The organism is Peptoniphilus lacydonensis (genome assembly GCF_900106515.1).
Lineage (GTDB): Bacteria > Bacillota > Clostridia > Tissierellales > Peptoniphilaceae > Peptoniphilus_A > Peptoniphilus_A lacydonensis.
The window spans coordinates 1-461,373 of sequence record NZ_FNWF01000003.1 but is presented as its reverse complement, the minus strand read 5'-3'; the positions used below and the strand labels follow the sequence as shown (position 1 = coordinate 461,373).

Sequence of the window (461,373 nt, the reverse complement as noted above, 5' to 3'; positions counted from 1 at the left end):
TACAAATTTTTGGACCATTTTGCTTGCACCACCACTTCCTAAAATTAAAACTTTTTTATTTTTAAGACTTATGCCAAAGTGTTTAATGCTATAAGAAAATCCAAGATAATCTGTGTTGTATCCAATTAATTTGCCATTTCTGTTAATAATTGTGTTTACTGCGCCAATTTCTTTTGCAAGGGGGTCTATTTTATCTAAATATTTTAAGGAAGTTTCCTTGTAAGGGATTGTAACATTTATTCCTGTGAAATTTCTTTTTTTAAAAAAATCTTTTAGTTCACTTTTTCCAATATTTTTTAAATTATAATTGTATTTTCTAAAGGACTCGTGAATCTCTTTTGATTTGCTATGAGATAAGCTTTCGCCGATTAGTCCATAATGAAAATTTTCCTCTTTAACTTTTGAGATAATTTTTTTGCTTTCACTAAAGATTTCTTTATAAATTGGCATTACAATATTTTTAAATTCTGGATTAATTTTACTTTCTAAATTTTCTATTATATCTTTTTCTCGGTTTTTATCAGTCGTGTTTAAATTGTGATTTAATTTGTAGATGCCAATGTCTTTTGCAACATTCATTCGCTCTTCTAAAAGTAAAATTATTTTTGAATCAATTTCATCCAAAGTTTTTCTTGATTCCTTTAAATTTTCCATTTCTCACCTTCTATGACTAGATCTAAAATTGCAATTGCAGTCATCGTTTCTAGTGCCACAACTGCTCTTGGGACAATTGATGGGTCATGTCTTCCATTTATTTTTAAATTTTCAACTTTTTTATTTTTAATAGAAATAGTTTCTTGAGCTTTTCCAATGGAGCTTGTTGGTTTTATTGCAGTTCTAAAAATTATTGGCATCGAAGTGGATAGACCTCCAATAATACCTCCATGGTTATTTGTTTTCGTTTTAACTTTTCCATTATCATAATAGTAGGAATCATTGTGGTAACTTCCAAACATTTTTGCTGCTTCAAATCCACTTCCAAATTCGATGCCCTTAACTCCTGGCACAGAAAAGATAGCATGAGATATAACTGACTCCATAGAATCAAAAAATGGTTCTCCAATTCCAATAGGCATATTTAAAATAGCAGTTTCAATAATTCCACCAATGGAATCACTTTTTTCCTTTGCATCTAAAATTTCTTTTTGCATTTCTTCTTTTGAAAATTTGTCAAAGACAGGGAAATAAGAGTTTTTTAAATTATAGAATTCATCATTATTTAAATCTTCATAGTTTAAATCAACATCATTAACTTGTCCTATACTTTTAATTTTAGATATGATTTTAATATTTCTTTTCAAAAGTAAATCTTCTGCAATGGAACCGGCAATTACTATTGGAGCAGTCATTCTACCAGAAAATTGTCCACCACCTCTAATGTCATTGTAGCCATTGTATTTAACATAGGCAGGATAATCTGCGTGAGATGGGCGAGGATGATCTTTTAAATTTTCATAGTCTTCACTTTTTTGATCTTTATTTTTTATTATTATAGATAAAGGAGCACCACAAGTTATGCCATCCACTTCACCGCTTACAATTTTAAATTCATCTAATTCTTTTCTTGAAGTTGAAAATTTATTTTTACCAGGTCTTCTTCTATCTAAATTTTTTTCTATTAAATCATAATTTATTTTATAACCTGTTTTTACGCCATCAATGACAATTCCAATTTCTTTTGAATGGGACTGACCAAATAATGTAATTTTAAAATTGTTTCCAAAACTATATGACATGTGTTATTCCTCCCAAAGATTCAAAATCATGAAAAAAGTTTTTATAAGATTTTTCAACGCATTGGCTATTTATAATTGTAATAGGACCATCTGCAAAAGTTGCTGCAATACTCGCAGCCATAGCAATCCTGTGATCATTATAGGAATTGATTGTAGTGCTTTTAAAATTATCTAGTCCATTAAAAGAAAAAGAATTTTCAAATAAATTAACTGCTATTCCCAAATTATTTAGCATTTCAATTGTACTATTTATCCTGTCACTTTCCTTTAATTTTAATCTTTTTATATTTATTACTTCTATTTTTTTGTTGGAAAGTGCAGATATTATAGAGAGAATGGGCACTACATCGGGCATATCCTTTGCATCCAAAATAATTCTTTCTTTTGCATCTTTTATTTTTGAAAGTTTAAAATTTCCCATAGAAATATTTTCGTAGCCCAAGGATTTTAAAAATTTTAAAGCATTTTTGTCACCCTGTTTGGAATTTTTGTTTAAGCCTTTTACTTCTATGCCAGTTACCAAGAAAAATAGTGCATTGCTCCAATCTCTTTCCACAATATAATTTGTTGCTTTAAAGTTATTTTTACAGATATATAAATTATTTTTTTCAATAACATTTGCACCAAATTTTTTCATCACATCAATAGTCATACAGATGTAGGGTTTTGATTCTATTTCAGTAGTAATTCTAATATTAAAATCTTTAGAAGAATAGCCTGATGCAATTAAAAGACCAGAGATAAATTGTGAACTAATATTTCCAGGGAGTTCAAAATTATAATTTAATAGTTTTCCTTCTAAGAAAATACACTCATTTTTTTCATAAATATTTACACCATGTTTTGAAAATAAATTGAAATAAACAGAGTTAGTTCTATTTATTAAAGTACCATGTCTAATTATTTTTGCACTTATTCCAAGAATTGCAATTATTGGGAGTAGAAGTCGTAAAGTAGTTCCACTTTCATAAACGTCTATTGTCACATTTTTCTTAAAAGATTTTGGAGGTTTTATATGAAATTTATTGTCTTTTTTAATTATTTCTACACCCAATGCCCTTATAGAATTTATAGAAGATTCAATATCTTTGGAAATATCTTCTATTTCAATTATAGATTCACCTTCTGCAAGTGCTGCACAAAAGAGGGCTCTGTGGGCATAGGATTTAGATGTTATAGCTTGGATTTCTCCACTTAATTTTTTATTTTCAATAACTCGATTCATTTTCTTTTCCCAGTTCAATTATTTCTCTAAGTTCATCAAAGCTAATTTTTTTATTTGTTACTTCACCGATTTTTATAGGAAGAATAATATTTATTAAGTTTTTATTTATCTTCTTGTCGTGTTTTAAAATTTTTAAAATTTCATCTGTATTAAACTCGTATTGAGTTGGAAGACCATATTTTTTAAAAGTGGAAATCAACTCTTTTGAAAAATCGTCTTCAGAAAGGCCCATTTTATAACTTGCTCTTGCCATATAAATTGTTCCTATTCCAATGCTTTCACCATGATTTAAATTGTAATTTGAAAGTGATTCTATTCCATGACCAATGGTGTGACCTAAATTTAATCTTTGTCTTTTACCTTTGTCCTTTTCGTCATCTCTTACAAAGTCCAATTTTATATTTAATGACCTATAAATAATTTTTTCATAATCCAGAGAACCACAATCTTTTAAGTAGTCAAATAGTTCTCTATCTTTTAATACAGAATATTTAAAGATTTCTGCGAGTCCATTGTTTATATTTTTATTATCTAAAGTTTCTAGAAAGCTGTAGTCAATGTGCACATACTGTGGAAAATAAAAACTTCCTATTTGATTTTTTAAATTTAAAAAATTAATTCCATTTTTGCCACCAACAGAAGAATCAATCATGGATAAAAGAGTTGTGGGTACGGAAATAAAATTTATTCCTCTAAGATAAGTTGATGCAACAAAACCGGATATGTCGCCAACTACACCGCCACCAAAAGCAATTATAATATCGCCTCTGTTAAAATTATTTTCCGACAAAAATTTATTTATCTTTATAAAGTTTTCCATAGATTTAGAATTTTCGCCAGGAGAAAATTTATAAATAAAAAAATTTAGGTCTTCCATTATATAATTTATTCTTTCACTGTAGATATCAAAAACAGTTTTATCTGTTATAACTAAATATTTAGCATCTCTATTTTTATTTAAATAGTTTTTTAATTTTAAATCACTTTTATAATCAATATCAATAGTATAATTATTTTCTTTTACTTCAATTTTCATAAAAATCTCCTTAAACACAAGTTGATTCTATCATAAAACAAATAAATCTATAAATAAAGGTAAGATTTTATTTATAAATTTATTAAAAAATAAAAGGACTATCGCTGGGGCAATAGTCCGAAAATTAAATTTTATTTTAAATTTTATCAAAAGCATTTTTTAAATCTTCTATTATATCATCTGCATTTTCAAGACCGACAGAAAGTCTTATTAAACCTTCAGATATTCCTGCCACAGTTCTTTCCTCTGGTGTGTAAGGAGAGTGGGTCATGGAAGCAGGGTGTTGGATAAGTGTTTCTGCATCTCCAAGAGAAACTGCAAGTGTGCAAAGTTTTACACTGTTCATAAGTTTTACACCAGCTTCTTTTCCACCTTCAATTTCAAAAGCAATCATTGCACCAGGAAGATTCATTTGTTTTTTAGCAATTTCGTAATATTTAAAAGATTTAAGACCTGGATATTCAATATTTTTAACTTTTGGATGTTTTTCCAAAAATTCTGCAACTTTCATTGCATTTTGGCAGTGCTTTTCCATTCTAATTTGAAGAGTTTTCATTCCTCTTAAAACTAAATAGGCATTAAAAGGTGCAAGCACTGCTCCAGTACAATCTTTAACGCCAACGAGTCTAATCTGATCAATTAATTCTTTTCTGCCAACAGCAAATCCAGCAATAACATCACCGTGACCATTTAAGTATTTTGTTGCAGAGTGAACCACAATATCTGCACCGAGTGTTAGTGGTCTTTGAATATAAGGAGTGCAATAAGTGTTATCTACGATTACAAGACAGTCCTTGTTTATTTCGTGAACTTTTGTAGCGACAAGTTTTATGTCGCACATATCCATATTAGGGTTCGCTGGAGTTTCTAAGTAGACAATTTTTGTATTTTCTTTTATTGAATTTAAGATATTATCCACATTTGTAATATCTACAAAGTCAACCTCAACACCCATTTTTGATACGGAGTGTTCTAAAAATGCAAAAGTACAGCCGTAAAGAGTTTTTGCAGCTATAACGTGATCGCCACATTTGATGAAAGGCCAAAAGGTAGAAGTTATAGCACCCATACCAGAAGCAGTAGAAACACAAGCCTCACCTTCTTCAAGAAGTGCAACTTTTTCTTCAAGCTGAGTATTAGTTGGATTTCCAAGTCTTGAATATATGTAGCCATCTTCTTCAAGAGCAAATCTATTTCCACCTTGTTCTGCAGAATCGAAAATAAATGTAGAAGTTTGATAGATAGGAGTGGCTAAAGCACCATATTTGTTTTTTTCATATCCACCATGTATAGCTTTAGTTTCAAAGTGCATTTTTTTAATTTCATCTTTACTATTCATAAAATACCTCCTTAAAAAATAAAATAATTATTTTAAATTTTGATTGACTTCTTCTTGTGGAATATCTAGTTCAAAATTCCATTTGCCTTTTGGGTCTGCAAATCTTATAAATATGGAAAGAATTGCAAACAAGAAAAGAAAACCTTGATACCATAAAAATGGTATTATCTCAATAGGAGAAATAGCCTGAGTTCCTAGTTCTTTAGTTAGACCTGCTGCTATTAAAATTTGAGCACCATAAGGAATAATACCTTGCATCACACAGGAGAAAGTATCCAAGAAAGAAGCAGATCTTCTTGGGTCGACATTAAAATCATTTGATATTTCTTTTGCAACAGGGCCGCCAATTATTATTGCAACAGTGTTATTTGCAGTTGCAGCATCTGTTAAAAGTGTAAGTAGAGCAATTGAAATTTCTGCAGACTTAACATCTTTTGCAAAACCACTGATTTTTTGCACAAGCCATGCTATCCCGCCATTGCTAGAAACCATATAGGAAAGGCCGCCTGTTAATAGTGACAATAAGAAGATTTCAAACATTCCACTAAAACCTTCAAAAATATTTTGTGCAAAAGTCATCATAGTTAGACCGCCAGTTATTATTCCTATAATTCCAGATAGAACAATTCCACTAGTTAAAACTAAAAAGACATTCATACCTATAAGAGCTGTAATTAGAACAAAAAGATAAGGAATTATAAGAACAAAATTGTAATAAAGATCATCAAGTGCAACTTCGCCCTCTGGTTTTCCTACAATCAATAAGATAATAAAAGTGATGATAGCTGCAGGAAGTGCGATTTTTATATTTGCTCTGAATTTGTCTTTCATATCTACATTTTGAGTTCTAGTTGCAGCAATTGTAGTATCAGATATAACAGACAAGTTATCTCCAAACATAGCTCCCCCAACTAGAGATCCAATTACAAGTGTAAGCGGAAGATTTCCCTTAGTTGCTACACCAACTGCAATAGGTCCTACTGCAGAAATTGTTCCTACTGAAGTCCCTGTTGAAATAGAGATAAAACATCCAATCAAAAAAATTCCAGCTGTAATATATTGAACAGGAATTAAAGACAGAGCAAAGTTTACAACAGAGTCAACTCCTCCGGAAGCTTTGGACACTGTGGCAAAGGCTCCAGCCAATATGTATATAAGACACATTATAATTATGTTTTCATCTCCGCAGCCTCTTACAAAGTCATTAAATTTGTCATCCATAGATCCATCAAACATAATAAATGCTAAAATAATAGCTGGCAAAATACATACAGGAGCAGCGACTTGATAGAATGCCATCTCGATCCCCATATTATTTAAAATTAGTCCAGTTAAAAGATATACAAGGACAAAAGTTATAAAAGGAAGAAGTGCTGCACCATTTGCTTTAGGTTTTAAATTTTTGTTTTCCATAAAAAACCTCCTTGAATAAAACAAAAATCTTTATTTATTAATTGATAAATAATAAAATCATCACAACCTTTCTTAAATTTTTAATAAAGTAAAATACGCTCATAAAATTATAACTGAAAAAACTTATATAGTCTATGATATCGTTTGTCTATATAAAAAATAAGTTTTATATTTATATCAATTATAATATTTAAAATTAAGTTTGTGAAGTAATTTTAATTTAAAATGGTATTTTGTTATTAAAGTAAAATACGTTTCATTTGTAGTTTCATATAGAAAGATAATCTTATATAATATTGTCATGAATAAAGAAATATTTAACATTTATAAAAATATAAAATTTTCAGAAGATAGAGAATTAGAAGAAATTATTTATGAAGATAGAGATATTAAAATTTTGAGAACAATGTCTTTAAATCAAGTTACACAAGTTTATGATCAAAAAGAGATAGAATTGGTTTTTCTAATAAGTGGTAGTGCAAAAATTAAATTTATAAAAGGAAAAATATTGAAATTAGAAGAAGGAGATTTTTTAGAAATAAAAGCCCATGAGAAACATCAAGTAGTGTTCCAAAATAAAGCAGTTTGGATTTGTCTTTTTAGAAAGAGGAGTATCATTGAAGAAAAATAAAAATACAAAAATTATAACAGCACTTATACTCACTATTATTGGAGTTTTGTTTGGAATAGATAACTTACAAGACTTTGATAAAAATTATAAAAATAAGAATTTTATAAATATAGCAGAAGAAATTTTAGAAATATTTCAAAATGAATATGAAGTAAAGGGAAAGAGCATCTACTATGAAATAGATAAAAATCCTCCACAATTTTCTAATGAAGATTTGCAAATGGCTCCAGATTATCAAGAATTTTCAGAGCTGGATAACTTAAATAGAGTAGGTCCTGCTAATGCATTAATTGGACCAGAAAGTTTACCTAAAAAGGCAAGGGGAGATATTTCGAAAGTCTATCCCAGCGGTTGGAACCAAAAATTTTATAAGTTTGTAGACGGAGGAGCAGTTTATAATAGGTGTCACTTAATTGCGTATCAATTAACTGGAGAAAATGACAATTGGAAAAATCTAATGACGGGGACAAGATCATTTAATACAAAAGGAATGCTTCCTTTCGAAAATGTAGTGGCAGAATATATAAAAAACACTGGCAAAAAGGTGAGATATAGAGTAACGCCAATTTTTGTAGGGGATGAATTAGTTGCAAGAGGAGTTATAATTGAAGCTTATAGTATTGAAGACAATGGAAAAAAAATAAAGTTTAGAGTTTTTGCAAAAAATATAGAAGAAGGCGTAGACATAGATTATAAAACTGGTAGAACGAAAAGAGCAAAAAATTAATATCAAAATAAAGTAGTATAAATTGTAACTATTATTTTCCCATTTATCTTATAATAAATAAAATTATAAAAATTAATTAGATTTGTTGACAGGGGGAAATCATGTGTTATAATACCATAAGCTAAAAAGGAGAATGCTTATGAGACTTAGGAAAAAACATTTTGCTATACCTGAAATGCGTAAAAACCCATACGTATTTTTTAACGGAGAAGAGAACAAAGGAAAGTGGAAAGAAATTTTTGGAAATGACAATCCGATTTATCTTGAAATAGGGGCAGGTAAAGGAAAATTTACAATAGAGTCAGCAAAAAGAAATAAAAATATTAATTATATAATGGTAGATATTGAAACAAATGCATTAATATATGCAACAAGAAAAATATTAGAAGAAGATTTAACTAATGTTAGGGCTATGCCAATAAATGCAGAGAACATATTGGACTATTTTGACAAAGACGAAATCAATAGAATATATATAAATTTTTGTAATCCATGGCCAAAATCGAAACACAAAAAAAGGAGACTAACTTATCCAAGGTTACTTGAAAAATATAAAGTGATTTTAAAACCAAAATCTCAAATATTTTTTAAAACAGATGACTTAGAACTGTTCGAAGAAAGTTTGGATTATTTTATAGATGAAGGATTTTCCATTTTAATATATGACTTTGATATGAAATTAGAAGATTATCCAGAAAATATTGTCACAGAATATGAAAATAAGTTTAGAAAATTAGGCGAAGAAATTAAATTTGGTGTATTTGAATATTACGTTAACTAAAATTATAAAATAATTGACAATAAAAGTTCAGAAATATATAATAACTTCTAGGAGTTGAAGAGATGGATATTTTTGAATTAAAAGAAAAAGTTAAAAATGGATATGAAGTGACAAGGGAAGAAGCCATAGAAATTTATAAAAGTGATTATGAAAAACTAACCTCAGCAGCAAATGAACTTCGAGAATATTTTTGTGGCAATGATTTTGACATTTGTACCATAATAAATGCAAAGAGTGGAAAGTGTTCTGAAAATTGTAAATTTTGTGCACAGTCTTCTCACTACAAAACAAGAGTAAAAGAATATGATCTTTTGGATAAAGAAACAATAGTCGAAGATGCAGTAGACAAATATAATAGAGGAGTTCCAAGATTTTCTATGGTAGCAAGTGGCAAATCTCTCACTGAAGATGACATAGAAAAGATTTGTGACATAACAAGAGAAATATATAAAAGAGCACCAGGGATAAGAGTATGCCTTTCAGGAGGATTAATATCTCAAGAAGGATTTAAAAAGTTAAAAGATGCTGGAATAAAAAGAGTGCACAACAACTTAGAAACATCTAGAAATTATTTTAAAGAAATATGCACAACGCACAGTTATGATCAAAAAATAAACACAATAAAAGCAGCACAAGCTTCAGGAATGGAAATTTGCTCAGGTGGACTAATAGGATTAGGGGAAAGTTTTATAGATAGAATAGATATGGCATTAGAGCTTAGAGATTTAAATATAAAATCAGTGCCTGTAAATTTACTTAACCCAGTAAAAAACACACCACTAGAAAATAATGAAAAATTATCTATGGAAGAAGTAAATAGGACATGTGCCACATACAGGTTTATATTAAAAGATGCCTTCATAAGATTAGCTGGAGGAAGAGCCCTAATGGATGGATTTGGAAAGTCTGCCTTTAGAAGCGGAGCAAATGCAACTATATCAGGAGTTCTTCTTACAACAGAAGGACCTTCAATAGAAGAGGATATAGAAACATTAGAAAAATTAAATTTTAATATAAAAGCCGTATAAAATACTTGACAAAGAAAAACAAAAATAGTAATATATAACAGCTACAACAAAAGTAGCTGTTATTTTTTAAATAAAAAACAAAAAAATACGGAAAAAAATAAAAAAAACAGTTGACAGTAAAACAATAAAATGCTAAACTATAATAGTTGTCAACTAAGGCAACAAAACTTTTGTAAAAGTTAAGTAAAAATAAAACAAAAAAGTTGTAAAAAATACTTGACAAGAAAAAAATACAAGAGTATAATAAAAAAGCTACTTCAAGAGTAGCAAGAACAATGATAATTAAATAGTGTGAAGATAGAAAGATTCATAAAGAATCAAAAAATCGTGATAAAATCACAAAAGCAAACCAGAAATTCGTTTAGTTTGATAAAACTAATGAGTCATACAAATTTTTTAATTGAGAGTTTGATCCTGGCTCAGGACGAACGCTGGCGGCGCGCTTAACACATGCAAGTCGAGCGATGAAACTTTAACAGAACCCTTCGGGGCGAAGATAAAGTGGATTAGCGGCGGACGGGTGAGTAACACGTGAGTAACCTGCCTTAGACATTGGGATAGCCTCGGGAAACCGGGATTAATACCAAATAAAATCATAATGACACATGTCATAACGATCAAAACTCCGGTGGTCTAAGATGGACTCGCGTCCCATTAGCTAGTTGGTAGAGTAAAAGCCTACCAAGGCGACGATGGGTAGCCGGCCTGAGAGGGTGAACGGCCACATTGGAACTGAGAAACGGTCCAAACTCCTACGGGAGGCAGCAGTGGGGAATATTGCACAATGGAGGGAACTCTGATGCAGCGACGCCGCGTGAACGAAGAAGGCTTTCGAGTCGTAAAGTTCTTTTATATGGGAAGATAATGACGGTACCATAAGAAAAAGCCCCGGCTAACTACGTGCCAGCAGCCGCGGTAATACGTAGGGGGCTAGCGTTGTCCGGAATCACTGGGCGTAAAGGGTTCGCAGGCGGAAATGCAAGTCAGATGTAAAAGGCAGTAGCTTAACTACTGTAAGCATTTGAAACTGCATATCTTGAGAAGAGTAGAGGTAAGTGGAATTTTTAGTGTAGCGGTGAAATGCGTAGATATTAAAAAGAATACCGGTGGCGAAGGCGACTTACTGGGCTCATTCTGACGCTGAGGAACGAAAGCGTGGGTAGCAAACAGGATTAGATACCCTGGTAGTCCACGCTGTAAACGATGAGTGCTAGGTGTCGGCGAATGTCGGTGCCGCAGTTAACACAATAAGCACTCCGCCTGGGGAGTACGTGCGCAAGCATGAAACTCAAAGGAATTGACGGGGACCCGCACAAGCAGCGGAGCATGTGGTTTAATTCGAAGCAACGCGAAGAACCTTACCAGGGCTTGACATACTGAGGACGTACTTAGAGATAAGTATACTTCTTCGGAAGCCTCAATACAGGTGGTGCATGGTTGTCGTCAGCTCGTGTCGTGAGATGTTGGGTTAAGTCCCGCAACGAGCGCAACCCCTATCTTTAGTTGCCAGCATATAAGATGGGAACTCTAAAGAGACTGCCGATGATAAATCGGAGGAAGGTGGGGATGACGTCAAATCATCATGCCCTATATGCCCTGGGCTACACACGTGCTACAATGGAAGGTACAAAGGGAAGCAACAGAGTGATCTCAAGCAAACCTCAAAAAGCCTTTCCCAGTTCGGATTGTACTCTGCAACTCGAGTACATGAAGATGGAGTTGCTAGTAATCGCAGATCAGAATGCTGCGGTGAATGCGTTCCCGGGTCTTGTACACACCGCCCGTCACACCATGGGAGCTTGTAATACCCGAAGCCTGTGAGCAAACCGTAAGGTAGCAGCAGTCGAAGGTAGGATAAGTGACTGGGGTGAAGTCGTAACAAGGTAGCCGTATCGGAAGGTGCGGCTGGATCACCTCCTTTCTAAGGAAAATGAATCTTCACACTATTTTAATTATATATGGACCTGTAGCTCAGCTGGTTAGAGCGCACGCCTGATAAGCGTGAGGTCGGTGGTTCGAGTCCACCCAGGTCCACCATAACTTAGTTATACTAAGTTTTGAACCATAACAACTAAAAAACTAATCAAAATTTCTAAAAAGAACAATTAAACTGGAAATAAACAGAAATGTTTATTAACAAAGGTCAAGTTAAAAAGAGCACTAGGAGAATGCCTAGGCACCAAGAGGCGAAGAAGGACGTGACAAGCTGCGAAAAGCTGAGGTTAGCTGCAAATAAGCCAAGCCTCAGATATCCGAATGGGGAAACCCACCTCAAAAGAGGAATCCTATAGCCAATAAATAACTATAGGAAGCGAACCAGGTGAACTGAAACATCTAAGTAACCTGAGGAAGAGAAAGAAAACTCGATTCCCAAAGTAGCGGCGAGCGAACAGGGAAGAGCCCAAACGTGTAAAAAGAGAAAATAGCCAGTCGAATCATCTGGGAAGACGAACCAAAGAAGGTAACAGTCCCGTAGACGAAGGCGAAGATATCCGACACAAAAGAGTACCACGGAACACGAGAAATTCAGTGGGAATACAGGGGGACCACCCCCTAAGGCTAAATACTACTTGGTGACCGATAGCGAACAAGTACCGTGAGGGAAAGGTGAAAAGAACCCCGGGAGGGGAGTGAAATAGAATCTGAAACCTAGTGTTTACAAGCAGCGAAAGTGGCAAAAGCCACGATCGTGTACTTTTTGTAGAACGGGCCAGCGAGTTACGATTACAAGCAAGGTTAAACATTAAAGATGTGGAGCCGAAGCGAAAGCGAGTCTAAAGAGGGCAAAAGTTAGTAGTCGTAGACCCGAAACCGTGTGATCTATCCATGAGCAGAGTGAAGTTGAAGTAAAATTCAATGGAGGCTCGAACCGGGTAGCGTTTAAAAGCTATCGGATGACTTGTGGATAGGGGTGAAAAGCCAAACGAACACGGAGATAGCTGGTTCTCCTCGAAATAGCTTTAGGGCTAGCCTCTAGCAAGAATGAAAAGGGGGTAGAGCACTGACTGGTCAAGGGGCATGCATATGTTACCGAGACCTATCAAACTCCGAATACCAAATCATACGCTAGGGAGTCAGACTATGGGGGATGAGCTTCATAGTCGAAAGGGAAAGAGCCCAGACCATCAGCTAAGGTCCCAAAATTATAGTTAAGTGGGAAAGGATGTGGAGTTACTGAGACAACTAGGATGTTGGCTTAGAAGCAGCCACTCATTTAAAGAGTGCGTAATAGCTCACTAGTCAAGTGACTCTGCGCCGAAGATAACCGGGGCTAAACTATATACCGAAGCTATGGAACGAAAAACGTTGGTAGAGGAGCAATGTATGAAGGAAGAAGCAGAAGTTGAAAAGCACTGTGGACATCATACAAGAGAGAATGCTGGCATGAGTAGCGAGAGGTGAGTGAGAATCTCACCCGTCGAAAACCTAAGGATTCCTGAGCAAGGCTCGTCCACTCAGGGTAAGTCGGGACCTAAGGCGAGGCTGAAAAGCGTAGTCGATGGACAACAGGTTGAAAATCCTGTACCGATACAATCAGTGAGGAAGTGGGGACGCAGAAGGATAATAAGAGCGCCCAGTTGGTGAGGCGTGCAAGCGCAAAGGATGGGAAGTAGGCAAATCCGCTTTCCGAGAAGTCTAAAGCGTGATGCGGATCGAAAACAAGTAGAGAAGCTTATAACTCCACACTGCCAAGAAAAGCCACTACAAGAGAAGTATCGCCCGTACCGCAAACCGACACAGGTAGGTGAGGAGAGAATCCTAAGACGAGCGGAAAAACCTTTGTTAAGGAACTCGGCAAAATGACCCCGTAACTTCGGGAGAAGGGGAGCCCCTGTAAAAGGGGGCCGCAGTGAAAAGGCCCAAGCGACTGTTTACCAAAAACACAAGTTTCTGCGAAGTCGAAAGACGAAGTATAGGAGCTGACACCTGCCCGGTGCTGGAAGGTTAAGGGAAAAAGTTAGCATAAGCGAAGCTTAGAACTGAAGCCCCAGTAAACGGCGGCCGTAACTATAACGGTCCTAAGGTAGCGAAATTCCTTGTCGGGTAAGTTCCGACCCGCACGAAAGGTGTAACGATTTGGGCACTGTCTCAACAAAGGATCCGGTGAAATTGTAGTAGCGGTAAAGATGCCGCTTACCCACGACAGGACGGAAAGACCCCGTGGAGCTTTACTGTAGGCTGAGATTGAATTTTGGGATTAAACGTACAGAATAGGTGGGAGACGAAGAATAAGGTACGCCAGTATCTTAGGAGTCACCGTTGGGATACCACTCTTTTAATGCTAGAATTCTAACCTAACCCCATGAAACTGGGGAAGGGACACTCTCAGTTGGACAGTTTGACTGGGGCGGTCGCCTCCGAAAGAGTAACGGAGGCGTTCAAAGGTTCCCTCAGCACGGACGGAAATCGTGCGAAGAGTATAAAGGCAGAAGGGAGCTTAACTGCGAGACCAACAAGTCGAGCAGATGCGAAAGCAGGACTTAGTGATCCGGTGGTACCGAGTGGAAGGGCCATCGCTCAACGGATAAAAGCTACCCCGGGGATAACAGGCTTATCTCCCCCAAGAGTCCACATCGACGGGGAGGTTTGGCACCTCGATGTCGGCTCGTCTCATCCTGGGGCTGAAGTAGGTCCCAAGGGTTGGGCTGTTCGCCCATTAAAGAGGCACGCGAGCTGGGTTCAGAACGTCGCGAGACAGTTCGGTCCCTATCCGTCGTGGGCGTAGGAAATTTGAGAGGAGCTGTCCTTAGTACGAGAGGACCGGGATGGACAAACCGCTGGTGCACCAGTTGTACTGCCAAGTGCATAGCTGGGAAGCTAAGTTTGGAAGGGATAAGAGCTGAAGGCATCTAAGCCCGAAGCCCCCCTCGAGATGAGATTTCCCTCGAAAGATAAGACCCCTAGAAGAAAATTAGGTAGATAGGCTCAAGGTGTAAGTGTAGCAATACATTCAGCTAGCGAGTACTAATAGGTCGAAGACTTGACCAAGAGAAAGAAGAGTAGATTAGTTTTTTAAGTTAATCTGGTGAGAATAGGACAATGGACACACCTGTACCCATACCGAACACAGAAGTTAAGCATTAGTCCGCTGATGGTACTTGGTTGGCAACGACCTGGGAGAGTAAGTTATCGCCAGTTTAGAGGCTAAAGAGCCTCAAATAATCTTAGGTAGCTCAATGGTGGAGCAACCGGCTGTTAACCGGTAGGCTGTGGGTTCGAGTCCCACCCTGAGAGCCAGAAAAAAAGTAAGCCGGGGTGGCGGAACTGGCAGACGCACAGGACTTAAAATCCTGCGGTGGTTAAACACCGTATCGGTTCGATTCCGATTCTCGGCACCAATAAAAAAGCCGGGTGAAAATGACGCGGGATGGAGCAGTTTGGTAGCTCGTCGGGCTCATAACCCGAAGGTCGGAGGTTCAAATCCTTCTCCCGCTACCATAAAAAATTATGGCGGCGTAGCTCAGTTGGCTAGAGCATACGGTTCATACCCGTAGTGTCAGGAGTTCAAATCTCTTCGCCGCTACCATTTAAAATACGGTTTGTGTTACATGAACCGCTACCAAATAAGGCCCTGTGGTCAAGCGGTTAAGACACCACCCTTTCACGGTGGTATCCCGAGTTCGATTCTCGGCAGGGTCACCAGAATGGACGCATAGCTCAGTTGGGAGAGCATCTGCCTTACAAGCAGGGGGTCATAGGTTCGAGCCCTATTGTGTCCACCAAGAAATGGCCTGGTAGTTCAGTTGGTTAGAATGCCAGCCTGTCACGCTGGAGGTCGTCGGTTCGAACCCGATCCAGGTCGCCAATAAAAATTAGTAAGTATAAAAAATGCAACTAATTAAGCTGGTGTAGCTCAATTGGTAGAGCAACTGACTTGTAATCAGTAGGTTAGGGGTTCAAGTCCTCCCACCAGCTCCAATAAAACTTATGGGAAATCACATGGAGGAGTTCCCGAGTTGGCCAAAGGGGACGGACTGTAAATCCGTTAGCTTAGCTTTCAGTGGTTCAAATCCACTCTCCTCCACCAAATAACTTAATAAAATTATTTATGCGGGTGTAGCTCAGTGGTAGAGCCCCAGCCTTCCAAGCTGGTTGCGAGGGTTCGATTCCCTTCACCCGCTCCATATAAGCACCTATAGCTCAGTAGGATAGAGCAATGGACTTCTAATCCATGTGCCGGGGGTTCGAATCCTCCTAGGTGCGCCAAACCTAAAAAGCATTGGGGTGTAGCCAAGTCGGTAAGGCACCAGACTTTGACTCTGGCATGCGTAGGTTCGAGTCCTGCCACCCCAGCCAATTTAATAATATGACCCATTAGCTCAGTCGGTAGAGCACTTGACTTTTAATCAAGGTGTCGCGCGTTCGAATCGCGCATGGGTCACCATTTTAAAATTTTATATTTGTGGAGAGGTACCGAAGTGGTCATAACGGGGCGGTCTTGAAAACCGTTAGGGTGCAAGCCCACAAGGGTTCGAATCCCTTCCTCTCCGCCATTTTTAATCTGTGAATGTCACAGATTTTTTGTTGAAAATTTTATATATTTGTTTTATGTGACCCATTAGCTCAGTCGGTAGAGCACTTGACTTTTAATCAAGGTGTCGCGCGTTCGAATCGCGCATGGGTCACCATTTTTTTATTCAAAGAAATATCTGTTAAAGAATATTTTTTATCACCAACAAATATTTTAGAACTATTTATTTTAGTATAAAGTATAAAGAACTTTTTTGAGAACTTCATTTTAAAATTTGGAGTTCTTTTTTATTTGTTGTAATCTTAGATAAATTAGTTTGATGATATATTAAAATATGATTTTACAAATTCTCTTTATCATATTATAATTTTTATAATATAAAAAATTAGCAATGTAAAAGATTTTAAAAGGGAGGAAAATTTTGGATTATAGAAATGGTTATAAAGATATTTTAAAGGCTAGAGAGAGAATTAGAGATGATATTTATGAAACACCTCTTGTTAGACTTAATTATGTTTCAGAATATCTTGGGACAAGCGTGTATGCAAAACTTGAAAATATGCAAAAGACAAATTCTTTTAAAATTAGAGGTGCTCTAAATAAAATTAAAAAGCTTTCTAATGATGAGTTAAAGGGTGGAGTGATAACTGCTTCTAGTGGAAATCATGGAAAAGGTGTTGCAACTTGTGCAAAGATGCTTGGCATTCCTGCAAAAATCATTCTCCCTGATACTGCGACTGAAATAAAAAGAAAAATGATAAAAGATTTAGGCGCTGAAGTAATTATTTCAAGTGTTGAAGAGAGATTTATAGTTGCAAATGAAATTGCTAAAAAAGAAAATATGACTTTTATTCATCCTTATGATGACGAAGATATTTTGAAAGGTCAAGGTACTATTGCTGTTGAAATTTTAAATAAAATGGATCATTTAAAAATGATTGTTCCAATTGGAGGAGGTGGTCTTATTTCAGGTATAGCAATGTACACAAAGGGTGTAACAAGGTGGAGTGAGGTAATTGGTGTTGAGCCAGTTAATATAGCTAGATACACTAGATCTTTAAAAGAAAATAGACCAACTGAAGTAAAAAAAGGAAAGACTCTTGCCGATGGACTTCAGTCAATTAAACCAGGCGACAAAGTTTTTTCCATTGTAAGGGATTTAGTAGATGATGTTGTAACTTGTGAAGATGAAAATATTAAAAAAGCTCTTGATTTGTTGTATAATAAAGAAAAATTAATTGTTGAGCCTTCTTCTGCAATTGGACTTGGTGCAATTTTGGAAGGTAAAATAAAGTATGATGAAAGAGATAAGTTAGTATTAATAGTGACAGGTGGAAATATAGAAGGAAGCTCTGTTGAGAAAATAATTAATTCATAATGTTGGAGGGAAGTATGAAAAATTTTATTTGTGAAAAGTTTAATAAAGTAGCGCCGTCAGGAATTAGAAAGATAAATGAAAAGACTCTTGAAATGGAAAGAGATGGAAAGAGAGTTTATCACTTTGAAGTTGGAAGACCTGACTTTGATACTCCACAGGTTATAAAAGAAGCAACTATAAAGAGCATTGAGAGAGGAGAAGTTTTTTATACTTCTAATTTTGGAATAATGGATCTTAGAGAAGCTGTTGCAGATAAACTTAGAAATGAAAATAATTTAGATTATTCTGCAAAAGAAATTTTAATAACAGCTGGTGCAAGTGAGGCAATTTATGATTCATATTCATTAATTTTGGAAGATGGAGATGAAATTTTACTTCCAAATCCATGTTGGCCAAATTATATAAATACAGCTCATATAATGGGAGCAGAACCAAAGTCTTATAATCTTTCAGAAGAAAATGACTTTCAAATAGATTTTAAGGAATTGGAAAATCTTGTATCAGAAAAAACTAAGGCAATTGTAATTATTACACCATCTAATCCAATTGGATCAATGCTTACAAGAGAAACTATTGAAAAACTAGCAGATTTTGCAAAAGAAAAGGATCTGCTTGTGATTTCTGATGAGATTTATGAAAAGATTATTTATGGTGATAGGGAACATTTTTCAATTGCATCTGTTGATGGAATGAAAGAAAGAACTATTACAATAAATGGTTTTTCAAAAACTTTTTCCATGACTGGTTTTCGTCTTGCATATATTGCAGCATCAGAAGATTTTATTAAAACATTAAATATTATTCATCAACACAATACATCTTGTGCAACATCCTTTGTTCAACACGCAGGTGTAACTGCTCTTAAGGATGCAGAAGATGATGTAGAGAAAATGGTAAAAGAATATAAGAGAAGACGTGATTATATTGTAGAAAAGGTAAATTCAATTGAGGGTCTTAGTTTGAATAATCCTGACGGTGCATTTTATGCCTTTATAAATATAAAAGGTGTAGGTGTGAGTGCAGAAGAATTTTGTGAGTACCTTTTAAATGAAGAGTGTGTAGCTGTTGTTCCAGGTACAGTATTTGGAACAGCAGGAGAAGGCTTTATTAGATTTTCTTATGCAAGTAGTTATGATGATATTGTAGAAGGGCTAAAGAGGATGGAAAAAGCCTGCAAGCATTTTATGAGTAAATAAGATTTTTATGTTGATAGTTGAGTTGCAAAATGAATAAGATGATGACAATTAGATTAATTAGAATTATCTTTGAAATTGTATCAGTGTTGCTTTAAAGACTTTCAAATAATGAAAATTTAATTTATTCAATAAGTCTAGTAAAATTAGGATTTAAAATAGAAATAATATTAAAAAGCCACTTATTACTGCATAAGCCAGTAATGAGGGCTTTTTACTTTATCTACTCTATTTTATTTGCATATGTTTTTAGAAATATTCCCACGATTTTGTGAAATCTTGCGACATCGGTTATATAGGCATAATCGTTGCCGTAGATTTTTTTTATATTTGAACTTTCTGATTCTTTTCCGGTGAAAACTCCAAAGGTGTTTATACCTTTTAGTTTTGTAAGGAGTATCTCCTTTGACGTATCCATTACCGCAGCTTCATCTTTATAATTTTCTCCAGGAATCTTTGAGGCACCTACTATTCCAATGTCAATTTCATCAAAGGGAAGTCCATCGGTTAGGATTATTAAAAATCTTCTTGAGTCATAATTTTTTGAAATCAAGTGACGCATAAATTTTATTGCAAGTCCGTCCCTGTTTGATCCACTTGGTGAGTATTTAAAGATATTTTTGTTTTTTGAAGATGGGTCATTGTAGTCCCTATATTTTTTTATAACAATATAATTGTAAAAATTATTGTAAGAAAAAATTCTAGTCTTTATATTTAAGCTTGTCAGTGCTTCTGCTATAATATAACTTTCTGTTGCCACGATTTCCTTTCTATTATTCTGTGATGCTGATGAGTCAAGGAGAATGTCCACAAAAATTTCATTGGAATTCTTTCTATTTATTTTTCTAAAAATTTTATTCTGATTTAGCTCTTTAGCTTTCCAAATTTCTGATGGAATAATTTTTCCTGAAGTCGATTTTATTATTTCATCTTCTGATTCTTTTAGTAGAGAATTTTTTATTGTGGCAGATAGTTCTCTTATCGCCCTTTGATTTTGTAATTTATTTTCTTCGTAAAATTTTAAGTTATCGAGATAATTATTTTTTTCTTCTTCAGCATAATAGGAAATTTTATTTCCAAATTCGCCACTTGGAAAATAAAATTTAATGTCATTGTGAATTCCTGTTGAAATTTCCTCTTCTATTTTATCTGGAATGTATCTATTTATATTTTCCTTTCCATAGCGTTTTTGTAGAGATTTGTAAATGTTTTGGTCACTAAAATTTTTTGGAGAAGAGTCTTCCTTAACATTTACATCTCTAAAGTCGTCGTTAAAAAATGTAAACTCTGCTGATTCGATATTGTATTTTTCTAAAAAGGTGTTGTCTATAAATTTTTTTCTTTTGTAAGGTTTATTTTTTTTAGAAGATGAATTTGATTTTATTTCCTTTTTAAATTCTTCATAATCCATGTCCCAGTTATTTGAGAGGTCTTTATTTATATGAAAATATTTTTTAAAGATATATTTTAAAAAGTCTAAATATTCACAGGTGTTCTTTGATTTAAAATTACAGATTTCATTTAACATTTCTTCCAAAATTTTTTGAACTTTGGGGTACATTCCTCTTTCTTTTTGGATATATCCAATTTTAAGTTCTGTTGTTAAAATTATTTCTTTTCGGCTTAAATTTTTCAAAATTTTGTTAAAGTGATATATTTTGAAGTCGGCTGTTCCTGGTCTTTCTATAATCATTTCTTCTGAAAAAATATTTTCTAAAATTAATTTTGAAATTTCCCACAAATCTTTTTTATTATTTAAATTATTTACAAACTTTTTGAAGAAATCATCTACTACATAAAAATCGAAGTAATTAATGGCATAACCCAGTATGGCGGCTTCATAGGAGTCAATAGGTTTTAATGAAAAGCTAAAGATGTCATATTCATAAAAATCAGATACAGTCCAAAAAATATTTTTCAGTCTATCTTCATCATTCAAATAAATCAGCTCTATCCATATTTTTTGAAAAGAGAGTGTCAATTACATCTGTAACAATTTCTCTTTCGTAATCATCAAAGGTTTTGTCTACGATGCCGAGTTCAAGGGAGTCTTTTATATCAAGACCTCTATTCATAAGTTCTATGGAAGAAAGAAGTCCACGAAGGTCAATTGATTTGGAAGAAATTTCTGAATTTAAAGATTTTTCTTGTAAATCTAAAAATAATTTTGTAAAGATTTTTATTGCACCATTATTTAATTTTGTATTTTCTTTAAATAATTTTGCCAAGTCATTTTCAGAAATAGTTGGCATATCAATTACTAAAAATCTTGAAACAAGTGCTTCGTTTAAATCTCGAGTGCCAATGTATCCGTAGTTCATTGTCGCAATAAATCTTGTCGCATCGTGAAGATTTAATCTATCATATCCTGAAATATCCAAGACTCTTCTATAATCGAGAGTTGAGTGCACAACAGAAAGGGCTTCATTTTTTGCCATGTTTATTTCGTCAAAAACTGCAAAGCCACCTTGCTCTGCTGCTTCATAGACTGGTCCTTTTTTTAAAGTAACTTCGTTATTTTTGAAAGTATCTGATCCAATTAAATTTGCTGGATCAGAGGAGATATTAAGGGAAATTGTCCAAAGGGGTCTTTTAAAAAGGTATGCTAAATTTTCTGCAAGTACATTTTTTCCAGTTGCTTTTGGACCAGATAGAAGTATATTTTCTCCAGATAAAATTGCTACAATTGCCTTCTCCCAAGTTTTTTTGCCGTAGTATTTATATTTTATTTTTGGAATTCTATATTCAAAATTTTTATTTAAGTCATGTGTTTCTATAAATTCATCTACATCATTTAGTAGTTCTTTTGAAATGCCTTGGGAAAGTAAAAACTCTCTCATTTCATCACCTCTAGTGTATTATAACAAAAATTTATATATATAATGAAATATTTTGATATGATTTGTTTATGTGGTACAATTTGATAGAGGAAGGTGTATTTTATGGCAATTGCAAATGGAATGGCAATTTTTGGAATTGTTCTTTATGTAGCGATCTTTGTACTTATAATTTTGGCAATACTAGCACTTATAAAGTATTTGAAAAAATAACGAGGGGAAGTGTTTTATGGAAATTTCAAGCAAAATGATGATGGCATCAGTTTTTTATATAATTTTTGAAATTGCAATTTTTATACTTGTAATATTAGCTATACTTGCACTTATAAAGTATTTGAAAGAGAAATAAAATTTAAAAGTATTTGAAAAAATTTTTTCTTATGATATAATGAAAAAAACTACAAAGGACAATAACTGAGAATAGTAATTTTAAAAAGTTTTTTAGAGAGCAGATGTTTGGTGTAAATCTGTAAAATTTTTAAAACGAATCCACCTCATAGTCTATTTAATTTTAAGTGAACCATTAGGTTAATTAGGGTGGCAACGCGGGTTTCTCGTCCCTTTAGGGATTGAGGGACTTTTTTTAATTTAAGGGAGGATATATGTTAGATATTAAATTTGTAAGAGAAAACCCAGAAGCTGTAAGAGAAAATATTAAAAAAAAATTTCAAGAAGATAAGCTTCCACTTGTTGATGAAGTTATAAAGATAGATGAAGAACTTAGAGATGCAAAAACTAAGGGAGATAATCTTCGTGCAGAAAAAAATAAAACGTCAAAGGAAATTGGAAGTTTTATGCAAAAGGGTGAAAAAGATAAAGCGGAGGATGCTAAAAAAAGAGTTGCTGAAATAAATGAAGAAATAACAGGATTAGAAGAATCTGAAAGAAATCTTGCTGAAGAGCTTAAAAAGAGAATGCAAGTAATTCCACAAATGATTGATAAAAGTGTACCGATAGGAAAAGATGACAGTGAAAATGTGGAAATTGAAAAGTTTGGAGAACCAGTTATCCCTGATTATGAAATTCCTTATCATGTTGATATTATGGAAACTTTTGACGGAATTGATTTAGATTCTGCTAGAAATACTTCTGGTTCAGGTTTTTATTATTTAAAGGGTGATATTGCAAGACTTCACTCTGCAATTTTATCTTATGCAAGAGATTTTATGATTGATCGTGGTTTTGAATATCACATCCCACCATTTATGATTCGTTCAGATGTTGTTACTGGTGTAATGAGTTTTGCTGAAATGGAAAATATGATGTATAAGATTGAAGGTGAAGATCTTTATTTAATTGGGACTTCAGAGCATTCAATGATTGGTAAATATATAAACACAATTACCCCAGAGGAAAATATGCCCCTTGCAATGACTTCTTACTCTCCATGTTTTAGAAAAGAAGTTGGAGCACATGGAATCGAAGAAAGAGGAGTTTATAGAATTCACCAATTTGAAAAGCAAGAGATGGTTGTAATTTGTAAACCAGAAGATTCAAAGGATTGGTTTGTAAAATTGTGGCAAAACACAGTTGACTTTTTCCGTTCACTTGAAATTCCTGTGAGAACTTTGGAATGTTGTTCAGGTGATTTGGCAGATTTAAAGGTCAAATCTCTTGATGTTGAAGCATTCTCTCCAAGACAAAATAAATATTTTGAAGTTGGATCTTGTTCAAACCTTGGAGATGCACAAGCAAGAAGGCTTAATATTAAACTTCGTGGCAAAGATGGAACTTACCTTGCACATACACTTAACAACACAGTTGTTGCACCGCCAAGAATGTTAATTGCATTTTTAGAAAATCTTCTTCAAGAGGATGGCAGTGTTAAAATTCCTAAGCCACTTCAAATGTATATGGGTGGAATGGAAAAAATTGTTCCAAAAAAATAATTTGGATTAAAATTTTTGAGTAATATTTTTATAAATTATTTAGACAAAAAAATTGTTTTTATTAGAATAATTTGATATAATTTATTCACTTTGGGGAGTAACTTTTAAATTTTCAGTCGTCATTACGGCATTGCCCGGCTGGAAAGCTTATTATTAAGTATGTGAGACCGATGTATATTATATATATATGCGGTCTTTTTTTAAATTTTAGAATAGGGGGAATTATGGAGAAAAATTGGTACAATCAGTCGCCTGAAGAAACGTTAAAAAACCTTTCAACAACTAAGGAGAGTGGACTGACAGAAGATGATGCAAAAAAAAGACTTCAAGAATATGGAGAGAATGCTTTAGAAGAAGAAAAGAAAAAATCTTTTGGAGAAAAGTTAAAGGAACAATTTTTAGATCCGATGATAATAATTTTAATTGCAGCATCAATTATATCTATTTTTATTGGAGAAGCACTTGATGCAGGAATTATTATCGCAATTGTAATTGTAAATGCAATACTTTCAATTCGCCAAGAGGGAAAGGCAGAAGAAGCCATAGCAGCTCTTCAAAAAATGTCTTCACCAAAGGCAAAGGTAATAAGAGATGGCGAGCACATGGAAGTTGATTCTAACACAATTGTGCCAGGGGATATTATTGTTTTAGAAACGGGAGATATTGTCCCAGCAGATTTAAGACTTATTGAATCATCAAATTTAAAAATTGATGAATCATCTCTTACTGGAGAATCTGTTTCTGTTGAAAAATTTTATGATAAAGTTTATGATGGCAAAATGGAAATTGGGGATAGAGAAAATCTAGCATACTCTTCGACTATTGTGACCTATGGACGAGGAGAGGGAGTTGTTGTAGAAACTGGGCACAATACAGAAATTGGTAAAATTGCGACATCAATTGCTACAGTTTCCGATGAGCAAACTCCTTTACAAAAAAAACTTGCAAAACTTTCAAAAACACTTGGAATTTTAGTAATAGTTATTTGTGCTATTGTAATGGTTGTAGGACTAATTTATAAACACGATCCTCTCGATATGTTTATGACTGCGATATCTCTTGCAGTTGCAGCAGTACCAGAAGGGCTTCCAGCTATTGTTACAATTGTACTTTCAATTGGAATGGGAAAAATGGCAGAAAAAAATGCCATAGTAAAAAAACTTTTAGCAGTGGAAACTCTTGGAACTACAACAGTAATTTGTTCAGATAAGACTGGTACACTTACACAAAATGAAATGACAGTTACAAAAGTATTTACTGATGGAAATGTATATGAAGTTTCAGGAACAGGTTATTTACCAAAGGGAGAAGTCATAAAAGATGACAAAAAAACTCATGTAGATGAAGATGAAAACTTGAAACTTTTATCATCAATCGCAGCACTAACTAATGATTCAAAATTGAAAGTTAAGGGAAGCGAAGCATCAATCACAGGAGATCCAACAGAGGGAGCACTTCTAACTTTTGCAGAAAAGGCAGGTCATTCTACAAAAAATCTTTATGAAAATTTTGAAAGGATAGAGGAAATTCCTTTTGATTCTGAAAGAAAGATGATGACAACTTTTCACAATAATTATTTTGACGATATTGCATCTTTCACAAAAGGTGCACCAGATATTGTATTAAATAGATGTGACAAAATTTTAATTGATGGAAAAGAAGTTCCATTAGATGATAGACTCAAAAAAGAAGTTTTAGATAAAAATAATGAGTTTGCAAGATCTGCACTTAGATGTTTGGGCTATGCTTATAAAAAACATAGAGATATTCCAAAAGAAATAAGTTCTGAAAATATTGAAAAGGATATGATTTTTGTAGGACTTACTGGTATGATTGACCCAGCAAGGCCAGAAGTTAGATCTGCAATAGAAGAATGTAAAACAGCAGGGATAAAGCCTATAATGATTACAGGTGACTATCTTGAAACAGGACTTGCAATTGCAAAAGATCTCGGTATTGCAACATCAGATGATGAAGCAATAATGGGAAGAGAATTAAATGAAATGAGCGAAGAAGAACTTAGAGAAATTGTAAAAGAAAAATCTGTCTTCACAAGAGTTTCTCCTGAAAATAAAGTTCAAATTGTAACTGCACTAAAACAAAATGGACATATCGCAGCGATGACAGGTGACGGAGTTAATGACGCACCTGCAATAAAGAGGGCAGATATTGGTATTGCCATGGGAATAACAGGTACAGACGTTGCTAAAAATACTGCTGAAGTAATTTTGACAGATGATAATTTTGCCACAATTGTAAATGCAGTTGAAGAAGGTAGAATTATTTATTCAAATATTAAAAAATTCGTTTCATATCTTCTTTCATGTAACTTGGGCGAAGTCTTTATAGTTTTAATTTCTATTTTAATGAATTTGCCAGTTCCACTTGTTCCGATTCAATTATTGTGGCTTAACCTAGTGACAGATTCATTCCCAGCACTTGCACTTGGAGTTGAAAGAGGAGAATCAGACATAATGAATGAAAAGCCTCGTGACCCAAATGAGCCAATACTTGATAAAGAAATAAAAATTACAGTTGCAATACAATCCATTGCAATAACTGTAGCAACACTTATCGCATATCTAGTTGGTCTTAAATGGTACGGAATAGGTGAAGGAATTGCCCATGCTAGAACAATGGCGTTTTCATCATTAATAATCTGTGAACTTTTAAGAGCCTATACATCAAGATCAGTTGACAAGACAGTTTTTGAAATTGGAGTTTTCACAAACAAAAAATTAGTAATGGCAACAGCATTTTCGTTTATACTAATGCTTGTAGTAATCTATGTGCCAGTATTAAATGATGCCTTTGAATTAATGGATTTAGGACTAAAAGAAATTGGAGTTGTACTAGGATCAGCAGTAATACCACTTTTAGCTGGAGAAATACAAAAGAAAATAAGATTTAGAAAAAATAAATAAAATTCATGTTAAAATCCGACAGAGAAATTCTCTGCCGGTATTTTTATTTTTTAACTTTTTGAAAAATAAATATACAAAAATTAATAACAAGTGAAAATATAGCTAAAGTTAAAAAAGATTTAGAAGTACTAATAATATTCATTCCCAAAAAATAATTTGAATTTTTAAAACTAGATAAAATAAAAAAAGTTATAGCAAAAATTATAGAAAAAATACACATCTTAGCAGAGTTTTTTACCACAAAAAAAGTTCCTCCATCTATGTCTATATTAGTATAAAATTTTTTAATATTTTTTTCTAAGAATATATCTAGTTTTCTATTTAGTTTCATAAAATTACACTGCTTTCTAAGAAATTAGTAGGTTTTAAAAGAACGAGTTGTATCACTTAACACTTCTCCATCCGTACTTGTTAAGCGCATACGATACAAAGCCCATTTAGCATTGAGCTGTCTTTCACCTGTTATTTGAGAAGTTTTATATTGTCTTTTTTCGGATTTCCAAAATTCCACGGTTCCAGCTTCTCCAACATTGTTAATTTTACCAAGTATTATCATTACAAATCCCGGAATTATAGCACCAATGCCAACAAAGCTTGAAACAATTGAATAAATAAAACTTTGATTGGAAGCATCTTTTTGACTTATTCTTTGACTTCCTTGATATGACCAAGGGTCTTGTTCAGTTTCATAGAAAAAAGGATTATTCATAGCTTTAGCGCTATCCTTAAAATAAAATGTGCCTACTTTATTATTATCAAAAATACTTTCATTTTTTGAATTATTGGATATTGCGAAAGTATTGGCTGTTAATAATGTTGTAAAAACTAAAGTTGAAGCTATCAATTTAATTTGTTTTTTCATAAGTTTCCTCCTATGTATTGAAAACTATTGTAAATATAATTGTGAGTGTAGCTACATATTTCACACCATAAAGATATCATAAAACTCAAACATTGTCAACTCATAAATTAATATAGGCAACCATAATTAAGTAAATAAAGAAAAAAGTTTATAGTTCATAAATTAGTTTAATAAAAATCTTGACAAAATTATTCACTGGGTTTATAGTGTAGATATAAAGTACATACACTTAAGGGTGGTGTGATATGAAAATTATTATTTCAAATGATAGCGGCCTTCCAATTTATGAGCAGATAAAAAATCAAATCAAAGCTCAAATTATTTCTGGAGATTTAAAGGAAGATGAATCTCTTCCCGGAATGAGAACTCTTGCCAGTGATTTAAAAGTTTCTGTTATAACGACAAAGCGAGCTTATAATGACTTGGAGCAAGAGGGATACATTTATTCTATGACGGGGAAAGGTTCTTTCGTAAAAAGATTAAATGGAGAAATGGTGAGAGAGAATGCAATTACAGAAATCGAAAGACATTTTTATGATGCTATGACAGTTGCAAAAATGGCAGGAATCAAATTAGATGAATTGCAAGAGATTTTAAAAACATTAGATGAAGTGGGTGAACTATGAATAGTATAGAAATAAAAAATTTAAATAAAGAATTTAAGGATTTTGAACTTAATATAGAAAATTTAGAAATTCCTAAGGGTGCAGTTATTGGTCTAATTGGTGAAAATGGTGCAGGAAAAACTACATTTTTAAAATGTATTTTAGATTTGTATAAATACGATGGTGAAATAAAAATTTTTGGAGAAAAAGTACACAAAGAAAGTTTTGAAGAAATTGGTGTAGTTCTTTCTAACTCTTTTTTCAGCGATAATTTCAAAGTAAAAGATGTTGTTGATATTTTAAAGGTTGCTTATAAAAATTTTGATGAAAAAATGTTTTATGACTGTGTAAATAGATTTAAAATGCCAAAAAATAAAAAGTTAAAGGAACTTTCCACAGGAAATCTAATGAAATTAAAAATAATTTCTGCAATTTGCCATAAGCCAGACCTTTTAATTCTAGACGAGCCAACATCTGGTCTTGATCCAGTGATTCGCGATGAAATAATAGAATTTTTATTTGACTATATAAGAAATGACGATAGGACAGTTTTATTTTCTTCACATATTTTGTCTGACATAGAAAAAATTGCGGATTACATTATTTACATTCGTGATGGAGAAATAATTTTCTACGATGAAAAGGATACTTTAATAGAAAATTATGGAATATTAAAAACGACTGAAGAAAATTTAGAAGATTACGGCGACTTTATTTTAAGAACAAGAAAAAATAAGTATTCCACAGAGGCACTTATAAAAAATGTTGACGTATTTAAAGAATTTTATCCAAATGAAATTGTAGATAGAGTTAATGTAGAGGATATAATGATATTTTTATCAAGAGGTGCAAAATGAAGGCAGTTTTATTAAACGACTTTAAGCTTGTAAAGAAGATGGCACTTCCCTTTGCAATTTTTATTGGAGTAATTCTTGCTTTGAGTGTGGTGATTACAAGAGAAATTTCTAATAAGTTTTTTGTTCAATGGGCATTTACTTTGGTATTTACTATTAGGGCGCAAGTTGCATTCGGAGATAATTTTAAGGATTTTGAAAAGTTTATGACTATGCCAGTTTCGATAGAGGATTATTCTCTTGCTAAAATTATAAAAAATCTAATAACATTTCTCATTACATCAATTATATTTTTAATTGGACTAATTTTTAGCAATGGAGAGGACAAGGAACTTTTCATAAATATGTATGTAAATGTATTTATAGCCATAGATTTTTTAAGCCTCAGCTTTAGCCATATTTTAAAGACAAAGTATGCAAGGGGAATTGTGGTTTTCATTTACGCCCTTTTGTTTATAGGATTAGGAATATTTTTTGCCATGACTTATGCAGCCTATTATGAAAGTTTGGTGAACTACAAACTTTCCTTAATAATAGGATCAATAATAATTATCTGTGGATCTTTTTATTTGGACTACAAATACTCTACAAAATATCTGAGGGAGGGGCACATAATATGAAAATACTTTTATTAAATAATTTTAAAATTAGAAAAAAATTTATTATTTCCTATTTCATATTTATAGGGATAGTTTTTGCCTTAAAGAGTCTTGGACTTTTTTCACAGGAGTTTAGTTTATTTGCAGATAAAGCTTTTGCCATATTATTTGTGGCAGTCATACTAGTTCACTATGTGCTATATATAATATCTAGCGAAGGAGTGGTAGTGGACAAGAGCAAGCCATATTTTTTAAGTCTTGGCACATCACGAAGGGACATAATAAATGAAAAGTTTCTAAAAGTTTTAATGATTTTTATAATAGATGCTTTTTTAATTGCATATGTTTTGCAAAATGTTGAAATGAAAGGCAAAGAATTTAAGGTTGGATTTTTCTTTGTGCTTTTTATAATGGCTTATTATCTTATAAATATTCCAATTTATCTTTACTTTGGTCAAAATAGTGGCGTTGGGACAATTTTCACAAGCTTGCCAGCATTTCTTCCATTGTTAGGCTCAATTGGAAAGAATCCATCAAGATTTTTTATTGAAGTAATTGAAGGAAGAAGCAGCTTAGTTTTATTTTCATCTTTAATTATTTTCATCTTAATAATTTATATCATTTCAAGAATTTTAGCCGAGAGAAAAGATTTTTAAATATTCATAGACTTAAAGGACTTTTGATTTTTCAAGAGTCTTTTTATTTTAAATTGTCTTTATAAAATAGTTTAAAATTATAAGTCCTTATGTCAAATTTTTATATATGTGATAAAATAAAAACTGAATTTATATTATATGAGGAGGAAAAATGGAAACAAATTCAAGTTTTTTAGAAAAGACTTTTTCTCTTAATGAGAGAAAGACAAATGCCAAAACAGAATTTTTGGCAGGACTTACAACTTTTATGACAATGTCATATATTCTAGTTGTAAATCCAAATATGTTATCTGAGACTGGAATGGACAAGGGTGGAGTTTTCACTGCGACTATTATTTCGTCAATCATTGCAATGATTTTTATGGGATTATTTGCTAACTTGCCTTTTGCACTTTCAGCAGGGATGGGGCTAAATGCCTTTTTCACTTACACAGTTGTACTCTCCATGGGTCACGATTGGTCTTATGCACTAACAGCGGTATTTTTGGAAGGTATAATCTTTATAGTGATGAGCTTTTTTAATGTTCGTGAGGCAATATTTACATCAATACCAATGTCACTTAAAAATGCAGTGTCAGTGGGTATTGGACTATTTATAACTTTAGTAGGGCTTACTTCAGCTGGTATTATAGTTGACAATGATGCGACTTTAGTAGCTCTTGGAGAAATTGCATCAAGGCCATCCTTTGTGTTTATAGTGTCACTTATGGTAATGGCACTTTTAACTGCAAAAAATGTTAAAGGAGCACTTTTATACGGAATTGTAACTGGCACAATACTTGCACTTATTTTAGGGGTTACACATCTACCAGATGGAATGATTTTTTCACTTCCACCATCACTTAAACCTGTTGCCTTTAAACTTCACTGGGGAGATTTATTTACATTTGATATGTTTTCTGTAATGTTTACATTTTTATTTGTAGATTTATTTGACACAGTAGGAACTTTAACTGGTGTTGCAACTAAAGCAGATTTAATTGATAAGGATGGAAATTTACCAGGTGTTGGTCGTGCTCTTTTGTCAGATGCAGTGGGAACAGTTGTGGGAGCACTTCTTGGGACAAGTACAGTTACAACTTTTGTTGAGTCAGCATCAGGAGTTGCAGATGGAGGAAGAACTGGACTTACATCAATATCATGTGCCTTTTTCTTTTTACTTTCACTATTTTTATTCCCGATATTTTCAATTGTGCCAGCACAAGCGACATCGGCAGCACTTGTAATGGTAGGACTTTTTATGATCAGTCCAATAAATCAAATAAAATTAGATGATTACACAGAATCGGTGCCAGCATTTTTAACAATGGCAACAATGCCCTTTGCTTATTCAATTGCAGAAGGTATTTCTGTTGGAATGATTTCTTATGTTATTTTAAAAGTAACAACAGGTCGAGCAAAGGAAGTTAGCCCTGTAATGTATATATTGGCAATTATTTTTACACTAAGATATTTAAGACCAATTTTACCTTTTTAAAAAGATATATTTATAGTCTTAATATTTACACCTTGCCAATGGCATTTTTGAATTCGGCATTAGTTTCAATATTTATGTTTTATTTCATAAATTCAAAGGAGACTAATGGAGATAGAATTTAAAAATACTCATTTATTGAATTGTCAAAGCCCCTTTAGTATAATTAATATATTAAGGGGGCTTTTTTATGAAAAAAATATTTTTATACATAGTTATGGCTTTTACACTTTTTGTAAATGTTTTTGCTGCGGAGGATATTCAAGTTGTATTAGAGCAGCCTGCTGTTTCTGAGGCAAAAAATGGCGATACACTTAAGTATAATTTAATTATAAATCTTCCAAAGGATTATAAAAGTAAATATTCTTCTTTTTCTGTTACTCTTCTTTTAGATAAATCAATTGAGGTTAAAAACACTAAGCTTTTAAATGGAAAGGAATCTCAGGGGAAATTAGATATAAGGACTACTTCTATAAAGGGAAAAGAACAAAATATTGTTACAATTAATGCAAATGATCTTTCAGTTATAGAAGGGGACAACTTAAATCTTGAAATTGAAACGAAAGTAAAAAGTGATGTTGGAGCTAGTTCTAATTTAAAAAATTCCTTTGTGTTAAGTTATGTTGACAAGGCTGGAGAAACTAAAAGTGACCAAAAAAATTTAGAATCTTCTACTAAGACTCAAAATGGAGCTCTTTCTATTACAGATGTCTATGATGGTTCAAGCGAAATTGTAGGAAAGACTGAGAAAAATGCAAAAGTTAGAGTTGCATTAGATAAAAAAGTTGTTGCCAATGTGGTTTCTGATGCTAATGGGAATTTTAAAGTAGATAATTTAAATTTAAAAGAGGGATCTTACATTAGGATTGCATCTGAAACTGATGACAAAAAGGCAAGTCTTGATTATATTGTAAAACCAAGCGTTGAGTCAAAGAAGTCAGAAGAACTTGTAAATGAAAATAATGATGAGAAGGAACTTTACAGCACAGTAAAAACTCTCGATAAGTTAAATGATTATGTGGATTTCGCAAAAAATCTTTCAACTGCAAAGGCAGGAGATCAAAATGAAAAGCGAATTCGTGCTGCAATCGCATCTGCTGAATATGTTGTTGTAAAAAGTGAAGTTTCTTCTGATGAAATAGAGAAGTCTTTGGAAGAACTTGTAAAATCAGTTGAAGTCGTACGAAAACCTTATATGGCTGGTGTATCAGAAAATAAATTTTATCCCAATGAAAAAATAACAAGAGCAGAGGCTGCATCTGTTTTAAAAAGAGTGATTGATGAAAAGTCAAATGCCAATGATTTTTCTTCTTTTAAAGATGTAAGAGAAGATGCTTGGTACTATGACGATTTAGTTTTTATAGAAAAAGAGGGCCTTATATCTGGCTATGAGGATGGTACTTTTAAACCAAATGAAGCGATGACTAGAGCTCAATTTGCAAGTATGATGGCAAATTATTTAAAATTAGAAGAAGGCAATAATCCAATTGATTTTAAAGATGTAAAGGAAAATTATTGGGCAAAAGATGCTATTAACACTTTGTCAAGTCATGGTATAATGGTTGGAAAGTCTAAAGATGAATTTAAACCTAATGATAAAATAACAAGAGCAGAAGCTGCAACTATTTTTAATAAAGTTTTGGATAGAAAGATAAATAAATCTTTCTTAGATAAATATTCAAAGAACCCATTTGATGATTTAAAAAGAGATCACTGGGCTTACTATCAAATTATAGAAATTACGGCAAAGTAGAAAGGATGAAATATAAATGTCAGATATTAAAGTAAGATTTGCACCATCACCAACTGGATACCTTCACATTGGAGGACTTAGAACAGCTCTTTATAATTATTTGTTTGCAAAGAAAAATGATGGCAAATTTGTCTTAAGAATAGAAGATACAGATAGAACTAGATATGTTGAAGGTGCCATAGAAAACTTAATTGAATCTCTTGAATGGTCTGGAGTAACTCATGACGAAGGTGTAGTTGTTAAAGACGGAGAGATAACAGAAGTTGGAGATTGCGGTCCTTATATTCAATCAAATAGACTTGATATTTATAAAAAATATGTAGATGAATTAATCGAAAAGGGATATGCTTATTATTGTTTTTGTTCCAAAGAAAGACTAGATAATTTAAGAGAAGAACAAAGAATTAAGGGAAAAGTTCCTAAGTATGATGGTCTTTGTCGTGGAATTCCTCTTGAAGAAGCAAAGAAAAGAGTTGCTGCCGGTGAAGATTATGTTATAAGATTAAAGCTTCCAAAAAACAAAGACATAACTTTTCACGATGCAGTTCGTGGAAAAGTTACAATAAACACAGATGAAATTGATGATCAAGTTTTGATGAAGTCAGATGGTTTTCCAACATATCACTTGGCAGTAATTGTAGATGATCACTTAATGGGAATCACTCACATTGTAAGAGGAGAGGAATGGCTTCCTTCTACTCCAAAACACGTTTTTATGTATGAATGTTTTGGTTGGGAAGCACCAGAATTTGTTCATCTTCCAACGGTTTTAAATAAAGATAGAAAAAAACTTTCAAAAAGACAAGGGGACGTTTCTGTCGAAGATTTTAGAAAAAGAGGATATCTTCCAGAAGGTCTTATAAATTATCTTGCTCTTGTAGGTTGGTCACCAGAAGATGGAGAAGAAATTATGAGTCTTGATGAAATGGTGGAAAAGTTTAGCTTTGAAAGAGTTGGAAAGAGTGGTGGAATTTTTGACACAGATAAACTAAACTGGGTAAATGCTCACTACATTAAATCCTATGATTTAGATAAATTATCTGAACTTTCCATACCTTTTGTAACAAAATCAGGACTTTTGACAGAAGAAGAAATAAGAGAAAACTTTGAATGGTACAAAGTTTTGATTGACACAGTTAGAGAAGCAGTTGACAAATTAGAAGATATTCCAGAACACATTTCATTCTTATTTGGAGATATTGAAATAACAGAGGAAGCTGCAAAAGAAGAATTGGCACAAGAACACGTGAAAGAACTTTTGGATTCTTTTATAAAAATTGTAAAATCTCATGATGAAATTGACATGGAAACAGCAAAGGGATTAATGAAAGAAGTTCAAAAAGACTCTGGAATTAAGGGCAAAAAACTTTATATGCCAACTAGAGCAGCAATTTCAGGAAATGTTCATGGTCCAGAAATGCAAAATATTCTTTATCTTTTAGGAAAAGATAAGCTTATTGAAAGAGCAGAAAAAATAAAAAATTCTCTTTAAAGAATAAAAATTGATAAAATTTTTAAAAGGACTACCTTAGCTTATTGGTAGTCTTTTTTAATTTTAAGAAAATAATAAATTTTAGTTATCAAAAATAAAAGTATATTCATATTATATAAACTTCAACTCTCTATAATTTAATTTATGGTATAATTTAAATATTAAGGCTAATAAAATTCGAAATTAAGAGGTGTAATGTGAAAAAAACTATTAGAGATTTTGATTTTAATGATAAAGTTGCAGTTGTGAGAGTGGATTTTAATGTTCCTCTTAAAGATGGAAAAGTTACTGGTGATGATAGAATTATAAAGGCTATCCCAACTATTGATTATTTATTGGAAAATGGTGCCAAAGTTATTCTTATGAGTCATCTTGGAAGACCTAAGGGAGAGTACAAAGAAGAACTTTCTCTTGAACCTGTTGCGAAAAGAGCATCTGAATTATTAAAAAGAGATGTTAAATTTATTTCGTCAAGGGAAGTTGTTGATGAAGAAGTTGTAAAAGAAGTTTCAAATTTAAAAAAAGGTGATATTGCTCTTCTTGAAAACCTTAGATTCGTAAAGGGCGAAGAAAAAAATGATGCTGAATTTGCAAAAAAACTTGCATCTCTTGGAGATATTTTTGTAAATGATGCCTTTGGGACTGCACATAGAGCACATGCATCAAATGTTGGAATTACAGAATTTTTGCCATCTTGTGTAGGTCTTTTAGTTGAAAAAGAAATTAAATATTTTGAAGATGCACTAAAAAATCCTGAGAAACCTTTTGCTGCAATTCTTGGGGGATCAAAGGTTTCTGATAAGATTGGCGTAATTGAAAATTTGCTTGAAAAAGTCGATAAACTTGTTATTGTTGGTGCGATGGCAAATACTTTCTTAAAGTCTAAGGGTTTTGAAGTTGGAAAATCTCTTGTAGAAGATGACAAGTTAGATCTTGCAAGGAGAATCATGGCTAAGGCAATAGAAAATCATGTTGATTTAATTTTGCCAATAGATGTAATTGTTGCGCCTGAAGTTTCTGAAGATGCAAAGGGCACGCATAAATATGTGGAAGATGTGGATGAAGATGATATGATTCTTGATCTTGGCAGTGAAAGTTTAAAAAATATTGAATCTGCACTTAAAGGTGCAAATACAGTTGTATTAAATGGACCTTGTGGAGTTTTTGAAATTGAAGAATTTTCTAGTGGAACAATTGAGCTTGCAAAAATTTTGGCAGAACTTGACGTAACTGTAATTGTTGGAGGGGGAGATTCTGTTTCAGCAGTTGAAAAAGCAGAAGTTGCTGATAAATTAACACACATTTCAACTGGTGGCGGTGCAAGTCTTGAGATGCTCGAAGGTAAAAAACTTCCTGGAATTGAGGCGGTTGAAGAAGCATGAGAAAAAAATATATTTGCGGAAACTGGAAAATGAATAAAACTTCTAGTGAAGCACTTGAATTTGCAAAAAAAATGAATAATTTGGAGTTTAGAAATGTTGACGTGCTAATTGCACCGAGTTTTGTAACTCTTGAAAGTCTTAGAAAAAATGTAAAAAGTGAAATAAAAGTTGCTGCACAAAATATTTCTGAGTTTGATAATGGTGCATATACAGGAGAAGTTTCTACAAATATGCTAAAGGATATTCAAATAAAAGATGTGATTATTGGCCATTCTGAGAGAAGAGGAATTTTTTCTGAAGATGATAATATTATAAGTTCAAAAGTAAAAAAAGCATTAGGAGATGAACTTTCTGTAATTCTTTGTGTCGGTGAACCTTTAGAAGTAAAGGAAAAAAATGAGGAATTAAGTTTTGTAAAGGAAGAACTTTTAAATTCTTTAAAGGGAATAGAAAATTTAGGAAATATAACTATTGCCTATGAACCTATTTGGGCAATTGGAACTGGAAAGACTTGTTCACAAGAAGATGCAGAAAAAATGTGCAGTGAAATTAGAAAAATAATTGATAAAAATTATGGAGAAATTTCTAAAAAAATTAGAATTTTATACGGAGGATCAGTAAAACCATCTAATGCAAAAGAAATTCTATCCATGGAAAATATTGACGGAGTTCTAGTGGGTGGGGCAAGTCTTAATGCAGATGATTTTATAGAAATAATTAAATGTGGTGAAAGTTTATGAAACCTACAATGTTAATAATCTTAGATGGTTTTGGGATAAATAAAAGTGAAGTGGGAAATGCAGCGAAGCTAGCAAATACTCCCACAATCGATAGACTTTATAAAAACTCACCTTATACAGAAATTTTTGCAAGTGAAGAATATGTTGGACTTCCTCATGGGCAAATGGGAAATTCTGAAGTAGGTCACTTAAATATTGGTGCAGGAAGAGTAATTTATCAAAATTTGACTAAGATTACAGAGTCAATAAAATCTGGCGATTTTTTCCAAAATCCTGAATTTATAAAAGCCATAGAAAATGCGAAAATAAATAATTCCAAAATGCATTTAGTAGGACTTCTTTCAAAAGGTGGAGTTCACTCACATTTTGATCATCTAAAGGCACTTGTCAAGTTAATGGCAGAAGAAGGCGTTGAAAAAACTTACATCCATGCAATCACTGATGGACGTGATGTTTCGCCTTATGCTGCAATTGATGATATTGGAGAATTTCAAGAGGAATTAAAAAAAGTTGGCAATGGAGAAATTGCCACTATTTCTGGAAGATATTATGCAATGGATCGTGACAACAGATGGGAAAGAACGAAAAAATATTATGATAATTTGACAACTGATATTGATTTTATAGAAGAAGATATTTTAGATTATATAAAAGATTCCTACGACAGAGAAATTACTGATGAATTTTTAGAACCTGCAAAATTTGTAAAAAATTCTGAAATTGAAGAAAATGATTCTGTTATAATTTTTAACTTTAGACCAGATAGAGTTAGACAAATTACAAGGGCATTAGTTGATGACGACTTTAGAGGATTTGAAAGGAAGAAAATAAATATAACCCTTGTTACAATGACGGAGTATGACAAAAATATAAAAAATAAGTTTGTCGCTTTTAAGGATGAAATTCCAAGGGACACTTTGGGAGAAGTTTTAGAAAAAAATAAAATAAACCAACTTAGAATTGCAGAAACTGAAAAGTATGCTCATGTTACATTTTTCTTTAATGGTGGACGTGAAAAGCCATTTGAGTTGGAAGATAGAATCCTAATTCCATCACCAAAGGTTGCAACTTATGACTTAAAACCAGAGATGAGTGCAGATGAGGTGACTGACGCTGTAATAGAAGAATTAAATGAAGATAAATATGGTGTAATAATTTTAAATTTTGCAAATCCAGATATGGTTGGACATACAGGAGATTTAAAAGCTGCTATAAGAGCAGTTGAAACAGTTGATAGAGATTTAGGGAGAATTCTAAAAGTTTTAAAAGAAAAGGATGGCGTGGCAATAATTACTGCTGATCATGGAAATTGTGAATACATGATTGACGAAAAGGGAAATATTGTGACAAGTCATAGTACAAATCCCGTTCCAGTTTTTGTATTTAATAAGGATGTAAAACTTAGAAGTGGCGGAGCACTTTGCGATTTATCGCCTACAATTTTAAAAATTTTAGATATAGAAAAGCCAGAACTTATGACTGGAGAAAGTTTATTTTAGGAGGAATTATGAGTTTAATTGATTATGTTTATGCAAGAGAAGTTCTTGATTCAAGGGGAAATCCAACTGTTGAAGTTGAGGTTGCAACAGTAAATGGTGGATTTGGATCAGCAATCGTGCCAAGTGGGGCATCAACAGGTGTTCACGAAGCCGTAGAACTACGTGATGGTGAAGATAGATATAATGGCAAAGGTGTAGAAAAGGCTATCCAAAATGTAAATGGAAAAATTGCAGAAGAATTAATCTATTTTGATGTTTTTGATCAACTTGGAATTGACAAAATGTTAATAGAACTTGATGGAACAGAAAACAAAGGTGAACTTGGTGCCAATGCAATTTTGGGAGTTTCAGTAGCAGTTGCAAGGGCAGCAGCAAATGAAGCGGGTCTTCCGCTATATCAATATCTTGGCGGAGTAAATGCAAAGACAATGCCAATTCCAATGATGAATATAATAAATGGTGGAGAGCACGCTGACAACAATGTGGACATTCAAGAATTTATGATTATGCCAATAGGAGCAGAATCTTTTAAAGAAGCACTTAGAATGGGTTCAGAAGTTTATCATGCACTTAAAAAAGTTTTAAGGGACAAGGGACTTTCAACTGGTGTTGGCGATGAAGGTGGTTTTGCACCAAATCTTGAATCAAATAAAAAAGCTTTTGATTGCATAATTGAAGCAGTGAAAGTTGCAGGATATGAACCAGGAAAAGATATTGTACTTGCAATTGATGCAGCAGCTTCAGAATTTTATGATGAAGACAAGAAGAAATATATTCTTGAAGGTGAAGGACGTGAATTTAGTTCCAAAGAACTTTCAAAGTTTTATGAAAAACTCGTAAATGAATATCCAATTTATTCGATTGAAGATGGACTAGCAGAAGATGATTGGGAAGGCTGGAGGAATCTAACAGAACTTCTTGGAGAAAAGGTTCAATTAGTTGGAGATGATTTCTTCGTTACAAATACTAAAAGACTTCAAAAAGGAATTGATGCTAATTCTGCAAATTCAATTTTGATTAAATTAAATCAAATTGGAACAATTACTGAAACATTAGATGCAATTGAACTTGCAAAAAGGCACAATTACACAGCAATAATTTCTCACAGATCTGGAGAAAGTGAAGATTCAACAATTGCAGATCTTGCAGTTGCAACTAACGCAGGATTTATAAAAACTGGAGCGCCAGCAAGAAGTGAGAGAGTTGCAAAATATAATGAACTCCTTCGCATTGAAGATGAATTAGAAGACTTTTCAAATTATCTTGGATTTGATGCTTTTTACAATTTAAAAAATATAAAATGAAAATATATTTTATAAGACATGGCGAAGCAGAAATTTATGCAGAAGATGACTTTAAGAGAAAACTTACAACTTTGGGAAAAAGAAAGTTGGAAGAATCGTTCAAAGCCTTTACAAATAATTTGGAAAATAAAAATTCTTTTGTAATTTATTCTTCTCCTCTTGAAAGAGCAAAGGAAACTGCAGAAATTTTAGCAAGACATTTAGATTTGAAATATGAAGTAAAGGATTATTTGGCTGGCGGAAGAATAGATGACATTTTAAGAACTTTAGATGAAGATAAAAACTATATTTTTATTTCACATGAACCTTTTATATCAAATTGGATTTACCAATTAACTGGTGAGATGAAAATTATTTCAAGGGGAAGCATTAATTTAGTTGAACTTAATAAATAAAAGTAAATTTCAGCTCCAAGTGGGCTGATTTTTTTATTGTATATGGCTAACTTCATTTTACAATCTTTCTTAAAAATATATTTTATAAAGAATAGTAAAAATCTTGTAATAATTTCTTTAAGATTTGAAACTTGTAATAATTATTCAATAAATATATAATACTTGAGGTAATCAAATAGATTTTTAAGGAGAAAAAATGAAGACTTCCTATATATTAATGGCAATCACAATAATTTCAAAAGTTTTTGGTCTTGTTAGAGAAAAGGCTCTTGCATATTTTTTTGGCGTTGGAATGGTAGCTGATATTTTTCTTATCGCTTTTCAACTTCCTATGACTTTTACAAATGTAATAAGCGGTGCGGTAGCCAATGGCTATATCCCAATGTATGATAAGATAAAAGAAAGAGAAAATAAAAAGAGTGCAGATATTTTTACTGCAAATCTTTCAAATATTATTTTAATTGTTTTTTCGATTATTACGATTTTATCGATTATTTTTGCAAGACCTCTTGTCAAACTAATGGCAGAGGGGTTCACTGGTGAAAAACTTGAAACTGCAATTTTTGTTTCTAGAGTTGCAATGCTTTCCATTGCTGTTACCGCTGTAAGTTCGATTTATAAGGCTTATCTGCAAATTCATGAAAAGTTTATAGTTTCAGTTTTACATTCTATTTTAATGAATGTAATAATAATTATTTCAATGGCTATTTCTTATAAAAAAGGGATAAATTATCTTGCAATTGGAATTTTAGTGGCGTTTGTATTTCAGTATTCAATTTTTATTATGCCAATTAAAAAACTTGGATATAGACACAGTTTAAAAATTGATTTTAATGAAGATATGAAGGCGATGTTTGTATCAATTGTTCCCATTTTAATTTCAACTTCGGCTATTGAAATTAATTTTATGGTTTCGAGATCTATTGCTTCAGGAGTTTCATCTGGAGGAATTTCTATTTTAAATTATGCTTATAAGCTTCAAAGTTTTGTAACAGGGATTGTTGTAACTTCAATAATTACTGCAACATATCCAAAACTTGCAAGTTTTGGCTCTAAGAAAGATTATCTAAATTTAAAATCGTCGCTCTCAGAAGGGCTTTCAAATATGCTTTTATTAGTTGTACCTGCGGCTTTTGGACTTTTTGTTTATTCTTTTCCAATTGTAAATTTGTTATTTGTTGGTGGAGAATTTTCTGTTGCAGATGCTAAAGTCACAGCAGTTGTACTGTCTTTTTTTGCCTTTGGTGTAATTGGTATAGGTGTACGTGAAATTATTTCAAGAGTTTTTTATTCTCTTGGTGATAACAAGACTCCTGTTGTAAATTCTGTTTTAATTGTAGCTATAAATGTTTTTCTTTCAATAATGCTTTCAAGAGTTATCGGAATAGAAGGGATTGCTCTTGCAACTTCAATTTCTTTTATTGTTGGCGCTATAACTCTTTACATTCCTTCAATAAAATTAATTGGAAATGTATTTGATAAAAAGTTATTTACAAATATAATAAAAATTACATTATCTTCTGTTGCAATGGCTTATGGTTCTAAATTTTTCTATGATATTTTGTTAAATAAATTTGGAATGAATTTATCTCTATTGATTTCAATAGTAATTGCAGCAATTATTTATTTAATTTGTCTAATCATTTTTAAAGTAGATGAGTTAAGTGATATTTTAAAGAAGGTTTTAAAAAAGTAATTTAGTAAATTAAAAGCTCCTTTTATTTTGCTCTTTAATAGTGTAAAATGGTAGTAAAGGAGTGATATTGATGAAAGTAATTTTTCATGTAGTTGAAGCGGACAAGTGGGATGACGTAATTTCAAATGTAAAGGATTTATTAAATAATATTGATGATATAAAAATAGAGATAATTGTAATGTCAAAGGCAGCATCACTTTTTAATAGATATTCTGGTGTTGATTTTGAGGGTGTAATGGGAAATCCTAAAGTAAATATTACAATTGGAAAGAAAGCTTTGGAAGAAAATAGACTTACAAAGGAATTAATTCCTTCTAGCATCAAGGTTGAAGACTTAGTTATAACAAAAATTGTACAACTTCAAAATGAAGGATATGCATATATTAGACTTTAATTTTTTAAAATTCTGCCATTTGGTGGAATTTTTTTATTATGCACCTTGAAAATTGTTATTAAAAATGATAAAATACCTATTTGCATAATAATAATTAGAGTGGTGCATTTTACTCTAATTCGATCCATTCATTTGAAAGGCTAGGGTGAAAAATTAATGGTACATCCTGTAAAATATGGGAAACGTGAGAGAATGAGTTTTTCTCGTGTAGATGAAGTAATGTCACTTCCAAATCTTCTTGACGTGCAGACTTCTTCATATAAGTGGTTAATTGAAGAAGGATTGAAAGAAGTTTTCGATGACGTCTCACCAATCGAGGATTACTCTGGAAATTTAATTTTAGAATTTGTCGATTATCATTTATCTGACGAGATAAAATATGATATAGATGAATCAAAACAAAGGGATACAAATTATTGTGCTCCCTTAAAGGCAAAAGTAAGACTTATAAATACTGAAACTGGCGAAGTAAAAGAACAAGAAGTTTTCATGGGAGATCTTCCTCTTATGACGCCCACTGGTACATTTGTAATAAATGGAGCAGAGCGTGTAGTAGTTTCACAACTTGTCAGAAGTCCAGGAGCTTATTACAAAGAAGAAAGAGATAAGACAGGTAAAAAGATTTATTCGGCGACTCTTATACCAAATAGAGGTGCTTGGCTAGAATTTGAAACTGATGCTCAAGGTGTTATAAATGTAAGAATTGATAGAACTAGAAAAATTCCTATTACAATACTTTTAAGAGCAATAGGAGTTGAATCGAATCAAGAAATAATTGACATGCTAGGCGAAAGTGAAGCTTTATTAAAGACAATAGAAAAAGACTTGACGACTAACAAAAATGAAGCACTTCTTGAAATTTATAAAAAACTTAGACCAGGGGAACCCCCTACTATTGATTCTGCACAGTCACTTTTTGAAAATATGTTTTTCGACGATAGAAGATATGATCTTGCAAAAGTTGGAAGATATAAATTTAATAAAAAACTTGGGATAAGTGCTAGAATTGAAAATAATATTCCAGCAGAAGACATTGTTGACCCTATGACTGGAGAAATATTAGCAGAAGAGGGTGAGCTTCTTACAAGAGCAAAGGCTGAAAAAATTGAGGCTGCTGGAGTTAACCAAGTTATTTTAAAAACTGATGAGAATTATGAAAACGCAACTGAAAATACAATTGTTATAGGAAACAATTTTTCTTTTGTAGATGCATATGATCTCGATTTTGATATGGAAGAACTTGGTTTTAAAGAAAAAGTGTACAGACCACTTTTTGATGAACTTTATGAAGAATATTCTGAAGATACAGAAAATTTTAAAAAAGAACTTATAAAGGCACATAGAGAACTTTCTCCAAAACATATTTTAATTGATGATATTATTGCTGGAATTAATTATGAATTTGGACTAATGAATAATGTTGGAGAGGTTGACGATATTGACCATTTAGGCAATAGAAGAATAAGATCAGTTGGAGAACTTTTACAAAATCAATTTAGAATAGGTATTTCTAGAATGGAAAGAGTTATTCGTGAAAGAATGACAGTTCAAGATGTTGATGCTACAACGCCACAATCGCTTATAAATATAAGACCTGTAACGGCAGCTATAAAAGAATTTTTCGGTTCTTCACAACTTTCACAATTTATGGACCAAAACAATCCTCTATCAGAATTAACACACAAAAGAAGGTTATCTGCACTTGGACCTGGTGGGTTGAGTAGAGATAGAGCTGGATTTGAAGTGCGTGATGTCCATAATTCACACTATGGAAGAATGTGCCCCATTGAAACTCCTGAAGGGCCAAACATTGGTCTTATAACATCACTTACAACTTATGCAAGAATTAACGATTATGGTTTTATCGAAACTCCATATAGAAAAGTTGTTGACGGAGTTGTAACTGATCAAATTGATTATTTGACAGCAGATGTTGAATACGAACAAATTATTGCACAAGCTGATGAAAGGCTTGATGAAAATAATAAATTTGTAGAAGACAGAATTGCAGCAAGGGGTCATGGCGGAAATGCAGATATATTTGACATTAAAGATGTAAACTATATGGACGTTTCACCTCAACAAATTGTTGCAGTTGGTACTTCTATGATTCCTTTCTTGGAAAATGATGATGCCAACAGAGCCCTAATGGGTGCCAATATGCAGCGTCAAGCAGTGCCTCTTTTAAAAACAGAAGCACCTGTTGTTGGAACTGGTATTGAATACAGAGCCGCAAAGGATTCTGGTGTAGTTATAGTAGCTAAAAATGCAGGAACTGTTAAAAAAGTTGATGCAGTTCATATTGAAATCGAAAGAAAATCAGACAAGGGAATAGACCACTATAAACTTCACAAATTTATGGGTGGAAACCAAGGAACTACAATTAATCAAAGGCCTATTGTAAATGCAGGTGATGTTGTAGATGAAGGCGAAATTATTGCTGACGGTCCAAGTACTGACCAGGGCGAAATGGCACTAGGTAAAAATATTCTAATAGCTTTTATGAACTGGGAAGGATATAATTACGAAGATGCAATGCTTGTAAGTCAAGAACTTGTTATTGATGATGTACTCACTTCACTTCATATTGAAGAATACGAGTCAGAAGCAAGAGATACAAAACTTGGGCCAGAAGAAATCACAAGAGATATTCCAAATGTTGGCGAGGATATGCTAAAAGATCTAGATAGCAGAGGAATAATTAGAATTGGAGCAGAAGTAAAGCCAGGAGATATATTAGTTGGAAAAGTCACTCCTAAGGGTGAAACTGAACTTTCTGCAGAAGAAAGACTTCTTCGTTCAATCTTTGGTGAAAAAGCAAGAGAAGTAAGAGATACATCTCTTAGACTCCCACATGGAGAACATGGTATTGTTGTAGATGTAAAAACATTTAATAGAGCAGATGGAGATGAACTCCAACCAGGCGTAAATGAAATGGTTAGAGTTTTCGTTGCAACAAAAAGAAAAATTCAAGTTGGAGATAAAATGTGTGGTCGTCATGGTAATAAAGGGGTTATTTCTAGAGTAATGCCTAAGGAAGATATGCCTTATATGCCAGATGGTACACCTATTCAAATTGTTCTAAATCCACTAGGGGTTCCTTCTCGTATGAACCTTGGACAAGTTCTTGAAGTTCACTTGGGACTTGCCGCAAAAAAGCTGGGATGGCATGTTGCTACTCCGGTATTTGATGGTGCAAATGAAAATGACATCTTAGATACTTTAGAAGAAGCAGGATATTCAAGAGATGGCAAAATTCAACTTAGGGATGGTAGGACTGGAGAAGAATTTGACCACCCAGTGACAGTTGGTTATATGTATATGTTAAAACTTCACCATTTAGTTGATGAAAAGATCCATGCTCGTTCTACTGGACCTTATTCACTTGTAACACAACAACCTCTTGGTGGTAAAGCACAATTTGGTGGACAAAGATTTGGAGAAATGGAAGTTTGGGCCCTTGAAGCTTATGGTGCCAGCCATACATTACAAGAAATGCTTACAGTTAAGTCTGATGATATAGTTGGTCGTGTTAAGACTTATGAAGCAATTGTAAAGGGTGAAAATATTCCGCAACCAGGAGTTCCTGAATCATTTAAGGTTTTAATAAAAGAATTGCAAGCATTGGCGCTTGAAATTCAAGTATTAGATGAAAATGGAAATGAAGTAGATCTTGAAGTTGATGAAGATGAACTTACAAAAATTGACAATATAGATGATAAAAGTTCTGAATCAGAAGATGATATAAAGGAACTTATTGAACACACAGGAACTGGAAACATAGGAATCAGAACAATTTCAAATGATGAAGTTGAATCTTTTGAAAAAAGCCACTACTATGAAGATGAGGATGGCGAATTAGAAGATGTAGATTCTGATGATGAATCCGATGAATCTGAAGATTAATTAGTTATATTTTAACTTGTATGAAAGGAGAAGTGCTCCTTGAGCGAACATGAATTATTCCATTCAATAAAAATTGGACTTGCTTCACCTCAAAAAATAAGATCATGGTCTTATGGTGAAGTAAAAAAACCGGAAACCATAAATTACAGGACATTAAAACCTGAAAAGGAAGGCCTATTTTGTGAAAAAATATTTGGACCTACGAAGGATTGGGAATGCTCCTGTGGAAAGTATAAAAGAGTAAGATATAAGGGAGTAGTCTGCGAAAAGTGTGGCGTTGAAGTCACAAAAGCAAAGGTTCGTCGTGAAAGAATGGGTCATATTGAACTAGCTGCTCCAGTATCACATATTTGGTATTTTAAAGGAATACCTTCAAGAATGGGTCTTGTACTTGATATGAGTCCAAGAGCACTTGAAAAAGTTCTTTATTTTGCATCTTATGTAGTAACGTATGTTGAACCAGGCGAAACAACTCTTTATGAAAAGCAACTTCTCTCAGAAATTGAATATAGAGAGTTAAAGAGAGAATATGGAGATAAGTTTACTGCAAAAATGGGTGCAGAAGCCATTAGAGATCTTCTTGTAAAAGTTGATTTGCAAAAAGAAAATGATGAACTAACAGAAGAATTACAAGATGCAACAGGTCAAAAGAAAATTAGAATAACTAGAAGACTTGAAGTAATAGATGCTTTTATCCAATCAGATAACAAACCTGAATGGATGATACTTGATGCAATTCCAGTAATTCCACCTGATCTTAGACCTATGGTACAACTTGACGGTGGTAGATTTGCAACAAGTGATTTAAATGATCTTTATAGAAGGATTGTAAATAGAAATAATAGACTTAAGAAGTTGATGGACATCAATGCTCCAGATATTATTGTAAGAAATGAAAAGAGAATGCTTCAAGAGTCTGTTGATGCTCTTATTGATAATGGAAGACGTGGAAGGCCTGTAACTGGTCCTGGAAATAGACCGTTAAAATCTTTATCAGAAATGTTAAAGGGTAAACAAGGACGTTTTCGTCAAAATCTACTTGGAAAGAGAGTTGACTACTCTGGACGTTCTGTAATTGTTGTTGGGCCAGATCTTAAGTTTTATCAATGTGGTCTTCCAAAGAATATGGCGTTAGAACTCTTTAAACCTTTTGTAATGAGAGAACTTGTAAAAAGAGAACTCACTTACAATATAAAATCTGCAAAGAGAATGGTAGAAAGAGGAAGAGATGAAGTTTGGGACGTTCTTGAAGATGTTATAAAGGATCACCCAGTTCTTCTCAACCGTGCACCGACACTTCACAGACTTGGTATTCAAGCATTTGAACCAGTCTTAGTAGAGGGAAAGGCTATTAAACTTCATCCACTTTCTTGTACAGCATATAACGCCGATTTTGACGGTGACCAAATGGCAGTCCATTTGCCACTATCAACAGAAGCTCAAGCTGAAGCAAGACTTTTAATGCTATCTACAAATAATATTTTAGCACTTAAAGATGGAAAACCGATTACAACTCCAACTCAAGACATGGTATTAGGATCTTATTATTTGACACTTGATAGAAAGGACAAATTAAAGGGCGATGGCTCAGTTTACAGAAATTTTGATGAAATGTTCCACGCTTATGAATCAGGATTTTTACACCTACAATCTCATGTATCTGTGAGAAGATATGCAGATGAAAATGACAAGAGAGGTAAAATTGTTCCATCAACTGTTGGGAGATTTATTGTAAATGAATTTATTCCTCAAGATTTAGGATTTGTAAATAGAGATGAAGACAAATATTCTCTCGAAATTGATCAAGTTGTGGACAAAAAATTACTTGGCAAAATAATTGAAAAGACTTATAAAAAACATGGAAATATAAGGACCGCAGAGCTTTTAGATAATATTAAGGCAACTGGATATCACTACTCAACCATTGGAGCAGTTTCAATTTCAATGGGTGATGTAGAAATTCCTGATACAAAACCAGAACTTTTGGCGAATGCCGAAAAAGAAGTTGCTAAATATGAAAAAGCCTTTAGAAGAGGTTTAATATCTGACGAAGAAAGATATGAAAAAGTAATAGAAATTTGGAACAAGGCAACTGACGACTTAACTGACGATGTAATGGACGGCTTTGATGCTCTTAATAATATCTACATCATGGCAGACTCAGGAGCCAGAGGTTCAAAGAACCAAATTAGACAACTTGCAGGTATGCGTGGACTTATGGCATCACCATCAGGAAGAACTATTGAAGTCCCAATTACTTCAAACTTTAGAGAAGGTCTTTCTGTACTTGAGTTTTACATGTCAGCCCATGGTTCCAGAAAGGGACTAGCTGATACTGCACTAAGAACAGCTGACTCAGGATATTTGACAAGAAGACTTGTAGATGTATCACAACAAGTTATAGTATCAGAAGAAGATTGTGGAACTGATGAATATTTAGTAGCTAGAGCCTTTAAAGATGGAAAAGAATTAATCGAATCCTTGGCAGATAGAATAGAAGGAAGATATTCCTTCGAAGACATAGTTAATCCAGAAACGGGAGAAACTATTGTAGGTGCAAATGAAGTTATCTCAGATGATGATGCAGTACTCATTGAGTCACTTGGAATTAAAGAAGTAAAAGTTAGATCTGTTCTTGGATGCAAGACTAAAAATGGAGTTTGTGCTCACTGCTATGGAAAGAATCTTGCAACGGGTTCAAAAATTGGAATCGGAGAAGCTGTTGGCGTAATTGCAGCACAATCAATTGGGGAACCAGGTACACAACTTACAATGAGAACATTCCACACAGGTGGTGTAGCTGCAGCAGCAGATATTACACAAGGTCTTCCAAGAGTTGAAGAACTTTTTGAAGCTAGAAAGCCAAAGGGACTTGCAATTATAGCAGAACGTGGTGGAATTGTTGATATAAAAGAAAACAACAAGAAAAGAGAAGTTCTTGTAACAGCAGAAGACGGAACAGTAGATTCTTATAATATTGTCTACGGATCGAGATTAAAAGTTAAGCAAGGCGATGAAATAGAAGCTGGGGACGAACTTACACAAGGTTCTGTGTATCCACAAGATTTACTTCGTGTAAAAGGTGAAAAGGGTGTACAAGAATATATTGTAAAAGAAGTCCAAAGAGTTTATAGGCTTCAAGGTGTAGACATAAACGATAAGCACATTGAAATAATAGTAAGACAAATGCTATCAAAGTGCAAAATAGAAGATGCAGGGGATACAGAATTACTTCCAGGCTCTCTTGTAAATGTTGTTGACTATAAAGAAGCTAACAAAGAAGCAATAGATGTAGGTAAAGAACCAGCGGTTGGTAAAGTGAATTTACTTGGAATTACAAAAGCATCTCTTGCGACAGATTCTTTCCTATCAGCGGCATCTTTCCAAGAAACAACTAGAGTTCTTACCGATGCAGCAATAAAGGGCAAAGAAGATATGCTTGAAGGGTTGAAAGAAAATATTATAATTGGACAACTTATACCGGCAGGTACAGGTGCACGTATAAACTCACGTGTTCAAATAGGAATAGACGAAAGTTTAAAAGAAGATTACAATATTCTTGAAAATTCTGAAGTAATAACAAGTGATGATGTGAAACTTGAACTTGAAACTGTAAAAGAAGAGTAATAATTTTATAAAAGTCATGACATGATGAACTGAGTGAAACGAAAATAAGTTCTATAATATCTGTTAGGGGGTAAAAATATCCTTTAACAGATATTTTTTTGCAAAGAAATAACACTTGCACCCTATATCCTTTAAAATAAGTTCTCTAATATCTAAAATTATAAAAATTCTTTTATAAAATTTACAACAAATTTAATTTTAAATAACATTATATACACATAAAGGATTTAAATTATATAAGAGGTGATTAATATATATAAAATTTTTATTTCATCTTCTCTTATGTGGGATTTTTCTGGAGGAGAGATTTTTGGATATGCCTATAACAATAAAATTTCGGGTATAGAGTTCTGGTCTCAACAAATAGAAGATAAAAACTTATCCACTAAAAAATTAAGAGATTTGTCAAAAAAATTTAACCTAGACCTAACACTTCATGCTAAAAGTTGGGATTTAAACCTAGCTTCTATTAATGAAAGAATTAGAGAAGTAAGCCTTAAAGAGATTTTAGATGATATAGATTTAGCAAGAAATATTGGAGCAAAAGAAATTACAATTCATCCGGGTAGATTTTCAGTGAGTTTTAATAAGGAATTTTATTATAAATTTTTAAAAGAAAGTTTACATACCATTTTAGATTATTCTACAAAGAAAAATATAAATGTTTCAATAGAAGTAATGGAGAAAACAAAAAATGAATTTATTATAGATCTCAAATCTTTAAAAAAACTTATGGGAAATAATTACGAAGATTTTAAATATACTCTTGATATATCTCATTGTGATTCTTTAGAAGAGATATATTTTAATTTGGATAATATTAAAAATATATCTAAGTGCCATATTAGCAATAGATTAGAAAATAAATATCACACTGAGCTTGCAAGAGGAATTTTTCCAATGGAAGAAATTATTTTTAAAATAGGAGAGAAAAATATTCCTATGGTAATAGAGGGTATGGAAATAGGTAGAAGTACGACTTTATTGGATAAAAATATTAGATATTTAAAGGAGAAAAATTTATTATGAAAAGAATATTCGCTGTAATTTTAATAGCTCTCACTCTTGTAGCTTGCTCATCAAATTCTAGTGAAGTTGCAAGAGAAAATCCATCAAGTGCCAATAAAAATAACAAGACTGCAAGTATAGAAAAGGAAGGAAAAGATGTAAAAGGAACTATAACATTATATACTTCACAACCAGAAGAGGACGCAAAAAAATTAATTGACGGATTTAAGAAAGTCTACCCAGAAGCTGATGTTGTAGTTTTTAGATCAGGAACAGAAGAACTTGTTTCTAAAATTCTATCTGAAAAAGAAGTTAATGCACTACAAGCTGATGTTGTATTAGTTGCAGATACTGTTACTTTTGAAATTTTAAAATCAAAAGATATCCTAGAGAAATATGTTTCGCCAGAGCTTGAAGGCATTGATAAAAAATTCTACGATGAAGAAAACTACTATGCAGGAACAAAAGTAATTTCAACAGGAATTATCCAAAATACAGATGTGTATAAAGGTGAAGTAAAAGGATTTAATGACTTAATCAAAGAAGAAACAAAATCACAAACTATTATGCCATCTCCTTTATATTCTGGAGCAGCCGCTTATAACTTATCACTTCTAACAAGAACAGAAGGAATTGGTTGGGAATTTTATAATGGACTTAAGGAAAATAACATTTTAGTTGATAAGGGAAATGGTGCAGTTCAAAAATCTGTTGTAGCAGGTCAAAAGGGACTTGGTATTATTGTAGACTATATGGCAAATCGTTCAAAAAATGAAGGTGCACCAGTTGAATTTATATATCCAGAAGAAGGATCTCCAATAGTTACAGAACCAGTGGGAATTGTAAAGGGAAGCAAAAATATTGATACAGCTGAAGCTTTTTATGATTATATAATTTCAAAAGATGGTCAAGAACTTGCATCTGCAATGGGTTATACTCCAATAAGAGGAGATGTAAAGGCACCTGAAGGGCTTAAATCATCTAATGAATTAAATATTTTAACAGGAAATAATAAAGAATTATTAGATAATAGAGAAACTGACAAAGAAGAATTTTCAAAACTATTTCAATAAGAGGAATAAACCTTGAAAAGAGATAAAGTACTAGACTATTTAATAGCCATTGTAGTTTTATTTGTATTTGTCATCCCATTTGTAAAGCTTTTTATTAGAAGTTTTGGAGAGAATGGTCTTATTATCAACTATAGTAGAATATTTTCAGACAAAAGAATTATAAAGGGAATAATAAATACATTTATTATAGGGATAATATCTTCTTTTTTAACTTTAGTAGTGGGGTCTTATCTGGCACTTATAATAGCTTATACTAATATTAGATTTAAAAGTATTTTAAAAATATTAGTGTACCTTCCTTTTATTGTGCCAAGTTATATTATGACACTTGCTTGGACAAATATAACATCAAGTGTTGGGATTGTTACAAAATTACTAACTGCTCTAGGGTTAAAATCAATAAACCTGTATTCAATAGGTGGCATAATTTTTCTTATGATTATTTGCTATACACCCTTTGCCTATTTAAGTGTTTACAGGAGTCTAATTAAAGTTCCACAAAGTCACGAATATGCATCAAAATTATTAAACTATGGAAGTTTTGAAACTTTTAAAAATATAAATTTAAAACAAATTACGCCAACTTTAGTAAGTACTTTTGTCCTTGTATTTCTATCAAGTTTAGATAATTTTTCAATTCCAGCATTTTTAGGAGTTCCAGCAGGTATTTCTGTTCTATCTACTTTAATTTATGAAAAGACAATATCTATATCAACGGGAGGTTTTACTGATCCTGCTGTTTTATCGGCACTTTTATTTATAATTTCCGTTTCAGCTTCTGGTATTGAATCATCCATAATTAAGAGATCGAGAACGAGTAAAGACTCATCAGAAGATACAAGTATAAGATACTCCTTTAAACCAGGTGTTAGAAAAGTTGTAGAAGTTTTAACTTTTGTAATATTTATATTTATAAACATTGTACCAATAAGTTTTATGATTTATTCTTCACTTGTAGTAAATTATGTGAGTGGATTTTCTTTTTCAAACTTTAGCCTAAAAAATTATAGATTACTATTTTCAATATCTTCAATTAAGATGTCCATTACAAATAGTATAACCTATGCAATTATAACGGTAGTGTTGTGTGCAATTTTATCGATTATTTATGCTTATTTTAAATGGAAAAAGAGATTCAATATAAGTATATCTTTACTGGAGAAGGCCACAAGTATTTCATACTCCTTACCAGGTATGGTATTTGCACTTTGCATGATATTTCACTGGGCAAAACCAATTCCTGGACTTAATATTGGTTTTTATGCTAGTCCAATAATAATTTTAATTGCCTATGTAAGTAGATTTTTAATTATAGATATGAAGTCGGCATATCAAGGTTTTTCATCTATATCAACAAGCTTAGAATATGCCGCAGATCTATCAAATGGTTCCAAGTTAAAAAAATGGACAAAAATATTTTTGCCATTAATTTACAGATATATTTTAACATCAAGTTTATTGATTTTTGTATATTCTATATCAGAACTTAGTCTGTCTGCCATATTATCAGGGCCATTTACAAAGACTATTGGACTTTTCATTTTTAACTTACAACAATCAGGTGATTATAATTTGGCTTATGCAATGTCAACATTGGTGTTAATAGTCCTATTAATAATGTATATTATAATAGAAAAAATAAATGCAGGGGGAAAAAATGAGCTTAAAAATTAATAACATTTATAAAAGTTTTGGAGATAAAATAGTTCTAAAAAATATAAACTTAGAAATTAAAGACGGAGAGTTTGTATCTCTTCTTGGAGCGAGTGGATGTGGTAAAACTACACTATTAAAAATCATTGCAGGATTTGAAAGGGTTGACTCTGGAGAGATTACAAAAGATGATAGAGTTTTTATAAGTGATAATAAAATTTTTCTTCCCCCACAGGATAGAAGTCTAAATATGGTATTTCAACAGTTTGCTCTTTGGCCACATATGAATGTAAAAAAACATCTTGAGTATGCACTTAATGGGAGAAATAAAAATATAAATGCAGATGAAGATATAAAGTATATGCTTGAAATAGTGGGACTAAGTGGATTTGAAGACTCCTATCCCGAAGACCTTTCAGGTGGACAAAAACAAAGAGTTGCCTTGGCAAGAGCTTTGATAACAAAACCAGAAATGCTTCTTATGGACGAACCGTTATCAGCCCTTGATGCAAATTTAAAAATTGAGATGCGTAAATTTATAAAGGAAATTCATATGAAATTTAAAACTACGATAATTTATGTAACTCATGATCAAGATGAAGCTTTAGCAATGAGTGATAGAATTGTCATTATAAAGGATGGAGTTGTTGAGCAAGAAGGAAGTCCTTATGAAATATACGAAAATCCTAAAACAGAATACGTAGCAAAATTTGTAGGTAAATCAAATTTAATAAGAGGAAAGTGGCAAGGAGATTTATTTGTAGTAGAAGATTCTGATATTTTCTTTCGAAACAAGTCAGTAAAAGAAAACTTTTCGAATAAAAACCTATATCCAATAAAACCAGATGAGCTTTATATATCTAAGGGTGGATCTGGTATAAGTGCAAGAATATTATCCATTGAATATATGGGAACAGGGTACGAATATAAACTAGAATCTAAACATGGAATATTAAATGTACACAGCAAAAGTTCAATATATAGACCTGGTGAAGAAGTAAAAGTAACGAAGGAGGAAGTTTATAAAAATGCTATGTGACCTTCATACTCACACAATAATAAGTGGTCATGCTTACTCAACTTTAAAGGAAAATATAGAAGAAGGAAAGAAAAAGGGACTTAAACTTTTGGGAACAAGTGAACATTCTCAAAAGATGCCTGGATCTTGTAACAATGTTTACTTTTACAATATGAAAATATTAAAAAGAGATTTTGATGGGATTTTTTTGTTAAGAGGTGCTGAAGCAAATATAATGAATTATTCGGGAGAACTTGATCTTACAGAAGAAAAACACATAAGAAATCTAGATTATATCATAGCATCACTTCATACAACTTGCATAAGAAATGGAGGTATTACAAATAACACTGAAGCTTTAATAAAAGCCATGGATGGACAAAAGGTTAGAATAATAGGTCATCCTGATGATGATAGATATCCTATAGATAGAGAAAGTCTTGTACTTTCTGCAAAAGAAAAAGGAATATTAATAGAACTTAACAATTCTTCACTGGCAAAAAATAGTTCAAGAAAAAATGCAAGAGAAAATAATATAGAAATTTTAGAATTTTGCCAGAAACACAAAGTAGATATAATAATTAATTCAGATGCTCATGTAGACTACCAAGTAGGTGATTTTAAAAGAGCAGTAAATCTTATAGAAGAATTAGACTTTCCAAAAGAACATATAGTAAATTTTGACAATAATGAAGATAGACTCTTTAGTTATCTTAAAATAGATAAAGATAGTTTTTATAATAGTTAAAATATTAATCAAAAATCTCCTAACATAAGGGAGATTTTTGATATAATTAAATTGAGTTTTAAGTATTTTATAATTGTTTAAAAATATATATACTATCTTGATTTGCTTAATTTTTACAACTTATCATATTTTAAAATTATTTTTATTGTCGCTTTTATTTGTTGTTTATAATTTAGTAAATGTTAATCGTTTTGATTTTTATTTGGACAGTTTTACAACTTATCAAATAATAAAAAATATTTACATAATTTTAAAATAAAGTCATAAATATGAAAATATATGAAGAATTAGCTAGTTTCTAATATTTTTTATTGACTTAATAGCTTTGTAATGATAGAATTGATGAGTATTTGAAATGTAAAGACTACCTAATAGTGGGTAGTCTTTGAATTGTCAAATATTATTATTAAAACAGGAGGTGCAATTAATGCCTACAATTAACCAATTAGTAAGAAATGGTAGAAAGAAAATTCACACAAAATCTAAATCGCCAGCTCTTGATGTAAATTATGACACACTTAAAAAAGTTGAAACTGAAGTTAATTCTCCACAAAAAAGAGGAGTATGTGTTGCAGTAAGAACAGTAACACCTAAAAAACCGAATTCAGCTCTTAGAAAAGTTGCCAGAGTTCGTTTGACAAATGGATATGAAGTTATGGCTTATATTCCAGGAATCGGACATAATTTACAAGAACACAGTGTTGTTCTAATCCGTGGTGGAAGAGTTAAGGATTTACCAGGTGTTAGATACCATATCGTAAGAGGTACTCTTGATACAGCTGGAGTAACTGATAGAAAACAATCTAGATCTAAATATGGTACTAAGAAACCTAAAAATTGATAGAATTTTTTAAAGAATTTATAGATTTTTGGCTTACGGGCTCAACCTGAGTACCAATGAATCGACTGAAAATAGTTAAGGAGGGAAGTTATGCCAAGAAAAGGACATATCCAAAAACGTGAAGTTATGGCTGATCCAGTATATAGCGATGTTGTAATCACTAAACTTATAAATAATGTTATGCTTGACGGTAAAAAAGGTACTGCTCAAAGAATTGTTTATGGAGCACTTGAAACTGTTGCAGAACAGACTGGAGAAGACGCACTTGAAGTATTTTATAAGGCACTTAATAATGTAATGCCTGTACTTGAAGTAAAGGGAAGAAGAATTGGCGGGGCTACTTACCAAGTTCCAATGGAAGTTAGACCGGAAAGACGCCAAACACTAGGACTAAGATGGTTAGTTAGATATGCAAGGGCTAGAGGAGAAAAGACAATGGACGAAAGACTTGCTAAAGAAATACTTGATGCATCTAATGGCCTTGGTGGAAGTGTTAAGAGAAAAGATGAAATGCATAGAACAGCAGAAGCTAACAAAGCCTTTGCTCACTATAGATGGTAATAAGGGGAGGAATTTATGGCTCGCGAAATACCATTAGAAAAATATAGAAATATTGGTATTATGGCCCATATTGATGCTGGAAAGACTACTACTACTGAACGTATTCTTTTCTACGCCGGTAAGATTCACAAGATTGGTGAAACTCACGAAGGTGCAGCACAAATGGACTGGATGGAACAAGAACAAGAAAGAGGTATTACTATTACTTCTGCAGCTACAACTGCTCACTGGAAAGGTTACAGACTTAATATTATAGATACTCCTGGACACGTTGATTTTACTGTTGAAGTAGAGAGATCTCTTAGAGTACTTGACGGTGCTGTTGCACTTTTTGATGCAAAAAGTGGTGTAGAACCTCAATCAGAAACTGTTTGGAGACAAGCAGATAAATATCATGTTCCAAGAATTGCACATATTAATAAGATGGACGTTACAGGGGCTGATTTCTTTAGATCAGTTGATACAATTGATAAAAAATTACACGGCAATCCTGTTCCAATTCAAATCCCAATGGGAGCAGAAGATACTTTCATAGGAATGATTGACCTTATTGAAATGAAAGCAGAGATTTACAAGGACGAACTTGGTAAGGAAATTGAAATTACTGATGTTCCTGAAGAGTATTTGGACCTTGCTAATAAATATAGAGAAAATTTAATTGAAGTAGCTTCAGAATTTGATGAAGATTTAATGATGGCTTATCTTGAAGGAGAAGAAATAGATAATGAACTCCTTAAGAAAGCTATTAGAAAAGGTACTCTTGCAGTTGAAATCACTCCAGTATCTTGTGGTTCTTCTTACAAGAACAAAGGTGTTCAACTTCTTCTTGATGCTATTATTGATTATCTACCATCACCATTAGATGTACCAGCTATTGAAGGTATTGACTTAGATGAAAATGAAGTTAAAAGACATTCATCAGATGATGAGCCTTTCTCAGCACTTGCATTTAAAATTGTAACTGACCCATATGTAGGTAAGCTTGCATACTTTAGAGTTTACTCTGGAGTTTTAAAGGCAGGTTCTTATGTAATGAACTCTACAAAAGGTAAGCGTGAAAGAATCGGAAGAATTCTTCAAATGCACGCAAATAAGAGAGAAGAAATTGAAGAAATCCATGCAGGAGAAATTGCTGCAGCTGTAGGTCTTAAAGATACTACAACAGGAGATACTCTTTGCGATGAAAAAGAACAAGTTATTCTTGAAAATATGGAATTCCCAGAACCGGTTATTTCAGTAGCAATTGAACCTAAGACAAAAGCATCTCAAGATAAGATGGCTCTTGCACTTGCAAAACTTGCTGAGGAAGATCCAACTTTCAGAACTTATACTGATGATGAAACTGGACAAACAATTATTGCTGGAATGGGAGAACTTCATCTTGATATTATTGTTGACAGACTTCTAAGAGAATTTAAAGTAGAAGCTAATATAGGTAACCCTCAAGTATCTTACAGAGAAGGTATTAAGAAGGGTGCTGATGGTGAAGCAAAATATGCTCGTCAATCAGGTGGTCGTGGACAATATGGTCACGCTAAAATTAAGATTGAACCTAATAAACCAGGCGAAGGGTTTGTATTTGAAAATGCAATTGTCGGTGGTGCAATTCCTAAGGAATTTATCGGACCTACTCAACAAGGTATTGAAGAAGCACTTCAATCAGGTATTGTTGGTGGATATGAAGTACTAGATGTTAAAGTAACTCTTTACGATGGTTCTTACCACGAAGTCGACTCTTCTGAAATGGCATTTAAGATAGCAGGTTCTATGGCAGTTAGAGATGCTCTTGCAAAAGCAGATCCAGTTCTTCTTGAACCAATGATGAAAGTAGAAGTTACAACTCCAGAAGAATACATGGGAGATGTAATTGGAGATATCAATTCAAGGCGTGGAAGAATGGAAGGTATGGAACTTGTAGCTGGAGCACAAATTGTTACAGCTTATGTGCCACTAGCAGAAATGTTTGGTTACGCAACTAGTCTTCGTTCAAATACACAAGGAAGAGCAAATTACTCAATGCAATTTGACCACTACGAAGAAGTGCCTCAATCAATTGCAGACGAAGTAGTTGGAGATAAAAAACAAAATTAAAATTAGGAGGAAATATAATGGCTAAAGCAAAATTTGAAAGAAATAAACCACATGTAAACATTGGAACAATAGGTCACGTTGACCACGGCAAGACAACATTAACAGCAGCAATTACACTAGTAATGAATAAAAGATATGGCGGAGGAGAATTCGTAGACTACGCACACATAGACAAGGCTCCAGAAGAAAGAGAAAGAGGAATCACAATCTCAACATCTCACGTAGAATACGAAACAGAAAACAGACACTACGCACACGTAGACTGCCCAGGACACGCTGACTATGTAAAGAATATGATTACAGGAGCAGCACAAATGGACGGAGCAATCCTAGTAGTATCAGCAGCAGACGGACCAATGCCACAAACAAGAGAACACATACTATTAGCAAGACAAGTAGGCGTTCCAAAAATTTGTGTATTCCTAAACAAAGAAGACCAAGTAGATGATCCAGAACTAATCGAATTAGTAGAAATGGAAGTAAGAGATTTACTATCAGAATACGACTTTGACGGAGATAACACACCAATCGTAGTAGGAAGTGCACTAAAAGCCCTAGACGATCCAGACGGAGAATGGGGAGATAAAGTAGCAAAACTAATGGAAGAAGTAGACGCATACATTCCAACACCAACAAGAGATACAGATAACCCATTCCTAATGCCAATAGAAGACATCTTCTCAATCACAGGAAGAGGAACAGTAGCAACAGGAAGAGTAGAACAAGGAGTAGTAAAAGTAGGGGACACAGTAGAAGTAGTAGGTCTAACAGACGAAAAAAGACAAGTAGTAGTAACTGGAGTAGAAATGTTCAGAAAACAACTTGACCAAGCAGAAGCAGGAGACAACATAGGAGCCCTACTAAGAGGAGTACAAAGAGAAGAAATCCAAAGAGGACAAGTACTAGCAGCACCAGGAACAATACACCCACACAAAAAAATTGAAGCAGAAGTATATGTATTGACAAAAGAAGAAGGAGGAAGACACACACCATTCTTCAACGGATACAGACCACAATTCTACTTCAGAACAACAGACGTAACAGGAGATATCCAATTAGCAGAAGGCGTAGAAATGGTAATGCCAGGAGATAACTCAACGTTCACAGTAACACTAATCACACCAATCGCAATGGACGAAGGACTAAGATTTGCCATTCGTGAAGGTGGTAGAACAGTAGCATCTGGTGTTGTATCTAAAATTATTGACTAATCCTTTAAATATAAGCATAAGATATGGGGCAGGGAACTGTCCCTATTTTTGTGAGTTTTTTTAGAAAATAAAAAATGGCACAATAAATACTTGCACCATTAAAAAAATTTTTTGAATTCTAATAAACTTAGAAAAGTTATATTAGTTCTTCTATTTTTTTATCAATTTTGTCCATTTTTTCAGTTGGTTCAAATCTTTCTACAACATTACCATCTCTATCAACTAGAAATTTTGTAAAATTCCATTTGATATCCGAATTGTTTTTGTAATCTGGGTCGATTTTTTTCAGCATTGCACTCATAGCAATAGCTTTTGGGCCTTTTCCAAATCCTTCAAAGGATTTTTTTGATTTTAAAAATTTGTAAAGTTTTATTTCATTTTCGCCGTTGACATCGGCTTTTTTCATTTGAGGAAATTTTATATCATAGTTCAATTGGCAGAATTTAGTGATTTCTTCATCACTTTCTGGAGCTTGATCTTTAAATTGATTGCAAGGAATATCAATTATTTCTAAACCTTTATCGTGATATTTTTCGTATAAATTTTCAAGGTCTTCATATTGCGGTGTAAAACCACATTTTGTAGCTGTATTAACTATTAAGATAACTTTACCCTTTAGTTCACTTAAATCTAAAAAACTTCCATTTTGTTTTTCAACTTTATAATCGTAAATCATATTGCCTCCTAAAAATTTTATACAAACAGATTACCCAGAATTAAAAAAATTACACAAAAAAAGATGGATTTCAAAATCCACCTTAAAACTATTTATTTTCGTCTATAAGTTTATCTAAAGTTTTTTCAAGTTTTTCTTTTTCGAACTTTCCAACAAAGCCCCCTAAAATTTTCCCTTCGCTATTTACGAAGAATGTTGTTGGTATTGCAGTTATATTGACTAAATTATCTTCCGTAGTTGGATTTGGCATAATATTTATATAGTTTACACCAGAATCTTTTATAATTTTCTTTGCTTCTTCCACATTTGTGTCCATGTTTGCGTTGGTGTCGACTACAACTCCAAGGAAGTTAATTTTATCTTTGTATTTTTCATGTAACTTTGCAAGATCAGGCATTTCTTCCTTGCATGGGCCACAGAAAGTACCCCATATATTAACTAGTGTTATAGGTTTTTCTTTGTAAAAATCTTCTGATTTAATAACTTTGCCGTCAACTATATCGATAGTGTGAAAGTCAAAGTTGTCGATAGGCATTTCTTCAAGTTCTATTGCAGATGCAGTTTTCTGAGAAGAATTTTCATCAGTGTTTTGAACATTTTCATTATTTTTTTTATTGCATCCAAAGAAAGTAAGTGCAATTGCAAATAGAATAAGTATTTTAGAAACTTTTTTCATGTAATCACTCCTGTTTAAATTTTAAATTTTCTAAATTAATTATACTTGAAACATAAAAGCTTGTCTATTCGAAAAAAATGGGGTATAATTAATCACACTTGTTCGAGAACTCCAAGTATAAAAAACTAATTGTTCTCCAAAGAATGGAGGTTTTTATAATGAAAAAATTAATTATTGACGCAGATCCCGGGATAGATGATTCAATTGCTATAATTTTAGCGAGCTTGGCAAAAGAATATGATATTCTTGGGATTTCTTTAGTTGCAGGAAATGTAAATGTTAATAAAGGATGCAAAAATATCTTAAGACTCTCAAAATTTTTAGATAGAGATTTTAATATTTATATTGGAAGTGATAAACCACTTTATAAGGAATATATAAATGCAGAAGATACGCATGGTAGAGATGGACTAGGCGAAACTTATTTGGATTACGAAAAGAAAAAAACGAAAGGAGATGCAGTGGACTTTTTAATCGGAAAAGCACAAAGTGGAAATCTAACAATTTTTGCACTGGGGCCGCTTACAAATATTGCAATGGCTCTAGAAAAAAATAGAGATGCCTTTAAAGATACTCGAATAATTGCAATGGGTGGGAGTTTTAAGTCTTATGGGAATATGAGTCCAGTTTCTGAATTTAATTTTTATGTAGATCCAGATGCAGCTAATTATGTTATAAAGAATGCACCTAATAAACTAGAGATTGTGCCACTAGATGTGACTAGAAAGTTTGTACTTACACCCAATATTTTAGGATACATTAAAAGATTAAATAAAGAAATGGGAGATTTTATAGAAGAAATCACAAATTTCTATATGGATTTTCACTGGGAATATGAAAAAATTATTGGATCTGTGATAAATGATCCGCTTGTAATTTTAGTTGATAGACATAAAGAATATTTTGGATCTAATTCTTATTATGCAGAATGTATAATAGATGGTCCTGCTAGGGGCATGCTAATGGTAGATTCCATGGATTTTTTAGGAAAAGATAAAAATATAATTTTGTATGAAGATTTAATGTTAAAAGAAGTGTGGAGAGATTTTATAGAAATAATTACTAATGCAAATGTAGATGAAAATATTTTAGGGGAACTAATATGAAGTTTGGTTCTAAAAAAGTTACTTTCGTTGCGTTATGTGTGGCAATTAATTGTGTAAGTGCGTGGTTTGCTTTTTCGCTAAAGCTTCCAGTTTATTTAGATTCAATAGGAACTATTATGGCGGGTTTTTCTTTTGGACCAGCTTTTGGTGTTTTGACAGGTGTTATTTCTGCTTTTGTAAATAGCATAGGTGATTCAATCGCTATTTATTTTATGCCAACTCAAATTATAGTTGGTTTTACTTCTGGTTATTTTGGTTTTTTGAAGAAGGATAATTTTAAATCGAAATTTTATCTTACACTGGCGATGTCAATTCCGGTAGCAATATCTTCATCTCTTATTGCGACATATTTATTTGGAACTGTGACAACAGCGGGATCAAGCTATATTGTTCAAGCACTTCGTGCAATTTTAGATTTATCGGATTTTGTAATTGTATTTGTAGTGCAAATTATTACAGATTATGCAGATAAATTAATTTCAATTTTATTAGTTTCTAAAATATACAATATGAAAAGTTTTCAAAATATTCTGAAAAAATGAAAATGTTTCAATCAAAAGTGCTTGATTGAAGCATTTTTTTATTGAAATCAAAGGAATAAATAGAAAATTAAGGGCAATTTTATGTTGATTTTAAAAGTAAAATTTGATAAAAATTTATTTTTTTATCAAAATTTTAAATAAAAAATATAAGAGAGGGTATCATATAACCATAGCTCATTTAAAATATAATTTATAACTATATTATTTTTTTAATATTATAGTTAAATAATAATTTAACAAGTGATATAATTAACTTAAGAAATGATTTTACACTGGAGGTGATTTAGTGTCAGATGATGCATTAAAAAAAGTTAAGGACACTGAAGCAAAGGCAAAACAAATTGTCGATGATGCAAAAGTAAGGGCTGAGGAAATTATTGAAGATGCAAAATCTCAGGCAGAAGTTTCTTATAGGGAAATTGTCCAAAGGGCAAAGGATGAAAAAGATGAGCTTCTCGAAAAGGCTAAAAAAGAAGGAGAAGAATCTGTAAAACCTATAAAAGATAAGTCAAAAAAAGATGTTGCTGAAATTTCAAATATTTCCAAGGACAAGGAAGCTGAAATTGTAAAGTCAGTGGTAGAGAGGATTGTGAATAATGGCAATAGTTAATATGAAGGAATTCAAACTCTTTATCTTTGATGACAGTAGAGAAAAGTTAATCGATAGATTTCAAAAATTTAATTATGTTCATATTGTAGAGTCTGATTTTGATAAAGACGAATATATAGAAGACGACTTTGCAAGGCCTAAGTCTTTAGATGATTTAATTGAAATTGATGACAAAATTAAAAGATCTAAAGATGATATTGACTTATTACTTAAATTTAAAGAAAAAGAAAGTGCTATAAAAAGTTTAAAAGATGGAGTGGAAAATATTACTCTTGAAGAGCTTGCTGATAGAGCTTTGAGATTTCCCTTTGAAAAGATTGATAAGGAAATAAGGTCTTTAGTTAATCAAAAGGACAAAAACAATAGCAAAGTTCAAAATATTGATTCTAAAATATTTGAATTAAAACCGTGGAGAGGCCTTTCTTCTTCTTTGGAGGGCACAAGTTCTATGGACTCTGTAAATGTTTACACAGGTACAGTTGCTGCAAATTATGCAGACAAATTTGAGAGAGAGTTTTTGGAAAATGAGCTTATTTATATTGAAAGAGTTTCACAAGATAAAAACTTTCGCTATTATCTAATCATCGTGGAGAAATCCGTAGACAATGAAGTCAAAGATATTTTCTCAAGTTATGGATTTACGCCTATAAACATTAAGGCCGATAAAAAGGTAGAAGATAAAATAAATTCTTATGAAAAAGATAAAGAGCTTTTATTTGAAGAAAATAAAGATATAGAAGAAAATTTAAAAAAATATTTAAAGTATCTTGACGATTTAAAATATTCCTATGAATTTTATCGTAATGAAAAAGTTAAGATAATGTCACAGAGGAAATTTTTAAAAACTACAAAAGTAGATATGATTGAAGGTTATGTTCCCAATGAAAAACTTTCTAATTTTGAAAAGGAAGTTAAAAAAGTATGTGGCGACAATTATTATTTAAGTTCTTATGATGCCAATAGGGATTCAAATGAGGTTCCAATTCTTCTGGAAAACAACTCTTTTGTGAAACCTTTTGAGCTTATGACAGAAATGTATGCTATGCCAAGATATAATGAAATTGACCCCACGCCTTTTTTTGCACCATTTTATTTTATATTTGCAGGAATAATGGTAGGAGATTTTGGATACGGACTTCTTGTATTTTTAGGTACGCTTTTTGCACTTAAAAAGTTTAATTTGACAGATAAAAAAAGGAGATTTTTAAAGTTTTTTAATTATCTTTCTATTTCTACTATTATATTTGGACTTGTATTTGGTTCTTTCTTTGGTGGAATTATAGAATTACCAAGTTTAATAGATCCAGCGGAAGATTCTACTCTTCTCGTTATATTGTCTTTAATACTTGGGGGGATTCATATATTCTTTGCTCTTGGAATAAAGGCATATATGGACATTCGTGACGGTAAGCCAAAGGACGCACTTTATGATGTTGGATTTTGGTATATGGCTTTAATAGGAATCATTGGTTTACTTCTTCAAATTAAACTAGAGAACTTAGCACCATATAAAAATGTATTTTTAGTAGTAATGATACTTGGAATGATTGGAATAGTTGCAACAGGTGGTCGTGAAGAAAAGACGACAGGAGAGAAGATAGGTTGGGGAATTTATTCCTTATACGGAATTTCCTCTTATCTTGGGGATTTTGTATCATATCTTAGAATGATGGCACTTGTGCTTTCAGGTTCATTCTTGGGACTTGCAATTAACATGATTGCAGGAATGTTATTTGAATCAAATATACTTGGAAAAATCTTTGCGATAGTAGTTTTTGTAGTATTTCAATTATTTAACGCATTTTTATGTTATTTGTCAGCTTATGTTCACACTGCAAGGCTAACTTATGTAGAAATGTTTAATAAATTTTATGAAGGTGGAGGAATACCTTTCAAAAAAATGATAGAAAATTCAGATTATTTTAATATAGACTAGGAGGAAAAATATGTTAAAAGAAGTTATGGGACAATATGGTGGATTAATTTTTGGATCTATTGGGATCTTTTTTGCAGTTGCTCTTGCAGGTGCAGGCTCTGCAAAGGGAGTTGGTATGGCTGGTGAAGCTGCGGCAGGAGTTGTGATTGATGAGCCAGAAAAATTTGGTAAATCACTTGTGCTACAATTGTTGCCAGGTACTCAAGGTCTTTATGGATTCGTAATTGGACTATTTATTTTATTTAGGCTTAAAACAGATACACCAGTAAATACTGGATTTATGTATATGGTAAGTGGTGCAGTAGTTGGACTTGCTGGTCTTATTTCTGCAATTTCACAAGGCAAAGTTTCTGTTGCAGGTATTAATATTTTGGCAAAAAATGAAGAACAACAAGCAAAAGGTATTATCTTTGCAGTAATGGTTGAACTTTATGCAATCTTAGCATTTGCAATTTCATTCTTTATTTTATCTAGAGCCTAAGGTGATACTATGGCAGGACTTGAAAATATTTTAAATAAAATAACTGAGGATGCTGAAAAAAAAGCTGAAGAAATTATAAAAGAAGCAGAAGATAAAAAAATAAAGATTATAGAAAATAGAGAAGACGATGCAAAAAAACTATCTGATAAACTTTATGAAGTATCAAAAAAAGAGAGAGAAGATATTTTAAAAAGAGCAAAGTCAGGTGCAGAATTAGAAGCTAGAGATAAAATTTTATCTGAAAAACACAAGAAGATTGATGAAATTTTAGAATTAGCGATAAAAGAACTTGACAACTTATCAGAAGAAGATTTTGTAAAGTATGTTAGAAACAACGTAGAGGGAATTGAAAATGAGGATTCAGTTTTAGATGTTCCCGATAAATACAGAGATGCAATAAAAAAAGCTGATTTAGGATTTCAAATTTCTGATAAAGATGTCGAGAGAGGCTTTATACTTCATAACAATAATTTAAATTACAATGGCAATTTTAAGTCGATTGTGAAATCCGAAAGAGAAGATTTAGAACAATTTTTAGCAGAAAAACTTTTTGGATAATTGGAAAAGGTGATTAAATGGATAGAAGTAAATTTATCCAAAGTTCTACAAGGCTCAGAGTTTTGGAAAAGGAACTTTTAAAAAATGAAAACTTTGTAAGAATTTCTGAGTCAGATACTTTGGAAGACGCACTTAGATCTCTATCTGATACAGTTTACAACAAGTTTATAAATAAAATATCTTCTCCAACAGAATATGAAGTAGTTTTAAAGGAAGAACTTATAAGATTTTATAAAGAACTTTATGACATTTCACCATCTACAATACCCATTGATATGGTAACTTTGAAATACTTTTATCACAATTTAAAAGTTCTAGTAAAAGAGTATATTGGAGAAAAAGATTTAACTGAGTTATATGTCAATCTTGGAGATTTTGATATCAAGGAATACAGAGATGGAATTTCAAAGGGGAGCAAAAAAAATAAGTATTTTGAACTTATAGAAAGGGTTAAAGATCTCTATGAAGAGAAAAAAGATCCACAAATTATTGATATTTATATTGACAATTTTTATTTTAAAGAGTTACTTTCAATTGCAGAAGAATCAGAAGTAGATTTGTTTATAGATTATGCGAAAAATTTAATTGATTTTACTAATGTTAGAACTCTATTGAGAGCAAAAAAACAAGAAAAAGATGTGGAATTTTTCCGACATGTGATTGTACCTGGAGGTAATATTAAAGAGTCAATTTATTTAGATTTACTAAATAAAGATATAAGTTCAGATACAGAAATTTTTAAAAGACTTGGTATTTATAAATATATAAAAGATGCTCTTGACGATTTCAAAGATAAAGGAAATCTTTCAAATTTTGAAAAAGAGATGGACAACTATTTTATAGATTTGATTAAAGATGTAAAGTATATCACTTATGGTCCTGAGGTAATTTTTGCTAATGCTTTGGCAAAGGAAATGGAAATTAAAAATCTTAGAATTATTTTAGTTTCTAAGTTAAATGGACTTAGTAGTGAATTTATTAGAGAAAAGTTGCGTGATAGTTATGTATAAAATTGCAGTTATTGGAGATAAGGATTCTGTCCTTTCTTTTAGAGCAATTGGTATTGATGTTTTTGTGGCATATAAAGACATCGAGGCGAGAAGAGAAGTGGATAATCTTGCTAAAAAAGATTATGGTGTAATCTATATTACAGAAGAGCTTGCTTCAAAAATACCAGATACAATTGAGAGATATAATAACAAATTAGTTCCAGCTATTATTGTGATTCCTTCAAATAAGGGAACACTTGGCATTGGAATGAAGAAATTAAATGAAAATGTTGAGAAAGCAGTTGGAGCAAATATATTAGGTGATTAGTTTCACTTTATTATAAAGGAGGAGCTTTATTGAAATCAGGAAAGATAATTAAAGTATCCGGACCATTAGTTGTTGCAAGCGGCATGGAAGATGCCAATGTATATGATGTGGTAGAAGTTTCTAAGGACAAATTAATAGGTGAAGTAATTGAAATGAGAGGCGATAAAGCTTCCATTCAAGTTTATGAAGAAACTACAGGTATTGGACCTGGAGATGAAGTTTATACAACTGGAGCACCGCTTTCTGTTGAGCTTGGTCCTGGAATGATTGAGCAAATGTTTGACGGAATACAAAGACCTCTTGTTGGACTTAGAGATGAAGCTGGAGACTTTTTAAAAAGAGGAGTTACAGTAAATCCCCTAGATAGAGAAAAAAAATGGGAATTTAAAAAAGTTGCAAATATTGGTGATAAATTAGTTACAGGAGATATTCTTGGAACTGTTGAAGAAACTGCCGTTGTAACTCATAAAATTATGGTTCCCAATGGAGTTAAAGGAAAATTAAAAGATATAAAAGAAGGTACATTTACTGTTGAAGATACTATTGCAGTTATCGAAACAGAAGATGGAGATAAAAATCTCACAATGATGCAAAAATGGCCAGTAAGACGTGGAAGACCTTTTGCGAAAAAAATTGATCCAAAGGAACCTCTTGTAACAGGTCAAAGAGTTATTGACACATTCTTCCCAATTACTAAGGGAGGAACAGCTGCAATACCAGGACCTTTTGGTTCAGGAAAGACAGTTGTACAACATCAACTTGCAAAATGGGCAGATGCACAAATTGTAGTTTATGTTGGTTGTGGTGAACGTGGAAATGAAATGACAGATGTACTTATGGAATTTCCAGAACTTATGGATCCAACAACTGGAGAGTCAATTATGAAGAGGACAGTTCTTATTGCAAATACTTCAAATATGCCAGTAGCTGCTCGTGAAGCGTCAATTTATACAGGTATTACAATCTCTGAGTATTTTAGAGATATGGGTTATTCTGTTGCAATGATGGCTGACTCAACTTCTCGTTGGGCAGAAGCACTTCGTGAAATGTCTGGTCGTCTTGAAGAGATGCCTGGTGATGAAGGTTATCCTGCATATTTATCTTCAAGAATTGCAGAGTTTTATGAAAGAGCAGGTCGTGTAATTGTAAATGGAAGCGAAGAAAGAGAAGGAGCGCTATCTGTTATAGGAGCAGTTTCACCTCCAGGTGGAGATATTTCTGAGCCAGTTACACAAAATACCCTTAGAATTGTAAAAATTTTCTGGAAGCTTGACTATGACCTTTCATACCAAAGACACTTCCCAGCGATTAATTGGATTGATTCTTATTCACTATATCAAGCAAAAATCGATAAATATTTAGACGAAAATGTAGATAAAAACTTTTCTAAACTTAGGAAAAGAGCAATGGCACTGTTACAAGAAGAAACATCACTTCTTGAAGTTGTAAGACTTGTTGGACGTGATACACTTTCTGACGAAGATCAAGTAAAGCTAAATTCAACGAAGTCAATTCGTGAAGACTTTTTGCAACAAAATGCTTTTCACGATGTAGATACATTTTGTCCACTAGAGAAACAATTTAAAATGTTAGATACAATTTTGTATTTCTATTACAAGTCACAAGAATCATTAGAAAAGGGAGTTTATTTCTCCGAAATTGAAGAACTCGATGTAAAAGAAGATATAGCAAGAATGAAATATGTTCCAAATGATGAACTAGAAAAAATTGATGCAATTAAGGAAAAGATTGATAGTCAACTTAAAAAATTAGAAGAGGTCGGTGATGTAGATGCTTAAAGAATATAAATCAGTAACAGAAGTTGTAGGACCTCTTATGACTGTTGAGGGAGTAGAAGGAGCAGCCTACGAAGAACTTGTTGATATCGAACTTCAAACCGGCGAAAAAAGGCGAGGTCGTGTAATTGAAATTGAAGGCGACAAAGCCATGGTTCAAATTTTTGAAGGCTCTAGTGGAATTAACTTAATGGACACAAGTGTTAGATTTCTTGGAAAACCTCTTGAACTTGGTGTATCTCCAGATATGATAGGAAGAGTCTTCGATGGACTAGGAGAACCAATTGACGGCGGTCCAAAAATTATTCCTGAAGAAAAAATTGATATAAATGGAACTGCAATCAATCCAGTTTCAAGAGATTATCCTTCAGAATTTATTCAAACAGGAGTGTCTGTAATTGATGGACTTAACACTCTTGTAAGGGGACAAAAACTTCCAATATTTTCAGAAGCAGGTCTTCCACACAACGAACTTGCAGCACAAATTGCAAGACAATCAACAGTACTTTCTGGTGGAGATTTTGCCGTAGTATTTGCAGCAATGGGCATTACTTTTGAAGAAGCACAATACTTCATTGATGACTTTACAAAAACTGGTGCCATTGACAGAGCAGTTTTATTTATGAATCTTGCAAATGACCCAGCAATTGAAAGACTTGCAACACCCAAAATGGCACTTACGGCAGCAGAATATTTAGCATTTGAACTTGGTAAACACGTTCTTGTTATTTTGACAGATATGACAAATTACGCAGAAGCACTTAGAGAAGTGTCCGCAGCAAGAAAAGAAGTACCAGGTAGACGTGGATACCCGGGTTATTTATACACAGATTTAGCAGGTATATATGAAAGAGCTGGAAGAATAAAAGGTAAAGAGGGTTCTATCACACAGATACCTATTTTGACAATGCCAGAAGGAGATATTACTCACCCAATCCCAGACTTGACAGGATATATAACAGAAGGGCAAATAATTTTATCAACAGAATTATATAAACAAGGATTAGAACCGCCAATTAATGCAATACCTTCACTTTCAAGACTTAAAGATAAAGGTATTGGAGATGGAAAAACTCGTGAAGACCATGCTGATACAATGAATCAAATTTATGCAGCTTACACTGCAGGTAAAGAAGCAAAGGAGCTTTCTGCAATACTTGGAGAAACTGCACTATCTGAAACAGATAAGGCCTTTGCAAGATTTGCAGAGATGTTTGAGAAACAATATGTATCACAAGGGTTTGAAACTAATAGATCAATTGAAGATACTTTGAATTTAGGATGGGAATTACTTTCAATAATTCCAAAGACTGAACTCAAGAGAATTGATGATAAATTAATAGAAAAGTATTTGGGGGAAAAGGAAAATGAAGATAAGGATTTAGAAGATTCTGAAAGTGAGTCAAAAGACTCTCAAAATTTAGAAAATGAGGGATAATAATGACGAGATTAAAAATAAATCCCACTAGAATGAATTTGTCTATTCTAAAGTCTAAATTAGAAAATGCTACAAGGGGACACAAACTCTTAAAGGACAAACAAGATGAACTTATGAGACAATTTATAGCGCTCATAAAGGAAAATAAAAAACTTAGACTTGAAGTAGAAGATAAATTACAAAATTCTTTTAGTGCATTTCTTATGGCATCAGCTGCTATGAGTCCTGAAATGCTTGAAGAGGCTATCTCACTTCCAACTATGAAGACATTAGTAGATATTAAAAAGAAAAATGTAATGTCTGTTGATGTTCCAGAGATGGAATTTATTACTAAGAAAACATCAGAAGGGACATCACGATATCCTTACGGATATGCACAGACTACATCTGATCTTGACTATGCAATAGATAATTTAACAGAAGTTATGGAAGAACTTTTGAAACTTACCCAAAAGGAAAAAGCAGCTCAACTTATGGCAAATGAAATTGAAAAAACAAGAAGAAGAGTAAATGCCCTAGAGTATAAAACAATTCCTGACTTAGAAGAAACAATAAAATATATTCGCTCAAAACTTGATGAAAGTGAAAGAGCAAATATAACAAGGCTAATGAAAGTAAAGGACATTATTTCAAAGGATGAAATGAAAGAAGAAAAGTCTGAAAAAGTAAATGCAGAACTTGTATCTCTAAAATAGATTGAATTAAAGGAGATATTAATAATGTAAAAAATAAAAAAACAATTTTAATATTAATAATTACATTCTTTATTATTAATATTAATGTTTTTGCTTATCAAGAAACAACTGAGGATAAAGAATATGTTACTTTTAAAATATATGATAGTTTAGATCAGTATGAAGAAGAAAATCCGTATGAAATTGTTCCTTACTCATTAGGAAAAATATCAACATTAGAACCTGTATTTATTAGGCTAAATGATGGGACAGATTCAGCTAATATTTTAGAAGTAAAGAATTTTATTGTTAAAGATTCTAATTTTTTGAATCAAAAGATATTGGCAGAAATACCTCATGCGTTCATTAAGGAGCATGCGAATACACTTGTATATTTTAAAATAGGATAAATAAGTTTACCAAAAAAATTTGATAAAGTTAGAGTAGATTGTACTCAAATTAAAAAATATATATTAAATTATGGTGGTATGTCGCTAGTGATCCAATAGGATCAGGGGTAGTAAAGAAATGAATCAAGCTGAAACTATAAAGGAAAAATTTATAAAATTCAAATTACCTAGAAAAAAATCATCTGATGAGATTTTAACTTGGATAGAAGATAGATATGATGCTTATAAAATTAGCTTTTCAGAATATATAAAGAACAATAGAGTAGGATTTAAATTTATTTTAATGAATCTTATAAATCATCCATACACTTACAAATTTTCTGATGAAATTTTAGAAATTGTTATATATAAAATACCTAAAAATGAAAAGACAGAAATTTATTTTTTAGAAAATGAAACTTATAACAAATCAGATTATTATTATCTTGTATTCGAAAAAAATACACAATATTTTAGCATAGATCAACATATTATTTTTGAAGAAATTTTTCTGTATAAAGGAATATCAGAAGATGATAGGAAAGAAGATTCAATTAACTATTTAGAATATTTGACAAACATTGAATTTTTCTATAACAACTTATAAAAACACTTTGGCTCTATATTATCTAGTAAGTCTTGACTTATAGAAGATAGTATAGAGCCAAAATAGGATTCTTAAAAGATAAGATGAGTTGAAAATAAACTTGATTTGTTTATTATTTTAGTATTTTAAGGAAGGGGGCTTTAAAATGACAATAAATGAAAAAGTTTATGACAAAGAAGACTTAATTCATGTTTTAGAAAATGTAGGAGATGGAATATATTTAACTGATGGAAATGCAAAAACCTTATTTATAAATAAGGCTTATGAAAATATCAGTGGTGGTAATAGAATCCTATTTTTAGATAGAAATATGGAGGATATTGTTGAAGATAATTTAATAGATGATTCTGCAAGCCTTAAAGTTTTGGAAAATGGAGAAGAAGTTACAATGAATCAAACTTTGAAGAATGGAAGGAAAGTTTTAATTACTTCATCTCCGATTTTTGCCAAAGATAATAGCATAAAAATGGTAGTTACAATTTTAAGAGATGTTACTCGGCTAAAAGATATGCAAGAGGAATTAGCGCTAAAAGAAAAGAGAATAAATAATCTAATGTTGGTTTTGGAACGAGATGGCGATATAATTTACAGATCTGGAGTTATGGAAGATGTTGTGAATACAGCATTAAAAGCAGCTGAGTATAATACAACGATACTAATTAATGGAGAAACAGGAGTTGGGAAAGATTTAATAGCAAAGTTGATTCATAAGTTTGGATTAAGGAAAGATAAAGCTTTTGTTGAGGTTAATTGTGCTGCTATTCCAACGAATCTTATGGAGTCAGAATTGTTTGGGTATGAGCCTGGATCTTTTACAGGAGCATCTAAAAAAGGGAAAAAAGGTTTTTTTGAAATAGCTAATGGCGGTACTATCTTTCTTGATGAAATAGGAGAACTATCTCTTGATATGCAAACAAAACTTCTTAAAGTGATTCAGGATAAGAAGTTATATAGAGTTGGAGGGAATAAATTTATAAATATAGATGTTAATATAATTTCTGCAACAAATAGAGATCTTTATAAGATGGTTAAAGAAGGAAAGTTTAGAGAAGATTTATTTTATAGATTAAATGTAATTCCCATATATGTGCCTCCTTTGAGAGAAAGAAAGGAAGACATTCCGGTTTTAATAGATTATTTCTTAAATAAACTTATAAATAGTTATAATCAAGAAAAGTTTTTTGATGAGGATGCACTTGAAGTTTTATATAATTATTCTTGGCATGGAAATATAAGAGAACTGAAAAATGTAGTTGAGAGGACTTATATTTTAAGTAAAAATTCTCATATAAAAAAATCTGATTTACCCAAAAATTTGACTAATGAAATCGTTTCCGATAGGTTTAAAGAGTTTAAGGATTTGAATTTATATGAATCCATGGAGAAATTTGAAAAACTTTTAATTGAAGATGCTTTATCAACTAGTAAGAATAATAAAAAGGCAGCAGAAATTTTAAATATAGATCCATCTACATTAACAAGGAAAAGGCAGAAATATGGAATATAAAAATTTTAATATGTAATTTGGAAGAATTTTTGAGTTGAAATTACATGTTTAAGAAATGGGGTTATATGTGTGGATATGAAATTTGAACAAAAACAAAGTTTAGAGTTAAAAATAACTAGAGAGCAAATTTATTCCATAGAACTCTTAGAATTAAACGCAATTGAACTTGATAAAGTAATTACTGAAGAGGTTTGTGAAAATGTAATTTTAGATTATAGTAAAAGAGAAAATAGTATAAGTATAGATAATTTATTAAATTTATATAATAAAAATAGAGAATATAATAGTTATATTACAGAAGATAAAGATTATTCTAGCTTGCCGTTTACATATAAAGAAGACTTTAGGAAGACTTTAGAAAAGGATTTTTTAACTTATAAGTTATCGAAGAAAGAAGAAGCGATTGGAAAATATTTGATAAATAATTTGAGAGATGATGGTTATTTAGATTTAGATATTTTAGAAGTTTCTAAAAAATTCGAAGTAAGTGAAGGTTTTGTAGAAGAAGTGAGAGAAAAAATAAAATTAATTGATAGAAAGGGTTTCGCTTCAAAAAATTTAAAAGAATGTCTTTTAATTCAGATAGAAAATAAAGATATTCTTTATGATTTTATTAATATTCATTTAGAGGATTTGGCTAAGAATAAGTTAAATAATATCGCTAAAAGTATGAACATTTCTATAGAAGATGTTAAAACTTTATGCAAAAGAATGCAAGATTTAGAGCCAATTCCAAGTTCAGGAGAAAATTCGAATGAAAATACACCTTATATACATCCAGAGATTTTTATTTTAGAAAGAAACTCTGAGTTAGAAGTAAAAGTAATTGATTCGAGAGAAAATCAATTGAGTTTTAACGAATATTATATGTCTTTATTGGAAAGTACAAAAGATGAAGAAATTAAAAGCTATTTAATGGAAAAATATGATAGAGCTATATTTTTTTTAGAAGCTATAGCAAAAAGAAGAGCAACTATTAGGAAGATTGCTAATGCAATAGTTAGTATACAAAGAGAATTTTTTTTAAAGGGTTATAATTTAAAAGTTTGCAATTTAAAGATTTTGTCAGAAAGATTAGACTTATCAGAGTCTACAATTTCGAGAGCAATAAAAGGAAAGTATGTTCACTCTAAAAGAGGAGTTTTTCCATTAAAATATTTTTTGGTATCTGGAGTTGGGCAAAATGACATTTCAAAGGACGAGATCTTAAAGTTAATAGAAAAAGTTATAAAAGAAGAGGATATAAGAAAGCCTTATTCAGATCAAAAGGTTTTAGAAATATTAAAAATTTATGGCGTAGATATAAAAAGAAGAACAGTTGCGAAATATAGAGATAAACTTGGAATTTTACCATCAAACTTAAGAAAAGAATATTAATTAAAAAATTATCCGTAATTAAATTAGTATTCACAAAAATGAATATTGCATCTTGTCAACAAATTGCAATGTTGCAATAAATGTAAAATAGATTAAAGTGTTAAAATTGAAAGAATATAAGAAGTAAGCAAGCAGTAGAATTGTCAAAGTACAATTTAGAGCTTGTTTATTTTTTTGACCAACTTTATATATTGTAAAATGCAGTCTTTTAAAAATAAAATTTGGCATAATTTTTGCGTTATATATAAGTGTAAGTTTAAAACTATGTAAATATTAAGAAGGAGTGTATAATTTTATGACATTAATGACAGGTAAAGAGTATGTTGAAAGTTTAAGAAACTTAGATATCAAGGTTTATATGTTTGGAGAAAAAGTTGAAAATCCAGTGGACAATCCAATAATTAGACCATCTATTAATTCTGTTGCAATGACTTATGACTTGGCACACGATCCAGAATATGAGGATTTGATGACTACAACAAGCCATTTAACGGGAAATAGAATCAATAGATTTTGTCATATTCATCAAAGTAAAGAGGATTTAGTAAAGAAAATTAAAATGCAAAGATTGATGGGGCAAAAAACTGCAAGTTGTTTTCAAAGGTGTGTAGGCATGGATGCATTTAATGCGATTTATTCAACTACATATGAAATTGATAAGGAAAAAGGAACAAACTATCATGAAAGATTTAAAAAATATTTAGTTTATTGTCAAGATAACGATCTTGTTGTTGACGGGGCTATGACAGATCCAAAAGGAGACAGAGGATTATCTCCATCACAACAAGAAGATCCAGATATGTATGTTCATATCAAAGAAATAAGAGAAGATGGAATAGTTGTAAGAGGAGCAAAAGCTCATCAAACAGGATCAATAAATTCCCATGAGCACTTAATAATGCCTACAATAGCAATGAGAGAAGAAGATGCGGCATATGCAGTAAGTTTTGCTGTTCCTACAGATGCTAAAGGTGTCTTCATGATTTACGGAAGGCAATCTTGTGATACAAGAAAGTTGGAAGATGATGCTGATATTGATCTTGGAAACAATACTTTTGGTGGTCAAGAAGCACTTGTAATATTTGATGATGTATTTGTTCCTAATGAAAGAATATTTATGTGTAAAGAATGGGAATATTCAGGAATGTTAGTTGAAAGATTTGCAGGATATCATAGACAATCTTATGCTTGCAAAACGGGAGTGGGCGATGTATTAATCGGAGCGGCAGCTTTAGCAGCAGATTATAATGGAGTACCTAAAGCGAGTCATATTAAAGATAAAATTATTGAAATGCAACATCTTAATGAAACTATGTGGGCTTGTTCATTAGCTTGTTCTTATGAAGGAGTTAAAACAGAATCAGGAGGTTATCTAATTGATTTACTTCTTGCAAATGTGTGTAAACAAAATGTTACAAGATTTCCTTATGATATAGCAAGGCTTGCGGAAGATATAGCAGGTGGTTTAATGGTAACAATGCCTTCGGAAAAAGACTTAAAAGGTAATTTTACAGGACCTTGGGTTGAAAAGTTTTTAAAAGGTAAAATAGGAGCAGATACTGAAAATAGGATGAGAGTATTGAGACTTATTGAAAATATAACTCTTGGGACAGCTGCGGTAGGTTATAGAACTGAATCAATGCATGGAGCAGGATCGCCCCAAGCACAAAGAATTATGATAGCAAGACAAGGAAATTTAGAATCAAAAAAAGAAATGGCAAGAAAGATTGCACATTTAGATGTATCAAAAGATAATTTCTAAAGTTTAAGAGGTAAATAAATGGAGAGTCAAGAAGATTTAAGGAAAAAAATTATCCATGTTATCAACAATTATATATCCCCAAAAATAAAAGCACATGGTGGATTTATTAAGTTTAAATCTTTAAAAGATGGAGTTGTTACAATTACCCTTGGGGGTAATTGTAATGGCTGCATTTCAGCACAAATAACCGCAGAAGAGATTGTTAAAGAGAAGCTTAAAGAAAAACTTGGGGATGAAATAAGAGGAGTAAAAGTATACCAAGATATAGACGATCAAATTTGGGATTTTGCAAAAGAATTATTAAGAGGTAAAGAAAATGAATTGGAAAGATGAGTATAATAAAAAATTAGTAACAGCGAAAGAGGCTTTAGAAAATATAAAAAGCAATGATAGAGTAGTGATTAGTCATGCTTGTGGTGAACCTGTATACTTAACAGATAGACTTGTAGAATTAGAAGGAGTTAAAAATGTTGAAATAGTTCATATGGTAGCCATGGGTCATGCAAAATACTGTCAGGAAAAATATAAAGATAATTTTAGACACAATTCTCTTTTTGTAGGAGGAAGTACTAGAGAAGCAATAAAAAGTGGAAGAGGGGATTTCACACCTACATTTTTTTATAAAGTTCCAGATCTATTTAGAACCAGTCTTCCTGTAGATGTGGCTCTAATTCAAGTAAGTAAACCTGATAAAAATGGTTATGTAAGTCTTGGAATTTCTGTAGATTATACTAAAAGTGCTTGTGAAGTTGCAAAGATAGTTATTGCACAAGTAAATGAAAATATGCCAAAGACTTTTGGAGATTCTTTTTTACATATAAGTGATATAGACTATATAGTTGAAAAAAATGAACCAATAATTGAACTTCCAAAGGCAAAAATAGGAGAAGTTGAAAAAGAAATTGGGAGATATTGTGCATCGTTAATAAATGATGGAGATACTCTTCAATTAGGAATTGGAGCTATACCCGATGCTGTTCTTACATTTTTGAAAGATAAAAAAGATTTAGGAATACACTCTGAAATGGTTGCGGATGGTGTAGCTGAACTCGTCAAAGAAGGAATTATAACAAATAAAAGGAAAAAACTTGACCCTGGAAAGATGGTTGTTACTTTTTCAATGGGAACTAGAGAATTATACGACTTTTTGGATGATAATCCAAGTGTTATGTTTATGCCTGTGGATTATGTAAATAATCCAACAGTAATAATGCAAGAAGACAATATAGTTTCAATAAATTCTTGTGTGCAAATTGATTTAATGGGACAGGTAGCATCAGAAACAATAGGTGAAACTCAAATAAGTGGAACAGGTGGACAAGTTGATTTTATAAGAGGAGCTTCCATGGCCAAAAATGGTAGATCGATTATAGCAATGCCTTCAACTGTAAAAGGGAAATTGTCAAAGATAGTTACTAAACTTGATGACTACTCTGTAGTTACAACTTCAAGAAATGATGTGGACTATGTAATAACAGAATATGGAATAGCCCATCTCAGAGGAAAAACATTGAGAGAAAGATCTTTAGCATTAATAAATATAGCTCATCCTGATTTTAGAGATGAACTTTTGGAATATCATAATAAGAAATTTGGAGATAAATAAAGACAAGGAGAGAACATATGAAAAGAGAATATGGGGCTGAACAACCTGGTATAAAAATGGGTATGTTTGTATTTAGATTTCCATTTGTACATTATAGATTCGAAAAATCTGAGTTTTTACAAGCTTTATTAATGTGTGCAACATGTTTGGGAGCTATTCCTGTAATGACAGAAAATTTAGGAATACCATTTGATTTAGCGTGGGACATGGTAATAATTAACGGATTTTTATACACGCTACATTCAACTTGGGGCGATCCAGTTGTACCTGGTTGGATAACACCGTCTATACCTTTAACATTAGTATTTCTTGCAGGATTTCCAATTGGTGAAACCAGGATTCAAGCTCTTATAGCACTTCAATTACTAGTAGCATTAATATTTATAATTATGGGAATAACAGGTATAGCATCAAAATTATTAGGACTTGTTCCAGAATCTATAAAAGCTGGAATACTTATGGGTGCAGGGTTTGCAGCTGTAATTGGAGAGGTAGGAAAAGGTAAAAGGTTTGATCAAACACCAATAACAATTGGAATTGGTGCATTAATTGCATTCTTTTTACTTTTTTCTTCAAAATTTAAAAGATTAAGGAAAAAAAGTAAATTTTGGGATACTGTTAGCGGATATGGAATGTTACCAGCTATAATTTTAGCTGTTATAATAGGACCAATTGTAGGAGAATATGTAATACCAAAAGTAAACTTTTGGCCATTCATAAAAATACCTGATTTTAGCGAGATTCTTTACACAGTAAGTCCATTTTTTATAGGATGGCCAAGTGCAGAAATGTTTGCAAAGGCAGTTCCAATGGCAATAGTTATTTATATAATAGCTTTTGGAGATTTTGTAACATCAGAAGCTTTACTTAATGAAGCAGATGAAATTAGAAAAGACGAGAAAATAGTATTTGATGCAAATAGATCAAATTTAATAAGTGGAGTTAGAAATTTAATAGAAGGACTATTTTGTGCTTACCCAACTTTAGCAGGACCACTTTGGGCAGCTGTGACAGCATCAGTTGCAGAAAGATATAAAGATGGTCCAGAAAAGATGGAAAGTATTTTTTCAGGGGTAGGAACATTTAGGTGGTCAACATTTTTAGCAGTTGCTATAGTTCCTATAGTTGGATTTGTTCAACCAATTTTACCTGCAGCATTAAGCATGACTCTTTTAGTACAAGGATATATATGTGTAAGACTTGCTATTGATTTAACAATTTCAGATGTGGACAAAGGAATAGCAGGAGTCATGGGAGCAGTTATTGCTTCAAGAGGTGCAGCATGGGGATTAGCTATTGGATTAATATTATATTTCCTATTGACAGAAAAGAAAGGTTTTCATCAATCATAAATTAAAAAATAAAGCTATAAAGTTAATTAATTTTAGACTAATCTTTTAATAAAAATCTTAAATTAGAAGATTGTATGCTTAAATTAGTTATTTAATAACGAAAGGATGATTTTATCAAAGAACGTATTTTTGTAGGGATAAAATATTGTGGAGGATGCCAAAGTCAATATGATAGAGGAGAGATAGTAAAGAATATAATTAAAGATTTTCAAGAATTTGATTATTCTTTTGTAGAGGATAAAAAATCATATGATTATTTATTATTAGTATCAGGTTGTTCTATAAAATGTGCAGAAATTGGAAAATATATAATTAAAAATAAAATTATAGATATAAATAATAATAATTATAAAGAGTATAAAAAAATTATTTATACGGTAATTAACAAATAAGCTTTAGACATTGGAAAATTTATAAAATGTTATATGTTTTATATATCATTTATGTTAAGAATGGAGAAATTATGAAGAACTTGTTAATTGAAATTGAGAATGAAATTGCGGTTGTAAGTATTAATCGAACAAAAACGTTAAATTCTCTTAACTCTGAAACTCTAAAGGAAATGAATGAAATTTTTACAAACATAGGAAAAAGGAAGGACATAAAAGTTGTAATAATAACAGGTAAAGGAGAAAAATCATTTGTTGCAGGGGCAGATATTTATGAAATGTTGAAATTAAGTCCAAAAGAAGGTAGAGACTTTGGACTTTTAGCCTTTGATACTTTTAAAAAAATAGAAGAAATACCACAAGTTACGATTGCAGCTGTAAATGGATTTGCCTTAGGAGGGGGATGCGAACTGTGTATGGCATGTGATTTTAGAATAGCATCTGAAAATGCAATATTTGCTCAGCCAGAAGTGGGATTAGGAATCATTCCAGGATTTGGTGGAACGCAAAGGTTGCCTAGATTAATAGGAAAAGGAAGAGCAAAAGAATTAATATTTACTACTGATAAAATTGATGCAGCAGAAGCTTATAGGATTGGACTTGTAAATAAGGTTGTAGATCAAGATAGTCTTCTAGATTATTGTAAAGAAATAGCTGAAAAGATTATTGAGAAAGGATCATATGCAATTTCTATTGCAAAACAAGCTATAAATATTGGAATGGAAATGAGTTTAGAAGATGGACTTCAATTGGAAGCGAACTTATTGGGTTTGGTATTTTCTACTAATGATAAAAAAGAAGGTCTAACAGCATTTTCAGAAAAAAGAAAACCTGAATTAAAAGATTTCTGATTATAAAGATTAATTATTATTTGATGTGTATTTTTCTAAATTTTTGGGAATATCTATTTTTAATTTAAACACAACAAGTTAAAGTGTGTAATAAGTATAAATTATTGGTATAAGTAAAATGGAGGGATATTATGAAATTTTTACACACAATGATTAGAGTAAAAGACTTGGAGAAATCTGAAAAGTTTTATAAAGAATCTTTGGGATTTGTTGAAAGTAGACGTAAAGACTTCCCAGAAGATGAATTTACACTTTTATATTTAAAGCTTGAGGGTTCACCATATGAACTTGAGCTGACATATAATTATGATGGAAGAGATTACACAGTGGGCGATGGTTATGGTCACATTGCAGTATCTCATAAAGATATAAAGGCATTTAGAGAAGAGTTAAAAAATAAAGGTTATGATGTGACAGAATTAAAATCGCTTTCAGACAATTCAGATTCCTACTTTTTTGTAAAAGATCCAGATGGTTATAAAATTGAAGTAATAGGCGAAAAATAATAAAAAAATTCCACATCAATGTGATGTGGTTTTTCTACTTTATAGTATAAATAAGAGTTTAGGAAAGATTTAAACTTAGTCTAATAATATACCTCTTAAAATTCCATGGAGAAGGTGATCTCCATTTTCATCATAGACATCAGAAGTTATGTCTATAAAGTTTCTATCTTTTTTATTTTCTATATTATCCACAACATTTATACTTTTAATCTTTCTTCCAGTATAAGCTTTTTTCAAAAAATCAAATTCCATTTTATACATTAAAATGTCGTAGTCGCCGCCAATTTTATTTGTAAGGCTTGCAGTTAAAAGTCCCTGTAAAAGATATTCACCCTTTTCATTTGGACCTTTGTGATGTTTTCCCCAAAAATTTGCATTTTTTGCGTAGTCATACACATCTTTTTCTGTAAAAATTCTTTCATAAATAACTTCATCATCTTTATTTAATTTCATAAAAGCACCTCATAATTAATATACCCAATAAATATTTTTAAATATGGTACAATAAAATTGAGGTGTTAAAGTGAAAAAAATTTTATTGTATGGACTAGATATTGAAAAAACAAAAATAGTGGAGAAAGTTGCAAGGGAATTTGAAATTGAAATAAATAAAATAACAAAAAATGAGCTTGACAAAAAAGTTGGTGAGCTTTTTGAAATGGATTTAAGTAAAGGTGAAGTGGAAAAAGACAAAGGCAAAGAAAAACTAATGGTATTCTCTGATTTTGACAGAAATATTTTGAGAGATTTTTTAATTTCGCTCAGAAATGAAGGAGTGACAGTTGATAACAAATGTGTTTTTACAAAGACAAATTCTAATTGGACTTTTTCATATTTAATGGGTCATATAGCAGACGAACACAGAATGATGATGAAGTTTAAAGAACTTGGCGGACTTGTAAAAATTGCACTTGATAGGTTGAAAAACACAGAAGATGATGAACTAATGAGTTTAGTTGAAAGGGCAATAGAAAATAAAAACAAGGAGTTAGATGAGAAAAGGCTTGATAAGGATATAAATGACTTAAAAGAAAAATTAAATTTAAAATAAATATAACCTCTGTGCATTGCATGGAGGTTATTACTTTATAAAAAAAACGATACAATAAAAGTTTGCACCGTTTTTAAAAATATAAATTTTATAAATTAAAATTGTGAAATATCATATATATCCATATTTTCTTCGTGGAATTTTTTATTTTTTACAGCTACTCTGGCAGCAAGTGTATCAAGGCTTGTAACTATGTCAATTCCATATTCTGTTGCCATTCTTCTTATTTTAAAGCCATCTCTTGTAGAGTCGCCACCTCTTGTTGGTGTGTTAATTACTATGTCAATTTCTCCATTTCTTATTACATCTAAGATATTTGGTCTTGGATCATTTATTTTTCCAATTTCTCTTGCTTTAATTCCTTTTTCTTCTAGAAGTTTTGAAGTTCCCTTAGTTGCAATAAATTTGTAGCCCATCTCATTCATAGTTTTTGCAATTTCTAAAAATTCTTTTTTGTCATTGTCATTTACTGTCGCCAAAACTACTGGATCTTTATCTTCTATTGCAGAGCCTGATGCCAAAAATCCTTTAAATAGTGCTTCTTCAATATTTTTGCCAACGCCCAAAACTTCGCCAGTAGATTTCATTTCAGGTCCAAGAGAAATTTCTACACGATTTAATTTTGACATTGAAAATACTGGAACTTTTACAGCTACAAGATTAGGTTCTTTATATATTTCTATTCCATATCCAAGGTCAGATAATTTTTCGCCAAGCATAGTTTTTGTTGCAAGATCAACTATTGGCACGCCAGAAACTTTTGAAATATATGGCACAGTTCTTGATGCACGAGGATTTACTTCTATAATATATAGTTCATTTTTGTATTCAATGAACTGAATATTTATCATTCCTTTAACGTGAAGGGCTTTTGCAATTTTTTTAGTGTAGTCTAGGATTTTTTCTTTTATTTTATCAGAAATATTTATGCTTGGATAAATTGTAATTGAATCGCCAGAGTGAACTCCTGCTCTCTCAAGATGTTCCATAATTCCTGGGATTAAAACGTCTTTGCCATCTGATATTGCGTCAACTTCAATTTCACGACCTATTAAATACTTGTCAATTAAAACAGGATTTTCTGGGTCCCTTTCGAAGGCTCCCCTTAAATAAGTTGTAAGACTCTCTTCGTCGTAAGTTATTTGCATTCCTTGTCCACCAAGAACATAAGAAGGCCTTACAAGGAGAGGATAGCCAAGTTCTTTTGCAGCTTTTAGCCCTTCGTCCAAAGTGAAAACTCCATGGCCTTTTGGTCTATTTATATTTAATTCTTCAAGCATTTCGTCAAATTTTTCTCTGTCTTCTGCTCTGTCGATGTCTTCGAAATCTGTTCCCAAAATATTTATTTTTTGAGAGTGAAGATATTTTGCAAGTTTAATTGCAGTTTGACCACCAAAGGCAAGGATTACTCCCATTGGTTTTTCTATTTCAATAATACTTTTTACTTCTTCTTCAGTAAGTGGTTCGAAATACAATTTGTCTGATGTGTCAAAATCTGTTGAAACAGTTTCTGGGTTGTTATTAATAGTAATTGTTTCAATGCCAAGGTTTATAAGTGCTTTGATTGCGTGAACACTGCAATAGTCAAATTCAATTCCTTGACCAATTCTAATAGGACCAGATCCAATTACAATAATTTTTTTGTTGTCTGTAACAATATTTTCGTCATTTTTTTCATAAGTTGAGTAGTAATAAGCACCATTTTTTCTAAAAGGAGAAGTGTCAACTCTTCTATAATTAGGAATTATATTATTTTTTTCACGAAGTTCTATTATTTTATCAATGGAAACTTTAAGGGATTTTGCAATAGTTTTGTCGGAAAAGCCAAGTTTCTTTAATTTTGAAAGTTCTTCATTTGAAATTGTTTCAATTTTTAAATTTTTAAGATTTTCTTCTTCACGAACTATGTTCTCAATTTTTTCTAAGAAATAGAGGTCAATTCCAGTTATGTCGTGAATCATTTTAGTGGAAAGTCCACGTCTTATAATTTCTGCAACATCAAAGAGTCTTTCATCATCAGGAAATTTAATTCTCTTTTTAAGTTCTTCGGTAGTTCTATTTTCAGAAAATTTTGATTCAAGAGAAAATTTTGAAATTTCAAGAGATCTTATCCCCTTTAAAAGTGCTTCTTCAAAGGAAGAACCAATTGCCATGACTTCGCCAGTTGCCATCATCTTTGTACCAAGTTTTCTATTTGCAAATTTAAATTTATCAAAAGGCCATTTAGGAATTTTCACGACTACATAATTACACTTAGGTTCATAGTATTCAATACTTTCTCCAGTTGTTTCGTTTTTAATTTCAGAAAGATTTAGACCAAGTGCAATTTTTGTGGCAATTCTTGCAATTGGGTATCCAGTTGCCTTTGATGCAAGTGCAGATGAACGAGAAACTCTAGGATTTATTTCTATAACTGCGTATTCAAAAGTTTCAGGATTAAGTGCAAGTTGAACATTACAAGCTCCAACTACATTTACATTTTCTACAATATTAAGTGCAGCATTTTTTAGTTTTTGTAAAACATCTTTATCAAGACTTTGACAAGGAGCTACAACTATTGAATCACCAGTATGGACACCAACGGGGTCTACATTTTCCATGTCGCATACGATTATTTTTTTCCCCGAAGCATCTCTTATTACTTCAAATTCAATTTCCATCCAACCACGAATAGATTTTTCAAGAAGGCATTCATTTACTGGACTAAGAGATAGACCATGAGATAAAACTTCAACTAATTCTTCCTCATCATAGGCAAAGCCGCCACCAGTTCCGCCTAAAGTGTAAGCAGGTCTTATAACTAAAGGGTAGCCAATTTCTTTAGCAATTTTTTTGCCTTCTTCCAAAGTAGTTGCAATTTCAGATTCTATGATTGGTTCACCGATTTTTTTCATAGTATTTCTAAAGATATCCCTGTCTTCACCCTTTTTAATTGCTTCTATGTCAGTGCCAATAACTTTTATTCCATATTTATCTAAAATTCCATTTTCAGCAAGCTCGAGTGTCATATTTAGACCAGTTTGTCCACCCATCCCTGCAATAAGAGAGTCAGGCCTTTCTTTTTCAATAATTTTTTCTATAAAGGAAATAGTAATTGGTTCGATGTAGATTTTGTCTGCAACTTCCTTGTCAGTCATAATCGTAGCAGGATTTGAATTGACAAGAATAGTCTTAACACCATTTGCCTTTAGCGTTTCACAAGCTTGCGTACCTGAGTAGTCAAATTCAGCAGCTTGTCCAATTACAATTGGTCCAGATCCTATTACAAGTGTCTTTTTAATTTCATTATCTCTTGGCATTTTTTTCTCCTTTTTCGCATAAAAGATCAAACATTCCTAAAAATGGGCAAAAAAAATTTAAGGTATTAAATTTGCTCAAAAAAAAATCATGCACAAGGACATGATTTTATTCAGTCCTTGGACTGATTTTTTATTTTTTTATCTTTATCATTAAATCACTTTTTGAAAAAAAATGCAAGCATTTTAAAAAAATTTTTTCAAAAATTTCACAGAGTAAATAAGTATTCAAATTATAATAAATTTATTGTATACTTTAGAGAGTAAGGAGGAGAAGTTATGATAAAAGTTCTCCACTTAATTAGTGGCGGCGATACAGGAGGAGCAAAGACACATATCTTTACTCTGATGAAAGGTCTAAGTGGAAGAGTAGATACAAAGATAATTTGCTTTATAAAAGATACTTTTTATGCTGAAGCAAGGGAAGAGGGTATCGACATAGAAGTTTATCCACAGGAGAAAAGATCAGATCTTTCCGTTGTTTCTAAATTAAGTGACGAAATAAATAATGGAAACTATGATTTAGTTCACGCACATGGTGCTAGGGCTAATTTTATTGCCATGTTTTTAAAAAAGAAAATAAATGTTCCCATGGTTACGACAATACATTCAGACTATATGCTTGACTTCAAGGATAGTTTTTACAAAAATTTAATCTATACAACATTAAATAAAAGAGCACTAAAAAAATTTGACCATTATATATGTGTAAGTGATAATTTTAAAAAAATGTTAATTGATAGAGGTTTTGACAGAGATAAAATTCACGTTCTTTACAATGGAATTGAAACTGATGAAAAGATTGACTACATTCCTAAAGAAGTATTTTTGGAAAAATATAAAATAAATTACAATGGAGAGCTTTTAGTTGGAATAGCTGCAAGACTTGATAAAGTAAAGGATCATGAAACTTTTATAAAGGCCGCAAAGGAAACTTTAGAAGTAAATCCAGATATAATTTTTCTAATAGCAGGAGAAGGTGACGAGAGGAAAAACCTAGAAGAATTGGCAAGGGAATATAAAATAGATAAAAATATTTATTTTCTAGGTTTTGTAAAGGATAAGTATTCCTTTTTTAATGCAATAGATATAAATGTACTTACAAGTATTTCAGAGTCTTTTCCATATGTAATTTTGGAAGCAGCTCTTTTGAAAGTCCCAACAATTTCTACAAAAACTGGAGGAATATCTGAGATTGTAAAGGATGATGAAACAGGATATCTTTTTCCAGTAGGAAAGTACAAAGTTTTATCGAGATATATTCTAAGTCTTTATGACGATAGAAAATTATTGGAGAGTCTTGGAGAAAATATAAATAAAAGAGTAATAGAAAATTATTCTCATGTATCAATGGGGAATAGACAGTGTGAAATTTATGAAGAGATATTAAATGGAGGAAGTAATGAAGGTAATTGATAAAAAAGGAAGACTTTTTGGTCTAATTAATATTGTAGATTTAATAGTCTTAATTTTAATTATTGCACTTGTGTCTGTGGGAGTAAAAAGATTTGGAACAAAATCTGCTGTTGGTGAAGCTACTACTTCTAAGGGAGTAATTACAGCTGAGGTAAAAGATGTTAGAGATGTCACAGCAAATAATATTAAAGAAGGAGATCCAATTTACGATTATGACAAGGGAACTTATCTTGGAAAAATTGCAAAAGCGGAAGTTGAACCATATACAGACGAAACAGAATATCAAGGTAAATTTATAAATGCAGAAGTGCCAAATAAATACAGAGTTACTATGACAATTGATGCTGATATAAAAGAAACAGAAGATTTTTATCAAGTTGGCACAGAGCAAATAAGAATTGGACAAGAGATGAGAATAAAAAATAAAAAAGTAGCTGTATTTATGACGATACTTGGAGTAGAAGTAAAGAACTAAGGTGATCCATATTAATTCATTTACCATAAGGTTTTTAAATAAAATTCACCTTTTTTTAAGTGAATGTTATAAAGATTCATTTACTAAAAAAGTTAGAAATTTTATAACAAGACCAATAGAAAAAAATTTTGCAAATTCAAATACTAGAAAAGTCTTTGCCGGCGATAAAATTTTATTTGCAAATACTTTTATTTATAAAATTTACAGAGGATTTTTCAACTTAATAGAAAAATTTATGGGATTTCTGGGAAGAGTTTTTGTACCACTTATAAAAGATTCTTTCTTTTTAGGAGCTTTGCCAAAATCATTGGAATCTTTTGATGAAATAGCAGGAATAATATCAAACATAATGTTTTATTCAGGATTACTTACCCTTGTTATTTCAGTGGCATTAAAGGCAACACTAAAAATTCCAGTAGTTTTAACAATTTTGGGAATTTTATTGTCATTATTAAAAGGAAAATATATGGACATAATAAAGGGATCAAAAGTGTTAGAATTTTTTACAAGTTTTTTTAAATTAGATGAAGGTGGTGAAAACTGGTGGTAAGATCAAAAAAAATTAATTATATATTATTATCGGCAGTTTTTCTTTCATTAACTTATTATTTTTTTGGCACAAAAATTTTTTTGACAGCTTTTGTTGGAATTTGTGGAATATTACTTGTTATTTATGACATAAAAATAGGACTATTTGCAAGTGCATTTTTATATCCATTTGTGCCTGACGCACTTGGTCTTATAATGCTTCTTTCTATGGGATTTTTTGTACTGTTAAAGGCAATGCTTTACAAAGAAAATTTCTCGGTAACAGATATGGGCGTTCCCATTGGAATCTTTGCATTTATTGCTATTTTTTCCACAATAACTTCGATAGATCCATCGGGTTCAGTTCGTGACCTTGCACTAAATGCAGCTGGAATTTCCTTTGTGTTTGCTATGACAAATTCTATAAAGACAAAGAAAGATTTAAACACATTTGTATCAGTTCTTTTATTTTCCTCTCTTGTAGTTGCACTTCTTGGAGTATTTCAATATTTCACAGGAGTTGAAATGAGACCAGAATGGCTTGACACAGAAAATAATACAGATATTGCAGTGAGAGTTTATTCAGTATTTTTAAATCCAAATATTTTGGCAGAATATCTAGTTCTTATGACTCCATTGGCAGTTGGAATGACTTGGTACACAAAGAGCATGAGAAAAAAATTTTTATTTTTGGCATCGACAGCAGTTTTATTAATTTGCCTAGTTATGACACTTTCAAGAGGTGGATGGGTTGGTATAGCACTGGCAGCTCTTGCATTTGTACTCTTAGTTGACAAAAGGCTTATTTTAATTGCCATACCAATTGTATTAGGTGTATTCTACGCTTTGCCACAAAAAGTGTTAGACAGAATTATATCTATCGGTTCCACAGTAGATTCATCAAATTTATACAGAATAAAAATTTGGAAAATCACAAAAGACGTAATAAGAGATAATTTAATAGCAGGAGTTGGATTTGGGTATACACCTTTTAAAGAAACTTTTGAAAAATATATAAGAACTATGCCAATTTATCACGCACACAACACTTATTTAGAGGTTGCCGCAGAAATTGGGTTAATTGGATTTATATTTTTTATGCTATTGTTGTTCTCTGTACTTAAATACAACTATGTAAATTTAATTAAGTCAGAAGATAAGTATTACAGATATCTCGGAGCAGGGCTTTATGCCAGTATAATTGGTATCATGGGTCATGGACTTGTAGAACATTTTCTCTACATTCCAAGAATAATTTTCACATTTTGGATAATAATAGGAATTACAATGACGGCAATAAGAATAAAAAAGTCGGAAAGAGAAAAATCAAAAAATCTAGAAAATAAAACTTCAAAAAAGTTAGAATCAAAAGACAAAGATTTAGAAATAAAAATAATAGCAGAGTGATGGTTGAATGGTATGAAAAAAATTGTAGTATCAGGTTACTTTGGCTTTGATAACTCAGGTGATGATGCCATATTAAAAGCCATGGTAGAAGATTTTAAAAAATTAAATAAAGAAATAAAAATAACAGCACTTTCTAAAAATCCTGAGAAGACAAAAAAGATCTATGGCATAGATGCAGTAGATCGATTTTCAATACCTAAGCTTATAAAGACATTGAAAGAGTCAGATATATTGCTCTCAGGAGGAGGCTCGCTACTTCAAGATGTTACATCAACTAGGTCAATAATTTATTACCTGACAGTGATAAAAATTGCAAAGTTTTTTCATAAAAAAGTGTATGTATATGCCAATGGAATAGGTCCAATTGAAAAGAAAATAGGGAAATTATTGACAAGAAGAGTTTTAAATAAAGTTGATTACATCACACTTCGTGACGAACTGTCCTATGAGTTTGTAAAAGAACTTGGCGTCAAAAATGAAAATATAAAGGTGACATCAGATCCAGTTTTTACACTTAAATCAGAAGATGAGGATAGAGTTGCAGAAATTTTAAAAATAGAAAACATCGAGATAAAAGAAAATACCATAGGATTTTGTATAAGAGATTACAAAAAAGATGAATCAATAAAAGAAAAATTTGCAAAGGCCATAGACCTATTAATAGAAAGTGGTTATGATATTTTACTAGTGCCCTTTCATACACCAAGAGATAATGTCTATTCACAAGAAGTTGCAGAGAAGTGTGTGCATAAAGACAAAGTGAAACTCATAAAAAATACTTATTCGGCAGGCGAGCTAATGGGCATATTTAAAAAATTAGAATTATTAGCAGCAATGAGACTTCATTCTTTGATTTACGCAGCAAGTGTAAATCTTCCCATGGTTGGAATAATCTACGATCCAAAAGTAGAGGCAATGGTAAAAGAGCTTGGAATAAAAGAGTATGTAGACGTAGAAGATTTTTCTGCAGAAGAACTTTATGAAGAGATAAGAAAAGCCTTAAACTCGATAGAAGAGAGAAAGATAATTTTGGAAGAAGAAACTGAAAAAATGAGATCTGCATCCAAAGAAAATGTAGAAATAGCTATAAAACTTTTAGAAAAATAAAATTATTTAGACGACAATATTATGCCGTCTTTTTTTTATTAGAATACCCATGGTTGGAACGGGGATTCAGTTTAATTCATATTTATACTTCTCTTTTTATTTCTATTAAAAAACTTTCCATTATTCTAGTGATGTCTTTTTCTTTGCATTCTAGTTCTAACGTGAACATATTTCCAGTTCCTGTAAACTCAAAATGTTCTTTTAATTTTTTAAAAATTTTCTTCAAGTCAAAGTTTAGATTTTGAGAACGTAGAATTAAAATCTTTGACCTGTTTCCATTTTGAAGTCCGTAAATTTGGATGTAATTTTCTTCTTTTAATATGTGATTTGAAATTTCTCTTAATTCTTTTAAATTGACGTCTTTTAAAATCTTGTAGATGTAATTTATTCCAGAAACTTCTGTGGCGTATCTTTTGAAACTTTCTACTACTTGGTAAAATAGTGGAGATTTTTCAGGAGAAGTGTTATTTTTAATATTTCTAAAGTCTTTAATTGTAGGAATTTCATTTTCCTTTGAGTCTGTATTATTTTTTTCTTTTTCAAAAATTTTCTCGAGTTTAGGAAGTTTTTCAGTTTTAGGAAGTTTTTCTAAAGATTCAACTTTTTGAGCTTTTTCAAGATTTTTGTCTTTTGCAAAGTTATTTTCTCTAGATAAATTTTTTGATTTTAATTTTTTTATATCAGAAAAAACATCTTCGATACTGTCACTATTTAAATACATTTTAATATTATTTAAAAGATTTAGCGAATTTCTTGCTATTTTGTAGCCATTTTCTCCTGAAAAAATATTGAGCCTTATTGCCGAATTTATTTTGTCAACAGAAGTTATAAGCACAATTCCAATTTCACCAGTTCTTTTTAGAGATGGGCCGAAGTATTCTATATTAGCAAGCCTTTCTATAGAAATGTGATCTTCATAATTTGTGATTTCAAGATTTGAAAAAACTGCATAGTTTACTAGAGATTCAAGATTTTTTACTGTCATAAATTTAAAGTCTTTTGCTTCAATGTCAATGTAGGATGAATTTCTATTAACTTTGTAATTTAAAATTTTAAAATTTGTGTTTGCGTTTAAAAAATGTCTAACAAGGGCGTTTCCCAAGTTTTCTTGCATGAGTAAAAGCCTGTTTTTCCAATTTATTTCTAATTCTATTGAGTCTTTATCTTCTAAAAGCTTAATATAACTCCTGTTGCCAGATAAAAATTCTATAGGTTTTCCATTTATTTTCACTTCATCTCCACAGACTTTTTCATTTCCTAAAAAGAAAGGAACATCTTCTATTTTTCCATAATTTATACCATTGCGATTTATTTTATCAATTATTTGTAATTTGTAATTTTTTTTGTAAGGATTTTTGTATTTAGAATTCATAATTACCTCCTGTAATATATTATCATATTTCGTGGCTTCACGCTTTAAAAAGATATATAATAAAGAGGGGTCATAATGTATTTATTTTTTGCAGTAATTTTGGGAATTTTATTTTCAATTTACATAAAATCTTATTGGATAATTTCAATTATTTTAATTTTAATTTCCATTTTTATTTTGATTAATAAAGTGGATAAAAAGTTTTTGATATTTCCCTTAATTATTTTTTTAGTATTTTTAAATTTTAGTTTTAGAGATTATAAATTAAAGGATTTTTCAGGAGAAGTAACAGGTAAAGTTGTATATGCAAAGGAAAATAAATCTATTCTTAGAACTGATACTATTAATGGGAAAAAATATAGAACTAAAATTTTGTTTTATGAAAAGCTAGATAGAGGGGCAAATTATAAGATCAAAGGCAATTACAATTCTCCACTTCCTGCAATGAATTATGGTAATTTTGATTTTGAAAAAAATTATAAATCTCAGGGGATTTATTCTCTTGGAAAAATTGAAAGCATTAAAAAAGTTTATGATGCCAATTCTTTTTACAGATTTTCAAACTTTTTTATAGATAGATCAAAAAATATTTATGACAAAAATTTAAATAAGAGAAATTCAAATTTATTAAAGGGAGTTGTTCTTGCAGACAAGTCTTTTTTAGAAGATGAAGATATAGAAAATTTCGATACACTTGGGATTAATCATATTTTGGCTGTATCTGGTCTTCACATAGGTGTTCTTGCTGTATTTTTAAATTTTATTTTTCTAAAAATTACAAAAAACAAGAAGTTGACAGATATTTTTGTGATGGCAATAATTTTATTTTACATAGTTTCAATAGGGCTTCCAATATCTGCAATTCGTGCTTTTCTATTTTATATACTTTATAAAGCAAATTTTTATATGAGAATCGATTTTACGCCTAAAAAAGTTTTTTTCACAAGTCTTGGTATAATTTTATTTATAAATCCAATGGCAATTTATTCTATTTCACTGATTATGTCATATACTGCAATTTTTGGGATTATCTTTATTTTTCCAGCTTTAATTAGTAAGCTCTCTAGTAAGAGTATTTTTACAAAATCAATTGTCTGTACGGCTTCTGTACTTATTTCACTTTTTCCAATTTTAAATTATTATTTTTATGGAGTTTCCATTTTAGTTTTTATTGCAAACTTATTAATTGTGCCAATTTATTTTGTTATAATTTCTTTTGGATTCGTAATGGGTTTTGGAATTTTTCCATCTGTTGGAAAATTTTTAAATATTTTAATGGATGCAACTTATGGGATTGAAAGTATTTTTTCTTCAAAAGGGAGTATTTTTTTATCTTTAAAGTTTTTTAAATTGGAGTATATTTTTATATATTATTTGATTTTGATTGCAATTTTAAATAGAAATAAATTAAAAGAAATAATAAGACCAAATTTAAAGGTTATAGAAATTTATTTAATTTTTGTATTTTTTGTAGCAGTTCTTGGCGTTTTAAAAGATTACAATACTTATAATGAAAGGCACATTTATGTGGATCAAGGCGACTGCACAATTATAAGTATTCGTGGAAAAAATTATCTAGTAGACACAGGAGGTGCAAGATTTGAAAATAAAATTGCAGAAAAGTATTTGTTTTCCGCTTTAAATAATGCTGGAATTTCAAAAATTGATGGAGTTTTTATATCTCACTTTGATGAAGACCATTGTGGAAATTTAAGCAAATTATTGAAAAATTATGAGATAGATAATATTTTTATAAATCACTTGCCAAAAGATAGAGAAATTTTGAGAGATGCATCTAAGTTTTCAAAAATAATAATGCTTGAAAAGGGTGACAAAGTAAAAATTTGTGAAGACACTTATGCTGAAATTTTGTCCGATAAGGAAAATAGGAATAATGAAAATGACAATTCCATGGTGGTTCTTTTAAGTCACAAAGGTTTTAAAACTTTATATACTGGCGACATTTCAAAAGATGTTGAAGAAAAAATAAATACGAGGGTAGATTTGCTAAAGGTTTCTCACCATGGTTCAAAAACTTCCACAAGCGAGAAATTTTTGGAAAATACAAGTCCAAGATATGCAGTTATTTCTGCGGGAGCACATAATTCCTATGGACATCCGCACAAAGAAACTTTAGATAAGCTTAAAAAACATGATATTATATATTATGTCACATCGAGAGATGGTGAAATTGATTTTAAAATTTATAAAAGTAAATTAAATGTTAAGAAAAAATTAGAAAAAGAAGATTATAAATTTTACTTTTGTCTTGTGGTTTTAAATACAATTTTACTTTATATGGTAGCGAGGGAAAATTATGAATTACAAAAAGATTTACAAAGATAAAGAGCATAGTGGTGCATATTTATTTTATGGCAAAGAAAAATATTTAATTGAAAATGCAGTGATATATTTGATAAATAAATATGTAAAGGGTACAGAAGCTTTTAATTATACAAAATTTAAAGGCTCAGAGGTAAAACCAGAGGATATAATATCTGCTTGCGAAACTTATCCTGTCATGAACGAGAAAAAAATTGTGATTGTGCGTGATGTCTGCGATTTTTTAAGTGAAAACAATATTAAAAATTCATTTTACGATTTTTTGGACAATATTTCTGATTTTGTAATTTTAATTTTTTGGGATACTGCAAATATAAAAAAGACTACAAAATTTTATAAAGAATTTAAGAAAAAAGATAGGGACATAGAGTTTGGAAAATTGAGCCAAGTGGACTTAAATAATTTTGTAAAGGGATATTTTATAAGAAAGGGCAAAGAAATAGGGCCAAGTGAAACTTCTTTTTTTATTGCAGAAAGTGGTTATAATTCTAAAAATGAGGACATGAGCCTTTTAGATTTAAAAACGGAAATGGATAAGATCGTTTCTCTTTCAGGTGAAAAGAGAATAAAAAGAGATGATATTGAAAAGTCAATTACAGAAAATATTGACTCAAATATTTTTAAATTTTTAGATGCAATGATGAATAGAAATAGCGAAAGAGCAATAATTGAGTTAAATAATCTATACAAATTAAATGAGCCAAGTTTAAAAATTTTTACAATGATAATTAGGCAAGTTAAAAATTTTCTTTCCTACAAAATACTTTCAGTAAAGAAAATGAGTCAAAGCGAAATTATTAGAAAAATGGACGTAAAAAAATATGAATATGGAAAAATTCAAAGCACACATAGAAATTTTACTAAAGAATTTTTGACAAACTTTTATGAAGAACTTATAGATGCAGACCAAATGTTAAAAACATCTTCTATTGACGAAAAAATTATTATGGAAACTTTGGTAATTAAGTATTGCAATGATTTTAATTTCTCTCACAGATGTTAAAAATGCCCTTGCAATCAATGTAAATTCGTGGTAAAATAGCAAAAGCGTTAATTGTGGAGGTGAAATAATGGCAAATATAAAATCAGCAATTAAAAGAATTGATGTAGCAAAAAGAAATTCTGATAACAATAAACCAGTTAGAACAGAAATGAAAAATGCAATTAGAAATTTTAATAAAGCTATTGATGAAGATAGAATTGATGATGCAAAGGAACTTTTAATCGTTGCAGATAAAAAATTAAAGAAAGCTGCTAATAAAAATATAATTCATAAAAATCAAGCTTCTAGAAAGCTAAGTCGACTAGCTAAGAAGTTAAATGATAAGACAGCTGAAATGGCTAACTAAGAGAAATTTTCCCGGGAAAGTTTCTCTCTTTTTTTTTAAGATAAAGGGGTAGATGATTTACCTACCTCTTATTTTTACTTTATCTGAAAAAATTAAGCTCCACTTGATTTGATAAATCTCGTCCCTTTTTTGTTAAATAAATTCTATTTTCTTTTAATTCAATTAATCCTAATTCGATATTTTTTTCAATTTCATTTTTATAGAACCTTATAAAATTTTCTTCAAATCTTAAATCAAATTCATCTAAGCTAATCCCACAGTTGAGTCTTAGTCCCATCATTATAAACTCGTTCATTCGATCCTTTTTTGATAAATTTTCAAAAAAATCTATTGGTTTTTCATTTTTATCTATTGAGTCGAAATAGTTTTTAAAATGAAAAGTATTTGTATATCTAAGATTTCCAACACTAGATGAAGAACTTAATCCAAAGGAAATATAATCTTTTAGTTTCCAATAATTTAAATTGTGTCTACACTCATATCCATTTTTGGAAAAATTTGAAATTTCATATTGATTTATCTCTAATTTTGAAAGAGAATAAGTCATATAATGGTACATTTTTCTATCTTCATCTTCTGTGGGAAAAGATAGAGGACTTTTTTTATGCATTTCGTAAAGCTGGGTATCTTCTTCTAAAATTAGTGAATAATAAGATGTGTGAGGAATTTTTAGTTCTTCTATGCAATTAATTGATTTTTCTATATCAGAAAATTTTTGGTGAGGAAGTGCAAGCATCAGATCTAAATTTATATTTTTAAATCCAGCAGATTTTGCATTTTCAACTGCATTATAAATGTCAGAAGATTTGTGAATTCTTCCAATTTCTTTTAAAATTTTGTCGTTGAAGGATTGAGCACCAATAGATATTCTATTAATTCCGCTTTCAAAATAAATTTTTGTCTTTTCACTTGTAAGAGAATTTGGATTTGATTCAATGGTAATTTCAATATTTTCTGAAAATTCAAAATTTTTTAAAATTTTTAAAATCCTCACAATAAATTTTGCATCAACAGAAGTTGGGGTTCCGCCTCCAATAAAAATAGTGTCAATTATTTTATTTTTTAAAAAATTTTCATATAATTTTATTTCTCTTTCTAAATATAAAAAATATTTTTCAACATTTTCTCTATTTAAAAGAGAAGAGCAGAAGTCACAATAGTGACATCTACTCTCGCAAAATGGTATGTGAATATAAATCGAAATCTTATTTTTCTTCATCATATTTTAAAACTGACAAGAAAGCATCTTGTGGAATATCAACATTTCCAACAGTACGCATTCTCTTTTTTCCTTCCTTTTGTTTTTCAAGAAGTTTTCTTTTTCTCGTAATATCTCCGCCATAACATTTTGCAAGAACATCTTTTCTAAGGGCACGAATAGTTTCCCTTGCAATAATTTTGTTGCCTATGGCAGCTTGAATTGGCACTGCAAATTGGTGCCTTGGAATTACATCTTTTAATTTTTCGCAGACTTTTCTTGCACGAGTGTAGGCATTTGATTCATGGACAATTAATGAGAAGGCATCTACGAGTTCTTCGTTTATTAGGATATCAAGTTTTACAAGATCAGATTTTTCGTAGCCAATTAATTCATAATCGTAGGATGCGTAGCCACGAGTTTTTGATTTTAAAGCATCAAAAAAATCGTAAATGACTTCGTTTAGTGGCATGTGATAAGTTATAAGTGCTCTTGTTTCTTCGAGATACTGCATATCCTTAAAGATACCACGCCTATTTTGGCAAAGCTCCATAACTTGACCTACGTAATCTGTTGGTGTCATAATTTCTGCTTTTACAATTGGTTCTTCCATGTATTCAATTTCATTTTGGTCAGGAAGATTTGATGGATTTTGAATAGAAATCATTGTTCTATCTTTTTTCATAACATTGTAAATAACAGAAGGGGCTGTCGTGACAATATTTAAATTAAATTCTCTTTCAAGCCTTTCTTGAATAATTTCCATGTGAAGAAGTCCCAAGAATCCACACCTAAATCCAAAACCAAGAGCGACAGAAGTTTCTGCCTCAAAGTCAAGGGCTGCATCATTTACTTGCAATTTTTCTAATGCTTCACGGACGTTATTATACTCTTCTCCTTCGCCAGGATAGACCCCGCAGAATACCATTGGAACAACTTTTTTGTAGCCAGGCATTGGTTCTGAAGTTTTATTATTTTTAAGAGTTATTGTGTCGCCAACTCTTGCATCTTTTACATTCTTAATTGAAGCTGTTATATAACCAACTTCGCCAGCACTTAGCGAGTCAAGGGCTATATGACCATTTGATGTCACACCAACTTCTACTACTTCAAAAGTTTTTCCAGTTGCCATCATAAGTATTTCATCGCCAGGTTTCACAGAACCATCAATTATTCTAACATGACATACTACACCTCTGTAAGAGTCGTAAATGGAATCAAAAATAAGTGCTTTTAGAGGTGCATCGTGATCGCCACTTGGTGCAGGAACTTTATCCACAATTTCATGAAGCACATCTTCTATTCCTATCCCTTCTTTTGCAGAAATAAGAGGAATGCCTTCTGTTTCAATTCCAATTATATCTTCTATTTCTTCTTTTATTTCATCAGGTCTTGCACTTGGAAGATCAATTTTATTTATTACTGGAACAAGTTCAAGATCTTGATCAATGGCAAGATATACATTGGCAAGAGTTTGTGCTTCAACACCTTGTGCAGCATCAACAACTACAATCGCACCTTCGCAAGCTGCAAGAGAGCGGGAAACTTCGTAGTTAAAATCAACATGACCAGGAGTGTCTATTAAATTAAAAATGTATTCTTCTCCATCTCTGTCATCTTTATAAATAAGTCTTATTGCCTTTAGTTTAATTGTGATTCCCCTCTCACGCTCAAGTTCCATTGAATCCAAGACTTGTTCGTCCATTTCTCTTTTTGTTAACATTCCTGTAGATTCAATAAGTCTGTCGGCAAGAGTAGATTTTCCGTGGTCAATATGTGCAATTATTGAAAAATTTCTAATATTTTTTTGATTTCTCAAATTATACCTCCAAAGTTCTAGGGGATTTTATCTATTAAATAAATATAAAATTTTATTAATTTTTATTTTTACTTTCAAGTTCAAGGGATCCTTTGTCTTTAACAGGGAACATTCTATATACAGCAGCAGATTTAATTCTTTTTTTATTAATTGGGCCGAAGTATCTGGAGTCAACGCTCATCTTAGGAAGTCTATTGTCGCCCATAACGAAGTACTCATCTTCTTTGAGAGTTAATTTTTCTATTGAGGACTCAGTATAATCACTTGAAGTATAATTTTCTTCTAGGACTTTTCCATTTAAAATAACTTTTCCATCTTTAAATTCAATAGTGTCGCCACCTTTTGCTATAATTCTCTTGATATAATTTCTACTATCATTGGGTGCATCAATTACAACAATTTCACCACGAGGAAGATCTTTAAATCTTTTATAGGAAAGGCAAATTAATTTGTCTTTTTCATTTAAAGTTGGATTCATAGATTCTCCATTTACAACAGCTATATTAAAAATAAAGTTTCTAACAAAAAGTGCAATTAAAACTGCAATTACAATTGTAAGAACAAAGGATAGTGTTTCATTTTTTTTCAAAGTAATCATCTCCAAATATTAATTTTAACACAAAGAGAGTGAAGATTGGAAAAATTTTTAAGTTTAATAAATAAATGTATTTTAAAAAATTTGAATTTAATTTTTGTAAGAAATTTATTTTGATTTAGAAAAAGAAAGATAAAATAAAAAAAATTTTAAAATTCCTTGACAAAGTTACAAGGAGGGAGTACTATATATGTAAGTTAGCACTCGATACAAATGAGTGCTAACAAAAAGGAGGAAAATTATGGATGATCGTAAAATGAATATTTTAAATGCCATAATTGAAGCATATATTGATATGCCTACTCCCGTCGGTTCCAGAACTCTTTCCAAGGAGTACAATCTAGGAGTGAGTTCTGCGACTATAAGAAATGAAATGGCAGATCTTGAAGACCTTGGTTTTTTAAATAAGCCTCATCAATCAGCAGGAAGAATTCCTTCCGACAAGGCTTATAGATTTTATGTTGATGAAATTTTTAAAAATTTTAGTACTTTTCACGACATGGAAGCATCACTTAAAATCAAGGATAAAATTTTATATAATTCAAGCAATTTAGAAGATTTTTATAAAAACACTGTGAGTTTACTTGCCAGCATTAGCAATTGCACTGCATATTTAATTGCACCAGAAAAAGCTGACAAAAAAATAAAAAGGCTCACTCTTGTAAAAATTGATGAAAAAACTGCGCTCCTTGTCTTAATAGGAGATAGAGGAGTTATGGAAAGATATTTTCTAGACATAGAAAATATTCCCAATGATGATTTTTATTATATTGAGAGAGTTTTAAATGAGAAAGTTTCAGGAATTGATTTTGATAAGATTGAATCGTTAAAGATTTCTCTTTCTGATAATATGGTAAGACATGCAGCTTTTATTTCAAATATTATAAAAATTGCAAGTAATTTTAATAAAAAAGTATCTTCCATTGAGATTTATTATGACGGCCTCACTAATATTTTGAATTTTGATGAATACAAAGATCTTGAGAAAGCTAAAGATTTTATGAATTTAGTTGAGGACAGAGATAGTTTATTTCAAATTCTAAAAGAGGATAACTTTACAAGTGATGTTGAGGTTATTATTGGTTCAGAAAATAGTGCCAATCTTATGAAAGAGAATACTATTATAAGAGCACCCTTTACTACAAGTTATGGAATTTATGGGAGCATTGGTCTTATTGGACCTGTTAGAATTGACTATATGAGATTGGTTAAAGTCGTAAAAGTTTTTAGCGATGCTGTTAAAAGTGGATTAGAAGAAATGTGAGGGAGTACATGACAAATGATGATATAAAAAAAGAAGATGTTTTAGATGAAGAAAATTTAGAAAAAGATGAAACAGAAGAAATAGAAAACGAAGAAGGTTCTGAAGAAGTAAAAGAAGAAGCTTCAGATGAAGATGAAAAATATAAAAATTTAATGGACAAATTTATGAGACTTCAAGCCGACTTTTCAAATTATAAGAGGAGGACTGAAACTCAAAAATCTGAGTTTGTTGAACTTGGTGTAAAAAAAATAGTAAATGATTTACTTCCTGTTATTGACAATTTTGAAAGAGCTATGGATTCTATTGGTGATAAGGATTCAACTTATGACGGGATAAGAATGATAAAAGATCAACTTACTGATGTTCTTAAGAACGAAGGTATAGTAGAAATGAAAGCACTGGGCGAAGAATTCGACCCAATGTATCACCATGCAGTGCTAACTGAAGATTCTGATGAATATGAAAGTGGCTATGTAATTGAAGTTTTACAAAAAGGTTATTTAATTGATGATAAGACGTTAAGACCAGCAATGGTTAAGGTTTCACAATAATTTAGTTTATTTAGGAGGAAATTTAAATGGGAAAAATAATTGGTATTGATTTAGGAACAACTAACTCTGCAGTAGCAGTAATGGAAGGTGGAGACTCTGTAATAATTCCAAATATAGAAGGTAATAGAACTACTCCATCTGTTGTAGCTTTCACAAAAGATGGCGAAAGATTAGTAGGAGAAACTGCTAAAAGACAAGCTATAACAAATCCAGATAGAACTGTTTCTTCAATTAAAAGACACATGGGTTCTGATTTTAATGTAAAAATAGATTCAAAAACTTATACACCACAAGATATTTCAGCAATGATTTTACAAAAATTAAAATCTGATGCAGAATCCTATCTTGGAGAAAAAATTACAGAAGCTGTTATAACTGTTCCAGCTTATTTTACAGATGCTCAAAGACAAGCAACTAAAGACGCAGGAAGAATTGCAGGACTTGATGTAAAGAGAATTGTAAATGAACCAACTGCAGCAGCTCTTGCTTATGGAGAAGATAAAGATGGCAAGGCACAAACTGTTATGGTATATGACCTTGGCGGTGGTACTTTTGACGTTTCAATTCTTGAACTTTCTGATGGAGTTTTTGAAGTACACGCAACTCGTGGGAACAATAAACTTGGTGGAGATGACTTTGACAATAGATTAATTGATTATATTGCAGAAGAATTCAAAAAAGAAAATGGTGTTGATTTAAAAGCTGATAAGATGAGTCTTCAAAGATTAAAAGAAGCAGCTGAAAAAGCTAAGAAGGAACTTTCTTCTACAATGTCAACAAATATAAATCTTCCATTTATTACAGCTTCAGCATCTGGTCCACTTCACTTAAATATGGATATAACTCGTTCTAAGTTTGATGAACTTACTGCTGATTTGGTTAAAATGACTGAAGGACCTGTTAAAGATGCTTTAAAAGATGCAGGACTTTCTGCAAATGATATAGATAAAGTTCTTTTAGTTGGTGGTTCAACAAGAATCCCAGCAGTACAAGAATGTATTAAAAAATTAACTGGAAAACAACCACAAAAAGATATTAACCCAGATGAATGTGTCGCTCTTGGTGCAGCTATTCAAGGTGGAGTTCTTTCAGGAGATGTAAAAGATTTATTACTACTTGATGTAACACCACTTTCCCTTGGAATTGAAACAATGGGTAATATTACAACAAGACTTATTGAAAGAAATACAACTATTCCAACTAAGAAGTCACAAGTTTTTACAACTGCAGCAGACAATCAAACGTCTGTAGAAATTCACGTACTTCAAGGCGAAAGACAAATGGCAAAGGACAATGTTACTCTTGGAAGATTTACGCTTGATGGAATTGCTCCAGCAAGAAGAGGAGTTCCACAAATTGAAGTAACATTTGATATTGACGCAAATGGTATTGTAAATGTAAATGCAAAAGATCTTGGAACAGGTAAGGAACAACATATTACAATCACATCTTCTACTAACTTAAATGAAGAAGAAATTGAAAAGAAAGTTAAAGAAGCTGAAATGTATGCACAAGAAGACGCTAAGAAAAAGGATCTAATCGAAGCTAAGAACAATGCCGATTCAATGATTTATCAATCAGAAAATACTTTGAAAGATGTTGAAGGAAAGATCTCTGATGCAGATAAAAATAAAATTGAAGAAGCAATTAAAGGTCTTAAAGATGTAAAAGATGGCGAAGATTTAGAAGCTATAAAATCTAAGACAGAAGAACTTACTCAAGCTTTCTATTCAATTTCTGAAGAAATTTACAAGCAACAACAAGAACAAGCAGGAGAAACTGGAGCAGATAATTCAAATCAAGACGATGATGTAGTTGATGCTGACTATGAAGTTGTAGATGACGACGAAGAATAATAATTAAATAAAATTGTTGCAGTTTCGGCTGCAACTTTTTTTATGTAATATTTTATGTTTTAAAATTAATGAATAACTAAAATAAATATGCTTTATTTTTTTTACGATTTATATTAGAATATAAAACTATTGAGGTGGAAGATGAGAAATTTTTATGAGATTCTTGAAGTTGAAAAAAATGCAAACAAAGATGATTTAAAAAAATCCTATAAAAAACTTGCAAAAAAATATCACCCAGACTTAAATCCAGGGGACGAAGTGGCAGAGGCAAAGTTTAAAGAGATTTCCTATGCTTATGAAGTTCTTTCTGACGATGAAAAAAGACAAATTTATGATGTCTATGGAGAAGAAGGACTTAAAGGAAATATGGGTGCTGGTGGAAGCGGCTTTGGTGGCTTCTCTGATATTTTTGATGATATATTTGATATTTTTGGCGGATCAAAATCTAGTCGATATGATTCTAGAAGTAGAAAAGATATGCCTAGAAAGGGGCCTGACACTAGAGTTGATGTAACACTTGATTTTTTTGAAGCAATCTTTGGCGCTGAAAAAGAAATTTCTGTAAAAGTACAAGAGGAATGTGAACACTGTCACGGAAGCAAAATGGAACCCGGAACAGAAAAACATGAATGTGACAAGTGTCATGGTACTGGTGAAGTTACTTCAGAACAAAACACTCCTTTTGGAAGATTTGTTAGAACTTCAACTTGTGACAAATGTGATGGAACAGGTGAAGTAATTGAAAAGCCATGTAAAGTTTGCCATGGTAAGGGAAAAGTTTCGAAGAGCAAAAAATTAAAAGTAAAAATTCCCAAAGGTGTGGACTCTGGAAATATTATTTCTTTAAAAGGACAAGGTTCTGTTGGAGAAAATGGCGGAGAAAATGGAGATGTGTTTGTTTATATTAGAGTTAGATCTGATGCAGTCTTTAAAAGAGAAGGAAACGATATTTATTTAAATGTGCCAATATCTTATCCAGATGCAGTTCTTGGAGCTACAATTAAAGTTCCTACACTAAAAAAACTTGTTGATTATGATATTCCAAAGGGCACAACTGGTGGAACAGTCTTTAGGCTAAAAGGCGAAGGAGTTCCTTATGTCAATAGAGAAAATCAAAGAGGAGATTTGTTCTTTAAAGTAGATATAATTATTCCAAAAAAAGTTACAGAAGAGCAAAAGAAACTTTTGGAAGAATTAAGAGAAACTGAAACAGAAGTTGAAGAACATAAAAAGACATTTTTAGACAAGTTAAAGGGTTTATTTGATTAATGCGGATCTTTGATTCGCATTTTTTAAATTGTATAAAAATTTGAGGTAATATATAATTAAAAAAGGTGATTAGATGAAATACATTGAAATGACAATAAATACATCAAAAGATAAAAAAAATTTAATAGAAGGAATCCTTTTTGACTACGGAATTTATAACTGCGAAGAAGTTTCTAGTGATTTAGTTGACGAACTAGATCAAAATGAAAAAGATTGGGACTTTATAGACTATCCTCTTATAAATTTAGGCGAGAATATTTTTGCATTAAAAGTTTATCCAGAAAATATTTCCGATGCAAAGAAATTAAAAATTGAACTTGAAGAAAAAAAACTTGGACAATGTATTGTTGAAGAAAAGGATGATGAAGATTGGGCAAACAATTGGAAAAAATATTATAAACCATTAGAAATTGGAAAAAAGATTGCAATTGTACCAGAATGGGAAGATTACGAAAACAAAGGAAATAGAGAAATTATAAAAATAAACCCTGGGATGGCTTTTGGAACGGGGACTCACGAATCTACTTATATGTGCCTTGAACTTTTAGAAAAATATGTGCGTGATGGGGATGAAATTTTTGACATAGGTTGTGGTTCGGGCATACTTGCCATTGCATCATTAAAACTTGGAGCAAAAAAAGCTCTTGCTATTGATATTGATGAAAAATGTATTGATGCTTCTTTTGAAAATGCGAAATTAAATAATTTAGAAGATAAAATTGAAATTAAAAAAGGCAATCTCTTAGATGTTGTAAAGGGTAGAGCTGATTTAATTGTTTCAAATATTATTGCAGAAATAATTGTAGATGAAATTAAAAATTTAAAGAATCATATGGATAGTGGTGGAATTTTTATAACATCAGGAATTATAAAAGAGAGAAGACAAATGGTAATTGACGCTCTTGCTGAAAATGGATTTGACATTATTGATGAACTTGAAAAAAATAATTGGGTTGCAATTGTGGGAAAATTAAATGTATAGATTTTTTGAAAATAGAAATTTTGAGGAAAATACAGATTTAAAAGAGGAAACAATCCATCATTTAAAAAATGTAATTAGGGTAGAAGATGGAGAAGAGTTTCAAGTTGTCTTTGATGATGGGATTTTTTCCTTTGCATATTTTAATGGAAAGATTAAAAAGATTGGAAAAGTGAAAAAAAATAATGAGTCGAAGGTGCATCTGTCACTTTTCTTTGGAGTTTTGAAAAATAATAAGTCAGAAGATGTGTTGAGACATGCAACAGAAATAGGAGTAAGTGATTTTTATCCTGTTTTAATGGATAGAAGTGTTTCAGATATTTCAAAAAAGAAGGAAAAGAAGAAAGAAAGATACCAGAAAATTGTGGAGTCTGCGGCGAAACAGTCAAAGAGAGATATTATTCCTATGGTTCATGATATAATAAAAAGTGAAGATATATTAAATTTTGATGGGGATCTTGTACTCTGTTATGAGGATGAAAAAAGAACACAACTTGGAGAAATTATACCAAAGCTTTCTAACAAAATTGGACTTGTAATTGGACCAGAAGGTGGAATATCAAATAGAGAACTTGAAATTTTAAAAGATGTAAAAAAGGTTGGTCTTGGAAGCAGAATTTTGCGTGCAGAAACAGCGGCAATTGTGACATCTTTTTATATAATACACGCAAAGGAGTGTGAGTAATGGCAAAAACTTTTTCAATTTTAACTCTTGGTTGCAAAGTAAATCAATATGAATCAGAAGCAATGAGCGAACTTTTTGAAAAAAGAGGTTACAAGGAAGTTGATAATGACGAATTTAGCGACGTATATATTGTAAATACTTGCACAGTTACAAATTTGTCAGATAGAAAATCAAGACAATTTATTAGAAAATCAAAAAAGAAAAATCCTGATTCTGTTGTGGCAGTTGTAGGTTGCTATTCACAAGTTAGCCCTGAAGAAGTTAAAAATATTGAAGGCGTTGATGTTGTAATAGGGACTACTGAGAGGAATAAAATCGTAGATTTAATTGAGGAGTTTAAAGATTCTCACAAAAAAATAAATATTGTAAAAGATTTAAAAGATGTACGTGAATTTGCAAATACTACGAACTTTGATAACAACAATAGAACTAGAGCTTACATGAAAGTGCAAGACGGGTGTAACAGATTCTGCACTTATTGCATAATACCATTTGCAAGAGGCCCAATTAGGTCAAGAGAGATAGACGATGCAGTGAGAGAAGCTAGGATTCTTGCTGACAATGGTTTTAAAGAAATTGTGTTAACTGGAATTCACATTGGATCCTTTGGAATGGATATGGGTGATATGAGATTAATTGATTTAATTGAAAATATTGCAGAGATTGATGGAATTAAAAGAATCAGACTTTCTTCAGTTGAACCGATAATTATCACAGATGAATTTATGGAAAGATCTTTAAAAACAGAAAAATTATGTGATCACTTTCATTTGTCATTACAAAGCGGTTCAAATAATATTTTAAAGGCTATGAATAGACGCTACACTCGTGAAGAATATATTGAAAAGGCAAATATAATTAGAAAATATATGCCTTATGCAGGACTTACTACTGATATTATAGTTGGATTTCCTGGAGAGAGCGAAGAAGATTTTGAAGATTCAATGAGTATTGTAAGAAAAGTTGGTTTTTCAAGGATTCACGTCTTTAAATATTCTAAGAGAAAAAATACAAAGGCTGCTGCAATGAAAAACCAAATTGACGGCAATATTAAAAAGGAAAGATCGGAAAAATTAATTGCTCTGGGAGAAGAATATCAAAAAATCTTTGAGAGAGAAAATATGAAGACTCCAAAGTCAGTTTTATTTGAAGAAGAACATGACAAAGAGTATTATGGATACACAACAAATTACATCAGAGTAAAAGCAAATAGTGATATTGACATTAAAAATAAAATAAAAAATGTAAAAATTTTGGACACTGGTGAGATTGCAAATTGTGAAATAATTGGTGATTAAATGTTAAAGATAAGGGCTCATCACATAATGTGTACAAAAAATTTTGTTGGTGAAGGTTATAGCGATGATTTTTCGAAAAATATGACTGAAATTATAAAAAAATTGCAAGAAAATCCTAAAGTTATGTTAATAAAAGATCTTGATGATATTTGTAAAAATTGTCCAGATAATCTTGGAAAAGTTTGTAAGGAAGATGAAAAAGTAAAATATTACGACCAAAAAATTTTAGAAATTTTAAACTTAAATGAAAATGAAATTTATTCATGGATAGACATTAGAAGAGCTTCCTGTGATATAATATTTAAAAAGGATAATCGTGAAATGATTTGTGGAGATTGTCAGTGGAATAATCTTTGCAAAGATGTTGAATTGAAAAGGAGGTAGCATGGACTGTTTATTTTGTAAAATAATTAATGGAGAAATTCCTTCGGAAAAACTTTATGAGGATGAACTTGTATATGTATTTAGAGATATAGACCCTAAGGCACCTACACATTTTTTAATTGTGCCAAAAGAACACATTCCTTCAGCAGATAATTTAGAAGAAAGACATAAAGATTTAATTGGTCATGTATTTTTAGTAGCAAAAAAGATTTGTGCAGAAGAAGGATTAACTAAGGGATATAGAATTGTAAATAATTGTAAAGAAGACGGGGGACAGACAGTAGAACATCTTCACTTTCATGTTCTTGGAGGAAGAAGTTTAAATTGGCCACCAGGTTGATAAAAATAAAAATATAGACTAAAGCTATGGGAAAACTCATAGCTTTTTTATTGCCTTTGTTGAAAATAATATGCAATATTATTATAATGAAAACATATATAATGTAAAAATTTTTTAAAACTGAAAATTTTTCATAAGAAAATTTTTTATTTGATATATTTTATTTAAAGGATGATGTTATGAAGTTAGGGTTCGTAGATGTAGGAGGAGGCACTAGAGGAATATATGGCGCTGGAGTCTTTGATTACTTAATGGATAAATGCATAGAGGGAGATTATTTTATTGGAGTGTCGGCAGGTGCAGCTAATGGAGCTTCTTTTCTTGCAAATCAAAGAGGCAGAAATTTTGTTTTTTATAATGACTATGCTTTTAGAAAAGAATACATGAGTATAAGAAACTTTATAAAAGAAGGTTCTTATCTTGATCTCGAATATGTTTATTACACTTTAAGCAAAAAGGATGGAGAAAACCCTTTAGATTATAAAAAAATAGTTGAAAATAAAACAGAATTTAAGATTGTTGCAACAAATGCGCTTACAGGAAATCCTGTTTATTTTGATAAAGAAGATCTCTCACAAGATAATTATGATCCCATAAAAGCATCTTGTTGTGTTCCAGTTTTATGTGAGCCTTATAAGATAAATAATGCTCTTTATTTTGATGGAGGTCTAAGCGATCCAATCCCATATAAAAAAGCTTTTGAAGCAGGTTGCGACAAAGTAATTATAGTTTTAACAAGGCCAAAAAATTATTTTAGAAATCCAAAAAAAGACAAAAAATTTGTGAAAATTTTAAAAAGAAAATATCCAGAAGCTGCGGGAGCTCTTGAAGATAGAGCGAAAGTTTACAATAAATCTTTAAAGGAAATACTGGAACTTGAAAAGAAAAATAAAGTAATTATAGTAGCACCATGTGATACATCAAATTTAAAGACCCTTACCCAAGATCATAAAGAACTTGAAAAGTTATATGAAATGGGAAAAGAAGATGCGAAGAATTTGTTAACAAAAGAAAATATAAATAGACTTTAAAAAGTAATATAGAGGAAGGAGGATTTATGGGAAAAGTTAAGAATAAAATAAAATTTTACAAAGATAAAATATTTGAGAAAAATGAAGATATTGTTTTAAATGAGTCAGATGAGAAAGTTTCAAAGAGAGTAAAGAAAATTCAAATAGTGGCATTAGTTTGCTTTGTGTCTGCTTTAGTTGTAATTTTACTTACAAGAAGTGGAAATGTAAGTATAGAATCAATAACAGAAAATGCACAGGGAGATTCAAGAAAGTCTATTGTATCTCTAATGTTTTTATTTGCAATTAAAAGTTTGACAATTGTAATACCTTTGCCCTCACTTTATGTTGCAAGTGGAATACTATTTTCGCCACTTAAAGCAGTTCTTGTTAGTTATTTGGGTCTTGCAATTACACTCACGATTCCCTTTATCTTGGGAAGATGGTCTGGTGCAGAAGAGATGGAGTATATTAAAAAGAAATATCCCAAAATAGAAAAAGTTATAGAAATGCAGGAGAGAAATGAATTTTTAGCAAGTTTTGTAATTAGACTAATTGGATGGTTTCCTTGTGATGTTTTGAGTTTTTATTTTGGAGCGTGTAAAACTAATTATTTAAAATACATAACATCTGCGCTTTTAGGTTGTTCCATTGGAGTAATAACAAATACACTTCTTGGCGATGTAATTTTAAATCCATTTTCATGGCAATTTATAGTTTTACTTTTAATAAAAATTGCCATTTCCGCTTCAGTTATTGCTATAACTTATCGTGTAAATAAAGGTAAAAATTCTAAAAAGTAAAAATATTATTGAAGTTTTGGGATTTATGAGATATAATGAATCTACATTGGCCGCAAGGCTACTCTTTTCTACGAGAGGAGGTTAAAAAATGTCCGAAATCAGGGTTGGTGAAAATGAATCTTTAGACAATGCTCTTAAAAGATTTAAAAGACAATGTGCCACAAGTGGAGTTCTCAAAGAAGTAAGAAAAAGAGAACATTATGAAAAACCAAGTGTTAGAAGAAAGAAGAAATCTGAAGAGGCACGCAGAAAAAAACACAGATATTAAAAAGAGGGTGTTCTTATGTCTCTAAAAGAGAGACTAATGGCAGATCTTAAGACTGCTATGAAAGAAAAAGATAAACTTCGAAAAGATGTTATCACCATGGTTCGAGCATCTGTAAAACAAAAAGAAGTAGATGAGCGAGTAGAACTAGAAGATGCTGATATTGAGAATATTATTTCAAAACAGTTAAAAGAAAAAAAGGCGTCAATTGAAGAATTTAAGAAGGGTAATAGAGAAGATTTAGTTGAAAAGACTAATGATGAAATTGAAATACTACTTGAATATTTACCTGAGCAATTATCAGATGAAGAATTAAAAGAAATTATAAAAAAAGTAATTGACGAAAATAATATAACATCAATGAAGGATATTGGATTATTAATGAAAAATGTTATGCCTTTAGTTAAAGGCAAAGCAGACGGCAAACAAGTCAATGTAATTGCCAAAGAATTGTTAAATTAAGACTCGGGATTACCCGGGTTTTTATTTTGCAAAATTTTCTATGATAGTAAAACATATATATTGTAAAAAAATAAATAAAGTAGATTTACATAATCAAATGAAAAGTTTACAATAAATTAGAGGATTCTTAGATTATTGATAAAATTTGATGGGTAAAAAATATATACAAATGGGGAGGTCAAATTGAAAAAAATTAGAAAAAATTTTTATATTTTACCAATTTTTCTCTGTATAATGAATAGTGTATATGCAGAACAAGGAAATTTTGCAGAAAATATTTTTTCAAATGATTATATTTTTACAATTTTACTTATTGTTGCACTAGCTAGTGCAGTTTTAGAAATTTTGACTCCAGGATTTGGCTTAGGGGGCGTAATTTCTATTGTAGCTTTTGTGATTTTCTTTTGGGGGAATATCTCGCTGGGAAACACAAATTATTTTGAAATTCTTTTATTTATTTTAGGGCTTTTGTTAATTGGCTTTGAGATAATGATTCCAGGTTTTGGGGTCTGCGGAATTGGAGGAATAATTGTCATTTCTTATGCAATTGTAATGGCAATGGATGATGTTTATTTTGCACTTTTTTCTCTTGCAATTGCTCTTGTAATTTCAATTGTATCTGGTTTTATACTCTTAAAAAAAGGAGCCAATTCGGAAATAATAAATAGACTTAGACTTTTAAACAAGAGTACATCTGATAGAGGTTATGTAGGTGTAAAAAGTGAAGAAGTAAAAGTTGGAGACATATTAAAAACAAATACAATTTTAAGACCTACGGGTTATGCACATAATAAAGATAAAAAAATAGAAGTTATTTCAGATGTTGGTTTTATTGGAAAAGATGAAGATGTAGTCGTAGTTAAGGTAAGTGGCGCAAGAGTTTACGTCAAAAAATTTAATTAGGAGGGTTTATGAATAGTTATCCTATTGGAAGTATAGTAATCATAGTAATTATAGTATTAGCAGTATCATTATTTTTATCCTTTGTACCTGTGGGACTTTGGATTACAGCATTTTTTTCTGGTGTAAAAATTAAAATATCAGAACTTATTGGAATGAAACTTAGAAGAGTAAAACCTTCAAGAATTGTAAGGCCTGCTATAAAAGCTACTAAAGCAGGACTTGATCTTGATATTTCAAGTCTTGAAGCTCATTATCTGGCAGGTGGAAATGTAAATACACTTGTAGATGCACTTATAGCTGCACAAAGAGCAAATATTCCTCTTCAGTTTGAGAGAGCTGCAGCAATTGATCTTGCTGGTAGAGATGTGCTTGAAGCTGTTCAAGTTTCTGTAAATCCAAAAGTTATTGAAACACCAAATATTTCTGCTGTTGCACAAGATGGGATTGAAGTTATTGTAAAGGCAAAGGTAACTGTCAGAGCAAATATTGAAAGACTCGTTGGTGGTGCTGGAGAACAAACTATTATAGCTAGAGTTGGAGAAGGAATTGTAACAACAGTAGGATCTTCTCAAAATTATAAAGAAGTTTTAGAGAACCCAGATGCTATTTCAAAGGTTGTTCTTGATAAAGGACTTGACTCAGGTACTGCTTATGAAATTTTATCAATTGACATTGCAGATGTAGATGTTGCAAGAAATATTGGCGCTAGACTTCAAACAGATCAAGCTGAAGCTGACAAGAGAATTTCTGAAGCAAAGGCAAGTGAAAGAAGAGCCATGGCTCTTGCCCGAGAACAAGAAATGAAGGCAGAGGTAGAAGCTATGAGAGCAAAAGTAGTGGAAGCAGAATCAGAAGTTCCTATTGCTATGGCAGAAGCATTAAAAAGTGGAAATCTAGGTGTGTTTGATTATTATAAAATGAAAAACTTAAATTCTGATACAGATATGAGAACTTCTATTTCAAAAATTTCCGATAAAAATCAAAAAAAGGAAGGTAAATAATGGATTCTGGTCTTAGTATTGTTCTTGCCATATTTTCTTTAATACCTGCAATTATTTTTATTGTAATTTTTAGAGTAATTATAATGATTTTGCAGAGGGGAAAGAATAAATTAACAGAAGATTTCCACGAAGAAGAGTTTGATGATTCGAGAAATATATATGAAGATAGAAGATCAGATCCCAATAGTTTTATAAATCAAGTAAAAAAGATAATTAAAGAAGAGAAGGAAAAGAAAGATAAAAAAGAAAATAAAAATATTTTAATTGACAAGAATCCTAAAATTAAAAATATAAAAGATAAAGACCATAAAATTTCAAAAAAAGAATTAAAGGAAAAAATTTCAGAAAATAGAAAAGTAAAAGAGATAAAAGGATCTAATCGAAATTCAGATATAACTAAAAAATTTAAAATTACAGATAGTGATTTTATAAAAGAATGTGAATCTAACGAAGTAATTTATGAAGATGAAGGTTCAAATGAAAATATAAATGAAGATGATTTTTTGAATTTTAATGAAGAAGATTTAACAAAAATTCAAATTTATAAAGAAATTTTTGATAAGCCTTTAAGTCTTAGATAAATAATGGCTTGCTTTTCATAATATATAGAAAAGTGAGCCTTTTTGTGGTATTATAATAATCACGTTTAAGGGGGTATATATTTGGCAAAAACTGAGAGTTCTATTGAAATTAATGATATAAGTTTGTTGTCAGTTGTCTTTGGAAAATTAGATGAAAATATTAATTTAGTTGAAAGAGAATTTAATGTTAATATTAAATCTAAGGATGATAAAATTTTGATAATAGGAGAAGAAGATCCAGTTTGTGATGTGGACCTTTTGCTTAAAAATTTAATAGACACTGCAAAAAAACAAAAAAATTTAAGTCTATCTGATGTTAGATATGCAATTTCACTTATAAAAAACAATGAAAAAAGACCAGTTTCTGAACTTTTAAAAGATACAGTTGTCTATACTTCTATGGGAAAACCTATAAGAGCAAAGACTCTTGGTCAAAAAAGATATATTGATAATATTAATGATAATGACATTGTTTTTGGAATTGGGCCTGCTGGAACTGGAAAGACTTATCTTGCAATGGCAGCTGCAGTTCGTGCCTTTAAAGCAAAGGAAGTAAATAGAATTATTTTAACAAGACCTGCTGTTGAAGCTGGAGAAAACTTGGGATTTTTGCCAGGAGATTTACAAAATAAAGTTGATCCCTATTTGAGACCACTTTATGATGCTCTCTTTGAAATACTTGGTCACGATACTTACAATAATTTGTTTGAGAAAGGACTAATCGAAGTTGCACCTTTAGCTTATATGAGAGGAAGAACTTTAGATAGTGCTTTTGTAATTTTAGATGAAGCACAAAATACTACTAATGAACAGATGAAGATGTTTTTGACAAGACTTGGCTATGGATCTAAGGCGATAATAACAGGTGATGTCACGCAAATTGACCTTCCAAGAGGAAAACAGTCTGGACTTAAAACTGTTTTAAGGATTTTGGCAAATGTCAAAGGAATTGGGATTACTTATTTAAATAAAAATGACATTGTGCGTCATCCACTTGTTCAAAGAATTATAGATGCTTATGAAAAATATGAAAAGACAAATGAAAAAGCAAAAAAAATTATAAATGAAAAGAAATCAAATATAAAGACTGGAAAACAAAATGAAAATATATTATGACGATAGGCAAGAAGATATAGAAATCACAGATGAGATAAGAGAATTAATAAAAAAATCTGTAAAAGCTGTTTTAAAAATTGAAAACTTAGAAGAAAATGTTGAAGTTTCAGTTTCTTTTGTGGGTGATGATGAGATTAAAGGTTTAAATAGAGATTTCAGAGGAGTAGACAAAGTTACTGATGTTTTGTCATTTCCAATTGATGATAAGTTTATGATTGAAAATAAAATTCTTGGGGATGTTATAATCAATACAAAAAGAGTAATGGAACAAGCAAGTGAACTAGGACATACTAATGAAAGAGAACTTTCTTATTTAACGGTGCATAGCATTTTACATCTTTTGGGTTATGATCACATGGATGAGATTGAAAAAAGAGAAATGAGAGAAAGAGAAAAACTTGCTATGAAAGAACTTTCTATTTACAGGTGATATTATGAAAAAGGGACGATTTATATCTTCTTTTAATTATGCAGTGCAAGGAATAATTTCTGTATTAAAGACAGAAAAAAATATGAAATTTCATTTTATGGCTGCCTTTGGAGTTATAATTTTATCACTTTTTTTTGATATTTCTTCTACGGAATTTTTATTAATGTTATTTGCAATAACTTTAGTTGTATTTGCAGAAATGATAAACACAGCCATTGAGAGAACTGTAGATTTAGTTGTTCAAGAGTATAATCCCATTGCAAAATATGTAAAGGACGTTTCTGCCGGAGCAGTTTTAATCACAGCTCTAAATGCAGTTGTCGTGGCTTATTTAGTTTTTTATGACAAATTTGCTTCCTTTGGAGATTTACTTCTTTTTAAAATAAAAAATATGCCAAATCATTTGGCATTTGTATCTCTTCTAATAATACTTATAGCGACAGTTGGAGCAAAGTTTTTAATGGCAAAAAAAAGTGGAGGCACGTATTTTCAAGGAGGAGGTCTTAGCGGACACTCTGCAATATCGTTTTGTGCGGCAACTATTATTACAATGATTGCTCAAAATTCATTAGTTACATTATGTTCTTTTGGGCTTGCTTTTTTAGTTGCAGAAAGTCGTGTTGAAGGTGGTATTCACAAAGTTTCAGAAGTTGTATTTGGAGCAATACTTGGAATTTGTGTTGCAGTTTTTATTTTTAAGGTAGTTGGTTAAATGAAATATGAGAAATTAATTGAACTTGCAATATATGCTAGAGATAATTCTACTTATACACCATACTCACATTTCAATGTTGGATGTGCAGTTGAAATGGAAGATGGAGAAGTTTACACTGGCGGAAATATAGAAATAGCATCTTATTCTCCAACAAATTGTGCAGAGAGAACGGCTATTTTTAAGGCGGTGTCTGATGGAAAAAGAGAAATAAAAAAGATAGCTATTGTTGGCGATAGTGATTATACTTTTCCTTGTGGAGTTTGCAGACAAGTTATTCGCGAATTTTCAAAAAAACCTGAAATAATAATAGCAAATTCAAAAGAGGATTATAAAATTTATGGGATGGAAGAAATTTTACCTCATTCTTTTGGCCCAGAAGATTTAGTTGGAGATAAAAATGGAAGAAAATAATTTTAAATCGGGATATATATCTGTAGTTGGAAGACCAAATGTAGGGAAATCGACTTTACTTAATTCAATAATAGGGGAAAAAATTTCGGCGATTTCTTCTAAGCCGCAGACTACAAGACAAAATATTACATTTATACACACAGATGATGATTCTCAAATGATATTTTTAGATACGCCAGGTATTCAAAGACCAAAAAATAAGCTTGGCGAATTTATGCTAAATGAATCCAAAGAAGGAATTGAAGAAGCTGATATAATAACTTATATTGTAGATGTTTCAAAGAGAATAGGAAAAGCGGAAAGATCTATTATAGATATTTTAAAGGAATACAATGGACAAATCCCAATAATTTTACTTATAAATAAGGTAGATAAAATTAAAAAAGAAGAATTACTTGAAATAATATCTATGTATTCAAATGAAGGAATTTTTGATGAATTGATTCCTATTTCAGCAATAAAAAATGATGGAATAGATATTTATCTAGAAACTCTTAAAAAATATTTAAAGCCTGGGCCAATGTATTATTCTGAAGATATGATTACAGATAAAAATGAGAGATTTATTGTATCAGAGATAATTCGTGAGAAGGGACTTAGATATTTAAATGAAGAAGTTCCTCATGGACTTGCAATTTCAATTGAGAGATTTAAAAAGAGAAAAGACAAAAATTTTTATGACATTGAAGCTATTATTTATGTAGAAAGAGAAGCTCACAAAAAAATAATAATAGGAAGGGGCGGATCAATGTTAAAAAGAATTGGAACTGAATCAAGAGAAGATATTGAAAATCTATTGGACGCCAAAGTTAATTTACAAATTTGGGTAAAAGTTCAAAAAAATTGGAGAGAAAAGGACAATTTGGTAAAAAGATTTGGCTACAACAGATAAATATACTCTCGGAATAGTTTTAAATGAGATTGATTTTGGGGAAAGTTCCAAGATTATAAAAGTTTTTACAAGAGATTTTGGGAAAGTTTCTATTATGGTAAAGGGAGTAAAATCTTCTAGATCAAGAAATCTAAGTGTGTCACAGATTTTTGGAGTAAATGAATACTTCCTAAAGAAGGGGCAGAGTTTTTATTATATTAGTGAAGCGAAAATTATAGAATCAAATTTTAAAATTAGAGAAAATTACGAAAATTTAATTTATGCTTCTTTCATATTAGAAATTTTAGAAAAATCTTCAATAAACGAAGAGGCCAATAGAAAAATTTTTGATTTAGTTAGAAAGACTATTAATTTTTTTAATGACACTAAAGACCCAATTTCTATTTCTCTTGCTTTTGAGCTAAAATATTTGTCCTTTCTTGGGTATAGACCAAAATTAGATTCTAAAGAAAAAACTTTTTTTTCCATAAGAGAGGGTATAATAGATTATGCAGATCCCTATTCTCATTCCTTTACTAAGAAAGATTTAAATTATTTAAGGAATCTTTTATATGGAAAACTTGAGGAAATTCAAAATATAGATTATATAGATAAAAATAGAAAAAAATTTTTGCACAAAGTTTTTATAGATTATATAAAATACAATTTAGAAATAAGCAGTTTTAAGTCTGACAAGCTGTTTAGTTAAAGGAGGAAAAAATGTATTTCCAAGATTTGATAATGACATTGGAAAATTATTGGAAGGAAAAAGGGGCAATTATTTTGCAACCTTATGATATTGAAAAAGGTGCAGGAACAATGAATCCAAATACTTTTTTGAGATCACTTGGACCAGAAGAATGGAAAGTAGTATATGTTGAACCATCAAGAAGACCTGCTGATGGAAGGTATGGTGAGAATCCAAATAGGCTTTATCAACATCACCAATTACAAGTTATATTGAAACCATCACCAGAAGATGTTCAACAATTGTATCTTGATTCACTTTTTGCAATTGGAATTGATCCAAAAAAACATGACATAAGATTTGTAGAAGACAATTGGGAGTCACCTACTCTTGGAGCTTGGGGACTTGGTTGGGAAGTTTGGCTTGACGGAATGGAAGTCACACAATTTACTTATTTCCAACAAGTTGGCGGAGTAAACTTGGATTTAGAAAGTGCAGAATTAACTTATGGACTTGAAAGAATTGCAATGTATCTTCAAAATGTTGAATCAGTTTATGATATTCAGTACAACGAAAATATAACTTATGGCGAAGTTTTTAAAAATAATGAATATGAACATTCCAAATATGCTTTTGAACTTGCAGATATAGATATGCTTAGAAAATTATTTGATATGTATGAAACTGAAGCAAAAAGAGTAATTGAAGATGGAATAGTAATTGACGCTTATGACTACACTCTTAAATGTTCGCATACTTTTAATTTATTAGATGCTAGAGGAGCACTTTCAGTTTCTGAGAGGACAAGCTACATTCAAAGAGTTAGAAATCTTGCAAAGTTAGTTGCAAATACACATCTAAAGCACAGAGAGGAACTAAATTTCCCACTTATTGACAGAGGTGAAATAAATGAATAATTATTTACTTGAAATTGGAGTTGAAGAGTTGCCATCAAGATTTGTCAATATGGCAATAGAACAACTAGATGAAAAATCAAAGAAATTATTGCAAGAAAATGAAATTGGATTTGCTGATGTAAAAGTTTATGCAACTCCAAGAAGACTTAGCCTTGTAATAGAAGATATTGCTGAGAAACAAAGTGATATTAAAAAAGAAGTCAAGGGACCTGCTGTTAAAATTGCCTACGACGAGGATAAAAATCCTACAAAACCTCTTTTAGGTTTTATGAAGTCACAAAACATTAGTGAAGAAGAAATAGAAATAAGAGAAGTAAAGGGAACAGATTATGTTTTTGCAAATATTTCTTCAATTGGAAGAGATTCTTCTGAAATTTTAAAGGAAATTATCCCATTATTAATTCGAGATATTAATTTTCCTAAAAATATGAGATGGGGTGGCAAAAATATTAGATTTGCAAGACCAATAAGGTGGATAGTATCTCTTTTAAATGACAAAATTGTTGATTTTGAATTTGAGAATATTAAAGTTGGAAATAAAACAAAAGGACATAGATTTTTAGGTTCATCTGAAATAATTGTTGATAATGTAGAAAATTATGAAAAACTGTTAGAAGAAAATTATGTAATTTTAGATCAAAATAAAAGACGTGAAATTATTAAATATGAATCAACTAAGATTGCAAAATCTTTGGGTGGAGAAATTCATGAAAATGAAGATCTTTTGGAAGAATTGACTTATATTGTAGAATATCCGACACCAATAAAGGGTAGCATCAAAGAAAAATATTTGACTCTTCCTAAGGAAGTTGTAACAACGACAATGATTGATCATTTGAGATTTACTCCAGTTTATTCACAAGATGGAGATCTTCTTCCGTATTTTATAACCGTTAGAAATGGCACAAAGGATTACGAAGAAATTGTAATTGCTGGAAATGAAAAAGTTCTTGGAGCAAGACTTGAGGATGCCAAATTTTTCTATGAAGATGATATTTCAAAATCATTAGAAGATTATGTAAAGAATTTAAATGGAGTTTTATTCCATGATAGATTGGGATCTATGCTTCAAAAAGAAAATAGAGATGGAGTTGTTGCAAAAAAAATTGCAGAGTCACTTTCTTTTGCAGATGAGGCTATAAATGCTATTGATAGAGTTGCCTATTTATCAAAGGCAGATTTGACAACAAAAATGGTAATTGAGTTTACAGAACTTCAAGGTGTAATGGGAGAAATTTACGCACTAAATTCTGATGAGAAAGAAATAGTTGCAACAGCGATTAGAGAACAATATCTTCCTAAATTTGCAGGAGATGAACTTCCTAAATCGAGTGTAGGTTCTATCTTTTCTCTTGCAGATAAACTAGATACTATTGCAGGCCTTTTTGCCATTGATGAAATTCCAACGGGTTCAGCAGATCCTTTTAAACTTAGAAGGTCTGCAATTGGAGTAATAAATATTATAAGAGAAAATTGCTGGAAAATTAAATTGGATGAAGCCATTGAGTCAAGTCTTTATGAATATATTAACGGCTTGGGACTTACTTTTAATCATGAAGAAGTTATTTCCAATATCAGAGAATTTTTCTATGGAAGAATCAAGACAATGTTGCAAGAAGAAGGAATTAGGTACGACATAATTGATTCAATTTTAATTCCTGATAGCGAAATTTATGATATTTTCCAAAAAGCTGGTGAATTAAATAGTTGGTTCAACGAATGTGATAGAACTAATTTTGTGGATTCCTATAATAGAATAAATAATTTGACGAAAAATGTTGATTTCATAGAAATTGATGAAGATCTTCTAAAAGAAGAATCAGAAAAAAATCTTTATAATAAGTTTGTTAAAATTAAAGACGAATTTAATGAAGCAATTTCTGCTGGAAAATACAAAGATGCTATGAATTTATTAAATGATTTAGTAGAATATATTGATTCTTTCTTTGAAAATGTAATGGTAATGACAGATGATGAAAAAATAAGAGGAAATAGACTTGCTCTTATAAATAGTATTGAGGAGAGTATTCAAAAAATATTAAAAATAGAAAATATTGTAGAATAGGTCGGTGAGTAAATGAAATTTAGCGATAGGCAGACTGAAATTATTGAAATTGTAAAAGAAAATGGTCCCATAACAGGGGATGAAATTGCAGAAAAATTAGGTTTGTCCAGAGCAACAATTAGATCTGACCTTTCAGTTCTCACTATGATAGATATTTTGGGAGCTAGACCTAAGTTTGGATATTTTTATACTGGTAAATCTATAATTTCACATCTATCAGAAGATTTAAAAAAATTGAATTTAAAAGATTATATGTCCCTTCCTTTTTCATGTGATCAAAAGACTTCTGTATATGATGTTATTGTGGATCTTTTTATGGAAGATTTATCTTCTATGTTTATTACAGACAATGGATTTTTGACAGGAATTGTATCTAGAAAAGATTTAATTAGATTTATGATAGGTGACGCTGATATAAAAAAAACTCCTATAAGCGTAATTATGACGAGAATGCCAAATATTTTTTATGTTTCAGTGGATGAGAGTGTATATAAAGCTGCACAGTTAATTGTGACAAAGGGAATAGACTCGCTTCCTGTTGTAAAGATTAAAAATAAGAAAGATCTTGAAGTTGTTGGCAGGTTTACGAAGACAAATGTCACAAGACTTTTTGTAGATGTTTGTGACGGAGAAATATTTTAATTTAGAAGGAGGAGAAATGAGTAATAGAGATAATCAACTAACGATTTTTGTTATCTCAGATTCAATTGGAGAAACTGGAGAGTTAATCGCTAAAAGTTCTGCGAGGCAATTTGAATCTGAAAATTATGAAATAATTAGATATCCTTATCACAATAGTATTGATCAAATAAAGCCAGTCCTTGAGAAGGCATCTAGAATTAAAAATAGTTTAATTGTCTATACCAATGTTGTAAAGGAAACTAGAGAATTTATAAAAGAAAAAACTCGTGAACTAAATCTTCATACAGTTGATGTAATGGGAGAGCCAATGCGCCAAATTGAAGATATTTTGGGGTATGAACCTTTGAGAGAACCTGGGCTTATAAGAAGACTTGACGAGAATTATTTTAAGAAAGTTGAATGCGTTGAGTTTGCTGTTAAGTATGATGATGGAAAAGATCCTCGTGGTGCAAAAAAATCGGATATATGTCTTGTGGGGATTTCTAGAACTTCAAAAACTCCTCTTTCTATGTATCTTGCCAATAAATTATATAAAGTTGCAAATATACCTCTAGTTCCAGAAGTACCTGTGCCAAATGAAGTCTACGAAAAAGATGTGGATAGAATTATTGGACTTACTGCAAATCCAGAAAAAATTATTTCTGTCAGGGAACAGAGATTAAAGTCTTTAGGGCTTACTTCAGGAGCAAAATATGCTAATTATGCCAGAATAAAAGAAGAACTTAATTATTCGAAACAAGTTATGGAAGAATTAGGATGTTTTGTAATAGATGTATCTGATAAAGCAATAGAAGAAACTGCTGAAATTATAATTAATCATTTGGAGTCCAGGATGTGATTAAATGAATCTTAGAGTTGAGAGAGAAGAACTTGAGCATGAAATGTTATTTGATTTTGCAACTTTTGCAGATTCAACTTTGGGAAGAAAAAATATAGAAGAAAAATGTAATCTTAGAACTGAATTTCAAAGAGATAGAGATAGAATTATTCATTCAAAAAGTTTTAGAAGACTTAAACACAAGACACAAGTATTTATTTCACCTGAAGGAGATCATTTTAGAACAAGGCTCACTCATACTCTTGAAGTCAGTCAAATTGCCAGAACTATTGCCAGATCACTTAGACTCAATGAAGATTTAGTTGAAGCGATTGCACTTGGTCATGATCTTGGGCACACTCCTTTTGGACATTCTGGAGAAACAGTTTTAAATGAATTAAAAGAAAGTGGTTTTATTCATTCAGAACAATCTTTAAAAGTTGTAGATTTTTTGGAGAGATCTGATAAGAGAATTGGTTTAAATCTTACAGAAGAAGTGCGTGATGGAATACTTAATCATTCAGGAGATGGCAATGCAAAAACTCTTGAGGGAAAGATTATAAAATTTGCTGATAGAATTGCTTATATAAATCATGATATTGACGATGCCATTAGAGCTGGAATTATTTCTTCTGATTCACTGCCTAAGGAACTTACAAAAGTTCTCGGCAACACTTCATCTGAAAGAGTAAATACAATGATAAATGCTTTGGTAACTAAATCCTATGGAAAACCAATTGTGGAAATGGAAGAAGAAGTTTATGAGGCGACTATGGAACTTAGAAAATATATGTTTAAAAAAGTCTATATGGATCCTGTTGTGAAAAGTGAAGAAATAAAAATAAAAGGACTTTTAGGTGAACTTTATAAATATTATGAAGAAGATTTAAATAGAATTCCTAAAAATCATTTAGATCTTTATGACAGTAGAGTTCACAGTGACGAAGATATTGTAGCTGATTATATTGCAGGTATGACAGATACTTATGCAATGAATCAGCTTAAAAATATTTTTATACCGAAGGGATGGAGCATTTAATTGTATGTAATTGATGATAATGTTCTTGATGAAATAAGAGATCGTGCAGATATTGTTGATTTAATTGGGGGATATGTTGATTTAAAAAGGTCAGGTTCGAATTATATGGGACTCTGCCCTTTTCATTCGGAAAAGACACCTTCTTTTTCAGTTTCACCTTCTAAAGGCATTTTTAAATGTTTTGGATGTGGAGTTGGAGGAGATGTCATAACATTTATTATGAAAAGAGAAAACTTAGGTTTTCGTGAAGCTGTTGAGTTTTTGGCAGATAAATACAATATAAGATTAAATGAATACAAAGATGAAAATAAAGAAGTGCGAGAAAAAAGAGATAGGTTTTATGAAATTAATAGAGAAGCCGCACTTTATTTTTGGAAGAATTTAAATTCTTCTAAAAAGGCAAAGCTTTATTTAAAAAATAGAATGTTAAATGAAAAAACAATAAGAAGTTATGGAATAGGCTATTCTAAAGATTCTTGGACAGATTTGTTGGATTATTTAAAGAGTTTGGGGTATGAAGAAGAGGAACTTTTTGAATTAAATTTAGTTTCAAAGAGTAAAAATGGAAATTATATTGATAGATTTAGAGATAGAATTATGTTTCCAATTATTAATAGGAACAATAGAGTTATAGGCTTTGGTGCAAGGGGTTTTTTTGATGCAAAGCCAAAGTACTTAAATTCTAAAGAAACGCCAATATTTCACAAGGGAAATAATCTTTTTAATATGAATATTATTTCTAAAGAATCTTCTCGAGAAAGAATTATATTAGTAGAAGGTTATATGGATGTTATATCTTTGTATAATAGTGGTATAAATTATAGTGTAGCAAGCCTTGGTACTTCTCTTACTGCTGATCAAGCTAAAATTATAAAGAAGATGGCAAGGGATATTTATATTTGCTATGATAGCGATGACGCAGGTATAAATGCGACTTCAAGAGCCATTGATATATTCCTTTCAATATCTGTTAAGCCAAAAATAATTGAATTAGATGGAGGGTTAGATCCAGATGATTTTATAAAGAAGTATGGCGTTGAAGGCTTTGAAAATAAAATCAAAGGTGCAATTTCTTATATTGATTTTAAAATCAAAAGATTAAAGGAAAACTTTAATTTAGAAGAAAATGAAGGACTTAGCAATTTTACTATAGAGTCTGCTAAGATTTTTTCTAGTATAAAAAATCCTATTGAGAGAGATATTTTTGTAAAAGATTTTTCTAAAAATTATAATATTTCTATAAATGCTATAAATAATTATATTAATTATTTAAATAGGAATAAGTTAAAAGAAAATAGAAAGGATAGATTTAAGGTAAAGAAAAATACTAATGTGGTGCAAAATACAAAAACTAAAGCACAAGAGGAATTATTGTCATATTCTTTACTGGATAATGATATCTATGAATATATAAAAAATAAAATTGAAGTATATTATTTTACAAATGTAAATACGAGAATTGTATTTGAAGAGATTCCTAGAATGTTTGAAGAAGAATTGGATATAAGGGAATTTTTATACGATTTAATTGATAAAAAATTAATAGAAAAAGATTTTGTAGAAATTATTTTAGATCTCATAAAAAAAATTAATGTAAATTACAAGATAATTGATGAGTTGATAAGTACACTTGAAAAAAATTATTTGCAGAATGAAAAGAATAAAATCCTCGAAAATATCGGAAAACTTCAAGGAGAAGAAAATAAAAATCTCTTACTCGAAGCTTTAAAGGATTTAAAATCGATTAATTTAAAGCTAAATGAGTTGAAAGGAGAGGGTAATAATGAGCGATGATATAAAAAATAAAGATTCCATTGAATCTGTGATGGAAAGACTTTTAGAAGAAGGCAAAAAAGAAGGAAAACTCTCTTATGACGAAATAGGTGATGCCTTTGAAAAAGTTCCAATGGATTCTGATGAAATAGATGAAATGTATAAAAATTTTGAAAAACAAGGTATACATTTAATTGACGAAAAAGATTCTAAAGGTGATGATGAAGAAGTAGATGTTACTAAAGAAGATTTGTCTGTACCAAAAGGCGTTACAGTTGACGATCCTGTTAGAATGTATCTAAAGGAAATTGGAAAAATTTCTCTTCTTACAGCTGAAGAAGAGGTTGAAATTGCCAAGAGAATGGAAGCAGGGGATGAGTCTGCAAAAAAAGAACTCGCAGAAGCAAATCTAAGGCTTGTTGTTTCTATTGCTAAGAGATATGTTGGACGTGGAATGAGCTTTTTAGATTTAATTCAAGAGGGAAATCTTGGACTTATGAAAGCTGTTGACAAGTTTGATTATACAAAGGGTTTTAAATTTTCTACTTATGCAACTTGGTGGATTAGACAAGCAATAACAAGAGCAATTGCTGACCAAGCAAGAACTATTAGAATTCCAGTTCACATGGTCGAAACTATTAATAAACTTGTAAGAGTTCAAAGACAACTTGTTCAAGATCTTGGTAGAGATCCTCTTCCAGAAGAAATTGCAGCAGAAATGAATTTAGATGTTGATAGAGTACGCGAAATTCAAAAAATTGCACAGGAACCAGTTTCTCTCGAAACTCCAATTGGAGAGGAAGAAGACTCTCATCTAGGAGATTTTATACCTGACGATGAAATTTTATCGCCACAAGATGCAGCTACATTTACTCTTTTAAAGGAACAATTAAACACAGTTTTAGAAACTTTAACTGAAAGGGAAAAGAAAGTTTTGACACTTAGATTTGGACTTGAAGATGGAAGGGCTAGAACACTTGAAGAGGTTGGCAAAGAATTTGATGTAACTCGTGAAAGGATTAGACAAATAGAAGCTAAAGCACTTAGAAAGTTGCGTCATCCAAGTAGATCAAAAAAATTAAAGGATTATTTAGAATGATAAAGTTATCGAACAGGCTAAAGAAAATTGCAGAACTTGTAGATTTTGGAGCTTCGGTAATTGATGTGGGCACAGATCATGGTTATGTGCCCAATTTTTTATGCGAAGAAAATATTTCAAAAGATATAATCGCCACAGATATTTCAAAGAATTCTCTAGAAAAGTCTATTGAATTAACAAAAAAACTCAATAATGAAAAGTGCATTAAAAATATTCTTGCAAATGGGATAGTAAATGAAAAACGTGAAAATATAATAATTGCAGGTTTGGGCGGAATTCAAATTGCAGATATTATTTTAGATTCTTTTGAAATTGCTAAAGATGCAGAAAAGTTAATCTTACAACCTATGCAAAAGACAAATATTTTAAGACGAGAACTTTTTAAAATGGGTTTTGAAATTATTGACGAAGAGATTATATTTGAAGATGAAAGATTTTTTGAGATTATTGTTGCAAAATATTCTAGAGAGCGAAAAATTTACAGTGAAGAATATTTTTATTTTTCAGAGAAATTAATTGAAAAAAAAGATAAGACTTATCTTGAATTTTTAAAAGAAAGAGAAAGGAATATAAAAAATATTATGAAAAGTTTTAATTGCAATAATAAAAGAGCGGAAAAAAGAAAAGGAGAACTCTATTACTTGCTAAAAAAGACAGAGGAGGCAATATATGAAATATCCTGTAAGTGAGATTAAAGATTATATGCAAAATTGGGCAAAAGATGAATATCAACTTAGTTGGGATAATTCAGGGAGCCAAATTGAGTTTAAAGAAAAAACAGATTCTGTAGTTCTTGGACTAGATTTAACGGATAATTTAGTTGAAAAAGCTATTGAAACTAATTCAAAGCTAATTATAACGCATCATCCAATGTTTTTTTCTGGCACAAAAAGTATTATAGAAGGATCTTATTTGGGTGACAATATTATAAAACTTATAAAAAACAATATTTCTGTTTTCTCCTACCATACTTCCATGGACATTGCAAATAATGGTGTAAATGATACACTTTTTGAAAAATTAAATTTAATGAATAAAAAAGTTTTGGCCCGTGAAGAAGAAAAATCAATGGGACTTGTTGGAGATTTGTCAAAAAGTTATACCACAGAAAAATTAAAAAAGTTTTTACAAGATTCTTTGGATTATAAGAAAATAAAAATCTATGGGAAAGAGAATAATAATATAAGAAAAGTTGCTATTCTTGGTGGCAGTGGAGCAGACTTTATAAGTGATGCAGTAAGAAGTGGATCAGATGCTTTTATAACAGGCGATATAAAGTATCATGACGGTCAAAGGGCTTATGAAAATGGTATTTTAGTTTTTGATGTTGGACATTTTTGTTCAGAAAAGATGATACTTGAAAAGATAAAAAATAATCTTGAAAAAAATTTTAAAAATTTAAATTTTTATATAGAAGAAGGAAATAGCTATGAGCTTGATATTTAAGGAAATAAATGGTAAAATATTTTGGTAAGTAAATTGGTCAACTGCACAAATGTGAGGAAAGTCCGCGCTCCATAGAGCAGGGATGCTGGTTAACGACCAGTGGGGGCGACCCCAAGGCAAGTGCAACAGAGATATACCGCCATAATGGTAAGGGTGGAAAGGCGAGGTAAGAGCTCACCAGATTATTAGTGATAATAATGCTATGTAAACCCCATTCGGAGCAAGACCAAATAGGAATAACAGATGTTGCTCGCATCTGCCGGTAGGTAGGTTGCTAAAGATTATAGGCGACTATAATTTAAGATTGATAGTTGATTAAACAGAACGCGGCTTATAGATTTGCTTACTACATAAACAACAAAAAGTTACAAATTAGTTAAAATTTTCTTAACTTTTTTGTAACTTTTTGTTGTTTTTTTGTAATAACTTTGCTATACTTAATTAGTAATAAAAATTGAGCTAGAGGTCTAACTATTTTTAGACAGAATATAAAATTGATAGTATAGGAGTTGTTAGTATTGTTTTCCTTAAAAAATAAATTGCCGCTAGGCTTAGTTGCACTTTGCGCAGTTTCAGTAGTAGGCATGAAAGATACAGGAGTATTTATTAACGAACATGTACAAAAAACATATAGTGGAAATGAAATTAAATTTGCAATAGGTGAAAAAGTAGAAGTACTTGAAAACAAAGGAGATAATTATTATATTTCTAAAGGCAAAGCAAAAGTTACAGTTCCACAGGATAAAATTTTACTTACAGAAGTAAATCTTCCTACTTATAAAGTTGTTAAAGCAAGTCCAATTTTAGATGACAATGGCAAAATTATTAGAAGTCTTTTTCTAGATGAATATGCAGTGTTTGTTTCAGAAAATGGAAATAATGTTAAAATTAAATGCAATGATGGCACTGTTGGAAATGTAGATAAGTCTGCACTTAAGAAAGTTTCTGATAGAAGAAATAATGTAACGGAAGTTGAAGTTAAAAATAAAACTGTTGCAAAAAATGGCAGTGGTAAAAAATTAAATTTAAATAAAAATCAAGTTGTAAATGTTGTCAATTACAACAATGGAAATTTTGTAATTGAAGAAAATGGAAATTCTTACAATGTTGATGCTAAAAATTTAAATATTGTTTCTGGAAAGAAAGCCGAAAGAAACGAAGAAGAAACATTTAGAGATGATGAAAAAGAAATTCAAGAAACAATAAAACGTCAAGAAAAAGATAGACAAAAGGAATCAAGACAAATTCAAAAATTCCCAGCTACAGCTTCTTCTATTGCTTCAAAGGTAATAATGTCTGCTGAAAATAAAATTGGTTCTACATATGTTTATGGAGATACTGGCAAGGAAGGATATGATTGTTCAGGGCTTGTATATTCAATTTACAATGATGAACTTGGAATTTCAATTCCAAGAGCTTCTTTTTCACAATCAACTTGTGGAAAACAAGTATCAAAATCTGACTTACAAGAAGGAGATTTAGTTTTCTTTAACACAACAGGAAATGGTGTGAGTCATGTTGGTATTTATATTGGAGGGGGCAAGTTTATACACGCTTCTTCTGGTCAAGGAAAAGTAGTAACTTCTTCACTAAGTGAAGAATATTATGAAGATACTTACGTAAACGCAACACGCGTGTTATAATTTAAAATTAAAAATGTTCTAAAATATCTGTTGAGAGATACAAAAATATTCCTCAACAGATATTTTTTTGCAAAAAATAACACTTGTACTCCAATATCCTTTAAAATAAAGAACAAAATGTACATAAAGTAGGAATATAAGTGTGTAGGATTAAATAAGAACTTAATTTTAAAGGATATTTTAATTTAAGTAAAATCAATAAAATTTTATTTGAATTAATTTTTATAAATATTTCTGAAATTTATTTAAATAATGAAAAGAGGACATTAAAAAATTTAAAAATTATTTATATAAACGAGAATACAACAGGGATTTGAACGAGGGAATAATCTTAATATTTTTAATTTTAAGCTTTACAAAAAAAGAAAAAAATTCATAGAAGAAAGTATATTGAAAAAATAATTTTTAAATGCTAAACTCAAATAGTTAAAGAAAATGATGATAATTATTATCATCAAATAAAAATTGTTTGGAGGTAGTATGGGTAAAAATTTAAGAAAATTTTCTTCTCTTAGTTTGTCGATGATTTTTGTTATGAGTTCATTTAATGGAGTTTTTGCTGAAAGCAATCTAGGCAGAGATTCTTTAAGTGAAACTGAAAAAATTGTTAGAAATCAAAAGGAAATGAACTTAAAGAAAAGTAAAATACTTGAAGATTTTGAAAATGAAGAACCTAGTTTAAAGGTTAAAAGAGAAAAAGTAGTTTATTTTGTAGAGTTTTATGATAATGCTAATAAGGAAGAGGTTATACAGAAACTAAAACAAATTAAGGATTTAAAAGTTTTGTATGAGTATGATATTTTGTTTAAAGCAGTGTCTGTTGAAACTTATCCTGAAGAACTTGATAATTTAAAAAATATCAAGGGAGTAAAGGAAGTCGAGAGAGCTGGAAAATTAGTTCCACTTATGGAAAATGCAAGAAAACTTGTTGGAGTAGATAGTGCAAGTGAATATCTTAAAAGTTTAAACGCTATAAATGCAAATCTTGGAAAGAATTATGACGGGCGTGGAATGGTTATTGCAAACATAGATACAGGGATGGATGCTACTCACAAAGCTATGCGTATTGATGATGATGCAAAAGGATCTTTAAAGATAAAGAAAGAAGATTTAAAGGGTTCTGATAAAGAATTTTGGCTATCTGATAAAGTTCCTCATTCTTTTAATTACTTAAATGGCGGGAAGATAACAACAGAAAAATATGATGATGGTTCAGATTATTATGATCCACATGGTATGCATATTGCAGGAATTTTAGCTGCTAATGATACTAAAGAAGACATAGAAGCACATAAAGGAATACGAGGTATTGCACCCAATGCACAACTTTTTTCTTATAAGATGTACTCTGATGCAAGCGATGGTTTTGCTGGGGATGAAACTATGTTTCACGCCTTTGAAGACTGTATCAAACACGATGTTGATGTAATTTCTGTTTCATCTGGATTTACTGGAACTGGTTTAGTTGGAGAAAAATATTGGTATGGAATTAGAGCACTTAGAAAAGCAGGTATTCCTATTTGTGTTGCAACAGGAAATTATGCAACTTCATCTTCTAGTTCTTCATGGGATAGATTTGCAAATAATTCTTTAAAGATGACGGATACAGGAAATGTTACTAGAACTGCTGCTCATGAAGATGCAATAGCTGTTGCTTCGTCTAGAAATACAAAAATCAATTATGAAGGTGTAAATATTGGTGGAAGAGATTTTAGATATTCGCAAATTGGAGCTTTCTTTGATAAAAATAATTTTCCTCAAGGTAAATATAATTTTATCTATTTGGGGCAGTGTCAAGATGATGATATCTCTGGAAAAGATTTAAAAGATAAAATTGTTGTAATGGATAGAATTTACACTAAGGAGTTAAAATATTCTTTCAAAAAAGTTTTTGACAAGGGTGCAAAGGGCGTAATAGTAGTAAATACTGTATCTTATTACAATAGAGATGATTGGGAAAATATCCCTGCAATGGGCTATGAAGAAGATGAAAATACAAAAGTGCCAGTATTTTCTGTTTCAGGAATGGACGGAAAGTTAATTTGGGATATGATTTGCAGTAGAACTCCTGATGACAAGGAAGATTTTAGGGGAAAAGATGCAGATTATAGAATTGACATGGAAAAATATAATTCCAAGAAGCCAAAAGTTGGAGATGAAAGAGAACTTAGTCTAAAGTTTTTAGACCATAAAATTGCGTGGAAAGATACTAATGTACCTGCTGGTTCAACTTCGTGGGGACCTAGGATTGATTTAATGTTAAAGCCAGATGTTTCAGCTCCTGGTAAAAATATTTATTCAACTTTAAATAAAATAAATGGAGTGGACAATTATCAATATATGTCGGGAACCTCTATGGCAACACCAGTTGTTTCTGCATCTACAGTTTTAATAAGACCAAGAGTAAAAGAACTTGTAGAAGAACCAGTTATAAAGTCTAGAGGAATTGATATTACTTCACTTACAAAGATAATGCTACAAAATACATCAACTCCAATGATTGATCCAACAACTGATGATGGAAATGGAAATTATTTATTTGCATCTCCAAGGCAACAAGGTTCAGGACTTATAAATGTTGAAAAAGCTTTAAAGAATAATTTAATTGTTTCATATAAAGTGGAAGATTCAAAAGGAGAAATGAATTCTTATGGTGCTGTTTCTCTAAAAGAAATTAAATCAGATAAAAAAGATTTTACAATTAATATAGATAATCCTTCAGACAAAGATATAACTGTAAAGGTGAGTGCATCAAAGGTTACAACTGATGGTGAAATAACAAAGAAAAAATTGGACGAACAATATAAAGACGAAAAAAGTGAAGATGGAAAAAAAGAAGTTGCAGAAATTCATCCTAAAGAAGTTGCAGGAGCAAGTTTAACTTTTGCACAAGATGAGATTACAATTCCTGCAAGGGGATCCTTTGATTTGGGAGCAACGTTAAATCTTGGCGAAGCAAAAAATAAAGATCAGTTCGTCGAGTCTTTTATAAAATTTGAATCAAAAGAAGAAGGAACGGACAAAGTAAATCCTCAGCCATCACTTTCAATGCCAGTAATGGGTTTTGCTGGAGATTGGAATAAAGAACCAATTGTAGATAAATGGGCTTGGGAAGAAGGTTCAAGATCCAAGGGAATCGTGGGCTATGATGATGAAGGAAATCCAAAAATCCCAGGAACATTAAATAGAGGTCGTGGTGGAGAACATGGAATAGATTTATTTAAACCTGCTGGTGTAATTCAAAATAGAGAAACTGAAAATAAAACTCTAGACCAAGATCCTGAATTATTTGCTTTTAATAATTCGCAAGATTTTACAATGAGTTCCACAGGTGATAGTAAAATTATTTCAAACAATGAAATTGACAGAGGACTTACTCCAAGTCCACTAATTTTAAGATCAGCATCTGACTGCAAAATTTCTATTGTAAATACAATGGATGAAAAAAATCAAAAAGACCTTAAAGTTATTACAGTGGATCATTTTATAAAGGGAATTTTAAATTCAAAGAGAAGTGATGCAAAGGGAATTAAAAGTTCAAAATTAAAAGTAGATGGAGATTTGAGATGGGATGGATTAATTTATAATCCTCACGCAGAAGACGAAACTGATCCAAATTATGTTGAGGGAAAATTTGATGCCATAGCAGAGGGTCAATATTATTATAAATTCCAGTACAGACTTTCTCCAAAATATCCATATCAAGTTTCATATATTCCTGTGAAAATTGACAGAACTCCTCCACAAATTGTCAGCGTAAATGCAGAAAATCCTGACGAAATTATTTTGAAAGTAAAAGACACTTATCATGTTCAAAATGATCCAGGAAAAACTTTATTTGCAAGAGATCAAGAAAAAAATCCAAATGAATTTAAAGAAGAAAATAATAAAATTTGGTTTGCAGGTGCAGCTTTTGTAGATGAGTATGGAGATATAGAAGAAAATTTAAAAGTAATAAATACGGGAAAAGTGGACAAGTATGGAAGCTTTGAAATGGATAGCGATGGAAATTCTGTCTATAAAATTCTTGGAGCAAATAAAAATCTTCTCGGTAAAACTTTAGAAATTGCAGCACTTGATGGAGCCTCAAACTTTACAAATCTTTACAGGATAAAATTTGACAACGAAGTAAAAGATGGAAAGTTAGCTTATTTCTTAGAAGGCAAAGAAGATGAAAAGCTTGGAGAAATTGATGCATCTAAACTTAAAAATGTAGAAATAAAAGAAGAAGATAAAAAAGATAGCTCTGAAAATAATAAAGAAGACAAAACTCACAATAATTATGGAAATCCTGAAATAAGTGTAAATAAAGATAGTTCTTATATAAAAGAACTTTCTGAAGAAGATACAAAAAGAATTATAAAACCAAGGGAAATAAAAGTTACAAATGAATTTACAGGAGAAGAAAGCACAGATTATGACTATGGAGATATTAAATCAGTAGATGAATATGGAATTCCTTCTAAATATTCTGATGGATCTTTAATGGAATTTGAAGATAGTGATGTAAGTTCATTAGAGAGCATGGGATATATTGGAAAGATTGTCCCAGATTCAAAAGGTGGCTTTGATGTAGAAGGAGAAGTTAGAAATGTATCTCCTGATGCAAAAATTTACTTTAGATCTACTAGAATGTCAAAGACAAATAAAAGAGAAGAATTGAAAAAAGTTCCTTATTCTTATGATGAAGAAAATCACAGTTTTAAATTTAACTTGTGGGGAAATAAGGATGATGTAGACAATAATAAAGGAATTGACTACAAAGGAGATATCGAATTATTTGTAGTAGACAGTGGCAAAACAAGCAAGAGTATTTTTTTAAGAATGCCAAAAGAAATAAATGAAAGTGTAGAAAAAAAGCAAAAGCCTAAACTTTTAACTTCACAAAAAAGTATTATTGAACTTGGCGAAGCAGAACTTGGTGGAGAATTAAAAGAAGAAAGGGATGAGAATGGAAATATTTTTTACAGAGTAAAGGACGAACTTAGAATAGAAAAGGGCTATGGAGTTAGAGTTATTTCTAGAAATCCTGGCAAGACTGGTTTAGATTCCAATTACACTGAAGATTTTAAAAATAATGACGAAGACACAAAAATTGTTTATGCAAATATAAAAGGTCTAGATGGTTTTAATGTAATTAGATATGAAATTTATAAATTAGATGGAAGTGAAGAATTTAAAGAAGAAAATTTAGTTGAGGAAATGGGCAAGTGTCTTTACATCGATAGAGATGGAGTTAAATTAGATATGGATCCAGATACATTTAATCCTTACAGTGATGGAGAAAATGGTGAGCTTTATGTTAGAAAAAGTCCATATGTTTTGAGAGGAAGGATTGGCGATAAGGGTGGATTTAATTGGCACCTTAGAATAAATGAATCAATGGTTGACCAATATTTAATTTATGGAGATTTAAAATCTGATAACTCAAAGGATTTTGAAGTTAAATTAGATGTAAGAGATAATGATGTAATGGATTGGTCTGCAAAAGACTATAAGCTAAATAGTCCACAAAATGGAATTCTTTCACAATATAGAATTTATATGGACAGTGTAAAACCAGAAATTAAGTTGTCTAAAGATGCGATTGGTGAAAATGACTTTCTATTAAATTATAAAGAAGGAAAAATTTATTTGAATATTTCTGATAAAAGAGATGAAGATAAACTAGGTCGCATAGAAAAAAGTAAAATTTATGTAAATGGTAAAGAATTTGATTTTAATAGAAGTCTTGAAAATTATGCAAGAGATGGAAAAGTTGAAATAAAAGTAAGTGCTTCTGACTATGCAAGAAATACAAGTGTAAAAATTTATAACATAGATTTAGATACAGATGAAATTTCAGAAGTAGAAAATAAAAATGTAAAAATAAAAGTAAATGGAAAAGAAGAACTTGTAAAACAGGGAGAGGATTTTGTACTTCCAGAATTTACTGGACAAAATGATAGTCATAAAAAATTCACAGGATGGAATGTAAGAGGAGTTACACAAAAGCCAGGTCATGTTTTTATAGCACAAGAAGATATTGAAATTGACCCAGTTTTTGAAGAAATTAGTCAGAACAAATATACTATAAAATTTGAATCAAATGGAGGAAGTGGAAAAATCCCAGATATTGTTGCAGATGAAAATGAAGAAATAGAATTGCCACGAAATACTTTTGATGCACCAGAGAATAAAATATTTGATGCTTGGATAGTTTCAGGCGATAGAGATAAGAAGAATGCAGGAGATAAAATAAAAGTTGATTCAGATATAACTGTAACAGCTCTTTGGAAAGACGTAAGTGGCAAAAAAGAAAAAGATGATCAAAATTCATCTAATGAAGAAAATCCAAGAGATAATAAAAGGCCATCAGATGAAGAAAAACCAAAGGATAATAAAAAACTAGCAAATGACGAAAATCCTTTAGACAATAAAAAGTCAACAGAAAGTGATACTAATGATACCAAAGAAAATTCTTTTGATAAGAAAAATAAAGATGAAAAGAATAATAAAGAAACAGGTAGAAGTCACAAGAAAAGCACAAAAGTTGATACAAGGACTTACAAAAATGATAAATCTAAAAGTTTATTCTCATCTTATGATACAAATTCAAGTAATATAGAAAATCACTGGGCAAAGGATGCTATTAATTATGTAGTAAATAAAGATTATTTCAAGAATATTGCAGAATTAAATAATTTTATGCCAGATAGAAATCTAACTAGGGCAGAATTTGTAACGATACTTGGAAGAGTTGCAAATGTAGACACAAATAAATACAAAGACAAAGTATTTAGTGATGTAGATGAAAATAAATATTATGCAGCTTATATAGATTGGGCTTATAAGAATAAAATAGCAAGTGGATTTGGCGACAATACCTTTAAACCAGACAAAGAACTTACTAGAGAAGAAATGTGTGCCTTTTTATCAAGATTTAACAAGGTTAATAAATTAAATAACAAAGAAGAAAATATTAATATTTCCTTTAAAGATGAAAAAGACATTTCAGATTGGGCAAAAGACTCTGTAAAAGAAATGGTTAGACTTGGTTTGATAAAGGGAATGGATGATGGAAACTTTAATCCAAAAGAGAAATTAACAAGAGCACAAATTTCACAAGTTGTATATAGTATGAAGTAAAGTAAATTATAAAAATTACGGTACTGTTGCAAAATAGAATAAAACAAAAAAACGGCTCGAATATGGCGAAAGCCGTTTTTTTTGTTTCGATAAAATTAAGGTATGAACAATCCATTAATTTATCAAAATAAGCTTACCTTAAATCGTTTAACTTTGTAATTAAGTTTAAACTTTAACATAAAAACTTGCTTTGATGATGGGAAAGTTGGTTTTTATACATATCCATACAAAAATAGTGCTAATGATTCCCCACCGACACTATTTATTATAGAATCTATATTATCAAGAGGATTGTTCATATACAAGCTATTCACAGTTTCTCAATTTAAAAGGTGCTTTGATTATTGTTACACTTAGATTTTAGATTGGCTTAATCAAGCTAATTTTACTACATTTTCTTTTATTCCCATTCTTCTTTTTCAAACGTACGATATATACCAAACCATTCAAAATACGAGATTCTATTTTTTAGAGTACCACTAATTCCACCTAATTATAGGACGTTTTCAGATTTTTAGTCCCGTCCCAGTCCCAGTACCGGAGAACTTCTAATAATACTTATCTTATTTACTGTATTTTTCTATTATATCGTTGTATCTTTGAGTATTTTCATCAATTATATTATCTCTTTCTCGATATATATCATTTATCTTCTGATAAATGCTTTTATAAATTATCTTGTGAGCTTCATTTTTAATAAGCGTATCATCAAACTCTTCTAACTCAAAATCATCCTCATCTATACATTTTTCTATAAGTTTTATTAAATCATCACCTGTTATGTCCGAAATTAATTTCCAGTTATCTGAACTGCTCAATCTAAAGTATACATTGCTATTTTCAATTTTTGTGTAATTCATATGTGCTCTCTCTTTCCTTATATGCCTCTTCACCTGCTTCTAGTGAATCCATTAAGATTTTATAAGTTTCAATAGTATCATCATCATTATCAAAACATGTTAAAGTTTTTGAAGCTATGTTACCACTATATATTTTGAACTTGATATCTTCATTAGTCGATTCTCTCTTAGTATACAATATATAATCTGGCTTTATTGACAACCCTGTTGTATTATTATGAGTAGCTAAAATAACCGGCATTTTTTTCGAAATATCTTTTACCATATTATTAACTTCTAAATTTAAGAAGATATTATCAAAAGAAGATTCTGGCTCATCAATAAGAAGAATATCATAATCGTTAGCTGATTTTATTTCATTAAGTAAATTATATTCTGTTCTTTCTCCACCTGATGCTGATAATTTAAATTCATTAACTATATCAAACTTTACATTAACATAATATTTCCAATAATCAACTTTTGGAATATTTGCTTCACTTAAATTTTGTAGATACTTGTAACCATCTTTATATGAAGACTTAAATATATCAGCTAAAGCAACACTAGTTTTTGCATGTTCTTTTATTTCGCTAACATTTTTATAATATCCTGTTTTCATTATTAATGTAAACTTCCCAATTTTATCTAATTCAATTGTTCGTTCTTTCTTTACCAATTCACAAATATCATTAAATTTTTCTATTTTGCTTTGTGAAATTAAATACTCTTTTAAACCTACATCTACGATTCTATTAGATATGGTTTTAACTTCTAACTTCGGCTTAACATCTTCAATTATTTCGTTTGCTTTTTGTCTTATTATATTTTCTCTACATATGCTTTTTGCTAATTTAGATAGCTCTATTACTAGGTTTTTAAGATCAATTATATTTAGGTGACTTTCGATTATATCTTTGTACTCTATATTTATAATTAAATTTTCAACGCTATTAATCAATTTATCTAGTGATTTAATTTCTTTTCTGGAATATAAATTCTGTGTATAGAGTTTTGATTTTGAAAAAACATCTCTTCTTTCTTCTTCATTTGCAAATTTCAATAAAGACTCTACATACTCATCTATATTCTTCTTTATTTTTTTAAAATCAATATTCGATATTTCTTCGATTAAGTTTTTAAAATCTAAAAACCTATTTTCTCCTTGAATGCTATTTTCATTGCTTAAGCGAACATCGAATTCTTTATTATCCAAATTTTGTTTATCTAATAAAGAAAATTGTCTAATATACTTTACATTTTCATTACTGCTTTCAACTTTATTTAAAAAATAAGATTTTCCACTTGATCTAGCCCCTAACAATACATTTAAACCTGTTGAAACTTGAAAGGATTCATTATTTATCGGAAATAGAGAATTAGACTCATCAATAGTTAACTTAACTTTATTTCTATCTGAAAAAGCTAATTTGATTGAGTTAAGAGAATCATTATCTATATCTAAATAAATTCTTCCTCTCTTTTTTATATCCAGATCAGTGCTAATTCTAATATCACTAAACCAAACTGGGACAAAATTATCATTGGTCTTATATTCCCTTAAAAAATCTTTTATACTAGATACTTCTATTGCATCTATATATTTATCCATTTCTTTGATAATTTGAATAGGTACTTTTGGCTTTTTAGGATTATGCGGAATCAATAAGTATTTTTCTAAATCTCCAAATATTTCCACTAATTCATCCTTATAAATATAATCGCTTGAACTTTCAATTCTTTTTTCAACCTTTTTACATTTTCTTGAAAAATCTTCTAATTCTTCATCCTCACTTAATAGTAGTAAATGTCCACCTTCAAAATTAATCTCTATTCCTGGAAGAACTTTAATATCTAATTCATTACAAATTTCTTTGAATTGCTCAATATCAAATAAATTATGATTTGTAATTCCGATTATATCTAATTTCATTGAATCGACATATCTAATTAAAGATTCCATCGAAAATGTAAATTGACTATCACTAATTGATTTAACAGTATGAATATGCAAGTCTACAGCTTTCATAAACTAACTCCCTTTATAATATCTCTCTAATATATTATTCCGTATATCTTATTACATCTTTTATAACTTTAGATTTTTTATCCGAATAAATTACAACATCTTTTATTACCAACTTTTTAATGGCTTGTGTTAAATTTTCCATATAGTTAAAATCAATTTCTCCATTTGAGTCTACAGGAAGTTTAACATATTTATTCTTAACTACATTCCATCCACCTAATTTGTTTTTATATGAATATATTGGTAGGTCAGTAACTTTATTAATGCAAGATACTGCAAATAAATAACCATTAGGGCTTAATTCTATTTCTTTATTTTTCCATTCAATAGCGTAAGCATCTGATAGTACAGAAAACTCCCTTGATTGGTAATATGACCTATATACATCGCTATTAGAAGGTATAGAAATTACATTTTTTAGCACAGTAGCATTTGTTTCAGGTGCATAATAATTTAGACCTTGGTTCATAAAACTTGAAGTCAAAAGAGGAAGTATATAATTATCTTTAGGCTCTTTAGGAAGTTCTTTTGCTTTATATGGTAATTTTTTTGTTTTTATTCTTTCAAATAAATCTCCCATTTTAAATTCATGCCACTCAACTTTCTCTAAATTATAAATTGCATTTATTTCTTCATCATTTAGTTTATAATCTTTTAATCCTGTAACATTTAGATAAGATTCTAGCTCGGCGACACGCTGAGCTTCTAGCTTGGCGACAAAAGATTCCATAAAATCATAATCTATTTTCCCGTTTTTGCTTGGGAGTTTTATTTTCAAATCTTTTATTTTGTTCCAAGAACACATATTTTGATAACCAAATAAACTAGGTAAATAACTAAGAGCACTTGTGATTGAAACCCCTATATTCCTACTAATTTCAAACTTAGGGATGAGTGCAAATACTCGAGCGTGCGTTACAATTTTATATTTAAACTGTCTAAAGAAAGAATAACCAAACATATCAACTGTAATAGTATTTCTATCAATAATTTTTGCATTAACGTCAGATTTCCCTAATACTCCATTATTAGTTAAACCAGCAGTTATTACATACTCTCCCAAGTCGTTAATATGATCTTTTTGTATATCGAAGTCTCCAGATTCACCATCAAACAAATCTCCAATCCTATATTCGCCCCACTCAATATTTTGGAGTTTTTCATTGAGTAGGGCATCTATTTTTTTAAATACTTGTCCTCACTTTCATTTTTCATAATAGCTGATACTTCCCAAGCTAAAAAGTCTGCTACTGTTCTTTTGAAATCATTAAGGGTCGGTCTTTTATCAATAGGTGCTGACTGATTCCAATCCGATCCATTTTCTGGGTCAATGTTTCCTTCGTAGTATTCTTTTTCAGTAAATATATTTAATTTACTCTTACCAAATCTCACAAGATCTACGACTTCTTGATATCTTTCTTTTGCTCTGTCTGTATCTTTTAAATTGTTTGATGATTTTTTTCTATCACTTCTTGTATAACCATCATTAGCAAAATCTATAAATTTAACAATTTCATCTTTTTGATGAGCTTCTCCAACTCTAAATACATATATATTAGTTTGAACACTTGATTTACCTATGAACAAATCTATTGGCATCCTTATACTTGCTAGTAGCGTATTATTTTCCAATATTTTTTTATTATATTCTTTTGCCTTTCCACTACCTGCTGAATTCTGAATAATAATCGCAGCATAACCCTTATTCATCATAGACAAGGCTTTTTCTACAAAAATCATTCCACAACCATCAGCTGAATATGGTGGATTTAAAACAAAAGCTGTAGCAGGGAATTCTTCATCAGTCTTGTCAAAACCATATCTACCATCAAAATCTATAAGAGAATCTTGATTTATAATATTAGATGAACCATCGCCCATAAGAATCATATTCAGTATTGCTAGCATATAAATATTAGGTAAGAGCTCTATTCCTAATAATTGTTCTGCTTTAATCTTAGCGATTTTTTTCTCTAATTCCAACGGTGATTTGATTTTCTCTTTAGCATCAATCATCATTTCATTCATTGCCGCAACTAATAGACCTGCTGACCCTGTTGCAAAATCCCACACATAAGAATCTTTATCAACTCTCGCAAGTTTAACAAGTAGATGTGCAACATATGCCGGAGTAAGAACAACGTCATTTAACTTATCTTGGCTAAAACCAAGCCAAGAATACATTTCATTGAATAACTTTCCCGTAAAATCAGTCGTTAACCCAATTTTATAATAAATTCCTAAGTCATCTACAATTTTACAAAAAATTCTCTTTAATTGACTTTCTCCATTATAGGGTTTATTTATATTTTCTGATAACAAGGTATTTTTTAGGGTTCTTACAATGAGATTTTGTTTTTTCTCTGGTAAATTTTTATTTTTAAGGAAGGCCTCTATTTTTCTTACAATAATTTCACCATCTGTATTACCATCTTCAGTAGAAGATTGAAGATCTGATTTTTCCAGCGGCCTAACTTTTCCAGGTATGCCTAAAGTTGCCATAATAGATGCAGAAACTAAGTAAACTCTATCATTTTCACTTAATCCTTTTTCTTCTTTATAGATATCAGTGTTAAGCTTTGTAAGAGAAGTCTCAATTTCTTTTTCTCTTTTTTCTCTTAATTTATCTAACTCATCATTAGATAAAGAAAGTTCATTAATTTTTTTTATAAAATCGTTAAAGTTATCTTTATAAAGGAAAGATAAATCTGTGTAATCATCAACTTTTTGACCTATACCCAAATTATCTTTGGATACATAATATACCCCTATAGAATGTTCTATTGATCCATCTATTTTCTTAAAACCAGTAACACCAATAGCAATTATGTTAGTATATGAAGTGTAGTGTAGAATTGCGTTCGCATAATGAATAGCTCCATTAACTGCATATGAATTAATATTTTTATAGTTTGGTGTATTTTTAGTAGTTATGTTATCTACATTTCCATCTTTATTTAGTTTAACTAATTTGTCCTTATATCCCTTATATTCAATTAAAATAGGGTAATAGTTTAAGGCTTCATCTTGTAATAATAATTTAGCATCGGGTCTATTTCCACCAGCTCCACCACTTTTAGAAGCATATTCATTTAATGCCTTGTCTATTTCGTCATTTAAACTTTCTTGCTCTAGTTTATAATCTAATCCATAATCTCTTAGCCAACCATTTACTAAGTCAGCAATATTAGGTTCAATCGATTGTATCTTTGCCATAATTACCTCACATACTCCAGAAGATTTTAAAACTTAAGTTCCAGGACACAACTTTTTTATGTTCTTTTAGATTTAATTTTGTTATAAAAATTAAGCAATATCCTTTAATAGCTCTTTCTTTTTAAAATTTTATATTTACTTTTCTTTTTAAACCTTATCTAAAAAAAATAATCTTAAAATTTTTAATAAACTTTCTTGTACTTATTTTTCGAAAATTAATATCCATCTAATAATAATCATATCATATTTTAAAATCTCTTAGATATCTAAGATTTCAAAAAAATTTTTTATAATTTAAAACTTTATATTTTCGCAAAGCGATTTTTTTATTTGTTGTTTTCAAAAAAAAGACCCTAGTATTAACTAAGGTCTTGCAAGCTTATATTAATTTTATTCCCATTCTTCTTTTCCAAACGTACAATATATCCAAAACCATTCAAAATACTAGATTCTATTTTTTATAATATCACTAAATCCACCTAATTATAGGACGTTTTCAGATTTTTAGTCCCGTCCCAGTCCCAGTACCGGAGAAATATTGTTTTAATATAATATCTCTTTTTGTCTTCTAAGCTCTTAAAAGCAAAAGAACAAGTAGAGAGTAAAGACAAGGATAAAAAGTCCATATTAGGGCAAATAAAAAGCTTTAAGACAGATGACAAAGTTAAGTCAAATAAGAAAGAACATAGCAAAGCAACAGAGAGATAAATATCGGCAGTCTTAGGACTGCCTTTATTTTTTGCCGATTTTTCAAATCAAATTTATTCAGACTATATATGCATATCCACCTAAACTCATATAAAAACATGGCTTGTAAAAATTACTTCAATTACAATAATCGCATTTTAAATTGTGATGTTTGCAAGCTAAACTACGAACCTCACTAGGAAGTTTTCCTTTATATCTTTTGTAATAAATGGAAAATTTGCTATGGGATGTGTATCCAACAGATTCGGATATTTCCTTTATAGGTAGTTCGGTATTTAAGAGAAGAGTTTCAGCTACATTCATTCTTTTTCTTTGGGTGTATTCTGTAATGCTTTGACCATATTTTTCTTTAAACAAATTTTTTAATTTTGTTCCGCTCATTTTAGATATTTTTTCAAGGGTTTCTTGATTTACATTCATGGCGAAATGATCATCTAAGAATCTTGCCACATCTTCAAGTGCTTTATTATCATCAGATTCAATTTTATATTTTTTCCTATTTAAGTAGGTATTGATTACAATACTTACCCATTCATTTGCTTTGGCTTTAAAGAAAAAATCAGCGGCAGGAGGGTCCATCTTACAATTTAATATTTCCATTGCCACTTTTTCTAAGGATTTTGTAAGAATTATTTGATTCGGTTGAAGTAAAGATGAATAAAATGATTCCGGATTAATGTTAATAGATGCTAAATGTTTTTCTATTAGCTCTTTTTTAAAACCAATGGAAACAGCAAGATAACAACAATTCTCGTGTAATAAAAAAACAAAATCGTCTTTTATATTGTCAAAGTCAAAAGTACATAAAGAGTTTGCGGTAAGATTTTGATATGGATTAAATTTTTCTCCATTTGCGCTGACAATGTAACTTGAATAAATTGAAACATAATCTGCCATGCTATAAGTGCTATTTTGAATTACTTCTTCTCTGATATAAAAATCATGGACATCAATAATAAATCCATCTTCTTCATAGAACCAATAAAGCCCTTCTGCATAAGTTGAATCATCTTTACTCCAACAAAAAGTGTGCCCTGCACTTGAATACTTCTTATTGTTTTTACATTCATCCACTTTCATATATTCTTTTACAAAATCATAATATGACATAATACACCTATCCCTTTTAGACAATATTCCAATTAGCCTTATTAATTCAAAACTATTGTATTAGCAATTATAACCGATATATAATATGAAAGCAATGATACTTATTATCAAATAAGGAAATTTATATCTAAAAGGGATATCAAAGAAAGGAGATATGATTATGAAGATTTACAAAAAACTATTTGCTTATGTAGAGGATAAAAAATATCTTGGGGTTTTAGCTATAGTTTTTTCTGCTATATCTGCTGTGCTTACGGTATATGGATATTATATAATCTACAAATTTCTAGATAAGTTAATAATTAATTCAAATTTATCTGGTGCAGAGAGATTAGCATTAAAATCTGTTATTACACTAACAATTGGAGCGGTATTTTATTTTGTTTCAGGAATGTTTTCACACATCTTGGGATTTAGGCTTGAAACAAATTTGAGGAAAAGAGGGATCGATGGTTTAGAGAAAGCTAGTTTTAGGTTCTTTGACTTGAATCCATCTGGTCAAATAAGAAAGATAATAGATGACAACGCCGCACAAACTCATCAGGTTGTAGCTCACATGATTCCAGATAGCTCTCAGGCAATAGTTACACCTATACTTGTCCTTGTACTAGGCTTTATAGTAAGTATAAGAGTTGGCATAACCTTGCTTGCTCTTACAATAATTGGTGGCTTAATTTTAGGGGCAATGATGGGTGAACAAGAATTTATGAAGATATACCAAGAAGCCATTGTCTTTAATGTTTCAATTATCTATACCAGCAGTAATTGGGATGGTAGTTATAGGCCTATATCCACTTATGGATGGAATATTTGCTGGACAAATAATTGGTGAGAATGCTATGGCGGCTTGCTCAATAGCTATGCCACTTACATTTTTTAATAATGGGATTGCAACGCTTATAGGGATAGGTTCGGCATCCATTTTATCAAGAGCCATGGGAAAAGGTGATAATGATACTATAGACAAACTTATGGGAAATCTTATCTATTGGGTTATCTTTTTTTCAACGATTATAACAATAGGAGGAATACTTCTAGGACCATATTTTTTAGATTTAGTTGGAGCAACAGGAGAAATAAAGGCATTAGGAATAAGATATTTAAGAGTAATATTTATAGGTTCAATATTTGTAAACTTTACCCAGTCAGCTAATATGGTAATGCGTGGTGAAGGTCTTATGAAAAGAGCAATGACTATTATGGGACTTGGTGCCTTTATCAATATAGCTCTTGATCCAATACTAATGAAATTAATGGGTGATTATGCCATTGAGGGAGCAGCTATAGCAACTGTAACAGCACAAATAATTCAAGCTATTATTACTCTTTATTATTTTAAAAATAAAAGTGAAAATGTAAAAATAGGGAAAATAAAAAAAGAAAAAGATATATCAAAGGAAATGTTTGGAGTAGGAGTATCAGCTATGATTATGCAAGTATTTTTCATGGTTCAGCAAACATTGCTTTATAGACAAGCTTTTAAATACGGAGGAGATTCAAATGCAATATTAATGTCAGCAACTTTGAGATTTTATGGATTTTCATTTATACCAATTTGGGGAATGAGTCAGGGGTTACAGCCGATTATTGGTACAAACTTTGGAGCAAAACAATACGATAGAGTAAAGGAAACTATGAAGATATTTTCTATAGGAGGAACAGTACTTGCAGCAATTTTTTGGTTACCAGCACAAGTATTTTCAAAACAGTTACTTGGTTTATTTAAAGTAAGTCAGGATATAATTTCAAGCGGAGTTAATAATTTCAGAATGTTCTATTCAGTATTTATTCTTTATGGAATTATGATTATGACAATAACTTTTTTCCAAGCGATAGGGGATGGAAAAAAAGCTGGAATGATTGTAATGTTAAGACAGCTAATACTACTTGCTCCAGCCTTACTTATATTACCAAGAGTATTTGGAGCAGGGGCTGTTTGGTGGACAGAACCAGTTGTAGATTTTACTATGATAATGGTAGGTTTAGCAATGCAAGCAAAGGCTCTTTCAAATATGAATGTAAATGATTAAAAATAAAATAAAAAGAAAAACAAAAATAGCAGAAGAATTTATTTATTAGTAGGTTAAAATGGATAATAAAAAATTAAAAGTAAAAGATTTAGTAAGCATTGGTGTTTTTACTGTAATATATTTCGCCTTGATGTTTGGAATTGGCATGATGGGCATGATTCCGATATTGTTTTTAATATACCCGACAGTATTAGCCATAGTTGCAGGAACTGTAGTTATGTTATTTATGACTAAGGTTCAAAAACCATGGGCGTTATTTATATTCGGTATGATATCACCGCTTGTGATGTTTGCTATGGGACATACTTATGTAGTGCTGGTGATTTCATTGATAGTAATGATAATAGCTGAGTTGATTAGAAAGATTGGAAATTATAATTCCTTTAAATATAACATGTTAGCTTATGCAGTATTTAGCACATGGATTTGTAGCTCTTTAATGCAAATGCTTTTAGCAAAAGAAAAATATATGGAAATGTCTATGACAATGATGGGAAAAGATTATGTTGATGTATTAGAAAAGTTGATAACTTATCCTCACATGGCTTTAGTAGCCTTAGGTGCTTTCTTAGGAGGAATAATTGGAGCATATATAGGCAAGGCTCTATTGAAGAAACACTTTGAAAAAGCAGGCATTGTATAATGCCTACCTTTTCTTCAAATGCTCCCTTTAATCCAAATCCCATCAGTAAGATATTAGTTGTATTCTTTACGGGATTAACTGTTATGCATAGCATAAATATCCGTTTTGAATTGGCAATAATTTGTATTTTTTCAATTTTGTTTTATTTGAATAGATACAAAAAAACACTTTTCAAATGGATTATTTTATGTGGGATACTTTACTCCTTGCCTAATTTTATGGTGTTATCTGAATTAAACCCTATAGTTAAGATGTTTTTGAGTATACCTATTGTAATTAGAATGTTTATTTTACCATTTATGGCTGCTAGCTTTATGATAAAGACCTCTGATGTAGGTACAATAATTTCGTCAATGGATAAGCTTAAGATCTCAAAGAATGTATCCATACCTATTGCGGTTATGTTTAGATTTTTTCCATCATTTAAAGAAGAGAAGAAAAACATCAAAATGGCTATGAGAGTAAGAGGGATAAATTTTAAAAAACCAATCGAATATCTTGAATATGTTTCAGTGCCACTGCTAATTATATCTTCTAATATTGCAGATGACATTGCAAAAGCGGCAGAAACAAAAGCAATAGAAAATCCAATTGCTAAGACTAGATATATCCGTGTAAAAGTACAGTTAATTGATTTTGTTTATGTTTTAGCTGTTGCTGGACTTATTGTGGGAGGCTTAATATGGTAGAAGTTAAAAATTTAAGCCTTAATTATGGCGAAGAACATATATTAGATGGTATATCACTATCCTTAACTGAGGGAGAGTGCGTGCTATTTACAGGAAAAAGTGGAAGTGGTAAGTCATCTTTAATAAACTCTATCAATGGACTAGCTGTAAGGTATGATAATGCAAAGACAAAGGGCGAAATAGTTATTGATGGCAAAAATATAAAAGATTTGGAACTTTATCAAATCTCAATGCTTGTCTCAACTGTTTTTCAAAATCCTAAGACATATTTCTTTAATGTTAATACTACGTTAGAATTATTATTTTATTTGGAAAATATTGGTCTTGCAAGAGAAGAGATGGACAGGCGTTTGAAGGATATGCTTGAGATATTCCCGATAAAAAATCTTTTGAACAGAGATATATTTAATCTATCCGGCGGTGAGAAACAAATACTTTGCATTGCCGCTTCTTATATAGCAGGCACAAAGATAATAGTTATGGATGAACCTTCATCAAATTTGGATATTAAAAGCATAAGTGTTTTGACACAAATGCTTAAAATACTAAAAGAAAAAGGCATAAGCATAATTGTAGCAGAGCATAGAATTTATTATTTGATGGACATAGTTGATCGTGTATTTTTGATAGATAAAGGCAAACTTAAAAAAACTTATACAAGAAGTGAATTTTTAAAGTTTGATAAAAATGAATTGAACGCTTTAAGTTTAAGGGATAAAGAATTAAGCAAATTAGAAGTTCCTTATTTAAAAGACGGTGGAGAATATCAGATAAAAAATCTTAGCTACAAATTTACTGATGATGAGTGTTTAAGTATAAAAGACATCTCATTTAAGCTTGGAAAAATTTATGGCATAATAGGATCCAATGGACGAGGAAAGTCAACGCTTTTGAGATGCTTAATAGGTCTTGAGAAAAAATCAAAAGAAGAAATTTATTTTAAAGGAGAAAAACTATCCAAGAAAGAAAGGCTGAAAAAATCTTCACTTGTTATGCAAGACGTAAATCATCAATTATTCACAGATGAAGAATTCAAAGAGCTTAGTATAGGAGTAAAGAATTTTGATGAAGAAAAGGCAAAAATCATTTTAAAAGATTTAGGCTTAGACGAATTTAGAGAAAGGCATCCAATGAGTTTGTCAGGAGGACAAAAGCAAAGACTTGCAATAGCCTCCATAATGTGTAAAGACTCTACTTTTGTTTACTATGATGAGCCCACTAGCGGCATGGATTATGCTAATATGATAAAAATATCTGAACTGATTAAAAAATATAGAATTAAAGATAAAATAATTTTTATTGTTTCCCATGATATAGAATTTTTAAATGAAGTGGCAGATGAGATTTTTGAATTGTAAATTAGAGTCTGTTAAACCTGTCTATAGAACTGGAAGATTATTTAAAAATTTAAAAGATACTAAGACATATTGATATTTATTAGAGAATTAACTTCAGGATTTTACGGTATTTATAAACTTCATAATATGTATTTATAGTATTAATATTTTTCGTATCTTTAGGGAAATTCTTTATTGACTTACCATAATTAAAGAGATGACAGATAAAATAAGGTGATGTTATAGAATAGATGATTCTACTCTGTAACATCATTTTTTTATCAAGTATTTAAGTTTAGTGCTATTGATAATAGACATATTTCACTTATTATGTTTTCTTTTCCTCTGTGGTGGAATCTGTTATAGTTTAAGCCTGACTTTATTTTGGAAAATGCTCCTTCGGCTTGAATCGATCTATTTAATCTTTCTTCTATTCCTTGGTCGAATATTATGTTTTTTAAGGTTTCTTCTCTATATTTTTGAAATGTTTCTGCTATGTAGATTCCCTTGCTTTTTTGTCCTTCTTTGTTCCAATCGAAACATCTGTAGACTTTTGTTGTTGTTACGTATCCACTTTTTCTTTTTCTGTATCTGTCATTACATCTTATGAATTCTTTGCCCTCTTGTGATATGTATTTGTCTTGTCTTTCATCGTATTTTAAGCTTTTCCTAAATTCTTGTTCTTTTTTGTATTTTCTTGTTTTCGACTTTTCATAGTTTGATGGTTTTATATAGGATGTTAAATTATTTTCTGCTAAGAATACATAGTTTTCTTCGCTTTCGTATCCTGCATCTGCGACTATCCTGTTTAGTTTATTTGGATATTTTTCTAAAAGGTCTTTTAAGAATGGTTTTAGTGTGTACATGTCACTTGGATGATGGGATATGTTTTCTCCTATGATGAAGCCTGATGCACTTGCTAATTGGATATTGTAGGCTGGTTTTAGTTGGCCGTTTTTCATGTGGTCTTCTTTCATTCTCATGAAGGTTGCATCATGGTCTGTTTTTGAATAGGAATTTCTATAGTCTCCCATTATTTCTAGATGTTTCCTGTAGCTTTCTAGTTTTTCTTTCCAGTCTTTTAAAAGTTCATAGTCCCTTTGTTCTTTTGTTTTTCTTTTTCCTTTTCCGTAAACAAATTTTATTTTTTTCTGTTTGCAATATTTTCTCAATTGATTAAAGATTGTTGTTACTGCTTGAAGTACTTGGTCTGGAATTAGACTTTTACTTAATCCTAGTTCTTCTTTTATCCTCTCTATTAATTTTTCTTGCCACTTTTCTATACTTCCTCGCCATACAAAACTATATCTGTTGGCATAGACTTCTATCTTTGTTCCATCTATATAGATACTTGATAGGTCTATCTGATTTTCTTCTATCAGTATTTGAACTATTTGATTTAGTAAATCTGGTGTTAGTTCTACAATTTTTTGTCTAAATCTGTTTATTGTGCTATGGTCTGGTGGTAGTTCTTTATCGAGTAAGTACTTAATTCTTAAATCATATTTACAAGCTTTTTCTATTCCTCTTGATGTAAATATTCCTTCTGAATAGCAGTATATTATTATTTCTAGCATGGTTACTGGATTTACTTTGGGTTTTCTTCCAAATGATGAATAGACTTTTTTTAGCTCTGATAAGTTCATCCTCTCTATTATATTTTTTACAAGCCTTAGTTTAACATCATCTTGGATATATATTTCTGTATTAAAGTTTAATCTTAGTTGAATTGTATCATTAACTAGTGTATAGTTAGTTAATGGTGATGTATTTGTAGTTGTTTTCATAAATACATTGTATCAAAAAAGACGAGGATTTTTATGTTTCCTCGTCTTTTTTCTATATAGGGGACTTTTGCAACAACCTCTTTAATTATTATTGTTACGATATTGTTACACTTAGATTTTAGATTGGCTTATTTAAGCTATTTATAAGTTATAATCTTTTATTCCCATTCAATAGTTGCTGGTGGTTTACTTGTTATGTCGTACACTATTCTATTTATATGGTCTACTTCGTTTACTATTCTATTGGAAACTTTGTCCAAGACTTCCCAAGGGATTCTTGTAAAGTCTGCTGTCATAAAGTCTGTTGTTGACACTGCTCTTAGTGCCAATGTGTAGTCATAAGTTCTAAAGTCGCCCATTACTCCTACTGATTTATTGTTTGTCAATACTGCAAAGTATTGATTGATGTCTTCTAGTTTTGCTTTTTCAAGTTCGTCTCTAAAAATTTTATCTGCGTCACGAAGTGTATCTAATTTTTCTTTTGTGATTTCTCCAATAACTCTTATTGCAAGTCCTGGGCCTGGAAATGGTTGTCTATCTACTAAATAATCTGCAAGGCCAAGTTCACGTCCAAGTTCACGAACTTCGTCTTTAAATAGCATGCGAAGTGGCTCGATTATTTCTTTAAAATCTACAAAGTCAGGAAGTCCTCCTACATTATGGTGACTTTTTATTACTGCAGAATCGCCAAGACCTGATTCGATTACGTCTGGATAAATTGTTCCTTGTGCTAAGAAGTCCACTGATTTTATTTTTTGACCTTCTTCTTCAAAGACTCTTATGAATTCTTCGCCAATTATTTTTCTTTTCTTTTCTGGATCTGTTACACCAGATAATTTTTCTAAAAATCTCTTTTCTGCGTCCACTCTTATAAAGTGCATTCCAGAATTTTTAAAGGCTTCTTCTACTTCGTCGCCTTCATTTTTTCGCAATAGTCCATGGTCTACAAAGATGCAAGTTAAGTTTTTTCCAACTGCTTTGGATAGAAGTGAAGCTGTGACAGATGAGTCAACTCCACCTGATAGAGCTAGTAAAACTTTTCCATCTCCAACTTTTTCTTTTATCTCTGCAATAGATTTTTTTGCATAATTTTCCATTGTCCAATCTTTTTTTGCACCGCAAATATTTACGGCAAAGTTTTCTAACATTTCTTTGCCATGAACTGAATGATTTACTTCTGGATGAAATTGCAATGCGTATAGTTTTTTGTCTTCATTTTCCATTGCGGCTACTGGGCAATTTTCACTTTTGGCAATTATTTTAAATCCTTCTGGTACTTTTTCTACTCTATCTACATGACTCATCCAAATAGTTTCTTCATCCGATAAGTTTTTAAATATTTCAGATTTTTCTGTTTTTATTTTAGTTTTTCCAAATTCTCTTTCCTTTGGTGCGTTTACAACTTCTCCACCAAGTATGTGTGCCATAATTTGCATTCCATAGCAAAGTCCCAAGATTGGAATATTTTTTTCGAAGATTTCTCTTTCTATTTTAGGGGCACTTTCTTCATAGACAGAATTTGGACCACCTGTAAATATTATTCCTTCTATATTTTTTCTGTTTTCTATTTCTTTTAAGGCTTTGTTGTAAGGAACTACTTCACAGTAGATGTTAAGATCTCTTATGCGTCTTGCTATCAACTGATTGTATTGGCCGCCAAAGTCAACTACTAATATCATATAAACCTCCTCGTCTTTTTATACATTTTATAATAAAAAATTTATTTTGTATAGTTGCTATTATTGTATAAATTTAATTTAAAAGAAGTATTTAACTTAATTTTATTGACATTAATTATTAGTAAACATATAATTTATAGGGAAACATAAAAAATTGATTTTTATTGTAAAGAATGCCATTTAATGATAAAATATTACGTCAGGTAAAAGGAGTGGTAAAATGGGTTTAATGGAAAAGATTTTTGGTACCTACAGCGATAGGGAATTAAAAAAAATCGAGCCCCTTGTAAATAAAGTTATGGATCTCGAAGGTGAGATGGAAAAACTTTCTGATAATGAGCTAAAAGCAAAGACTGAAGAGTTTAAAAATAGACTTAACAATGGTGAAACAACTGATGACATTCTTCCAGAAGCTTTTGCAGTGGTAAGAGAAGCTGCATGGAGAGTTCTTGGAATGAAACACTTTAGAGTGCAAGTAATCGGTGGCATTGTTCTTCACCAAGGCAGGATTGCTGAAATGAAAACTGGTGAAGGTAAGACGCTTGTTGCAACTCTTCCTGCATATTTAAATGCACTTGAAGGAAAGGGTACGCACATTGTAACAGTAAATGATTATTTGGCTAGTCGTGATAGAGATTGGATGGGCAAGGTCTACGAATTTTTGGGATTAAGCGTTGGTTGTATTATTCACGACATGGATCAAGAAGACAGAAAAATTGCATACAATTGCGATATTACTTACGGTACAAATAATGAATTTGGATTTGACTATCTAAGAGATAATATGGTTATCTACAAAGAAGAAATGGTTCAAAGGGGACTTCATTTCTGTATTGTCGATGAAGTTGACTCAATTTTAATTGATGAAGCTAGAACTCCACTTATTATTTCTGGTCAAGGCGATGAATCCGTTGATCTTTATGTAAGAGCAAGAGATTTTGTAAATACTTTGTCACACAGAATTAAGAGTCAAGATGAAATTGATCTTGAAAGATTTAATAGAGAATTTGAAGAAGAAACTGTTGATTACGTTATAAATGAAAAAGATAAAACTGCAACACTTACTGATAAAGGTATCGAAAAGGCTGAGAAATATTTTGGAATAGAAAATTTATCAGATGCATCTAATATGGAACTTTCTCACCATATCAATCAAGCACTTAAAGCTGCAGGAACTATGAAAAATGATATAGATTATGTTGTAAAAGATGGCGAAATCATAATAGTAGATGAATTTACTGGTCGTTTAATGTATGGTAGAAGATATTCTGAAGGTCTTCACCAAGCAATAGAAGCTAAAGAAGGTCTAGAAGTAAGAGCAGAATCTAAAACTCTTGCTACAATTACGTTCCAAAATTATTTTAGAATGTATAAAAAGCTTTCTGGGATGACTGGTACTGCCATGACAGAAGAAGGCGAATTTAGAGATATTTATAATATTGACGTTGTTGAAATTCCTACAAATAAGCCTGTAATAAGGGATGATGATAATGATCAAATTTATATAAATGAGGATGCAAAATTTAAAGCAGTTACAAGAGAAATTGAAGAAGCACACGCAAAAGGACAACCAGTTCTAGTTGGTACAATTTCTATTGATAAGTCAGAAGCACTTTCTAAATATTTAAAACGTGCCGGCATAAAGCACAATGTCTTAAATGCTAAGAAACACGAACAAGAGTCTGAAATAGTTGCACAAGCTGGTCGTTTCGGTCAAGTTACTATTGCAACAAATATGGCTGGTCGTGGTACCGACATTGTACTTGGTGGTAATCCAGAGTATCTTGCTAAAAAAGAACTTAAAAAGCAAGGTATGGAAGAAGAAATGCTTGAATATGCAGATTCATATTTCAACACAGATGATTCAGAAATTTTAAAAGCAAGAGAAGATTATCAAAATCTTGTGAAGAAATTCAAGGAAGAAACTGACAAAGAAGCAGAAGAAGTTAAAAAAGCTGGTGGACTTAGAATAATTGGTACAGAAAGACATGAGTCAAGACGTATTGACAACCAACTTCGTGGACGTTCTGGACGTCAAGGAGATCCTGGTTTTTCAAGATTCTATATTTCTGCAGATGATGATTTAATTAGACTTTTTGCTGGAGATAGATTTAAAGAAACAATGCTAAAGCTTGATCCGGAAGAAGATGAACCAATTGAACATAAAATTCTAACTAGATTAATTGAATCTGCACAAAGAAAAGTTGAAGGCAATAACTTTAGTATTCGTAAAAATGTTTTAAAATACGATGATGTTATGAATAAACAAAGAGAAGTTATCTATGCTGAAAGACGAAAAGTTTTGGAAGGTGAAAACCTAAAAGATGACATTATGGAAATGAGAAATGATGTTATTGACAATACAATAGATTTTTACAATAAACTTGATGACAACAATAAAAATTATCTAGATTTTGAATCAATTAGAAATTTTGGAGTTAGTACTTTTGACTTTGAAGAAGATTTCTTAAAGGGAATTGAAAATCCAACAGCAGAAAGTTTAAAATCTTTCATAAAAGAACTTGCTGATGAAAAATATAAAGAAAAAGAAGAAGACTTTGGAGAAGAAAAATTTAGAGAAATTGAAAGAGTTGCACTACTTCAAAATGTTGACCAAAAATGGATGGATCATATTGACGCAATGGATCAACTTAGAAAGGGAATTGGGCTTCGTGCAGTTGGACAAACTGACCCAGTAAGGGCATATGCTGAAGAAGGTTTCGACATGTTTCAAACTATGAATGAGTCTATAAAAGAAGACACAGTGAAGATGCTCTACCATGTAGCGAACCCTGAAAAAGTTAAGAGAGTTAGAGTTGCAAAAGAAGTGGAAACTGTAAATCCAGATGATGGAAAGAAAAAACCTTATGTGAGAAAAGAAAAGAAAGTTGGCAGAAATGATCCATGTCCATGTGGAAGTGGAAAAAAATATAAAAATTGTCACGGAAAATATGAATAATTAACAAAAGGACTTTCAACAAATTGTTGAGAGTCTTTTTTTGTAAAAGTATGTGTAATAGGAAAAGGATAATTCTAAAACCATAACTTTATCAAGATAAATTATTGACACAGAATTAAATATATTATAAAATTATTTTACAAATAAATATTAACTGCTTCATTTTGCATGAGCTATTACAATAGATCAATAAACAATTTGAGACCCAGTGAATAAAGTAATCTTTATTTTGCTGGGATTTTTTAATATATTTTATAATTTGTTTAGTATGAATTTTGTAATGAAGTAAATAAGGAGGGTATTTTTTGTTCTTTGTCAAGAGTTTAGGGACAACTCATCCATGTAATGTATTTAAAGTTGATTTGGGGATAAAGCTAATTTTATTCTAAATTTACTTGATTTTTATGATTTTAGGGTGCACAAACAAGACCTAAGGCCATTTTTTATGATATTATTAATAATATTTTGTTCTGAAATGGTTAAAGTTTTACATTCCAAAATTTGTTCTTTTTATGGGTTCTATTCTATTGTATAATCTTTCTAAGTATCCATTAATCCAGGAATGAGGAGGAGTTTAATACTTTTTCTTTCCAGTATTTTTTCTTCTATTGTTAGGATTCCTGAATCTTTTTTTAGATACTTTTTATTTTTTAAAGTAGATAATGGAAAGTTTTATCGGCACAATAAGGGTAATATTTTGGTTTCTTTCATAGATATTGTATTTATTTGGCAATTCGTATGCAAAAAAATATCTGTTAAGGGATATTTTTATCCCCAACAGATATTTTAGCTCCTTTTTAAAACTATTTAAAAAAGTGTTACAAATATAAAATTAATTATAAACCAGACCATTTTAAATAAAAGTTCAAGAAGTGTAAATGGAATGGCATACCATCCAATAAAGTTAATTTTAGATTCTCCCAAATCTCTATTATAAAGGGTAATTGCAATTAAAAGAGATAAAATAATTACAAGAAGTGTTGCAAGGGGCATAGCTGTCAATGCTTGCAAAATATCATATTTTAGGAATCCTCCATAAGGAGAAATTATAAATCCTATAAACAAAAATACTTTACAAATTATCCAATTTATAAGAGCGAATTTTTTAACTTCAGAATAGCTAGTATCAATATCATCTCTATCAGTAGCAATGTTTAGTGGAATATAAAATTCTAAATAGTCAAATACAAGTTTAAGAATTATAAATAAAATAAGTAAGAAACTAAAAGATCCATTTCCAATTAGAACTGAAATTGCAGTCAAAGATGCACCTATACCTATTACGATTTTACTTTCCCTAGAACCTAAATCGCCTATATAATTTGAAATTCTAGAAGTCAATATATCTAAATTTTCTAAAATTTTATCTAACCATTCGAGTAATGTTTTAGAAAATTTTGAATTTTTTTGATTTTCTCTTTTTGAGAATTTTTTTTCGATAGATTTATCAAATTTCGAATCAGATTTTTCAATTTCTTTTACAGGTTTTTCACCTTTATCCTTAAAAGTAAATAAGTCCTTAAGTTTTTCAGACTTATTTATTTTCTCCTCTGTATTTTTAGGATTTTGTGATTTTTTTTCTTTAAAAATTTTTTTACTCGATATATTTTTATTTGGTGAATTAAATTTTTTATCAGAGTCATCTTTTAAAGATTTATTATCGCTATTTTTTTTATTTAAATTATCTTTTTTTTCTTTTTCTTTATCAGATTTTACAATTGCTTCTTCAATATCAACCTTAGGAGTGCTAAGAGTATTTTCAAAATTTTTGTCAGAATCTTCTAGAGATTTACTTATTTCTAAATTTCTAGTATCTTCTTTTTTAGAATCGTCATCTTTTAAATTAGAAAAGATAGAGTACTCATCGTCATCTTCATTGATAAAATTTTGCCATTTTTCTTTAAAAGAAAATTTTCTAGATTTTTCATCTTCGGTGAAAGAATCATATTGTTCTTTTTGAGAAAGTTCATAATTATTTGAGTTTGAATCCCTATTAGCAGAAGAAAAAGTTGACTTTGAAGAATTTTCTTTGTAATTTGATTTTTTTAGTTCTTCTTGGACTCTTTTGACAAGTTCCTTCTGACTTATGTTAAAGTTATCCTTGATATTTTTGGAATTATCATCTATTAAGAAATCCTTATCAGAGATTTTCGAAGAGCTTGATAATTTTTCTGGACTATCTTTTCTATTTTCTTTAGAAAATTTAGATTCTTTATTTTTTTCTAAATTATTTGAAATAAATTTGTCTTTTTTATTTTCCCTTTCAGGTGATTTCTTTTGGACATTGCCCTTTTCATGGTCTTCAATATTTTTGGAAATCTTTCTGTCAACTTCTTCGATGATATTTTTTAATTCGTCTGTGGTGTCTATTGAATCTAAGGATTTAGGATTAAAAACTCTTGTATTTTCACTTATTTTCTTTATTTTATTGGTATCCTTATTATTATCAGACGTTACATTTATACGAACATCCTTTAGATTTTTACCGCAATAAGCACAAAAATTATCATCTTTAGAAACTGGATTTCCACATTTTGGACAAAACAAAAAAACACCTTCTTTCATATATTCTATTTTATAATTATAACATATTTTTTACACCGAACAAATTAAATAAAAAATTAAAAAGTAAGTTTGATGGCGTTAACTAATTAAAAATTTAAGTATAAAAAAAGAAAGCCCCGAAAGGCTTTCTAAATAATTTAAACTAAAATTATTTTGCAGCTTCTTCGTTGTTTGTGTTTTCAGTAGCTGCATTAGCATCAGCGTTAGCTTCAGCTTTTTCTTGTTCAGCGTTAACAGCTGCATTAGCTTCATCTTCTTTAGCGTTAGCTTCAGCTTTAGCTTCGTTAGCATTTGCTTGAGCTTTGTTAGCTTCAGCTTGTTCTTCTACTGCATTGTTTTTAGCGTTAGCTGCTTCTTCTTTTTTGTTATTAGCGCCTTGGCATGCTACCATACCTAACATTAATACGGAAATCATTCCAACGCTTGCTATTTTCTTTAAATTTTTCATTTTAATAAATCCTCCTAATTTTTGAAACACATTGTTTCTTGATTTGTCTATATATTATACTGGTCATGTGAAAATTATGTGAAGATGGTGTTAAAAATTTTTGGAAATAGAATTATAGAAAATTAAACTCTTCAAAAGAAGTTTTAAAAATTGTAAAAATAATTTATAAAAAAGTTTTTTCATGTATAATTATTTTAGGTGAGAAAATGTACAAAGCTTTATATAGAAAATACAGATCCAAAACTTTTGATGAATTATATGGACAAGATGCAGTTGTTGCTTCGTTGAAAAATCAGGTAAAAAATAATGAGATAAGTCATGCATATATATTCCAAGGGACTAGAGGTACAGGGAAAACTTCTGCGGCAAAAATTCTATCTCGTGCTGTAAATTGTCTTAATCCGATAGATGGAAATCCATGCAATGAATGTGAGAATTGTAAAAAAATTTTAAAAGAATCAGTTCTAGATGTTGTAGAAATGGATGCAGCAAGTAATAATGGTGTCGACGACATAAGAGAGTTAAAGGAAAAAGTAATTTATCCTCCACAGTCTTTAAAATACAAAGTATATATTATTGACGAAGTTCATATGCTTTCAAAAGGAGCGTTTAATGCACTTTTAAAAGTTTTAGAAGAGCCTCCAAAACATTTAATTTTTATTCTTGCTACAACTGAAATTGAAAAAATCCCTGCAACAATACTTTCCAGATCTCAGAAGTTTAATTTTAAGAGAATATCAATAGAAGATATAGAAAGAAACCTCAAGAGAATAACGGAACTTGAGGGCAAAACTTGTGACGAAGAAGTATTTACTCTTCTTGCAAAAAACTCTGATGGAGCCATGAGAGATGCGATTTCTATTTTAGATCAACTTTTGACGAAAAAAACTGATCACATAAAAATAGAAGATGCTATGGAAGTTTTGGGAATTTCTTCTTCAAAATTATTATTTGAACTTTCTAAGTTTTTAATAGAAAGAAATATAAGTAATTCTTTATTTACAATTGATGAAATTTATAGAGAAGGAGTTGATTTCACGACTTTATCGGGGCAGTTATTAGAGCACTTTAGAGATCTTTTATTAGTAAAAACTTTAAGTGATCCAAAAAAAATTGTCTATACAACATATTTAGATGAATTTAAAGAATTGGCGACAAAAGTTGACTTGGAAGATCTTCTTATTATAATTGAAATTTTGAAAAATTTGTCAAATGAAATAAAATATGCAGATAACAAGAGAGTTGTCTTTGAAATGAATTCAGTAAAAGTTTGCAACAGAGTTACAAAAGATGACTTATGTCTTAGAGTAAAAGCCATTGAAGATAAGGTAAGCTCTTTTGAAAGCGGGAATTTTATAAATAAAAGTACTAAAAAAAATAATATTTCAAAAGAATATAAGGATTATGATGATTTACAAAAAAAACATACAAAAGATGATGAAAATATTGCAGAAAGTGTAGAAGATAACTTAATTGAAAAATTTGATGATTCTGCTATAATAAAGAGTAATGGAGAAGTGGAAGATGGAATTATTAAGAGTGCTGAAGAGGCTTCTTGTAGTTCACTTTCCTTTGAAAGAATAAAAATGGATTGGCAAAGAATAATTGACGAACTTATTTCTAAGGGATTTAATGGTTTTGCTGGTTTTGTAAAGTTTGCAGAGCCTAGTGAATTTCATGACAATATTTTAAAAATTACTTTTGAAGAAAAAAATAGTTTGTTTTATTCTTATTGCATTCGCCCAGAAAACAAAAATATTTTGCCAGATCTATTAGAAAGTATTTATGGCGAAAAAATAGATGTCAGAATGGATATCAAAAAGGGTGGTCCAGATAAACTAGAAGAAATTTTTGGAAAGAATAATATAGAAGATATTTAGGAGGAAATATGGCTAAAGGCGGATTTAATGGCTTCCCAGGTGGAGGCGGAAGAAATAATATGATGAAACAAATTGAAAAGCTTCAAAAACAAATGGAAGAGATGCAGGAAAATTTAGCTAATGAAGAAATTTCTGCAACTTCAGGTGGTGGGGCTGTGTGTGCAACTGTAAATGGAAATAAGGAACTTATTTCTATTAAACTTGATAAAGACGCAGTAGATCCTGATGATGTTGAAATGTTAGAGGATTTAATTGTAGCTGCAGTAAATGAAGCTCTTAGAAGTGCTGATAACAAAATGAGTTCTCAAATGGGTAAATTTACAGGTGGATTAAATATACCAGGACTATAAAATGAACAACGAAATTGGACCTATTGAGGATTTAATTAAAAAATTAAATAGACTTCCTGGTATTGGTTCCAAAACTGCTCAAAGACTTGCTTATTACATTATTGGTTTAGATAAAGCCGAGGCACTTGATATTGCAAATTCTATTGTTTCTGCAAATAAGAATACTGTAGAGTGTTCTATTTGTAGGAATTATGCAGACAGCGATCCTTGTGAAATTTGTGCTGATAAATCCAGAGATGATTCTGTTATATGCGTGGTTGAAAGTCCGAAGGATGTTGAAGCAATGGAAAGATCACTTAGCTTTCGTGGGAAGTACCATGTGCTACATGGAGAAATTTCTCCACTTAAAGGGAAAACTCCAGAGGATGTAAAAGTAAAGGAGCTTATAGATAGAGTTGAGAAAGGAAATGTAGAGGAAGTTATTGTGGCAACAAATCCAACTGTTGATGGAGATGCAACAGCGAGATATATAAAAAATATACTAGAAGATTATGATGTAACTGTTTCTAGAATAGGTTATGGTCTTCCAGTTGGTGGAAATCTCGAATTTTATGATGAGATAACTATTCAAACAGCGATTCAAAATAGAAGAAGGCTAGATTAATTTTGGGACTTGTTCCAAAATTTTTCTTTTTGAAGGGAGAAAATTTTGTCTAACAACAAAAATAATTTTAATAAATATATTCCCAAGATTCTTTATGTTATATTGGTAATAAGTATTTTTTATTTAGTTACCATATTTTTTGTACCAAAACTTAATAAGGATCAAAGTATAAAGAAAATTGATTATGTATCCTTTGTAAATATGGTAAAAAAAGGTGAGGTAAAGAAAGCAGAAGTAAGAGATAAAACTATTGCTTTTGAAGTAGAGAAAAAAGGGGAAAAAGTAAAGTACGAAACTAATAGGATGTATGATCCTAATTTAGTTGATAGATTAGCAGATGCAAATGTGAAAAGTGCACAGGTTTATAAAACTGAAATGAATCCAGTTCTTTCATTTATAATATCTACTATTGCAACTTTTGCAATTTTTATAGCTTTTTGGATTTTTCTATCCAAGGTTTTATTCAAAAAAATGGGCGATGTTGGTCCAATGAATCTTGGGAAAAGTGGAGCAAAGATTTATGTTGAGTCGACTGACGGCATAAAGTTTGAAAATGTAGCAGGACAAGATGAAGCAAAAGAAGCTTTATCAGAACTTGTTGATTTTTTACACAATCCAAAAAAATATACAGAAATAGGGGCAAAGCTTCCTAAAGGGGCACTTTTAGTTGGGCCTCCAGGAACTGGTAAGACACTTCTTGCAAAAGCTGTAGCGAGTGAAGCAGGAGTTCCTTTCTTTTCGATTTCAGGCTCTGCCTTTGTAGAAATGTTTGTAGGTCTTGGAGCAGCAAAAGTTAGAGATTTATTTAAGCAAGCTGTGGAAAAAGCTCCCTGTATAATTTTTATAGACGAAATAGATACAATTGGTAAAAAAAGAGATGGCGTTGGCATCTCAGGAAATGATGAAAGAGAACAAACATTAAATCAACTTTTATCAGAGATGGATGGTTTTGATGCTAAAGCTGGTGTAGTAATTTTAGCTGCAACAAATAGGCCAGATTCTCTTGACCCAGCTCTTTTAAGGCCGGGCAGGTTTGACAGAAGGATACCAGTAGAACTTCCAGATTTAAGTGGAAGAATTGACATTCTAAAAGTTCATGCGAAAGATATAAAAAAAGAAGAAAATATAGATTATTCAAAGATTGCTCGTGCGACTGCTGGAGCAAGTGGTGCAGACCTTGCCAATATGGTAAATGAAGCAGCTCTTCGTGCAGTGCGTGAAGGCAGAGATAAAATGAGCGAAAGAGATATAGAAGAATCAGTAGAAGTAGTTTTGGCAGGTTATGAAAAGAAGAATGCAGTCATATCTTCTCGTGAAAAAAGAATAATTGCATATCATGAAGTGGGGCATGCACTTGTAGCTGCAAAACAAAAAGATTCTGCTCCAGTTCATAAGATTACAATTATCCCAAGAACTTCAGGTGCACTTGGATATACTATGCAAGTTGACGAAGAAGAAAAATTCTTAATGACAAAAGAGGATGCAATTAATAGCATTGTAACCTTAACTGGAGGAAGGTCAGCAGAAGAATTAATATTTAATATAAGGACAAGTGGAGCTTCAAATGATATTGAAAAGGCAACAAAGATTGCAAAGGCTATGGTTACAAGATTTGGAATGACAGATGAATTTGGATTTGTAGCACTAGAATCAATGACTAATGCCTATCTAGGAGGGGATACTTCTCTTCAATGTTCTCCACAGACACAATATGAAATTGACGAAGCTGTGCAAAAAATAATTGATGGAGCACATGAGGAAGCTAGAAAGATTTTAAAAGAAAATATAAAAGCACTTCATGCAATTGCAGAATATCTTTTAAGACAGGAAACTATAACAGGTGAAGAATTTATGGATATTTTAAAAGAGTATGAAGAAAAAGAAGAGTTATCAAATAAAGATGATGACAAAATTGAAAGTGAAAAAAAAGAATAAAGTTTTTAGATTAAAACTATTTTTATATAATATTTTTCGTGTAAATCAATTGCAAATTAGTCGTTAATTAAGTATTAAAGTTCGGAAAAGATTTTTCTAATCACAGAAAAGTCTTTTTTTTATACAAATTTTAGATTACAATGTATAATTAGGGTATAAAAAATATATAAAAAAAGAAAAGGGGAGAATAATGATACTTTCAAATGCAGTTATACTGTCAGTAATAATACTGGCGGCTTTATGTTTAGCTAAAGTACCTGTATTTTTTTCGCTGATGATTTCAGCAATATGTGCAGGACTTATTTCGGGAACAGGGATTTCTGAAACTATGAAACTTTTAATAGGGGGTATGGGCAATAACGCTGAGACAGCACTTAGCTACATACTTCTTGGTTCGCTTGCTTTTTGTATGCAAGAAACTGGTGCAGCAGATATAATGGCAAAAAAAATAGGATCTCTTGTAAAAGACAATAAGATTTTACTTTGTATTATTATAATTTTAATTGCTATTGCAGCAGAAACTATAATACCAATTCACATTGCTTTTATACCTATCTTGATACCACCACTTCTTTCACACATGAACAAGATGAAGATGAATAGAAAAATGCTTTCTGTTTCTTTTGGTTTTGGACTTAAAGCTCCTTATATTGCCATACCTGTTGGTTATGGTGCAATATTCCAAGGGCTTATAGTAGATTCTTTTAACAGATCAGGGCTTTCTATTGTGAGAAAGGATGTTATAACAACAAACTGGATAGTTGCAGCTATAATGTTTGTAGGTCTAGTAGCAGGTTTAATATTTTTCTCACGCGATAGAGATTATGCAGAAAAAGAAGTGGAAGATTCAGAAACAAGAGAAATTCCAGATAAATTGGAAAAAAGACATATACTTGTACTTTTATCAGGAGTAATAACTGTTTTAGTGCAAATATTTACAGAATCACTTCCACTAGGTGCGTTAGTAGGTCTTATTTTTATAGTAGTAACTAGAGTTATAAAATGGGACGAAATACAAAAAATGCTTGATGGCGGAATAAACATGATGGGATTTATAGCTTTTGTAATGTTAATTGCAGCAGGTTATGCAAATGTACTAATAAAGACAGGTTCTGTTGATGCTTTGGTACAATATGCTACATCTTTATTAGATGGTTCAAAACTTGTAGCTTCTTATGTAATGATTCTTTTAGGACTAATGATTACTCTTGGAATAGGAACTTCTTTTGGTACAGTTCCAATTATCTCAGCTATATATGTACCGATTGCAGTTAGCCTTGGATATTCAATCCCAGCTACAATTTTACTTGTAACAATTGCAGCAGTTTGTGGAGATGCAGGATCACCGGCATCAGACACAACTCTTGGACCAACATCTGGACTTTCTGTGGACGGTCAACATGATCATATAAAAGATACTTGTGTCCCACAATTTACATTTTATGGAATACCATTAATTTTAATTGGTGGTTTCATAACAACCTTAATTTAAAAAGATTATTACTAAAAATTAAATTAAAAGAAAATAAAAGAAACTTCTGCGGGGTGGACAGAAGTTTCTTTTATTTTCTTTATCAAAATATAAGTAAAGGATTAGCAAAATAATATTATAAAATAATATTAACTTACTAAATATATTATAACTCTATTATAAAAAAAGTAAAGAAGAATTTTGTAATGCGAATGGCATTTCACATAGTGAATTTAATCTTTTTTATTTTTTTGGCAGTCAGGGCAAATTCCACGAAGTTCTACAATATGGCTTATTACAGTATAGCCAGTTTCTTTCTCTGCAATTTTTTCAAAGTCTGCAATAGGACAATTTTCAATTGCAGAAATTTTACCACATTTAGCACAAACTATATAATGTCTGTGTCTATCATCATTGAATTCAAAATAATAAAGTCCATTGTGATATAAATTTTTCTTTAAAATATTTTTGTCAGATAGTTCATTTAACATTCTATAAAGTGAAGTAAAGCTTGGAATTATTTTTTTATTAACAGAACTATATATTTCTTCTGTATTCATTGGAATTTTTGAATTATATAATAAGTCAAGTAGTTCAATTCTACCGTGAGTTATTTTTAAATCATTTTTTCTTAAAATGTTTTCGTAATTTTTCAAAATATCACCACCTAATTTTATTATTATATCAAAATTTAATTAATTAAAAAAATTACTTTTATAATAAAGAATTAGTGGTATAATAATTAATGGAAATCATTATTATTTAGGAGGAATTATGAAAAATATTAAAAAATTTTTAATTTTATTAGCCGGCATAGTTTTACTATCAGGTTGTTCTAAAGGTCAGGATACAAAAGATGTGGCTAAGGAAGTTGCAGATGAGAAAAGTGGATTAAAGGTTTACGCTTCAGTTTATCCAGTATATGATTTTGCAAAAAAAATTGCTGGAGATAAAATTGATGTAGAAATGGTTATGCCACAAGGTACTGAGCCACATGGATGGGAACCAGATTCTGAGGCAATAAAAAATCTTGAAGGTGCAGATATGTTTATTTATAATGGTGCAGGGTTAGAATCTTGGACTGATAAAGTAATTGGTTCACTTTCAAATAAAGATTTAAAAGTAGTAGAAGCATCAGAAGGTGTTGAACTTATAAAATCAACTCATACTCATGAACATGAAGATCATGATCATGAAGCAGTAGAAGAACACAATCACAATCACGAAGCAGAAGAAAATAATCACAATAATGATTTAGAAAATCACAACCACAATCATGAAGCAGAAGAAAATAATCATAATCATGAAGAACACCATGATCATGAACATGAACATCATCATGGACCAATGGATCCACATGTTTGGATTTCACCAAAAAACGCAAAAATTGAAATGGAAAATATAAAAAATGCTTTCGCAGAACTTGATGAAGAAAATAAAGATTATTACGAGTCAAATTATGAAAAATATGCTAAAATGTTAGATGAACTAGATGCAAAATATAATGACTCTTTAAAAGATCTTCCAAATAAAACAATTGTAGTAAGTCATGAAGCATACGGTTATTTGTGTAAGGATTATGGTTTAACTCAAATTGGCATTAAAGGTGTAAATGCAGAAACTGAACCAGATGCAAAGAAAATGGCAGAAATAATTAATTACATCAAAGAAAACGATATAAAAACTATTTTCACAGAAGAATTAATTGATCCTAAAGTTTCAAAAATTATTGCTGATGAAACAGGTTGTGATGTAAAAGTCCTTTCACCAATTGAAGGTTTAAGCGAAGAGCAAATTAAAAACAATGAAGAATATTTTAGCATCATGGAACAAAATCTAGAAAATTTAGTAGGTGCTTTAAAATAGTGAAGGAAAAATTATTAGAAATCAAAAATCTAAGTTTTAAATATAGCGACGATTTGATTTTAGATGATATAAATTTTGATGTCTATAAGGGCGATTATATTGCCCTTATAGGTTCTAATGGTGCTGGAAAGTCCACTTTGATTAAGTTGATATTAAATCAACTCAATCCACTTTTTGGCACTATTTCTTTTTATATAGAAAATGGTTTAAAAGATATTGGTTATGTTCCCCAGCTTTCTGTGTCGGCGAGTTTAGAATTTCCAATAACGGTGACAGAGCTTTTGTCACTTTCTCTTTATCCAAGGAATAAAGGATTTAAAAAGCTAAAAGATTTTGACATAGAGAGAATTGAAAATGCATTAAATCTTGTTGGAATGGCAAAGTATAGAGATAGACTTTATACGGAACTTTCTGGTGGACAGAGACAGAGAGTTTTAATTGCAAAGACTCTTGTTTCTACACCTGAGTTTTTAATTTTAGATGAACCTATGACTGGAGTGGATAAAGAATCTAAGGAGTCACTTTTTCATCTGTTAAGTCATATAAATAGAGAACACAATATTACAATTTTAATGATTACTCATGACCTTGATGAAATAGAAGATAATGTAAATAAAGTTTTTGAAATAAAAGATAAAAAGATAAGGGAAGTGGAATAATGGAAATTTTTCAGTATTCATATATGATTAAGGCTCTTATAGTTGGAGCTTTTTTGTCAATAATTATTCCATGTATGGGCGTAGTTGTAGTAAATAAAAAAATATCTGTGATAGGAGATGCTTTATCTCATGTGTCTCTTGCAGGGGTAATGCTTGGTCTTATAACATCAACATCGCCAGTTTTGGGGGCATTAGTTTTATGTGTTATTGGCTCAATTTTCTTAGAATATGTGAGGACAAAGTTCCCTGGGTATCAAGAAATATCTAGTGCAATTTTAATGAGTACAGGAATTGGGCTTGCTTCAATTTTTTCAGGTTTCGTAAAAACTACTGCGAATTTTGAAGAATATCTTTTTGGATCTATAATTGCAATACCAAAATTTGATTTTTATTTAATTTTAATTATTTCAATAATTGTTTTTATTTTATTTTCTTATTTATTTACAGATTTAATGTATATTTCCTTTGATGAATCTTCAGCTAGGTTATCTGGCGTAAATGTTGATAGAATTAATTTAATTTTTATGATTCTTATAGCAGTTACGATTTCTGTTTCTGCAAGGACAGTTGGTATTTTAATAATTTCATCACTAATGGTTGTGCCCGTTGCCTGTGCGATGCAATTTAAAAAGGGATATTTAAAGACGACGATCCTTGCATCAATTTTTGGCTTTATTTTTACAATGATTGGATTATTTTTATCTTTTTATGTAGGATTAAAACCAGGTGGTACAATTGTATTGATTGGAGTTTTCTTTTTAATAATTTTACTTTTCATAAAAAAAAGATGAGAGTTAGGATTTTGTCCTACTCTTATTTTTTTTATAATAATTTTTTATTTTTGTAATGTGGATGTAGTTGAGATTTATTTTACCAATATGTTTTAAAACTATTTTAAGTAAGGCAAAATGAAATGCATATAGTATTGTATTTTTTTCACAATATCAACTATCATTATAGTTACAAAAACTAAAAGAAAAACATTCTATATTATTAAACAGATGAACAAAACCTTTTTTTGTTGTAAAATTGATATAGATGAAAAGGTGATTTTATGAAAAAAACTAATGCAATGAGAATTTTGGAAAATGAAAATATAAAATTTGAAATTATTGAGTACTCAACGAAGGATGGTATTGGAGGAGCTGACGTTGCAGAAAAATTGGGTGAAGATAAGAATAAAGTTTTTAAAACTCTTGTGACAGAGTCAAAGGAAGGGGAAAATTATGTATTTGTAGTTCCAGTTTTAAGTGAACTGGATTTAAAAAAAGGCGCAAAAGTTTCTGGTTCTAAAAAAATTGAAATGATTCCACAGAAAAAACTTTTGCCTCTTACAGGGTATGTCCATGGGGGATGTTCTCCTGTTGGCATGAAAAAATCTTTTAAAACTTTTATTGACAGTTCTGCAGAAAATTTAGATTATTTTTATATAAGCGGAGGAAAAGTAGGAATGCAAATAAAATTAAATCCAAAAGAACTTATTTCTGCGATTGATGGAGAATTTTCTGATATAAAGAAGGAGTAATTATGTATAGAGAAGTTTATGAAAAGTGGCTTGAAAGTAAAAATGTAGATGAAAATTTGAAAAGTGAGCTTGAAGGTATAAAAAATAATGAAGAGGAAATAGAAGAAAGATTTTACAAAGATTTGGAATTTGGAACTGCAGGGCTTCGTGGAATTTTAGGTGCAGGGACAAATAGAATGAATTATTTGACTGTTGGGAAGACTGCAATTGCTCTAGCGCATATAATTGAAAATCTTGGTGACGATGCAAAAAAAAGGGGCGTGGTCATTGGCAGAGATATGAGAAAATTTTCTTATGAATTTTCTATTTTAACTGCAAAGATATTGGCGGATTCTGGTATAAAAGTTTATTTATTTCCGGGGATAATTCCAACACCACTACTTGCATATTCTATAAGATATCTTAAAACTATTTCTGGAATTATGATTACAGCATCTCACAATCCAAAGAATTACAATGGGTTTAAACTATATTGGGATAAGGGTTCACAAATTTTATCTGATATTGCAGATGAAATGGAAGAAGAGTCCCAAAAAATTGATATTTTAAATTATGATTTTAAAAGTTTAAAGGAATTAGGCGAATATGAAAATATTAAATTTTTGGGAGATAATGTAACAAAATCTTTTTATAGAAATACATTAAAGAAAACCTTAACTGACGATATTGATAAAGGTATAAAGATTGTTTATACGCCTTTAAGTGGTTGCGGAAATAAATATGTTAGAAAAATTCTAGATCTTCGTGGTTTTAAAAATGTATTGGTAGTATCTGAACAGGAAAATCCTGACGGAAGTTTTAAAAATGTTACAAATCCAAATCCAGAAGATATAAGGGCTTTTGATAAGGCAATTGAACTTGCAAAAAAAGAGAACGCAGATATAATTATCGCAACAGATCCTGACTCAGATAGAGTTGCAATAGTAGAATGTGGAGATGAATTTTTTAAAGTTACTGGAAATCAAATGGGAATTCTTCTTGGAAATTTTATTTTGGAAAGATCAAGTGGAGATTTAAATGATGGAGCAATTGTAAAGACTGTTGTAACTGGAGATTTAATTAAAAGAATTGCTAAAAATTATGGTATTGATGTTTTTGAAACTCTAACAGGTTTTAAGAATATTTGTCGTCTCGCCAACACTTGGGATGAAACTAAAGAAAAAGAATTTATTTTTGGATACGAAGAGTCAATAGGATATACAATAGGCGACAATATTAGAGATAAGGATGCAGTTGCAACTTCAATGATTATTGCAGAGATGGCTGGATATCTTAAAAAGAGAAATTTAAAAATAAAAGATTATCTTGAAGAAATTTACAAAAAATATGGCTATTTTGAGGAATATTTAGATTCAACTTATTTTGAAGGAAAAGATGGAAACAAGGTAATGAAAGAAATCATGGACGATTTTAGAAATGTAGAAGATTTTGAAGAACTTGGAAGATTTGGAAAAAAAGTAGATTTTATAGACGATAAAGAAGAGCCACAAAATCTTTTGAAGTTTTATTTTGGGGAAGAAACTTGGTTTGCCCTTAGACCTTCTGGAACTGAACCAAAACTTAAAGTTTATGCTTATTCAGTTTCAGATAGTTTAGACGAATCTGTAAATAAGATAAATATTATGAAAAAAGAAATTATGAAAAGAATAAAAGAAAGCAGGTGAAGAAATGATATTGTTTTGTGATTTTAATCCGAAAATTGTAAGAGAATTTAAATTAAAGGGTGATTCTCAGGATGTTATTGAAAGTTCAAAAATTTATCCTTCAGGTCATGGAATAAAAATGGCACTCTTTTCTAAAAAACTTGGAGTAGATTCTGAAGTTTTTATGTTAAAGGGAAGTAATAGAGGAAAAGAAATTGCATTAATATTAAGTAGACTTGGTATAGATGTTAATTTTACCGGCTTGAAAGATGAAAATGTAGAGGAAGTTTTAATAAAAGGTAAAAATGTAAAAAGTGAGTACAGCACAGAAGATCCGAGAATTACTATGGAGGATAGAAATGATATTTTAAATTCTTTTGAAAGATCTCTATACAATAAAAATATTGTAATTCTTCCCAAAATTGCACTGACAGGTCTTGATGAATCAGTTTATGAAAAATTTATAAAAATTTGTTACAAAAATAATATAAAGGTTGCAGTAAATCCTACAAATTTAGATGAAATTGAGAAGACTAATCCCTATATATTGATGTTTGACAAAAAAAATATAGAAAAAGATAAAAAATTAAATTATACAGGTGAAGTTATAGAATTTAATAAAAAGTTTGTGAATTCAGGCACAAAAATTGTATTTGTAAATAGTAAGAGAGCCACGATAATTTCTACTGAAGATAAAAATTATAGGGCTTATATTAACAAAGATAAAATAGAAAAAGATAATATTATAGAAAAATTTGACAACGAACTTTCTCTTGCAGGGCTTGCAATTGCAATAGATAGAGATTATGATTTCATAACTTCAATAAAACTTGCAATATCTTGTGGAGTGTGGGAAAATTTTGTTGGAAAAGATGAAATTGAAATGAGTGCTATTAAAAAAATCATGAATAGCGTTGAAGTTGAAGAAATCTAGGAGGAATAATGAAAAATTTTAAATTAAATAGAGAAGATGTACTTTTTACTTTTATAGATATTCAGGACAAACTTTTAAAGGCAATGTACAATAGCAAAGATATTGTGAAAAACGGAAATGTTTTGGCAAATGTTGCAAAAATAATTGAAGCAGAATCACTTTTTACAGTTCAATATCCAAAGGGACTTGGCTATACAAATGAAGAAGTGAAGGCTCCGCTTAAAGATAAAAAAGAATTTGATAAATTAACTTTTAATTCTCTCGATGATGAAAAAATAAAAAAAGAAATTGAAAGATTAAATAAAAAACAAATTATTTTATGTGGAATGGAAGTCCATATTTGTGTGTTTCAAACTGTAAGAGCTCTTTTAGATGAGGGTTATGAAGTTTTTATTGTAGAAGATGCTGTTGGCTCAAGGACAGAAAAAAATGCAAAAAATGGAATAGAAATGCTTCGTGAAATGGGTGCGATTATAACTAATACAGAGACAGTTTTATTTGATCTTGCTGGGATTGCAGGTACAGAAGAATTTAAAACTTTACAAAAATTAATAATTTAATAATTATTTAAAGAGTTTCCTATTTTGGAAGCTCTTTTTTTGATAAAAAACTGTGATATAATTATTTTGGTGATAAAATGAAGATAATTCATACAGGAGATTTGCATTTAAAAAAGTTCTATAAAGGAAGAGTTCCGCTTGAAGTTTCAAATAAATTATTAGAAGATATTTGGTATTCTTTTAGTAGTCTTTGTGATTTTTCAAATAAAGTTGATGCAGATATTTTTTTAATTGCAGGAGATTTATTTGAGAGAGATTTTTTTGATTTAAAAGATTTGGAAAGACTTTTAGATTTAATAAAGAATTTAAGTGCCAAGGTCTTTGTAGTTTTTGGCAATCACGATTATCTTGCGAAAGACAATTTGTTTTTAAAGGTAGATCTTCCAGAAAATTTATATATTTTTAAGGATGAATTGGATTTTTACGAATTGAAAGAATTAAATACAAGAGTTTATGGAATTTCTTATAATAATTATAATTTTAGAAAAGAATTTCAAGAGATAAATCTCGATAAAAGTTTTATAAATATTGGGCTTTTTCATTCTGATTTATGTGACAATAGATATATGCCACTTAGCGAGGATTTTTTAAAAGATTTTAGTTATGTTGCACTTGGACATATACATAAGAGGGGGAAAGTTTTTGACAACGCCTATTACTGTGGTTCTCTAACTCCTTTATCTTTTAAAGAAGAAGGAGAACATGGGATAATTTTTCTAGACGATGATAGAAAAGAAATTGAGTTTAAAAATTTTTCTAAGAGAAAGTTTGTAAATTTAGAAATTAAAATAAATAGTGAGATGACCTTTTCTGAAATTTTAAAAAAAGTACAAAGTGAGATAGAAAAGGAAAATCTTTACAGGATTAAATTAGTTGGAAGTCACAAACATTTTATAGAAATAGAAAATTTTTTGGAAGAAAATTTAAATGCTTTTTATTTTGAGTTAGAAAATGAAGTTTTGCCGGAGAGAGATTTAGAAAATTTTAAGATAGAAGAAAAGCATATTTTGGAACTTTTAAATTCCTTTTCTGATAAAGATATGGAAAAGGATGCAAGAAAACTTTCTGAAAAATACATTTTGGAGCAGTATTATGATATTTAAGGAACTTGGAATTTTAAATTTTGGAAAATTTGAAGATAAGATAATAAAGCTCGACAGTGGAATAAATTTAATTTGTGGGGATAATGAGAGTGGGAAATCAACTGTTGTAAATTTTATTGATGGAATTTTTTATGGATTTAGCAGAGATTCTCTTGCAAAGAAAATAAAAGACGACTTATTTTATAAATCTAGACCGTGGGATTCTAGCCTATATAGAGGGTTTATAATTTTAAAAGATTGCGATGAATTTAGAGTAACAAGAGATTTCGAAAAAGATGAAGTTTCTGTTTTAAAATTAGAAACTTCAGAGGAATTTAGTGAAGATGCTAAAAATTATAAATATTCAAGAATTTCTCAGCCAGGATCATTTTTCTTTGATATGAATAGGAAGCTTTACAAATCTAGTTTTTTCATTTCACAAAGATTTTCAGAGGTTGAAAAAGATGCTGCAGAGGAACTAAGAAATAGAATTGCCAATTTTTCTGTTTCGGAAGATGAAAATGTTGATTTAAATAAAATTTTAGAAAAGATGAAATCAGATTTCTATGACTTGGGAACAGAAAGGCGAAAAACATCTGAAATTGGAAGAATTAGTGAAAATTTAAAAAATTTAAATTCCAAAAAAACAAATTTAATTTTAGATAAAGAGAAATACGAAGAGGCTACTTCCGATTATAGTGATGCAAAAAATGAGATTAAATCTTTGGAATATAAACTAAGGGGAAGGAAACTCTTTGAACTTAAGAAACTAAAAGAAGAATTAGAAAAATTGACAGATAAAAAAGATGAAGATGAGAAAAGTTTTGATTTTAAAGATTTGGAAAAGGCAATTGAAATTAATAGGACATCTGGAATTTATCTAAACAAATTAGATGAACTCAATTCTAGAAATGATACCTATCAGTTTGAAGTAAATGATGAAGTGGAAAAAGATTATAAGAAGTATAAGGAAATAAAAAATGAAATAGAAATATTAGATGAGAATAATTTTTCTAAGGAAAGAGAAATTATTTCGTCTGATATTAAATCAACTAAAAGAGTAGTTTTATTTTGTATTTTAAAAGTTATTTTTTCACTTATTGGGGCAGTACTAATTATCCTTGGCTCAGTTTATTATGATAAGCATATGTTATCTTTAATTTCAATTATATTTTTTGGATACGCATATTTTAGATTTGTTAAATTTAGACAAAATAAAGATCTTCTCTTTAGACTTGAAAGTAAACTAAGAGATTATAAAAAGAAATCTATTGAGAAAACAAAAAGAAAGAGAGATTTTGACAAGTTTTTTGAAGAATTGATAAAAAAATATGATGCAAATAGTATAGATGAACTTGCAGAAATTTTAGAGAATGAAAGAGATAAAAATTTAAAGAATATTTCTAAAAATGAATACAATAAAATCTGGAGTGAAAAGAGTTCTCAAGAAATAGAAAGTATTAATGGAAAAATAATTGAATATGAAAAAGAATTAAAAAATATTTTTCATAAGTATAATGTAAAAAATATTTCAGAATTAAAAGAGGTTTTTTATAATTTAAAAGATAAAAAAGTTGAAGAGATAAGTAAATTAAAATTTAAGATTCAAGAACTTGAAAAAGAAAACCTTAGTGGAGAAGTTTATTCTGAAAAAAGCCTATCTGAGTTGGAAAAAGAAATGAGAGAAAGTCTACTAAAGATTTCTAATTTAGAGGGAATTTTAAAAACTTTAGAAGATTCTATGGAAAATTTAAGAATTTTAGAAGAAGAAACTTCTATGCTAGAGGAAAAATTACAAAAACTAAAATATAAAAGAAGTTTGTTAGAAATATCTATAAATAAGTTTGAAGATTTTATAAAGTATAGACGCAGAGATACAATTCCAAAATTAAAAGAAAATATTTCAAATTATTTAAGCGATATAACTTCTTCAAAATATACAGAAATTTTAATTGATGACAGATTTAATATTAAGGTATATGATAAAAATGTTAAAGATTATATTGACTTTGAGAATTTAAGTCTTGGGACAATTGACGAGATTTATCTAGCTTTTAGACTTGCTATTTCAAAGATTATTACTGACAAAAAAATTCCTCTAGTGCTTGATAGTCACTTTGACAGTTATGATGATATTAGACTTAGTAATACTCTTAGAGTTCTAGATGAGGAAGAACAAGTTTTAATATTCACAAGTTCTAATAGAGAAAAAGAAATTTTAGATAGAAATAATATGACATATAATTTGATAAGACTTTGAGGTGAATATGATATTCGCAATAGGAGATCTTCATTTCGATTATACAGAAGAAAAACCCATGGATGTCTTTGGGAATAATTGGGAGAATCACGAAGAAAAGATAATTGAAAATTGGAAAGAAGTTGTAAGTGATAATGATTTAGTTCTTTTGCCTGGAGATATTTCATGGGCTTTAAAACTTAATTCTGCTTTTTTTGATTTAAAAAGGATTGATGATCTGCCTGGCAGAAAGATAATTTCTAAGGGCAATCATGACTATTGGTGGTCTTCTTTAAGTAAGATGAATAATTTGAAATTAAATACAATAGATTTTATTTACAATAATTCTTTTGAGTACAAAGATTATTCTATTTGTGGCACGAGAGGTTGGGCTTCTCGTGATTCTTTTGAGTTTTCAGAGAATGATGAAAAAATTTATTTAAGAGAAGTTCAAAGACTAAAGAATTCACTTGAAACTTGCAAAAATAAAAAAATAATTGCAATGATTCACTATCCACCTTTTAATCAGAATTTAGAGCCAAATGAATTTTCCAAAATTTTGGCAGATTATGGAGTCCAAAAATGTGTCTATGGGCATCTCCATGGAAAGGGACACAAGTATTCTTATGAAGGTGATATGCTTGGAGTGAATTATAAATTTGTTGCAAGTGATTTTTTAGATTTTAAACTAAAAAAAATAGGGGAGGATTAATGGAAAGAGAGATTGAAGTAAAGCTTCTTGATATTGATATAGAAAATTTTGAAGAAAAAATTAAAGCACTGGGTGCAGAATTTGTAAGAGAAGAAGAACAAACAAATATTACAATAAATTCAACAGCACATAAAATTTATAAAAAAGATGGATACCTTAGAATTAGAATTGCAAAATCAGAAGAAGGAGAAAAAAAGTATTTTACATTTAAAGAAAATATTTCCAATATAAAAGTAAGAGATAATATAGAGCATACAACCGAAGTAAGCAATGTAGAAGATTTAATAAATATATTAAAGTGCCTTGGATATGACAAATTCCACAAGGGATTTAAGAATAGAAAAAAGTATACATTAAATGGACTTATAATAGATATTGACACTTGGGATAAAAAAACTTATCCAAAACCTTATGTTGAAATAGAAGCTCCTAGTATGGAAGAAATATATTCTCTCGTAGATAAACTTGGAATTAATAGAGAAAGTGTGTCTACAATGTCAATTGATGAACTTAGAAAATCTTTGAAAAAATAGTGTGACATATATAATAATTGTGTTATAATATTTTTAGCAAACAAGGAGGTACTTATGTCTAAGTATAATTATATTAAATGGTTTGATGAAATTGGTAAAGGCGATGTAGGAATTGTTGGAGGAAAAGGTGCAAACTTAGGAGAACTCACAAGTTTTGGACTACCTGTTCCTCCGGGATTTTGTGTTACTGCATCAGGATATACAAAGTTTATAAAATATGCGGAACTTGACGAAGTTGTAAAACTTTTAATGGAAGCAGTTGATGTTGAAGATGTAGATGAACTTACAAATGCTTCAAAGGAAATTCAAACTAAAATTAAGGAAAAAGAATTTGATCCTGAACTTAAAGAAGAAATTTTAAGTGCTTATAGAGAATTTTCAGAAAATATTGGACTTAAAGATCCAGAAGTTGCCGTTAGGTCTTCTGCAACTGCAGAAGATTTGCCAGATGCATCCTTTGCTGGGCAGCAAGATACTTATTTGCACATAAGCGGTGAGGAAGAACTTTTAAGTCATATCAGAGATTGTTTTGCATCACTTTGGACTTCAAGAGCAATTTATTATAGAGAAAAGCAAAATTATGATCACTTTGATGTTGCTCTTTCTGTTGTTATTCAAAAGATGGTTAATTCAGAAAAGTCTGGAGTAATGTTTACGGCAAATCCTATTAACAATAGTTCTGATGAAATGATGATAAACGCAAGTTATGGACTTGGTGAAGCTGTTGTATCTGGGATTGTAACTCCTGATGAATATATTATTGACAAAAAGACTAAAAAAGTAATAGAAAAAAACATTTCTGAAAAAGAATACATGGTAATTAAAAATGAAAATGGAGTTGGGACTAGAACTGTAAATGTAAAAGATATTTTGGGTGAAGATGCTATTAAAGCAGAAGCTTTATCTGAAGATGAATTAAATACTTTAATCGAAAGAGGATTAAAAGTTGAAAAGCTATATGGTTCTGTTCAAGATACTGAATGGGGATTTGACAAAGATACAAAAGAATTTTATTTCTTACAATCAAGACCAATCACAACTCTTGCAGGTGACAAAGAAGAAAAGGAAGAAAAACTAATTAATCTTGTAAAGGGACTTCCTGCTTCTCCAGGTATTGGAAGAGGAAAAGTAAAATTAATTAAAGATATTTCTGAAATTAATAAAGTTAACGAAGGAGATGTTCTTGTAACTGCAATGACTAATCCGGATATGATTCCTGCAATGAGAAAATGTGCTGGAGTTGTAACTGATGAAGGTGGAAGGACTTGCCATGCAGCTATTGTTTCAAGAGAACTTCAAATTCCATGTATAGTTGGAGCAAAGACTGCTACAAAAACTTTAAAAACAGGAGATACTGTTACAGTTGATGCAGTTAGAGGAATTGTATATGAAGGCGAAGTTTTAAAAGAAAAAGAAGAAAAGAAATCTTCTGATGCTCCAAATGTATCAAGCCTTGCCAATTTAGATGAACTTAGAAACTTATTTGCTCCTACAACTGCAACAAAAATTTATATGAATCTTGGAGAACCAGAATTAATAGAAAGATATAAAGATCTTCCTATTGATGGAATTGGACTTATGAGAACAGAATTTATTTTTACAAATATGATTGGTGCTCATCCAATGTATTTAGTAAAGACTGGTCAAGGTGACATGATGGTAGAAAAACTTGCTGAAGGAATTTCAAAAGTTGCACAAGCAATTTACCCTAAAAATTTAGTTGTAAGGACAAGTGACTTCAGAACTAATGAATTTAGAGGACTTAAAGGTGGCGACGAAGTTGAACCAATTGAAGCAAATCCAATGATAGGTTGGAGAGGTGTATCAAGATATATTTCTCCTGAATATGAAAAAGGATTTAGACTAGAATGTAAAGCGATAAAAAAAGTTAGAGAAGAATATGGACTTACAAATGTAATTGTAATGCTTCCTTTTGTTAGAACTCCTGAAGAGCTTAAAGTTGTAAAAGGAATAATGGCAGAAGAAGGACTTGTTCAATCTAAAAACTTTAAAATTTGGATAATGGCAGAAGTGCCAGCTGTTGTTCTTCAAGCAGAAGAATTTGCAGAATTAGTTGATGGATTTTCCATTGGATCAAATGATTTAACTCAACTTGTAATGGGTGCAGATAGAGATTCTGGAATATTAAACAATATGGGTTATTTTGATGAAAGAAATGATGCAGTAAAAATTGCATTAAAGGCAATTATTGATGCAGCAAATAAAAAGGGAATTACTTGTTCAATTTGTGGACAAGGGCCAAGTCAATATCCAGAACTTGCAGAATTTTTAGTTGAATGTGGAATAACATCTATGTCTGTAAATCCTGACACAGTTGAATACACAAGAAGACTTGTTGCAAGTGTTGAACAAAAAATAATATTAAAAAAACTTAGACAAATGTAATAAATTAAATAGAAGAGGATCTCATCAAAATGTGAGATCCTTTTAAAATGTAAAATTTTATATTAGTTTATTATAGTCTAAAAAATTTGAAGTCAAAGTTTTAGTAAAAGCAAATTTAATTAAATCAATTTTTATAATATCCTCTTTAAAAATTAAAAGCTTATCAACATTAACCTTAAAGTTATCACAATTAATTACTTTATATTCATGTTTTCTTCTTTTGGAGGGACCAATATAAGTATCAGAAGAAGGTAATCCACTTCCACAACATTGTTTTGAATTTACATAGTCAATTGTTATCTCATTTGCATTTTTATCTAATAAAAAATTTAGTGCATCTTCTGTAATTTCAACTTGCAATTTAGTTTTCCTTTTTTATCAAAGTTACAAAAAATTCACTAGGTTTAAGAGCTTCAATTTCTACGAAATTTTCTCCACTAAATTTTAAAACTTGACCAGGCTCAAAAAGTCTATCTTCTTCATTATTTAATATAACTTTTATATTTCCTTTTACAACAGTTATAAGAACAGTGTAGCCAGGATGATTGTGCTTTTCAATATTTTCACCTGAAGCTAGTACTTTTTTAATTAAAGTAAATTCTTCTTCACTAAAAACTTTTCCGGGCATACTTCCTACATAACCAAACATTTAAAAACTCCTTTTTTAATTTTTATCTAAATCATGAAATTTTTCTAAATTTAAATCATTATCTATATTTTTTGATAAATTTTTTGCTTCATCAATTCTTTTTTCAATTAATTTTTCATCGTTTAGGGTGCTTTCTTTTTCTAAATTTATTTCATCGCCTTTTTCAATTTGATTTAAAAGTTTCTCAGAAGATTTTAAATCTTCAATTTTATATTTTGGCATAGTTTCTAAGAAAGTAGAAAGGTTTATGGTTTCGCTTTCGTATAAATTTCTAATAATTTCATCAATATTTTGAGAATTTTTACGAACAAGTTCTGATCTTATTTCACTTAAGATATTTAATTTTTCTAAATTATAACTTTTTGAAAAATCTTCTAAATCTTCAAAAATTATATCTGTTATAGTTGGATTTATCCTTGAACTATTAAGTGAAAAAGTTAGAGGACCTCTTTCTAGAGATTTATTAATAGATATAAGTGATTTTGATAAAATATCAAATCTTTCGTAGATCATATTTCTTGAATGAGCTCTCTTTTCAAGAGCTTCATTTAGTTCAAAGTTTTCTGTTGCAATTAAAATATAATCGTAGCCCATGAAAATAAAATCTTCTGTAAGCTCGTGTTCTTTTAATTTTATTTTGCCATTTGACTCTTCTGATTTTTTTACGATATCTTTTGTAAAACTATCTGCAATCATATAAATTTCTGCTTCAGTGTCTATAATAGATTTTAGTGCAGATAAAGCAAGAAAACCTCCGCCTAAAATTAGAAACTTTTTTTCATAAGTATCTAGACTAACTGGAAGGTAACGCATAATAATCACTCCTTTATAAAATATAAATTACAGTAAATTATGTAATACTATTTTAATTATACCAAATATATTAGATAATTATGCAAGTATTACAGTATAAAAAAATCTATTTGTTTATTTAATAGAATTGTAATATTTATAAAATATAAAATATTTAATTTGTGTTATAATTAAAGTAATAGGTAGTGTTAATAAAATTGGAGGTTTTATAATGAAATCTAAAGATTTGAGAAGAGTAGTATCAGTTGGTTTAGCGTCTATAATGTTAATGCCAAGTGCAACTTTTGCAAAAGAATTTAAGGATGTAAAAAAGGATAATAAATATTCATGGGCATATAATGCCATTGATGTTTTAAGTGACAAAAATGTAATTAGTGGTCACCCAGATGGGAATTTTAAACCAGGGGACAATGTATCTTTTGAAGAACTTATGCAACTTTTAAAACAAATATTAAATCCAAGTTCTGATGAACTTAAGACAGCTCGTGAAAAGTATCAAAAAGTTGCAAAAGATAATGGAGTTAATTCTTGGGCAGAAGATGCAATTTGCTTGGCACTTCATAGAGGTTATTTAAATGAATCAGCTTTAAAAAAAGCTTCTGAAATGGGATTTATGAAAATAGAAAATAGATCCTACCCTAGTAGAGGAGATATTGCTATCTTTTTTGCAAGAGCATTAAACCTTGACGCAAATGGAGATAAAAGTTTATTAAAACACAAAGATGTAAATAAAATGGGAGAAAATTTAAAAGGTTATTTGGCATCTCTAGTTGATGCAAAAATTTTCACATCAACTGGTTCAGATGGATCTTTTGAAGGGGATAGACCTATAACTCGTGCAGAAACTGCGATAATTACGAAATCTTCTTTCGATTATGCTTCCAACAATAAGGTTGAGTCTAAAGTTGAAAAGAAAAAAGGTACTGTAATTCTTTCATCTAAACTAAATAATGTAAATGTAGTTATAATTGAATCTGACAAACAAAAATATTCTTTTGATATTGACAACAATACAAAATATAAATTAAAAGATAAGGATATTAAACTTGATGATATAAAAGCTGGTCAAGAAGTAGAAATTGAATATGTAAAGAGTAACAATAGTGATAGAGAAGGAACTGCAAAAACTATTAATGTTACAAATGCAATGCTTGATATGGTTGGATATGTGAATTCTAAGAAAGATAGCGAAATTACTCTAAGATACAGAGATAACTCAGATACAATTGACTTTAGAACTACTTCAAAAATTTCAACATCTGATACAAAGACATTTAAACTTGCCGATAACGCAAAGATAAAAGCTTATGGCAAAGATTTAAAACTTGACGATATTAAGGTTGATGACTTAGTTGAATTTAAAACTGATAATGACAACAAAATTACAGAAATTACAGTTTTTCCTAAAGAAGCTAATATAAGTGGTAAAGTTGTTTATCTTGACACTTCAAATAGTAATAAAGCATCTATAAAGTTAAGACTTAAAGACAATAAAGACTATGAATTTTATATCACAAAAGATTCAAGGGATTTAGATAAAATAACTCTTAACGATGAAGTAAATTTATATGTAAATTATAAAGTTGCAATGGGTCTTGCATCTTCTTATGAAAATGACACTCAAGTAATGGGTGAAATTCAATATTTTAAGAAGAATGATGATGAGATTGGAATTAGATTGTCTGATAGAAATATAAAATATTACAGACTTGCTTATGATACTAAGTTTTATGATAGAGAAAAAAGTCTACAATTGTCCAGCCAAAGTTCAAGAGATTTAGAAGGTAAATATGCAATTCTTGAATTTAATAATTATGGAGAAGTTGAAACTATAAGACTTGTGGATAAGAACTCTCAATTTAAGGCTATGTTACAAGTTATTGACGTTAGAAATAGTAGTGGATTTAGAAATATTTATTCTAATGAAATTACACTAAAAGTTATTCAATCAGATAATAAAAAGCTTAAAATTGGAGAAACTTTTATTATGAGTAATGCTTATACCTTTGATAGATATAAAGTATTAACTTGTGATGGTTATTTAGATACTAATAATAATGTGTCAGCTTTATTCAATATAAAAGAAGAAGGAAGAGCAGAAAGTGAATTAAGAGATCTTTATCGCATAAATGAAAGTGGAAGATTTAGGACATATGATGAAGTTATAAAAGATAATAAAGGTTATAATGGAAGAGATAACTATTATAGTAGAGATATAAATAGTTTTTCTTAATGAAATAATAAAAGTAGAAGCCCTCTGTGGTTTCTATTTTTTTGCCTAAAATTATGTTATAATTTATTCTGGAGTGATTACATGAAGAAAAAAATTATAGCGATAAATTTAATTTTAGCGATGTTTTTTGCACCTGTAAGTATTTTTGCGAAATCTTTTAGAGATGTTAAAAAAGATGGAAATAGTGCTTGGGCATATAAATATGTTGACGAACTTTCAAACAAAAACATTTTAAATGGATATGAAGATGGAAGTTTTAAACCAAATAATCCTGTGAGTTTTTTGGAAATTATGCAGATTTTAAGGACTGTTATAAATCCAAGCGAAGAAGAATTAAGTTCGGCAAGAAGTGCTTATATGGAAATTGTAAATTCAAATGGTGTCATGGATTGGGCAAAGGATTCTGTTTGCTACAATCTTTACCATGGGACAATTACTGAAAATACACTTAGAGCTGCTCATGAAAGGGGATTTTTGGAAAACAAAGTTTATCCAAATAGAAATACTATTGCTGTTTATTTTGCAAGAGCCCTTGGTATAGAAAAAAATAGTGATGCGTCAAATTTAAAATATAAAGATAAGGATAAGATAAATCCGCTTACTTTGGAATATTTGCCAAATCTTGTAAATAATAATATTTTTACAAGCACAGGTTCTGAAGGCAAGTTCAATGGAAATTTTGCAATAAAAAGAAGTGAAATTGCAGTTATAACTTCTAATGGACTTAAATATGCTGATGTAAATAAAGATAAACTAAAAAATAATATGCCTTTAGATAAAAATCAAAATGCAAATAAAAAAATTGATGAAGAAAATATAGTTGAAAATAATTCTATTTTTAATGAAAATGTTGTAGACAATGGTTCAAATACTAATGGAGAAAATAATCTTGATATCGAAGAAACAAGCTTAGAAGAGGCAGAAATTAAGAGTGTAAATTTTAAAGGAGAAGTTATTGATGTTCTAAATGAAGGAAATGTTAATTTTATAAAAGTAAAAATAACACAGACAGATTCTGATAAATTTAAGGAAGGAAATGTTGTAACTATTAATACTTTTAGAAGTCACAAATTAAATGATGTTGTTGAGGGTAGCGGAACTCTCGGCGAAAATAGTCTTTTAGACATAAAATTGAAATAATAATTAGGGCTGTTATACGACAGCCTTTTAAAATGGAGGAAAAGTGGAATTTTTAAGTAGAACTGAGAAAATGATTTCAATAGATGAAATAAAGAATATTAATTCTAAGTCTGTTTTAATTTTTGGACTTGGAGGAGTTGGTGGTTCTTGTGTAGAATCTTTGGTAAGAGCAGGAATTGGAAAAGTTGGATTAGTTGATGGCGATGAATATGAAATTACAAATGTAAATAGACAAATTTTTGCTACAACAAAAACAATTGGGATGAGAAAAGTTGATGCTGCAAAGGAAAGAATTTTAGAAATAAATTCAGATGTTGAAATTAAAAAATATGATTTTTTTGTTACAGAAGAAAATATACAAGAGATTGATTTTGAAAATTATGATTATGTTGTAGATGCAATTGACACGATAACTTCAAAACTTTTAATTATAAAAGAGGCAGATGAAAAAAATATAAAATTAATTTCTGCAATGGGAGCAGGTAATAGACTTGATCCCACTAAATTTGAAATAATTGATATCTATAAGACAAAGAATGATCCTGTTGCCAGAGTTATGAGGAAAAAATTAAAAGAGATGGGCATAAAAAAATTAAAAGTAGTTTGTTCAAAGGAAATTCCTATAAAGACTCACGATAGAACACCGGGTTCAATTTCTTTTGTTCCACCTGTCTGTGGCATGGTTTTAGCTTCATACATAGTTTCTGATATTTTAAAAAGTTGAAATGATTGAGAAAAAAACATATAATATTTAGCAGTAAGGAGAAGTCATGGATATAAATACATTAAACGATAAACAAAGAGAGGCACTTCTTGCAACAGAAGGACCTCTACTTATTTTGGCAGGGGCTGGAAGTGGAAAGACAAAAGTTGTAACTTCAAAAATTGCATATTTAATTGAAGAATTAAAAGTTCCTTCATGGAAAATTTTGGCTATTACTTTTACTAATAAAGCTGCAAAGGAAATGAAGGATAGAGTTGCAAATTTAATAGATAGGGACATCTCCTCAATGTGGATAGGAACTTTTCACTCTATATGTGTTAGAATACTTAGAAAAAATATTGAAAGTATTGGATACAGTTCCAATTTTACAATCTATGATAGAGATGATCAAATAACTGTTGTTAAAGAAGCTATTGCTGAATTAAATTTAGATAGAGATATTTATAAACCAAGAGCTATTATAAATGATATTTCAAATATTAAAAGCGATGGATTAACACCAATTGAGTATTTAGATTTAAATAAGGATAATTTTTATAAAGAGAATCTTGGGAAAATTTATGATATCTACGAAAAAAAACTTAGAAGTAATAATGCACTTGATTTTGATGATCTTTTAATAAAAACTGTAAATATTTTAAAAAGTGAGGATTACACTAGAAATTTTTATAGAGATAAGTTTCAGTATATTTTTGTCGATGAGTATCAAGACACTAATAAAATTCAATATGAGTTTGTAAAATTAATTGCAGGAGAAAATCCAAATCTAACTGTTGTTGGTGACAATGATCAGTCTATATATAAATGGCGTGGTGCTGATATAAATAATATTTTAAATTTTCACAAGGATTTTCCTGGTGCAAAAATTGTTAAACTTGAACAAAATTACCGTTCAACTCAAAAAATCTTAGATGTTGCGAATAAAGTTATTGAAAATAATGATTCTAGAATTGATAAGAATCTTTGGACTGCAAGGGACGAAGGGAAAAATGTTCTATACAAAGAATTTCCTCACTCCAATGAAGAAGAGTATGGAGTCATTAATAAAATTATTGGCCTAAATTATAAGGGCGAAGAATTTAAGAATATGGCAATACTTTATAGGACAAATACCCAGTCGAGGGGTTTTGAAGAGGCACTTATAAGAGAAAGAATTCCATATAAAATTGTTGGGGGACTTAAATTCTATGACAGAATGGAAGTTAAAGATGTTTTAGCTTACCTTCGTGTAATTAATAATCCTGATGACAATGTTAGTCTTGCAAGAATAATAAATAGACCAAAGAGAGGAATAGGAGATACTTCCTTAGCAGATATGTTAGATTATGCTGATAAAAATAATCTATCGCTCTATGATGTTGTAACAAATATTGATAAATTTGATGATTTAAATTTAAGAGCAAGAAAAAATATCAAAGAATTTGGAAGCATTTTAAAAATTTTAAAAGATAGATCTAAAGAATTTTCTATTGGAAAACTTTTTGAAGACGTTTTATACGAAAGTGGATATGCTCTTGATTTAAAAAATCAAAATACAATTGAATCGAAGACTAGACTAGAAAACATAGAAGAGCTTCATTCAAATATTATGGAATATGACAGAGAAGGGGTGGAACTTTCTGAGTATTTAAATACACTTTCACTTTTATCTGATGTAGATAAAACTTCAGAAGACAGTGGAGTTAATCTTATGACAATGCACGCAGCTAAGGGTCTTGAATTTGGAACTGTGTTTTTAGTTGGTCTTGAAGAAGGACTTTTTCCTACTAGTAGATCTCTTGAAAGTGAAGAAGAGGTTGAAGAAGAAAGAAGACTTTGCTATGTTGGAGTAACTCGTGCTTGTGATAATTTATTTATTTCATCTTCAAGAACTAGATCTATGTATGGAAAATTAACTCCTGCTAGAAGAAGTAGATTCATTGATGAAATGGGCGACACAATTGAAATAATAGAAGACAAAAATAGAGAACTACTTGAAGTAAGAGATTACAATGAAAAAAATAATTATTATAAAAGACCTGCAAAATTTGTTGGGATTGATAAAAAAGAAAATGTATCTAAAAAGAATAGTGTAGATAAGAATATAAATGTTGGAGATACTGTTAAACATAAAATATTTGGAAAGGGCATGGTAGTTCAAAAGAAAGAGAAAAATGGAGATTATGAAGTGGTAATTTCCTTTGAAAAGAAAGGCTTAAAAAGACTTATGCTTTCTGTTGCTCCTATAAAATTAGTTGATTAGTTGGTGAAAAAATGGATTCTAAAATAAAAGAAATGGATGATTTGATTACTGAAATAGATAGATTAAATTATCATTATTATACTTTGGACGATCCACTTTTGTCTGATGGAGAATATGACAAACTTTATGACAGACTTGTGAATCTTGAAAACGAAACAGGTACAATTTTATCCTACTCTCCTACAACAAGAGTTGGAGGTGCTATTTTAGATAAATTTGAAAAGCACACACATCTCAATAGACTTTATTCCATGGATAAGGCTCAGAGCGAAGATGAACTTAAAACGTGGTATGAAAGAATAGAAAGATTTGTAGAAAATTATAATAATTCAAATATAAATAAATTGCCAGAGCCAGAATTTATTGTTGAATTAAAGTTTGATGGACTCACGATTAATTTGACTTATGAAAATAAAAATCTTATTATGGCTTCAACTAGAGGAAATGGAATAATTGGAGAAGAGATATTAGAACAAGTTAAGACAATTTATTCTGTGCCACTTCGCATCAATTATCCTGGAAAAATTGAAGTGCAGGGAGAAGGTCTTATGCCGCTTTCTGAACTTCAAAAGTATAATGAAATAAATGATGAAAAATTAAAAAATGCAAGAAATGCAGCAGCTGGCGCTCTTAGAAATTTAGATCCAAAAGTTACCAAAAAAAGAAATCTGACAGCTTTTTTCTATAATGTTGGATACATTGAAGAAGAAATTTTTAAATCTGATGATGATATAAAAAATTTTTTGAGAAAAAATAATTTTAGAGTTTCAAAATATAATTTTAAAGTTAAACAATTTTCTGAGATTCTTGATAAAATAAAAAAGATTGAAGAAAATAGAAATAATTTAGATATTTTAATCGATGGTGTAACTATAAAAGTAAATGACATTGAAACGAGAAAAGCTTTGGGATATACAAATAAATTTCCAAGGTGGGCAGTGGCTTATAAATTTGAAGCAGAAGAAATTTCCACAAAACTTTTGGATGTGATATGGAACGTTGGAAGAACTGCAAAAGTAACGCCTTCTGCTATACTTGAACCAGTAGATATTGGTGGCGTAACTGTAAAAAGAGCTACTTTAAATAATTATGACGACATTTTGAGAAAGAAAGTAAAGATTGGTTCAAGGGTTTTAATTAGAAGGTCTAATGATGTAATACCAGAAATTTTGGGTACACTTCCAAGTACAGAAAAGACTTGCGATATAGAAAAGCCCAAAATCTGTCCTTATTGTGGGTCACATTTATATCAAGATGGAGTTCATATATTTTGTCCAAATACACTTTCATGTGTGCCACAACTTGTTTCAAGACTTACTCATTTTGCATCAAGAGATGCAATGGATATAGATGGTTTTAGTGAGAAGACTATTGAAAAATTAATGTCGACAGTTGATTTAAAGGAAATTCCAGATATCTACAAGTTGAAATATGATGATATAATTAAAATAGAAGGGTTCAAGGAAAAGAGAACACATAACCTTTTAAAAGCAATTGGAAACTCAAAAAATCCTAATCTTGAAAATTTTATTTATGCACTTGGAATTCCAAATGTTGGCATAAAAACAGCAAGAGATCTTTCCAATCATTTTAAAAGTTTTAATAAATTAAAAAATTCTAATGAGGAAGAATTAATTTCTATTGGAGATATTGGAGAAATAACTGCTAGAGAGATTGTAAAGTTTTTTAATGATGAGAGAATAAATTCTTCTGTCGATGAACTTTTCGAACTTGGAGTAAGTCCAAAATTTCATGAAGATAATAGTCGAAAGCCACTTTTAGATAAGAAAGTTGTAATTACGGGCACTCTTGAGATTCCAAGAAAAGAATTAGAAGAGAAGTTAATTTCTTATGGAGCAAAGGTGACTGGATCTGTAAGTAAAAATACAGATTTTGTAGTCGCTGGAGAAAATCCTGGTTCAAAATATAAAAAGGCTCAGTCTTTGGGAATAGAAATTTTAAATTTAGAAGAACTTAAAAAATTAGTAGGGGGTTTAAATGAATAAAGAAGATATAAAGCACATTGCAAATATTGCACAAATTGATTTTTCTGATGAAGAGCTAGAAAAATTTGCACCGACTTTTGAAGAAAATGTTGAGCTTGTAAATAAAATAAAAGATATTGACACAGAAGATGTTGATAAAGTTTTCCAAGTAAATGGCACAGAAAATAATATTCGTGAAGATAAAGAAAAAAAGTCTTTTTCACAAGAAGAGGCATTAGAAAATGCTGCTACTAAAAAATACGGTTATTTTAAACTTATAAAATTTGTAGACTAGGAGGACCAATGACTTTTACTAATTTAAAAGCTTGGGAGATTGCCCAAGGATATAGAAATAGAGATTTTTCTTGTGAAGAAGTTACAAGAGAATTTTTGGAAAATATAAAAGAAAAAGATGGAGAAATTAATTCTTATATAATTGTCACAGAAGATATTGCTATGGAAAATGCCAAAAAAGTTGATGAAAAATTTCAAAATAGAGAAGAATTATCAGAACTTGCAGGTATTCCGATTTCAATAAAAGATAATGTTTCTGTAAAAGATGTCAAGATGACTTGTGGCTCAAGAATGCTAGAAAATTATATTTCGCCTTATGATGCAGCTCTTGTTGAAAAAATCAAAAACAATGATGGAGTTATCCTTGGTAAAGTCAATATGGATGAGTTTGCAATGGGAGCTTCAACTAGGACTTCTTATTTTGGCGTTACAAAAAACCCTTTGGATTTTAATAGAGTTTCAGGAGGATCCTCAGGAGGATCTGCAGCTTCTGTAAGTGCAAATATGGCTGCTATTTCAATTGGTACAGATACTGGTGGATCAGTTAGACAGCCTTCAAGTTTTTGTAAAACTGTGGGAATGAAACCGACTTATGGTTCAATATCTAGATATGGAATTTCTTCTATGGCAAATACTTTTGATTCGCCAGGTGTGATTGCAAATGATGTTAGAGATTTGACCATGATGTTTAATGTCATTGAAGGAAAAGATGAAAGAGATGCAACATCTGTGGGCAATCCTGGATTGAATTTTTCTTTTGATTTTTCAGATGACGCTATAAAAAATTTAGAAGGTAGAAAATTTGCGATTCCAAAAATATATCTTGAAATGGATTTAGAAAAAAGAGTTAGAGAAGAACTTGAAAAGGCAATTGAAATTTTAAAAGAAAATGGTGCAATTGTAGAAGACTATGATATTGAATCACTTAATCACACAATTGAAACTTATAATATTTTAGTAAATGGTGAAATTGCATCTAATATGGCAAGGTTTGATTCAATAAGATTTGGTCACAGAACTGATAAAAAGTTTGAAACAATTGAGGAGATGTACCGTGCATCAAGAAGTGAAGGCTTTGGAGATGAAGTGAAAAGAAGAATAATGATTGGCACACATATATTGTCAATGGATAATGCAGATGATTTTTATTATAAAGCTTTAAAGGTCAGGGGTCTTATTAAAAAAGATATGGATAGAATGTTTAAGGATTATGATTTTATGATTTGTCCAACATTCCCATCTCTTCCTTTTAGAATTGATGATGATATGAGTCCAGTAGAAATGTATCAAGCAGATTTATTTACAATTCCTGCAAATATGGTGGGTTCTCCATCTATTTCACTTCCAATGCCAGTAGGTGATGATGGTCTTTCTGTTGGAATTGAATTTACTGCGAAGAGATTTAAAGATAAAGATTTACTTCAAGCAGCACTTGCTTTTGAAAGGAGTTTAAATAAATGAAATATAAAACAATTGTAGGTTTGGAAATTCACGTTGAACTTTCAACAAATACAAAGGCCTTTTGTTCATGCAAAAACTCCTTTGGAGATGAACCGAATACAAATGTGTGTCCAGTGTGCTTGGCTCTTCCTGGAGGAATGCCTGTTTTAAATAGAAATGTAATAAATTATACAGTTATGGCAGGAACTGCTTTTAATTGCAAAATAAATAATAAATCAAAGTTTGATAGAAAAAATTATTTTTATCCAGATTTGACAAAGGGATTTCAAATAACACAAAATGACAGTCCAATTTGCACAGATGGTTATCTTGAAATTGAAAGTGAAGATGGCAAGAAAAAAATTGGCCTTTTTCAAATTCAAATGGAAGAAGATACAGCCAAAAGTCTTCATACAGAAGAAAATGAAACGCTAATGGACTACAATAGATGTGGAGTTCCACTAATTGAAATTGTTACTAAACCAGATATTTCAAGTGGAAAAGAAGCACGTGAGTTTTTGGAAAAATTAAAATCAACTTTAAGATTTTTGGGTATTTCTGACTGCAAAATGGAAGAGGGATCTCTTAGATGTGATGTTAATGTAAATGTAAAAGATTTAGAAACTGGAGAAAAAACACAAATAACAGAAGTAAAAAATTTAAATTCTTTTAGAGGTGTTGAGAAAGCAATTGATTTTGAAGTTGAAAGACATATAAAACTTCTTGAAAATCACGAAGAAGAGATTAAGACTACGAGAAGATGGGATGACGCAAAAAATGAAACAGTTTTAATGAGGGTTAAATACACTGCAAATGATTATAGATTTGCACCTGAAGGAGACCTTCCAATAATTCATATAACAGATGATGAAATTAAAAATATTGTAGAGAGTATGCCTGAACTTCCAGAAGCTATGGTAGAAAGATTTGTAAGAGATTACAAAATAACAAGAGAAGATGCCTTAGTTTTAACTTCATCAAGAGAACTTGCAAAATTCTTTGAAGATGTAGCAAGTGATTTTTCAGATTATACCTTGTTGTCCAATTGGATTCAAACAGAAATATTAAGAAGAATAGAAATTTCTGATGATGAAATTTTTGAACTTCCTTTTGAAAATAAAGAATTTATCAAACTTTTAAATGCAATTAAGAGTGAAAAAATTAGCAACAATGCCGGCAAAAAAGTTTTAAGGGAAATGTTTGAAACAGGTGATGGAGCCAATGAAATTATAGAAAGGCTAGGTCTTGTTCAAATGACAGATTTATCTGCAATAGAGAAAATTGTAGATGAGGTTTTATCCGAAAATGAACAATCTATAATTGATTTTAAAGAAGGAAAAGATAGAGCTCTTGGATTTTTGGTAGGGCAAGTTATGAAGAAGTCACGAGGAAAGGCCAATCCAAAAGTTGCAAATGAAATGCTTGTAAATAAAATGAATAAGAGATAATTTATTTTATCTTAAATAAAATTAAAATTTAAGGTGTCCATTGGGCATCTTTTTTTTATATAACGTAAAGATTTTTACAAATTTATATTAGTATTGATATAATTAAGAAAAGAATTAAATTTTTTAAATTAGACTTAAAAGTTTTGTGAAAGCTAATTACAATTAATTTATTTGTCATAAATTATTCACAAATTTTAATTATAATAAAGCAGGTGATAAAATGTTTAAAATTTTAGTTGTCGATGATGAAAAAAGTATAAGAGAAGTTATAAGAACTTATGCAGAATTCGAAGGTCATGAAGTTGTAGAAGCATCTGATGGTCTTGAAGCAATAGATAGAGTAAAAGAAGAAGATTTTGATGTAATTGTAATGGATATTATGATGCCAAAACTTGATGGATTTTCTTCTTACAAAGAAATAAGAAAATTAAAAGATATTCCTGTTTTGATGCTCTCAGCAAGGGGAGAAGAGTATGATAAGTTATTTGGATTTGAAATAGGAATTGATGATTATGTTACAAAACCTTTCTCTCCAAAAGAACTTATGGCAAGATTAAATGTTATTGTAAACAGAAATAATAAGATTGAAGAAAATAATAAAATGGAATTTGAAGGTTTAAAAATTGATTTAGATGGAAGGGTAGTCTTTGTAGATAATGAAATCGTTGAACTTACTCCAAAGGAATATGATCTTTTAGTTTATATGGTAAAGAATAAAAATATCGCATTGTCAAGAGATAAACTTTTAAATCAAGTTTGGGGATATGATTTTTATGGAGAAGATAGGACTGTTGATACTCACATAAAAATGCTTAGAAATTCTATTAAAGAGTATAGAAAATTTATTGTTACCGTTAGAGGAGTAGGATATAAGTTTGACACAAGAAATTAAAGAAATAAAAAAAATTAAAATCGACAAAAATAGCATCTTATTTAAGCTTTGGGAATATTTTGTAATTTTTGCTGGACTAATTTTAATTTCTATTTGGCTTTTTCAAACTGTTTTTTTGTCCAGCTTTTATGAAACTATGAAAATAAGAGAAGTAACAAAAGTCGGCAATGAGCTTAGGAATGAATATGAATCTTCTGATTTTGAAACTAAACTTTCTAATTATGCGAATACTAAAGGCCTTGAGATTAAAGTTTTGGATGAAAATGGAGCTTGGGTTTTTCCTCTTAGATTATTTGACGAATTTGTTGAGAGACCAAGAATGATTTGGGAAAATTTTGATAAATTTTTTGGATCTCTTAAAAGGGATAACAGGACTTACAAAATTTATACGGTAAAATATGAAAACTTAAAAGATCCCTCTATAATTTATGCAGGTTACTTGGGAAACACTGATGGAGAAGATTATTATCTTTACATTAATTCTGTATTAAAGCCAGTAGATGCAACTGTAGATGTTATTAGAAGGATGCTTATTATAATTTCTTTTTTGTCCCTTATTTTTGCGTCAATAACAGCTTATTTTGTTTCAAAAAGACTTTCTAGACCTCTTGTGAGAATGTCCAATACTGCAAAAGAACTTGCAGCAGGCGATTATAAAGTTAAGTTTAAAAAGGGCGAGTATACAGAAATTGATAATTTGTCAAACACTCTTAATTATGCGAAAAATGAACTTACGAAGACGATTGAGATGAGAAAGGATTTAGTTGCAAATGTAAGTCACGATTTAAAAACACCTCTAACAGTTATAAAATCCTATGGAGAAATGATTAGAGATATTTCTGGACCAAATGAAGAACTTAGGAATAGACATTTAGAAACTATTATAAGTGAAGCAGATAATTTGACAGACTTAGTAAATGATTTATTAGATCTTTCTAAAATTGAATCAAATCTTGAAGAAATAAAAAAAGAGGAATTTGATTTGAATGATTCTTTAGGTGAAGTTTTAGACAGATTTAAAATAAATAAAAACTGTTCTGATTATAAATTTATAGTTGAATCAAAGGGCAATACAAAAATAAAAGGAGATAAATCTAAGATAAAGCAAGTAATTTATAATTTAATAAACAATGCTATAAATTATTCTCCAGATAATAAAAATATAAAAATTATAATTTCGGGAGATGAAAATATAACAGAGTTTCATTGTATTGATAAAGGAATAGGTATAAGAGAAGAAGATATTGAAGAAATTTGGGATAGATTTTATAGAGTTAGAGATAATCATACAAGACCAGAAATTGGAACAGGACTTGGTCTTTATATTGTAAAGACTATTTTAGAGCTTCATAATTTTGAGTATGGAGTTAATTCAAAAATAAATGAAGGATCTGATTTTTATTTTATAGGAACAAAATAATTACTGATATGTTAATATTTGTTAATCTTTTGGTTTAAAATTAAATAAAAAAATTAATCGGCTAGAGATAGTCGATTTTTTTTGTAAAATTGAAATTCCTAATAATTTAATATTATTTAAGTTAAAAATTATAGTTTTTATTAAGCTGTTTCATGCAAATTAAAAAATAAGGCCCATAGTCCTATTTTTTAAAAACTAGTTAAAATACTAGAAGAAGAAATGTTTATGTAGTAAAATTAACTTAAGTGGAGCAAAGTGGTTCAAAAATTAATATAAATGGAATAAAGTGGAGAATAAAATGTTGATAGGGGAGTTCAAACACAATTTAGATCCCAAGGGAAGAATTACAATTCCATCAAAGTTTAGAGAAGATCTTTCAGTTTTTGTGATGACTAAAGGTCTAGATGACTGTCTATTTTTATATCCAAAGGAACAGTGGGAAAAGATTGAAAATAAATTAAAAGAACTTCCTATGACAAATAGAGCCGTTAGGTCTTTTGTGAGAACATTTTTCTCTGGTGCAGTTGATTGTGTTTTAGATAAACAAGGAAGAGTATTGATAGCTGAAAATTTAAGGGAATATGCTTCTCTTGAAGATAAATGTGTGATAATTGGTCTTTCAAATCGCTGTGAAATTTGGTCTGAAGAAAATTGGAACAAATACAATGAAGAAGAAGCACTTTCTTATGAGGAACTTGCAGAAAAAATGTCGGAGTTGGGAATATAATGGATTTTGAACATAAGAGTGTTCTTTTAGAGGAAACAATTGAAGAACTAAATGTAAGAGAAGGAAAAATTTATATTGATGGAACTTTAGGCGGAGCAGGACATAGCTTTGAAATTTTAAAAAAATTAAAAGGGACAGGTCTTTTAATTGGAATAGATCAAGATAAGGAAGCTCTCGATGCTGCCAAAAGCAAACTTTCTCAGTTTGAAAATGTTAAATTTTTTAATTTGAATTATGTAGATTTTGAAAAAGCATTAGATGAACTTGGAATAGAAAAAGTAGATGGAATTCTTTTAGATATTGGAGTTTCTTCCTATCAATTTGATAATCCACAGAGAGGTTTTTCTTATAGATTTGATGCACCACTTGACATGAGAATGGATCAAAATTTAGATATTTCTGCAAGAGATATTGTAAATACATATAGTGAAAGTGAAATAACTAAAATTATTAAAGATTATGGAGAAGAAAAGTGGGCTTCTCGAATTGCGAAATTTATTGTGGAAGATAGAAAAGTAAAAGATATAGACACGACATTTGAGCTTGTTGAAATTATAAAAAAAGCGATACCCATTGGAGCGAGAAGGAATGGGCATCATCCTGCTAAGAAAACTTTTCAAGCACTTAGGATTGAAGTCAATAAAGAACTTGATGTTTTAGAAAATTCTATTGAAAAATTTGTAAAAAAATTAAATCCTGGTGGAAGAATTGCAATAATAACTTTTCATTCGCTAGAGGATAGAATTGTAAAAAATTCTTTTAAATATTTAGAAAAGGATTGTATATGTCCACCTAGTTCACCAATTTGTACTTGTGACAAGAAAAGAGAAATAAAGATAATTACAAGAAAGCCTATTACTGCAAGTGATAGAGAACTTTGTGAAAATAATAGGTCGCATTCAGCGAAACTTAGAGTTGCCGAAAAAATAGAGGTGTGAAATGGCAAAAAGATTAACTAAAATTTCAAATAAAAGTTATAATAGATATAAGACTAAACTTTTAAATAATAAGCCGTTTATTTTTACTGTGACAATTGTAGTAATTATTTTAATCTCTATTTTAATTTTGTATTCACAAATTGCGGGCCTTGATAGGGAAATTTTAAGTCAAAAAAATGAAATTGAAGAATTAAATAAAACTAAGACGACTCTTGTAGGAGAAATTAAAGCCGTAAAATCTTCTTCTCAAATTGCTGAAGAGGCTATGTATAAACTTGGTATGGTCTATCCTTCTGAAGATCAAATTATTTATATTGATTCTGGAGAAGAGGAGAATCGAAAGGATATTAATTATAATGTATTTTTGAGTCCTATTGTTTCTGTTCTCAGATCTTTTACAAGAGATTAGGAGGATATAATTGAAAAATGATAAAAATAAAGCTAGAGATAGAAAGATCAAAAGTGGATTTAAAGGGCGAAATCAAAATGCCAATAAATTCATATTTATATTTTTTATCTTTCTAGCTTTTTTATTTGTAATATTAGTGGGAAAACTTTTGTACATTCAAATAGTTCAATCGGAAGAGTTAACTATTTCTGCATTAAATCAGCTCACAAGAACTGAAGTCATAAATTCTAATAGAGGTATAATTTATGACAGAAATAAAAAAGAAATGGCAATTAATATAACTAAGTGCAATGTTTTTTATAACATGGATTATTTAAAACAAAATAAAAAAGAAAGTGATAAAGAGTTCGAAAAGAGAAAGGAAAAGTTATATAGTGAAGATGCCAAGATTATTTCAGATGTAATAGAAATTGATTATGATGAAATAAAAGACAAGATGAAGGGTGATAAGGTAGTTAGATTAGCTACTAATGTAGATAGAAATAAGGCCAATAAACTTAAAGAGTTGAGAACAAAAATTATTGAAGAAAATAAAAGTAAAAAGGAAAACAGAAAAAATAATCTCTACGCTCTTTCCATAGATGATGTTACTAGAAGGCTTTATCCTTTTAACAATCTTGCTTCTTATGTAATTGGTTTTACAAATGATGAAAATGTTGGACAATATGGAATTGAAGCAAGCTATGATGAGGAACTGACAGGGATATCTGGTAAAAATGTTTCTTTAAAAGACAATGCTTCAAACAAAATTCCACTTACAGATGAAGAAACTTATGCACCAAAGGAAGGTTATTCTATTGTTCTTTCTATTGATTCAAATATTCAACAATTTGCAGAAACTGCGGCTATCAATGCAAAAAAAGAACATGATGCAGATAAAGTTTCTGTAATAGTTCAAGATACAATGACTGGCGAAATTTTGGCAATGACTACAAAAGATGATTATAATTTAAATAATCCAAAATCTCCCATAAATGATAAACAAGAAGAAGAGTGGGATAAGTTAGATAATGACGAAAAAATGGAAGTCTTGTATTCTAATTGGAGAGATTTTAATGTAAATGATCAATATGAACCAGGCTCTACATTTAAACTTATAACAGCAGCTGCTGCTATTGAGCAAAATACTTCTCAACCTGATTCTCAATATACGTGTGCTGGAACAATGAAAGTTGGAGATAGAAAATTAACCTGTACTAGTGTAACTAGAGGTAGTAAAACTCTTGCAAAAGCAATTGAGGAGTCTTGCAATATGACGCTTGTACAAGTTGGTCAAAATCTTGGGAAAGAAGAATTTTTAAGATATATAAAAGCTTTTGGGTTTGGTCAAAAGACTGGAATAGAACTTTATGGCGAATCGACAGGAATCATTCCAAGTTCAAGCGAAGAAATAAATAGAGTCAAACTTGCAACAATGTCTTATGGTCATTCTATTGCTGTTTCTCCGATTCAACTTGTAAATGCTGTCAGTGCAATTTCTAATGGAGGATATCTAAACAAGCCAACTTTAATAAAAGAAATAGTAGATTCTAATGGAAATGTAATAGAAAAAAAGAGAACTGAGCTTAAAAGAAGGGTAATATCTGAAGAAACTTCTGATAAGATGAAACATATGATGAAACGAGTTGTGGAAAGTGGGACAGGAAAACTTGCACAAGTTCCGGGATATCAAGTTGGTGGAAAGTCAGGTACAGCAAACATTGCAACGCCAACAGGTTATATTGAAGCTTACAACTCTTCCTTTGTAGGTGTTGCCCCTTTAAATGATCCAAGACTTACTGTCTTAGTTGTGGTGAATAATCCTAAGGGAGGAATACTTGGAGGAGCAGTAGCTGCTCCAATAGTTCAAGAAATTTTAGAAAAGTCATTAAATTATATGAAAATTCCAAAAACTGAAGAAGTTGATGAAAAAGAAAACTATGTTTCAGTTCCAAATGTTGAAGGTCTTCTTTTGGAAGATGCTGGCAAAATTTTATTAAAGGAAGGATTAAAATTTAATACTAATTCAGAAAATGTGGAAAACTATTCTGTTGTAATAAATCAAAGTCCTTCAGCTGGTTCATCTGTGTTATCAGATACAATTATTGATCTTGCAGTAAATGATAAAGATAGTGGGATGTTAATTATGCCAGACCTAAGTAAAAAGACTAGAAAAGAAAGTATATCTATTTTAAATTCTATGAATATAGAGTATAATATCAAAGGAAATGGCGACTTTATATCACAAAGTCCTAGTGCTGGTTCTAAAATAATTGGTGATAAAAGTGTCATAATTAATTATTCTAAAAGTGATGAAGATAGATTTGACGCTAATAATAAATTAGAAGAAGTAAATAAAAATTCAGAAGAAAATAATACTAATAAAATAAATAAAAAAGAAAATTCTAGAAGAAATAAAATAAAAAATAGTACAAAAAATTAAAATAATGGAGTAGAGATGGATTATTTAATTAATATATTATTGGGATTAATTTTTTCATTAATATTTGGAAAAATTTTAATTCCAATTTTGAAAAGACTTAATGCAGGACAAAGTATAAGAGAAGACGGGCCACAGAGTCATTTGATAAAAAGTGGAACTCCTACAATTGGAGGGATAATATTTTTGTCTTCCACACTTATTACAACTTTTCTAATAAAAAATTTAAAAGTTTCTGTTTTTATGATAATTTTTTCAACTTTTGCCTTTGGTGCAGTTGGATTTATTGATGATTATATTAAGGTTGTGAAAAAGAGAAATTTAGGTCTGCGTGCATATCAGAAGTTAATTTTACAAATAATTGTTGCTGTAGTATTAATTATCTATCAATACAATTCTAAAAACATGGTCACAGATGTATATATTCCATTTTTAAAAGATTACCGTTCTTTTGGTATTTTTTATATTCCTTTTATTATTTTTGTAATAGTTGGAACTGTAAATTCTGTAAATTTAACGGATGGTCTTGATGGACTGTCATCTAGTGTGACTATTATTTGTCTACTCTTTTTTGTTATATGTGCAAATAAGTTAAATAAACCAGAAATTGCAATTTTTTCGATGACTCTTGCAGCTTCTTTACTTGGATTTTTAGTTTTTAATAAATATCCAGCAAAAGTTTTTATGGGGGACACAGGGTCATTAGCTCTTGGTGGAGCAATTTCTGCTATTGCGCTTCTTTTAAATGTGCCACTAATTTTGCCAATTGCAGGTGGGATTTATTTTATAGAAACTCTCTCAGTTATTATCCAAGTTGTGAGTTTCAAGACAAGGGAAAAAAGAGTTTTTTTAATGGCACCACTTCATCATCACTATGAACAAAAGGGATGGCATGAAACAAAAATAGTTGCAGTATTTTGTGTAATTGAAATTATACTTTGTGTAATTTCATATTTGATTTTATTTTAGGTGATAAATATGTTAGAAAATAAAAATATATTGATTATGGGTTTTGGAGTAACTGGAAGAGCAGCTCTAAAATTTTTGAAAAACTATCCATGTAAAATTTATATTTATGATGGGAATGTAAAACTTGAGAATTTAAACATTGATGAAGATTTCATAATATTTAAAGAAGAGGATTTGGAAAAAATTGACTTAATAATAAAAAGTCCTGGTATTTATCCAGATCATGAAATTCTAGTTAATGCACGCAAAAAAAACATTGAAATAATTTCAGATATTGAACTTAGTTATAGAAATTTAAAAACAAAAAATATTGTATCAGTTACAGGTACGAATGGGAAAACTACAACTACTACAGTTATTGGTGATATTTTAAGAAGAGTGGGAAATACTTATGTAGTAGGAAATATTGGACTTGGGATTTTAGAAATAACTGAAGAAGCAAAGGAAAAAGATTATGTAGTGATTGAAGCATCATCTTTTCAGCTTGACGATACAGAAACTTTTAAGCCTCATATAGGAGTATTAACTTATGTGACAAGTGATCATTTAGATTGGCATAAAAGTGTAGAAAATTATGTAGATGCAAAATTTAAAATTTTTGCAAATCAAGATGAATTTGACTATGCAATCTTAAATTACGAAGACAAAAAACTTGCAGAAAGTTATAATATAAAGAGCCAAAAATATTATTTTTCTATGGAAAAAATTGACGAAAAGGGCGCCTATGTTGAAAATGGAAAGATATATTTTAATGATGGCAATAGAGTCTGCGAGATAGTAGATACTAATCAAATAAAGATTTTAGGAGAACATAATATAAAAAATATTATGGCTGCAATAATAGTAGCTAGACTTTTAAATATTGATGACGAAATTATAATAAATAGCATTAAGTCCTTTACAGGTGTAGAGCATAGAATTGAGTTTGTAAGAGAAGTTGCTGGAGTAAAATATTATAATGATTCAAAGGGGACTAATCCAGATTCAACTGAAGTTGCAGTAGCTGCTATGGAAGGCGACGTAATTTTAATTGCAGGTGGTTATGATAAAGGCGCAAATTTTGATGACCTTGTAGAAAAATCAAAAAACAAATTAAAAGATGTAATTTTGTTTGGAGAAACTGCAGAGAAATTTTCAAAATCGTGTAAAAAATTCGGCGTGGAATTTTATATAGTAAGGGATTTAGGTAAAGCTGTTGAGCTTGCAAATAAGATTGCAGAAAATGGGGAAGACGTGCTTCTTTCACCTGCATGTGCATCCTGGGATATGTATAGAGATTACGAAGTGAGAGGAAGACATTTCAAAGATTTAGTTAGAGAGTTGGTATAGATGAAATTTAGAAGGGAAATAAAGGGTGTTGATTTAGTTCTTTTAATAAGTATGATTTTCTTAATAATCATTGGACTTATTGCTGTTACATCTGCATCCTTTCCCGCTGCCAAAAAAGATAATTTAAATAGTTTTTATTACTTAATAAGACAGGGAGTTTTTCTAATCCTTGGTGTATTCATTTTATTTTTTATTTTAAAAGTTCCAAGAGCTGTAATATATAAGAATATTTCGTGGATATTTTGGATGAGTATAGTTTTAATTCTATTATTATGGACTAGTCTTGGAGTTCACAGAAATGGACAGGTTAGATGGATTAGAATTCCAGGTATTGGCATTAATTTTCAACCTTCAGATATTTTAAAAATTTCTTCTATAATTTATTTTTCAAAGTATTTGTCCAGAAATGTTTATACACTAAAAAATCCTAAAACTTTTTTGACTGCTGTTGCTATTATGGGTATTTCAGTTGGACCTATAATGATAAAGGACTTTTCAACTGCAGTAGTAATTGGAGTTTCTTTATTTGCAATACTTCTTGCCGCAGGAATCAATAAGAAACAGTTTTTATTTTTAGTTTTACTTGGTGTAATTCTTATTTGGATTGTATTAAAGGATCCAGAAAATAAATTTAGACTAAATAGAATTTTTGGCTTTGTATCAGAATCTACAGATTATCAGTCTGCAGATCTTTATCAAGCCAGACAATCTCTTTATGCGATAGCTCTTGGAGGGTACTCTGGAGTTGGGCTTTTTAGGTCAAGACAAAAATACACAAATTTACCAGAAGCGTATACAGATTTTATTTTTTCTGTAATAGCAGAAGAATTTGGCTTTTTTGGTGTTTTAGTAATTATAATACTTTTTGTGACTTATATTTATAGAGGATACATGATTGCATTTAAAACAAACAATTATTTTGATAAATTTACTGCAATTGGCCTTACGACTTATATAGGAATACAGTCATTTTTTAATATGGGCGTTTGTGCAAAATTACTTCCAGTAACAGGAATTACACTTCCTTTTATATCTTATGGAGGTACTGCACTAGTAATGGCAATTGCATCTACGGCGATTTTACTTAAAATTTCGAAAGAAGGCATAGCATGAAATATATTTTATCTGGTGGTGGGACTGGGGGACATATTTATCCAGCACTGGCAATTGGTGAAGAAATAAAAAAGAAAGATAAAAGAGCACAAATTTTATATGTTGGCAAAAAAGATTCTTTAGAAGAAGAACTTGCAAAGAAATATAATTTTGATTTTGAAGGAATAGACGTATCAGGACTTCCAAGGAAAAAATTAAATAAAGACACAGTTATAACTTTTTTTAATTTAATGAAGGGTTTAAACCAATGCACAAAAATTCTAGACAAATTTAAGCCAGATATTGTAATAGGCACTGGTGGATATGTATGTGGTCCTATTGTATTTAAAGCACAACAAAAAAAGATAAAAACAGTGATTCAAGAGCAAAATGCTTATCCTGGAAAGACAAATAAAATTTTGGCAAAAAAGGCTGATTTTGTCTTTATAAATTTTATGGAAGCAAAGAAGTATTTAGATAATGAAAATATAATATTTACAGGAAATCCTGTTAGAGATATTTTTTCTCATGTTGATAGAGAAGAATCTAGAAAATCATTAAATATAAATACTAAAGAAAAATTTGTCTTTTCTTTTGGAGGCAGTGGAGGTCAAGAATCCACAAATGATGCAATAATAGAGATTTTAAATAAAAATGAAAAGTTGCCCTTTAGGTTAACTCATGTAACTGGAAGAGAACACTATGAATATTTTATGAGAAAAGTCGAAAAGGTTCCAGAAAATGTAGAGATACTTGATTATACTCACAAAGTTTATGACTATTTGTCAAGTGCAGATCTTGTAATTGCATCATCTTCTGCTATGACCTTGGCAGAAATTTCTGCGATAGGAATTGCATCCTTATTAATTCCAAAAGCATATACGGCTGGAAATCATCAGTATTTTAATGCAAAGAGTTATAGCAATATGGGTGCAAGTGTAGTAATAGAAGAAGAAAATTTAAATGGTGAAATTTTGCTATCAAATATAAATAAAATTTTAGAGAACAATGAAGATAGGTCGATTATGGCAGAAAATTCTAAGAAACTGGCAAGCCCAGATGCAGTTTCAAAGATAGTTGATTTATTATTAAAATAATTTTAAAGTGATTTTATGAAAAAGTCGGAAAAGAAAAAAAGAAAATTGAATAAAAAGAAGAAATATTTTAAAATTTTTAGTAGATTTTTTATATTTTTTTCCTTCATTTTTTTATTAGTGTTTGCTATCAAGAATTCTAACATTTTTAGTATAAAAAATGTTGTAGTTGAAGGTAATAAAGTAGTTAGTGTTGATACAATAAAGAAAGTTTCAGGCCTAAAAAAAGGAAATAAATATTTTTATATATCTAAAAGAGAAAGATTGAAAAAAATAAAATCAATTCCTTACATAAAGGATGCAAAAATATCTTACAATATAACTGGGAGAGTGAAGGTTGTTGTAAGTGAGAGAACGGCTTATTACCAAATTGAATCGAATGAATATTTAATAGTGGATGAAAATTTTAGGATAATTGCTAAATTAGATAAAAAAGAAGAGAATCTGGTGAATTTAATGGGATTTAATGTGGAAAATTCTGAGCCAGGAAGTTATATTTTAAGTAATAAAGAAGATAAAGAAAAAAGAGATCTTTTAATGGAACTTAGAAGTGAAGAATATTCTCTTCACGGCAATATCAGAGATATAGAACTTTTAGATTCAATAGCGACTTTCACAACAGTTGAAGGCATAAAAGTTGAGTTTGGATCATATAGTAACACTTCTTATAAATTAAAAATGCTTTCTTTAATTTTAGACGATATTAAGAAGACAAATAAGAATGCAATTCTAATTCAAATGGAAAAAGGAGATAGTCCAATTTTAATAACAGATGGAGAAGAAGATAATAAAAGTAAAAAAGAAGAAAAAGATAAATCTTATAGAGAAGTAGAAAAAAATTGATACATTATAAATAAAGATTAGCAATTGACCTTTATATATTGACTAATTGCCAGACTTTCTATAAAATAAGAGTAATGAATATAAAATTAATTAATTAGTATACGAGGAGGATGTTTATGTTGGAATTCGATATGGACCAAGATGAATTTGCCAAAATTAAAGTAGTTGGCGTTGGTGGCGGCGGAAACAATGCTGTAAATAGAATGATTGACGCTGGTGTTAAGGGCGTTGAATTTTTAGTATTTAATACTGATAAACAAGCACTTAAAAATTCACTTGCTGAAACAAAAGTGCAACTTGGCGAAAAAATAACTAAGGGACTTGGTGCAGGTGCAAATCCAGAAGTTGGAGAACAAGCAGCAGAAGAGTCAATTGATGAAATTAGGGAAGCCCTTGAAGGTGCAGACATGGTATTTATTACTGCAGGAATGGGCGGAGGTACTGGTACCGGTGCAGCTCCTGTTATTGCAGATGTTGCAAAAGAATTGGGCCTTTTAACTGTTGGTGTTGTTACAAAACCATTTACATTTGAAGGAAGAAAGAGAGCAAAATCTGCTGAATCAGGTATAAATGCTCTAAAAGGAAAAGTTGATACATTAGTTATAATTCCAAATGACAGACTTTTAAGTATTGCAGATAAAAAAACTAGCTTCTCACAAGCATTTGAAATGGCAGACGATATTTTAAAACAAGGTATTCAAGGTATTTCAGATTTAATTTCTGTACCAAATTTAATAAACTTAGACTTTGCAGACGTGAAAACTATTATGTACGACAAAGGCGTTGCACATATGGGTATTGGTCGTGCATCTGGAGATGAGAGAGCTACTGAAGCAGCAAAACTTGCAATAAATTCTCCTCTATTAGAAACATCTATACAAGGGGCAAAATCAGTTTTACTTAATATTACTGCAGGTTCCGATCTTGGTATATTTGAAGTTAATGAAGCGGCTGATTTAATTAGAGATTGTGTATCTGAAGATGCAAATATTATATTTGGTGCTGGAATTGATGAATCCCTTAAGGATGAAGTTAAGATAACAGTTATTGCAACTGAGTTTGATCAATATAAAGATGACAAAAAAGATAAAAAGGAAAATAAGGTTGAATCAAATGCAAAATCGCCCATTGAATCAAATCTTTCTGAAGATGAAGATGATAATGGAGAACTTAAAATCCCATCTTTCTTAAGAATAAACAGAAAATAAAATTAAAAATAAAACACTGGATATTTTTCCGGTGTTTTATTTTTTGTAAACTTTTGTAGCAAAATCTGTTTTTATTTTTCCTTTTTTTATATTATATAAATTACTTGCATATATTTCTTTTTCAAGCATCTCTTTTATTATTCCATCTGAATTCTCGTAGTATTTTTTAAGAGAATAAATTTTATTTATATTTTGTGATTTTTTTAAAATTTCTATGCCATTTTTATCGCAAGCAAGCACTCTTGTATAGGGATACTCAAAGGATTTTTTTATCAAATCTTTTTTTATATCTAATAAAATTTCTAATAAAAGTCTTTTTATTCTCGAGCGACTATGCCTTTTGGAATAAACTTTTTCTATAAAATCTTCAAAGTTTTTGGCATCTAAATTTTCTAAAATTCTGTTTTCTAGTCCAACTTCGTAGTCAAAGTAATCTAAAAAATTTATTTTTTCTGAAATGATTTTGTATTTAAAAATTTCAAAGTAATTTTCTAGATTGTTTTCTGGAATTATTTTATAATTTGGGATAAACTTTTCTACATTTATACCTTTATAAATTCTATTTCTTATAAAAGATGCAGAGGCAAAATCTTCATAAGAAAAATTATCATCGTGATTTACACTTTTTCTTGGAATTGAATGTGGCTCTATACTTGAATTTAATTTTTTTAGATTTTTTATATATTCAAGACCCAAAATATTATTTGGTTTCTTTAAAATTTCTTTTTCTTCAAAAGTTAAAAAATCCATAGCAAGTTCGCGAGATTTAATGTAAGAATTACCTTTATGTAGAAAATTTTTAATTTTTCCGTCGTCAAAGTTTTCATCTATTTTATTTTGCAATTTTTCTAGAGTTTTAAAATTATCTTCGCTTCCAAAGTAAAGTCTATTAACAATTCTCATGGAGTTTAAAATATTAATTCCACCACGAGCAAATATTTCTGCATTTGATGTGGAATAAATTACAGGATTTTCTAGAACAATGCTCGCACCATTATCCACTGCAATTTTAGCTCTTTCATATTTATTTATAATTGCAGGTTCTCCTCTTTGTACAAAGTTTCCGCTCATTATAACTACTATATAGTCGCTGTATTCATTTTTGATTTTTTGTATTTGGTATGCGTGACCATTGTGAAAGGGATTGTATTCCGCTATTATAGAAGCAATTTTCATATTTTAAAACTCCAATTATTGACTAAAATCTTCATCTGTTATAATATTATTATTAGATATTATACTATATTTAATAAATAAAAAAAATATGAGGAGGAAATATGAAGATATTAGTAATTAATTGCGGATCGTCTTCTTTAAAATATCAACTTATTGATATGGAAACTGAAGAATTGATGGCAAAGGGTCTAGTTGAAAGAATTGGGATTGAAGGTTCAAGAATTAAGCATGAAACAATAGGAAAGGAAAAGAAAACTATTGAAACAGCAATGCAAGATCACAAAAGAGCATTGGAACTTGTTATGGAATCTTTAACTAATGAAGAATATGGTGCAATTAAATCTCTTGATGAAATTGACGCAGTGGGTCACAGAGTAGTTCACGGCGGCGAAGATTTCGCTAAGTCTGTAATTATAGATGAAAAAGTTTTAAAAGGAATAGAAGATAATGTTGAGATAGCTCCTCTTCACAATCCACCGAATATTATGGGAATTAAAGCTTGTCAAAGACTTCTTCCAAATGTTAAACAAGTTGCAGTATTTGATACAGCTTTCCATCAAACTATGCCCCGCGAAAGCTATATCTATGCACTTCCTTACGAATATTATGAAAAATATAAAATTAGAAGATTTGGTTTCCATGGAACTAGCCACAAATACATCACAAATAGGGCAGCAGAAATGCTTGGAAAAGATGTAAATGAAGTTAATTTAATTACTTGTCACCTTGGGAATGGTTCAAGTATTTGTGCAGTTAAAAATGGTAAGTCAATTGATACATCAATGGGATTCACACCACTTGAAGGACTTGCAATGGGAACTAGATGTGGAGATTTAGATCCAGCTATTCTTCCATTTTTAATGGAAAAAGAAAATCTTTCTGCTGAAGAATTAAATACACTTATGAATAAAAAATCTGGGGTTCTTGGAATTTCTGGAGTATCAAGTGACTTTAGAGATATTGAAACTGCAAGAGATGAAGGAAATGAAAGAGCAAAGCTTGCACTTGATATTTTTGAAAAAAGGGTTCGCGGATATATTGGATCATACATGACAGAACTTGACCATGTAGACGGTATTGTATTCACAGCAGGAGTTGGTGAAAACTCAGTTGAAATGAGAGAATCAATTGTAAATGGCTTATCTTCTCTTGGAATTAAAATTGATCCAGAAAGAAATAATGTAAGAGGAGAAGACAAACTTATTTCTTCTGACGATTCTTCTATTAAAGTTCTTGTTATTCCAACTAATGAAGAGCTTATGATTGCAAGAGATACTAAGGAACTTGTCAACGCATAAATTTTAATATTCTATTGACAATTTCTTTTTTGAAAGTTATAATTATTTGTATGTATTTTTGAGGTGAGTATATGAAATTAGATCTAAGCTCTTTTTTGTCGTCTAACGATGTTAGATTAGATTTTGAAGGAAATTTAACTGATAATGATACAGATTTAAATTTAGAAGATCTAAATCTCATTTATCCCGTAGAGTACAATGGATATATTCATGATTTGACAGGGGAGTTAGAACTTTGTCTAAATATTTCCTACAAATTTAAGACAACTTGTGACAGATGTCTTTCACCTTTTATTAATGAAAAAAAGACTAATTACAAGGGTTACAATTTTAAGGATACAAGTTTATATGATAGAGATTCAGTAGATGAGTATTTTAAAGTTGAAGAAGATTCAATAGATCTTTCCGAAATTATTTTCTCCCAAATAATTACATCTATTGGTGGAAAAAATTTGTGTAGTGAAGATTGCAAGGGTCTTTGTCCACGATGTGGCAAAAATTTAAATGAGGGACCATGTAATTGTAAGGTGCATGATCATAGTCTTAATGAAGAGGAAATAGATCCAAGATTTGGAAAGTTATTAGATTTATTTAAAGATGAGGAGGTGTAAAAATGGCCGTACCAAAGAGAAAAACTTCAAAACAAAGAAAGAATAAGAGAAGAGCATCTTCTTACAGATTAAATAAAGCGACAGTAGTTGAATGTCCTAACTGCCATGAAATGAAATTACCTCATAGAGTTTGTCCTAATTGTGGACACTATGCAGGCAAAGAAATTATTGCAGAAGCAGAATAACAAAGTGAAAGTGAGACTCAGGTCTCGCTTTTTTTTATATATTTTTTTTATTATGTGATAAATGTCACATTATTTTTTTGTTCTAAATGTTATTATTTTATTAGAAAAGAGGGATAAGATGAGTTTATTTTTAGGACATATACACTATATGATGTATAATAAAATCATTTTTCAAGAAGAAATTTTAGATTATTTATTAGATTTATCAAAGGACAAAGAAAACATTTTGGAAGAACTTGATAATGATTTTCCTATTGAAAAAGGAGATTTAAAAAATATTATTGATGAAAACAACATTCACGGCTGGTTAAATGATAGAGTAAATAGAAGTGAAAATAGACTGGCGAAAGCTGTTTCAATTCTACTTAAAGACTTTGATCTAGAAGAATTAAAGAAAAGATATTTTGAATTTGGGAAAAATTATGACGCAGGGAATTTCCCCATGGAAGTTTTTCAATTTATTACTTCTAAATTTTTAGATGGAATGCCTTGCGACCACGCTCTTACGATAATTAAAGATGATGAGGATGAATTAATTTTTAGGGTAATAAGCGATGTGCACAAAGAAATTTGGCAAAAATTTGTTGATCCAGAAATTTATTGGACACTTCGCGATGAATTCATTAAAGGAAGTTTGGTTGATTCAAAATTAAACTTCGAAAACATTAATGGAGATTACGTCATTAGGTAGGTGATAAAATGAAAATTTTAAAAAATGAAATCGATTATTTGGAAAAAGAACATGAAGAGATACTTAGTTTTTGTGACAAAATGGAAGAAAAATGTATTGAAGTTTTAAATGGAAATGTGGATGAAGAATTTTTTAATAAGGCAATAGTTTTTATAAGAAATTATGCAGATGGAAGACATCATAAAAAGGAAGAGGACATTTTATTTAAAGCGATGCTAGAAAATCTGGGACCAGTTGCGGAAAAAGTTGTGCGTGGTGGAATGCTTGTGGAACATCAAATGGCTAGAAATTATGTGACAGAACTTGAGAAGAGTTTAGATGATTTTAAAAGATATAGTTGTGAAAAGAATAAACTTTATATAATAACAAGTGCGATGAGTTATGTCACTCTTCTTCGAAACCACGCAGAGAAAGAAAATGAAGTTGTCTACCCCTTTGCTCTAAAAAATCTACCTGAAGATATAAAGAAAAAAGTTGCAATGGATTTAAAAAAGAGAATTGATGAAGAAATGAAAAATAATTTTGAAAAAGAAAAATTAATGAGAGATTTGGGAATATAAAGATTACAAAATTATTACAAATTATAAAATTTAAAGATTTTTCCAAGGATTTTTGTTATTATTAATCCTCGAGGTGAAAAATGAAAAAAATATTTATAGTTATAATAGTTTTAATTATGCTACCTTTTAGTGTTTTTGCATCAAAGGAAATTGCAATTCCATTAAATGTGAGTGCTATAAAGGAAAAGGAAAATTATACTTTTGAAGTTAAAAATGCAAATAAAAATGATCAAATAGAAGTGGAAGTTACAAGCGTAGTAAATTCAAATAAAAAATCAAAATTAATAAAAAACATATCTGAAAAGAATAATAAGAAGTATATCTCCATTTCTCAAAGTGAACTTGATAATTTAGTTGGACCTTCAAGCGGATATAGTTTTAGACTTAGATTTGCAAAGGGAGATAATAGTTCTAATTTTACAGGTCCACTTCATTTGGGAAAGGCAACTGTATTTAGAAATTATAGTTCTTGGGCTTATGAAGATCTTTTAAAGGCACAAAATTTAAAGATTTTATCTAAAGATACTTTTTCAAATGCAAAGGAAAAAATAACTAGAGAAGAGCTTGCAGAAATTGTTGTAAAAACTTATGAAACAAAGTATAAGAGAAGTGCACAAGGTTCTGTAAAACATTTTGCAGATACTGACAATAAATATGTAAATATGGCTTATGATCTTGGACTTATGAAGGGGAAAAGTGATGGAAAGTTTTTGCCCAAAGCTCACATAACAAGAGAAGATTATGCAGTTGTAATTTCCAATTTATTTAATTTAAAGGAGAGTAAAAATATAAAAATAGAGGATGAAAAAAATATTTCTAATTACGCAAAGGATTCTGTCAACAAATCTATAAGTGGAAATTATTTAAATTTGGATTCAAATAAAAAATTTAATCCTAAAAATGAAATGAAAAGAGAAGAAGTTATTTCTTCTATTGTGCGTAATATTTAACAGAAATTTTACAAATATATTTAATTTGTATATAAAATTAAATAATTATGTTATAATACTTTCAAGGTGAGTTAATGAAAAAAGTAATTTTTGACATTAGTCCACTTGGAAGTTTTCAATTTTCTTGTGAGACTTATATGATTTATTATAGGGAAAAATATGGCGAAGATATTTTTTTCTACACTAGAAGAGATGGAAAGTACATAAAAGTAGAAGATAGCGACGAACTTAAAAATTTAAAAAACAGAGTAATGTTAAAAGTTGATCTTGGAAATGAGGTGGAAAGTATACCCCACAACTACGATATGAGAGTTATTCCTATTTCAGAAGATCAAGAAGATGATGAAACTTTGATAGATATTGTGGAAAGACTCGGCAAAGATGCAAGTTGGAAAGATTCAAATATTCAAGTAGTAGAAGTTTAAAATTGAAGAATTTTGTAAGATGTTCCCTAATATTTAGATTAGGGAATTTTTCTATTATTTAATTCCACATCGAAAAATTTCAGATGCAAATAATGTAATAATTATTAATTAAGTAAAAAAGTAATTCATTAAAGAAAAGTTTTTATACAATAATATTATCTGTGCTATAATGTAAATAAAGACGATACTTATAATTATAATATGAAGTTATGTCTAATTATATTAAGGGGGTTTTTATGACACTAGAAAGTGTACTAAATTATTTTGGAACTTACACTCCTGGCGAAAATGGAGGAGTTGCATCATTTGAGTTTGAGTATTTGTGTACTCTTGGGATAGCAGCTTTGATAATTTTTGCAGGAAGATGGTGCGTAAGTCACTCAGTTGCTCTTAAAAAGTATGCAATACCTGCACCAGTTGTTTCAGGACTTATATTTTCTGTAATTATTGCAATAATAAAATTATCAGGACTTATAGCCTTTAGTTTTGATGCAAAGATTACGAAAGATCTTGCACAAAATGTATTTTTCTTGACAGTTGGATATGGGTTTTCCGCATCTTTATTTAAAAAAGCTGGTGGAAAACTTATTTTTAACATAGCTTTTGCAGCTTGTTTATTGATTACTTTACAAGATATTGTTGGCGTTTTAGTTGGAAGGGCAATAGGAATGCATCCATTATTTGCACTCCAATGTTCTTCAGCAGCAATGTCTGGTGGGGTTGGAACAGCATCTGCCTTTGGACCTATTTTTGAAAAATGGGGAGCACCTGAAGGAATAACGGAAATAGGTGTTGCAGCAGGAACTATGGGAAATATTATGGGATCATTAATTGGTGGACCTGTTGCAGCATTTTTAATTAGAAAAAATAATTTAAAAGCTGATCCAAATGATAGACCAGAATCTGAACTTAAAAATGAAGTTCATGCATTAAATGACGGGAGAATGATTGTTGCTTTTGCAATGGTTCTTTTAGTTTCAGCATTAGGAATGCCTATATATTTCTTACTTGATAGTATCCCTGGAATTGAAATGCCTAAGTTTATAGGATGTTTATTTGCTGGAGCAATTGCAAGAAATATTATTGAAAAAAGAGGAAAGGATACTTATGTAGCAGAAATAAGTGCAATTGAGCATATGTTTTTGGAACTTTATCTTGCACTAGTTTTAATGACAATAGATATAACAAAACTTTTAAGCCATTTAGGACAAATGGGAATAGTTTTGTTAACTCAAGCAATTTTAATTGCACTATTTACAATTCTAGTTTCTTATAATTTATTTGGAAGAAATTATGGCGCAGCTGTAATGGCAGCTGGAAACTGCGGTTGGGGTTGTGGCTCTGGACCAAATGCAGTTGCAAATACAAAAGCTGTAATGGACACTTATGGTTATAACAATATAGCTTGGGTATTGTATCCATCTTTTGCAGTAATAATTGATGATATTTATAATCCACTTTTCTTATCTTTCTTTGGTAAAATAGTTAGTGGAATGTAATAATTTAAATGGAGTGAGTTTTTGCTTACTCTATTTTTTTATAAACTTGTGCTTATTAAAAATTCCTATTAAAACTTTGACAGAAGAATTAATAGGGATTTTTTTATTTATTTTGAAGTTCTAAAAGGATCTTTTCTATTCTATTTTTTTTACTTTTCATTATAGTAAATTTTAGATTATCAATTTCTATAACTTCATTTGGTTTGGGAAATCTGTCTAACTTTTCAATTATAAATCCTCCAACAGAATCAAATTCATGACACTTAAGTTCAGTCCCAAGTCTTATATTTATTTCGTCAATATTTACAGATCCGTCAATTAAATATTTGTCTTGTGCAACTTTTACAATGTCTTGATCTTCTTCGGTGTCATATTCGTCAGAGATTTGTCCAACAATTTTTTCGATAATGTCTTCAAAAGTTATCATGCCTTCTGTTCCTCCGTATTCGTCAGTTACAATTGCAACAGAAAGTTTATTTTGCCTCATTTCATTGAAAAGTTTACCTGTGGGTTTGTATTGAAAAGTGAAAAAAGGTTTTTTAAAATAATCTTTATTTTCTGATAAAGTTTTGGATTTGTCCATGCGGAAAATATCTTTCACATTTAAAATTCCAATTATATTATCTAAGCTGTCTTCATATACGGGCATTCGTGAATAAGAATATTCAGAAATTTTTTCAAAAATCTCAGCATAATCGTCTTCTATATCAATGGCAATTATGTCAGTTCGTGGAGTCATTATGTCCTTTGCATAATTGTCCTTAAATCCAATAACATTTTGAATCATTATAGACTCATTTTTATTTATTATCCCTTCTTCAATTCCAAGATCCATTGCGTCTATTAAATCATCTTCTGTTATGATTGAATCTTTGTAAGTTTTTTCTTTTGTTGCAATTTTAATTATATTTTGAGATAAAAAAGTTATAAACATTGAAAGAGGTCTTATAAAGATAATAAGAAATTGTAAAAATTTTGCATATTTTGGCACAATTTTTTCATAATTATTTTTTCCTAAAGTTCGTGGCAAACTTTCTCCAAAAAGTATTACTATAATTGTTGAAATTATTATTCCAATAATTATTCCAAGGTAATTCCACTTATTAAAGAAAAATAATGACATAAAAATTACAACTAAAGAATTACAAAAATAATCTAGAATAAGCATTGAAGAAAAAATATTTCCTTTTTCCACAAGTTTTTTTATTATAGATAGATTTTCTATTTCTAAATCTTCAAGTTTAGAAATTTTAGCAGGGCTAAGAGTCAGGTAGGCATTTTCTATTAGTGTGAACAAATAGGAAAAATAAAGTGCTAAAAAAGATATTGTCAAATATATGTATTCAGTCATTTAAAATTCAACTCCATTTAAAAAATATATACCCTAAAAATTTTTGATAAAAACAAAAAAGCCGCCCATAGGCAGCTTTAAATTCATTATTCAACAGTTACTGATTTTGCTAGATTTCTAGGTTTGTCTACATCATTTCCTAAAAGAACTGAAGAGTAATAAGCAAGTAATTGCTCAGGTATTACGGCAAGAAGTGGAGTCAAAAGATCAATTGTGTTTGGTATTTCAATTACAACATCGCAAGAATCATTTACAAATTTATTTTTTTCTTCTGTTATTGAAATAACTATTGCACCCCTAGCAATTAGTTCCTGATTGTTTGAAATAGTCTTTTCTAGAATGGATTCTTGAGTAGCAACAGAAACAACAGGTGTACCTTCTTCTATGAGGGCAATTGATCCGTGTTTTAATTCACCAGAAGGGAAGGCTTCAGTGTGAATATAAGAAATTTCTTTTAACTTCAAAGCTCCTTCTTTTGCTGTTATAAAATCAAGTGATCTACCTGTGTAAAAAATTGATTTGGCATCTTTAATTGAATATGCAATATTTTCAAATTCATCTTTATGTTTTAAAATTTCTTCTATTTGTGAAGGAATTTTTTCCATATTTTCAATGATTTCTTTTACTTCATTTTCTGAAATTTTATTTAATTTAAGAGCGATGTCCATTGCCAAGAAGTAAAGTGAAATAATTTGAGTTGTGTAAGCCTTAGTTGATGCAACAGAAATTTCTGGGCCTGCATAACAATAGATTACCTTGTCTGCTTCTCTAGAAATAGTTGAGCCAACAACATTTGTAACTGCAAGAGTTTTTGCTCCACAGCGTTTTGCTTCTTTAAGTGCAGCTAATGTGTCTGCTGTTTCACCAGATTGAGATACAAAAATAACTAGAGATTTGTCATCTAAAAACATATTCTTATATCTAAACTCCGATGCAATTTCAGAAATTACAGGAATTTTTGCAAGTTTTTCAATTGCAAATTTGCCAGCTTCTCCAGCATGAAAAGCAGTTCCACAGGCAGTTACATATATTTTATTTATGTCTTTTAATTCTTCAAGTGAAAAACTTCCTTCAGATGGAAGATCGACTTTATAATCTTTATGTTTAATGGAAATAACATCTTTTAAAACACGAGGTTGTTCGTGAATTTCTTTAATTAAAAAATGATCGTAATCTTCCTTTGAAGCAGCATCGGGAGAAATTTTAACTTCAGTTACTTCTCTTTCTACTTTTTTGTGATTTTTATCATATATTGTGTAAGAATTCAATCTCATATCTAAAGTATCGCCATCTTCTAAATAAATAACTTTATTTGTGTGTTCGATTACAGAAGTTATGTCGCTTGCAATGAAATAACCATCTTCACAAATTGCAAAGAGAAGAGGAGAAGAATTTCTAACAGCAATTAGCCTATTGGGTTCATTTTCGTCAATTATTCCAAGACTGTATGCTCCTCTTAAAACTTTTGTGGATTTAAAGACAGCTTCTAAAATATCTTCATTGTAATTATAAGAAATTATATTTGGTATTACCTCTGTATCAGTTTGTGAAAGAAAATTGTATCCTTTGTCAATTAAATTGTTTCTAAGTTCAAGATAATTTTCAATTATTCCATTGTGAACAACAGAAATTTTTCCGTCACTTGATAAATGAGGATGAGCATTTATTTCACTTGGTTCTCCATGAGTTGCCCATCTAGTGTGACCAATGCAAATATTAGAATGAAAATCATCTAAATTAAAGGAATCTTCTAAATTTTTTATGCGTCCCTTCTTTTTAAAAGTTTTTAATTTATTCTCACTTACAAAGGAAAGTCCCGCAGAGTCGTAACCTCTATATTCTAATTTTTTTAAACCTTCTAGCACCAATTTAGGTGCGTTATTTTTTCCAATATAGCCTACTATTCCGCACATATTTCTACCTCCAAATTTATTAGAGATTCACTGCATTTATTTTGTTGTAAAATTTCTTTTACTTTTTGTAAAATGCTTAGGCTGTGAAACCTCCAGAGCATCCGCCGAAATTCGATGACTCTATACCTCGTCAGCCACTTGGGCTCAGGCGCTTAAATAATTTTTATCTCTTTAAGTGATTTTATCATAATGGTAATTTAAAGTAAACTTTTTGAAAGACATGATATTTATGTAAAATTTTTTATAAAAATCAAATTAAACTTTTTATGATAAAATTAAATTTGGAGGTATTATGATTTACGAAAAAGAATTTACAGTTTACGATTTTCTATGTAAAAATGGGGAACTGACTTTAAAAAATATAATTAATTATTTTATTGAAACTTCTAATTTGCATTCACTTTCAGTTGGACTTTCAAGTAGGGAGTTAATGGAAAATAATTATACATGGATGATTTATAAGTGGAGAATAAAGATTTTAAAATATCCAAAAGTCTTTGACAAAATAAAAGTGAAAACTTGGGCAAGTGGATTTAAAGGGTTAAATGCAGAGCGTGAATTTGAAATGTATTTAGATGATGAAAAAATTGCATACGCTTCATCTATTTTTTTGTTAATAGAATTGAACAAGAGAAAACCTGTTGTAATACCTGAGTATTTTGCAGAAAGATTTGGAATAAAGGAAGAAAAATATTTTGAAAAAATAAAAAGAATAAATTTAAAAAAAGATGAGAAAGTACTTAATGAAGCTAATTACAAAATAATGAAAAGGGATATAGACATAAATAATCACGTTAACAACAGTATCTATGCGGAACTTTTATTTGAATCATTGCCAGAAATTTACTCTGAAATAAAATTTTCTGAAATAAATATAAATTATATGAAAGAATTAGTCTTAGGTGATAGAGTTGTTATTGATGTTTATTTAGAAAAGGATGAATTTTATTTTTTCTTCAGAAATGAGGATAGTAGTGAGATGTATGCTAGAATATGGGCTAATGTTAATTAGTTGAAAAAATTTTTTTGAGATGGTAACATGAGTTATAGAAAATTTGAATTATTTAAGTATAAATGGAGGTATTAGTTATGGATAAAGATAAAATTTTAGCGACAGTAAATGGCAAAGAAATCACAGGTGTTGATTATAATTTATTTTTAGATTCTCTAAATCCACAAATAAAACAATATTTTGCTGGCGAAGATATGAATAAAGAAATTATAAACGAACTTATTTATCAAGCTCTTTTATACGAGGATGCTATTGCTAAAGGAATGGACAAAGACGAAGAATTTTTACAAGTTGTTGAGAAAACCAAGGAAAGTATGTTAAAAAATTATGCTCTTGGAAAACTTCTTGCAACTGTTGATGTTACAGAAGATGAAGTAAAAAAATTCTATGAAGAAAATAAAGAAGCTTTTAAAGAAAAAGAAAGTGCAAATGCTTCTCATATTTTAGTTAGTGAAGAAGATAAGGCAAGAGAAATTTATGAAAAAGTAAAAGATGGGGAAGACTTTGAAACTCTTGCTAAGAAAAACTCAACTTGCCCTTCAAAGGAAAAGGGTGGAGATCTTGGCACTTTTACTAGAGGTCAAATGGTAAAAGAGTTTGAAGATGCAGTTTTTGAAAATGAAGTTGGAACTGTAACTGAACCTGTAAAAACACAATTTGGTTATCACATTATAAAAATAAATGAAAAAAATGAAGGTAGAGATTTAGAATTTGATGAAGTAAAAGACAAGATTTTTTCTCAACTTAAAAGACAAAAAGAACAAGATCTTTACAACAAAAAAATTGAAGAATTAAAAGAAAAATATGATGTCAAAATGAATGTATAGGTGAAATATGAAACTTGAGCTTTTTGATTACATCGATGATGTAATGAATCTTTTTGATTATCACAAGATAGAACTTGCCGGAGTTAATAAAGAGCTTAAAAAATATTTTTCTGAATTACTAGAAAATGATGACAGATTTACTAATATAACTACAAGAATGAAAACTCAGGAATCTCTAAGGGAAAAATTAATTAGGAGAAATTTTTTTATGAGATTTCCTGACCCCGTTCGCGGGTTCAAACAAATTCAGGATCTTGTTGGAATAAGAATTGAGTGCCGCTTTATAAAAGATGAAGAAGATTTATACAAAAAAATTATAGAAGATTTTACTATAAAGGCTGAAAGAGGATATTATAAGTCAAATAAAAATAAAAAGATAAGACTTAAACTAGATGATCCTCAGCCTCAAACTCTTGCAAATGGTTTCACAATGTATAAACTTGATGGAGAGTATGATACTGGATCCTTTATTTATTGTTTCGAACTTCAGATAAAGTCTTTTGTAAATGTGTTTTGGGGAGAAATTGATCACAAACTTCTCTACAAAAATTACAATTATATAATTACAGAAGGATTTTTTAGGGAAATAATGAATTCTATAAATGATAATCTAAAAATGATAGATAAACAACTTATGATTCTATATGATCACGTGAAAAAACAAGATGCTTCTGAAGTTATTTCTGCAGAGAGTCAACTAAAAGCATTGCTTTCAAAGATTCTTCATGATGTTTTCTCTAGAAAAATTCACGATGAGTTGGGATTATTTATTAATATTAAGACAATAACAGATGTAGTTGTTGATTTTTTATTTATGAAATCTTCTAAGAACAAAGATTTGAGTTATGGTGAAAATTTTATTGATTTAATAAATAAAATTAACTCAGTTTCTGGGAATGAGATGGATGTTGAAGAGTACATAGTTTTTAGAAATAATCCAAAATATTATGACTCTTTCTCAAAGGGAATAACAGAAATCTTGGGAAAAGTTTTAAATAATGATTTAGAATGGAATATTCTATTTAAAATGATAAAGTTAATCTCTCAAGAATCCTATGGAGAAATTTTTACAGAATTTATAATTTTTGTAAGATATGATTATACTTCTTGTTTATATAAACTTTTTGAAGATAAAAAGTTAGACAAAGAATCCTGCGAAAGACTGGAAAATGAAATACTTTCAATTGTAATTGATGAGTTTAGAGAAAAGCCTTCTGTTGACTTTTTGTTAGACAAGTCCATTAAAAAATTTAATTTTGTGCTTTTAGAAATAGGAAAAAGTGATGCAACAAGTGAAGAAAAGATATTGAAAATATTTAAAGATAATTATACTTTTTAAACTATAAATATTCTTCTGACTTATGTATAATAGACCTAGGAGGTTTAAATGAAAGAAACAAATTCTTTATTAGAGAATAGAACTTTTTATTACTTTGATAAATTGACAAAAATCCCTAGATGTTCTTGTGAAGAGGAAAAAATTAGAGAGTATTTAATTAATTTTGCAAAGGAACATAATCTAGAATATAAGACAGATGAGATTGGAAATGTTGTTATAATTAAAGAAGCAACAAAAGACTATGAAAGTGTGGATAGTGTAATTTTACAAGGACACATGGACATGGTTTGTGAAAAAACTCCTGAATGTCAAATTAATTTTTCAAAGGATCCTATAAAATATGAAATTGAAGGCGACAATATAATTGCAAAAGAAACAACTCTTGGTGCAGATAATGGGATTGCTGTTGCCATGATTCTTGCAATTTTGGAATCAGATGAATATAAACATCCAAAAATTGAAGCTCTTTTTACAGTAAACGAAGAAAGTGGAATGACTGGAGCAGCAAATCTTGGAAAGGGAATGGTTACTTCAAATAGACTTTTAAATGTTGACTCTGAGACAGAAGGAGTGGGATGTATTTCCTGCGCAGGTGCAGAAAGAGATAAAATAATTTTAAAAAAAGATTACAAAAATTTAAATAAAAATAAGAGTTTTTATGAGATAATTGTAAATGGATTAAAGGGCGGACATTCTGGTCAAGAAATTCAAGTTGGACTTGGAAATGCTATAAAACTTTTGGGTAGAAGTCTTTACAAGATTTTTGAAAAAGTTGATGCTGATTTAATAGAAATTGAAGGCGGAGCAAAGCCAAATGCTATCCCAAGATATTCAAGAGCTATTATAGCTGTAAATGAAGAAGATATAAAAGAAATTCAAGATATAATTGTAGAATTAAATTCAGATTTTGTCACAGAAATTGGAAAAGTTGATCCTGATGTTAGACTTAATTTTGAAAAATCAAGAGATTCTTTTGACAAAGCTTTTTCTGATGAATTAAAAAATAATATTGTGAACCTTTTAAATTTACTTCCAAATGGGGTAATAAGCATGAGTAAGAACATACATGGCTTAGTTGAAACTTCTGTAAATGTTGGAGTAATTGAAAATGTTAAAGATTCTGTAAATATTATTTCAAATATTAGATCATCTGTTTCTTCTGCAAAAGAATATGTCGGAGAAATTAATAAAATTGCAACAAAAAATCTTGGTGCAGATTTTGAAATAATTACAAAATATCCTGCATGGGAATACAAAGAAAACTCTCCTTTAAGAGATGTTGCAAAAGAAGCTTACAAGGAAGTGAGCGGAAAGGAATTTAAATTAGAAGCAATTCATGCAGGCCTTGAATGTGGTATTTTTGTAGAAACTATTGGTGATATAGATATGCTTTCCATAGGACCAAATATGGGGGGAGTTCACGCACCTGGAGAACATCTTTCAATATCATCTACAAAAAGGACATTTGAATTTTTAATTAAAATATTAGAAAATTTAAAATAAATTTTGGAGGAATTATGAATAACGAAGAAAAAAAATTACATGAACACGACGAAAATTGTGAATGTGGATTAGATCACGAACATGAAGAAGAAGGTTATCAAACTATTACACTTACACTTGATGATGACAGTGAAATGGTGTGCATAGTTCTTGGAATTTTTGAATGTGAAAATGAGGAATACATTGCTCTTCTTCCTGAAGATGAAGAAGATGGCGAAGATGTATTTATCTACAAATATAAAGAAATTGACGAAGAGGAAGTTGAACTTGATATTATCGAATCAGAAGAAGAATTTGAAAAAGTTTCAAAAACTTTTGAAGAGCTTCTTGATGATGGGGATGAAGAATAATTTTCTAGATGATTTACAGAAAGTATTCTGACTTTTTAAGAGAAAAATTTGGTGAAAAAGTCTATAAACTTCCGGTTAAACTTGATTTAACTTGTCCTAATAGAGATGGAACCTGTGGATTTGGTGGATGTATTTTTTGTGGAGAAGAAGGCGGAAGCTTTGAAAATAATAATGGAAGTGTAAGAGAGCAACTTTTACAAAATAAGGAGCATATAAAAAAGAAATACAAGGCCAATAAATATATTGCTTATTTTCAAAATTTTACAAATACTTATATGGAATTTGATGATTTTAAAAAAGTGATAGAAGAATCCCTTATAGAAGATGTTGTTGGTGTGAGCATTTCTACAAGACCAGACTATCTTCCACAAAGACATTTAGATTATTTGGAAGAGTTAAGTAAAGAATATTTTGTGACAGTTGAAATTGGACTCCAAACTCCAAATTATCACAGTTTAAAAAAGTTAAATAGAGGTCATGGCCTTTCGGAATTTATTGATGCAGTTTTAAAATTAAAAAAAAGAAATATTAATGTCTGTACTCACATTATAATAGGCCTTCCTTGGGACGATAACTTAGATATTGTTGAGTGTGCGAAGATTTTAAATGTTCTTGATATTGATGAAGTAAAGATTCACGCTCTTTATATTTTAAAAGACACTGCTCTTGGAGATATGTATGAAAAAGAGGAAATAAAACCAATTTCTTTAAAAGATTATGAGAATAAAGTTATACTCTTTTTAAGAAATCTCAAAGATGATATAATAGTAGAAAGAATAATAGGAAGAGCACCTTATGAAAATTCTCTTTTTTGTAATTGGAATACTTCATGGTGGAAAATTAGAGATGAAATAGTTATGAAAATGCAAGAAAATGGATACACTCAGGGTGATCTAGTGAAAGGAGAAATACTATGATAAAGTATATTTTAGGAAGTAAAGGCGCTGGAAAGACAAGATGGTTAATTGACAGTGCAAATGAAGATATGAAAAAGGGTGATGGAAATATTGCCTTTGTTGAAGTTGATGACGACCATATTTTTAGTTTAGATTACAATGTAAGACTTATTAATGCAACTGAATATAGATTAAATTCCATTGATAGCTTTTATGGTTTTATTTGTGGACTTCTTGCAATGGACTATGATCTACACAAAATTTATGTTGACGGAATTTACAAAGTACTTTCACTTAATGTTGAAGATTTAGAACATCTTTATAATAAAATTTCTAAAATTCCTGATGCTGAAAATAAAGAAATTTATATAAATGTTGATTATGTAAAAGAAGATATGCCAGAATCCCTAAGAGATCACTCTTTAGAAGTAACTTATAAATAAGGTGTTAATTGTGGATAGAAAACTTATTGCTAGAATTATTGCGATTATACTTGTAATTGCAATGATAATTCCAGTGTTTCTAAGTGTAATTTAATGGTGCCTTGTGGAGTTTAAAAGAAGGAAAGGACTTTTTGAAGATTTTTTTGAACATAGGTCTTATTTAATTATGCAATATACTAATGGAGATCTTTCAAAGAGAGAATTTTTGCAGAAAAATTTTGATTACTTTGCAATTAGAAATGCAAAGCCCTATATAAAAGTGGATTCTTATGAAAAGGGAATGTATAACTATCAATATTATAATGTAATGGCGAAATATTACAGATCTCTTTCTAAAGATGTAAAAAATACGAAAAAACATTCAAAATATTATAATTATTATTTAAATTTAACAAATAAATATTATGATTTAAAAGATGAATCGGTCTTAGACATTTTATATATACAGGATTTTAAAAATGTAAGGGCTTATTTTATCAATTGTGAATCGAAATCTCTTAGAAATGAACTTTACGAGATAGTATTGGAAGATAAGAAAGAAGCAATATTTCATTCAAAAGCACCTTGGCTTTTAGAAATTTTAAAGAAGGAAAGTGTTTTTGAAGATGAAATGAAGACATCAATAATAGACCATTATATAAACGAAAAATATTATTAACAATAAATCCCTGCTTTTAAGTAATCTTTATTAATGATTATTTAAAAGCAGGGATTTTTCTAATCAAAATTTAATCCATCTGTATCTTCATTATCTTTCATAAAATAAACTAAAAGTTCATTTGCACTTTCAAAATCTTTTTCAGAAACGTATATTCCTTTTTCATAAATCGAAAAACCTGAAATAATTCTCATAAAATCACCTTCGTCTTTTACAAAATAAGGTATTTTATTGTCCTCTAAAAAAGCACAGACTTCGTCAAATATAAGCTTATTAGTTGAACTTACAAGTTTTACATATTCAATATCTTTTTTCATATTATCACCTAAATAAATTATATCATGAATTGAATTAGTATTTTTTAAAAATATTTAAGTTTAAGAAACATAAAATATAGGATTAGATTACTTTATCTATTTAAAAAAAAGGAATTTTGTGATAATATTTTTAGTAATATAAAAAAAGGAGGTAACATATGTCAAAACAAAATGAAGGATTTTCATCGATAATTGGATTTATTATGGTTGCCATTGGACTCGCTCTTGGTATAGGAACTTTATGGAGGTTTCCATATGTAGTTGGAGAAAATGGTGGAGCAATTTTTATATTTTTATATATTTTAATTATTTTAGTTATAGGAATTCCTCTTATGACTTGTGAAGTTACGATAGGTTATGCTACTGGTAATGCTGCGATAGACGCTTATAAAGTTCTAAAGCCTAATACTAAGTGGTATCTAGCAGGATATCTTCACACAGTGGCAGCACTAATAATTGTTGGTTACACATCAGTTATATATGCATGGATTATAAAATATATTGGAGGTGCTTTTTCTGGTGATTTTATTGGACTTACTAGTGAAGGGATTCAAGCTTATTTTGATGGTTTTAACGCAAATAAACCAATTGTATTTTTATTTTTCTTAATTAATTTTATATTGAATGATGCTGTAATCATTTTAGGAGTACAAAAGGGTATAGAAAGGGTTTCAAAAATTTTAATTCCGATTTTATTTGTAATAATGATTGTAATAATAATATTTGGACTTAGACTTCCTGGAGCAAAGGATGGAATTGAATTTTTATTTAAACCAGACCCTTCTAAATTTTCATTAAATTCAATCATAATTTGTCTAGGTCAAGCTTTTTTTGCTCTTGGACTTGCCATGCTGGGATCTATGGTATTTGGATCTTATATTAAAGAAAAAAATGAAAATATATTTAAAGACTCTTCTGTAATTTGCATTGCACTTGTATTTGCAGGAATTTTATCAGGACTTATGATTTTGCCAATAGTTTTTGCAACTGGTCTTACACCAGGAGAAGGGGTAGGACTTACATTTTTAACTCTTCCACTTGCATTTAATGTTGTACCTTTTGGAAGAATTTTGTCTGTATTATTTTATTTTGGTTTTTATATAGCAGCTTTTACATCGTCAGTTGGAGTATTAGAAGCAATTGTAGGGCAATTTATGGAAAGATTTAAACTTGAAAGAGTAAAGGCACTTATTTTTGCAAATATTATAATAATTATAATAGCAGCTATTTCAATTTTTATCGATCCAGCATTTGCATTTATAGATAATTTAGAAAGTAATTATATTTTGGTTATTGGATGTCTATTAATTGCACTATTCTCAGCAAGAGCATGGAAAATGGAAAATGTATTTGAAGCAGCAAATATAAAAAATAAATTTATTAGAACTTGGATGAATGTAAGTATAAAATATATATCACCAGTTGTTATTGTGATAATATTTTTAAGTCAATTTATAAAATAAAAAATTTATAAAAAATAAGTCGCATGGATAAATTTCTTCGGCTTATTTTTCTTTAGTATTTAAATTAAATTTTTTATGTAAATTATAAAGATTTTATTTTTTATGAGGTGATTTATTATGGATAATTTTTTGTTAGAATTAAAAGTTGTAAATCCTTTTAAAGTATCCTATGCTTTTTTAGATACAAAAGATGAATATGTTTTAAGAAAGTTAAGAGAAGAATTAAAAATAAATAAATCCAAAGTATATTCTAAAGAAGGGAATAATTTGAATGTAACTATTATATTTTTTTCTAAGAAAAATAAAGATGAATTTTTAAAACTTATGGACAGAATATATAGTGATCTTTTCTTATTAGGGTATAGAAAAGAAGAATTAAATATTTTAAATACTATTTCAAATGAAGTATAATAATAAAACATAGAACCAAAAAAAGACCCCAGAAAGGGTCTTTTTCGTTTTCATTACATATTCTTTGAATAAAATTCAACGATTAATTGGTCTTCAATTTCTATTGGAACATCTTCTCTATTTGGTAGAGAAACTAAAGTTGCTTTAAAGTCTTCATCCTTAGAGATATAAGGATAATTTACAACAAGATTAGTGTTGTAATTTTCTTTAAATAATTCAACTTTTCTTCCTTTAGTAGAAAGTGCAATTACATCACCAGCTTCACATCTATAAGATGGAATATTAACTTTTTTTCCATTTACAGTTAAATGACCGTGAGTAACCATTTGTCTAGCTTGTCTAATTGAAGATGCAAAGCCCATTCTGTAACATAAGCTATCAAGACGTCTTTCAAGGAATGTTACAAGATTAGGACCAGTTTGGCCTTGAGTTCTTTGAGCTTCTTTAAATAGATTAACAAATTGTTTTTCAAGAACACCATAATATGCTCTAAGTCTTTGTTTTTCTAAAAGTTGCTTACCATATTCAGTAAGTTTTTTATCGCTTCTTGCAGTACCCCTTGTAGCTTTTTTCATAGCCTTTGGGTGACCACATACATTTAGTCCAAGTCTTCTTGATTGCTTGAACTTTGGATCCATCATTTTTGCCATTTTTATCAAACTCCTATAAATTTTCGCCGCGATAATTTATAAGCCGATAGCATTATACTAGAAATGTGGTAATTTGTAAAGTTAAAAAATAGTTAAAATACTTTACAAGGGAATAAATATAATTTATCAGAAATAGTTTTCTTATATGAAAAAATTTTAAAAAGTTATGTTATACTAAAATAAGTAGGAATAAATTTATTAATAAAATATTTGTATATTCTGGAGGAGTTATGAAAAAGATAGATTTTGTTGATACTGTTCTTCGAGATGCACATCAATCACTTATGGCAACTAGGATGACCTATAAAGATATGGAACCTGCCCTAGATAAACTTGATAAAGTTGGATATAGAGCACTTGAATGTTGGGGAGGGGCTACTTTTGATTCTTGCATAAGATATTTAGACGAAGATCCTTGGCAAAGAATTAGAAATATAAAATCTCATTTAAAGAATACAAAAACACAAATGCTTTTAAGAGGTCAAAATCTTTTGGGATATAAAAATTATCCAGATGATGTAGTAGAAAAGTTTGTAGAGCTTTCTGTGAAAAATGGTGTTGATATTGTAAGAATTTTTGATGCACTTAATGATATGAGAAATGTAGAAACAGCGCTTAAAGCTACTAAAAAATCTGGGGCAGAAGCACAAGTTGCAATTTGTTATACTACTTCTAAAGTTCATACAATAAAATATTTTACTGATCTTGCAAAAAAGATTCAAGATATGGGAGCGGACTCTATTGCAATAAAAGATATGGCGGGTATTTTAACTCCTTATAGCTCAAGAGATTTAGTTAAATCATTGAGAAAAGAAATAGATATTCCAATAGAACTTCACACACATGAAACTACGGGTTGTGGGTCTATGACTTATTTAAAAGGTGTTGAAAAGGGCGCAAATATTTTAGATACGGCTCTTTCACCATTTTCAGGTGGCACAAGTCAACCGCCAACGGAAACTCTTGCCATTATTTTAAGAGAAGCAGGATATAAAGTAGACCTCAATCTAGATATTTTAAATGAAATTGCTCCATACTTCCAAGAAGTTAAAAATAAATATTTAAATAATGGGACAATGAGAGTTAAAATGATGCAAGTTGATCCAAAGGGACTTATTTATCAAGTGCCAGGTGGTATGCTTTCAAACTTAAATTCTCAACTTTCTGCAGCAAAACAAGAGCATTTATTTGATAAAGTTCTTGCAGAGGTGCCAAATGTTAGAAAAGATATGGGTTATCCACCACTTGTTACACCAATGAGTCAAATGGTGGGGACACAAGCTTCTTTCAATGTCATGACGGGAAGTAGATATAAAATGGTTCCAAATGAAATTAAGGACTATTTAAAGGGAAACTATGGAAAGAGTCCAGTTGAAGTTGATTCTGAATTTAGAAAATCAATTATAAAAGATGCAGAGGTTATTACGGATAGGCCTGCAAATCATCTTGATCCAGCTCTTGATAAATACAAACAAGAAATTGGAGATCTTGCAAAGAGCGAAGAAGATGTATTAACTTATGCTTTATTTCCACAAGTTGCAAAAGATTTTTTAAAGAAAAAATATAATAAATAAATTTTAGATACTATTAGATTTTCTAGTAGTATCTCTTTATTTTCTCAACAAAATAAAAAGTGACCCTATATTGTAATAGAGTCACTTTTCTTAGATCCTAAATTAAATTAATCGTATAAATGGCAAGCAACGAAATGTCCTGGTTTTACTTCTCTTAATTCAGGTTCAATTTTACGACATTTTTCAAAACATTTTTCGCATCTTGATTGAAATTTACAACCGACTGGTAAATCGATAGGGGAAGGAATTTCACCTTTAAGTGGAGTTCTATTTTTTATTCCAGCATCAGGATCGGGAATTGGTATAACTGAAATAAGTGCTTGTGTATAAGGATGAAGTGGATTTTCATATATATTTTCTTTGTCAGCAAGTTCCACAATTGATCCTAAATACATTACTCCAATTCTATCTGATATGTGTTTTACCATTGATAGGTCATGTGAAATAAATAAATAGGTAAGACCTAATTCTCTCTGCAATTTTATAAGTAGATTTACTACTTGTGCTTGTATAGAAACATCAAGTGCAGATATAGGTTCATCGCAAACTATAAATTCAGGTTCAACTGCAAGAGCTCTAGCTATGCCTATACGTTGTCTTTGACCACCAGATAGTTCTCTTGGAAATCTTGCACCATGTTCTGCATTAAGGCCGACCATCTTTAAAAGTTCGGAAACTCTGTTGTGTATTTCTTTTTCTGTTTTTTCGGGGAAGTGAACTCTCATACCTTCAGCTATTATATCTCCAATAGTCATACGTGGATCTAGAGAAGAGTAGGGGTCTTGAAAAATTATTTGGGCTTTTTTCTTAAATTTTTTTAAATCTTTTTTAGATTTGATTTCAGAAACTTCGACTCCATCATAATAAACACTTCCGCCAGTTTTTTTATGAAGACCAATGATCGTTCTTCCACAAGTTGTTTTTCCACATCCACTTTCACCTACAAGACCAAGGGTTTCAGTTTTATATATATTAAAACTTACATTATCAACTGCTGTTAATTTTTTATTTTTTCCAATATTAAATTTCTTTTCAAGATGATCAACTTTTATCAAAACTTCTTTATTATTCATAGTTCACCCCCTAAATCTTCTTGAGCCTCTTTTGCGTAAGGATGATTTCTCCAACAATAAGATCTGTGCGTTGGTGAAATTACAGTTTTTTCTGGTTTTTGTTTTCTACAGATTTTCATTGCATACTTGCATCTGTCGACAAAGGGACATCCTTTTATTTCCAAAAGTAAGTCAGGTGGTGTTCCTCCCAAAGAATAAAGTTCTTCTTTGGACTCAGTGTCGAGCCTTGGAACTGATTTTAAAAGTGCTTCAGTGTAAGGGTGATTTGGAGTTTTAAATATTTCTCTAACTTTTCCTTCTTCCATAACTTCTCCAGCATACATTATAAGAATCCTGTCTGCAAAATCCGCAACAACACCGAGATCATGAGTTACCAATACTATTGCAGTATTTTTCTTTTCCTTTAGTTCAGAAAGGAGTTCAAGTATTTGTGCTTGGACAGTAACATCAAGGGCAGTTGTAGGTTCGTCAGCAAGTAGAATTTTTGGATTACAAGCTAGGGCGATGGCAATCATAACACGTTGTCTAAGTCCTCCAGAAAGTTCAAAGGGGTATTGATTAATTCTTTCTTTTGGGTTTGGAATATTTACAAGTTCTAATAATTTTATAGCTTCTTCATTGGCTTCTTGTTTATTCATGTCAGTATGAAGAAGAAGGGATTCTGTAATTTGTTTGCCTATTTTTGTTGTTGGATTTAATGATGTCATAGGATCTTGAAATATCATAGAAACATCAGATCCTCTATAATCTTTAAGTCTATTTTTTTTCATTTTTAAAACATCTTCGCCATTAAAAAATATTTTAGAATCTTCTTTTATTTCAGAAGTGTGTTTAGGAAGAATTTGTAAAATAGCTTTTGAACAAACTGTTTTGCCACATCCACTTTCTCCAACAAGTGCGAGAGTTTCTTTCTCTTTAAGGTTGAAAGAAATTCCTCTAACTGCTTTTACCTCTCCAAGATAAGTGTTAAAAGATACATGGAGATTTTGAACATCTAAAACTTTTTTTTCATCGTTTATATTAGTCATAATTACCTCCTTAATCTCTTAAACTTGGATCTAGTGCGTCCCTTAATCCGTCACCAATTAATGTAAAGCATAGCATAGTTATTGCGATTAAAAGTCCAGGGAAAAATAATTGGTAAGGATAAAATAAAAATTTAGTTTGTGCAGCTGCCGCCATAGCACCCCAAGAAGTATTAGGGGGTTGTACTCCAAGTCCTAGATAACTCAAGAATGCTTCACTAAAAATGTAACCTGGAACATCAAAAGAAATTGAAACTAAAATTACATTTAAAGTGTTGGGTAGCAAATGCTTTAATATAATATCTTTATCTGAAACACCAAGAGCTTTAGCTGCAAGGACAAAGTCTTGCTCTTTTAAAGATAGAATTTGACCTCTAACAAGTCTTGCAAGACCACACCATCCTGTGATAGTCATAGCTAGTATTAAGGCTCCATAACCTGTGTCTTTGATTGCAAGTCTAATTATGATTACAAGAAGTAAGTAGGGAATTGAATATAGTATTTCAACAATTCTCATCATTATGGTGTCAACTTTGCCACCAAAATAACCGGATATGGCACCATAAATTCCACCTACAATAGTTCCTATTAATGCACCTACAATTCCTATTACAATAGAAACACGTCCACCTTTCCATAACCTTGTGAATATATCACGTCCAATATCGTCAGTTCCAAACCAAAATTCTGAATTAGGCTTAGTATTACTTATACCAACAACTTGGTCAAATTCGTAACTATTGATATATGGGCCGACAATAACGAGAATAGTTATAATACCTAATAAAGCAAGTGAAAATAAAGCTAATTTATTTTTCTTAAATCTTCTCCACGCATCAGACCAATAGGTTACCACTGGACGTCCTATAAATTCGGAATTTTTTTCTTCATTTGAAATTTTTTTAAAGTCATCTCTATTTAAAGTATGTTTTGTATTTTCCATAATATTACTCCGTGAATTTAATTCGTGGATCTACTAATCCGTAAACGATGTCTACTACAAGTTGAATTACTAAGAATAAAAATGCATAGAAAATTGTATTTCCAATAATCATAGGATAATCTCTATTTTGAATAGAACTTACAAAATAAAAGCCTAGTCCCGGTATACTAAACATATTTTCAATGATGAAAGAACCTATAAAGATACCTACAATTTGTGGACCAATTATTGTTATAACAGGTAAAATTGCATTTCTAAGCACATGTTTTCTTATTATGTTAAATCTAGAAACACCTTTAGCTTGTGCTGTGAGTATATAATCTTGATTTAAAACTTCTAGTACATTACTTCTCATATATCTGGCATATGTAGCTATTGATCCAAAGCACATAGCGATTGATGGAAGAACTGTGTTTTTAAAACTTCCACCACCCCAACCGGAAGTTGGGAACCATCTAAGTTTGGCAGCAAAAAAGTACTGCAACAGAGCACCCATTATAAAAACAGGTATTGTAATTCCAAGTATTGCAACAACTCTTATAATACTGTCAGGTAATCTAGAACGATTTAAAGCGGCTACTATTCCTAGTACAAGACCTATAACTAATCCTATAAGCATAGCTTGACCACCTATTCTTCCAGATACAGGAGCAGTTTCTTTAATTGTTGTAGTAACTTCTCTACCTGGATATTTATAAGAAGATCCTAAATCATGATTTACAACTGCATTTTTTAAGAATATTTTATATTGTTCAGAAGTTGGTTTATCTAGACCATATTTCTTTTTGTAATTTTCTCTTGTTTGCTCTGGCAGTGTCCTTCCCATTGCAGTAAGAGGATCGCCTTGGATGCTGTGCATCATATAAAAGGTTATTGTAGTAATTATAAATAAAGTAATAATCATATAAATTAACCTTTTACCAATATATTTTAACACTTCATTCATCTCCTTTTAGTGTAATATGGGGGCAACTTAGGCCCCCTTAATTTTAATTATTTAGTTTCTACCTGAAGTGTAAACATATCTAAGCCCAGTTGTGTCTAATTCTGATACCGGAAGTCCTTTTAGATAATCATATCTAAATTTGTGGTGAGTTACATTTGCGATTGGAATAACAGGAGATTCTTCAATTAATATTTTTTCAGCTTCTCCATATTTTTCAGCAGCTTCTTTTGTATCAGTTGTTTCAGAAGCTTCTTTGACTAATTTGTCATATTCAGGATTTGACCAGTTAGTAGTTATAACTCCTGCATCTGTTAAGAACATACTTAACATTGCGTAAGGATCGTCATAATCTGTAGACCATGCAGAGTAGGAAATTTGGAAATCTCCTTTATCCATAGCATTTGATAAAACTGGCCATTCAAGAGTAACGATATCAACATTTACTCCAAGAGCTTCTTTTAGATTAGCTTGAATATATTCATTAGCACCTTTTAAGTCAGCTGTGTTTGAAACTTTATATTCTAAAGTAACTTTTGATGGATCTGGATCCATGCCAAGTTCTTTTAGTCCTTCGATAAATAATTCCTTAGGATCATCTACTGAGTCAATAAGATCGTCTAAAGGTTTGAAACCAATTTGTTCAGAATATGGTTTTTCTCCTAAGTTTATAGTAGGAGGAACCCAACCTGTACAGTCAGTATTTACACCAGAGTAAACTTGTTTATTAAGTCCATCTCTATCAAGTCCAACTTGGATAGCTTGACGGATTTTTTTATTTGACATAAGTTTATTTTCTGTATTAATAGTCATAAAATCAAGAGTAGGTCTTATGAAAGGATACCAGTGGACACCTTCTTTGTCATCAAGTTTGTCTGTCCATTCCTTAATAGAAGTAGACATTGAGTCAATTTCTCCAACATCAAATGCATTACCTACAGTATTTATGTCGTTTAAAATTCTATAATTAATTTTTTCTAATTTGATATTATCTTTATTCCAATAAGTATCATTTTTAACTAAATTTACTTCAGAGTTGTGAGTCCAATCAGTAACTTTGAAAGGTCCACAACTTATAATTCCATCAGTACTTGATCCGAAAGAGTCACCATATTTTTCAACCATATCTTTACGTTGAGGGTACATTACTCTATAAGGGACAATTTTGATGAAATATTCAGCAGGAGCTTCTAAAGTAATTTCTAGAGTTTTATCATCAACAGCTTTAACTCCTAATTCGTCAACTGCCATTTCACCACTATTAACTGCTTTAAAGTTTTTAATAGGGTCTAATAAGAAAGCAGCTTGTGCAGCAGTATCAGGGTCAGCTGCTCTTTTGATTCCATATTCATAGTCGCCTGCAGTAACAGCTTGGCCATCTTCCCATTCAAAATCTCTTAAGTGGAAAGTATAAACTAAACCATCATCTGATACATCATAGCTTTCAGCACCAGCTGGTTCAACTTCAAGTTTATTTTCTTCAACTTCATGAATTTGAACTAATGGTTCATATACATTTGAAATTATATTTTTACTATAAGAGTCTTGTCCTACTTGAGCATCAAGAGTAACAGGTTCTGCACCAATGTGGCCCATGTAGTATTGGTCCTTGTCAAGTGAAGCTTCACCAGATTCAGCTGCTGGTTTTCCATTTTCAGCTTTTTTTTCTTCGCCTTTGCCACATGCTGTGAAAGTAAAAAGGCATAAAAGCAAAGCTAACAATAACGTTTTCTTTTTCATTATAAATCCTCCTTTAAGTTACCTAAAATTGTCTGCTGATAAAAAAATAATTTCTAAGCAAACTTTTTAGTAATTATTGTTACTTAAAATTATAACAAAATAATGTATAAAATTAAACACATAAAAATCAAATTATAAATTTTTAGTTTAATTTAATTAAAATTTGGAAAAAATATTTTAATATATTATTTGACAAATATTTTTATTTAGGATATCTTTTTCTTAAAAAGAGGTGTAGTAAATATGGAATACAAAAATTTTAATGTAGAAGATTATTTGGAAATTTATGCAAAATTAATTTTAAAAGATGGACTAAAAATAAAAAAAGACGACACACTTGTGGTTAGATGTCCAATTGAAGCAAGAGATTTTGCAATTATTTGTACAAAAATTGCCTATGAACTTGGTGCAAAAGAAGTGGTTATGGATTATAGAGATCCTCTTATTTCAAGACTTAAATATGAAAATGAAAGTGTAGAAGTGTTGACAGATGTCCCTAAGCACAAAGTAGACAAAGAAAATTATTACATGGATAAAAAGGCAAAGTATCTTTCTATTACAGGTTCTGACCCAGATGCATTTAAAGGTGTTGATTCAGAAAAATTGTTTAAATCAAATCTTGCAAATTCAAAAGCATTGAAAGATTTTTCTGCTAAGATGATGGCCAATTATGTTTCATGGATTGTTGCAGGGGCAAGTATACCTTCATGGGCTACAAAAGTTTTCCCAGATGTAGATGAAAATGAAGCAGTTAAAAAACTTTGGTTTGAAATTTTTAATTCTGTAAGACTTTTTGAAGATGATCCTGAAAAGGCTTTAGAAAATCACGTAAATAATTTAGATAGATATAGCAAATTTTTAAATGAAAATAGATTTAAAAAATTACATTATAAATCAGAAAAGGGAACAGATTTAGATGTAGAACTTCCTGATGAATATATTTTCTCAGCTTCAACTGATGTAAATAGCAGTGGAGAAGAATTTGTTGCAAATATGCCAAGCGAAGAAGTTTTTTCTGCACCAAGACTTGATGGTGTAAATGGAAAAATTTACAGCACAATGCCACTTAACTATAATGGAAATTTAATTGAAGATTTTTATCTAGTTTTTAAAGATGGAGAAGTTGTAGATTATGAAGCAAAAAATGGTAAAGAATATTTGAAAAATATCATTGAAACAGATGAAGGATCAAAAAGGCTTGGAGAAGTTGCTCTTGTTTCACATAACACACCAATTTCTATGAGAAAAGTTTTATACTACAATACACTTTATGATGAAAATGCTTCATGTCACTTTGCATTAGGCAAATCTTATCCAAGTTGTATCAAAGGTGGAGAAAAATTAAGCGAAGAAGAACTTAAAAAACGTGGAATGAACGATTCTCTTGTTCATGTTGATTTTATGGTTGGAGATGCTACAACAGAGATTGTTGGTGTAAAGGAAGATGGAGAAGAAGTTCAAATTTTTAAAGAAGGAAATTTTGTTATTTAAGATCAATTAAAAATGTTTATTTATTTAGCCAGATATTTTGTCTGGCTTTTAAATTGCAAATAATTGAACTAAATATTATAAATCTGTTAGAATATAATAAAGTAATAAAATATTAAAGATGGAAAATAATAAAATATATTAGGAGGGATTATGTATTCTTGCACAAAAACTTGTACTTTAACAGGATTAAATGGTTATCCTGTGGACGTGGAAGTTGACCTTTCAAATGGGATGCCAAAAATTATTATTGTTGGACTTGCAGACACAGCTGTAAAAGAATCCACTGAAAGAGTAAAATCTGCAATAAAAAATTCTGGATATAATTTTCCAAAGAAAAGGATTACAATAAACCTTGCTCCTGCTAATCTTAAAAAGGACGGAACACAGCTTGACCTTGCAATTGCAGTTAGTCTTTTGAGTTGTGACGAAAATCTTCGACTAAATTATTCACCTTATGTATATTTGGGGGAACTTACTCTTGATGGAAAAGTTAATAAAATTCAAGGTGCTCTTCCAATGATTATTTCAATGCGTGAAAAAGGCTATAGAAAATTTATTGTTCCTTACGGAAATAGAAAAGAGTGTTCAATTATTAGTGATGTTGAAATTTATCCAGTAAAAAATTTGGAAGAGGTGATTTCTTTTCTAAGAGGAGAAATTCAAATTAAAAGGTCTTTGGGGAGTTTTCAAAAGGAAAAAGTTTATTATGATGTTGATTTTTCTGATATTAAAGGACAAGAAAATTTGAAAAGAGCATTAGAGATTTCTGCCTGTGCAAAGTCTAATATTTTGATTTTAGGTTCTCCAGGCTCGGGAAAAACTATGGCAGCAAAGAGGTTTCCAACAATTTTGCCGAAACTAGATTTTGAAGAAGCAATTGAAGTTACAAAGATTTATTCTGTTTCAGGTCTTTTAGATGATAATGCTCTTATAACAAAGCCACCATTCAGATCTCCTCATCATACAGCATCGGCTGTTTCATTAATAGGAGGTGGAAAGATTCCAAAACCTGGAGAAATTTCTCTGGCACATAAGGGAGTATTGTTCCTAGATGAACTTCCAGAATTTTCTAAATCAGTTTTAGAAGTTCTTCGTCAGCCTATGGAATCAAAGGATATAATTATTTCTCGTGCAAATGCCAATGTTAAGTATCCTGCTGATTTTCAACTTGTTGTTGCATTAAATCCTTGTCCATGTGGTTATCACAATTCAAAAACTCATGAGTGTAATTGTTCTCCATACGAAATACAAAGATACCTATCTAAAATTTCTCATCCTCTTTTAGATAGAATTGATATTCATCTTGAGGTAGAAGAAGTAGATTATAAAGAAATTTCATCTGAAAGATCTGGAGAAAGTTCTGACATTATAAGAGAAAGAGTTAAATATGTTAGAGAAATACAAAAGGACAGATTTAAAGAAGAAAAGTTTAAGTATAATTCAGAAATACCAGAAAAAAAATTAAAAAAATATTGTTTTCTTGATAAAAATTCTGAAAAAATTTTGGAACTTGCTTTTCAAAAATATTCTATGAGCGCAAGGACTTATAATAAGATTTTAAAGATTGCAAGGACTATTGCAGATATGGACCATTGCGAAAATATTAAGGAAGATCATGTTTTAGAGAGCATTCAGTATAGAACTATGGATAAAAAATTTTGGGGGAATTAAATGAATAAGAGAGATTTACTTATTTTTTTAAATTGTATAAATTTTAGCAGCGAGAATTCTCTAAAAATTTTAAACTATTTGATTGACAATAATATTTCAATTGAAGATTTTGATAAAGTTAATTTTTTAGAAGAAAAGATTTTAACTAAAAGAAGTTATGATAAGTTAAAACAAAGATCCAAAGATTTCGATTTAATAATTGAAAAGATAAATATTAGAACTAACAAACTTGATGTCAAAGTAATTACAATTTTAGATAATGATTTTCCAGAATCTCTTAGATATATTGAAAATCCACCAATAGTTTTATATATAAAAGGTGACTTAAAAATATATAATCCAATTGCTTTTGTAGGTGCAAGAAGTCATTCAACTTATGGCAAGATGGCTGTCAATAAAATAATAGATTCTATAAAAAATTATAATTTTACTATTGTAAGTGGAATGGCCTACGGAATTGATTCTCTGGCACATAAAAGGGCTATTTTAAATAATTTAAATACAATTGCAGTTTTGGGAACTGGAATAGATGTAGTTTATCCAAAGTCAAATCAAAGTTTATATGATGAAATTTGTGAAAGGGGCGCTGTGATAAGTGAATTTTCTCTTGGCACAGGTGCAAATAAGTTTACTTTTCCTATGAGAAATAGAATTATTTCTGGACTTTCAAGGGCTGTAGTTGTGGTAGAAGCAAAGGATAAAAGTGGAAGTTTAATAACAGCAAGACTTGCAGCAGAGCAAGGAAAAGAAATTTTTGCTGTTCCAGGAAATATTACTTCAATTTATTCTATTGGTACTAATAAGCTGATAAGAGATGGAGCCATGCCTTTAATTGAAACAAAGGATATTTTAGATTATTACCCAGACCTTATTATGAAAGATTCTCAAAAAGAAAGTTTTGAGTTGAGTGCAGATGAAATACTCGTCTATAATTTGATAGAAAAGGGAATAATTAATATTAATGATATTTGCAATAATTTAAATAATGAGGTATTTTATATAAATAAGATACTAACAAAGTTGGAATTGAAGGGTATAGTTGAGAAAATTTCAATGAATGAATTTCAAATATTAAAATAAATTTTAGGAAGAAGGAGATGTTATTTTGGCAAAAAATCTTGTGATTGTCGAGTCGCCTACAAAGGCAAAGACAATAAAAAAGATGCTTGGCAGAAATTATAATGTGATTGCTTCTGTTGGACATATTAGAGATTTACCAAAATCAAAGCTTGGCATTGATATAGAAAATGACTTTGAACCACAGTATATGAATATATATGGCAAAGGATCACTTATTAAAGATATAAAAAAAGAAGCAAGAAAAGCAGATAATGTAATACTTGCAACTGACCCTGATAGAGAAGGAGAGGCGATTTCTTGGCATCTTTCACATATTTTGGAAATGGATCCAGAAGATAAAAATAGGGTAACTTTTAATGAAATTACTAAAGATACAGTAAAAAGAGAGATAAAAAACCCTAGAAAGATTGATATGGATCTTGTTGATGCACAACAAGCTAGACGTGAACTAGATAGGCTTGCAGGATATAAAATTTCTCCTCTATTGTGGAAAAAGGTAAAGGCTGGTCTTTCTGCTGGTCGTGTTCAGTCTGCTGTTTTAAAGTTAATTTGTGACAGAGAAGATGAGATAAATAATTTTATTCCAGAAGAATATTGGACTATTGAAGCAGATCTTAGAGCAGGAAGAAAGAAACTTTTGGCAGATTATTATGGAATAAAAGAGAATGATAAAATAAAAAAAGTAGAATTAAAATCGGAAGATGACGCTGATAAGGTTATAAAAAATATAGATAAAGAAAAATTTGTAGTTGATTCTGTAAAAAAGGGAAGAAGAAATAGGAAATCTCCGAATCCTTTTACAACATCTACAATGCAGCAAGAAAGTTCTAGAAGAATAAATTTTTCTACTCGGAAGACTATGATGGTTGCACAAAGTCTTTATGAAGGTGTAAAACTTCCAAAAGAAGGCTCTGTTGGTTTAATAACCTATATGAGAACAGATTCAACGAGAATATCTCTTGAAGCACAAGATGCTTGTTTAAAATTTATAGAAAAAGATTATGGAAAAGAATATCTTGGAAAGAAAAAAATTGCAAGCACTAAGAAAAGTGAAAAAATCCAAGATGCTCACGAGTGTATTAGGCCAACTGATGTTACAAAGACTCCCTATTCAATAAAAGATTCGCTTTCAAAGGATCAATTTAAACTGTATTCTTTAATTTGGAAAAGATTTGTGGCATCGCTTATGGCAAGTGCAATTTACAATACCATTTCTGCAGATATTATTTCAAATAATGAAGTATTTAGAGTTTCTGGATCGAATATGGCATTTGATGGTTTTTTAAGAGTCTATGATTATAATACTGAAAAATCTAAGGAATTGCCATCCCTTGAAGAAAATCAAATTTTAAAATTTAAAGATGTAAAAAAGGAACAACATTTTACAAATCCTCCTCCAAGATATAACGAAGCTTCTCTTATAAAAGAACTTGAGGACCTTGGAGTTGGAAGACCGTCGACATATTCTCCCACAATATCAACTCTTCAAAGTAGATACTATGTGGTGTTGGAAGAAAAAAAGTTTGTACCTACGGAGTTGGGAGTTACAGTAAACGAAATCTTAGTAGAGAATTTTGACGATTTAGTTGACAAAAAATTCACAGCACAAATGGAAAATGAACTTGATGAAATTGCTGCTGGTAAAAAAATGTGGAAAGAACTTGTTAGATCTTTTTATAAAGATTTGAAAGAAGATTTAGATAAGGCTTATGAAAATATAGAAAAAGTTGAAATAGAAGATCCTGTAACAGATGTTATTTGCGATAAATGTGGAAGAAATATGGTAATAAAAATGGGAAGATATGGAAAATTTTTGGCTTGCCCAGGTTTTCCAGAATGTAGAAATACAAAACCTCTTGTTGAAAAAATTGGTGTAAAGTGTCCAAAATGTGAAGATGGAGAAATTGTAGTAAAAAGAAGTAAAAAAGGAAGAAAATTTTATGGGTGTGACAATTATCCAAAGTGTGATTTCGTTTCGTGGAATAAGCCAATTGATGAAAAATGTCCAAAGTGTGGAAATATTTTAACTGAAATGAATTCCAAAGGTAAAAAAATAATAAAGTGCAGTAATAATACTTGTGATTATAGGAGAGAGGAAAGTGAATAAATTTTCTTTTGAAATAAAGGATAAGTTTGGCGAAAATTATTGTCGCAAAAATTTTATTGCTCCAGCTAGAGAAGAAGATGATTGTTTTGTCTTCTACTCTTTACATAATGATGAACTTTTAAAATATAATTTGGAACAAAAATTACAGAAGAAAGTTCTATTTGAAATTAAGTCAGAAGAAAAAGTTATTGATGAAATAGATAAAATATATAGAGATGAAGAAAAGTACAATATATTAAGAGATATTAATTTAAGATATAAAGATGACATAACATTAAAAGAAAATGAAAAAGAGGATTCTCCAGCAGTTAGAGTTCTTGATTACATAATTAGACAAAGTATAATTAGAAACGCAAGTGACATTCATATAGAACCAAGATTTCAAGATATAGTAGTTAGAATAAGAATAGATGGAGCTCTAAATGAATTGATGAGATTGCCAAAAAATATTTATCCACATCTTGTAACTAGAATAAAAATTTTATCTAAGTTAGATATTTCTGAAAAAAGACTTCCTCAAGATGGAAGATTTAGTTTTAAATTTAAAAATGAAGATATAGATATAAGAGTTGCCACGACGCCAACGGGAACAGGAGAAAAAATTGTACTTAGAATTTTAGATGTACAAAGAATTTCTTATACTCCAGAGGGAATTGGATTAAGTGGAGAAAACTTGGATAAAGTTATGAATTTAATAAGTCAGCCTTCAGGATTAATACTTTGCTGCGGTCCCACTTCAAGTGGCAAAACTTCTAGTTTATATACTATTCTTAGAAAGATTCAAAAAGATGATATAAATATAATGACAATTGAAGATCCTATTGAGTATAAAATTGATGGAATAAATCAAATTGAAGTAAATCCAAATACAGGGCTTACTTTTGAAAAGGGATTAAAGGCAATTTTAAGAATGGATCCAGATAAAGTAATGATTGGTGAAATTAGAAATGAAGATACAGCACATATTGCCATATCTTCTTCAATAACAGGACACTTAGTTTTATCTACACTTCACACTGAAAGTTCTCCGGCATCAATTGGAAGACTAATTGACATGGGAATCGAACCTTATTTAATTTCTGCTGGTCTTATTGGAGTAATTTCACAAAGATTAATTAGAAAACTTTGCCCACATTGCAAAGAAAAAATTAAAAATACGAATCCACTTGTTAATTCAAAATATGTTTACAGAGCTTCTGGATGTGAAAAGTGTAATTCTGGTTATAGTGGAAGAATTGCAGTATTTGAAATAATGATAGTTGATAGTGAAATAAGACAGATGATAACTAATAGAGAAAGTGTAGCAAAAATAAAAGAAGTTTCAATTAAAAAGGGAATGAATACATTATCTCATGAAATTTTAAATTTAATAGAAAATGGAGAAACGACCTTTGAAGAATTTTATAAAAATGTTCATACTGTTGGTGAATTATGATTTATAGGTATAAGGCATTTAAAGGGAAGGAAATAGTAAAGGGAAATGTTGATGCTAAAGATATTAAAGAAGCTAAAGAAAAATTAAAAAAAGATGGACTTAGACCGATAAACATAGAAGAAAATATTGAGTCAGCAAATACTTTTAAATTTGGAGAAAAATTTAAAAGTGAAGAACTTTATATTTTATTTAGGGAACTTTCACTTTTAATAAATTCAGGAATAAATATAGAAAATTCCCTTGAAATATTAAGTTCTCAATTCTCAAAAGAAAAAAAGCAAATATTATTAAATATTAAGGGAAATATTAGACAGGGTATATCTCTTTCTTCATCTATGGAAAATACTAAAGCCTTCCCAATTCTTGTAATAAATATGGTTTATGTGGGTGAAAATACATCGAGTCTTGGGAAAATTTTTGAGAATTTATCAAATTATTACATAAAAAAGAAAGAAATGTCTTCAAAAATACAAGAGACAATGGCATATCCTATAATTTTACTTATAACTGCAGTTTTTGTAATTAATTTTTTAATAATAAATGTTATTCCAAGTTTTGAGGAAATTTTTAGTTCAAATGACAATATTCTTCCAAAGCCAACAAGAATACTAATAAGTTTTTCTAATTTTTTGAATAATAATTATATTCATATAATTTTAATTATAGCTTTGATAATACTAATTGCATTTATTTACCATAAGAAAAATCCAGAATTCTTCCATAAAATTTTTTTAAAGTTTAAAAATTATAGGATGAAAGAAACTTTAAAGTTTACATTTAATATGGATTTATTGCTTGGTGCAGGGCTCACAGTAGATAAGAGTTTAAAAATAATTTCAAATATGGAAAGGAATGTGATATTAAAGAAAAAGTATGAAAAAATTTTAAAGGATATAAAATCTGGAGAAAGTTTTTCTAAAAGTATAGAAAAAACTAAAGTATTTCCACAGATTTTAATATCTATGGTTCATGTTGGAGAAGAGTCTTCTAATTTAAAAGAAATTTTTTCTACAATGTCAAAATTTTATGATGAAGAATTGAGTAGCCACAATAAAAAATTTCTTGGAGTTCTCGGACCAGTGTTAATAATAATTATGTCCATTATAATTGGATTTATAGTGCTATCAATTGCACTCCCAATTTTTGATATGGTAAATCAATTTTAGGAGGTATTAAAATGAAAAAGAAAAAAAGAGGTTTTACATTAATTGAACTTGTAATAGTTATTGCAATTATTGCAATTCTAATTTCCATTGCTGCTATGAGATATAGTACTACGAATTTAGCCGCAGAAGCTGCAGCTCACAACTCAAATGTAAAGGTATTAAAAAGTGCAGGTATTTTATATCTAATAGATAATCCTAATACAAAGGGAAGTATATCAGTTGATAGTTTAAAGCCATACTTAGAAGGAGATAAAATTCCAAAACCAGCAAAACATTATTCAGGCGCAACAGAATTTACTGTAACCGCAAAAGATGATGGTGATGTAGAAGTTAGTCCAGGAATTTTGAAAGTTGAAAATAAATCTTTAGTTCTAGATAATGGAAATTAATTTGTATAAAGTTTTATTGGGGATATTAATATTTTTCCTTGGGGGGACTTTTTCTTCTTTTTATAATTTATTTGTTTATAGAAGGGAAAGGAATGAAAGTTTTATAAATGGTAGAAGTCATTGTGATTTTTGCAACAAAAAGTTATATTTTTATGAACTCATTCCAGTTTTTTCCTATATATTTCTTAAAGGAGAATGTTCGTCTTGTAAAAATAAAATCGGAAAGGACAAACTTATTACAGAATTTACAGTGTCAATATTGTCACTTTTGATATATTTAAAATATGATTTAAGTGTTGAAACTTTCTTGGTTATTGGAATAATTACAGTTGTGATATTTATTGGGATTATTGATTACAAAAGTGGATATATCTATAATATTGATTTGGTTATTTTGCTTATTCTTGTAATTGTTCTTAAAATTTTTCAAAGAGCGAGCATTTTTAATTCATTAAAATACTTTTTGGGAATGGGTTCTATTTTTTATCTTTTGTATTTTACAACTGGTATGATGGGTTTTGGAGATGTATATTATTCTTTTGTAATGGGATTTCTGGCAGAAAGTTTATTTGACGCTTTTGCACTTTTTAGAAATTCTTTTATAAGTGCTGCCGTCTTTTCATTAGTTTTAATTATACTTAATAAAAAAAGTCTAAAAGATTCAATTGCTTTTGGACCTTTTATAAGTATTGCTATTGTTGTTTTCCTTTTATGCAGGTGAATTATGTTTGATAAAAATATTATAAAGTTAAAAATAAATGATGGTTATATAGAATTTAAAGATAAGAGTAATCAAAAATCCAAATTAATTCCAATTCCTTATAGAATATATAGAGATGGAAAAATTTTAGACTATCATCATTTTTATTACAAATTTGATAAGATTCTAGAAAATATTGATTTCAATAAGAGGGATAACATAATTTTAATTTTTGACTCCACTTCAACTATACATATAAATTATAAAATTCCTAAAATTAAAGAAAGTGAAATAAAGAATTTCTTAAAGCTAGAGCTTGAAGACTATGGAGATTTTAAACTTGATGATTATGAGATTTTTTATAGACATAAGGAGGAGAAAGATATATTAGATCTTTCAATTGACCTTGTTTTAAAAGAAATTATTTTAAAGTTTAAAGAAATCTTAGATAAAATTGGAGTAGAGAATTTTGAAATTATTCCAGAAGCACAATCTATTGAAAAAAATGGCAAATATATAGAAATTTCTGTTGACTATGTAAAATACATTTTTGTAAAAGATAATTTAGTAAATATTTACAAAAAAATTTATAATGAAAATATAAGGAAATTAGTAGAAGAAAATAATCTAGAAGAAAAAAATGCTTCTAATATTATTAATCTTCGATATGATCCAGAAGAATTAAAGATAGATGAGGACTTTAATTTTAAATTTAAAAATTATTTTATAAATGATATCTATGAAATGGAAAAGTTTGCAGAAGGAGATAGAATTTATTTTCTTGGAAATATTTGTGATTCAGATATTATAAAAGAAATTTTAAAAACTTATAGTAGTTTAAAGTGGAATTTATTAGATGAAGATATACACATAAAATTTCCTGAAAGAAAAGAGAAAAAAGTTAAGAAAGTAAATTATATTAATCTTTTTTTAATTGTTTTTTCTTTAGGAATAGTAATGGCAAATTTAATTTATTTTTCAAATCTTAAAAGAATGGTAGAAAATACGGAAAAAAATATTTTAACTACAAAAAATACTAAACTCGAATCTGAAGATAATTCTAGCGATAAATTTCAAGAAAGAAATAAAGTATTTTTAGAAAAAATTTCGAAAATTCAGGAGCTTGAAAATGATAAGCTAATTATAACCGCCTATTCCTTTCAAGATGGAAAGATAATTGTTAAAGGAATAGTTAAGGATGAAAATTATTTTAATGAAATTTTCAAAGATTTTGATATTGTAAATAAAAGTTTTTATATAGAAGATGGATTCAACAAATTTGAAATGCAAATAAAATAATAGTAAAATTTTTTTGGGGTGTTAATTTGGAAATTGGAAAGTTAAAAACTGAATTATTAGAAAAATATATTTTTAATAAATTAAGTTCAAATAGAGATGAAGTTATTTTAAAAAGTGGTACAGGGCTCGATAATGCTCTCTTAGATTTTGGAGATGACCTTATCGTAGCATCGACAGATCCAATCACAGGAGCATCTAAGAATTTAGGATCTTTAGCAATAAATGTTTCAGTAAATGATGTAAGTTGTCAATGTGCTGATCCTGTTGGAGTTTTGTTAACTGTATTGATTCCTCCAAGTGCCACAATAAATGATTTAAAAGAAATAATAGAAGATGCAAATGAAACTTGTAAAAAATTAAAATTAGATATTGTCGGAGGTCATACAGAAATCACAGATGCTGTAAATAAAATAATAATTTCTACCACAGTTTTGGGAAGAGTTAGTAGAGATAAAAGACCTGATGTTAAAAAAGTTGAGAAGGGAGATATTGTAGCAGTTTCAAAATATATTGGAATAGAAGGAACTAGCATTATTTCAAATGAAAAAGATGAAATTAATAAGATTTTAGATGAAGAAGAAGTTTCTTTTGCTAATTCACTCTCAGAAGAAATTTCTGTACTAAAAGAGTCGAAAATTGCATCCAAATATAATGTAAAACATATGCACGATATAACAGAGGGTGGATTTTTTGGAGCTTTATGGGAAACAACAATAGCGATAAATCATGGGATAAAAGTAGACTATTGCGACATACCTATATTAGAAATTACAGAAAAGATTTCAAGATTTTATAATATTGATCCTTGCAGATTAATTTCAAGTGGAAGTATGCTTATGATATTTAATAAAGACGATTTTAAAAGATTTAAAGAGGAAGCAGAAACTAAAAATATCAAAGTTACATCAATAGGTGAAATTACCGCAGATAAAAAATGTATAGTTATAAAAGATAAAGATGAAATAGTTTTGAATGAGCCTGATTCTGATGAATTATACAAAGTTATTTCTTAAATATTACAATTAGGTAACAATATTGACAAACAAATTTAAGATATATAAACTTTAATTAGGTGAAATCAAATGAAAAAATTTTTGAAAATTGGATTATTATTTATGCTCGTGTTAATAACACCAGTATTTGCGACAAATATTTTTAATGTAAGCATAAGCGGAAGTAATTTTAAAGTTAAAGAAGCAGGCGTAACAGTAAATGATGAAAATTTGAAGACTGAGTTTGTCCCATACATAAAAGAAGGCAGAACTTTTGTACCAATACGTGAAATCACAGAGAAATTAGGTGCAGATGTAAAATGGAATGGGAAAAATCAAAGTATTAATATTGCTTTAAATGGCGATGTTATTAAGATGCAAATTGACAGTTCAGTTGTCTATGTAAACAACAAAAAAGTCAATTTAGACAAGGCTCAAGCACCAGAACTTGCACTCTATAAAAGTCCTAGAAAAGAAACTAAAACCATGGTTCCTCTAAGGTTTATTTCAGAAACTTTTGGCTATAATGTTGATTGGAATAATGATGAAGTTAGAGCAGAAATAAGTACTTTTAGTTCAAAATCAACTTTAGAGAAAAAAAATGAATCTAAATCTACAAAAAACTCAGACAAGAAATTGAAGACTGATGTAAATGATAATAAAAAAAAATAAGGACAGAGATAGCAAATCTAATTCAATATTTGATAATAATTATTTTGAGTCAAATGTTGAAAAAAAAGAAACAGATAAGATAAAAAATGAAATTAAAGACGGAAAAGAAGATAAAATTTTTGAAGAAGCAGATCTTAAATTAAAAGATAGAGAAAATAGAGTTATAAAAGATAAAATTGAAATAAATGGAAAACTAAATATAGTAATTGACCCAGGACATGGCGGAAAAGATTCAGGTGCTATTGCAGCAGATGGCGAAACTTATGAAAAAGATGTAAATTTATTAGTAGCAGAAAATTTGATGGAAAAATTAAATACGAATCCGAATATAAACGCAACTATAACAAGAACTAGAGATGAATATGTAAAGTTACTAGACAGAGCTTCTATTTCAAATGATAGCAACGCAGATTTATTTTTATCCATTCACTTCAATAGTTCTGATAATACAGATGCAAAGGGCATAGAAGTTCTCTATGCTTCAGAAAAAAATGTTAAAATAAAGGACACAGTACAAAAGAACTTTGCAAATTGCTTGCAACAAGCTCTTATAAAAGAAACAGGAGCAACAAATCGTGGAATAAAAAATAGACCAGCAATAATTGTTCTTAACAAAACTAAAAATGTGTCAGCTTTAGTTGAACTTGGGTTTTTATCAAATGAAAGTGAATTAGAAGAAATTAAAAATCTAGCTTATATCGATAAATTGGCACAAGGAATTTACAATGGAATAGAAAATTATATGGATAATTATGTCGTAAAATAAGAAAGGGAAATATGAGAGAAGATAGACAAAATGACGAAATAAGACCTATTAAGATAACACCGAATTATCTGGAGCACCCAGATGGTTCAGTGTTAATTGAATGTGGAGAAACAAAAGTAATCTGTACAGCTATGATTGAAAATAAAGTCCCTGGATTTTTGAGAGGAAAAAATAAAGGATGGCTTTCAAGTGAATATTCAATGCTTCCAGGTTCAACGCCTACAAGAAAAATTAGAGATATTTCTAAAGGTAAAATTGATGGTAGAAGTAGCGAAATTTCTAGATTAATCGGTAGAGCTTTAAGATCTTGTATTGATTTGGATAAAATAGGAGAAAGAACTATTTGGTTAGATTGTGATGTGATTTCTGCAGATGGTGGAACTAGAACAGCTTCTATAACAGGATCTTATATTGCTCTTAGATTGGCAATAAAAAAATATTTAGAAGATGGAAAAATTGAAGAAGATCCAATAAATTCAAAAGTTGCTGCCATAAGTGTTGGAAAGGTTAATGGAATTAAACTTGTCGATTTAGATTTTAAAGAAGATTCTAATGCTGATGTAGATTTAAATGTAGTTATGAATGACAAACTTGAAATTATTGAAATTCAAGGTACTGGAGAAAGGGATACTTTTTCTATGAATGAATTAAATGAATTTTTAGAAGGTGCAAAAACTGGAATTTGTGATATATTTAAGTATTTTGATATTTTGGAGAAATATATATGAAGACTTTAGTTTTATCTACTGATAATAAAAATAAGTTAAAAGAAATAAAGGAAATACTTGGAGATTTAGATATTGAAATCATGGCAAAATCTGACATTTATGATTTAGATTTTGAAGTTGAAGAAGATGGATTAACGCTCTATGATAATGCTCTAAAAAAGGCTAATGCCATTGCAGAAAGAACAAAGTATGCAGTACTATCTGATGATACAGGCCTTTTTGTAAATGCATTGGGAGGAGAACCTGGAGTTCATTCAGCTAGATATGCTTCAGAGCATGATGATAAAAAAAATAGAGAGAAACTTTTAAAAAATTTAGAAGACAAAGAAGACAGAAGTGCATATTTCAAAACTCAAATAATTTTAATTGATGAAGACAAAAATATTATTCCAATTGAAGGGATATGTGAAGGTAGCATTTCAAAAAAAGAAAAGGGCAGTCAAGGATTTGGATATGATAGTATTTTTATACCAAGGGGATTTGATAAAACTTTTGCTGAACTTGGAGTTGCTGAAAAAAATAAAATAAGCCACAGAGCGAAAGCACTTGAAAATCTTAAGAATAAAATTTTAGAACTTTAAGAGTTTAAATTTGTAAAAAAATCTTGACAATTAATTTATAATTTGTTAAGATGTATCTATTGTTTGTGGTGGGTATGGCCTAGCTGGTTAAGGCGTCAGATTGTGGTCCTGAAGATCGTGGGTTCGATTCCCACTATCCACCCCACAATATAAAAAGTGCCTAGGGCACTTCTTTTTTTTGCTAGAGTGGCGGAATTGGCAGACGCACCAGACTCAAAATCTGGCGGTCGCAAGATCGTGTGGGTTCAAGTCCCACCTTTAGCACCATTTTATAGAACTATCTGACTAATAATGTCAGGTAGTTTTTTATTGGAAATTTACAAATTTAATATTTTTATAAAATTAAATTTATTTAAACTAGGCTAATTATTTATTTATAATTACTACATATTATAAAGTTGTGCTATAATGAAATTATGGAAAAATTAAAAAAAGCAGATATATTAGTAATTTTTTTAATTGTAATAGCATCTTGTTTTATTTATTTTTTTACAAATAAAACAAATTTCGAAAAAGAAGGAAATATAAAAAAAGTTGTTATAACAGTAGATGGGAAAACTTTTAAAGAAATTTATCTAGATGATAGTATAAAAGAAGATATAGATGTAAATACGATTTATGGAAAAAATAAAATTCATATAGAAAATGGTGAAGTTCATATGCACAGTTCTGATTGTAAATATCAAATTTGTGTAAAAATGGGAAAAATAAAAACTGTTGGCGATTCTATTGTATGTCTTCCAAATCGTTTAATTGTAAAAATTGTGTCTGAAGAGAATAATGATGGTTTGGATATGGTTTTAAAATGAAAAAAAATAGAAAACTTATTTATTTGTCATTGTTATCTGCTATTGGCATTGTTCTTGGACTTTTTGAAAGTGTAATACCAATTCCTGTTGCTATCCCAGGAGCGAGACTTGGTCTATCAAATATTGTAGTTCTTGTAACTATTGTGGCCATAGGATATAAGGAAGGTTTTTTTGTTTCAATTTTTAAAACTATTATTTTAGGAATTGTTACAGGTGCCGTATCTAGTTTCTTTTTTTCAATAGGTGGTGCAATTTTAAGTTCTATTTCTATGATACTTGCACATAAATTTTTGAGGAAGTACCTTTCTTTAATTGGAATAAGCGAAATTGGATCTTTTTTTCACAATTTAGGCCAAGTTTTAGTTGCGTGTTTTATTATGAAAACTACTACTATTTTAGCTTATTTACCTTTGCTTGTTATTTTAGGAATTTTTACTGGATATTTTGTTGGACTGGCTTCTATTTATATCGTGGATAATACAAATATATTAAAATAAAGAGGTTTATATGGAAAAAGTTATTTTAGCTTCAAATTCTCCAAGAAGAAGAGAAATTTTAGAAAATTTTATAGATTTTAAAATTGTAACAAAGGAAATCTTAGAAAATAAGGATAATTTTTTTAAACCTGAGACAACTGTGATGTCTCTTGCTTTTGAGAAGGGGATAGAAGTTGCAAAAGACTATGAGGACAATATTATAATTTCTGCGGATACTTTAGTTGAATTAGATGGCAAACTTTTTGGGAAGCCTGAAAGTAGAGAAGATGCAAAAAGTATGATAAAAATGTTAAGCGGAAGAATACACAGCGTCTACACAGGTTACTCCATATTTAAAAAGTCTAAAAATATTAAGTACGTTAGTTATGATAAGTCTTTTGTAAAATTTTATGATTTAAGTGATGATGAAATTGAAAAATACTTAGATACTGAAGAGTATAAAGATAAAGCAGGAGCTTATGGAATACAAGGGAGGGGATCTCTACTAGTTGAGAAAATAGATGGAGATTATTTTAATATAGTGGGTCTTCCTATTGGAAAGATAAATAGAGATTTGATTAAATTATTTGATTTTTGTTTGTGGTGATGTTATGAAAGAAGAAGTAGTAAGATACACTATTAAAGAAATGCCAGAAGATGAGAGACCTCAAGAAAAATTAATGAAGTTTGGAGCAAATTATCTTTCTAACGCTGAACTTCTTGCTTTAATTATAAGAACTGGAACAAAAAAAGGAGACTCTGCAATTGATACTGCTAAAAATATTTTGAGAAGTATTAAATCAGAAAGTGATGAAAACGGTTTAAATAGTTTAAAAAATGCAAATTTTGCAAATCTTATGAAGGTAGAAGGCATTGGAGAGGCAAAAGCTGCAATGATAATTGCCGCAGTTGAACTTGGTGTAAGACTTGCAAATAGTAGTTATAATTCAAAAATAAGAATAACATCGCCTTCTATTGCTGCAAATTATGTATTAAGTGAAATGAGTTCTTTGGAAGAAGAACACTTTAGAATTATGACAATTAATACAAGAAAAGAAATAAATTATGTAAGAGAAATTTCTAAAGGAACAATAAATATGACTCTTGTTCATCCTAGAGAAGTTTTTAAAAGTGCAATAAGCGATAATGCTCATAGTATTATTTTATTACATAATCATCCAACAGGTGATCCAAGGCCTTCTAAGGAAGATATTAATCTTACTAATAATTTAGTTGAAGCTTCTAAAATTATAGATATAGAAATTTTAGACCATATAATAATTGGAGATAATAAATATTTTAGTTTTTTGGAAGAAAATCTTTTGTAGAAATTTTAGGGAGGTTTTATGAAAATTTGTGCCTTAGGGGATTCTATATTTGAAGGATTTTTAGTTGGTGGAAAATCCATGATTTATTATTTAGTGGGAAAAGGTTATGATATAGATAATTTTAGTGTAAATGGGCTCACTTCTGGGGAACTTCTTTGTTCTATAAATAGTTTGATAAGTTATGATAAATATATAGTTAATATTGGGTTAAATGATTTTTTAAATGGTGATTCTCTAGACCATGTTTTAGAAAATATAGAAAAAATTGTTAAAAAATTAAGATATTTAGGTGGTGAAATTTATATTGTTTCTCCTTATTTAACTTCTTCAAAAAATTTAGACGAGTCTTATGAATATTTTATTAATTTTAAATCTTTAAATAAAAAAATTGAAGATTATGATAGGTCTTTAAAAGAAAAGTCAGAAGATTTTAAAGTTATTTCCTTTTATGATTATGCCAAAAAATTTAATATAGAAGATGACTTAATTGATGGGATTCACCCTAATAGAACACTGCATAAGAAATTTGCAAAATATTTAGAGGAAAATTTAAATGGATATATTTGATATTTTAAGTAAAAAAATTGGATATAGAAATTTATCTAAGAGGGAAAAAATATTATTAATTATTTTAACTTTACTTTTAATAGAATTTCTTTTTTATAATTTATTAATTCGAAAAGAAAGAGAAGAACTTTCTGAAAAAGAGCTAAATTCTAGTATATATCGAGAAAATTTAGACTACAAATATAATGGATTTGGAGATTTTTCTAGTGAAAGTGTAAGTAAAATATTAAGAGAAAAAAATTTAACGGAAGATAATTTTTCAAAAGAAAGTCATACTGATGTTGAAGTTTTGTCTATTTCAGGACAAATAGATGCGGCTAATTTTGATAATATAAAGGATTTTACAAAATACTATGGATTTTCAAATATTGATTTAAATAGAAGTGACGAAGATAATTTTACATATGTTTTTAAGGCCAAAAAGCCTTCAAAAACCATTTATTATTCAGATCTTAAGAGTGCTTATTTTGGAGAAGATAGTCAAAAAGAAAACAATGATGTTCTAGAATCTTCTTTAGAAAATAAAGAAATTGAAAAATCAAAAAATGATAATGAAATAGTAAAATTTAAAAATAGTAATAAAAAAGATGAGTCTATAAAAGGTTCTGAGGGAAATAAAAAGTATTCTATTAAAGATAATAATATTAAAAGTAAAAATATAGATAAGATTGAAAAAAATATTGTGAGTGAAAATAAAATTAAAGAAGAAGTTTTTACTTTAGGGAATGATTTTTTAGATAAGAGCATAGAAGATAGTGTAGAAAATAAATTAGAAAATGATAAATTTATTGTTAGTGATGAAGATATTTTATTAAATTATTATGAAAATTCTGAAATTTTATCTGTGTATGTAAAAAAAGATTGTGTTAAGGATTTAATAAAACTTGGAGTTAATAGGCACTGCAATGGAATGTCCATGTATTTATTTTTTCCTTATGATTCTTGTAAAGAATTTGGAGTTATAAATATATTAGGAGAAAAGATTCCGTATAATGGGCAAATTATAAATTCAGATTGGTTTAAGGTAAATATTTTTGAGGAGGACATAAGTTATTTTTATTTAATTCCAAAAGAAGGCGAAGATTTATTCTTTTTTGCAAAAGAAGTTGAATATTATGAAGAAGTATAAAGCTTTCACTCTTATAGAGATGATTTTAGTTATAGGGATTATAATGATTTTACTTTCTATAAGTGATTTAAATTTAAATATTCGTGATAGAATTGAATCTAAAAATCAACTCAAAGAGATGGCTTTAGATATGAAATTTCTAAAACATTATGCTCAGATAAATAATTGTGAAACAAGTATAAAAATTAGAAGAGATGGATATTCTACAAATTTTGGACAAAAAAGTAAAGAGGTAAAATTCAATAATCTAGTTAAAGTTGAGTCTACAAATTTGGAAAATATAAGATTTACAAAAAGTGGCAAACCTTCTTTTTTAAATAATATTAATTCTTCTGGTACAATTGAGTTTTCTATTGAAAGTAGGTATTTCTATAAAATAACAATTGAACCAGTTACTGGCAAGGTGAATTTTTATGAAGTTGAAAAATAAAAATCGTGGACATTTAATGATTGAAGTACTATTTTCAATAGCACTCATTGGAATTATTGCATCTATTATTTTGCCAAATATAATAAGTCTTTTGGAAAATCAAAATTATCTAAAAGAAAGAGAAATGCTTGTAAATGAAGTTTTTTCGAAGATGGAAGATATAATTGGAGAAGCTTATAATAATAGTGATAGTAAAGATTTAGATTTTCATGTTACTAGAGATGGAAATAGTGATTTTATTATAAATGTAGATAATAATAAAGTTGGAAATTTAAATCATATAGTGGTTTCTGGTAAAAGGCGTGATTCGGATGAAGAAATTGAGTTTGAAGTGTACTTATCGCAAAAAGGGCTATACTCTTATTGAACTTGTTATATCTGTTGCTATAATTTTAATTATATCAATGGTCTTTACATCTATATTGGGAATTTCACAAAAAGCTTTAAATAAAACTTATTTAAATGAAAATATAAATTCAGATATTTCTTATACTCTAGAATACATAAAAAATGAAATAGAGAAAAGTGAATATTATACTAGGGGAAATAATGATATTTATTTTATACAAACAGAGGGAAATAAATTTAACTACATATGGTTTAATTTAGAACAGAAGCAAGTTTATAGAAATTCTTCTTTAGTGACGAAATTAAAAAGATTTTCTAGTCTTAAAAGTGAAGGAAAAAATTCATTGACAAATTTAGTAGATGATTTTTCAATAACAGATGATAAAAACTGCTTTATAGTTAAGTTAAAGTTTAAAGAAAAAGAAGAACTTACAATGAAAGTCGCGAAAAGGATAAAAGAATTATGAAGTTTAAACAAAGAGGTTATATTTATATTTTTACAATTATTTTAGTGGGACTTCTTTCTTTATTTTTTTATTTTATATATTCTTATATTTCTAATTCTTCTTACATTAATTTAAATAGGGTAGATAGAATTAAGGCAAATTATGCAGCAGAATCTGTTTTAAATATAAAAATTTCTGAAGATAGTTTTGAAAAAGAACTGAGAGATTTTATTTTTTCTGAAGATACATATAAAAATTTGAGTTGTGAAATAAAACCTTTAGATACAGAAATCATAAAATTATTTTTAAGGAAAGTGAAATTAAATAAAGATAGCGATATAAATGATATTGTAGAGTTAAATGCGAAAATAAAATATAAAAAAATATCAACAGATGCGAAAATTCGAGGGAATTACATAAATAAAATTTATAAAGAAAAAGATGGAGTATTAAACTCAGGAAAGGTGAATAAAGAGGATTTAGAAAAAATAAGAAATTCATTTAAAAATAATGATTGGACCAAGAATAATAAAGTGATTGAATTAGATGGTGATTATATTTTTGGCACGAAAAATGGAAATTATTTTATATTTGAAGAAATAAGAGAATATGATGATGAGTTGAAAGATTTTGTAGTAAGAAGAAATATTCTCTATAAAGTCGATAAAATTGATGTGATTATTCAAAATAGTGGGACTTTAAAGATGGAATCAGAGTGTCAAAATCAAATTTTAATAATAAATGACAAAGTATTGTTTAATGATAATCAATTATCTGGTATAATTGTCTTAAATGAAAATGCGGAAATTTCAAATCATTGCAAGTTAGATGGATATTTAATAGATTTATACGATAGGAATTCTGGCATAGATACTAAATATAATAATTATGTCTTAGAAAAGTATGGATATGTATTGCCTGATTTTATAAAATTTCAGCCAATTTCACTTAACTATAATAATTAAAATACAATACTTAAAAATGGAGGAAAATATGATAACAGCAGGAGATTTAAGAAAGGGACTTACATTTGAATGGGACGGAGATGTTTGGGAAGTAATAGATTTTCAACATGTTAAACCTGGAAAGGGAGCAGCTTTTGTAAGAAGTAAAATCAAATCAGTACTTACTGGTGGAATAAAAGATACAACTTTTAATCCGTCAGAAAAATTTGAAAAAGTAGTAATTGAAAATAAAGAAATGCAATATTTATATTCAGATGGAGAATTATATTATTTCATGGATCAAGAAAGTTATGAACAAATTCCACTAGAAAAAGATATGGTTGAAGATGCGTTAAATTTTATAAAAGAAAATGATATGGCAACAATTAACTTTTATAAAGGAAAGGCATTTAGAGTGACACCTCCAAACTTTGTTGAACTTGAAGTAACAGAAACAGAACCAGGTGTTAAGGGGGATACATCAAGCGGTGGAACTAAACCAGCAACAGTAGAAACAGGTTACACTCTTAATGTACCACTTTTCATAAATACATCAGACGTTATAAGAATTGACACAAGAGATGGAGAATATATGTCTAGAGTTTAATATGGAGGAAATATGGAATATTTACTAAAGAGAATTTCTTATTTACAAGGTCTTTGTGATGGATATGATTTGGACACAAGTACTAATGAAGGGAAAATTATATCAGAACTTGTTGATATTTTAAGTGATGTCATTGATGAAATGAGAGAATCACGTGAAGAAATTGAGGATTATGTCGATATTATTGAAGAAGATCTTTCAGATTTAGAAGATTATGTTTATGACAATGATGATGTTGAATTTGATCTTTATGATGATGATTTTGATTTTGATGATTTAGAAATTTTCGATGAAGACGAAGAAGAACTAGAAGAAGAATAATTTTATAAAATTTAAAGACGGGGATATTCCTCGTCTTTTTTAAAATTCTAAGGAGTAATTATGATTATAAAAAATGGAAGAGTCATAGATCCTATCTCAAAGACAGACGATATTTTGGATATAAAAGTTGCAAAAGAAAAAATTGTTGCAATAGAAAAAGATATTTTTGTAGATAAAGATTCAGATGAAAAGGTTATAGATGCAACAGGTAAAGTTGTAGTTCCAGGATTAGTTGATGTTCATGTTCATTTTAGAGATCCAGGAGCTACATATAAAGAAAATTTAAAGACTGGCTCAAAGGCAGCTGTTGCAGGAGGATTTACCACAGTTGTTCAAATGGCAAATACAATTCCAAAAATTGATTCCAAAGAAAAGATAGATGATCATTATAAAAGAACAAAAGATCTTCCACTTAAAGTTTTTACTGTTTCAGCTCTTACAAAAAATTTTGGAGATTTAGAAATAGTAGATATGGAAAAAAATTATAAAGCTGGAGCTGTTGCTTTTACTGATGATGGAATTCCAAATAGAAATTCAAAATTAATTTTAGAAGCAATGGAAAGAGCAAAAAAACTTGATGCAATAATTTCTTTTCACGAAGAAGACCCAAATTTAATTTCTGAAAATGGTATAAATCATTCCGAAATTTCAGAAAAATTAAATATCTATGGTTCTCCAAGTGTTGCAGAAACTTCTTTTATAGCAAGAGATATTGCAATGGCAATTTATTCTGGAGCAAAAATTTCAATTCAACACATTTCAACTGGTGTGGGAGTAGAACTTGTGAAGCTTGCAAAAAAAATGGGAGCAAATGTTTTTGCAGAAGTTACGCCTCATCACTTATCATTAAATGATAAAGCTTTGTTAGAATATAAGGCTCTTGCAAAGATGAATCCTCCTCTTAGAAGTGAAAATGATAGACTTAGAATTATAGAAGGAATAAAAGAAGGAACAATAGAAATAATTGCAACTGATCACGCTCCTCACAGTGTTGAAGAAAAATTACTACCTATCACAAAAGCACCATCAGGCATCATTGGGCTTGAAACATCTTTTTCGATTTGTTATGAAAATTTAGTTTTAAAAGAAAATATAAGTCTTATGAAATTAATTGAATTAATGAGTACAAATCCTGCAAAAATTTACGGATTAGATGGAGGAGAAATTGCTTTGGGTAAAAATTGTGATATTGCGATAATTGATTTAGAAAGTGAGTATAAGATAAATAAGTTTAAATCCAAATCTTCAAATTCACCATTTAAAGACAAAGTTTTAAGAGGAGAAATTTTGTACACAATATCAGATGGAAAAGTTGTTTATAAAAAGTAAAAAAATATGTCAAAGTGGAAACAAAGATAAAGATTTAAATGAGTTACTTTAAAAAATGTGGCATTTATTATATTATTAAGATGAGGAGGATTTATGAGAATTTTTAATTACAGTTTAATTAATTTTAACAGTATAAAAAATACCTTTAAAAGATTTCCTTTAACAATTATAAGTGCAATACTTGCCACATTTTTTTTAATTTTTTGGACTTTTGAAAAGGCAGAAGCGACAAATATAAAGATGTTAAGTTACGGTATTGTCTTTGCATTTGGAATATTTCTTTTTTCTTTTATTAGTCTTTTTAACGAAGGGCTTAATAATTATTATGATCTAAAAAATTTAAAAAGTAATAATTTAATAAAAGTATTATCTTATATAATAACTTTGCCAATTTTATATGGAATTTACGAAGTTGTTTATGAAAAAACTGGAGCATTAAAGTTCTATGATGATAAATTTATATTTTTTACTTTATTAGCTTTTTTAGTTGTAGGCTCTTCTTTTATTGGCAAATTTAATTATCATAAGGACTATGTAGTATATGTTGCAAAAATTTTTAGAGCATTTATAATTTCAATTATATATAGTTTTATTGTATTTGTTGGATTAAGTGGAATAATATTTGCACTAAGTAGTTTATTTAAAATTGACTTTGGATCTAGTATTTATATTAGAATTGCAATTTTTTCTTTTGTTTTATTTAATGTAGTTACTTTTTTTTCTGACTTTCCTAAAGCAAGAGATTCTTTTATAGATTATAAATATCCAAAGGCTTTCAAGATTTTACTTGTCTACATTATAACGCCTATTGTAATCATTTATACTGCAATACTTCTTGCTTATTTTATAAAGATATTAGTATTATGGCAAATACCTAACAATTTAATTGTAAATTTAGTATTATGGTTTTCTATATTTTCTGTATTATATTTATTCTTTTTATCGAGAATAGATTCTATTGAATTTATAAATAAGTTTAAAAGAATTTTTCCAATAACTTTATTTCCACTTTTGGGAATGATGTTTTTTGCGATATTTTTGAGGATAAAAGAATATGGATTGACAGAAAATAGATTTCTTGTAATGGCTGCTGGAGTTTGGGTTATTATTTCTTTAATTTATTTTATCTTTTATAGAAATAATTCAAATATAAGTGTTCCAATTTTTTTGTCGATTATTATTTTATTATCAGGAGTTGGACCTGCACCAGCTACGAAATTAAGTATAAAATCACAAAGTTCTAGGTTTGAAAAACTTTTAAATAAAAATAATATGATAGTGGGAGAAGAGATAAAGCCAAATTTAAATATTAAAGTCGATGACAAAAATCAGATAATTGACATAGTAAATTATATGGTGAAAAAAGATAGAGTGGATAAATTAAGCTACGTGCCAAAAGACTTTAAATTAAATGAAGATAGTTTTACTAAATTATTTGGATTTAGCAATAGAATTGATGACAATACTTATATAGGTTATAGTTATAGCGATAGTATATCAAATGGAAATGATCTTAACTTTGATGTAAATATAAGTGGTTATAGCAATTTAATTTATGTTTATTCTTTAGATGATATTGTTACATCTGGAAATTATAAATTTGAAAAGACAAAAAATAAGATTAAAATTTATAAAAAAGAAGATGAAGAATATAATTTAGAACTTTCAATTAATTTATCTGAACTTAAGGAAAAAGTTAAGACACTTAGAAAAACTAAGGAGTCCATTAGTCCTGAGGATTTATCAATAGTAGAAGATAGTTATAAAATAATTTTTACAAATATTTATTTTGCTGATGAAGAAAATTTGGAAAATTCCTATATTGATTTTTATTTTTTGACAAAATAATTAGAGGTGATGAGTTGTATTATATAAATTTTGAAAAAGATGTTTTTATAGATGAAGATGTTGATTTAAAACCAATTTATGATATTCTAAAAATCTTTTTAAATAGATGTGATTCTTACCAAATAAAAAGTTTAAAAGAAGATATAAATTCAAAGAAAATAGTTGAAGAATTTGCAGTTTATACCAATGAAAATGGGTATGAGCTTATTTTTCAAGGAATAGTAGATGATGAATTTAAAAAAGTGATTTTAGATAATTTAATTGGTGATTCTGCACTAAATTTTATGGGAATAAATTTATACGATGATGGAATTTTAAAATTAGAGATATTAAACTATGGGAGCGAAGTTTATATTTATGATTTTGATGCAAAATCTGTTGTGAAATTTTCTGAAGAACTTGAAAGTATTTATGGAATAAAAGATTTAAATGTGTATATGGATGAGAGTGAAGGAGAAAATAATCAAGAGCATCATAATCATACTCACAATTGTGACTGCAGTAGAGATAATTAAAAATTTTTAAAATTAAAAGGAGCTTATCAAATAAAAAATGATAGTTCCTTTTAATTTTAAAGTTAAGATAACTCTTCTGAAATAGCTGAACTAATTTTAGGGATAAGTTGTTTTTTCCTTGATAAAAGCCCTTCTGATATAAATTTATCATTATAAATTTCACTTTCAAATTTTTTTGCAATTGCATCTTTAAAATTTCCAACTATAATAACTTCTGAAACTTCTTTAAAAATGTCTGTAATCATAAGCACAAAAGTTTCAGTATCAGAATTTTCTAAGAAATTTTCCATAGTATCTTTTAAATCTTTTTCCACAGTGGATGTGCTTTCTAAATTCATAGTAAATATTTGGCAAACTCTTACATTAACGCCTTCGATAGAAAAGTTTTTAACATCGCTTTTTAAAAGTTCTTCAGGCTTTTGCCCCTCCAAGCTTGTTCCAGCTTTAAACATTTCCATTGCAAAACTATCTACATCAATAGCTGCAATTTTTTTCATTTTATTTAATACATACTTGTCAGTTTCAGTTGAAGTTGGAGATCTAAACAGAAGCGTGTCAGATATAATTGCTGCACAAAGTAAACCTGCAATTTGTCTTGAAGGTTTGATTCCATTTTCAAAAAACATTTTTGAAATAATAGTGGCTGTTGAGCCCACAGGTTCATTTCTAAAATAAATTGGAGAAGCAGTAGAAATGTTGGCGACTCTGTGGTGATCAACAATTTGCACAATTTCTGCAGAATCCAGGTCTTCGATAGATTGATTTTTTTCGTTGTGATCTACTAAAGTTATTTTTTTCTTCAAGTTTGAAATTAAATGATATCTTGAAATATTTCCAATAACCTTATTTTTATTGTCTAATACTGGATACGATCTAAATCTTGATTGTGCCATTATTTCTCTAACATCGTCAATTAAATCATCTTTGTGAAATACAACAAGATTATCTTTTGTCATTACATATCCAATGGGAACAGCCTGAGGCAAAATCCTCGCAACCATAAAAGTTGAAAGTCCAGTAGAAATTACCGCTACATTATTTTCTTTTGCAAGTTCTATTAAATTATCATCTAGTTTACTAGAAATAGTTAAAATTAAAAGAGAAACTTTCTTTTTTATGACAGATTCTTGATCATTTACATCGTCGCCAACAATTACAATATCTCCTTCTTTAATTAAATCTTGATTTTTTATTGCCTTTACTGCCATTTTACCAGAAAATTTTCTAGGAACTTCTGGTAAATATAAAATCTTTCCCCTTAAAACATCTAAGATATTTTCAAAACTTGTATTGCTTCTTCCAATAATAGAGTCGTCCCATATTTCCATATAAGATGAGGCAATATTAGATAAGCTGACAATTCCAATTAGATTGTCATCGTCATCAACAACGGGAAGGGAATTGATATTATTTTTTTGAATTAAATCCATAGCAGAAGCCATAGAAAGGTTTGGATTAACACAATAAGCTGCATCGTAGTCAATATCTCTTATTTGAGGTTTTATAGAAGTTTTAAGTCTTGGTTTATTTACTTTGAAGTAATTTAAGACAAATTCTGTTTCTCTATTTAAATTCCCAAGCCTTATAGCTTCTGAATCTTCACCCATTTTATTTTTAAGTTCTGCGAGGGCTATGGCAGAACAAATACTATCAGTATCAGGATTTTTATGTCCTGTTATATAAGTTTTATTTTTCATGATTCCTCCAAATTCCATGATATTATACCATAGTTTTCTTAAAATCTTGTAAATTTATATTAAGTTAGGCTATAATTTAATAGTGATATTATGGATATAGTTATAATAGGAGCAGGACCAGCGGGAATGGTTACTGCTATAAATGCAAAAAATAAATTTAATAATGTAATTTTAATTGAAAAAAATGATAGAATAGGAAAAAAATTGTTAGCAACAGGTAATGGTAGATGTAATTACACAAATTTAGAGTTGTCTCGAAAAAATTATAATAATACTAATTTTGTAAAGGATACTTTGAAAGATTTTTCAAACGAAGATTTAATTAATTATTTTAAAGTTTTAGGGCTTGAATCTACAACAGATGGGAAGAGAGTTTATCCGAAGACATTAAAGGCAAATACAGTTTTATCCGTATTAATGTATTGGCTTTCTAAAAAAGAAATTGATATAAGAACTAATACAGAAGTAAAATTAGTTGAAAAAAATAAAAATACCTTTACAGTTCTAACAGATAAAGAAAGCATAAAAGCGGATATAGTAATTTTCTCAGCAGGGGCAAAGTCAATGCCTTCTAGTGGTTCCGATGGAAAGAGCTTTAAAATTTTAGAAAATCTTGATGTTAAAATTACAGATTTAAAACCAGCTCTCACACAAATAAAACTAGATTCAAAATACTTAAAACATTTGAGTGGAACTAAGGTTATTGGAAATGTAAAGTTTTATAAAGAAGATAAAAAGATTGACGAAAGAAGTGGAGAAATTCTTTTTACTAATTATGGAATAAGTGGTCCGCCTATTTTAGATTTGTCTGTGAATGTTACTGAAAATAATTTTATTGAAGTTCCAATAATTAACAATGTAGATGAAAATACTAAAGAGATGCTATATTCTAGATACTATATGTTCCCGGATTTTTCTTTGGAAGAGTTTTTGATTGGAATAGTGGATAAAAAATTTGTTCACTATATAATTGATTCACTGGACTTAGATAAAAAGATTGCTATGAATATGATTTCTATTTTAGAGTTTGAAAAAATTGTGGATTTGTTATTAAAATCAAGATTTAAAGTTACTGGAACAAATGGATTTAAAAATTCACAGGTTACAAGAGGTGGAGTGGAATTATCTCAAATAAATAGTTTTGATTATTCAGTTAAAAAAATTGATGGTTTATATGTTATTGGAGAAGCCTTAGATATTGATGGCGATTGTGGAGGATACAATCTTCACTTTGCCATAGCTTGTGGGTATAGACTTGGAAAAATACTTTCTAACAAAAATAATTTGCAATATAGATAAGTTGAGATTAAAATAGTTTTGCAAATAAAATTTATAAATTATAAATTGTGACATAAATATTGGAGGAATAATGTTTTATTTACAGAATAAATTAAGGGAATATGGTAATATTTCTGTTGGAATTGTGGGCTCTGGTATTATGGGTGCCTCGCTCTTTACGCTTTTAAGCCAAAATGAGAATTTTTATCCCATAGTCTTTTCTTCAAGAAATAAAGAAACTTTAAAAAAAGCTATTAATTCGTCAAATATTAATGATAAAGATTTTGCATTCACTGACGATTTAGAAAAAGCAAAGAAACTTTTAAAAGATAAAAAATATATTGCAACTACAAATAATAAAATTGCAGCAACTCTTGTGGATTGTTTAGTTGATTGTACAGGAGATACAGAAACAGGAACAAAACTATCTCTACTTGCAATAGAAAATAATGTTGATATAGTAAGTTTAAATGTTGAAATGGATGCGACAGTTGGGCCTTATCTAAAAGTTCTTGCGGATAAAAAGGGAGTTATTTATTCTGGAACTAAGGGAGATGAACCAGGGGCAATTGTTGAAATTTATGAATTTGCAAAAAATTGTGGTTTTGAAGTTTTAGTTCTTGGGAAAGGGAAAAATAATAAACTAGATAATTATGCAAAGCCAGAAGATTTAAAAGAAGAAGCAATAAAAAGAGGAATTAATCCTAGAATGCTCACTTCTTTTGTAGATGGTACAAATACTATGATTGAACTTAACTCTGTTTGTAACGCAATTGGGTTTGTGCCAGATGTTAGAGGTTGTCACTTTGTAGATACAGTTCCAAAGAAAATTGCAGATGATTTTAAATTAAAAAAAGACGGCGGTATTTTAAATTCTTATGGAGTCGTAGATTTTGCAACAGGAATTGCACCAGGAGTTTTTGCAATAGTTAAATCTAAATCTGATATAATTGATTCCGAAATGAAATATTTATCCATGGGTGAGGGACCAAATTATGCAATTTACAGGCCCTATCATTTGACAAGTATTGAAACTATGATTTCAATAATAAAGGCTGTGGTACTTAGAGATTCTTCAATTGCACCAGTTGGAGAACCTTGTGCAGAAACTGTTGCTGTTGCAAAAAGAGATATAAAAAAAGGTGAAAAATTTGATTCTATTGGCGGAGAGATGATTTTTGGAACACTTGAAAAAGTAGAAGAAAAAGTTTGTGGAAATCACGTTCCAATTGGAATTATTACTGATGGAGCTTATGCACAAAAAGATATTTCTAAAGGAAGTATTTTGACATATGATGATTTATATTTAAATCAAGATTCGGAAATTGTAAAAATTAGAAAAAAACAAGATGATTATTTCAAAAAGTAAATAAAGATGGTATAATATACAAAATAGGTGATGATATGAGAATAACACAGGAAACAGATTATGCCTTTAGGATTGTAGGCTATCTTGCTAAACATGAAGGGCAAGTAATAGGTGCGCCTGAAATTGCAGAAATGGAAGGTGTCACAAAGAGATTTACATTAAGAATACTTAGAAAATTAAATTTAGCAGGAATAACTGATGCAAAAAGAGGCTCAAAGGGTGGATATTTTTTAAAAAAACCAAAAGAAGATATTACTTTGTATGATATACTTACAGCAGTCGATGGACCTATTGAAATTAATAGATGTTTACAGAGTGATGGATATTGCAATAAAAATTCTGAAGACTTTAGGCATTGTAAATTTCATAAATCTTTGGCATTAATGCAATCTGATATAATAAAGATGTTTAAAAATCAAACGATAGACAATTTTATATAAGCTTTGATGAGGACGGTAAATTAAAAAAAACTAAGAGAGCAGTTGGTTGGTGTGAAACTGTGTTTTTATGATTTACAGATCACCTCGGAGCTCAAAGGTCAAAAGCCTTTGCGTTTATGCGTTAAAATTTTAAGTGATAGTTACCTATAATTAGGGTGGTACCGCGGTTAGTTCGTCCCTTCTCTTTTTTGAGAGGGGATTTTTTTATAAATAAATTAGGGAGAATGAGGAGTTTTAAATGGAGAAATTTAAAGAATTATCAAGGGATAAGGTTAGCGTAAGAGAAGAAAAGATCTCTCAATTTTGGGATGAAATTGATCTTCTCCACAAATCCGTTGAAACGAGAAAAGATGGAGAAAATTATATTTTTTATGAAGGACCTCCAACTGCAAATGGAAAACCAGGCATTCACCATGTAATGGCAAGAACATTAAAGGATTTGACTTGTAGGTATCATACAATGCTTGGCTATAAAGTAAATAGAAAAGCAGGGTGGGATACACATGGTCTTCCAGTTGAAATTGAAGTTGAAAAAAAACTTGGACTTCACAACAAGCAAGATATTGAATCTTATGGTGTAGAAGATTTTAATAAAAAATGTAAAGAGTCTGTATTTGAATATGAAAAAGAGTGGAGAACTCTTACAAGAAGAATGGGATATTTAATTGATTTAGATCATCCATACATTACACTTGAAAATAATTATATTGAATCAGTTTGGAATATTTTAGATAAAATGTACAAAGACGGATTGATTTATGAAGGTCACAAAATTGTACCTTATTGCCCAAGATGTGGAACTGGTCTTGCATCTCACGAAGTTGCACAAGGTTATGAAGAAATAAAGACAACTACTGCAACTTGTAAATTTAAACTAAAGGACAAGGAGAATGAATATTTCTTGGCTTGGACAACTACGCCTTGGACACTTCCATCAAATGTTGCCCTTGCGGTAAATCCAAAGGTAGAATATGTAAAAGTAAAATATTCAGACGGAAATTATTATTATCTTGCGAAATCATTAACAAAACAAGTTTTAAAAGATGAAGATTATGAAGTTGTTGAAACCTTTCTTGGAAAAGATTTAGAGTATTTAGAATATGAACAACTTTTGACATTTTTAAATCCAGATAAAAAGGCCTTTTATGTAATCTGTGCTGACTATGTTACAACTGAAGATGGTACAGGGATTGTTCATATTGCACCTGCATTTGGTGAAGATGACTATCAAACTGCAAGAGGTTATGATCTTCCAATGTTAAAACCAGTTGATGAAGAGGGGAAATTTACAGACACACCTTGGAAAGGTCAATTTGTAATTGATGCTGATCATGATGTGCTTCATTATTTAATAGACAATGATTTATTATTTTCAAAGCAAAAAGTTTCACACAATTATCCTCACTGCTGGAGATGTCACACTCCGCTAATTTATTATGCTCATCCATCATGGTATATTGAGGTTACAAAATTTAAGGATAAATTAATTGAAAATAATAATGGCGTAAATTGGTTCCCAGATTTTGTTGGAGAAAAGAGATTTGGGAATTGGCTTGAAAATTTAAATGACTGGGCAATTTCTAGATCTAGATATTGGGGAACACCACTTCCACTTTATAGATGTGAATGTGGTCATATTGAATCAGTAGGTTCAATTGCTGATTTAAGAGAAAAGGCAACGACAGATGTGCCAGAAGACGTTGAACTCCATAGACCATATGTAGATGACATTAAGCTTAGATGCCCAAAATGTGGTGGCGAAATGACTAGAGAGCCTGATGTAGTCGATGTTTGGTTTGATTCTGGATCAATGCCTTTTGCACAATGGCATTATCCATTTGAAAATAAAGATAATTTTAATGAATTATTCCCAGCAGATTTTATTTCTGAAGGGATTGATCAAACTAGAGGATGGTTTTACTCACTTATTGCAATTTCAACTTATATGACTGGCAAAAGTCCGTATAAAAATGTACTCGTAAATGATTTAATCCTTGATAAAGATGGAAAGAAAATGTCAAAGTCAAGAGGAAACACTGTCGCTCCATTTGAACTATTTGACAAATATGGGGCCGATGTTGTGAGATGGTATTTACTTTATGTGTCACCACCATGGACTCCTACAAAGTTTGATGAGGATGGACTTCGTGAAATTGAATCAAAATTTTTTAGATCACTAAGAAACACTTACAATTTCTTTAGTCTTTATGCAAATACAGATAATATAGATCCAAGAGAAACTAAAGTTAGTTATGATGATTTAGAAGAAATAGATAAATGGCTTCTTTCTAAATACAATAGACTTGTAAAAAATGTCAGACAAGACATGGATGAATTTGAACTTACAAAAGTTGTAAGAGAAATTCAAGAATTTGTAATAGAAGATGTTTCAAATTGGTATATTAGAAGAAATAGAAGAAGATTTTGGAAAACGGATAAAGATAATACAAAGATTACAGTCTATAAAACAACTTATGAAGTGTTGCTTGGCGTAACAAAATTAATTGCACCAATTGTTCCATTTATTTCAGAAGAACTATTTAAGTCACTATCTGATGAAGAATCAGTGCACTTAGTAGATTATCCAAATTACGATGAAAATATGATTAATGATAAAATTGAAGAAAAAATGGACCTTGTAAGAGATCTTGTAACCTTGGGAAGAGCGTCAAGAGAAGAAGCTAAGATTAAAGTTAGACAGCCACTTTCAAAAGTTATAATCGATGGAAAATACCAAGAAATAATTGGAGATTTGACAGAGCTTATTAAAGAGGAATTAAATGTAAAAGAAGTACAGTTTGAAGAAAATCTTTCTGAATATATGGAATTTGAATTAAAACCAAATTTCAAAGTTTGTGGTAAAATTTTGGGATCAAAAGTCAAAAGTTTTGGAAAAGTATTGAGCAAAATAGATGCAAAAGATTTTCTTGCAAGGTTAAATGAGGGAGATGTAAATCTCGAAATTGATGGAGAAAAAACAGGAATAAAAAAAGATTATGTTGAAGTAAAAATTAGTGCAAAAGAGGGCTTCGATGTTATAATGGAAAATAATCTTTTTGTAATCTTAGATACAGAACTTACAGAAGAACTTTTGGAAGAAGGCTATGTGAGAGAATTTGTGTCAAAGATTCAACAACTTAGAAAGAAAAAAGACCTAGATATATTGGACAATATAAAAATAGTTTACAAATCAGATGAAGAAGTAGAAAGGGCAATCGCAACAGATGAAGAATTTATAAAATCAGAAACTCTTGCTCTTGAAATTAAAAATGAAGAAAACGATGCAGAAGTTGAAAATTTAAATGGTCATGATATAAAGATAAAAATTGAAAAAATTTAATATTTAAAGTTAGTTAGTATGTTAGGAAATTAAATCCTAGCATACTATTTTTTTGTTTCTATTAAAAAAATTAACCTCAGTTAACGTATCTGTACTTCTTGTAAAAACAATAATTGAAAGTATATTTTGAATAAAAAATAAATTCAAAAAAATGATATTTGATATCATTTAACTTTACTTACGGAAATATTTTTGATAGTATCTAATTTGAAAAAATTAGTACATTCAAAAATCAAGGAGGTTTTAATGAAAATATTATTTTTGATATTTGGATTTATTTTTTTGGGATTAGGGATAGTTGGTATTTATTTGCCATTATTGCCTACAACTCCATTTTTACTTGTTGCATCATATTGTTTTGCAAAGGGATCTGAAAAATTCAATAATTATTTTATATCTACAAAATTATATAAAGAGAATATAGAGCCTATAAAAAGCAAAAGAGGGATTACAAAGAGTAAAAAAGTTAAAATTCTTTTGATAGTTACAATCCTTATAAGCATTTCTTTTTACATAGTAAATAATTTACATGCTAGAATTTGTTTAATCGGTGTACTTGTTTTTCATTATTTATACTTTATTTTCAAAATAAAGACAATAGAGGAGTAAATATGTTTAACAGAAAATTATTTAATGAAATAAAAGATGAAAAAGTTTTAATTTTAAAGCTTTTAGTTATCAAGATATTTCAACTTTTAACACAAATTGCCATGATATTTATAATTGGGAAATTTTTGGAAAATTTATATAAAATAAATCTTGAAATTTCAAAGTTTGTAATGACAATGTTTTTTATAATGGCAATTAATATTATTTTAACAAAGTATTATTCCAAGATTTCTTATAAGGTTTCATATAGAGTTAAAAATAATTTGAGAGAGAAGCTCTTAAAGAAAGTATTTTCTTTTAAAATGGAATATTCAAGTAAGGTTACAATATCTGAGGTTATAAATTTGGGAGTAGAAGGAATAGAGCAGCTAAATTTATTTTATTCAGAACTTTTACCTCAACTTTTATTTGCATTAATTGCTCCATTGATATTGTTTTTAATACTATCGTATTTAAATTTTAAAATAGCTTTAATTATGCTTTTGTTAATTCCTCTAATACCTATTGCAATAATACTTGTTCAAAAAATTGCTAAAAAAGTTGTAAAAACCTATTGGAAATCTTATACAAATTTATCTGATGTATTTATCGATTTTTTGTATGGAATTACGACTCTAGAGGTATTTAGTGCAGATGAAGAATACAATAAATTGTTAAATGAAAAGGCAGAAGATTTTAGAGTTAAAACTATGAAGTTATTATCAGTTCAGTTAAATAACATTACAGTTTTAGACTTAATCTCTTATCTAGGATCAGCTTTGGGAATAACATTATCTATATTTTATTTTTCAAAGGGAGATTTAAGTATATTTTCAGCTTTTTCTTTTGTTCTTTTGAGTCAGGAATTTTTCTTACCGCTTAGGAAATTAGGTTCCTTATTTCATGTTGCAATGAATGGAATATCTTCAGCTAATTCTTTATTTGATATATTGGAAATAGAAGATTCTAAAGATTTTAAAAAGATTATAGAAGATGAGAATATTGATATTAATATTAAAGATCTTAATTTTTCTTATGGTGATAAAGAAATATTAATAAATCTAAATATGGAATTTAAGTATGGAAATATAACGGCAATTGTTGGCAAAAGTGGTTGCGGAAAATCAACGATAGCAAAATTGATTGCTGGATTTTTAAAAGATTATAATGGAAAAATCTATTACAATAAATTAATTGAAGTTTCTAAAGACTCTCTAAATGAAAATATAATGTTAGTGGACAATACACCTTATTTTTTTAATGAAAGTCTAAAATATAATTTGAAGTGTGCAAATAAAAATGCAAATGACGAAATGTTAATTGATGCACTTAAAAAAGTTGGATTATACAATTATTTTGCAAATAAAGACGGTCTTGATTCGAAAGTAGAAAGTTCTGGAAATAATTTATCTGGAGGCCAAAAACAAAGACTTCAATTAGCAAGAGTTATATTGAGAAAACCTAAGATTTTAATACTTGATGAGTCTATATCAAATATTGACAAGGAGTCAGAAGAATTAATTTTAGGACTAATTCAAGAATTAAAAGAAAAAATGACAATTATAATTATAACGCATAGGTTAAACACAGTTGTAAATGCAGATTATATATACTATATAGAAAATAAAAATGTAGCAGAAGAAGGAACTTTTGAAAGCATTCTTAAAAAAGAAAAATTTTCAAAAATTTATAACCATCAAAAAGATTTAGAAATGTGGGGTTTAAATGAGTGTAATAATTGAGTATAAGAACCTTATAAAAAAATTGCTTAAACTTGTAAGGAATTTAAAGTTTCAAATGATCTTTGCTATATTATTTGGAGCAGTTGGACATATTTTTGCCACTTTGTTGCCTTCTCTTGGAATATATTATCTTTGTAAAATAATTTTAAATATAAAGTTAAATTTAAAATCAGTTGTCTATATTCTCTTTTCTCTTGCAATTTTTAGAGTTTTGTTTAGATATTTTGAACAGCTTTTAAATCACTATATCGCTTTTAAAATTTTAGCTGAAATTAGAGATAAAGTTTTTAAAAAATTAAGAAAATTAGGACCTGCAAAAATGGATTGCAAGAATAAGGGTGAATTAATTTCAATAATTACTTCAGATATAGAATTACTTGAGGTATTTTATGCACATACTATTTCTCCAGTTTGCATAGCTTTAATTCACACATTGTTTTTATTTATATTGCTCTGGAGGTTTAGTCCCATATATAGCTTAATACTTTTAGTTTTCCACTTGATTTTGGCAATTTACATTCCAATATTTACAGAAAAGTCAGCTGGAAAAATAGGAATGAAACAGAGAAAAGCATATTCTTCATTGAATTCCTTAATACTAGAAACATTTAAGGGAATAAAAGAAATAATTAACTTTTCCTATTTTGATAATAGATATAAAGAGATAGAAGAAGCGTCCTTTCTATTAAATAAGTGTACGAAAAAATTATCAGAAAAATCATCGAATAATTTTGCATTGTCCTCTTTCTTTATAATATTTGGAGATTTTATATTTATATTAACAGGAGCATATCTTTATAGAAATTCTAATATAGATATTCTTGGTATTTTATTTTCAACAGTTTTATTTATATCATCTTTTGGACCGACAAGTGCACTTTCTTCTCTTGCAAATAATTTAGTTTTAACTTTTGCTTCTGGAAAAAGAGTTATAGATTTGTTAGAAGAAGAGCCAATTACAAAGGAAAATGTGGAAGGCGAAAATATAATTTATGACAACCTTTCTTTGGAAAATATAAAATTTTCTTATGATGACACAAAATTAATTGAAGATTTTGATTTAAAAGTAGAGTTAAATCAAATAATAGGTTTAAAAGGAAAAAGTGGCTGTGGAAAATCCACATTAATAAAATTAATTATGAGGTTTTTTGATGTAGATGAGGGTAAAATTAATTTTAATGAAATAGATGTAAAAGATATAAAGACTAAAAATTTAAGAGAAAATATTTCTTATTTAAGCCAAGAAACTTATTTGTTTAAAGGAAGTATAAGGGATAATTTAAAAATAGCAAAAAAAGATGTTACTGAAGAAGAGTTGATAAAGGCTTGTAAGAAAGCAAATATTTATGATTTTATTATGACTTTAGAAAATGGATTTGATACAGAGATTGTAAAAGAAAATAATGAAATTTCAACGGGACAAGCACAGAGACTTTCGCTTGCCAGAATCTTTTTAAGAGAATCAAATCTTTATTTATTAGATGAACCTACAGCTAACATAGATGCATTAAATGAAGGAATAATTTTAAAATCACTTTATAATGAAAGAGGGGATAAGACTATAATAATTTCATCTCACAGAGATAGTTCTCTTAGAATTTGTAATAAAATAGTTGAAGTTAAAAGAGAAATGGAGTCATAGATATAATGATAGATTTAAATATAACAAAGATACAAATAGATTATCTTCTTTTTATAAGAAATTATAAAGGGTCTAAGACTATAACTGAGGCCAGCATTTTTTTTAATTGCTCTCGTGTGAACTCTAAAAAAATATTAGATAGAATGATTATTATAGGTGTTTTATACAAAGAAAATAAAGAATATGAATTAACTAAAATAGGTAAAGATCTTGCCGATTATTACAATGAAAATCTTCAAAAAAATTTATTTATAGTTGAAAAATTTTTAGATCTAGACTCTAAAGTAGCAGAAGATTTAAGTATTGAAATATTGTCAAAAAGATTTGAAAATTTTAAAGAAGCAATTGATAAAAAATATAAACTTTTAAGCCTATCAAAAACTATAAAGGAGAGGAAAAAAATTAAAGATATTTCTTCCTTACTTGGAAATGGAGTCTATGAAATAAATTTTAATATAAAAAAAATTGATGAAATTGGAGAACAGTCTTTTATGCAAGATTCCATGGCTTTATTTGGATTTGAGAATAACGCAAGTATAGTTATAGAAGAAGAGTCATATATAGAAATTTATGCAAAACCTATAAAAAAAGTTAATGACGGATATTATAGAAAGGGAATAGCGACAAAACTTTTTTATTTTCATGACGGTGAAGAGTTTGAAATAAATTCTAAAGATAGAGTTTTTAAAATCCCATTAAGCATAATAGATTACTGGTCAACATCCGATGGTGTAATATTAGAATCTTCTTTAATTTTTACTATAAAGTCTCAAATAGGTATGAAAGTTCATGAAAAAAAAGCAAATTTTTTGTTTCTCGTTAACCTTTGTTTAATTTAAAAAGTTAAAATTATTTTGTAGGAAATAAATAAAATATTTTCAAACCTTAGCAAAATGCTGGGGTTTATTTTATTGAAATCAATTACAGTAAAATAATAAAAAAATTGTTAACTTGAGTTAATAAAATATTTTAAATAATTGTATAGGCTATCCAATTGATAAGTTATATCATTATTACGAATAATGTTAATTATTAAAAGAGGTAGTTATGATAAGAAATAGAAAAATATACGTATTTATAATTGTTTTAATTTCGCTATTTAGTACGGTTTTTGCAGAGGATGAAAATAATCCTGTAAAAAAAGAAATTGATTTAGAAGACGGTTATTATGAAATTCCAATAAGACTGTGGCACGCAGTTGAAGAAAAACCAAGTATGGGGAATAAGGCACTAAGACAAATTGCAGAGATAGAAGTAAAAGACAAAGAGGCCAATTTATACATAGGATCAGACAAGATGGAATATATGTCTATAACAGCTTCTCTAATTAATATATATTTCCAAAAGGAAGATGGAAATTATTATAAAGCAGAACCAGGATGTTATGAATTGGAAGTTCCAAAGGAACAAGACAAGAGACCAGAGGTTTTTAAAACTTCTTTATTAAATATGGATAAAATGACAAAGGTTTATGTAGATCCAAAAGTTGAGCCAATGGGAGATGAACCAATTAGAGCAAGAATAAATCTTGATTTTGAAAAAATAAAAAAGATATCAGGAAATGATTCTATTTTAATAAAGAAATTTAAAGAAGGAGCAAAAAAACCTGAATTTAATTCGAAAAATTCGGGTGAAGTGCAAAATAAAAATTTAATAGTAAAATATGGTCCCGAAACTTTTTCGGAGGAATTTTCTTTTTATGGAAATAGATTATCTGGCAAGGAAGCAGAACAATATTCCAAAGAATTTGATAAATTAGATCAAATAAATATATTTAATATTGAATTTTTAGGCCCTCTTGATGAAATAAGAGAAAAGGAAGAAAATATACAGTCAAAAAGAAAAAAGATATATGCAAATAAAGAATTTGATTTAAAACTTCCGCTTCTAAAATTTAAAAAAGAAGATAATTTAAATCTTTACTATATACATGATGGAAATAGAGAAAAATTAGATTTTAAAATAACAGACGATTATATAGAAACAAAGACAAAAAATTCAGGTGTTTATATTGTAGTAAAAAGTTCTGGAGAAAACATAGCTTTATCAAATAATCTAGAAAACAGTAATCAGATTTCAGAAATAAAAAACACTGCAGATGAAAGAGGAAAAACTTTTATGGCATCTGTAAGAAAACCTCAAGTAAAAAAGACTACTGCAACACAAGATACTAAAATTCCTGAGAAGAAGCAAAATTCACAAGTAAATTCATTGTTGGTAGAAAATTCGTCACAAAATAAAATAGCAAGCCAAGAAAATAATTTAAATTCTAAAAATATAGACACGACTTCTGAAACACTAGAAAAAACTGAGGAATTAGAAGAAAAAGAATCAAAGAGGATTATTTATCTAATAGTATTAATATTTATAGGATTAAATGCTTTTGCCATAGTTTTTGTTAAGAAAAACTTAAAAGAAATAAAAGACATGAGAGAAGAAATAGTATTTTTAGGAGGGCTTGAGAAAAATGAAAAATAAAATAAATAGCCTCATCTTGATTTTAATTATTTTTATAAATTTATTTAATGTTACCTTTGCTTATAGTGAAGAAACTGCAAAGACAACACCATATTATGCACATCCAGTAACTGGGGCAATTGAAGATCCGGGAAATAATCCAGGGATAGGTCAAGGGATGACTGAAAATGTATTGTCGCCACAAGCACTTGTAGAAACGACAGATGATGGAAGAATATTTTTATCAGTCCGTTATAATTTAGCAAATTATATAAAAAATGAAACATTTGCAGTTCAAAATTATGGGGAAAAAGGATTCTATTCTGTATCAGCAGAAGTTACTGCACAAACAGAAGAAACAAGAGATTATAGATTTGAAATACCAAGTAAAAATGTAGTAGTAAGGGCAACTTTTTTTGTTGGACCAATGGGACGTGATGTAATATTTTATTACACAATTTCAGACTTGGTAGAAGGAAACACAGATTTTGTTTCAATGAAAGGTACAAATTATTCTAATGGAGGTAGTGAATTAGAAATATCAGAAAAAGATAAAGCGCAAGAAGAAAAAAAACAAATTCAAAATTCTATTTCAAATTTAGACGAATTGAAGCCAGTAGAGAATAATGTGAAAGTTGGAGAAAAATTACAAGCAAATCAAGGTGAAAAAGTAGAAGAAAAGGTAGTGAATTCTAAATTTTCAGCAGGAGACCTTGGATATAGTCATGGGCTTCTCACTAAAGACTCAGATATAATTAAAAAACTTTATTATTCAGATGAAAATAAAGAAGAAACAGAAAAAAGAAAAACAAAATTAGGGAAAATCACCCTATCTTTTATTTATGGATTAATAGCTCTTTTAGTAATTTTAACAGCAGTATTTTTAGTTTTAGCTATATTATCTTATATTTATAAAAATAAAATTGAAGAAGAACTGGAAGAAAAGAGGAGAAATACTTATGAATAAAATAAAAAAACTTCTAATACTGTTTCTATCAGCATTGATATTTTCATCTTGCGTCGACCAAGGAGCAAGTAAAAAAAGTGATAAAGGAGAACTTAGAATAGCAGCAACATCAATGGCGACAGTATATATAATGGAAAAGTTAAATGTAGACTTGGTGGCGGTACCAGATTCAAAAATAGATAAGATGCCAGAAAGATATAAAGATGTCCCTAAAGTTGGAATGGCTATGACACCTGATGTAGAGAAACTAAAACAGTTAAATCCAGACTATGTTTTTTCTCCAGTGTCATTAATATCAGATTTGCTTCCTAAGTATAAGGCAGCAGGATTAGATTATGGTTTTTTGAACTTGAACAATATTGAGGGGATGTATAAGTCAATAAAAGACTTAGGAGATTTACTCAATAGAAAAAAAGAAGCAAAAGAATTAGTCGATGATTATAACAAATTTATTAAAGAATATAAAGAAAAGCATAAAGATAAAAAAGCACCGAAAGTGCTAATATTAATGGGACTTCCTGGATCCTATGTAGTAGCTACAGAGAATTCTTATGTTGGAAGTTTAGTAGAACTTGCAGGGGCGGAAAATGTATATGCAGGTACAGATCAACAATTCATAACAATTAATACAGAAGACATGCTAAAAAAAGACCCAGACATAATACTTAGAACGGCACACGCACTTCCAGAAGAGGTTATGGAAATGTTTAAAAAAGATTTTGCAGAAAATGATATTTGGAAGCATTTTAGAGCAGTAAAAGAAAATGAAGTATATGACTTAGACTACAAAAAGTTTGGCATGAGTGCAAAGTTCAACTATAAAGAAGCTTTAGATGATTTAGAAAAAATATTTTACAAAAATGATAAAAGTACAAAGGGAAAATCAAATGGAGGAGAGGTAATAGATGAAAAAAAGTAAAATCTTCTCAATATATTTAGTGTCAATAATAGTTTTAATAATTTTAATTTTGTACTCAGCAAAAACAGGTTCAATAGAAATGACTTTTTCAAAATTAATTAAAGGACTATTTGTAAAATATGATTCAGATGTAGCGACAATATATGATCTTAGATTTCCTAGAATAATAATAGCGATTATTGCAGGTGCAGCTATATCAATATCAGGAGTTTTGCTTCAGGCAGTGATGCAAAATCCTCTTGTCGATCCTGGGATCATAGGAATATCATCAGCCGCAAGTTTATCGGCGAGTATTGCAATGATAATATCTCCATCGCTATATTACTTATCGCCACTTTTTTCTGTTTTGGGAGGACTAGTAGCGTACTTATTAATTTATTCCATTGCATGGAATGGAGGAAGTAATCCAATAAAATTAATACTTGTTGGAGTAGCATTAAATATGACTCTTGTAGGGATAAACGAGGCTATAAAATCTATGATGGGAGGTAATCTCACAAATGTTCAGTCAATAATTGAAGGGAATGTTTCACAAAAAACTTGGGCAGATGTAAAGATAATGGCAGTTTATGGAATAATTTTCTTGATAATATCTTTATTTACAATAAGAACTGCAAATTTACTTCAATTAGAAGATCAAACAGCAAAGTCTCTTGGAGTAAATGTAAATAGAGATAGATTTATGCTGGCACTTGTAGCAGTTGTACTTGCATCAGTATCTACAGCAGTAGTTGGTGTTATAGGATTCTTGGGACTTGTAGTTCCACATATATCAAGAATAATAATAGGGTCAAATCATAAAAATTTAATACCTTATTCAATGATACTTGGAGCAATAACACTCTTATTGTCAGACACTTGTGGACGTGTAATAGCATATCCTTATGAGATAAAACCATCAGTTGTTATGTCAGTTGTAGGTGGAATATTTTTTATAATACTTTTAAAAATAGAAGGGAAAGATTATGGAAATTAAACATTTATTTTTCTCCTATGGAAAAAATATGGTAATAAAAGATTTAAATTTAGAAATAGAAAAAAAGAAAGTTACAACATTTCTAGGGGCAAATGGTTGTGGAAAATCTACATTGTTTAAATTAATGACAAGAGTAGAAAAACCAAAAATGGGAATTATAAGTCTTGATGGAAAAAATATAAAAAATTTTGATAGAAAAGATTTTGCAAAAAAAGTTGCAATTGTAAGACAAAAAAATCAGATAGCTGGAGATATAAAAGTAGAAGAACTTGTTTATTATGGTAGGAATCCTTATATAGGATTTATGCAAAAGCCAAGTAAAGAGGACAAAGAAAAAGTTGACAGAGCTTTAGAAGTTTGTGGTTTGAAAGATATAAGAAAAGAAAGAGTAAATGCATTATCAGGAGGGCAAGTTCAAAGAGTGTGGATTGCAATGGCAATAGCACAAGATAGTGAAATACTTTTATTAGATGAACCTACAACATATCTAGATATTAAATATCAAATAGAAATTTTGAATTTAGTAAGAAATTTAAATAAAAATTTAGGCAAAACTATAGTAATGGTTCTTCATGATATAAATGAATCCATAGAATATTCTGACACAATTGTAGGAATGATGAATGGAAAAATTGAATTTTGCGGAAAAACAGAAGAGGTTTTGACGTCAGAAAAAATTAGTAAAATATATGATACAAATTTAAAAATTTTAGATTTTCAAAATAAGAAGTATGTATTAGCAGAAGGCTAAAGAAATATTAAAGGAGAAGGACAAATGAAAGGAATAATAATTTATTCATCAAGAACTGGAAATACAAAGAGAATGGCAGAAAAAATTTATGATATTTTAAAAGATAAATATGAGATGACAATAAAAGACATAAATGATGTCGAAGATGAAAGAGAAACAAAAGAATATGAATTTGTCCTTTTGGGAGCATGGATAGATAAAGGAACAGTAGACAATAAAGCCATGAAATTTCTGAAAAAAGTAGAAAATGAAAAAGTAGGACTTTTCGCTACTCTTGGAGCAATGCCAGACTCAGAGCATGGGAAAAAGGTAATAAAAAACTTAAAAGAACTTTTAAAAAATAAAGAATCTTTAGGAGAGTATATTTGTCCAGGGCTTGTCGATTCTGATTTAATAAACAAATTAGAAGGTATTACAGGAAAAGTAGTGCCAAAAAAAGTAAAGGAAAAGATGATAAAAACAAGTTTAGAATCAAGGAGGGCAACAGAAGAAGAATTAATTGGTGCAGGAAACTACTTTTTGGAAAAAATAAATAGAATGGCTTAAAAAGATTTTTAAGTGAATATAAAAATTAAGGAGTAAAAATGAAGAAATATAAAAATATTATTTCAACTGTATTAGTAATAACACTTGTATCACAGGCTAATGTATTTGCAAAAGATTCTTTTGAAGTACAAGAATTACAATCAAATAGACAAAGTATTATTAAAAATTTTGAAGAAAATGTTGATATTAAGAATATAAACAATGGTATAAAAAAAGAACAATTTATAAATAAAAAAGTGTACAATGCGCCAGTTAAAATAATACATGCATACGAAGAAGGAAAGCTATCTATGGCTAATGGAGCAATAGTATCTCCTGCAAAATTAACATATAGTGGAGATAAAGTAACAATAGAATTAACGTTTAATGGGATGACATTATATAACATGAGGGGACATTTAACTAACTTATTCTATTATGAAAACAATCAAGCTCCTTCAGAAGACGGTAAAGCAGTAGAAACAAGCATAATAGAAAATTGGACGGATACAGGGTTAGATGGAAAAGAAAATGAATATCCAAGAGTATTTTCTTTTACTATAGACAAAGATCTGTTTGAAAAGTCAGACTATCTATGGTGCAAAGTTTGGGTAGATGCAATGGATGGAATTGCAGGCAAGGGACTTGGAGGAGGAGAACAAAATGCCAAGATAGTTATAGATAAAGAAAATAAAGAAGAAATAAAACCAGAGTTAAATAAAGAAAGCTTGACAAGCACAATAGAAGAAGCAAAAAAAATAGAACGAGGGGAAAAAACAGATGACGCATTTAATACATTAAAAGAAGCAATAATAGTAGCTGAAAAAGTATTAGAAGAAGCAACAGAACAAACTCAATTAGATAATGCAACAAATGCATTAAATAATGCAGTAGAAACATTTAAAAATAGCAAAGATAAAGAAGAATCAAATTTTGAGTTAGTAAAGTTTGTAAAACTTGAAGTGGAAGATGGCGGGCCAACAGATCCTAAAATAAGAAATATACTAGATGATTATGGACAAATAGTAAAAATAGACGGAAAAAATTATTTGCGTTTAACATATTTTTCAGTAGAAAAAAGAAGCAATGGATATGATTATGGAACAAAAACACTTAAATATGCTTATGAAGAAAAGAGCGAAAAATTAGAAACTAGTGTCAAAATTATCGAACAAGGTAAAAATTCAGGAGAATATGAGCTATCACAAATAGATATACCAATTGATGGAAAAGATGAGGTTTATCTATTTGGAGAGTTTATGGCAAGTCCCTATAATGACAACAAAATACCCGGAAAAGCTATTGTAAGAGTTAAAGATAGTGATATAAGTGAAAAAACTTTTGGAAACATTGATGATTTTATAGTTAGTCAAAAAGGATTTGCTCAAAAAGAACCCATAGAAAAAAGATTTGAATTTGATGTAGAAAAAGATGGAAATTTATATACTCCTTATACATCTAGTGAAGAAGGCAAGTTTAAATTAATAAACGATGGGTCAGGGGAAGTTGCAATAAAAATAAAAAGAAACTCATTTTTACTCAACGATATTAGACATATAAAATATACAGTGGATGGTTTAGAACCTACAAAAGATTCAAAAGAGGCTGATTTAAGAACTGAAAATAAACCGGGCATAGGGTTTGACAAATATTTTGTAATATATATTTCTTACGATAATGTAGAAAGATTAAAAGAAACTGGTGGAAATCTTGAAGTTAATTTCAAAGGTTATAACAAGGATTTTACAAAGTCAACAGATACAAAAAGATTAACAATTCCATATGCAAAAGAATCTTATGACAAGCTTGATGAAGTTAGAGATGAAAATAACAATATAAGTTTTAAAGCTGATAGCAATAAAGCATTTTGCTTTAATAAGACAACAGAGTTAAATGTAGAAAACATAACAGATCCTGAAATTCTTAAAACCTTTGATAAATTAGCAAAAGATGAAAAACTTTCAGATTTTGTGGCATATAAATTATCCTTTATTGACAAGGGAAATCCTGCAAACTTGGACATAAAAAATTCTTGGAATAATGATAGTTTTCCTTTAGTAAAGATAAAAATAGAAAAAGATAGTGCTGATAAGTCTTTCTATAAAAATTTAGCTATCTATGAAATTAAAAATGCAAAATTAATTCAAGTTCCATTTAATAATATTACGAAAAAAGCGTCAATAAAAAATCAAGAGTCCTATTATCTGATAGGGGCAAAAGATTATAATATTCAATTAATAGAAGCTAAAGGACATCTAAATAATAATATGTCTGAAATAGAAAATAATATTAAAGGAAATTCTAAAGCTGAGATTAATTTAAGAAATTTGCTTGAAAAAGCAAAAAAAGATATGCAAAAAATATCTTTGGAGAAATCATTAATCTTAAATTATCAAATGGACTATAATTTTGATTTGCTTAAAAATTCTGACAATTCTGACTTTCGAATAAACCAAGAATTAGCAAAAGAATTAGTAAAATGTATAAATAGTGATATTTATAAAGAAATTTTTACAAAAGATTTCTATAACCAAGTTTTAGAAATTAAAAATGAACTAGAGAATAAATTACAATCAGGAGAAGACTTAAAACAAGATCTTTTAAAATTAGATGATCTATTTAAAAATGCAAAATATGCACTTCCATATAAAAATATTTCAGTTGAAATAAAAAAGCAAACTAACGATGAACAATCTATGGCAAGTGGATGTTTTATGAAAAATGGGAAAATTTTATATGGCGAAAATGGAAATTATATTTTGCTAAATTTACGAACTATGAGTCCTGGATTTTTAAATGCACATTTAATGGAATTAAGCGTTTTTAAAGATAGAATAGATGGAGAAAAACTTGATGTTTTATCAATTTATAAATATAGCGATATAATGCCTGGAAATTCAGGAAAAGTAGGGATATTTGATAAACAATTATTAATAAAATTGCCAAAAATAGATAAAGATACTTTTTTCATTAGAGTTGCAAATGACGGAATGAATGGAGCAGCTCCTGGAGCAAGGTTAAAAATAACTCCTACAGGAGATTTAATAGAAGATGAAGTCGAAAAACCAAAGAAAGAGTTAAACAAAAAAGATTTGACAAACACAATAGAAGAAGCGAAAAAATTAGAACAAGGCAAAAAGACAGAGGAATCTTTTAATATATTAAAAGAAGCAATAATAGAAGCAGAAAAAGTATTAAAAGAAGCAACAGAACAAACTCAATTAGACAATGCAACAAATACATTAAATAATGCAGTAGAAAACTTTAAAAATAGCGAAGATAAAAAAGTAAATCCAACGTCAGAAGAAAAGATAATGCCTAAGGAAGAAAGTGATTCTAAAATAAGAACACACTCAAGAACTGAAAAAAATAAGACAAATAAATCAACTGATGAAAAGAAAAAAGAAACTAAAAAAATAGAAATTAAAAATATTGAAAAGTCTACGATCAACAAAAATTTTAATGATACAAAAGATCACTGGGCAAAAAATTCAATAGACTATGTAGTAGGGAAAGGATACTTTGTAGGACTTAGTGAAACAGAATTTGGGCCAAATAAATCAATAACAAGAGGACAATTCGTAACAGTGCTAGGAAGAATGTTAAACATAAACATAAGTGACTATAACACACAAAACTTTAAAGATGTGAAAGCTAGCACATACTACAGTCCATATATTACATGGGCAAATAAAGAAGGAATAGTAAGTGGAATAGGAGAAGGAAAATTTGCACCAGACAAAGAACTGACAAGAGAAGAAATGGCAGTTATGATGACAAAATTTCTAAAAGTATCAGGAAAGAATCTAAATGCCAAAGGAAATGAAAATGGATTCAAAGACGAAAAAAACATTGCAACATGGGCAAAAGAATCAGTAAAAGAAATGGCAAGACTTGGAGTAGTAAGTGGAATGGAAGATGGAAAATTTGAACCAAAATCAGCATTTACTAGAGCACAAGTTGCACAAGTATTATATAACATTGACCACAATTAATATTATTTAGAGTTTTCTTAAAGCTTTGAAAAAAAATCACTTAAAAATCATAGAAAAAGATTTTTAAATAAATATTAAATTAGAAGGGGTGATTAAGAAAAAATATTTTAAAAATAAAGTTTCAGAAATAATTTAGATTATTTTTTATGTAAGAATGTAACCATAAAACATAAATGTTTTATAAATTTATTAAAAAAGTAGAGGAATATTAAAATTAGTAAGATTGTAACTAAAGCAAATTACAAAGGAGCAAAAAATGAAAAATATAAAAAAATTAGGTCTACTTATGTTTGTATTGATGATGTTATTGCCATCATTTGCAATGGCAAAAGAAGAAGATATGAAATCTATCGAAGATCAAATTAGAGAAACAATAGATTATTCAGATAGAGAAATATTTGGAACAAATTATAGCTTAAGATCAGCTGGAATTGAAGATTTTGCAGTATATCACAGGGAAGAATCAAAGCTATCTATGGCAGATGGTGCTTTTGACAAGGAAAAATCAATTGTAGAACAAGATGAAAATAATTATATTTTCACTTTTTACACTAAACCAGTTACGAAGAAAATGTTTGGAAAGTATTATGAGGCCGATTGCACAGAATTAAAATTTATAATAAAAGGACAAGAAGTAAATGCTACACCATTTGGTTCTAAAAAAGCTACAAGTAGTGAAAAAATGGTGCCAGAAGGATTTACAATAACAGTCCCTAAGTCTGCACTATTCAGTCAAAATTTAGGAGGATATTCACAATATTTTAAAATTAAGTTTGAAACAAATCTTGAAGATTCTGGAGCATTGGGAGTAATTGGAGATAAGATGATGAATCGCAATGCCAGATTATTTGTAAGATAAAAAGTTTAAGTAGGAAAAATATTCCTCAACTTAGAAAAGGAGAATAATAATTGAGAAATAATTTTAAAAATTCAAACAGATTGTTTTTTTCGATTTTACTATTATTAATATTTATTCCGTTAAATATATTTGCAACAGAGGAACCTCCTATAGAAGTGCCTACTGTAAATGATTCTATGACATATTTTGATATTCATCCAGAAAATTATAGAAGATGGAAGGTAAAGCACAATTTTTCAGAAGATATGTTGAAAGTAGAATCAAAAAAAATCAATGAAGAGGATAATCTATTCAAAAATTTTAAAGAAAAACATAAGGCAGAAGCTGACTCCATGATTTATCAGAAAGAAGAGTGGAATTGCTATGAAATAGACGTATTCTGCAAAGACAATGCTGGAAGTTATGGTAACTTTGTTATAAATAGCAAACACAAGAGAGATGAAGACACTTACAATATTTGGCCAGAACAATTTGAAATGTACGTTTCAAGATTTGATGAAACAACAAATACATTTGAAGAGCCAAAAAAATATGTAAAAGTAAAAAATGATGTTGAGGCAAATGATTGTAAAACAGAAGAACATTATTATCTAGTACAAGATTATAACTCAAGTTCTGACGGTAGAGCTTACTACGCTTCTGTAAATTTAGGAACTAAGCGAATAGGAAAAGATCGTACTCATAAGGACAAATTTAGAGTATATGTATTTCAAGGACATCCTGAGCCAATACCTAAAGACTTATTAGCAGGAGAATACGAAATACCTTTATCAATAAGATATGCTTTTAGACCGGGTATGTATTCAATGGCATCAGATGCTGTAGACGACAGAGGTAAATTAATAGTTGGAAATGATGGAAGTTTAAAACTTAGAATAAAATTTAAGCCAATGACTAATTCAGATCCAAAATATACTGGAACAACAAAACCTATAGAAGGACATTTGACGGATCTTTGGACTTATAATTCTATAGATGATTTCAATAATTATATGAATAACCGTACGTATTTTTCAGGAAATAAAATATTTTTAAATGATCAGAAATATTTAAAATCAACTTATAGCAGAGGATATTATAATTATCCAGAAGAGTTTGAAATTCCTCTTGAGTATTCTAATGGCAAAACTAATTATGAATCTCAAAAGATGTTTACCGTAAGGGTTGATGCAATGGGAAGCATGGATCCTCAATTTAATCTTCTTATGCGTCACAAAGACATGACTTTGAAAAAAGTAGATCTCCTATCAGGGAAGTATGAATCTATGCCTCTTATAGACGAAACAGACACAATGAACGAAGGTATAAAAAATTTTTGGGAAAATGGAAAGTTTAAATACACCAAAGAAGAATATAATAATATGCTTGCAGATTCTTCCATATCAAGTTCAAAACTTTTAAATACTGATATAGGAATTAATCCATATTATGAAGTTGAATTTAAAGATAACAAGGCGAATATTACAGTATCCTATGTGAAAGGAGTTGTAGGCTCAAACGGTCCTGAAGAATTTGGTTTAGTAAAAATTAATGAAGATAAGGACATCAGATATAAAACTGCCGATGGAAAATTAAAACCTATCGAAATATTGGAAGAAGAAGACTTTACTTTAGATCCTGCTAAAACTAAGTATAAAAAGAGAATTACAAAGATAAGATTGGATAATGTACCTTTGTCAAAGCTTGGAGATCTAAATCAATTTATATATCTTGAAAATGCAAGACTTGCTCGCTGTTATAATGACTCTGGTGATATGACAATTGGGGTTAAACCGAACGAATGGGATGATCCTATTGAAAATATGTATGGCATCAATAATTTTGATATAAAAAAGATGGTCTTATTAGAAAAGACAGAACCTACTATAAAAAAAGATGAACTTCAAAATAAAATAAAAGAAGCAAAATCTATAGAAAAAGGAGATAAATCTGATGCGGATTTTAATACTCTTAAAGAAGCTATAAAAATTGCAGAAAAAGTTCTTGAAGAATCAACTAAACAAGAAGAAATAGATAGAGCAGTTAAAGACTTAGATACTGCAATAGAATCTTTTAAGAATAAAAAAATCTCTCTAAATAAAAATGAACTTCAAAATAAAATATCAGAAGCTAGAAAAATTACTCAAGGAAACAAAACTGATAATGACTTTAAATTGCTACAAATTGCAATAAATTCAGCAGAATCAATTTTAAATAGCGCAAATGAACAAAAGCAAATAGATGAAGCTTTAACTAATTTAAATACTGCAATAGAAACTTTTAATAATAGTACAGGCAAAAATACTGAGGAACAAAAAGAAAAAATTTATAATGTTCCAGTAAGACTTATGCATTTTATAGAAGATAAGGATTCTATGGGTAACAAGGCCTTAATATCACCTGCCAAGGTGAGCATAAAGAATGATCTTGTAACTATTGACTTAACTTTTAAAGGAATCGAAGTACCAATAGGAGCAAATAGTTTTTATGGACATTTAACTAACTTATTTACTTTTGAAGAAAATAATTCTAGAGGAAAAGCTATTGAAACCCAAATCATAGAAAAATATATGGATCAATCTTTAGACGGATCTCAGAAAGAATTTCCAAAGGTATTTAGAATTAATATGACTAAGGTCGAATTTGAAAATCTAAAAGATAATGCTCTTTATGTAAAAGTTTGGGTAGATGCTATGGATGGTTTAGCAGGTGGAGAACCGGGAGCAGGATCACAAAAAGCAAGGCTTGTTTTTGACAAGGCTAATATGACTGAAGTGACTCCTGGAAAAGACACTCCTACACCTCCAACTCCATCAAGTCCTGATCTAGGTAATAAGGAAAAACTTATAGATGCTTTAAGATATTCTGCAAACTTAGGAGGTTCTCAATACACTTATGAAAGTAATATGAGATATGTAAATGCTTATAATGCGGCTATGGCTTTATTATCTAAGAGCAATGTGTCTGAAAATGAAATTAAGATTGCTATAGACAATTTAAATGCTGCAGCCTCAAGTCTTGTTAAAAATACTAATAATGTAAATAATAATGGGATTAGCAACGAAGATAACAATTCATCATGGAGAGATAATAACAACAATGGTTGGAATAACAATTGGAGGAGTGATAGTAATAATTCCTCTTGGGTAAGCAATAAATTATCATGGGGCAACAATCAAAATAACAACAATAACAACAACCAAAACAATGGGCCAGTTACAATAACTTATGAAGTACCAGTAGAAGTGTTGCATGCACATCAATCAGGCTACTCAATGGCTAACAATGCTATAAACCATACAGCTAGAGTAGAAGAAAGAGATGGAAAATTCCGTTACAGTGTTCAATTTACTCAAATGAAAAGAGATTTTGGTGGCAAACAATTCACAGGAAATCTATATAATTTATTTATCAATGATGGAAGCAAGTATAGAGCAGATCAATCAAGTGGAAATATTTGGTCATGGGTCATGAATGGAAAATATGACAAAATAAATATATCAGTATGGGTTGATGCCATGGATGAAATAGCTGGCAAGGGTCCAGGAGGGGGAGAACAAGATGCAGTTTTATCTTTTAACTGGAATAACGCAAAAGAAGTTTCAAGAACTGGTGGAAATAATAACCAAAATAATCAACATAATCAACGAAATCAACAAAGCCAAAACCAACAAAATCAAAACAATTCTAGCAAAAGTACAAGCAAATTTAACGATACATCTGGTCACTGGGCAAAAAATTCAATAGACTATGTAGTAGGGAAAGGATACTTTGTAGGACTTAGTGAAACAGAATTTGGGCCAAATAAATCAATAACAAGAGGACAATTCGTAACAGTGCTAGGAAGAATGTTAAACATAAACATAAGTGACTATAACACACAAAACTTTAAAGATGTGAAAGCTAGCACATACTACAGTCCATATATTACATGGGCAAATAAAGAAGGAATAGTAAGTGGAATAGGAGAAGGAAAATTTGCACCAGACAAAGAACTGACAAGAGAAGAAATGGCAGTTATGATGACAAAATTTCTAAAAGTATCAGGAAAGAATCTAAATGCCAAAGGAAATGAAAATGGATTCAAAGACGAAAAAAACATTGCAACATGGGCAAAAGAATCAGTAAAAGAAATGGCAAGACTTGGAGTAGTAAGTGGAATGGAAGATGGAAAATTTGAACCAAAATCAGCATTTACTAGAGCACAAGTTGCACAAGTATTATATAACATTGACCATAATTAAGGGATATGTGATAGGGACTTTCCTTTATGGATCGTCCCTAAAAAGTTTAATTATTTTATAAAGAAAAGAAGAGGTTAAAAATGAAAAAATTAATTTTATCATTGATGTTAGTATTAGCTTTAATTCCAAGTTCAATATTTGCAGCTGGAACAAAATATGAAGTTCCAGTAAAACTTGAAAAATATGGAGAACCTGGAAAGGACTCTATGGGGAATTCATCATTAAAGCAAATGGCAGAGGTAGAAGAAAAAGATGGAAAATTTATTTACAAACTTTATTTAAGAAAGATGGAGTTTATGAATATGGAGGGTGAACTTACAAATCTTTTCATCTACGAAGGAGATGAAAACTCTAATAGAGTTGAGACAAAACAAACTCCAAATGAGGGGGAGTATTGCAAGGTTCACGAATTTGAAAGACAAAATCCAAAAGAAGAAAAAATTCTTGTTGCAGTTTGGGTTGATGCAATGGATTCCATTGCAGGTGGAGGAAAAGGTTCAGGAGAACAGAAGGCTTATTTAAAATTTGATTGGGCAAATGCTAAAACTTTAGAAAATAAAGAAGCTAAAACTGAAATAAAGACAGAAAGCAAAAAAAAAGAAACTAATTCTGAAATAAGAATTTTTGTAAATGATAGCGAAATACAATCAGAAACACCAGCTTATATTGAAAATGAAAGGACTATGGTGCCGCTTAGATTTATTTCAGAAGCACTTGGAGAAAAAGTTAATTGGAAATCTGAAACGAAAACTGTTGTAATTGGAGATAACAAAGCTAGTCTTGTTATTGGATCAAAAGAAATCGATTCTAATGGAAAAAATATTGCAATTGATTCTCCAGCAGTTGTAAAAAATTCTAGGACTTTTGTACCTTTAAGAGCAATTTCAGAAATTTTGGGAGCAAAGATAGAGTGGGATGGAGTTACAAAAACTGTAAAAATAAATAAATAGTAAAAAAATCTCTTGTCTTTAAGTTAGTATAAAAAGATAAGAGATTTTTTGTTTAGGAAATTTTTCATAAAACATGAGCGAACATAAAATTTTTTATAAAAAATTAAATTATAGTACGGCATTTAAAAATTTTTGTGTATTTTTATTTTTCGTTGTATTAAATATATATTCAGGATTTCCAATATCTTCTATAATTCCATTTTTCATAAATACAACTGTATCTGATATTTCTTTTGCAAAGCCCATTTCATGTGTCACGATTATCATAGTAAGCCCTTTATATGAGAGATTTTTTATTACATTTAATACCTCTTTTACCATTTCTGGATCAAGTGCAGATGTAGGTTCATCAAATAATAACACATCTGGTTTATTTGCAAGTGCTCTTGCAATAGCAACTCTTTGCTTTTGACCACCAGAAAGCGAATTAGGATAGGAGTCTTTTTTATCTTCTAAGCCCATATTTTGTAAAAGTTTTATTGCATTTTCTTTTGCAGATTTTTCATCTTCTTCCTTGACTTTAATGGGAGCTAGAGTAATATTTTCTAGTACAGTTTTATTAGGAAATAGATTAAAATTTTGAAAAACCATTCCAATTTTTAGCCTTATTTTTTCTAAGTTTGAATTTTCTCCAGTAATTTCATATCCATCTAGATAGATTTTTCCACTGTCGCATTTCTCAAGAAGATTAATACATCGAAGGAGTGTTGATTTTCCAGAACCACTTGCTCCTATAATTGTTGTTACCGTTGAATTTTTAATGTTTAAGTTAATTCCTTTTAACACTTCTTTGTTATCAAAGGATTTATACAAATTTTCAATTTTTATCATATTTTCCCTCCACAAATTTTAATAATCTTGTAAGAGTAAAAGTAATTGCAAAATAAAGTAGGGAGCCAATAATAAGTGGTTCTAGAGATTTATAAGAAGAACCTCTAACTAAATTTACATTGTACATAATATCTGTAACACCAATAGTTGAGATAATAGAAGTTTCTTTAATTACTGCTATAAATTCATTGGCAAGAGCTGGTAAAATATTTTTTGTAGCTTGTGGTAGTATTATTTCTTCCATAACTAGAGATTTTTTCATTCCAAGTGAAATTGAAGCCTCCCATTGACCTTTGTCGATTGCATTTATTCCTGATCTAATAATTTCTGCAACATAAGCAGCAGAGTTTAAACTCACAGCGATTACACCTGTGATATACGCAAAAGTAGAAATTGAAATTCCAAAGTCTTTAAAATTAATTAAAGTTGCAAGCCCAAAAAATATAAAAAATACTTGAGTTAGCATAGGGGTTCCCCTCACAATTTCTATATAAATATTAGAAAGTATATTTAAACTTTTAATTTCAGAAGATTTCATGAGATATAAAAAAAATCCCAATATTGACCCAAGTAAAACTGAAATTAAAGAAAGTGAAATGGTAACTCCAAGACCTTTTAAATAATAAGAACTGTAATCCTTAAAAATTTCTGCACTTGTGCCAAAAAAGTTTATTATTAGATTTCCAAAAATAAATATTAATAAGATAAATACTAGAATTACAAGGATATTAATTATCTTATTTTTAGAAAGTTTATTGTTTTCTAATTTATAAATATTTTCCATAAGATCACCTACTTAACAGATAGTTCCAAGGCTTTGTTGTAATATTTATCAATTTTGCCTTCTTTTTTAAGCCTATCTAAAGTTTTGTTTACAGCTTTAAGAAGTTCATCGTCATTTTTATTAAGTCCAATGGCTGTTCCATCAACGTTAGCTTCAAAATAAAAACTATCTTCAAGTTTTAAATTTTTATTTGAGAGTTCATAATTATCTCCCACACATTTTTCTACAATAATTCCATCTATAAGCCCCTTATTTAATTGAGCAATTAAGTCAGGAGTTTTTGGAAGAGAAACTATATTTTTTATATTTAAATTTTTAGCAATTTCTTCTTGCTCTGTTGCAGTTTGTACTCCAATAGTTAATTTTTTTACGTCATCTTCATTTTTATATTTCCCAAAATCTTTAGAATTAACTAATAAGTAATTTTTAGGTTCATAGTAAACTTTTGAAAATGCCATAGATTTTTCTCTTTCAGCAGTTTTTGAAATGCCAGAGATTGCAAGATCAATAACTCCTGTGTCTAAACTTGCAAGTACAGAAGAAAATTCCATGTCAGATATTTCTAGTTTGACACCTAAATCTTTTGCAATTTCTTTCGCTATAAAAATATCAAAGCCAACTATTTCGTCTTTTCCATTTATATTTTTGTGAAATTCAAAAGGTGGATAATTTGCATTACATCCCATGACAATTTTTCTAGATTTTTGAATTTCATCTAGTCTGTTAGAGTTATCCTTGGACTTATTTAAAAATAATGTGAAAGCCAAGATTATGGCAGCTAAAATTATTATTGATGTACTTATTATTTTTTTCATTTTTACCTCCATTTTAAAATAAAAAATCGCCTCTACGAAAGAGGCGAAGTCCGCGGTACCACTCTAATTATCCTTAGATATCTCAAAACTTTAAGGCAGTTAACCTCTGCAAATACTATTTTCCTTGTAGAATCTCTGTGGTTCTATTATATTCTTTTCCTTTGCAAGCTTTCACCTAATCTTGCTCTCTAAAAAAGTTATGAGAATACTTTTTGTCCACTTCATTGATTTCTAAAAACTTTACTACGACAAATTTAAAATGTCAAGTGTTTTTTGGGAATTTTACAAATAATTTTTTTAGCGACAATGAATTTATTTATTATTTTATAAATAAAATAAATTTCTTCTAAAAATTTTCAAAAAAGTCTTGACAAATGAAAAATATGTTGGTAGCATATCAAACAACATAAGCAAAGAAAAGACTAGTAAAATTATCCGAGACTTTTAGAGAGTTTCTGTTTGGTGAAAAGAAATAGGGAGGATAATTTGAAAAGGAGCTTGGAGCTTGCATTTCGAAATTTAGATTTGCACGGTTACGCGTTATAGTTTTTGAGGTATAGAAATATATAAATTTGGGTGGTACCACGTTCTTCGTCCCTTCATAGGGGCGATTTTTTTATACTTTTTTTGAGTCTCAATTTGTAAGTTATTAAAAAATAGTTGATAAAATTTGGAGGAAGAAAAATGAAAAATAACAATTATAAAAAAGTTGCCCTAGCTTATTCAGGTGGTCTTGATACATCAATAATAATACCGTGGTTAAAGGAAAATTATGGCTGTGAAGTTATTGCAGTTGTAGGAAATGTAGGACAAACAAAAGAGATTGAAGGTTTAGAAGAAAAGGCTATAAAAACTGGTGCTTCAAAAATTTATATTGTAGATCTTGTAGAAGAATATGTAAAAGATTTTGTGTTCCCTACTTTAAAGATGGGTGCAAAATATGAAAAAAATTATTTACTTGGAACTGCAACCGCAAGACCAATTATAGCAAAGGCTCTTGTTGATATTGCAAAAAAAGAAAATTGTGATGCAATTTGTCATGGTTGTACTGGAAAGGGAAATGATCAAATTCGTTTTGAAATGGGAATAAAACATTTTGCACCTGATATGCCAATAATTGCACCTTGGAGAACTTGGGATATAAAATCTCGTGAAGAAGAAATTGATTATGCTGAGGCACATAATATTCCTCTAAAGATTTCAAGAGAAACGAATTATTCAAAAGATTTAAATATAATGCACTTGTCACATGAAGGTCTTGATTTAGAAAATCCAGGAAATTACCCAGATTTTGATAAAATTTTGGAACTTTCTGTATCTCCTATGAAAGCAAAAGATGAGGTTTGTAATCTTGAAATTGAATTTGAAAGTGGAGAACCTGTTGCAGTAAATGGAGAAAAAATGTCGCCAGCAAATCTTTTGAAATATTTAAATGAGGTTGGGGGAGAAAATGGAATAGGAATAGACGATATAGTTGAAAATCGTCTTGTTGGGATGAAGAGTCGTGGAGTTTATGAAAATCCAGGTGGAGCGATTTTATATAAAGCACTTGAAATTTTAGAATCAATTACTCTTGATAAGGATTCAGCTCACTTAAAAGATTATTTGGCAATAAAATTTGGAGAACTTGTATATGACGGTAAGTGGTATTCAAGTTCTTTAAAGGGACTCCTTGCTTTTGCTGGTGAAGTTTGTAAAGATGTTTCAGGTATAGTTAAGTTAAAACTTTACAAGGGAAATATAATTCCAGCAGGAGTTACATCAAAAAATTCACTTTATAGTGAGGACTTGGCTTCTTTTGGAGATGGAGCGGAAAGTTTATATTCACACAAGGATGCAGATGGATTTATTAATTTGTATTCACTTTCTACACTTGTAGATGCAAAGGTAAATAAAGGAGTTTAATATGTATTTATGGGGCAGTCACTTAGAAGGTTTAGAGAATTTTACACATGAATTTAACAAATCAATTGATTTTGATAAAATTTTATTTGAAGAAGATATAAAGGGATCTCTTGCTCATGTAAAAATGTTAGGCGAAGTTGGTATAATAACAGAAGATGATTGCAAAATTATTTCAAATGAATTAAAAAATATTTTAGAAGAAATAAAAAATAATAAACTTAAAATTGATTTAGGTGAAGAAGATATTCACTCTTTTGTAGAAAATGAACTTACAAGAAGAGTTGGAGATGTTGGAAAAAAGCTTCACACAGCGAGATCTAGGAATGATCAATGTGCACTTGATTTAAGACTTTATTCTAAAAAAAGTTTAATTATAATAAAATCTGAAATAAAGAAATTAATTGAAACGATAATAGAAATTGCACAAGAAAATAAAGAAACAATTATGCCAGGTTTTACACATATGCAACACGCACAGGTGACGACTTTTGCCCATTATATTTTAAGTTATGGGCAAATGCTCTCTAGGGATTTAGATAGACTTACTGAAACTTTTGATAGACTTGATGAGAATCCTCTTGGTAGTTGTGCACTTGTAACTACAAGTTTTAATATTGATAGATTTATGACTACTGAACTTTTAAATTTCAAAAAGCCGACAGAAAATTCAATGGACTCTGTTTCTGATAGAGATTATGTACTTGAAATTTTATTTAATAATTCAGTTATTATGACGCATTTATCAAGGTTGTGCGAAGAACTTATTTATTTTTCAAGTAGTGAATATAGTTATATTAAATTTTCTGGAAAATTTTCAACTGGTTCAAGTATAATGCCTCAAAAGAAAAACCCCGATATGGCTGAGCTTGTTCGTGGCAAAAGTGGAAGATGTTATGGTGATTTATTGACATTATTTACAATTTTAAAAGGGACACCATTATCTTATAATAAAGATTTTCAAGAAGATAAAGAACCACTTTTCGATTCAGTAAAGACAGTTACAAGTTCTCTTAAAATTATGAATGGAATTTTAAAAACTATTTATATTAACAAAGAAAAAATGCGTGAATCTGCTGAGGAGGGATTTTTAAATGCAACAGATTTAGCTGATTACTTGGTTTTAAAAGGTTTGCCATTTAGAGAAGCTTATAGTGTTGTTGGACAGATTGTAAATTATGCAATAGAAAGAAATGAAAAGCTTGAGAATATAAGCTTAGAAAAATATAAAGATTTTCACAAAGTCTTTGAAAAAGATCTCTATAATTTTATAAAAATAGAAAATTCCTTAAAAAATAGAAAGGTATATGGAGGTCCAGCACCCGATGCTGTTGATAGACAAATTAATAATTTAATAGAGTCTATAAAAATTTAAAATAAGGTTAGTAGCCTTATTTTTTTGTTTTATTAAAAATATGTGGTAAAGCAATGTCTAAATTAAGTCTAAGATTTTAGTGTAAAAACAAAGTGGCTAAAATTAGCTTTTATAAGGAGTTACATAAAATGTAATTTATATAAAATAATTGACAAGGACTTTACTTTTCAATATTATAATCAAAGAATATAAATTATATAATTAATTTATTTCAATACATATTAGGAGGTAGTTGATGAAAGAAGATATGGAAAGTTTAGAAAAAATAGCTGAAGTTTTAAAAGTTATGGCACATCCTGTAAGGCTAAAAATTATTAAGAATTTAATTGAAACAGGGCCATCTAATGTTGGAAAGATGCAAGAAAAATTTGATATTCCACAACCTACTGTTTCATCTCATCTTGGGAAGTTAAAAAGAGCTGGAGTTTTGAAAAGTGAGAGAAGAGGGACAGAAATATTTTATAAAGTGGATGATGAAATGATTATTTCTCTTGCTAAAGTTTTATTCAAATAAATTTTAAAAATTAAAAAATGAAATTAAATGAAGTTCAATTAGAAGCAGTAAACTCAATTGATACAGATGTAACTTTAATGGCAGGAGCAGGAACAGGAAAGACAAGAGTTTTAACTAGTAGATTTATAAATATTGTAAAAAAGTATAAAAATCCCGAAAAAATTTTGGCACTTACTTTTACAAAAAAAGCTGCAGAAGAGATGCGCGGAAGAATTTCAAAAGAACTTGTAAAGGGAAATATATCCTTTGACGAGAGAGATTTAAATATAATGACGATTCACTCTTTTGGAGCTGAAATTATTAAGGATTATTCTATTAATTTAGGAATTAATCCAAACTTTAAAATTTTAGAAGAAAATCAGTCAAAGGAAATTTTGGAAAATTCTGTAATTAAAGTATTAAATAGTATAGAAGAATTAGAATATAAAAATTATTTGTTAGACTTTAATTCCAGCCCTTTTGAAGAAAAGGATCTTTTCATAAGTCTTTATTTAAGCTTTAAAAATAATAATTTTGATTTTGATGAAATTTTAAATAAGAGTTTAAATTTTGATAAAGAAAAGTGTGATTTTAATAATTTAATAATTCTTTTGGAGGAGTACAGAAAAGTAAGCGGAAAAAAGTTTAAGAATTTTTATGATGAAAATATTTCAGAATTAAAAAGTTTGGAATTTTACAATCTTGAAGTTTTAAATTGTATAGAAGAAAGTCTTGGGACTTCTAAAAAATACATAGAAAAAATAGAGGATATTCAAGAATATATTTTAGTTCTAAAGAAAAATTTAGAAGAAAAAAATAAAGATTACTACAAAATAATCATAAAAATCTTAAAGGAAATTCACAAAAGCTATCAAAATGAGAAGAAGAAAATTGGTGTAATAGATTATGATGATATAATTTTATATACTAATTGCATATTAAAAGATAGATACTGTCAAAAAAGCTTAAAGGATAGATATTCTCACATACTTGTGGACGAATATCAGGATACTAATGAATTGCAAAATAATATTATTAATACATTTGAAAATTCTAATTTATTTATAGTTGGAGATCCCAAACAATCTATCTATGGATTTAGAGGGACAGATATTAAAAGTTATTTTAATTTTTCTGATAAAATAAAAAATCGTGGAAAATCTCTTGATATGAATAAAAATTATAGAAGCGATGGAAAAATAATAAAATTTATAAATAAAACTTTCGAGAATTTAATTGAACCTTACGATTCAATTGATTATTCTTATGAGAGTGGTGGAGATGTATATTTTTATAATTCAGAAGACAATAAAGAAATTGTTAATTTAATAGAAGATCTTTTAAAAAAGTATGAAGAAAAAGATGTGGCAATTTTATCAAGGAGCAATGCACAAATAGACGAAATCAGTAAGATTTTAACTACAAATAATATAAAGTTCAATAAGGGTTCTAGAAATGTTTCTGAAATTGAAGTTTTGAAAGTTACAAAAAATATTTTGTCCACAATATATAGTTCAGATGATTTTATTTCGACTCTTTCTCTTTTTAATTCTCCAATTTTAAATTTTAAGTTTAAAGATTTAGCGGAGATTTTAAATGCAAATGTAGAAAATTTTAATGATTTAATCGAACATAAAAGTTTCAATGATAATATAAATTATTTTATAAATTTTTTAATAGAATTAAAAAATAAATCTAAATTTTTACAAATCGATGAATTAATAGATGAGATAATGATTTATTTCTTTAATTTAAATACTATTAAACTTAGTGATTTCCAATATCTATGTAAATTTAAAGAAATTACTAATGAATTTTTTGAGAACAACACTTATGATTATAGGGATTATGAAAAGTTTATCAGTTTACAAAATTTTGAAGATTTAGAAGAAGGTATAAATCTTTTAACTATTCATAAGTCGAAAGGTTTAGAATTTGATGTGGTGATTATTTCTCATATGGATGTTGGCAAAAATAACAGCCCTAGGGAAAAAATCATAGTGGATAAGGACCTTGGATTGGCTATAAAATCTGATTTTTCTGATTATAGATATAAGGAAATTTCAAACAGAATAAAAGATATTTATAGTGAAGAGGAAAAGAGAATCTTATATGTTGCAATGACTAGAGCAAAGAGGGAATTAATATTATTTGGAAACTATGACAATCCTAAAAAATCTTCATATTTTGATTTAATTGGTAAAGATAATTGTACAAACAATTATAAAAATTCAAAAAATCTTGAGGTAAAAAAGGAAGAAAGAAATGATTTAATTTATTTAGATTTAGATATAAGTTTTGAAAATAGAATAAGAGAATATTATACAGTGACAGATTTTATAAATTATAAGAGGAGTCCAGTGGATTTTTATAAAAAATATTTTTTGGGAATTGACAAGTACACTAAAGGTAGTGGAAAAAATCAATTAATAGATCCAAAAACACTTGGAAATATTATCCATTTATTTGCAAAAGAATACTCAAGTAATTATATAGATAATGAAGATATTGATGAGATTCTAAAAGGAATTTTTAAATTTTATGAAGAAGAAATAAATGATGAAAAATTAAATATAGCAAGGAAGTTAGCTTTAAATTATCTTGAAATGGAAGAGAATAATATATTGGAAAAGGAACTTTTATTTTATTATGATTTAGAGGGATTCTTGGTTAAGGGATATATAGATCAAGTTATAAAAATTTACGATAAATATTACATTGTGGATTTAAAGACAGGGAACCTTTCAATAGAAAGGTTTAAAGAAATTTATGAAGATCAACTAATAATTTATGCAAAAATTTATGAATATCTGTATAATGTTAAAGTAGAGGGTGCATATATTTTTGATTTAAGGGGTAAAAATAAAATAATTATAGAAATAAATGAAGAAAAAAGTAAAAATATAATGAATGGATTTTTAAATTATATTAAATTTTTAAGAACTCATACTTTTTATAATGATTATTTATAATTAAGGAGGAAATAATGGATTATTCTAAAGAATATCAGAAAAAACTAATTACAGCTAAAGAAGCTGCTGAAATGGTTAAGGATAATATGTGGATTGATTATGCTTGGGCAGGAACTACACCTGTTGCTTTCGATAAAGCACTTGCAAGTAGACTTGATGAATTAAATGAAATTTATTTAAGAGGTGGAGTTCTTCTTTGGGAACCAGAAGTATTTAAAAAAGATCCCAAAGGAGAAAAGGTTGTTTGGAATTCTTGGCACTCAAGTGGAATTGATAGAGTAAGAATTAATAAAACACCTGGAGGATTTTATGCTCCACTTAGATATTCAGAACTTCCAAGATGGTACAGGGAAAATTGTAAGGTTGATATTGCATTAATAGTGACACCTCCAATGGATAAACATGGAAACTTTAATTTTGGTTTAAATGCATCTCATTTAAAAGCAGTGACAGAAGTAGCTGATAAAGTAATCGTTGAAATAAATGAAAATATGCCAACTTGTATTGGTGGTTTTGAAAATGAAATTTCAATTAAAGATGTTGACTATATTATTGAGGGAGAAAATCCAGAAATTGCTACTCTTCCAAAGGGAAGTTTTGGTGAAGTTGATGAAAAAGTTGCAAAATTAATTGTAGAAGAAATACCAAATGGGGCAACTCTTCAACTAGGAATTGGCGGTATGCCAAATGCAGTTGGATCAATGATAGCAGATTCTGATTTAAAAGATCTTGGAGTTCACACAGAAATGTATGTCGATGCTTTTGTTGATATGGCTAAAAAAGGTAAAATTACTGGAGCTAAAAAAAATATTGACAGATTTAGACAAGTTTATGGTTTTGCGGCAGGTTCAAAGGAAATGTATGAATATTTAGATCTTAATTCTGATGCAATGGCAGCACCAGTTTCTTATACAAATGATTCAAGAGTAATTTCACAAATAGATAATTTTGTTTCGATAAATAATGCAGTAAATGTGGATTTATTTGGACAAGTAAGTTCAGAATCTTCTGGGGCAAAACATATATCTGGAGCAGGTGGACAACTTGACTTTGTTTTAGGTGCATATTTATCTAAGGGCGGAAAATCATTTATCTGTCTATCTTCTAAATTTATGAACAAAAAAACTGGAAAAGAAGAATCAAGAATAGTTCCAAACTTTGAAACATTTTCTGCAATAACAGCTGCAAGACCAAACACACATTGGATTGTAACTGAATATGGAAAATTTAATTGTAAAGGTAAATCAACTTGGGAAAGAGCAGAAGGAATAATTAATATTGCTGCACCAGAATTTAGAGATGAACTTATAAAAGATGCAGAAAAGATGAATATCTGGAGAAGAAGCAACAAAAGAAAATAGTATAATAAAGTACAAAATGGAAACTGACTAGAGTAAAATCTAGCCAGTTTTTGTTTTTATTTATTTTTCTAATTTATAATACATTTTATAATGTTTAATTGAACCGTACTTTCTCTTTAAATAAGTTTTTTTTCTGCTAAAACTAAAATCTTTTTTATTATTAATTGTGAACTCATAGCCATTTTTTAAAAGTTTGTCAATTGTGGCATGATATCTTTCATCTGTGTATTCTTTTAAAAGTTTTGGATGAGCATTCATCCAAATTTTTGAGGTTTCTTTGTGATAATAAACATCTTCTTCAAATCCTAAATCTAAAAGATCTCTAATATAAAAATCAAGTACATTGACACCACCAGCCGCCATGAAATAATGGCTTTGAGGTAATCTTAAGTTCATCTCGAAGGCTTTATAAGTATTGTCACGAGGATCATATTTGAGATCTATATTTGAAAAACCAGTATAATTGATGGACTCTAATTTTTCTTTATAAAAGTCAAAAAGCTCAGGCATATATTTTGTATATATAGCATCATTATTTCCTATTCTAAGAGGAAGGGGATCTGCAAGTAAAATTTGTCCATATACCATCATTCTAACTTTAGCATTTTTATCACAATAAACATTAAAAGAAGCTTGGTTAGATGCAGGCCCTGGTATATATTCTTGAACAAGCATAGTACCTTCGTAATTATTTTCATCATAAATAGTTTTAACGACAGATTTTAATTCGTCAAAATCATAAATAGTGTAAACTTTGTATTTATTTGGAAAAGATAATTTCACATAGGAAATTGAATCATTGGGTTTAAGTATAAGTGGAAATTGTAAATTTAGATTTTCTATTTCTTTTGAATTATTTATAATTGTAAATTTAGGGTAAGGGATGTCCATTTCTTCACAAGATTTATAAAAATCTATTTTATTTTCTAGTTTCTCATTTAAATTTGTAGATGGAGTATTAAATTTATAGTATTTTTTTATCTTATCTTTATTATTGCTAAGTAGCTTTGAATACTCGTCACCACAAGGAATTGTTATAAGAGCTGAATCATTATTATCCTTTGCAAAATTAATCATAGTGTCTACGAAAACTTTGTCATTAGAGAAATTATTTATGATTTTTCTATCTAAAATTTTTGAATTATCAGTTGCTGGGAGTGGTTTTTGACAGAATACAGTGGATATTAAGCCGTAATTGTCATTTAGAATACGAGCAACTCCATAAGCATTTTCATCGGATCCAAGTATTACAAATTTAACTTTAAATTTTTTTATTATATCTTTAGAAATGTTTTTCATTTTGCTCCTTTATAAATTTTAATTTTTATTAATTTTTATTTACAGTATACATTATACACTAAATATATTTAATTTCTTCATTAATTGCAGATAAAGAAATTATCCTTTTTCTTCCAATAATTTGAAATTTTTTTTACTTCAGATTCATTGACTATACTTTTATTTAATTCTTTTAAATTTTTGTCAATTTCTGATATGACAGATAATTTGTCGGAACACCACTTTGGTTTATAAAGATTTTTCTTTGGAGGATCGCCTGTTATTCTATGTACAACAGTTTTTTTATCTATATTATCAAGAGCGTAAATAATAGTTTCAATATATTCTTCTTTTGATAAAATTTTAAAATTATTTTTTTTATAAAGTTTATAAATCGGAGAATTTTTTAGAATATACAAGTTGTGAAATTTAACACCGAAGGGTACTATTTTTTTTATATAATTTATAGAATTTGTAAAATCTCTTTCATCTTCATAGGGAAGTCCAAAAATTGTGTGAATTAAAAATAAAATATTGGCATCTTTAAGTTTATTTATAGTTTCATCAAAGAATTTATGAGTATAGCCACGATTTATTAACTTTATAGTATTTTCACTTACACTTTGCATTCCAAGTTCTAACCAAAGTGTTTTTTTCTTAGAAATTTCTTTTAAATAATTTATTTTTTCATCGTCAAGGCAGTCGCATCTCGTTGCAATTGAAATAGCAGAAATATCATCCCTAGAAGCTACTTCATCATAAATTTTTTTTATCTTTTCAATAGAGCCATAGGTGTTTGTAAAGTTTTGAAAGTAAGCTATATAATTCTCTGCTTTCCATTTTTTGGACAAAAATAATTTTTGTAATTCAATTTGATTTGATATAGAAAAGTTTCTTGACGCAGCAAATTCTCCACTTCCTTTATCTGAACAAAAAATACAACCATATGTAGATAGAGTTCCATCTCTATTAGGACATGAAAATCCTCCATCAAGAGAAAGCTTTACAGTTTTTCCAGAAAAATATTCACAAAAAAAATCGTTAAAAGATAGAAATCTTTTCATTTAATCACCAAAGATATTATATAATCTTTTAAATATTATTTCCATGCCTGTGAAATTTTAAAAAATAATATATAATAGAATAAGAATTGAGGTTTTTTATGGACTTAAAATTTAAGAACTATTTAATTTTAGCAGAAGATTTTTTACTTGAAGGTAATTATAAAAAAGCAAAGGAAACTCTCTTAAAATCTCTTAATTTTGCAAAAGAAGATAATGAAAAAATTTCTGTGTATTTTGAGCTTTCTGATATTTATTTGAGAGAAAAAAATTATGACGAAGCAAAAAAATATTTTATAAAAATTTTAGATATAAAAGAAATTGCTGGAGCATATTATGGGCTTGCTATAACAAATGATTTTTTAGGTGGAAATTTAATTTATTCTGTTGAAAATTATAAAAAAGCGATTGAGATAGATCCAAATTATGACAGAGCATATTATTATCTTGCTCACTCTTATGACAAATTGGGAGAAACTGAACTTGCAATAAAGTATTTAAAGAAAACTATTGAAATAGATAGATTTGATTTTGTAAGTTACAATGATCTTGGTTCTATTTATGAAGCAAAAAATAAAGACAACTTAGCAGAAAAATTTGTTAAAAAGTCCCTTGAAATAAAACCTGATTATGGAAGGGCACTTTATAATATGGGAGTTTTGGCAAAAAAATCAAAGGATAATAATTTAGCACTAGAATATTATTATAAAGCAATTGATAAATTTCAAAATCCATTTTTATTTTTAAATATGTCAGCAATATATATTGAAGAAAAAGATTATTTTTCTGCTATAAATATATTAGATAGAGGACTTATGGATTTTCCTAATTCTGTCAATTTACACTATAATAAAGCTTGTTCTTTTTCACTTTTAAATTACAAAAAAGAGGCAAAAGAAGAATTAATAAAGGCGATAGAAATAAATTGTGATGCTTATACTTGGGCAAAGACAGATGAGGATTTATGTGAAATTGTAAAGGAGTTAAAATGATTATTATTAAAACAGAAGAAGAAATAAAAAAGATGCAAGTAGCTGGTAAAGTTTTGTCAGATGTTCATCACGAACTTAGACACTTTATAAAACCAGGGGTAAAAACTATTGAGATAGATAGATTTGTAGAAAATTATTTAAAGGAAAGAGGAGCATATCCTGAACAAAAAGGTTACGAAGGATATCCTTATTCAATTTGTGCATCAGTAAATGATGAAATTTGTCATGGATTTCCATCAGAATATGTTTTAAAAGATGGAGATATTATCACAGTTGACATGGTTGTAAATGTTGATGGATGGCTTGCAGATTCTGCTTGGTCTTATGAAGTAGGCGAAGTTTCTGAAGATGCTAAAAAACTTTTACGAGTGACACGAGAATGTATGTATAAGGGCATTGAAAAAGCTGTAATTGGAAATAGACTTGGAGATATAGGTTCAGCTGTACAAAAACATGCAGAAGAAAATGGATATTCTGTTGTTAGAGAATTTGTTGGACATGGTATAGGACAGGAAATGCACGAAGATCCACAAGTTCTTCACTATGGAAAGCCAGGTCGTGGCATTAGGCTTCAAGAAGGTATGGTATTTACTATTGAACCAATGATTAATATGGGAAAAAAAGAACTTACAATTGATGATAATGGATGGACTGCCAGGACAAAGGATGGATCTCTATCTGCACAATATGAACACCAACTTGCTATAACAAAGAATGGACCGATAATAATAACAGATCAAGGCGACTGCTAACAAATGAAAGAGGTCAATTTATTAAAGGGAAATATTTTTAAATCTCTTTTAAAAACAGAACTTTTCTTATACCAGATTTAGAGATAAATGGAATTTGGGTAGCTATGAGTTTGTCGTCTGTACTGAAAGGTATATTTTTGACAATTATTTATTTAAATTTGCGAAAAAAGACAGATGGTTTTAGAATAGATATGAAGACTTATGTTTGAAAGGAGAAAAAATGTTAAAACAATTTGAAAAACCTACAGTTGGAGAAAAGGTTGCAGTTCTTAAAACTAATAGGGGTGATATAAAAATAAGATTATTTGATGAGGCAGCACCTCTTGCAGTAGAAAATTTTATTTCACTTATAGAAGATAAATATTATGATGAAATTATATTTCATAGAGTCATAGAAAATTTTATGATTCAAGGTGGAGATCCTACGGGAACTGGTCGTGGCGGAGAAAGTAAATGGAAAAAATCTTTTGATGATGAATTCCATCCTAATTTTAGAAATTTTAGGGGAGCTGTTTCTATGGCAAATGCTGGACCAAATACAAATGGATCACAATTTTTTATAGTTCAAGGAGATAAAATTCCCAATTATATTATTTCTGAATGGGAAGAAGATGGTGATAAAAGTGGATTTCCAGAGGAAATTAGGAATGCTTACAAAGAATTTGGAGGAGCATTTTGGCTAGATGGCAAACACACAGTTTTTGGACAAGTTTTTGATGGAATGGATGTAGTTGACGATATTGCAAAATCAAAAATTGATTTTATGGATAAGCCACTAGATGATATTGTAATAGAAAAAGCTTTAATTGAAGAATATAGAGGCTAAGAGTTAATATGCATCAGTATAAAGGCAGAATGATTCTACACACAGGTTCTATGTTTTCGGGTAAAACTAGTTCTCTTGAAAAAGACTTAAAAAGATTTTCTATTGCAAATTATAAAGTAGTTGCTTTTAAACCGATTGTGGATAAAAGATACGCAAAGTCTGAAATAGTTACTCATGATAAAATTTCTTTAGATGCTATTGAAGTTGAATCAATTGGAGAAATTTTAGATTTTGCAAAGAAAAATTTACCTGAAGTAATAGGAATTGACGAGATACAATTTTTAAATGACGAGCCAGAAGTCGTTATTAAAAATTTAGAAAAAATACTTTCAATGGGTATTACTGTTGTAATGGCAGGACTTGATATGGATTACATGGCAAGACCTTTTGAAATTGTAAAAGAGATAATGCCTAAGGTTGATTATTTAAATAAGCATCATGCAGTATGCAAAAGATGCGGAACAGATGCATGGGTTTCTCATAGAAAAATAAAAAGCGACAAGAGAGTTGAACTTGGAGCTGTTGAAGAATATGAACCACTTTGTAGAAATTGTTATATTGAAGCGATTCACGAAGATAAATTAAAAGAAAATCAAGAAAAATTTTTATAAATTATTGACAACCTCTAATCTTTTGATTACAATCTAATTAAATGATTAGAGGTGATTTTTTTGACACCAAGGGAAAGGGAAATTATAAATTTAATAAAGAAAAATCCAAGAATATCACAACAAGAAATTGCTGATGAACTTAATATAACAAGGCCTGGAGTTTCTGCTCATATAAATAATTTGGTCACATCAGGTTATATTCTTGGCAGGGGTTATATTTTAAGAGAGGATAATTATGTAGCAATCCTTGGCGGATGTAACATGGATATAACAGGCTACTCCTTTGATATTTTAAGAGGAAAGGATTCTAATCCTGGAAAAATTAAATATTCAAGTGGTGGAGTTGGAAGAAATATTTGTGAGAATCTTACTAGATTGGGTGTGAGTACAACTTTTCTTTCTGTTCTTGGGAAAGATGATGCAGGAAAAAATATTTTGTCAGAACTTAATTCATTAAATGTAGATGTATCCAAAGTTTTGATAACTGAAGGTATTACACCACATTATCTTGCAATTTTAGATGAATCTAAAGATATGTATGTTGCTGTAAGCGATATGGATCTAATAAAAAATATAGATAAAAATTACATCGATAAAAATAAAAAGATAATAGAGAATGCAAAATTTACAATTGTAGATACAAATTTAGAGGAAGAAACTTTAAATTATTTGCTAACAAATATAGAAGGCAAGTTTTTAATTGATGGAGTTTCCACAAGAAAAGTGATGAAAATAAAAAATTTACTGGACAAAATTTATTTTTTAAAAGTAAATATTTATGAAGCACAAGCTTTGGTTGGAATTGAAACAAGAGAAATTGAAAAATTAGGAGATTCTTTGTTAAATGAGGGTCTTAACAGTCTTGTTATAACTAATGGAAGCAATGGTTCTTATTATTTTGATAAGAATTTTAAGACTAAAAAAGAGTCAAAAAAAGTTGATGTTGTAAGTGCAAGTGGAGCAGGTGATGCCTTCATGGCAGGGTATTCCTATGGACTCTACAATAATTTTGAAACTGAAAAGAGATTATTATCTGCAGAGTGTGCAGCTAGAATTACACTTAAAAGTCATAATTCATGTTCAAGAGAGTTAAATGAAAATAATTTAAAGGGAGAGATGCATGATGAATAGTGAAATGTTAAAAAAATATGTTGAATACAGTGATGAAGTTAAAAAGGCAAGAGAAGATGGAGTGCCAATAGTTGCTCTTGAATCTACAATTATTTCACATGGAATGCCATATCCACAAAATATTGAAACGGCAAAAGCTTGTGAAGAAATTATTAGAGAAAATGGTGCTGTTCCTGCAACAACTGCTATTATTGGCGGAAAAATAAAAATTGGATTAACAGATGAAGAATTAGAATTCATGGCAACATCAGAGGATATTATAAAAACATCAAGAAGAGATTTTGCATATATTGTATCTAAGGGACTAAATGGAGCTACAACTGTTGCATCAACAATTATTGCATCAAGACTTGCTGGAATTAAGATTTTTGTGACAGGTGGACTTGGAGGAGTTCACAGAAATGCAGAGGTTACCTTTGATATTTCAAGAGATCTTGAAGAACTTGCGTCAAATGACATAATGATTGTATGCGCAGGTTGTAAATCAATCCTTGACATTGGTCATACACTTGAGTATCTTGAAACAAAGGGTGTGCCAGTATTTGGATATCAAACAGATTATATGCCTGCTTTCTTTACAAGAAAAAGTGAATTCAAAGTTGATTATAATATAAAAAATCCAAAGGAAGCAGCAGATGTGGCAAATACACAATGGAATCTTGGACTAAGTGGTGGAATACTTCTTACAAATCCAATCCCAGAAAAAGATTCTATGGATGAAGAAAAAATTAATGAAGCAATAGAAAAAGCTCTTGTAGAGGCAGAAGAAAAGGAAATTCATGGAAAAGAAACAACACCTTTTTTATTATCAAAAGTTTTGGAGGTAACTGATGGAAAATCTCTTGAATCAAATATTGCTTTAGTAAAAAATAACGCAAGGTTAGGTGCTGAAGTTGCAAAATACCTTTACTAATTCAAAAAAAGTTTCAGAGTCAAAGGTTGTTTTTACCTATGGAGTTATGCCTACTGATTTAAATACTGGTGGCACAATGTACGGTCCTAGACTTTTTGAAATTGCAGATCACAGTTCTGGAACTTGTGCAATAAGGCATACTAGAGGAAAAGTTGCAACTATTTCATGTGATAGTTTTAATTTTGTTAGACCAATAAATCAAGGTGATTTTTTAACGGCGACAACATATATATCAGGTGTTGGCAATACTTCTGTAGAAGTATTTACAAAATTTGTAAAAGAAGAATCAATGACAGGAGAGATGGAACTTGCAGCATTTTGTTTTTTAACTTTTAAGTGCAAGGGGACTGAAGCTGGTAAGATACCTCTTATTGAACCTGAAACTCTTGAAGAGAAAAAAATAATTGAAGGATATGAAAGTAGAAGAGAAATAAATAAAATTAGAAGAAGAAATAATAGAGGAATAAGAGAATTTTTAAAATAAAAATAAAGCTGTAAGTAATAATGTTATTTGCAGCTTTATTTTTTATTAATCAAATTTTATTGAAGAAAAAAGTTTTTTTGTGTATTCATTTCGATTAGAATTTTTTAAATCTTCAGTTTGAAATAAATCTACAAGTTCTCCATTTAGAAGTACTCCAATTCTGTCACACAAATAAGAAATAACATTTAAATCGTGAGAAATAAAAAGACAAGTAAAGTTATATTTCTCTTGCAAAGATTTTATTAAATTTAAAATTTGTGCTTGTATGCTTACATCTAGTGCCGAAACTCCTTCGTCTATTATTAGAAATTCTGGATTAATAATTAAAGCTTGTCCAATGGCAATTCTCTGTTTTTGACCACCAGAAAGACTGCTTGGATATTGTTCTAAGACATCTTCTTCTAACTCAATATCTTTTAAAATTTTTAAAACTTTTTTATCTCTTTCTTCTTCAGTGTATAAATTATGAATATTTAAAATCTCTTTTAGTGAAAATCCAATTGTCTTTTTGGGGTTCAGTGCAGAATAAGGATTTTGAAAAACTATCTGAACTTCTTTTCTATAATTAAATAGTTCGTCTTTAGAAAACTTTGAAATATCTTTTCCTTTAAAATAAATTTTGCCTTCACTTTCTTTTAAAAGTCTTAGAATTATATTTGAAAGAGTAGTTTTTCCAGATCCACTTTCTCCAACAAGTCCAAAAATTTCACCTTTATAGATAGAAAAATTAATATTTTTTAATGCAATATTTTCTTTTTTGCGAAAAAATAAAGAAGAAGATTTAAAAGTTTTTCCAATATTTTCAATTTTTAATAACTCTTGCATTTTCATCTCCGTATAAATGACAATTGACAATGTGACCATTAAAATTGGTGCTTTCAGGGAACTTTATTTTGCAAATATCTTTTGTGTAATCACATCTATCCCAAAAAGGACAACCTTCATTGTTTCTATTTTTAAGTGCAGGGACTTTTCCTCTAATATTATAAAGTTTTTCTCCTCTTTTTTTATAAGAAGGAACAGCTTTTATAAGAGCCTTTGTGTAAGGATGTAGTGGATTTTTTAAAAGATCTTTAGTATTTGCACTTTCCACAATTCTACCAGCATACATTACTAAAATTCTTTTAGATATTTTCTCAATTAAATTTAAATCGTGAGAAATAAAAAGTATTGCACCGTCGTATAATTTACTAATTTCCATAAAAAGTTCGATTATTTGTTTTCCTATATTTGCATCAAGTGCTGTTGTGGGCTCATCTGCTATTAAAACATAAGGATTTGCAATAAGACTCATGGCAATTACTATTCTTTGTTGCATTCCTCCAGATAATTCGTGAGGATATTTATTATAAATGTTTTCAGAATCTCTCAAACCACATTTTTCCATAGTTTCTAATACTAATTTTTTATTTTTTTCTTTAGAAAAATTATAGTGAATTCTTAAAACTTCTTCTATTTGTTTTCCAACTTTTTGAAGTGGATTTAGTGCAGAGCCTGGCTCTTGGAATATAGTTGAAATACAAGTTGCTCTATATTTTTGCCATTCTTTTTCAGATATATTTAAAATTTCTTTATCTTTTAGTTTGCATGAACCTGATAAAATATTAGCATCAAGGCTTTGAATTCCTAAAATTGTTTGTGTTGCAACAGTTTTGCCGCATCCACTTTCCCCAACAAGTCCAACAAAATCTTTTTCATATAAGTCAAAACTTATATGATTCACTGCATTTTTTAACGCATCATTTAATTTAAAAGCAACTGTCAAATCTTTAACTTCTAATAATTTGTTCATGCTTTTTTCTCCTTAAGTCTTTTATTTCTAAAACTTTCTCCATAAAGTGTAAAACCAAGGACTAAAAGTGAAAGATTTAGTCCTGAAAAGATAAAATACCAAGGTGCCTGCGAAAAATAAGATTGAGATTCCTTTAGCATTCTTCCCCAAGAAGGGTGAGGCGGGCGAACTCCTAAGCCTAAATAAGAAAGACCTGCTTCAGATAATATTGCTGAAGATATTGATAAAATAATTGCTACCATAAGTTGATTTTTTATATTAGGGAAAATATGATTTTTTGCGATATAAAATGGGCTAGCACCTTTTACAATTGCAGATTTAACAAAGGCAGATTCTTTCACTTGCAGAAATCCACTTCTAACTACTCTTGCAAAGTAGGGAATTGACATTGTTCCAATTGCTATAATTGTGTTTAAAATACCTGCACCAAATATAAAAACAAGCATCATTGCAAATAAAATTCCTGGGAAAGCCATTAATGAATCGATAAATCTCATAAGAATTTCATCTACATTTCCACCAAAATAACCTGCCGACGCTCCAATAATAGATCCAAAAATAAGTGCAAAAAATACTGTCCCAAAGGAAAGTAAAATTGTAATCTTAGTACCCTCCATTATCCTAGATAAAATATCTCTGCCCATATTGTCAGTTCCAAAAGGGTGAGTTAGTGAAGGTGATAAGAATTTTTCATTTGTAACAATTTCGTTTGGATTAAAAGGAGTCCAAAAGATGGAAATAATAAAAATAAGAAAGTACATAATTAAGATAAATTTTCCTATATTAATTGAAAGTTTATTTTCTCGTATCATATTAACCTCTAATCCTAGGATCTACAATTCTATAAAGTATATCTATAATTAAGTTTATAAAGATTACCATAAAAGCAACAGCAAAAACAACTGATTGTATTAAAGGGAAATCTCTTGATGATATCGACTGAACAATTAATGATCCAATTCCTGGAAGTGAAAATACATTTTCAACTATTAAACTTCCGCCAACACTGGAAGTTATGCTAATGCCAATAATTGTAATGACAGGAACTAGAGCATTTCTAAGGACGTGTTTGTACAAAATATCCTTCAAAAGAAGACCTTTCATCCTTGCAGTTCTTACATAATCTTTATTAATTTCATCTAAAATTGCAGATTGCATATATCTTATAATAGTTGCAATATTTGGAATTGCTATTGCAAGAGATGGCAAGAAGAATTTATACAATTTTTGAAAAAAGCTACCACTCATTGCATTATAAGATAAAGTTTTAAACCATCCAAGTTTAACAGCAAATAGATAAATAAGTAGAAAAGCAAGCCAAAAAGATGGAATTGAAATTCCAAGTTGTGTTATGGCTGTAATAATAGAAGAATACCATTTATCAGACTTTGCAGTTATTTGAATAGACAAGGGAATTGCTATTATTAAAGACAAAAATAAAGAAAAAAAAGTTAAATATAAAGTTACAGGAAGTTTCTTAAAAAAAAGCTCCTTTACAGGAACTTGATATTTTAAAGAAGTACCCATATTAAATCTTAAAATATCTTTTATCCAATTGCCATATCTTACTAGTATAGGTTTATCAAGTCCCAACTCTTTTTCAAGAGCCAGAACTTGAGCTTCATCCGCTTCTGTTCCTAATATAATTTCTGCTGGATTTCCGGGTAGAATCTGAAATACAAAGAAAATTATTAGACTTACAAAAAATAGTGTAATAAAAAGGGAAATAAGCTTTTTAATGAAAATTTTACTCATTTTCTAATTTTACATCCTCAAGATTTAATTTTTGAATAGGGTATTGGTTTAAACCTGTAAGTCCTTTTCTGAGTGCTTGATTGTTGTCTGGATCTGCTATGAAAACAGATGCAGCTTCTTCTGCTAAAATTTTTTGTGATTCTTTAATATTTTTAATTTCTTCTTCTTTTGTTGAAGCTTTTTCTGCATTAGAAATGGCAACATCAAAATCTTTTGATTTGAAATTAATGTAGTTCTTTTCATTTTCAGAAGTGTATCTTCCTAAAATTTGAACAGGATCAAGATACCCTATAAATCCAACAACTGTTGCTTCATAATCTCTATCTTTATAAACTTTAGTTAGCCAAGTAGAAAATTCAATAGGATCGATAGTAACATTTACGCCAACTTTTTCTAGTTGAGATTGGATAAGTTCAGCTGTGTCCATGTGATATTTATAATCACTTGGAACTGTTAGTTTAAAACTAAGTCCATTTTCATAACCTGCTTCTTTTAAAAGTTCTTTTGCTTTTTCTTCATCGTGAGGATAATATTCTCCTAAATCTTCAAAGTATTCTTTTAAAGCAGGTGAAAAAGAAGAAAATAGTTTTGTAGCATTTCCCTCTGCGGCGCTTTTTATGATTTCATCTCTATCAATTGCATAATTTAATGCAAGTCTTACATTTTTGTCTTGGAAAGCTTTAAAATTGTTGTTTAAACCCATAACTTGAACTAGATTTTGTGGAAAACTTTCTATATTACAAGAATCTTTAAGTTCATCTGCTTCCTCTGATGAAATGCGATCAGCTAAATCTAAGTCCTTATTTTTAAGTGCCATTATCATAGTTTGTCTGTCAGTAATTCTTATTACTTCAACATTTTCAAAATGAGCTATATGATCTTTTCTGTGATAGTTTTCAAACTTTTTAAGCTTTAAACCCTCTCCTGGAGTGTAAGAAACAAATTCATAAGGACCTGTTCCTATTGGTTTAGTTCCGTTATCTTTATAATCTTTTTCAACAATTGGTCTTAAAGTTAAATATATGAATCCATTTTGTCTTTCCTTTAAATGAACTCTAATATTTAAATCATCAATAACTTCAATTTTATCAATAATTGAAAATTTTGATGAAAGAGGTTCCTTTGATGTCAAACCTGCCATGGCATCGTAGGTATATAAAACATCTTCAGCACCAAATTTCTTACCATCGTGAAAGTAAACATCCTTCTTTAACTTAAAGTCATAGGTTTTTCCGTCTTCTGAAACAGAATAACTCTCTGCTAAATCAGGAACCAAACTCCCTTTAGTGTCTACATCGAATAATCCATCAAAAACTTGATCCATAATAGTTTCAGTGTCACCAGCTGTCATTTTAAATGGATCTAACGAATCAATTTCTGTAGCCATCGCTACTCTTAGTGTGTTTTCTTCGCTTTTTTTATCACTATCTCCTGCTTTGTCCTTTGAATTGGAACAACCTGCTAGAAGTAGTACTCCTAGAAAAAAAGTTAAGACTAAAGTAATCCTTTTCATGATTCCTCCTAAAATATTTTATTTGCGGCAATTACCGCGATTAAAATATATCATATAATTAGATTAAATTCCATTTAATTAAGTAAAATTAATATTTTATAGTGTAAAAATAATTTAAATTCTATAAGTTCAAAATTCAAATTAAAATATAAAGAATTATATATTCATGTTATAATAATTATTATGATAATAGGAATATGTACTTTAGAGATATTTATTTACGGAGCAAGTTCTCTAAAAGATAAGAGAACTATTTTAAAAAGTATTATTGAAAAGTCAAAAAATAAATTTAATATTTCAATTGCTGAAGTGTCTGAAAATAACAAGTGGCAAAAATCTGTTATAGGATTTACAACTGTGTCAAATGACAAAAAAGTTGTGGATAGAACTTTAGAAAAAGTAATAAATTTTATAGATAACTTTGAAGAAATTGAAATTTTAAATATTGAAAAAGAAATTTTATAAGATGGTGAATAATGAAAAATTTATTAACTCATGATGAAGCAGATAAATGTTTAGATATTTTAGAAAAAACTTATCCCGATGCGCATTGTGAACTTGTTCATAAGAGTCCTTTTGAGCTTTTAGTTTCAACAATTTTATCTGCTCAATGTACTGATGTAAGGGTAAACAAAGTTACAAATGAGATTTTTAAAAAATATAATAAACCTAGTGATTTTGCCAATATGAATATAGAAACTTTAGAAAATCTTATAAGAGAATGTGGATTGTATAGGAACAAGGCAAAGAATATTAAAGCTTCATCAAAAGTGATTATAGAAGAATTTAATGGACAGGTTCCAAAAACTATTAAAGAATTAATGACTCTTCCAGGAGTTGGAAAAAAAACTGCAAATGTTGTTGCATCAACTGCTTTTGGAGTTCCAGCTATTGCTGTTGATACTCATGTTTTTAGAGTCACTAATAGAATTGGATTTGTAAGTGAAAAAAATGTAGAAAATACCGAAAAAGCTCTTCAAAATAAGATTGATAAAAATAGGTGGACTAAAGCGCATCATTTATTTATTTTTCATGGAAGAAGATGTTGCACTGCTAGAAATCCAAATTGTGAAATGTGTAGTATTAATAAGATTTGTAGATATTATAATGAGGAAGTTTAATAAAGTGGAAAATTTTAATACAAAATTATTTGATATAGATAAAAAATTTTTAATAACAATTTCTGTCATATTGATGATAATATTTTTATCCATAATTTACTTTACAAAGGAGTATGTAAATCCTAATATTCATAAGGGTGTAAAAATAGAAAATATTGATGTTTCTAATTTATCAAAAAAAGAAGCTTTGTCAAAAGTAAAAAAAGAAACGGATGTCATTATAAATAATAAAAATATTGATTTTTATGTTGGAGAAGAAAACTTTTGTATTCCTCTAAAGAATTTCGGGTATAATCTTGATTTAAATAAGGCAGTTAATGAAGCTTATTCTTATGGAAGAGGAGATAATTTATTTTCAAATTATTTTAAGATTATAAAAAGTAGTATTGTTAAAAAAAATATTATTGCTGATACTAATATAAATATTTCAAAAAGAGATAAAGTCGTTGAAGATCTTTCTGAAAAAATATATAAAAGGCCAGTAGATGCAAAGATAATAATAAATGAAGACAAAACTGTAACTGTAAAGAAATCAGAAATTGGAAGATATTTGGATTTAGATGAAACAAAAAAATTAATTAATTTAGATATGTTGAAGGAAGAAAAAATTGAGCTTCCTGTTTATGATAGCAACCCAAATATTACATCAAGTTATTATAATGGTATAGATAAACTTTTGGGGGATTTTGAAACTGATTATTCTGGATCTATAAAAAATAGAAAAGATAATATTAAACTTGCAGCTTCAAAATTTAATAATTTAAAATTAAGTCCAGGGGATGAAATTTCTTTTAATGATGTAGTTGGAGAAATCACTGCTGAAAATGGTTTTAAAAGTGCAACTGTAATTGTTGGTGGTGAATATGAGAGCGGAATTGGTGGTGGAATTTGTCAAGTTTCGACAACTCTTTACAACTCTCTTATCTTATCTGATTTAGAAATAATTGAAAGGCACAATCATTCTAGGCCTATAAGTTATGTTGATTTGGGGACTGATGCTGCCGTAGCAAGTGGTTATAAAGATTTAAAATTTAAAAATAATACAAATAATCCCATAGTAATATTATCCCAAGCTAATGGAGAAAAACTTGACTTTAAAGTTTTGGGAAATGGAAAAGATAGAGATTATGAAGTAAAAATTATTCCAGAACTTTTAGAAACAATAATTCCTGATGTAAATACAATTTATTCTGATGATATTTCAGATGGAGAATCAATTGTGAAACAAAGTGGAAGCAAGGGCTATTCATATAAAACTTATAAAGAAATCTTAAAAGATGGTAAAGTAATTGATAAAAAACAAATTTCTAAATCTTATTATGTTCCAAAAGATAAAATAGTTGTAGTTGGAACGGGAAATGAAAGTGATGAGAATGATGAAGATTAATAAGGGCTTAGGCTCTTATTTTTTTGTACAATATAAAAAAAATTAATTCTGTGATAGAATAGCTATATGAAAATATTAAAGAGATTTAGAAAGAAAAAGTCTATTTATAAAGTTTTGATAGAAAATAATTTTAATTTAAATGAAAGTAGTGAAATCAAACTAAGTGATGGAAGTTATGAACTTTCTATTGCAAAAGGCAATCTAAAAATAAATTACATTAATACAAAAGAGATTAACAAGGCTGTTGATGATTACTATGTAAATAAAAAAGAAGCAATTGACGAATTTGAAAAATTTTTTGAAAATAATAGGGCAATCGAATCTGAAAGGAATTTTTTAACTTATTTACTTCAAAAGATAGAGTTTGATGAGTCACAATTGGTAGGGCTTTCTATATTACTTATGCGCGATTCTAATGTTGAAGAGTGTGTAAAATTTGGAATACTTCTTACTAAATATTATAATTTAGTAGAAGTCAAAAAAGCATACGAAATATTTTTAAATTTATTAAAATGTCCCTGTTTTATTTATTATGGCATAGATGTTTTAAAAAATATAGATTATGGAATAATCGACGATTTGTATGAAGAAACTACTGATATTGGTAAAAAAATAATTGAGGAGAAAACATGGAATTAGGAAAAGTACAAAAATTAAAAGTTGCATCTAAAAAAGATGGCATAATATTTTTAGAAGATGAAGAAAAGAATGGAGTTAGACTAAGTAAAAGTGAAGGAGAAAAATTAAAAGTAGGAGAAGAAGTCGAGGCTTTTGTGTACAATATTCACGATGAATTTGAAGCGACATTAAAAAAGCCATACGCAGAGGTTGGAGATTTAAGAAAATTAAAAGTAGTTGATAAAGCAAAAGTAGGATACTTTGTGGACAATGGTATTGGCAAGGATATATTTCTTCCATTTAAAGAAAGCTACGGAAGACTTACTGTTGGAAATGAATATCTTTTATACCTTTATCACGACAAAAGTGACAGGTTAGCTCTTACTATGAATATAAAAAATAAACTAAAAACAAATGAAAATTATAAAATAAATGATATAGTAAAGGGTACTATATATAGCATTGGAGATAAAGGAGCTTTTGTTGCAATTGAAAATGAATATGACGGAATGATACCAAAAGAGGAATTAAAGGGAATCTATAAAATAGGTGATGAAGTAGAAGCTAGAGTTCAAAGAATATTACAAACAGGATTTATTACACTAACTCTTAGACAAAAGGCATATAAACAAATTGATGCAGACAGTGATTTAATTCTTGAACTTTTAGAAGAAAATGGTGGAGTTCTAGAAATAGGGGATAAATCTGACAAAGAACTTATAAAAGATTTGACAGGACTTAGCAAAAAGGCTTATAAAAGAGCTGTTGGAAACTTATATAAAAATAGAATTATAAACATTTATGATACAAAGATAGAGTTAAAGCATGGAAGAAAATAAATACAGATCTAAGATTACAGATTTTGATTTCAAAGGACTTGGGATAGCAAAAATAAATGGAGTTCCAGTATTTTTAAATGGAGGAGTAATTGGCGATGAAGTTGAATTTATTATTACGAAGAAAAAGAAAAACTTTTATAAAGGAAAAATTTTAAAAATTATAAAAAAATCAAAGGACAGAGTAAGTAGCCCCTGTCCTTATTTTAAAAAGTGTGGAGGTTGTGATTTTTTAACCTATAAAGACGAAAGTGAACTCAATTGGAAAAAAAGAAATGTAAATAAGAATTTAAAAAAAATTGCAGGCCTTGATTTAAAAGTAGATGAAGTAATAGATTCAGATGAAAAAATTCATTATAGAAATAATATGCAATTTCAAGTAAAAGATGGAATTATCGGTCTATACGAAAAAAATTCAAAAAATATAGTTGAAATAGACGACTGCATTATGCAAAAAGAATCTGCAAATGAAGCTCTAAGAATAATGAAAAATTATAAAAATTTAAAAGAATTAAAGGGGATTGGGATAAGGACCAATTATAAAGATGAAGTTCTTTTAATATTAGTTTCAAAAAAAGGAAAGATAGAAATAAAGTCTATTTTATCAAATTTGATAGACTCTGGAGTAAAGTCAATATATTTAAATTACAACTCAAGCGATAAACATTATTCAAGGGAATTTGAAAAAATTTATGGAGAAAACTATATTGAAGAAAAAATATTAGATTTAAATTACAAAGTTTCACCACAATCTTTCTTTCAAATAAATAGAAGTGCAACAGAAAAACTTTATGAGAAAGCAATTGAATATTTAGAAATAAAAGAAGATGATAAAATTTTTGATTTATATTGTGGAGTTGGCTCAATTTCACTTTCAGTTGCCAAAAAGGGTGCAGAAGTAATAGGAATAGAAATAGTAGAAAGTGCCGTAGAAAATGCTCGTAAAAATGCAGATAACAATAAAATAGAAGCAAGGTTTGCAAAAGGTGCAGCAGAGGATATAATAGAAAGACTTTGGCATGAAGAAAGAATATCGCCAAATAAAATAATAGTAGATCCACCAAGAAAAGGGCTAGATGAAAAATTAGTAAACTTTTTAAAAGAAAATCCAGTGGAGAGAATAGTTTATATATCTTGCAATCCAGCAACACAAGCAAGAGATTTAAAGTCCTTAAAGGAAGTTTATAAAGTAGAAAAAATATCATTAGTAAATCTATTTCCAGAAACTGCTCATGTGGAGACGGTAGCTCTGTTGTCCAAACTAAATACAGAACATCATTTAGATATAGAAATAGGGGAAGATGAATTATCTGAAATTGACTTTTCAAAAGACGCAACTTATGGAGAAATTAAAAAGTATGTGTTAGATAAATACGGACTAAAAGTTTCAAGCCTATATATTGCACAAATAAAAAGGAAACATGGTCTAATAGAGAGAGAAAATTATAATTTTAGTAAGAAAGAAAATCAAAGAGTGCCAAATTGCCCAGAAGAAAAAGAAAAAGCAATCGAAGATGCTTTAGAGCATTTTGGAATGATTTAAATAATATCTAAGATTGAAAATTTTAAAATTAAGACTTAAAAACTTTAAGATTAAAAAGATATGTACTTCTTATATAACCTAAGAAGATTAATTGAAAATCAGGGGAACGATGATGGTAAAATAAAAAATTTTAACAACTAAAGAAGAATTAGGCATTATTGCCAAAGAGGTTTTTATGAAGTTAAAAATACTGAAAAAGACTTGTTAGAATTGAAAATTTTAGATCATTGTGCAGGGTTTCGTGTCATAATAATGATAGAGGCAAATAGTTATGTAAATATAAAGAGTTCAAGACTTCTACCAAAGTTTAAAACTCAAAAAATAAATAGTTGGTGTGCTGCTTAGAGTAACCATTTTGATAATGTGGATGCGAAACAAAAAGAGATAATCAGACTTCGTAAAAAATTGAAACAGGTTGAAATGGAGAATGATATTTTAAAGCAAGCTGCACTACTGTTAGGCAAAAAATAGACCTCATTATCTCGAACCGAGATAAATATAGCATTAGTGCAATGTGTAGACTACTTGGGGTCACAAGAAGTTTAGTCTATTATCATTTGAACAAAGAAAAAGATGTGAAATTAGATGAAGATGAAAAACTAATAGAAGAAATAAAAGAAATATTCAGAAGAAGAAGAAACAACTATGGAACACGCAAAATAAAAAAAAACTAGGGAAAATTGGATATAAAATATCGAGAAGAAAAATAGGCCGAATAATGAAGAAAAATGGCCTAGTCTCAAACTATACAGTAGCACAATATAAAGTAATAAGATCCAAATGCAACGAAGAAGACATCCCTAACCTTTTAAATAGATAATTTGACAATAGAGACTATTTAGAAGCAATAGTAAGCGACCTAACATATGTAAGAGTAGGAAAAACATGGAATTATATATGTTTAATAATAGACTTAAACAGCCGTGAAATAATAGGATACTCATCAGGTAAAAACAAAGATGCAAATCTAGTAGCAGAAGCATTTTACTCAATAAGGCAGCCACTAAATCGTATAAAAATATTTCACACAGACAGAGGAAGAGAATTTAAAAATATAAAAATAGAAGAAATATTAAAGGTATTTGGGATAAAAAGATCGCTAAGTAAAAAAGGAAGCCCATATGATAACGCAGTAAGCGAAGCAGTCAATAAAGTAATGAAGACAGAATTCATATATCAGGAGAACTTTACTAATTTCCAAGAACTTAATCTAAAATTAGCAGAATACGTATATTGGTATAATAACCTAAGAATTCATGGATCCTTAGGATATAAAACACCAGTAGAATATAGAAAAGCAGAATAAAAAGCTCTGGAAGTTTCATAAATTAAATAAAATATATGAACAGACTGTCAAGGGCAAATTTCAACGAAATTTGGGCGAAGCCTTTACCCTTGATTGTCTGAGAATATATTTTATAATCTAAAGAAACTTTCAAGCTTGATAATGTTCGGTTATAAATTGTCTAAAAAAGGGTTGCCATTCCATGTATTTGGGTTCATTAGAAGAATGCCGAGCAATGGGTAACATGACGCTGATGTGTTTATACACAAAAAAGCTACACGTGCGTTGGCTGACAACAGGGAGCTAAGTAAATTAACACCAGCTAAAATGTTTGACGCTATTAATAAATGACAAGTATATGAAATTGGTTTTACCTAGTTTAAAAAAGAAATTATAATGAAAATATGGAGGCTAAGAATATGAAGATTAATAATGAATGTTGTTGTGGATGCAAAACAGAAAAGCCGGATCAAATTAAAGACAATTGTCCTGTATGTAATAATGAAGGGATTTCCGTTAGTAAAGTAACTGTTGAACATCTAGTGGTAGATGATTATCGTAATGCTGTTAACGGAGATCAATATAAGATTTGCATGAACGAGGACTGCGACGTTGTTTACTATAACTTAGATAATGAAATAAAATTCTTGAAAGACCAAGTTAGAGTTCCTATCTGGTTTAAGAAAGATGCAGATCCTAAGTATGCTTGTTATTGTAGCGAAGTCACAGAAAATCAGGTAATTGAAGCAGTTGTAAAGCATGGCGCGAAATCCGTAAAAGAAGTAAATGCCATCACTGGGGCAATGAAAAATTCTAATTGTAAAGAAAACAATCCGTTGGGAGTTTGTTGTCATAAGATTATTCAGGAAGCTATCGATAAAGGCTTGAAAATGAAATAATTACAGTCGATATGTTCCTACAAACGAGAGCCAATCTTTGATATGTTTCCATCTACGAGCGTGGATATGTTCCCCATAACCATAGGGGTTGAGACGGTAGCACTTTTGTCCAAACTCGATGTCGATAAGCACATAAGTGTTGAAATTGAACTGGATGAGATGGATTTGACAAGTGCGGAGAGCAAAGCAACATATGCTCAAATCAAAGAATATGTTTGGAATAAATTTCAATTAAAAGTTTCAACATTATATATTGCACAGATAAAAAGGAAATGTGGAATAGAATTACGAGAACATTACAACAAGTCTAAAAAGGAGAAACAAATTATTCCACAGTGTACACCTGAAAAAGAAGAAGCCATCATGGATGCCTTGAGACACTTCAAAATGATTGAATAGAAAGGAAGACTGCCTATGACTCTCAGCATTTAAGACATTCATGCTCGGTATAGGAACAGCTATTATTCCTTTCTTGCAAGGTATTAATTAGAAAATAGGCTCAATATAAAGATTGATAGGATCATTTTTATATTTAAAGGAGCGTTGAAATGATTGATAAAAGCAACAAAAAATTTTGGGATAAATTTTCTAAGTAGTATGCCCCTTATATGAAAAAAGATAAAGAAGTTTATGATAAAGTTTGTGAATATCTTAGTCCTCATTTGAATAAAGATATGGAGGTGCTTGAACTTGCTTGTGGAGTAAGACCTTTCTTATCTGATAAATTTGATGTTACAAAATATAAGAATTACAAGTTGTTGTAAGATTATGATAATGAAAACTTGTTTGATGTGGAATAGTATTTAAAGCAAAAAGGGAGGGCGAAGTAGACCCTAAATACAAGGATATTTAGGGTATGATATATATGATATAAATTAAGAAAGAGGAGGAAAAACATTGGTTGATTATTTATTCAATTCATCTGGAGAATGGATCTGTTTCAAAGTTAATAAATTTATTTGGGACAAAAATGGAAAATTGATAGGATGGCTTCCGTGGGGAGATAATGAAGTTGTTTCAATGAAAGGAGATTATTTAGGAACTATTGTAGATAGGGATAGAATTTATTATTTTACAAATCATCCTTATAGAGGCAATCCAGGCTATCCAGGTTATCCGGGTTATCCAGGCTATCCAGGATTTGCTGGATATAAGCCTTTACCATCGGGTGCAAAAGATATAGTTATAAAAAAATAAAAGGATTTGTTTATTTGAAATTGAGAAAGCAGTAAGTCTAATATGATTTGCTGCTTTTTATATCCAACAATTTGAAGGAGGTAAAAATGGTAAGGATATGAAGTTCCGCTTAAAACAATTTATATATAAGACATTTAGCGATTGAAATATATGTTCAGTAGCTTTTTTAATTGAAATTTATAGATTAAGGAGAAGAAATTAATGGATAGAGAAAAAGAGGGATATTATGGCACTTAACTATAAACCATTATGGATACAGTTAGCAAAAAAGGACTAAAGAAAACAGATGTAATAGCTATGGCAGAACTTACAACAAATGTTATGGCACAAATGGGCAAGGATAAACCAATTACATTTAAGAATTTAGAAAGAATATGTAAGGCTTTATCTTGCACCCCTAATGATATTATTAGTTTTGAAGATACATTTGAAAAAGAGATTTAAACTCAACAGAGATATATTAAAAATACAAAAAATATTATTTAAATAGTCAAAAACACTTGACTATTTTTTAAAATTATGATATACTCAAAGTGAAAATAATTAAAGATATAAAAATGAAAAAGCAAATGAAAATGTAATTTATATAGGAGGTAATATAGTTGGAATTTTCAGATGGTGAACTACTGGTAATGGAAGAGCTGTGGAAAGGTGATGTATTAGATGAAAATGGAGAAATCCAAGCTCTTGCCTTATCAAAAATATTGATGGAAAAGTACGATATAAGTAAAACCTCTTGCTACACCTTTTTTGGAAGATTAGTAGAAAAAGGAGCGATAGCTAGGAGATATCCTAAATATACAATTCGAGTCCTTGTATCAAGAGAGGATGCTCTTTTGAATAAGCAAAAAGAAGCCTTTCATAAACTTTTTAAAGGATCACTTCTAAATATGTGTAAGACGTTTTTGCAAAATGAAAAAGTTACAAAAGAAGAAATAGAAGAGATGAAAAAATTAATAGCTAGCTTTGACGAAGAGGACCAAGAGGAAGACAAGGATGGCAATAAGTCTAGTTAGGGTAATTACTCTAGAAAAATCTATAAAAAGTCTTTACTTACTAGTTCTAATTCTCTTAGTTAGACCAATCTTAAATAAAAAAACCTTTAGGTCAGCAAGTACTATTTTGTGGATAGTATTATTAATCTATTTAGTAAGTCCCTATGAACTTATGATAGGAATAGATTGTGACAAGGAAAATGGTATCCTATCATATTTGCTAGGTTTAACAAATCTTTTTAATTCTTGCTTATGCTGGTTAGTAAATAAACTAGGCTATATATTTTTTAAACTAAACCGACTAATAGGTTCGATTTTGATTTTTACTTACCTAGGAATAAAAATTTATAAATTCCATAAAGTTATGAAAGGCTCAGCCCTAACTGAAAACAGCCTGTGCAAGGAAAAAATAAGTGAATTTGGATTGAAAAGAAAAGTAGAGATTTATATAAATAACAATTTAAAAACTCCCCTTACCTTTGGAATTTTAAAACCAAAGATAATCCTACAAGATCATATCTTAGCTGATGAGAAATTACTAGACCATGTTTTGATCCATGAACTGATGCATATAAAGAAATTTCATATCCTACTTAACCACCTGGTAAATATTGTAGCCTGCCTATATTGGTACAATCCAATCTTATGGCTAAGCTTAAAATATATAGACCAAGATATAGAAATAAATTGCGATAAGCTAGTGGTTCAACAATTAGGCGACACAATAAAAAATAGAAAAGAATATTGCATGTCAATGCTAAAGTTATTAGAAATAAAAAGCAATACAAATAATTTTGTTTTAAATTTAAACCCAAATAAAGAAAGGATGCTTATTATGAAAAAATGGAAAAAGACACTTGCAGGTTTGATGGTTTTTATGTTTGCGTTTACATTTTGTTTACCGGTATTTGCCAATGTGACCGACCTAAATCAAGATAGGATTGATACAAAAGGTGAAATAGTCACTAATATTAACTCGGAATTTGGAGATAGGGTTCAAATAATAAGTGATGAAGAGTATCAAAAGTTAGAATTAGGAGAAGTATCAAGTACAGGACTTAGATCAGCAAGTATAGACGAAGAGATAAGCCTCGGTAGATTCGATAATACTAGTTATAAATTCAACATGGACACTTGGTTTGGTCCAGTTCATGATGGATTTACAGTTAGATTAAGAAGTATGTCTTGTTCGGGGGGAGTTGATTATTCAGTAATTATTGAAGAAGATGGGAAAATTATCTATGATGAAAGATTTGCTTCAGACTCAACATTAAAAGTAAAAGCTTATAGAGGTAGTAAATATATAGTTACAATTATTAATCTAACAAATAAAACATTATCAGGAAAGGTAAAGATAAACTCATATGTAAGATAGATAGGAGGTGAAATAATGGATTTAAATCCTATGATATATAGTAATGGCGATTAGTTTAGATGCTATATTATATAATATAGCTAGAAACAAGAGTTGGAAAAATAGATAATATTTGATTTTAATGTCAAATATATTGAGGTCAGACAAAATTATATGAGGAGGTTAGAAATGAAGAGAAGATTTACTCTATTGATAGCCATGGTGATGCTGTTAACAGCAATGGCAACAAATGTATTTGCTTCATCAGCAAATAATAACTCAAAAGTCAGCCCTAAAGAATGGCAAGAATGGTTTAATGGTCTAAGTAAAGAGGAACAATTAAGTGTAAACTATGAGCCAAGTCAAGTTTTAAAAGCACTTAGTGCTAATGAAGTTTCAAAAGTTAATATTGACGACAAATATGAAACCAAAACCTTTTTGACAGAACTACAGAACCTATATCCGACCATGGAAAAAAAGTCTATAAATCAATATATATCATCTTATATTGAGATTTTCAATATGTACAGGGGTATGTATCCAAATCTTTCAAATAAGGCTATCGCAGAAAAAGCAAAAGCGAATATGTTAAATAAGATAGAGTATACGATTGATGATTCAGAGTATGAAGCTAAGGATATTATAATCCGCTCAGCTAAAGAACCTGATGGGTATGAAGCCATTGTCGACTATATAAATAAAAATCTCAAGCCTAATTACTACGCTACTTTGGACACGACAGAAGAAAATATAAATATTCTAAAAAGACATATTAATAGTTTACCAAACGAAGTCAAAGAATCAGCATTGTTATATATTGAGGATATGGAATCAGAAGATAATTTCGACGAAACAATTGCTAAAAAATATTTGAAAACAAATATTTTATATAGAAGCTCTGAAAAAGATGCAGCTTCAAAATGTGTTGCTTATGCAAAAAAGTATTGGAAAGATTATAATCCCAGTTATCCTGATTGGGATGTTGATTGTGCTAATTTCGTTTCTCAATGTCTGTATGCGGGAGAAAAAAAGATGAAAGACGAATATCCTAAAATAGACGATAGTAGAAACTGGTTTTCTTATGGTTCAAAAAAAGAACCAAGCCAAGTATCTTCTACATGGCGTGGGGCAAATATGTTTAAGTGGCACTGGGTCTCAAGATCATATGCTTATAAGGATTTCGATCTGAGTAAAAATGGAGAACTTTCAAGGTTATACAACTATGCACAAGCTGGATACCCTATATCTTTTTTAAACTCTAAAGATAGCGCATATCATACTTTAATAATAACTGGCTTCAACAATAATACAAAAGATGTTGGCGTAAGAAACCATTCAGGTAAAGCCGATAATGAAAAAACAGGTGTAAGATGGCTTAGTGGAGATAATGTTAAAGTAAGAGTATATGTCGTTTATAAATTATAACTAGGGTTTGATGAGTTAAGTGTAACAAGACAATACATTAGTCTTTTGGAACGAGGAGAAGCTCAACCAACGATTCCAGTAGGAATAGAAATTGCAAATAAACTAAATACATGTATTTATACATTATTTGGTTTTGATAAATTTGAGTGTGAGCAGTGTCATGTAGGTACAGGAGGCGATTAAATGGTATATTTAAATCCTCAGAGGTATAAGAACGGAGACTGAGCATGTTTAGTTTGGTAAAATTTGCGAATATATTGTGAAAATAGGAGGTTTATAATGAAAAATATATTAAAGAAATTTGTGTCGTCATTATTAGCATTTACAGTTGTATTCTCATTATGTGGAGTTGCTAATGTATTTGCTTCTGAGAATAATATAGATGACAAATTTAACCCATATAGTTTCCCATCTAACATAGAGCTTGAAAGCAGAAGTGCAAACAGTGGTGATATTGATGAATTATTGATTGTTGAAGCTTCATCAAGCGAAAAAGCTCAAGCAAGAGTGGATAATGATTTTGGTGATAGAGCATCATCGTCTGCTGTTGCAATTATGAGAATATTTGCGATTAATGATGGAGGAAGTTCATCATTTAATACATCTGGACATGCTTTTTTAAGTATAAAGAATATTTCGAGTTCGACAATTACTGTTGGAGGATTATCAGTTGGTTCTGGTAAGACTGTTACTGTAGGAACTTGGGGAAATAAAAAAGAACATACAGGGTTATGGTATAATCTTGAGGGATATTTCCAAAATAGGGCCAATGAATACGCTAATGCTGTATCATTAAGGGTAGATTTATCTTCTAACTTGTTGAGTACAGTTTCAAAAAACATAAAGAATAATGACTCATGGACTGCGTTATCAAATTGTTCAACGTTTGCAACAAAAGTTTGGAATTCAGTTTGTTCTACAACAGTTAGTGCAGGTGTTCCAAATACTCCAACAGCTACAGTTCAAAGTATAAAATCTTATAGTAATTTGTATTCTACTGGGGTAGGCATTCCATATTTTGGAACTGTATATTATGGAAATCCTCCTGTAGCAAGTTCAGAATATTAAGCAGGAGAATATTATATGACATTAAAAGTTGTAGCAAAAGTTTTAGGTTCTTTAATTCCTGCTATTATCGGGACATATTTGTTAATTAAAGATTATATAGCAGCAGAAAATCATCCTGAATGGAGTGTTTCGCCAATGGTAATGTGGATGAAATTTGGCGTAGGTTTGATTGTTAGCATCATCTTGCTCTTTGTTGTTTTTAGACAAAAGAATTAAACAGTTATTGTGTTTTAAAATAATACAAACAGAAAAAATAAAGTTAAAAGCTATATTATAGCGTAGCGACTAAGATTGCACTCTTAGTCGCTTTTTATTGTACGCTTTAGCATGAATAAACCACCAGCTATGCTGGTGGTAGGAATACTAGCTTTAGCTTCAAGCAAAAAACCTCCCCGTGATAAACTATATATGTTACTGGCAGTAGCATAAATAGAAAAGGGAGGTATCCTGAATGGATAAGAACAGTCTATCACATACAGCTTGGAATTGTAAATATCATATAGTGTTTGCTCCAAAGTACAGGAGACAAGTAATATATGGAAGATTAAAACAAGATATAGGAAAAATATTAAGGGATCTATGTGATAGAAAAGGAATAAATATAATAGAAGCAGAATGTTGTCCAGACCATATTCATATGTTGCTGGAGATTCCACCAAAATATAGCATATCTCAAATAATGGGTTATTTGAAAGGAAAAAGTAGTCTGATAATATTTGATAGGCATGCGAATTTAAAATACAAATATGGGAATAGACACTTTTGGTGTAGAGGATATTATGTAGACACAGCAGGAAAAAATGCAAAAAAGATACAAGAATATATAAAAAATCAATTAAAAGAAGATTACATGGCAGATCAAATAAGTATTAAAGAATTTGTAGACCCGTTTACGGGTGAGCAAGTGAACAAAAGCAAAAAATAAGGTGCTTTAGCACCAGCTGTGAAAATTGGTGCACGAGAAAGAAACTTCAAAGCATGGAATGCTGCCGGTAACAGCCCCTTATAGGGGCAAAACAAACCACCGGCTTAGCCGGTGGTTATGATTGGATATTTAAATGAAAGGAAACGAGAAAATGAGAAAATTAGAACAAATAAGAGAAGAGTCAAAAGAAATAAAAGATAAAATAAACGATACAGAAGAAAGATTAAGGCAACTAAAAAATCAAGAAAAGAAGATATTAAAACAAGACATAGTAAAAAGAAGAAAAGAAAGAACTCATAGGCTCATAACAAGAGGAGCAATTTTAGAAAGCTTTATAGAAAATGCAGAAGAACTAACAGATGAAGAAATAAAAATCCTACTAGAAGAAGTAACAAAGACAAAAGAATTTAAAGAAACACTAAAAATAATGAGAGAAAATTAAGAAAAATAAAATAACCAAATCTCCCTTAGATTTTCTAAGGGCGCAATTATACACCCTAAAGGGTGCTTGCGTGCCTTTAGAGCCAAACCCTTGCAGGGAGCAACAACCATTCGCTTTTTAAAAGTCAAGGGTAAATAAACTCGCTAAGGCTCGCCCTTGACTTTTAAAATTTGAAATGAACAAAACAATTAAGCCGACATACTGAAACAACAAAAATTAATTCAGTAGTCGGCTTTTTCTATTCTATCATTTCAAAACGCTCATTCACAAAGTGGATATAGAAAATCTTTTAAGCCTCCACCTAAAACAACAAAAAAGAAAGGAAGTGATAAAAATGGCAGACAGTTTTCATTTTTCAGTAAACATAATATCAAGAGGAAAAGGTAAAAGTGCAGTAGCAAGTGCAGCATATATAAGTGGAGAAAAAATAAAAAATGAATGGGACGGAGTAACCCATGACTACACCAAAAAACAAGGAGTAATAAGCAAAGAAATATTTTTGCCAGATCACGCACCAGAAGAATATAAAGACCGAAAAACCTTGTGGAACTCGGTAGAACTTTTTGAGAAAAACTCTAATGCCCAACTTGCAAGAAACTTTATCATATCTTTACCAAAAGAGTTAAGCATAGAAGAAAATAAAAAGATGATAGAAGAATATGTTCAAAGCAATTTTGTAAAAGAGGGAATGATAGTAGACCTAGCAATCCATGATGAAAGTAGAGAGGGAAATCAAAACATTCATGCTCATATAATGACCATAGTAAGACCAATAAATGAAGATGGAACATGGGGGCAAAAAAGTAAAAAAGAATATATCCTAGATGAAAAAGGAGAAAAGATTTTAAACAAAAATGGAAAACCTAAGACAAGAAAAGTAGAACTAACAACCTGGAACGATAAAGGCAATGTAGAAAAATGGAGAGAAAACTTTTCTAATCTTTGCAATGAATATCTAGCAAACAACAAAATAGAAAAAAGAGTAGACCATAGGAGTTTTAAAAGACAAGGCATAAAACAAATACCGACAATACATCTAGGAGCAAGTGCTAGTGCAATGGAAAGAAAAGGAATAAGAACAGAAAAAGGAGATATAAATCGTGAAATTAAAAAACAAAATAAACTATTAAAAAATATAGGCAATGAAATAAAGAAAATATCATCATGGTTAGCAGGCTTCAAAGATAAGCTAAAAGAATCATATAGGGAATATAAAGACCAAAGTAAAAAGCAAATCGAAAATGAATCAGGACTCTTTAACCTCTACGAATATTTAAGCTTCTATCAAGAAATGCAAGAAAATAATAGAGCTGAATTATCATTTTATGGCAAAAGAAACAAAGCAATCTATGATCTAAAAAGATATGCAAGTGGAATAAATTATCTAAGAGAAAACAAAATAAAAACCATATCAGACTTACAAGGGCATATAAACACCCTAAGAAGTAAAAACTCTGAAATATATAAGACCATAAAAGAAAACAGTCAAAAGATAGAAGACCTTAATAAGTGTTTAGCCTATGCAAAGACTGTAAGAAAAACAAAAGCAACCTACCAAGAATATGAAAGCAAGAAAATATTCAAAGAAAGCTTCTACAAGAATAACCAAAAGGAAATAGACCAACATATAAGGGCAAGAAGCTTAATTGAAAAAATCAGTGGAAAGAAAAACTTAAGAGAAAAAGAATGGTTAGGAGAAATTAAAAACTTAGAAGATGAAATCAGTAAATTAAATACAGAGTCAGAAAAGATAAGGGAAAGATACAAGGAAATAAATCATATTAAATATTCAGTAGAAGTAGTCAATGAAGAATATGGTATCGACCTATCAATAGAAATTGACAAGGCGATTAAGAGAGGAGAGAAAGAAAGTATCATAGAAAAGATTAAAGAGTATAAGCAAGACAGTGATAAATTTAATGAAAAAAGACAAATGACTAAAGACTATTACAAAAATCAAGAAAGATAAGACCTGGTAAAAATATCTTATCCAAGCTATAATATGACCAAGAAAATAAAGGCAGATCTAGGAGGTAATAGAGATGAATAAAAGGCAAGAGCTAATAGACGAACTCATAAAAGCAGATCAAGATGGAACATATAAAACATATATAAGCACAGAAGAAATAAAATCAATGAACAATGAAGAAATACAGATTATATATTCCAACATGAGAAACTATCTATCAGACAAAAGAACACACATAAACTACTAAAGGTGGAAAAGCAAAATAAGAGCAGAAAAACAAGAAAAGGTACAAATACCTAAGTAAGCTATAAAAACATCAAAATAAAGCATTCCACCACCAAGAACAATAAAATAAAAACAAGCAAAGGGAAGTATAGAAAAATTAAAGCCTATACTTCCCTTTTTTTAATTCAAACAAAGGAGATAAAACATGATAAACGAAGAAATAAGCAAAGAAGCAGGTCAAGCAGCACAAACCATAATAACATACACAATAAAGGCAGCAAAAGAATCAATCAACTTAGACAAAGAAATAAGAAAAAAGATGAATGATACTTTAGAAAAAGCAAACGGAAACCTCAAAAGTCTTATGGGCGATGAAATAAAAATAAAAGACCTCTACAAAAAAGGACAACTAGAAAATATAAGCATAGATCAAAGCGACCTCAAAGACTTAAAAAAAGAACTAAACAAACTTGGAGTAAGTTTCTCAGTAATGAAAAACAAAGAAACACAAAACTATGAAGTATTTTTCCAAGCCAAAGACATAAAAGTAATGGAATATGCCTTTAAACAAGTCATAGCCAAAGAAAATAAAAAAGAAAAAGAAAGTATCCTAAAACAAATAAAGAAATACAAAGACCTATCCAATAAAAAGGATAAGACAAAAGAAAAAGTCAAAAGAAAAGTAAAAGAAAAAGTAAAACCAAGTAAAAAAGATGTGACCAGAGAAATCTAAGGGAGTAACGAAAAGTTACACCCTTAGATACAAAAAACAAGAATTCCGAAAACCAGAAGTCCAGAATTCCGAAAATCGGAAATCAAGAATTTCGATTATCGAAAATCAAGAAAGGAGCAGATATGGCAACAAACAAAAGATATTATTGGATAAAATTAAAAGAAGAATTTTTCACAGACAAAAGGATAAAAAGATTAAGGAGAATATCGGGAGGAGATACCTACACGATAATCTACCTCAAACTTCTACTACTAAGTCTAAAAGATGAGGGTAAACTCTATTATGACGGAGTAGAAAGTGATTTTATAAAAGAGTTAGCACTAACAATAGATGAAACAGACGATGATGTAATGGTTACAGTTAATTATTTAATAAATCAAGGATTATTAGAAGTTGTAACAGAAAATGATGAATACTATTTAACTGAAATACCAAACTTAATCGGATCAGAAACAGCCTGGGCAGAGAAAAAAAGAAGATATAGACAAAATAAACAGAGGACATTGTCCTTAATGAGTCCAACCCATGTCCGACAAGAGATAGAGATAGAGAAAGATATAGAGATAGATAAAGAGAGAGAGGGAGAGATAGATAAAAAGTCCACCCCCATCTTTTATGGAGAATTCAAAAATGTAAGGTTAAGCGAAGAAGAATATAAGAACCTTAAAGAAAAATTAAACTCACACACAGAAATAATGATAAATAAACTATCAAGATACATGAAAAGTAGTGGCAAGACCTATCAAAACCACTATGTGACAATCTTAAAATGGTATGAAGAAGATAAAGAAAAACTAACACAGAAAGGTTTAAATAAAAAAATGAACTATGATGTAGGCGAATCTTTATAGATAAAAAGAGGTGGAAAGGCATTATTAAAGACTTTAAGTCTAAAAAGGTATAAAAGTATGCCAGAGAAAATAAAAATGTAAATATGATACCTAAAAGGCGATTAGAAAATTAAAGAAATGCTAGAAGACTTTTAGATGATTGTTACCAAGAGGGTCTAATTTTCATTGTTACTTATGCAGTGGGAATTGGACCTTTTTATATAAGAAAATCCTATTTCAAAATTGGTTACCAAGAAAGACTTCTTTTCACTGTTAAGTATAAGAGAGTAATTTATAGAATTTTGTTTCATCAAGATAAATATTTTCTGATGGTCAAATTTAAAAAAGATTAATAACTCTCGATAAATTTTGAACCTTAACAATTGAATAGACCAAGACAAGACGTTAATTATTTTTGGAGCGTAATAACCTAGCCGCAAAGATCTTTCTGCTGAATTATTCGGTAAAACAAGTACTGCTAAGCTAAAAGCAAGGGAAGAAGAAAGGGAGCGATAAGTAAGAGTTTGAATATAGGGAGGGATACCCTATCCGCTATGAAGAAAATGAGGATAATGATACTTCTAAGGTTGAAGCCGGCTCATCCGGAATAGAGGCGGAGGTGAGATTCCTATGTTGCTAATCCAAAGCACTTGTCAATGTCGTAAAGCTTAATTAAACAAATAATTATTAGATATAAAACTTTAGAGGAGGTATATATTGGACAATGACTGGAATGGATTGGCTGATTTAATAGCAAATCTGATTGCAAAATATGCTGGTGCTTTAGATTTAGATAATCTGCCCGATCCAACGCCAGCAAAAAATCAAGAGATGAAAAATAGTTTTGACATGGCAAAAACACAAATTGAGACGGACTAATAAAAGTGTTATAATATACTTGAAATGATAGTCCAAACTTAAATTCAAAAAATTATATATGATATAGAAAAATTATATTGAGGTTAATGCTATGTCAAAAGAAAAAATAAAAGTATACCTCTATACACGAGTATCTACGTCAATACAGATAGAGGGGTATTCGTTAGAGGCACAAAAATCACGAATGAAAGCTTTTGCTATTTACAACGATTATGAAATTGTTGGAGAGTATGAAGATGCCGGAAAGTCTGGCAAGTCTATTGAAGGTAGAATACAGTTCAATCGAATGATGGAAGATATAAAATCTGGAAAAGATGGAGTGTCTTTTGTTCTTGTGTTTAAGTTATCAAGATTTGCAAGAAATGCCGCTGATGTTCTTTCTACACTTCAGATAATGCAGGATTATGGAGTTAATCTTATCTGCGTTGAAGATGGCATTGATTCATCTAAAGATGCTGGGAAACTAATGATTTCTGTTTTATCAGCTGTGGCTGAAATAGAAAGAGAAAACATCCGTATTCAAACAATGGAAGGTCGCATTCAAAAAGCAAGGGAAGGAAAATGGAATGGTGGATTTGCTCCGTATGGATATAAACTTGAAGATGGCAAGCTGTTTATAAATGAGGAAGAGGCAGTTGCCATAAGAACGATTTTCGACCAGTATGTAAATACTACGATAGGAGCCAATGGGCTATCTAAATACTTAGAGAATCATGGAATTAGAAAAATCCCAAGACAGAACGGAAAGAATCCTTTGTTTGATGCAGGTCTTATAAGAAAGATATTAAAGAATCCTGTATATAATGGGAAAATAGCATTTGGAAGAAGAACTTTAGAAAAAGTTCATGGTACAAGAAATGAATATAAGCAGGTTGAACAAGATGAATATCTAATATCTGAAGGTATACATGAAGCTATAGTTTCCGATGAAGTTTGGCAAGCTGCTCAGGTTAAGCTAAAATCTCAAGCAAAGAAATATGAGCATGTGAATAAAGGAAAAGATACACGCACACACTTGCTTTCTGGAATTGTAAAATGCCCGATATGTGGAGTGGGAATGTTTGGGAACAAGAGTATCAAGAAAAAGAAAGATGGCACAAAGTATAAAGATTATTATTACTATGGTTGTAAACATAGGCAGATGATAAGAGGTCATAAGTGTACATTCCGTAAGCAAATTAGAGAAGAATTGTTAGATGATGCTGTTGCAGAGGTGATTGTCAAGATAGTAAGTAATCCGAAATTTGCTTCTATGATGCAAGAAAAAATCAACATGAAGGTGGATACCTCTGAAATAGAAAAAGAAATAGATAATTTCCAAAAGGAATTGAGGAAGAGTCATTCTACAAAGTTTAAGATAATTGAGGAAATAGATAATTTAGATGTTGATGATAAGCATTATAAGAGAAGGAAACAGGATTTAGATGATAGACTATATCGTATGTATGATAAAATAGATGAATTAGAATCATCACTAATTGATGCGAAAGCAAAGAAACAAACCATTGAAGCTGAAAAGCTTACAGGAGATAACATATATAAGGTTCTGATCTATTTTGATAAACTCTATAAAGTCATGAATGATGTAGAGCGTAGGCAGTTAATTACAGCTTTGATTTCTGAAATTCAAGTTTATGAAGAAAAACAACCTAATGGACAATGGCTAAAATCAATTACTTTCAAGCTTCCAATTATAGAAGAAAATCTCAACATAGGTTTGGACAATGATGAATAAGATGAGACTATAGCGTTGATACAAAAGATGTAAATCTAGAAATCCTGCATTTCAAGCAGTTTTATAAGCATTTTGTCTTCGATAAAGATGAAGAAGGATACGTCAAAAAGACTCAAAAAAACTACATGGATGTGAGTGTAGTCTTGAGACTAGTATGAGGAAACACAAAAAATATAATTAACTCATTTTGTACTTTCTACAAGAGTAGCGTAAAAGGCTGCTCTTTTTTATTAAAGGGTGTAAGAATTCGTTACATCCTTTTTAAAAATGGAAAACTTATAAGCCAACTTTACATATTCGCTTTTACAATATATAATAAAAGCGAAGACGAGAGGAGGCGGACTATGAATACACTTAAAGAATATATACAAGAAAATTTAGTAATTACTAACAAAGAAGCAGAAGAGCTTGGATATACTAGGCATAATCTATCAGAATTAACAAAGAGCGGACAATTAGAAAGATTAAGACCGGGGCTATATCAATTAAAAGGAAAAGTAATAGACGATTTTGTTTTAATATCATCTAATAGTATTCGAATTATATTTTCCCATCAAACAGCCCTATACCTACACGACATATCAGACAGAACTCCAAATGTATTTCATATATCTGTACCCCAAGGCTATAATGCAAGTCATATCAAAAATAGATATAAAGACCTCCAAGTTCACTATGTAAAAAAAGACTTGTACGAGATTGGCAAGACACAAATAAAATCGCCCCAAGGCAATTTTATCCCAGTTTATGATATCGAAAGAACAATTTGCGACATCATAATCGACAGAGAAAAAATAGATAAGCAAATTTTTACAGATGCCATAAAAAGATACTTTAAATCACCAAATAAAAATCTAAGACGACTCATAAAATACAGTAGACTATTTAAAATAGAAGATGAAATTAGAAAATACATGGAGGTATTATCATGATTAATATCGAGAGTATAAAGGGCAAGATAAGAAGTCTGGCAGAGAAGAAAAATCTGAAATCCCAAGAAGTTCTGCAAATTTATTTTTTCGAAAGATTTTTAGAAAGGCTATCTAAATCAAAGTACAAAAATAATTTTGTAATTAAGGGAGGATTTCTTATATCATCTTTAATTGGGATTGAAAATAGAACAACTATGGACATGGACACAACCATAAAAGGCATACCCCTAAAAGAAGAGAAAATAAAAGACATTGTAGAAGAAATTATAAATATCAATCTAGAAGATGGAATAAAATTTGAAATAAAGGACATCAGTTATATAAGAGATGAAGACGAGTACGAGAATTTTAGAATATCACTAATGGCAAATGTTGGTAAAACTAAAAATCCAATGAAACTAGACCTAACAACAGGAGATGCAATAACACCAAGGGAAATAGAATATGCTTATCCCTGTATCTTTAGCAAAGAAGCTATAAAAATAATGGCATATCCATTAGAAACAATTTTAGCTGAAAAATATGAAACCATAATCAGAAGAAATATAACAACAACACGAATGAGAGACTTCTACGACCTATATACCCTCTATAAATTAAAAAAAGATGAGATAAACTATAAAATTTTAAAAGAAGCAATAGAGAGAACCTCAAACAAAAGAGGAAGTCAGGAGATAATAAAAGACTATGAGGAAATAATCAAGGACATAAAAGATGATTCATATCTAAGATTCTTGTGGGAAGTATACCTTAATGAAAATAAGTACATTGGAGGTTTGATATTTGATAAGGTTGTTGGTGTGGTTACAATTTTATCAAATAGAATTTATGAGATGTAATTTAACATACATTGTCTGGTAAATCATAGACAATAAAATATTAAGTAAAAGAGAAGTGGAATTATTCTACTTCTTTTTTATAATTCAAATATTACTTTGAAAGAGACTATTTTCAGTCTTTAAAAAACATTTAATGGTATAATATAATAAATATAATTTTTCTACAGAGGGTATAGTGAGAACTTTTAGTTATAAAAGATTATTTAAAAAACTCATTGATTTAGATATGACAAATAATGAATTGATGGAAAAGGCAAAAATAAGTAAAAGCACATTTTACAAAATGAAGAATGGGCAGAATATAACGACGGATGTTTTACTTAGAATTTGCAATACTTTGGATTGTGGTATTGAAGAAATTATGGAGTGTAGTGATGAATATAGATAGTGAAGAATTTGAACCAATATTTATGGATATTAAGGAACGATACCTATCAGGTGTAAATTTCCCCAAATTAATAGTTGGAACAGGGCTTTCTATTGCAATGAATATTCCGGGAATGTCAAAATTGGCTGAAAAATTGGAGGAATCGTTTGAAAGTATCGGTGATTTAGAGTTACAGAAGCAGTGGAACAAATATAAGGGGAAGATCAAAGATGAAGGATTAGAAGCAGCCTTATTAGATGTTACAATAAGTGAAGAATCGTTTGTGGAAATAATTCGAGAGATAACGAGTGAATTTATTTTAGATGAAGAATATAATCAGCATAGTGATATATTAAATGAAATTTCCGGATTTGAAAAATTATTAAAGTACTTATTGGGAACTGTAAGTGTAAATAATCAAGTAATCGATATAATGACTCCTAATTATGACAGAATTATAGAACTAATTTGTGATAAATTAAAACTATCAACTACATTAGGATTTTCGGGGAATATGTATCAAACTTTTAATGAAAATATACTAAAGCAACCTTATGATTTTTTTTCTAAAAGCGTTCCTTTAGTAAGATTATTTAAGCCACATGGATCAGTTAATTGGATAAAAAAGAATGAGAGAGAATATCAGATTAATGATTATAAGTTACTAAAAGATAACAAGTGCTATATAGATATTATTACACCAGGCAGTATGAAATATAAGTTAGGAATGATTAACGGTATTTTTAGATGTCATAGGGAAATTTTTAATGAATTGATAACAGACTCTAAAAAGAATTTTTCTATATTTATTTATGGATATGGATTCAATGACCAGCATTTTAATACAGTATTCGAGGATACTCAAAAGGATGTGATTGTCTTGACAAGGACTATTAAAAAATCATTTTTAGATAGAGCAATGAAAAACGAAAACTGGACTTTATTTTATAAATATGAAGATAAAGAAGAAAATACAGAAGAAGGAAATTATATGGTATATAAAGGTAAAAAATATAATATAAATAAGGAATTATGGGATATAAATGTATTTTCGGAAACATTTTTAGGATAGGAGAAAATTATGGAAGATATTCAAAATTATTTAAATCAAGAAGTTGGAGTTGTTCAAAATGTTGATACCAAGAAAGTATCTGTATCAGTAGAAAAGGAAGAAATTTTAAATAGGCTAAAAATAAATGATATAGTTGTTTTATCTGGAAATAATGCAGATGAAAAACTAATTGGAATAGTAACTAGGGTGAGCAAAAAGAGAATTGATATTGATGACGAAGAAACTGAAGAACAAGAGTATTCATATAACTTTTGCAATATAACTTTAGTAGGTACATTTTATAAAAAATTGTCTTCAACTAAACAAAATATTTTCAAAAGAGCAGTGAACACTTATCCTGAAATCAATAGCAAAGTTTATTTGGCAGATGGTAAAGCTCTATCTATTATTATGAACTCTCTTGAAAATGAGATATCTTCAGAAAAAAGATTAATTATTGGCAAATATGCAAGTAATAAAACTGTTGAAGCTATTTTGGATGGAAATAGATTTTTTCAAAGACATGCAACAATAGTAGGAAGTACTGGAAGTGGAAAATCTTTTACTGTAGCAAATATTCTTGAAAAAGCAAATGAGTTGGAGCACGCTAATTTAATTGTTTTTGATTTGCACGGTGAATACAATGAATTAAGTTATGCTGAACAGATAAAAATTTGTGACTCTGAGGATGGGTTACATATTCCTCTGTGGTTTTTCAATTATGAGGAAATTCATTCATTGTTTATTGAATCTTCTGAAGGGACATCTACAAATCAAAGGGCAGCAGTAATTAAATATATTTTAGAGCATAAGAAAAGGTATCTTGAAGAAAATATGACTGAATTTTCATCCGAAATAATTACAGCAGATACGCCGATTCCTTTTTCAGCAAAAGAGTTAAAAGCATATTTAGAGGATGAAAATATAAAGGAAGAAACAACAGGTGAAGTATATAAAACCGGAGATAAAAAAGGACAAGCAAAGACGAAACAAGGTCAATACTATGGGAAATTAACAAACCTTATTACGAGACTTCAGACAAAAATAGATGATAAAAAATATGGGTTTGTATTTAATGAAGATAATACTGTAAGAGCTGACTATCTGAAAGAATTTGTTGATAAAATAATGGGACTAGATAAAAAGATAAAAGTAATAGATTTATCAGAAGTCCCATCAGATATGTTACATATAATAATAGGGATTGTTACAAGACTGGTATATGAAGTCCAATTTTGGATGTCGCCTAAAACAGATGAGACTAGGCATCCTATAGCCTTTATTTGCGACGAAGCACACTTATATATGCCGAGAGATACAACGAAATTGAAAGCGGTTGAGAATAAATCGCTGGAGATATTTGAAAAAATATCTAAAGAGGGGAGAAAATATGGTGTTTCATTGGTGATTGTTTCTCAAAGACCTGCAGAATTAAATTCTACTATAATATCTCAATGCAATAATATTATAAGTTTGAAAATTACGAATGATAGAGATAAATCGGCAGTAGCAACTATGTTAACTGATTCATTGGTAGGTTTGGTTGAAACATTACCTAATCTTGATGTTGGAGAATGTATTGTTATTGGAGATTCAATTAAATTACCTACTAAAATTATTTTAGACAAACCTAAGGAAGAGCCCAAAAGTTCAACTATTGATTTTTGGGACAGATGGATAGATGGAAAAGGTACAGTTTTCAATATTGATGAAGCAATTAAATGTATGATTAAACAGACAAGGTAGGGGGAGAAGAGAATATAGGAAACTATCTCTCCATCTCCTTACCCATATAAATTCCATAGTTCTTTCGTATTTGATAAAGCTCGTCCATTGTAGATTTTGTAGAAGAATACTCTTGCATAAGGGTATTCTTTTTTTCTTGTAATTTATCAAGTTTAGATAAAATATCCTTTGAATCTGGGAGCTTGGAATAGGATTTTTTGAGTTCTGAAAGGGCATTTTCATATAGGGTAATCTGAGCTTTGTACTCTTCAAAAAATGACTTATCAGACGGATTTGCCTTATATTCCTTGTAGTGTGCCCTGTATTTTTTAACGGTATTAACTTGTTCCATAGTGGCAGAAAGCAACAGCATTTCCTCATCAATAACCTTGATTTTATTCTGTAAATTTTGCCTTTCATCGGCTGCTTTTTGGATGTACTCATCAAGTTGCTTAACGGATTTAATACCTTGTTCTCTGAGGAAGATAACAGACTCAGCCATTGTATTAAGGTTATGTTTGGTTGCCCAAACTTCATAGCCTTTAGAGGATTGTGCTTTTTCATTTGTAGATATATCAATAACATTTCCTACACGCTTTTTAGTAGGATTAGCTTTATTTTTAATTGCTAAATCTATTCTTTCTTTGATTTTTTTCTCAGTATAATCTTCTCCGATAGTCTTTGTCCTTGTAAATCTTTGCTTATCTTTATGACGAAAAGCAATGTGTTTACCAAACTTAATTTCATAATCAAGAGATTCCATATTTTCTAAAAAATCTTCCCAAGATTTAGATTTATTAATCATTCTATCTATATCAAATTGTAGTTTAGACTTCCAAGAATTTCCTTTCTTGTTTAGGTCATATTCGTACCAAGACTTACCAGCAGTTTTATATTTTCTCTTGTAAGCTTCATAATATTTATCAATGACTGAAAGCTTATTTTCTTTACATAATTCATCACTTTGATACCTAATTTTGTGGTAAGATTTTTTGTTAGATTGGTAGCATTTACCAGTCTTGTAATTAACATTATTAAAGATTATATGGTTATGGATATGCCCTCTATCTATATGAGTTGCAAGAACAAATTCATAATCTTCTTTTAAAATTTTCTTGCATAACTCCATTCCTATCTCGTGAGCTTTTATAGGATCAACCTCTCCTGGTAGAAAAGATTGGATTAAATGTCTAGCCAAAACTGTACCTTTAGTATCATTGTCTTCTCGAGTTTTCAAAAATTGAATATGGGCAGTAGCTGGGTGACATTTAAATGAAGATACTAAGAATTTTTCATCAGTTTTTTCACTCTTAGTAATATAATCTATTGCCAAATTTAGAGTTGATTTTATAGGATGTATTTTTGTAATTGCCATACTAATCACCAGAACTTTCTTTTGATTTATTAAGAAGTATGGAATGGATCTGCCATATTTCTCTTGATAATTTTTCTATCTGCTTATCCATCGATTCAATTTCATTTTTGTAAATAACACCAGTTGTATTAGTAGCTTTTGCAATCTGATTTATATTATTTGTTGCATTCGAAAGTAGCCATTGTAGGTTTCTAAATGGTTCTAAATCTACAACATAAATTTCTTTTTCTAATACACATTTTCTAAGAAAGTGTGACATAGTTTTGCAGTTGGCAAGCTTCATTTTCTTTTCGAAAATTTCTTTTTCTTCATCTGTTAAATATATTTTCAGTTGATTATTTCTTTTTCTATTATCCATAGTATATCTCCTTATCATAAAATATTGGGGTCTTAGGGTTCTCCCTAACAAGGTAAAATTGATAAAAAAAGAAGCAGTCCATAAAGGTTCTGCTTCATCAATTTTTCGTAAGTGGGTACTCACTTACTGTGCTTGCTATTAAAGCTATTAAAGTTATAAGCGTTAAGCGTGTATTCAGTTTTATTAATTATACCGCATTTAAAAAAATTAATAAAGAAGTATAAGCGAAGCTATTGACAATGATTATTAGTTCTGATACAATAATTCCGACAAGAGTGTCGGTTTGGAGGTTATTTATGAAATGAAAATGGAAGCTGATGAAAGAAAAAAGCAGATTAGACAAGCAGCTATTAAAGTTTTTTTGGATAAGGGATTTAGAAATACAGTTATGAATGACATTATGGAAGCTACTGGGCTTTCTAGAGGTGGCTTGTATCATCATTATGGTTCTACCTATGAAATCTTATATGACATTATGGTAGAAGGAAATAAATACAGAGAGAAGATAATCTATGATGAGATGAATAAAACAAGTCAGGATTTTAGCGAAGTTTTATCTGAGATTATTTTAGAAAAAATGCTATATCAGAGTGACTATGTTTCAATTTATGCAATGTTTTTGCAGGAATTAAATCATGACGATAAGTTAAAAGACTTATATAAGAAACTAAAAAAATCATCATCTGATAGTATTCTAATGTTATTTGATGAAGATGTAAGAGGTGAATTAAGTGAAGCTATCGAATTAATAACTGATTTGATTAACACATTTATTCTAGGTTGTGAAGTTCTAAATGCAAGAGAAAATTTTGTGAAGAACAAATTTGCATTAAAAAAAATGATAGGAATTATCTTAGATAATAATGCTAAGTAAATCTTAGGGTTTACTCAGAAAGAAAAAATATATCTTAAATTGGAGGTTTATATGAAATTAAAAGATATAGTACAAATTGCAGTATTAACAGTAATTGGTTTTGCTATTGGAATGGCTGTTTCAATGTTTACAGGAACACTTGGAGCTATCGCTCTTTATGCTTCAGCTGGATTTGCAGCTTTTGCTGTTGGACCAGTTTTTGTAATAATGGCAAAAAGAATTCAGAAGAGAGGAGCTGCAGCCCTATTTTGGATTATATATGGTCTACTATATTCAGTGATGGGATATTGGATTATGATTCCTATCTGCCTAGTTTCAGCAATATTGGCAGAAATTATAATAGGTGATTATAAAAATAATACGAAGGTAGGAATAGCATTTTCAGTGGCTATGTTTATTGTTGCTATGCATCCTATTATCTTTGTTAAAGTTTTAGGAGTGGAAGGAATAGTTAAGTTTGCGTCTTCTATAGGCAGAGAGCAAGCTGAGTGGATGGCGAGCTTTTATACGAATAAAGTAATAGCAATAGCTATGGGATGTAATGTAATATTAGAACTACTTGCAGGATGCTTTGGCATATATATAAACAATAAATTTTTTGAAAAGAGAAAAGAAAAAGGAATTTTGTAGTGAACAATTTTGGAAAAAGTAAGACAAAAGATATAAATCCAATCACTCTTTTTTTGATAATATTGATTTCGTCTTTCTTGGTTTTTCTTGTTAATGGAATAGCTTATTATGTTCTTTTGGGAATGAGCTTTGTGGTTGTCTTGTTATTTTCATACTTAGAAGCTATCAAAAGGTTGAGCATCTATTTAGGATTATATGTGTTAATAAAAATCTTATCTTATATTGACTTAGGATTAACTACTGGGGCAATAATAGGTCTAATTGCCTTGGTATTAAAATTATATCCAATTTTTAATATTGGTAGGGTATTGATCCTCACTAGCCCTCTCAAAATAATGGCAGCTTTAAGAAAGGTTCATTTTCCACAAATGGTAAGTATAGCTCTTGTAACTGCATTAAGATATCTTGGAGAATTAGAATCTAGAATTAAAGAAATACGCAATGGAATGAGGGTAAGGGGCTTAAAAATAAGCCCCTTACATCCTGTGCGTTCATTTGAATTTTATCTTATTCCACTTATCTATAAATGCCTTCAAGTAAGCGAAACATTAACATCTTCTATAATAACAAGAGGTATTGAGTATGAGGGTGAAAAAACAAGTTATAATCCAATATATTTTGGTATTTTAGATTATATTGTCATATTTTCCTTTTTGATGGTATTTGCATTATGGAGGTTAGAAGGATGAGCTTATTAAAAGCTAAAATTTTGAATTTCCGATATGATGAAGACAATTCTTCCGTTCTTGAAAATATTGATTTAGAAATTTACGAGGGTGAATTAGTTGTAATTACAGGCTTATCGGGTTGTGGTAAAACAACTTTGACAAGAATTCTAAATGGGCTTATCCCAAATCATTATAATGGAATTTTAAATGGAGAAGTGAAACTATTAGATAAAAATCTGATGGATTATAGAAAAGGAGAACTTGCAAAATATATAGGCAATGTCTTTCAAAATCCATCAGACCAGTTTTTTGCAACTATTGCCGATGAGGAAGTTGCTTTTGTTGGTGAAAATTTAGGAATGCCCTTAGATAAATTGAAGTTAAAAACAAAAGAAACTTTTGAAAAAATGGGAATTAGCGACTTGATGGATAGGAAGCTTTCAGAACTATCTGGAGGTCAGAAACAAAAAGTAGCAATAGCTTCCACGTTACTATATGATACAAAAATTATTTTCTTTGATGAGCCTTCGTCTAATTTAGATTATCACGGGATTCTACAGTTTAAGGATATCCTTTCTAATTTAAGAAAAATGGGAAAAACTGTTATTATAGCTGAACATCGATTATTCTTTTTAAATGACTTGTATGACAGGCTAATCTATATGAAAAACGGAACAATAGAGAGAATATTTTCACGAGGAGAACTTACAGAAGATGCTTGCAAAGAATATGGACTAAGAGCAATTAATTATAAATCTTTGAAAGCAGAAAATTTAGTTTGTCCTCAAGAACAAGCCTTAGAGGTCTCAGGCTTAAATATCAAAATAGGTAATAATGAATTAATAACAAATCTTTACTTTAGTCTCAATTCTGGAGAAATAATGGCAATTATTGGACAAAATGGAATTGGTAAAACAACTTTGGGAAAGACTTTATCAGGCTTAATTAAAAATAATGGGAAAACAAGTTATGGAAAAAATAAAAAAGAAAGGTTAAAAAACTCTTATTATATGATGCAGGACGTGGATTATCAGATTTTCTTTGATACAGTAGAAAACGAGCTTTTACAAAAAGATAGAATTAATGACGATGGATATTTAGATAGACTTAGAAAAGAATTAAAACATATTGATCTTTGGGAAAATAGGTATGATCACCCTCAAAATCTATCTGGTGGGCAAAAACAAAGACTTGCCCTATTGACAGCTTGTTTAAGTGGTAGAAAGTTAATAATTCTTGATGAACCCACATCAGGTTTAGATTATAAGAGGATGAACGACATTTCTCAAATAATAAAAAGATATTCAAAAACTTATCCCTTTGCAATAATAACTCATGATATAGAACTTATTTTTAAGGTTTGTAACTCTGTGTTAATGCTTGGAAAAAATGGATACAAGAAAGTAAATATCCAGGGACATGAAAAAGAAATTTTGGAATTTATTAAAGATGGACTGATTGCGTAAGGAGTTGATTTTATGCAACAAGATATGAAAGAACAATTATTAACAAAAAGACCTATAGATTTACTTTTTCAATTATCTATCCCTGCTGTAATAGGAATGATAGTAATAGGTCTTTATCCACTAATGGATGGAATTTTTGCAGGAAATATTATAGGACAAACTGCAATGACAGCTTGTGGTGTAGCTATGCCACTTACCTTTTTTAATAGTGGAGTATCTACACTCATAGGTGTAGGTTCAGCATCAGTTTTATCGAGAGCCATAGGTAAAGGCGACCAAAAAACTGTGGACAAAATTATGGGGAATTTAATCTTTTGGGTTATTCTATTCTCAGCTATTATCACAGTAGGTGGGATTCTACTTGCACCACATTTTTTAGATATGGTTGGAGCAAGTGGAGAGATAAAAAACTATGGGATTAGATATTTAAGAGTGATTTTCATCGGCTCATTATTTGTAAACTTTACTCAATCAGCAAACATGGTTATGCGTGGAGAAGGATTAATGAAAAAAGCAATGCTTATTATGGGTCTAGGGGCTTTTTTAAACATAATTCTTGATCCAATTCTAATGAAATTAATGGGAAAATACGCAATAGAAGGGGCTGCACTTGCAACTATTACAGCACAATTTGTTCAAGCGATAATAACACTCCATTACTTCAAATACAAAAGTAAAGCAGTAAAAATAAATAAAATCAAACCTGATCAGGAAATAAAAAAAGAAATGTTTGGCGTAGGGTCATCTGCTATGATGATGCAAATTTTATTTATGATTCAACAAACAATGCTATATAAAATGTCATTTAAATATGGCGGAGATACAAATGCTATCTTGATGGCAGCAACACTTAGAATATATGCCTTTTCATTCATTCCACTTTGGGGAATGAGTCAAGGTTTACAACCTGTAGTTGGTACAAATTTTGGAGCGAAAAAATACGACAGAGTAAAAGAAGCTATGAAAGTATTTTCTATCGGAGGATTAGTTCTTGCATCAATATTTTGGATACCAGCATTAGCATTTTCAAAGAATATTCTGTCTTTATTTGGAGTAGAAGAAAGTATTATAACTCAAGGAATAGGAAACTTTAGACTATTTTATTCTATCTTTATCCTATATGGAGTAATGGTAATGACTATAACATTCTTCCAAGCAATAGGAAATGCTAAAAAGGCAGGCATAATCGTCATGCTAAGACAATTATTTTTATTCCTCCCTGCCATGATTATTCTACCGATGATATTTGGGGTTAAGGCAGTATGGTTTGCTGAACCTCTTGTAGATTTAATTATGATTTTAACTGGAATAGGAATGATGATTGGAGAACTTAATAGAATGTCATCTCAAGCAAAAAAATAAAGTAGATAGTTAAAAAATACTACCAAAAGGAGGTTTTGAAGTGAATTTAGTAAAAGAATATGTAAATAAAAGAAAAGGATCATATTTTGCATCCGTCCTACTTGCGATAGTGGGAGTGGTGGCAGGTTTTTTTTCCTATATATACATGGCAAAAATCATTGTAAATTTGATTAATGGCATAAGTGATATGAGTTTATATACTCCACTTTGTATAAGTATTTTAATAACATTTGTTATAAAAGAAGTGGCAGCAGGAATTTCTACAAGTATTTCTCATACGGCGACTTTTAATGCACTAGGAGAAATCAGAAATGATATTTCTAAAAAATTATTTAAAATGCCACTGGGAGATGTGTTATCAAGATCATCTGGAGAACTTAAAAATATTATAGTTGAGCAGGTGGATTCTATGGAAACGTCCCTTGCCCATCTAGTGCCAGAATTTACGGCAAATTTAGTTGGGCCTATCCTATTATTTATCTATATGTTTACTTTGGATTGGAGATTGACTCTACTTTCTCTTGTTCCTTTTGTCCTTGGCATGTCTATTATGATGTCTGTTATGAATGCTCATTATAAGGAAATGTTTGGAAAGTCAGTTGCCATTGGTCAACACATGAATAATTCTATTGTTGAGTATATAAATGGGATTGAGGTAATAAAGACCTTTAATCAAAGTGAATCATCTTATAAAAAATATACTGATTCCGTCTATGACAATGCAAAATTTTATTATTCTTGGATGGACGAGTCTATGAATAAGGTTGCCATAGGTAGGTTACTTTCTCCTATGGGGATACTTACAATCATACCCTTTGGAATTTTATTTTACATCAATGGAAGCCTTGATTTAGGAAATTTAATTACCTTAATCGTCTTATCATTTGCTACAGTTTCTAGTATTTTAAAAATAATGAACTATATGGATGATATGTCAAGAATATCGACTATAACTTCTGAAATAGGAAAGATTTTAGATTCAAGAGAGTTAGAAAATATTGACAAGGGAGAGAAAATAGAATCCTATAATATAGAACTTCAAGATGTAGACTTTTCTTACAATGGAGAAAAGAAAATCATTGATAATCTTTCAATGGAAATAAAAGAAAAGTCTGTTTCAGCATTCGTTGGTCCTTCTGGGTCAGGCAAGTCCACAATAGCAAAACTTATTGCTGGATTTTGGAATGTAGATAAGGGATCTGTTAAAATTGGCGGAGTAGAAACAAAAGATGTGTCGCTCGAAAACTTGTCTTCACTTATTTCTTTTGTATCCCAAGACAATTTCCTCTTTGATATGACTATAAAGGAAAATATTAGGCTTGGAAATAAGAATGCCTCTGACGAAGAAATTATAGATGTATGTAAAAAATCTGCCTGCCATGATTTTATTATGAATCTATCTAATGGTTATGATACAAGAGTTGGTGAAGGTGGAGGTTATCTGTCTGGAGGAGAAAGACAAAGAATATCTATTGCTCGTGCCATGCTAAAGAATGCACCAATCGTAATTTTAGATGAAGCAACTTCTTATATAGATCCTGAAAATGAAGCTCTCATACAAAACGCCTTGGCAAATCTAGTTAAGGGTAAAACTTTAATCATAATCGCTCATAGGTTAAAGACAATTGTTGATGCAGATAGGATATTTGTTATTAAAGATGGCAAATTAAATTCTTATGGTACTCATGAAGAACTATTAAAGTCATCAGAACTTTATAAGGAAATGTATGCTGCAAATTTAAGGGGTGATGAAAATGCTTAATGTGTTTAAAAAGATATGGAATTTTTCAAAAGAAGAACAGGTATATATTAAGAAATCTATTCTCGCTGGATTTTTGCACGCAGTATTTAATGCCCTTGAGTTTGGTGCGATTTACTATATGCTAGTAAATATATTTTCTAAAACTTTAGACTATAAGGCTATCTTTGTTTGTCTTGGAATATTAGTTATATCCCTTGTTGGAAAGATAATGACACAAAAATCATCACAAATGGCACAAACACACGCTGGATATTTTATGGCAGCTCACAAGAGAATAGAAATAGGAGAAAAGATAAAAAGAGTTCCTATGGGTTTCTTTTCAAGCTTTTCACTAGGAAGATTAACTACTATTGCTACATCTTCACTTTCCCAAGCAGAAATGTGGGTGCCTATGCTTTTGGTTCTTGTACTTGGTGGAGTTTTAAATACTTTAGTCTTTGTCCTTGGAACTTTAATTTTTAATGTAAAGGTAGGACTTGTTGCAGTAGTGGGTGTAATAGTATTCTTTATAGTTACATCAATGATGGAGAAAAAATCATCAGCTAATGCAGACAAAATGACAGAAACACAAACAAGACTTACAAAAGAAGTATTAGCAACTTTACAAGGAATACAGATTAGAAAGTCCTATAATCTTGGTGGAGAAAATAACAGAGCTTTAAGAAAGTCTATAAAAGATACATCAAATATACTTTTAGATTTAGAAATATCTGTAGCACCTTACACAGTTATCCAAAGAATTGTAATGGGAATAACAACTGTAGCTATGGTCTATGTATCATTAAAATTAAATTTATCTGGTGAACTTCCACTTGCTGAAACAATTCTTATGATTATGGCATCCTTTATTATCTTTGAAGGCTTAATCGGGGCAGGATCAAACATGGCAATCCTAAGAGCTTGCGAAAATGCCATAGATTCAGTTGGTTTTATAGACTCAATGCCTGATATGAAAGAAGGAAGTATTATAGAACCAATAAAAAATCACAACATAGTCTTTAAAAATGTATCATTTTCCTATGATGATAGACAAATTTTAAAAAATGTATCAGCAGAGATAAAAGAAAATACTATGACTGCCATTGTCGGACCATCTGGATCTGGTAAAACAACATTTTGTAATCTAATAGCAAGATTTTGGGATGTAAATTCTGGTGAAATTTTAATAGGTGGAAAGAATATTAAGGACTATAAGATAGAAAACCTTATGAATTCAATTTCCATGGTATTTCAAGATGTATACCTATTTGAGGATACAATTGAAAACAATATAAAATTTGGAAAACAAAATGCGAGCCATGAAGAAGTAGTTCAAGCTGCTAAAAAAGCAAGGTGTCATGAATTTATAGAAGCTTTACCAGATGGATATAACACTATCATTGGGGAAGGTGGAGCAAGTCTATCTGGTGGAGAAAAACAAAGAATCTCCATAGCCAGAGCCATGCTAAAAGACGCGGACATCATAATCTTTGATGAAGCAACAGCAAATATAGACCCGGAAAATGAAGATAAGCTTAAAGAAGCAATAGAATCATTAACAAAAAATAAGACAGTAATAATGATTGCTCATAGACTAAAGACAATTAGAAATGCTGACCAGATTTTAGTCTTAAAAGATGGAGAAATAGTAGAACGTGGTAATCATGAAGAACTGATTAAAAATAATGGACTTTATTCTGACCTTATAAATGCAAAAACTAAGGCGGAATCATGGAAATTAAATAATTGATAGGAAGAAATATTTAAAGTCTCTGAACATGAAAAATATTTAGAGCAGGTGGACAAGAAAAACCACTTGCTCTTTTTTTCGTTCCTAAATCAATATGGGAATTTTGAAGATAATCTAGAAGATAAAAATGTTGATGTAGAAAAAGTTGTAGCTACACCAATGATGATTGAAGCATAAAAAATGTATCAACCATTACCCTTTAAACAGGATTTAGGTTGATACACAAAATTATTTACAGACCCTGTTATTGTGTAATTAAGACTATAAGCGTTAAGCGTGCTTATTTATAGTAAATAAAATTATACCATACTCAGAATATAATTTCAGGGCACTATTGACAAAAGTATAAGAAAATGATAATCTTTATTAAAGAACGAGTGTCGGTCAATAGGTGGTGAGGTTTTGGCAAAGAGAAATGTAAAGGATCCAGAAGAAAGAAAACAGGAGCTTATAAATATAGCATCAAGACTTTTTGAAAAGTATGGATATGAGAAAGTTTCTGTGCGAGATATTCTCGCGGAAGTTAATGGAGCACCGGGAATGTTTTATTATTATTTCAAATCAAAAGAAGATATTTTCTTGGCGTGTATGGAAACTTACTTTGATGAAAAATTAAAAAATAAGTTAGGTATCCTTCAAAACAAGGAAATAGATTACGAAGAAAGAATAAAAATTCTAAGAGAACTTATAGTAAAAGATATCGGTCAGTTTACGACTAGATATAATTTTTCAAAAGAGAATTCAATTACAGATAACTCTTACAGGCTATGGGAATTGATTCATTACATTGGAAAATTTATAGATGTCTATTCAGAGTTTATAATTGAAGGAATTGAAAATAAAAAAATAGAAAATAATATGGGAATAAACAGAGAAAATGTGAGAAGTTTTGCAGCTTTTATTTTATACGGAGCTGTTGGAACAATATATAATGACTATATTATTAAGGGAGAAAACAAAACAAATTCAAGTGAAGCCTTTGGAATAATAAGCGAACTATTTCAAAGACCTCAGTAGAGAAAAATAAAATATAAGTATTTTACAAGGGAAACATCAATGGTGTTTTCCTTGTATTAGTTTTAAGGCAAATGAACGAACTCGTTCGGTAAGGAGGCATGTTTTAGATGAAAAAGAAGAAATCAATCAAAGATATTATTTCCTACAGTGAAATAAAAAAAGGACAACTTGTAGTAGGAATATTATTTGTTAGTCTTGGAATGCTATTAAGTATTTGTCCAATTTTGGTGATATACAAAGTCATAAAATCTCTATTTTTATATGGAAAATTAGAACAAAGTACAATACAGTTCTGCACCTATGGACTTGCAGCAGTGGTATTGTCATATTGCTTAACTTACATTGGCGGTATTTTATGCCATAAGTTTTCATATGTTTTAATAGCTAACTTAAAAAAGAAGATATTATTTCATATTGGGAATCTTCCTTTAGGTTTTTTTACCGGAGACAACAAGTCAAAAATAAGGCAAGTATTAGGATCGGACATGAATCAAATTGAGGGTTATTTTTCTCATCAATTACCAAATTTAATTTCAACTTTAGCACTAATTTTAGCAATGATAATTGTTATGTTGAAGATAAATTTAATATTAGGTCTTACGACTTTGTTAATTATATTTGTTGGTTTAGGAATTCAGATTGCAATCATGGCAAAGATTATAAAGTCGGGTGGACTTGAGAAGAACTTTGCGATTTTGGATCAAATTAATTCAGCAACCACTGAATACGTTAAAGGTATGCCGGAAGTGAAAATATTTGGAACAGGAGCAAAATCATTTAAAACTTTTTCAAAGTCAGTAGGAGAATATAGAGACTTTACAAGTTCGATGACATCAATGATAAGACCGGGATTTGTTTCATTTAGAATGTTTATTTTATCTGTTGCTACATTCATAGTTCCAGTAGGAATACTTTTAATGTCACGAAATAATAACTTGGATTTTGCTACAGTTTTTATTTTCTATTTGATTCTTGCACCTGCCATTAGCGTACCTGCATTAAAACTTAGAGATTTTGCAGAAGGAATGAATTTACTAAATGAAGTTGTTTTGAGAATCTACGAAATTATAGATCAAAAAGAATTGGCAATTGAAAATATCGAGGAAGAGATAAAAGGTCATGATCTTGAATTCGAGAATGTAAGCTTTTCTTATGGAGATGAAGAGGTTTTAAAGAATATAAGCTTCTGTGCTAAACAAGGAGAAGTTACAGCATTAGTTGGCTATTCGGGAGCAGGCAAATCTACCATTGGAACGCTAATACCCAGATTTTACGATCCTTCAGAAGGCTCTATTAAAATAGGTGGAGTTAATATAAAAAATATTCCGATGAACGCCTTAATGGAGAGGATAGCATTTGTTTTTCAAGACAGTGATCTTATCACAGATACAGTCTTCAATAATGTTGCTATGGCAAAGCCAGGTTCTACAAAAGAGGATGTCATAAAAGCATGTAAAAAAGCAAGATGTCATGATTTTATTGTAAAACTTCCTGATGGGTATGACACTGTTTTGGGTAAAGGGACTTATTTATCTGGAGGAGAGAAACAACGTATCGCTGTAGCAAGAGCGATTTTAAAGGACGCACCAATATTAGTATTAGACGAGGCAACAAGTTTTGCTGATTCTGAAAATGAATATCTTATGCAGGAAGCTTTGTCTGAATTGGTTAAAGATAAGACAGTTATCATGATTGCTCATAGGTTAAATACCATAGAGAATGCAAATCAAATTTTAGTAATATCTGATGGAAAAATTGCAGAAAGAGGTAAGCATGAAGATTTAATCCTTGCAGATGGAATATATAAGCGACTCTTTGATATTTATAAGAAGACAAATATTTGGCAAATGGATATAGAAGGGAGTGAGAATGAATGATAAGAAATATTACATTAGGAAAGATGAATAATATAAGAAAATCAATTATTTTAAATGTTTTGGCATCTATTTCCAATCTTATACCATTTATTGCTTTGGCGAAAATTGTAGAAACACTATTTTTAAATAGAGGTGCAGATAGTATAGATACGAGCCTTTTATGGAAGTATTTTGGGATAATGGCAGTATTTTTCTTAATAACATTCTTATTGGAAAATTTAGCCACAAAATATACCTATGAACTTGGATACAAGACAAGTGCAGATGGAAGAATAGAGCTTGCAGACCACATAAGAAAACTGCCGATAGGTTATATTTCAGGAAAAAGATCAGCAGAGATCTTAGATACATTAATGAATGATTTTTTCAAAGTTGAAACGGCAGTAACGCATCAATTACCTCAATTTTTCAGTGGCATATGTGTAGCGGTTCTTTGCTCAATATTATTTTTGATAATTAATGTAAAAATGGGAATAGCAACACTTATAGGACTACCTATTTCTGTTCTACTTCTTACACTCATGCAAAACTTTCAGAAAAAAATTTATTTAAAAACAAAGAAAATGAGGATAAAAGAGGAAGAAGATATAAATGAATATTTGGATGCCATTAAGACTCTAAAAGCTTATAACAGCTTAGATGATACATTAACAAAACTTGAAGAAGATATAGATAACTCAAGAAATGCAAATATTAAGAGTGAGAAAGGGGTTGGTTCATTAACTACTATAGCAAGTATGATTTTAAGAATAGGACTTCCTTTGATGAGTTTAGTTGGTTCCTATTTATTTATAAATGGATCTTTGGAAATTGATACATTTTTAATGTTCTTATTTGTAGGCACAAGGATTTTTGATCCCTTGGAGCTTGCACTTGTAAATTATACAGGTCTACAAATGGCATCAGTTTCAGGAGAGAGAATCATTAACTTACTTAACGCTAAACCTATGTCAGGAAATTCCGATGTAAACGAAAGCAACAAAATTGAAATCTGCGATGTTTCATTTTCTTACAAGGAATCTAAGGTTATCGATAATGTTTCATTAGACATTAATGAAAATGAATTAACTGCTTTTGTTGGTTACTCTGGCTCTGGAAAATCTACACTAATTAAATTAATTTCCAGATTTTATGATCCTAATGAAGGGACAATTAAAATTGGTGGAGTAGATTTGCTAACAGCCGACCCTGATAAATTAATGGATAAATTTTCTGTTGTTTTTCAAGATGTGTATCTTTTTAAAGACACAATTTATAACAACATAAAATTTGGAAATGAAGATGCAAGTAAAGATGAAATAATGAATGCTGCAAAAATGGCAGGAGCTTATGACTTTATAGTCAATAAAGATGATGGATTTGACACTATGATTGGACAAGGAGGTGCGACTCTGTCTGGAGGTGAGAAACAAAGAATATCAATAGCGAGAGCAATATTAAAAAATGCACCAATAATACTACTTGATGAAGCAACATCTTCACTTGATCCTGAAAATGAACTTATTATACAAGAAGCAATATCAAATTTAATTAAAAATAAAACAGTTGTGGTTGTAGCTCATAAATTAAGGAGCGTAATGGGAGCTGATAAAATTGTTGTTTTAGACAAAGGAAAGGTAGAAGAAGTTGGGAAGCATGAAGAACTTATTAAAAATGAAGGACTATATAAAGACTTATGGAATTATCAAGAAAAGTCTAAAGAATGGAAGATTGTACAGTAACAATCAATTTTAAAGGAGGAAACTTATGAAAACACAAAAGAAATCATCAAAAAACGCAGTTACAGCCGGTGTTTTAATTGCACTTTACTTTGTAACATATTTAGTAATTGGGGCAATATCAATGCCTGTCCCTGTTTTATTTTTACTAATGCCTATGCTTGTAGCACTACTTGCTGCACCAACCTATCATATGCTTCTTGCAAAGACAAAGTCAGCCACTGCTATTGTAATCGCAGCTATCTTACCAAGTATTTTATTAGTTGCAACTGGACATATTCCAATTGCACCATTAGTGGCAGTGCCTGCCGGAATAATTGCTATGTTCATAGCAAAAGGTGGGAATTATACAGATTTTAAGAAAAATACAATTAGTCATATGTTTTTTTCTCTAAACTTATTTGGAGGATTTTTACCAATTTGGCTTATGAGAGAAGCATTTTTTGAAAGTGTAATAAAAGGTGGCTTAGATCAAAGCTTTTGTAACACAGTAAGGGCATGGACACCAATATGGATGTTACCAGTTATGATTATAGGAACATTTATATTCTCTTTGATTGGTTCATATTTTACAAAGAAAATACTAAATAAAAAGTTGGAATCAGCAGGAGTTTTATAATGGAAAATTCAAAGTTTGTTCTGGGGTCAAAATATGACCTCAGAACAAAACTTATCTTGCTTATAGGTGCAAATATTTTAATTTTTTTAGGGTTTGATTGGATCTATCAAAGTCTTATTACATTATTTTTTCTTGTCATTATTATTTGCGATGGTTATAAAAAATCCGCTATAAGGTATATTTTATTTTTTGTAATAAGTGTAGTATTGGAAAAATCTTTAGCCTATTTTAATATGAATTTTCTTTTGAATTTAATTTTATTTATCTTAGCAATTGGAAGAAAATTTCTGCCATGTATTATCGTGGGTAAATGGATTTTAAATTCCACATCTGTTTCCAGTGCAGTAGCAACTTTACAAAAATTAAATCTTCCAAAAGACTCGCTCATAATGATTTCTGTAATATTTAGATGTTTGCCTACGATTAAAGACGAATGGAGTCATATAAATATGGCGATGAAAACTCGAGGTATTAATTTTAACTTAATCAATTTAACAAGAAGACCAACATTAATTATGGAGTACTTTTTTGTACCCTTATTCGTAAGTGTGATAGAAATTGGGGATGAGCTCTCTCAATCAGCCATTATAAGGGGACTTGATGCTCCTGTTAACAAAACAAGTAGACACCTAATTAAGTTTAGAAGAAATGACATAGACGTTCTAATTCTTATGATTTTAATTTTATCAATAGTAATATTTATGAAAGTGTCAGGGTGGAATTTATGATTGAAATTAGAGAATTAAGTTTTAAGTACAAGGGAGGATCTGATTACTCATTAAATGATATAAACTTGAAAATCAAAAAAGGTGAATGCATTCTTCTATGTGGCAGGAGCGGTTGCGGAAAGTCGACTCTATTAAAGCTTATGAACGGTATAATACCTGAGTTTTATGATGGGGACATTTCTGGCAGTGTTATGGTCAATGGTATGAATACATTTACTACACCAATTTATAAATTATCTAAGAATGTAGGCTCGGTTTTTCAAAATCCTAAAACACAGTTTTATACAACCAATACAACCGATGAAATTGCTTTTGGTTTAGAAAATTACGGAATAGAAAGAGAAGTAATTAACAAAAGGATTGACGAAGTTGAAAAAGAGCTTCATCTTGAAAACTTGATGAATAAAAATATATTCAATCTTTCTGGAGGAGAAAAGCAGAAGATTGCTATAGCAAGCATTTACGCATTAAACCCTGAGATATTTATTCTTGATGAACCATCTTCAAGCTTAGACATAAAGTCAATGAAAGAATTATCTCTTACAATAAAAAAGCTTAAATCTTTAGGAAAAACTATTATTATTGCAGAACACAGGTTGTGGTATTTAAAAGACATTGTTGATAGAGCAATATACTTAGAGGATGGGAAAATCATCAGAGAATATAGTATGGACGAAATTGAAAATCTAAGTGAAGATGAACGAATGAGAACGGGACTTAGGAATTCTGATTATAAAGCCATTGAAAGATTTGATGATTTTGAAACTTCAAATAAAGGGACTTTATTAGAGTTAAAAAATCTGATGTTCAAAAGAAGTACCAGAACAATTTTGTCCATTAAGGATCTTAAATTTAGCTATGGCAATATTATTGGGATTGTTGGAGAAAATGGAATTGGGAAGTCTACATTAGCAAAAATCATATGTGGCTTATACAAAGAAAATAAAGGGAAAATTTTAAGAGATGGTGAGAATTTAAATATAAAAAGTAGGCTAAATGAGAGCCTGCTTATTATGCAGGAAGTGAACTATCAGTTATTCACGGACACTGTCAAAGATGAAATAGTATTAACATCAAATATTAAAGATGATAATGCTTTAGATACTTGGTTAAAAGACATGGAGTTAAAAAACATTGGTGATAGAAATCCTCACACCTTGTCAGGAGGACAAAAACAGAGAGTGATTATTTTATCCGCTTTACTATCCGACAAGAAAATCCTATTTTTCGATGAGCCAACCAGTGGATTGGACTATAGAAATATGAAAATAGTAGCTAAAAACATAAAGAAAGTTAAGGAAAAAGACAAGCTGATTTTAATAATATCCCATGATGTTGAGTTTTTAGAGTCAGTTTGTGATAAAGTGATTGATTTCACGTATTTGTGAAAATGCATACATTAGTAAATTGCAAGAGGGACATATGATAAAAACGCAAGAAAAACGAGAAGTTATGAATAGTATTTTTTAGAATACTTCATAATATAAACTTTATAATATTTTTTATTTTTGAGGATTTATGCCTAATAGCATAAGTCCTCATTTTTTATATTCAATTAATCATTAAAACTCAAAAATACTATAAAAAAATAAAAATTCTGGTTACCAAAGAGGGCAAATTTCACTATATAAAGTGAGGGGTATTTTGTCATCTTTCTATAAAAATCTAAATACTTTGAGTTGCGAATATTTATAAATTTCTTAGGTGAGATTAGTATATTTTAAATTTAAACAACTTATCAAGGTAAAAAATTAACTTACATAGGAGGTAAAAATGCAAGCAATAAAGATTTATAGTATGAGAGTTGCTATGTTACGTAGACTTTATGAGCTTAAATTAATTAATGATAAGGAATATACAAAAATTAAGAATAGGTTAGAAAATGATTATAAAAAGATGGATATAAAGTAGTTAATCTTGTGATATAATAACACTGTAGAAAGATACAAAATGGGAAGGAGGTAAAATGAATACTAAAGTAAAATTAATAAAAGCTTCAAATACTGGAGCAAGAAATAGAAATGCACTACATTTAGATTTAAAACGTGTTGCAGCGTATTGTAGAGTAAGTACAGATAGCAAAGACCAACTTGAATCATATAAATCGCAAGTTGATTATTACACAAATCTAATAAAAAATAATAAGAACTGGACTTTGGCTGGTATATATGCAGATGAAGCGACAACAGGAACAACTGCTACTAAAAGAGCAGATTTCATGAGACTAATAAGTGATTGCCAAAATGGAGATATAGACATGATAATTACTAAATCTATATCAAGATTTGCTAGAAATACATTAGATACTTTAAAGTATGTAAGACTATTAAAGGAAAACAATGTTGGTGTAGTATTTGAAGAAGAAAATATAGATACTTTGACAATGGATGGAGAGTTACTATTAACAATATTAAGTTCAGTAGCTCAACAAGAAGTAGAAAATACCTCAGCCCATGTAAAAAAAGGACTGAAAATGAAAATGGAAAAAGGGGAACTTATTGGTTTTCAAGGTTGTCTTGGATATGATTATGACCCTACAACAAAAAGTATCTCTTTAAATGAAGAAGAAGCCAAAATTGTCAGATACATCTTTAAAAGATATTTAGAGGGCAATGGTGGCTCAGTCATTGGCAGGGAACTAGAAGAGCAAGGATATCTCACCCCGAGAGGTAAAACAAAATGGTCTGATACTACAGTGTTAGGAATAATTAAAAATGAAAAGTATATTGGAGATATACTAATGGGAAAGACCTTCACAGTTGATCCCATAACAAAAAGAAGACTAGCAAACTTTGGTGAATCTGATAAATACCACATTGAAAATCATCACGAGCCAATTATACCAAGAGAAGATTTTGAAAAGGCACAAGAGATTAGACTCAGGAGAGCACAAAATAGAAACACCATTGCTAATAAGGATAGAAAAAGAGAGAAACTATCAAGGCAATATGCTTTTTCAAGTATGCTTGAATGTGGATTTTGTGGAGAAATACTTTCAAGAAGAACATGGCACACTAGTTCAATTTATAAAAAAATTAACTGGCAATGTGTAAAGTCAACTAAAAAAGGTAAAAAATATTGCCCTCATTCAAAAGGAATACAAGAAGCAGCAATAGAAAAAGCATTTGTTGAAAGCTATAGGCAATTATGCCATGTAGATTCAACAGTAATAGATGACTTTTTAAAAATTGTAGAAGAAGAAATAAATGATGAGACTTTGGTCAAAGATTTGAAAAAGTTAGAAAACCAATTAAACAGAATCATTAGTCAAGAAAGAAAGTTAGTTGATCTTCATTTAGAAGATAGTATAGACGAAGAAGTTTATTCTAAAAAGTATAAAAAACTTACAAAACAAAAAGAAGAATTACTTGATGAAAAGAAAACCCTAGAGCTAACAATAAAAGATGAAAACTCTATTAAAGAAAGATTAAAGCAATTTAAAAAGGTGTTAGAGAATAGAGAAATCATAGAGGAATTTAACAGAACAGTATTTGAAAGCATAGTTGATAAAGTCGTAGTGGGTAGAATTGACAAAGACGGAACAGTCCATCCTTATGACTTAACATTCTATTTCAAAACAGGGGTTAAAGATAGTCAAGATTCTAATAACTTTAAAGATAATAGAAAAAATGCCAAAGACAATGACATTAATAAATTGTGTTCCTACAAGAATAACGAGGATAAAAAATTATGTTCCCAAGCAAAAGACAACGCATGTGGAGACTTTAGTATTGATGTCAAGGAAATAAGTTAAGAAGTCATAAGATTGTTGGAATCGATGGTTTTTTAGAATTTTAATAGAAATCTTAGAAGCCATTTTTCTATTTGGAAAATACTCTGTGGGAACAGTTCAAGTGCAGATTATTGCAGGGTGTGTAGACACTATGGATATTTAGGGTGGAGTGAGCAGGGTGGATACTATTAGGCTGCTCATTATAGATTAATAATATATGAAACTTCAAGATATATGAATGGCTATAGTAAATTAATAAAATAGATGACATCTATAAAATGTAAAAATAGCCTGATCAGAATAGTTGTTAGAGAAGACAATTATAATACAAAATAGATATAAGTTGCTGTTTTGTGTTATAAGAGACAAATAAGATATAACCTAACTACCAGATGTAGAGACGATAGTATTGATGTCAAGGTGAGGGACTAAACTGTATAGAAAAGCCTTGAAATAAACGGGTTTTGATGGTATTGCCAAGAAAAAGTGCATCATCGTAATCTCATTTTTAGATCTTTTAAAAACAGTTTTGTCTTCCGGAAATGTAACTATGGAACTGCTTTTTGACGTATTGAGACTTCAGAAATGTAGTCGGAGGTGGCTTTGGAGATATTCAGACAATAAAACTGTTTGCAATTGTATATTTCTCGATAAACAGGTCAGGTAGATTACCGAATACACTGAACGTCTGGTCAGACGACTTAGTGAAAAGATTACGGTTTACGATGAGAAATAGGTTGTGGAATTCAAATCAGGCCTTGCGATAAAAGGAGATGGATGAAAAGAATATATTAAAATAGGGCACCTCGTCAGGAAATGGCGGGGTGATTTTTTGTAGGAATACTTTAAACATAAAAAGCATATGAAATTGCTACGGCATTGTCGAGTTGGGATTAACATATTTTTACTTGAGAAGGCAATAATTCATGATATAATTAGTATGAAATGTATAACAAAGAATACTAACCCTCAAGGAGATACAATATGAAAAAAAGCAAGCAAGATCATAGTAACTTGGAATATGAGAATAAAACTGAGAAAAACGAACAGGGGATTTATGCTTGGACTGCAAAAGTTGGCTCAAAAGGACAGATTGTAATTCCAAAAGAGGCAAGAAATTTGTTCCATATAGAAAGTGGTGACACAATTCTCCTGCTGGGTGATCAAAATCAGGGAATAGCATTGATAAGTGGTGATAAAATGGCTGAGATGCTACAGGCAATTAAAGGAAAGATATTATGAAACGTATGAAACGATTAAAAATTATTATGGTTATTTTGATTGTAATAGTTGTGATTCTAGTGGGTTTTGCATATCGAACGCTTCACTTTGATTATGGAAATGATCGGTTTATGAAGAAAAAGGGGAAGCAATTAGGATTTACAGAAAAAGTGTACAAGACGACTGATGGCAGTGAAATAGCATACTTAGAAGGACCTGATAATGGGGAGCCGCTTTTACTAATTCACGGTCAGATGGTATCAAAAGAAGATTATGCGAAGGTTTTACCGAAACTATCGAATCATTTTCACATCTTTGCAATAGACTGCTACGGACATGGAAAATCGTCTAAACATCCTGATAAGTATCAGCTAATTCCTATTCGTGATGATTTGATCGACTTCATGCGTGATGCGATTGGTGAGAAAACATATCTTTCAGGACATTCCTCAGGTGCTTTGATATCAGCGGCAATAGCTGCAAAGGAAAAGGAACAGGTAAAAGGGATTCTCCTTGAAGATGGACCTTTCTTCTCTACAGAGCCTGCTAGAGCAGAAAATACTTTTTCTTATCTTGAGTTCAAGACAATCCATGATTTTCTGTCGCAGCAAGCGGAGAAGAATTATACGAGATATTATCTTGATCATACTTACATGAAATCACTTTTTAATAAAGATGGAAAAGATAATTGGGACTTTATAGTTAAAGATCCTTTTTCCAAGAGAATCAGAGAAAATAGTAGCAAAATGCCAATTGTTTGGTATTATCCTCCTGAAATCGGTTTGAATGGAATGATATTCTTAACGAGTAATATGCAGGACGGAACAGGGAACTATGATCTTCGATTCGGAGAGGCTTTTTACGATTTTTCCTGGTTTTATGGAGTTGACCAGAAAAAGATGTTGAGCGAAATAGAATGTCCGACAATCATTCTTCATGTTGCGCCTTCAAATGAAACCGCGCCGAGCTATTATGATCATAATGGAATATTGCTATCTGCCATGGACGAAAAAGATGCAGAAGAAGTGCATGCGTTAATTAAAAACAGTACTCTTAAATCAGGTTATGAATCAAGCCACAATATTCATGCTGACTTACCGGAACAGTTTGTTCATGAAATGATGGAGATGAAGCAGCAGAAGTAGTGTATATTCTAATTGAACGGGCTTTGATATGCACCCGAATATATAATTTCTTTTGCAACTTCCACCGTGCAACGAGTGTGAAGGCTTTCTTCCTGATGTATTGCTATCGTCAGAGTGGTCTTGATACATGTTATGACTAATTATAGTATTGATGTCAAGAAATTAGGATAATAGTAAATAAAACTCTTGAAACAGTTGGCTTTTAAGATCTCTAGAAGAAATCTTAAAAGCCATTTTTCTATTTGAAAAATACCTTGTGGGAACATTTCAAGTGTTGATTATTGCAGGGTGTGTAGACACTATGTATATTTTAGGGGAAGTGAAAAGGATAGATAATATCAGGCTACTTATCATATAATAAAAATGATATAATAATAATTAGGTTAAATTAAGGAGTTCAATATGAATAAAAAAATAAATCTGATATTACCTAAAAAACAATTCCAAATCCAGCGAGTAGGAATCTATGCACGAGTCAGCACGACAGATAAAGATCAGTTAAATAGTTTGGTGGCACAAATATCTGCTTTAACTAGACTTACATCACATTACTCTAATTGGAAACTTGTAGATATTTACATTGATATTGCATCAGGAAAAACTAAATCAAGTAGAAAAGAATTCTTAAGAATGCTTGAAGACATAAAGAAAGAAGACGTTAATATAATCGTTACAAAGAGCGTGAGTCGATTTGGTAGAGATACAGTAGATGCTTTAGAAGCATTAAAAGTAATTAAGCAAGCCAGTGCAAGAATTATCTTTGAACAAGAAAACTTAGATAGCCAAGAAGATGATACAGATATAATCATATCCATTATGGAATCTTTAGCACAATCAGAAAACGAACAGCGAAGTGAAAATATAAAATGGGGTCTAAAGCAAAGAGCGGCACAAGGCACATCAAAGCTTTATAATCGAAAGTGCTATGGCTATGATCATAATGAGAATGGAGAACTAATTATAAACTTCCAACAAGCAAAAGTAGTCAGGAAAATATTTAATTGGTACTTAGATGGGAAAAGTGTCATAGGCATTGTCAAAGAACTTGAAAAAGAAAAGATTAAATCTCCGACTGGGAAAAATAAATGGTCCAAAAGAAGTATTGAGGCAATGTTAAAAAATGAAAAGTATACAGGTTCTGTAAAACTATTAGATTCAGTAAATAAAGAAAATTATTATCTTCTAAAAGACAATCATGAAGCAATTATTGCAGAGGAAGTATTTAATAAGGTTCAAGAAGAGAAATCAAGTAGGAGTAATCTTGATGAGGAGAATAATAGAAAGAGTATAAAATATAGCTCTATAAATAAATATAGGAGATAATGCATCAACTATAAATACAAAAGTGAAGGAATAAATGAGGTGAGATAGTGAAAAGAAAACAATTTGATGATTTTTATTTTGCTAAAGACGGTCAAATTCATAAATTAGATGAAGTTCAAGCGCATTATGAAAAAAATAACGGTGACATATCTTATTATAAAGGAGATATGAGATGTCCAGAATGTAAAGAAGCCAGACTAGCTTTTACACATAAAACATCAAAGAACCGTGAATACTTATCAAAAGAGCCTACTTCAAATCATTTAGACAATTGTTCTTATAATTATGATTATGCTAGTAAAAAACAAATAATTGAGTATGTAGAAACAATGAATGATAATCAAATTCGAGATAAGCTTGAATCAGCATTAAATATGCTGATGAATAGAGACACATCAAAAGACATTAATATAAATAGCCAGGCACAAAGAGATAATCCACTTATTATAAAAAGTTCTAACGGGGGCAATTCAATACAACGAACAATCCCAAGAAAGAGTCTTAGTATGTGGTTAGATAAAGAATATGAAGGCAAAGTTTTTATATTTTATGGTAAAGTTAAATTAAAGGTTGAGCTAGTGAAACAAGCAGAGCAAGAGGGACAAGTCAAGCCATCTGAAGAATTTTTCAAACTATTGATTTATACCAAAAGAAGAGATGAGACATGGGGATATAAAACAAAAGTATTTCGTGGAAGATTTGAAGATAAAATAGATGAGACTAAAGAATATGATATAGCAATTTTAGGGTATCTCGACTTTTCTCATGGGAATACACCAGAAATAAAGTTGGTAAAATACAACTCATTACTATATAGATAAAATCTTATGAGAGAGCTTATAACAAAATAATAATTACTTTTTAGCATTTTCTATAGTTGAGTCATATATTAGCCTAATCAAAAAATTAGTTGGTGTAGACGATAATGATGTAAAACAAGAATAATTAGCGGTTTTATGAAATAAAAACAAGGTAGAATATAACCTAACTATCACATGTGGAGAGTGTAGTATTGATGACAAGAAATTACGATAATAGGCTATAAAACTGTTGAAATCAATGGCTTTTAGGATTTTAGAAGAAATCTTAAAAGCCATTTTTCAATTAGAAAAACACCTTGTGGGAACATATCAATAGTAAAAAGAGTAGGGGTGTGTAGACAGTATAGATATTTATAGGGAGAGTGGACAGGATAATTAATATATAAAAAACAATCTGGTTTTATATAACTTGAAAAAACAATGTACAAGTGTTATAATGTTTTAAAAGGAGGTGGTCTTATGCACGGTGGAATGCGTGAAGGAGCTGGGAGAAAGCATGTTGAAGATAAAAAACAAGCAGTTTCTGTATATATTAATTCCGAAGAAAAAGAAATTATTGAAGACCTACCACTTCCTAATTGTACGAGTTTCTCTAGTAGGATTAGGGAATTAATAAAATTAGGAATAGATTCGATAAAGTTAGAAATTAAAGATAATAAAGAACAAATAACATACATAGATTTATTTAGTGGGCTTGGTGGAATAAGAATAGGATTCGAACAAGCACTAATGGAGAAAGGATTAACTGGAAAATGTGTTTTTTCCAGTGATATTAAAGAACCTGCTATAAAAGCATATAAAGATAATTTTGGAGAAGATCCTAAATGTGATATTACTCAAATAAATCCTTCTAATTTACCGAATTTTGATTTTTTGTTAGCTGGATTCCCTTGTCAAGCTTTTTCACAAGCAGGATTAGGCTTAGGTTTTCAGGATGCAAGAGGAACATTATTTTTTGATGTTGCTAAAATATTGTTAGAAAAAAAGCCTATAGGATTTGTCCTTGAAAATGTAGAGGGATTAGTAAATCACGATAAGGGAAAAACATTTAAAGTTATAAAAAACACTTTAGAAGAGTTAGGATATGATATTGATGCAAAAGTTTTAAATGGAAAAGATTTTGGACTTGCACAATCAAGGAATAGAATTTACATTATTGGAATTAAGACAGGAAAAATTAAGAAGCTTGATGGATTCCAAAAGAAATATTCAGTTTTAAAAGATGTCATTGATGAAGAAGTTGAAGCTAAAGATACCGATTTTACGAACAAACTTTTATCTCATTACGACATGGAAGAACTGTATGGTAAAGCGATCAAAGATAAAAGAGGTGGAGATAACAATATTCATAGTTGGGATATTGAGTTAAAAGGAACAGTTACCCCAGATCAGAAAGATTTACTTGCTAAATTATTAAGACAGCGTAGGAATAAAAAATGGGCTGAACTGATAGGAATCGATTGGATGGATGGAATGCCTTTAACTGCTAATATGATAAAATCATTTTATCCACATGAGAACTTACAAGATATGCTCGACGATTTAGTAGAAAAAGGATACTTAGTCTACGAATATCCTAAAAAAAAGGTTGGAAATAGAAGAGTTAAGGATGAGACTCTTGAAAAAGGATATAATATTGTAACGGGAAAGTTATCATTTGAGTTTTCAAAAATTTTAAATCCAAATGAAGTAGCACCTACTCTGGTGGCTACTGATGTCCATAAGTTAGGGGTTCCAGTAAAGAATGGGATACGATCACTAACAGTTAAAGAGTGTTTAAAATTGTTTGGGTTTCCAGAAAATTACACACTTGATAATATAAAAACATCTGATGCGCTTGATTTGCTTGGGAATACAGTTTGTGTTCCCGTAATAAAGGCTGTATCTAATAAATTAATAGAGTCTTATATGGAAGCATTAGAAACTGAACAAATTAAAAAAACTGTCAAAGTTGTTTATTAGTAGCTTTGACAGTTTTTTAATTAATAAGAAAGAACTCGACTGAGCCATTCATCTGATGTGAATTTTAAACTTGTACTCGGAAATAGATCATAAGCTTTTTTAACAGCATTTATGAATTCTTCTTTAGATTTAAAAGCTTTATCAGGGTTTCTATTGAATGATGTTGGTCTCATTGCGTAGGGTTGATTCCTCTTTACTTGAAGACCTATTGAATATTTCTTAGTTGGAGCAGTTATTTCCCATATATTTTTTAAATACACCTTTTCAACTTTAAAACCTTCTGAGAAACCATCATCCATGGGTTTATATCCAAGTATAAAGTAGTATGCATCAAGTTTTCCAGGACTATCAAATGTTGTTTCAAGAAAACTTTGAAAATTGGCTAAATCAAATGCTGGATTATTATTGCAATTCCATGCCTTAACTTCAACATCATAGCTAATATTATTAAAAACGGCTACAAAATCTGGAAAGGCTTGTGTATGTTCACCAGGCACAATATTTACACCTAAATATTGAAACCAATTAGGTAGCCATTCTTGTAGACAATTTCCTATTACATCATTTCCAGAATAGACGTGACTCCTATTAGCAAAATTGATAGTTATTGTTCCATGTTGACCTTCTAGTTTATCTTTCGTTATCTCAAATAATTCAAAAATATTATCAATTTCCATATATTAATCCTCCTTTACTATTTCCATAATATCAGAAATATCACAGTCCAAAGCTTTACATACTTTAAGTAAAACTTCCGTTGTAACATTTCCACCCTTTGTAAGTTTTGCCATTGAAGAGGAGCTTATTGTAGATTCCTCACGTAGTTTGGATTTCGTCCATCCCTTATCAATTAGCAGTTTCCATAATTTGTTATAGCTTAGTTTCATTATTCACCTCTCTATTCCATGAGTTACCATAAAGCTCACCGCCACCTGCATAAAGCTGAAGGACCTTATTATTTTGAAGAATTTCATAAGTTTCCTCACTATATGAACTTTGTTTGTCAAAGGCAATGAATATCTGTTTATTGAGCTTTTCAGTTTCTGTATATAATTTCATAATTCCATCAATTCCCTCATCATCTATATTCTTAAAAAATAAAGAATCATGGGCAAGGGCAGGAAGTGATGAAAGATAAAGGATGGCTAAATCTAAAAGAATTAAACCTTTAAAATTTGTACCAGTCCCTGTATCTTTTGGTGTAAAAAACTCATAGCTGTTATAATTTTTCAAAGTAATTATAGGTGAATTTCTCTTTTCTTTGTATAAGCTATTGTTAAATTCACGCATTTTACTATTTATCGAAGTTGATATCTCTGATAATATATTCTCTATATTTTTCTCAAGTCTTTCTTTTGCATCATTTTTAGATTCTTTAATAGCATTCTCTTCTAAAAAAGCTTCATTTTGTTCTTCTAGTGCTGATATCTGTTTTTGCAACTCAGAATGTTTGTCTAAGAATTCTTTAGAAAAACTATTTTTTATTTTATGCTTAGAAAGCTCCTCGGATATATTCTTAATAGTATTTTTTATTTCATTTATCGAACTATTTACTAGCTCTTTTTCCTTTTCAAACTCAGTGCTTAAAATGCTTGAAAGTTTTTTGTGATAGTTTTCAACTTCATATATTTTCTTTATATCTACACTGGGAAAAAACTCCATCAAAGCTTGTAAATCTGCTTCGGTAGGCATGAGTCCATATTCCATACTTATATCAATAAGGTTTGATCTTCTTTGTAATCTTGTTAGCTGAGTTTCGAGCAAAAGTTTATTTTCTTTTAATGATTCACATCTTTTTGAGTCTTCTATTTCCTCTTGAGTGATATTGTCACTTGTGGTATAAGTTAGCGATTCTAACTCTGCTTTTAAATCAGAAATTCTTTTAAGATTTTCTTCATATTGTTTTTTACCACCAATTAAGTTAGATATAAAACTGTACTTTCTTGCATTTTTAAATGTCTTGAGTTTATCTGCTTCCAAGTCATACCTTTTATGAAAAGGCTCTATATCTTTATAATAATCAAAAAGGCTTAACAATATTTTAATAGATTCTTTAGTACTTTGATTTCGATAACCTTGCAAGGGGTGCTTTTCATCTCTATTATTCTTTCCATAAATTCTAAAGTAGGTACTTATTAATTGCCTAAAAGTAAGGTCTGTTTTGTTGGCATCATATTTTTCCATTAAAAAATTCAGAAAATCTTTTTTTGATATAGATTCATTGGTTTCGGAATAATCATTATTACATATTATGATTGTAGCAGGGTTTTCAGTTGATCGTCCAAAATAGTATTTTTTATCGAACTCAAAACAAGAATATATTGTATGATTTCCAAGGTTGCGAACACCGTCACTATCAAGGTAAGTATCTCCACCAAAAACAAAGTCTATAGCTAATAAAGCAGATGACTTGCCTATTGAGTTTGAGGCTTTTTGAGTACCTTGAATAACATTTAGTCCTTTTGAAAACTTTATAGGTGGTCTTACATTACCATTTTCTTTAAAAGCTGGAGAGAAGATTTCTACAAGCATTTTATCACCTCGCCTTCATCGGATATTTCAATTGCATTTAATGCATATAATAAATCCATAACAGATAAAAAATCTGAAGGATCTTCAAGTTTTGGATTAATTGCATGAAAAAGTTCTATTACGTTAGTAGTTCCTTTATTTACTTCTTTAAGCACTCTAGGTATCAATGATAGAGTGCTTTTTTGGTATGAATATAATTTATTAGGTAGTTGCATCGAATACCTCACAACTTTGAATAAAGTAGCACACTATTACTTGGCAAAAAATAATCTCTTGGAGTGTTACTTTATGTAGTTTCTCGGAAAGACTATAGAAAACTTCGGATTTACTTTTATTTCCACCCTTTATTTTTTTGTAAGCTGACTTCATTTGATGCTGTAATTCCTCGTAATCAATAATTTTGCCTTTATCTAAATTCTCCATTATTTCCCTGATTTTAATAAAATATGTTGTCACGGTTGTCTTAACTTGGTTATATAGTAAGAAGTTTTCATCAGGGTCAATTTTTTCATTTATTTCCTTAGGATTCATACTTAAATCGTAAAAATCTTTTTGTTTCAACTTACTTATTCTGATAATAACTTCAGTTAATCCCTTTTCTAAATCTATGGTGCTAAGCTCAAGCATATTTTCCATATGAATAGATAGGGATTTTTTATTAGCTTTTAAATTCTTAATGTCTTTGCACTATTGTCTAACTGATATGTAGCGAAACACATAGGACACAGGGCAATTAAATTATCAATAGATGTTTCTTTCTTTTTATCTATGTGAGTTATTTCATAAACATTGGATACATTTGCATCTTTAGAAACATAAAGTAATTTACCGCAACCAGGCATAGCACAGTGGCTGTCACATTCTTTTAGTAAATATCCACCATATTTAGACTTTAAGTCTGATGAACTTTGTAATTGCTTTTGTTCATTCAGTTTATCGGCTGAAGTAAGACCTGCGGCAGTTCTAATAATATCAATAAGAATGTCAGTAATGATAACGGATACATTATCGGCAGTTGCACTAGGATCATAAGGGTGTATGTCATCAGCCAACAATTTTCTGACATCAAGTGGTTTCTCTGAAATCTCATTAATAAAGTTATCTTTATCCAGCCTATAAACAATACTTCTAGCTAATTTCTGCGAGATTCCTTGCTTCGAGTAGTTTCTTAAAGTACTCTCCTTAACTTTATTGGTTGGATCTTTTGGAGCATCCCAATCAGTTTCTGATAATTCTGTAATCATGGCAATGATATACCTCATGAATGAAGGGACATCATTGCCATCACTTATTCTATTTTTCAATATTTTGAAAAGAGTTTTAAAGTCCAATTTTCTATACCCCCTTTCAGTTTTAACCACCTTTAACCATGATTAACCAAATTGTACCCATGTAAAAAATGGTGTCTTGTAAAATTGATTTATAAAAGGAAAAGATTTGTCTTTGTATATATTATATCACAAGAACACACCTTTGATAAAAGCAGAATTTCGATAAAAAGATATTTTGCTTTGAAAAAAGAGATGAAAGTTTCTATAAATCTACATAGATATATCCCTTAGCTAAGGATTTATTCGGAGTCTGTGTAGAACAATTTAATAAAGTCAGCTTTCTTACCGAATAAGGCAAGCTGCAAGTCAAAATGAAGGAATTCTTCATATAAGCTTGTGGTCTTTTTAGTGTGCCTTATTTTAGCTAAAATCATGAGATTCCTTCATTGAAAAGAATGGAGGAATTTTAATGAAAATTCGCAAGACAAGAAATGATGAAAGAGAAACCTACATTTATAGGTTTGCAGATGAAACAAAAGTGGAACTAAAACCAGGAAAAGATGGGATAACAGAAGTGGACATCAAAAAACTACATGCTTTAGATGATAGTGAAGTTTACTATAACAACAAGAATCTAAGACCTGAACGAACTAAAGAAGAGAAAGCTGAAATAGATGCGTGGAAACAAGAATTTATAAGCGACTTTATAAAGAGTCATGGATATGAACCTAATGAGGACATGTTAAAAGGAGAAGTGGAGGAAAGATTCCCAAGAAACTATAACTTATCTCTTGATTTCGATAACGATGGGGATATTGATCCAGATAAAAGATTAATAGCAACTATTAAATCCAAAGACATGAATGAAGAATTTGAATGGTCGGAGCATATGGAAGATATACTTTCTTTATTAACGGATAAACAGCGATTAGTAATCAAGTTGATGTATGTAGATGGATACAAGCAGTCAGAAATTGCAGATTTAATGAACATATCTTCAGCTGCGGTTAAGAAACATTTGGATAAGGCAAAAGAAACAATCAAAAATAATTTTTAAATATTTTAGGACGAGGTTAAAAACTCGTCCTTTTTCTTTGCCTGTGATTTATAAGGGAGATGACCCTTTCAGAAAGGAGGCAAACATGAGGCACAAAATAATCATCAATGTAACAAATAAGAAAGGACAAAAGACAAATGTCCTTAAAGGTGCAGTCGGAAAAATTCCAAACAGATTAATAAAATTTTTGTTTGGAGACTACAGACAAATTTATCTATTAGACCCTGGGATGACAGTTGATTCAGTGGATGTTAGAGAAATCGAGAAAGGAGAAAAATATGTCAAGAATAAAGCTACTGATGGAAATCAAAGAAGATGAAGAGAATCTTGCATCTAGTATAGGTGTCCTTCTAACAGCACTAGAAAGTGATGAGGAAGTTCCTAAAAAGGAAGAAAAAGTAAATCAGAACGAAGAGATTTATGAGATTGAAGATGTTAGAAAGATACTAGCCGACAAATCAAGATTAGGTCATACAGCAAAGATAAGAGAACTCTTAGAAAAGTATGGAGCTAAAAAGTTATCTGAGATTGATCCAAGTAACTATAAAGACTTGGTAGCAGATGTGGAGAAGTTGTAATGGGTGCTCACGCTATTTTATCAGCATCATCTTCTAATAGATGGATTCACTGTCCGCCAAGCGTTAGGTTCTCTCAAAAATACGAAGATGAAGTTAGTCCCTATGCACTTGAAGGTATCTCAGCTCATGCCTTAGCAGAATATAAACTAAAGAAGTTATTAGGTTTAGATACTAAAGACCCAACAGAGGATTTAGATTTTTATGATGAAGAAATGGATGAGCTAACTGATGGATATGCCTCATACGTAGCAGAAGTTATAAGTAGATACGAAAGCCCAGCTGTGTTTGTGGAAGAAAGACTTGACCTATCAGACTATGTTAAGGAGTCCTTTGGAACTGCTGACTATGTAGTTGTTGGAGGAAAAGAACTTCATGTAATAGATCTAAAGTATGGTCAGGGAGTTTTAGTAGATGCTAAAGAGAATTCACAACTCATGTTATATGGACTTGGTGCTCTAATTCTCTTTGATGGAATTTATGATATCGAAAAAGTAATTCTTCATATCTATCAACCAAGAAGATGTAGTATATCAACTTATGAAATCAAGAAGATAGAACTTTATGAGTGGGGAGAAACCGTACGAGAGATAGCAGAGAAAGCTTACAAAGGAGAAGGAGAATTCTCTTGTGGAGAATGGTGCATATTCTGTAAAGCAAAGAATAAATGCAGGAAAAGGGCAGAAGAGAATCTGAAACTAGCACAAGATGAATTTACTCTACCACCAGAACTATCTGACGATGAAATTGAAGAGATTCTACCAAAACTAGACGAACTGGAACAATGGGTCAAAGATATCAAGGCTTATGCATTAGAAAGAGCCCTAAATGGCCACAGGTGGAAAGACCTAAAACTTGTCGAAGGTAGGTCTAATAGGAAATACCGAGATGAAGATGAAGTTGTAAAAAAAGTAAAAGAACTGGGATTCAATCCCTTTGAAGAAAAGTTACTTGGCATCACAGCTATGACTAAGTTACTAGGTAAGAAAGTCTTTGATGAAAATATCAGTGACTTATTAGAAAAACCAAAAGGCAAACTTACCTTAGTGAACATTAATGATAAAAGAGAAGAAGTTGTAATTGAAAATGTGAAAGAAGAATTCGGAGGTAAATAATATGTCAAATATGAATAAAACAAAAGTAATTACAGGTGAAGTTAGATTATCTTATGCAAATGTCTGGGAACCAAAGTCAATCAATGGTGGTAAAGAAAGGTACTCAGTATCCGTCATTATCCCAAAGAGTGACCAAAAGACAATTGAGAAAATTGAAAAAGCAGTAGATGCTGCTATTGATGAAGGACTTTCTAAATTCAATGGAAAGAAACCAAATAAGAAAGCTATCAAACTTCCATTAAGAGATGGTGATACAGAAAAAGATGATGAGGCATATGCAGATGCATACTTCTTAAATGCCAACTCTATGACAGCACCTCAAATTGTAGATAGAAACGTAGAGCCAATTCTTGATAGAAGTGAAGTCTACTCAGGAGTTTATGCAAGGGTATCTCTTAACTTCTACGCTTACAATGTAAATGGTAATAAAGGAGTGGCCGTGGGCCTTGGAAATATTCAAAAACTAAGAGATGGTCAACCTCTAGGAAATAGGTCTAATGCAGCAGATGACTTCGATGCGATGGACGATGATGACGAAGATTTCTTAGCATAGGAGGTAGAAATGGACTATTTAATTACAGCGATAGTTTTAGCTATTTGGTCCTTTTTATGTTATAAGCTTGGATTTTTACAAGCTCAGTTAAAAGAACTAGATAGAGATATTAGAAAAATAGAAAAACAAATAAAAGAAGATAGAAAAAATAATTTAGCAGAATTAACAAAGCTTAGTGATAGCTATGAAGAGATTGTCCATAGATCTTGAGACCTATTCTTCAGTTGACTTAGGCAAAAGTGGTGTATACAAATATGCTGAGAGTGAGGATTTTGAAATCCTCCTCTTTGCCTATTCTATTGATGATGGAGAAGTTAAGGTAGTAGATTTAGCAAGTGGAGAGATTATTCCTGAGGAAATATTATCAGCACTTAGTGATGAAAGTATAGAAAAGTGGGCCTTTAATGCAAACTTTGAAAGGATGTGTCTATCAAGATTTTTAGGTGAGAGACTAAAACCTCAAGGTTGGTACTGCACCATGATTTGGTCAGCCTATCTAGGGCTACCTCTATCCCTTGAAAAAGTAGGAGAGGTTTTGAAACTCGATAAGCAAAAGACGAATGAAGGCAAGGCCCTTATAAGATATTTTTCTATTCCTTGTATACCAACTAAGACTAATGGTATGAGGACTAGAAATCTACCACATCACGATTTAGAAAAGTGGTCTACCTTTAAGAAATATAACCAAAGAGATGTGGAAACAGAAATGGCTATAAAGAAAAAACTATCAGCCTTTCCTATGCCTCAATCAGAATGGGAAAACTACTGGATAGACCAAAACATCAATGACAGAGGAATTTTAATTGATGAAGTTTTAGTTGGTTCAGCTATTAAATTTGATGAAATATTACGAGAAGAAAATATGGATAGAGCCATAGAATTAACTGGTCTTGAGAATCCAAATTCTCCCATACAGTTAAAAGAATGGCTAAATGAGAAAGGCTTAGAGATAGATTCCTTAGCTAAAAAAGATGTAGAGTCTGCTCTTAAAAATGCTGAAGGAGATATTAAAGAAGTATTGGAACTTAGGCAGGAATTATCTAAGTCTTCAGTTAGAAAATATGATGCTATGAAAAATGTAAAAGGAAAAGATAATCGAGCAAGGGGTCTGATCCAATTTTATGGAGCAAATAGAACTGGAAGATATTCAGGAAGGCTCATTCAAGTTCAAAACTTAAGGAGAAACAATCTAAAAGATTTAGAACTAGCTAGGAGTCTTGTAAAAAATAGAGATTACGAAACTATGGAAATTCTCTATGAATCTCCTTCTGATATATTATCCCAATTAATAAGGACAGCCTTTATACCAAAAGAAGACACCAGGTTTATTATTTCAGACTTTTCAGCAATAGAGGCCCGTGTCCTAGCATGGCTTGCAGGAGAACAATGGGTACTGGATGCCTTTGAAAATGGAGAAGATATCTATTGCAGAACAGCATCGAGGATGTTTGGCGTTCCAGTTGAAAAGCATGGAGTAAACGGTCATCTTAGACAAAAAGGAAAGATAGCGACTTTAGCTTGTGGTTATCAAGGGGCCTTAGGTGCTCTTAAAGCAATGGGTGGTATTGAGATGGGTTTGTCTGAAGATGAACTTCAATCAATAGTTGATTCCTGGCGAGAGGCTAATCCAAATATAGTGAGTCTTTGGTGGGACATAGATGCAGTCGTAAAAAGAGTTGTAAAGACTAGAAGTAAAGAAGAATATAAGAGCCTAGTTATTAGCTATGAAAAAGGCATTCTTTTTATACAATTACCCTCAAAAAGAAGACTTGCTTATCCAAAAGCAAAAATAGGGATGAATCGATTTGGTGGAGAATCAATTGTTTACGAAGGAATCGTAGTTGGAAATAAGTGGGACAAGATTGAATCCTACGGCGGAAAATTTGTAGAAAATATTGTTCAAGCAATAGCTAGAGATATTTTAGCTGAGGCTATGATGAGACTTGAGAAAAAAGGATTTAATATCGTCATGCATATTCATGATGAAGTTGTTATAGAAAGCGATTCATCTAGTATCGAGGAAGTAAATGAGATTATGTCCATAGTTCCTATCTGGGCACCAGAACTTATCCTAGATGCAGATTGATTTGAAAGTAAATTTTATAAAAAAGATTAAAGAGGGGGTTAAAAATCTCCTCTATTTCTTTGCCTGTGATTTAGGAGGGAAACCTCTTAAAAATTCACAGGAGGTAATTCAATGAAGGAATTAATACCAAAGAACGATTATGGAATATTTGCAGATCACAATGATGTTGCAAGAGTGGACAGTAGATTTGTAGCAGAGTTTTTTGAAAAGAGGCACTCTCATGTTATAAGAGATATACAAACAATCACTCAACCCAAATCTGGGCTCAGTGAAGAATTTATTGAACTCAATTTTGAGCTCAGCAGTTATAAGGATGTAACTGGAAGAAATCTACCATGTTATTTATTAACTAGAGATGGATTTACTATTTTAGCTATGGGTTACACGGGCAAAAAAGCCATGAAATTTAAAGAGCTCTATATTAAGAAATTTAATGAGATGGAAGAATTCATAAAGACTCTAGTATCAGCTAGAAAAGAATTCCCTCTTTTAACCGAGAATATAAGATTGCTTCATGACAATCCAAAAGCTTATCACTTTAGTAATGAGTGTAACATGCTGAATCGTATCGTTTTAGGTAAGAGTGCAAAAGAATTTAGATTAGAAAATGATATACCAAAAGGAAAAAGTATAAGACCATATCTGAATCAATCACAAATAGAGATGATTGAAACCTTGCAAAAGGTAGATATTGGTTTATTAGTAGCATTTCCTAATTATCAAGATAGAAAGAAACACCTTGAATGGTACAAGCAAAAATTGGAGGTACAAAATGTTTTATGTAAAAGAAATAATCAATGATTCTATGGAAGTAAGCATTGAAATAAATGATGAGAATGTCTTTTGCACCTGTCCAAAGTGTGGAAAAGAAGTTCGAGTAGAATTAAATAAAGTATTGGAAGATGGCGATTTATTTTCTACCCAAGTTTGCTGTAATACTTGTAGTGAAACAATGAGGGATATTTATGAATAAAGAATTATACAACAGGAGTGGGTGCAAGGACCCCACTCCTTATCAAGCAATTAAAAATGCAGAGAAGAAATACTATCCCTTGGTATATATCTGCAGTCCATTTTCTGGAGATGTAGAAAATAATGTAATCAAGGCAAGAACTTATTCTCGCTATGCCTTGGATAGAGGAAATATACCAATAGCACCGCATCTTTTATTTCCTCAGTTTATGAGTGATGAAAGTGAGAGAAAACTTGCCATGCATTTTAATTATGTCCTTTTAGGAAAATGTGAAGAAGTCTGGGTCTTTGGTGACAACATAAGTCCTGGAATGGCTGAAGAAATAAGAGTTGCTGAGAAGAGAAAAATGAAGATTCGATATATAAAGGAGGTAGCCTAATTGAAAATATACACCTCAAATTTAATAGGAGTGGAGTCAAACTGTGTTTATCCTAATGAGGTTAATGCAGTAGATGTTAGGTCATTTGAGAAAGCTGCAAGTTTTGACCATGTAATGGCAAAGTATAAAAACTCCTACAGGTCCAACGATAATTTTATAGAGTCAGAATGTGTTCCTATGGATATAGACAACGACCATTTAGAAAATCCAGATGACTGGATTTCAGCTAATGATTTAAAGAGAATATTTGATGGAGTTAAATTTGCCATAGTTTACAGCAGAAACCATAGAAAAGAAAAAAATGGGAAAGCTGCAAGACCAAGGATGCACATATATTTTCCAATTCCTAAGATCACAAATCTTGATGACTATGTAGAATTAAAAGAAATATTGTCAGAAACTTATACTTTCTTTGATGGAAATGCCTTAGATGGAGCGAGGTTTTTCTTTGGAGTTAAGAATCCTGCTGTTGAAATAGCTAGGGGAAGGAAATATATAACTGATATTTTAAAAGATGACTTTGAGGATTTTGATAACTATCAAGACTTGATTCAGCAAGGCTCTAGAAACTCAACTATGAATCATTTCGCTGGTAGGGTTTTAATTCGATATGGAAATACAGATGAGGCAAGAGAATTATTCGATAAAAAAGCCAGCCTTTGTTCTCCACCATTAGAAGATGAGGAGTTAGAACAAATCTGGAGGTCAGCTTGTAAGTTCTATAAAAAGGTGGCGGCGAGTGAAGATTATGTATCACCTGAAGAATACAATGAAAGATATGAGGAATATAAGCCAGAGAAACTTACAGATATAGCAATGGCTGAAATCTTTACTAAGCACAACAAAGATAAAGCTATCTACACGATATCTCAAGGCTGGCTTTATTGGACGGGCAAGAAGTGGGAAGATTCTGAACTAAAAGTAATGAGTCTTTATATGGAGACTGCCAAAAAAGTTTTAGAAAACGCAAGCATTGAATTTAAAGAGACCTATCAAGAATTAGCAGATGCTGAAATGATGGGAAATAAGGAAGAAAAAGTACAAGCAAAGTTAAAAGTAAATACTGCAAAAGCTTATCTCAATTTTGCTAAAAAGATGAACGACCACGGAAAAGTATCTGGAATATTAAAACTAGCTAAGTCTTTGTTAGAAGTTAAAAATGAAAAACTTGATGCAGATGCTTTTATTTTAAATACACCTGTTGGAGTTATTGATTTAAAAACAAGTGAAATAAAAGAGCATGACCCGTCTTACTATTGCATGAAGATTACTGCCCTAGCTCCAAGTAAGGATAATATGGATATGTGGATAGATACTTTAAGGGATGTAACTGGTGGAAATGATGAGTTTATTAATTTCTTAAAGTTCCATGCAGGGTCGACATTAATAGGTCATGTTTATGAAGAAGCACTCCTTATAGCTTATGGAGATGGAGGAAATGGGAAATCTACAGTTTTTAATTCAGAGGCTCACGTTCTTGGAGACTATGCAGGTAAAATCCCAGCTGAGTCTTTAACAACGAGAGCAAAGAATGTGAAGGTTGATCTTGCGGAGTTATGTGGTAAGAGATTTATTCTAGCCTCTGAAACAGAAGAGGGTCAAAGACTGTCAAGTTCTATGCTAAAGCAGATAGCAAGTGTTGATGATATTTCAGCAGAAAGAAAATACTATGTGCCATTTTCATTTACGCCAACACATTCTACTATTCTTTATACAAATCATCTACCAAAGGTGGGCTCTAATGATCGAGGAACCTGGAGAAGAATTGTGGTGGCTCCATTTTCTGTCGCCATTAAAAATCCTAAGACAGACTATATAGATAAGCTTCTAGAAAATGCAGGTGGGGGCAATTCTACAGTGGATGATTGAAGGAGCAAAAGAATATATAGATGCGGGCTTTAAATATCCAAAGTGTAATGTAGTAGATGATGCTAAAAGATCATATAAAGAAGAAAATGACTGGATAAACCATTTTATTTCAGATAAATGCATAAAAGGAACAAATTATAAAGAGATGAGTGCAAGGTTATATCAAGTTTATCGTGAGTGGGCTGGTTCAAATGGAGAATACATTAGGAACAATAGAGATTTTTCACGAGCCCTTATAGCAGAAGGTTATGAAAAGAAAAGGACGAATAGGGGAATTGAATGGGGCAGTATAACCATCAATGATTTAATGGGGTCGGAAGACGACTTTTTATAAATGCATCTTAGTGTAGCATTTATAGGCTAAATAAAGATGATTGTAGAGAAAAAAGTTTTTCTTAATTAATGAAAAATGTATACACTAAACTACAAAAAGACATGACTATTTACACTTGACTTAACACTTAAATGGTTTAATATACGCATTTTGTATGGTGTGAATAGTTATAGCCTACTTTCTTTTATATATTATTTTTATTCTCTCGTGTAAAAGGTTTATATAAAGCTACACTATACAACACTTAAAACAATGGAGGATTTATGAATTTCTATAACTACATGATGAAAAATCACTTAAATGAAAAGTCTCCAAGAGGAGATTTAGCAAGAGATATGAAGGAAGATAGAGACTTTCCTAAAAATAAAACAGGGAAATTTAAGGGCTGGAAAAAACTGATTAAAAATTATTTAGAAAGCCAGGGTGCTTGTTATGATTGTATGATGACTTTTGAAGAAGCGTGGAAGGAGTATGAAAATTGCGAGAGAAAGAGATTGAATCTGCCCTTGTTAAAAGAGTAAAAGAGAATAAGGGTCTATGTCTTAAGTTTACATCTCCTTCAATGACGGGAATACCAGATAGGATAATACTTCTACCTAAAGGAAAGATAGGATTTGTGGAAACAAAAAGACCTGGAGGAGAACCAAGACCAATTCAGAAAAAAAGAATAAGACAATTTAAAAAGTTAGGTTTTAAGGTTTATGTTCTTGATACCAAAGAAAACATTGATGAAATAATAAAGAGGATTGGAGGTGACTAATTGGAATACACTCCACACAAGTATCAAAACTATGCTACTGAATTTATAAAAGAAAATAAAGAATCAGCACTTCTACTGGACATGGGTCTCGGTAAGACGGTTATAAGCCTAACAGCTATAAAAGATTTACTCTTTGATTTTTTTGAAATTTCTAAAGTTCTAATCATAGCACCATTAAGAGTTGCTAGAGATACATGGAAGGAGGAAATAGAAAAATGGTCTCACCTTGATATCTTAAAATGTTCAGTAGCCATAGGAAGTGAAAAAGAAAGAATAAAAGCATTAAATAAGCAGGCAGATATTTATTTAATCAATAGGGAAAATGTAGACTGGTTAATAAATAAAAGCGAACTACCATTTAACTACGATATGATTGTAATTGATGAATTATCATCTTTTAAGTCTCATAGGTCAAAGAGGTTTAAAGCTTTGATGAAAGTTAGACCAAGGGTGAAAAGAATAGTTGGTCTTACTGGAACACCATCATCAAATGGCCTAATGGATTTGTGGGCTGAGTTTAGGCTGCTTGATATGGGAGAGAGACTTGGTAGATTTATTGGTCAGTACAGGGAAATCTACTTCAAACCAGATAAGAGAAATGGACCAATCATCTATTCCTACAAACCACTGCCTTTTGCTGAAGATGCAATCTATGAAAAGATATCAGATATCACAGTATCTATGAAAGCTGAAGATTACCTAAAAATGCCAGAGAAGATAAACAATGAAGTCTTTGTAAATCTATCAGATAAAGAAAGAGATATCTATGAGACCTTAAAAAAAGACTTGGTCGTTAGTATTAAGGATAAAGATATAGATGCAGTTAATGCTGCTGCACTTTCTAATAAGTTACTGCAAATGGCATCTGGATCTGTTTATGATGAAGATAAAAATATGATTCATATCCATGATAGAAAACTTGATGCTTTAGAAGATTTAATAGAGGGTGCAAATGGTAAACCTGTTCTGATAGCCTATTGGTATAAGTCAGATTTAAAAAGAATAAAAGATAAGTTTGATGTAAGAGAACTTAAGACAAGTGGGGACTTTAAAGAATGGAATCAAGGTAAAATTCCAGTTGCCATTATCCATTCAGCATCTGCTGGTCATGGATTAAACCTACAAGCTGGAGGTTCAACGCTTATTTGGTTTTCGCTTACTTGGTCATTAGAACTTTATGAACAAACCAATGCCAGACTATATAGGCAGGGTCAGAAAGAAACAGTTGTAATTCATCACATCCTAGCCAAAGGAACTATTGATGAAGATGTAATGAAGGCATTAGAAAATAAGAATAAAACACAAGCTGCACTTATAGATGCAGTAAAAGCAAATCTAGAGAGTTGATGTCATAGAATATCACTATCAAAATTTGCTAAGATTAATACAAGAGTAGAAGTTATATGGATAACTTACCTCAAAAACGTATGGAGGTAAGAAATGAACGCAAAAGAATATTTAAAACAAGCTTTTTATTTAGACAAGAGAATTAATAGCAAGCTGGAGCAAGTTGAATCACTCAACGCTCTAGCAACAAAAGCTACATCGACCTTATCAGATATGCCTAAGAGTCCTAATAGAGGATCATCAAAACTTGAAGATACTATTGTTAAGATTATAGATCTTCAAGAAGAAATCAATAGGGATATAGATAAGTTGGTGGATTTAAAGAAAGAAATCGTAAGAACAATAAAAAAGATTGAAGACAAAGAACTTCAAGTCGTTTTAGAAAAAAGATATCTTTGTTTTGAATCTTGGGAGAGAATAGCGGTTGAGATGAATTACTCAATTCAGCATATTTTTAGGCTGCATAGTAAGGCTTTAAAAAATATAGTAATTAGTGTTTAGGGTTGGACAAATGGAAATATAGTTCAGACTATGCTATAATGAAAAATATAGAAGAAAGAGGATATATCTATGAAAACATTATTAAAAAACCATCCTAAGAACAAGCTATACTCTGTACAAATAAAACCGATGAAACATTGTACAGAGTATAGCAAATAGATTGCATTTAAGATTTCATCGGGAAATATACAGTCAAGTCATTGATATGGCTTTGTTTTGGTGTGCATTTCTCGATATATAACTAAATGTAAAAGGCTACTGGCAATGTTTTGTTTGTAGCCTTTTGTTATATTTTCAAGCAAAAGGCAGATGCTGTATTGTATTTATGCCTTTTTTTCTTGCATAAATATTGGAAGTTATATATTGAGAAATGGAGAATAATAAAATGAATGAAAATAGAATAAAAATATTGAAAGAAGAAAATATTAATAAAGCACTCTTTAAGCTTGGGATTCCTATGGTTATTAGCTTATTGGTAGCAGCGTTATACAATGTTGTAGATACCTATTTTGTTTCGGGACTTGGGAAAGAAGCTGTAGCTGCCGTTTCAGTTGCATTTCCAATTCAACTTATCTTTTTAGGAATAGGATTAACATTTGGAGCAGGAGCAGGCTCTTATATTTCACGATTATTAGGAGCGAAAAATAACAAAGAAGCAAATATTGTAGCTACAGTTTCTTTATTTTCTAGCGCTATTATGGCGATAATACTAGCAATTGTGTTATTTTACTCTTTAGATAGTGTGATGAAGTTTATGGGAGCGACTCCAGTTATTATGGAACTTGCTAAAACATATACTAGTCTGTTTATAATAGGTGGAGTTTTAGGAGCGGTAAATGTTACTTTAGGAAATTTAGCAGTTTCACAAGGAGCAGCTAAAATCTCCTTGAAAGCAATGATTGTAGGATCTATATCAAATATAATTTTAGATCCAATATTCATCTTTAAATTAAATTTAGGAGTGAAAGGTGCTGCAATTGCAACACTAATAGCTAGAGTTATAACTAGCTTAATGTATCTTATTTACTTTATTGGAGATAAAAATTTAATTAAAATTAAAATACAGAACTTCAAACCTACAGTTGCAATCTATAAAGAAATTCTAAAAATAGGAATATCTCTATTAATACTTCAGATTTTGCAAACCATAGCAATAAGTAAAATATCTTATGCTGCTTCTTTTTATGGAGAGGAAGCAATAGCAGCAATGGGAATAGTTCTTAGAATAGTAACTCTTGGTACAAATGTAGTAGCAGGATATATGAAAGGATTACAACCTATAGCAGGTTTTAATTACGGAGCTAAAGATTATGAAAGAGTACAAGAAGCTATAAAATCGAGCATAAAATGGACGACTCTATTTTGTATAGTTTGGACAGCTATTATATATTTATTTGCACCAAGTATATTATCAATATTTGGGAAAGATAAGGATGTAATAAGGATAGCAATTCCAGCTTTAAGAGCAGCAGTAATTATGTTTATAACATTTGGGTTTCAATTTACCTATGCAACATTATATTTAGCAATAGGTAAAGCATTAGCTGGAGCTTTTTTAAATTCTCTAAGGCAAGGCATTGTATTTATCCCAGTTATTTTACTATTACCCAAAATGATTGGATTAGATGGTGTGATATATGCTCAAGCAATATCGGATGCATTGACAACAATAATTACGGTTCCATTTGCTCTTAGCGTTTCTAAGCAATTGGAATCAAAAATAATTTTCAGTAAAAATTTTAAAATTTGAATTTAATCAATTTAAATGAGAGCAAAGTTGATAGAATGAGAGTAAGTAGTTGTAGTATTATTATAATAGCAAAAGAATAATTAAAAGAGCCTTGGAGATTTAATCTTCAAGGCTTTCTTTATGGAGTGATAAAGTGCCGAGAAAACCTAAAAGACCATGTTCTCATCCAGGTTGTCCTGAATTAGTTGATGGACGATTCTGTAAGAAACATGAGAAAGAATACAACAAGAACTATGAAAAATATAAACGAGATCCTAACACTCATAAGCGTTATGGAAAAGCGTGGAGACATATAAGAAAAAGATATGTAGTAGAGCATCCACTTTGTGAAATATGTTTAAAAGAAAATAGAATGACGAAGGTAGAGGAAGTACATCACATACTTCCTCTTTCTCGTGGTGGAACTAATGACGAAGATAATCTTATGAGTCTTTGTAAATCTTGTCACTCAAAGATTCATGCAAAGAGTGGAGATAGATTTGGAGGATAGTTTTCCGTGGGGAGGGGGAGTCTTAATCTCTACGAGTGATTTCCCTACCAACGGTGCCACCCTCTCACGCACAAAAAAACGGGTTCAAAGGGGGTATTAAAGAATATCTTTCCAATTAGGAGGAAAACCCATAAATTTATAGTTGAAGTAGCCTTGGTATTTATTAAAGGTATTTTCTAAATCTTTTAAAAGGGATTCCCATTGGTCGTTTGAGTTTAAAATTCTCTTTATGATTAAAAGAATGGGGAATATTTTATTTTGTTTGCCTTTATATTGTTCGTTTTCAGAATAAAGACGGGGAGTTTCTTTTAAAGGCATATTATAAAGTCGAGTGTAATGGGCACAAATATTTCTTACTTCAACGAGACATAGAATCCAATTTTTTAAATATTTAGGGTCTGTGTTGTAATAATTAGAAATTACCTTTTGATCTTCATCTTTAAAAATACTAAACAAAGAAGATAAATTTCCAAAAGACATGAGCTCAACGGACACCCAGATTGGAAACTTTCCATCATATTTTCTTAGGTGGTGTTTAACAAATGGTTTATTCTTTTGCCTGTCAATTTCGTTGCTCAGATTCTCATTTATGATGGAATATATGGTTTGACCTTTTTTATTCGTTTTATGAATGAAATTATCTTCGTGCATAAGTACATCGGAACCGTATGTAATAGCTAGGTGGTAAGCAATTTGAGTTCTAAGCTCTATTTCAATTTGCTCAATAGTTCTAATGAGGTTGTTTTTAAATTGGCTATCAAAGCAATAAAGGTTAAAGAGATGCTCGATAGTAATATGGTCCTTATAATGCTCTTTATTATTATATTTTTTAAGACCAATACCATAACCTGAAAGTCTGTAATAATTTACTTTTTTCAAAATTTCTGTTGCATAAACTTCATCTTTGATTTTTAAGTTATGGTCAATTTTTAATTTGGTAATTTGATCTTCGTAGCTTAAAGCAGGTTTTAATGTCATATAATTTCTCCTCAATATAAAAAAAGCCCTCTCCGTGGTCCGCATGTAGAAAATCTACATTAAGCGTGGAGAGGTTCTGTTAAATTAATTATAACATAGAACTAGTCAAAGTCAATAACATACATGAGAAAAGAAATAAAACAACTAGGAGGTGATACTATCGCTAAAGATGGAACATACAGAGGTGGAAGAAGAGTAAAAGCAGGTGGCAAACCACAGCCTGCTGTTGAAAAAATAGAAAAAGGTAAAAAGGTAGAAATTTTAATGAATGATATTCCAACATTCACTCCAGAAGAAATAGATGCAGTTGACTTACCAGATGGAGCAGTTCTTGATGGAACCGATATGCCTACACCAAGTGACTATCTATCAGCAAAGCAAAAGAATGGAATACCACTTGGTGCTGATGAAATATATAAAGAGACATGGTCTTGGTTAAAACAGAGAAACTGTGAAAACTTAGTAAATCCAAGATTGTTAGAATCCTACTCTCAGGCTTTTGCAAGATACATTCAATGTGAAGAGGCAATAAGTCAATTTGGACTATTAGGAAAGCATCCTACTACAGGAGGAGTTATTGCATCTCCATTTGTACAGATGTCTTCACAATTTCAAAAGACAGCAAATCTTTTATGGTATGAGATTTATGACATTGTAAAAGAAAACTGCACGGAAGTTTATGAAGACTATGGAGAAGATATGATGGAAAAATTACTAAGGCAAAGGAGGTAATTATATTGTTTGAAAAAGTAAATCCAAAGCATCCAGATAAAATAGCAGATTGCATAGCTGGTGCAATTGTAGATTTAGCATATAAAGAAAAAGATAATCCTAAAATAGCAGTTGAAGTATTGCTAGGGAATGAAGACTGTCATGTGATTATAGAAACGGACTGTAATCTAAATAAAAAAGAAATTGAAACAGCAATTAAGAGGATAGCTGGAGAGGTCATAACAGATATTAAAATCGTAGAACAGGATATTCACCTATCAAATAATCAAAAAGAAAAGATAAGATGTGGTGACAATGGAATCTTTAATGGAGTACCTACATCTGAAGAAGAAAAGAAACTATCTTTAATTGCTCGTGAAATTTATTCTAATTATCCTTATGATGGGAAATATATTCTCGATGGAGATAAACTTATTATTTGCCAGTCAAATGTATCTACAGAAATTTTAAAATCGATTTATCCAAGAGCAATCGTAAATCCATTAGGAGATTGGACTGGAGGATTTAATGTTGATACTGGAGCGGCTAATAGAAAACTCGGTTCTGATATGGGACGAGCAGTAACTGGTGGAGGTCTTCATGGTAAAGACCTATCTAAGGCTGATGTATCAATTAATATTTATGCCCACCTAAAGGCACAAGAAGAGAAAAGAGAGATTGAATTATCCTGTGCAATCGGAGATGAAACTGTTGATGGTAGACCATATTCTGAAATTGTAGAAATAGCTAGAAACTATATTAATTCTATTGGTGGTTTTGAGGAATTTGCTAAGTGGGGGCTCATCTAATGAAAGAAGGACTATTACAATATGAATTAAAAAATGTAGATGAACTCATCCCATATATTAATAATGCTAGAACGCATACTGACGAACAAATTAATAAGGTAGCTGCATCTATAAAAGAATTTGGATTTTTAAATCCTATCTTAATTTCAGATGAGAATGTTATTACAGCAGGACATTGCAGACTTCTAGCGGCTAAGAAACTAGGACTAAAGAAAGTTCCATGTATTTTAGAAAATCATCTCACAGAGGGACAAAGAAAAGCTTATGTTCTTGCTGATAATAAGTTAAGTTTAGATGCTGGCTGGGATGAAGAACTATTGAGAGTTGAAATTGAATCCCTAGAAGATTATGGATTTAATGTAGAGCTTACAGGATTTTCAACTGAAGAATTATCTTCGCTCTTTGACCTTGGTGTAGAGGCTGAAGAAGATGACTTTGATGTTGAAGAAGAACTTAAAAAGCCTATTTTTTCCAAGGAAGGAGATATTTGGACTCTAGGTCGACATAAAGTTATTTGTGGTGATTCTACTCTATGGGATACTTTTGAAAAGTTACTAGGCGAAACTAAGGTCAATTTAGTATGTACCGATGCACCATATTTTGTTGAATTAAAAAATAAATCGGGAACGATTAAAAATGACAACTTAAATGATAAAGAGGCCTATGAATTTTTAATGAAGGTCTTTACAAACTTTAAAGACGCAATGGCTAAGGATGCATCAATTTATGAATTCTATGCAACTATGAAAGCTAGAGTTTTCTATGATGCTTTTGAAGATGCAGGCTTTAAAGTTGGTGCAGGGCTTATTTGGAAAAAACCAAGAGCTCCTTTCATGAGAACAGATTGGAAATTTAATATGGAGCCTATTATCTTTGGTTGGAGAAAAGATGGAAAACATAACTGGTATGGAGATCAAAAGCAAACAGCAGTCTTTGAATTTGATGGAATTAAAGATTCTGAAAAAGAAGGATGTGGTCATCCATCATCAAAACCAGTACCACTTATTGCTTATTTAATAAAGCAATCAACTCAAACAAATGGCTTAGTGCTTGATGGATTTTTAGGAAGTGCATTTACATTAATTGCCTGTGAGGAGCTTAATCGAATCTGCTATGGAATAGAAATAGAACCTAAATTTGTTGATGTAGCAGTAAAAAGATATTTGAATTTAGTGGGGAGTGATGAAGAAATAAACTTATTAAGGGATGGAAAAGAGTATAAGTATGAAGATGTTTTTAATCTGACTTGATATAAATCCTAGATTGAGTGATATATGTATGTGAGGTGATTAGATGATTTCAAGGGAAATTATACAAAAATTAAAAGAGACGTATCCAGTAGGTACAAGAGTAAAACTAATCCAAATGGAAGATGACGGGGCACCTCCAGTTGGAACCTTAGGCACAGTTTATGGGGTGGATGCCATTGGATCAATCCTAGTAAAATGGGATAATGGTTCGATGTTAAGTGTAATTTTTAGGGAAGATATAATTGAAAAATCTAAATAAATGACCGTATGTTGCTTGACTATTCCTCTATTGTACGGGAATATGTGTACAACAAAAGAGGAGGTATAAAAAATGAAAAAGATTGAACTACTAGAAAACATTAAAGAAAAAGAAGAATTTGAAGAAAACAAAATCAGCTATAGATTTTACTGGGCATATAGAGAATCTTGAAAGATTTGAGATACAAGAATTTACAATTTCAGACCAGTCAACAGGCCTTATGAAAGGACTAAAAAGTTTTAAAAGAAAAGGTTACTTTCCTATAGACTTAATTGAAATAGATACAGGAAGGACTAATTGGAATTTCAAAGAGAGCAAAGAGGAAAAAGAATATGCACCAGCCCTCCTTTTCAAGAGAAATTAATAATAAAAATAGAGAGTTGAGCAAGATAATTGCTTGACTTATCTCTCGTTGTACGGGAATATGTGTACAACAAAAGCAAAGGAGAGTAAAACCATGAAAAAAGACCTTTTAGAAAGATTAGAAACAGAAGTCAAAGCTTGCAAAAGATACGCAGAAAACTCAATAAAAAAATCAAAAGAAGGCAAGATTGGAGCAGCAATTAACCTTTTAGACATAGCAGGAACAGCAAAGAAATGTGCAGACCAAGTTCATGAAGAACTTTGGTAAGTATCAAAAGAAAATTTAACAGATGAAGAATTCCAACTTTTTGCAGAATCAGAAACACTAGATAGAGAAATTAAGAAAGCATACAAAGAATTAAACATAGCAAGACAAAGATAAAATAGAATTCCAAATAGAGTTTAGGCTCTATTTGTCGTAGTAGAAGTCACAATCATGTGGCTATTTTTTATGCCTATTTTTCAAGGAAGGAGGTCAAATGAAATATAAACCAACAAAATTTATGCTACCTACATCTCACTATGATAAAAACAAAGCAGACTATGCAGTCACATTTATAGAATGCCTAAAACATACAAAAGGTAGATGGGCAGGTAAAGACTTCAAGCTTATTGATTGGCAAGAAGAAATCATAAGAGACTTATTTGGCATTGTAAAAGATACGGGATATAGACAATTCAATACTGCATATATTGAAATACCAAAGAAGATGGGAAAGTCAGAACTTGTAGCTGCTGTAGCACTCCTCCTTACTTGTGGCGATGGAGAAGAAAGGGCAGAAGTTTATGGATGTGCTGCTGATAGACAACAAGCAACTATAGTTTTTGATGTTGCAGCTGATATGGTAAGGATGAGCCCAGCCCTATCTAAAAGAGTAAAGATTCTAGCCTCTCAAAAGAGGATGATATATAAGCCTACTAATTCTTTTTACCAAGTTTTATCTGCAGAAGCTTATTCTAAACACGGATTTAATATTCATGGTGTGGTTTTTGACGAGCTTCATACTCAGCCTAATAGAAAACTTTTTGATGTTATGACAAAAGGTTCAGGAGATGCAAGAACCCAACCACTATATTTTCTCATAACAACTGCAGGAACAGATACCAAATCAATCTGCTACGAAACACATCAAAAAGCAGTGGACATACTTGAAGGAAGAAAAACTGATCCAACTTTCTATCCTGTGATTTATGGAGCAGACAGAGAAGATGATTGGACAGATGAAAAAGTATGGCATAAGGCAAATCCGTCTCTTGGAATTACAGTTCCTATAGAAAAAGTAAGACAAGCTTGTGAATCGGCTAAGCAAAACCCAACTGAAGAAAATGCCTTTAGGCAGTTAAGATTAAATCAGTGGGTCAAACAAGCAATTAGATGGATGCCTATGGAAAAATGGGACTTATGTAATTTTGCTGTTAATGAAGAAGAACTAAAAGGCAGAGTTTGCTATGGTGGTCTTGACCTATCAAGCACAACGGATATTACAGCTTTTGTTTTAGTCTTTCCTCCAATAGACGAAGATGATAAATATCAAATATTACCCTATTTTTGGTTGCCAGAAGATAACCTCGACCTAAGAGTAAAAAGAGACCATGTAAACTATGACCTATGGAAAAAACAAGGCTATATTATGACAACAGAAGGTAATGTAGTTCACTATGGATTTATAGAAAAATTTATCGAAGACTTAGGCGAGATATATAACATACGAGAAATTGCCTTTGACAGGTGGGGAGCAGTGCAGATGGTACAAAACTTAGAAGGAATGGGTTTCACAGTTGTTCCTTTTGGTCAAGGATTTAAAGACATGTCTCCGCCAACAAAAGAATTAATGAAGCTAACTCTTGAAAGAAAAATAGCCCATGGAGGTCATCCAGTTCTAAGGTGGATGATGGATAATATTTTTATACGAACTGACCCTGCTGGAAATATAAAAGCAGATAAGGAAAAATCTACAGAAAAGATAGATGGAGTAATTGCTACAATAATGGCTCTTGATAGGGCTATAAGGTGTGGCAATGATACGCGTGAATCTGTTTATGATGATAGGGGGTTGATTGTTTTTTAATATGGGTATAAAAATAAAATAGAAACATTTTTGAGGTGATATTTATGAGGAATAGAGAAGATATTATTCGTTTATGGTTTGATATGTGGATAAAAAAACAAGACTTAGGAATTAAAGATATTTTTGCTAATGATATTGTGTATACAGAAAGTTGGGGGCCAAAGTATAATAATCGCAGTACACTCGAGTTATGGTTTAAAGAATGGAACAGTCGTGCAAAAGTTGAAACATGGGATATTGTACAATTTTTAGACTTTAAAGACCAATCAATTGTGGAATGGCATTTTAAATCAGTGATGAATAATGGGAAAATTGATGAATTTAATGGGATTTCTTTGGTTAAATGGGATTTTGATAATAAAATAATAGAATTAAAAGAATTTGGATGTAATATAGATAATTATAATCCATATGCTTATGGAGAGATTCCTAAATTTAGAAAAGAAAAGTCAAAGTGGTTTTAACATATATTTATTCATGATATTTTTTTAGCATCTACATTAGTAGGTGCTTTTTTCATACCTAATTTAAGGAGGTGGTGATATAAGTATTTTAAATTTAATTTTTACCTATAAGGGCACAGATAAGTCGAGAGACAAACCTAAAGACGGGGAGAGGATATCTTCATCGTCTTTTTTATTTGGGAGAACAACAGCAGGTAGGAATGTCAACGAATTTACTGCTATGCAAATGACAGCAGTTTATTCATGTGTGAGAGTTCTTGCTGAAACCTTAGCAGGACTTCCTATTCATCTATATAAAAGAGGAGATTCAAACTCAAAGGAAAAAGCAAAAGACCACGCCATATATTTTCTTTTACACGATGAACCAAATACTGAGATGACTTCATTTGTATTTAGAGAAACACTAATGACTCATCTTCTTTTGTGGGGTAATGCCTATGGACAGATTATTCGTAATGGAAGAAATGAAATCATAGGTCTATATCCTCTTATGCCAAATAAGATGACTGTAATGAGAAGTGAAGATGGAGAAATCTTTTATAAATACAATCATAAATCAGAAGAAGTTTATCTCTTAAAAGAAGATGTACTTCATATACCTGGACTTGGTTTTGATGGCCTTATAGGATACTCGCCAATCACCATGGCTAAAAACGCAATTGGAATGGCTATGGCTTGTGAAGATTACGGAGCGTCATTCTTCCAAAATGGAGCACAACCAGGTGGAGTTTTAGAGCATCCAGGTATTATTAAAGACCCAGAAAGAGTTAGAGCGTCATGGAATGCTGCCTTTCAAGGGCCTAAGAACGCCAACAAAGTGGCTGTACTTGAAGAAGGGATGAAATACCAACCGATAGCAATAGCACCAAGTGAGGCCCAATTTTTGGAAACAAGAAAGTTTCAGTTAAATGAGATAGCAAGGATATTCAGAATACCACCTCACATGATTGGTGACTTGGAGAAGTCATCATTTTCAAATATAGAACAGCAGTCACTTGAGTTTGTTAAATACACTCTTGACCCTTGGATTGTTCGTTGGGAGCAATCCTTAGAAAGAGTACTATTAACAAAGAAAGAAAAAGAATCCTACTTTATTAAATTCAACCTTGACGGACTTCTAAGAGGAGACTATGAATCAAGAATGAATGGATATGCTGTAGGAAGACAGAATGGGTGGATGAGTGCAAATGACATAAGAGAATTAGAAAACCTAGATAGGATATCAGCTGAAGAAGGTGGAGACCTATATCTTGTAAATGGAAATATGCTACCACTTGATAAGGCAGGTAGTTTTTATCAGCAGAAAGGAGAAGAAATAAATTCTAATGAAGAACAATAAAATATTTTGGAATTGGAAAAAGGATTCAAATGAACTCTATATAGATGGAGTTATTGCAGAAGAGTCTTGGTTTGATAGAGAAAAAACGCCAAGGCTCTTTTTTATGACCTAACCCGATGAGTGCTTAGCACGAATCGTTGGTAGGTCAGATGTCACGAAGTCCAATTTTCATCGACCAAAGGGAGATAAGAAAATTGTGACGGAGCTGACTTGAAGAATTGAGGTGACAATATATTGAATAAAAAAATATTTTGGAACTGGTCAAATAATGAAAATGTCTTATACATTGACGGAGTTATTGCTGAAGATTCATGGTTTGATGACGATGTGACTCCTAAGCTATTTGCCAGTGAATTAAAAAATAAAAGTGGAGATATAACTGTATGGATCAACTCCCCTGGTGGAGATTGTATAGCTGCATCAAGAATTTACACCATGCTTTTAGAACACAAGGGAAATGTAATCATTAAGATAGATGGACTCGCAGCATCAGCAGCATCAGTCATTGCCATGGCAGGAACTGAAGTGCTGATGAGTCCAACATCATTAATGATGATTCACAACCCTTTAACTGTAGCTATTGGTGACTCAAAAGAAATGCAAAAAGCCATAGATATGTTAAAGGAAGTTAAGGAATCAATCATCAATGCCTATGAGATTAAGACAGGTTTATCCAGAGAAGAGATTTCTAATCTAATGGATGGGGAGACTTGGTTTGATAAGAATAAGGCTATTGAGATGGGGTTTTGTGACGGAACTCTCACTGGCAAAAGAAAAGATGAAAAAGTCACTAATATGGTTTTTTCAAGACGAGCAGTTACAAACTCGCTCTTAACAAAGATAAATAAAGAAGTGAAAACTCACTCAATGAGTGAGGTCGAAGACAGATTAAACAAAATTAAAAATACTTGGAGGTAAAGATATGAACTTAAAAGAACTAATGGAAAAGAGAACTAGGGCTTGGGATGAGGCAAAATCATTTGCTGAATCTAAGAAAGATGAAAATGGTCTAATGTCTGATGAAGATTTTAAGACATATGAAGAGATGGAGAGAACTATCGAGAATTATACTCGTGAAATTGAAAGAAAGAAGAGGGAAGAAGAAATGGATAAATCCTTAGAAAAACCTACTACTCAAGCACTAACAAATGAACCTGCTACTTTTAATGAAGAAGAAAAGCCAATGAGAGCAAGAAATGTCTATAAGAAATCTATGATGAAAGCACTAAGAACTAACTTTAGAGATATTTCAAATGAATTAAAAGTAGGTACAGATGAAAGTGGTGGATATTTAGTTCCAGAAGAAATGGAAGTAGATATTGTAAATGGTCTTGAAGATGAAAATATTGTAAGAAAACTAGCTACAAAAGTTCAAACTTCTGGACTTCATAAAATCAATATTGCAGCTACAAAGCCAGCAGCCCTATGGGTTGAAGAAGGTGGCCAACTTACCTTTGGAGATGGTACTTTTGATCAAGTATCTCTTGATGCGCATAAACTCCATGTTGGAATTAAAGTTACTGAAGAACTTTTATATGATGCAGCCTTTAATTTAGAAAAATATATCGCTGAAGAATTTACTAGAGCATTAGCAAACGCTGAAGAAGATGCTTTCTTAAATGGAGATGGAGTAAATAAGCCTACAGGAATCTTTGATTCTAAAAAAGGTGGAGAACTTGGTGTGACAACAAAGGCTCAAACAATTACTGCAGATGAATTAATGGATTTAGTTTACTCTTTAGATAGACCTTATAGAAAGAAAGCAGCCTTCATTTTAAATGATGCAATTTTAAATGATGCAACAGTTGCTCAGATTAGAAAACTTAAGGATGTAAATGGTGCATATATTTGGCAACCATCACTTAAAGATGGAGAACCAGATAGACTTTTAGGATATCCTGCTTATACATCTGCCTTTGCTCCAAAAGCTGAAAAAGGAAAACTTGCTGTAGCCTTTGGCGATTTTTCTTATTACAAGATTGGAGATAGAGGAAACAGGTCTTTCCAAGACTTAAAGGAACTATTTGCTGGAAATGGCATGGTTGGTTTCTTAGGCAAAGAAAGAGTTGATGGAATCTTAGTTTTAAGAGAAGCAGTAAAACTATTAAAAATCGGTGCTACTGCCTAAGGAGTAAACTATGATTACTCTTGAAGAGGCAAAGTCCTATTTAAGGGTGGATTTTGATGATGAGGATGAGATGATTGAATCTCTCATCCATTCATCAATCAAACACTCTATGGATGTAGCTAGGGTTAATAGTGAAGAAGACCTTTCTAAAAATCCAAATGGAAAGATAGCTGCCCTCTATATGACTGCTTATCTTTATGAGCATAGAGAAGAGGCAGATTATTCTGAACTAAACTTAACGCTAAGGGCTTTATTATTTGGAATGAGAAAGGCTGAGTTCTAATGAGGGTATCGGATTTAAATAGAAAAATAACCTTTCAAAATAAAAATGTTGAGGTAGATGAAATTGGTAACCATAAATCAGTATGGACAGATTATATAGAAACTTCAGCCTATATATCTTTTCAAGGCAAAGGTGAAGAAGTTTTTCTTGGTATGGAAATAGACAGGTCAGATATTTCTTTTACTGTAAGATTTCAAAATAGGTTAAAGAATATTAATACTTCAGAGTACAGAATTCTATTTGATGATGAAAAGTACAATATCATCTCAATTGACTTTATGAACTACAAGAACAGACTTATAAAGTTTAGATGTAGGAAGGTAAGTAGATGAATGTAAAAATTGAAAACCTCGCCAGTGAAATAATGAAAGGCTTAGAAGAATATTCTGATATGGCTACGGATGAAGTCAAAAAGGAAGTAAAAAAAGCTGGTAGCAATATTAGAAAAGACATACAAGAAAATGCACCTGTAGGAGAAACAAAGAAATATTCTAAGTCTTGGTCTGTAAAAACTATGAAAGAAACTTCGAACTCAATAGAACTTGTAGTTCACTCAAGAAATAGATACCAACTGGCTCATCTACTTGAGAAAGGCCATGTTCTAAGACAAGGAGGAAGAGTATCTGCTAGGCCTCATATTGGACCAGCTGAGGAGAAAGGAGTTAGAGAATTGGAAGAAAATATAATGAGGAAATTACAAGATGGATAGGCTATTAAAAATAATTGAAGAGATAGGACTTCCCTTTGCATATTCGCACTTTGCTGAGGGCGAAAGTCCAGATCCACCATTTATGGTATATCTATTTCCAAAGAATAAACACTTTGGTGCAGATGGAGTGGTTTTTTATAAAAACACACAGATAGACTTAGAACTTTATACTGATAAGAAAGATTTAAAACTAGAAGAAAAAATAGAAGAGATACTTGATAGAGAAGAAGTCTATTATGAAAAATCTGAAGTTTGGATTGAATCAGAAAGACTCTATGAAGTTCTTTATGAATTTACTATGGAGGTAAAAAATGGCAAATAAAGTTAAATTTAATATTTGTAACGTTAATGACCTAACCCCACGAGCTTTGCGAGTGGCAGGTAGGTCAGATGTCACGCAATCCAATTCTCTGCGACTGATAAGGAGCGAAGAGAATTGTGATGGAGCTGACTCACTACAATTTATGGGAGGTAACAATTATGGCAAATAAGGTAAAGTTTAATATTTGCAATGTGCACTACGCTCTCTTTGATAAAGCCGAAGAGGGCGTTATTAAATATAAGACACCAGTGCCAATGCCTGGTGCTGTTTCAATTTCATTGGATCCTAATGGAGAGCCTGAAAGCTTTTATGCAGATGGAATTGAATACTACACTATTTCAAACAATATGGGATATGATGGAGATTTAGAAATCGCCCTTATTCCAGAATCTTTTAGGACTGATGTTTTGATGGAAAAATCAGATTCTAATAAAGTTCTAATTGAGTCTTCAAATTCTGAAACTGCAAACTTTGCACTGTTATTTGAGTTTGATGGTGACCAAAAGAAAATCCGTCACGTTATGTATAACTGCTCAGCAGCAAGACCCACACTTGAAGGAGAAACCAACGAGGAATCAAGAGAAGTTCAACCAGAAACCTTATCTATCCAAGCAAGACCACTTCCAAATGGAAATGTAAAGGCTAGAACAGGCGAAGAGACTACAAAGGAAACTTATGATGGTTGGTACAAGTCAGTCTATATGCCAACAGAAACTACAGTAACACCTTCAAGAGCAAGTGTTGGAGGTAAATAAATATGGCACTAACCAAGAAAATTCAAATCGATGGGAAAGAAGTTGTTTTCCGTGCATCAGCAGCTATCCCAAGAATCTATAGACTTAAATTTGGAAGAGATATCTTCAAAGACTTAATGGAACTAGAAAAGTCCATGAAGAAAAATGATGAAGATAAATCCAATCTTGATATAGGTTCACTTGAGTTATTTGAAAATATAGCATATGTAATGGCTAAACATGGGGATAAATCTGTGCCAGATAGTCCAGAAGAATGGTTAGATAATTTCTCAACTTTTTCAATTTATCAAATTCTACCTCAGCTAATTGAGTTGTGGGGACTTAATATAAAATCGGAAGAAGTTCCTAAAAAAAAGTAAGACCAACAGAAAGACCAATGACTACACCCTTGTTTTTACTAAGGGCAGTGGAACTTGGTCTTTCTGTTTCTGATTTATCTCTACTAACAATTGGACTTGTAAATGATATGTTCACAGAAAAGAATAACGATGAATATAAATACAGGGAAGTAGCGACACAGGATGATTTTGATAGGTTTTAACAATTTAGCAAATATAGTTGCAATTTAAAAGATAATATGTTATACTAGTTTTAACTTAAGAAAGTGGGATAGGTAGGTAGATTTAAAAACAATGGGAAATAGAATAAAACAAATAAGGAAAGAAAAAGGATTAACTCAAGAGCAATTAGCTAATGGACTTAGTGTTACAAGACAATATATTAGCCTTTTAGAACGTGGAGAGGCTCAAGCTACAATTTCTGTAGGAATAGAAATCGCAAACAAACTAGATACATGTGTTTACACATTATTTGGTCTTGACGAGTGTGAGTGTTGTAATGTAGGCACAGGAGGTAATTAGATGATATATTTAAATCCACAAAGGTATAAGAACGGCGATATAGACTGTAGTATATAAACCATAAGAACACAATATGTAAGCAAAAAATTCACAGGAGGTCAGTATGAAAAAGATTAAACTTTTTATTGGATATTTATTAGTGCTGGTATCGTTTTTAGCACCAAGTGTTGTATTTGCGGGTAGCTATGTAGATAAGGATATTAAAACAGAAATAGATCAAATATTGAATGATTTTAATTTTAAAACACAAGGCACTAATATACATTTCTATAGTATGAGTGCTAATGATACTAAAGGTGAAAATATAGAAATAAGAAAAAATGATGGTCTTATATCAATTGTATCTGATGAAGGTAAAAGAAAAATTACTTTAACAGAAAATCTGGATGTAGTCTCTGTAGATCAATATGATATTGCGGATAGTTTATCCTTAACAGATGAAAATGAGAAGTATTTTATTGATACTGATAAAAAATATATTGATTTAATAGTATCTAAATATGTGCCTAATGATTACAACATTATTGAAGTAAAACCTATTTTGGATGGATTCCATCAGATTATTTGTTTGAAAGATAATCAATACGATATAACAAATTATTATGATTCATATAAAATAACAGTAGATTTTAAAACGCATACCGTTTTAGGGTTTAATCAGTGCCATGAGTATATTGTAAATGGTCTACCAAAGATTGATAGAAATGAAGCAATGGAAATAGCAATTAATTATTGTGAGAATAATAATATAAAATTCAATTATTCTGGGATTCCTTTGATAGAGTTGGAAGTCAGAAAAGAAAATGACTATTTTGAAAATAATTCGCTTGAAGGATTAAACGATATTGACTTAGAAATCTATGCCAATAGACAGTTAGAAAGACCATTACATTGTTCATATGTTGTTACATTTGATGATTTTTCTGTTTTGGTTGATGCTTATACCGGTGAAATAATAGGTGGAGATGAGTTTGCAGCGTCAAAAGATGGGGCTTCATATTATGGAACACATAAGGGCAGAAATACAAAATATTTTACTAGTTCAGCATCCAACATTAATTCTATCCTTAATTCGTTGGGATATAATTCATATACAGATTCAGCAGACAATGATAATGGGGTAAGCTTAAGAAGATTTGTTCGAGGAGATGGAAACAATTATGCGTTTGCGTTTTCCGGTCATGCCTCACCAATATCTTTAGGAAATGGGCAAAAGTATAGTTATGTAAGATATTTAAGTCTAAACGATGTTACTTGTTGTTGGAAATTTGTTTTTTTAAATGGGTGTAATACGGCAGAAGATACAAGGTGGAGAGACGCTTTTGGTATTAGCGGATCTTCAAATGGGAAAATATTTTTAGGTTGGTATAAAGGGGTTGAACTAGGTACAATGTTGGATTTTACTGGAAATTTAAAGCATCAAGTCAGAAGAAATCCAAGCAAAACATTTTATTCTAATGTATTAAGAGCTATTGAGAAGCCAGGAACATATTATTATATACGTTTTTGGGGTGATAAAAATATATCAGGTAGAGTTTAGTAAATACCATGCAAGTGACTATGAAAAATAAAATAACTTTAAAATATTTAATATGTATTTGTTTAATATTTTTATTAATGGCATGCTCCAAGAAAATGAATTCGATTGATAATTTAGATAAAGTTAAAATAATTAGTACCTTAAAGGATTTTGGATATAATGTAGAAGATGGAGAATTGATCTATAAAGAAAGAGAAGATTTGGATAATGGAGGTATAAAAATTCAGTCTTCTAAAGGGGCTATCTTTATTTTTGATAAAAATAGTGATGTGATTAATGTAGATGCTTTATCGACTCTTAAGTGGGATGAAGATATTGCAGAAGATTTAGAATATCCAAAAAAAGAGTATGTAAAATTTATCAAAGATAAATACATTCCATTTGACTATACAGAAGAAGAAATAGGCTATTATACAAAAGAATATAAGATGTATTCTTTTTATAAAGCTAATGCTGCTAATATTTTCAACCCATACAATCAAATTAGAGTAGTATTCGATAGAAATAAGAACGCTATAATTCTATATGATATTATAGATGACTTTATAATAAAAGAACCACCTAAGATAGATGAAATAAAAGCTAAAAACATAGCAAAAGATTTTTTATCAGCATCTAATGAAAAAGAATCAGAAAGTGTTCAAAATATTTCGTTAAAAGTAATCAAATCTAATAACTTTTTTAAGGATTCATCATTTTTAGTAGACAGTAAAAACAATATCAAAGTTCAAAAATCTGGTGTTCTTCATTTAGCTTATGTTATAGAGATTGAAGATGTATTAATATATGTTGATGCTTATAATGGTAAAATAATTGGAGGAGATTCGTTTTAATTCATTACTAGATAAAAAACTTAGCTAAGAAGCATCTAGAAAATTCTAGGTGCTTTTTTGATGCTTAAAATTAAGGAGGTGAGATATTGGCAAATAGAATAAAGGGGATAACTGTTGAGATTGGTGGGGACACTACCAAATTGCAGACTGCACTAAAACAAGTTAATACAGAGATTAAACATACTCAGTCTGAACTTCGTGATGTTAACAAACTTCTTAAACTTGATCCTGGAAACACAGAACTTATCTCCCAAAAGCATAAGTTATTAGGACAGACCTTAGAAGAAACAAAGAACAAATTAACTTCTTTGAAAGAGGCACAAAAACAAGCTGAACAGGCTCTTGCAGAAGGTAAGATTTCCCAAGAGCAATATGATGCCCTTAAACGAGAGATTATTGAAACAGAACAAGCCCTAAAATCTCTAGAAAGACAAGGAGCAACCACTAATCAAACCCTGCAAAACATAGCTATTACTGGGGAAAAATGGCAAAACACAGGGCAAAATATAGAAAACGTGGGAAGAAAAATGATGCCAGTATCTCTTGCAGTAGCAGGTCTTGGGGTAGCAGCAGTAAAGACTGCTTCAGATTTTGATTCTGGTATGTCAAAGGTAAAAGCAGTATCTGGTGCAACAGGGTCCGACTTTGACGCTCTGAGAGAAAAGGCTCGTGAAATGGGAGCCAAGACCAAGTTCTCGGCATCTGAAGCGGCAGAGGCTATGAATTATATGGCCATGGCTGGTTGGAAAAGTAAAGATATGATTAGTGGTATTGAAGGAGTCATGAACCTTGCTGCAGCTAGTGGTGAGGATCTAGCTACTACTTCAGATATCGTTACAGATGCCCTTACAGCCTTTGGTTTAAAAGCTGAAGACTCTTCTCACTTTGCTGATGTTCTTGCTGCTGCATCATCTAATGCCAATACCAATGTTTCATTAATGGGCGAAACCTTTAAATATGCTGCACCTATTGCTGGGACACTTGGATATTCAGTTGAAGATACGGCAGTCGCTATTGGGTTAATGGCTAACGCAGGAATAAAAGGTTCACAAGCAGGGACAGCTTTAAGGTTTGGACTAACAAGACTCGCATCACCAACTAAAGAAGTTATTAATGGAATGTCCATGTTGGGCTTATCTATTGAAGATGTACAGGGCCTTTCACTTGATGAGACTTTAAGTACCTTTAGAGTAGCCTTTGCTAATTTAGACGGAACCCAAAAAGCACAAGCAGCATCCATGATATTTGGTAAAAACGCTATGTCTGGAATGTTGGCAATTATAAATGCTAGTGAGAAGGACTACAACAGCTTAAGTGATGCCATATATAACGCTGATGGAACAGCAGAAAAAATGGCTGCTACTATGCAGGATAACCTAGCTGGTCAATTAAAGATTCTACAATCTGCCCTAGAAGAATTAGCTATATCCTTTGGAGAACTTTTAATGCCTGCTGTTAGAAAAGCAGTAGATATATTAACAAAATTGGTAAATGGACTTAATGCACTTCCAGGACCAGTAAAAGGTATTATTGCAGGTATCGGTCTTTTTATAGCTGCTCTTGGACCTGTACTTATGATTGTAGGAAAACTTATCTGGTCAATAGGAACTATTATGACCAAAGGACCTCTAATAGTAGGAGGAATAACTAAGATAGTTGGAATCTTTACAGGTACACTTATACCAGCAATTACTGCAGTAGTATCAGCCATTGGGATTGTTCCTATTGCTATTGGTGCAGTAATAGCTGGTCTTGTTCTTTTATGGAAGAAGTGCGACTGGTTTAGAGAAGGGGTCATCTCCATATGGGAAACTATTAAGGAATCAACTGCTGCCATTTGGAATGGAATAAAAGAATTTTTCGTAAATCTATGGCAAGGGATATCTGATTCATGGACAAGTACCTGGACCGAGATTACTACTTTCTTATCAGAATTCTGGTCTGGATTTATTGAAGGAGTGAAGAACACTTGGAAAGGCATCAAGGACTTCTTTGCCAATCTATGGAATGGACTTTCTGAAGGATGGAACAGTATCTGGACATCTATAACAACTTTTCTAACTGAATCTTGGAATACCTTTATTGAGGGAGCCAAGAGTCTATGGCAAAGTTTAGGAGAATTCTTTACAAGTCTCTGGACGGGAATTCAAACAACTTTTACAAATATATGGACAGCTATTTCAACTACAACTACAGAAGTATTTACAGCAGTTGGAGAGTTTATAAAAACTACTTGGGAAGGTATTAAGACTTTAATTTCAACAGTTCTTGATGCAATTAAAGTAAAAGTAGAGACTATTTGGAATGGACTAAAAGAGTTTTTAACAACAGTCATTACTGCCATTGGAACATTTATATCCACATCCTGGACCAATATAAAGACTACAATAGAGAACATCTTGACTTCTATTAAGACAGTTCTTGAATCAATCTGGAATGGGATAAAGACCTTTATATCATCAACAATGAATAACATTAAGACCTCTGTTTCATCTGCTTGGAACTCCATAAAGTCTACTATTTCATCTGCAGTGAATACTGCAAAGTCAGCAGTATCGTCTGCATTTAATTCGATGAGATCAAGTATTTCATCGACTATGTCAAATATTCAGTCCACTATTAGAAATGGATTTAATAATGCAGTTAATCATATTAAAAATTTGGCATCTCAAGCATATACATGGGGAGCCGATATGATTAACGGGATTGCAAGAGGGATTAGAAGTGCGATTAGCAATGTGACATCTGCTGTATCGAATGTAGCATCAACTATTAGGTCTTACCTGCACTTCTCTGTTCCAGATGTTGGACCTTTAACTGACTATGAATCATGGATGCCAGACTTTATGGAAGGCTTATCTAAGGGGATAGAAAAGAGCAGAAGACTAGTTCAATCTTCAATGGAAAATGTGGCAAGCGATATGGTTTTAAGTCCCAATATATCATCTCTAGATATTGGAGGACATGATAAAGAATCCGTTGTAAGTGGCATTGATATAGGAAGGCAAATATCTGATGCACTTGCAAACATCAATTTAAAATCAGAAAATACTGGAGATATAGTTATACCAGTTTATCTTGGTGAAACTCTCCTTGATGAAGTTATTGTTAATGCATCTATGCGTAAGAATTTAAGGAGTGGAGGTAGATAATGACCTAACCCAAAATCTATGATTTTGTTGGTAGGTCAGATGCAGTCTCACCCCATGAACAAGGAGCAAAGCGACGCAGTGAATGGAGGTGTAGTCGTATAATGAAATATCAATCATATTTAATTATTGAAGGAGTAGACCTACCTCTACCAAATTCTTATGATTTGGAGTTTAGAGATATAGAGGCAGATACTGGAGGAGAGACTGAGGCAGGAACTATTCAAAGGGATGTTGTTAGAAACAAAGTAGCAAGTATTTCTGTAGATTTTTCTTGTAGCCCTAAACTTGTAAAGACATTGAGTAGTTTTGCCAATAAGTCTAATCTTAAAGTTAAATACTTAGATACAGAAACATTGGAACTAAAAGAGACACAAATGTATATAGATAAGTTCCAAGTCAAACTAATAAAAGATACTTCTTATAAAGGATTGTGGGAAGTATCTTTTTCATTGGAGGAATACTAATGACCTAACCCAAAATCTATGATTTTGATGGTAGGTCAGATGTCGCTTTGTTTCAAATCTTTGATTTGTCAAAAAGCGACTAATGTAGAGAAATGGAGGTGATAAGTTGTTCTCAACAAGTAATGAATATAAAACAGCAATCAAAAAGAACTCTCGTAAATTTTACTGGACGGGAAACATCATCTTAAAAGATGGAACCATTATTCCTTTTACAAATGAAGATATTTTAAAAGGGTCTGGGTACATCCATCGTTCCTGCTCTGGATCTTCTGAACTTGAAATAGGTACAGTTTATGCTGGAGAGTTTGGAATTAGCCTTTTTTCAAATATTGATAGGTATTCTCTAGAGGATTCAAAGCTAGAACTTTTTTACCATCAAGAATTAGAAAACAAAAAGATAGAGACCATACCAATGGGCATCTTTGATGTTACTGAGGCAAATAGGTCTAAGAAGATTTTAGAACTAAAAGGCTATGACTATATGCTTAGGTTTGATAAGAACTTCCCAGTGACAGATACCTTTGGTACAGCCTTTGAATTACTTACATTATCATGTGAGAAGTGCAAGGTAGAACTAGGCATGACAGAAGATGAGGTAAAGGCTTTTGTAAATGGAGAAGAAGTCTTAGCTATTTATCAAGATCATGATATAGAAACCTATAGAGATTTTATTCACTATATAGCATCGACCCTTGGTGCTTTTGCACAGGTCTCTCGTGATGGTAAATTGGTTTTAAAAAAGTATGCAGAAAGTATATCAACTGAAATTAAAACGAGAGAAAGATTTTCTTCATCTGTATCAGATTTCAAGACAAGATATACGGCTATCAACTCAACAAATGCAAAGACTAAAATAGCTGAATATTACTCTTTAGAAAATGATGATGGACTAACTATGAATCTTGGAATAAATCCACTGATGCAGTTAGGACTTCCAGAAAAAAGAAAAAGAATGTGTGAGGCACTTCTTACTGAAATTTGTAAGATTCATCATACACCTTTTGACATGGTAACTATAGGAGATCCCAGCCTTGATGTTGGAGATAGAATAGCTATTTCTTACGAAGAAGAAAAGATTGAAGGACTTATCACTGACATAGAATACAAGATAAATGGTAAGCACAGAATTTTAGGAGTTGGAAAGAATCCATACCTATCAAAGGCTAAAAGTAAGAATGATAAAAATATAGTCGGACTTTTAAATCAGATTGAATCTGAAAAGTTAGTAGTTCATGCCTATTCCAATTATTCTGCCTTTAATCTTTCTACAACAGATACACCAATAATTCGTATAGAATTTGCCTCCAATAAAGAAACGGAGGCAATTTTTAATGCGTCTATTTTGTTGAATATAATTTGTGATACTGAAGAAAAAAGTAGAAAAATATCAAGGAAAGTCAAGAAACAAGTAGAGGTTTTAAATGAAGAAGGAAAACCCTATGATCCTCCAAAGTTTGATACCCAAGAGGGCACAAGCGAAAAAGAGGAAGTAGAAGAATTAGATTTTATTGAAAATATAGAAATACCAACAAGGATAGTTATTACCTATATCTTTAATGATACAAAAATAGAACATCACATTCCAAAAGAAACCTACTTAAGTGGTGATCACATTTTAAATCTTTTCTATCCATTAACTAAACTTCAAGAGAAGACTATGAACAATTTCTCCGTATTAATTAGGCTTGTATCAGGACAAGCCATGATAGGTAAAGATAATGCTATCGCAGTTATCTCTGGTCAGTCTCTTGGTTCTACAGAGGCTTGGGATGGAAAGCTTAAAATTGATGAATCTTGGAAGAGAATAGAACTTAGTCATTCATTCTTGCTTAGGAAATTGAAAGCTGAGTACAAAGTCGAAAGACAAGTTCCAAGACCACTAGTATTTAATGAAAAGGTAGGAAGATTTAAATACCAAGGATTGGTGCTTGGAAAATATAAAGAAGAAATTACTACAGAATTTAAAGACAAGGGGGAAGGAAATGCTCAAGGGTAAATCAGTCATCGAACTAACTGATGTGAGGACAAATAGGAAGGAGATATATGAAGATGAAAACTTAATAACGAATGCAGTACCAGATTTATTAAGACTGAATCCATCGGGCCTTATGTATCCAGTCGGAGAGGAACTCATTACAAAATTTCACGAAGAGATTTTTCCAATTGCCAATAAGTGCTATGGTGGAATCTTGTTATTTGAAAACACTCTTGATGAAGATCCTAATAAAATTATTCCTCCATCAGATAATAAGATTATTGGATATGCTTCAAATGATGTTAATTCAACAGACGCATCAAAAAGAGGGTCGGCTAACTTAACAGAATCTACCCCTATAGAAAATGGATATAAATTTGTATGGGATTTTTCTACATCGCAAGCTAATGGAAGAATATCGTCACTGGCGTTGACCCATTATAGAGGAGGGAAATATTTCTATGGAGATACGCACGGAAGAGACCCGTTCCTACTTTTAAATAAAACAAAAATGAATTCTGATAGAAGTATTACTGATATTTACCAAGGTTGTGTGGAATACGATATTGAAAACAGTACCATCATATCAATCTGGCCTAAAAACAAGACATCGATAGACATCGTTAAACTTAGAGAGTCGATAACAGATATTGGCTTAAATGATCCTGTATATACAAAGGGGAATTATCAAAAAGAAAGAACGATTATAGATGCAAAGGAGTTTTTTGAAAAAGTATATTATTGGAAAGAAACTTGTTTTTATAATGGATCAGATGGTTATTGGTATGGATTTGGGACTAAGTACAATAAGTTAATAAGGATGAAGATTTCCAAAAAAGATTATTCTACTACTGTGGATGAATGGTCTTTAAATGACATTAGCTTATATAAACTTGGAGATTATAAGGACCAAGATTCTAGTTATTGCGAAAGGAGAGCATATAGTTGTATAAAGGACGGCTATCTATATGCTATTGGTGCTGGAAATGATGACAACTTGTTATACAAGATTAACATTAATAATCCTGTTGATATTAGCAAATTTGATTTGGAATATGATATTCAAAGAATTACTTATTCTGGTGAATATATGTATTTATTTAATTGGGGAGACTATATTCTAGGACATAAATTTTCAATAAATAAGAATGACGAAATTATTCGTAGAGATGACAAAACAGAGTACGAAGGTAGAAGTATTCCGTATTTAATGTCTACACCTATTCAGTTAGGGCCTTTAATGCTTGGTTATGGAGGATATGAAAATTCGTTTTATAAGCTTCTATTCCTTCATACCCCATACCTTGGAACAATTAATAACCTATCAAGTCCAATATTAAAAACGGCAGATAAGACAATGAAAATAACTTACACACTAACAGAGGAGGAATAAAATGAATAAGTTTTTAGAAATATTAAAAGTATGTTTTACAGCTATCGGAGGTTGGTTGGGATTTTATCTTGGAAGTGTAGATGCTTTTATCTACACACTACTTGCTTTTGTAATTGCTGACTATCTAACAGGAGTTTTAAGAGCAGGAGTCGAAAGAAAGCTGTCCTCATCCATAGGATTTAAAGGGATAGCTAAAAAAATAATGATATTTATAGTTGTAGGGATAGGAAACCTGTGCGATGCATATTTAATTAAAGGTGATGGAACAATGATAAGAACAGCCATCATCTTTTTTTATATAGCAAATGAGGGACTTTCCATTTTAGAAAATTCAGCATCTATAGGACTACCTGTACCCGACCAATTAAAAACAATGCTTAAACAATTTAAGGAGGATAAAGATGAGCAATAGTCCACTCGTAAATATGGTAAATTACAGCCCAAACCATAGTGGGAGAAGGAATCAACATATTACTAAAATAGCCATTCACCATACAGCAGGAGCAATCAATGCTGCAACTATAGGACAAATATTTAAACCAAGGTCAAGGCAAGCATCATGCAATTATGGAATAGGTAAGGATAATAAGGTAATATTATGTGTGGATGAACAGAATAGGTCTTGGTGTACATCATCTGCTTGGTGTGATAATAGGGCTGTTACTATTGAAACGGCAAATTCAAGTAACGGAGGTTCTTGGCCAGTATCTGATCAAGTCTTAGAAACATTAATAAAATTAGTCACCGACATCTGTATAAGAAATGGCATCTATCCATGTACCTATACAGGTGGAAAAGATGGAGTCTTACAAAAACATGAATGGTATTCTAACACAAACTGTCCTGGACCATATCTTGGAAGTAAATTTCCTTATATTGCAAATGAAGTCAATAAAAGATTAAGAGGTGGAAGTCCTACAAACAAAACATCAAGTAGACTATATAGAGTTAGGAAATCTTGGTCAGATGCTAAAAGTCAAAAAGGTGCTTTTAGAAACTTAGCTAATGCTAAAAGATGTGCTAATAGATTTGGGCTAAAAGTTTTTGATCTAAATGGAAAGATAGTTTATCCAGCAGGAAAGACAATCGAGCAATTGGCAAAAGAAGTAATTAGAGGAGATTGGGGTAATGGAGAAGAAAGAAAAAGGAGATTGAGACAAGCGGGATATGATTATTACGAAGTTCAGAGAAGAGTAAATGAATTAATATGATTTTGTTTATTTCATAATAACAAAAGTTGACAAAAGGTATAAAAAACATTATAATCTAATTATTAAGGAGGAAGGAGAATAAGTATTTGGGAAATAATATAAAATGTTATAGACAAAAACAAGGCATTACTCAACAACAATTAGCAGATAAGTTAAATGTAAGTAGACAATATGTAAGTGAAATAGAAAATTGTAAAAAACTTCCTACAATAAAAATTGCTTTTGACTGTGCTAATATTTTGTGTACGACAGTTGACATGCTGTTTTATTATAAATAGAATAAAAACTTAAAAGTAGAGATTTAATTATGGAATATTTAAAATTAAATTTCTATTTTTTTATATCTTAACATCAACTATAGTTGACATTAAGATATAATTATGATAGTATAAATTTAGTGGATGACGATTGACCATAAGGTGTTAACAGGAGAGTTCTATAAAGCAGAAAAATTAATAATTCCATAGGCTAGTTTATTCTTTGAAACTATTCAATTTGTTTTCTTAATAGGGCTTTTAAACACAGCCTATTCAGATATCTGTGCAAGTTAAACACCAATTCAACAAATTAAAAAAGTGAATGGAACAAAAAATGAAGTGAATGGAAAAGGCTTCGTTTTATGTGGGGCAGACGATGTTTGTGCTTGGTATGATGGAGTTTGTAATCCAAAATATCACTAAAGCTTTTAAAAATTACTTAATATAGCTTTGTTTTGGCAAACATCTTATAATTTTAATATTGCGTAACTGAAAATATAGATAGGTATGGTTTTAAAGAGAATGTTTGTAGTATTTAACACTTACATTCTCTTTATTTTTGAAGGAGGGAATCAGTGAAAAAATGCTTAAAGTTTGAATTAATAAAATTTTTCAATATTAAGATATTATTTATTTTTTTATTATTTCAAGTTATATGGACAATTATCGTAGCTTTGTCTATTTCTTATTCTACTCATGATAGTATAGTTAATAATTTTATATTAATAAGGACATTAACTATAAATGGAAATTTTTATATACCAATAATAGTGTCACTAGTTATTGGACGTATATTTTCCATAGAATATGAGAATAACATAGAGTTCGCTTTGAAATTATATAAAAATGACCACATAGAAAGATATATATACAAAACATTAATATGCATAATATATATAGTTGTTTCGTATGGCATACAATTTTTAATAGCACTTATCATTCAAACTAACATACAAGTAGACAGTATGGATCTTTCTTTTTGGGTTATAGATACTGAAGTAGTTTTTGAGCAAAGATGTGCTTTTTATAATATTTTAACCTTATACTTAAATCAAATTTTAGGATCCATATTTATATTAGAAATGTTTATTTTCTATATTAACTTTAATAAAAACTATTTAAAGTCAGCTCTGCTGACAATAATTTCGATTTTTACTATTAATGCTATTGAATATTTTATGTTTTTATTTAGTAAAATTTCTAATAATTTTTATAAATATTTACCATTTAATTCTGAATATACTTGGAGAAGTCTTAAATTTTTGCAGTTTGGAGATTTAGCAACAGGACTGGTATTTTTTTCAATATGTTTAAGTATGATTAATATAATAACATTTAAACATGATTTAAAAGGAGAATTCTTATTATGATAACTAAGAGTTATGAACAGATTAGATTAATTAGGGATGTAGATAACAACATACTTTTTGATGGTTCGAATGGAGATTTGTATTTTTTAGACGAAAAAACAGCAAAACTCTTGCAATTTTATATGGATAGAGATTATTATTTTATAAATGATGAAGAGTTTATTGCAGCAATGAAGAATATAAAAATTATAGATAAAGATTTTGATATAGGTGAAATAAAATCGATATTTGAAAATAGAAACAATATATCAGGAAATTTGGATTTAATTTATAAAAAATTAAATAAAGTAGAAAAATATTCATTATTAAGTATAAATGTTTCTGGGAAATGTAATTTTGATTGTATTTACTGCTTTGGTGGTGGTGGAAGTTATGGTAGAAAAGAATGTGTTATGGATTGGAAAATTGCTAAAATTCTAATAGATTATTGGGTTAAGAACATAAATCCTAAGGCAAAAACATATTATGTAAATTTTTTTGGTGGGGAGCCTTTTTTAAATATCGAGTTAATTGATAAAGTTATTTCATATTTAAATACAATTGAAAGAGTAAAAAGAAAAACAAAATACATTGTAACTACAAATGGTAGTATATTCAATAATAAAATAAGAAATTTACTTAGCAACAATAACTTCGAGATAAGCGTTAGTATAGATTGATTGTATTTTATACACAACAAAAATAGACCTTACAAAGGCATTGGAAAAAGTTTTGATAGTGTGCTGAGTAATTATTATAAATTTTCAAATTGTGTAGAGAAACTTTCTGCTCAGATAACAGTTAATAAAAAAGATATCAAGTATTTGTTTGATTCAGTAAACTACTTATGGAGCAAAGGGATAAATAGAGTATACAGCAATTTAGTGTTTGATGAGGACGTTATATATGACGAAAAAGATTTTATTGATTATAAATTACAATTAGATAAATTATCAAAAGTTACGTTTGATAATTTAAAAAATAATAGGAATAAGATATATTGTAATATTTATGATTTAGCTAAAAAAATATATAGTAAAGAATTTTCTGTAAATTGTTTTGCTAGACGAAATCATGGTCTTATTTCTTCCGCAGAGGGCGATTTATATAGTTGTTATAGGGGAATTGGAAAAAAAGAATTTCTTTTAAAAAGAATTCATAACATTAAAAAAAATGATGTTTCATTGATAGGATGGGATATTGAAAAATGTTCTAAGTGTTTTATACAGCTTTATTGTGGAAATGGATGCCCATATGAGAATCTAATATATAACCATGATTTTTATGAAACTAGTAAAAATTTCTGTACAAAGTCTATTTTAGATTTTGAAAAAAGTTTAATGTTTTTATCTAAAATACTAAATAGTGGGCTCGGTTACTTATTAGAGGAGGATTAGTATATGAAAATTAATGTTTCTGGTGTAGAGAAAAGTTTTAAAAGCATTAAGGTGTTAGAAAATATAAATTTTGAAGCTAAAAGTGGAGAAGTATTTGGAGTTATAGGACCGAATGGCGCTGGAAAATCGACACTATTACGAATAATAATAGGTTTATCTAAGCCAGACAAGGGAGAGATTCTAATTTCAAACTCTATAAATAAAGAAAGTAATTATTTTGGAGCTTTAATAGATGGAGCTTCCTATTATGAATACCTAACTGGAAGAGAAAATCTAGAATTTTTTCAAGATAAATATAATGAAAAAGAAATAATCGACTTATTAGATTTAGTTGGCTTAAGTGAATTAGATTCTAAGAGAAAAGTAAAAGAATATTCTCTAGGAATGAAGCAAAGGTTGGGTGTTGCTTTAGCCTTGATAGGCGATAGACCAATTATTATTTTAGATGAGCCATTAAATGGCTTAGATGCAAAAGGGATTTATGATGTAAGAAACATAATAATTGATTTAGCAAAAAAAGAGAATAAAATTGTAATAGTAACAAGTCATATATTATCAGAAGTTGAAAAAGTTGTAGATAAGTTAATCATTTTTAGTAAAGGTAAAATATTATATGAGGGAAGTTTGTCTAATTTGGATCAGGAATATGTGATTATAACTGAAAAAAAACTAGAAGAAAGTATTTGTAAAACAATATTTGCAGATAGTTTAAATAAGACTATTTTTATAGAGGCAAATATACTAAAAATAAAAGACTATAACCTAAATTTACTGAATGATATTTTATATAAGTTATTAATCAATAAAATTAAGATAGTTGAAGTTCATAGTAATAAAAGAAGTTTAGAAGAATTCTATTTCAGCTTACTGGAGGAAGACCATGTTGATTAAAGAATTGAAAAAGATTAAAAAACTGAAGACTGTAAAGGTCCTAATCTTCTTAAATGTACTACTATTATTTATTTTCATCCTTAAAGAATATAATAAGACTAACTTTTTTGATTTTTACTTCAACGTTAGTTTAGACTTATATAATGTAGTTCTTTTCTTTAATATATTAATATATATAATAATTGGGGAGATTCTTTCTGATGAATATATAAAAGGGACTTTAGATTATCAGGTTATTAAGTATGGAAGTATTATAAAGGTCATAGCTAATAAATTATTATCAGCATATATATTTGTTTTAACTATTTTGATATTTGATATGTTTGTAATTTTTTGTTTTGGCTATTTTACAAAAGTCTTAGAAGCCTATCAGATTTTTGATTCTAGAGGTTCTGTAATTTTAAATGATAATATAGTTTTTAATTCATGGCTAAGAATGTTTTTATATAATATAGACCTCTTAGTAGGAATGGCAATAACTACGAAATTAAGCGGTCTAATGGCTACTTTTTCTAACAATAAGATAAGTGCAATTATAGGATCCTTTATTGGTCTTATGTTATTAACATATCCAATTCCTGGTAGAGGAAAAACTCATTCTATAATTTTTTATAGACTACCTATTTTAAACGTGTATCTTAATATATCTGACTATATAGAATATTTTCAAACATATTATTTAATATATGTGTTTGAATTTTTAATTATTTTAGCCATAATATTTTTTTTGTGGAGGAGAAAATATGAATTATAAGTGTTTAGGATTACTTTATACAAGAAAATGTACAGAAAAATGTCCGATATGTTGTTTTTGCTGCTCTCCAAAGCGTAATGAAAAAATGGATAAAGATGATGCTATTAAATTCATTAATGCTGCTATAGACAATGAAATAAGATATATAGGGATATCTGGAGGAGAACCATTTATATATTTAGAAGAAATTGAAGAAATCATGAACCATTTTAGAGAGGAATGTATATTCAATATAACAACTAATGGATTTTGGGCAATTAATAAAGAAAAAACAAGAGAAATTTTAGAAAGATTAGCAAAAAATAGTTTAGTGGCATTAAAAATAAGCATTGATAAATATCATTTAGAAAATATTAGTATAAATAATATTAAAAATATTCTTAATGAAAGTAAGAAAATAGGATTAAAAGTTGTGGTAGGTACAACTATTTTAAAAAACGACAATATAGGAATATTACTTACTCAATTGAAGAAGGAGCTAATATCAACAGGAGTATTTATTCATCCATGTTATAAAGTTGGAAGAGCCTCAATATGTTTTAATGATATTGATTTCATATACGATGATGAAATTAAGATTGAATGCCCAGAAGGAAATATAATAATAATAGATTATAATGGAAATATTTATCCATGTGGATCAATTTTTGCGATGGAAGATTCTAGATGTGCTGGGAATTTTTTTTGAAACAAAATTTAGAGATTTAATAAGCAACTGCACACGTATTTGTCCAAATATTAATGAATTAAATAAGTATTACAATGCAACTAGATTTAAAAATAATTATATTGATTCATGTGATGTTTGTTATAAGTACTATAAAAATTAAGATTTTTTTAGGAGATATTCAAAATTATGAAAAAAATAAACTCTATTTATTATGGAAAGAATAACAATAATTGTTTGATATACTTAAATCTAAAGAATGTCTTAATGAAAACCGATTTAGAAGTTTACGATTTTTTAGAAAAAAGGGATTACTTGAAAGAAAGTTCAGATAATTTTATTGAAAGTTCATTGGTCGATATTGATACAGAGAATGAAAGCTCATTAAAAGAATATAAATCCAAATTAAATAATTATGAATCTAAAATAAAAGCAATTACTTTATTCATGACATATAGTTGCAACTTAAGATGCACATATTGTTATGAAAGCAAAAATCAAGGAGATCATGACAATATTTTTCTTAACGAAAAAAATTTATCTTCTTTTATAGGCTTATTAAAAAAACTGCCAATTGAAGAACATTGTACATTAATATTTTTTGGTGGAGAACCTCTTTTAAACTTTAATATGATTAAAAAAGTAGTTGAATCTATAAAATTAGATAATACTTTAAAAAATAGATTTTTTTATAGCATAACAACTAATGCTACTTTGCTAAATTCTAAAATAGTTCAATTTTTAGAAGAAAATAAATTCACTATAACAATATCTATTGATGGTAATGCACTGAAAACAAATATAAATAGAAAAACCATTTTAGGGGATGGAGCATACAATTACATAATATCAAATATTAAATTACTCAAAAATTTTAATATGATTGCTAGAGTAACTATCACAGACAGCAACATGGACTTAATAGAAAATCATAAACATTTATATAAATTGGGATTTAAGTCTATTGCACAGTCCGAGTCTTATGAAAGGATAGAAATGAGGAACTATGCGATTTTAAATGAAGAAATTAAAAATTATTATAATTATTTTTTACAATGCTTGAATGAAAAAGATTATAGAAAATGTTGTTCATTTAAAGACATAGTAAAGCAATTAATATCAATACATTTATCAATTAGGCAAGAAAGACATTGTGGAGCAGGAGTAAGTTTAATAGCAATTACACCAGAAATTAAAATCATTCCATGCCAAAGATTTTTAGACAAAGATCTTGGAGGTAATAATAAACCAATTACTGATTATTCTAAATATGATAATAAATACAATACAAAGTATAAGTGCAGTGAATGTATTGCTTATTCAACATGTTCTGGAGGGTGCTATCATAGCAATATAATATTTAAGGATTATGATTCAAGCAATTCTCCATTTTGCAAGTTAACTAGGACAAAGATAACTAATGCAATAAAAGTTTACTCTAAATTAGATGAATTTGAAAAAGAAATTTTATTTGCTAATATGTATTAAAATTTAGGTGGAATAAGTGAAATCAGTATTAATTGAATTTTTCAAAAAACATAAAAATGTGTTCTGCATTTATATATTTCTGACAATTATTTTTTCTATTACATTGATAATTATTCCTCAAAAAATGGGGGTATTTATTGATGAACTTTCAATATATAAACATTTTAAGTATTCTTTGAAGTTTGTGGAGGAAGTTCTACCAATAATATTAATATCACATTTATTAAGTTATTTAAAAAATTATTTACAAGAGATGATAAAATTTGAGTTAGATACTTATCTTAATGAAAAATTGTTAATAAGATACTTAGACTCAAATTATGAAATAACTAAAAAACTTATTAAGGAAGAGTTAGTAAAAAGGTTAACAACAAGCATTCAATACATATCAAAGTTCATCATAACATTTATAAGCGTTGTATTCACAAATTTGTTTAGCATATGTTTAATAGTATTTACAATATATCGCTCTAACAAAGAATTGTCATTATTATTATTTCTTATAGCACCAATATATGCTTTGATTAATTATTTTTTTAGAAATAAATTAAAGAATGCGGTTATAAAAAATAAAAAATCAGATGAAAAATATTTTTCTATATATTTCAAGCTTATTAACACAATAGAGTATATAAAATTAAATGCTCTCAAAAATAAGGTTTTAATTGATTTAGATAATGAGAAAAAGGTTTTTAAACAAAATAAAAGCAAACAAATAAAATATGAAAATATCTATATTTTTGTTTCAAGTTTAACGAGTAATATATTTAGAATTGTATATATACTATTATTAGGGTATTTTATGATAAATGGTGAAATTACTATCGGGATGTTCACAATGATTATTACATTCTCAAGTCAACTATTAAGATATATGGATTCAATCATGGACCTTTTGAGAGATTGGAATGTATGCTTAGTTCATGTCAGAAGTTTAGATGAAATTATTGATAACATTTCAGATGAAGGAAACATGAATAAAGAATTAAAGCAAATGTCAGATTCAATAAACAGCTTAACAGTAAAGAATTTATCTTATAAAGTGGATGACAATTTAATAATAAATGATTTTTCGTATAATTTTCAAAAAGGTATGATATATATAATCAATGGTCCTAATGGCAGCGGTAAATCGACTTTATTCAAAATAATTTCAGGTTTATTAAGAGATTATGAAGGGGTAATAAAAATAAACAGCTGTGATATAAAAAAAATAGATATGAATTATTTACTAAAGAAGAGAATTTCAATAGATTTACAAAATGAACTTCCTTTATATGATTTTGGAGAAAACGTAGAAATATGCAACATACTTAGTATAGATAAACAAAAATCTATTAAAATAAGGACTCTTTTTAATCTAAAGGATTCTTTTTAATCTAAAGGATTCTTTACGAGTAGGTCTTAATATAAATAATGTATTATCAGAAGGCGAAAATAAAAAACTATCTTTAATAAACGCATTATCTAAACCTAGTGAAATATTATTATTAGATGAACCAACAAACTTTTTGGACTTTAGTACAGTAAAGAGTCTAATTTATTATTTAAAAAAAATAAAGAAAAATAAAATTATCATAATAATAACCCATGATAGAAGAATCAATAGTATAAGTGATTTCATCATAGATTATAACAATAAAAGGTGATAAAAAATTCTAGTATAATGGTAATGATAAGTATCTATTTTATAGCAAAACATTTGTTAGAATTTTACTCCCAAAAAGAAATCAAAGATTCCATTTTAACGCTCTTTAAATGGAGGGTGTGCATTTTGATAAAAATCTTTTTCAAAAATTCAATCATTAAATTGTATCAAAGTAGTGAGAGTCTTAGACCCACCTTAGAGAACGGGTGATTTCTTTAAAACTAAATAATATACTTAGACCTATTGGTAATCATACTGGAATACTGATAGGTCTTTTTTTAATTTCAAAAATATTCATAATATATTTTTCCCGACATATTTATCAGCTATAAATCTTACTCAAAATCACTCCATTTGTCCTAAGGAATATAGAGGAAAGAAAATTAAGGTTAAAAATAGACCTGATTTCTTTGCCTGTGATATAGGAGGTGGAGTATGAAAGTAAAGAAGCTTGAAGGTGAAAAAGAAGTTATAAAAACTGAATACACTGATATGGATTTAAAAGCAGAGCTTAACTTTTATCTATCGGATAAGTTTATCCAAGACCTTTTTCTTTTAGATGAAATTAGCCTTGAAGAATATAGAAAAATTAGGAGAGAAAACATTAAAAAATTCAGACCTATTCTTTCAGAATTATTGCTATAAGACTTGATATATACTCACTTGTACGGGAATATAGCACTAAGAGAAAGAGAGGTGAGACGATGAAAAAGATAACAAAAATAGAAGCAAATCAAAAAGAAGAATCTATATTAAGAGTCGCTGCCTATGCAAGAGTATCGACAGATGAAGACGCTCAGCTTGTGAGTCTTAAAACGCAAAAAGCACACTACGAAAAGATGATAGCAGAGAACAAGTCATATACTTTTGCAGGTCTATACTTTGATGAAGGCATAACTGGAACAAAGAAAGAATGCAGAGACGGTCTTTTAAAAATGCTAAAAGATTGTGAAAATGGGAAGATAGATTTTATCCTAACTAAATCCATCTCAAGGCTTGCAAGAAACACGACAGATTGTTTGGAAATCGTAAGAAGACTCCTTGACTTAAACATTGGTATCTATTTTGAAAAAGAAAACATTGATACCAGGACCATGGAAAGTGAGTTGATGTTATCCATACTTTCGTCCCTTGCAGAAAGTGAATCCAGGTCTATTTCAGAAAATAACAAGTGGTCTATAAAGAAAAGATTTCAAAATGGAACTTTCATTATATCAAGTCCACCCTATGGCTATGAGAATATAGACGGGAAGATGGTAGTGAATGAAGAAGAAGGAAAAATAATAAAAGAAATATTTGAACAGTATCTCTCAGGTAAGGGAACACATAAAATTGCAGAGGACTTAAATAAAAGAAAGATTAAAGGACAAAGAGGAGCAAACTGGTGTGGGTCAACTTTAAACGGAATCTTAAAAAATGAAAAATATACAGGTGATGTCATCTACCAAAAGACCTATACAGACGATAGCTATAAGAGACACAAGAACAAGGGAGAAGAAGATCAGTATAAGATAATAGATAACCATGAAGCCATTGTAAGTAGAGAGGACTTTGAGAAAGTTCAAAACCTAATAAGACTTAGGGCCATAGCAAAAGGAAATGGAGAAAACACTAAAAGATATCAAAATAGATATAGTCTATCTGGAAAAATAAAGTGTGGCGAGTGCGGTTCAAGCTTTAAAAGAAGGCATCACTATAATGGTAAAGATAAATATATAGCCTGGACTTGCAGTGAACATTTAAAACATATCAATAAGTGCTCCATGAAGTTTATTAAAGACAAGGACATAAAACTAGCTTTTGTGACTTTAGTAAACAAGTTAGTCTTTGGAAAAGATAGTATCCTTACACCACTTTTGAAATCATTAAAGAGTGTGGACAGCAAGGGAGAAGTTGCGAAGATAAATAAAATAGAAGAAGGCTTAGAAAAACTAAAGGAAAGAAAAGATGTTCTAAGCAAACTGATAAGCTCAGGAGTTTTAGATGCAAGTATTTACACAAAAGAAAGCAGTGAGATTTCAAGCGAAGAAAGAAACCTACTTAAGGAAAAGGAGAGAAGCAAAAAAGCCATCCTTGGAAATGATGAAGAAATTAGAAAACTTGAAAAGCTAATAGGAATCTTAGATAAAAGCAAAATGATAGATCACTTTGAAGTTGACTTATTTGAAGAAATCATTAAACACATTCAAGTTGTCAATAGAGCGACCCTTGATTTTCATTTAAAGTGTGGACTTGTACTTAGAGAGGAAGTGAAAAAAGATGTCTAGGTTATGTTATGGCTATACCATAAGAAACGGAAGATTAGAAATTCAAGAAAAAGAAGCGGAGAATATAAGAAAAATCTTTAAAAACTATCTTGCTGGAAATGCTCTTATAAAGTCGGCAGATCTTGCTGGCTTGGATAAAAACAGTTCCAGTGTTAAAAGAATATTAACCAACGAAAAATATTTAGGAAATGAAATCTATCCCAAGATAATAGATAGAGAAAGTTTTGAAAAGGCAGGTCAAATGTTAAAAGAAAGGGCAGTGGCCATGGGACGAGTTTGGGAAAAAGAAGAAGAGATTATTAAAGTTCCATGCAAGTTTAGATATAAAAGTGAAGAAGTTCTACCAATAGATCCCCTTGAACGAGCAAGCCACCAGTACAATTTAATCGAGGTGATAGATGATGAATAGCAAGGTTATAGTTATACCAGCGAAGAAGAAAAAAGGAAATTCCATCAAGGAATCAGAAAAGAAGAAACTAAGAGTAGCTGCCTATGCAAGGGTATCAACAGATAGCGATGAACAGGCAACTTCTTATGACACTCAAGTAGACCATTACACAAACTATATTAAGAAAAATCCAGACTGGGAATTTGCAGGAGTATTTTCTGATGAAGGTGTTAGTGGAACTTATACCAAGAAAAGAGACGGCTTTAATAAAATGATTGAAGAAGCCATGGAAGGAAATATCGACTACATCATCACAAAGTCCATATCGAGGTTTGCTAGAAACACATTAGACTGTTTAAAATATATTCGTAAACTTAAAGAAAATAACATACCAGTCTATTTTGAAAAAGAAAACATCAATACCATGGACGCCAAGGGAGAAGTTCTCCTTACCATTATGGCATCTCTTGCACAACAGGAAAGCCAGTCCTTATCTCAAAATGTGAAGTTGGGCTTTCAATATAGGTTTCAACAAGGACAAGTTCAGGTAAATCATAATAGGTTTTTAGGCTATACAAAAGACGAAGATGGAAAACTTGTCATCGTTCCTGAAGAAGCGAAAATAGTAAAAAGGATCTACAGAGAATACTTGGAAGGGGCAAGCCTACGAGATATAAAGCTAGGACTTGAAAAAGATAAGATAATAAATGGAGCAGGAAATAAGAAGTGGCATGTATCAAACCTCAATCAAATTTTAACCAATGAGAAATATATGGGAGATGCTCTCCTGCAGAAAACCTATACAGTAGATTTCCTTAATAAAAAAAGAGTAAAGAATGATGGCATTGCGCCTCAATATTACGTAGAAAATAGCCACGAAGCCATCATACCTAAAGAAATCTTCATGCGAGTCGGAGAAGAAATGTACAGACGAGCTAATATGGTAAGTAGCAAAGGGAAAAGAAGAATTTATTCCAGCAAATACGCCCTTTCAAGTATTGTCTATTGCTCTAAATGCGGAGATATTTACAGGAGAATTGCTTGGAACAACAGAGGAAAGAAATATACCGTTTGGAGATGCTGTACAAGAGTAACCCATGGACCAGAAGCATGTGAAGCAAGAACCATAAAAGAGACTGATCTACAAGAAGCAGTCGTAGAAGCCATCAATCAGCTTATATCTGAAAGCAGTGAATTGAAAGAAATAATAAAAGAGAACATTAAAAATGCCATCACAGGTGATGGAAGTGGTCAGATAGAAGAAATAGACAAAGAAATGCTGGAGGTTCAAGAAGAGCTTTTAAAATTTGCTAATGCCAAGAAAGACTACACAGACCTTGCAGACAGGGTGGAAGAGTTAAGAAATGAAAAAGAAAAGATACTTCTAGATTTAGCGGAAGAGAAGAACGAACAAAGCAGACTAATGGAATTAGAAGAGTTTTTAGACAATCAAGAATTAGAAGTAGAAAGCTATGATGAAGAATTGGTAAGGAAACTATTGGAGAAGATAGTTGTATATGAAGAAAAACTTAAAGTAATATTCAAGTCTGGAATTGAAATTGATATCAACAAGTAGCAGATCCGTAAAGGGTCTGTTTTTAATATAAGTGATAATGGTATAATGTATTTAAAGCTGTATATAAGGGAGAGCATTTCATTGAAAAAGATATTAATAATTGAAGATGACAGCACAATTGCTTTTGCTGTTAAAACTTACTTAAACAAGCATAATATTGAAACTATTATTTATAACAATCTTTCTCTGACAGAAAATCTTAATTTTAATGATTTTAATTTAATTCTACTTGATGCCAATCTGCCAGATGGATCAGGCTTTAATTTTTTAAAGTGGCTGAGGGGATTTTCCGACCTTCCTGTAATAATGCTTACTGTAAAAAATGAAGATGAATATGTTATAAATGGTCTTTCCCAAGGAGCAGATGACTATATTACAAAACCTTTTTCTCTCCCTGTCCTAAAGGCGAGAATAGACAATGTTTTTAGTAGAAAAATTAAAAAAGTGAATGAGCTGACTTTTGAAAATTTATCTTTAGATCTTATATCAAAACAAGCTTCGATAGATGGAAAAGAATTAGACCTTAACTTAAAAGAGTTTGCTATATTGGAAATGCTTTTAGAAAACCAAAATATAAATCTACTAAGAGAGCGAATTTTAGATTATGTTTGGGGTTATGATTCTTATGAAGTAAATGACAATACTCTAACTGTCACCATAAAAAGACTCAGATCTAAACTTGGAGATTATGGCAGTCATATAAAAACTCTTAGAGGGATAGGATATAGGTGGGACAATGAATAAAAACAAAAATATTTTACTTGTCTTAATTTTAAATTTATTGATGTCTTTGTTTGTAATTTATCTAAGTCCAAGATTTGATATTCTAACACTCATAGGTTTTCTACTAATAAATGTAATTTTATTTCTAATTCTTAGAAATATTGAAAATAAAAAAGAAAAAGAGCTAGAAGATAAGATTAATAATATATTTAACCTACTACATTCACTTGACATAAACTCTGATAATTACGAAATTATTGACGATGAATTTGGCAAACTCAGAGATGAGATTATTAAAATTATTATAGAAAACAAGAGAATAGCTGAAAATGCTGAAAAAAACAAAGAGATCTTAAGAGAATATACTGAAGACATTGCCCACCAAATAAAAACTCCTCTAACTGGATCTCTATTATTACTTGACTTATTAGAAGACGAAGAAGATGAATCGACAAAAGAGTATATATCTAGACTTAGGGACAATCTTCTTAGACTTTACAATCTATCTGATATTTTATTAAAACTTGCAGCCCTTGATTCAGGTACAATAGAAATGACAAAAGACAGGATATCTGCTCGAGGATTAATTGAAGATATCATACAAAAGCTAAAAGATTATTTTATTAATGATAATGTTGAAATTCCACTTTATGGAGATGACTTTTATTTTATATGCGATAAGAAATGGACCTATGAAGCAGCATTTAATGTGATGAAAAATGGTATAGAAGCTACAGAAGGTAGACATATAGAAATTCAACTTAAAGAAACAAATCTATATAAAAGTATTTTTGTGGAAGATTTTTCTAAAGGTTTGGATCGTGAAATGTTAGAAAAAGTTTTTAAACGTTTTTATAAGCTGGATCCAAATTCAAAAGGTTATGGGATTGGGCTTCCTATGGCAAAATCTGTTATGGAAAGACAAAATGGAGAGCTTTTATATCATAAGGGAAAGAAATCAAATTCCTTTGAACTGAGATTTTATAACTGATTTAATTATGGCTGTGTAAATAAAGCACAGTCATTTTTTTCTAGTCACTTTCCAGTCACTTAAGTCTAATATCATTTAAGAAAGATAAGGAGGACTAAATATGATTATTGTAAAAACAGTAGATTTAACAAAAACTTACAATAGTGGAGTAGAAGTACACGCTCTATCAAATGTGAATTTTGAAATGGAGAAAGGAGACCTAGTTGCCATCATTGGAGACAGTGGATCTGGCAAATCTACACTACTTCATTTACTTGCAGGAGTAGATATACCAACAAGTGGGGATATATTTATTCAAGATAAAAATATTACAAAATTTAACAAAGATGAGATGACAATCTTTCGCAGAAGGAATATAGGCGTTGTATACCAATTTTTCAATCTCATTCCTAATATTAATGTGAGAAAAAATATTTTACTTCCTCTTTTGTTAGACAATAAAAAGGCAGATGAAGAATATTTAAAGGAAATTTTATCGATACTAGGAATAGAAGGAAAGCTTGATAGGTATCCAAAACAATTATCAGGTGGCGAGCAACAAAGAGTTGCTATTGCTAGAAGTCTTATTACAAGACCTGCCATAATTCTAGCAGATGAACCTACAGGAAATCTCGATAGAAAAAATTCTGAAGAAATCACAGGACTTTTCAGACTTGTAAATAAAAGATTAAATTCTACAATTATGATAATAACTCATGATGAAAAAGTAGCAAATTCTTGTGATAAGGTCTATAGAATGGTAGATGGTAGGTTAAATTTCTTAGGAGATGGAACTTATGAAAATTATTAATGACCTAGCTGATGGAGTTGTAAAAAATAATAAGAAAGACAGTTTTTCTATTAAAATATCAATACTTTTAGCAGTTATTCTACTAGGAACTGTAATTTTTATCTTTAATGCAATGAGAACCGAACAGTATAATTATGTTAAGAAAAATGTTGGAGACTACCATGTGTCAATTAGTGAAATTGACGAGAAACTTTATGATAAATTAATAAATGATGAGGATATAGAAAAAATTTCTTTTAATAAAATCATAGAGACAGATTTAAATGCAACTATCTATGAATTTGGAGATTCTACTGGTCTTATAGGTTTTGATATTAAAGAGGGAAGAAAACCTAATAATTCAAACGAGATTTTAGTTCCAGAGAAATTTTTAATAAAAAGTAAAGAGTACGATTTGGGCTCTGAAATAACTGTTCGTGATAAAACTTATAAAGTAGTTGGAGTTTATGATGATTATTCTAAATCATTTGAAGAGTCTATGCTTATAGGTTTGACTGAAAGTGATGACAAGAAAGGTTTATTTGAAAAAAATGATGAAATAGAAGCCCAAATTTGGTATAAAAATATAAGGGATACTTATACAAAAACTAGGGAAGTTTTGTCTGAAATGAATATTGAAGAGAACCACGCTTTAGATATTGGGAGAGTTTTTTATAATAAAGATATCTTAGAATATAAGATGGTCTATCCAAAAGGAATCATCCCACCAAAGAGTGTTGTAAACTTAGCTATAGAAAAATATGGAGCAGGCTTCTTTCTTTGCCTACTTTTTGCTTTTATCATTTATGGTTCTTTTAATGTATGGAACAATAGGGATTTAAAGGAAATTGCTCTATTAAAAAGCACAGGTATGACAGATAAGCAGGTCAAAAAAATGATTCGAAAGAAAGCTTTTAAACTTTCAACCTTACCAATAGCCTTGGGAACAATTCTATCTTTGGCATTTGCAAATCTTCTCTTATACTTGATGTGGCTTAATAATTCAATATCCTATAAAAATATGTCTGAGATATTGGGAGAAAGTTTAAAATCCCCAGGTTTTTATTTCGTCTATCCAAACCCTATTTCTATAATAATGATTATATTATTGTCAATCCTAACAGTTTATTTATCTGCGATAATCCCTGCTAGGAAAAGTGCAAAAATAAAAATTATAGAAGGTTTAAATGGAATTACAGAAAAAAACATTAAATTGGGTAAGTCAAAAATAAATGGACCTATAGAAAAGACATTAGCAAAAGATTATTACAGGTCTTATCGTTCAACCTATCGAATTATTGTAATTTCCATGGCTCTGTCTGCCTTTGTGTTGACTGCTGTCTTAGTTAGTCAATCATATAGAACTTTGAATAAAAAATATAACTCTTATAAAAGTCCTTACAATTTTAATTCAAGTATTTACACTGATAAGAATTTAGATGAAAACTTATTAGCTGATTTAGAAAAAGTTGACGGAATAAAAGAGCTTCACCTATATCAAAGAAATGACACTAAGTTTTACCTTGACGATAATAAAGACTTTATTTCTAAAGACTTAAAAAATTCTCTTGATAGTGGGAAAATAGCAAAAGATAGACTATATGCAAGTTTATATGCTTTAACAGATGAAGATTTTGAAAAAATTTTAAAAGAAAATAACATACCTAATGCATCTTACTTATTGCTTAATAAGATAAGAAAAGACAGTAGAACGCCTTATGCTTTTAGCGAGTATATAAAAATTTCTGATAAGGATACAGGAAAAGTTACTTTAAAATATAATGCACAGGGCAAACCGATAAATATAAAAATTGACGCAAGTATTGATGAAATGCCTTATGACTTAGAAGCTTATGATAATAATGAAATACCAATCTACACAAGCACAAGTAATATGAAGAAATTTATTGATGAGTATGGAATAGATAAATCAGATCCTGTTTACTATTATTTTGTAAAAATAAAGGCTGAAAAAAACAAGGAAAAAGTATTTGAAGATGCCGAAAAAGTAATTTCAAATTATGTACCAAAGTCTGACCATGGAACAGCTACAGAAATTTTAAGAGAAGCAGTAAGTAAAGAGCAAACAAGGAATGAAAGACTTCTAAATCTAGCTATCCAAATCATTCTTATAACGATTGCTCTTTCCAACGCCTATAATAGTTTTAAAGGAAACCTTAGGGCAAGATCCAATGATTTTAAACTTCTATCAACAGCAGGTATGAAAGAAAAACAAATGGAAAAAATGGTCTTCGGAGAGGGGAAAATATTGTTTAAAAATATTTTCTTAGCCTATATCTTTATGTTCATTATTGGAATTGCATTGAGAGCCTATAGAAGTAACTATGAATTAGCATTTGCGATAAAAGGTCTGATAACAAATATGAATTATATCCCTCTAATAGTAGTATTTGTATTTATGATTGCAGGAGTTTTATTTGCAATAAAAAGTGGTTTTAAAACAATAAACGAAAACTCAGATAATACTTTCAAGAGTATATAAGAAAAAGGCTGTGAGCATTAAACTCATAGACTTTTTCATGTAATTTAAAGAATTCTAAACCAGTTTCTCTTTCAATGAGCATTATGTAGGGCTGTTTTTTCTTAGTTCTAAAATGATATTATAATTATAAGATGCTTATTGATTAACATATTCCCACATATGAGGTTTTTGAGAAATATTAAACCTTATCCACACTAACACCCATGCAGAATGTATAACTTTAATATCGAAGATGGATTAACTAACTACAAAAACTTTTAATTGAAATATATATAATGAAGTATCTTTTTTTAGGAACAAATGATGTCTGCAGTTGTCAAGAATATTTAATTACGATATTCTACATGTAAAAAACAGGAAATACTTATAGAGTGTTAGGAGTGAGAGTTATTTCAAATAAGAGAAAAATAAAAATTCTATTAGCTGTATATATAATTTTGCTCAGTTGGTTAGTTTTATTTAAGTTTGGATTTTCTATTAGTGATATGAGGAGAATAAGGGAGATTAACCTAATACCTTTTCGATATACTAATGTTGTAGAAGGAGATTTGTTTTGGTTAGAACCATTATTTAATATCGTAGTTTTTTTACCATTTGGAATTTTATTAAAAAAATTAAATTATGATGTTAAATTTGGTTTTTGGATATTTTTATTGGTTAGTTTATTCTTTGAGACGATACAATATATCTTATCAATAGGAGTTTCAGACACCACTGATATAATAACAAATGTTATAGGTGGAGTTGTTGGTATGGTAGTAGTTAATATTTTAAACAAAAATAAATAATATATAGCTATATTAGGGGAGAACTTTAACATTAGTTGGATTAATATTTAGGTTAAAGAAAAAGGATAAGTTGTTTATAGTATTGAATAGACTTTTAATCATTACTTTCTATAGCAATGTTTTTAAGAGCATCTAGTATAAATAATGGAATTAGGAGAAGAAGATGATAATTTAAACAGTCCTTTTGTGGGCTGTTTTTTCTTTTCTTCAAAATGATATAATAAATTATAAGACGCGTATTGATTGACATATTCCCACATACGAGGCTTTTTAAAAAAATTAAAATTTATCCATACTGACCACTCAAGCCATGTTGAGAGTGTAGCGTTGATGCAAAAAGTGTAAGAATTTATAATTTTATATACTCTTAATATAAAAGCTAGTAGAATTTAGAAATAATTGAGAATATATATTTCCACATGCGAGCTTTTTTAAGAATTAAAATTTTATCTACACTGACCACTCAAGTCATGTATAATCAGTTGCCCATTTAATAAAAAACAGTAACTAGTAAAATTACCCGACGTATGTTATAAAGTGTTTTAAGTCGGGTTTTTTATTGTCATTTTATCTAAAAATTCATATAATAAATAGAGCGAAAATAAATCAAAATTTTTAACAATATAAAATGAAAATAAAAAACTAGGGGAGAGAATATGACTATAAGTAAAGAAGATATGAAAATATTATTAAAATCTCAACAAGGAGAATTAGATGTAGTTTTGATGTACCAAAGCCTTGCTGATGTAGTTAAGGATAAAAATGATGCGGCTACTTTTAAAAAGCTTGCAGCAGAGGAGGGTCATCATGCTGCGGTTTTTCATAAATTTACAAGGAAAAATTTAAAACCAAAGAAAACCTTGGCTTTCTTTATGCCTATCCTTTATAAGCTAATCGGTAAAAAAAGATTATATCCAAAAATTGTAAAGGGTGAGTATAAAGCTTCTGAAAATTATGCTCCAGTAGCAAAAAAGTTTCCAGAAATCGAAAGCGTTAGGGATGATGAAAAAAGGCACGGCGATATGGTCGCAAGCTTGTTATAAGAAAGCCTAGGATCTTGAAATACCTTGGCTAAACTTTACTTTAGGAATCATTATGAATATAACATTAATTAGTACACCTATAAAAACCTCCATAGTAGTTACTTTGTCTTAAGGAAAAATTCATTAAAGAAAGTCAAAAAGAAGAAGTAAAGGATAAATTAGAACCTACGAGAAAAGATGCGGAAAAGATCCTGGAAGAAAAATATTAGATCAAAAAAGTAGCAAAGCTTCTACAAAAAAGATTCTAAAAATTTTATAGCAGAAAATTAAGGGATAAGCAGAGAAAAACTAGACTTATTTAATTATTATGCAAATAAAACTAAAGCTTAAAGAGAATAAATGAAAGATTTCTGGAAAAAACTAATCGGATCAGCAAAAAAAGAAGTAAGCGTAGAAAGAAATAGACAAGCTAAAGGAAAGCTAAATGTTAATAATCTTATCTACAGCTATCTTAAATTTGTTGAAGCTGAGAAAAAACGAAATTACAAAAATCTTAAAATCTTTAATAAAAATTTTTTAGAATCCCAAGATAAATTACTGCCTGAGCATATAAAAATATCGTTTTTAATAGATAATTCTTTCTCTATGGATAAAGAAAAAATAGAAGCTACAAGAAAAACTCTAGCAGTAACCCTCTTATCTTTAAATGACTTTAATGAGTACTTGCAAATACAATCTCAAAAACAAATCAAAAAATAAATCTACTAACAGAAACTTGTTTTTTTGGAAAAGACAACTATAAAGTAAAAAGTTTTGAAGACACTAAGGAGCAGGTTCAAGTAAAATTATATCTTCTATAATAAAGATTGATGGAATTTACGGAAAAACAGACGATGCATCGTGTCTTAGAGAAATATATTATAATATAAGCCTTAAACAAAATACAAATCAAAAATAAGAAAAACTATAAAATAATATTTATAATAACTGATGTAGCTTCAACTTTTCCAGGACCAACTAAAGATATATTAAAAAAACTTATAAAAGCTGATTTAGAAATAAATGCAATTTAAATTGGCAAAATAGGCAAAATTAATACAAAAACCTTTAACTACATTTGCAATGACAATTCTAAATATTCTCATGGACTAATATTATGAGAAGATATAGAAAAACCAACAGGTCAACTTCTTAATCTGGTAAAAAAGAATCTAGAATCGATATTTAATGTAGCTAGTAGAAGATAAATTTTAGTTATTGATTAGTGGAAATCCAAGATTATAAGTTTAAAGTTTATATTTTAAGCTAATTTAATAATTTAGGGCTATGAAGGCGAGGAGTTTATATCTCAATCGCCTTTTTTTATCCCCTTAAGTATAGTATATTGACTATTGGAAAAACTATATAGTTAAATATAGTTTTACTAATAAAGTGAGGATTATAATACGATATGGTAGAGAATTTAGATATAGAATATAAACTTAAACCTTACAATGAAGGAAAAATACAAGAATATGAACTTGGTGAAATAATTTTTGATTTGGATAGTGAACTTGATTTACTAGCTAATAAGGCTGATAAGTTGGATTATCTGCTAGCTATAGCAAGCGGACTTACTTGTGGACTACTTGATATCCTTTGGGTTGGGGATTTTAACTTAGCAAGGGGACGAGGTCTTGCAAGTGATAAGGTAGATGATTTTGTAAAAAAGACAGCAGAACTTATATTAGGCAAAAAGTTTAATAATTTGTCTGATGCGGTGAGAGCGCTTGAGAAAAAATTTCCTATCCCTAGTGATAAAAATACAAATGATTTTGGTGGCGGCCTCCAGCATCATTTGAGAGATTTCGCCCACCACCCGACTCTTGTAGGTTTAGCCTTTTCTATCTTGACTCAGTTTACAGGAGAATCTTATGGGACAGATATAAATGGTAACTTTACTATCTTTGATGTGCCAGAAAACGGCAAGATTTTTATAGGAGAAAATATAGGAGAAAAACTCTTTAAGGGAATCATAACTTGGTTTTTCCACCTTGTAAGCGACATGGCAGGATCAAGTGGAACTATCGGCCTAGATGGAGGCACAGGTATACCTGGACCAATACTAAGCCTAGCCAAGGAAATGTCGGTTCTTCCTTTATTTAAGAATATGAATACTAGAAATGGTATGCCTATATCTCTCTTCTTGTCAAAATTATTTAACGGCACACTCTTATAAAAAGAGATGAGAAGTGACATATAATAAAAGACTCAGTACTTAGGCTTGACTTACGTGGTGAGTTTGGTCTTGGCTTAGAACTTGGCAAGCAAGCTCTTCCTGTCCTTGCCAATGAATGTATGGTTAGAAGTTTTTACTTTATCCGCCATCTAGGGGTAGAAATGAGGGAGAAAAATGTAAAATTTTTAAAAGATTTTAAAAAAATTGACTGGGATTTAGTAAAACCTAATAATAACCCAACAATAACTAGGATGTTAACTGTATCAACTGGGATCTTCACAAGCCTTGACCTAGGAGAAGCTGTAATAACACAAAAATACTGGCTATCTCTTAATTATGTGGGTATAGGTAGGTTTGCACTTGCCCTTACAAATGAAATTAATTATGGTCTTAAGAGAAGAAATATCAAAAAAATAAGAGGGGCCTATGAAAAGATGAAAAATAAAACGTTTGCCGGTGCTTATTACAAAAAAATTGGGGATAAATTTGGCCTAAGTTTAAAACAGACCGAAATTCTTTATAATATCGAGTATCATCTGGTTTTAAATGATATAGATGATTTTGTTAAAGATGATATTTTTAATTTAAAGATAAAATGGCTTTCTGAATGGAAGAAGATAATAAGCAAAAGTTTCGAATTTTTTACTCAAGTTTCCGGAGCAGAGATTAAATGGTATAGCTTAGAAAAATTACACGAAAAAATTATAAAACTAAATCCAACCAAACCATGGTTTAGGTTAGTCCTATTTGAAGCCATGCTCTTTGAACCCTACTACCCTCTAAGGGTCATAAAGGATCAGGATGGTAAATATAGTTTATCAAAGGAATTTAGCTCCCTGGATAAATTTTTTAATAAATATAATAAAGACAGAGCCCATAAGTTTTTAAATAAAGAATTTACTGGTATATATTGTAAAGAAAACTATATAGACCATTTGAATGAAGCATATAATAAGCAAGTTAAGTTAATTAATAAAGATTTTAAATTTGATATTAAAACTGTATCTATTGCGGCTGTCATAGCTGCAATTACTGTCTTTACAGCTGGAACATTTACAGGACCAATAGCAGTAGCCCTAATAGGTTCTAATTTTGCAGGTCTTAGCGGAGCTGCCCTTACCAGTGCGTCGCTTGCCTATCTCGGAGGAGGGGCTGTAGCGGTAGGAGGATTAGGTATGGCTGGAGGGAGTATTGCCATTATTGGAGGAGGTGCAAGTTTTGGTCTAGGCTTAGGAGCAGGACTAGGAAAAACTATAAGTGTTTTAGAAAACTCGTCTAGAAATAGCCTAATTAATGAGGCTAAGTTACTTACTTCTTTTAAAGAGATTTTTCTTAATGATGAAAGAGACCTTGGATTTTGTGAAGAAGTTTTAGAAAACTATACCCAAAATATTTACGACCTAGAAAAATACCTCATAAAACTTAAGTTAGATATGGATACCCTAAAGGGCAAGGACAAAAAAGAAAATCAAGTTTTAATAAAAAATGCCAAAGATATGCTAAAGCTAATGAAAGCTTCCAGAAGTACTATGATTAAAATTATTGATGAATTTAAGAAAGAATTTGATTATTAATATAAGACTAAACTCATAATTGATGATAAGACTAAAATGGAGATGAAAGCAATATAGTGTGACATCGGATTTTATTTTATAGAAAATGGAAAGTAAACTTGACATAAAACACAAAAGTGATTGTAATAAATGTAAAGCTAGCTTGATATTGGAAGTCGGTAAGTGTGAAAAATAAGTTAGAAGAAATTCGCAAAAAAAAAAGAGATTACTCAGGAAGACCTTGCTAAAATCCTTGAAGTATCAAGGCAGACTGTAGGATCTTTAGAAAATGGAAGGCATAATCCTTCGATAAAATCATCACGAGCCAATTAAATCAAGAGAAGACTTTGAAAAGGCACAAGAGATTAGACTTAGGAGAGCACAAAACAGAAACACCATTGCTAACAAGGATAGAAAAAGGGACAGTTAGAAGAAATTAATCTAAAAGATCCTGAGTTAAAAGAACTAAAGAAAATTTTAAATAAACACGGAGTGAAGTTTTCTGTTATGAAAGATAAGGAAACTGGTAACCACTCTGTGTTTTTTCAATCTAAGGATATAAAAGTTATGGAACACGCCTTTAAAAAAGCAGTTAAGGCTTCTGAAAGAAAGGCCGATAGAAAAGATTCGATAACGAAGACAATAAATAAGTTTAAAGATATGGCTAAAGACACCATCAGTAAGGATAAAGTTAAGAATAAACATAAGGAGCAAAGCTTATGATAAGTAATTTAAAAACATTTGAAAATAAGAATTTTGGGAAACTCACTGTTATAGAAAAATACGGTGAGTTTTTCTTTATATCTAATGAAGTAGCAACTATGTTAGGATATGTTAATCCAAGAAAAGCTGTTTATGACCATGTAGATGAAGAAGATAAGGGTGTAACGAAATGGAACACCCCTGGAGGAATACAGAATATTTCAATAATTAATGAGTCAGGATTGTATTCACTTATCCTCTCATCTATAGATAGGTGCTTACCAAAGATATACCAAAAATATTTTGAAGACCCAAAACCAGAAAATATGCCTATACTAGGAGATTTATACGATATGCTCCTATCTCAAGAAGAGGGAGTTGGTAGGAAACTCGCAACAGAAATGGAAATTTATGTTAAGGGAAGTCTTAATGTCTTTAATAATAGGTCAAATGTTGACTTAAATAGGCAACTGCTTTGTTTTGATATAAAAGAGCTAGGAACACAACTTAAAAAAATAGGTATGCTTGTAATTCAAGACCAAGTTTGGAACAAGGTTTCCCTAAATAGAGGAAGTAAGTCTACAAGATACTATATAGATGAGTTCCACCTTTTATTAAAAGACCCACAAACTGCTTCATATTCAGTAGAAATCTGGAAAAGATTTAGAAAATGGGGAGGTATTCCAACAGGTATAACTCAAAACGTAAAAGACCTTTTAACAAGTCAGGAAATTGAAAATATCTTTGATAATACAGATTTTGTTCTAATGTTAAATCAAGCATCTGGAGATAGAGATATACTTGCTAAGAAATTAAAAATATCACCTTATCAGCTAAACTATATAACTAATTCAAATGCAGGTGAAGGACTCTTATTCTTCGGAAATACTATTGTTCCCTTTATAGATAAGTTCCCTAAAGACACCATGCTATATAAGCTAATGACAACTAAACCGGAAGAAGCTAAGTAGGTGTGATATGGATAAAAAACTAAAAAAAGATTTTCAAAAGAAAATTATACGAAATAGGGACGCTCCTGAAAAGAATATGGATAGTAAACTTGTTCATTCAGATGATTATACCAATAAGATTATTAAGACTAAGGATAGGTTCGGAGATAAAATTTCAGAAAAAGAATCTAAACTTATTCATGAGAATGTATTAGCTAAAGATCAAAAACAAGATAAACTAAAAGATTTTCAGAAGTCTAAAAACAAAGAAAGAATTAGAAAAGAAGTTTTAGATAATAAGAATAAGGCTGAAGAAACAAAACAAACTAATCTTGAAATAAGGACAGATGAAAGCTTTAAACGTGGTGAAGACTTAGATGTAGACCTTAAAAAAGTAAATTTTGATAGTGAAAACAGTAGAAATATTAATTCTAATAAACTAACAACAGATGATATTTCAGCTAAGGCTCAACCAATAAGCAATAAGAAACCATCAAGTAAAAGACAAGTTCTTAAAAATTATGAGGATAAGCTTATCCATAGTAAGGATAAATTCCAAGACAAAATCAACGAGAAAGAGTCTAAGCGAATCCAGACAAGCGAAGATAAACCTATCGAAGCAAAGAAAAGTAAGAGAGTATATAGAAAAGATAAGCTTGTTAAAGATGAAGTAAGTAAGAACGACAGTAATGCTAATATCGATAAAAAACAAAAGCTTTATCAAGAAAAGAAGTTTAGAGATAAGGAAAAATTTTCTAAAGAGATAGATAAAGAGAGTAAGCTAAGCCAAGTTGATACAGATAAAACATTTGATAATCCTGAGTTTAAAGACAATAATCAAGAATTTATAAAGGAAGAAAAGGAAACAAGCCTAAAACCTTCAGAACAAAGGAAAGTTAATAAAAAGAAGACTTACTACAAGAGAAAAAATTATGAAAGTGATAAATTTACTCGAAAGAAAATTGATGACTTAAAAAATGAATCTAAGAAAGTTACAACGAAAGATTCTAAGAAAGCACAAGATGTTAAAGACTTTATATCAGATAAAAAGATTGGAGAGCTTGAAAAGTCTAAAAGTAAGCTAAAGGATAATATCTTAAAGAATAAAACTAAAGGAAGTCTATCTTCTGGGGTTTTATTATCTGGAGCTAAGTCATCAGAGTTAGTGAGAGATTATCTAAGTTCAGGATCTGACAATACTGGTGTAGAATCTGGAGAAAAAGTCGCTAATGTAAGCTCTAAACTCCAGCATGGAATAAGGAAGTATAAGTTAGACAAAAAGAAAAAGTCCTTAAAAAAGCTATCTAAAATAGATAAGAAAATAAGAAAGAGAAAAAGTAAGTTGGAGTTTAAAAGTGGCTTAGAAGATTTAAAAAAGTCAGATGCCTATATAAAGAAAAATAGATTTAAAAAGTTTTACCAGAGAAAACAAATGAAAAGCATGATAGCTAAAAAGCACGAAACAAGACTTGTGGATAGAGTTAAAAAAGCTATTTTAAGTTTAGGCAAGGCTTCTAAAGAGCTAATCGTAAGAAAAAGTAAGATGGTTCTATTTCTAGTAATAGGGCTAGGTCTCATGCTATCAATCATGATTGGTGGTGGAAGTGTTGGTATGAGTGGACTAAGCAATTCAGTAAACTCAGTAATGACAACAACATACCTATCACAAGACACAGTTCTAAGTGAAGTTAATCAAGAATTTTCATCAATGGAATATGACCTACAATCACAAATCGAAAGTGTAAAAACAAGTCATCCTGGATATGACGAATATATCATAAACAAAGAAGGAGAAATTGGTCATAATACCCATGAACTTTTATCCTATATAACTTCAAGATGTGGAGAAGTAAAATCAGCATCTGAAGTAAAAGGAATTTTAAAAGAACTTTTCGATAAGATGTATAAGCTTGATTTTAAAGAAGAAATTGAGATTAGAACAAGAACAGTAGCAAGAACTAGATATGATAGTCGTGGCAATCCTTATACTAGCTATGAAAAAGAAGAGTACGAATATAAAAAGTTAATTGTAACTTTAAAGAAAAAAGAAATGGATGAAGTAGTTAGGGAAATATTTAAAGATTATCCAGACAATGTAGTTCATTATGAAGCTCTTCTTGAAGCTAAGGGGAATATGGGTGATGTTTTTGGATCAGGTAATGGGGACTTAGGAGAAATAGTAGATAATCCAAACTTTGGAAATCCTGGTCTTGCTTTTGATTCAGCTACTGCCAAAGCCTTATTTAATGAAGCAGAAAAACATATAGGCAAAAGATATGTGTTTGGAGCAAGTGGACCATCTAACTTTGACTGTTCAGGTTTTGTATGTTGGTCATTTACAAAGTCTGGTGTAAAGAGAATGCCAAGAACAACTGCATGGAGAATATACAAAGACTATTGTAATCCAGTAAGTCCAAGTGAAGCTCAACCTGGAGATATTATATTTTTTCACTCAACATATAACAGTGGAACACCAATATCTCATGTAGGAATATACGCAGGTAACGGAATGATGATTCACGCAGGAGATCCGATTCAATACACATCAATAAATTCAAAATATTGGAAATCACACTTTTATGGTTTTGGAAGACCTAGATAGAAGGGAGATATTATGTGAACAGAAAACTTATAAGTATTAGGAACAAAAAGAAAAAAATAGAAGATAAATTGAAAGATTTAAATACAAAATACAAGGAAATTTGCGATGAAGAAATACAAGTTGAAAATGAAGAAATAATTGTAACTCTAAGGAGGAACAATATTAGCCTGGAAGAATTAATGGAGAAAATCAATGATAGAAAAAGAGAAGAAAAATTAAAAGAAAAGGAGAACATTCATAATGAAGAAATTTAATACGAACAGACTAAGAGCCTTTTTTATGGCTCTTTTATTAGTTTTAACATCAACTGTGCATACAAGTGCATTTGCAAAGTCTGATGTTACTTGGACGGAAGATGACTTTATGTATTCCTCTGAGGGAAATATAATTGCCTTTAGTGATAAAGGCTTAGAAAAGAAAGAGAAGACAAATATTTTAGTATTTCCTGAAGGAACGAAATCTATAAATGGAAATTATTCTTTAAGTCATTCAAACGATGAACTCAGATTTAAAAGAGAATTTGGACGTGGCAAACATTGGGATAAAGTAATTATTCCTGATTCTGTTAAGCATTTAGGTTATGCTGCCTTTTACGATGCAAGTATAGACGAGGTAAAACTATCAAATAGTCTAGCTTATCTTGGTGGTTTAGCATTTTTCAATTGTGGACTTAGAGAAGTGACTTTACCTGATACTTTGGTAAATATTGAACATAATGCTTTTGAAAGAAATAACCTCCAAGAAATAACTATACCAAAGTCTGTAAAGACAATTGAACAATATGCTTTTTCAAAAAATAAATTGCACACTGTAAAAGTTTTAGGCAATCCAACTATTAATAGTAAGGGAGTATTCCATAATCAAGAAGTTGAATATAGACCGAAGCAAAATCCATTTTACGAAAATCATTTTGGTTTCAACGGAAATCAAGGATTCAAATCTATTCCTAATGGATTAAGTTATGAAAATGGAGAGTTTGTCTTTGATAAGAATGTAGATAGTGTAGAACTTGAATTTGATTATAATAATGATATGTATCAAGGAAAGATAACTATTTACAATCCAAATAAATATTCCATTGATACTCAAACAGATTTAACAGGGAAAGATATTGATGAAAAGGACAATAAGATTGATGATTTAACTAAAAACATTAAGGACTTAGAAAATCAGATCAAAGACTTAAATGATAAGAAACAAGAAGACCAATCAAAGATAGATGAATTAAAGGAAAAGTTAGAATCTTGCAAAGATAATGGAGAGAAACTAAAACAAGAAAAAGCCAAGCTAGAAGAAGAAATTAGAGATAAAGATAATAAGATTGCTCAATTGGAAAAAGAAATTGAGGATCTTAAAAACTCCAATAATGATGAACTAATAGCAGAAATCACTCAGCTTAAAGATGAATTAAAAAGATTACAAGATGGAAATGTAAAACTAAAAGAAGATTATTCATCTACAAAATGGGAGTTAGAGGCTGAGAAAGAAAAGACCGACAAAAACGAAAATAAAATCAAAGAAATGCAAGAAAAGCTCGAGTATTTAGAAGAGGAACTTGCAAAGAAGACTAAAGAAATTGAGGATAAAGATAATAAAATTAAGGGTTTGGAAAAAGCTCTTGATGAAAAAGATAATAAGATAAAAGAATTAGAGAATAAAAAGAAAGAAACAGAAAAGACTAAGTCAGAATACTGTAAGAAAATTGAAGAGCTTCAAAAGGCTATTGATAGTTTAAAAGAATCTTCTGAAAATACAAAAAAAGAATTAGAAGAGAAAATTAAAAAACTAGAAGAAAAACAAAAAGCTTCTGAAGAAGAAATTAAAAAGCTAAAAGAAGAATTAGATAAGAAAATTGAAGAAGCAAAGAAGTTGATCGAGGAAGCAAATAAAAAAGCGAAAGAAGAACTTGAGAAACAAGCTAAAGATGAAAAAGATAAAAATCTAAATCAAGACTTATCTAAGAAATTAGATGAACTTCTAAAACTCCAAAAAGAAAACAAAGAGAAGAAAGAAGATAAGAAATCTCAAGATAAGAAGTGGGACGAACTTTTGAAAGCTGATGACAAGAACATCCTAAATCAATTTGATCTTAACAAGATGAAAAAGCAAGAGGAACAACAAGATAAAAAACAAGTTAAAGATGAAAAAGAATTTGCAGTTTTCCAAGTAGACAAAAACTTCTATAACATTATCAACAAAGATGGTAAGACAACAGTCTACATGGATGTAAAAACTTATGTAGACCAAGGAAGAACTATGATTCCAGTAAGATATATTGCATATACTCTAGGTTTTAATGTTGAGTATGACAACTCTACTCGTGAAGCTATTTTCTCAAATAAAGAGAATAATATCTTAGCTAAAAAGACATTAAAACTAAATATTGATACTGGTGTTATGAAAGATTCAGATGGAAAGGTCTACAATTCAGATGTTAAACCAGTGATTATAAATGGAAGAATTCATGCTTCAATTTCAAATATTGCTAAAGCTTTTGGAGCAAGTCATGGAGATATTAAAGATGGTAAAAACCAAACAATAGAATGGGACAATGCTAGAAAAGCAGTCTATGTATTTAAAAATGTAAAATAAGAAAGGATAGAAAAATGAATAATAGCATTAAACGAGGAGTAGCCATAGCGTTACTCCTTTTTACATTTACAGTACCAGCAACTACATTTGCGATGACAAATGAAGGGCAAATAGAAAGTCAAAACGAATCAATCTATGAACCACAAAAGGAAGAATTTGAAAAAATGTTGAAAGACGATGTTTTTACACCATCAAAAGAAGAGATTCCTTATCAAGATGTTCCAAGAATACCAGGAAATACAAGTGAAGCAAATAAGCCTTCAAGTAATATGCCAAAGAAAACACCACTTGTAAAAGGTGGTAATACAAAGGCAGTAAATAATCTTGCGACACAGGAAAATAAGGCAAGAGGTTCAGTAATTGAAAATGTAGATAGGAATGGAAAAGATATTACACCAAGTGGAGATACAGAAAAAGATAAAGAAAATCCAGTAGATGTAAGACAATTTTTAACATTTCAAACTAAAAGTGGAAAAACTATGCACCTAATAGTGGATCACTCATCAAATCAAGATAATGTAAGGTTATTGACAGAAGTAGGAGAGCAAGACCTACTTAATATGATTGAATCAGAAGATAAAAATACTATAAAGGTTGAAGAGCCTAAGAAAGAAGAAGTAAAAAAAGAAGAACCTACAGTTGTTCCAGTAAAAGAAGAAAAGAAAAGCGGGATAGGTTCATTTCTAATTGTTGCACTTGTAATTGGAGGAGTTGTAGGAGCAGGATACTATTTTAAGGTAGTCAAAGCTAAAGAAAATAGAATGTTGGAAGACTTTGAAGAAGATGATGAGGATTATATTAGTGAGTCAGAAGATGAATCTGACAATGATGAAAGTCATGAAGAATCTTTAGATGAAGATGATGAACTATTATAAATCTCAAGTCCTATTATCGAATAAACAATACAAAAATATGGTATAATTAAGTATAATGTTTGCCAGAGAGGAGGGATACTTTGAACTTAAAAGACTATCTTGGAGAAACAAATCTATATGACAAAAAAGAAAAATTAGAAAGGAACAAACCAAAGTCTTGGTTAAAATCTGTGTCAGCCTTTGCTAATGGCAGAGGTGGGAAGCTAATATTTGGAGTAAAAGAAGATAACACAATTCTTGGACTTAGTAACTATCAAGAAGATTCTGAAAATATTTCTGAAATCATAAAAATTAAAATGGATCCGAATCCAGAATTTGATATGGAAATAAAGGAAATTGATGGAACAGTTATATTGATTTTAAGTATATTTGCTGGGAAAAACACACCATATTTTGTAGTAGATGGTGGAACGAGAACAGCCTACAAAAGAGTAGGAAATCAAAGTGTCCTTGCAAGTCGAATCGATCTTTTTAATTTGTCTTTAAAGGGAGAACATATAAGTTACGATTCACTTCAGTCAAAGAAAAAAATAGAAGATGTAAGTTTTAAGGAACTTAAAATCGAGTACAAAGAAAGAACGGGAAAAGATTTTGAAGAAAAAGATTTGAAATCTTTCGGACTTATAAATGATGAGGGAAATCTAACTATAGCAGGAGCTTTATTTGCAGATAACTATCAAGTTTATCAGTCGAGGGTATTTTGTACTAGGTGGAATGGGATTACTAAAGCTAATGGCAGAATAGATGCCTTAGATGATGTTGAATTTGAAGGTAATATAATTTATCTTTTAAAAGCATCTTTAGACTTTGTGAAGAGAAATTCTAAAAAGATGTGGAAAAAAGGTCCAGTCTATAGAATAGAATATCCAGAATATCCAGAAAGGGCAGTTCAAGAAGCTTTAGTAAATGCATTAATCCACAGAGATTACTCAGTAATAGGCAGTGAAGTCCATGTTGATATCTATGATGACAGACTGGAAATATATTCTCCTGGAGGAATGTATGATGGTACATTTATTCAATATATAAATCCATTAAACGTATCTTCAATAAGAAGAAACCCAATTATAGCGGATGTATTTGCTAGGATGGATTTAATGGAAAGGAGAGGATCTGGACTTAGAAAAATTATAGAAGCCTATGAAGCTGAGGAAAATTATAATGAAGAATTAAAACCAGAGTTTAAGTCAACAGAATCTTCATTTACTACAATTTTAAAGAATTTAAATTATGACACCCAAAATGTCACTCAAAATGTCACCCAAAATGTCACCCAAAGTGAGGGACAAAATGACGGTCAAAAATTAAAGCCAAGTGATAGGCGTGATAAAATTCTTGAAATAATAAAAAATAATCCTAAAATAACTGCCTATGATTTATCTAAACAATTTAATGTAACTGATAGAACTATAAAAAGAGATTTAAAAGTTCTCACAGATGAAAAAACAATCGAGTATATAGGCAGTGCTAAAGATGGATATTGGAAAGCAAACAAATAAAGTTAAAAAGAAAATAGAATTCTCCCGAAAATAATACAATATTCGGGAGAAAAACTTTGAGCGAGAGAGAAATCTTTCGCTCTTTTTTTATTTATGGAGGTATTAATGAAGTTAGTAATAGCAGAAAAGCCAAGTGTAGCAGTTACAATTGCAAAAGTAATTGGAGCAAGAACAAGAAAAAACGGATATTATGAGGGGAATGGATACATTGTTTCTTGGTGTGTCGGTCATTTAATTCAAATGGCAAGTCCAGATAAGATAGACGAAAAATGGAAGAAATGGACAATAGACACTCTTCCTATAATTCCAGAAAAATATATTTATGAAGTATCTAAAAGTACTAAAAAACAATATGGAGTTTTAAAGAAACTTTTAAACGATAAGAACATCGACACAGTTATAAATGCTTGTGATGCTGGACGAGAAGGAGAACTTATTTTTAGACTTGTATATAATCAAGCTAAATGTAAGAAGAAGCTCCAAAGACTTTGGATATCTTCAATGGAAAACAAAGCTATTGAAGATGGCTTTAGAAATCTTAAAGACGGAGAAAACTTTGAAGACTTATATAGATCGGCAAGTGCAAGAGCTATTGCGGATTGGCTGGTAGGAATGAATTTAAGTAGACTTTATTCTTGCATTTACAAGGAAACATATTCTGTTGGTAGAGTACAAACACCAACTCTATATTTGATAGCTAAAAGAGATAGTGAAATAAACCTATTTAAGAAGCAAAAATATTATACAGTTGACCTATCTTATAAAGGATTGAAACTTGTATCAGATAGGATTGATAGAATTGAAGTTGCAGAACAACTATTAAACTTGCTAGAAGATGAAATAGTTATTACAGAGGTAGAAGATAAAGAAATAAGCACAAAACCAGATAAGCCTTATGATCTCACTACCTTACAAAGAGAAGCAAATAAATATTTTGGATATTCAGCAAATGATACTTTAAATCTAGCACAAGGTCTGTATGAAAAAAAGCTAATCACATACCCAAGAACGGATAGCAGGTATTTAACCGATGATATGGTTAATACTATAAAAGAATTATTAGAAGGACTTGAAGAAGATTTTAAAATCAATGAATCAAACTTCAAGTCTATTTTTAATTCATCTAAAGTTACAGACCACTATGCAATTATTCCTACTATTTCTGGGATTGGAAAAGCCAAAGATATATCTGATAAAGAAAGCAAAATCTATAATCTAATTAAGGATAAATTACTTGCTTCATGCTCGGATAACTTAAAGGAATCTAGTAGAAAAATCAGATATGAATATGATAAATTTAACTTCAATGCAAGTGGTAAGACTGTAATCGATGAAGGTTATACCAAATATCTAAAGCCTTATAGAAAAGAAAAACAAGAAAATGAATTACCAGATGTAAAGACTGGAGATAAAATTAAGCTAACTTCTAAAAATATATCGGAGAAATTTACAAAAGCTCCAAGTCATTATAATGAAGATACGCTTTTAAAGGCTATGGAGAATGCAGGAGTAGAATCCTTGGATAGGGACATAGAAGTAGAGAGAAAAGGCTTAGGAACATCGGCTACAAGAGCAGGAATTATAGAAAATCTTATCCATAAGGATCTTATAAGAAGAGATAAGAAAAATCTACTTGTAACAGAAAAAGGCAATAGACTTGTATCGATTGTAGAGAATAAATTTAAGTCAGCAGAAACAACATCTGAATGGGAAATGAAACTTGCAAAGATTAGTTCTGGCGAAGTAGATAAAGAAGACTTTTTAAGAGAAATAGAAGATAGTATAAGGGAGCTTGTAGATAGGTACAAGAATAATCTAAATGAATAAGGTGAAAATATTAGAGCTTTTCGGTGGCATAGGTGCTATTAGAAAAGCTTTTATTAATTTAAAGATACCTTATGAAGTTGTTGATTATGTAGAAATAGATAAGGCTTGTGTTAAATCATACAACACACTTTATGGAGAAGACTATAAGTCAAAATCAGTAGTAGGATATAAAGCACCTAATAAGAAGATAGACTTAATAATGCATGGAAGTCCTTGTCAAGACTTTTCAAGAATAGGGAAAAAGAAGGGAGGAGCAAAGAATTCAGGAACTAGATCAAGCTTACTATTTGAAACAATTAGAATAATTAAAGAAATGAAAGAAAAACCTAAATGGATAATTTGGGAAAATGTAAAAGGAGTCCTTGATAGAAATATGAGGGACTCCTTTTTTATTTATCTAAAAGAACTAGAGAGCCTAGGATATGAAAGCAAGTATAAAATCTTAAATGCAATGGACTTTGGGACACCTCAAAAAAGAGAAAGGATATTTGTTGCTTCATGTCTTGGAGCAAATAACTTTTCTTTTAATAAATTGGAGAGGAAAGAAACAAGACCACTAAGTGAATTTTTAGAAAAGGATGTAAGTGAACTATACACAATGACCCAACCTTATATGCTCAAATTTTTAAATAAAGGCATAGATAACAGTTTTAGAGGGCGACTCAAAGTGATTAAAGATTTTTCTTATACTATTTCTACAAAACAGATGAGAGTTCCTAATTCTGGAATAATAGATATTGGAAATGGTAAATATAGGTATTTAACAGAAAGAGAATGTCTAAGACTCATGGGTTTTGATGATAGAGATATAGACAAACTAGAAGAAGTACATCCAAGAAGAAAAAATTGCACCTCAAGTAAACTATATAAGCAGGCCGGCAATTCTATTGTGGTTGATGTTTTAATGGCTATTATAAAAGAAATTCATAGAATGGAGGTAGAAAATGCAAGTAAATGATTTTAAGAATATACAAGAAGCTATAAAGTATGAGGTTTTACAAGATGAAAAAGAATATTTAAAGCTATTAAAAGTTATAGGCAATAATCAGAAATATGATTTTTCTAGCCAACTAAGTATATACAACAAAGAACCTGAAGCTAGAGCTTGTGCGACTTTTGATATGTGGAAGAAATATTTTGGTCGAGTTGTTATGAGAGGTCAAAAGGGTATTCCGATTTTAGTTGGTAGTGATGTAAATCAAAGAATTTCATACATTTTTGATATTAGTCAGACAACATCAATGGATAGGAATATTAATGAGGTTAACTTATGGCAGTTTGACCACGAAAACCATAACGAGGCTTTAAAAGAAATAATAAGAGATTCTTCATTTGAAGCTAGTGATTCACTAAACGAAAATATATTTTCTTTGAGTCGAATTTATGGAGATGAATATATTAATTTAGCTCTTGCTGATTTAAGGATAGATATAGAGGATAGACTTAGTTTTGAAAAGTTTATGAGAGACTCAATATCCTATGCAGTAGCTAATAGGTTTAATACAGTCTATCCTATGGATATGGAAAATTTAAAAAATAATTTTTCTAGGATTAATACAATTTCTTTAGAACAGATAGGTCTTGTAATATCAAGGGTTAGTGAAGATATTATAGATAGCACAATAGAAAAATCTAAGGAAATGGATCGTACTAGGCTGCTGACAGAAAGGGCCGGTGGCGACTATAATAGAGATATAGAAAATATAAATGATAATAGAGGAGGTCAAAATGATTTATATAGACGAGATGATAGGTCAAGAAGTAGAGATGGACGAGTTTTCACAGATGGAAGCGACAGAGGAAATAGCAATGAAGATCGAAGAGAAAACCTTGGACATGATGGAGAAGGATCTAGAATTTATGGAGAGATTTCCGAATCCGACTTACGCAGTTCTAAGACTGTCTTACCTAGTGGGGAGCGAGGACATGGAGAACTGGAAGAAACTTCAGGAAATGTACGAGGAGAAAACACTTTTGAACCATCTGAAGGAAATTCAGAATCAGGCAGTGGACTTTATCAAGAGAGAGAAAGTCAAAATGATGAAAGCTCAAGGATTGACAGAGAAGATGATGATAGAGAATCCAGAGGAATACCAAGGACAGATGAACAACTTGATGGCAACAGTGAAAAAAATGGCTATCAAGGAATACGTGGAAGCTTAGAAAATGAAATAAGCCCAGAAAAGGAAGCTGATGAAGCTTCTTTTTTTGATGGCAACAACATTGAAAAAAGAAAAGACTACTGGATTGTAGAATTTAATGAAAACCACGAATTAGTTCCCGATTATAGTGGGCAGATAGTAACCAAAGAATTAATAAATGTCCTAAGACAAAAGGATATAGATGTTAAAGACCATAATCAAACTCTTGGAGAAAATGAATTTGGAGAAATGACAGATGATTATATAGGATATTTCAAATTCTATTTTGACCACTATGTAGACGGAGAAGTTGTCGAACACTATAGGATTGACCTTGGTGATGGTAAAGAAGTAAATGAGCGTGAATTTTCATATTTAGAAGAACAAGTTGCACTAAGTGAGGAAAAATTTCTACAAGAAGAAATTAAGGAAAAGATAGAGCCTAAATTTAAGATAGGCGATCAGGTTAGATATAAAGATAAGGACTTTACCATTACAGATTTTGATGAACTAAGTGGAGGACTTAAAACTGTCACTATCAGAGATAATATGGAATATATGGGAGGTATGATTAGGGGTTCGGAAGTAATTCCATATAGAAACGATTCATACCTTGAAGAAATCTTTGAAAATCTAAGTCAAACATCAGAAAAACTAGCAGTAAAAGTTGGTAAGGAATTTATTTTAGAAGATGAGAATACCTTTCATGGAATTAACTTAATTGAAACAGAAACTAAAGTAGAAATTAATGGGGAAGAATATCCTTTATATAAGGGTGAAACATTTGAAGAAAGTAGAAAAATTGATGAGTTTTTAGATGGTGGAAATTATGAGATATATAAGTTATCTGAGCATGAAAAACAAATTGAAATACAAGTAGAGCAAGAAAGTTTTATTGATAACTACAATCCAGAAATTGACCAAATGATGGATAGGTACAATGTGCCTAGGGAAGCAGCCGAAAACTTATTGAGGGGTAAAGAAGATTTAAAGAATCTAGGCTATGAACCTAATAAAGAAAGGCTAAGTTTTGCTAGAAATTATGACTTGAAAAATCATATCTACTCAGAATACCTAACACCCTCAGAAAGGCTAGATAAAAATATAAAAGCTATTAAGATGCTCAAAAGACTTGAAAATGAAAATAGGAGTCCAAGAGAGTATGAACAAGCCTATCTTGCTGATTATCTAGGATGGGGTGGTCTTGCCGATGTCTTTGATGAAGAAAAGGGAGGTCAATGGCTTGAAGCAAGGAATATTTTAAAGGAAAATCTAACAAATGATGAGTATTTGAATGCTAAAGAGTCTACTCTAACATCGTTTTATACACCTAGAGAGGTAATGGATGGAATATATAAAACTCTAATAGATATGGGATTTAAGACTGGGAATATCCTTGAACCATCTGCAGGAGTCGGTAATTTTATTGGGAATATGCCAAGTGAAATACAAAGCTCTAAAGTCTATGGAGTAGAAAAAGATAGTCTAAGCGGAAGAATAGCAAGAGAACTTTATCCTGAAGCTAATATTCAAATTAAAGGATTTGAAGAAACAAACTTCTCAAATAACTTCTTTGACTTGGTAATAGGAAATGTTCCCTTTGGAGATTTTAAAGTTAACGATCGTGAATATAACAGAAATAACTTTCTGATTCACGATTATTTTTTTGCAAAGTCAATAGATAAGGTTAGGAATGGAGGAATTATTGCCTTCATAACATCATCTGGAACTATGGATAAAAAAGATGAATCTGTTAGAAAATATATTAATGCAAGATGTGAATTTTTGGGAGCTATGAGGCTTCCTAATACAACATTTAAAGGACTTGCTGGTACAGAAGTTACTTCAGATATTATTTTCTTAAAAAAGAGAGATTCAGTTATAGAAAGAGATGACGATTGGATTCATCTAGCAACTGATAAAAAGGGTTTGACTTATAATAAATACTTTGTAGATAATCCTCAGATGGTATTAGGAGATATGAAAGAAGTATCTGGAAGATTTGGAAATACTATTACTTGTGATGAAAAAGAAGATGAAAAGTTTAAAGACTTAATGGATCTTGCAAGTAAGGAAATATCTTCAAATTCAAAATATGAAGATGTTGAACTATTGGAAGATGAAGAATTAAGTCTTCCAGCAACAGATGATGTTAAGAATTTCTCATATACCATTATTGACGAAGATGTTTACCTAAGAGAAAACTCAGTCTTAATCAAGCAGAATATATCAGATAAAAACAAAGAAAAGATTAAAGATTATCTTGATGTAATGAATGCTTTAAAAGATGTAATAGAAAAGCAAAAGAATGATTTTTCAGACGAAGAAATAGAAGAGTCACAAGCAAAGTTAAATGAAGTCTATGATAACTTTTCAAAGAAACATGGCTTTATTAACTCCTTATCAAACACTAGAGCCTTAAAGGAAGACTCAAACTTTCCTTTAGTATCATCAATAGAAATACTTGATGATGAGGATAATTTCAAAGCAAAGAGTGATATATTTTCGAAAAGAACAATAACAAAGGCAAAGGTAGTAGACCATGTAGACACTTCCCTTGAAGCTTTAGTATTATCTGTTTCACAAAAGGGATATGTAGATTTTGAATATATGGAATCTATCACAAGTAAAGATAGGGACACCTTAATTGGTGAGCTTGAGGGAGAGATATTTTTAGATATTAAGGATACAGACCTAATAAATAACAGAATGCCCTTTGAAAACTTTAACAATGACGATTCATTTCATTTTTCATATGTATCGGCTGATGAATATTTGAGTGGCAATATTAGAGAAAAGATTGGTTATCTCAATTCATATATCGGAGAAATTGAAAATGTAATAGATTTAGCACCTTCTGAAAAGAAAGATACATTATTAAATGAGCTAGGCAAACTCAAATATCAGAGAGAAAAATTACAAGAAGTTATGCCTGAAGAACTTACTGCTTCTGATATAAATGTAAGGTTAGGAGCAACCTGGATACCTCAAAAAGATATAGAAGACTTTACTTTTAACCTTTTAAAAACACCAGGTTATGATAGGTGGAATATAAATGTTAGGTTCTCGCCACACTCAAGTGAATGGAATATTGAGGGTAAAAGTGTTGACTCGACTAATGACCTTGCTAACATGACTTATGGTACAAGTAGAGTAAATGCCTATAAGCTAATTGAAAATGCCCTTAATCTAAAAGATACAAAGGTGTTTGATCAAGTAATAAATGATGATGGTTCTAAGACTTCTGTATTAAATAAAAAAGAAACTATGCTTGCAAGTCAAAAGCAAGAACTGATAAAAGAAGAATTTAAGAATTGGATATTTGAAGATCCTGATAGAAGATATAGGCTAGAAAAGATTTATAATGAAAAATTCAATTCAATTAGAAATAGAGAATTTGATGGATCTAACTTAACTTTTGATGGAATGAATACTGAAATCAGACTTCGAGAACATCAGAAAAACGCCATAGCAAGGACTCTTTATGGTGGAAATACACTACTTGCCCATGTAGTAGGAGCAGGAAAAACTTTTGAAATGGTGGCTTCTGCTATGGAATCTAAAAAGTTGGGACTTGCAAGTAAGTCATTATTTGTAGTTCCTAACCATCTAACCACTCAAATTGGTAGAGAGTTTATGCAATTATATCCGTCAGCAAATATTATGGTGGCCGATAAAAAAGAATTTCAACCTAAAAATAGGAAAAGATTTATTGGTAGGATTGCAACGGGAGAATATGACGCAGTCATCATAGGACACTCTCAATTTGAAAAAATACCAATGTCTAAGGAATACCAGGTAAGACATATACAAGACCAAATAGATGATATAGTTTCCTTTATTGATGAGAACAAAAGAAATAGAGGAGAAAATTTCACTGTAAAACAACTGGAAAAGACAAAGAAGAAACTCTTGGTAAGACTGGAAAAACTAAATGATGATTTTAAAAAAGATGATGTAATAACCTTTGAAGAGCTAGGAGTAGATAAGTTATTTATAGACGAAGCTCATAATTACAAAAATTTATTCTTGCATACCAAGATGAGAAATGTTGCGGGCATCGGTCAGAGTGAAGCCTTTAAGTCTTCAGATATGTATATGAAATGTAGGTATATGGATGAAATGACAGATGGCAAGGGAGTTGTATTTGCTACTGGTACACCAATATCAAATTCAATGACAGAACTTTATACCATGCAAAGATACCTTCAGTATGATGATTTAAAGGCAAGAGGATTAGAACATTTTGACGCTTGGGCTTCTACTTTTGGAGAAACAGAAAATACTTTTGAATTATCTCCAGAAGGTACTGGATATAGGCAAAAGACAAGATTTTCAAAGTTTTATAACTTGCCAGAGCTGATGTCTATGTTTAAAGAAGTAGCAGATATAAAGACTTCAGATATGTTAAATTTGCCAGTGCCAGAGGCAAACTTCGAAGTTATTAAAACAAAACCTACTGAGGAACAAAAAGAAATACTAGAAGCTATTTCAGAAAGAGCTGATGCAGTTAGAAATAACCAAGTAGAGCCAACAGAAGATAATATGCTAAAGATTACAAATGATGGTAAAAAACTTGCCCTAGACCAAAGATTAATAAATCCACTACTTCCAGATGATCCTAATTCAAAGGTAAATGTATGCGTTAAAAATATCTTTTCGATCTGGGATAAGACAAAGGAAAATTCATCGACCCAATTAGTATTTTCAGATATGTCCACACCAAAAGGAGATGGAGAATTTAATATCTATGATGATATTAGAAATAAGCTAGTAAATATGGGAATACCTAAAGAAGAAATAGCCTTTATCCACGAAGCAGATACAGACAAACAGAAAGATGAATTGTTCTCTAAGGTTAGAAGAGGAGAAGTAAGAGTATTATTAGGCTCTACTCAAAAAATGGGAGCAGGTACAAATGTACAAAATAAATTAATAGCCTTACACGATTTAGATGTCCCTTGGAGACCGTCTGACCTAGAGCAAAGAAGTGGTAGAATTGTTCGTCAAGGTAATGAAAATGATAAGGTAAATATCTTTAGATATGTAACAGAAAATACCTTTGATGCTTATTTGTGGGTGCGACATGAAGTCTCTTAATTTAATTGTTTGGCATGATGACCAAACCAACTATTCCGTTAGTTGAGCCGAGTATCGACTGCACTTAGGTGTGGTAAGCCGATATTAAAGTAACCCTACTTGAGGTAAAACCGTGAGGAAATACCGAAACTGCCAGCAACAAGGTGGTTAGGGAGCGAGGCTTGATAATATGGCTAACATATGTGAACTACTGATAAATGTCGTTAAGGTGAACAGGCTAAAGTTGCTGACAAGCCTGAACCAAAATGGTGCGTAGTCGGATAATCCTTTCCACAGTGGGATTACACGGACAAGAAGACTGCCGGCAGAGAGGTAGAGCCTAAGTTATCAATGTTAATTAAGTGGAACATGGTAAGCCTGTACCGTTGCCAAAAGGCAAGGCAAATCGTAAGAAATGCTGATAATGGTGCAGGTAAAGGATAATGGAAAAAGCGAATGCCATCTTGTAATGAGATGGATAGGGGTTCAAAATTTGCCCTAACTTGAAAGAGTGCAGATTTCCATTTGGTTTTTAATCACAAGAGAACTTGTAGAATTTTTGAAAGGAGAAAGCAAATGAACAGTAAAATGTGTGCTACTACTAACAGAGCTAAAGACTGGGAAAGTATAGATTTTTCAGTAGCAGAAAGCTATGTTAAAAAACTACAAATGCGTATTGTGAAAGCGTGGAAAATGAGTAAATATGGAAAGGTAAAATCTTTACAGCATTTACTAACAACTTCATTTTATGCAAAAGCCTTGGCTATTAAGAGGGTAACTGTAAACCAAGGCAAGAAAACAAGTGGTGTTGATGGCGAACTATGGCTAACACCACAGGCAAAGTATAATGCAATAGAAAAGTTAAATTTAAGAGGATATAAACCTAAACCTCTTAAAAGAGTGTATATACCAAAGAAAAATGGTAAGAAAAGACCTCTTAGCATTCCTACAATGACAGACAGAGCAATGCAAACACTATATAAATTTGCACTTGAACCTATTGCAGAAACAACAGCTGATTTTAACTCTTATGGATTTAGAGTGAAAAGGTGTACTCAAGATGCTATTGAGCAATGCTTTAAATCTCTAAATAAAAAGAAATCTGCAAAATGGGTGCTTGAGGGGGATATAAAAGGTTGTTTTGATAATATAAGTCATGAATGGATATTAAATAATATCCCAATGAACAAGAAATTATTAAAACTTTGGCTTGAGTGTGGATATATAGAAAAACAAAAACTATTTCCAACAGAAACAGGAAGTCCCCAAGGCTCGCCAATATCACCTATTATTTCCAATATGGTATTAGATGGTTTAGAAAAAGCAATCAAAGAGAAATACCATAGAAGAACAGTAAATAAGAAAACATATTTCCCAAAGGTTAACTTTGTTAGATATGCAGATGATTTCATTGTTACAGGGGAAAGTGCAGAAATACTTGAAAATTGTGTAAAACCAATCATTGTAAAATTCTTGGCTGAAAGAGGTTTAGAATTATCAGAGGAAAAGACACTCATAACACACATAAATGACGGTTTTGATTTTCTTGGAGTTAATATTAGGATGTATAAAGATAAGTTGCTTACAAAACCATCTGATAAGAACTTAAAGGCTATTGTCGATAAAATTAGACGAATCATAAAAGATAATCCGTCAATGAAACAAGAAATTTTGATTAGAAAATTAAATCCAATCATTATAGGTTGGGTAAACTATCATAAATATAATGTTTCATCTAAAGCCTTTGAAAAACTTGATTATGAAATATATAAAAGCTTGTGGACCTGGTGCGTTCGTAGACACCCAAAGAAAGGTAGAAAATGGATAGCTAAGAAATACTTCCATACCATTGGAAATAGAACTTGGACTTTCAGTGTAGCAACTGGCGAGAAAATGGAAAATGGCGAGAAATACTATCTTCGTCTTAAATATGCTACAGACACTGATATTAAAAGATTTACCAAAATACAAGCTGAAGCAAATCCATTTGATGAAAATTGGCAAATATACTTTGAAGAAAGAGAAGAGTTAAAAATACGAAACGAACTTAAAGGACGTACAGTTATAAATAGACTGTATAAAACGCAAAATGGAATATGCCCTGTTTGTGGAGAGAAAATAACTATTGATACAGACTTTAGAGTACATCAAACAATTCAAAATAACATTACCCTTAAAACTTTAGTACACCCTTGGTGTCATAGAAAATTGCATATAAATGATGAAGAAAACACGCTGGCTCTTTAATTAGGGCTTATAAAAACTTGAGCCGTGTGAGGGGAAACTCTCATGCACGGTTCTTAGAGGGGAAAGGGATAGTAATATCCTCGACCTACTCGACCAGACAATAGAGAATAAGCAGAAATTCATATCCCAAATAATGACAAGCAAGACACCTGTGCGTGTTGCTGAAGATGTTGATTAAGCAAGTTTATCTTATTCAGAAATTAAGGCTTTAGCTACTGGCAATCCTCTGATTAAAGAAAAAATGGATTTAGATAACGAAGTTACAAAACTAAAAATGCTGGAAGCAAACTACAAGTCTAATAAATACAAGCTTGAAGATAAGATAAATAAAATTTATCCTCAAAGTATTTTAAAAACTGAAATGGAAATACAAGCAGTTAAAGAAGATATTGCAAGTGTTGAAAAATTAGGAGAAGGAGATAGTAAATTCACTTCAATTAGTCTTGGTGGAAATAAAATTTTAGATAAGAAAGAAGCTGGAGAGAAGTTATTAGAAGAAATAAAAAAGGTAAAGATAAATGATAGCAAGGTTATTGGTAAATATAGAAATTTAGACTTACAAGTTTCATATAACTTTATGACTAATACTCACACTTTTAAACTCCTAGGAAAAGCAGAATACTTCGGAGAGTTTTCAAATTCTACTGATGGTAATATAACAAGGCTTGATAATTCCATTGAAAAAATGACCGCAAGACTTGAAAGATTAAATCAAAACCTTGAAAACTATAAAGAATCTTTAGAAAATGCCAAAGTAGAATTAACTAAACCATTTGAAAAATCTGATGAGTTAAGGGATAAGACACTAAGACTAGCTGAAATTAATAAACTTTTAGATATGGGAGAAGTAGAAGAATTAGAAAACCAATCACCATTATTAGAAGATTTAAAGAGGGAGATAGTTGATTATTCTAACTACGAGTTTTCAGAATCTAATAGCTATGAAGACTTTGACAAACTATATCCTGATTTAAGTCATATAGGACTTGCCTATACAGAAACACCAGATGGTAAGCATGCGATTCAGTATGAGGTAAATTTGGTAGAAAAAACATGGACTCAGTATGTAGATGATGTTGCTATTAGAACAGAATCTTTTGTAGAAGAAGATATATCTAATTCACAAGCTTTTAAAGATATGACTGAAGCCATAAGGATGTAAAGTTTTGATGATCTGGTATCAGTAGATGAAGAAGATTTAAAACAAGCTTTAGGATTAGAAATAGATGATGGTGGAAACTTCTATGATCCACTAGCAAAAGATCTTGATAATGACGGAATACCAGATAGGTATGACAATGATTTTAAAGATAGTGATTACTTTGAATCAACTTATGATGTAGAGGATAATCTTCACGCAAAGGAAGAGAAACCATCAATATTGGGACAAATATCAAAATTCAAATCAGAAGAAGAAAAAGATAAAAATCAAGAAAAAAGTGAAAAAGGACAAGAAAGATAGAGGAGAGCGAAAGGCTCTCCTTATTTAGCACGAGGAGGAAAATATGGAATACAAAGATATTAGAGAAAACTTAGAAGAAATGATGAATGATAACTACAAGGATTTTATAAAAGCACTTGTGAGCATAGAAAAAGGCATTAATGATGAAAAGGCACTTGAAGAAGTCTATGTTTTATATATGAACAATGACACAACAGGTCTACTAAGTGATGACTTTGACTATATGATTGATGATATGAAAGAACAAGGTAAGATTGTTGAAAATGTCAGTGATATTGAAGGAAAAGACGATCTTATAAATCTCGTGGGTAATATAGCAGGTCAAGTAGAAAATCTTGAAAGAGAAAATGCAAATGGAGAAAAGTTTAAAGTAAGTAATTTTTCGATTGTTTCAAAAGATGATGACGGAAATAAAGTTTATACCAATTGTTCAGCCTATGGAGATAAGACAAAAGATTTAGAAAATTTTAAACAAGGAGATTTTGTTAAAATATTCGGACAAGTAAAGACAAGCATTGACAAAAACGGAAAGGAACATAAGAATGTTCGTATTTTATCTTCTAAGCTCTTAAAAGCAAAAGAACAAAAGATTCAAGATAAAGATAAAAAGTCCATATTAGAGCAAATAAAAAGCTTTAAGACAGATGACAAAGTTAAGTCAAATAAGAAAGACCATAGCAAAGATACAGAGAGATAAATATCGGCAGTCTTCGGACTGCCTTTATTTTTTTGTCATATTTAAACAGATTGTATAGTGACGTTAGGTATGATACACAAAAGTTAGCTGTAATTATATCTTTATACGCCTATAATAGTATTAAAAGCTGAAGTTAAAATAGAGACACAAAAATATTACAATATATTTAAATTTGCAATTTATAATAGAATCTCATGTATAATTTTAATAGATCCTTTTCGGAGTTAAGAAAATCAGATTGTATATAGATAAAGATTATAGGGTTTAAAATATAAAAGGAGGGCAGGATGAAAAAACAAGATTTGATTTTAATTACACATATTTTATTGCAAGTTATTTTGTTTATGCCTATAGCGCCATTTATAAGATATCAACAGAGGCTAGATATAGGAATTTTAATAGTTTTTTTACTAAGTATTATAAATTTCATATCCTATATTATATGCATATTAAATTCTGAAAAAAAATATATTTTAATCCATAGCCTAGTAGTTGAATTATTTATTATTTTTAATTTTCTAGAAGACTTAATATTAAGAGACTTAATAATAGGTAAACACATCGAACTATTAATATATAGCTTGATACTATTTGCAAGTTTCAATCTTTTAAGCTCATCAAATAGAATTAAGTTCATGCCATTAATTACAACTGTAGGGATTATTATATCAATAATAATGATGAAATTTAATACTTATTTAGCATCTTCAATATTTAATTATGTTGTGATTATTTTATTATTGACTCCAATAATATTATATTCAAATGATAAGAATATTCGAAAATATGAAAGCAAGACAATTATAATATTGCAAACTTTATTTATAATAACTTTCTTCATATATAAGAAGTATGAAGGTTTAGGTCTAGTTTCAATAAGTGAGTATCAATTATTTACATCTATATTCCTTGAATCTATATTGATGTATAGGATTAGTAAGACGAAAATTAAAAGTAGTTTAATATATTTTTCCCAATCTTTGAGAAAAATATTTCCTGAATTTTTAATTTTGTTTCTAATGCTCTATTTAACATCATTATCTTTTTCAGGAGTTATATTATTTTCTTTAAGCTTTTTCATATTTTTAGTAGAATTTAGATTGTTTGAAAAACATAAAAAATCCAACTCTATAACTTTTGAGGAAATGTTGGATAACTATTATGTGGAAAAACATAGAAATTTAGAAATTGAAAAATTAAATACTCTAAGGATACAGACATTTTTACATGATGACATTCTACAGATAATAATAGCAATACGAAGGTGGATAGAAGATAATCTATCAGGATCTGGTAAACAATATATCATAGAAAATCTGGATAAGTTGAACGAATTGATTCGCCATGAAATAAATGCATTTAATCCAATGCTGAATGACTATAGCTCCCTATATGACGCATACAATAGACTTATAGTAGATATAGAAAGCATGTATTTAAATAATAATATGCTCATAGAATTTGAATGTGATAGAAATATAGACTTGCCGAATCCCTACGCTGAGTTAATCTATAAATGTATCAATGAATTATTAATAAATGCACTAAAACATTCAAAAGGCTATAGTACGGATATTATTCTCAGGACTTTAGAAGATAAAATTCATCTTACAATAAAAAATTATGGAGATTATCTAGAAGATGAAGAAAAAATAGTAGAGGGAAATATAGGCTTAAACATTTTAAGGTTAAACTTAAGAGAATATGGTGGGAAATTTGATTTTGATATTTCTAAAAATCAAAATGAATTAGATGAATCATTTGTCGAATTTAAAATTGAAGTTCCAGTAGATAGGAGGGTAGTAAATGAAAATCTTATTAATAGAAGATCATAAAATGGTCGCAACTTCTTTAAAAATGAGCTTAGAAACAGATGAATCTATTTCTGTAGATATAGTAAATGATGTTAGAAACCTTAGTATAAATGAATCCGTATTTTACTATGATTTGTTACTTATAGATATTAATTTGACAGGAATAGAAGGAACGATAAATGGTTTAGATGTTGCTGAAGAACTGATTAATAAGTACAAAGATCTAAAAATAGTAATTTTAACAGCCTATAAATTAGATTTTTATATTAAAAGAGCAAAAAGAATTGGATGTAAAGGATTTATTTCCAAAGAAGAAGAGACAGCTAAACTAATAGAGGATATAAAATCCATAGCTCTTAAAGGAGAAACTATCTTTCCAAAAGAAAATTATATGCTAGAGCCATTAACAAAAAGCGAAATTCATATAGTTAAACTATATTCAAACGGACTATCAAGGAAAGAGTTAGCTAAAGAACTAAATACAAATGTAAGAAGTCTAGCAGTATCTTTATCAAGAATATATCAAAAGTTAGGCGTTAGAAATTACCAAGAAATGATAGATAAAGTGCGTGAATTAGGATATGTTGATTCATTTTAGAGACAAGCATTAGAATTTTAGAATTCTAGTGCTTTTTTATTCACAAAAGTTAGCTGAAGTGAAAATACAGAGGATATATAATCAGCTAAAGAGGACCCAATAAACTAAAATAAAAAATGAAGAGAGGAAATTTATGAAAGAGCATTTAAGCAGGAAGATGTTTTTCCTTGGAGTTGGAATTTTTGTGATTTCTTACTTACTACCAGTAGACATTTTTGAACTGGCTTATTGAAGAGGAGAACTTTATATGAATAGAAATAAAATAATTAATATAATATTTTATATAAGTGGATTCATATACTTATTTATATTAATCATGTTTTTATTTAAAGGGTTTGGGAAAAGAATGGATTCACGATCTATAAATTTAATTCCATTTAAAACAATATTTAACTACATAACTTTATTTGCTAGCCCTAAATTTGGATTTTCCATAGAAAATATTGTTGGCAATATTTTATTATTTTTGCCAATGGGGATTTATTTAAATGTAATAACAAATCGGAATAGAGTAAGTTTAACCATTATCATTTTGATTAGTATTTTAGTGGAAATTATTCAATATTTGTTCAAATTTGGCATTTTAGATATTGACGATATCATATTGAATTCTATTGGTGGATTTATAGGAATAAAGACTTATAATTTTCTACTAACTAAATTCAAAACAAGAGATAAAATAAAAAGAATCACTATAGCAGCTTCTATAATGATATTTATTTTGATATGCCTTGTTTTATTTTATCAAAATATATATTTATAGTAAAAGAATATGGGATAATATAAATGAATATAAGTTAAAATAGGGGCTAACCAGCTATTTTACGGAGATATAATTTATGTTATGAGAAAATATATTTATAAATAAATGGATGATTTAATTAATCTTTATTAAAGAATAAAACTTGAAATTATTCAATTATTACACTTATTGAACTAGTATCAACTATTATCCAAGTGATATCTACAATGATTTTAGATTATTTTTGAATAAAGAATTAAAGATATTTAATTTATTTAATATATGTTTCCAGATGAAGATACTGAGAAAAATGATTGTATTCCAAAGATAGATTCTAAAGGATACATATATTTATGCCAGTTAGCTGCAGGAGAAAATAATAGGATAGGTAATATCAGAAATAAATCTCTAATAAATACTATTGCCTCTGATGATTTCAATATGACTTTAAATAGACTGAAGAAAATTCAAAATGAAGTTAAAGAATGTGATAGATGTGTTTGGAAAGATTTTTGTGGAAGAGGTTGCATTGCATTATCTATAATGACTGGAGAAAATAAAACAGATGGGGAGTGCGAATTTCGCAAATATAATTTTGCTAATGCATTGTTTTGTAAAGGAGATAAATAAAGATGACTAAAAAAAATTTGTTTTATATTATGATTGTATGTGTATTGATTTTTGTTGGGATTTTTATATTTATTAATAATAAAGCACCTGAAAATAACTCACTAGTAAATTCAGCAAATGTTGAACAATATTTTTCTGAGGTTAATATTCCAAATCTTAAATATTCAAATGATAAATTAACATATAATGGCAATCTAGTAAAAGGTTTTTTTGATCCTATAGAAGTTGCAAAAAAGAATGGTAGATATGTTGGTTTTGTTTATTCAAATAATGATTCTGGTGATGGAATACTTTTGATTGTCCGTAGAGATGAAAAAAATAAAATTATAGGGGTTGAGAAAATTACTCAAGAACGTTTAACTAAAGAAGTGTTGGGAAATTAAAAACTTAGGATGCTTTGATTACGATATACAATTAAGCGAAATTGAAAAGATAGCAGAAACAAAAAGCTTTTATAATATTGGGCTATTTAGAGGAGCTGCTGGGATATTACAGTTAAAAGCTAATATGAAAGGAAAAGATAGAGAGTTATATTTGAGTAGATTTATAGATATGCTTAACATATATTTAATAGAACGAGATGATGATATATGGGTTCCAGGGGAGTTTTGTTACAAACTATCAGAAGATGTTTTTTCTGGAAGAGCTGGGTTATTGTTAGTGCTTCATGATGTTTTGACTGAAGAACGAGACTCTTGGCTTCAGCTTATTTAATTGAGATATTAAAACTGTTGCTTCTAAGAAAGTAATATATGTGCTTTTATGTGAAGTTTGAGTTTTGATATAAATTCTAACATTCTATGCTTTAAAATCCTAATTTTAATACATAGGATTGTTAGACTATTCTCCATGGTTTCATGAAGGATGTAAGCAGTAGATTTTTGAGTAGAAGTGGTTATAATGGGAGGTGAAATGCAATGTCAAATAAAATACTTAAACTACAAGAAATGAAGGCTAACGAAAGCAAAGTAGTTTCTAGAAAATCTAGTCAAAGCAATAGTTGCAACACTAGAAGTTCAATTAGCATCGCTTGTAAATAGTTGTTCATTTAGTATAGGCTATTGAATACAAAACTAAAATTACAAGAAATAAAGGATAACTCAAGCAAGGTGCTTTCTAGAAAATCTGGTTAAAACAGTAGTTTCAATGCTATAAGCCAAATAGCAATTGCTTAAAGTTAGTCCTAAATAATGAAAGAAACTATTAAATAATAAGACCGCCTTTAAGTTAATTATAATTTTGGTGGTCTTATTTCTTTAAAATTGGAGATGATTTTATGGAGGTTATTAAAGTAAAAAACCTTTACCATACTTTTGATGGAAGTAACTATATTTTAAAAGATATATCTTTATCATTAAAAAAGTCTGAGTCAATAGCGATTATGGGACCTTCTGGTTCAGGAAAGTCAACACTTCTTTATTGCTTATGCGGGATGATAAGAGCTAGTAGAGGGGAGATTTTATTTTTAAACAAAGATATTAGGTCGCTTTCCGCAAGAGAGTTAAATGAACTGTATAGAAAAAATTTTGACTTTATATTTCAAGATATTAACTTAATTCCTGTCTTAAATGTAGAAGAAAACGTTGAGCTGAAAAATAGTCTTATCAAAAAAAGACTAAATATGAAAGAATTAAAAGAAACTTTGCATCTGTTAAATTTAAGTGGTAAAGAGAAGTCTTATCCAGCAGAATTGTCTGGTGGTCAACGACAAAAGGTTGCCATAGCCAGGGCTCTTTTATTTAAACCAGACCTTATTTTTGCAGACGAACCTACAGGGGCACTGGATACCAATTCTTCTTACAATGTTTTGGAGGAAATGAAAAAGCTGAATGATATAGGTACAAGCACTATAGTTGTAACACACGACCCTAACGTAGCGATTCAAATGGACAGAGTACTATTTTTGCTTGATGGTCAGATTAGTCAAGAAATTAATAAGCCAAGCATCGGAGAGATTTTAGAAATTTTTACAGATCTTGAAGAAAACAAGAAATTAGGAGGGAAAGATTAAGATGAAAGTAAAAATTGCTATAAGGATGATTTGGAAAAATAAGCTAGTTAACTTATGGATGTTTTTAGCTATGACCTTAATTTCTATAACACTAAGTTTAACATCTGCGTGGTATTTGGCTACATTAAACCCAAATAATGATTTAATTTTTTCTACATTTAATAGAAAAAAAAATAATCTTATACTTGGAGACTTAGTGAATGGATCTCAACTTCAATTTTTAATGATTTTATTTTTTGGGTTTTTACTTTTAGTAGGGACAATTTATTTTTCAATAAAGCAGGAAGATAAAGATTGGGCTCTTTTAAAACTTAATAGTCTAAATAATAAAGAGATTATTGAAATTCTTTTATTTAGAACTTTAATTTTAAATATTATAGCTTCGGTTCTTGGAATATTTTTGTCTAGATTTTTTATAAAAGCTTATGTAAAGTTTTTCTTTTATTTTATTTTCAAGCCAGGATATGATAGTCTTTTAATGGTTAATCTAAGACCAGGATTACAATCTAGCGTAATAAGTTTATTAGCTATTTTTGTTATGGTTATTATAGCAAGTTTAACAGCAAGCATAAATGTTATAAAGACAAGACCTATAGATCTATTTATTAAATCAAACGAGATAGCAACTCTTAGCAATAGAAATATTATTCTAAGAGCTATTATCGGTTTAATATTATTTTTCATATTTCTATATTATACTTTAATTAAGCCGGTAGAAACAGGGACTATAATAGATATTCAAGGAGTTGGAGCTTTAGCGATAGCTCTTGTTATAATTGTGGCCCCTATATTGATTCCGAAATTTTCTAGTTTAATAGCAAAAGTCTTGGTGTTAAAAAATTCGGCATTAGCTTCTTATTGTAGAGGTCGAGTTTTAATGAATACACAAAAAAATCTTTCGCTTGCCACACCCATTCTTTTAGCAGTTATAATACCTTCGATTTTTGCACTTTTTTCAGAGGTAAGTGTAGTAAGGATGAATAGAGAGTATAATGCTCAAAATAAGAAAATGGGAGAAGGGATATATGCCATTATAAATCCAACAAAAATAGATGCTTATGCTCAAGAAAAGCTATTAGAGATTAAGGGTACACAAGATTTAATAATTACAAACACTTTAAGCTATTATGATGCTGCAGAAGATGATCATTATGTAGGAGTTAATTACATTAATGATAAGAGTCTTATGGTTAATTTAGACCTCGAGGCAGGAAGTATAGATAATATATCTAAAAATAAGATTGGTGCAAGTAATGATTATGAACTTGGAGATGAAATAAAAATTACATATTATAATGGAGAAGAGAAGACATATAATGTGGTAGCAGTTTTTAAATCTGTGCCTTACCTGTTATTGCCGAAAATATATATTGACTATAATTCAAATGAATTCTTGCAAGGACTTGAAAAGATTGATAACAAGTTATATATGAGTAACTCAAGCATTGGAAAGGCTGAATTAGAAAAGAAAGTTAAAAAAATTTTACCAAGTTCAAGAGTTTTGACAGGTTCAGAAGATGTAAACGAATACTTAAAGAATTTTTCTGATCATGAATTTACAACAATAAAATTTCTTTATTTCCCTTGTATGATTTTAGCGTTGGTAATTATTGCTCAAAATATAATATCTTTAATTTCTTTTAAAGAAGCTGATTTTAACTCTTATTGATTTAGATTGGGCTTTACTAGAGGGGAAATAATTCTAGAAAATTTAGTAGAAATTCTGGCTACTATTTTTTCCGCCAATATTATGATAATTATGGTAATTTCTATAATGTTGGTTAAATTTACCAAGGAATTTAGTATAAATGAAATTACTATAGGAGCAAATCTTCCAATTAAAGTGTGTCTATATTTAAATATATTTTTTATTATAATATGTATTGTTATTACTGTAATAGTTTGTTTGTTGAAGACAGAGAAAACTAAAATGGTGGATAGGCAAATTTAAAAGGCTTGAATATTATGAAAATTACAGATTTATTGCAAATAGAGGTAAAAAAGTTTGTTTTTTTGGTAATTTTATATATACTATATCCAGCTATGGATATAGTGGCTGCATTGCAGCTAGCTACAAGTGTAGATAGGCTTATCGAGGGCAATGTGTTCTCCTTCATTAATTATTTAATAATAGCTACATTTTTTTGGACAATATCAGTTTTTTTCAGAAATTACGCTAACATAAAGGAACAAATATTTTTACAGTTACTTTCTAAAAAATTACGAACCCTAAGTGTAGGAAGAGTTTGTGATGACTTAAATAACAATGAAGGGATTGTTGACTTTTCTAAATACATAAATATGATGACTAATGACATTATATTAACAGAGAAGAGTCTTGGTTCGTTATTAAAATTTTTTTCTATATTAAGTACCATTATTTTTGTAACACTTGCGCTTATCAAATTCCACTATATTATATTTATAGTATCAACAATTTTAGGTATTGTGATGATTAAAATTCCTAAACTTTTTGAAGATAGAATAAAAAAAACTACTGATGAAGTTTCTTTTGCTAATGAATCATTGCAAAGAAATATAACAATTTGGCTAAAAGGAAGCAAAGTGTTAAAGCATTTTAGAGCAGAAAATATGCTTTATAATATTAGTGAAAAGTATTCGGATTTGATTAAGAAAGCTAAAGTTGAACAGACGAAATGCATAACGAAGTCCAATTTTATTGTGAGTATTATGAATATATTTAGTCAGATTATTATATTAGTAATAACTGGTATTTTATCTTACAAAGGGAAAGTGTCTTTAGGATCAATTATTTCAGTTGTGAGTATATCTGGACAATTATTTAATTCATTGGATGAGTTTGGAGAGAGTTATGCTGAAGCGATATCATCTAATTTTTTGTTAAAGAAGTACAGTCTAATGGAAAAAGCGAATCCAAAGGATAAGATAATTTTAAGAGAATCTATAAAACTGAAAAATTTATCTTATAATTATGGTAATGAACAAATTAAATTTCCAGATATTATATTTAATGCAGGTGGAAAGTATATAATCTCAGGGAAAAGTGGAGTAGGAAAAACAACTTTACTAAATATAATTTTTGGTTCTTTAGAGAATTATAAAGGAGATATTTTTTGGGATGATATAGATTATAAAGATTTAAACTTGGATAAGGGCATTTCATATATATCTCAGGACCCTTATATGTTTTTAGGAACTATTAAAGATAATATTATTTTGGATAAAGAGTATGATAAAAACTTATTTAATGAAGTTATAAAAATAAGTATACTACATAGTGTTATAGAATCATTACCTCTTAGAGAAAATACAGAAGTAGATAGTGATAATATAAAGTTTTCAAAAGGGGAAATTCAAAGAATAGCAATTGCAAGAGCGTTATATCATAAAGAAACGGTATTAATTATAGATGAAGGTTTATCTAATATAGATAAATATAATGCAAAATATATAGAAAAATATTTGTTTGAGAATCAAGGGTTAACAGTGCTTATGGTAACTCATAATTTAAGTAAAGAGACGGAAAAGATTGTATCAAAAATTATCAAATTAAAGTAGTTTAAAATGATTATTTTAAAACTACGGATGTATAAACTTGAAAAGTATATTATGAGTAATCATTGTACTGCAAGTATTATATACTAATTAGATTGTTAGATTAAGATTATAAAATACATTATTAGTTGTTGTTAGTATAATAAAAATAAGTAGATGTAATCGTCATAAAAGGTTAGGATATTAACCTATCTTATTAAATTTAGCGTAAT

411 protein-coding genes, 18 tRNA genes, 3 rRNA genes, 1 other RNA gene, 10 pseudogenes and 4 other annotated features (1 of these 447 only partly in view) are annotated in these 461,373 nt (G+C 30.1%); of the genes and pseudogenes, 383 read left to right on the top strand and 60 right to left on the bottom strand.

The window, feature by feature from the left end:
* The 6 genes from BQ5450_RS03940 to BQ5450_RS03915 all read right to left on the bottom strand — a co-directional run.
* Window positions 1–654 carry the beginning of a shikimate kinase gene (locus BQ5450_RS03940; RefSeq protein ID WP_083379710.1) on the bottom strand. Its footprint begins 858 nt before the window's first position, so 654 of the gene's 1,512 nt are visible here — the first part of the coding sequence; the start codon lies at window positions 652–654; its stop codon lies beyond the left edge, outside the window.
* Complete coding sequence (aroC, locus tag BQ5450_RS03935) at window positions 642–1,736, bottom strand: chorismate synthase (protein ID WP_071126038.1); 1,095 nt, start codon at window positions 1,734–1,736, stop codon at window positions 642–644. Before aroC ends, BQ5450_RS03940 begins: the two co-directional genes overlap by 13 nt.
* Window positions 1,726–2,961, bottom strand: a complete 1,236-nt coding sequence (locus BQ5450_RS03930) for a 3-phosphoshikimate 1-carboxyvinyltransferase (RefSeq protein ID WP_010248032.1) — start codon at window positions 2,959–2,961, stop codon at window positions 1,726–1,728. Before BQ5450_RS03930 ends, aroC begins: the two co-directional genes overlap by 11 nt.
* Complete coding sequence (gene aroB, locus BQ5450_RS03925; protein WP_010248035.1) at window positions 2,945–3,997, bottom strand: 3-dehydroquinate synthase; 1,053 nt, start codon at window positions 3,995–3,997, stop codon at window positions 2,945–2,947. Before aroB ends, BQ5450_RS03930 begins: the two co-directional genes overlap by 17 nt.
* 136 nt (window positions 3,998–4,133) lie before the next feature.
* Complete coding sequence (gene megL, locus BQ5450_RS03920; protein WP_071126037.1) at window positions 4,134–5,336, bottom strand: methionine gamma-lyase; 1,203 nt, start codon at window positions 5,334–5,336, stop codon at window positions 4,134–4,136.
* A 27-nt stretch (window positions 5,337–5,363) separates the two neighbouring features.
* The gene (locus BQ5450_RS03915) at window positions 5,364–6,749 is read right to left on the bottom strand and encodes a Na+/H+ antiporter NhaC family protein (RefSeq protein ID WP_010248041.1); all 1,386 of its coding nucleotides are present in this window, start codon (window positions 6,747–6,749) and stop codon (window positions 5,364–5,366) included.
* A gap of 301 nt (window positions 6,750–7,050) precedes the next feature.
* On the opposite strand from BQ5450_RS03915, the gene BQ5450_RS03910 reads away from it, so the two are divergent.
* The 25 genes from BQ5450_RS03910 to BQ5450_RS03790 all read left to right on the top strand — a co-directional run bounded on the left by BQ5450_RS03910 (window position 7,051) and on the right by BQ5450_RS03790 (window position 18,962).
* Window positions 7,051–7,380, top strand: a complete 330-nt coding sequence (locus BQ5450_RS03910) for an ectoine synthase (protein ID WP_071126036.1) — start codon at window positions 7,051–7,053, stop codon at window positions 7,378–7,380.
* On the top strand, window positions 7,367–8,107 hold the full coding sequence (locus tag BQ5450_RS03905; protein ID WP_071126035.1) for a DNA/RNA non-specific endonuclease: 741 nt from the start codon (window positions 7,367–7,369) through the stop codon (window positions 8,105–8,107). The genes BQ5450_RS03910 and BQ5450_RS03905 overlap by 14 nt, the downstream gene beginning before the upstream one ends.
* A gap of 139 nt (window positions 8,108–8,246) precedes the next feature.
* The gene (trmB, locus tag BQ5450_RS03900) at window positions 8,247–8,888 is read left to right on the top strand and encodes a tRNA (guanosine(46)-N7)-methyltransferase TrmB (RefSeq protein WP_010248050.1); all 642 of its coding nucleotides are present in this window, start codon (window positions 8,247–8,249) and stop codon (window positions 8,886–8,888) included.
* 62 nt (window positions 8,889–8,950) lie between these two features.
* Entirely contained in the window at window positions 8,951–9,916 is a 966-nt protein-coding gene (gene bioB / locus BQ5450_RS03895) for a biotin synthase BioB (protein WP_010248053.1), read from the top strand.
* A 396-nt stretch (window positions 9,917–10,312) separates the two neighbouring features.
* Window positions 10,313–11,837 (top strand): 16S ribosomal RNA (locus BQ5450_RS03890).
* A gap of 39 nt (window positions 11,838–11,876) precedes the next feature.
* Window positions 11,877–11,953 (top strand) — tRNA-Ile (locus BQ5450_RS03885).
* Window positions 11,954–12,057: 104 nt separating this feature from the next.
* Window positions 12,058–14,905, top strand: a 23S ribosomal RNA gene (locus BQ5450_RS03880).
* 33 nt (window positions 14,906–14,938) lie between these two features.
* Window positions 14,939–15,055 (top strand): 5S ribosomal RNA (rrf, locus tag BQ5450_RS03875).
* Together the 16S, 23S and 5S rRNA genes with 16 tRNA genes alongside form the textbook arrangement of a ribosomal RNA operon.
* Window positions 15,056–15,079: 24 nt before the next feature.
* Window positions 15,080–15,154, top strand: a tRNA-Asn gene (locus tag BQ5450_RS03870).
* Window positions 15,155–15,166: 12 nt separating this feature from the next.
* Window positions 15,167–15,255: transfer RNA gene (locus BQ5450_RS03865), tRNA-Leu, on the top strand.
* 23 nt (window positions 15,256–15,278) lie between these two features.
* Window positions 15,279–15,355, top strand: a tRNA-Met gene (locus BQ5450_RS03860).
* An 11-nt stretch (window positions 15,356–15,366) separates the two neighbouring features.
* A tRNA-Met gene (locus tag BQ5450_RS03855) sits at window positions 15,367–15,443 on the top strand.
* Between the two features lie 41 nt (window positions 15,444–15,484).
* Window positions 15,485–15,559 (top strand) — tRNA-Glu (locus tag BQ5450_RS03850).
* 4 nt (window positions 15,560–15,563) lie between these two features.
* Window positions 15,564–15,639, top strand: a tRNA-Val gene (locus tag BQ5450_RS03845).
* A 6-nt stretch (window positions 15,640–15,645) separates the two neighbouring features.
* Window positions 15,646–15,722, top strand: a tRNA-Asp gene (locus BQ5450_RS03840).
* A gap of 37 nt (window positions 15,723–15,759) precedes the next feature.
* Window positions 15,760–15,835, top strand: a tRNA-Thr gene (locus BQ5450_RS03835).
* 23 nt (window positions 15,836–15,858) lie between these two features.
* Window positions 15,859–15,944 (top strand) — tRNA-Tyr (locus tag BQ5450_RS03830).
* A gap of 23 nt (window positions 15,945–15,967) precedes the next feature.
* Window positions 15,968–16,041 (top strand) — tRNA-Gly (locus BQ5450_RS03825).
* Window positions 16,042–16,046: 5 nt separating this feature from the next.
* Window positions 16,047–16,123 (top strand) — tRNA-Arg (locus tag BQ5450_RS03820).
* Between the two features lie 14 nt (window positions 16,124–16,137).
* Window positions 16,138–16,213: transfer RNA gene (locus BQ5450_RS03815), tRNA-Gln, on the top strand.
* A 12-nt stretch (window positions 16,214–16,225) separates the two neighbouring features.
* A tRNA-Lys gene (locus BQ5450_RS03810) sits at window positions 16,226–16,301 on the top strand.
* A gap of 20 nt (window positions 16,302–16,321) precedes the next feature.
* Window positions 16,322–16,410, top strand: a tRNA-Ser gene (locus BQ5450_RS03805).
* A 59-nt stretch (window positions 16,411–16,469) separates the two neighbouring features.
* Window positions 16,470–16,545: transfer RNA gene (locus tag BQ5450_RS03800), tRNA-Lys, on the top strand.
* 264 nt (window positions 16,546–16,809) lie between these two features.
* Window positions 16,810–17,766 (top strand): threonine ammonia-lyase, encoded by a 957-nt coding sequence (locus tag BQ5450_RS03795; RefSeq protein WP_071126034.1) that lies wholly within the window; start codon window positions 16,810–16,812, stop codon window positions 17,764–17,766.
* Between the two features lie 14 nt (window positions 17,767–17,780).
* Complete coding sequence (locus BQ5450_RS03790) at window positions 17,781–18,962, top strand: pyridoxal phosphate-dependent aminotransferase (protein ID WP_071126033.1); 1,182 nt, start codon at window positions 17,781–17,783, stop codon at window positions 18,960–18,962.
* 220 nt (window positions 18,963–19,182) lie between these two features.
* On the opposite strand, the gene BQ5450_RS03785 is transcribed toward BQ5450_RS03790, so the two are convergent.
* Together BQ5450_RS03785 and BQ5450_RS03780 are read right to left on the bottom strand one after the other, a co-directional pair.
* Window positions 19,183–20,898 (bottom strand): vWA domain-containing protein, encoded by a 1,716-nt coding sequence (locus BQ5450_RS03785; RefSeq protein WP_071126032.1) that lies wholly within the window; start codon window positions 20,896–20,898, stop codon window positions 19,183–19,185.
* The gene (locus BQ5450_RS03780) at window positions 20,891–21,799 is read right to left on the bottom strand and encodes an AAA family ATPase (RefSeq protein ID WP_071126031.1); all 909 of its coding nucleotides are present in this window, start codon (window positions 21,797–21,799) and stop codon (window positions 20,891–20,893) included. Before BQ5450_RS03780 ends, BQ5450_RS03785 begins: the two co-directional genes overlap by 8 nt.
* Window positions 21,800–22,197: 398 nt before the next feature.
* Window positions 22,198–22,361, top strand: a binding site (T-box leader).
* A 37-nt stretch (window positions 22,362–22,398) separates the two neighbouring features.
* Between BQ5450_RS03780 and serS the strand changes: the two genes are divergently transcribed.
* Complete coding sequence (gene serS / locus BQ5450_RS03775) at window positions 22,399–23,685, top strand: serine--tRNA ligase (RefSeq protein ID WP_010245016.1); 1,287 nt, start codon at window positions 22,399–22,401, stop codon at window positions 23,683–23,685.
* Between the two features lie 224 nt (window positions 23,686–23,909).
* On the top strand, window positions 23,910–26,609 hold the full coding sequence (locus BQ5450_RS03770) for a calcium-translocating P-type ATPase, SERCA-type (RefSeq protein ID WP_071126030.1): 2,700 nt from the start codon (window positions 23,910–23,912) through the stop codon (window positions 26,607–26,609).
* A 355-nt stretch (window positions 26,610–26,964) separates the two neighbouring features.
* Here the strand turns inward: BQ5450_RS03770 and BQ5450_RS03760 are convergent, their stop codons facing one another.
* The gene (locus BQ5450_RS03760) at window positions 26,965–27,471 is read right to left on the bottom strand and encodes a hypothetical protein (protein ID WP_071126028.1); all 507 of its coding nucleotides are present in this window, start codon (window positions 27,469–27,471) and stop codon (window positions 26,965–26,967) included.
* A 245-nt stretch (window positions 27,472–27,716) separates the two neighbouring features.
* Here BQ5450_RS03760 and BQ5450_RS03755 point away from each other — a divergent pair, with 245 nt between their 5' ends.
* The 25 genes from BQ5450_RS03755 (at window position 27,717) to tuf (ending at window position 60,051) form a co-directional block, all read left to right on the top strand.
* On the top strand, window positions 27,717–28,097 hold the full coding sequence (locus BQ5450_RS03755; RefSeq protein ID WP_071126027.1) for a GntR family transcriptional regulator: 381 nt from the start codon (window positions 27,717–27,719) through the stop codon (window positions 28,095–28,097).
* Window positions 28,094–28,933 carry an ABC transporter ATP-binding protein gene (locus tag BQ5450_RS03750; protein WP_071126026.1) on the top strand — a complete coding sequence of 280 codons (840 nt, stop codon included), beginning with the start codon at window positions 28,094–28,096 and terminating at the stop codon, window positions 28,931–28,933. The genes BQ5450_RS03755 and BQ5450_RS03750 overlap by 4 nt, the downstream gene beginning before the upstream one ends.
* Window positions 28,930–29,550, top strand: a complete 621-nt coding sequence (locus BQ5450_RS03745; protein ID WP_071126025.1) for an ABC-2 transporter permease — start codon at window positions 28,930–28,932, stop codon at window positions 29,548–29,550. The genes BQ5450_RS03750 and BQ5450_RS03745 overlap by 4 nt, the downstream gene beginning before the upstream one ends.
* Entirely contained in the window at window positions 29,547–30,185 is a 639-nt protein-coding gene (locus tag BQ5450_RS03740) for an ABC-2 transporter permease (RefSeq protein WP_071126024.1), read from the top strand. Before BQ5450_RS03745 ends, BQ5450_RS03740 begins: the two co-directional genes overlap by 4 nt.
* Before the next feature lie 151 nt (window positions 30,186–30,336).
* Entirely contained in the window at window positions 30,337–31,662 is a 1,326-nt protein-coding gene (locus BQ5450_RS03735; RefSeq protein WP_071126023.1) for an NCS2 family permease, read from the top strand.
* A gap of 187 nt (window positions 31,663–31,849) precedes the next feature.
* Window positions 31,850–33,412 (top strand): S-layer homology domain-containing protein, encoded by a 1,563-nt coding sequence (locus BQ5450_RS03730; RefSeq protein WP_010244994.1) that lies wholly within the window; start codon window positions 31,850–31,852, stop codon window positions 33,410–33,412.
* 16 nt (window positions 33,413–33,428) lie between these two features.
* Window positions 33,429–34,904, top strand: a complete 1,476-nt coding sequence (gene gltX / locus BQ5450_RS03725; protein ID WP_071126022.1) for a glutamate--tRNA ligase — start codon at window positions 33,429–33,431, stop codon at window positions 34,902–34,904.
* Window positions 34,905–35,101: 197 nt separating this feature from the next.
* Window positions 35,102–36,286: a phosphoglycerate kinase gene (locus BQ5450_RS03720; protein WP_071126021.1), complete on the top strand. Its 1,185-nt coding sequence runs from the start codon at window positions 35,102–35,104 to the stop codon at window positions 36,284–36,286.
* Window positions 36,283–37,026: a triose-phosphate isomerase gene (tpiA, locus tag BQ5450_RS03715; protein ID WP_010244986.1), complete on the top strand. Its 744-nt coding sequence runs from the start codon at window positions 36,283–36,285 to the stop codon at window positions 37,024–37,026. Before BQ5450_RS03720 ends, tpiA begins: the two co-directional genes overlap by 4 nt.
* Window positions 37,023–38,525: a 2,3-bisphosphoglycerate-independent phosphoglycerate mutase gene (gene gpmI / locus BQ5450_RS03710; protein ID WP_071126020.1), complete on the top strand. Its 1,503-nt coding sequence runs from the start codon at window positions 37,023–37,025 to the stop codon at window positions 38,523–38,525. The genes tpiA and gpmI overlap by 4 nt, the downstream gene beginning before the upstream one ends.
* Window positions 38,526–38,533: 8 nt before the next feature.
* Window positions 38,534–39,829 carry a phosphopyruvate hydratase gene (eno, locus tag BQ5450_RS03705; RefSeq protein WP_071126019.1) on the top strand — a complete coding sequence of 432 codons (1,296 nt, stop codon included), beginning with the start codon at window positions 38,534–38,536 and terminating at the stop codon, window positions 39,827–39,829.
* Window positions 39,826–40,224: a SixA phosphatase family protein gene (locus BQ5450_RS03700; RefSeq protein WP_010244978.1), complete on the top strand. Its 399-nt coding sequence runs from the start codon at window positions 39,826–39,828 to the stop codon at window positions 40,222–40,224. The genes eno and BQ5450_RS03700 overlap by 4 nt, the downstream gene beginning before the upstream one ends.
* A gap of 196 nt (window positions 40,225–40,420) precedes the next feature.
* Window positions 40,421–41,920 (top strand): murein biosynthesis integral membrane protein MurJ, encoded by a 1,500-nt coding sequence (murJ, locus tag BQ5450_RS03695; protein WP_071126018.1) that lies wholly within the window; start codon window positions 40,421–40,423, stop codon window positions 41,918–41,920.
* Between the two features lie 70 nt (window positions 41,921–41,990).
* Window positions 41,991–42,314: a DsrE family protein gene (locus BQ5450_RS03690; protein WP_010244972.1), complete on the top strand. Its 324-nt coding sequence runs from the start codon at window positions 41,991–41,993 to the stop codon at window positions 42,312–42,314.
* Window positions 42,315–42,470: 156 nt separating this feature from the next.
* Window positions 42,471–46,220, top strand: a complete 3,750-nt coding sequence (gene rpoB, locus BQ5450_RS03685) for a DNA-directed RNA polymerase subunit beta (RefSeq protein ID WP_010244969.1) — start codon at window positions 42,471–42,473, stop codon at window positions 46,218–46,220.
* A 39-nt stretch (window positions 46,221–46,259) separates the two neighbouring features.
* A complete protein-coding gene (rpoC, locus tag BQ5450_RS03680) occupies window positions 46,260–49,847 on the top strand; it encodes a DNA-directed RNA polymerase subunit beta' (RefSeq protein WP_010244966.1) in 3,588 nt (1,195 codons plus the stop codon).
* 243 nt (window positions 49,848–50,090) lie between these two features.
* Window positions 50,091–50,876: a sugar phosphate isomerase/epimerase family protein gene (locus tag BQ5450_RS03675; protein WP_071126017.1), complete on the top strand. Its 786-nt coding sequence runs from the start codon at window positions 50,091–50,093 to the stop codon at window positions 50,874–50,876.
* Entirely contained in the window at window positions 50,873–51,928 is a 1,056-nt protein-coding gene (locus BQ5450_RS03670; RefSeq protein ID WP_010244960.1) for an ABC transporter substrate-binding protein, read from the top strand. The genes BQ5450_RS03675 and BQ5450_RS03670 overlap by 4 nt, the downstream gene beginning before the upstream one ends.
* Window positions 51,929–51,940: 12 nt before the next feature.
* Window positions 51,941–53,602, top strand: coding sequence for an ABC transporter permease (locus tag BQ5450_RS03665; RefSeq protein ID WP_071126016.1), 1,662 nt, complete (start codon window positions 51,941–51,943; stop codon window positions 53,600–53,602).
* Window positions 53,586–54,620 carry an ABC transporter ATP-binding protein gene (locus tag BQ5450_RS03660; RefSeq protein ID WP_010244954.1) on the top strand — a complete coding sequence of 345 codons (1,035 nt, stop codon included), beginning with the start codon at window positions 53,586–53,588 and terminating at the stop codon, window positions 54,618–54,620. The genes BQ5450_RS03665 and BQ5450_RS03660 overlap by 17 nt, the downstream gene beginning before the upstream one ends.
* A complete protein-coding gene (locus BQ5450_RS03655; RefSeq protein WP_071126015.1) occupies window positions 54,610–55,347 on the top strand; it encodes a phosphatase in 738 nt (245 codons plus the stop codon). The genes BQ5450_RS03660 and BQ5450_RS03655 overlap by 11 nt, the downstream gene beginning before the upstream one ends.
* A 427-nt stretch (window positions 55,348–55,774) precedes the next feature.
* Window positions 55,775–56,188 (top strand): 30S ribosomal protein S12, encoded by a 414-nt coding sequence (rpsL, locus tag BQ5450_RS03650; RefSeq protein ID WP_071126014.1) that lies wholly within the window; start codon window positions 55,775–55,777, stop codon window positions 56,186–56,188.
* A gap of 90 nt (window positions 56,189–56,278) precedes the next feature.
* Window positions 56,279–56,749, top strand: a complete 471-nt coding sequence (gene rpsG / locus BQ5450_RS03645) for a 30S ribosomal protein S7 (RefSeq protein WP_010244945.1) — start codon at window positions 56,279–56,281, stop codon at window positions 56,747–56,749.
* A gap of 15 nt (window positions 56,750–56,764) precedes the next feature.
* Window positions 56,765–58,840, top strand: coding sequence for an elongation factor G (fusA, locus tag BQ5450_RS03640; RefSeq protein WP_071126013.1), 2,076 nt, complete (start codon window positions 56,765–56,767; stop codon window positions 58,838–58,840).
* A 17-nt stretch (window positions 58,841–58,857) separates the two neighbouring features.
* Window positions 58,858–60,051, top strand: a complete 1,194-nt coding sequence (tuf, locus tag BQ5450_RS03635) for an elongation factor Tu (RefSeq protein ID WP_071126012.1) — start codon at window positions 58,858–58,860, stop codon at window positions 60,049–60,051.
* Between the two features lie 136 nt (window positions 60,052–60,187).
* On the opposite strand, the gene BQ5450_RS03630 is transcribed toward tuf, so the two are convergent.
* A complete protein-coding gene (locus BQ5450_RS03630) occupies window positions 60,188–60,727 on the bottom strand; it encodes a glutathione peroxidase (protein ID WP_010244929.1) in 540 nt (179 codons plus the stop codon).
* An 88-nt stretch (window positions 60,728–60,815) separates the two neighbouring features.
* Window positions 60,816–61,403 (bottom strand): TlpA family protein disulfide reductase, encoded by a 588-nt coding sequence (locus tag BQ5450_RS03625; protein ID WP_010244927.1) that lies wholly within the window; start codon window positions 61,401–61,403, stop codon window positions 60,816–60,818.
* 158 nt (window positions 61,404–61,561) lie between these two features.
* Between BQ5450_RS03625 and BQ5450_RS03620 the strand changes: the two genes are divergently transcribed.
* The 20 genes from BQ5450_RS03620 (at window position 61,562) to gloA (ending at window position 82,207) form a co-directional block, all read left to right on the top strand.
* Window positions 61,562–62,509 (top strand): nucleoside hydrolase, encoded by a 948-nt coding sequence (locus BQ5450_RS03620; protein WP_071126011.1) that lies wholly within the window; start codon window positions 61,562–61,564, stop codon window positions 62,507–62,509.
* Window positions 62,506–63,051 carry an ECF transporter S component gene (locus BQ5450_RS03615; protein WP_010244922.1) on the top strand — a complete coding sequence of 182 codons (546 nt, stop codon included), beginning with the start codon at window positions 62,506–62,508 and terminating at the stop codon, window positions 63,049–63,051. The genes BQ5450_RS03620 and BQ5450_RS03615 overlap by 4 nt, the downstream gene beginning before the upstream one ends.
* Before the next feature lie 286 nt (window positions 63,052–63,337).
* Complete coding sequence (locus BQ5450_RS03610; RefSeq protein WP_010244920.1) at window positions 63,338–63,661, top strand: late embryogenesis abundant protein; 324 nt, start codon at window positions 63,338–63,340, stop codon at window positions 63,659–63,661.
* On the top strand, window positions 63,648–65,597 hold the full coding sequence (locus BQ5450_RS03605) for a V-type ATP synthase subunit I (RefSeq protein WP_071126010.1): 1,950 nt from the start codon (window positions 63,648–63,650) through the stop codon (window positions 65,595–65,597). Before BQ5450_RS03610 ends, BQ5450_RS03605 begins: the two co-directional genes overlap by 14 nt.
* 10 nt (window positions 65,598–65,607) lie before the next feature.
* Window positions 65,608–66,078 carry a V-type ATP synthase subunit K gene (locus tag BQ5450_RS03600; RefSeq protein WP_010244913.1) on the top strand — a complete coding sequence of 157 codons (471 nt, stop codon included), beginning with the start codon at window positions 65,608–65,610 and terminating at the stop codon, window positions 66,076–66,078.
* A 9-nt stretch (window positions 66,079–66,087) separates the two neighbouring features.
* Window positions 66,088–66,636 (top strand): V-type ATP synthase subunit E, encoded by a 549-nt coding sequence (locus BQ5450_RS03595; protein ID WP_010244910.1) that lies wholly within the window; start codon window positions 66,088–66,090, stop codon window positions 66,634–66,636.
* 17 nt (window positions 66,637–66,653) lie between these two features.
* Complete coding sequence (locus tag BQ5450_RS03590) at window positions 66,654–67,646, top strand: V-type ATP synthase subunit C (protein WP_010244906.1); 993 nt, start codon at window positions 66,654–66,656, stop codon at window positions 67,644–67,646.
* The gene (locus tag BQ5450_RS03585) at window positions 67,639–67,953 is read left to right on the top strand and encodes a V-type ATP synthase subunit F (protein WP_010244903.1); all 315 of its coding nucleotides are present in this window, start codon (window positions 67,639–67,641) and stop codon (window positions 67,951–67,953) included. Before BQ5450_RS03590 ends, BQ5450_RS03585 begins: the two co-directional genes overlap by 8 nt.
* A gap of 29 nt (window positions 67,954–67,982) precedes the next feature.
* Window positions 67,983–69,752, top strand: a complete 1,770-nt coding sequence (locus BQ5450_RS03580; protein WP_010244900.1) for a V-type ATP synthase subunit A — start codon at window positions 67,983–67,985, stop codon at window positions 69,750–69,752.
* A complete protein-coding gene (locus BQ5450_RS03575) occupies window positions 69,745–71,187 on the top strand; it encodes a V-type ATP synthase subunit B (RefSeq protein ID WP_071126009.1) in 1,443 nt (480 codons plus the stop codon). Before BQ5450_RS03580 ends, BQ5450_RS03575 begins: the two co-directional genes overlap by 8 nt.
* A gap of 2 nt (window positions 71,188–71,189) precedes the next feature.
* The gene (locus BQ5450_RS03570; RefSeq protein ID WP_071126008.1) at window positions 71,190–71,882 is read left to right on the top strand and encodes a V-type ATP synthase subunit D; all 693 of its coding nucleotides are present in this window, start codon (window positions 71,190–71,192) and stop codon (window positions 71,880–71,882) included.
* A gap of 507 nt (window positions 71,883–72,389) precedes the next feature.
* Complete coding sequence (locus BQ5450_RS03565) at window positions 72,390–72,857, top strand: hypothetical protein (protein WP_071126007.1); 468 nt, start codon at window positions 72,390–72,392, stop codon at window positions 72,855–72,857.
* A 145-nt stretch (window positions 72,858–73,002) separates the two neighbouring features.
* Window positions 73,003–74,364, top strand: a complete 1,362-nt coding sequence (locus BQ5450_RS03560) for a sigma-54 interaction domain-containing protein (RefSeq protein ID WP_071126006.1) — start codon at window positions 73,003–73,005, stop codon at window positions 74,362–74,364.
* Window positions 74,365–74,439: 75 nt separating this feature from the next.
* Window positions 74,440–75,741, top strand: coding sequence for an RNA polymerase factor sigma-54 (gene rpoN / locus BQ5450_RS03555; RefSeq protein ID WP_071126578.1), 1,302 nt, complete (start codon window positions 74,440–74,442; stop codon window positions 75,739–75,741).
* Window positions 75,742–76,036: 295 nt separating this feature from the next.
* Window positions 76,037–77,503, top strand: a complete 1,467-nt coding sequence (locus tag BQ5450_RS03550; RefSeq protein WP_071126005.1) for a 4-hydroxyphenylacetate 3-hydroxylase family protein — start codon at window positions 76,037–76,039, stop codon at window positions 77,501–77,503.
* 18 nt (window positions 77,504–77,521) lie between these two features.
* The gene (locus BQ5450_RS03545) at window positions 77,522–77,836 is read left to right on the top strand and encodes a NifU family protein (protein WP_071126004.1); all 315 of its coding nucleotides are present in this window, start codon (window positions 77,522–77,524) and stop codon (window positions 77,834–77,836) included.
* Window positions 77,820–79,109 (top strand): acetyl-CoA hydrolase/transferase family protein, encoded by a 1,290-nt coding sequence (locus BQ5450_RS03540; RefSeq protein WP_071126003.1) that lies wholly within the window; start codon window positions 77,820–77,822, stop codon window positions 79,107–79,109. The genes BQ5450_RS03545 and BQ5450_RS03540 overlap by 17 nt, the downstream gene beginning before the upstream one ends.
* Before the next feature lie 17 nt (window positions 79,110–79,126).
* Window positions 79,127–80,461, top strand: a complete 1,335-nt coding sequence (locus tag BQ5450_RS03535; RefSeq protein WP_071126002.1) for a hypothetical protein — start codon at window positions 79,127–79,129, stop codon at window positions 80,459–80,461.
* 463 nt (window positions 80,462–80,924) lie between these two features.
* Window positions 80,925–81,701, top strand: coding sequence for an enoyl-CoA hydratase-related protein (locus BQ5450_RS03530; RefSeq protein WP_071126001.1), 777 nt, complete (start codon window positions 80,925–80,927; stop codon window positions 81,699–81,701).
* 131 nt (window positions 81,702–81,832) lie between these two features.
* Window positions 81,833–82,207 (top strand): lactoylglutathione lyase, encoded by a 375-nt coding sequence (gloA, locus tag BQ5450_RS03525; protein ID WP_071126000.1) that lies wholly within the window; start codon window positions 81,833–81,835, stop codon window positions 82,205–82,207.
* Between the two features lie 75 nt (window positions 82,208–82,282).
* Here the strand turns inward: gloA and BQ5450_RS03520 are convergent, their stop codons facing one another.
* Entirely contained in the window at window positions 82,283–82,660 is a 378-nt protein-coding gene (locus tag BQ5450_RS03520; RefSeq protein WP_010244883.1) for a hypothetical protein, read from the bottom strand.
* 70 nt (window positions 82,661–82,730) lie between these two features.
* Here BQ5450_RS03520 and BQ5450_RS03515 point away from each other — a divergent pair, with 70 nt between their 5' ends.
* Window positions 82,731–83,258, top strand: coding sequence for a DUF3783 domain-containing protein (locus tag BQ5450_RS03515; protein WP_071125999.1), 528 nt, complete (start codon window positions 82,731–82,733; stop codon window positions 83,256–83,258).
* A 95-nt stretch (window positions 83,259–83,353) separates the two neighbouring features.
* Here the strand turns inward: BQ5450_RS03515 and carB are convergent, their stop codons facing one another.
* Complete coding sequence (gene carB, locus BQ5450_RS03510; protein WP_071125998.1) at window positions 83,354–86,557, bottom strand: carbamoyl-phosphate synthase large subunit; 3,204 nt, start codon at window positions 86,555–86,557, stop codon at window positions 83,354–83,356.
* Between the two features lie 276 nt (window positions 86,558–86,833).
* Here carB and BQ5450_RS03505 point away from each other — a divergent pair, with 276 nt between their 5' ends.
* Genes BQ5450_RS03505 through csaB form a run of 5 tightly spaced genes read left to right on the top strand, consistent with a single transcriptional unit; the run spans window position 86,834 to window position 91,487 of the window.
* A complete protein-coding gene (locus BQ5450_RS03505) occupies window positions 86,834–87,970 on the top strand; it encodes a glycosyltransferase family 4 protein (protein WP_010244874.1) in 1,137 nt (378 codons plus the stop codon).
* Window positions 87,957–88,445 carry a DUF4330 domain-containing protein gene (locus BQ5450_RS03500; RefSeq protein WP_071125997.1) on the top strand — a complete coding sequence of 163 codons (489 nt, stop codon included), beginning with the start codon at window positions 87,957–87,959 and terminating at the stop codon, window positions 88,443–88,445. The genes BQ5450_RS03505 and BQ5450_RS03500 overlap by 14 nt, the downstream gene beginning before the upstream one ends.
* Before the next feature lies 1 nt (window position 88,446).
* Entirely contained in the window at window positions 88,447–88,995 is a 549-nt protein-coding gene (locus BQ5450_RS03495; RefSeq protein ID WP_010244869.1) for a hypothetical protein, read from the top strand.
* Window positions 88,989–90,380 carry an O-antigen ligase family protein gene (locus BQ5450_RS03490; RefSeq protein ID WP_071125996.1) on the top strand — a complete coding sequence of 464 codons (1,392 nt, stop codon included), beginning with the start codon at window positions 88,989–88,991 and terminating at the stop codon, window positions 90,378–90,380. Before BQ5450_RS03495 ends, BQ5450_RS03490 begins: the two co-directional genes overlap by 7 nt.
* Before the next feature lie 12 nt (window positions 90,381–90,392).
* Window positions 90,393–91,487 (top strand): polysaccharide pyruvyl transferase CsaB, encoded by a 1,095-nt coding sequence (gene csaB / locus BQ5450_RS03485; RefSeq protein ID WP_071125995.1) that lies wholly within the window; start codon window positions 90,393–90,395, stop codon window positions 91,485–91,487.
* Window positions 91,488–91,569: 82 nt separating this feature from the next.
* On the opposite strand, the gene BQ5450_RS03480 is transcribed toward csaB, so the two are convergent.
* Complete coding sequence (locus tag BQ5450_RS03480; RefSeq protein ID WP_071125994.1) at window positions 91,570–92,859, bottom strand: alanyl-tRNA editing protein; 1,290 nt, start codon at window positions 92,857–92,859, stop codon at window positions 91,570–91,572.
* A gap of 75 nt (window positions 92,860–92,934) precedes the next feature.
* Here BQ5450_RS03480 and BQ5450_RS03475 point away from each other — a divergent pair, with 75 nt between their 5' ends.
* From BQ5450_RS03475 to rpsT, 3 genes are all read left to right on the top strand, one after another.
* Window positions 92,935–95,205 carry a DNA internalization-related competence protein ComEC/Rec2 gene (locus BQ5450_RS03475; RefSeq protein WP_071125993.1) on the top strand — a complete coding sequence of 757 codons (2,271 nt, stop codon included), beginning with the start codon at window positions 92,935–92,937 and terminating at the stop codon, window positions 95,203–95,205.
* Window positions 95,177–96,205: a DNA polymerase III subunit delta gene (holA, locus tag BQ5450_RS03470; RefSeq protein ID WP_010244854.1), complete on the top strand. Its 1,029-nt coding sequence runs from the start codon at window positions 95,177–95,179 to the stop codon at window positions 96,203–96,205. Before BQ5450_RS03475 ends, holA begins: the two co-directional genes overlap by 29 nt.
* Before the next feature lie 67 nt (window positions 96,206–96,272).
* On the top strand, window positions 96,273–96,551 hold the full coding sequence (gene rpsT / locus BQ5450_RS03465) for a 30S ribosomal protein S20 (protein WP_010244851.1): 279 nt from the start codon (window positions 96,273–96,275) through the stop codon (window positions 96,549–96,551).
* A gap of 79 nt (window positions 96,552–96,630) precedes the next feature.
* Here the strand turns inward: rpsT and hemW are convergent, their stop codons facing one another.
* Genes hemW through lepB form a run of 3 tightly spaced genes read right to left on the bottom strand, consistent with a single transcriptional unit; the run spans window position 96,631 to window position 100,166 of the window.
* On the bottom strand, window positions 96,631–97,770 hold the full coding sequence (hemW, locus tag BQ5450_RS03460) for a radical SAM family heme chaperone HemW (protein ID WP_456107062.1): 1,140 nt from the start codon (window positions 97,768–97,770) through the stop codon (window positions 96,631–96,633).
* Window positions 97,757–99,568: a translation elongation factor 4 gene (gene lepA, locus BQ5450_RS03455; RefSeq protein WP_071125991.1), complete on the bottom strand. Its 1,812-nt coding sequence runs from the start codon at window positions 99,566–99,568 to the stop codon at window positions 97,757–97,759. The genes hemW and lepA overlap by 14 nt, the downstream gene beginning before the upstream one ends.
* A 55-nt stretch (window positions 99,569–99,623) precedes the next feature.
* Window positions 99,624–100,166 (bottom strand): signal peptidase I, encoded by a 543-nt coding sequence (gene lepB / locus BQ5450_RS03450; RefSeq protein WP_234346991.1) that lies wholly within the window; start codon window positions 100,164–100,166, stop codon window positions 99,624–99,626.
* A 238-nt stretch (window positions 100,167–100,404) separates the two neighbouring features.
* Between lepB and hrcA the strand changes: the two genes are divergently transcribed.
* The 34 genes from hrcA to BQ5450_RS03280 all read left to right on the top strand — a co-directional run bounded on the left by hrcA (window position 100,405) and on the right by BQ5450_RS03280 (window position 136,614).
* Complete coding sequence (gene hrcA, locus BQ5450_RS03445; protein ID WP_071125989.1) at window positions 100,405–101,427, top strand: heat-inducible transcriptional repressor HrcA; 1,023 nt, start codon at window positions 100,405–100,407, stop codon at window positions 101,425–101,427.
* An 8-nt stretch (window positions 101,428–101,435) separates the two neighbouring features.
* Window positions 101,436–101,978 (top strand): nucleotide exchange factor GrpE, encoded by a 543-nt coding sequence (gene grpE, locus BQ5450_RS03440; protein WP_010244837.1) that lies wholly within the window; start codon window positions 101,436–101,438, stop codon window positions 101,976–101,978.
* Between the two features lie 26 nt (window positions 101,979–102,004).
* Complete coding sequence (gene dnaK, locus BQ5450_RS03435) at window positions 102,005–103,834, top strand: molecular chaperone DnaK (RefSeq protein WP_071125988.1); 1,830 nt, start codon at window positions 102,005–102,007, stop codon at window positions 103,832–103,834.
* A 141-nt stretch (window positions 103,835–103,975) separates the two neighbouring features.
* Window positions 103,976–105,103 carry a molecular chaperone DnaJ gene (gene dnaJ, locus BQ5450_RS03430; RefSeq protein WP_010244830.1) on the top strand — a complete coding sequence of 376 codons (1,128 nt, stop codon included), beginning with the start codon at window positions 103,976–103,978 and terminating at the stop codon, window positions 105,101–105,103.
* A gap of 73 nt (window positions 105,104–105,176) precedes the next feature.
* Window positions 105,177–106,085 (top strand): 50S ribosomal protein L11 methyltransferase, encoded by a 909-nt coding sequence (gene prmA, locus BQ5450_RS03425; RefSeq protein WP_010244827.1) that lies wholly within the window; start codon window positions 105,177–105,179, stop codon window positions 106,083–106,085.
* Entirely contained in the window at window positions 106,078–106,767 is a 690-nt protein-coding gene (locus BQ5450_RS03420; protein WP_010244824.1) for an RsmE family RNA methyltransferase, read from the top strand. The genes prmA and BQ5450_RS03420 overlap by 8 nt, the downstream gene beginning before the upstream one ends.
* Window positions 106,767–108,065, top strand: a complete 1,299-nt coding sequence (mtaB, locus tag BQ5450_RS03415) for a tRNA (N(6)-L-threonylcarbamoyladenosine(37)-C(2))-methylthiotransferase MtaB (protein WP_071125987.1) — start codon at window positions 106,767–106,769, stop codon at window positions 108,063–108,065. Before BQ5450_RS03420 ends, mtaB begins: the two co-directional genes overlap by 1 nt.
* The gene (locus tag BQ5450_RS03410; protein WP_010244818.1) at window positions 108,066–108,449 is read left to right on the top strand and encodes a DUF1284 domain-containing protein; all 384 of its coding nucleotides are present in this window, start codon (window positions 108,066–108,068) and stop codon (window positions 108,447–108,449) included.
* A gap of 1 nt (window position 108,450) precedes the next feature.
* Window positions 108,451–108,789, top strand: coding sequence for a histidine triad nucleotide-binding protein (locus tag BQ5450_RS03405; RefSeq protein WP_071125986.1), 339 nt, complete (start codon window positions 108,451–108,453; stop codon window positions 108,787–108,789).
* 179 nt (window positions 108,790–108,968) lie between these two features.
* The gene (locus BQ5450_RS03400) at window positions 108,969–109,820 is read left to right on the top strand and encodes a patatin-like phospholipase family protein (protein ID WP_071125985.1); all 852 of its coding nucleotides are present in this window, start codon (window positions 108,969–108,971) and stop codon (window positions 109,818–109,820) included.
* Between the two features lie 26 nt (window positions 109,821–109,846).
* A complete protein-coding gene (locus BQ5450_RS03395) occupies window positions 109,847–110,602 on the top strand; it encodes a TVP38/TMEM64 family protein (RefSeq protein ID WP_071125984.1) in 756 nt (251 codons plus the stop codon).
* A gap of 88 nt (window positions 110,603–110,690) precedes the next feature.
* Window positions 110,691–110,870 carry a 30S ribosomal protein S21 gene (rpsU, locus tag BQ5450_RS03390; protein WP_005957648.1) on the top strand — a complete coding sequence of 60 codons (180 nt, stop codon included), beginning with the start codon at window positions 110,691–110,693 and terminating at the stop codon, window positions 110,868–110,870.
* 15 nt (window positions 110,871–110,885) lie between these two features.
* Window positions 110,886–111,329 carry a GatB/YqeY domain-containing protein gene (locus BQ5450_RS03385; protein WP_010244803.1) on the top strand — a complete coding sequence of 148 codons (444 nt, stop codon included), beginning with the start codon at window positions 110,886–110,888 and terminating at the stop codon, window positions 111,327–111,329.
* A 183-nt stretch (window positions 111,330–111,512) separates the two neighbouring features.
* A complete protein-coding gene (locus tag BQ5450_RS03380) occupies window positions 111,513–112,232 on the top strand; it encodes an NfeD family protein (protein WP_010244800.1) in 720 nt (239 codons plus the stop codon).
* An 8-nt stretch (window positions 112,233–112,240) separates the two neighbouring features.
* Window positions 112,241–113,233 carry a flotillin-like protein FloA gene (gene floA, locus BQ5450_RS03375; protein ID WP_010244797.1) on the top strand — a complete coding sequence of 331 codons (993 nt, stop codon included), beginning with the start codon at window positions 112,241–112,243 and terminating at the stop codon, window positions 113,231–113,233.
* Complete coding sequence (locus tag BQ5450_RS03370) at window positions 113,233–113,814, top strand: hypothetical protein (protein WP_071125983.1); 582 nt, start codon at window positions 113,233–113,235, stop codon at window positions 113,812–113,814. Before floA ends, BQ5450_RS03370 begins: the two co-directional genes overlap by 1 nt.
* An 81-nt stretch (window positions 113,815–113,895) precedes the next feature.
* Window positions 113,896–114,930, top strand: coding sequence for a PhoH family protein (locus BQ5450_RS03365; protein ID WP_010244792.1), 1,035 nt, complete (start codon window positions 113,896–113,898; stop codon window positions 114,928–114,930).
* On the top strand, window positions 114,914–115,360 hold the full coding sequence (gene ybeY / locus BQ5450_RS03360) for an rRNA maturation RNase YbeY (protein ID WP_071125982.1): 447 nt from the start codon (window positions 114,914–114,916) through the stop codon (window positions 115,358–115,360). Before BQ5450_RS03365 ends, ybeY begins: the two co-directional genes overlap by 17 nt.
* A 4-nt stretch (window positions 115,361–115,364) precedes the next feature.
* Entirely contained in the window at window positions 115,365–116,072 is a 708-nt protein-coding gene (locus tag BQ5450_RS03355) for a diacylglycerol kinase (protein WP_071125981.1), read from the top strand.
* On the top strand, window positions 116,073–116,486 hold the full coding sequence (cdd, locus tag BQ5450_RS03350) for a cytidine deaminase (RefSeq protein WP_010244783.1): 414 nt from the start codon (window positions 116,073–116,075) through the stop codon (window positions 116,484–116,486).
* On the top strand, window positions 116,473–117,378 hold the full coding sequence (era, locus tag BQ5450_RS03345; protein WP_071125980.1) for a GTPase Era: 906 nt from the start codon (window positions 116,473–116,475) through the stop codon (window positions 117,376–117,378). The genes cdd and era overlap by 14 nt, the downstream gene beginning before the upstream one ends.
* Complete coding sequence (gene recO, locus BQ5450_RS03340; protein ID WP_010244778.1) at window positions 117,362–118,066, top strand: DNA repair protein RecO; 705 nt, start codon at window positions 117,362–117,364, stop codon at window positions 118,064–118,066. Before era ends, recO begins: the two co-directional genes overlap by 17 nt.
* Window positions 118,067–118,077: 11 nt before the next feature.
* Complete coding sequence (locus BQ5450_RS03335) at window positions 118,078–118,962, top strand: glycine--tRNA ligase subunit alpha (protein ID WP_010244775.1); 885 nt, start codon at window positions 118,078–118,080, stop codon at window positions 118,960–118,962.
* Complete coding sequence (gene glyS, locus BQ5450_RS03330; RefSeq protein WP_071125979.1) at window positions 118,955–121,027, top strand: glycine--tRNA ligase subunit beta; 2,073 nt, start codon at window positions 118,955–118,957, stop codon at window positions 121,025–121,027. The genes BQ5450_RS03335 and glyS overlap by 8 nt, the downstream gene beginning before the upstream one ends.
* Window positions 121,028–121,039: 12 nt before the next feature.
* The gene (locus BQ5450_RS03325) at window positions 121,040–121,669 is read left to right on the top strand and encodes a transcriptional regulator CcpN (RefSeq protein WP_010244770.1); all 630 of its coding nucleotides are present in this window, start codon (window positions 121,040–121,042) and stop codon (window positions 121,667–121,669) included.
* A 16-nt stretch (window positions 121,670–121,685) separates the two neighbouring features.
* Window positions 121,686–122,507, top strand: coding sequence for a pyruvate, water dikinase regulatory protein (locus BQ5450_RS03320; RefSeq protein WP_071125978.1), 822 nt, complete (start codon window positions 121,686–121,688; stop codon window positions 122,505–122,507).
* Between the two features lie 4 nt (window positions 122,508–122,511).
* Window positions 122,512–123,525, top strand: a complete 1,014-nt coding sequence (locus BQ5450_RS03315; RefSeq protein ID WP_071125977.1) for a deoxyguanosinetriphosphate triphosphohydrolase — start codon at window positions 122,512–122,514, stop codon at window positions 123,523–123,525.
* The gene (gene dnaG / locus BQ5450_RS03310; RefSeq protein ID WP_010244761.1) at window positions 123,526–125,319 is read left to right on the top strand and encodes a DNA primase; all 1,794 of its coding nucleotides are present in this window, start codon (window positions 123,526–123,528) and stop codon (window positions 125,317–125,319) included.
* A complete protein-coding gene (gene rpoD, locus BQ5450_RS03305; RefSeq protein ID WP_071125976.1) occupies window positions 125,309–126,397 on the top strand; it encodes an RNA polymerase sigma factor RpoD in 1,089 nt (362 codons plus the stop codon). The genes dnaG and rpoD overlap by 11 nt, the downstream gene beginning before the upstream one ends.
* A complete protein-coding gene (locus tag BQ5450_RS03300) occupies window positions 126,394–127,086 on the top strand; it encodes a tRNA (adenine(22)-N(1))-methyltransferase (protein ID WP_010244755.1) in 693 nt (230 codons plus the stop codon). Before rpoD ends, BQ5450_RS03300 begins: the two co-directional genes overlap by 4 nt.
* The gene (locus BQ5450_RS03295) at window positions 127,067–127,843 is read left to right on the top strand and encodes a Nif3-like dinuclear metal center hexameric protein (protein ID WP_010244752.1); all 777 of its coding nucleotides are present in this window, start codon (window positions 127,067–127,069) and stop codon (window positions 127,841–127,843) included. Before BQ5450_RS03300 ends, BQ5450_RS03295 begins: the two co-directional genes overlap by 20 nt.
* 25 nt (window positions 127,844–127,868) lie before the next feature.
* Window positions 127,869–128,193, top strand: an RNA gene (rnpB, locus tag BQ5450_RS03290) — RNase P RNA component class A.
* A 168-nt stretch (window positions 128,194–128,361) separates the two neighbouring features.
* Window positions 128,362–129,486, top strand: coding sequence for a C40 family peptidase (locus BQ5450_RS03285; RefSeq protein ID WP_010244748.1), 1,125 nt, complete (start codon window positions 128,362–128,364; stop codon window positions 129,484–129,486).
* 480 nt (window positions 129,487–129,966) lie between these two features.
* Entirely contained in the window at window positions 129,967–136,614 is a 6,648-nt protein-coding gene (locus BQ5450_RS03280; RefSeq protein ID WP_071125975.1) for a S8 family serine peptidase, read from the top strand.
* A gap of 563 nt (window positions 136,615–137,177) precedes the next feature.
* On the opposite strand, the gene BQ5450_RS03275 is transcribed toward BQ5450_RS03280, so the two are convergent.
* The 5 genes from BQ5450_RS03275 to BQ5450_RS03255 form a co-directional block, all read right to left on the bottom strand.
* The gene (locus tag BQ5450_RS03275) at window positions 137,178–137,474 is read right to left on the bottom strand and encodes a hypothetical protein (RefSeq protein ID WP_071125974.1); all 297 of its coding nucleotides are present in this window, start codon (window positions 137,472–137,474) and stop codon (window positions 137,178–137,180) included.
* Window positions 137,455–139,482, bottom strand: a complete 2,028-nt coding sequence (locus tag BQ5450_RS03270) for a PHP domain-containing protein (protein WP_071125973.1) — start codon at window positions 139,480–139,482, stop codon at window positions 137,455–137,457. The genes BQ5450_RS03275 and BQ5450_RS03270 overlap by 20 nt, the downstream gene beginning before the upstream one ends.
* Before the next feature lie 34 nt (window positions 139,483–139,516).
* Window positions 139,517–140,629, bottom strand: coding sequence for a restriction endonuclease subunit S (locus tag BQ5450_RS03265; protein ID WP_083379706.1), 1,113 nt, complete (start codon window positions 140,627–140,629; stop codon window positions 139,517–139,519).
* A gap of 29 nt (window positions 140,630–140,658) precedes the next feature.
* Window positions 140,659–142,698: an HsdM family class I SAM-dependent methyltransferase gene (locus BQ5450_RS03260; RefSeq protein ID WP_071125971.1), complete on the bottom strand. Its 2,040-nt coding sequence runs from the start codon at window positions 142,696–142,698 to the stop codon at window positions 140,659–140,661.
* A gap of 825 nt (window positions 142,699–143,523) precedes the next feature.
* Entirely contained in the window at window positions 143,524–144,516 is a 993-nt protein-coding gene (locus tag BQ5450_RS03255) for a helix-turn-helix domain-containing protein (RefSeq protein ID WP_071125970.1), read from the bottom strand.
* 160 nt (window positions 144,517–144,676) lie between these two features.
* Between BQ5450_RS03255 and BQ5450_RS03250 the strand changes: the two are divergent.
* The 5 genes and pseudogenes from BQ5450_RS03250 to BQ5450_RS03230 form a co-directional block, all read left to right on the top strand.
* Window positions 144,677–145,246: pseudogene (locus BQ5450_RS03250) on the top strand (ABC transporter transmembrane domain-containing protein); the annotation flags it as partial.
* 7 nt (window positions 145,247–145,253) lie between these two features.
* Window positions 145,254–146,546, top strand: coding sequence for an MATE family efflux transporter (locus BQ5450_RS03245; RefSeq protein WP_108720823.1), 1,293 nt, complete (start codon window positions 145,254–145,256; stop codon window positions 146,544–146,546).
* Window positions 146,547–146,604: 58 nt separating this feature from the next.
* Entirely contained in the window at window positions 146,605–147,189 is a 585-nt protein-coding gene (locus tag BQ5450_RS03240; protein ID WP_071125968.1) for an MptD family putative ECF transporter S component, read from the top strand.
* Window positions 147,189–147,878: an energy-coupling factor transporter transmembrane component T family protein gene (locus BQ5450_RS03235; protein WP_071125967.1), complete on the top strand. Its 690-nt coding sequence runs from the start codon at window positions 147,189–147,191 to the stop codon at window positions 147,876–147,878. Before BQ5450_RS03240 ends, BQ5450_RS03235 begins: the two co-directional genes overlap by 1 nt.
* The gene (locus tag BQ5450_RS03230; protein WP_071125966.1) at window positions 147,872–149,236 is read left to right on the top strand and encodes an ABC transporter ATP-binding protein; all 1,365 of its coding nucleotides are present in this window, start codon (window positions 147,872–147,874) and stop codon (window positions 149,234–149,236) included. The genes BQ5450_RS03235 and BQ5450_RS03230 overlap by 7 nt, the downstream gene beginning before the upstream one ends.
* A gap of 260 nt (window positions 149,237–149,496) precedes the next feature.
* Here BQ5450_RS03230 and BQ5450_RS03225 read toward each other — a convergent pair whose 3' ends face one another.
* Window positions 149,497–151,002 carry an IS1182 family transposase gene (locus BQ5450_RS03225; protein WP_071125965.1) on the bottom strand — a complete coding sequence of 502 codons (1,506 nt, stop codon included), beginning with the start codon at window positions 151,000–151,002 and terminating at the stop codon, window positions 149,497–149,499.
* A 158-nt stretch (window positions 151,003–151,160) separates the two neighbouring features.
* Window positions 151,161–152,681 carry a glutamine-hydrolyzing GMP synthase gene (guaA, locus tag BQ5450_RS03220; RefSeq protein ID WP_010245654.1) on the bottom strand — a complete coding sequence of 507 codons (1,521 nt, stop codon included), beginning with the start codon at window positions 152,679–152,681 and terminating at the stop codon, window positions 151,161–151,163.
* 220 nt (window positions 152,682–152,901) lie between these two features.
* Between guaA and secA the strand changes: the two genes are divergently transcribed.
* Complete coding sequence (gene secA, locus BQ5450_RS03215; protein ID WP_010245651.1) at window positions 152,902–155,640, top strand: preprotein translocase subunit SecA; 2,739 nt, start codon at window positions 152,902–152,904, stop codon at window positions 155,638–155,640.
* An 807-nt stretch (window positions 155,641–156,447) separates the two neighbouring features.
* Here the strand turns inward: secA and BQ5450_RS03210 are convergent.
* Window positions 156,448–158,187: a zinc ribbon domain-containing protein gene (locus BQ5450_RS03210; protein ID WP_010245648.1), complete on the bottom strand. Its 1,740-nt coding sequence runs from the start codon at window positions 158,185–158,187 to the stop codon at window positions 156,448–156,450.
* Between the two features lie 166 nt (window positions 158,188–158,353).
* Window positions 158,354–158,653 carry a hypothetical protein gene (locus BQ5450_RS03205; RefSeq protein ID WP_010245644.1) on the bottom strand — a complete coding sequence of 100 codons (300 nt, stop codon included), beginning with the start codon at window positions 158,651–158,653 and terminating at the stop codon, window positions 158,354–158,356.
* A 206-nt stretch (window positions 158,654–158,859) separates the two neighbouring features.
* Between BQ5450_RS03205 and dnaX the strand changes: the two genes are divergently transcribed.
* The 5 genes from dnaX to BQ5450_RS03180 all read left to right on the top strand — a co-directional run bounded on the left by dnaX (window position 158,860) and on the right by BQ5450_RS03180 (window position 164,914).
* Entirely contained in the window at window positions 158,860–160,533 is a 1,674-nt protein-coding gene (gene dnaX, locus BQ5450_RS03200) for a DNA polymerase III subunit gamma/tau (protein ID WP_071125964.1), read from the top strand.
* Between the two features lie 8 nt (window positions 160,534–160,541).
* Complete coding sequence (locus tag BQ5450_RS03195; RefSeq protein ID WP_010245638.1) at window positions 160,542–160,883, top strand: YbaB/EbfC family nucleoid-associated protein; 342 nt, start codon at window positions 160,542–160,544, stop codon at window positions 160,881–160,883.
* 1 nt (window position 160,884) lies between these two features.
* Window positions 160,885–161,487 (top strand): recombination mediator RecR, encoded by a 603-nt coding sequence (gene recR / locus BQ5450_RS03190; protein WP_071125963.1) that lies wholly within the window; start codon window positions 160,885–160,887, stop codon window positions 161,485–161,487.
* A 45-nt stretch (window positions 161,488–161,532) separates the two neighbouring features.
* Entirely contained in the window at window positions 161,533–163,422 is a 1,890-nt protein-coding gene (gene ftsH, locus BQ5450_RS03185) for an ATP-dependent zinc metalloprotease FtsH (RefSeq protein ID WP_071125962.1), read from the top strand.
* A gap of 190 nt (window positions 163,423–163,612) precedes the next feature.
* Entirely contained in the window at window positions 163,613–164,914 is a 1,302-nt protein-coding gene (locus tag BQ5450_RS03180; RefSeq protein ID WP_071125961.1) for a Na+/H+ antiporter NhaC family protein, read from the top strand.
* Between the two features lie 212 nt (window positions 164,915–165,126).
* On the opposite strand, the gene BQ5450_RS03175 is transcribed toward BQ5450_RS03180, so the two are convergent.
* Window positions 165,127–165,549, bottom strand: a complete 423-nt coding sequence (locus tag BQ5450_RS03175; RefSeq protein ID WP_010245625.1) for a Fur family transcriptional regulator — start codon at window positions 165,547–165,549, stop codon at window positions 165,127–165,129.
* Window positions 165,550–165,667: 118 nt separating this feature from the next.
* Here BQ5450_RS03175 and BQ5450_RS03170 point away from each other — a divergent pair, with 118 nt between their 5' ends.
* From BQ5450_RS03170 to ppsA, 12 genes are all read left to right on the top strand, one after another.
* On the top strand, window positions 165,668–166,759 hold the full coding sequence (locus BQ5450_RS03170; RefSeq protein ID WP_010245622.1) for a metal ABC transporter substrate-binding protein: 1,092 nt from the start codon (window positions 165,668–165,670) through the stop codon (window positions 166,757–166,759).
* Window positions 166,759–167,418: a metal ABC transporter ATP-binding protein gene (locus BQ5450_RS03165; protein ID WP_071125960.1), complete on the top strand. Its 660-nt coding sequence runs from the start codon at window positions 166,759–166,761 to the stop codon at window positions 167,416–167,418. Before BQ5450_RS03170 ends, BQ5450_RS03165 begins: the two co-directional genes overlap by 1 nt.
* Window positions 167,418–168,209 carry a metal ABC transporter permease gene (locus BQ5450_RS03160; protein WP_010245616.1) on the top strand — a complete coding sequence of 264 codons (792 nt, stop codon included), beginning with the start codon at window positions 167,418–167,420 and terminating at the stop codon, window positions 168,207–168,209. The genes BQ5450_RS03165 and BQ5450_RS03160 overlap by 1 nt, the downstream gene beginning before the upstream one ends.
* A 263-nt stretch (window positions 168,210–168,472) precedes the next feature.
* On the top strand, window positions 168,473–168,943 hold the full coding sequence (gene ybaK, locus BQ5450_RS03155; protein WP_071125959.1) for a Cys-tRNA(Pro) deacylase: 471 nt from the start codon (window positions 168,473–168,475) through the stop codon (window positions 168,941–168,943).
* A gap of 2 nt (window positions 168,944–168,945) precedes the next feature.
* Window positions 168,946–170,607: a phospho-sugar mutase gene (locus tag BQ5450_RS03150; protein WP_083379702.1), complete on the top strand. Its 1,662-nt coding sequence runs from the start codon at window positions 168,946–168,948 to the stop codon at window positions 170,605–170,607.
* Window positions 170,608–170,611: 4 nt separating this feature from the next.
* On the top strand, window positions 170,612–171,520 hold the full coding sequence (locus BQ5450_RS03145) for a 1-phosphofructokinase family hexose kinase (RefSeq protein WP_071125957.1): 909 nt from the start codon (window positions 170,612–170,614) through the stop codon (window positions 171,518–171,520).
* An 8-nt stretch (window positions 171,521–171,528) separates the two neighbouring features.
* Window positions 171,529–172,080, top strand: coding sequence for an isochorismatase family protein (locus BQ5450_RS03140; RefSeq protein WP_071125956.1), 552 nt, complete (start codon window positions 171,529–171,531; stop codon window positions 172,078–172,080).
* Between the two features lie 77 nt (window positions 172,081–172,157).
* Window positions 172,158–173,183, top strand: a complete 1,026-nt coding sequence (locus BQ5450_RS03135; protein WP_071125955.1) for a metallophosphoesterase family protein — start codon at window positions 172,158–172,160, stop codon at window positions 173,181–173,183.
* The gene (locus BQ5450_RS03130) at window positions 173,173–175,422 is read left to right on the top strand and encodes an ATP-binding protein (protein ID WP_071125954.1); all 2,250 of its coding nucleotides are present in this window, start codon (window positions 173,173–173,175) and stop codon (window positions 175,420–175,422) included. Before BQ5450_RS03135 ends, BQ5450_RS03130 begins: the two co-directional genes overlap by 11 nt.
* A gap of 7 nt (window positions 175,423–175,429) precedes the next feature.
* The gene (locus tag BQ5450_RS03125) at window positions 175,430–176,113 is read left to right on the top strand and encodes a metallophosphoesterase (RefSeq protein ID WP_010245597.1); all 684 of its coding nucleotides are present in this window, start codon (window positions 175,430–175,432) and stop codon (window positions 176,111–176,113) included.
* Window positions 176,113–176,646: a class IV adenylate cyclase gene (locus BQ5450_RS03120; protein WP_010245594.1), complete on the top strand. Its 534-nt coding sequence runs from the start codon at window positions 176,113–176,115 to the stop codon at window positions 176,644–176,646. The genes BQ5450_RS03125 and BQ5450_RS03120 overlap by 1 nt, the downstream gene beginning before the upstream one ends.
* Window positions 176,647–176,700: 54 nt before the next feature.
* Window positions 176,701–179,052 (top strand): phosphoenolpyruvate synthase, encoded by a 2,352-nt coding sequence (gene ppsA / locus BQ5450_RS03115; protein WP_071125953.1) that lies wholly within the window; start codon window positions 176,701–176,703, stop codon window positions 179,050–179,052.
* Window positions 179,053–179,109: 57 nt separating this feature from the next.
* Here the strand turns inward: ppsA and BQ5450_RS03110 are convergent, their stop codons facing one another.
* Genes BQ5450_RS03110 through BQ5450_RS03100 form a run of 3 tightly spaced genes read right to left on the bottom strand, consistent with a single transcriptional unit; the run spans window position 179,110 to window position 180,514 of the window.
* Entirely contained in the window at window positions 179,110–179,412 is a 303-nt protein-coding gene (locus BQ5450_RS03110; RefSeq protein WP_010245588.1) for a CC/Se motif family (seleno)protein, read from the bottom strand.
* Window position 179,413: 1 nt separating this feature from the next.
* Window positions 179,414–179,701, bottom strand: coding sequence for a Cro/Cl family transcriptional regulator (locus tag BQ5450_RS03105; protein WP_010245585.1), 288 nt, complete (start codon window positions 179,699–179,701; stop codon window positions 179,414–179,416).
* Window positions 179,702–179,716: 15 nt separating this feature from the next.
* Entirely contained in the window at window positions 179,717–180,514 is a 798-nt protein-coding gene (locus BQ5450_RS03100; RefSeq protein WP_010245583.1) for a precorrin-2 dehydrogenase/sirohydrochlorin ferrochelatase family protein, read from the bottom strand.
* 211 nt (window positions 180,515–180,725) lie between these two features.
* Between BQ5450_RS03100 and BQ5450_RS03095 the strand changes: the two genes are divergently transcribed.
* The 20 genes from BQ5450_RS03095 (at window position 180,726) to ftsZ (ending at window position 205,360) form a co-directional block, all read left to right on the top strand.
* Window positions 180,726–182,747, top strand: coding sequence for an S-layer homology domain-containing protein (locus BQ5450_RS03095; protein ID WP_071125952.1), 2,022 nt, complete (start codon window positions 180,726–180,728; stop codon window positions 182,745–182,747).
* Between the two features lie 81 nt (window positions 182,748–182,828).
* On the top strand, window positions 182,829–183,887 hold the full coding sequence (locus tag BQ5450_RS03090) for an S-layer homology domain-containing protein (protein ID WP_071125951.1): 1,059 nt from the start codon (window positions 182,829–182,831) through the stop codon (window positions 183,885–183,887).
* Between the two features lie 43 nt (window positions 183,888–183,930).
* Entirely contained in the window at window positions 183,931–184,611 is a 681-nt protein-coding gene (locus BQ5450_RS03085; protein WP_071125950.1) for a tRNA threonylcarbamoyladenosine dehydratase, read from the top strand.
* A gap of 46 nt (window positions 184,612–184,657) precedes the next feature.
* Window positions 184,658–186,853 carry an ATP-dependent helicase gene (locus BQ5450_RS03080; RefSeq protein WP_071125949.1) on the top strand — a complete coding sequence of 732 codons (2,196 nt, stop codon included), beginning with the start codon at window positions 184,658–184,660 and terminating at the stop codon, window positions 186,851–186,853.
* 11 nt (window positions 186,854–186,864) lie between these two features.
* Window positions 186,865–188,859 (top strand): NAD-dependent DNA ligase LigA, encoded by a 1,995-nt coding sequence (gene ligA, locus BQ5450_RS03075; protein ID WP_071125948.1) that lies wholly within the window; start codon window positions 186,865–186,867, stop codon window positions 188,857–188,859.
* On the top strand, window positions 188,852–189,133 hold the full coding sequence (gatC, locus tag BQ5450_RS03070) for an Asp-tRNA(Asn)/Glu-tRNA(Gln) amidotransferase subunit GatC (RefSeq protein ID WP_010245565.1): 282 nt from the start codon (window positions 188,852–188,854) through the stop codon (window positions 189,131–189,133). Before ligA ends, gatC begins: the two co-directional genes overlap by 8 nt.
* Window positions 189,134–189,141: 8 nt before the next feature.
* The gene (gatA, locus tag BQ5450_RS03065) at window positions 189,142–190,593 is read left to right on the top strand and encodes an Asp-tRNA(Asn)/Glu-tRNA(Gln) amidotransferase subunit GatA (RefSeq protein WP_010245562.1); all 1,452 of its coding nucleotides are present in this window, start codon (window positions 189,142–189,144) and stop codon (window positions 190,591–190,593) included.
* Window positions 190,590–192,020, top strand: a complete 1,431-nt coding sequence (gene gatB / locus BQ5450_RS03060) for an Asp-tRNA(Asn)/Glu-tRNA(Gln) amidotransferase subunit GatB (RefSeq protein WP_010245559.1) — start codon at window positions 190,590–190,592, stop codon at window positions 192,018–192,020. The genes gatA and gatB overlap by 4 nt, the downstream gene beginning before the upstream one ends.
* Before the next feature lie 220 nt (window positions 192,021–192,240).
* Window positions 192,241–192,912 (top strand): response regulator transcription factor, encoded by a 672-nt coding sequence (locus BQ5450_RS03055; protein ID WP_071125947.1) that lies wholly within the window; start codon window positions 192,241–192,243, stop codon window positions 192,910–192,912.
* Window positions 192,896–194,332 (top strand): sensor histidine kinase, encoded by a 1,437-nt coding sequence (locus BQ5450_RS03050; RefSeq protein WP_010245552.1) that lies wholly within the window; start codon window positions 192,896–192,898, stop codon window positions 194,330–194,332. The genes BQ5450_RS03055 and BQ5450_RS03050 overlap by 17 nt, the downstream gene beginning before the upstream one ends.
* A gap of 298 nt (window positions 194,333–194,630) precedes the next feature.
* Window positions 194,631–195,059 (top strand): division/cell wall cluster transcriptional repressor MraZ, encoded by a 429-nt coding sequence (gene mraZ, locus BQ5450_RS03045; protein ID WP_010245549.1) that lies wholly within the window; start codon window positions 194,631–194,633, stop codon window positions 195,057–195,059.
* Complete coding sequence (rsmH, locus tag BQ5450_RS03040) at window positions 195,059–195,997, top strand: 16S rRNA (cytosine(1402)-N(4))-methyltransferase RsmH (RefSeq protein WP_071125946.1); 939 nt, start codon at window positions 195,059–195,061, stop codon at window positions 195,995–195,997. Before mraZ ends, rsmH begins: the two co-directional genes overlap by 1 nt.
* A 1-nt stretch (window position 195,998) precedes the next feature.
* Window positions 195,999–196,406 (top strand): septum formation initiator family protein, encoded by a 408-nt coding sequence (locus BQ5450_RS03035; protein ID WP_071125945.1) that lies wholly within the window; start codon window positions 195,999–196,001, stop codon window positions 196,404–196,406.
* Between the two features lie 10 nt (window positions 196,407–196,416).
* Complete coding sequence (locus BQ5450_RS03030) at window positions 196,417–198,828, top strand: penicillin-binding transpeptidase domain-containing protein (RefSeq protein ID WP_010245541.1); 2,412 nt, start codon at window positions 196,417–196,419, stop codon at window positions 198,826–198,828.
* Window positions 198,829–198,843: 15 nt separating this feature from the next.
* A complete protein-coding gene (mraY, locus tag BQ5450_RS03025; RefSeq protein ID WP_010245538.1) occupies window positions 198,844–199,794 on the top strand; it encodes a phospho-N-acetylmuramoyl-pentapeptide-transferase in 951 nt (316 codons plus the stop codon).
* Between the two features lie 9 nt (window positions 199,795–199,803).
* Window positions 199,804–201,123, top strand: a complete 1,320-nt coding sequence (gene murD, locus BQ5450_RS03020) for a UDP-N-acetylmuramoyl-L-alanine--D-glutamate ligase (RefSeq protein WP_071125944.1) — start codon at window positions 199,804–199,806, stop codon at window positions 201,121–201,123.
* Window positions 201,124–202,236, top strand: a complete 1,113-nt coding sequence (locus tag BQ5450_RS03015; RefSeq protein ID WP_010245532.1) for an FtsW/RodA/SpoVE family cell cycle protein — start codon at window positions 201,124–201,126, stop codon at window positions 202,234–202,236.
* Window positions 202,233–203,312 carry an undecaprenyldiphospho-muramoylpentapeptide beta-N-acetylglucosaminyltransferase gene (gene murG, locus BQ5450_RS03010; protein ID WP_010245529.1) on the top strand — a complete coding sequence of 360 codons (1,080 nt, stop codon included), beginning with the start codon at window positions 202,233–202,235 and terminating at the stop codon, window positions 203,310–203,312. Before BQ5450_RS03015 ends, murG begins: the two co-directional genes overlap by 4 nt.
* A 15-nt stretch (window positions 203,313–203,327) precedes the next feature.
* Complete coding sequence (locus BQ5450_RS03005; protein ID WP_071125943.1) at window positions 203,328–204,152, top strand: cell division protein FtsQ/DivIB; 825 nt, start codon at window positions 203,328–203,330, stop codon at window positions 204,150–204,152.
* Window positions 204,153–204,268: 116 nt separating this feature from the next.
* Window positions 204,269–205,360: a cell division protein FtsZ gene (ftsZ, locus tag BQ5450_RS03000; RefSeq protein ID WP_010245523.1), complete on the top strand. Its 1,092-nt coding sequence runs from the start codon at window positions 204,269–204,271 to the stop codon at window positions 205,358–205,360.
* Between the two features lie 36 nt (window positions 205,361–205,396).
* Here ftsZ and BQ5450_RS02995 read toward each other — a convergent pair whose 3' ends face one another.
* Window positions 205,397–206,536, bottom strand: coding sequence for a tRNA(Met) cytidine acetate ligase (locus tag BQ5450_RS02995; RefSeq protein ID WP_010245520.1), 1,140 nt, complete (start codon window positions 206,534–206,536; stop codon window positions 205,397–205,399).
* A 101-nt stretch (window positions 206,537–206,637) separates the two neighbouring features.
* Here BQ5450_RS02995 and BQ5450_RS02990 point away from each other — a divergent pair, with 101 nt between their 5' ends.
* The 8 genes from BQ5450_RS02990 to BQ5450_RS02955 all read left to right on the top strand — a co-directional run bounded on the left by BQ5450_RS02990 (window position 206,638) and on the right by BQ5450_RS02955 (window position 212,755).
* Window positions 206,638–207,834: an acetate kinase gene (locus tag BQ5450_RS02990; protein ID WP_010245517.1), complete on the top strand. Its 1,197-nt coding sequence runs from the start codon at window positions 206,638–206,640 to the stop codon at window positions 207,832–207,834.
* A gap of 71 nt (window positions 207,835–207,905) precedes the next feature.
* The gene (locus BQ5450_RS02985) at window positions 207,906–208,445 is read left to right on the top strand and encodes a YceD family protein (protein ID WP_010245512.1); all 540 of its coding nucleotides are present in this window, start codon (window positions 207,906–207,908) and stop codon (window positions 208,443–208,445) included.
* A gap of 2 nt (window positions 208,446–208,447) precedes the next feature.
* Window positions 208,448–208,630, top strand: a complete 183-nt coding sequence (gene rpmF, locus BQ5450_RS02980) for a 50S ribosomal protein L32 (RefSeq protein ID WP_071125942.1) — start codon at window positions 208,448–208,450, stop codon at window positions 208,628–208,630.
* 118 nt (window positions 208,631–208,748) lie between these two features.
* Window positions 208,749–209,321: a hypothetical protein gene (locus BQ5450_RS02975; RefSeq protein ID WP_010245505.1), complete on the top strand. Its 573-nt coding sequence runs from the start codon at window positions 208,749–208,751 to the stop codon at window positions 209,319–209,321.
* Window positions 209,322–209,329: 8 nt separating this feature from the next.
* The gene (locus BQ5450_RS02970; protein WP_010245502.1) at window positions 209,330–209,881 is read left to right on the top strand and encodes a hemerythrin domain-containing protein; all 552 of its coding nucleotides are present in this window, start codon (window positions 209,330–209,332) and stop codon (window positions 209,879–209,881) included.
* An 80-nt stretch (window positions 209,882–209,961) separates the two neighbouring features.
* A complete protein-coding gene (locus BQ5450_RS02965; protein WP_071125941.1) occupies window positions 209,962–210,831 on the top strand; it encodes an S-layer homology domain-containing protein in 870 nt (289 codons plus the stop codon).
* Between the two features lie 74 nt (window positions 210,832–210,905).
* A complete protein-coding gene (locus BQ5450_RS02960; protein WP_010245497.1) occupies window positions 210,906–211,256 on the top strand; it encodes a hypothetical protein in 351 nt (116 codons plus the stop codon).
* A 236-nt stretch (window positions 211,257–211,492) separates the two neighbouring features.
* On the top strand, window positions 211,493–212,755 hold the full coding sequence (locus BQ5450_RS02955; RefSeq protein WP_071125940.1) for a sodium/glutamate symporter: 1,263 nt from the start codon (window positions 211,493–211,495) through the stop codon (window positions 212,753–212,755).
* 103 nt (window positions 212,756–212,858) lie between these two features.
* Here BQ5450_RS02955 and BQ5450_RS02950 read toward each other — a convergent pair whose 3' ends face one another.
* Together BQ5450_RS02950 and glmS are read right to left on the bottom strand one after the other, a co-directional pair.
* Window positions 212,859–214,106, bottom strand: a complete 1,248-nt coding sequence (locus tag BQ5450_RS02950) for a hemolysin family protein (protein WP_071125939.1) — start codon at window positions 214,104–214,106, stop codon at window positions 212,859–212,861.
* 86 nt (window positions 214,107–214,192) lie between these two features.
* Complete coding sequence (gene glmS, locus BQ5450_RS02945) at window positions 214,193–216,019, bottom strand: glutamine--fructose-6-phosphate transaminase (isomerizing) (protein ID WP_071125938.1); 1,827 nt, start codon at window positions 216,017–216,019, stop codon at window positions 214,193–214,195.
* Window positions 216,020–216,311: 292 nt separating this feature from the next.
* On the opposite strand from glmS, the gene BQ5450_RS02940 reads away from it, so the two are divergent.
* The 8 genes from BQ5450_RS02940 to BQ5450_RS02905 all read left to right on the top strand — a co-directional run bounded on the left by BQ5450_RS02940 (window position 216,312) and on the right by BQ5450_RS02905 (window position 223,047).
* On the top strand, window positions 216,312–217,031 hold the full coding sequence (locus tag BQ5450_RS02940) for an acyl-[acyl-carrier-protein] thioesterase (protein ID WP_071125937.1): 720 nt from the start codon (window positions 216,312–216,314) through the stop codon (window positions 217,029–217,031).
* A 77-nt stretch (window positions 217,032–217,108) separates the two neighbouring features.
* Window positions 217,109–217,858: a peptidylprolyl isomerase gene (locus BQ5450_RS02935; protein ID WP_010245484.1), complete on the top strand. Its 750-nt coding sequence runs from the start codon at window positions 217,109–217,111 to the stop codon at window positions 217,856–217,858.
* Window positions 217,859–217,865: 7 nt separating this feature from the next.
* On the top strand, window positions 217,866–219,197 hold the full coding sequence (locus BQ5450_RS02930; protein ID WP_071125936.1) for a GTP pyrophosphokinase: 1,332 nt from the start codon (window positions 217,866–217,868) through the stop codon (window positions 219,195–219,197).
* Between the two features lie 48 nt (window positions 219,198–219,245).
* Window positions 219,246–220,700, top strand: a complete 1,455-nt coding sequence (pepD, locus tag BQ5450_RS02925; RefSeq protein WP_071125935.1) for a beta-Ala-His dipeptidase — start codon at window positions 219,246–219,248, stop codon at window positions 220,698–220,700.
* A gap of 14 nt (window positions 220,701–220,714) precedes the next feature.
* A complete protein-coding gene (locus BQ5450_RS02920) occupies window positions 220,715–221,050 on the top strand; it encodes a DUF1292 domain-containing protein (RefSeq protein ID WP_010245475.1) in 336 nt (111 codons plus the stop codon).
* 8 nt (window positions 221,051–221,058) lie between these two features.
* Entirely contained in the window at window positions 221,059–221,967 is a 909-nt protein-coding gene (locus tag BQ5450_RS02915) for a tRNA modification radical SAM protein MnmL/YtqA (protein ID WP_010245472.1), read from the top strand.
* Window positions 221,964–222,389 carry a hypothetical protein gene (locus tag BQ5450_RS02910; protein WP_071125934.1) on the top strand — a complete coding sequence of 142 codons (426 nt, stop codon included), beginning with the start codon at window positions 221,964–221,966 and terminating at the stop codon, window positions 222,387–222,389. Before BQ5450_RS02915 ends, BQ5450_RS02910 begins: the two co-directional genes overlap by 4 nt.
* Before the next feature lie 103 nt (window positions 222,390–222,492).
* A complete protein-coding gene (locus BQ5450_RS02905) occupies window positions 222,493–223,047 on the top strand; it encodes a DUF6648 family protein (RefSeq protein WP_010245466.1) in 555 nt (184 codons plus the stop codon).
* A gap of 59 nt (window positions 223,048–223,106) precedes the next feature.
* Here BQ5450_RS02905 and BQ5450_RS02900 read toward each other — a convergent pair whose 3' ends face one another.
* Window positions 223,107–223,364: a putative signal transducing protein gene (locus BQ5450_RS02900; RefSeq protein ID WP_010245465.1), complete on the bottom strand. Its 258-nt coding sequence runs from the start codon at window positions 223,362–223,364 to the stop codon at window positions 223,107–223,109.
* Window positions 223,365–223,522: 158 nt separating this feature from the next.
* Between BQ5450_RS02900 and BQ5450_RS02895 the strand changes: the two genes are divergently transcribed.
* Entirely contained in the window at window positions 223,523–224,827 is a 1,305-nt protein-coding gene (locus BQ5450_RS02895) for a sodium-dependent transporter (RefSeq protein WP_010245462.1), read from the top strand.
* A gap of 117 nt (window positions 224,828–224,944) precedes the next feature.
* Window positions 224,945–225,238, top strand: coding sequence for a hypothetical protein (locus BQ5450_RS02890; protein ID WP_010245459.1), 294 nt, complete (start codon window positions 224,945–224,947; stop codon window positions 225,236–225,238).
* Between the two features lie 53 nt (window positions 225,239–225,291).
* Here BQ5450_RS02890 and rpsD read toward each other — a convergent pair whose 3' ends face one another.
* On the bottom strand, window positions 225,292–225,888 hold the full coding sequence (gene rpsD, locus BQ5450_RS02885) for a 30S ribosomal protein S4 (RefSeq protein ID WP_010245455.1): 597 nt from the start codon (window positions 225,886–225,888) through the stop codon (window positions 225,292–225,294).
* A 230-nt stretch (window positions 225,889–226,118) separates the two neighbouring features.
* On the opposite strand from rpsD, the gene BQ5450_RS02880 reads away from it, so the two are divergent.
* A complete protein-coding gene (locus BQ5450_RS02880) occupies window positions 226,119–227,462 on the top strand; it encodes an oxaloacetate decarboxylase subunit alpha (RefSeq protein WP_071125933.1) in 1,344 nt (447 codons plus the stop codon).
* 107 nt (window positions 227,463–227,569) lie between these two features.
* Here BQ5450_RS02880 and BQ5450_RS02875 read toward each other — a convergent pair whose 3' ends face one another.
* The 5 genes from BQ5450_RS02875 to BQ5450_RS02855 are packed head-to-tail and all read right to left on the bottom strand — an operon-like array spanning window position 227,570 to window position 233,186.
* Complete coding sequence (locus tag BQ5450_RS02875) at window positions 227,570–228,535, bottom strand: ABC transporter ATP-binding protein (RefSeq protein ID WP_071125932.1); 966 nt, start codon at window positions 228,533–228,535, stop codon at window positions 227,570–227,572.
* Entirely contained in the window at window positions 228,532–229,563 is a 1,032-nt protein-coding gene (locus tag BQ5450_RS02870; RefSeq protein WP_071125931.1) for an ABC transporter ATP-binding protein, read from the bottom strand. The genes BQ5450_RS02875 and BQ5450_RS02870 overlap by 4 nt, the downstream gene beginning before the upstream one ends.
* A gap of 10 nt (window positions 229,564–229,573) precedes the next feature.
* The gene (locus BQ5450_RS02865) at window positions 229,574–230,503 is read right to left on the bottom strand and encodes an ABC transporter permease (RefSeq protein ID WP_010245443.1); all 930 of its coding nucleotides are present in this window, start codon (window positions 230,501–230,503) and stop codon (window positions 229,574–229,576) included.
* Between the two features lie 4 nt (window positions 230,504–230,507).
* Window positions 230,508–231,449, bottom strand: coding sequence for an ABC transporter permease (locus tag BQ5450_RS02860; RefSeq protein WP_234346990.1), 942 nt, complete (start codon window positions 231,447–231,449; stop codon window positions 230,508–230,510).
* Window positions 231,450–231,500: 51 nt separating this feature from the next.
* On the bottom strand, window positions 231,501–233,186 hold the full coding sequence (locus tag BQ5450_RS02855) for a peptide ABC transporter substrate-binding protein (protein ID WP_010245438.1): 1,686 nt from the start codon (window positions 233,184–233,186) through the stop codon (window positions 231,501–231,503).
* 243 nt (window positions 233,187–233,429) lie between these two features.
* Here BQ5450_RS02855 and BQ5450_RS02850 point away from each other — a divergent pair, with 243 nt between their 5' ends.
* The 31 genes from BQ5450_RS02850 to BQ5450_RS02705 all read left to right on the top strand — a co-directional run bounded on the left by BQ5450_RS02850 (window position 233,430) and on the right by BQ5450_RS02705 (window position 259,360).
* A complete protein-coding gene (locus tag BQ5450_RS02850; RefSeq protein WP_071125930.1) occupies window positions 233,430–234,677 on the top strand; it encodes an aminopeptidase in 1,248 nt (415 codons plus the stop codon).
* A 150-nt stretch (window positions 234,678–234,827) separates the two neighbouring features.
* On the top strand, window positions 234,828–236,348 hold the full coding sequence (locus tag BQ5450_RS02845) for a YifB family Mg chelatase-like AAA ATPase (RefSeq protein WP_071125929.1): 1,521 nt from the start codon (window positions 234,828–234,830) through the stop codon (window positions 236,346–236,348).
* Window positions 236,349–237,428: a DNA-processing protein DprA gene (gene dprA / locus BQ5450_RS02840; protein WP_010245427.1), complete on the top strand. Its 1,080-nt coding sequence runs from the start codon at window positions 236,349–236,351 to the stop codon at window positions 237,426–237,428.
* Window positions 237,429–237,453: 25 nt separating this feature from the next.
* A complete protein-coding gene (gene topA, locus BQ5450_RS02835) occupies window positions 237,454–239,535 on the top strand; it encodes a type I DNA topoisomerase (protein ID WP_071125928.1) in 2,082 nt (693 codons plus the stop codon).
* On the top strand, window positions 239,528–240,970 hold the full coding sequence (locus tag BQ5450_RS02830) for a GspE/PulE family protein (protein ID WP_071125927.1): 1,443 nt from the start codon (window positions 239,528–239,530) through the stop codon (window positions 240,968–240,970). The genes topA and BQ5450_RS02830 overlap by 8 nt, the downstream gene beginning before the upstream one ends.
* Window positions 240,967–242,136, top strand: a complete 1,170-nt coding sequence (locus BQ5450_RS02825; RefSeq protein WP_010247178.1) for a type II secretion system F family protein — start codon at window positions 240,967–240,969, stop codon at window positions 242,134–242,136. Before BQ5450_RS02830 ends, BQ5450_RS02825 begins: the two co-directional genes overlap by 4 nt.
* A gap of 11 nt (window positions 242,137–242,147) precedes the next feature.
* Window positions 242,148–242,525 (top strand): prepilin-type N-terminal cleavage/methylation domain-containing protein, encoded by a 378-nt coding sequence (locus BQ5450_RS02820; protein ID WP_374042356.1) that lies wholly within the window; start codon window positions 242,148–242,150, stop codon window positions 242,523–242,525.
* A gap of 1 nt (window position 242,526) precedes the next feature.
* A complete protein-coding gene (locus BQ5450_RS02815) occupies window positions 242,527–243,246 on the top strand; it encodes a prepilin peptidase (RefSeq protein WP_010247174.1) in 720 nt (239 codons plus the stop codon).
* Between the two features lie 3 nt (window positions 243,247–243,249).
* Window positions 243,250–244,524, top strand: coding sequence for a type IV pilus biogenesis protein PilM (locus BQ5450_RS02810; protein ID WP_071125925.1), 1,275 nt, complete (start codon window positions 243,250–243,252; stop codon window positions 244,522–244,524).
* A 26-nt stretch (window positions 244,525–244,550) separates the two neighbouring features.
* Complete coding sequence (locus tag BQ5450_RS02805; protein WP_071125924.1) at window positions 244,551–245,537, top strand: AIR synthase family protein; 987 nt, start codon at window positions 244,551–244,553, stop codon at window positions 245,535–245,537.
* Window positions 245,538–245,606: 69 nt separating this feature from the next.
* On the top strand, window positions 245,607–246,188 hold the full coding sequence (locus BQ5450_RS09300) for a stalk domain-containing protein (protein ID WP_234346989.1): 582 nt from the start codon (window positions 245,607–245,609) through the stop codon (window positions 246,186–246,188).
* Window positions 246,169–246,954, top strand: a complete 786-nt coding sequence (locus tag BQ5450_RS09295) for an N-acetylmuramoyl-L-alanine amidase family protein (RefSeq protein WP_234346988.1) — start codon at window positions 246,169–246,171, stop codon at window positions 246,952–246,954. The genes BQ5450_RS09300 and BQ5450_RS09295 overlap by 20 nt, the downstream gene beginning before the upstream one ends.
* An 11-nt stretch (window positions 246,955–246,965) precedes the next feature.
* Window positions 246,966–247,682, top strand: coding sequence for a ribonuclease PH (gene rph, locus BQ5450_RS02795; RefSeq protein ID WP_071125923.1), 717 nt, complete (start codon window positions 246,966–246,968; stop codon window positions 247,680–247,682).
* Window positions 247,679–248,263: an RdgB/HAM1 family non-canonical purine NTP pyrophosphatase gene (gene rdgB / locus BQ5450_RS02790; protein WP_071125922.1), complete on the top strand. Its 585-nt coding sequence runs from the start codon at window positions 247,679–247,681 to the stop codon at window positions 248,261–248,263. Before rph ends, rdgB begins: the two co-directional genes overlap by 4 nt.
* Before the next feature lie 68 nt (window positions 248,264–248,331).
* Window positions 248,332–248,408: transfer RNA gene (locus BQ5450_RS02785), tRNA-His, on the top strand.
* Between the two features lie 35 nt (window positions 248,409–248,443).
* A tRNA-Leu gene (locus tag BQ5450_RS02780) sits at window positions 248,444–248,530 on the top strand.
* A gap of 149 nt (window positions 248,531–248,679) precedes the next feature.
* Complete coding sequence (locus BQ5450_RS02775; RefSeq protein ID WP_071125921.1) at window positions 248,680–249,072, top strand: NusG domain II-containing protein; 393 nt, start codon at window positions 248,680–248,682, stop codon at window positions 249,070–249,072.
* Window positions 249,069–249,569: a Gx transporter family protein gene (locus BQ5450_RS02770; RefSeq protein ID WP_010246954.1), complete on the top strand. Its 501-nt coding sequence runs from the start codon at window positions 249,069–249,071 to the stop codon at window positions 249,567–249,569. Before BQ5450_RS02775 ends, BQ5450_RS02770 begins: the two co-directional genes overlap by 4 nt.
* A gap of 10 nt (window positions 249,570–249,579) precedes the next feature.
* Window positions 249,580–250,155 (top strand): Maf family protein, encoded by a 576-nt coding sequence (locus tag BQ5450_RS02765; RefSeq protein WP_071125920.1) that lies wholly within the window; start codon window positions 249,580–249,582, stop codon window positions 250,153–250,155.
* Window positions 250,156–250,159: 4 nt separating this feature from the next.
* Window positions 250,160–250,876, top strand: a complete 717-nt coding sequence (gene radC / locus BQ5450_RS02760; RefSeq protein WP_010246951.1) for a RadC family protein — start codon at window positions 250,160–250,162, stop codon at window positions 250,874–250,876.
* Window positions 250,877–250,894: 18 nt separating this feature from the next.
* On the top strand, window positions 250,895–251,443 hold the full coding sequence (locus BQ5450_RS02755) for an SGNH/GDSL hydrolase family protein (RefSeq protein WP_071125919.1): 549 nt from the start codon (window positions 250,895–250,897) through the stop codon (window positions 251,441–251,443).
* The gene (locus BQ5450_RS02750; RefSeq protein ID WP_071125918.1) at window positions 251,430–252,572 is read left to right on the top strand and encodes a hypothetical protein; all 1,143 of its coding nucleotides are present in this window, start codon (window positions 251,430–251,432) and stop codon (window positions 252,570–252,572) included. Before BQ5450_RS02755 ends, BQ5450_RS02750 begins: the two co-directional genes overlap by 14 nt.
* A complete protein-coding gene (locus BQ5450_RS02745) occupies window positions 252,559–253,002 on the top strand; it encodes a prepilin-type N-terminal cleavage/methylation domain-containing protein (RefSeq protein ID WP_071125917.1) in 444 nt (147 codons plus the stop codon). The genes BQ5450_RS02750 and BQ5450_RS02745 overlap by 14 nt, the downstream gene beginning before the upstream one ends.
* On the top strand, window positions 252,986–253,369 hold the full coding sequence (locus BQ5450_RS02740; RefSeq protein ID WP_010246947.1) for a type II secretion system protein: 384 nt from the start codon (window positions 252,986–252,988) through the stop codon (window positions 253,367–253,369). Before BQ5450_RS02745 ends, BQ5450_RS02740 begins: the two co-directional genes overlap by 17 nt.
* Window positions 253,314–253,817 (top strand): PilW family protein, encoded by a 504-nt coding sequence (locus BQ5450_RS02735; RefSeq protein ID WP_071125916.1) that lies wholly within the window; start codon window positions 253,314–253,316, stop codon window positions 253,815–253,817. Before BQ5450_RS02740 ends, BQ5450_RS02735 begins: the two co-directional genes overlap by 56 nt.
* The gene (locus tag BQ5450_RS02730) at window positions 253,814–254,761 is read left to right on the top strand and encodes a hypothetical protein (protein ID WP_010246945.1); all 948 of its coding nucleotides are present in this window, start codon (window positions 253,814–253,816) and stop codon (window positions 254,759–254,761) included. Before BQ5450_RS02735 ends, BQ5450_RS02730 begins: the two co-directional genes overlap by 4 nt.
* Before the next feature lie 28 nt (window positions 254,762–254,789).
* Window positions 254,790–255,347, top strand: a complete 558-nt coding sequence (efp, locus tag BQ5450_RS02725) for an elongation factor P (protein ID WP_010246944.1) — start codon at window positions 254,790–254,792, stop codon at window positions 255,345–255,347.
* Between the two features lie 12 nt (window positions 255,348–255,359).
* Entirely contained in the window at window positions 255,360–255,668 is a 309-nt protein-coding gene (locus tag BQ5450_RS02720; protein ID WP_010246942.1) for a CD1247 N-terminal domain-containing protein, read from the top strand.
* Window positions 255,669–255,728: 60 nt separating this feature from the next.
* Window positions 255,729–256,997, top strand: coding sequence for a dihydroorotase (locus BQ5450_RS02715; protein ID WP_071125915.1), 1,269 nt, complete (start codon window positions 255,729–255,731; stop codon window positions 256,995–256,997).
* A gap of 93 nt (window positions 256,998–257,090) precedes the next feature.
* The gene (locus tag BQ5450_RS02710) at window positions 257,091–258,845 is read left to right on the top strand and encodes a DUF4153 domain-containing protein (RefSeq protein WP_071125914.1); all 1,755 of its coding nucleotides are present in this window, start codon (window positions 257,091–257,093) and stop codon (window positions 258,843–258,845) included.
* 14 nt (window positions 258,846–258,859) lie between these two features.
* Window positions 258,860–259,360 (top strand): hypothetical protein, encoded by a 501-nt coding sequence (locus tag BQ5450_RS02705; protein WP_071125913.1) that lies wholly within the window; start codon window positions 258,860–258,862, stop codon window positions 259,358–259,360.
* Between the two features lie 62 nt (window positions 259,361–259,422).
* On the opposite strand, the gene BQ5450_RS02700 is transcribed toward BQ5450_RS02705, so the two are convergent.
* The gene (locus tag BQ5450_RS02700) at window positions 259,423–261,057 is read right to left on the bottom strand and encodes a putative manganese-dependent inorganic diphosphatase (RefSeq protein WP_071125912.1); all 1,635 of its coding nucleotides are present in this window, start codon (window positions 261,055–261,057) and stop codon (window positions 259,423–259,425) included.
* A gap of 90 nt (window positions 261,058–261,147) precedes the next feature.
* Between BQ5450_RS02700 and BQ5450_RS02695 the strand changes: the two genes are divergently transcribed.
* The 18 genes from BQ5450_RS02695 (at window position 261,148) to BQ5450_RS02610 (ending at window position 288,078) form a co-directional block, all read left to right on the top strand.
* Entirely contained in the window at window positions 261,148–262,356 is a 1,209-nt protein-coding gene (locus BQ5450_RS02695) for an aminoacetone oxidase family FAD-binding enzyme (RefSeq protein WP_071125911.1), read from the top strand.
* Between the two features lie 70 nt (window positions 262,357–262,426).
* The gene (locus BQ5450_RS02690) at window positions 262,427–263,704 is read left to right on the top strand and encodes an NAD(P)H-dependent oxidoreductase (RefSeq protein WP_071125910.1); all 1,278 of its coding nucleotides are present in this window, start codon (window positions 262,427–262,429) and stop codon (window positions 263,702–263,704) included.
* A 35-nt stretch (window positions 263,705–263,739) separates the two neighbouring features.
* On the top strand, window positions 263,740–264,144 hold the full coding sequence (locus tag BQ5450_RS02685; protein ID WP_071125909.1) for an RrF2 family transcriptional regulator: 405 nt from the start codon (window positions 263,740–263,742) through the stop codon (window positions 264,142–264,144).
* Window positions 264,139–264,327: a binding site (T-box leader), on the top strand. Its footprint overlaps the gene before it by 6 nt.
* A gap of 55 nt (window positions 264,328–264,382) precedes the next feature.
* Entirely contained in the window at window positions 264,383–267,484 is a 3,102-nt protein-coding gene (ileS, locus tag BQ5450_RS02680; RefSeq protein ID WP_071125908.1) for an isoleucine--tRNA ligase, read from the top strand.
* Between the two features lie 246 nt (window positions 267,485–267,730).
* The gene (locus BQ5450_RS02675) at window positions 267,731–268,093 is read left to right on the top strand and encodes a YbaN family protein (protein ID WP_071125907.1); all 363 of its coding nucleotides are present in this window, start codon (window positions 267,731–267,733) and stop codon (window positions 268,091–268,093) included.
* A 2-nt stretch (window positions 268,094–268,095) separates the two neighbouring features.
* Window positions 268,096–269,814, top strand: a complete 1,719-nt coding sequence (locus BQ5450_RS02670; protein ID WP_071125906.1) for an ABC transporter ATP-binding protein/permease — start codon at window positions 268,096–268,098, stop codon at window positions 269,812–269,814.
* Window positions 269,798–271,456: an ABC transporter ATP-binding protein gene (locus tag BQ5450_RS02665; protein WP_010246920.1), complete on the top strand. Its 1,659-nt coding sequence runs from the start codon at window positions 269,798–269,800 to the stop codon at window positions 271,454–271,456. The genes BQ5450_RS02670 and BQ5450_RS02665 overlap by 17 nt, the downstream gene beginning before the upstream one ends.
* Before the next feature lie 5 nt (window positions 271,457–271,461).
* Entirely contained in the window at window positions 271,462–272,295 is an 834-nt protein-coding gene (locus tag BQ5450_RS02660; RefSeq protein ID WP_010246918.1) for a hypothetical protein, read from the top strand.
* Window positions 272,296–272,503: 208 nt separating this feature from the next.
* Window positions 272,504–273,934 carry an NEAT domain-containing protein gene (locus BQ5450_RS02655; RefSeq protein WP_010246916.1) on the top strand — a complete coding sequence of 477 codons (1,431 nt, stop codon included), beginning with the start codon at window positions 272,504–272,506 and terminating at the stop codon, window positions 273,932–273,934.
* Entirely contained in the window at window positions 273,924–274,880 is a 957-nt protein-coding gene (locus BQ5450_RS02650; RefSeq protein ID WP_071125905.1) for a heme-binding Shp domain-containing protein, read from the top strand. Before BQ5450_RS02655 ends, BQ5450_RS02650 begins: the two co-directional genes overlap by 11 nt.
* Window positions 274,873–275,799 (top strand): heme ABC transporter substrate-binding protein IsdE, encoded by a 927-nt coding sequence (isdE, locus tag BQ5450_RS02645; RefSeq protein WP_010246912.1) that lies wholly within the window; start codon window positions 274,873–274,875, stop codon window positions 275,797–275,799. Before BQ5450_RS02650 ends, isdE begins: the two co-directional genes overlap by 8 nt.
* Window positions 275,786–276,775: a FecCD family ABC transporter permease gene (locus tag BQ5450_RS02640; protein WP_010246909.1), complete on the top strand. Its 990-nt coding sequence runs from the start codon at window positions 275,786–275,788 to the stop codon at window positions 276,773–276,775. Before isdE ends, BQ5450_RS02640 begins: the two co-directional genes overlap by 14 nt.
* Entirely contained in the window at window positions 276,765–277,526 is a 762-nt protein-coding gene (locus tag BQ5450_RS02635; RefSeq protein WP_010246908.1) for an ABC transporter ATP-binding protein, read from the top strand. The genes BQ5450_RS02640 and BQ5450_RS02635 overlap by 11 nt, the downstream gene beginning before the upstream one ends.
* A gap of 24 nt (window positions 277,527–277,550) precedes the next feature.
* Window positions 277,551–278,072 carry a flavodoxin family protein gene (locus tag BQ5450_RS02630; RefSeq protein ID WP_071125904.1) on the top strand — a complete coding sequence of 174 codons (522 nt, stop codon included), beginning with the start codon at window positions 277,551–277,553 and terminating at the stop codon, window positions 278,070–278,072.
* A gap of 38 nt (window positions 278,073–278,110) precedes the next feature.
* Window positions 278,111–282,046, top strand: coding sequence for an S-layer homology domain-containing protein (locus BQ5450_RS02625; RefSeq protein WP_071125903.1), 3,936 nt, complete (start codon window positions 278,111–278,113; stop codon window positions 282,044–282,046).
* A gap of 256 nt (window positions 282,047–282,302) precedes the next feature.
* Window positions 282,303–282,905 (top strand): hypothetical protein, encoded by a 603-nt coding sequence (locus BQ5450_RS02620; RefSeq protein ID WP_010246902.1) that lies wholly within the window; start codon window positions 282,303–282,305, stop codon window positions 282,903–282,905.
* 50 nt (window positions 282,906–282,955) lie between these two features.
* On the top strand, window positions 282,956–287,128 hold the full coding sequence (locus tag BQ5450_RS02615; protein WP_071125902.1) for an S-layer homology domain-containing protein: 4,173 nt from the start codon (window positions 282,956–282,958) through the stop codon (window positions 287,126–287,128).
* Between the two features lie 80 nt (window positions 287,129–287,208).
* Window positions 287,209–288,078, top strand: a complete 870-nt coding sequence (locus BQ5450_RS02610; RefSeq protein WP_071125901.1) for a copper amine oxidase N-terminal domain-containing protein — start codon at window positions 287,209–287,211, stop codon at window positions 288,076–288,078.
* Window positions 288,079–288,186: 108 nt separating this feature from the next.
* On the opposite strand, the gene BQ5450_RS02605 is transcribed toward BQ5450_RS02610, so the two are convergent.
* The 3 genes from BQ5450_RS02605 to BQ5450_RS02595 are packed head-to-tail and all read right to left on the bottom strand — an operon-like array spanning window position 288,187 to window position 290,508.
* Entirely contained in the window at window positions 288,187–288,909 is a 723-nt protein-coding gene (locus BQ5450_RS02605; RefSeq protein ID WP_071125900.1) for an amino acid ABC transporter ATP-binding protein, read from the bottom strand.
* Window positions 288,896–289,693, bottom strand: a complete 798-nt coding sequence (locus tag BQ5450_RS02600; protein ID WP_071125899.1) for an amino acid ABC transporter permease — start codon at window positions 289,691–289,693, stop codon at window positions 288,896–288,898. The genes BQ5450_RS02605 and BQ5450_RS02600 overlap by 14 nt, the downstream gene beginning before the upstream one ends.
* Window positions 289,694–289,701: 8 nt before the next feature.
* Window positions 289,702–290,508, bottom strand: coding sequence for a transporter substrate-binding domain-containing protein (locus tag BQ5450_RS02595; protein ID WP_071125898.1), 807 nt, complete (start codon window positions 290,506–290,508; stop codon window positions 289,702–289,704).
* 36 nt (window positions 290,509–290,544) lie between these two features.
* Window positions 290,545–290,742 (bottom strand) — a binding site (T-box leader).
* A 170-nt stretch (window positions 290,743–290,912) separates the two neighbouring features.
* Window positions 290,913–291,110, top strand: a binding site (T-box leader).
* A gap of 82 nt (window positions 291,111–291,192) precedes the next feature.
* Between BQ5450_RS02595 and BQ5450_RS02590 the strand changes: the two genes are divergently transcribed.
* The 5 genes from BQ5450_RS02590 to BQ5450_RS02570 all read left to right on the top strand — a co-directional run bounded on the left by BQ5450_RS02590 (window position 291,193) and on the right by BQ5450_RS02570 (window position 298,611).
* Window positions 291,193–292,413 carry an argininosuccinate synthase gene (locus BQ5450_RS02590; RefSeq protein ID WP_071125897.1) on the top strand — a complete coding sequence of 407 codons (1,221 nt, stop codon included), beginning with the start codon at window positions 291,193–291,195 and terminating at the stop codon, window positions 292,411–292,413.
* Window position 292,414: 1 nt separating this feature from the next.
* Entirely contained in the window at window positions 292,415–293,785 is a 1,371-nt protein-coding gene (argH, locus tag BQ5450_RS02585) for an argininosuccinate lyase (protein ID WP_071125896.1), read from the top strand.
* Window positions 293,786–294,020: 235 nt separating this feature from the next.
* Window positions 294,021–294,299 (top strand): ArsR/SmtB family transcription factor, encoded by a 279-nt coding sequence (locus BQ5450_RS02580; protein WP_010246885.1) that lies wholly within the window; start codon window positions 294,021–294,023, stop codon window positions 294,297–294,299.
* A gap of 17 nt (window positions 294,300–294,316) precedes the next feature.
* Window positions 294,317–297,250, top strand: coding sequence for a UvrD-helicase domain-containing protein (locus tag BQ5450_RS02575; protein ID WP_071125895.1), 2,934 nt, complete (start codon window positions 294,317–294,319; stop codon window positions 297,248–297,250).
* Window positions 297,251–297,264: 14 nt separating this feature from the next.
* Window positions 297,265–298,611 carry a butyryl-CoA:acetate CoA-transferase gene (locus BQ5450_RS02570; RefSeq protein ID WP_010246881.1) on the top strand — a complete coding sequence of 449 codons (1,347 nt, stop codon included), beginning with the start codon at window positions 297,265–297,267 and terminating at the stop codon, window positions 298,609–298,611.
* A gap of 60 nt (window positions 298,612–298,671) precedes the next feature.
* Here BQ5450_RS02570 and BQ5450_RS02565 read toward each other — a convergent pair whose 3' ends face one another.
* Complete coding sequence (locus tag BQ5450_RS02565) at window positions 298,672–299,910, bottom strand: carboxylate--amine ligase (RefSeq protein ID WP_010246878.1); 1,239 nt, start codon at window positions 299,908–299,910, stop codon at window positions 298,672–298,674.
* 80 nt (window positions 299,911–299,990) lie between these two features.
* A complete protein-coding gene (locus BQ5450_RS02560; protein WP_071125894.1) occupies window positions 299,991–300,953 on the bottom strand; it encodes a tRNA modification radical SAM protein MnmL/YtqA in 963 nt (320 codons plus the stop codon).
* A 98-nt stretch (window positions 300,954–301,051) separates the two neighbouring features.
* Here BQ5450_RS02560 and BQ5450_RS02555 point away from each other — a divergent pair, with 98 nt between their 5' ends.
* From BQ5450_RS02555 to BQ5450_RS02525, 7 genes are all read left to right on the top strand, one after another.
* Window positions 301,052–301,942 carry a tetratricopeptide repeat protein gene (locus tag BQ5450_RS02555; RefSeq protein WP_071125893.1) on the top strand — a complete coding sequence of 297 codons (891 nt, stop codon included), beginning with the start codon at window positions 301,052–301,054 and terminating at the stop codon, window positions 301,940–301,942.
* Entirely contained in the window at window positions 301,939–302,694 is a 756-nt protein-coding gene (gene map / locus BQ5450_RS02550; RefSeq protein WP_010246871.1) for a type I methionyl aminopeptidase, read from the top strand. The genes BQ5450_RS02555 and map overlap by 4 nt, the downstream gene beginning before the upstream one ends.
* Window positions 302,695–302,914: 220 nt before the next feature.
* Complete coding sequence (locus BQ5450_RS02545) at window positions 302,915–303,520, top strand: peptidylprolyl isomerase (RefSeq protein WP_071125892.1); 606 nt, start codon at window positions 302,915–302,917, stop codon at window positions 303,518–303,520.
* Between the two features lie 8 nt (window positions 303,521–303,528).
* Complete coding sequence (locus BQ5450_RS02540; RefSeq protein ID WP_071125891.1) at window positions 303,529–304,131, top strand: thymidine kinase; 603 nt, start codon at window positions 303,529–303,531, stop codon at window positions 304,129–304,131.
* 60 nt (window positions 304,132–304,191) lie between these two features.
* Window positions 304,192–305,262, top strand: a complete 1,071-nt coding sequence (locus BQ5450_RS02535) for a carbohydrate kinase (RefSeq protein WP_071125890.1) — start codon at window positions 304,192–304,194, stop codon at window positions 305,260–305,262.
* On the top strand, window positions 305,252–306,175 hold the full coding sequence (locus BQ5450_RS02530; protein WP_026038608.1) for a pseudouridine-5'-phosphate glycosidase: 924 nt from the start codon (window positions 305,252–305,254) through the stop codon (window positions 306,173–306,175). Before BQ5450_RS02535 ends, BQ5450_RS02530 begins: the two co-directional genes overlap by 11 nt.
* Window positions 306,156–306,659, top strand: a complete 504-nt coding sequence (locus tag BQ5450_RS02525; RefSeq protein ID WP_199820664.1) for an acyl-CoA thioesterase — start codon at window positions 306,156–306,158, stop codon at window positions 306,657–306,659. Before BQ5450_RS02530 ends, BQ5450_RS02525 begins: the two co-directional genes overlap by 20 nt.
* Before the next feature lie 45 nt (window positions 306,660–306,704).
* Here BQ5450_RS02525 and BQ5450_RS02520 read toward each other — a convergent pair whose 3' ends face one another.
* Genes BQ5450_RS02520 through BQ5450_RS02500 form a run of 5 tightly spaced genes read right to left on the bottom strand, consistent with a single transcriptional unit; the run spans window position 306,705 to window position 311,719 of the window.
* Window positions 306,705–307,484, bottom strand: coding sequence for an ABC transporter ATP-binding protein (locus BQ5450_RS02520; protein WP_071125889.1), 780 nt, complete (start codon window positions 307,482–307,484; stop codon window positions 306,705–306,707).
* The gene (locus tag BQ5450_RS02515) at window positions 307,462–308,451 is read right to left on the bottom strand and encodes an ABC transporter ATP-binding protein (protein ID WP_071125888.1); all 990 of its coding nucleotides are present in this window, start codon (window positions 308,449–308,451) and stop codon (window positions 307,462–307,464) included. Before BQ5450_RS02515 ends, BQ5450_RS02520 begins: the two co-directional genes overlap by 23 nt.
* Window positions 308,448–309,263: an ABC transporter permease gene (locus tag BQ5450_RS02510; protein ID WP_083379697.1), complete on the bottom strand. Its 816-nt coding sequence runs from the start codon at window positions 309,261–309,263 to the stop codon at window positions 308,448–308,450. Before BQ5450_RS02510 ends, BQ5450_RS02515 begins: the two co-directional genes overlap by 4 nt.
* A 1-nt stretch (window position 309,264) precedes the next feature.
* Window positions 309,265–310,206 (bottom strand): ABC transporter permease, encoded by a 942-nt coding sequence (locus BQ5450_RS02505; RefSeq protein WP_071125887.1) that lies wholly within the window; start codon window positions 310,204–310,206, stop codon window positions 309,265–309,267.
* Entirely contained in the window at window positions 310,199–311,719 is a 1,521-nt protein-coding gene (locus BQ5450_RS02500; RefSeq protein WP_071125886.1) for an ABC transporter substrate-binding protein, read from the bottom strand. The genes BQ5450_RS02505 and BQ5450_RS02500 overlap by 8 nt, the downstream gene beginning before the upstream one ends.
* A gap of 183 nt (window positions 311,720–311,902) precedes the next feature.
* Here BQ5450_RS02500 and BQ5450_RS02495 point away from each other — a divergent pair, with 183 nt between their 5' ends.
* The 31 genes and pseudogenes from BQ5450_RS02495 to BQ5450_RS02355 all read left to right on the top strand — a co-directional run bounded on the left by BQ5450_RS02495 (window position 311,903) and on the right by BQ5450_RS02355 (window position 338,120).
* A complete protein-coding gene (locus BQ5450_RS02495; RefSeq protein WP_071125885.1) occupies window positions 311,903–312,184 on the top strand; it encodes a DUF503 domain-containing protein in 282 nt (93 codons plus the stop codon).
* An 11-nt stretch (window positions 312,185–312,195) separates the two neighbouring features.
* Window positions 312,196–312,840 carry an endonuclease III gene (nth, locus tag BQ5450_RS02490; RefSeq protein WP_010246993.1) on the top strand — a complete coding sequence of 215 codons (645 nt, stop codon included), beginning with the start codon at window positions 312,196–312,198 and terminating at the stop codon, window positions 312,838–312,840.
* Between the two features lie 4 nt (window positions 312,841–312,844).
* Window positions 312,845–314,227, top strand: coding sequence for a VanW family protein (locus tag BQ5450_RS02485; protein WP_234346987.1), 1,383 nt, complete (start codon window positions 312,845–312,847; stop codon window positions 314,225–314,227).
* 66 nt (window positions 314,228–314,293) lie between these two features.
* The gene (locus tag BQ5450_RS02480) at window positions 314,294–314,866 is read left to right on the top strand and encodes a hypothetical protein (protein WP_071125884.1); all 573 of its coding nucleotides are present in this window, start codon (window positions 314,294–314,296) and stop codon (window positions 314,864–314,866) included.
* Window positions 314,857–315,684: a CvfB family protein gene (locus BQ5450_RS02475; RefSeq protein WP_071125883.1), complete on the top strand. Its 828-nt coding sequence runs from the start codon at window positions 314,857–314,859 to the stop codon at window positions 315,682–315,684. Before BQ5450_RS02480 ends, BQ5450_RS02475 begins: the two co-directional genes overlap by 10 nt.
* A complete protein-coding gene (rlmD, locus tag BQ5450_RS02470; protein ID WP_071125882.1) occupies window positions 315,671–317,224 on the top strand; it encodes a 23S rRNA (uracil(1939)-C(5))-methyltransferase RlmD in 1,554 nt (517 codons plus the stop codon). Before BQ5450_RS02475 ends, rlmD begins: the two co-directional genes overlap by 14 nt.
* Window positions 317,225–317,581: 357 nt before the next feature.
* Window positions 317,582–318,530, top strand: a pseudogene (locus BQ5450_RS09290) (IS3 family transposase); the annotation flags it as partial.
* Between the two features lie 398 nt (window positions 318,531–318,928).
* Window positions 318,929–319,408 (top strand): Csac_0668 family 2Fe-2S cluster-binding (seleno)protein, encoded by a 480-nt coding sequence (locus BQ5450_RS02450; protein ID WP_000700631.1) that lies wholly within the window; start codon window positions 318,929–318,931, stop codon window positions 319,406–319,408.
* 63 nt (window positions 319,409–319,471) lie between these two features.
* Window positions 319,472–319,807: pseudogene (locus BQ5450_RS02445) on the top strand (23S rRNA (uracil-5-)-methyltransferase RumA); the annotation flags it as partial.
* 299 nt (window positions 319,808–320,106) lie between these two features.
* Window positions 320,107–320,169, top strand: a pseudogene (locus tag BQ5450_RS09500) (conjugal transfer protein); the annotation flags it as partial.
* A 136-nt stretch (window positions 320,170–320,305) separates the two neighbouring features.
* Window positions 320,306–320,605 (top strand): hypothetical protein, encoded by a 300-nt coding sequence (locus BQ5450_RS02440; RefSeq protein WP_071125879.1) that lies wholly within the window; start codon window positions 320,306–320,308, stop codon window positions 320,603–320,605.
* Between the two features lie 249 nt (window positions 320,606–320,854).
* Window positions 320,855–321,049: a helix-turn-helix domain-containing protein gene (locus tag BQ5450_RS02435; RefSeq protein ID WP_456107059.1), complete on the top strand. Its 195-nt coding sequence runs from the start codon at window positions 320,855–320,857 to the stop codon at window positions 321,047–321,049.
* A gap of 158 nt (window positions 321,050–321,207) precedes the next feature.
* Entirely contained in the window at window positions 321,208–321,621 is a 414-nt protein-coding gene (locus BQ5450_RS02430) for a BlaI/MecI/CopY family transcriptional regulator (protein ID WP_071125878.1), read from the top strand.
* Entirely contained in the window at window positions 321,602–322,975 is a 1,374-nt protein-coding gene (locus BQ5450_RS02425; protein ID WP_071125877.1) for a M56 family metallopeptidase, read from the top strand. The genes BQ5450_RS02430 and BQ5450_RS02425 overlap by 20 nt, the downstream gene beginning before the upstream one ends.
* A 153-nt stretch (window positions 322,976–323,128) precedes the next feature.
* On the top strand, window positions 323,129–324,379 hold the full coding sequence (locus tag BQ5450_RS08870) for an amidase domain-containing protein (RefSeq protein ID WP_199820662.1): 1,251 nt from the start codon (window positions 323,129–323,131) through the stop codon (window positions 324,377–324,379).
* A 24-nt stretch (window positions 324,380–324,403) separates the two neighbouring features.
* Window positions 324,404–324,562 (top strand): annotated as a pseudogene (locus tag BQ5450_RS08955) (helix-turn-helix transcriptional regulator); the annotation flags it as partial.
* A 120-nt stretch (window positions 324,563–324,682) separates the two neighbouring features.
* Complete coding sequence (locus tag BQ5450_RS02415) at window positions 324,683–325,447, top strand: hypothetical protein (protein WP_159052465.1); 765 nt, start codon at window positions 324,683–324,685, stop codon at window positions 325,445–325,447.
* Between the two features lie 15 nt (window positions 325,448–325,462).
* On the top strand, window positions 325,463–325,663 hold the full coding sequence (locus tag BQ5450_RS02410) for a hypothetical protein (protein WP_071125874.1): 201 nt from the start codon (window positions 325,463–325,465) through the stop codon (window positions 325,661–325,663).
* 235 nt (window positions 325,664–325,898) lie between these two features.
* Entirely contained in the window at window positions 325,899–326,372 is a 474-nt protein-coding gene (gene tnpA / locus BQ5450_RS02405; RefSeq protein WP_071125873.1) for an IS200/IS605 family transposase, read from the top strand.
* 151 nt (window positions 326,373–326,523) lie between these two features.
* Window positions 326,524–326,814: a DUF3847 domain-containing protein gene (locus BQ5450_RS02400; RefSeq protein ID WP_071126574.1), complete on the top strand. Its 291-nt coding sequence runs from the start codon at window positions 326,524–326,526 to the stop codon at window positions 326,812–326,814.
* Between the two features lie 334 nt (window positions 326,815–327,148).
* On the top strand, window positions 327,149–328,783 hold the full coding sequence (gene mobQ / locus BQ5450_RS02395) for a MobQ family relaxase (RefSeq protein ID WP_071125872.1): 1,635 nt from the start codon (window positions 327,149–327,151) through the stop codon (window positions 328,781–328,783).
* A gap of 73 nt (window positions 328,784–328,856) precedes the next feature.
* On the top strand, window positions 328,857–329,030 hold the full coding sequence (locus BQ5450_RS09125; protein WP_199820660.1) for a hypothetical protein: 174 nt from the start codon (window positions 328,857–328,859) through the stop codon (window positions 329,028–329,030).
* Between the two features lie 183 nt (window positions 329,031–329,213).
* Window positions 329,214–329,741, top strand: coding sequence for a PcfB family protein (locus BQ5450_RS02390; RefSeq protein ID WP_071125871.1), 528 nt, complete (start codon window positions 329,214–329,216; stop codon window positions 329,739–329,741).
* A 122-nt stretch (window positions 329,742–329,863) separates the two neighbouring features.
* The gene (locus BQ5450_RS02385) at window positions 329,864–330,592 is read left to right on the top strand and encodes a putative phage replisome organizer (protein WP_071125870.1); all 729 of its coding nucleotides are present in this window, start codon (window positions 329,864–329,866) and stop codon (window positions 330,590–330,592) included.
* Window positions 330,593–331,288: 696 nt separating this feature from the next.
* Window positions 331,289–331,450 carry a hypothetical protein gene (locus BQ5450_RS08950; protein WP_000368174.1) on the top strand — a complete coding sequence of 54 codons (162 nt, stop codon included), beginning with the start codon at window positions 331,289–331,291 and terminating at the stop codon, window positions 331,448–331,450.
* A 91-nt stretch (window positions 331,451–331,541) separates the two neighbouring features.
* Entirely contained in the window at window positions 331,542–333,185 is a 1,644-nt protein-coding gene (locus tag BQ5450_RS02380) for a recombinase family protein (protein ID WP_071125869.1), read from the top strand.
* 344 nt (window positions 333,186–333,529) lie between these two features.
* On the top strand, window positions 333,530–334,117 hold the full coding sequence (locus tag BQ5450_RS02375; RefSeq protein WP_071125868.1) for a type IV toxin-antitoxin system AbiEi family antitoxin domain-containing protein: 588 nt from the start codon (window positions 333,530–333,532) through the stop codon (window positions 334,115–334,117).
* Window positions 334,114–334,956 (top strand): nucleotidyl transferase AbiEii/AbiGii toxin family protein, encoded by an 843-nt coding sequence (locus BQ5450_RS02370; protein ID WP_071125867.1) that lies wholly within the window; start codon window positions 334,114–334,116, stop codon window positions 334,954–334,956. Before BQ5450_RS02375 ends, BQ5450_RS02370 begins: the two co-directional genes overlap by 4 nt.
* Window positions 334,957–335,131: 175 nt before the next feature.
* Window positions 335,132–335,344, top strand: a complete 213-nt coding sequence (locus tag BQ5450_RS02365) for a helix-turn-helix domain-containing protein (protein ID WP_070241772.1) — start codon at window positions 335,132–335,134, stop codon at window positions 335,342–335,344.
* Window positions 335,331–336,395 (top strand): SIR2 family protein, encoded by a 1,065-nt coding sequence (locus tag BQ5450_RS02360; protein WP_071125866.1) that lies wholly within the window; start codon window positions 335,331–335,333, stop codon window positions 336,393–336,395. Before BQ5450_RS02365 ends, BQ5450_RS02360 begins: the two co-directional genes overlap by 14 nt.
* A 9-nt stretch (window positions 336,396–336,404) precedes the next feature.
* Window positions 336,405–338,120: an ATP-binding protein gene (locus BQ5450_RS02355; RefSeq protein WP_071125865.1), complete on the top strand. Its 1,716-nt coding sequence runs from the start codon at window positions 336,405–336,407 to the stop codon at window positions 338,118–338,120.
* A gap of 22 nt (window positions 338,121–338,142) precedes the next feature.
* Here the strand turns inward: BQ5450_RS02355 and BQ5450_RS02350 are convergent, their stop codons facing one another.
* Entirely contained in the window at window positions 338,143–339,474 is a 1,332-nt protein-coding gene (locus tag BQ5450_RS02350; protein ID WP_071125864.1) for a relaxase/mobilization nuclease domain-containing protein, read from the bottom strand.
* 1 nt (window position 339,475) lies between these two features.
* Window positions 339,476–339,832 (bottom strand): plasmid mobilization protein, encoded by a 357-nt coding sequence (locus BQ5450_RS02345; RefSeq protein ID WP_071125863.1) that lies wholly within the window; start codon window positions 339,830–339,832, stop codon window positions 339,476–339,478.
* Window positions 339,833–340,133: 301 nt separating this feature from the next.
* Between BQ5450_RS02345 and BQ5450_RS02340 the strand changes: the two genes are divergently transcribed.
* The 21 genes and pseudogenes from BQ5450_RS02340 to dcm all read left to right on the top strand — a co-directional run bounded on the left by BQ5450_RS02340 (window position 340,134) and on the right by dcm (window position 364,487).
* Entirely contained in the window at window positions 340,134–340,706 is a 573-nt protein-coding gene (locus BQ5450_RS02340) for a TetR/AcrR family transcriptional regulator (protein WP_071125862.1), read from the top strand.
* A 51-nt stretch (window positions 340,707–340,757) separates the two neighbouring features.
* Complete coding sequence (locus tag BQ5450_RS02335) at window positions 340,758–341,336, top strand: MptD family putative ECF transporter S component (protein ID WP_004812371.1); 579 nt, start codon at window positions 340,758–340,760, stop codon at window positions 341,334–341,336.
* Window positions 341,336–342,025, top strand: coding sequence for an energy-coupling factor transporter transmembrane component T family protein (locus BQ5450_RS02330; RefSeq protein ID WP_071125861.1), 690 nt, complete (start codon window positions 341,336–341,338; stop codon window positions 342,023–342,025). Before BQ5450_RS02335 ends, BQ5450_RS02330 begins: the two co-directional genes overlap by 1 nt.
* Complete coding sequence (locus BQ5450_RS02325) at window positions 342,022–343,470, top strand: ABC transporter ATP-binding protein (RefSeq protein WP_071125860.1); 1,449 nt, start codon at window positions 342,022–342,024, stop codon at window positions 343,468–343,470. Before BQ5450_RS02330 ends, BQ5450_RS02325 begins: the two co-directional genes overlap by 4 nt.
* Before the next feature lie 12 nt (window positions 343,471–343,482).
* Window positions 343,483–344,832 carry an MATE family efflux transporter gene (locus BQ5450_RS02320; protein WP_071125859.1) on the top strand — a complete coding sequence of 450 codons (1,350 nt, stop codon included), beginning with the start codon at window positions 343,483–343,485 and terminating at the stop codon, window positions 344,830–344,832.
* 40 nt (window positions 344,833–344,872) lie between these two features.
* Entirely contained in the window at window positions 344,873–346,594 is a 1,722-nt protein-coding gene (locus tag BQ5450_RS02315) for an ABC transporter ATP-binding protein (RefSeq protein ID WP_071125858.1), read from the top strand.
* Window positions 346,587–348,323, top strand: a complete 1,737-nt coding sequence (locus BQ5450_RS02310) for an ABC transporter ATP-binding protein (protein ID WP_071125857.1) — start codon at window positions 346,587–346,589, stop codon at window positions 348,321–348,323. The genes BQ5450_RS02315 and BQ5450_RS02310 overlap by 8 nt, the downstream gene beginning before the upstream one ends.
* Window positions 348,324–348,332: 9 nt before the next feature.
* Window positions 348,333–348,497, top strand: a pseudogene (locus BQ5450_RS09285) (sigma-70 family RNA polymerase sigma factor); the annotation flags it as partial.
* 228 nt (window positions 348,498–348,725) lie between these two features.
* Entirely contained in the window at window positions 348,726–349,340 is a 615-nt protein-coding gene (locus BQ5450_RS02305) for a TetR/AcrR family transcriptional regulator (RefSeq protein WP_071125856.1), read from the top strand.
* Window positions 349,341–349,447: 107 nt separating this feature from the next.
* Complete coding sequence (locus BQ5450_RS02300) at window positions 349,448–351,217, top strand: ABC transporter ATP-binding protein (RefSeq protein ID WP_071125855.1); 1,770 nt, start codon at window positions 349,448–349,450, stop codon at window positions 351,215–351,217.
* Window positions 351,214–352,938 carry an ABC transporter ATP-binding protein gene (locus BQ5450_RS02295; protein ID WP_071125854.1) on the top strand — a complete coding sequence of 575 codons (1,725 nt, stop codon included), beginning with the start codon at window positions 351,214–351,216 and terminating at the stop codon, window positions 352,936–352,938. The genes BQ5450_RS02300 and BQ5450_RS02295 overlap by 4 nt, the downstream gene beginning before the upstream one ends.
* Window positions 352,939–352,963: 25 nt before the next feature.
* Entirely contained in the window at window positions 352,964–353,554 is a 591-nt protein-coding gene (locus BQ5450_RS02290; protein ID WP_071125853.1) for an MptD family putative ECF transporter S component, read from the top strand.
* Window positions 353,554–354,282 (top strand): energy-coupling factor transporter transmembrane component T, encoded by a 729-nt coding sequence (locus BQ5450_RS02285; RefSeq protein WP_071125852.1) that lies wholly within the window; start codon window positions 353,554–353,556, stop codon window positions 354,280–354,282. The genes BQ5450_RS02290 and BQ5450_RS02285 overlap by 1 nt, the downstream gene beginning before the upstream one ends.
* Entirely contained in the window at window positions 354,279–355,670 is a 1,392-nt protein-coding gene (locus BQ5450_RS02280; RefSeq protein WP_071125851.1) for an ABC transporter ATP-binding protein, read from the top strand. Before BQ5450_RS02285 ends, BQ5450_RS02280 begins: the two co-directional genes overlap by 4 nt.
* 385 nt (window positions 355,671–356,055) lie before the next feature.
* Window positions 356,056–356,193 carry a hypothetical protein gene (locus tag BQ5450_RS09120; protein WP_199820658.1) on the top strand — a complete coding sequence of 46 codons (138 nt, stop codon included), beginning with the start codon at window positions 356,056–356,058 and terminating at the stop codon, window positions 356,191–356,193.
* A 55-nt stretch (window positions 356,194–356,248) separates the two neighbouring features.
* Window positions 356,249–358,036: a recombinase family protein gene (locus tag BQ5450_RS02275; protein ID WP_071125850.1), complete on the top strand. Its 1,788-nt coding sequence runs from the start codon at window positions 356,249–356,251 to the stop codon at window positions 358,034–358,036.
* Between the two features lie 963 nt (window positions 358,037–358,999).
* Window positions 359,000–359,257 (top strand): AbrB/MazE/SpoVT family DNA-binding domain-containing protein, encoded by a 258-nt coding sequence (locus BQ5450_RS02270; RefSeq protein WP_071125849.1) that lies wholly within the window; start codon window positions 359,000–359,002, stop codon window positions 359,255–359,257.
* Window positions 359,254–360,381 carry an alpha/beta fold hydrolase gene (locus BQ5450_RS02265; protein ID WP_071125848.1) on the top strand — a complete coding sequence of 376 codons (1,128 nt, stop codon included), beginning with the start codon at window positions 359,254–359,256 and terminating at the stop codon, window positions 360,379–360,381. The genes BQ5450_RS02270 and BQ5450_RS02265 overlap by 4 nt, the downstream gene beginning before the upstream one ends.
* A 402-nt stretch (window positions 360,382–360,783) precedes the next feature.
* Window positions 360,784–361,704 (top strand): recombinase family protein, encoded by a 921-nt coding sequence (locus tag BQ5450_RS02260; RefSeq protein WP_071125847.1) that lies wholly within the window; start codon window positions 360,784–360,786, stop codon window positions 361,702–361,704.
* Between the two features lie 47 nt (window positions 361,705–361,751).
* Window positions 361,752–362,525 (top strand): hypothetical protein, encoded by a 774-nt coding sequence (locus BQ5450_RS02255; RefSeq protein WP_071125846.1) that lies wholly within the window; start codon window positions 361,752–361,754, stop codon window positions 362,523–362,525.
* Between the two features lie 459 nt (window positions 362,526–362,984).
* Window positions 362,985–364,487, top strand: coding sequence for a DNA (cytosine-5-)-methyltransferase (dcm, locus tag BQ5450_RS02250; RefSeq protein ID WP_083379691.1), 1,503 nt, complete (start codon window positions 362,985–362,987; stop codon window positions 364,485–364,487).
* A gap of 20 nt (window positions 364,488–364,507) precedes the next feature.
* Here dcm and BQ5450_RS02245 read toward each other — a convergent pair whose 3' ends face one another.
* Genes BQ5450_RS02245 through BQ5450_RS09110 form a run of 6 tightly spaced genes read right to left on the bottom strand, consistent with a single transcriptional unit; the run spans window position 364,508 to window position 368,350 of the window.
* The gene (locus tag BQ5450_RS02245; RefSeq protein ID WP_071125845.1) at window positions 364,508–365,164 is read right to left on the bottom strand and encodes an NgoBV family restriction endonuclease; all 657 of its coding nucleotides are present in this window, start codon (window positions 365,162–365,164) and stop codon (window positions 364,508–364,510) included.
* 3 nt (window positions 365,165–365,167) lie between these two features.
* Window positions 365,168–365,374 (bottom strand): helix-turn-helix domain-containing protein, encoded by a 207-nt coding sequence (locus BQ5450_RS02240; RefSeq protein ID WP_071125844.1) that lies wholly within the window; start codon window positions 365,372–365,374, stop codon window positions 365,168–365,170.
* Window positions 365,358–367,019, bottom strand: coding sequence for a DUF2326 domain-containing protein (locus BQ5450_RS02235; RefSeq protein WP_071125843.1), 1,662 nt, complete (start codon window positions 367,017–367,019; stop codon window positions 365,358–365,360). The genes BQ5450_RS02240 and BQ5450_RS02235 overlap by 17 nt, the downstream gene beginning before the upstream one ends.
* Window positions 367,010–367,234 carry an ABC-three component system middle component 7 gene (locus BQ5450_RS02230; RefSeq protein ID WP_071125842.1) on the bottom strand — a complete coding sequence of 75 codons (225 nt, stop codon included), beginning with the start codon at window positions 367,232–367,234 and terminating at the stop codon, window positions 367,010–367,012. The genes BQ5450_RS02235 and BQ5450_RS02230 overlap by 10 nt, the downstream gene beginning before the upstream one ends.
* Window positions 367,221–367,646 (bottom strand): ABC-three component system protein, encoded by a 426-nt coding sequence (locus BQ5450_RS09115; RefSeq protein WP_199820656.1) that lies wholly within the window; start codon window positions 367,644–367,646, stop codon window positions 367,221–367,223. Before BQ5450_RS09115 ends, BQ5450_RS02230 begins: the two co-directional genes overlap by 14 nt.
* 38 nt (window positions 367,647–367,684) lie before the next feature.
* Entirely contained in the window at window positions 367,685–368,350 is a 666-nt protein-coding gene (locus BQ5450_RS09110) for an HNH endonuclease signature motif containing protein (RefSeq protein ID WP_199820654.1), read from the bottom strand.
* Between the two features lie 409 nt (window positions 368,351–368,759).
* On the opposite strand from BQ5450_RS09110, the gene BQ5450_RS02220 reads away from it, so the two are divergent.
* The 18 genes from BQ5450_RS02220 to BQ5450_RS02140 all read left to right on the top strand — a co-directional run bounded on the left by BQ5450_RS02220 (window position 368,760) and on the right by BQ5450_RS02140 (window position 382,079).
* Window positions 368,760–369,347, top strand: coding sequence for an RNA polymerase sigma factor (locus BQ5450_RS02220; RefSeq protein WP_071125841.1), 588 nt, complete (start codon window positions 368,760–368,762; stop codon window positions 369,345–369,347).
* Window positions 369,348–369,432: 85 nt separating this feature from the next.
* Entirely contained in the window at window positions 369,433–369,666 is a 234-nt protein-coding gene (locus BQ5450_RS02215) for a hypothetical protein (protein ID WP_071125840.1), read from the top strand.
* Window positions 369,626–369,925 carry a hypothetical protein gene (locus tag BQ5450_RS02210; protein ID WP_071125839.1) on the top strand — a complete coding sequence of 100 codons (300 nt, stop codon included), beginning with the start codon at window positions 369,626–369,628 and terminating at the stop codon, window positions 369,923–369,925. Before BQ5450_RS02215 ends, BQ5450_RS02210 begins: the two co-directional genes overlap by 41 nt.
* Window positions 369,925–371,037 carry a DUF2800 domain-containing protein gene (locus BQ5450_RS02205; protein WP_071125838.1) on the top strand — a complete coding sequence of 371 codons (1,113 nt, stop codon included), beginning with the start codon at window positions 369,925–369,927 and terminating at the stop codon, window positions 371,035–371,037. Before BQ5450_RS02210 ends, BQ5450_RS02205 begins: the two co-directional genes overlap by 1 nt.
* 1 nt (window position 371,038) lies before the next feature.
* Complete coding sequence (locus BQ5450_RS02200; protein WP_019125147.1) at window positions 371,039–371,590, top strand: DUF2815 family protein; 552 nt, start codon at window positions 371,039–371,041, stop codon at window positions 371,588–371,590.
* 9 nt (window positions 371,591–371,599) lie between these two features.
* Window positions 371,600–371,800, top strand: coding sequence for a hypothetical protein (locus BQ5450_RS02195; protein ID WP_071125837.1), 201 nt, complete (start codon window positions 371,600–371,602; stop codon window positions 371,798–371,800).
* Window positions 371,775–373,676 (top strand): DNA polymerase, encoded by a 1,902-nt coding sequence (locus tag BQ5450_RS02190; protein ID WP_071125836.1) that lies wholly within the window; start codon window positions 371,775–371,777, stop codon window positions 373,674–373,676. The genes BQ5450_RS02195 and BQ5450_RS02190 overlap by 26 nt, the downstream gene beginning before the upstream one ends.
* Window positions 373,677–373,787: 111 nt before the next feature.
* Entirely contained in the window at window positions 373,788–374,477 is a 690-nt protein-coding gene (locus BQ5450_RS02185; protein WP_071125835.1) for a Rha family transcriptional regulator, read from the top strand.
* Window positions 374,449–374,649, top strand: coding sequence for a hypothetical protein (locus BQ5450_RS02180; protein ID WP_071125834.1), 201 nt, complete (start codon window positions 374,449–374,451; stop codon window positions 374,647–374,649). Before BQ5450_RS02185 ends, BQ5450_RS02180 begins: the two co-directional genes overlap by 29 nt.
* On the top strand, window positions 374,642–375,028 hold the full coding sequence (locus BQ5450_RS02175) for a DUF7768 domain-containing protein (RefSeq protein WP_071125833.1): 387 nt from the start codon (window positions 374,642–374,644) through the stop codon (window positions 375,026–375,028). Before BQ5450_RS02180 ends, BQ5450_RS02175 begins: the two co-directional genes overlap by 8 nt.
* A complete protein-coding gene (locus BQ5450_RS02170; protein WP_234346985.1) occupies window positions 375,029–376,897 on the top strand; it encodes a phage/plasmid primase, P4 family in 1,869 nt (622 codons plus the stop codon).
* A complete protein-coding gene (locus BQ5450_RS09280) occupies window positions 376,890–377,231 on the top strand; it encodes a primase-like DNA-binding domain-containing protein (RefSeq protein WP_234346984.1) in 342 nt (113 codons plus the stop codon). Before BQ5450_RS02170 ends, BQ5450_RS09280 begins: the two co-directional genes overlap by 8 nt.
* A 263-nt stretch (window positions 377,232–377,494) precedes the next feature.
* Window positions 377,495–377,752: a sterile alpha motif-like domain-containing protein gene (locus BQ5450_RS02165; RefSeq protein WP_071125832.1), complete on the top strand. Its 258-nt coding sequence runs from the start codon at window positions 377,495–377,497 to the stop codon at window positions 377,750–377,752.
* Entirely contained in the window at window positions 377,710–377,991 is a 282-nt protein-coding gene (locus BQ5450_RS02160; protein ID WP_071125831.1) for a VRR-NUC domain-containing protein, read from the top strand. Before BQ5450_RS02165 ends, BQ5450_RS02160 begins: the two co-directional genes overlap by 43 nt.
* Window positions 377,992–379,338 (top strand): DEAD/DEAH box helicase, encoded by a 1,347-nt coding sequence (locus BQ5450_RS02155; RefSeq protein ID WP_071125830.1) that lies wholly within the window; start codon window positions 377,992–377,994, stop codon window positions 379,336–379,338.
* Between the two features lie 93 nt (window positions 379,339–379,431).
* On the top strand, window positions 379,432–379,839 hold the full coding sequence (locus BQ5450_RS02150) for a DUF1492 domain-containing protein (RefSeq protein ID WP_071125829.1): 408 nt from the start codon (window positions 379,432–379,434) through the stop codon (window positions 379,837–379,839).
* Window positions 379,840–380,224: 385 nt separating this feature from the next.
* Complete coding sequence (locus tag BQ5450_RS02145; RefSeq protein ID WP_071125828.1) at window positions 380,225–381,589, top strand: MATE family efflux transporter; 1,365 nt, start codon at window positions 380,225–380,227, stop codon at window positions 381,587–381,589.
* A gap of 133 nt (window positions 381,590–381,722) precedes the next feature.
* Complete coding sequence (locus BQ5450_RS02140) at window positions 381,723–382,079, top strand: HNH endonuclease (RefSeq protein WP_071125827.1); 357 nt, start codon at window positions 381,723–381,725, stop codon at window positions 382,077–382,079.
* 96 nt (window positions 382,080–382,175) lie between these two features.
* Here BQ5450_RS02140 and BQ5450_RS02135 read toward each other — a convergent pair whose 3' ends face one another.
* A complete protein-coding gene (locus tag BQ5450_RS02135) occupies window positions 382,176–383,057 on the bottom strand; it encodes an Abi family protein (RefSeq protein WP_071125826.1) in 882 nt (293 codons plus the stop codon).
* A gap of 123 nt (window positions 383,058–383,180) precedes the next feature.
* On the opposite strand from BQ5450_RS02135, the gene BQ5450_RS02130 reads away from it, so the two are divergent.
* The 75 genes and pseudogenes from BQ5450_RS02130 (at window position 383,181) to BQ5450_RS01785 (ending at window position 461,164) form a co-directional block, all read left to right on the top strand.
* Entirely contained in the window at window positions 383,181–383,789 is a 609-nt protein-coding gene (locus BQ5450_RS02130; protein ID WP_071125825.1) for a P27 family phage terminase small subunit, read from the top strand.
* A gap of 5 nt (window positions 383,790–383,794) precedes the next feature.
* The gene (locus BQ5450_RS02125) at window positions 383,795–384,577 is read left to right on the top strand and encodes an S-adenosylmethionine synthetase N-terminal domain-containing protein (RefSeq protein WP_071125824.1); all 783 of its coding nucleotides are present in this window, start codon (window positions 383,795–383,797) and stop codon (window positions 384,575–384,577) included.
* Window positions 384,577–385,827 (top strand): site-specific DNA-methyltransferase, encoded by a 1,251-nt coding sequence (locus BQ5450_RS02120; RefSeq protein WP_071125823.1) that lies wholly within the window; start codon window positions 384,577–384,579, stop codon window positions 385,825–385,827. Before BQ5450_RS02125 ends, BQ5450_RS02120 begins: the two co-directional genes overlap by 1 nt.
* 43 nt (window positions 385,828–385,870) lie before the next feature.
* Window positions 385,871–386,086 carry a DUF4314 domain-containing protein gene (locus tag BQ5450_RS02115; RefSeq protein ID WP_071125822.1) on the top strand — a complete coding sequence of 72 codons (216 nt, stop codon included), beginning with the start codon at window positions 385,871–385,873 and terminating at the stop codon, window positions 386,084–386,086.
* 118 nt (window positions 386,087–386,204) lie between these two features.
* On the top strand, window positions 386,205–386,450 hold the full coding sequence (locus tag BQ5450_RS02110) for a DUF7698 family protein (RefSeq protein WP_234346983.1): 246 nt from the start codon (window positions 386,205–386,207) through the stop codon (window positions 386,448–386,450).
* Window positions 386,451–386,543: 93 nt separating this feature from the next.
* Window positions 386,544–386,717: a hypothetical protein gene (locus tag BQ5450_RS09275; protein ID WP_234346982.1), complete on the top strand. Its 174-nt coding sequence runs from the start codon at window positions 386,544–386,546 to the stop codon at window positions 386,715–386,717.
* A gap of 211 nt (window positions 386,718–386,928) precedes the next feature.
* Window positions 386,929–388,518, top strand: coding sequence for a terminase large subunit (locus tag BQ5450_RS02100; RefSeq protein WP_071125821.1), 1,590 nt, complete (start codon window positions 386,929–386,931; stop codon window positions 388,516–388,518).
* Window positions 388,519–388,562: 44 nt separating this feature from the next.
* Window positions 388,563–388,982 (top strand): nuclear transport factor 2 family protein, encoded by a 420-nt coding sequence (locus tag BQ5450_RS02095; RefSeq protein WP_002834879.1) that lies wholly within the window; start codon window positions 388,563–388,565, stop codon window positions 388,980–388,982.
* Window positions 388,983–389,208: 226 nt separating this feature from the next.
* On the top strand, window positions 389,209–390,321 hold the full coding sequence (locus BQ5450_RS02090) for a phage portal protein (protein WP_234346981.1): 1,113 nt from the start codon (window positions 389,209–389,211) through the stop codon (window positions 390,319–390,321).
* Window positions 390,308–390,433: a hypothetical protein gene (locus BQ5450_RS09360; RefSeq protein ID WP_008901305.1), complete on the top strand. Its 126-nt coding sequence runs from the start codon at window positions 390,308–390,310 to the stop codon at window positions 390,431–390,433. The genes BQ5450_RS02090 and BQ5450_RS09360 overlap by 14 nt, the downstream gene beginning before the upstream one ends.
* Before the next feature lie 122 nt (window positions 390,434–390,555).
* Window positions 390,556–391,239: a head maturation protease, ClpP-related gene (locus tag BQ5450_RS02085; protein ID WP_456107057.1), complete on the top strand. Its 684-nt coding sequence runs from the start codon at window positions 390,556–390,558 to the stop codon at window positions 391,237–391,239.
* A gap of 4 nt (window positions 391,240–391,243) precedes the next feature.
* Window positions 391,244–392,449, top strand: a complete 1,206-nt coding sequence (locus BQ5450_RS02080) for a phage major capsid protein (RefSeq protein WP_071125818.1) — start codon at window positions 391,244–391,246, stop codon at window positions 392,447–392,449.
* Between the two features lie 10 nt (window positions 392,450–392,459).
* Entirely contained in the window at window positions 392,460–392,732 is a 273-nt protein-coding gene (locus tag BQ5450_RS02075; protein ID WP_071125817.1) for a head-tail connector protein, read from the top strand.
* Window positions 392,732–393,064, top strand: a complete 333-nt coding sequence (locus BQ5450_RS02070) for a phage head closure protein (protein ID WP_071125816.1) — start codon at window positions 392,732–392,734, stop codon at window positions 393,062–393,064. The genes BQ5450_RS02075 and BQ5450_RS02070 overlap by 1 nt, the downstream gene beginning before the upstream one ends.
* The gene (locus BQ5450_RS02065; RefSeq protein WP_071125815.1) at window positions 393,061–393,441 is read left to right on the top strand and encodes an HK97 gp10 family phage protein; all 381 of its coding nucleotides are present in this window, start codon (window positions 393,061–393,063) and stop codon (window positions 393,439–393,441) included. The genes BQ5450_RS02070 and BQ5450_RS02065 overlap by 4 nt, the downstream gene beginning before the upstream one ends.
* Entirely contained in the window at window positions 393,434–393,763 is a 330-nt protein-coding gene (locus tag BQ5450_RS02060) for a hypothetical protein (RefSeq protein ID WP_071125814.1), read from the top strand. The genes BQ5450_RS02065 and BQ5450_RS02060 overlap by 8 nt, the downstream gene beginning before the upstream one ends.
* Window positions 393,764–393,921: 158 nt before the next feature.
* Complete coding sequence (locus tag BQ5450_RS02050; RefSeq protein WP_009431460.1) at window positions 393,922–394,518, top strand: major tail protein; 597 nt, start codon at window positions 393,922–393,924, stop codon at window positions 394,516–394,518.
* 2 nt (window positions 394,519–394,520) lie between these two features.
* A complete protein-coding gene (locus BQ5450_RS02045) occupies window positions 394,521–394,877 on the top strand; it encodes a hypothetical protein (protein WP_019117844.1) in 357 nt (118 codons plus the stop codon).
* Between the two features lie 17 nt (window positions 394,878–394,894).
* The gene (locus tag BQ5450_RS09105; protein ID WP_199820650.1) at window positions 394,895–395,059 is read left to right on the top strand and encodes a hypothetical protein; all 165 of its coding nucleotides are present in this window, start codon (window positions 394,895–394,897) and stop codon (window positions 395,057–395,059) included.
* 91 nt (window positions 395,060–395,150) lie between these two features.
* Window positions 395,151–395,378 (top strand): type II toxin-antitoxin system RelB family anti-toxin, encoded by a 228-nt coding sequence (locus tag BQ5450_RS02040; protein WP_071125813.1) that lies wholly within the window; start codon window positions 395,151–395,153, stop codon window positions 395,376–395,378.
* A gap of 103 nt (window positions 395,379–395,481) precedes the next feature.
* On the top strand, window positions 395,482–396,918 hold the full coding sequence (locus BQ5450_RS02035; protein ID WP_071125812.1) for a hypothetical protein: 1,437 nt from the start codon (window positions 395,482–395,484) through the stop codon (window positions 396,916–396,918).
* A 95-nt stretch (window positions 396,919–397,013) separates the two neighbouring features.
* Entirely contained in the window at window positions 397,014–397,751 is a 738-nt protein-coding gene (locus tag BQ5450_RS02030) for a hypothetical protein (protein ID WP_159052464.1), read from the top strand.
* An 86-nt stretch (window positions 397,752–397,837) separates the two neighbouring features.
* On the top strand, window positions 397,838–400,903 hold the full coding sequence (locus BQ5450_RS02025; RefSeq protein ID WP_071125810.1) for a phage tail tape measure protein: 3,066 nt from the start codon (window positions 397,838–397,840) through the stop codon (window positions 400,901–400,903).
* A gap of 101 nt (window positions 400,904–401,004) precedes the next feature.
* Window positions 401,005–401,367 carry a hypothetical protein gene (locus BQ5450_RS02020; protein ID WP_071125809.1) on the top strand — a complete coding sequence of 121 codons (363 nt, stop codon included), beginning with the start codon at window positions 401,005–401,007 and terminating at the stop codon, window positions 401,365–401,367.
* Between the two features lie 106 nt (window positions 401,368–401,473).
* Window positions 401,474–403,363 carry a hypothetical protein gene (locus BQ5450_RS02015; protein WP_071125808.1) on the top strand — a complete coding sequence of 630 codons (1,890 nt, stop codon included), beginning with the start codon at window positions 401,474–401,476 and terminating at the stop codon, window positions 403,361–403,363.
* Window positions 403,350–404,735 (top strand): hypothetical protein, encoded by a 1,386-nt coding sequence (locus BQ5450_RS02010; protein WP_071125807.1) that lies wholly within the window; start codon window positions 403,350–403,352, stop codon window positions 404,733–404,735. The genes BQ5450_RS02015 and BQ5450_RS02010 overlap by 14 nt, the downstream gene beginning before the upstream one ends.
* A gap of 1 nt (window position 404,736) precedes the next feature.
* Window positions 404,737–405,147, top strand: coding sequence for a phage holin family protein (locus BQ5450_RS02005; protein ID WP_071125806.1), 411 nt, complete (start codon window positions 404,737–404,739; stop codon window positions 405,145–405,147).
* A complete protein-coding gene (locus BQ5450_RS02000) occupies window positions 405,137–405,946 on the top strand; it encodes an N-acetylmuramoyl-L-alanine amidase (RefSeq protein ID WP_071125805.1) in 810 nt (269 codons plus the stop codon). The genes BQ5450_RS02005 and BQ5450_RS02000 overlap by 11 nt, the downstream gene beginning before the upstream one ends.
* An 86-nt stretch (window positions 405,947–406,032) precedes the next feature.
* Window positions 406,033–406,224 (top strand): type II toxin-antitoxin system RelB family anti-toxin, encoded by a 192-nt coding sequence (locus BQ5450_RS01995; protein ID WP_071125804.1) that lies wholly within the window; start codon window positions 406,033–406,035, stop codon window positions 406,222–406,224.
* A 554-nt stretch (window positions 406,225–406,778) separates the two neighbouring features.
* The gene (locus BQ5450_RS01990) at window positions 406,779–407,573 is read left to right on the top strand and encodes a hypothetical protein (protein WP_071125803.1); all 795 of its coding nucleotides are present in this window, start codon (window positions 406,779–406,781) and stop codon (window positions 407,571–407,573) included.
* Window positions 407,570–408,232: a radical SAM protein gene (locus tag BQ5450_RS01985; RefSeq protein ID WP_071125802.1), complete on the top strand. Its 663-nt coding sequence runs from the start codon at window positions 407,570–407,572 to the stop codon at window positions 408,230–408,232. The genes BQ5450_RS01990 and BQ5450_RS01985 overlap by 4 nt, the downstream gene beginning before the upstream one ends.
* A 144-nt stretch (window positions 408,233–408,376) precedes the next feature.
* Entirely contained in the window at window positions 408,377–408,949 is a 573-nt protein-coding gene (locus tag BQ5450_RS01980; RefSeq protein WP_159052463.1) for an SPASM domain-containing protein, read from the top strand.
* A 3-nt stretch (window positions 408,950–408,952) separates the two neighbouring features.
* Window positions 408,953–409,840, top strand: coding sequence for an ABC transporter ATP-binding protein (locus BQ5450_RS01975; protein ID WP_071125800.1), 888 nt, complete (start codon window positions 408,953–408,955; stop codon window positions 409,838–409,840).
* The gene (locus BQ5450_RS01970) at window positions 409,830–410,594 is read left to right on the top strand and encodes a hypothetical protein (RefSeq protein WP_071125799.1); all 765 of its coding nucleotides are present in this window, start codon (window positions 409,830–409,832) and stop codon (window positions 410,592–410,594) included. The genes BQ5450_RS01975 and BQ5450_RS01970 overlap by 11 nt, the downstream gene beginning before the upstream one ends.
* Window positions 410,584–411,282 (top strand): radical SAM protein, encoded by a 699-nt coding sequence (locus tag BQ5450_RS01965; protein WP_071125798.1) that lies wholly within the window; start codon window positions 410,584–410,586, stop codon window positions 411,280–411,282. Before BQ5450_RS01970 ends, BQ5450_RS01965 begins: the two co-directional genes overlap by 11 nt.
* Before the next feature lie 168 nt (window positions 411,283–411,450).
* On the top strand, window positions 411,451–412,749 hold the full coding sequence (locus BQ5450_RS01960) for a radical SAM/SPASM domain-containing protein (protein ID WP_071125797.1): 1,299 nt from the start codon (window positions 411,451–411,453) through the stop codon (window positions 412,747–412,749).
* A gap of 16 nt (window positions 412,750–412,765) precedes the next feature.
* Window positions 412,766–414,127, top strand: a complete 1,362-nt coding sequence (locus tag BQ5450_RS01955; protein WP_071125796.1) for an ABC transporter transmembrane domain-containing protein — start codon at window positions 412,766–412,768, stop codon at window positions 414,125–414,127.
* Complete coding sequence (locus BQ5450_RS09450; protein ID WP_083379764.1) at window positions 414,117–414,398, top strand: AAA family ATPase; 282 nt, start codon at window positions 414,117–414,119, stop codon at window positions 414,396–414,398. The genes BQ5450_RS01955 and BQ5450_RS09450 overlap by 11 nt, the downstream gene beginning before the upstream one ends.
* 434 nt (window positions 414,399–414,832) lie before the next feature.
* Window positions 414,833–415,042: an SHOCT domain-containing protein gene (locus BQ5450_RS01950; RefSeq protein ID WP_071125795.1), complete on the top strand. Its 210-nt coding sequence runs from the start codon at window positions 414,833–414,835 to the stop codon at window positions 415,040–415,042.
* Window positions 415,043–415,101: 59 nt separating this feature from the next.
* Window positions 415,102–416,664: a recombinase family protein gene (locus BQ5450_RS01945; RefSeq protein WP_071125794.1), complete on the top strand. Its 1,563-nt coding sequence runs from the start codon at window positions 415,102–415,104 to the stop codon at window positions 416,662–416,664.
* Complete coding sequence (locus tag BQ5450_RS01940; RefSeq protein WP_071125793.1) at window positions 416,657–417,073, top strand: recombinase family protein; 417 nt, start codon at window positions 416,657–416,659, stop codon at window positions 417,071–417,073. Before BQ5450_RS01945 ends, BQ5450_RS01940 begins: the two co-directional genes overlap by 8 nt.
* The gene (locus BQ5450_RS01935) at window positions 417,066–418,628 is read left to right on the top strand and encodes a recombinase family protein (protein WP_071125792.1); all 1,563 of its coding nucleotides are present in this window, start codon (window positions 417,066–417,068) and stop codon (window positions 418,626–418,628) included. Before BQ5450_RS01940 ends, BQ5450_RS01935 begins: the two co-directional genes overlap by 8 nt.
* Before the next feature lie 96 nt (window positions 418,629–418,724).
* Window positions 418,725–419,372 (top strand): response regulator transcription factor, encoded by a 648-nt coding sequence (locus tag BQ5450_RS01930; protein ID WP_234347011.1) that lies wholly within the window; start codon window positions 418,725–418,727, stop codon window positions 419,370–419,372.
* Window positions 419,365–420,342 carry a sensor histidine kinase gene (locus BQ5450_RS01925; protein WP_071125790.1) on the top strand — a complete coding sequence of 326 codons (978 nt, stop codon included), beginning with the start codon at window positions 419,365–419,367 and terminating at the stop codon, window positions 420,340–420,342. Before BQ5450_RS01930 ends, BQ5450_RS01925 begins: the two co-directional genes overlap by 8 nt.
* 100 nt (window positions 420,343–420,442) lie before the next feature.
* On the top strand, window positions 420,443–421,132 hold the full coding sequence (locus BQ5450_RS01920; RefSeq protein WP_071125789.1) for an ABC transporter ATP-binding protein: 690 nt from the start codon (window positions 420,443–420,445) through the stop codon (window positions 421,130–421,132).
* Window positions 421,119–423,614, top strand: a complete 2,496-nt coding sequence (locus BQ5450_RS01915; protein ID WP_071125788.1) for an FtsX-like permease family protein — start codon at window positions 421,119–421,121, stop codon at window positions 423,612–423,614. The genes BQ5450_RS01920 and BQ5450_RS01915 overlap by 14 nt, the downstream gene beginning before the upstream one ends.
* Window positions 423,615–423,994: 380 nt before the next feature.
* Entirely contained in the window at window positions 423,995–424,402 is a 408-nt protein-coding gene (locus BQ5450_RS01910; RefSeq protein WP_071125787.1) for a VanZ family protein, read from the top strand.
* A gap of 656 nt (window positions 424,403–425,058) precedes the next feature.
* Window positions 425,059–425,445: a ferritin family protein gene (locus BQ5450_RS01905; RefSeq protein ID WP_071125786.1), complete on the top strand. Its 387-nt coding sequence runs from the start codon at window positions 425,059–425,061 to the stop codon at window positions 425,443–425,445.
* A gap of 339 nt (window positions 425,446–425,784) precedes the next feature.
* Window positions 425,785–426,144: a hypothetical protein gene (locus tag BQ5450_RS01900; protein ID WP_071125785.1), complete on the top strand. Its 360-nt coding sequence runs from the start codon at window positions 425,785–425,787 to the stop codon at window positions 426,142–426,144.
* A 691-nt stretch (window positions 426,145–426,835) separates the two neighbouring features.
* Window positions 426,836–427,603, top strand: coding sequence for a hypothetical protein (locus BQ5450_RS09100; protein ID WP_199820648.1), 768 nt, complete (start codon window positions 426,836–426,838; stop codon window positions 427,601–427,603).
* Between the two features lie 161 nt (window positions 427,604–427,764).
* The gene (locus BQ5450_RS09095) at window positions 427,765–429,177 is read left to right on the top strand and encodes a hypothetical protein (RefSeq protein WP_199820646.1); all 1,413 of its coding nucleotides are present in this window, start codon (window positions 427,765–427,767) and stop codon (window positions 429,175–429,177) included.
* Window positions 429,178–429,381: 204 nt separating this feature from the next.
* On the top strand, window positions 429,382–429,489 hold the full coding sequence (locus BQ5450_RS08860) for a helix-turn-helix transcriptional regulator (protein ID WP_456107061.1): 108 nt from the start codon (window positions 429,382–429,384) through the stop codon (window positions 429,487–429,489).
* Window positions 429,470–429,580: pseudogene (locus BQ5450_RS09445) on the top strand (recombinase family protein); the annotation flags it as partial. The gene BQ5450_RS08860 and the pseudogene BQ5450_RS09445, both read left to right, overlap by 20 nt.
* Window positions 429,571–429,879, top strand: a pseudogene (locus BQ5450_RS01890) (PcfB family protein); the annotation flags it as partial. The pseudogenes BQ5450_RS09445 and BQ5450_RS01890, both read left to right, overlap by 10 nt.
* Window positions 429,876–430,829: a VirB4-like conjugal transfer ATPase, CD1110 family gene (locus BQ5450_RS01885; RefSeq protein ID WP_071125784.1), complete on the top strand. Its 954-nt coding sequence runs from the start codon at window positions 429,876–429,878 to the stop codon at window positions 430,827–430,829. The pseudogene BQ5450_RS01890 and the gene BQ5450_RS01885, both read left to right, overlap by 4 nt.
* A gap of 7 nt (window positions 430,830–430,836) precedes the next feature.
* Entirely contained in the window at window positions 430,837–433,410 is a 2,574-nt protein-coding gene (locus tag BQ5450_RS01880; protein ID WP_071125783.1) for a C40 family peptidase, read from the top strand.
* 14 nt (window positions 433,411–433,424) lie between these two features.
* Window positions 433,425–433,664, top strand: a complete 240-nt coding sequence (locus tag BQ5450_RS01875; RefSeq protein WP_071125782.1) for a hypothetical protein — start codon at window positions 433,425–433,427, stop codon at window positions 433,662–433,664.
* Window positions 433,651–436,002, top strand: a complete 2,352-nt coding sequence (locus BQ5450_RS01870) for a leucine-rich repeat protein (RefSeq protein ID WP_071125781.1) — start codon at window positions 433,651–433,653, stop codon at window positions 436,000–436,002. Before BQ5450_RS01875 ends, BQ5450_RS01870 begins: the two co-directional genes overlap by 14 nt.
* A gap of 14 nt (window positions 436,003–436,016) precedes the next feature.
* Complete coding sequence (locus tag BQ5450_RS01865; protein WP_071125780.1) at window positions 436,017–436,877, top strand: CD1107 family mobile element protein; 861 nt, start codon at window positions 436,017–436,019, stop codon at window positions 436,875–436,877.
* Between the two features lie 80 nt (window positions 436,878–436,957).
* Window positions 436,958–438,376, top strand: a complete 1,419-nt coding sequence (locus BQ5450_RS01860; RefSeq protein ID WP_071125779.1) for an AlbA family DNA-binding domain-containing protein — start codon at window positions 436,958–436,960, stop codon at window positions 438,374–438,376.
* Window positions 438,377–438,481: 105 nt separating this feature from the next.
* On the top strand, window positions 438,482–440,203 hold the full coding sequence (locus BQ5450_RS01855; protein WP_071125778.1) for a DNA topoisomerase 3: 1,722 nt from the start codon (window positions 438,482–438,484) through the stop codon (window positions 440,201–440,203).
* Window positions 440,196–441,161 (top strand): DNA cytosine methyltransferase, encoded by a 966-nt coding sequence (locus tag BQ5450_RS01850; protein ID WP_071125777.1) that lies wholly within the window; start codon window positions 440,196–440,198, stop codon window positions 441,159–441,161. Before BQ5450_RS01855 ends, BQ5450_RS01850 begins: the two co-directional genes overlap by 8 nt.
* Before the next feature lie 2,257 nt (window positions 441,162–443,418).
* Window positions 443,419–447,423, top strand: a pseudogene (locus BQ5450_RS09495) (helicase-related protein); the annotation flags it as partial.
* 576 nt (window positions 447,424–447,999) lie between these two features.
* The gene (ltrA, locus tag BQ5450_RS01840) at window positions 448,000–449,670 is read left to right on the top strand and encodes a group II intron reverse transcriptase/maturase (protein WP_071125775.1); all 1,671 of its coding nucleotides are present in this window, start codon (window positions 448,000–448,002) and stop codon (window positions 449,668–449,670) included.
* Window positions 449,671–449,764: 94 nt separating this feature from the next.
* Window positions 449,765–451,132: pseudogene (locus tag BQ5450_RS01835) on the top strand (DNA helicase); the annotation flags it as partial.
* Between the two features lie 43 nt (window positions 451,133–451,175).
* Window positions 451,176–451,829: a DNA-binding protein gene (locus BQ5450_RS01830; RefSeq protein ID WP_071125774.1), complete on the top strand. Its 654-nt coding sequence runs from the start codon at window positions 451,176–451,178 to the stop codon at window positions 451,827–451,829.
* 287 nt (window positions 451,830–452,116) lie between these two features.
* On the top strand, window positions 452,117–453,664 hold the full coding sequence (locus tag BQ5450_RS01825) for a sensor histidine kinase (RefSeq protein ID WP_071125773.1): 1,548 nt from the start codon (window positions 452,117–452,119) through the stop codon (window positions 453,662–453,664).
* The gene (locus tag BQ5450_RS01820; RefSeq protein ID WP_071125772.1) at window positions 453,636–454,241 is read left to right on the top strand and encodes a response regulator transcription factor; all 606 of its coding nucleotides are present in this window, start codon (window positions 453,636–453,638) and stop codon (window positions 454,239–454,241) included. Before BQ5450_RS01825 ends, BQ5450_RS01820 begins: the two co-directional genes overlap by 29 nt.
* A 247-nt stretch (window positions 454,242–454,488) precedes the next feature.
* The gene (locus BQ5450_RS01815; RefSeq protein WP_071125771.1) at window positions 454,489–455,004 is read left to right on the top strand and encodes a VanZ family protein; all 516 of its coding nucleotides are present in this window, start codon (window positions 454,489–454,491) and stop codon (window positions 455,002–455,004) included.
* 261 nt (window positions 455,005–455,265) lie between these two features.
* Window positions 455,266–455,613 (top strand): SPASM domain-containing protein, encoded by a 348-nt coding sequence (locus tag BQ5450_RS01810; RefSeq protein WP_071125770.1) that lies wholly within the window; start codon window positions 455,266–455,268, stop codon window positions 455,611–455,613.
* 2 nt (window positions 455,614–455,615) lie between these two features.
* On the top strand, window positions 455,616–455,996 hold the full coding sequence (locus BQ5450_RS01805) for a hypothetical protein (protein WP_071125769.1): 381 nt from the start codon (window positions 455,616–455,618) through the stop codon (window positions 455,994–455,996).
* A 534-nt stretch (window positions 455,997–456,530) separates the two neighbouring features.
* Window positions 456,531–456,653, top strand: a complete 123-nt coding sequence (locus BQ5450_RS09430; protein ID WP_199820644.1) for a class III lanthipeptide — start codon at window positions 456,531–456,533, stop codon at window positions 456,651–456,653.
* 236 nt (window positions 456,654–456,889) lie between these two features.
* A complete protein-coding gene (locus BQ5450_RS01795; protein ID WP_071125767.1) occupies window positions 456,890–457,624 on the top strand; it encodes an ABC transporter ATP-binding protein in 735 nt (244 codons plus the stop codon).
* A 1-nt stretch (window position 457,625) separates the two neighbouring features.
* A complete protein-coding gene (locus BQ5450_RS01790; RefSeq protein WP_234346980.1) occupies window positions 457,626–459,293 on the top strand; it encodes an FtsX-like permease family protein in 1,668 nt (555 codons plus the stop codon).
* Between the two features lie 296 nt (window positions 459,294–459,589).
* Entirely contained in the window at window positions 459,590–461,164 is a 1,575-nt protein-coding gene (locus BQ5450_RS01785; RefSeq protein ID WP_071125766.1) for an ATP-binding cassette domain-containing protein, read from the top strand.
* The last annotated feature ends 209 nt before the right edge of the window (window positions 461,165–461,373 follow it).

Excerpts from the sequence above, each read along its gene's own strand:
- aroC (WP_071126038.1), bottom strand. The coding sequence starts at position 1,736 with ATGTCATATAGTTTTGGAAACAATTTTAAAATTACATTATTTGGTCAG.
- BQ5450_RS03930 (WP_010248032.1), bottom strand. The coding sequence starts at position 2,961 with ATGAATCGAGTTATTGAAAATAAAAAATTAAGTGGAGAAATCCAAGCT.
- aroB (WP_010248035.1), bottom strand. The coding sequence starts at position 3,997 with ATGAAAATTGAAGTAAAAGAAAATAATTATACTATTGATATTGATTAT.
- megL (WP_071126037.1), bottom strand. The coding sequence starts at position 5,336 with ATGAATAGTAAAGATGAAATTAAAAAAATGCACTTTGAAACTAAAGCT.
- BQ5450_RS03915 (WP_010248041.1), bottom strand. The coding sequence starts at position 6,749 with ATGGAAAACAAAAATTTAAAACCTAAAGCAAATGGTGCAGCACTTCTT.
- BQ5450_RS03910 (WP_071126036.1), top strand. The coding sequence starts at position 7,051 with ATGAATAAAGAAATATTTAACATTTATAAAAATATAAAATTTTCAGAA.
- trmB (WP_010248050.1), top strand. The coding sequence starts at position 8,247 with ATGAGACTTAGGAAAAAACATTTTGCTATACCTGAAATGCGTAAAAAC.
- bioB (WP_010248053.1), top strand. The coding sequence starts at position 8,951 with ATGGATATTTTTGAATTAAAAGAAAAAGTTAAAAATGGATATGAAGTG.
- BQ5450_RS03790 (WP_071126033.1), top strand. The coding sequence starts at position 17,781 with ATGAAAAATTTTATTTGTGAAAAGTTTAATAAAGTAGCGCCGTCAGGA.
- BQ5450_RS03780 (WP_071126031.1), bottom strand. The coding sequence starts at position 21,799 with ATGAGAGAGTTTTTACTTTCCCAAGGCATTTCAAAAGAACTACTAAAT.
- serS (WP_010245016.1), top strand. The coding sequence starts at position 22,399 with ATGTTAGATATTAAATTTGTAAGAGAAAACCCAGAAGCTGTAAGAGAA.
- BQ5450_RS03770 (WP_071126030.1), top strand. The coding sequence starts at position 23,910 with ATGGAGAAAAATTGGTACAATCAGTCGCCTGAAGAAACGTTAAAAAAC.
- BQ5450_RS03760 (WP_071126028.1), bottom strand. The coding sequence starts at position 27,471 with ATGAAAAAACAAATTAAATTGATAGCTTCAACTTTAGTTTTTACAACA.
- BQ5450_RS03755 (WP_071126027.1), top strand. The coding sequence starts at position 27,717 with ATGAAAATTATTATTTCAAATGATAGCGGCCTTCCAATTTATGAGCAG.
- BQ5450_RS03750 (WP_071126026.1), top strand. The coding sequence starts at position 28,094 with ATGAATAGTATAGAAATAAAAAATTTAAATAAAGAATTTAAGGATTTT.
- BQ5450_RS03745 (WP_071126025.1), top strand. The coding sequence starts at position 28,930 with ATGAAGGCAGTTTTATTAAACGACTTTAAGCTTGTAAAGAAGATGGCA.
- BQ5450_RS03740 (WP_071126024.1), top strand. The coding sequence starts at position 29,547 with ATGAAAATACTTTTATTAAATAATTTTAAAATTAGAAAAAAATTTATT.
- BQ5450_RS03735 (WP_071126023.1), top strand. The coding sequence starts at position 30,337 with ATGGAAACAAATTCAAGTTTTTTAGAAAAGACTTTTTCTCTTAATGAG.
- BQ5450_RS03730 (WP_010244994.1), top strand. The coding sequence starts at position 31,850 with ATGAAAAAAATATTTTTATACATAGTTATGGCTTTTACACTTTTTGTA.
- gltX (WP_071126022.1), top strand. The coding sequence starts at position 33,429 with ATGTCAGATATTAAAGTAAGATTTGCACCATCACCAACTGGATACCTT.
- tpiA (WP_010244986.1), top strand. The coding sequence starts at position 36,283 with ATGAGAAAAAAATATATTTGCGGAAACTGGAAAATGAATAAAACTTCT.
- gpmI (WP_071126020.1), top strand. The coding sequence starts at position 37,023 with ATGAAACCTACAATGTTAATAATCTTAGATGGTTTTGGGATAAATAAA.
- eno (WP_071126019.1), top strand. The coding sequence starts at position 38,534 with ATGAGTTTAATTGATTATGTTTATGCAAGAGAAGTTCTTGATTCAAGG.
- BQ5450_RS03700 (WP_010244978.1), top strand. The coding sequence starts at position 39,826 with ATGAAAATATATTTTATAAGACATGGCGAAGCAGAAATTTATGCAGAA.
- murJ (WP_071126018.1), top strand. The coding sequence starts at position 40,421 with ATGAAGACTTCCTATATATTAATGGCAATCACAATAATTTCAAAAGTT.
- BQ5450_RS03690 (WP_010244972.1), top strand. The coding sequence starts at position 41,991 with ATGAAAGTAATTTTTCATGTAGTTGAAGCGGACAAGTGGGATGACGTA.
- rpoB (WP_010244969.1), top strand. The coding sequence starts at position 42,471 with ATGGTACATCCTGTAAAATATGGGAAACGTGAGAGAATGAGTTTTTCT.
- BQ5450_RS03670 (WP_010244960.1), top strand. The coding sequence starts at position 50,873 with ATGAAAAGAATATTCGCTGTAATTTTAATAGCTCTCACTCTTGTAGCT.
- BQ5450_RS03660 (WP_010244954.1), top strand. The coding sequence starts at position 53,586 with ATGAGCTTAAAAATTAATAACATTTATAAAAGTTTTGGAGATAAAATA.
- BQ5450_RS03655 (WP_071126015.1), top strand. The coding sequence starts at position 54,610 with ATGCTATGTGACCTTCATACTCACACAATAATAAGTGGTCATGCTTAC.
- rpsL (WP_071126014.1), top strand. The coding sequence starts at position 55,775 with ATGCCTACAATTAACCAATTAGTAAGAAATGGTAGAAAGAAAATTCAC.
- rpsG (WP_010244945.1), top strand. The coding sequence starts at position 56,279 with ATGCCAAGAAAAGGACATATCCAAAAACGTGAAGTTATGGCTGATCCA.
- fusA (WP_071126013.1), top strand. The coding sequence starts at position 56,765 with ATGGCTCGCGAAATACCATTAGAAAAATATAGAAATATTGGTATTATG.
- tuf (WP_071126012.1), top strand. The coding sequence starts at position 58,858 with ATGGCTAAAGCAAAATTTGAAAGAAATAAACCACATGTAAACATTGGA.
- BQ5450_RS03630 (WP_010244929.1), bottom strand. The coding sequence starts at position 60,727 with ATGATTTACGATTATAAAGTTGAAAAACAAAATGGAAGTTTTTTAGAT.
- BQ5450_RS03625 (WP_010244927.1), bottom strand. The coding sequence starts at position 61,403 with ATGAAAAAAGTTTCTAAAATACTTATTCTATTTGCAATTGCACTTACT.
- BQ5450_RS03620 (WP_071126011.1), top strand. The coding sequence starts at position 61,562 with ATGAAAAAATTAATTATTGACGCAGATCCCGGGATAGATGATTCAATT.
- BQ5450_RS03615 (WP_010244922.1), top strand. The coding sequence starts at position 62,506 with ATGAAGTTTGGTTCTAAAAAAGTTACTTTCGTTGCGTTATGTGTGGCA.
- BQ5450_RS03605 (WP_071126010.1), top strand. The coding sequence starts at position 63,648 with ATGGCAATAGTTAATATGAAGGAATTCAAACTCTTTATCTTTGATGAC.
- BQ5450_RS03600 (WP_010244913.1), top strand. The coding sequence starts at position 65,608 with ATGTTAAAAGAAGTTATGGGACAATATGGTGGATTAATTTTTGGATCT.
- BQ5450_RS03595 (WP_010244910.1), top strand. The coding sequence starts at position 66,088 with ATGGCAGGACTTGAAAATATTTTAAATAAAATAACTGAGGATGCTGAA.
- BQ5450_RS03590 (WP_010244906.1), top strand. The coding sequence starts at position 66,654 with ATGGATAGAAGTAAATTTATCCAAAGTTCTACAAGGCTCAGAGTTTTG.
- BQ5450_RS03585 (WP_010244903.1), top strand. The coding sequence starts at position 67,639 with ATGTATAAAATTGCAGTTATTGGAGATAAGGATTCTGTCCTTTCTTTT.
- BQ5450_RS03575 (WP_071126009.1), top strand. The coding sequence starts at position 69,745 with ATGCTTAAAGAATATAAATCAGTAACAGAAGTTGTAGGACCTCTTATG.
- BQ5450_RS03570 (WP_071126008.1), top strand. The coding sequence starts at position 71,190 with ATGACGAGATTAAAAATAAATCCCACTAGAATGAATTTGTCTATTCTA.
- BQ5450_RS03565 (WP_071126007.1), top strand. The coding sequence starts at position 72,390 with ATGAATCAAGCTGAAACTATAAAGGAAAAATTTATAAAATTCAAATTA.
- BQ5450_RS03560 (WP_071126006.1), top strand. The coding sequence starts at position 73,003 with ATGACAATAAATGAAAAAGTTTATGACAAAGAAGACTTAATTCATGTT.
- rpoN (WP_071126578.1), top strand. The coding sequence starts at position 74,440 with ATGAAATTTGAACAAAAACAAAGTTTAGAGTTAAAAATAACTAGAGAG.
- BQ5450_RS03550 (WP_071126005.1), top strand. The coding sequence starts at position 76,037 with ATGACATTAATGACAGGTAAAGAGTATGTTGAAAGTTTAAGAAACTTA.
- BQ5450_RS03545 (WP_071126004.1), top strand. The coding sequence starts at position 77,522 with ATGGAGAGTCAAGAAGATTTAAGGAAAAAAATTATCCATGTTATCAAC.
- BQ5450_RS03540 (WP_071126003.1), top strand. The coding sequence starts at position 77,820 with ATGAATTGGAAAGATGAGTATAATAAAAAATTAGTAACAGCGAAAGAG.
- BQ5450_RS03535 (WP_071126002.1), top strand. The coding sequence starts at position 79,127 with ATGAAAAGAGAATATGGGGCTGAACAACCTGGTATAAAAATGGGTATG.
- BQ5450_RS03530 (WP_071126001.1), top strand. The coding sequence starts at position 80,925 with ATGAAGAACTTGTTAATTGAAATTGAGAATGAAATTGCGGTTGTAAGT.
- gloA (WP_071126000.1), top strand. The coding sequence starts at position 81,833 with ATGAAATTTTTACACACAATGATTAGAGTAAAAGACTTGGAGAAATCT.
- BQ5450_RS03520 (WP_010244883.1), bottom strand. The coding sequence starts at position 82,660 with ATGAAATTAAATAAAGATGATGAAGTTATTTATGAAAGAATTTTTACA.
- carB (WP_071125998.1), bottom strand. The coding sequence starts at position 86,557 with ATGCCAAGAGATAATGAAATTAAAAAGACACTTGTAATAGGATCTGGA.
- BQ5450_RS03505 (WP_010244874.1), top strand. The coding sequence starts at position 86,834 with ATGATAAAAGTTCTCCACTTAATTAGTGGCGGCGATACAGGAGGAGCA.
- BQ5450_RS03500 (WP_071125997.1), top strand. The coding sequence starts at position 87,957 with ATGAAGGTAATTGATAAAAAAGGAAGACTTTTTGGTCTAATTAATATT.
- csaB (WP_071125995.1), top strand. The coding sequence starts at position 90,393 with ATGAAAAAAATTGTAGTATCAGGTTACTTTGGCTTTGATAACTCAGGT.
- BQ5450_RS03480 (WP_071125994.1), bottom strand. The coding sequence starts at position 92,859 with ATGAATTCTAAATACAAAAATCCTTACAAAAAAAATTACAAATTACAA.
- BQ5450_RS03475 (WP_071125993.1), top strand. The coding sequence starts at position 92,935 with ATGTATTTATTTTTTGCAGTAATTTTGGGAATTTTATTTTCAATTTAC.
- holA (WP_010244854.1), top strand. The coding sequence starts at position 95,177 with ATGAATTACAAAAAGATTTACAAAGATAAAGAGCATAGTGGTGCATAT.
- rpsT (WP_010244851.1), top strand. The coding sequence starts at position 96,273 with ATGGCAAATATAAAATCAGCAATTAAAAGAATTGATGTAGCAAAAAGA.
- hemW (WP_456107062.1), bottom strand. The coding sequence starts at position 97,770 with ATGAAGAAAAATAAGATTTCGATTTATATTCACATACCATTTTGCGAG.
- lepB (WP_234346991.1), bottom strand. The coding sequence starts at position 100,166 with ATGATTACTTTGAAAAAAAATGAAACACTATCCTTTGTTCTTACAATT.
- hrcA (WP_071125989.1), top strand. The coding sequence starts at position 100,405 with ATGGATGATCGTAAAATGAATATTTTAAATGCCATAATTGAAGCATAT.
- grpE (WP_010244837.1), top strand. The coding sequence starts at position 101,436 with ATGACAAATGATGATATAAAAAAAGAAGATGTTTTAGATGAAGAAAAT.
- dnaK (WP_071125988.1), top strand. The coding sequence starts at position 102,005 with ATGGGAAAAATAATTGGTATTGATTTAGGAACAACTAACTCTGCAGTA.
- dnaJ (WP_010244830.1), top strand. The coding sequence starts at position 103,976 with ATGAGAAATTTTTATGAGATTCTTGAAGTTGAAAAAAATGCAAACAAA.
- prmA (WP_010244827.1), top strand. The coding sequence starts at position 105,177 with ATGAAATACATTGAAATGACAATAAATACATCAAAAGATAAAAAAAAT.
- BQ5450_RS03420 (WP_010244824.1), top strand. The coding sequence starts at position 106,078 with ATGTATAGATTTTTTGAAAATAGAAATTTTGAGGAAAATACAGATTTA.
- mtaB (WP_071125987.1), top strand. The coding sequence starts at position 106,767 with ATGGCAAAAACTTTTTCAATTTTAACTCTTGGTTGCAAAGTAAATCAA.
- BQ5450_RS03410 (WP_010244818.1), top strand. The coding sequence starts at position 108,066 with ATGTTAAAGATAAGGGCTCATCACATAATGTGTACAAAAAATTTTGTT.
- BQ5450_RS03405 (WP_071125986.1), top strand. The coding sequence starts at position 108,451 with ATGGACTGTTTATTTTGTAAAATAATTAATGGAGAAATTCCTTCGGAA.
- BQ5450_RS03400 (WP_071125985.1), top strand. The coding sequence starts at position 108,969 with ATGAAGTTAGGGTTCGTAGATGTAGGAGGAGGCACTAGAGGAATATAT.
- BQ5450_RS03395 (WP_071125984.1), top strand. The coding sequence starts at position 109,847 with ATGGGAAAAGTTAAGAATAAAATAAAATTTTACAAAGATAAAATATTT.
- rpsU (WP_005957648.1), top strand. The coding sequence starts at position 110,691 with ATGTCCGAAATCAGGGTTGGTGAAAATGAATCTTTAGACAATGCTCTT.
- BQ5450_RS03385 (WP_010244803.1), top strand. The coding sequence starts at position 110,886 with ATGTCTCTAAAAGAGAGACTAATGGCAGATCTTAAGACTGCTATGAAA.
- floA (WP_010244797.1), top strand. The coding sequence starts at position 112,241 with ATGAATAGTTATCCTATTGGAAGTATAGTAATCATAGTAATTATAGTA.
- BQ5450_RS03370 (WP_071125983.1), top strand. The coding sequence starts at position 113,233 with ATGGATTCTGGTCTTAGTATTGTTCTTGCCATATTTTCTTTAATACCT.
- ybeY (WP_071125982.1), top strand. The coding sequence starts at position 114,914 with ATGAAAATATATTATGACGATAGGCAAGAAGATATAGAAATCACAGAT.
- BQ5450_RS03355 (WP_071125981.1), top strand. The coding sequence starts at position 115,365 with ATGAAAAAGGGACGATTTATATCTTCTTTTAATTATGCAGTGCAAGGA.
- cdd (WP_010244783.1), top strand. The coding sequence starts at position 116,073 with ATGAAATATGAGAAATTAATTGAACTTGCAATATATGCTAGAGATAAT.
- era (WP_071125980.1), top strand. The coding sequence starts at position 116,473 with ATGGAAGAAAATAATTTTAAATCGGGATATATATCTGTAGTTGGAAGA.
- BQ5450_RS03335 (WP_010244775.1), top strand. The coding sequence starts at position 118,078 with ATGTATTTCCAAGATTTGATAATGACATTGGAAAATTATTGGAAGGAA.
- glyS (WP_071125979.1), top strand. The coding sequence starts at position 118,955 with ATGAATAATTATTTACTTGAAATTGGAGTTGAAGAGTTGCCATCAAGA.
- BQ5450_RS03325 (WP_010244770.1), top strand. The coding sequence starts at position 121,040 with ATGAAATTTAGCGATAGGCAGACTGAAATTATTGAAATTGTAAAAGAA.
- BQ5450_RS03320 (WP_071125978.1), top strand. The coding sequence starts at position 121,686 with ATGAGTAATAGAGATAATCAACTAACGATTTTTGTTATCTCAGATTCA.
- BQ5450_RS03315 (WP_071125977.1), top strand. The coding sequence starts at position 122,512 with ATGAATCTTAGAGTTGAGAGAGAAGAACTTGAGCATGAAATGTTATTT.
- rpoD (WP_071125976.1), top strand. The coding sequence starts at position 125,309 with ATGAGCGATGATATAAAAAATAAAGATTCCATTGAATCTGTGATGGAA.
- BQ5450_RS03300 (WP_010244755.1), top strand. The coding sequence starts at position 126,394 with ATGATAAAGTTATCGAACAGGCTAAAGAAAATTGCAGAACTTGTAGAT.
- BQ5450_RS03295 (WP_010244752.1), top strand. The coding sequence starts at position 127,067 with ATGAAATATCCTGTAAGTGAGATTAAAGATTATATGCAAAATTGGGCA.
- BQ5450_RS03280 (WP_071125975.1), top strand. The coding sequence starts at position 129,967 with ATGGGTAAAAATTTAAGAAAATTTTCTTCTCTTAGTTTGTCGATGATT.
- BQ5450_RS03275 (WP_071125974.1), bottom strand. The coding sequence starts at position 137,474 with ATGAATTACACAAAAATTGAAAATAGCAATGTATACTTTAGATTGAGC.
- BQ5450_RS03270 (WP_071125973.1), bottom strand. The coding sequence starts at position 139,482 with ATGAAAGCTGTAGACTTGCATATTCATACTGTTAAATCAATTAGTGAT.
- BQ5450_RS03260 (WP_071125971.1), bottom strand. The coding sequence starts at position 142,698 with ATGGCAAAGATACAATCGATTGAACCTAATATTGCTGACTTAGTAAAT.
- BQ5450_RS03255 (WP_071125970.1), bottom strand. The coding sequence starts at position 144,516 with ATGTCATATTATGATTTTGTAAAAGAATATATGAAAGTGGATGAATGT.
- BQ5450_RS03245 (WP_108720823.1), top strand. The coding sequence starts at position 145,254 with ATGTTTCAATTATCTATACCAGCAGTAATTGGGATGGTAGTTATAGGC.
- BQ5450_RS03240 (WP_071125968.1), top strand. The coding sequence starts at position 146,605 with ATGGATAATAAAAAATTAAAAGTAAAAGATTTAGTAAGCATTGGTGTT.
- BQ5450_RS03235 (WP_071125967.1), top strand. The coding sequence starts at position 147,189 with ATGCCTACCTTTTCTTCAAATGCTCCCTTTAATCCAAATCCCATCAGT.
- BQ5450_RS03230 (WP_071125966.1), top strand. The coding sequence starts at position 147,872 with ATGGTAGAAGTTAAAAATTTAAGCCTTAATTATGGCGAAGAACATATA.
- BQ5450_RS03225 (WP_071125965.1), bottom strand. The coding sequence starts at position 151,002 with ATGAAAACAACTACAAATACATCACCATTAACTAACTATACACTAGTT.
- guaA (WP_010245654.1), bottom strand. The coding sequence starts at position 152,681 with ATGATATTAGTAGTTGACTTTGGCGGCCAATACAATCAGTTGATAGCA.
- secA (WP_010245651.1), top strand. The coding sequence starts at position 152,902 with ATGGGTTTAATGGAAAAGATTTTTGGTACCTACAGCGATAGGGAATTA.
- BQ5450_RS03205 (WP_010245644.1), bottom strand. The coding sequence starts at position 158,653 with ATGAAAAATTTAAAGAAAATAGCAAGCGTTGGAATGATTTCCGTATTA.
- dnaX (WP_071125964.1), top strand. The coding sequence starts at position 158,860 with ATGTACAAAGCTTTATATAGAAAATACAGATCCAAAACTTTTGATGAA.
- BQ5450_RS03195 (WP_010245638.1), top strand. The coding sequence starts at position 160,542 with ATGGCTAAAGGCGGATTTAATGGCTTCCCAGGTGGAGGCGGAAGAAAT.
- recR (WP_071125963.1), top strand. The coding sequence starts at position 160,885 with ATGAACAACGAAATTGGACCTATTGAGGATTTAATTAAAAAATTAAAT.
- BQ5450_RS03180 (WP_071125961.1), top strand. The coding sequence starts at position 163,613 with ATGATACTTTCAAATGCAGTTATACTGTCAGTAATAATACTGGCGGCT.
- BQ5450_RS03170 (WP_010245622.1), top strand. The coding sequence starts at position 165,668 with ATGAAAAATATTAAAAAATTTTTAATTTTATTAGCCGGCATAGTTTTA.
- BQ5450_RS03160 (WP_010245616.1), top strand. The coding sequence starts at position 167,418 with ATGGAAATTTTTCAGTATTCATATATGATTAAGGCTCTTATAGTTGGA.
- ybaK (WP_071125959.1), top strand. The coding sequence starts at position 168,473 with ATGAAAAAAACTAATGCAATGAGAATTTTGGAAAATGAAAATATAAAA.
- BQ5450_RS03150 (WP_083379702.1), top strand. The coding sequence starts at position 168,946 with ATGTATAGAGAAGTTTATGAAAAGTGGCTTGAAAGTAAAAATGTAGAT.
- BQ5450_RS03145 (WP_071125957.1), top strand. The coding sequence starts at position 170,612 with ATGATATTGTTTTGTGATTTTAATCCGAAAATTGTAAGAGAATTTAAA.
- BQ5450_RS03140 (WP_071125956.1), top strand. The coding sequence starts at position 171,529 with ATGAAAAATTTTAAATTAAATAGAGAAGATGTACTTTTTACTTTTATA.
- BQ5450_RS03135 (WP_071125955.1), top strand. The coding sequence starts at position 172,158 with ATGAAGATAATTCATACAGGAGATTTGCATTTAAAAAAGTTCTATAAA.
- BQ5450_RS03130 (WP_071125954.1), top strand. The coding sequence starts at position 173,173 with ATGATATTTAAGGAACTTGGAATTTTAAATTTTGGAAAATTTGAAGAT.
- BQ5450_RS03125 (WP_010245597.1), top strand. The coding sequence starts at position 175,430 with ATGATATTCGCAATAGGAGATCTTCATTTCGATTATACAGAAGAAAAA.
- BQ5450_RS03120 (WP_010245594.1), top strand. The coding sequence starts at position 176,113 with ATGGAAAGAGAGATTGAAGTAAAGCTTCTTGATATTGATATAGAAAAT.
- ppsA (WP_071125953.1), top strand. The coding sequence starts at position 176,701 with ATGTCTAAGTATAATTATATTAAATGGTTTGATGAAATTGGTAAAGGC.
- BQ5450_RS03105 (WP_010245585.1), bottom strand. The coding sequence starts at position 179,701 with ATGTTTGGTTATGTAGGAAGTATGCCCGGAAAAGTTTTTAGTGAAGAA.
- BQ5450_RS03100 (WP_010245583.1), bottom strand. The coding sequence starts at position 180,514 with ATGCGTTACCTTCCAGTTAGTCTAGATACTTATGAAAAAAAGTTTCTA.
- BQ5450_RS03095 (WP_071125952.1), top strand. The coding sequence starts at position 180,726 with ATGAAATCTAAAGATTTGAGAAGAGTAGTATCAGTTGGTTTAGCGTCT.
- BQ5450_RS03090 (WP_071125951.1), top strand. The coding sequence starts at position 182,829 with ATGAAGAAAAAAATTATAGCGATAAATTTAATTTTAGCGATGTTTTTT.
- BQ5450_RS03080 (WP_071125949.1), top strand. The coding sequence starts at position 184,658 with ATGGATATAAATACATTAAACGATAAACAAAGAGAGGCACTTCTTGCA.
- ligA (WP_071125948.1), top strand. The coding sequence starts at position 186,865 with ATGGATTCTAAAATAAAAGAAATGGATGATTTGATTACTGAAATAGAT.
- gatC (WP_010245565.1), top strand. The coding sequence starts at position 188,852 with ATGAATAAAGAAGATATAAAGCACATTGCAAATATTGCACAAATTGAT.
- gatA (WP_010245562.1), top strand. The coding sequence starts at position 189,142 with ATGACTTTTACTAATTTAAAAGCTTGGGAGATTGCCCAAGGATATAGA.
- gatB (WP_010245559.1), top strand. The coding sequence starts at position 190,590 with ATGAAATATAAAACAATTGTAGGTTTGGAAATTCACGTTGAACTTTCA.
- BQ5450_RS03055 (WP_071125947.1), top strand. The coding sequence starts at position 192,241 with ATGTTTAAAATTTTAGTTGTCGATGATGAAAAAAGTATAAGAGAAGTT.
- mraZ (WP_010245549.1), top strand. The coding sequence starts at position 194,631 with ATGTTGATAGGGGAGTTCAAACACAATTTAGATCCCAAGGGAAGAATT.
- rsmH (WP_071125946.1), top strand. The coding sequence starts at position 195,059 with ATGGATTTTGAACATAAGAGTGTTCTTTTAGAGGAAACAATTGAAGAA.
- BQ5450_RS03035 (WP_071125945.1), top strand. The coding sequence starts at position 195,999 with ATGGCAAAAAGATTAACTAAAATTTCAAATAAAAGTTATAATAGATAT.
- mraY (WP_010245538.1), top strand. The coding sequence starts at position 198,844 with ATGGATTATTTAATTAATATATTATTGGGATTAATTTTTTCATTAATA.
- murD (WP_071125944.1), top strand. The coding sequence starts at position 199,804 with ATGTTAGAAAATAAAAATATATTGATTATGGGTTTTGGAGTAACTGGA.
- BQ5450_RS03015 (WP_010245532.1), top strand. The coding sequence starts at position 201,124 with ATGAAATTTAGAAGGGAAATAAAGGGTGTTGATTTAGTTCTTTTAATA.
- murG (WP_010245529.1), top strand. The coding sequence starts at position 202,233 with ATGAAATATATTTTATCTGGTGGTGGGACTGGGGGACATATTTATCCA.
- BQ5450_RS03005 (WP_071125943.1), top strand. The coding sequence starts at position 203,328 with ATGAAAAAGTCGGAAAAGAAAAAAAGAAAATTGAATAAAAAGAAGAAA.
- ftsZ (WP_010245523.1), top strand. The coding sequence starts at position 204,269 with ATGTTGGAATTCGATATGGACCAAGATGAATTTGCCAAAATTAAAGTA.
- BQ5450_RS02995 (WP_010245520.1), bottom strand. The coding sequence starts at position 206,536 with ATGAAAATTGCTTCTATAATAGCGGAATACAATCCCTTTCACAATGGT.
- BQ5450_RS02990 (WP_010245517.1), top strand. The coding sequence starts at position 206,638 with ATGAAGATATTAGTAATTAATTGCGGATCGTCTTCTTTAAAATATCAA.
- BQ5450_RS02985 (WP_010245512.1), top strand. The coding sequence starts at position 207,906 with ATGAAATTAGATCTAAGCTCTTTTTTGTCGTCTAACGATGTTAGATTA.
- rpmF (WP_071125942.1), top strand. The coding sequence starts at position 208,448 with ATGGCCGTACCAAAGAGAAAAACTTCAAAACAAAGAAAGAATAAGAGA.
- BQ5450_RS02975 (WP_010245505.1), top strand. The coding sequence starts at position 208,749 with ATGAGTTTATTTTTAGGACATATACACTATATGATGTATAATAAAATC.
- BQ5450_RS02970 (WP_010245502.1), top strand. The coding sequence starts at position 209,330 with ATGAAAATTTTAAAAAATGAAATCGATTATTTGGAAAAAGAACATGAA.
- BQ5450_RS02965 (WP_071125941.1), top strand. The coding sequence starts at position 209,962 with ATGAAAAAAATATTTATAGTTATAATAGTTTTAATTATGCTACCTTTT.
- BQ5450_RS02960 (WP_010245497.1), top strand. The coding sequence starts at position 210,906 with ATGAAAAAAGTAATTTTTGACATTAGTCCACTTGGAAGTTTTCAATTT.
- BQ5450_RS02955 (WP_071125940.1), top strand. The coding sequence starts at position 211,493 with ATGACACTAGAAAGTGTACTAAATTATTTTGGAACTTACACTCCTGGC.
- BQ5450_RS02950 (WP_071125939.1), bottom strand. The coding sequence starts at position 214,106 with ATGACTGAATACATATATTTGACAATATCTTTTTTAGCACTTTATTTT.
- glmS (WP_071125938.1), bottom strand. The coding sequence starts at position 216,019 with ATGTGCGGAATAGTAGGCTATATTGGAAAAAATAACGCACCTAAATTG.
- BQ5450_RS02940 (WP_071125937.1), top strand. The coding sequence starts at position 216,312 with ATGATTTACGAAAAAGAATTTACAGTTTACGATTTTCTATGTAAAAAT.
- BQ5450_RS02935 (WP_010245484.1), top strand. The coding sequence starts at position 217,109 with ATGGATAAAGATAAAATTTTAGCGACAGTAAATGGCAAAGAAATCACA.
- BQ5450_RS02930 (WP_071125936.1), top strand. The coding sequence starts at position 217,866 with ATGAAACTTGAGCTTTTTGATTACATCGATGATGTAATGAATCTTTTT.
- pepD (WP_071125935.1), top strand. The coding sequence starts at position 219,246 with ATGAAAGAAACAAATTCTTTATTAGAGAATAGAACTTTTTATTACTTT.
- BQ5450_RS02920 (WP_010245475.1), top strand. The coding sequence starts at position 220,715 with ATGAATAACGAAGAAAAAAAATTACATGAACACGACGAAAATTGTGAA.
- BQ5450_RS02915 (WP_010245472.1), top strand. The coding sequence starts at position 221,059 with ATGATTTACAGAAAGTATTCTGACTTTTTAAGAGAAAAATTTGGTGAA.
- BQ5450_RS02910 (WP_071125934.1), top strand. The coding sequence starts at position 221,964 with ATGATAAAGTATATTTTAGGAAGTAAAGGCGCTGGAAAGACAAGATGG.
- BQ5450_RS02900 (WP_010245465.1), bottom strand. The coding sequence starts at position 223,364 with ATGAAAAAAGATATTGAATATGTAAAACTTGTAAGTTCAACTAATAAG.
- BQ5450_RS02895 (WP_010245462.1), top strand. The coding sequence starts at position 223,523 with ATGTCAAAACAAAATGAAGGATTTTCATCGATAATTGGATTTATTATG.
- BQ5450_RS02890 (WP_010245459.1), top strand. The coding sequence starts at position 224,945 with ATGGATAATTTTTTGTTAGAATTAAAAGTTGTAAATCCTTTTAAAGTA.
- rpsD (WP_010245455.1), bottom strand. The coding sequence starts at position 225,888 with ATGGCAAAAATGATGGATCCAAAGTTCAAGCAATCAAGAAGACTTGGA.
- BQ5450_RS02880 (WP_071125933.1), top strand. The coding sequence starts at position 226,119 with ATGAAAAAGATAGATTTTGTTGATACTGTTCTTCGAGATGCACATCAA.
- BQ5450_RS02875 (WP_071125932.1), bottom strand. The coding sequence starts at position 228,535 with ATGAATAATAAAGAAGTTTTGATAAAAGTTGATCATCTTGAAAAGAAA.
- BQ5450_RS02870 (WP_071125931.1), bottom strand. The coding sequence starts at position 229,563 with ATGACTAATATAAACGATGAAAAAAAAGTTTTAGATGTTCAAAATCTC.
- BQ5450_RS02865 (WP_010245443.1), bottom strand. The coding sequence starts at position 230,503 with ATGGAAAATACAAAACATACTTTAAATAGAGATGACTTTAAAAAAATT.
- BQ5450_RS02860 (WP_234346990.1), bottom strand. The coding sequence starts at position 231,449 with ATGAATGAAGTGTTAAAATATATTGGTAAAAGGTTAATTTATATGATT.
- BQ5450_RS02855 (WP_010245438.1), bottom strand. The coding sequence starts at position 233,186 with ATGAAAAAGAAAACGTTATTGTTAGCTTTGCTTTTATGCCTTTTTACT.
- BQ5450_RS02850 (WP_071125930.1), top strand. The coding sequence starts at position 233,430 with ATGGAATACAAAAATTTTAATGTAGAAGATTATTTGGAAATTTATGCA.
- BQ5450_RS02845 (WP_071125929.1), top strand. The coding sequence starts at position 234,828 with ATGTATTCTTGCACAAAAACTTGTACTTTAACAGGATTAAATGGTTAT.
- dprA (WP_010245427.1), top strand. The coding sequence starts at position 236,349 with ATGAATAAGAGAGATTTACTTATTTTTTTAAATTGTATAAATTTTAGC.
- BQ5450_RS02825 (WP_010247178.1), top strand. The coding sequence starts at position 240,967 with ATGATTTATAGGTATAAGGCATTTAAAGGGAAGGAAATAGTAAAGGGA.
- BQ5450_RS02820 (WP_374042356.1), top strand. The coding sequence starts at position 242,148 with ATGAAAAAGAAAAAAAGAGGTTTTACATTAATTGAACTTGTAATAGTT.
- BQ5450_RS02810 (WP_071125925.1), top strand. The coding sequence starts at position 243,250 with ATGTTTGATAAAAATATTATAAAGTTAAAAATAAATGATGGTTATATA.
- BQ5450_RS09300 (WP_234346989.1), top strand. The coding sequence starts at position 245,607 with ATGAAAAAATTTTTGAAAATTGGATTATTATTTATGCTCGTGTTAATA.
- BQ5450_RS09295 (WP_234346988.1), top strand. The coding sequence starts at position 246,169 with ATGATAATAAAAAAAAATAAGGACAGAGATAGCAAATCTAATTCAATA.
- rph (WP_071125923.1), top strand. The coding sequence starts at position 246,966 with ATGAGAGAAGATAGACAAAATGACGAAATAAGACCTATTAAGATAACA.
- rdgB (WP_071125922.1), top strand. The coding sequence starts at position 247,679 with ATGAAGACTTTAGTTTTATCTACTGATAATAAAAATAAGTTAAAAGAA.
- BQ5450_RS02775 (WP_071125921.1), top strand. The coding sequence starts at position 248,680 with ATGGAAAAATTAAAAAAAGCAGATATATTAGTAATTTTTTTAATTGTA.
- BQ5450_RS02770 (WP_010246954.1), top strand. The coding sequence starts at position 249,069 with ATGAAAAAAAATAGAAAACTTATTTATTTGTCATTGTTATCTGCTATT.
- BQ5450_RS02765 (WP_071125920.1), top strand. The coding sequence starts at position 249,580 with ATGGAAAAAGTTATTTTAGCTTCAAATTCTCCAAGAAGAAGAGAAATT.
- radC (WP_010246951.1), top strand. The coding sequence starts at position 250,160 with ATGAAAGAAGAAGTAGTAAGATACACTATTAAAGAAATGCCAGAAGAT.
- BQ5450_RS02755 (WP_071125919.1), top strand. The coding sequence starts at position 250,895 with ATGAAAATTTGTGCCTTAGGGGATTCTATATTTGAAGGATTTTTAGTT.
- BQ5450_RS02750 (WP_071125918.1), top strand. The coding sequence starts at position 251,430 with ATGGATATATTTGATATTTTAAGTAAAAAAATTGGATATAGAAATTTA.
- BQ5450_RS02745 (WP_071125917.1), top strand. The coding sequence starts at position 252,559 with ATGAAGAAGTATAAAGCTTTCACTCTTATAGAGATGATTTTAGTTATA.
- BQ5450_RS02740 (WP_010246947.1), top strand. The coding sequence starts at position 252,986 with ATGAAGTTGAAAAATAAAAATCGTGGACATTTAATGATTGAAGTACTA.
- BQ5450_RS02735 (WP_071125916.1), top strand. The coding sequence starts at position 253,314 with ATGAAGAAATTGAGTTTGAAGTGTACTTATCGCAAAAAGGGCTATACT.
- BQ5450_RS02730 (WP_010246945.1), top strand. The coding sequence starts at position 253,814 with ATGAAGTTTAAACAAAGAGGTTATATTTATATTTTTACAATTATTTTA.
- efp (WP_010246944.1), top strand. The coding sequence starts at position 254,790 with ATGATAACAGCAGGAGATTTAAGAAAGGGACTTACATTTGAATGGGAC.
- BQ5450_RS02720 (WP_010246942.1), top strand. The coding sequence starts at position 255,360 with ATGGAATATTTACTAAAGAGAATTTCTTATTTACAAGGTCTTTGTGAT.
- BQ5450_RS02715 (WP_071125915.1), top strand. The coding sequence starts at position 255,729 with ATGATTATAAAAAATGGAAGAGTCATAGATCCTATCTCAAAGACAGAC.
- BQ5450_RS02710 (WP_071125914.1), top strand. The coding sequence starts at position 257,091 with ATGAGAATTTTTAATTACAGTTTAATTAATTTTAACAGTATAAAAAAT.
- BQ5450_RS02700 (WP_071125912.1), bottom strand. The coding sequence starts at position 261,057 with ATGAAAAATAAAACTTATATAACAGGACATAAAAATCCTGATACTGAT.
- BQ5450_RS02695 (WP_071125911.1), top strand. The coding sequence starts at position 261,148 with ATGGATATAGTTATAATAGGAGCAGGACCAGCGGGAATGGTTACTGCT.
- BQ5450_RS02690 (WP_071125910.1), top strand. The coding sequence starts at position 262,427 with ATGTTTTATTTACAGAATAAATTAAGGGAATATGGTAATATTTCTGTT.
- BQ5450_RS02685 (WP_071125909.1), top strand. The coding sequence starts at position 263,740 with ATGAGAATAACACAGGAAACAGATTATGCCTTTAGGATTGTAGGCTAT.
- ileS (WP_071125908.1), top strand. The coding sequence starts at position 264,383 with ATGGAGAAATTTAAAGAATTATCAAGGGATAAGGTTAGCGTAAGAGAA.
- BQ5450_RS02675 (WP_071125907.1), top strand. The coding sequence starts at position 267,731 with ATGAAAATATTATTTTTGATATTTGGATTTATTTTTTTGGGATTAGGG.
- BQ5450_RS02670 (WP_071125906.1), top strand. The coding sequence starts at position 268,096 with ATGTTTAACAGAAAATTATTTAATGAAATAAAAGATGAAAAAGTTTTA.
- BQ5450_RS02665 (WP_010246920.1), top strand. The coding sequence starts at position 269,798 with ATGAGTGTAATAATTGAGTATAAGAACCTTATAAAAAAATTGCTTAAA.
- BQ5450_RS02660 (WP_010246918.1), top strand. The coding sequence starts at position 271,462 with ATGATAGATTTAAATATAACAAAGATACAAATAGATTATCTTCTTTTT.
- BQ5450_RS02655 (WP_010246916.1), top strand. The coding sequence starts at position 272,504 with ATGATAAGAAATAGAAAAATATACGTATTTATAATTGTTTTAATTTCG.
- BQ5450_RS02650 (WP_071125905.1), top strand. The coding sequence starts at position 273,924 with ATGAAAAATAAAATAAATAGCCTCATCTTGATTTTAATTATTTTTATA.
- isdE (WP_010246912.1), top strand. The coding sequence starts at position 274,873 with ATGAATAAAATAAAAAAACTTCTAATACTGTTTCTATCAGCATTGATA.
- BQ5450_RS02640 (WP_010246909.1), top strand. The coding sequence starts at position 275,786 with ATGAAAAAAAGTAAAATCTTCTCAATATATTTAGTGTCAATAATAGTT.
- BQ5450_RS02635 (WP_010246908.1), top strand. The coding sequence starts at position 276,765 with ATGGAAATTAAACATTTATTTTTCTCCTATGGAAAAAATATGGTAATA.
- BQ5450_RS02630 (WP_071125904.1), top strand. The coding sequence starts at position 277,551 with ATGAAAGGAATAATAATTTATTCATCAAGAACTGGAAATACAAAGAGA.
- BQ5450_RS02625 (WP_071125903.1), top strand. The coding sequence starts at position 278,111 with ATGAAGAAATATAAAAATATTATTTCAACTGTATTAGTAATAACACTT.
- BQ5450_RS02620 (WP_010246902.1), top strand. The coding sequence starts at position 282,303 with ATGAAAAATATAAAAAAATTAGGTCTACTTATGTTTGTATTGATGATG.
- BQ5450_RS02610 (WP_071125901.1), top strand. The coding sequence starts at position 287,209 with ATGAAAAAATTAATTTTATCATTGATGTTAGTATTAGCTTTAATTCCA.
- BQ5450_RS02605 (WP_071125900.1), bottom strand. The coding sequence starts at position 288,909 with ATGATAAAAATTGAAAATTTGTATAAATCCTTTGATAACAAAGAAGTG.
- BQ5450_RS02600 (WP_071125899.1), bottom strand. The coding sequence starts at position 289,693 with ATGGAAAATATTTATAAATTAGAAAACAATAAACTTTCTAAAAATAAG.
- BQ5450_RS02595 (WP_071125898.1), bottom strand. The coding sequence starts at position 290,508 with ATGAAAAAAATAATAAGTACATCAATAATAATTTTAGCTGCCATAATC.
- BQ5450_RS02590 (WP_071125897.1), top strand. The coding sequence starts at position 291,193 with ATGAAAAATAACAATTATAAAAAAGTTGCCCTAGCTTATTCAGGTGGT.
- argH (WP_071125896.1), top strand. The coding sequence starts at position 292,415 with ATGTATTTATGGGGCAGTCACTTAGAAGGTTTAGAGAATTTTACACAT.
- BQ5450_RS02580 (WP_010246885.1), top strand. The coding sequence starts at position 294,021 with ATGAAAGAAGATATGGAAAGTTTAGAAAAAATAGCTGAAGTTTTAAAA.
- BQ5450_RS02575 (WP_071125895.1), top strand. The coding sequence starts at position 294,317 with ATGAAATTAAATGAAGTTCAATTAGAAGCAGTAAACTCAATTGATACA.
- BQ5450_RS02570 (WP_010246881.1), top strand. The coding sequence starts at position 297,265 with ATGGATTATTCTAAAGAATATCAGAAAAAACTAATTACAGCTAAAGAA.
- BQ5450_RS02565 (WP_010246878.1), bottom strand. The coding sequence starts at position 299,910 with ATGAAAAACATTTCTAAAGATATAATAAAAAAATTTAAAGTTAAATTT.
- BQ5450_RS02560 (WP_071125894.1), bottom strand. The coding sequence starts at position 300,953 with ATGAAAAGATTTCTATCTTTTAACGATTTTTTTTGTGAATATTTTTCT.
- BQ5450_RS02555 (WP_071125893.1), top strand. The coding sequence starts at position 301,052 with ATGGACTTAAAATTTAAGAACTATTTAATTTTAGCAGAAGATTTTTTA.
- map (WP_010246871.1), top strand. The coding sequence starts at position 301,939 with ATGATTATTATTAAAACAGAAGAAGAAATAAAAAAGATGCAAGTAGCT.
- BQ5450_RS02545 (WP_071125892.1), top strand. The coding sequence starts at position 302,915 with ATGTTAAAACAATTTGAAAAACCTACAGTTGGAGAAAAGGTTGCAGTT.
- BQ5450_RS02540 (WP_071125891.1), top strand. The coding sequence starts at position 303,529 with ATGCATCAGTATAAAGGCAGAATGATTCTACACACAGGTTCTATGTTT.
- BQ5450_RS02530 (WP_026038608.1), top strand. The coding sequence starts at position 305,252 with ATGATGAATAGTGAAATGTTAAAAAAATATGTTGAATACAGTGATGAA.
- BQ5450_RS02520 (WP_071125889.1), bottom strand. The coding sequence starts at position 307,484 with ATGCAAGAGTTATTAAAAATTGAAAATATTGGAAAAACTTTTAAATCT.
- BQ5450_RS02515 (WP_071125888.1), bottom strand. The coding sequence starts at position 308,451 with ATGAACAAATTATTAGAAGTTAAAGATTTGACAGTTGCTTTTAAATTA.
- BQ5450_RS02510 (WP_083379697.1), bottom strand. The coding sequence starts at position 309,263 with ATGATACGAGAAAATAAACTTTCAATTAATATAGGAAAATTTATCTTA.
- BQ5450_RS02505 (WP_071125887.1), bottom strand. The coding sequence starts at position 310,206 with ATGAGTAAAATTTTCATTAAAAAGCTTATTTCCCTTTTTATTACACTA.
- BQ5450_RS02500 (WP_071125886.1), bottom strand. The coding sequence starts at position 311,719 with ATGAAAAGGATTACTTTAGTCTTAACTTTTTTTCTAGGAGTACTACTT.
- BQ5450_RS02495 (WP_071125885.1), top strand. The coding sequence starts at position 311,903 with ATGATAATAGGAATATGTACTTTAGAGATATTTATTTACGGAGCAAGT.
- nth (WP_010246993.1), top strand. The coding sequence starts at position 312,196 with ATGAAAAATTTATTAACTCATGATGAAGCAGATAAATGTTTAGATATT.
- BQ5450_RS02480 (WP_071125884.1), top strand. The coding sequence starts at position 314,294 with ATGAAAATATTAAAGAGATTTAGAAAGAAAAAGTCTATTTATAAAGTT.
- BQ5450_RS02475 (WP_071125883.1), top strand. The coding sequence starts at position 314,857 with ATGGAATTAGGAAAAGTACAAAAATTAAAAGTTGCATCTAAAAAAGAT.
- rlmD (WP_071125882.1), top strand. The coding sequence starts at position 315,671 with ATGGAAGAAAATAAATACAGATCTAAGATTACAGATTTTGATTTCAAA.
- BQ5450_RS02450 (WP_000700631.1), top strand. The coding sequence starts at position 318,929 with ATGAAGATTAATAATGAATGTTGTTGTGGATGCAAAACAGAAAAGCCG.
- BQ5450_RS02435 (WP_456107059.1), top strand. The coding sequence starts at position 320,855 with ATGGATACAGTTAGCAAAAAAGGACTAAAGAAAACAGATGTAATAGCT.
- BQ5450_RS02425 (WP_071125877.1), top strand. The coding sequence starts at position 321,602 with ATGGCAATAAGTCTAGTTAGGGTAATTACTCTAGAAAAATCTATAAAA.
- BQ5450_RS08870 (WP_199820662.1), top strand. The coding sequence starts at position 323,129 with ATGAGGAGGTTAGAAATGAAGAGAAGATTTACTCTATTGATAGCCATG.
- BQ5450_RS02410 (WP_071125874.1), top strand. The coding sequence starts at position 325,463 with ATGACATTAAAAGTTGTAGCAAAAGTTTTAGGTTCTTTAATTCCTGCT.
- tnpA (WP_071125873.1), top strand. The coding sequence starts at position 325,899 with ATGGATAAGAACAGTCTATCACATACAGCTTGGAATTGTAAATATCAT.
- BQ5450_RS02400 (WP_071126574.1), top strand. The coding sequence starts at position 326,524 with ATGAGAAAATTAGAACAAATAAGAGAAGAGTCAAAAGAAATAAAAGAT.
- mobQ (WP_071125872.1), top strand. The coding sequence starts at position 327,149 with ATGGCAGACAGTTTTCATTTTTCAGTAAACATAATATCAAGAGGAAAA.
- BQ5450_RS09125 (WP_199820660.1), top strand. The coding sequence starts at position 328,857 with ATGAATAAAAGGCAAGAGCTAATAGACGAACTCATAAAAGCAGATCAA.
- BQ5450_RS02390 (WP_071125871.1), top strand. The coding sequence starts at position 329,214 with ATGATAAACGAAGAAATAAGCAAAGAAGCAGGTCAAGCAGCACAAACC.
- BQ5450_RS02385 (WP_071125870.1), top strand. The coding sequence starts at position 329,864 with ATGGCAACAAACAAAAGATATTATTGGATAAAATTAAAAGAAGAATTT.
- BQ5450_RS02380 (WP_071125869.1), top strand. The coding sequence starts at position 331,542 with ATGTCAAAAGAAAAAATAAAAGTATACCTCTATACACGAGTATCTACG.
- BQ5450_RS02375 (WP_071125868.1), top strand. The coding sequence starts at position 333,530 with ATGAATACACTTAAAGAATATATACAAGAAAATTTAGTAATTACTAAC.
- BQ5450_RS02370 (WP_071125867.1), top strand. The coding sequence starts at position 334,114 with ATGATTAATATCGAGAGTATAAAGGGCAAGATAAGAAGTCTGGCAGAG.
- BQ5450_RS02360 (WP_071125866.1), top strand. The coding sequence starts at position 335,331 with ATGAATATAGATAGTGAAGAATTTGAACCAATATTTATGGATATTAAG.
- BQ5450_RS02355 (WP_071125865.1), top strand. The coding sequence starts at position 336,405 with ATGGAAGATATTCAAAATTATTTAAATCAAGAAGTTGGAGTTGTTCAA.
- BQ5450_RS02350 (WP_071125864.1), bottom strand. The coding sequence starts at position 339,474 with ATGGCAATTACAAAAATACATCCTATAAAATCAACTCTAAATTTGGCA.
- BQ5450_RS02345 (WP_071125863.1), bottom strand. The coding sequence starts at position 339,832 with ATGGATAATAGAAAAAGAAATAATCAACTGAAAATATATTTAACAGAT.
- BQ5450_RS02340 (WP_071125862.1), top strand. The coding sequence starts at position 340,134 with ATGAAAATGGAAGCTGATGAAAGAAAAAAGCAGATTAGACAAGCAGCT.
- BQ5450_RS02335 (WP_004812371.1), top strand. The coding sequence starts at position 340,758 with ATGAAATTAAAAGATATAGTACAAATTGCAGTATTAACAGTAATTGGT.
- BQ5450_RS02325 (WP_071125860.1), top strand. The coding sequence starts at position 342,022 with ATGAGCTTATTAAAAGCTAAAATTTTGAATTTCCGATATGATGAAGAC.
- BQ5450_RS02320 (WP_071125859.1), top strand. The coding sequence starts at position 343,483 with ATGCAACAAGATATGAAAGAACAATTATTAACAAAAAGACCTATAGAT.
- BQ5450_RS02310 (WP_071125857.1), top strand. The coding sequence starts at position 346,587 with ATGCTTAATGTGTTTAAAAAGATATGGAATTTTTCAAAAGAAGAACAG.
- BQ5450_RS02300 (WP_071125855.1), top strand. The coding sequence starts at position 349,448 with ATGAAAAAGAAGAAATCAATCAAAGATATTATTTCCTACAGTGAAATA.
- BQ5450_RS02295 (WP_071125854.1), top strand. The coding sequence starts at position 351,214 with ATGATAAGAAATATTACATTAGGAAAGATGAATAATATAAGAAAATCA.
- BQ5450_RS02290 (WP_071125853.1), top strand. The coding sequence starts at position 352,964 with ATGAAAACACAAAAGAAATCATCAAAAAACGCAGTTACAGCCGGTGTT.
- BQ5450_RS02285 (WP_071125852.1), top strand. The coding sequence starts at position 353,554 with ATGGAAAATTCAAAGTTTGTTCTGGGGTCAAAATATGACCTCAGAACA.
- BQ5450_RS02280 (WP_071125851.1), top strand. The coding sequence starts at position 354,279 with ATGATTGAAATTAGAGAATTAAGTTTTAAGTACAAGGGAGGATCTGAT.
- BQ5450_RS09120 (WP_199820658.1), top strand. The coding sequence starts at position 356,056 with ATGCAAGCAATAAAGATTTATAGTATGAGAGTTGCTATGTTACGTAGA.
- BQ5450_RS02275 (WP_071125850.1), top strand. The coding sequence starts at position 356,249 with ATGAATACTAAAGTAAAATTAATAAAAGCTTCAAATACTGGAGCAAGA.
- BQ5450_RS02270 (WP_071125849.1), top strand. The coding sequence starts at position 359,000 with ATGAAAAAAAGCAAGCAAGATCATAGTAACTTGGAATATGAGAATAAA.
- BQ5450_RS02265 (WP_071125848.1), top strand. The coding sequence starts at position 359,254 with ATGAAACGTATGAAACGATTAAAAATTATTATGGTTATTTTGATTGTA.
- BQ5450_RS02260 (WP_071125847.1), top strand. The coding sequence starts at position 360,784 with ATGAATAAAAAAATAAATCTGATATTACCTAAAAAACAATTCCAAATC.
- dcm (WP_083379691.1), top strand. The coding sequence starts at position 362,985 with ATGCACGGTGGAATGCGTGAAGGAGCTGGGAGAAAGCATGTTGAAGAT.
- BQ5450_RS02245 (WP_071125845.1), bottom strand. The coding sequence starts at position 365,164 with ATGGAAATTGATAATATTTTTGAATTATTTGAGATAACGAAAGATAAA.
- BQ5450_RS02240 (WP_071125844.1), bottom strand. The coding sequence starts at position 365,374 with ATGAAACTAAGCTATAACAAATTATGGAAACTGCTAATTGATAAGGGA.
- BQ5450_RS02235 (WP_071125843.1), bottom strand. The coding sequence starts at position 367,019 with ATGCTTGTAGAAATCTTCTCTCCAGCTTTTAAAGAAAATGGTAATGTA.
- BQ5450_RS02230 (WP_071125842.1), bottom strand. The coding sequence starts at position 367,234 with ATGCAACTACCTAATAAATTATATTCATACCAAAAAAGCACTCTATCA.
- BQ5450_RS09115 (WP_199820656.1), bottom strand. The coding sequence starts at position 367,646 with ATGCTTGAGCTTAGCACCATAGATTTAGAAAAGGGATTAACTGAAGTT.
- BQ5450_RS02220 (WP_071125841.1), top strand. The coding sequence starts at position 368,760 with ATGAAAATTCGCAAGACAAGAAATGATGAAAGAGAAACCTACATTTAT.
- BQ5450_RS02215 (WP_071125840.1), top strand. The coding sequence starts at position 369,433 with ATGAGGCACAAAATAATCATCAATGTAACAAATAAGAAAGGACAAAAG.
- BQ5450_RS02210 (WP_071125839.1), top strand. The coding sequence starts at position 369,626 with ATGTCAAGAATAAAGCTACTGATGGAAATCAAAGAAGATGAAGAGAAT.
- BQ5450_RS02205 (WP_071125838.1), top strand. The coding sequence starts at position 369,925 with ATGGGTGCTCACGCTATTTTATCAGCATCATCTTCTAATAGATGGATT.
- BQ5450_RS02200 (WP_019125147.1), top strand. The coding sequence starts at position 371,039 with ATGTCAAATATGAATAAAACAAAAGTAATTACAGGTGAAGTTAGATTA.
- BQ5450_RS02195 (WP_071125837.1), top strand. The coding sequence starts at position 371,600 with ATGGACTATTTAATTACAGCGATAGTTTTAGCTATTTGGTCCTTTTTA.
- BQ5450_RS02190 (WP_071125836.1), top strand. The coding sequence starts at position 371,775 with ATGAAGAGATTGTCCATAGATCTTGAGACCTATTCTTCAGTTGACTTA.
- BQ5450_RS02185 (WP_071125835.1), top strand. The coding sequence starts at position 373,788 with ATGAAGGAATTAATACCAAAGAACGATTATGGAATATTTGCAGATCAC.
- BQ5450_RS02180 (WP_071125834.1), top strand. The coding sequence starts at position 374,449 with ATGTTTTATGTAAAAGAAATAATCAATGATTCTATGGAAGTAAGCATT.
- BQ5450_RS02175 (WP_071125833.1), top strand. The coding sequence starts at position 374,642 with ATGAATAAAGAATTATACAACAGGAGTGGGTGCAAGGACCCCACTCCT.
- BQ5450_RS09280 (WP_234346984.1), top strand. The coding sequence starts at position 376,890 with ATGATTGAAGGAGCAAAAGAATATATAGATGCGGGCTTTAAATATCCA.
- BQ5450_RS02165 (WP_071125832.1), top strand. The coding sequence starts at position 377,495 with ATGAATTTCTATAACTACATGATGAAAAATCACTTAAATGAAAAGTCT.
- BQ5450_RS02150 (WP_071125829.1), top strand. The coding sequence starts at position 379,432 with ATGAACGCAAAAGAATATTTAAAACAAGCTTTTTATTTAGACAAGAGA.
- BQ5450_RS02145 (WP_071125828.1), top strand. The coding sequence starts at position 380,225 with ATGAATGAAAATAGAATAAAAATATTGAAAGAAGAAAATATTAATAAA.
- BQ5450_RS02135 (WP_071125826.1), bottom strand. The coding sequence starts at position 383,057 with ATGACATTAAAACCTGCTTTAAGCTACGAAGATCAAATTACCAAATTA.
- BQ5450_RS02130 (WP_071125825.1), top strand. The coding sequence starts at position 383,181 with ATGAGAAAAGAAATAAAACAACTAGGAGGTGATACTATCGCTAAAGAT.
- BQ5450_RS02120 (WP_071125823.1), top strand. The coding sequence starts at position 384,577 with ATGAAAGAAGGACTATTACAATATGAATTAAAAAATGTAGATGAACTC.
- BQ5450_RS02115 (WP_071125822.1), top strand. The coding sequence starts at position 385,871 with ATGATTTCAAGGGAAATTATACAAAAATTAAAAGAGACGTATCCAGTA.
- BQ5450_RS09275 (WP_234346982.1), top strand. The coding sequence starts at position 386,544 with ATGAAAAAAGACCTTTTAGAAAGATTAGAAACAGAAGTCAAAGCTTGC.
- BQ5450_RS02100 (WP_071125821.1), top strand. The coding sequence starts at position 386,929 with ATGAAATATAAACCAACAAAATTTATGCTACCTACATCTCACTATGAT.
- BQ5450_RS02095 (WP_002834879.1), top strand. The coding sequence starts at position 388,563 with ATGAGGAATAGAGAAGATATTATTCGTTTATGGTTTGATATGTGGATA.
- BQ5450_RS02090 (WP_234346981.1), top strand. The coding sequence starts at position 389,209 with ATGACAGCAGTTTATTCATGTGTGAGAGTTCTTGCTGAAACCTTAGCA.
- BQ5450_RS09360 (WP_008901305.1), top strand. The coding sequence starts at position 390,308 with ATGAAGAACAATAAAATATTTTGGAATTGGAAAAAGGATTCAAATGAA.
- BQ5450_RS02080 (WP_071125818.1), top strand. The coding sequence starts at position 391,244 with ATGAACTTAAAAGAACTAATGGAAAAGAGAACTAGGGCTTGGGATGAG.
- BQ5450_RS02075 (WP_071125817.1), top strand. The coding sequence starts at position 392,460 with ATGATTACTCTTGAAGAGGCAAAGTCCTATTTAAGGGTGGATTTTGAT.
- BQ5450_RS02070 (WP_071125816.1), top strand. The coding sequence starts at position 392,732 with ATGAGGGTATCGGATTTAAATAGAAAAATAACCTTTCAAAATAAAAAT.
- BQ5450_RS02065 (WP_071125815.1), top strand. The coding sequence starts at position 393,061 with ATGAATGTAAAAATTGAAAACCTCGCCAGTGAAATAATGAAAGGCTTA.
- BQ5450_RS02060 (WP_071125814.1), top strand. The coding sequence starts at position 393,434 with ATGGATAGGCTATTAAAAATAATTGAAGAGATAGGACTTCCCTTTGCA.
- BQ5450_RS02050 (WP_009431460.1), top strand. The coding sequence starts at position 393,922 with ATGGCAAATAAGGTAAAGTTTAATATTTGCAATGTGCACTACGCTCTC.
- BQ5450_RS02045 (WP_019117844.1), top strand. The coding sequence starts at position 394,521 with ATGGCACTAACCAAGAAAATTCAAATCGATGGGAAAGAAGTTGTTTTC.
- BQ5450_RS09105 (WP_199820650.1), top strand. The coding sequence starts at position 394,895 with ATGACTACACCCTTGTTTTTACTAAGGGCAGTGGAACTTGGTCTTTCT.
- BQ5450_RS02040 (WP_071125813.1), top strand. The coding sequence starts at position 395,151 with ATGGGAAATAGAATAAAACAAATAAGGAAAGAAAAAGGATTAACTCAA.
- BQ5450_RS02035 (WP_071125812.1), top strand. The coding sequence starts at position 395,482 with ATGAAAAAGATTAAACTTTTTATTGGATATTTATTAGTGCTGGTATCG.
- BQ5450_RS02030 (WP_159052464.1), top strand. The coding sequence starts at position 397,014 with ATGAATTCGATTGATAATTTAGATAAAGTTAAAATAATTAGTACCTTA.
- BQ5450_RS02020 (WP_071125809.1), top strand. The coding sequence starts at position 401,005 with ATGAAATATCAATCATATTTAATTATTGAAGGAGTAGACCTACCTCTA.
- BQ5450_RS02010 (WP_071125807.1), top strand. The coding sequence starts at position 403,350 with ATGCTCAAGGGTAAATCAGTCATCGAACTAACTGATGTGAGGACAAAT.
- BQ5450_RS02005 (WP_071125806.1), top strand. The coding sequence starts at position 404,737 with ATGAATAAGTTTTTAGAAATATTAAAAGTATGTTTTACAGCTATCGGA.
- BQ5450_RS02000 (WP_071125805.1), top strand. The coding sequence starts at position 405,137 with ATGAGCAATAGTCCACTCGTAAATATGGTAAATTACAGCCCAAACCAT.
- BQ5450_RS01985 (WP_071125802.1), top strand. The coding sequence starts at position 407,570 with ATGATAACTAAGAGTTATGAACAGATTAGATTAATTAGGGATGTAGAT.
- BQ5450_RS01975 (WP_071125800.1), top strand. The coding sequence starts at position 408,953 with ATGAAAATTAATGTTTCTGGTGTAGAGAAAAGTTTTAAAAGCATTAAG.
- BQ5450_RS01970 (WP_071125799.1), top strand. The coding sequence starts at position 409,830 with ATGTTGATTAAAGAATTGAAAAAGATTAAAAAACTGAAGACTGTAAAG.
- BQ5450_RS01965 (WP_071125798.1), top strand. The coding sequence starts at position 410,584 with ATGAATTATAAGTGTTTAGGATTACTTTATACAAGAAAATGTACAGAA.
- BQ5450_RS01960 (WP_071125797.1), top strand. The coding sequence starts at position 411,451 with ATGAAAAAAATAAACTCTATTTATTATGGAAAGAATAACAATAATTGT.
- BQ5450_RS01950 (WP_071125795.1), top strand. The coding sequence starts at position 414,833 with ATGAAAGTAAAGAAGCTTGAAGGTGAAAAAGAAGTTATAAAAACTGAA.
- BQ5450_RS01945 (WP_071125794.1), top strand. The coding sequence starts at position 415,102 with ATGAAAAAGATAACAAAAATAGAAGCAAATCAAAAAGAAGAATCTATA.
- BQ5450_RS01940 (WP_071125793.1), top strand. The coding sequence starts at position 416,657 with ATGTCTAGGTTATGTTATGGCTATACCATAAGAAACGGAAGATTAGAA.
- BQ5450_RS01935 (WP_071125792.1), top strand. The coding sequence starts at position 417,066 with ATGAATAGCAAGGTTATAGTTATACCAGCGAAGAAGAAAAAAGGAAAT.
- BQ5450_RS01925 (WP_071125790.1), top strand. The coding sequence starts at position 419,365 with ATGAATAAAAACAAAAATATTTTACTTGTCTTAATTTTAAATTTATTG.
- BQ5450_RS01920 (WP_071125789.1), top strand. The coding sequence starts at position 420,443 with ATGATTATTGTAAAAACAGTAGATTTAACAAAAACTTACAATAGTGGA.
- BQ5450_RS01915 (WP_071125788.1), top strand. The coding sequence starts at position 421,119 with ATGAAAATTATTAATGACCTAGCTGATGGAGTTGTAAAAAATAATAAG.
- BQ5450_RS01905 (WP_071125786.1), top strand. The coding sequence starts at position 425,059 with ATGACTATAAGTAAAGAAGATATGAAAATATTATTAAAATCTCAACAA.
- BQ5450_RS01900 (WP_071125785.1), top strand. The coding sequence starts at position 425,785 with ATGAAAGATTTCTGGAAAAAACTAATCGGATCAGCAAAAAAAGAAGTA.
- BQ5450_RS09100 (WP_199820648.1), top strand. The coding sequence starts at position 426,836 with ATGGTAGAGAATTTAGATATAGAATATAAACTTAAACCTTACAATGAA.
- BQ5450_RS09095 (WP_199820646.1), top strand. The coding sequence starts at position 427,765 with ATGAGGGAGAAAAATGTAAAATTTTTAAAAGATTTTAAAAAAATTGAC.
- BQ5450_RS01885 (WP_071125784.1), top strand. The coding sequence starts at position 429,876 with ATGATAAGTAATTTAAAAACATTTGAAAATAAGAATTTTGGGAAACTC.
- BQ5450_RS01880 (WP_071125783.1), top strand. The coding sequence starts at position 430,837 with ATGGATAAAAAACTAAAAAAAGATTTTCAAAAGAAAATTATACGAAAT.
- BQ5450_RS01870 (WP_071125781.1), top strand. The coding sequence starts at position 433,651 with ATGAAGAAATTTAATACGAACAGACTAAGAGCCTTTTTTATGGCTCTT.
- BQ5450_RS01865 (WP_071125780.1), top strand. The coding sequence starts at position 436,017 with ATGAATAATAGCATTAAACGAGGAGTAGCCATAGCGTTACTCCTTTTT.
- BQ5450_RS01855 (WP_071125778.1), top strand. The coding sequence starts at position 438,482 with ATGAAGTTAGTAATAGCAGAAAAGCCAAGTGTAGCAGTTACAATTGCA.
- BQ5450_RS01850 (WP_071125777.1), top strand. The coding sequence starts at position 440,196 with ATGAATAAGGTGAAAATATTAGAGCTTTTCGGTGGCATAGGTGCTATT.
- ltrA (WP_071125775.1), top strand. The coding sequence starts at position 448,000 with ATGAACAGTAAAATGTGTGCTACTACTAACAGAGCTAAAGACTGGGAA.
- BQ5450_RS01830 (WP_071125774.1), top strand. The coding sequence starts at position 451,176 with ATGGAATACAAAGATATTAGAGAAAACTTAGAAGAAATGATGAATGAT.
- BQ5450_RS01825 (WP_071125773.1), top strand. The coding sequence starts at position 452,117 with ATGAAAAAACAAGATTTGATTTTAATTACACATATTTTATTGCAAGTT.
- BQ5450_RS01820 (WP_071125772.1), top strand. The coding sequence starts at position 453,636 with ATGAAAATCTTATTAATAGAAGATCATAAAATGGTCGCAACTTCTTTA.
- BQ5450_RS01815 (WP_071125771.1), top strand. The coding sequence starts at position 454,489 with ATGAATAGAAATAAAATAATTAATATAATATTTTATATAAGTGGATTC.
- BQ5450_RS01810 (WP_071125770.1), top strand. The coding sequence starts at position 455,266 with ATGTTTCCAGATGAAGATACTGAGAAAAATGATTGTATTCCAAAGATA.
- BQ5450_RS01805 (WP_071125769.1), top strand. The coding sequence starts at position 455,616 with ATGACTAAAAAAAATTTGTTTTATATTATGATTGTATGTGTATTGATT.
- BQ5450_RS09430 (WP_199820644.1), top strand. The coding sequence starts at position 456,531 with ATGTCAAATAAAATACTTAAACTACAAGAAATGAAGGCTAACGAAAGC.
- BQ5450_RS01795 (WP_071125767.1), top strand. The coding sequence starts at position 456,890 with ATGGAGGTTATTAAAGTAAAAAACCTTTACCATACTTTTGATGGAAGT.
- BQ5450_RS01790 (WP_234346980.1), top strand. The coding sequence starts at position 457,626 with ATGAAAGTAAAAATTGCTATAAGGATGATTTGGAAAAATAAGCTAGTT.
- BQ5450_RS01785 (WP_071125766.1), top strand. The coding sequence starts at position 459,590 with ATGAAAATTACAGATTTATTGCAAATAGAGGTAAAAAAGTTTGTTTTT.